Source organism: Variovorax cryoconiti (assembly GCF_051216395.1).
In the GTDB taxonomy this organism is placed as follows: Bacteria; Pseudomonadota; Gammaproteobacteria; order Burkholderiales; family Burkholderiaceae_C; genus Variovorax.
In genome coordinates, this window is record NZ_JBPJZI010000002.1 from 391,365 (window position 1) to 838,548 (window position 447,184).

418 protein-coding genes, 3 tRNA genes, 1 other RNA gene and 2 pseudogenes (2 of these 424 only partly in view) are annotated in these 447,184 nt (G+C 68.2%); 205 read left to right on the forward strand and 219 right to left on the reverse strand.

The genetic code is table 11. From position 1 onward, the window contains the following. From ACSFA2_RS06590 to bcsD, 6 genes are all read right to left on the reverse strand, one after another. Nucleotides 1–2,764, reverse strand: partial view of a cellulose biosynthesis protein BcsC gene (locus tag ACSFA2_RS06590; protein ID WP_435454517.1) — the 5' portion only. 1,517 nt of this gene lie to the left of the window's left edge; only the first 2,764 of its 4,281 coding nucleotides appear in the window; it begins with the start codon at nucleotides 2,762–2,764; its stop codon lies off the left edge, out of view. Beyond that, complete coding sequence (bcsZ, locus tag ACSFA2_RS06595) at nucleotides 2,740–3,921, reverse strand: cellulose synthase complex periplasmic endoglucanase BcsZ (protein ID WP_435454518.1); 1,182 nt, start codon at nucleotides 3,919–3,921, stop codon at nucleotides 2,740–2,742. Before bcsZ ends, ACSFA2_RS06590 begins: the two co-directional genes overlap by 25 nt. Further along, nucleotides 3,918–6,200: a cellulose biosynthesis cyclic di-GMP-binding regulatory protein BcsB gene (gene bcsB / locus ACSFA2_RS06600; protein WP_435454519.1), complete on the reverse strand. Its 2,283-nt coding sequence runs from the start codon at nucleotides 6,198–6,200 to the stop codon at nucleotides 3,918–3,920. Before bcsB ends, bcsZ begins: the two co-directional genes overlap by 4 nt. A gap of 32 nt (nucleotides 6,201–6,232) precedes the next feature. Further along, nucleotides 6,233–8,410: a UDP-forming cellulose synthase catalytic subunit gene (gene bcsA / locus ACSFA2_RS06605; protein WP_435454520.1), complete on the reverse strand. Its 2,178-nt coding sequence runs from the start codon at nucleotides 8,408–8,410 to the stop codon at nucleotides 6,233–6,235. 67 nt (nucleotides 8,411–8,477) lie between these two features. Next, nucleotides 8,478–8,831: a hypothetical protein gene (locus ACSFA2_RS06610; RefSeq protein ID WP_435454521.1), complete on the reverse strand. Its 354-nt coding sequence runs from the start codon at nucleotides 8,829–8,831 to the stop codon at nucleotides 8,478–8,480. After that, a complete protein-coding gene (bcsD, locus tag ACSFA2_RS06615; protein ID WP_435454522.1) occupies nucleotides 8,828–9,304 on the reverse strand; it encodes a cellulose biosynthesis protein BcsD in 477 nt (158 codons plus the stop codon). Before bcsD ends, ACSFA2_RS06610 begins: the two co-directional genes overlap by 4 nt. A gap of 199 nt (nucleotides 9,305–9,503) precedes the next feature. On the opposite strand from bcsD, the gene ACSFA2_RS06620 reads away from it, so the two are divergent. Further along, nucleotides 9,504–9,683, forward strand: a complete 180-nt coding sequence (locus ACSFA2_RS06620) for a DUF3606 domain-containing protein (protein ID WP_435454523.1) — start codon at nucleotides 9,504–9,506, stop codon at nucleotides 9,681–9,683. A gap of 152 nt (nucleotides 9,684–9,835) precedes the next feature. Next, nucleotides 9,836–10,051, forward strand: coding sequence for a hypothetical protein (locus ACSFA2_RS06625; RefSeq protein WP_435454524.1), 216 nt, complete (start codon nucleotides 9,836–9,838; stop codon nucleotides 10,049–10,051). Nucleotides 10,052–10,145: 94 nt separating this feature from the next. Here the strand turns inward: ACSFA2_RS06625 and ACSFA2_RS06630 are convergent. Then, nucleotides 10,146–10,230 (reverse strand) — tRNA-Leu (locus tag ACSFA2_RS06630). A 41-nt stretch (nucleotides 10,231–10,271) separates the two neighbouring features. Here ACSFA2_RS06630 and cysM point away from each other — a divergent pair. From cysM to ACSFA2_RS06650, 4 genes are all read left to right on the forward strand, one after another. Then, nucleotides 10,272–11,174, forward strand: a complete 903-nt coding sequence (gene cysM / locus ACSFA2_RS06635; protein WP_435454525.1) for a cysteine synthase CysM — start codon at nucleotides 10,272–10,274, stop codon at nucleotides 11,172–11,174. A gap of 16 nt (nucleotides 11,175–11,190) precedes the next feature. Beyond that, the gene (locus tag ACSFA2_RS06640; protein ID WP_435454526.1) at nucleotides 11,191–11,730 is read left to right on the forward strand and encodes an NUDIX domain-containing protein; all 540 of its coding nucleotides are present in this window, start codon (nucleotides 11,191–11,193) and stop codon (nucleotides 11,728–11,730) included. Between the two features lie 29 nt (nucleotides 11,731–11,759). Continuing rightward, nucleotides 11,760–11,987, forward strand: coding sequence for a sulfurtransferase TusA family protein (locus ACSFA2_RS06645; RefSeq protein WP_435454527.1), 228 nt, complete (start codon nucleotides 11,760–11,762; stop codon nucleotides 11,985–11,987). Nucleotides 11,988–12,053: 66 nt separating this feature from the next. Further along, nucleotides 12,054–13,169: an SGNH/GDSL hydrolase family protein gene (locus ACSFA2_RS06650; RefSeq protein WP_435454528.1), complete on the forward strand. Its 1,116-nt coding sequence runs from the start codon at nucleotides 12,054–12,056 to the stop codon at nucleotides 13,167–13,169. Here ACSFA2_RS06650 and galU read toward each other — a convergent pair. Both galU and ACSFA2_RS06660 read right to left on the reverse strand, forming a co-directional pair. Then, nucleotides 13,150–14,037, reverse strand: coding sequence for a UTP--glucose-1-phosphate uridylyltransferase GalU (galU, locus tag ACSFA2_RS06655; RefSeq protein ID WP_435454529.1), 888 nt, complete (start codon nucleotides 14,035–14,037; stop codon nucleotides 13,150–13,152). The two genes, ACSFA2_RS06650 and galU, sit on opposite strands and share 20 nt — an antisense overlap. A 55-nt stretch (nucleotides 14,038–14,092) precedes the next feature. Next, nucleotides 14,093–16,981, reverse strand: coding sequence for a valine--tRNA ligase (locus ACSFA2_RS06660; RefSeq protein WP_435454530.1), 2,889 nt, complete (start codon nucleotides 16,979–16,981; stop codon nucleotides 14,093–14,095). Between the two features lie 129 nt (nucleotides 16,982–17,110). Here ACSFA2_RS06660 and yaaA point away from each other — a divergent pair, with 129 nt between their 5' ends. The 6 genes from yaaA (at nucleotide 17,111) to ACSFA2_RS06690 (ending at nucleotide 21,638) form a co-directional block, all read left to right on the forward strand. Next, nucleotides 17,111–17,896: a peroxide stress protein YaaA gene (yaaA, locus tag ACSFA2_RS06665; RefSeq protein ID WP_435454531.1), complete on the forward strand. Its 786-nt coding sequence runs from the start codon at nucleotides 17,111–17,113 to the stop codon at nucleotides 17,894–17,896. Next, the gene (locus ACSFA2_RS06670; RefSeq protein WP_435454532.1) at nucleotides 17,893–18,738 is read left to right on the forward strand and encodes a 2OG-Fe(II) oxygenase; all 846 of its coding nucleotides are present in this window, start codon (nucleotides 17,893–17,895) and stop codon (nucleotides 18,736–18,738) included. Before yaaA ends, ACSFA2_RS06670 begins: the two co-directional genes overlap by 4 nt. Before the next feature lie 10 nt (nucleotides 18,739–18,748). Further along, complete coding sequence (locus ACSFA2_RS06675; RefSeq protein ID WP_435454533.1) at nucleotides 18,749–19,648, forward strand: alpha/beta fold hydrolase; 900 nt, start codon at nucleotides 18,749–18,751, stop codon at nucleotides 19,646–19,648. Between the two features lie 10 nt (nucleotides 19,649–19,658). Then, nucleotides 19,659–20,516: an NADPH-dependent 7-cyano-7-deazaguanine reductase QueF gene (queF, locus tag ACSFA2_RS06680; protein ID WP_435454534.1), complete on the forward strand. Its 858-nt coding sequence runs from the start codon at nucleotides 19,659–19,661 to the stop codon at nucleotides 20,514–20,516. Between the two features lie 70 nt (nucleotides 20,517–20,586). Further along, a complete protein-coding gene (locus ACSFA2_RS06685) occupies nucleotides 20,587–20,958 on the forward strand; it encodes a response regulator (RefSeq protein ID WP_435454535.1) in 372 nt (123 codons plus the stop codon). Next, the gene (locus ACSFA2_RS06690) at nucleotides 20,955–21,638 is read left to right on the forward strand and encodes a hypothetical protein (protein ID WP_435454536.1); all 684 of its coding nucleotides are present in this window, start codon (nucleotides 20,955–20,957) and stop codon (nucleotides 21,636–21,638) included. Before ACSFA2_RS06685 ends, ACSFA2_RS06690 begins: the two co-directional genes overlap by 4 nt. On the opposite strand, the gene ACSFA2_RS06695 is transcribed toward ACSFA2_RS06690, so the two are convergent. Beyond that, on the reverse strand, nucleotides 21,584–22,798 hold the full coding sequence (locus ACSFA2_RS06695; protein ID WP_435454537.1) for a DNA topoisomerase IB: 1,215 nt from the start codon (nucleotides 22,796–22,798) through the stop codon (nucleotides 21,584–21,586). The genes ACSFA2_RS06690 and ACSFA2_RS06695 overlap by 55 nt on opposite strands. Before the next feature lie 132 nt (nucleotides 22,799–22,930). Here ACSFA2_RS06695 and ACSFA2_RS06700 point away from each other — a divergent pair, with 132 nt between their 5' ends. Then, on the forward strand, nucleotides 22,931–23,986 hold the full coding sequence (locus ACSFA2_RS06700; protein WP_435454538.1) for a purine-nucleoside phosphorylase: 1,056 nt from the start codon (nucleotides 22,931–22,933) through the stop codon (nucleotides 23,984–23,986). Nucleotides 23,987–23,992: 6 nt separating this feature from the next. On the opposite strand, the gene ACSFA2_RS06705 is transcribed toward ACSFA2_RS06700, so the two are convergent. Both ACSFA2_RS06705 and dinB read right to left on the reverse strand, forming a co-directional pair. After that, nucleotides 23,993–24,637 (reverse strand): TIGR02117 family protein, encoded by a 645-nt coding sequence (locus ACSFA2_RS06705; protein ID WP_435454539.1) that lies wholly within the window; start codon nucleotides 24,635–24,637, stop codon nucleotides 23,993–23,995. Between the two features lie 41 nt (nucleotides 24,638–24,678). Beyond that, a complete protein-coding gene (gene dinB / locus ACSFA2_RS06710) occupies nucleotides 24,679–25,875 on the reverse strand; it encodes a DNA polymerase IV (protein ID WP_435454995.1) in 1,197 nt (398 codons plus the stop codon). A gap of 226 nt (nucleotides 25,876–26,101) precedes the next feature. Between dinB and ACSFA2_RS06715 the strand changes: the two genes are divergently transcribed. Continuing rightward, the gene (locus tag ACSFA2_RS06715; RefSeq protein WP_435454540.1) at nucleotides 26,102–27,457 is read left to right on the forward strand and encodes a dicarboxylate/amino acid:cation symporter; all 1,356 of its coding nucleotides are present in this window, start codon (nucleotides 26,102–26,104) and stop codon (nucleotides 27,455–27,457) included. A gap of 23 nt (nucleotides 27,458–27,480) precedes the next feature. Further along, entirely contained in the window at nucleotides 27,481–28,818 is a 1,338-nt protein-coding gene (locus tag ACSFA2_RS06720; RefSeq protein WP_435454541.1) for an alpha/beta hydrolase family protein, read from the forward strand. Nucleotides 28,819–28,947: 129 nt separating this feature from the next. Here the strand turns inward: ACSFA2_RS06720 and ACSFA2_RS06725 are convergent, their stop codons facing one another. Together ACSFA2_RS06725 and pbpC are read right to left on the reverse strand one after the other, a co-directional pair. After that, nucleotides 28,948–30,273: an MFS family transporter gene (locus ACSFA2_RS06725; protein ID WP_435454542.1), complete on the reverse strand. Its 1,326-nt coding sequence runs from the start codon at nucleotides 30,271–30,273 to the stop codon at nucleotides 28,948–28,950. A gap of 117 nt (nucleotides 30,274–30,390) precedes the next feature. Next, nucleotides 30,391–32,613 carry a penicillin-binding protein 1C gene (gene pbpC / locus ACSFA2_RS06730; RefSeq protein ID WP_435454543.1) on the reverse strand — a complete coding sequence of 741 codons (2,223 nt, stop codon included), beginning with the start codon at nucleotides 32,611–32,613 and terminating at the stop codon, nucleotides 30,391–30,393. Between the two features lie 134 nt (nucleotides 32,614–32,747). Between pbpC and ACSFA2_RS06735 the strand changes: the two genes are divergently transcribed. After that, a complete protein-coding gene (locus ACSFA2_RS06735; protein ID WP_435454544.1) occupies nucleotides 32,748–32,960 on the forward strand; it encodes a hypothetical protein in 213 nt (70 codons plus the stop codon). Nucleotides 32,961–32,969: 9 nt separating this feature from the next. On the opposite strand, the gene ACSFA2_RS06740 is transcribed toward ACSFA2_RS06735, so the two are convergent. Further along, a complete protein-coding gene (locus ACSFA2_RS06740) occupies nucleotides 32,970–33,248 on the reverse strand; it encodes a DUF2164 domain-containing protein (RefSeq protein ID WP_262072681.1) in 279 nt (92 codons plus the stop codon). Nucleotides 33,249–33,273: 25 nt separating this feature from the next. Continuing rightward, a complete protein-coding gene (locus ACSFA2_RS06745) occupies nucleotides 33,274–39,288 on the reverse strand; it encodes an alpha-2-macroglobulin family protein (RefSeq protein WP_435454545.1) in 6,015 nt (2,004 codons plus the stop codon). A gap of 180 nt (nucleotides 39,289–39,468) precedes the next feature. Between ACSFA2_RS06745 and ACSFA2_RS06750 the strand changes: the two genes are divergently transcribed. Both ACSFA2_RS06750 and opgC read left to right on the forward strand, forming a co-directional pair. After that, nucleotides 39,469–40,665: a glycosyltransferase family 4 protein gene (locus tag ACSFA2_RS06750; RefSeq protein ID WP_435454546.1), complete on the forward strand. Its 1,197-nt coding sequence runs from the start codon at nucleotides 39,469–39,471 to the stop codon at nucleotides 40,663–40,665. A gap of 19 nt (nucleotides 40,666–40,684) precedes the next feature. Next, nucleotides 40,685–41,866, forward strand: coding sequence for an OpgC domain-containing protein (gene opgC / locus ACSFA2_RS06755; protein ID WP_435454547.1), 1,182 nt, complete (start codon nucleotides 40,685–40,687; stop codon nucleotides 41,864–41,866). A gap of 7 nt (nucleotides 41,867–41,873) precedes the next feature. On the opposite strand, the gene ACSFA2_RS06760 is transcribed toward opgC, so the two are convergent. Beyond that, a complete protein-coding gene (locus ACSFA2_RS06760) occupies nucleotides 41,874–42,683 on the reverse strand; it encodes an SGNH/GDSL hydrolase family protein (protein WP_435454548.1) in 810 nt (269 codons plus the stop codon). 185 nt (nucleotides 42,684–42,868) lie between these two features. Between ACSFA2_RS06760 and ACSFA2_RS06765 the strand changes: the two genes are divergently transcribed. Then, on the forward strand, nucleotides 42,869–44,194 hold the full coding sequence (locus ACSFA2_RS06765) for a hypothetical protein (RefSeq protein ID WP_435454549.1): 1,326 nt from the start codon (nucleotides 42,869–42,871) through the stop codon (nucleotides 44,192–44,194). 21 nt (nucleotides 44,195–44,215) lie between these two features. On the opposite strand, the gene ACSFA2_RS06770 is transcribed toward ACSFA2_RS06765, so the two are convergent. From ACSFA2_RS06770 to argH, 5 genes are all read right to left on the reverse strand, one after another. After that, nucleotides 44,216–45,703 carry a rhomboid family intramembrane serine protease gene (locus tag ACSFA2_RS06770; protein WP_435454550.1) on the reverse strand — a complete coding sequence of 496 codons (1,488 nt, stop codon included), beginning with the start codon at nucleotides 45,701–45,703 and terminating at the stop codon, nucleotides 44,216–44,218. Nucleotides 45,704–45,721: 18 nt separating this feature from the next. Then, on the reverse strand, nucleotides 45,722–47,101 hold the full coding sequence (locus ACSFA2_RS06775) for a UDP-glucose dehydrogenase family protein (RefSeq protein WP_435454551.1): 1,380 nt from the start codon (nucleotides 47,099–47,101) through the stop codon (nucleotides 45,722–45,724). A gap of 7 nt (nucleotides 47,102–47,108) precedes the next feature. Then, on the reverse strand, nucleotides 47,109–48,080 hold the full coding sequence (locus ACSFA2_RS06780; protein WP_435454552.1) for a UDP-glucuronic acid decarboxylase family protein: 972 nt from the start codon (nucleotides 48,078–48,080) through the stop codon (nucleotides 47,109–47,111). A gap of 36 nt (nucleotides 48,081–48,116) precedes the next feature. Continuing rightward, entirely contained in the window at nucleotides 48,117–48,959 is an 843-nt protein-coding gene (locus tag ACSFA2_RS06785; protein ID WP_435454553.1) for a glycosyltransferase family 2 protein, read from the reverse strand. Between the two features lie 208 nt (nucleotides 48,960–49,167). After that, nucleotides 49,168–50,565 carry an argininosuccinate lyase gene (gene argH, locus ACSFA2_RS06790; RefSeq protein WP_435454554.1) on the reverse strand — a complete coding sequence of 466 codons (1,398 nt, stop codon included), beginning with the start codon at nucleotides 50,563–50,565 and terminating at the stop codon, nucleotides 49,168–49,170. Between the two features lie 49 nt (nucleotides 50,566–50,614). Here argH and ACSFA2_RS06795 point away from each other — a divergent pair, with 49 nt between their 5' ends. Genes ACSFA2_RS06795 through ACSFA2_RS06805 form a run of 3 tightly spaced genes read left to right on the forward strand, consistent with a single transcriptional unit; the run spans nucleotide 50,615 to nucleotide 53,723 of the window. Then, nucleotides 50,615–51,682, forward strand: a complete 1,068-nt coding sequence (locus ACSFA2_RS06795; RefSeq protein ID WP_435454555.1) for a sensor histidine kinase — start codon at nucleotides 50,615–50,617, stop codon at nucleotides 51,680–51,682. 29 nt (nucleotides 51,683–51,711) lie between these two features. Continuing rightward, nucleotides 51,712–52,464 carry a LytR/AlgR family response regulator transcription factor gene (locus ACSFA2_RS06800; protein ID WP_435454556.1) on the forward strand — a complete coding sequence of 251 codons (753 nt, stop codon included), beginning with the start codon at nucleotides 51,712–51,714 and terminating at the stop codon, nucleotides 52,462–52,464. Then, on the forward strand, nucleotides 52,461–53,723 hold the full coding sequence (locus ACSFA2_RS06805) for an AI-2E family transporter (RefSeq protein ID WP_435454557.1): 1,263 nt from the start codon (nucleotides 52,461–52,463) through the stop codon (nucleotides 53,721–53,723). Before ACSFA2_RS06800 ends, ACSFA2_RS06805 begins: the two co-directional genes overlap by 4 nt. Before the next feature lie 12 nt (nucleotides 53,724–53,735). Here the strand turns inward: ACSFA2_RS06805 and ACSFA2_RS06810 are convergent, their stop codons facing one another. The 3 genes from ACSFA2_RS06810 to ppc form a co-directional block, all read right to left on the reverse strand. Then, nucleotides 53,736–61,922: a glycoside hydrolase family 94 protein gene (locus tag ACSFA2_RS06810; RefSeq protein WP_435454558.1), complete on the reverse strand. Its 8,187-nt coding sequence runs from the start codon at nucleotides 61,920–61,922 to the stop codon at nucleotides 53,736–53,738. 3 nt (nucleotides 61,923–61,925) lie between these two features. Further along, complete coding sequence (locus ACSFA2_RS06815; protein WP_286648920.1) at nucleotides 61,926–62,144, reverse strand: hypothetical protein; 219 nt, start codon at nucleotides 62,142–62,144, stop codon at nucleotides 61,926–61,928. A gap of 172 nt (nucleotides 62,145–62,316) precedes the next feature. Beyond that, the gene (gene ppc, locus ACSFA2_RS06820) at nucleotides 62,317–65,193 is read right to left on the reverse strand and encodes a phosphoenolpyruvate carboxylase (RefSeq protein ID WP_435454559.1); all 2,877 of its coding nucleotides are present in this window, start codon (nucleotides 65,191–65,193) and stop codon (nucleotides 62,317–62,319) included. A 68-nt stretch (nucleotides 65,194–65,261) separates the two neighbouring features. Here ppc and hemC point away from each other — a divergent pair, with 68 nt between their 5' ends. The 7 genes from hemC to ACSFA2_RS06855 all read left to right on the forward strand — a co-directional run bounded on the left by hemC (nucleotide 65,262) and on the right by ACSFA2_RS06855 (nucleotide 73,440). Then, on the forward strand, nucleotides 65,262–66,197 hold the full coding sequence (gene hemC, locus ACSFA2_RS06825) for a hydroxymethylbilane synthase (protein WP_435454560.1): 936 nt from the start codon (nucleotides 65,262–65,264) through the stop codon (nucleotides 66,195–66,197). A gap of 16 nt (nucleotides 66,198–66,213) precedes the next feature. Beyond that, complete coding sequence (locus tag ACSFA2_RS06830; RefSeq protein ID WP_435454561.1) at nucleotides 66,214–66,990, forward strand: uroporphyrinogen-III synthase; 777 nt, start codon at nucleotides 66,214–66,216, stop codon at nucleotides 66,988–66,990. Next, nucleotides 66,987–68,075 (forward strand): uroporphyrinogen-III C-methyltransferase, encoded by a 1,089-nt coding sequence (locus ACSFA2_RS06835; RefSeq protein WP_435454562.1) that lies wholly within the window; start codon nucleotides 66,987–66,989, stop codon nucleotides 68,073–68,075. Before ACSFA2_RS06830 ends, ACSFA2_RS06835 begins: the two co-directional genes overlap by 4 nt. A 13-nt stretch (nucleotides 68,076–68,088) precedes the next feature. Then, nucleotides 68,089–69,369 (forward strand): heme biosynthesis protein HemY, encoded by a 1,281-nt coding sequence (locus ACSFA2_RS06840; RefSeq protein ID WP_435454563.1) that lies wholly within the window; start codon nucleotides 68,089–68,091, stop codon nucleotides 69,367–69,369. Nucleotides 69,370–69,436: 67 nt separating this feature from the next. After that, the gene (locus tag ACSFA2_RS06845; protein ID WP_435454564.1) at nucleotides 69,437–70,732 is read left to right on the forward strand and encodes a polysaccharide biosynthesis/export family protein; all 1,296 of its coding nucleotides are present in this window, start codon (nucleotides 69,437–69,439) and stop codon (nucleotides 70,730–70,732) included. A gap of 12 nt (nucleotides 70,733–70,744) precedes the next feature. Continuing rightward, a complete protein-coding gene (locus ACSFA2_RS06850; protein WP_435454996.1) occupies nucleotides 70,745–71,182 on the forward strand; it encodes a low molecular weight protein-tyrosine-phosphatase in 438 nt (145 codons plus the stop codon). Then, entirely contained in the window at nucleotides 71,182–73,440 is a 2,259-nt protein-coding gene (locus ACSFA2_RS06855) for a polysaccharide biosynthesis tyrosine autokinase (RefSeq protein WP_435454565.1), read from the forward strand. The genes ACSFA2_RS06850 and ACSFA2_RS06855 overlap by 1 nt, the downstream gene beginning before the upstream one ends. 104 nt (nucleotides 73,441–73,544) lie before the next feature. Here the strand turns inward: ACSFA2_RS06855 and ACSFA2_RS06860 are convergent, their stop codons facing one another. The 6 genes from ACSFA2_RS06860 to ACSFA2_RS06885 all read right to left on the reverse strand — a co-directional run bounded on the left by ACSFA2_RS06860 (nucleotide 73,545) and on the right by ACSFA2_RS06885 (nucleotide 82,588). Continuing rightward, nucleotides 73,545–74,777, reverse strand: coding sequence for a glycosyltransferase WbuB (locus ACSFA2_RS06860; protein ID WP_435454566.1), 1,233 nt, complete (start codon nucleotides 74,775–74,777; stop codon nucleotides 73,545–73,547). A 42-nt stretch (nucleotides 74,778–74,819) separates the two neighbouring features. Continuing rightward, the gene (locus ACSFA2_RS06865; RefSeq protein ID WP_435454567.1) at nucleotides 74,820–76,181 is read right to left on the reverse strand and encodes a hypothetical protein; all 1,362 of its coding nucleotides are present in this window, start codon (nucleotides 76,179–76,181) and stop codon (nucleotides 74,820–74,822) included. Next, entirely contained in the window at nucleotides 76,178–77,224 is a 1,047-nt protein-coding gene (locus ACSFA2_RS06870; protein WP_435454568.1) for a hypothetical protein, read from the reverse strand. Before ACSFA2_RS06870 ends, ACSFA2_RS06865 begins: the two co-directional genes overlap by 4 nt. Nucleotides 77,225–77,245: 21 nt before the next feature. After that, nucleotides 77,246–78,214 (reverse strand): GDP-L-fucose synthase, encoded by a 969-nt coding sequence (fcl, locus tag ACSFA2_RS06875; protein WP_435454997.1) that lies wholly within the window; start codon nucleotides 78,212–78,214, stop codon nucleotides 77,246–77,248. Nucleotides 78,215–78,392: 178 nt separating this feature from the next. Next, nucleotides 78,393–79,079: a sugar transferase gene (locus ACSFA2_RS06880; RefSeq protein ID WP_435454569.1), complete on the reverse strand. Its 687-nt coding sequence runs from the start codon at nucleotides 79,077–79,079 to the stop codon at nucleotides 78,393–78,395. A 449-nt stretch (nucleotides 79,080–79,528) separates the two neighbouring features. Continuing rightward, entirely contained in the window at nucleotides 79,529–82,588 is a 3,060-nt protein-coding gene (locus ACSFA2_RS06885; RefSeq protein ID WP_435454570.1) for an Rne/Rng family ribonuclease, read from the reverse strand. Between the two features lie 551 nt (nucleotides 82,589–83,139). On the opposite strand from ACSFA2_RS06885, the gene ACSFA2_RS06890 reads away from it, so the two are divergent. Genes ACSFA2_RS06890 through ACSFA2_RS06905 form a run of 4 tightly spaced genes read left to right on the forward strand, consistent with a single transcriptional unit; the run spans nucleotide 83,140 to nucleotide 86,329 of the window. Next, complete coding sequence (locus ACSFA2_RS06890; protein WP_435454571.1) at nucleotides 83,140–84,168, forward strand: RluA family pseudouridine synthase; 1,029 nt, start codon at nucleotides 83,140–83,142, stop codon at nucleotides 84,166–84,168. After that, nucleotides 84,165–84,833, forward strand: a complete 669-nt coding sequence (locus tag ACSFA2_RS06895) for an HAD family hydrolase (RefSeq protein WP_435454572.1) — start codon at nucleotides 84,165–84,167, stop codon at nucleotides 84,831–84,833. The genes ACSFA2_RS06890 and ACSFA2_RS06895 overlap by 4 nt, the downstream gene beginning before the upstream one ends. A 33-nt stretch (nucleotides 84,834–84,866) precedes the next feature. Next, entirely contained in the window at nucleotides 84,867–85,232 is a 366-nt protein-coding gene (locus ACSFA2_RS06900; RefSeq protein WP_435454573.1) for a Rieske (2Fe-2S) protein, read from the forward strand. Nucleotides 85,233–85,288: 56 nt separating this feature from the next. After that, the gene (locus tag ACSFA2_RS06905) at nucleotides 85,289–86,329 is read left to right on the forward strand and encodes a S49 family peptidase (RefSeq protein ID WP_435454574.1); all 1,041 of its coding nucleotides are present in this window, start codon (nucleotides 85,289–85,291) and stop codon (nucleotides 86,327–86,329) included. Between the two features lie 6 nt (nucleotides 86,330–86,335). On the opposite strand, the gene ACSFA2_RS06910 is transcribed toward ACSFA2_RS06905, so the two are convergent. Then, complete coding sequence (locus tag ACSFA2_RS06910) at nucleotides 86,336–87,130, reverse strand: SAM-dependent methyltransferase (protein WP_435454575.1); 795 nt, start codon at nucleotides 87,128–87,130, stop codon at nucleotides 86,336–86,338. Next, nucleotides 87,127–87,708 (reverse strand): Maf family nucleotide pyrophosphatase, encoded by a 582-nt coding sequence (locus ACSFA2_RS06915; RefSeq protein WP_435454576.1) that lies wholly within the window; start codon nucleotides 87,706–87,708, stop codon nucleotides 87,127–87,129. Before ACSFA2_RS06915 ends, ACSFA2_RS06910 begins: the two co-directional genes overlap by 4 nt. Nucleotides 87,709–87,745: 37 nt before the next feature. Here ACSFA2_RS06915 and ACSFA2_RS06920 point away from each other — a divergent pair, with 37 nt between their 5' ends. From ACSFA2_RS06920 to nagZ, 22 genes are all read left to right on the forward strand, one after another. Beyond that, complete coding sequence (locus tag ACSFA2_RS06920; protein ID WP_435454998.1) at nucleotides 87,746–88,294, forward strand: YceD family protein; 549 nt, start codon at nucleotides 87,746–87,748, stop codon at nucleotides 88,292–88,294. A gap of 143 nt (nucleotides 88,295–88,437) precedes the next feature. After that, nucleotides 88,438–88,620: a 50S ribosomal protein L32 gene (rpmF, locus tag ACSFA2_RS06925; RefSeq protein WP_435449371.1), complete on the forward strand. Its 183-nt coding sequence runs from the start codon at nucleotides 88,438–88,440 to the stop codon at nucleotides 88,618–88,620. Nucleotides 88,621–88,682: 62 nt separating this feature from the next. Continuing rightward, complete coding sequence (gene plsX / locus ACSFA2_RS06930) at nucleotides 88,683–89,771, forward strand: phosphate acyltransferase PlsX (protein ID WP_435454577.1); 1,089 nt, start codon at nucleotides 88,683–88,685, stop codon at nucleotides 89,769–89,771. Further along, entirely contained in the window at nucleotides 89,771–90,748 is a 978-nt protein-coding gene (locus tag ACSFA2_RS06935) for a beta-ketoacyl-ACP synthase III (RefSeq protein ID WP_435454578.1), read from the forward strand. The genes plsX and ACSFA2_RS06935 overlap by 1 nt, the downstream gene beginning before the upstream one ends. A 58-nt stretch (nucleotides 90,749–90,806) precedes the next feature. Next, nucleotides 90,807–91,763, forward strand: coding sequence for an ACP S-malonyltransferase (gene fabD, locus ACSFA2_RS06940; RefSeq protein WP_435454579.1), 957 nt, complete (start codon nucleotides 90,807–90,809; stop codon nucleotides 91,761–91,763). Beyond that, nucleotides 91,760–92,503 carry a 3-oxoacyl-ACP reductase FabG gene (gene fabG / locus ACSFA2_RS06945; protein ID WP_435454580.1) on the forward strand — a complete coding sequence of 248 codons (744 nt, stop codon included), beginning with the start codon at nucleotides 91,760–91,762 and terminating at the stop codon, nucleotides 92,501–92,503. The genes fabD and fabG overlap by 4 nt, the downstream gene beginning before the upstream one ends. Nucleotides 92,504–92,604: 101 nt before the next feature. Continuing rightward, a complete protein-coding gene (acpP, locus tag ACSFA2_RS06950) occupies nucleotides 92,605–92,844 on the forward strand; it encodes an acyl carrier protein (protein ID WP_140843300.1) in 240 nt (79 codons plus the stop codon). 95 nt (nucleotides 92,845–92,939) lie between these two features. Continuing rightward, entirely contained in the window at nucleotides 92,940–94,184 is a 1,245-nt protein-coding gene (fabF, locus tag ACSFA2_RS06955) for a beta-ketoacyl-ACP synthase II (RefSeq protein WP_435454581.1), read from the forward strand. Nucleotides 94,185–94,197: 13 nt separating this feature from the next. After that, on the forward strand, nucleotides 94,198–94,674 hold the full coding sequence (locus ACSFA2_RS06960) for a hypothetical protein (protein WP_435454582.1): 477 nt from the start codon (nucleotides 94,198–94,200) through the stop codon (nucleotides 94,672–94,674). Next, nucleotides 94,671–95,339, forward strand: a complete 669-nt coding sequence (rpoE, locus tag ACSFA2_RS06965; protein ID WP_435454583.1) for an RNA polymerase sigma factor RpoE — start codon at nucleotides 94,671–94,673, stop codon at nucleotides 95,337–95,339. Before ACSFA2_RS06960 ends, rpoE begins: the two co-directional genes overlap by 4 nt. 13 nt (nucleotides 95,340–95,352) lie before the next feature. Next, on the forward strand, nucleotides 95,353–96,027 hold the full coding sequence (locus ACSFA2_RS06970) for a sigma-E factor negative regulatory protein (protein WP_435454999.1): 675 nt from the start codon (nucleotides 95,353–95,355) through the stop codon (nucleotides 96,025–96,027). Between the two features lie 41 nt (nucleotides 96,028–96,068). Next, entirely contained in the window at nucleotides 96,069–97,109 is a 1,041-nt protein-coding gene (locus ACSFA2_RS06975) for a MucB/RseB C-terminal domain-containing protein (protein WP_435454584.1), read from the forward strand. 112 nt (nucleotides 97,110–97,221) lie between these two features. Then, nucleotides 97,222–98,709, forward strand: coding sequence for a DegQ family serine endoprotease (locus ACSFA2_RS06980; RefSeq protein WP_435454585.1), 1,488 nt, complete (start codon nucleotides 97,222–97,224; stop codon nucleotides 98,707–98,709). Between the two features lie 522 nt (nucleotides 98,710–99,231). Continuing rightward, nucleotides 99,232–101,043 carry a translation elongation factor 4 gene (gene lepA, locus ACSFA2_RS06985; protein ID WP_435454586.1) on the forward strand — a complete coding sequence of 604 codons (1,812 nt, stop codon included), beginning with the start codon at nucleotides 99,232–99,234 and terminating at the stop codon, nucleotides 101,041–101,043. A gap of 5 nt (nucleotides 101,044–101,048) precedes the next feature. Then, on the forward strand, nucleotides 101,049–102,068 hold the full coding sequence (lepB, locus tag ACSFA2_RS06990; protein WP_435454587.1) for a signal peptidase I: 1,020 nt from the start codon (nucleotides 101,049–101,051) through the stop codon (nucleotides 102,066–102,068). A 25-nt stretch (nucleotides 102,069–102,093) separates the two neighbouring features. Then, a complete protein-coding gene (locus ACSFA2_RS06995) occupies nucleotides 102,094–102,468 on the forward strand; it encodes a DUF4845 domain-containing protein (protein WP_435454588.1) in 375 nt (124 codons plus the stop codon). Between the two features lie 2 nt (nucleotides 102,469–102,470). Next, nucleotides 102,471–103,166, forward strand: coding sequence for a ribonuclease III (rnc, locus tag ACSFA2_RS07000; RefSeq protein WP_435454589.1), 696 nt, complete (start codon nucleotides 102,471–102,473; stop codon nucleotides 103,164–103,166). Further along, nucleotides 103,163–104,137: a GTPase Era gene (gene era, locus ACSFA2_RS07005; RefSeq protein ID WP_435454590.1), complete on the forward strand. Its 975-nt coding sequence runs from the start codon at nucleotides 103,163–103,165 to the stop codon at nucleotides 104,135–104,137. The genes rnc and era overlap by 4 nt, the downstream gene beginning before the upstream one ends. Nucleotides 104,138–104,144: 7 nt before the next feature. Beyond that, on the forward strand, nucleotides 104,145–104,915 hold the full coding sequence (gene recO / locus ACSFA2_RS07010) for a DNA repair protein RecO (protein WP_435454591.1): 771 nt from the start codon (nucleotides 104,145–104,147) through the stop codon (nucleotides 104,913–104,915). 5 nt (nucleotides 104,916–104,920) lie between these two features. Beyond that, nucleotides 104,921–105,688, forward strand: a complete 768-nt coding sequence (locus ACSFA2_RS07015) for a pyridoxine 5'-phosphate synthase (protein ID WP_435454592.1) — start codon at nucleotides 104,921–104,923, stop codon at nucleotides 105,686–105,688. A gap of 4 nt (nucleotides 105,689–105,692) precedes the next feature. Further along, nucleotides 105,693–106,100 (forward strand): holo-ACP synthase, encoded by a 408-nt coding sequence (gene acpS / locus ACSFA2_RS07020; protein ID WP_435454593.1) that lies wholly within the window; start codon nucleotides 105,693–105,695, stop codon nucleotides 106,098–106,100. Then, the gene (gene nagZ, locus ACSFA2_RS07025) at nucleotides 106,097–107,167 is read left to right on the forward strand and encodes a beta-N-acetylhexosaminidase (RefSeq protein ID WP_435454594.1); all 1,071 of its coding nucleotides are present in this window, start codon (nucleotides 106,097–106,099) and stop codon (nucleotides 107,165–107,167) included. Before acpS ends, nagZ begins: the two co-directional genes overlap by 4 nt. Here nagZ and ACSFA2_RS07030 read toward each other — a convergent pair. From ACSFA2_RS07030 to ACSFA2_RS07045, 4 genes are all read right to left on the reverse strand, one after another. Then, a complete protein-coding gene (locus tag ACSFA2_RS07030) occupies nucleotides 107,134–107,688 on the reverse strand; it encodes a YgjP-like metallopeptidase domain-containing protein (RefSeq protein ID WP_435454595.1) in 555 nt (184 codons plus the stop codon). The two genes, nagZ and ACSFA2_RS07030, sit on opposite strands and share 34 nt — an antisense overlap. After that, complete coding sequence (locus ACSFA2_RS07035) at nucleotides 107,685–108,956, reverse strand: Hsp70 family protein (RefSeq protein ID WP_435455000.1); 1,272 nt, start codon at nucleotides 108,954–108,956, stop codon at nucleotides 107,685–107,687. The genes ACSFA2_RS07030 and ACSFA2_RS07035 overlap by 4 nt, the downstream gene beginning before the upstream one ends. Further along, the gene (gene lysS / locus ACSFA2_RS07040; RefSeq protein WP_435454596.1) at nucleotides 108,950–110,482 is read right to left on the reverse strand and encodes a lysine--tRNA ligase; all 1,533 of its coding nucleotides are present in this window, start codon (nucleotides 110,480–110,482) and stop codon (nucleotides 108,950–108,952) included. The genes ACSFA2_RS07035 and lysS overlap by 7 nt, the downstream gene beginning before the upstream one ends. A gap of 94 nt (nucleotides 110,483–110,576) precedes the next feature. Further along, nucleotides 110,577–111,221, reverse strand: a complete 645-nt coding sequence (locus tag ACSFA2_RS07045; protein WP_435454597.1) for an LON peptidase substrate-binding domain-containing protein — start codon at nucleotides 111,219–111,221, stop codon at nucleotides 110,577–110,579. A 141-nt stretch (nucleotides 111,222–111,362) separates the two neighbouring features. Between ACSFA2_RS07045 and ACSFA2_RS07050 the strand changes: the two genes are divergently transcribed. Beyond that, nucleotides 111,363–111,923, forward strand: a complete 561-nt coding sequence (locus ACSFA2_RS07050) for a YggT family protein (protein ID WP_435454598.1) — start codon at nucleotides 111,363–111,365, stop codon at nucleotides 111,921–111,923. 3 nt (nucleotides 111,924–111,926) lie between these two features. Here ACSFA2_RS07050 and accD read toward each other — a convergent pair whose 3' ends face one another. The 19 genes from accD to ACSFA2_RS07145 form a co-directional block, all read right to left on the reverse strand. After that, nucleotides 111,927–112,799: an acetyl-CoA carboxylase, carboxyltransferase subunit beta gene (gene accD / locus ACSFA2_RS07055; protein ID WP_435454599.1), complete on the reverse strand. Its 873-nt coding sequence runs from the start codon at nucleotides 112,797–112,799 to the stop codon at nucleotides 111,927–111,929. A 22-nt stretch (nucleotides 112,800–112,821) separates the two neighbouring features. After that, nucleotides 112,822–113,667 carry a tryptophan synthase subunit alpha gene (gene trpA / locus ACSFA2_RS07060; protein WP_435454600.1) on the reverse strand — a complete coding sequence of 282 codons (846 nt, stop codon included), beginning with the start codon at nucleotides 113,665–113,667 and terminating at the stop codon, nucleotides 112,822–112,824. Beyond that, on the reverse strand, nucleotides 113,664–114,932 hold the full coding sequence (gene trpB / locus ACSFA2_RS07065) for a tryptophan synthase subunit beta (protein WP_435454601.1): 1,269 nt from the start codon (nucleotides 114,930–114,932) through the stop codon (nucleotides 113,664–113,666). Before trpB ends, trpA begins: the two co-directional genes overlap by 4 nt. 53 nt (nucleotides 114,933–114,985) lie before the next feature. After that, complete coding sequence (locus tag ACSFA2_RS07070) at nucleotides 114,986–115,672, reverse strand: phosphoribosylanthranilate isomerase (RefSeq protein WP_435454602.1); 687 nt, start codon at nucleotides 115,670–115,672, stop codon at nucleotides 114,986–114,988. Then, nucleotides 115,669–116,490: a tRNA pseudouridine(38-40) synthase TruA gene (gene truA / locus ACSFA2_RS07075; protein WP_435454603.1), complete on the reverse strand. Its 822-nt coding sequence runs from the start codon at nucleotides 116,488–116,490 to the stop codon at nucleotides 115,669–115,671. Before truA ends, ACSFA2_RS07070 begins: the two co-directional genes overlap by 4 nt. 42 nt (nucleotides 116,491–116,532) lie before the next feature. Next, nucleotides 116,533–119,154, reverse strand: coding sequence for a FimV/HubP family polar landmark protein (locus ACSFA2_RS07080; RefSeq protein ID WP_435454604.1), 2,622 nt, complete (start codon nucleotides 119,152–119,154; stop codon nucleotides 116,533–116,535). Between the two features lie 180 nt (nucleotides 119,155–119,334). Next, nucleotides 119,335–120,504, reverse strand: a complete 1,170-nt coding sequence (gene asd, locus ACSFA2_RS07085) for an aspartate-semialdehyde dehydrogenase (protein WP_435454605.1) — start codon at nucleotides 120,502–120,504, stop codon at nucleotides 119,335–119,337. 90 nt (nucleotides 120,505–120,594) lie between these two features. Continuing rightward, nucleotides 120,595–121,683, reverse strand: a complete 1,089-nt coding sequence (leuB, locus tag ACSFA2_RS07090; protein ID WP_435454606.1) for a 3-isopropylmalate dehydrogenase — start codon at nucleotides 121,681–121,683, stop codon at nucleotides 120,595–120,597. Nucleotides 121,684–121,720: 37 nt separating this feature from the next. Further along, nucleotides 121,721–122,371 (reverse strand): 3-isopropylmalate dehydratase small subunit, encoded by a 651-nt coding sequence (leuD, locus tag ACSFA2_RS07095; RefSeq protein WP_435454607.1) that lies wholly within the window; start codon nucleotides 122,369–122,371, stop codon nucleotides 121,721–121,723. Between the two features lie 14 nt (nucleotides 122,372–122,385). Further along, nucleotides 122,386–123,807: a 3-isopropylmalate dehydratase large subunit gene (leuC, locus tag ACSFA2_RS07100; RefSeq protein ID WP_435454608.1), complete on the reverse strand. Its 1,422-nt coding sequence runs from the start codon at nucleotides 123,805–123,807 to the stop codon at nucleotides 122,386–122,388. A gap of 37 nt (nucleotides 123,808–123,844) precedes the next feature. Further along, nucleotides 123,845–124,801, reverse strand: a complete 957-nt coding sequence (locus tag ACSFA2_RS07105) for a LysR substrate-binding domain-containing protein (RefSeq protein ID WP_435454609.1) — start codon at nucleotides 124,799–124,801, stop codon at nucleotides 123,845–123,847. Nucleotides 124,802–124,975: 174 nt separating this feature from the next. Next, the gene (locus ACSFA2_RS07110) at nucleotides 124,976–125,116 is read right to left on the reverse strand and encodes an entericidin A/B family lipoprotein (RefSeq protein WP_286648867.1); all 141 of its coding nucleotides are present in this window, start codon (nucleotides 125,114–125,116) and stop codon (nucleotides 124,976–124,978) included. A gap of 163 nt (nucleotides 125,117–125,279) precedes the next feature. Next, nucleotides 125,280–126,590 (reverse strand): citrate synthase, encoded by a 1,311-nt coding sequence (gene gltA, locus ACSFA2_RS07115; RefSeq protein ID WP_435454610.1) that lies wholly within the window; start codon nucleotides 126,588–126,590, stop codon nucleotides 125,280–125,282. Nucleotides 126,591–126,645: 55 nt separating this feature from the next. Then, the gene (locus ACSFA2_RS07120) at nucleotides 126,646–126,924 is read right to left on the reverse strand and encodes an FAD assembly factor SdhE (RefSeq protein WP_435454611.1); all 279 of its coding nucleotides are present in this window, start codon (nucleotides 126,922–126,924) and stop codon (nucleotides 126,646–126,648) included. A gap of 19 nt (nucleotides 126,925–126,943) precedes the next feature. Next, nucleotides 126,944–127,645 carry a succinate dehydrogenase iron-sulfur subunit gene (locus ACSFA2_RS07125; RefSeq protein WP_435454612.1) on the reverse strand — a complete coding sequence of 234 codons (702 nt, stop codon included), beginning with the start codon at nucleotides 127,643–127,645 and terminating at the stop codon, nucleotides 126,944–126,946. 39 nt (nucleotides 127,646–127,684) lie between these two features. Beyond that, nucleotides 127,685–129,496 carry a succinate dehydrogenase flavoprotein subunit gene (gene sdhA / locus ACSFA2_RS07130; RefSeq protein ID WP_435454613.1) on the reverse strand — a complete coding sequence of 604 codons (1,812 nt, stop codon included), beginning with the start codon at nucleotides 129,494–129,496 and terminating at the stop codon, nucleotides 127,685–127,687. Nucleotides 129,497–129,501: 5 nt separating this feature from the next. Beyond that, nucleotides 129,502–129,867, reverse strand: coding sequence for a succinate dehydrogenase, hydrophobic membrane anchor protein (sdhD, locus tag ACSFA2_RS07135; protein ID WP_435454614.1), 366 nt, complete (start codon nucleotides 129,865–129,867; stop codon nucleotides 129,502–129,504). 12 nt (nucleotides 129,868–129,879) lie between these two features. Then, nucleotides 129,880–130,326, reverse strand: a complete 447-nt coding sequence (sdhC, locus tag ACSFA2_RS07140) for a succinate dehydrogenase, cytochrome b556 subunit (protein ID WP_435454615.1) — start codon at nucleotides 130,324–130,326, stop codon at nucleotides 129,880–129,882. A gap of 194 nt (nucleotides 130,327–130,520) precedes the next feature. After that, nucleotides 130,521–131,276, reverse strand: coding sequence for a GntR family transcriptional regulator (locus ACSFA2_RS07145; RefSeq protein WP_435454616.1), 756 nt, complete (start codon nucleotides 131,274–131,276; stop codon nucleotides 130,521–130,523). Nucleotides 131,277–131,464: 188 nt separating this feature from the next. Between ACSFA2_RS07145 and ACSFA2_RS07150 the strand changes: the two genes are divergently transcribed. The 5 genes from ACSFA2_RS07150 to ACSFA2_RS07170 all read left to right on the forward strand — a co-directional run bounded on the left by ACSFA2_RS07150 (nucleotide 131,465) and on the right by ACSFA2_RS07170 (nucleotide 137,535). Further along, complete coding sequence (locus ACSFA2_RS07150) at nucleotides 131,465–132,454, forward strand: malate dehydrogenase (protein WP_435454617.1); 990 nt, start codon at nucleotides 131,465–131,467, stop codon at nucleotides 132,452–132,454. Nucleotides 132,455–132,469: 15 nt separating this feature from the next. After that, nucleotides 132,470–133,243: a trans-aconitate 2-methyltransferase gene (gene tam / locus ACSFA2_RS07155; RefSeq protein ID WP_435454618.1), complete on the forward strand. Its 774-nt coding sequence runs from the start codon at nucleotides 132,470–132,472 to the stop codon at nucleotides 133,241–133,243. A gap of 17 nt (nucleotides 133,244–133,260) precedes the next feature. After that, nucleotides 133,261–134,250, forward strand: coding sequence for an HpcH/HpaI aldolase/citrate lyase family protein (locus tag ACSFA2_RS07160; protein ID WP_435454619.1), 990 nt, complete (start codon nucleotides 133,261–133,263; stop codon nucleotides 134,248–134,250). A gap of 26 nt (nucleotides 134,251–134,276) precedes the next feature. Next, nucleotides 134,277–134,855 carry a hypothetical protein gene (locus ACSFA2_RS07165; protein WP_435454620.1) on the forward strand — a complete coding sequence of 193 codons (579 nt, stop codon included), beginning with the start codon at nucleotides 134,277–134,279 and terminating at the stop codon, nucleotides 134,853–134,855. Nucleotides 134,856–134,949: 94 nt separating this feature from the next. Next, nucleotides 134,950–137,535, forward strand: coding sequence for a bifunctional aconitate hydratase 2/2-methylisocitrate dehydratase (locus tag ACSFA2_RS07170; RefSeq protein WP_435454621.1), 2,586 nt, complete (start codon nucleotides 134,950–134,952; stop codon nucleotides 137,533–137,535). Between the two features lie 66 nt (nucleotides 137,536–137,601). On the opposite strand, the gene ACSFA2_RS07175 is transcribed toward ACSFA2_RS07170, so the two are convergent. The 5 genes from ACSFA2_RS07175 to ACSFA2_RS07195 are packed head-to-tail and all read right to left on the reverse strand — an operon-like array spanning nucleotide 137,602 to nucleotide 141,191. After that, nucleotides 137,602–138,300 carry a glycosyltransferase family 2 protein gene (locus tag ACSFA2_RS07175; protein ID WP_435454622.1) on the reverse strand — a complete coding sequence of 233 codons (699 nt, stop codon included), beginning with the start codon at nucleotides 138,298–138,300 and terminating at the stop codon, nucleotides 137,602–137,604. Further along, nucleotides 138,297–138,923 (reverse strand): class I SAM-dependent methyltransferase, encoded by a 627-nt coding sequence (locus tag ACSFA2_RS07180; RefSeq protein WP_435454623.1) that lies wholly within the window; start codon nucleotides 138,921–138,923, stop codon nucleotides 138,297–138,299. Before ACSFA2_RS07180 ends, ACSFA2_RS07175 begins: the two co-directional genes overlap by 4 nt. Further along, nucleotides 138,907–139,689 carry a PIG-L deacetylase family protein gene (locus tag ACSFA2_RS07185; protein WP_435454624.1) on the reverse strand — a complete coding sequence of 261 codons (783 nt, stop codon included), beginning with the start codon at nucleotides 139,687–139,689 and terminating at the stop codon, nucleotides 138,907–138,909. The genes ACSFA2_RS07180 and ACSFA2_RS07185 overlap by 17 nt, the downstream gene beginning before the upstream one ends. Beyond that, nucleotides 139,677–140,678, reverse strand: coding sequence for an acyl-CoA dehydrogenase family protein (locus ACSFA2_RS07190; protein ID WP_435454625.1), 1,002 nt, complete (start codon nucleotides 140,676–140,678; stop codon nucleotides 139,677–139,679). The genes ACSFA2_RS07185 and ACSFA2_RS07190 overlap by 13 nt, the downstream gene beginning before the upstream one ends. A 12-nt stretch (nucleotides 140,679–140,690) precedes the next feature. After that, a complete protein-coding gene (locus tag ACSFA2_RS07195; protein WP_435454626.1) occupies nucleotides 140,691–141,191 on the reverse strand; it encodes a pyridoxamine 5'-phosphate oxidase family protein in 501 nt (166 codons plus the stop codon). Between the two features lie 206 nt (nucleotides 141,192–141,397). Between ACSFA2_RS07195 and ACSFA2_RS07200 the strand changes: the two genes are divergently transcribed. The 5 genes from ACSFA2_RS07200 to ACSFA2_RS07220 all read left to right on the forward strand — a co-directional run bounded on the left by ACSFA2_RS07200 (nucleotide 141,398) and on the right by ACSFA2_RS07220 (nucleotide 148,114). After that, nucleotides 141,398–144,265 (forward strand): aconitate hydratase, encoded by a 2,868-nt coding sequence (locus tag ACSFA2_RS07200; protein WP_435454627.1) that lies wholly within the window; start codon nucleotides 141,398–141,400, stop codon nucleotides 144,263–144,265. Nucleotides 144,266–144,448: 183 nt separating this feature from the next. Beyond that, nucleotides 144,449–144,760, forward strand: coding sequence for a FeoA family protein (locus ACSFA2_RS07205; RefSeq protein WP_435454628.1), 312 nt, complete (start codon nucleotides 144,449–144,451; stop codon nucleotides 144,758–144,760). Beyond that, nucleotides 144,753–146,654: a ferrous iron transporter B gene (gene feoB, locus ACSFA2_RS07210; RefSeq protein WP_435454629.1), complete on the forward strand. Its 1,902-nt coding sequence runs from the start codon at nucleotides 144,753–144,755 to the stop codon at nucleotides 146,652–146,654. Before ACSFA2_RS07205 ends, feoB begins: the two co-directional genes overlap by 8 nt. Nucleotides 146,655–146,659: 5 nt before the next feature. Continuing rightward, nucleotides 146,660–146,932 (forward strand): DUF6587 family protein, encoded by a 273-nt coding sequence (locus ACSFA2_RS07215; protein ID WP_435454630.1) that lies wholly within the window; start codon nucleotides 146,660–146,662, stop codon nucleotides 146,930–146,932. Nucleotides 146,933–146,935: 3 nt separating this feature from the next. After that, complete coding sequence (locus ACSFA2_RS07220; RefSeq protein WP_435454631.1) at nucleotides 146,936–148,114, forward strand: FAD-dependent monooxygenase; 1,179 nt, start codon at nucleotides 146,936–146,938, stop codon at nucleotides 148,112–148,114. A gap of 38 nt (nucleotides 148,115–148,152) precedes the next feature. Here the strand turns inward: ACSFA2_RS07220 and ACSFA2_RS07225 are convergent, their stop codons facing one another. From ACSFA2_RS07225 to ACSFA2_RS07245, 5 genes are all read right to left on the reverse strand, one after another. After that, nucleotides 148,153–149,409, reverse strand: a complete 1,257-nt coding sequence (locus ACSFA2_RS07225; protein ID WP_435454632.1) for an SMI1/KNR4 family protein — start codon at nucleotides 149,407–149,409, stop codon at nucleotides 148,153–148,155. A 117-nt stretch (nucleotides 149,410–149,526) separates the two neighbouring features. Beyond that, a complete protein-coding gene (gene kynA / locus ACSFA2_RS07230; RefSeq protein ID WP_435454633.1) occupies nucleotides 149,527–150,366 on the reverse strand; it encodes a tryptophan 2,3-dioxygenase in 840 nt (279 codons plus the stop codon). A gap of 1 nt (nucleotide 150,367) precedes the next feature. Next, nucleotides 150,368–151,687, reverse strand: coding sequence for a kynureninase (kynU, locus tag ACSFA2_RS07235; protein WP_435454634.1), 1,320 nt, complete (start codon nucleotides 151,685–151,687; stop codon nucleotides 150,368–150,370). Further along, nucleotides 151,684–152,328 carry an arylformamidase gene (gene kynB / locus ACSFA2_RS07240; protein WP_435454635.1) on the reverse strand — a complete coding sequence of 215 codons (645 nt, stop codon included), beginning with the start codon at nucleotides 152,326–152,328 and terminating at the stop codon, nucleotides 151,684–151,686. The genes kynU and kynB overlap by 4 nt, the downstream gene beginning before the upstream one ends. A 123-nt stretch (nucleotides 152,329–152,451) precedes the next feature. Beyond that, the gene (locus ACSFA2_RS07245) at nucleotides 152,452–153,123 is read right to left on the reverse strand and encodes a DUF899 domain-containing protein (RefSeq protein ID WP_435454636.1); all 672 of its coding nucleotides are present in this window, start codon (nucleotides 153,121–153,123) and stop codon (nucleotides 152,452–152,454) included. Nucleotides 153,124–153,234: 111 nt separating this feature from the next. On the opposite strand from ACSFA2_RS07245, the gene ACSFA2_RS07250 reads away from it, so the two are divergent. Next, nucleotides 153,235–153,798 (forward strand): TetR/AcrR family transcriptional regulator, encoded by a 564-nt coding sequence (locus ACSFA2_RS07250; protein ID WP_435454637.1) that lies wholly within the window; start codon nucleotides 153,235–153,237, stop codon nucleotides 153,796–153,798. After that, nucleotides 153,795–154,127 carry an SMR family transporter gene (locus ACSFA2_RS07255; protein WP_435454638.1) on the forward strand — a complete coding sequence of 111 codons (333 nt, stop codon included), beginning with the start codon at nucleotides 153,795–153,797 and terminating at the stop codon, nucleotides 154,125–154,127. The genes ACSFA2_RS07250 and ACSFA2_RS07255 overlap by 4 nt, the downstream gene beginning before the upstream one ends. A 13-nt stretch (nucleotides 154,128–154,140) precedes the next feature. Here the strand turns inward: ACSFA2_RS07255 and ACSFA2_RS07260 are convergent, their stop codons facing one another. Next, complete coding sequence (locus ACSFA2_RS07260; protein WP_435454639.1) at nucleotides 154,141–155,556, reverse strand: amidase; 1,416 nt, start codon at nucleotides 155,554–155,556, stop codon at nucleotides 154,141–154,143. 261 nt (nucleotides 155,557–155,817) lie between these two features. Between ACSFA2_RS07260 and ACSFA2_RS07265 the strand changes: the two genes are divergently transcribed. The 15 genes from ACSFA2_RS07265 (at nucleotide 155,818) to ACSFA2_RS07335 (ending at nucleotide 170,915) form a co-directional block, all read left to right on the forward strand. Next, nucleotides 155,818–156,552 (forward strand): maleate cis-trans isomerase family protein, encoded by a 735-nt coding sequence (locus ACSFA2_RS07265; protein ID WP_435454640.1) that lies wholly within the window; start codon nucleotides 155,818–155,820, stop codon nucleotides 156,550–156,552. A 71-nt stretch (nucleotides 156,553–156,623) separates the two neighbouring features. Next, entirely contained in the window at nucleotides 156,624–157,346 is a 723-nt protein-coding gene (locus ACSFA2_RS07270) for a GntR family transcriptional regulator (protein ID WP_435454641.1), read from the forward strand. A 66-nt stretch (nucleotides 157,347–157,412) separates the two neighbouring features. Continuing rightward, on the forward strand, nucleotides 157,413–158,774 hold the full coding sequence (locus ACSFA2_RS07275; RefSeq protein ID WP_435454642.1) for an amidohydrolase family protein: 1,362 nt from the start codon (nucleotides 157,413–157,415) through the stop codon (nucleotides 158,772–158,774). Nucleotides 158,775–158,917: 143 nt separating this feature from the next. After that, nucleotides 158,918–159,913: an ABC transporter substrate-binding protein gene (locus ACSFA2_RS07280; RefSeq protein ID WP_435454643.1), complete on the forward strand. Its 996-nt coding sequence runs from the start codon at nucleotides 158,918–158,920 to the stop codon at nucleotides 159,911–159,913. 16 nt (nucleotides 159,914–159,929) lie between these two features. Further along, complete coding sequence (locus ACSFA2_RS07285; protein WP_435454644.1) at nucleotides 159,930–160,805, forward strand: ABC transporter permease; 876 nt, start codon at nucleotides 159,930–159,932, stop codon at nucleotides 160,803–160,805. Nucleotide 160,806: 1 nt separating this feature from the next. Further along, complete coding sequence (locus ACSFA2_RS07290) at nucleotides 160,807–161,577, forward strand: ABC transporter ATP-binding protein (RefSeq protein WP_435454645.1); 771 nt, start codon at nucleotides 160,807–160,809, stop codon at nucleotides 161,575–161,577. A gap of 1 nt (nucleotide 161,578) precedes the next feature. After that, the gene (locus ACSFA2_RS07295; RefSeq protein ID WP_435454646.1) at nucleotides 161,579–162,595 is read left to right on the forward strand and encodes an NAD-dependent epimerase/dehydratase family protein; all 1,017 of its coding nucleotides are present in this window, start codon (nucleotides 161,579–161,581) and stop codon (nucleotides 162,593–162,595) included. After that, on the forward strand, nucleotides 162,588–163,391 hold the full coding sequence (locus ACSFA2_RS07300) for an SDR family NAD(P)-dependent oxidoreductase (protein ID WP_435454647.1): 804 nt from the start codon (nucleotides 162,588–162,590) through the stop codon (nucleotides 163,389–163,391). The genes ACSFA2_RS07295 and ACSFA2_RS07300 overlap by 8 nt, the downstream gene beginning before the upstream one ends. 39 nt (nucleotides 163,392–163,430) lie before the next feature. Beyond that, nucleotides 163,431–164,852 carry a dihydropyrimidinase gene (gene hydA / locus ACSFA2_RS07305; RefSeq protein WP_435454648.1) on the forward strand — a complete coding sequence of 474 codons (1,422 nt, stop codon included), beginning with the start codon at nucleotides 163,431–163,433 and terminating at the stop codon, nucleotides 164,850–164,852. Between the two features lie 12 nt (nucleotides 164,853–164,864). Next, nucleotides 164,865–165,617, forward strand: a complete 753-nt coding sequence (locus tag ACSFA2_RS07310; RefSeq protein ID WP_435454649.1) for an aspartate/glutamate racemase family protein — start codon at nucleotides 164,865–164,867, stop codon at nucleotides 165,615–165,617. Further along, nucleotides 165,614–166,810 carry an MFS transporter gene (locus ACSFA2_RS07315; RefSeq protein WP_435454650.1) on the forward strand — a complete coding sequence of 399 codons (1,197 nt, stop codon included), beginning with the start codon at nucleotides 165,614–165,616 and terminating at the stop codon, nucleotides 166,808–166,810. The genes ACSFA2_RS07310 and ACSFA2_RS07315 overlap by 4 nt, the downstream gene beginning before the upstream one ends. A gap of 190 nt (nucleotides 166,811–167,000) precedes the next feature. Continuing rightward, the gene (locus tag ACSFA2_RS07320) at nucleotides 167,001–168,113 is read left to right on the forward strand and encodes an ABC transporter ATP-binding protein (RefSeq protein WP_435454651.1); all 1,113 of its coding nucleotides are present in this window, start codon (nucleotides 167,001–167,003) and stop codon (nucleotides 168,111–168,113) included. A gap of 59 nt (nucleotides 168,114–168,172) precedes the next feature. Then, nucleotides 168,173–169,216 carry an ABC transporter substrate-binding protein gene (locus ACSFA2_RS07325; RefSeq protein ID WP_435454652.1) on the forward strand — a complete coding sequence of 348 codons (1,044 nt, stop codon included), beginning with the start codon at nucleotides 168,173–168,175 and terminating at the stop codon, nucleotides 169,214–169,216. Between the two features lie 26 nt (nucleotides 169,217–169,242). After that, entirely contained in the window at nucleotides 169,243–170,103 is an 861-nt protein-coding gene (locus ACSFA2_RS07330) for an ABC transporter permease (protein ID WP_435454653.1), read from the forward strand. Beyond that, nucleotides 170,100–170,915: an ABC transporter permease gene (locus ACSFA2_RS07335; protein ID WP_435454654.1), complete on the forward strand. Its 816-nt coding sequence runs from the start codon at nucleotides 170,100–170,102 to the stop codon at nucleotides 170,913–170,915. Before ACSFA2_RS07330 ends, ACSFA2_RS07335 begins: the two co-directional genes overlap by 4 nt. A 34-nt stretch (nucleotides 170,916–170,949) precedes the next feature. Here the strand turns inward: ACSFA2_RS07335 and argF are convergent, their stop codons facing one another. Further along, complete coding sequence (argF, locus tag ACSFA2_RS07340) at nucleotides 170,950–171,882, reverse strand: ornithine carbamoyltransferase (protein WP_435454655.1); 933 nt, start codon at nucleotides 171,880–171,882, stop codon at nucleotides 170,950–170,952. Further along, nucleotides 171,879–173,087, reverse strand: coding sequence for an aspartate aminotransferase family protein (locus ACSFA2_RS07345; protein WP_435454656.1), 1,209 nt, complete (start codon nucleotides 173,085–173,087; stop codon nucleotides 171,879–171,881). The genes argF and ACSFA2_RS07345 overlap by 4 nt, the downstream gene beginning before the upstream one ends. Nucleotides 173,088–173,248: 161 nt before the next feature. Between ACSFA2_RS07345 and ACSFA2_RS07350 the strand changes: the two genes are divergently transcribed. Next, a complete protein-coding gene (locus tag ACSFA2_RS07350) occupies nucleotides 173,249–173,575 on the forward strand; it encodes a DUF3579 domain-containing protein (RefSeq protein WP_286648811.1) in 327 nt (108 codons plus the stop codon). 34 nt (nucleotides 173,576–173,609) lie between these two features. Here the strand turns inward: ACSFA2_RS07350 and ACSFA2_RS07355 are convergent, their stop codons facing one another. Further along, nucleotides 173,610–174,575: a chemotaxis protein gene (locus ACSFA2_RS07355; RefSeq protein WP_286648810.1), complete on the reverse strand. Its 966-nt coding sequence runs from the start codon at nucleotides 174,573–174,575 to the stop codon at nucleotides 173,610–173,612. A gap of 271 nt (nucleotides 174,576–174,846) precedes the next feature. After that, a complete protein-coding gene (gene rpsT, locus ACSFA2_RS07360; protein ID WP_435449452.1) occupies nucleotides 174,847–175,164 on the reverse strand; it encodes a 30S ribosomal protein S20 in 318 nt (105 codons plus the stop codon). 206 nt (nucleotides 175,165–175,370) lie between these two features. Here rpsT and murJ point away from each other — a divergent pair, with 206 nt between their 5' ends. Genes murJ through yccS form a run of 4 tightly spaced genes read left to right on the forward strand, consistent with a single transcriptional unit; the run spans nucleotide 175,371 to nucleotide 180,534 of the window. Beyond that, nucleotides 175,371–176,936, forward strand: a complete 1,566-nt coding sequence (gene murJ, locus ACSFA2_RS07365) for a murein biosynthesis integral membrane protein MurJ (protein ID WP_435454657.1) — start codon at nucleotides 175,371–175,373, stop codon at nucleotides 176,934–176,936. A 56-nt stretch (nucleotides 176,937–176,992) separates the two neighbouring features. Then, nucleotides 176,993–177,844: a SirB1 family protein gene (locus ACSFA2_RS07370; RefSeq protein ID WP_435454658.1), complete on the forward strand. Its 852-nt coding sequence runs from the start codon at nucleotides 176,993–176,995 to the stop codon at nucleotides 177,842–177,844. Beyond that, a complete protein-coding gene (locus ACSFA2_RS07375; RefSeq protein WP_435454659.1) occupies nucleotides 177,844–178,254 on the forward strand; it encodes a VOC family protein in 411 nt (136 codons plus the stop codon). Before ACSFA2_RS07370 ends, ACSFA2_RS07375 begins: the two co-directional genes overlap by 1 nt. 51 nt (nucleotides 178,255–178,305) lie before the next feature. Next, complete coding sequence (gene yccS, locus ACSFA2_RS07380; RefSeq protein WP_435454660.1) at nucleotides 178,306–180,534, forward strand: YccS family putative transporter; 2,229 nt, start codon at nucleotides 178,306–178,308, stop codon at nucleotides 180,532–180,534. An 8-nt stretch (nucleotides 180,535–180,542) separates the two neighbouring features. Here yccS and ACSFA2_RS07385 read toward each other — a convergent pair whose 3' ends face one another. The 8 genes from ACSFA2_RS07385 to purM all read right to left on the reverse strand — a co-directional run bounded on the left by ACSFA2_RS07385 (nucleotide 180,543) and on the right by purM (nucleotide 187,125). Then, nucleotides 180,543–181,529: a GlxA family transcriptional regulator gene (locus tag ACSFA2_RS07385; protein WP_435454661.1), complete on the reverse strand. Its 987-nt coding sequence runs from the start codon at nucleotides 181,527–181,529 to the stop codon at nucleotides 180,543–180,545. Between the two features lie 16 nt (nucleotides 181,530–181,545). Next, nucleotides 181,546–181,857, reverse strand: coding sequence for a DUF1272 domain-containing protein (locus ACSFA2_RS07390; protein WP_435454662.1), 312 nt, complete (start codon nucleotides 181,855–181,857; stop codon nucleotides 181,546–181,548). A gap of 12 nt (nucleotides 181,858–181,869) precedes the next feature. Further along, entirely contained in the window at nucleotides 181,870–182,442 is a 573-nt protein-coding gene (locus ACSFA2_RS07395) for an isochorismatase family protein (protein WP_435454663.1), read from the reverse strand. Between the two features lie 121 nt (nucleotides 182,443–182,563). Then, nucleotides 182,564–182,926: a DUF1428 domain-containing protein gene (locus tag ACSFA2_RS07400; RefSeq protein ID WP_435454664.1), complete on the reverse strand. Its 363-nt coding sequence runs from the start codon at nucleotides 182,924–182,926 to the stop codon at nucleotides 182,564–182,566. Between the two features lie 68 nt (nucleotides 182,927–182,994). Continuing rightward, nucleotides 182,995–184,464: a DHA2 family efflux MFS transporter permease subunit gene (locus ACSFA2_RS07405; protein ID WP_435454665.1), complete on the reverse strand. Its 1,470-nt coding sequence runs from the start codon at nucleotides 184,462–184,464 to the stop codon at nucleotides 182,995–182,997. After that, nucleotides 184,457–184,882, reverse strand: a complete 426-nt coding sequence (locus ACSFA2_RS07410) for a VOC family protein (protein WP_435454666.1) — start codon at nucleotides 184,880–184,882, stop codon at nucleotides 184,457–184,459. The genes ACSFA2_RS07405 and ACSFA2_RS07410 overlap by 8 nt, the downstream gene beginning before the upstream one ends. A gap of 141 nt (nucleotides 184,883–185,023) precedes the next feature. After that, complete coding sequence (locus ACSFA2_RS07415; RefSeq protein WP_435454667.1) at nucleotides 185,024–186,070, reverse strand: AI-2E family transporter; 1,047 nt, start codon at nucleotides 186,068–186,070, stop codon at nucleotides 185,024–185,026. A 14-nt stretch (nucleotides 186,071–186,084) separates the two neighbouring features. Next, nucleotides 186,085–187,125: a phosphoribosylformylglycinamidine cyclo-ligase gene (gene purM, locus ACSFA2_RS07420; protein WP_435454668.1), complete on the reverse strand. Its 1,041-nt coding sequence runs from the start codon at nucleotides 187,123–187,125 to the stop codon at nucleotides 186,085–186,087. Between the two features lie 172 nt (nucleotides 187,126–187,297). Between purM and hda the strand changes: the two genes are divergently transcribed. From hda to ACSFA2_RS07450, 6 genes are all read left to right on the forward strand, one after another. Further along, the gene (gene hda / locus ACSFA2_RS07425; RefSeq protein ID WP_435454669.1) at nucleotides 187,298–187,984 is read left to right on the forward strand and encodes a DnaA regulatory inactivator Hda; all 687 of its coding nucleotides are present in this window, start codon (nucleotides 187,298–187,300) and stop codon (nucleotides 187,982–187,984) included. A 37-nt stretch (nucleotides 187,985–188,021) separates the two neighbouring features. Next, entirely contained in the window at nucleotides 188,022–189,644 is a 1,623-nt protein-coding gene (gene pcnB / locus ACSFA2_RS07430; protein ID WP_435454670.1) for a polynucleotide adenylyltransferase PcnB, read from the forward strand. A 10-nt stretch (nucleotides 189,645–189,654) separates the two neighbouring features. After that, nucleotides 189,655–190,110, forward strand: coding sequence for a 2-amino-4-hydroxy-6-hydroxymethyldihydropteridine diphosphokinase (folK, locus tag ACSFA2_RS07435; protein WP_435454671.1), 456 nt, complete (start codon nucleotides 189,655–189,657; stop codon nucleotides 190,108–190,110). 10 nt (nucleotides 190,111–190,120) lie between these two features. Then, the gene (locus ACSFA2_RS07440; protein WP_435454672.1) at nucleotides 190,121–190,735 is read left to right on the forward strand and encodes a trimeric intracellular cation channel family protein; all 615 of its coding nucleotides are present in this window, start codon (nucleotides 190,121–190,123) and stop codon (nucleotides 190,733–190,735) included. A gap of 88 nt (nucleotides 190,736–190,823) precedes the next feature. Continuing rightward, complete coding sequence (locus ACSFA2_RS07445) at nucleotides 190,824–191,468, forward strand: DUF47 domain-containing protein (RefSeq protein ID WP_435449468.1); 645 nt, start codon at nucleotides 190,824–190,826, stop codon at nucleotides 191,466–191,468. A gap of 13 nt (nucleotides 191,469–191,481) precedes the next feature. After that, nucleotides 191,482–192,486: an inorganic phosphate transporter gene (locus tag ACSFA2_RS07450; RefSeq protein ID WP_435454673.1), complete on the forward strand. Its 1,005-nt coding sequence runs from the start codon at nucleotides 191,482–191,484 to the stop codon at nucleotides 192,484–192,486. Here the strand turns inward: ACSFA2_RS07450 and ACSFA2_RS07455 are convergent. The 3 genes from ACSFA2_RS07455 to ACSFA2_RS07465 all read right to left on the reverse strand — a co-directional run bounded on the left by ACSFA2_RS07455 (nucleotide 192,467) and on the right by ACSFA2_RS07465 (nucleotide 194,016). After that, complete coding sequence (locus ACSFA2_RS07455; RefSeq protein WP_435454674.1) at nucleotides 192,467–192,958, reverse strand: DoxX family protein; 492 nt, start codon at nucleotides 192,956–192,958, stop codon at nucleotides 192,467–192,469. The two genes, ACSFA2_RS07450 and ACSFA2_RS07455, sit on opposite strands and share 20 nt — an antisense overlap. Nucleotides 192,959–193,033: 75 nt before the next feature. Next, on the reverse strand, nucleotides 193,034–193,480 hold the full coding sequence (locus tag ACSFA2_RS07460) for a TM2 domain-containing protein (RefSeq protein WP_435454675.1): 447 nt from the start codon (nucleotides 193,478–193,480) through the stop codon (nucleotides 193,034–193,036). Between the two features lie 8 nt (nucleotides 193,481–193,488). Then, complete coding sequence (locus ACSFA2_RS07465) at nucleotides 193,489–194,016, reverse strand: GNAT family N-acetyltransferase (RefSeq protein ID WP_435454676.1); 528 nt, start codon at nucleotides 194,014–194,016, stop codon at nucleotides 193,489–193,491. 215 nt (nucleotides 194,017–194,231) lie between these two features. On the opposite strand from ACSFA2_RS07465, the gene rpsP reads away from it, so the two are divergent. From rpsP to hisC, 7 genes are all read left to right on the forward strand, one after another. Further along, nucleotides 194,232–194,495 (forward strand): 30S ribosomal protein S16, encoded by a 264-nt coding sequence (gene rpsP / locus ACSFA2_RS07470; RefSeq protein WP_262072830.1) that lies wholly within the window; start codon nucleotides 194,232–194,234, stop codon nucleotides 194,493–194,495. 12 nt (nucleotides 194,496–194,507) lie between these two features. Further along, nucleotides 194,508–195,074, forward strand: a complete 567-nt coding sequence (gene rimM / locus ACSFA2_RS07475) for a ribosome maturation factor RimM (protein ID WP_435454677.1) — start codon at nucleotides 194,508–194,510, stop codon at nucleotides 195,072–195,074. 14 nt (nucleotides 195,075–195,088) lie between these two features. Beyond that, nucleotides 195,089–195,835, forward strand: a complete 747-nt coding sequence (trmD, locus tag ACSFA2_RS07480) for a tRNA (guanosine(37)-N1)-methyltransferase TrmD (RefSeq protein ID WP_435454678.1) — start codon at nucleotides 195,089–195,091, stop codon at nucleotides 195,833–195,835. A gap of 88 nt (nucleotides 195,836–195,923) precedes the next feature. Beyond that, a complete protein-coding gene (rplS, locus tag ACSFA2_RS07485; RefSeq protein ID WP_262072833.1) occupies nucleotides 195,924–196,307 on the forward strand; it encodes a 50S ribosomal protein L19 in 384 nt (127 codons plus the stop codon). A 175-nt stretch (nucleotides 196,308–196,482) separates the two neighbouring features. Further along, nucleotides 196,483–197,193, forward strand: a complete 711-nt coding sequence (locus ACSFA2_RS07490; RefSeq protein WP_435454679.1) for a CoA pyrophosphatase — start codon at nucleotides 196,483–196,485, stop codon at nucleotides 197,191–197,193. Nucleotides 197,194–197,324: 131 nt separating this feature from the next. After that, nucleotides 197,325–198,326 (forward strand): CobD/CbiB family protein, encoded by a 1,002-nt coding sequence (locus ACSFA2_RS07495; protein ID WP_435454680.1) that lies wholly within the window; start codon nucleotides 197,325–197,327, stop codon nucleotides 198,324–198,326. A 19-nt stretch (nucleotides 198,327–198,345) separates the two neighbouring features. Next, nucleotides 198,346–199,425, forward strand: coding sequence for a histidinol-phosphate transaminase (hisC, locus tag ACSFA2_RS07500; RefSeq protein WP_435454681.1), 1,080 nt, complete (start codon nucleotides 198,346–198,348; stop codon nucleotides 199,423–199,425). A gap of 9 nt (nucleotides 199,426–199,434) precedes the next feature. Here hisC and ACSFA2_RS07505 read toward each other — a convergent pair whose 3' ends face one another. The 4 genes from ACSFA2_RS07505 to ACSFA2_RS07520 all read right to left on the reverse strand — a co-directional run bounded on the left by ACSFA2_RS07505 (nucleotide 199,435) and on the right by ACSFA2_RS07520 (nucleotide 203,206). Further along, a complete protein-coding gene (locus ACSFA2_RS07505) occupies nucleotides 199,435–200,562 on the reverse strand; it encodes a glycosyltransferase family 4 protein (RefSeq protein WP_435454682.1) in 1,128 nt (375 codons plus the stop codon). Then, nucleotides 200,559–201,500, reverse strand: a complete 942-nt coding sequence (rsgA, locus tag ACSFA2_RS07510) for a ribosome small subunit-dependent GTPase A (protein ID WP_435454683.1) — start codon at nucleotides 201,498–201,500, stop codon at nucleotides 200,559–200,561. Before rsgA ends, ACSFA2_RS07505 begins: the two co-directional genes overlap by 4 nt. Nucleotides 201,501–201,580: 80 nt before the next feature. After that, entirely contained in the window at nucleotides 201,581–201,928 is a 348-nt protein-coding gene (locus ACSFA2_RS07515; protein ID WP_435454684.1) for a 4a-hydroxytetrahydrobiopterin dehydratase, read from the reverse strand. Between the two features lie 18 nt (nucleotides 201,929–201,946). Then, nucleotides 201,947–203,206, reverse strand: coding sequence for a M48 family metallopeptidase (locus ACSFA2_RS07520; RefSeq protein WP_435454685.1), 1,260 nt, complete (start codon nucleotides 203,204–203,206; stop codon nucleotides 201,947–201,949). Between the two features lie 71 nt (nucleotides 203,207–203,277). Here ACSFA2_RS07520 and orn point away from each other — a divergent pair, with 71 nt between their 5' ends. Both orn and ACSFA2_RS07530 read left to right on the forward strand, forming a co-directional pair. Further along, nucleotides 203,278–203,874, forward strand: a complete 597-nt coding sequence (orn, locus tag ACSFA2_RS07525) for an oligoribonuclease (RefSeq protein ID WP_435454686.1) — start codon at nucleotides 203,278–203,280, stop codon at nucleotides 203,872–203,874. 232 nt (nucleotides 203,875–204,106) lie between these two features. Next, nucleotides 204,107–206,002 (forward strand): DEAD/DEAH box helicase, encoded by a 1,896-nt coding sequence (locus ACSFA2_RS07530; protein WP_435454687.1) that lies wholly within the window; start codon nucleotides 204,107–204,109, stop codon nucleotides 206,000–206,002. A 186-nt stretch (nucleotides 206,003–206,188) separates the two neighbouring features. Here the strand turns inward: ACSFA2_RS07530 and ACSFA2_RS07535 are convergent. Further along, nucleotides 206,189–206,264 (reverse strand) — tRNA-Lys (locus ACSFA2_RS07535). A gap of 103 nt (nucleotides 206,265–206,367) precedes the next feature. On the opposite strand from ACSFA2_RS07535, the gene ACSFA2_RS07540 reads away from it, so the two are divergent. Then, nucleotides 206,368–207,087 carry an SDR family NAD(P)-dependent oxidoreductase gene (locus ACSFA2_RS07540; protein WP_435454688.1) on the forward strand — a complete coding sequence of 240 codons (720 nt, stop codon included), beginning with the start codon at nucleotides 206,368–206,370 and terminating at the stop codon, nucleotides 207,085–207,087. Between the two features lie 57 nt (nucleotides 207,088–207,144). Here ACSFA2_RS07540 and ACSFA2_RS07545 read toward each other — a convergent pair. Further along, nucleotides 207,145–207,220 (reverse strand) — tRNA-Ala (locus tag ACSFA2_RS07545). Nucleotides 207,221–207,317: 97 nt separating this feature from the next. Here ACSFA2_RS07545 and ACSFA2_RS07550 point away from each other — a divergent pair. Next, a pseudogene (locus tag ACSFA2_RS07550) lies at nucleotides 207,318–208,184 on the forward strand (alpha/beta hydrolase). 18 nt (nucleotides 208,185–208,202) lie between these two features. On the opposite strand, the gene ACSFA2_RS07555 reads toward ACSFA2_RS07550, so the two are convergent. Together ACSFA2_RS07555 and ACSFA2_RS07560 are read right to left on the reverse strand one after the other, a co-directional pair. After that, nucleotides 208,203–209,180, reverse strand: a complete 978-nt coding sequence (locus tag ACSFA2_RS07555) for a GMP reductase (RefSeq protein WP_435454689.1) — start codon at nucleotides 209,178–209,180, stop codon at nucleotides 208,203–208,205. 205 nt (nucleotides 209,181–209,385) lie between these two features. Beyond that, nucleotides 209,386–210,042 (reverse strand): OmpW/AlkL family protein, encoded by a 657-nt coding sequence (locus ACSFA2_RS07560; protein ID WP_435454690.1) that lies wholly within the window; start codon nucleotides 210,040–210,042, stop codon nucleotides 209,386–209,388. A 231-nt stretch (nucleotides 210,043–210,273) separates the two neighbouring features. Between ACSFA2_RS07560 and azu the strand changes: the two genes are divergently transcribed. Both azu and ACSFA2_RS07570 read left to right on the forward strand, forming a co-directional pair. Further along, on the forward strand, nucleotides 210,274–210,726 hold the full coding sequence (azu, locus tag ACSFA2_RS07565; RefSeq protein WP_435454691.1) for an azurin: 453 nt from the start codon (nucleotides 210,274–210,276) through the stop codon (nucleotides 210,724–210,726). Between the two features lie 44 nt (nucleotides 210,727–210,770). Further along, on the forward strand, nucleotides 210,771–213,200 hold the full coding sequence (locus tag ACSFA2_RS07570; protein ID WP_435454692.1) for a UvrD-helicase domain-containing protein: 2,430 nt from the start codon (nucleotides 210,771–210,773) through the stop codon (nucleotides 213,198–213,200). 30 nt (nucleotides 213,201–213,230) lie between these two features. Here ACSFA2_RS07570 and ACSFA2_RS07575 read toward each other — a convergent pair whose 3' ends face one another. The 3 genes from ACSFA2_RS07575 to ACSFA2_RS07585 are packed head-to-tail and all read right to left on the reverse strand — an operon-like array spanning nucleotide 213,231 to nucleotide 215,458. Next, complete coding sequence (locus tag ACSFA2_RS07575) at nucleotides 213,231–214,022, reverse strand: BPSS1780 family membrane protein (protein WP_435454693.1); 792 nt, start codon at nucleotides 214,020–214,022, stop codon at nucleotides 213,231–213,233. Nucleotides 214,023–214,032: 10 nt separating this feature from the next. Next, nucleotides 214,033–215,082, reverse strand: a complete 1,050-nt coding sequence (locus ACSFA2_RS07580; protein WP_435454694.1) for a homoserine kinase — start codon at nucleotides 215,080–215,082, stop codon at nucleotides 214,033–214,035. Between the two features lie 7 nt (nucleotides 215,083–215,089). Next, nucleotides 215,090–215,458 (reverse strand): hypothetical protein, encoded by a 369-nt coding sequence (locus tag ACSFA2_RS07585; protein WP_435454695.1) that lies wholly within the window; start codon nucleotides 215,456–215,458, stop codon nucleotides 215,090–215,092. Between the two features lie 119 nt (nucleotides 215,459–215,577). On the opposite strand from ACSFA2_RS07585, the gene polA reads away from it, so the two are divergent. The 5 genes from polA to ACSFA2_RS07610 all read left to right on the forward strand — a co-directional run bounded on the left by polA (nucleotide 215,578) and on the right by ACSFA2_RS07610 (nucleotide 223,031). Then, nucleotides 215,578–218,394, forward strand: a complete 2,817-nt coding sequence (gene polA, locus ACSFA2_RS07590; RefSeq protein WP_435454696.1) for a DNA polymerase I — start codon at nucleotides 215,578–215,580, stop codon at nucleotides 218,392–218,394. A gap of 9 nt (nucleotides 218,395–218,403) precedes the next feature. After that, entirely contained in the window at nucleotides 218,404–219,306 is a 903-nt protein-coding gene (locus tag ACSFA2_RS07595; RefSeq protein ID WP_435454697.1) for a LysR family transcriptional regulator, read from the forward strand. Nucleotides 219,307–219,340: 34 nt separating this feature from the next. Next, on the forward strand, nucleotides 219,341–219,697 hold the full coding sequence (locus tag ACSFA2_RS07600) for a DUF2946 family protein (protein ID WP_435454698.1): 357 nt from the start codon (nucleotides 219,341–219,343) through the stop codon (nucleotides 219,695–219,697). Nucleotides 219,698–219,793: 96 nt separating this feature from the next. Further along, entirely contained in the window at nucleotides 219,794–222,127 is a 2,334-nt protein-coding gene (locus ACSFA2_RS07605) for a TonB-dependent receptor (RefSeq protein ID WP_435454699.1), read from the forward strand. A gap of 25 nt (nucleotides 222,128–222,152) precedes the next feature. After that, nucleotides 222,153–223,031: a copper chaperone PCu(A)C domain-containing protein gene (locus ACSFA2_RS07610; RefSeq protein WP_435454700.1), complete on the forward strand. Its 879-nt coding sequence runs from the start codon at nucleotides 222,153–222,155 to the stop codon at nucleotides 223,029–223,031. Between the two features lie 18 nt (nucleotides 223,032–223,049). Here the strand turns inward: ACSFA2_RS07610 and ACSFA2_RS07615 are convergent, their stop codons facing one another. From ACSFA2_RS07615 to ACSFA2_RS07630, 4 genes are all read right to left on the reverse strand, one after another. Further along, on the reverse strand, nucleotides 223,050–223,769 hold the full coding sequence (locus tag ACSFA2_RS07615; RefSeq protein ID WP_435454701.1) for a substrate-binding domain-containing protein: 720 nt from the start codon (nucleotides 223,767–223,769) through the stop codon (nucleotides 223,050–223,052). A 64-nt stretch (nucleotides 223,770–223,833) separates the two neighbouring features. Next, nucleotides 223,834–224,814 carry a Bug family tripartite tricarboxylate transporter substrate binding protein gene (locus ACSFA2_RS07620; protein ID WP_435454702.1) on the reverse strand — a complete coding sequence of 327 codons (981 nt, stop codon included), beginning with the start codon at nucleotides 224,812–224,814 and terminating at the stop codon, nucleotides 223,834–223,836. 52 nt (nucleotides 224,815–224,866) lie between these two features. Continuing rightward, the gene (ligK, locus tag ACSFA2_RS07625) at nucleotides 224,867–225,565 is read right to left on the reverse strand and encodes a 4-carboxy-4-hydroxy-2-oxoadipate aldolase/oxaloacetate decarboxylase (RefSeq protein WP_435454703.1); all 699 of its coding nucleotides are present in this window, start codon (nucleotides 225,563–225,565) and stop codon (nucleotides 224,867–224,869) included. Nucleotides 225,566–225,567: 2 nt separating this feature from the next. Continuing rightward, on the reverse strand, nucleotides 225,568–226,596 hold the full coding sequence (locus tag ACSFA2_RS07630) for an amidohydrolase family protein (RefSeq protein WP_435454704.1): 1,029 nt from the start codon (nucleotides 226,594–226,596) through the stop codon (nucleotides 225,568–225,570). 160 nt (nucleotides 226,597–226,756) lie between these two features. On the opposite strand from ACSFA2_RS07630, the gene ACSFA2_RS07635 reads away from it, so the two are divergent. After that, nucleotides 226,757–228,037 carry a LysR family transcriptional regulator gene (locus ACSFA2_RS07635; RefSeq protein WP_435454705.1) on the forward strand — a complete coding sequence of 427 codons (1,281 nt, stop codon included), beginning with the start codon at nucleotides 226,757–226,759 and terminating at the stop codon, nucleotides 228,035–228,037. A 4-nt stretch (nucleotides 228,038–228,041) separates the two neighbouring features. Here the strand turns inward: ACSFA2_RS07635 and ACSFA2_RS07640 are convergent, their stop codons facing one another. Then, nucleotides 228,042–229,262: a D-amino acid dehydrogenase gene (locus ACSFA2_RS07640; RefSeq protein WP_435454706.1), complete on the reverse strand. Its 1,221-nt coding sequence runs from the start codon at nucleotides 229,260–229,262 to the stop codon at nucleotides 228,042–228,044. A gap of 224 nt (nucleotides 229,263–229,486) precedes the next feature. Between ACSFA2_RS07640 and ACSFA2_RS07645 the strand changes: the two genes are divergently transcribed. The 6 genes from ACSFA2_RS07645 (at nucleotide 229,487) to ACSFA2_RS07670 (ending at nucleotide 234,759) form a co-directional block, all read left to right on the forward strand. Next, the gene (locus ACSFA2_RS07645; RefSeq protein ID WP_435454707.1) at nucleotides 229,487–230,365 is read left to right on the forward strand and encodes a transporter substrate-binding domain-containing protein; all 879 of its coding nucleotides are present in this window, start codon (nucleotides 229,487–229,489) and stop codon (nucleotides 230,363–230,365) included. An 8-nt stretch (nucleotides 230,366–230,373) separates the two neighbouring features. After that, nucleotides 230,374–231,144, forward strand: coding sequence for an aspartate/glutamate racemase family protein (locus tag ACSFA2_RS07650; RefSeq protein WP_435454708.1), 771 nt, complete (start codon nucleotides 230,374–230,376; stop codon nucleotides 231,142–231,144). A 70-nt stretch (nucleotides 231,145–231,214) separates the two neighbouring features. Continuing rightward, on the forward strand, nucleotides 231,215–232,126 hold the full coding sequence (locus tag ACSFA2_RS07655; RefSeq protein ID WP_435454709.1) for a dienelactone hydrolase family protein: 912 nt from the start codon (nucleotides 231,215–231,217) through the stop codon (nucleotides 232,124–232,126). A 108-nt stretch (nucleotides 232,127–232,234) separates the two neighbouring features. Then, nucleotides 232,235–233,098 carry a ZIP family metal transporter gene (locus ACSFA2_RS07660; protein ID WP_435454710.1) on the forward strand — a complete coding sequence of 288 codons (864 nt, stop codon included), beginning with the start codon at nucleotides 232,235–232,237 and terminating at the stop codon, nucleotides 233,096–233,098. A gap of 125 nt (nucleotides 233,099–233,223) precedes the next feature. Then, on the forward strand, nucleotides 233,224–233,463 hold the full coding sequence (locus ACSFA2_RS07665; protein WP_435454711.1) for a hypothetical protein: 240 nt from the start codon (nucleotides 233,224–233,226) through the stop codon (nucleotides 233,461–233,463). A 57-nt stretch (nucleotides 233,464–233,520) separates the two neighbouring features. Beyond that, nucleotides 233,521–234,759 carry an FAD-dependent oxidoreductase gene (locus ACSFA2_RS07670; RefSeq protein ID WP_435454712.1) on the forward strand — a complete coding sequence of 413 codons (1,239 nt, stop codon included), beginning with the start codon at nucleotides 233,521–233,523 and terminating at the stop codon, nucleotides 234,757–234,759. A 13-nt stretch (nucleotides 234,760–234,772) separates the two neighbouring features. On the opposite strand, the gene ACSFA2_RS07675 is transcribed toward ACSFA2_RS07670, so the two are convergent. The 7 genes from ACSFA2_RS07675 to ACSFA2_RS07705 all read right to left on the reverse strand — a co-directional run bounded on the left by ACSFA2_RS07675 (nucleotide 234,773) and on the right by ACSFA2_RS07705 (nucleotide 241,044). Continuing rightward, nucleotides 234,773–235,336 carry a DUF3299 domain-containing protein gene (locus ACSFA2_RS07675; RefSeq protein ID WP_435454713.1) on the reverse strand — a complete coding sequence of 188 codons (564 nt, stop codon included), beginning with the start codon at nucleotides 235,334–235,336 and terminating at the stop codon, nucleotides 234,773–234,775. 29 nt (nucleotides 235,337–235,365) lie between these two features. After that, nucleotides 235,366–236,628, reverse strand: coding sequence for an ABC transporter permease (locus ACSFA2_RS07680; RefSeq protein ID WP_435454714.1), 1,263 nt, complete (start codon nucleotides 236,626–236,628; stop codon nucleotides 235,366–235,368). Further along, entirely contained in the window at nucleotides 236,625–237,326 is a 702-nt protein-coding gene (locus tag ACSFA2_RS07685; protein ID WP_435454715.1) for an ABC transporter ATP-binding protein, read from the reverse strand. The genes ACSFA2_RS07680 and ACSFA2_RS07685 overlap by 4 nt, the downstream gene beginning before the upstream one ends. A gap of 7 nt (nucleotides 237,327–237,333) precedes the next feature. Continuing rightward, nucleotides 237,334–237,882, reverse strand: a complete 549-nt coding sequence (locus ACSFA2_RS07690) for a ZrgA family zinc uptake protein (protein WP_435454716.1) — start codon at nucleotides 237,880–237,882, stop codon at nucleotides 237,334–237,336. After that, nucleotides 237,879–238,799 (reverse strand): sulfurtransferase, encoded by a 921-nt coding sequence (locus ACSFA2_RS07695; RefSeq protein ID WP_435454717.1) that lies wholly within the window; start codon nucleotides 238,797–238,799, stop codon nucleotides 237,879–237,881. Before ACSFA2_RS07695 ends, ACSFA2_RS07690 begins: the two co-directional genes overlap by 4 nt. A gap of 153 nt (nucleotides 238,800–238,952) precedes the next feature. Beyond that, nucleotides 238,953–239,885, reverse strand: coding sequence for a DMT family transporter (locus tag ACSFA2_RS07700; protein WP_435454718.1), 933 nt, complete (start codon nucleotides 239,883–239,885; stop codon nucleotides 238,953–238,955). 22 nt (nucleotides 239,886–239,907) lie between these two features. After that, on the reverse strand, nucleotides 239,908–241,044 hold the full coding sequence (locus ACSFA2_RS07705) for an aromatic ring-hydroxylating oxygenase subunit alpha (RefSeq protein ID WP_435454719.1): 1,137 nt from the start codon (nucleotides 241,042–241,044) through the stop codon (nucleotides 239,908–239,910). 235 nt (nucleotides 241,045–241,279) lie between these two features. On the opposite strand from ACSFA2_RS07705, the gene xseB reads away from it, so the two are divergent. From xseB to ACSFA2_RS07725, 4 genes are all read left to right on the forward strand, one after another. Beyond that, nucleotides 241,280–241,549, forward strand: coding sequence for an exodeoxyribonuclease VII small subunit (gene xseB / locus ACSFA2_RS07710; protein ID WP_435454720.1), 270 nt, complete (start codon nucleotides 241,280–241,282; stop codon nucleotides 241,547–241,549). Further along, nucleotides 241,546–242,478, forward strand: coding sequence for a polyprenyl synthetase family protein (locus tag ACSFA2_RS07715; RefSeq protein ID WP_435454721.1), 933 nt, complete (start codon nucleotides 241,546–241,548; stop codon nucleotides 242,476–242,478). Before xseB ends, ACSFA2_RS07715 begins: the two co-directional genes overlap by 4 nt. 10 nt (nucleotides 242,479–242,488) lie before the next feature. Then, nucleotides 242,489–244,351, forward strand: a complete 1,863-nt coding sequence (gene dxs, locus ACSFA2_RS07720; RefSeq protein ID WP_435454722.1) for a 1-deoxy-D-xylulose-5-phosphate synthase — start codon at nucleotides 242,489–242,491, stop codon at nucleotides 244,349–244,351. 117 nt (nucleotides 244,352–244,468) lie between these two features. Further along, on the forward strand, nucleotides 244,469–245,551 hold the full coding sequence (locus ACSFA2_RS07725) for a TRAP transporter substrate-binding protein (RefSeq protein WP_435454723.1): 1,083 nt from the start codon (nucleotides 244,469–244,471) through the stop codon (nucleotides 245,549–245,551). Between the two features lie 110 nt (nucleotides 245,552–245,661). Here the strand turns inward: ACSFA2_RS07725 and ACSFA2_RS07730 are convergent, their stop codons facing one another. After that, nucleotides 245,662–247,494: a TRAP transporter large permease gene (locus ACSFA2_RS07730; RefSeq protein WP_435454724.1), complete on the reverse strand. Its 1,833-nt coding sequence runs from the start codon at nucleotides 247,492–247,494 to the stop codon at nucleotides 245,662–245,664. 23 nt (nucleotides 247,495–247,517) lie between these two features. Beyond that, nucleotides 247,518–248,132 (reverse strand): TRAP transporter small permease subunit, encoded by a 615-nt coding sequence (locus ACSFA2_RS07735; RefSeq protein ID WP_435454725.1) that lies wholly within the window; start codon nucleotides 248,130–248,132, stop codon nucleotides 247,518–247,520. A gap of 128 nt (nucleotides 248,133–248,260) precedes the next feature. On the opposite strand from ACSFA2_RS07735, the gene ACSFA2_RS07740 reads away from it, so the two are divergent. Continuing rightward, nucleotides 248,261–249,541: an SUMF1/EgtB/PvdO family nonheme iron enzyme gene (locus ACSFA2_RS07740; protein WP_435454726.1), complete on the forward strand. Its 1,281-nt coding sequence runs from the start codon at nucleotides 248,261–248,263 to the stop codon at nucleotides 249,539–249,541. A gap of 36 nt (nucleotides 249,542–249,577) precedes the next feature. Here the strand turns inward: ACSFA2_RS07740 and ACSFA2_RS07745 are convergent, their stop codons facing one another. The 3 genes from ACSFA2_RS07745 to modA form a co-directional block, all read right to left on the reverse strand. Further along, nucleotides 249,578–250,258 (reverse strand): ABC transporter ATP-binding protein, encoded by a 681-nt coding sequence (locus ACSFA2_RS07745; protein ID WP_435454727.1) that lies wholly within the window; start codon nucleotides 250,256–250,258, stop codon nucleotides 249,578–249,580. 148 nt (nucleotides 250,259–250,406) lie between these two features. After that, entirely contained in the window at nucleotides 250,407–251,060 is a 654-nt protein-coding gene (modB, locus tag ACSFA2_RS07750) for a molybdate ABC transporter permease subunit (protein ID WP_435454728.1), read from the reverse strand. 16 nt (nucleotides 251,061–251,076) lie between these two features. Then, the gene (modA, locus tag ACSFA2_RS07755) at nucleotides 251,077–251,847 is read right to left on the reverse strand and encodes a molybdate ABC transporter substrate-binding protein (RefSeq protein WP_435454729.1); all 771 of its coding nucleotides are present in this window, start codon (nucleotides 251,845–251,847) and stop codon (nucleotides 251,077–251,079) included. Between the two features lie 88 nt (nucleotides 251,848–251,935). Here modA and ACSFA2_RS07760 point away from each other — a divergent pair, with 88 nt between their 5' ends. After that, nucleotides 251,936–252,727 carry a TOBE domain-containing protein gene (locus ACSFA2_RS07760; RefSeq protein WP_435454730.1) on the forward strand — a complete coding sequence of 264 codons (792 nt, stop codon included), beginning with the start codon at nucleotides 251,936–251,938 and terminating at the stop codon, nucleotides 252,725–252,727. Here the strand turns inward: ACSFA2_RS07760 and ACSFA2_RS07765 are convergent. Further along, complete coding sequence (locus ACSFA2_RS07765; RefSeq protein WP_435454731.1) at nucleotides 252,724–254,304, reverse strand: sensor histidine kinase; 1,581 nt, start codon at nucleotides 254,302–254,304, stop codon at nucleotides 252,724–252,726. The two genes, ACSFA2_RS07760 and ACSFA2_RS07765, sit on opposite strands and share 4 nt — an antisense overlap. A gap of 34 nt (nucleotides 254,305–254,338) precedes the next feature. Beyond that, complete coding sequence (locus ACSFA2_RS07770; protein ID WP_435454732.1) at nucleotides 254,339–255,412, reverse strand: formylglycine-generating enzyme family protein; 1,074 nt, start codon at nucleotides 255,410–255,412, stop codon at nucleotides 254,339–254,341. A gap of 151 nt (nucleotides 255,413–255,563) precedes the next feature. Between ACSFA2_RS07770 and ACSFA2_RS07775 the strand changes: the two genes are divergently transcribed. From ACSFA2_RS07775 to ACSFA2_RS07820, 10 genes are all read left to right on the forward strand, one after another. Next, nucleotides 255,564–256,865 (forward strand): UDP-N-acetylglucosamine 1-carboxyvinyltransferase, encoded by a 1,302-nt coding sequence (locus ACSFA2_RS07775; protein WP_435454733.1) that lies wholly within the window; start codon nucleotides 255,564–255,566, stop codon nucleotides 256,863–256,865. Between the two features lie 148 nt (nucleotides 256,866–257,013). Then, nucleotides 257,014–257,502, forward strand: coding sequence for a (2Fe-2S)-binding protein (locus ACSFA2_RS07780; protein WP_435454734.1), 489 nt, complete (start codon nucleotides 257,014–257,016; stop codon nucleotides 257,500–257,502). 14 nt (nucleotides 257,503–257,516) lie between these two features. Further along, nucleotides 257,517–259,961 carry a xanthine dehydrogenase family protein molybdopterin-binding subunit gene (locus ACSFA2_RS07785; RefSeq protein WP_435454735.1) on the forward strand — a complete coding sequence of 815 codons (2,445 nt, stop codon included), beginning with the start codon at nucleotides 257,517–257,519 and terminating at the stop codon, nucleotides 259,959–259,961. Nucleotides 259,962–259,983: 22 nt separating this feature from the next. Further along, nucleotides 259,984–260,775: an FAD binding domain-containing protein gene (locus tag ACSFA2_RS07790; RefSeq protein ID WP_435454736.1), complete on the forward strand. Its 792-nt coding sequence runs from the start codon at nucleotides 259,984–259,986 to the stop codon at nucleotides 260,773–260,775. Nucleotides 260,776–260,782: 7 nt separating this feature from the next. Continuing rightward, on the forward strand, nucleotides 260,783–261,682 hold the full coding sequence (locus ACSFA2_RS07795; RefSeq protein WP_435454737.1) for an AAA family ATPase: 900 nt from the start codon (nucleotides 260,783–260,785) through the stop codon (nucleotides 261,680–261,682). Between the two features lie 19 nt (nucleotides 261,683–261,701). Next, on the forward strand, nucleotides 261,702–262,895 hold the full coding sequence (locus tag ACSFA2_RS07800; protein WP_435454738.1) for a vWA domain-containing protein: 1,194 nt from the start codon (nucleotides 261,702–261,704) through the stop codon (nucleotides 262,893–262,895). A gap of 38 nt (nucleotides 262,896–262,933) precedes the next feature. Continuing rightward, on the forward strand, nucleotides 262,934–263,497 hold the full coding sequence (locus tag ACSFA2_RS07805) for an SRPBCC family protein (RefSeq protein ID WP_435454739.1): 564 nt from the start codon (nucleotides 262,934–262,936) through the stop codon (nucleotides 263,495–263,497). Nucleotides 263,498–263,507: 10 nt separating this feature from the next. Next, a complete protein-coding gene (locus ACSFA2_RS07810; protein WP_435454740.1) occupies nucleotides 263,508–264,527 on the forward strand; it encodes an XdhC family protein in 1,020 nt (339 codons plus the stop codon). Between the two features lie 6 nt (nucleotides 264,528–264,533). Beyond that, the gene (locus ACSFA2_RS07815; RefSeq protein ID WP_435454741.1) at nucleotides 264,534–264,788 is read left to right on the forward strand and encodes a YkgJ family cysteine cluster protein; all 255 of its coding nucleotides are present in this window, start codon (nucleotides 264,534–264,536) and stop codon (nucleotides 264,786–264,788) included. 223 nt (nucleotides 264,789–265,011) lie between these two features. Continuing rightward, a complete protein-coding gene (locus ACSFA2_RS07820) occupies nucleotides 265,012–265,215 on the forward strand; it encodes a hypothetical protein (RefSeq protein ID WP_435454742.1) in 204 nt (67 codons plus the stop codon). 18 nt (nucleotides 265,216–265,233) lie between these two features. Here ACSFA2_RS07820 and mnhG read toward each other — a convergent pair whose 3' ends face one another. The 21 genes from mnhG to gyrA form a co-directional block, all read right to left on the reverse strand. Continuing rightward, nucleotides 265,234–265,593, reverse strand: a complete 360-nt coding sequence (gene mnhG, locus ACSFA2_RS07825) for a monovalent cation/H(+) antiporter subunit G (RefSeq protein ID WP_435455001.1) — start codon at nucleotides 265,591–265,593, stop codon at nucleotides 265,234–265,236. Nucleotides 265,594–265,615: 22 nt separating this feature from the next. Continuing rightward, entirely contained in the window at nucleotides 265,616–265,894 is a 279-nt protein-coding gene (locus ACSFA2_RS07830; RefSeq protein ID WP_435454743.1) for a K+/H+ antiporter subunit F, read from the reverse strand. Continuing rightward, entirely contained in the window at nucleotides 265,891–266,382 is a 492-nt protein-coding gene (locus ACSFA2_RS07835) for a Na+/H+ antiporter subunit E (protein ID WP_435454744.1), read from the reverse strand. The genes ACSFA2_RS07830 and ACSFA2_RS07835 overlap by 4 nt, the downstream gene beginning before the upstream one ends. Beyond that, a complete protein-coding gene (locus ACSFA2_RS07840) occupies nucleotides 266,382–268,088 on the reverse strand; it encodes a monovalent cation/H+ antiporter subunit D (protein ID WP_435454745.1) in 1,707 nt (568 codons plus the stop codon). The genes ACSFA2_RS07835 and ACSFA2_RS07840 overlap by 1 nt, the downstream gene beginning before the upstream one ends. Continuing rightward, the gene (locus ACSFA2_RS07845; RefSeq protein ID WP_286648693.1) at nucleotides 268,085–268,441 is read right to left on the reverse strand and encodes a Na+/H+ antiporter subunit C; all 357 of its coding nucleotides are present in this window, start codon (nucleotides 268,439–268,441) and stop codon (nucleotides 268,085–268,087) included. The genes ACSFA2_RS07840 and ACSFA2_RS07845 overlap by 4 nt, the downstream gene beginning before the upstream one ends. Next, on the reverse strand, nucleotides 268,441–271,389 hold the full coding sequence (locus ACSFA2_RS07850; RefSeq protein WP_435454746.1) for a monovalent cation/H+ antiporter subunit A: 2,949 nt from the start codon (nucleotides 271,387–271,389) through the stop codon (nucleotides 268,441–268,443). Before ACSFA2_RS07850 ends, ACSFA2_RS07845 begins: the two co-directional genes overlap by 1 nt. Before the next feature lie 93 nt (nucleotides 271,390–271,482). Continuing rightward, nucleotides 271,483–271,857 carry a fluoride efflux transporter CrcB gene (crcB, locus tag ACSFA2_RS07855; protein WP_435454747.1) on the reverse strand — a complete coding sequence of 125 codons (375 nt, stop codon included), beginning with the start codon at nucleotides 271,855–271,857 and terminating at the stop codon, nucleotides 271,483–271,485. Nucleotides 271,858–271,875: 18 nt separating this feature from the next. Then, nucleotides 271,876–273,189 carry a TRAP transporter large permease gene (locus ACSFA2_RS07860; RefSeq protein ID WP_435454748.1) on the reverse strand — a complete coding sequence of 438 codons (1,314 nt, stop codon included), beginning with the start codon at nucleotides 273,187–273,189 and terminating at the stop codon, nucleotides 271,876–271,878. A 9-nt stretch (nucleotides 273,190–273,198) separates the two neighbouring features. After that, on the reverse strand, nucleotides 273,199–273,732 hold the full coding sequence (locus ACSFA2_RS07865; protein ID WP_435454749.1) for a TRAP transporter small permease: 534 nt from the start codon (nucleotides 273,730–273,732) through the stop codon (nucleotides 273,199–273,201). 3 nt (nucleotides 273,733–273,735) lie between these two features. Further along, the gene (locus tag ACSFA2_RS07870) at nucleotides 273,736–274,716 is read right to left on the reverse strand and encodes a TRAP transporter substrate-binding protein (protein WP_435454750.1); all 981 of its coding nucleotides are present in this window, start codon (nucleotides 274,714–274,716) and stop codon (nucleotides 273,736–273,738) included. A gap of 139 nt (nucleotides 274,717–274,855) precedes the next feature. Further along, nucleotides 274,856–275,179, reverse strand: coding sequence for a ComEA family DNA-binding protein (locus ACSFA2_RS07875; protein WP_435454751.1), 324 nt, complete (start codon nucleotides 275,177–275,179; stop codon nucleotides 274,856–274,858). Between the two features lie 149 nt (nucleotides 275,180–275,328). Next, nucleotides 275,329–276,510, reverse strand: coding sequence for a lipopolysaccharide assembly protein LapB (lapB, locus tag ACSFA2_RS07880; protein ID WP_435454752.1), 1,182 nt, complete (start codon nucleotides 276,508–276,510; stop codon nucleotides 275,329–275,331). Continuing rightward, nucleotides 276,500–276,817, reverse strand: a complete 318-nt coding sequence (locus ACSFA2_RS07885) for a LapA family protein (protein WP_435454753.1) — start codon at nucleotides 276,815–276,817, stop codon at nucleotides 276,500–276,502. Before ACSFA2_RS07885 ends, lapB begins: the two co-directional genes overlap by 11 nt. A 25-nt stretch (nucleotides 276,818–276,842) precedes the next feature. Continuing rightward, entirely contained in the window at nucleotides 276,843–277,178 is a 336-nt protein-coding gene (locus tag ACSFA2_RS07890) for an integration host factor subunit beta (protein ID WP_435454754.1), read from the reverse strand. A 71-nt stretch (nucleotides 277,179–277,249) separates the two neighbouring features. Then, a complete protein-coding gene (gene rpsA, locus ACSFA2_RS07895; RefSeq protein ID WP_435454755.1) occupies nucleotides 277,250–278,938 on the reverse strand; it encodes a 30S ribosomal protein S1 in 1,689 nt (562 codons plus the stop codon). Between the two features lie 158 nt (nucleotides 278,939–279,096). Continuing rightward, nucleotides 279,097–281,094, reverse strand: coding sequence for a bifunctional 3-phosphoshikimate 1-carboxyvinyltransferase/cytidylate kinase (locus ACSFA2_RS07900; protein WP_435454756.1), 1,998 nt, complete (start codon nucleotides 281,092–281,094; stop codon nucleotides 279,097–279,099). 3 nt (nucleotides 281,095–281,097) lie between these two features. Then, nucleotides 281,098–281,964 (reverse strand): prephenate dehydrogenase, encoded by an 867-nt coding sequence (locus tag ACSFA2_RS07905; protein WP_435454757.1) that lies wholly within the window; start codon nucleotides 281,962–281,964, stop codon nucleotides 281,098–281,100. An 11-nt stretch (nucleotides 281,965–281,975) separates the two neighbouring features. Then, nucleotides 281,976–283,094 carry a prephenate dehydratase gene (gene pheA, locus ACSFA2_RS07910; RefSeq protein WP_435454758.1) on the reverse strand — a complete coding sequence of 373 codons (1,119 nt, stop codon included), beginning with the start codon at nucleotides 283,092–283,094 and terminating at the stop codon, nucleotides 281,976–281,978. A 25-nt stretch (nucleotides 283,095–283,119) separates the two neighbouring features. After that, the gene (gene serC, locus ACSFA2_RS07915; RefSeq protein WP_435455002.1) at nucleotides 283,120–284,187 is read right to left on the reverse strand and encodes a 3-phosphoserine/phosphohydroxythreonine transaminase; all 1,068 of its coding nucleotides are present in this window, start codon (nucleotides 284,185–284,187) and stop codon (nucleotides 283,120–283,122) included. 53 nt (nucleotides 284,188–284,240) lie between these two features. Beyond that, nucleotides 284,241–284,831, reverse strand: a complete 591-nt coding sequence (locus tag ACSFA2_RS07920) for a DUF2059 domain-containing protein (protein WP_435454759.1) — start codon at nucleotides 284,829–284,831, stop codon at nucleotides 284,241–284,243. Beyond that, entirely contained in the window at nucleotides 284,828–287,473 is a 2,646-nt protein-coding gene (gene gyrA / locus ACSFA2_RS07925; protein WP_435454760.1) for a DNA gyrase subunit A, read from the reverse strand. The genes ACSFA2_RS07920 and gyrA overlap by 4 nt, the downstream gene beginning before the upstream one ends. Nucleotides 287,474–287,696: 223 nt before the next feature. On the opposite strand from gyrA, the gene ompA reads away from it, so the two are divergent. From ompA to ssrA, 4 genes are all read left to right on the forward strand, one after another. Continuing rightward, nucleotides 287,697–288,353, forward strand: coding sequence for an outer membrane protein OmpA (ompA, locus tag ACSFA2_RS07930; protein ID WP_286648677.1), 657 nt, complete (start codon nucleotides 287,697–287,699; stop codon nucleotides 288,351–288,353). Between the two features lie 70 nt (nucleotides 288,354–288,423). Further along, on the forward strand, nucleotides 288,424–289,134 hold the full coding sequence (ubiG, locus tag ACSFA2_RS07935) for a bifunctional 2-polyprenyl-6-hydroxyphenol methylase/3-demethylubiquinol 3-O-methyltransferase UbiG (protein WP_435454761.1): 711 nt from the start codon (nucleotides 288,424–288,426) through the stop codon (nucleotides 289,132–289,134). Beyond that, nucleotides 289,134–289,802, forward strand: a complete 669-nt coding sequence (gene gph, locus ACSFA2_RS07940) for a phosphoglycolate phosphatase (protein ID WP_435454762.1) — start codon at nucleotides 289,134–289,136, stop codon at nucleotides 289,800–289,802. Before ubiG ends, gph begins: the two co-directional genes overlap by 1 nt. Nucleotides 289,803–289,814: 12 nt before the next feature. Beyond that, nucleotides 289,815–290,201: a transfer-messenger RNA gene (gene ssrA / locus ACSFA2_RS07945) on the forward strand. A 43-nt stretch (nucleotides 290,202–290,244) separates the two neighbouring features. Here the strand turns inward: ssrA and ACSFA2_RS07950 are convergent. The 3 genes from ACSFA2_RS07950 to ACSFA2_RS07960 all read right to left on the reverse strand — a co-directional run bounded on the left by ACSFA2_RS07950 (nucleotide 290,245) and on the right by ACSFA2_RS07960 (nucleotide 292,881). After that, nucleotides 290,245–290,748, reverse strand: a complete 504-nt coding sequence (locus ACSFA2_RS07950) for a MarR family winged helix-turn-helix transcriptional regulator (protein WP_435455003.1) — start codon at nucleotides 290,746–290,748, stop codon at nucleotides 290,245–290,247. A gap of 89 nt (nucleotides 290,749–290,837) precedes the next feature. After that, the gene (locus ACSFA2_RS07955) at nucleotides 290,838–291,806 is read right to left on the reverse strand and encodes a PDR/VanB family oxidoreductase (protein ID WP_435454763.1); all 969 of its coding nucleotides are present in this window, start codon (nucleotides 291,804–291,806) and stop codon (nucleotides 290,838–290,840) included. 19 nt (nucleotides 291,807–291,825) lie between these two features. Next, nucleotides 291,826–292,881 carry an aromatic ring-hydroxylating dioxygenase subunit alpha gene (locus ACSFA2_RS07960; protein ID WP_435454764.1) on the reverse strand — a complete coding sequence of 352 codons (1,056 nt, stop codon included), beginning with the start codon at nucleotides 292,879–292,881 and terminating at the stop codon, nucleotides 291,826–291,828. 245 nt (nucleotides 292,882–293,126) lie between these two features. Here ACSFA2_RS07960 and ggt point away from each other — a divergent pair, with 245 nt between their 5' ends. From ggt to ntrC, 11 genes are all read left to right on the forward strand, one after another. Beyond that, the gene (ggt, locus tag ACSFA2_RS07965; protein ID WP_435455004.1) at nucleotides 293,127–294,854 is read left to right on the forward strand and encodes a gamma-glutamyltransferase; all 1,728 of its coding nucleotides are present in this window, start codon (nucleotides 293,127–293,129) and stop codon (nucleotides 294,852–294,854) included. Between the two features lie 46 nt (nucleotides 294,855–294,900). Beyond that, entirely contained in the window at nucleotides 294,901–295,632 is a 732-nt protein-coding gene (locus tag ACSFA2_RS07970; protein ID WP_435454765.1) for a pseudouridine synthase, read from the forward strand. A gap of 102 nt (nucleotides 295,633–295,734) precedes the next feature. After that, nucleotides 295,735–296,727 (forward strand): YncE family protein, encoded by a 993-nt coding sequence (locus tag ACSFA2_RS07975; protein ID WP_435454766.1) that lies wholly within the window; start codon nucleotides 295,735–295,737, stop codon nucleotides 296,725–296,727. Then, on the forward strand, nucleotides 296,714–297,520 hold the full coding sequence (locus ACSFA2_RS07980) for a polysaccharide deacetylase family protein (protein ID WP_435454767.1): 807 nt from the start codon (nucleotides 296,714–296,716) through the stop codon (nucleotides 297,518–297,520). Before ACSFA2_RS07975 ends, ACSFA2_RS07980 begins: the two co-directional genes overlap by 14 nt. A 19-nt stretch (nucleotides 297,521–297,539) precedes the next feature. Next, complete coding sequence (locus ACSFA2_RS07985) at nucleotides 297,540–298,511, forward strand: sterol desaturase family protein (protein WP_435454768.1); 972 nt, start codon at nucleotides 297,540–297,542, stop codon at nucleotides 298,509–298,511. A gap of 58 nt (nucleotides 298,512–298,569) precedes the next feature. Continuing rightward, a complete protein-coding gene (locus ACSFA2_RS07990) occupies nucleotides 298,570–299,412 on the forward strand; it encodes an EI24 domain-containing protein (protein ID WP_435454769.1) in 843 nt (280 codons plus the stop codon). Continuing rightward, the gene (locus ACSFA2_RS07995) at nucleotides 299,409–300,209 is read left to right on the forward strand and encodes a competence/damage-inducible protein A (protein WP_435454770.1); all 801 of its coding nucleotides are present in this window, start codon (nucleotides 299,409–299,411) and stop codon (nucleotides 300,207–300,209) included. The genes ACSFA2_RS07990 and ACSFA2_RS07995 overlap by 4 nt, the downstream gene beginning before the upstream one ends. Nucleotides 300,210–300,357: 148 nt before the next feature. Continuing rightward, nucleotides 300,358–301,773, forward strand: coding sequence for a type I glutamate--ammonia ligase (gene glnA, locus ACSFA2_RS08000; RefSeq protein ID WP_435454771.1), 1,416 nt, complete (start codon nucleotides 300,358–300,360; stop codon nucleotides 301,771–301,773). 140 nt (nucleotides 301,774–301,913) lie between these two features. Next, a complete protein-coding gene (locus ACSFA2_RS08005) occupies nucleotides 301,914–302,426 on the forward strand; it encodes a hypothetical protein (RefSeq protein ID WP_435454772.1) in 513 nt (170 codons plus the stop codon). 1 nt (nucleotide 302,427) lies between these two features. After that, nucleotides 302,428–303,504, forward strand: coding sequence for a nitrogen regulation protein NR(II) (gene glnL, locus ACSFA2_RS08010; protein WP_435454773.1), 1,077 nt, complete (start codon nucleotides 302,428–302,430; stop codon nucleotides 303,502–303,504). 22 nt (nucleotides 303,505–303,526) lie between these two features. Continuing rightward, a complete protein-coding gene (ntrC, locus tag ACSFA2_RS08015; protein WP_435454774.1) occupies nucleotides 303,527–305,059 on the forward strand; it encodes a nitrogen regulation protein NR(I) in 1,533 nt (510 codons plus the stop codon). A 25-nt stretch (nucleotides 305,060–305,084) separates the two neighbouring features. On the opposite strand, the gene ACSFA2_RS08020 is transcribed toward ntrC, so the two are convergent. Next, entirely contained in the window at nucleotides 305,085–305,606 is a 522-nt protein-coding gene (locus ACSFA2_RS08020; protein WP_435454775.1) for a hypothetical protein, read from the reverse strand. Between the two features lie 16 nt (nucleotides 305,607–305,622). Next, a complete protein-coding gene (gene xth, locus ACSFA2_RS08025; RefSeq protein WP_435454776.1) occupies nucleotides 305,623–306,408 on the reverse strand; it encodes an exodeoxyribonuclease III in 786 nt (261 codons plus the stop codon). Between the two features lie 72 nt (nucleotides 306,409–306,480). Between xth and ACSFA2_RS08030 the strand changes: the two are divergent. After that, a pseudogene (locus tag ACSFA2_RS08030) lies at nucleotides 306,481–306,639 on the forward strand (zinc-dependent alcohol dehydrogenase); the annotation flags it as partial. An 86-nt stretch (nucleotides 306,640–306,725) separates the two neighbouring features. Here the strand turns inward: ACSFA2_RS08030 and ACSFA2_RS08035 are convergent. Beyond that, a complete protein-coding gene (locus ACSFA2_RS08035; protein ID WP_435454777.1) occupies nucleotides 306,726–306,956 on the reverse strand; it encodes a hypothetical protein in 231 nt (76 codons plus the stop codon). Between the two features lie 62 nt (nucleotides 306,957–307,018). Here ACSFA2_RS08035 and ACSFA2_RS08040 point away from each other — a divergent pair, with 62 nt between their 5' ends. After that, nucleotides 307,019–307,501, forward strand: a complete 483-nt coding sequence (locus ACSFA2_RS08040) for a response regulator (protein ID WP_435454778.1) — start codon at nucleotides 307,019–307,021, stop codon at nucleotides 307,499–307,501. 27 nt (nucleotides 307,502–307,528) lie between these two features. On the opposite strand, the gene ACSFA2_RS08045 is transcribed toward ACSFA2_RS08040, so the two are convergent. The 11 genes from ACSFA2_RS08045 to ACSFA2_RS08095 form a co-directional block, all read right to left on the reverse strand. Continuing rightward, nucleotides 307,529–308,008: a hypothetical protein gene (locus ACSFA2_RS08045; RefSeq protein WP_435454779.1), complete on the reverse strand. Its 480-nt coding sequence runs from the start codon at nucleotides 308,006–308,008 to the stop codon at nucleotides 307,529–307,531. After that, nucleotides 307,998–308,381: a phage holin family protein gene (locus ACSFA2_RS08050; protein WP_435454780.1), complete on the reverse strand. Its 384-nt coding sequence runs from the start codon at nucleotides 308,379–308,381 to the stop codon at nucleotides 307,998–308,000. Before ACSFA2_RS08050 ends, ACSFA2_RS08045 begins: the two co-directional genes overlap by 11 nt. Nucleotides 308,382–308,385: 4 nt before the next feature. Then, nucleotides 308,386–308,748 (reverse strand): hypothetical protein, encoded by a 363-nt coding sequence (locus ACSFA2_RS08055; protein WP_435454781.1) that lies wholly within the window; start codon nucleotides 308,746–308,748, stop codon nucleotides 308,386–308,388. 140 nt (nucleotides 308,749–308,888) lie between these two features. After that, nucleotides 308,889–309,920: an NAD(P)H-dependent flavin oxidoreductase gene (locus ACSFA2_RS08060; RefSeq protein ID WP_435454782.1), complete on the reverse strand. Its 1,032-nt coding sequence runs from the start codon at nucleotides 309,918–309,920 to the stop codon at nucleotides 308,889–308,891. A gap of 21 nt (nucleotides 309,921–309,941) precedes the next feature. Then, on the reverse strand, nucleotides 309,942–310,547 hold the full coding sequence (locus ACSFA2_RS08065) for a DUF4337 domain-containing protein (RefSeq protein ID WP_435454783.1): 606 nt from the start codon (nucleotides 310,545–310,547) through the stop codon (nucleotides 309,942–309,944). Nucleotides 310,548–310,593: 46 nt separating this feature from the next. After that, a complete protein-coding gene (locus ACSFA2_RS08070; RefSeq protein WP_435454784.1) occupies nucleotides 310,594–311,079 on the reverse strand; it encodes a dihydrofolate reductase in 486 nt (161 codons plus the stop codon). Nucleotides 311,080–311,095: 16 nt separating this feature from the next. Beyond that, nucleotides 311,096–311,929 carry a thymidylate synthase gene (locus ACSFA2_RS08075; RefSeq protein WP_435454785.1) on the reverse strand — a complete coding sequence of 278 codons (834 nt, stop codon included), beginning with the start codon at nucleotides 311,927–311,929 and terminating at the stop codon, nucleotides 311,096–311,098. A gap of 10 nt (nucleotides 311,930–311,939) precedes the next feature. After that, a complete protein-coding gene (locus ACSFA2_RS08080) occupies nucleotides 311,940–312,254 on the reverse strand; it encodes a CcdB family protein (RefSeq protein ID WP_435454786.1) in 315 nt (104 codons plus the stop codon). Between the two features lie 4 nt (nucleotides 312,255–312,258). Beyond that, nucleotides 312,259–312,579, reverse strand: a complete 321-nt coding sequence (locus tag ACSFA2_RS08085; RefSeq protein WP_435454787.1) for a type II toxin-antitoxin system CcdA family antitoxin — start codon at nucleotides 312,577–312,579, stop codon at nucleotides 312,259–312,261. 55 nt (nucleotides 312,580–312,634) lie between these two features. Then, a complete protein-coding gene (locus tag ACSFA2_RS08090) occupies nucleotides 312,635–314,053 on the reverse strand; it encodes an FAD-binding oxidoreductase (protein ID WP_435454788.1) in 1,419 nt (472 codons plus the stop codon). Further along, the gene (locus ACSFA2_RS08095; protein ID WP_435454789.1) at nucleotides 314,050–314,520 is read right to left on the reverse strand and encodes a DUF2069 domain-containing protein; all 471 of its coding nucleotides are present in this window, start codon (nucleotides 314,518–314,520) and stop codon (nucleotides 314,050–314,052) included. Before ACSFA2_RS08095 ends, ACSFA2_RS08090 begins: the two co-directional genes overlap by 4 nt. Nucleotides 314,521–314,537: 17 nt before the next feature. Between ACSFA2_RS08095 and ACSFA2_RS08100 the strand changes: the two genes are divergently transcribed. Next, nucleotides 314,538–315,821, forward strand: a complete 1,284-nt coding sequence (locus ACSFA2_RS08100; RefSeq protein WP_435454790.1) for a YihY family inner membrane protein — start codon at nucleotides 314,538–314,540, stop codon at nucleotides 315,819–315,821. A gap of 64 nt (nucleotides 315,822–315,885) precedes the next feature. Continuing rightward, nucleotides 315,886–316,263: a thioredoxin family protein gene (locus ACSFA2_RS08105; RefSeq protein WP_435454791.1), complete on the forward strand. Its 378-nt coding sequence runs from the start codon at nucleotides 315,886–315,888 to the stop codon at nucleotides 316,261–316,263. An 8-nt stretch (nucleotides 316,264–316,271) separates the two neighbouring features. Here ACSFA2_RS08105 and ACSFA2_RS08110 read toward each other — a convergent pair whose 3' ends face one another. Together ACSFA2_RS08110 and ACSFA2_RS08115 are read right to left on the reverse strand one after the other, a co-directional pair. Continuing rightward, nucleotides 316,272–317,078: an alpha/beta fold hydrolase gene (locus tag ACSFA2_RS08110; RefSeq protein WP_435454792.1), complete on the reverse strand. Its 807-nt coding sequence runs from the start codon at nucleotides 317,076–317,078 to the stop codon at nucleotides 316,272–316,274. Between the two features lie 147 nt (nucleotides 317,079–317,225). Continuing rightward, entirely contained in the window at nucleotides 317,226–318,536 is a 1,311-nt protein-coding gene (locus tag ACSFA2_RS08115) for an O-acetylhomoserine aminocarboxypropyltransferase (RefSeq protein ID WP_435454793.1), read from the reverse strand. A 128-nt stretch (nucleotides 318,537–318,664) separates the two neighbouring features. Here ACSFA2_RS08115 and ACSFA2_RS08120 point away from each other — a divergent pair, with 128 nt between their 5' ends. Together ACSFA2_RS08120 and ACSFA2_RS08125 are read left to right on the forward strand one after the other, a co-directional pair. After that, complete coding sequence (locus ACSFA2_RS08120; RefSeq protein ID WP_435454794.1) at nucleotides 318,665–319,120, forward strand: CBS domain-containing protein; 456 nt, start codon at nucleotides 318,665–318,667, stop codon at nucleotides 319,118–319,120. A gap of 8 nt (nucleotides 319,121–319,128) precedes the next feature. Next, nucleotides 319,129–320,316 (forward strand): GAF domain-containing sensor histidine kinase, encoded by a 1,188-nt coding sequence (locus ACSFA2_RS08125; RefSeq protein ID WP_435454795.1) that lies wholly within the window; start codon nucleotides 319,129–319,131, stop codon nucleotides 320,314–320,316. Nucleotides 320,317–320,334: 18 nt separating this feature from the next. On the opposite strand, the gene ACSFA2_RS08130 is transcribed toward ACSFA2_RS08125, so the two are convergent. The 4 genes from ACSFA2_RS08130 to ACSFA2_RS08145 are packed head-to-tail and all read right to left on the reverse strand — an operon-like array spanning nucleotide 320,335 to nucleotide 323,845. Then, nucleotides 320,335–321,411 (reverse strand): threonine aldolase family protein, encoded by a 1,077-nt coding sequence (locus ACSFA2_RS08130; RefSeq protein WP_435454796.1) that lies wholly within the window; start codon nucleotides 321,409–321,411, stop codon nucleotides 320,335–320,337. A 19-nt stretch (nucleotides 321,412–321,430) separates the two neighbouring features. Then, nucleotides 321,431–322,126 carry an amino acid ABC transporter permease gene (locus ACSFA2_RS08135; RefSeq protein ID WP_435454797.1) on the reverse strand — a complete coding sequence of 232 codons (696 nt, stop codon included), beginning with the start codon at nucleotides 322,124–322,126 and terminating at the stop codon, nucleotides 321,431–321,433. Further along, nucleotides 322,126–322,878: an amino acid ABC transporter permease gene (locus ACSFA2_RS08140; protein ID WP_435454798.1), complete on the reverse strand. Its 753-nt coding sequence runs from the start codon at nucleotides 322,876–322,878 to the stop codon at nucleotides 322,126–322,128. Before ACSFA2_RS08140 ends, ACSFA2_RS08135 begins: the two co-directional genes overlap by 1 nt. Before the next feature lie 52 nt (nucleotides 322,879–322,930). Continuing rightward, on the reverse strand, nucleotides 322,931–323,845 hold the full coding sequence (locus ACSFA2_RS08145; protein WP_435454799.1) for an amino acid ABC transporter substrate-binding protein: 915 nt from the start codon (nucleotides 323,843–323,845) through the stop codon (nucleotides 322,931–322,933). A 109-nt stretch (nucleotides 323,846–323,954) separates the two neighbouring features. Between ACSFA2_RS08145 and ACSFA2_RS08150 the strand changes: the two genes are divergently transcribed. The 5 genes from ACSFA2_RS08150 (at nucleotide 323,955) to ACSFA2_RS08170 (ending at nucleotide 328,187) form a co-directional block, all read left to right on the forward strand. Next, nucleotides 323,955–324,920, forward strand: a complete 966-nt coding sequence (locus tag ACSFA2_RS08150) for a LysR substrate-binding domain-containing protein (RefSeq protein WP_435454800.1) — start codon at nucleotides 323,955–323,957, stop codon at nucleotides 324,918–324,920. A gap of 97 nt (nucleotides 324,921–325,017) precedes the next feature. Then, nucleotides 325,018–325,422 carry a VOC family protein gene (locus ACSFA2_RS08155; protein ID WP_435454801.1) on the forward strand — a complete coding sequence of 135 codons (405 nt, stop codon included), beginning with the start codon at nucleotides 325,018–325,020 and terminating at the stop codon, nucleotides 325,420–325,422. Nucleotides 325,423–325,676: 254 nt separating this feature from the next. Continuing rightward, a complete protein-coding gene (locus ACSFA2_RS08160; RefSeq protein WP_435454802.1) occupies nucleotides 325,677–326,600 on the forward strand; it encodes a serine hydrolase domain-containing protein in 924 nt (307 codons plus the stop codon). Between the two features lie 240 nt (nucleotides 326,601–326,840). Next, nucleotides 326,841–327,674: a CPBP family intramembrane glutamic endopeptidase gene (locus ACSFA2_RS08165; protein WP_435454803.1), complete on the forward strand. Its 834-nt coding sequence runs from the start codon at nucleotides 326,841–326,843 to the stop codon at nucleotides 327,672–327,674. A 282-nt stretch (nucleotides 327,675–327,956) separates the two neighbouring features. Continuing rightward, entirely contained in the window at nucleotides 327,957–328,187 is a 231-nt protein-coding gene (locus ACSFA2_RS08170) for a hypothetical protein (protein ID WP_435454804.1), read from the forward strand. Between the two features lie 726 nt (nucleotides 328,188–328,913). Here the strand turns inward: ACSFA2_RS08170 and ACSFA2_RS08175 are convergent. The 9 genes from ACSFA2_RS08175 to ACSFA2_RS08215 form a co-directional block, all read right to left on the reverse strand. After that, a complete protein-coding gene (locus ACSFA2_RS08175) occupies nucleotides 328,914–329,555 on the reverse strand; it encodes a glutathione S-transferase family protein (protein WP_435454805.1) in 642 nt (213 codons plus the stop codon). Nucleotides 329,556–329,569: 14 nt separating this feature from the next. Continuing rightward, a complete protein-coding gene (locus ACSFA2_RS08180) occupies nucleotides 329,570–334,714 on the reverse strand; it encodes a malto-oligosyltrehalose synthase (RefSeq protein WP_435454806.1) in 5,145 nt (1,714 codons plus the stop codon). Next, nucleotides 334,707–336,551, reverse strand: coding sequence for a malto-oligosyltrehalose trehalohydrolase (gene treZ, locus ACSFA2_RS08185; protein ID WP_435454807.1), 1,845 nt, complete (start codon nucleotides 336,549–336,551; stop codon nucleotides 334,707–334,709). Before treZ ends, ACSFA2_RS08180 begins: the two co-directional genes overlap by 8 nt. Continuing rightward, nucleotides 336,548–338,686, reverse strand: coding sequence for a glycogen debranching protein GlgX (gene glgX / locus ACSFA2_RS08190; RefSeq protein ID WP_435454808.1), 2,139 nt, complete (start codon nucleotides 338,684–338,686; stop codon nucleotides 336,548–336,550). The genes treZ and glgX overlap by 4 nt, the downstream gene beginning before the upstream one ends. A 95-nt stretch (nucleotides 338,687–338,781) precedes the next feature. Continuing rightward, the gene (locus ACSFA2_RS08195) at nucleotides 338,782–339,489 is read right to left on the reverse strand and encodes a mechanosensitive ion channel family protein (RefSeq protein ID WP_435454809.1); all 708 of its coding nucleotides are present in this window, start codon (nucleotides 339,487–339,489) and stop codon (nucleotides 338,782–338,784) included. Between the two features lie 41 nt (nucleotides 339,490–339,530). Then, complete coding sequence (gene treS / locus ACSFA2_RS08200) at nucleotides 339,531–342,902, reverse strand: maltose alpha-D-glucosyltransferase (protein ID WP_435454810.1); 3,372 nt, start codon at nucleotides 342,900–342,902, stop codon at nucleotides 339,531–339,533. A gap of 22 nt (nucleotides 342,903–342,924) precedes the next feature. After that, on the reverse strand, nucleotides 342,925–345,042 hold the full coding sequence (locus tag ACSFA2_RS08205; protein WP_435454811.1) for an alpha-1,4-glucan--maltose-1-phosphate maltosyltransferase: 2,118 nt from the start codon (nucleotides 345,040–345,042) through the stop codon (nucleotides 342,925–342,927). After that, the gene (gene glgB, locus ACSFA2_RS08210) at nucleotides 345,035–346,927 is read right to left on the reverse strand and encodes a 1,4-alpha-glucan branching protein GlgB (RefSeq protein ID WP_435454812.1); all 1,893 of its coding nucleotides are present in this window, start codon (nucleotides 346,925–346,927) and stop codon (nucleotides 345,035–345,037) included. The genes ACSFA2_RS08205 and glgB overlap by 8 nt, the downstream gene beginning before the upstream one ends. Nucleotides 346,928–347,084: 157 nt before the next feature. Then, the gene (locus ACSFA2_RS08215) at nucleotides 347,085–348,302 is read right to left on the reverse strand and encodes a polyhydroxyalkanoate depolymerase (protein ID WP_435455005.1); all 1,218 of its coding nucleotides are present in this window, start codon (nucleotides 348,300–348,302) and stop codon (nucleotides 347,085–347,087) included. 118 nt (nucleotides 348,303–348,420) lie between these two features. On the opposite strand from ACSFA2_RS08215, the gene ACSFA2_RS08220 reads away from it, so the two are divergent. The 4 genes from ACSFA2_RS08220 (at nucleotide 348,421) to ACSFA2_RS08235 (ending at nucleotide 351,155) form a co-directional block, all read left to right on the forward strand. After that, nucleotides 348,421–349,077 (forward strand): glutathione S-transferase, encoded by a 657-nt coding sequence (locus tag ACSFA2_RS08220; RefSeq protein WP_435454813.1) that lies wholly within the window; start codon nucleotides 348,421–348,423, stop codon nucleotides 349,075–349,077. A gap of 179 nt (nucleotides 349,078–349,256) precedes the next feature. Then, the gene (locus tag ACSFA2_RS08225; protein ID WP_435454814.1) at nucleotides 349,257–349,460 is read left to right on the forward strand and encodes a hypothetical protein; all 204 of its coding nucleotides are present in this window, start codon (nucleotides 349,257–349,259) and stop codon (nucleotides 349,458–349,460) included. A 195-nt stretch (nucleotides 349,461–349,655) separates the two neighbouring features. Then, a complete protein-coding gene (locus ACSFA2_RS08230) occupies nucleotides 349,656–350,000 on the forward strand; it encodes a hypothetical protein (protein ID WP_435454815.1) in 345 nt (114 codons plus the stop codon). A gap of 66 nt (nucleotides 350,001–350,066) precedes the next feature. Next, nucleotides 350,067–351,155 (forward strand): PA0069 family radical SAM protein, encoded by a 1,089-nt coding sequence (locus ACSFA2_RS08235; protein WP_435454816.1) that lies wholly within the window; start codon nucleotides 350,067–350,069, stop codon nucleotides 351,153–351,155. 16 nt (nucleotides 351,156–351,171) lie between these two features. Here ACSFA2_RS08235 and ACSFA2_RS08240 read toward each other — a convergent pair whose 3' ends face one another. From ACSFA2_RS08240 to ACSFA2_RS08285, 10 genes are all read right to left on the reverse strand, one after another. Beyond that, a complete protein-coding gene (locus ACSFA2_RS08240; protein WP_435454817.1) occupies nucleotides 351,172–351,972 on the reverse strand; it encodes a plasmid replication/partition related protein in 801 nt (266 codons plus the stop codon). Between the two features lie 66 nt (nucleotides 351,973–352,038). Next, nucleotides 352,039–352,671, reverse strand: coding sequence for a 3'-5' exonuclease (locus ACSFA2_RS08245; protein WP_435454818.1), 633 nt, complete (start codon nucleotides 352,669–352,671; stop codon nucleotides 352,039–352,041). Beyond that, the gene (locus ACSFA2_RS08250; RefSeq protein WP_435454819.1) at nucleotides 352,668–353,051 is read right to left on the reverse strand and encodes a TfoX/Sxy family protein; all 384 of its coding nucleotides are present in this window, start codon (nucleotides 353,049–353,051) and stop codon (nucleotides 352,668–352,670) included. Before ACSFA2_RS08250 ends, ACSFA2_RS08245 begins: the two co-directional genes overlap by 4 nt. Before the next feature lie 2 nt (nucleotides 353,052–353,053). Further along, the gene (fghA, locus tag ACSFA2_RS08255; protein ID WP_435454820.1) at nucleotides 353,054–353,911 is read right to left on the reverse strand and encodes an S-formylglutathione hydrolase; all 858 of its coding nucleotides are present in this window, start codon (nucleotides 353,909–353,911) and stop codon (nucleotides 353,054–353,056) included. Further along, complete coding sequence (locus tag ACSFA2_RS08260) at nucleotides 353,908–354,813, reverse strand: alpha/beta fold hydrolase (RefSeq protein ID WP_435454821.1); 906 nt, start codon at nucleotides 354,811–354,813, stop codon at nucleotides 353,908–353,910. The genes fghA and ACSFA2_RS08260 overlap by 4 nt, the downstream gene beginning before the upstream one ends. Nucleotides 354,814–354,817: 4 nt before the next feature. After that, nucleotides 354,818–355,939, reverse strand: coding sequence for an S-(hydroxymethyl)glutathione dehydrogenase/class III alcohol dehydrogenase (locus ACSFA2_RS08265; protein WP_435454822.1), 1,122 nt, complete (start codon nucleotides 355,937–355,939; stop codon nucleotides 354,818–354,820). A gap of 125 nt (nucleotides 355,940–356,064) precedes the next feature. Continuing rightward, nucleotides 356,065–356,439, reverse strand: a complete 375-nt coding sequence (locus ACSFA2_RS08270) for an acyl-CoA thioesterase (protein WP_435454823.1) — start codon at nucleotides 356,437–356,439, stop codon at nucleotides 356,065–356,067. Beyond that, entirely contained in the window at nucleotides 356,436–357,257 is an 822-nt protein-coding gene (locus ACSFA2_RS08275; protein WP_435454824.1) for an IclR family transcriptional regulator, read from the reverse strand. Before ACSFA2_RS08275 ends, ACSFA2_RS08270 begins: the two co-directional genes overlap by 4 nt. A gap of 109 nt (nucleotides 357,258–357,366) precedes the next feature. Continuing rightward, nucleotides 357,367–358,329 carry a Bug family tripartite tricarboxylate transporter substrate binding protein gene (locus tag ACSFA2_RS08280; RefSeq protein WP_435454825.1) on the reverse strand — a complete coding sequence of 321 codons (963 nt, stop codon included), beginning with the start codon at nucleotides 358,327–358,329 and terminating at the stop codon, nucleotides 357,367–357,369. A gap of 219 nt (nucleotides 358,330–358,548) precedes the next feature. Next, on the reverse strand, nucleotides 358,549–359,007 hold the full coding sequence (locus ACSFA2_RS08285; protein WP_435454826.1) for a PaaI family thioesterase: 459 nt from the start codon (nucleotides 359,005–359,007) through the stop codon (nucleotides 358,549–358,551). Between the two features lie 154 nt (nucleotides 359,008–359,161). Between ACSFA2_RS08285 and ACSFA2_RS08290 the strand changes: the two genes are divergently transcribed. From ACSFA2_RS08290 to ACSFA2_RS08300, 3 genes are read left to right on the forward strand one after another with little or no spacing between them, the layout of a single operon-like run. Continuing rightward, nucleotides 359,162–360,715, forward strand: coding sequence for an acetate--CoA ligase (locus tag ACSFA2_RS08290; RefSeq protein WP_435454827.1), 1,554 nt, complete (start codon nucleotides 359,162–359,164; stop codon nucleotides 360,713–360,715). Between the two features lie 48 nt (nucleotides 360,716–360,763). Next, entirely contained in the window at nucleotides 360,764–361,903 is a 1,140-nt protein-coding gene (locus tag ACSFA2_RS08295; RefSeq protein ID WP_435454828.1) for an FAS1-like dehydratase domain-containing protein, read from the forward strand. 34 nt (nucleotides 361,904–361,937) lie between these two features. After that, the gene (locus ACSFA2_RS08300; RefSeq protein ID WP_435454829.1) at nucleotides 361,938–363,149 is read left to right on the forward strand and encodes a CaiB/BaiF CoA transferase family protein; all 1,212 of its coding nucleotides are present in this window, start codon (nucleotides 361,938–361,940) and stop codon (nucleotides 363,147–363,149) included. On the opposite strand, the gene ACSFA2_RS08305 is transcribed toward ACSFA2_RS08300, so the two are convergent. Both ACSFA2_RS08305 and ACSFA2_RS08310 read right to left on the reverse strand, forming a co-directional pair. Continuing rightward, entirely contained in the window at nucleotides 363,146–364,963 is a 1,818-nt protein-coding gene (locus ACSFA2_RS08305) for an ATP-binding response regulator (RefSeq protein WP_435454830.1), read from the reverse strand. The two genes, ACSFA2_RS08300 and ACSFA2_RS08305, sit on opposite strands and share 4 nt — an antisense overlap. Beyond that, complete coding sequence (locus ACSFA2_RS08310) at nucleotides 364,963–365,565, reverse strand: response regulator (protein WP_435454831.1); 603 nt, start codon at nucleotides 365,563–365,565, stop codon at nucleotides 364,963–364,965. Before ACSFA2_RS08310 ends, ACSFA2_RS08305 begins: the two co-directional genes overlap by 1 nt. A gap of 233 nt (nucleotides 365,566–365,798) precedes the next feature. Here ACSFA2_RS08310 and ACSFA2_RS08315 point away from each other — a divergent pair, with 233 nt between their 5' ends. From ACSFA2_RS08315 to ACSFA2_RS08325, 3 genes are all read left to right on the forward strand, one after another. Beyond that, nucleotides 365,799–366,068, forward strand: a complete 270-nt coding sequence (locus ACSFA2_RS08315) for a hypothetical protein (RefSeq protein WP_435454832.1) — start codon at nucleotides 365,799–365,801, stop codon at nucleotides 366,066–366,068. Between the two features lie 66 nt (nucleotides 366,069–366,134). Continuing rightward, entirely contained in the window at nucleotides 366,135–366,590 is a 456-nt protein-coding gene (gene aroQ, locus ACSFA2_RS08320) for a type II 3-dehydroquinate dehydratase (RefSeq protein WP_435454833.1), read from the forward strand. Between the two features lie 9 nt (nucleotides 366,591–366,599). Continuing rightward, the gene (locus tag ACSFA2_RS08325) at nucleotides 366,600–367,244 is read left to right on the forward strand and encodes a DNA-3-methyladenine glycosylase I (RefSeq protein ID WP_435454834.1); all 645 of its coding nucleotides are present in this window, start codon (nucleotides 366,600–366,602) and stop codon (nucleotides 367,242–367,244) included. Between the two features lie 9 nt (nucleotides 367,245–367,253). Here ACSFA2_RS08325 and ACSFA2_RS08330 read toward each other — a convergent pair whose 3' ends face one another. From ACSFA2_RS08330 to pdxH, 10 genes are all read right to left on the reverse strand, one after another. Then, a complete protein-coding gene (locus tag ACSFA2_RS08330; RefSeq protein ID WP_435454835.1) occupies nucleotides 367,254–368,831 on the reverse strand; it encodes a SpoVR family protein in 1,578 nt (525 codons plus the stop codon). Next, the gene (locus tag ACSFA2_RS08335) at nucleotides 368,828–370,114 is read right to left on the reverse strand and encodes a YeaH/YhbH family protein (protein WP_435455006.1); all 1,287 of its coding nucleotides are present in this window, start codon (nucleotides 370,112–370,114) and stop codon (nucleotides 368,828–368,830) included. Before ACSFA2_RS08335 ends, ACSFA2_RS08330 begins: the two co-directional genes overlap by 4 nt. A gap of 42 nt (nucleotides 370,115–370,156) precedes the next feature. Continuing rightward, on the reverse strand, nucleotides 370,157–372,079 hold the full coding sequence (locus ACSFA2_RS08340) for a PrkA family serine protein kinase (protein WP_435454836.1): 1,923 nt from the start codon (nucleotides 372,077–372,079) through the stop codon (nucleotides 370,157–370,159). 326 nt (nucleotides 372,080–372,405) lie between these two features. Next, nucleotides 372,406–373,545 (reverse strand): molecular chaperone DnaJ, encoded by a 1,140-nt coding sequence (gene dnaJ / locus ACSFA2_RS08345; protein ID WP_435454837.1) that lies wholly within the window; start codon nucleotides 373,543–373,545, stop codon nucleotides 372,406–372,408. A gap of 87 nt (nucleotides 373,546–373,632) precedes the next feature. After that, on the reverse strand, nucleotides 373,633–375,570 hold the full coding sequence (gene dnaK, locus ACSFA2_RS08350) for a molecular chaperone DnaK (protein WP_435454838.1): 1,938 nt from the start codon (nucleotides 375,568–375,570) through the stop codon (nucleotides 373,633–373,635). 107 nt (nucleotides 375,571–375,677) lie between these two features. Beyond that, nucleotides 375,678–376,253: a nucleotide exchange factor GrpE gene (gene grpE / locus ACSFA2_RS08355; RefSeq protein ID WP_435454839.1), complete on the reverse strand. Its 576-nt coding sequence runs from the start codon at nucleotides 376,251–376,253 to the stop codon at nucleotides 375,678–375,680. Between the two features lie 248 nt (nucleotides 376,254–376,501). Continuing rightward, nucleotides 376,502–376,852 (reverse strand): FKBP-type peptidyl-prolyl cis-trans isomerase, encoded by a 351-nt coding sequence (locus tag ACSFA2_RS08360; protein WP_286648589.1) that lies wholly within the window; start codon nucleotides 376,850–376,852, stop codon nucleotides 376,502–376,504. Between the two features lie 108 nt (nucleotides 376,853–376,960). Continuing rightward, a complete protein-coding gene (locus ACSFA2_RS08365; RefSeq protein WP_435454840.1) occupies nucleotides 376,961–377,341 on the reverse strand; it encodes a winged helix-turn-helix transcriptional regulator in 381 nt (126 codons plus the stop codon). A 125-nt stretch (nucleotides 377,342–377,466) separates the two neighbouring features. Beyond that, nucleotides 377,467–378,318, reverse strand: coding sequence for an archaetidylserine decarboxylase (gene asd, locus ACSFA2_RS08370; protein ID WP_435454841.1), 852 nt, complete (start codon nucleotides 378,316–378,318; stop codon nucleotides 377,467–377,469). 115 nt (nucleotides 378,319–378,433) lie between these two features. Beyond that, nucleotides 378,434–379,078, reverse strand: a complete 645-nt coding sequence (pdxH, locus tag ACSFA2_RS08375) for a pyridoxamine 5'-phosphate oxidase (RefSeq protein WP_435454842.1) — start codon at nucleotides 379,076–379,078, stop codon at nucleotides 378,434–378,436. A 54-nt stretch (nucleotides 379,079–379,132) separates the two neighbouring features. On the opposite strand from pdxH, the gene ACSFA2_RS08380 reads away from it, so the two are divergent. After that, nucleotides 379,133–379,714, forward strand: coding sequence for an NTP transferase domain-containing protein (locus ACSFA2_RS08380; RefSeq protein WP_435454843.1), 582 nt, complete (start codon nucleotides 379,133–379,135; stop codon nucleotides 379,712–379,714). On the opposite strand, the gene ACSFA2_RS08385 is transcribed toward ACSFA2_RS08380, so the two are convergent. After that, nucleotides 379,698–380,234 (reverse strand): superoxide dismutase family protein, encoded by a 537-nt coding sequence (locus ACSFA2_RS08385; RefSeq protein ID WP_435454844.1) that lies wholly within the window; start codon nucleotides 380,232–380,234, stop codon nucleotides 379,698–379,700. The two genes, ACSFA2_RS08380 and ACSFA2_RS08385, sit on opposite strands and share 17 nt — an antisense overlap. Next, nucleotides 380,231–380,905: a gamma-glutamylcyclotransferase gene (locus ACSFA2_RS08390; protein ID WP_435455007.1), complete on the reverse strand. Its 675-nt coding sequence runs from the start codon at nucleotides 380,903–380,905 to the stop codon at nucleotides 380,231–380,233. Before ACSFA2_RS08390 ends, ACSFA2_RS08385 begins: the two co-directional genes overlap by 4 nt. 120 nt (nucleotides 380,906–381,025) lie before the next feature. On the opposite strand from ACSFA2_RS08390, the gene ACSFA2_RS08395 reads away from it, so the two are divergent. Beyond that, nucleotides 381,026–381,607 (forward strand): OmpA family protein, encoded by a 582-nt coding sequence (locus tag ACSFA2_RS08395; RefSeq protein WP_435454845.1) that lies wholly within the window; start codon nucleotides 381,026–381,028, stop codon nucleotides 381,605–381,607. A gap of 65 nt (nucleotides 381,608–381,672) precedes the next feature. On the opposite strand, the gene gntR is transcribed toward ACSFA2_RS08395, so the two are convergent. Continuing rightward, nucleotides 381,673–382,701, reverse strand: coding sequence for an HTH-type transcriptional regulator GntR (gene gntR, locus ACSFA2_RS08400; protein WP_435454846.1), 1,029 nt, complete (start codon nucleotides 382,699–382,701; stop codon nucleotides 381,673–381,675). A gap of 184 nt (nucleotides 382,702–382,885) precedes the next feature. Between gntR and ACSFA2_RS08405 the strand changes: the two genes are divergently transcribed. The 7 genes from ACSFA2_RS08405 (at nucleotide 382,886) to ACSFA2_RS08435 (ending at nucleotide 389,816) form a co-directional block, all read left to right on the forward strand. Next, nucleotides 382,886–383,476: a gluconokinase gene (locus tag ACSFA2_RS08405; RefSeq protein ID WP_435454847.1), complete on the forward strand. Its 591-nt coding sequence runs from the start codon at nucleotides 382,886–382,888 to the stop codon at nucleotides 383,474–383,476. Next, nucleotides 383,473–383,988 (forward strand): TRAP transporter small permease, encoded by a 516-nt coding sequence (locus tag ACSFA2_RS08410; protein WP_435454848.1) that lies wholly within the window; start codon nucleotides 383,473–383,475, stop codon nucleotides 383,986–383,988. Before ACSFA2_RS08405 ends, ACSFA2_RS08410 begins: the two co-directional genes overlap by 4 nt. 10 nt (nucleotides 383,989–383,998) lie before the next feature. Continuing rightward, on the forward strand, nucleotides 383,999–385,279 hold the full coding sequence (locus tag ACSFA2_RS08415) for a TRAP transporter large permease (RefSeq protein WP_435454849.1): 1,281 nt from the start codon (nucleotides 383,999–384,001) through the stop codon (nucleotides 385,277–385,279). A gap of 62 nt (nucleotides 385,280–385,341) precedes the next feature. Then, complete coding sequence (locus ACSFA2_RS08420; protein ID WP_435454850.1) at nucleotides 385,342–386,349, forward strand: TRAP transporter substrate-binding protein; 1,008 nt, start codon at nucleotides 385,342–385,344, stop codon at nucleotides 386,347–386,349. 107 nt (nucleotides 386,350–386,456) lie between these two features. Beyond that, nucleotides 386,457–388,295 (forward strand): phosphogluconate dehydratase, encoded by a 1,839-nt coding sequence (gene edd / locus ACSFA2_RS08425; RefSeq protein ID WP_435454851.1) that lies wholly within the window; start codon nucleotides 386,457–386,459, stop codon nucleotides 388,293–388,295. Nucleotides 388,296–388,449: 154 nt separating this feature from the next. Beyond that, a complete protein-coding gene (locus tag ACSFA2_RS08430) occupies nucleotides 388,450–389,085 on the forward strand; it encodes a bifunctional 4-hydroxy-2-oxoglutarate aldolase/2-dehydro-3-deoxy-phosphogluconate aldolase (protein WP_435454852.1) in 636 nt (211 codons plus the stop codon). Between the two features lie 5 nt (nucleotides 389,086–389,090). Beyond that, complete coding sequence (locus tag ACSFA2_RS08435; RefSeq protein WP_435454853.1) at nucleotides 389,091–389,816, forward strand: haloacid dehalogenase type II; 726 nt, start codon at nucleotides 389,091–389,093, stop codon at nucleotides 389,814–389,816. Between the two features lie 20 nt (nucleotides 389,817–389,836). On the opposite strand, the gene gloA is transcribed toward ACSFA2_RS08435, so the two are convergent. Continuing rightward, nucleotides 389,837–390,247, reverse strand: coding sequence for a lactoylglutathione lyase (gloA, locus tag ACSFA2_RS08440; protein ID WP_435454854.1), 411 nt, complete (start codon nucleotides 390,245–390,247; stop codon nucleotides 389,837–389,839). A gap of 132 nt (nucleotides 390,248–390,379) precedes the next feature. Here gloA and trxC point away from each other — a divergent pair, with 132 nt between their 5' ends. Then, on the forward strand, nucleotides 390,380–390,817 hold the full coding sequence (trxC, locus tag ACSFA2_RS08445) for a thioredoxin TrxC (protein WP_435454855.1): 438 nt from the start codon (nucleotides 390,380–390,382) through the stop codon (nucleotides 390,815–390,817). Here the strand turns inward: trxC and ACSFA2_RS08450 are convergent, their stop codons facing one another. The 4 genes from ACSFA2_RS08450 to ACSFA2_RS08465 form a co-directional block, all read right to left on the reverse strand. Then, the gene (locus tag ACSFA2_RS08450; protein WP_435454856.1) at nucleotides 390,818–391,516 is read right to left on the reverse strand and encodes an ABC transporter ATP-binding protein; all 699 of its coding nucleotides are present in this window, start codon (nucleotides 391,514–391,516) and stop codon (nucleotides 390,818–390,820) included. It abuts the gene before it with no gap. Further along, a complete protein-coding gene (locus tag ACSFA2_RS08455; protein ID WP_435454857.1) occupies nucleotides 391,513–393,186 on the reverse strand; it encodes an ABC transporter permease in 1,674 nt (557 codons plus the stop codon). Before ACSFA2_RS08455 ends, ACSFA2_RS08450 begins: the two co-directional genes overlap by 4 nt. Further along, nucleotides 393,183–394,247, reverse strand: coding sequence for a Fe(3+) ABC transporter substrate-binding protein (locus tag ACSFA2_RS08460; RefSeq protein ID WP_435454858.1), 1,065 nt, complete (start codon nucleotides 394,245–394,247; stop codon nucleotides 393,183–393,185). Before ACSFA2_RS08460 ends, ACSFA2_RS08455 begins: the two co-directional genes overlap by 4 nt. A 124-nt stretch (nucleotides 394,248–394,371) precedes the next feature. Next, complete coding sequence (locus tag ACSFA2_RS08465) at nucleotides 394,372–394,986, reverse strand: flavin reductase family protein (RefSeq protein ID WP_435454859.1); 615 nt, start codon at nucleotides 394,984–394,986, stop codon at nucleotides 394,372–394,374. Between the two features lie 23 nt (nucleotides 394,987–395,009). Here ACSFA2_RS08465 and ACSFA2_RS08470 point away from each other — a divergent pair, with 23 nt between their 5' ends. Next, nucleotides 395,010–395,168: a hypothetical protein gene (locus tag ACSFA2_RS08470; RefSeq protein WP_435454860.1), complete on the forward strand. Its 159-nt coding sequence runs from the start codon at nucleotides 395,010–395,012 to the stop codon at nucleotides 395,166–395,168. Here ACSFA2_RS08470 and ACSFA2_RS08475 read toward each other — a convergent pair. Further along, nucleotides 395,140–395,820, reverse strand: a complete 681-nt coding sequence (locus tag ACSFA2_RS08475) for a type 1 glutamine amidotransferase domain-containing protein (RefSeq protein ID WP_435454861.1) — start codon at nucleotides 395,818–395,820, stop codon at nucleotides 395,140–395,142. The genes ACSFA2_RS08470 and ACSFA2_RS08475 overlap by 29 nt on opposite strands. Nucleotides 395,821–395,947: 127 nt before the next feature. Between ACSFA2_RS08475 and ACSFA2_RS08480 the strand changes: the two genes are divergently transcribed. Further along, on the forward strand, nucleotides 395,948–396,838 hold the full coding sequence (locus ACSFA2_RS08480) for a LysR family transcriptional regulator (RefSeq protein ID WP_435454862.1): 891 nt from the start codon (nucleotides 395,948–395,950) through the stop codon (nucleotides 396,836–396,838). A 36-nt stretch (nucleotides 396,839–396,874) separates the two neighbouring features. Here the strand turns inward: ACSFA2_RS08480 and ACSFA2_RS08485 are convergent, their stop codons facing one another. Beyond that, a complete protein-coding gene (locus ACSFA2_RS08485) occupies nucleotides 396,875–397,417 on the reverse strand; it encodes a PaaI family thioesterase (protein ID WP_435454863.1) in 543 nt (180 codons plus the stop codon). A 51-nt stretch (nucleotides 397,418–397,468) separates the two neighbouring features. On the opposite strand from ACSFA2_RS08485, the gene ACSFA2_RS08490 reads away from it, so the two are divergent. The 5 genes from ACSFA2_RS08490 (at nucleotide 397,469) to ACSFA2_RS08510 (ending at nucleotide 403,386) form a co-directional block, all read left to right on the forward strand. After that, nucleotides 397,469–397,918, forward strand: a complete 450-nt coding sequence (locus ACSFA2_RS08490; protein ID WP_435454864.1) for a MarR family winged helix-turn-helix transcriptional regulator — start codon at nucleotides 397,469–397,471, stop codon at nucleotides 397,916–397,918. A 70-nt stretch (nucleotides 397,919–397,988) separates the two neighbouring features. Continuing rightward, complete coding sequence (locus ACSFA2_RS08495) at nucleotides 397,989–399,305, forward strand: MFS transporter (RefSeq protein WP_435454865.1); 1,317 nt, start codon at nucleotides 397,989–397,991, stop codon at nucleotides 399,303–399,305. Between the two features lie 7 nt (nucleotides 399,306–399,312). Continuing rightward, nucleotides 399,313–400,758, forward strand: coding sequence for an MATE family efflux transporter (locus tag ACSFA2_RS08500; RefSeq protein ID WP_435454866.1), 1,446 nt, complete (start codon nucleotides 399,313–399,315; stop codon nucleotides 400,756–400,758). A gap of 47 nt (nucleotides 400,759–400,805) precedes the next feature. Further along, nucleotides 400,806–401,504, forward strand: a complete 699-nt coding sequence (locus ACSFA2_RS08505) for an SDR family oxidoreductase (protein ID WP_435454867.1) — start codon at nucleotides 400,806–400,808, stop codon at nucleotides 401,502–401,504. A 247-nt stretch (nucleotides 401,505–401,751) separates the two neighbouring features. Then, a complete protein-coding gene (locus ACSFA2_RS08510) occupies nucleotides 401,752–403,386 on the forward strand; it encodes a CehA/McbA family metallohydrolase domain-containing protein (protein WP_435454868.1) in 1,635 nt (544 codons plus the stop codon). Nucleotides 403,387–403,402: 16 nt separating this feature from the next. Here the strand turns inward: ACSFA2_RS08510 and ACSFA2_RS08515 are convergent, their stop codons facing one another. From ACSFA2_RS08515 to ACSFA2_RS08525, 3 genes are read right to left on the reverse strand one after another with little or no spacing between them, the layout of a single operon-like run. Then, a complete protein-coding gene (locus tag ACSFA2_RS08515; protein ID WP_435454869.1) occupies nucleotides 403,403–404,176 on the reverse strand; it encodes an aldolase in 774 nt (257 codons plus the stop codon). An 11-nt stretch (nucleotides 404,177–404,187) separates the two neighbouring features. Continuing rightward, complete coding sequence (locus ACSFA2_RS08520; RefSeq protein ID WP_435454870.1) at nucleotides 404,188–404,826, reverse strand: 2-dehydro-3-deoxy-6-phosphogalactonate aldolase; 639 nt, start codon at nucleotides 404,824–404,826, stop codon at nucleotides 404,188–404,190. A gap of 14 nt (nucleotides 404,827–404,840) precedes the next feature. After that, entirely contained in the window at nucleotides 404,841–405,740 is a 900-nt protein-coding gene (locus ACSFA2_RS08525) for a 2-dehydro-3-deoxygalactonokinase (protein WP_435454871.1), read from the reverse strand. 199 nt (nucleotides 405,741–405,939) lie between these two features. Between ACSFA2_RS08525 and ACSFA2_RS08530 the strand changes: the two genes are divergently transcribed. Further along, a complete protein-coding gene (locus ACSFA2_RS08530; RefSeq protein WP_435454872.1) occupies nucleotides 405,940–406,338 on the forward strand; it encodes a hypothetical protein in 399 nt (132 codons plus the stop codon). Between the two features lie 90 nt (nucleotides 406,339–406,428). Here ACSFA2_RS08530 and ACSFA2_RS08535 read toward each other — a convergent pair whose 3' ends face one another. Then, nucleotides 406,429–408,222: a DEAD/DEAH box helicase gene (locus ACSFA2_RS08535; RefSeq protein WP_435454873.1), complete on the reverse strand. Its 1,794-nt coding sequence runs from the start codon at nucleotides 408,220–408,222 to the stop codon at nucleotides 406,429–406,431. A 281-nt stretch (nucleotides 408,223–408,503) separates the two neighbouring features. On the opposite strand from ACSFA2_RS08535, the gene ettA reads away from it, so the two are divergent. Together ettA and ACSFA2_RS08545 are read left to right on the forward strand one after the other, a co-directional pair. Beyond that, nucleotides 408,504–410,165, forward strand: a complete 1,662-nt coding sequence (gene ettA / locus ACSFA2_RS08540) for an energy-dependent translational throttle protein EttA (protein ID WP_435454874.1) — start codon at nucleotides 408,504–408,506, stop codon at nucleotides 410,163–410,165. A gap of 46 nt (nucleotides 410,166–410,211) precedes the next feature. Next, nucleotides 410,212–410,553 (forward strand): hypothetical protein, encoded by a 342-nt coding sequence (locus ACSFA2_RS08545; RefSeq protein ID WP_435454875.1) that lies wholly within the window; start codon nucleotides 410,212–410,214, stop codon nucleotides 410,551–410,553. Nucleotides 410,554–410,571: 18 nt separating this feature from the next. On the opposite strand, the gene ACSFA2_RS08550 is transcribed toward ACSFA2_RS08545, so the two are convergent. Both ACSFA2_RS08550 and ACSFA2_RS08555 read right to left on the reverse strand, forming a co-directional pair. Next, nucleotides 410,572–411,930, reverse strand: coding sequence for a TAXI family TRAP transporter solute-binding subunit (locus ACSFA2_RS08550; protein ID WP_435455008.1), 1,359 nt, complete (start codon nucleotides 411,928–411,930; stop codon nucleotides 410,572–410,574). A gap of 16 nt (nucleotides 411,931–411,946) precedes the next feature. Then, the gene (locus tag ACSFA2_RS08555) at nucleotides 411,947–412,987 is read right to left on the reverse strand and encodes a P1 family peptidase (RefSeq protein ID WP_435454876.1); all 1,041 of its coding nucleotides are present in this window, start codon (nucleotides 412,985–412,987) and stop codon (nucleotides 411,947–411,949) included. Between the two features lie 143 nt (nucleotides 412,988–413,130). Between ACSFA2_RS08555 and ACSFA2_RS08560 the strand changes: the two genes are divergently transcribed. The 12 genes from ACSFA2_RS08560 (at nucleotide 413,131) to ACSFA2_RS08615 (ending at nucleotide 430,299) form a co-directional block, all read left to right on the forward strand. After that, nucleotides 413,131–414,243: an ion channel gene (locus ACSFA2_RS08560; RefSeq protein ID WP_435454877.1), complete on the forward strand. Its 1,113-nt coding sequence runs from the start codon at nucleotides 413,131–413,133 to the stop codon at nucleotides 414,241–414,243. Nucleotides 414,244–414,398: 155 nt separating this feature from the next. Then, complete coding sequence (locus tag ACSFA2_RS08565; protein ID WP_435454878.1) at nucleotides 414,399–416,135, forward strand: PHA/PHB synthase family protein; 1,737 nt, start codon at nucleotides 414,399–414,401, stop codon at nucleotides 416,133–416,135. Between the two features lies 1 nt (nucleotide 416,136). Then, nucleotides 416,137–416,901 (forward strand): enoyl-ACP reductase FabI, encoded by a 765-nt coding sequence (gene fabI / locus ACSFA2_RS08570; protein WP_435454879.1) that lies wholly within the window; start codon nucleotides 416,137–416,139, stop codon nucleotides 416,899–416,901. Between the two features lie 10 nt (nucleotides 416,902–416,911). Then, nucleotides 416,912–418,336 (forward strand): efflux transporter outer membrane subunit, encoded by a 1,425-nt coding sequence (locus ACSFA2_RS08575; protein ID WP_435454880.1) that lies wholly within the window; start codon nucleotides 416,912–416,914, stop codon nucleotides 418,334–418,336. A gap of 18 nt (nucleotides 418,337–418,354) precedes the next feature. Further along, the gene (locus ACSFA2_RS08580; RefSeq protein WP_435454881.1) at nucleotides 418,355–419,434 is read left to right on the forward strand and encodes an HlyD family secretion protein; all 1,080 of its coding nucleotides are present in this window, start codon (nucleotides 418,355–418,357) and stop codon (nucleotides 419,432–419,434) included. Further along, complete coding sequence (gene rbbA, locus ACSFA2_RS08585) at nucleotides 419,431–422,202, forward strand: ribosome-associated ATPase/putative transporter RbbA (RefSeq protein ID WP_435454882.1); 2,772 nt, start codon at nucleotides 419,431–419,433, stop codon at nucleotides 422,200–422,202. Before ACSFA2_RS08580 ends, rbbA begins: the two co-directional genes overlap by 4 nt. Next, entirely contained in the window at nucleotides 422,199–423,326 is a 1,128-nt protein-coding gene (locus ACSFA2_RS08590; RefSeq protein ID WP_435454883.1) for an ABC transporter permease, read from the forward strand. Before rbbA ends, ACSFA2_RS08590 begins: the two co-directional genes overlap by 4 nt. A gap of 40 nt (nucleotides 423,327–423,366) precedes the next feature. Next, the gene (locus tag ACSFA2_RS08595) at nucleotides 423,367–424,776 is read left to right on the forward strand and encodes a bifunctional enoyl-CoA hydratase/phosphate acetyltransferase (RefSeq protein ID WP_435454884.1); all 1,410 of its coding nucleotides are present in this window, start codon (nucleotides 423,367–423,369) and stop codon (nucleotides 424,774–424,776) included. 26 nt (nucleotides 424,777–424,802) lie between these two features. After that, nucleotides 424,803–427,016, forward strand: coding sequence for a copper-transporting P-type ATPase (locus tag ACSFA2_RS08600; RefSeq protein ID WP_435454885.1), 2,214 nt, complete (start codon nucleotides 424,803–424,805; stop codon nucleotides 427,014–427,016). Then, a complete protein-coding gene (locus tag ACSFA2_RS08605) occupies nucleotides 427,003–428,265 on the forward strand; it encodes an acetate/propionate family kinase (protein ID WP_435454886.1) in 1,263 nt (420 codons plus the stop codon). Before ACSFA2_RS08600 ends, ACSFA2_RS08605 begins: the two co-directional genes overlap by 14 nt. A gap of 210 nt (nucleotides 428,266–428,475) precedes the next feature. After that, on the forward strand, nucleotides 428,476–428,928 hold the full coding sequence (locus ACSFA2_RS08610; protein ID WP_435454887.1) for a universal stress protein: 453 nt from the start codon (nucleotides 428,476–428,478) through the stop codon (nucleotides 428,926–428,928). Between the two features lie 48 nt (nucleotides 428,929–428,976). Beyond that, a complete protein-coding gene (locus ACSFA2_RS08615; protein WP_435454888.1) occupies nucleotides 428,977–430,299 on the forward strand; it encodes an NAD(P)/FAD-dependent oxidoreductase in 1,323 nt (440 codons plus the stop codon). A 3-nt stretch (nucleotides 430,300–430,302) separates the two neighbouring features. Here ACSFA2_RS08615 and ACSFA2_RS08620 read toward each other — a convergent pair whose 3' ends face one another. From ACSFA2_RS08620 to ACSFA2_RS08645, 6 genes are all read right to left on the reverse strand, one after another. After that, nucleotides 430,303–430,620 (reverse strand): copper-binding protein, encoded by a 318-nt coding sequence (locus ACSFA2_RS08620; protein WP_435454889.1) that lies wholly within the window; start codon nucleotides 430,618–430,620, stop codon nucleotides 430,303–430,305. A gap of 26 nt (nucleotides 430,621–430,646) precedes the next feature. Then, nucleotides 430,647–431,141 carry a cupredoxin domain-containing protein gene (locus ACSFA2_RS08625; protein ID WP_435454890.1) on the reverse strand — a complete coding sequence of 165 codons (495 nt, stop codon included), beginning with the start codon at nucleotides 431,139–431,141 and terminating at the stop codon, nucleotides 430,647–430,649. Nucleotides 431,142–431,172: 31 nt separating this feature from the next. Next, nucleotides 431,173–432,555, reverse strand: a complete 1,383-nt coding sequence (locus ACSFA2_RS08630; RefSeq protein WP_435454891.1) for a multicopper oxidase family protein — start codon at nucleotides 432,553–432,555, stop codon at nucleotides 431,173–431,175. Beyond that, complete coding sequence (locus ACSFA2_RS08635; protein WP_435454892.1) at nucleotides 432,555–434,039, reverse strand: TolC family protein; 1,485 nt, start codon at nucleotides 434,037–434,039, stop codon at nucleotides 432,555–432,557. Before ACSFA2_RS08635 ends, ACSFA2_RS08630 begins: the two co-directional genes overlap by 1 nt. Nucleotides 434,040–434,117: 78 nt before the next feature. Then, complete coding sequence (locus ACSFA2_RS08640; protein WP_435454893.1) at nucleotides 434,118–434,537, reverse strand: hypothetical protein; 420 nt, start codon at nucleotides 434,535–434,537, stop codon at nucleotides 434,118–434,120. 9 nt (nucleotides 434,538–434,546) lie between these two features. Next, entirely contained in the window at nucleotides 434,547–436,607 is a 2,061-nt protein-coding gene (locus ACSFA2_RS08645) for a heavy metal translocating P-type ATPase (RefSeq protein ID WP_435454894.1), read from the reverse strand. A gap of 73 nt (nucleotides 436,608–436,680) precedes the next feature. Between ACSFA2_RS08645 and ACSFA2_RS08650 the strand changes: the two genes are divergently transcribed. Further along, nucleotides 436,681–437,154, forward strand: coding sequence for a Cd(II)/Pb(II)-responsive transcriptional regulator (locus ACSFA2_RS08650; protein WP_435454895.1), 474 nt, complete (start codon nucleotides 436,681–436,683; stop codon nucleotides 437,152–437,154). A gap of 6 nt (nucleotides 437,155–437,160) precedes the next feature. On the opposite strand, the gene ACSFA2_RS08655 is transcribed toward ACSFA2_RS08650, so the two are convergent. The 10 genes from ACSFA2_RS08655 to ACSFA2_RS08700 all read right to left on the reverse strand — a co-directional run bounded on the left by ACSFA2_RS08655 (nucleotide 437,161) and on the right by ACSFA2_RS08700 (nucleotide 445,636). Beyond that, nucleotides 437,161–438,135 (reverse strand): glycerophosphodiester phosphodiesterase, encoded by a 975-nt coding sequence (locus ACSFA2_RS08655; protein ID WP_435454896.1) that lies wholly within the window; start codon nucleotides 438,133–438,135, stop codon nucleotides 437,161–437,163. Continuing rightward, the gene (locus tag ACSFA2_RS08660; RefSeq protein ID WP_435454897.1) at nucleotides 438,132–438,713 is read right to left on the reverse strand and encodes a DUF1439 domain-containing protein; all 582 of its coding nucleotides are present in this window, start codon (nucleotides 438,711–438,713) and stop codon (nucleotides 438,132–438,134) included. Before ACSFA2_RS08660 ends, ACSFA2_RS08655 begins: the two co-directional genes overlap by 4 nt. A gap of 65 nt (nucleotides 438,714–438,778) precedes the next feature. Continuing rightward, a complete protein-coding gene (locus ACSFA2_RS08665) occupies nucleotides 438,779–439,756 on the reverse strand; it encodes a M14 family metallopeptidase (protein ID WP_435454898.1) in 978 nt (325 codons plus the stop codon). Then, nucleotides 439,753–440,733 carry a Bug family tripartite tricarboxylate transporter substrate binding protein gene (locus ACSFA2_RS08670; RefSeq protein ID WP_435454899.1) on the reverse strand — a complete coding sequence of 327 codons (981 nt, stop codon included), beginning with the start codon at nucleotides 440,731–440,733 and terminating at the stop codon, nucleotides 439,753–439,755. Before ACSFA2_RS08670 ends, ACSFA2_RS08665 begins: the two co-directional genes overlap by 4 nt. Nucleotides 440,734–440,831: 98 nt before the next feature. Continuing rightward, entirely contained in the window at nucleotides 440,832–441,725 is an 894-nt protein-coding gene (locus ACSFA2_RS08675) for a LysR family transcriptional regulator (protein WP_435454900.1), read from the reverse strand. A gap of 43 nt (nucleotides 441,726–441,768) precedes the next feature. Beyond that, nucleotides 441,769–442,569, reverse strand: coding sequence for an amino acid ABC transporter ATP-binding protein (locus tag ACSFA2_RS08680; RefSeq protein ID WP_435454901.1), 801 nt, complete (start codon nucleotides 442,567–442,569; stop codon nucleotides 441,769–441,771). Then, a complete protein-coding gene (locus ACSFA2_RS08685) occupies nucleotides 442,553–443,206 on the reverse strand; it encodes an amino acid ABC transporter permease (protein WP_435454902.1) in 654 nt (217 codons plus the stop codon). The genes ACSFA2_RS08680 and ACSFA2_RS08685 overlap by 17 nt, the downstream gene beginning before the upstream one ends. A gap of 18 nt (nucleotides 443,207–443,224) precedes the next feature. Further along, entirely contained in the window at nucleotides 443,225–443,881 is a 657-nt protein-coding gene (locus ACSFA2_RS08690; RefSeq protein WP_435454903.1) for an amino acid ABC transporter permease, read from the reverse strand. A gap of 142 nt (nucleotides 443,882–444,023) precedes the next feature. Continuing rightward, nucleotides 444,024–444,830 (reverse strand): transporter substrate-binding domain-containing protein, encoded by an 807-nt coding sequence (locus tag ACSFA2_RS08695; RefSeq protein ID WP_435454904.1) that lies wholly within the window; start codon nucleotides 444,828–444,830, stop codon nucleotides 444,024–444,026. Further along, a complete protein-coding gene (locus tag ACSFA2_RS08700; protein ID WP_435454905.1) occupies nucleotides 444,827–445,636 on the reverse strand; it encodes a GntR family transcriptional regulator in 810 nt (269 codons plus the stop codon). Before ACSFA2_RS08700 ends, ACSFA2_RS08695 begins: the two co-directional genes overlap by 4 nt. Before the next feature lie 208 nt (nucleotides 445,637–445,844). Between ACSFA2_RS08700 and ACSFA2_RS08705 the strand changes: the two genes are divergently transcribed. Further along, nucleotides 445,845–447,184, forward strand: partial view of a PAS-domain containing protein gene (locus ACSFA2_RS08705; protein WP_435454906.1) — the 5' portion only. Its footprint extends 448 nt past the window's final position; the window shows 1,340 of its 1,788 coding nt (coding positions 1–1,340); the start codon lies at nucleotides 445,845–445,847; its stop codon lies beyond the right edge, outside the window.

Sequence of the window (447,184 nt, forward strand, 5' to 3'; positions counted from 1 at the left end):
GCAGGCCGGCGGTGCTGGTGGGCGCGTTGACGTTGCCGTAGGTGGCAGGCGCCGGCTGCGTCGCGACCGGGTACGCCGCCTGCGCGGGCAGGGATACCGGCATCGACACCGGCTGCATCGCAGCGCCGCCCAGCACCATCGCCGCCGAGGGCGCGCCGCCGGTCATGCCGGCGAAGGGGTTGGCCGCCGGTGCCGGCGCAGCGCCGGGCACCGGCGTGCGGGCCTGTCCGCTGGCGAGCCGGTTCTCGGCCGCGACGGCGGCGCGCAGGTACTGCTCGGCGCGGCCGTTGTCGCCCGCATTGCGGTACACGCGGCCGGCCGCGGCCAGCGTGCGCGACTGGTCGGGCGCCTGTTTGAGCGCGGCGAGCACGTAGGCCTCGGCGTCGCCGTGCTCCTTCAGCGCGCTGGCGCTGGCGGAAGCGGCCAGCAGCGTGTCGAGGTCCGTCGGACTGCGCTGCAGGATGCGCTGGTACAGCGCCAGCGCCTGGCGCTCGTCGCGCGCCGCGGAATAAAGCCGCGCCAGCGCGGCCATCACGCCGGGGTCGTTGGCCCGCTCGGCCAGCACCGGCGCCAGCGCGTTGTAGGCGGCTTCGAGGTTGCCCATCTCGCGCAGCGCATCGGCCTGGCGCAGGCTCCAGGCGGTGCGCAGGTTGTCGAAGTCGCTGCGCTGCGCGGCGGTCATCTGCGTGGCCTGCAACTGGCGCAGCACGGCCGTGAGTTCCACGTCCTGCTTGGTCTTCATCAGGATCGACGCGTACAGCAGCCGGTCGCCGATGCTCGGGTTGGGGCCGCGTGAGAGCAGTTGCCGGCTCATGGCCAGCGCGCGCGGCGCGTCGCCGATCTCGGCATAGGCGGTGGCGAGGTCGCCCCACATCTCGGCCGGCATGTCGCGGCCCAGCGTCGCCTCGGTCTGCTGCAGCACGTTGCGCGCGACCGCCGGCTGGCCCTGCTTGGCGAGCGCGATCGCCTGCTGCGTCTGGCCCTGCGCCCACAGCTTGCGCTGCAGCTGCGTCATGTCGCGGGTGCGGGCTGCGGCGGGCACCTTTTCGAGGTACTGCAGGCCGGCCACCGGGTCGCCAGCATCGGAGGCCAGCAGCGCGCTCGCGTAGAGCGCGTCGGGCATGTCGGGTTGCGACATCAACAGGCCGTCCATCACGCCGCGCGCCTGCGGCATCAGGCCCTGGCGGCGGTAGATGTTGGCCAGGTCGAGCCGCAGCCACGGGCTGTCGGGGTTGGCGAGCATCGCGTCTTCCAGCGTGCGCTGGGCGCCGGCGGCGTCGCCGCGCTCGTTCTGCTGGCGCGCCACGGCGCGCACCTGCTCGACGCGCACGTTCTGCAGCCCGCCGATCTGCGCCGCCTGCTCGGGCGTGAGCTTCTGCGACAGCGCCAGCGCTTCCTCGGCACGGCCCTGTCGCGTGTAAACGTTGATGAGCCCGCGCAGCGCCTGCGCGTCGTTCGGCTTGGCTTCCAGCACGCGCTTGTAGCCCTGCTCGGCGGCCGGCAGTTCGCCCTGGGCTGCACGCAGGTCGGCCAGCGCGATCTGGCCGACCGGCTCGCGGGCGTCGAGCCGCACCGCGCGCTCCAGCAGCGCCTGCGCTGCGGCCAAGTCGTTGCGGTCGCGTGCCGTGTTGGCCTGGCCGACCAGGTTCCAGTAGGTCGCACTCTGCAGGGCCGAAGCCCACTTGCGCGCACCCGTGCGGCTGGCCTGTTCGAGGTAGTCCTGCGCCTGGGCGAAGCGCTCCTGGCGCAGCCGGATCAGGCCCATGCCGCCGAGCGCTTCCGAGTCGCCGGGCTGCACCCGCAGCGCCTGCTGGAAGCGTGCTTCGGCGGTGGTCGTGTCGCCGCGGTCGAGCGCGCGGTAGCCTTCGCCGAGCGGCTGGGCCGCGGGCGACACGGGCGTCGCGGCGGTGTCGGGCTTGGTCAGGCTCTCGAGCCGGGCGGTGACGGCCGGGTCGCTCTGGCCGTCCAGGTAGGCCTCGTACAGCGGCGCGTCGGGCGCCCGCGCGTCGAGCCAGATCAGCGCCTGCCGCCAGCTCGCACGGGCGGCGGTGCCCACGCCGGGCCGCTTGGCCAGGTCGGCCAGCGTGCGGATGCCGTCGCGCCGCGAGGGCTCGCGGTAGGTCTGCAGCTGCGCCAGCGCCAGCTTGTAGTTCAGGTTGTCGGGCTTGTCCTTGACGAGCTGTTCGAGCCCGCGCCGGCCGTCGTCCCAGCCCTGCGGCGTGCCGCCGAGCAGCTGGTAGAACTCGACCGCCAGCGGTTCGGGCGGCGGCCGGTTGTCGAAGATCGCGCGGTAGAGCTGGATGGCTTCGGCGCTGCGCCCGGCCTGGGCCGCGGCGCGGGCGCGCTGCAGGTCGGTCTGCGGGCCGCCGGCCTGCTGGGCGCCTTGCTGGAAGCGCGCCAGGCGGGCGTCGGTCGGGTGCGCGGTGCGCAGGCGGCCGATCCATTCGCGGGCCGCGTCGGGCTTGCTGCGCGCCAGCTCGACCTGCGACATGCCATAGAGCGCATCGGCCGAGTTCGGGTCGACGCGCAGCAGCTTGCGCCAGCTTTCCTCGGCAAGGTCGGCACGGCCCATGCCTTGCCAGTAGTTGCCTTGCTCGATGAGTGCGGCGCTGGCGTCGTTCTGCGCCCACAGCGGGCCGCTGGCGCACAGCGCGCCGACGACGCCCAGGCGGGCGATCCACTGGCCGGCCGTGGGTCGCCGCGCGCCGGGCGGGCGCGGCGAAGGCGTTGCACCGCGCATCAGGCGGTCCGGGTGGATGGGCATGCGGGTCTCCATTGGGGTTGCAGCGCGCCGGTCTTCGTGAAGGCGTAGCGGCCATCGAGCCAGCCTTGGGCGAAGAGCAGCAGCATGCGCTCGTAATAGGGCAGCGGCCTCGGGCCGGCCGGGGCGGTGCCGCCGAGGTCGACCGGAATGCGCGCGAGTTGGGCGGTAAGGACCGACGTGGCGTCCTGCGCCTTCAGGTAGGGCAGCAGCGCGCCGCTGAAGCCCGCGGGGCCGGTGCCGCGCGTGATGCCGGTGCCGGTGTCGACGTACTCGGGCGGCGCCGGGGATTTCTCCAGCGCGCGGCGCGGGCCGTACAGCGACTTCAGCAGTGGCGCGCGTGCCGGCTCCTGCGGGCTGAGCATGCCGGCCCAGAGGTAGACGCGAATCGCGTCGTAGCCGCCGGTCGCGCCCTTGTCGGGGTCGACGACGAAGGCCTTCTGCTCGGTCGACCAGCCGCACCAGTCGGGCACGAAGCCCTGCGGCGCAGTCGCGCCGATCATGCGCACGGTGTTGGCCGCGATCTCGTTCCACGGGCCCGTGGGCTCTTCCTGATGGAAGCGGCGCAGCAGCTGCAGCGGCAGGTAGCTCGCGTTGAGCCGCCAGACCGGCCCCTTGGCAACCGACTTCGGCCAGGGCAGCAGCATGCGGCCGAGGCCGGGCAACACGACGACTTCTTCGCGCACCACCAGCGCGAGCAGCGCGCGACCCAGCGTGCGGTAGCGCGGCTCGTCCCACAGGCGGGCGGCCTCGAGCAGCGCATAGGCGATCCACAGGTCGGCGTCGGACGCCGGGTTGGGGTCGAGCACGCCCCAGCCGCCGTCGGTCTTGCGGCCCCATTGCCAGGCCGGCAGGCGCTGCGCCAGGCTGCCGCCGCCGAGGTTGAATTCGGTCCAGGCCAGCACGCGCTCGAAGTTGCGGCGGTCGTCGTGCACCAGCGCGAAGAACATCGCGTACGACTGTCCTTCGGAGGTCGAATGCTGCTGCGGCGTGTCGAAGTCGATCACGCGGCCGTCGGGCTGGATGTGGCGTGCCGCGAAGCTGGTCCAGTCGCCCATCGGCATGCAGCCGCCCAGCGAGGTCTGCGCCTGCGCGGGCAGGCCCGAGAGCATGGGCCCGAGCAAGGCCGTAGCGAGCGCGTCGCGTCGTCGGATCGTCATGGCCGCAGTCGCTTGCGGGCGCGCGCCTGCAGGCTGGCGTAGGCCGCGGCTGCGCCGAGCAGCGCCACCAGCAGCGCACCGCCGGCCAGCAGCAGCGGGCTGCGCGAGAGGTTCCATTGCAGCCAGGCCCAGGGCGGCAGGCGGCCGACGTAGTAGCTGTCGCCGGCCAGCAGGCTGTTGACCTGCGCGCCGCGCACGATCGCGGTGCTGCCCTGGATGCGCTGCAGCAGCTCGGGGGTCATCAGCGCATTGAGCAGCGAGGGCTGCGACGCCGCGTTGGTGACCACGGCGACCACGCTGCGCCCGGCGCGCAGCGGCGACTCGAAGCCCGCCAGCACCGCGTCGCTGCCGTCTTCGGCCACGGTCATCTGCACCGTGCTGGGCAGGTCCTCGCGCTGGCGCGTGCCGGTGATGAGGTGCAGGTTGTCGTCGATCCACTCGCCCAGGCTGAAGGTCTGCGCGGGCGACGCCCCCTTGCGCTGCAGCGGCATGCGCGCGGCCCACTCGATGAAGAGCGGCTGGTTCTGCAGGCTGCCGATGACGAGCAGGTCGCGGTCGGCGTGCTGCGCCACGTTGGCCGCGCGGGTCACCGCCACGCGCAGGGCCGGGTAGCCGGTTGCGTTGCCGAACTGGCCCAGCAGCGCCAGGTAGGTTTCGGCATCGGCCGCGCCGGGCTGGTCGGGCAGCACCACCGCCGTCTCGGCCAGGTCGGCCAGGCGCGAGAAGGGGAAGCCGCTGTTGGCGTAGGCGGCCAGCTCGGGCATGGCGATGTAGTGCGGGAACTTCGAGATGTCGATCGTCGACGTCGGGTCGATCGCGCCGCGCACGTTGTCCAGCAGCGTCTGGCAGTTGCCGGCCGCGGGCTGGAAGTAGTAGTGCATGCGCAGCTGGCTGCGTGAGCCCAGCGCCAGCGGCGGCAGCAGCACCTCGCGCCGCTGGGCGATCACGCCGTCGGGCAGCAGCTTGGTCGCGAGCGGGTTCCACCAGCGGTCGCCGCCCGGGTTCGCGGTGCGCAGGGGCAGCGAGCCGATGAAGCTGTCGTCGACGCTCACGTTGAGCGTCGACTGGTCGTTGCGCACCCGTGGCGTGTAGCGGTAGTGCAGGTCGAGCGGGATGCCGCGCGAACGCCAGGTGAACAGGTCCGGCGGCATCTGCAGGTTGACCTTGACCACGTCCGGCGAATAGCCGCTCACGTTGAGGTCGGCCGCCTGCGTCAGCTCGCCGAGCTGCACCGGGCGGTCGCTCGCGATCCAGCGCGGCGCGTCGTAGGGCTTGCGCGCCGGGATCTCCTGCAGGCTCGGGATGGTGACGCTGGCGCCGGTGAAGGTGCGCGCGTTCAGCGTGAGCGCGGTGGCCGCGCTGCGCAGTTCGCCGGGGTTGCGGCCCATCACCAGCAGCAGCTTGCGCGTGGCGTCCTGCGGGTGGTCGATGACCGTCACCGTCGGGCCGGCGATGGCCGGCAACGTGAGGCCGGGGATGGCGGTCTCGGGCGTGGCGAACACCACGGCGTTGGCCGCGGGCAGGGCATCGCTCGACACCGGGAAGGTCGCGCCGCGGTAGCCCGCGAGCGCGCCGAACCACGACGACACGATGCCGGCCACTTCGAGCGTGGTCGACGACGGCGTGCCGCCGAAGACGAAGGGGATGCTCGCGCGGCGCACGTCGCGCCGGTCGAAGAAGGGCTGCGGCAGCACCGCGAGATCGCTCGCGGTCTTCAGCGGCACGACGTTCAGCCGCAGCGTGCTCGACGCGTCGACCTTGGCCCAGAGGCTGCTGTGCTGCGGGTCTTCGCACTCGCGCGTGTAGTGGCCGACCAGCTCGACGTTGATGCGGTTGAAATCGGTGACCAGGCGGCGGTCAATCGGGATGTCGGCGGTCTGCGGCTTGCCGGCGCCGTCGCGCGGCAGCGCGATCGTCGACACCAGCACGTCGTTGACGCTCACCTTGAGGTGCGACAGCTCGGGAATCAGCGACGGCGAGTAGGCGTAGTTCAGCCGCAGGCCGGCGCTGGTGACCAGTTCGTCCGCGCGCACGCTGAACGGGATGCCGACGGTGCCGTTCACGCCGCGCAGCTGGATGGCGTAGTTGAGCCCGAGCTGGGTCAGCGTGGATTCGCGGGCGGTGCCGGCAGGCGCCGTGGCCACTGCAGGTGCGGTTGCAGGCGCGGCAGTGGGCGCCATGGCAGCCGGTGCCTGCGCCGCGGCCGGGTCGGCGGCACCGCCGGCCCACGCCAGCAAGGCCACCAGCACCGCGGCAGCGCGCACCGCGTGAGGCGGCATCGAAGAAGAACGAGCGAAAGCGGCCGGCATCATCAGGTGGGTTCCTTGGCGCCGACGGCGGCCTGCGTCGAGCGGGAAGCGGCCGGGCGCAGCTTGCGCAGGCCGGCACGGTAGTAGTGGGTGAACATGTCCTTGAAGCCGATCGCGCTGATGCGCGCGATGTGGCCGATCACGCGGTGCACCGCGGCGCGCGGGTGGTTGCCCCAGCGCGCGGCCCAGATGTCGGCACGGGCGGTCGTGCATTGCACCAGCGCGCGTTCCTGCTCGAAGCTCAGCGGCGCGAAGGCCAGGCCCAGCCGCTTGCCGCGGCTGAAGCGTACGGTCGCGGGAAAGCGGAACTCGGTCTCGCCGCGGTAGAGCGCCACCTCGAGCGGCGCGTCCTGCGCCAGCGACAGGTCGGCCGGCAGGTCGAGCCCGAGGCCGCCGGTCGAGAAGTCGGAGGTCTGGCCCTGCAGCGCCTGGCCGTCGGGCAGGACCAGCGTGGCTGGGATCTGCAGCGTGATGCGGTGCGCGTTGCGCAGCTGCCGCGTCTCGTTGGCGGCCGCCACGCAGGCGCCCAGGATCACCAGGTTGTAGAAGGTCCAGGCCAGGTTCAGCCAGACCGTGGCGATGTTGTCGTCGTCGACCCAGGTCAGGCGCCACAGGCCGGCCGCCACGCCCAGGAAGTTGAGCGCCAGCAGGAACAGGCTGGCCTTGGCGATGCTGGTGTCGAAATACTCTTCCTGGATCAGCCCGCCCTTGGCCGTCACGTTGAAGCTGCCCAGCTTGGGGTTGATCAGCGCCACCAGCGTGGGCCGGAAGATGTACCAGGCCAGCACCGCCTCGTACACCTCGTTCCAGAACAGGTAGCGAAAGCGCCCCTGGATGCGGCTGTTGGTGAGGTTGGCGTGGAAGATGTGCGGGAGCGCGTAGGCGAAGATCATCGAGGCCGACGCGTGGATCACGCTGGCGCCGAAGAACAGGTAGGCCAGCGGGGCGGTCAGGTAGATCAGGCGCGGCAGGCCGTACAGAAAGTGCAGCATCGCGTTGACGTAGCACAGGCGCTGCGCCCACTGCAGCCCGCGGCCGAACAGCGGGTTGTCGATACGGAAGATCTGCGCCATGCCGCGCGCCCAGCGGATGCGCTGGCCAACGTGGCCCGAGAGGCTCTCGGTCGCCAGGCCCGCGGCCTGCGGGAGCGCCAGGTAGGCGGTGTTGTAGCCCAGGCGGTGCATCTTGAGCGCGGTGTGCGCGTCTTCGGTCACCGTCTCGACCGCGATGCCGCCGACCTCTTCGCAGATCGTGCGGCGCAGCACCGCGCAGGAGCCGCAGAAGAAGGTCGCGTTCCAGAGGTCGTTGCCGTCCTGGATCAGGCCGTAGAACAGCTCGCCCTCGTTGGGCACCGTGCCGAAGGTGCCGAGGTTCTTCTCGAAGGGGTCGGCCGAGAAGAAGTAGTGCGGCGTCTGCACCATGCCCAGCTTCGGGTCCTTGCCGAACCAGCCCATCGCGATCTGCAGGAAGGAGCGCGTGGGGATGTGGTCGCAGTCGAAGATCGCGATGAACTCGCCGGTGGTGTGCTTGAGCGCCGCGTTGATGTTGCCGGCCTTGGCATGGCGGTTGTTGTCGCGGGTGACGTGGCTCACGCCGACCGCCTCGCAGAACACGCGGAATTCCTCGCGCCGGCCATCGTCGAGCACGAAGATCTTGAGCTTGTCACGCGGCCAGTCGATCGACTGCGCGGCCAGCACCGTGGCGCGCACCACCGACAGCGGTTCGTTGTAGGTCGGGATGAACAGGTCGACCGTGGGCCACTGCGTGACGTCGTCGGGCATCGCGACCGGCTTGCGCTCCAGTGGCCAGGCGGTCTGCACGTAGCCCAACAGCAGCACCACGAAGGCGTAGACCTCGGCGACCAGCAGGCCGGCGCCCAGAATCAGGTCCAGCGGGTTGTCCATGACCATCGTCTCGGTCACGCGCCAGTACATGTAGCGCGACGACGCGATCACCGACAGGAAGATCATGGCCAGCGTCGCGAAGCGTCCGCCGAAACGGTTGATCACGAGCGCGGCGATGAAGATCGCCACCGCCAGCGCGAGCTGCTGGTTCATCGTGAGCGGCGCGATGATCACCGCGACCAGCAAGACCGCCGTCACGACCCAGGCGACGGCGCGCAGCCAGGGAAGCCGGCCGAGCAGCGGCGTGTCGGTCGAGGCCGGGGCGTTGGATGTCATGGGTGCACCTGCGCAGAGAGAAAAGCGGGCGCCATGGGGCGCCGCACGAGCACCGGGATCACCGGCATCAGCCTGGCTTGCGCCAGTGAGCCATCAGGCCAGGGGCCACGGGTGCCGGGACCGGCGTGCAGGCATCCAGACGCGCGAACAGCCGATCGAGTTCGCGCAGGGCCGAAGGCACCACAGGCGCCTCGTTGGCCGCGACCGGCAACGGCTCGGCGGCGGGCTGGACGACCGGGGGCGTCACGGGCGCTGCCGGGGGCGGTGCCAGAGCATGCAGCGATGGGGCCGGGGCCGGCGCGGCAGGGTGCGTGGCGCCGGGAATGTCGGTCGGCGCAAATTCCTTGTACGCCGCCGCGTCGCCGCCGAATTTGCGGAACAGCCCGGTGACATCTTCCTGCTGCGCGTTGGCGTCTTTCATGCGGCGAACTTTCCAAGCGCCAGCCGCACCTGGGTGGCGGCGGCTTCCTCATGGCGGGCCATCGCCTGCACGCGCAGGCCGGCCGGGCTGCCCTGCGCCTGGAACCATGCCTGGTAGGCACCTTCGAGAAAGCCGCTGGTCCAGCCAGCCGCCTCGGCGCCGAAGGCCACGGCCAGCGGGCTGCAGTCGTGAGTGATCGACAGCGTCTCGGCGCCTTCCTCCAGGCGACCGAAACCCCAGCCGATGGACTCCCAGCGCGTGTTGAAGGCCTCTTCGAGCTCGCCCAGCGTGTTGCAGCGCGCCACCGGCAACTCCCGTGCGACGCGTTCGCCGATCCGGGCGAACAGCCGGCGGTTCTCTTCCGGCGGCAGACCGGCACTCAGCTCGATCGCCAGAGCACGGTTGAACGCGAGCCATTGCGCCGAGCAGGCCGTGCGTTCGTAGTAAGCGAGGGCGGGGGATGGAAGCGTCATGAAGCTAAATGCATTGTCACGGCGACAGTGGGCGCTGACAACAAAAGCGATTGGTGACATTGCGGATACGTTTGTTTCAGACAACGCCCGTGTCCGGATCGCTGTCAGCCGGTCGATGGCGTGCCCATGCGTTCTTGTCCGGCAGCGCCGCCGATCACTTCGGGGAATTCTTCTGCGCTCATTCCAGGAGAACCGAGTCATGCACGAACCCACCCCGACCGTCGGCGCCTTCGAGACCCGTTCGGTCGACGTCACGCAGCATCAAGCGCTTGAATACTGGCTCGACACCCTCGGTGTGGATGAACACCAACTCCGGGCGGCTGTCGCCGAAGTGGGTACTTCCGCTCAGGATGTGCGTTGCCATCTCGGCATGCCATGAAGACGCGCCAAAAGTGTTAACCCATTGGTTCTCATATGTGAACTAAAGCGTGACGTTTTACCTTGCAGTGTCGGCCACAATTAAACACAATTGATTACATGGCACACGGCAAAACCTTCCCTCGCAGAGCGCAGACCACCGCTGATCTGCGCATGACGCGTCTGAGCGTCGATGACCTCGACCACATCGCACTGGGCCTGCGTCTGCAGTGCGTGCGCGGTGACCTCAATGCCGGGCTGGTGGCCGACGCCTTGGACTCGGTGGTCCGACGACGCCACGCCGCGCAGATGGCGCGGCCACGTCTGCATGCGAACACCTTCATGTCCTCCGCCTGGCAGCGCGTCACGGCCTGGGCCAGCCTGCGCTGAGCGGAACGAAGTCATCTCGATCAATGGAGCAGCCTTGACGCAGGTTGCTCAGCCATCGGCAGCAACCGATGTGCCCGCCATCGACAGGAGCCGATGGTGCCCGGGGCCGGAATCGAACCGGCACGCCTTGCGGCGGGGGATTTTGAGTCCCCTGCGTCTACCAATTTCACCACCCGGGCACGGGAAGAGTGCAGCCGAAAATTATGGCACAGTGCTCGGCATGAAGTACCCGACCATCGAAGACGCGATCGGCAAGACCCCGCTCGTCGCCCTGCAGCGCATCGACGCGACCGAGAATGCACAGCGCGGCAACGTGATCCTCGGCAAGCTCGAGGGCAACAATCCGGCGGGTTCGGTGAAGGACCGCCCGGCGCTGTCGATGATCCGGCGCGCCGAGGAGCGCGGCGAGATCAAGGCCGGCGACACGCTGATCGAGGCGACCTCCGGCAACACCGGGATCGCGCTGGCGATGGCCGCGGCCATCAAGGGCTACCGCATGGTGCTGATCATGCCGGAGGACCTGTCCGTCGAGCGCGCCCAGACCATGAAGGCCTTCGGCGCCGAACTCGTGCTCACGCCCAAGAGCGGCGGCATGGAATACGCCCGCGACCTGGCCGACCAGATGGTCGTGCAGGGCAAGGGGCGGGTGCTCGACCAGTTCGCCAATCCCGACAACCCACGCATCCACTACGAGACGACCGGGCCCGAGATCTGGGACGACACGCAGGGCAAGGTCACGCACTTCGTGAGCGCCATGGGCACCACGGGCACCATCACCGGCGTCTCGCGCTTCCTGAAGGAAAAGAACCCGGCGATCCGGATCGTCGGCGCGCAGCCCGAAGAGGGCTCGCGCATTCCGGGCATCCGCAAGTGGCCGCAGGAATACCTGCCCAAGATCTACGACCCGAGCCGTGTCGACCAGGTGGTGAACGTCAGCCAGGACGACGCCGAGGAGATGGCGCGGCGTCTCGCGCGCGAGGAAGGCATCTTCGGCGGCATCTCGGCGGCCGGCGCACTGTGGGCGGCCCTGCAGATCGCCAAGACGGTCGAGAACGCGACCATCGTCTTCGTGGTGTGCGACCGCGGCGACCGCTACCTCTCGACCGGCGTGTTCCCCGCCTGATCGCCCGAGTTCGACCGTGTTCCAGCCCACCTACTGCCCGGCCTGCGCAACGCCGCTCGCGCACATCGAACTCGTCGAAGACAGCGGCCCGACAACGCGACTGCGATGCCCCGCCTGCGACTGGACGCACTGGAACAACCCGACCCCCGTGCTCGCCGCCATCGTCGAATACCGCGGGCAGGTTCTGCTGGCGCGCAATGCGGCCTGGCAACACCAGATGTACGCGCTCATCACCGGCTTCATGGAAGCGGGTGAGACGCCGCAAGGTGGCATCGCACGCGAGGTGAAGGAAGAGACGAACCTCGACGTGAGCGAGGTGAACCTCGTGGGCGTCTACGATTTCCAGCGCATGAACCAGGTGATCATCGCGTACCACGTGGTGGCCGATGGCGAGGTGGCCCTGTCGCCCGAACTGGTCGACTACCGGCTGTACGACCTGTCCGCGCTCAAGTGCTGGCCCGCGGGCACGGGGTATGCATTGGCGGACTGGCTGCGCGCCCGCGGGTACGAGCCCGAATTCGTCGAGTGGCCGCGCCCGGCGCCGTCGACCTCTTGAACATTCTTTCCGCTGATTCCAGGAACGCCATGCACATCCACCGAGAACTCGACACGCGCGGCCTCAATTGCCCGTTGCCGATCCTGAAGGCCAAGCGCTCGCTCAACGACATGCAGAGCGGCGAACTGCTGCGGGTGGTGTCGACCGACGCCGGATCGCTGCGCGACTTCCAGGCTTTCGCCCGCCAGACCGGCAATGACCTGGTCGAGCAGCAGACCGTCGGCACGGAGTACATCCACGTTCTGCGGCGCCGGTGACACCTCCATGAGCCGGCCCCTCTTTCCATCGCTGCCGGCCCGGTGGTCCGTGGCCGAGGCCCGCCCATGAGAATGGTCGTGCAGATCGCCTTCATCGTTCTCGGCCTCGCCGCCGCTGCGGCCCTGATGCTGTGGGACAACGGCGTGCCCGACGCGGTGGCCGACCGCGTGGTTCCACCCAAGGCCATCCCGCTGGCGATCATGGGCGATTCGAACAGCCATGCCTACCAGGACCGACTGAACTTCTCGGTCGAGTCGGGGCAGCGCGGTGGCGTCAACCAGGAACGCACGTTCAACTGGGTCGAGGTGCTGGCGCGGCTGCGTGGCGATGAGATCGACGTCGGCCCGTGGGTGACCTGGGGCCGCTCGGGTGTGATGGTCCGGCTGCTCGACCTGCTCCACCTCCCGGTCGGCCGCGCGCCGCGCAAGGAAGACTACCTCTACAACTTCGCCTTCTCGGCGATGGGCTGCAAGGAGCTGATGGAAGGCAAGTTCCGGCAGGCGCCGCGCCTGGTCGCGCTGATGGACCGTGAGCCCGAGCGCTGGCGCCGGGGCGTGGTGCTGATCCGCACCGGATTGGGCGAGTGGTCGCAGTTCATGGACCTGCAGGCCAAGGATCCGAACGCGCCGGAACTGCAGCCGGTGATCGATGGCTGCGTGAAGTACGTCGGTGACGCCATCGGGCTCATCCACGCCACGCACCCGGCCACGCGCATCGTCGTGGTGGGTGTGGTGAACGAGGCGTCCGACCCGCTGTACTTCGATCGCTGGCAGAACGCGCTCGAGTTCGGGAACATCGAGAAGGCCCTCGGCCGCCTCAATGGGGCCCTTCGGCAGATGGCCGAGGCGCAGCCGAACACCCTGTTTTTCGACGACCAGGCCTGGGTCCTGGCGCGCTGGGGGTCGCGCCCGTCCAACGGCATGCCGGTCTACAAGACCGTCACCATCGGCGGCACGTTGCACGTGACGAACACGGCCGGAGACGGCCCGAACCACGCGATCATGGAGGACCACCATTCGGGCCTGGCCTACAACGCGTTGTGGGCCCAATCGCTGGTGTCGAGTCTGAATGCCGGTTTCGGCCTGTCCCTCACCCCCATCACCGACCAGGAGGTGGCCCGGTTCGTGTTGCCGCTGGCCGACGCCTCGCTCGGCGCCGCGCTCAGAGCGCCAGGGTCTTGAGGTACTCGCGGAACTGTCCGCCCACTTCGGGGTGGGCCAGGGCCAGTTCGACCGTCGCCTGCAGGAAGCCTTCCTTGCTGCCGCAGTCGTAGCGCGTGCCCTTGTAGGCATAGGCGTAGACGGCTTCCTTCTTCATCAGCGCGGCGATGCCGTCGGTCAGCTGGATTTCGCCACCGGCCCCCTTGGGCTGGTTGCGGATCTCGGCGAACACGCCCGGCGTGAGCACATAGCGGCCGGCCACGCCCAGGCGCGAAGGGGCCTGTTCGGGCGACGGCTTCTCGACCATCTTGTTGACCTTGACCAGGCCTTCGTCGATGGTGTCGCCGGCCACGATGCCGTAGCGCTTGACCTGGTCGAGCGGGACTTCCTGCACGGCCAGCAGCGAGCGGCCCAGCTGGGCGAAGGCGGCGGTCATCTGGGCCATCACCGGCTGGCCGTCGACCGGGCCGACCATCAGGTCGTCGGCCAGCAGCACGGCGAAGGGCTCGTTGCCCACCAGGTGCTCGGCGCACAGCACCGCGTGGCCCAGGCCCAGCATGCGTGGCTGGCGCACATAGGAAACGGTCATGTCGTCCGGCATCACCGAGCGGGCGATGTTCAGCAGCGCGGTCTTGCCGCTGGCTTCGAGCTGGCTTTCCAGTTCGTAGGCGGTGTCGTAGTGGTCTTCGATGGCGCGCTTGTTGCGGCCGGTGACGAAGATCATGTCGCGGATGCCGGCGGCATAGGCTTCCTCGACGGCGTACTGGATCAACGGCTTGTCCACCACCGGCAACATTTCCTTGGGCTGGGCCTTGGTGGCCGGCAGGAAGCGGGTGCCGAAACCGGCCACGGGGAAGACGGCTTTGCGGATGCGCGTGGTATTGGACATGGATGAAGGAAAAAGTGAATACGGAATGGTACGTGGATCCCGGGGCCGCGGTGTGTCAGCCGAGGCGCATAAGCTGATCGGCCAGGCGCGCGGCCAGCGCGGTGAAATCCGCCAGCCGCTGACGCTCCTGGGCGATCACGGCAGGCGGCGCCTTGGCCACGAAAGCCTCGTTGCCGAGCTTGCCGTTAACCTTTGTTATCTCACCTTCGATTCGGGCAATCTCCTTGCCGATTCGGACTTTTTCCGCGGCCTTGTCGATTTCCATGTGCAGGCACAGGCGTGCGCCGCCGACCACGGCCACCGGGGCTGCTTCGGCCGCAGCCGCCCAGGCCGCCTCGTCGTCGAACACGCGTACTTCCTTGAGTTTGGCCAGCGCCTGCAACACCGGTGCCGCTTCGCGCAGGAAGGCGCTGTCGGCGGCATCGTCCGCCACCGCATACAGCGGCAGGCGCGTCGCCGGCGACACGTTCATTTCGCCGCGCAGCGTGCGGCAGGCGTCGACCAGCGCCTTCAGGCGGGCCACGTGGGCTTCGGCAGCCTCGTCGATCTTCTCCGGCTGGCTCTTCGGATAGGCCGCGACCATGACCGATGCGCCGTCGCGCCCCGCCACCGGGGCGACCTTCTGCCAGAGTTCTTCCGTGATGAACGGGATCACCGGGTGCGCCAGGCGCAGCAGCGTCTCCAGCGTGCGGATCAGCGTGCGGCGGGTGGCGCGCTGCTGCGCGTCGGTGCCGGTCTGGATCTGCACCTTGGCGATCTCCAGGTACCAGTCGCAGAACTCGTCCCAGGCGAACTGGTAGATCGTGGTGGCGACGTTGTCGAGCCGATAGTCCTCGAAACCCTTGGCGACCTCGGCCTCGACGCGCTGCAGGCGTGAAACGATCCAGCGGTCGGCCTGGCTGAACTGCAGGTAGCCGTGCGCCGGACCACCCGGCGCGCAGTCGGCCTTGGTGTGTTCGCGCAGGCCGCAGTCCTGCCCTTCGCAGTTCATCAGCACGAAGCGCGTGGCGTTCCAGAGCTTGTTGCAGAAGTTGCGGTAGCCCTCGCAGCGCTTGCTGTCGAAATTGATGCTGCGCCCCAGCGAGGCGAGCGAGGCGAAGGTGAAGCGCAGCGCATCGGCGCCGAAGGCCGGGATGCCCTCGGGGAATTCCTTCTGCGTGTTCTTGCGCACCGCTGGCGCGGTCTCGGGTTTGCGCAGGCCCTGGCTGCGCTTGTCGAGCAGTTCGGGCAGCGCGATGCCGTCGATCAGGTCGACCGGGTCGAGCACGTTGCCTTCGGACTTGCTCATCTTCTTGCCCTGCGCGTCGCGCACCAGGCCATGGATGTAGACGTCCTTGAACGGCACCTGGCCGGTGAAGTGCTTGGTCATCATGATCATCCGGGCCACCCAGAAGAAGATGATGTCGTAGCCGGTGACCAGCACGTTCGACGGCAGGTAGCGCGCCAGGTCGTCGGTCTTCTCGGGCCAGCCGAGGGACGAGAAGGGCACCAGCGCTGCGGAATACCAGGTGTCGAGCACGTCCTCGTCGCGTTTGAGCTTTTTGCCGGGCGCCTTGGCTTGGGCCTCGGCCTCGTCGTGCGCGACGTACACCTTGCCGTCCTCGTCGTACCAGGCCGGGATCTGGTGGCCCCACCACAACTGCCGCGAGATGGTCCAGTCCTGAATGTTCTCCATCCAGTGGTTGTAGGTGTTGACCCAGTTCTCGGGCACGAAGCGCACCTCGCCCGACTTCACCACGTCGATGGCCTTCTGCGCGATCGAGCTGCCGTCGGCGCCGGGCTTGGTCATGGCCACATACCACTGGTCGGTCAGCATCGGCTCGACCACCGCGCCGCTGCGGGCGCAGCGCGGCACCATCAGCTTGTGCTTCTTGACTTCGACCAAGAGGCCGAGCGCGTCGAGGTCGGCGACGATCGCCTTGCGTGCCACGAAGCGGTCCATGCCGCGGTACTTCTCGGGCGCGTTGTCGTTGATGGTCGCGTCGAGCGTGAGCACGCCGATCATCTCGAGTTGGTGGCGCTGGCCGACGGCATAGTCGTTGTAGTCGTGGGCGGGCGTGACCTTGACCACGCCGGTGCCGAAAGCCTTGTCGACGTAGTCGTCCGCGATGATCGGGATCAGGCGATCCACCAGGGGCAGCTTCACGTGCTGGCCGACCAGGTGCTGGTAGCGCTCGTCTTCCGGATGGACCATCACGGCCGTGTCGCCCAGCATGGTCTCGGGCCGCGTGGTGGCCACCACCAGCGTGCCGCTGCCATCCTCCAGCGGGTAGGCGATGTGCCAGAGCGAGCCGTCTTCTTCCTCGCTCTCGACTTCCAGGTCGCTCACCGAGGTCTTCAACACCGGGTCCCAGTTGCCCAGGCGCTTGCCGCGGTAGATGAGTCCTTCGTCGTAGAGCTTGACGAAGGTGTCGGTGACGACGGCCGAGAGGTCCTCGTCCATCGTGAAGTACTCGCGGCTCCAGTCGACGGTATCGCCCATGCGGCGCATCTGGCCGGTGATGGTGTTGCCGGACTTCTCCTTCCACTCCCACACCTTGGCGACGAAGTTCTTGCGCGCCTCGGCGGGTGTCGGGCCCATGTCGTGGCGGCTGATCTTCTGTTCCTGCAGCTGGCGCTCCACCACGATCTGCGTGGCGATGCCGGCGTGGTCGGTGCCCGGCACCCACAGCGTGTTGTCGCCCTTCATGCGGTGGTAGCGCGTGAGGCTGTCCATGATCGTCTGGTTGAACGCATGGCCCATGTGCAGCGTGCCGGTCACGTTCGGCGGCGGCAGCTGAATGGCGAACGAATCGGCATCGTCCTTGGGCTGCTGGGTGCCGCGGAAGCCCGCCTTGGCGTAGCCGCGCTGCTCCCACTCCGGCCCCCAGTGCGCCTCGATGGCAGCGGGTTCGAAGGATTTGGACAGGCTGTCGAGGCCGGGCTGGGAGATGGGTTCGCTCATGGCGTGCTTCGGAAGGGCGAACGGCACCTCGCGGGTGTCGCTGCGGACAGGATGGGAAGCCTTCAATTTTACCCGGCCCACCCACGGGGCCCGCGGGCCGGTCATGGGGCGCACCCATAATTGCGGCCCATGCTCTTCCTGCTCTCGCCCGCCAAGTCGCTCGACTACGACAGCCCTCTCCCCGACGACCTGCCCGCCACCCAGCCCGTGTTCGAAGGCGCCAAGGGCCCGGCCGCCGAACTGATCGCGCTGATGCGCCAGAAGTCGCCGCAGCAGATCGCCGAGCTGATGCACCTCTCGGACAAGCTGTCGACCCTCAATTTCACCCGCTATGCGGCCTGGTCGCCCAGGGGCACCGCGAAGAACGCACGCCAGGCCGCGCTGGCCTTCGACGGCGACGTGTACGGCGGGCTCGACGCCAGGTCCATGACCGCCGCGCAGCTCGAATGGGCGCAGGACCACGTCTGCATCCTCAGCGGCCTGTACGGCGTGCTGCGTCCGCTCGACCGCCTCCAGCCCTACCGCCTGGAGATGGGCACGCCACTGGCCAACCCGCACGGCAAGGACCTCTATGCCTTCTGGGGCACGCGCATTGCCGACCATCTCAACCAGCGCCTGGTGGCCGACCGCACGCCGGTGGTGATCAACCTCGCCTCGCAGGAATATTTCAAGGCGGTCAACCCGCGCGTGCTCAAGGCGCGCGTGGTCGAATGCGTCTTCCAGGAATGGAAGGCCGGCCAGTACAAGATCGTCAGCTTCTTCGCCAAGCGGGCCCGCGGCCTGATGGCCCGCTGGGCCGTGCTGCACAAGGCGGCCACCCCCAAGGCGCTGGAGAAGTTCAACCTGGAAGGGTATGCCTTCGATGCAGCGGCTTCGCTGCCGGAAAGGCTGGTGTTTCGAAGGAGAACGCAATGACGCAACCGGTGACCCCCGAACTGCGCAGCTGGCTTGTGTCCCAACTCGCCGCGGGGCATTCCGTGGCGGCGCTGCGCCAGTCGATGCGCGCCGCCGGCTGGCAGGACGCCGCGAGCGACGCCGCCCTGGCCGACATCGAACGGGGCATGGCGTCGCCCACGCTGCCGGCCGCGCCGAAGCAGGCCCGCCCGATGCCCGGCCCCGACCTCGACGGCTCGCCGCTCTACCTGGATGCGGGCGACCGCCGGGTGCACGTGCTGCACACCGTCGCGCATCCCCGCGTCGTGGTCTTCGGCGACCTGCTGGCCGACGACGAATGCGAGGCGCTGGTCGCCGCCGCGGCGCAGCGGCTGGCCCGATCGCTCACCGTCGAGACGCAGACTGGCGGCGAGACCCTGAACGTCGACCGCACCAGCGACGGCATGTTCTTCGAACGCGGCGAGAACGAGATCGTCGCCCGCATCGAGCAGCGCATCGCGCACCTGTTGCGCTGGCCGCTGGCCTTCGGCGAAGGCCTGCAGGTGTTGCGCTACGCGCCGGGTGCGGAGTACCGCCCGCACTACGACTACTTCGACCCCGCCGAGCCCGGCACGCCGACCATCCTGCGGCGCGGCGGCCAGCGCGTGGGCACGCTGGTGATGTACCTGCAGGAGCCCGAGCGCGGCGGCGCGACGGTCTTCCCCGACATCGGCCTGGAGGTCGCGCCCAAGCGCGGCACCGCGGTCTTCTTCAGCTACGAGCGGCCCGACCCGGGCACGCGCACGCTGCATGGCGGCACGCCGGTGCTGGCCGGCGAGAAATGGGTGGCAACCAAATGGCTGCGCGAGCGCGAGTTCACATGACGCCGCGCCGATGAAGGTCAAAGCCAACGGCATCGAGATCGAGGTCGAGGACACAGGTGGCGCAGGCCGGCCGGTGGTGCTGCTCATCATGGGCCTCAACATGCAGCTCATCGCCTGGCCGGACAACTTCGTGAAGGGGCTGGTCCGCGCCGGCTTCCGCGTGGTGCGCTTCGACAACCGCGACGCCGGCCTGAGCACGCAGCTCGACGAGGCCGGCACCCGCAACCTGCTCTGGCAGGGGCTGCGTTACCGCTTCGGGCTGCCGGTGCAGTCGGCCTACGGGCTGCAGGACATGGCGAACGACGCGATCGGCGTGCTCGACGCCCTGGGCATCCGCCGTGCGCACGTCCTGGGCGCCTCGATGGGCGGCATGATCGCCCAGCGCGTCGCCGCCGCCGTGCCGGAACGCGTCACCAGCCTGGTGAGCCTGATGAGCTCCAGCGGCGCGCGCGGCCTGCCCGGGCCGCGCGGCGACGTGGTCGCGCTGATGATGCGGCGCCCCGCGAAGCGCGACGAGGCGTCGCTGGTGGCGCACAGCATGCGTCTGGTGCGGCTCATCGCCGGCCCGTTCTATCCGCCGGACGAAGCCGTGCTGCGCGAGCGACTTACCTTTGCCATGCGCCGCGCCTACCGGCCCCAGGGCCTGATGCGCCAGATCGCCGCCGTGGCGGCCGACACCGATCGCGCGAAGCTGCTGGCGCGCATCACCAGCCCCACGCTGGTGATGCACGGCGACGTCGATCCGCTGGTGCCCATTGCCTGCGGGCAGGACACGGTGCGCCGCATCGCCGGTGCGCAGTTCGTCGCCATTCCCGGCATGGGCCACGACCTGACGCCGCAGCTCACCGAAATCCTGCTGCCGCAGATGGTTCCTTTCCTGAAGGCGGCGGAAAAGTCCCGTACCGCGTAGAACCACCCCGATGAGCCTCGACAACACCCCCGAACAGTCGCAACTGGGCCGCGCCTCGGCCTACGCCGACCAGTACGACCCGACCCTGCTGTTTCCCATCGCCCGTGCCACCCAGCGCACCGCCATGGGCATCGCCGACGGCGCCTTGCCTTTCTTCGGCGCCGACCTCTGGACGGCGTTCGAGCTGAGCTGGCTCAACCCGCGCGGCAAGCCGCAGGTCGCGGTGGCGCACTTCACCGTGCCCTGCGAAACGCCCAACATCATCGAGAGCAAGTCCTTCAAGCTCTACCTCAACAGCTTCAACAGCAGCGTCTTCGCCGATGCCGACGCCGTGCGTGAACGCCTGAAGGCCGACCTGGCCGAAGCCGCCTGGCGCGGCAGCGAGCGCAGCGGCGGCATCGGCGTGAAGCTGCTGACGCCGCAGGCCTTCGAACGCGAGGCGGTGCAGGAACTGGAAGGGCTGGACCTCGACCGTCTCGACATCGAATGCACGCACTACCAGCCGGCCCCCGAGCTGCTGCGCAGCGACGCGACGCTGCCGGCGGTGGAGGAAACGCTGACCAGCCGGCTGCTCAAGAGCAACTGCCTGGTCACCGGCCAGCCCGACTGGGGCAGCGTGCAGGTGCGCTACAGCGGCCCGCCCATCGACCAGGCCGGTCTGCTGGCCTACATCGTGAGCTTCCGCAACCACAACGAATTCCACGAGCCCTGCGCCGAGCGCATGTTCTGGGACATCTGGCGGCAGTGCCGGCCCACCCAGCTGAGCGTGTACGCACGCTACACGCGCCGCGGCGGTCTGGACATCAACCCCTTCCGCGCCAGCTGGCCGCAGGCCCTGCCATCGAACACGCGAACCGCGCGACAGTAGGCTTGCGCCTACATCGCTCGGCGCCCGGCCCCTCGATACTCGTCACCTTTGTGTTCAGGGACCTCCGAACGTGAACGTGTTGATCGTCGACGACAACGAAGCCGCCGCTGACCTGCTGCAGGAACTGCTCTCGCTGCAGGACCACACGGCCCGGTGCACTTACTCCGGCACGCAGGCGCTCGAAGCGTGCGCCGGAGAGATTTTCGATGTCGCGCTGGTCGACATCACGCTGCCGGACCTGCCCGGCACCGAGGTCGCGCGCCGCCTGCGCGCGAGCGCCCGTCCGCCGCTGCTGGTGGCCGTGACCGGGCTCTCGTCGCAGGATGCAGGCGCCTCCGAGGCGGGTCTGTTCGACCACCACCTTCAGAAGCCGATCGACTTCGACGCCCTGGACCGAATCCTCGAGCGCGCTGCCGGCTCCCGATCCTCCGCGGCCTCATGAAGGCGTCGCCCGGCGCGCGCAGCTGGATCGCCGCTGGCGTGCGCCACGAGTTGCTCACGCGCGCCTTGCCTGCGCTGCGCCACGACATGGCCGCGCCGGTCTCGGTGATGCGCATGGGCCTCTTGATGCTCAGGCGCCAGGTCGCTGCGCCCACCATCGACATGGCGGCGTGCGAGGAGCGCGTCGCGCTGATCGACCACCAGATCGCCGAACTGGTGAGCGCGGTGCGCTCGCTGCGCGACTGGGAGCTCGCCACCGACGACGAGGGCATCACACGGCGCGGCCTGGTGGTGCAATGCGTCGGCCTCATGCGTGCCGCGTTCGACCTGCATGGTGTCCGCCTGCAGGTGGACGAAGCCCTCACCGCCGACCCTGACCCGAGCGCGCCCAAGTGGCCGTCCGGGGCGTCGCTGCGCTACCTGATGCTTGGCGCGCTGGGCTATCTTCACGACACGCCGCCCGATGTCGGTGCCATCAGCGTGGTCGCGGAGGGTGACGCGGCCCTGGTGCTGCGCGTGGTCGCCGGCGCGCCCGACGCCACCGACCCGCTGGCCGGCGCCCATCGCGCGCCGCGCAAGCTGGCCATCGATGCCATCGCGCTGCAGTCGCTGGCCGAAGACCTCGGCTATGTGCTGACCATCGAGCACGACCGGGTGCGCTTGCCGCTGGCACCGGGCTGAGTGCGCCGTGGCTGCCGGGCCGCGGTCGCCCCGGCCGCTGTCGATTCGCGCACCAGCTCCCGGCGGTGTGTTTTCAAGAAGGCCAGCAGCCGTGCTTCGGCCGCGTACAGCCGGCGCGCGCTCCTGGCCTGGCCGGCGATCTTCTGCCACACATCGGTCATCGTGCCCGCGTCCTGGGCCAGCGTGGTTCCCAGGGCGAGCACGGCCGGATGCACGTAGGCTTTCTTGCAGACCGCCGGCGTGTTGCCGAGCTGCTTCGCCACCGCGGCAATGATCTCCTTGGCGCTGAAGCGCATCGACGGCGTGGCGTCGCCCCTGTCCCCGCTGTCCCCGGTATCGCGGCTGTCACAGGCCAGGCGCGTCAGCTCGAGCGCCTGCACCGTGCCGTGCCAGGTGCGAAAGTCCTTCGCCGTGAAATTTTCGCCGGCCGCCTCGCGCAGGTAGTCGTTCACGTCGGTCGACGACAGCCGGCGCGGCGTGCCGTCCGCGTCTTCGTACTGGAAGAGGTCCTGGCCGGGCAGCTGCTGGCAGGCGCGCACCACCTTCGCAACGCGCGGGTCGTCCACCGCGGTCTCGTGCATCACGCCGCTCTTGCCGCGAAAGCGCAGCTTGAGCGACGCGCCACGCACCGCCACATGCTTGTTGCGCAGGGTGGTGAGCCCGTAGGAGCCGTTGGTGCTGGCGTATGCCTCGTTGCCCACGCGCAGGAAGGTCGTGTCGAGCAGGCGCACCAACGTCGCCAGTACGCGCTCGCGGCCGAGCGCCTCGCGTGCCCCACCGTCGCCGAGATCACGGACCACGCGCGCGCGGATGCGCGGCAACGCGCTGCCGAAGGCCTCGAGCCGCTCGAACTTGCTTTCGTCCTTGAGCACTCGCCAGTCGGGGTGGTAGCGGTACTGCTTGCGGCCGCGCGCGTCGAGGCCCGTCGCCTGCAGGTGGCCGTTGGGCAGCGGGCAGATCCACACGTCGGTGTAGGCCGGCGGAATGGCCAGGCTGCGGATGCGCGCGATCTCGTCGGGGTCGCGCACCCAGGCGCCGGTCGCGTCCTTGTAGCGGAAGTGCTCGCCTTGCCGAAAGCGTCGCAGGCCCGGCATGTCGGGGTTGACGTAGACCAGGCCGTTGGCGAGCCGGGCGGGATGCGGTGTTTTCGTTCGGGGCATGACGTGCGGTGTGAAGCTCCCGCCGACAATGCAGGGGCGGCCGACGGCTGGCTGTAGGACGCCGCAAGTTCCACGAGTGCGTGACGTCCTCATGGCCACCGCCGCACCATCCCTTCTCTTGAAAGCGTCTTCATGTCCATTGCTTCCCGCTTCCGCGCCCGCTGGTTCGCGCTCGGCCTCACGGCCGTGCTGGCCACCGGCTGCGCCACCTCGACGGCGCCGGTCGCCCCCGCGGCCCCGGTCGCCGCCACCGCACCCATCCGCGTCAAGGTCTTCGTCGCCGCGATGTTCGAGATTGGCCAGAACACCGGCGACCGCGCCGGCGAGTTCCAGCACTGGTACGAGCGCTACTGGAAGGGCGCCACGCCCATCGCCGTGCCCGGCGCGCTGCAGCCGGTGTACTGCAACACCGACGGCGTGTGCGGCGCGGTGCTCGGCATGGGCAAGGTGAACTCGTCGTCGTCGATGCAGGCGATCCTGCTGAACCCGAAGTTCGATTTCTCGCAGGCCTACTACGTCGTCTCCGGCGTGGCCGGCACGCCACCGCAGCGCGGCACCATCGGCGAGGTGAGCTGGGCGACCTGGCTGGTCGACTACGACCTCGGCCACCGCTGGGCACCGGAGGAGAACAAGGCCGGCGAGCCGACCTTCATGCCGCGCAAGGGCTACGAGGATTACCGCCGCTTCCAGCTCAACCCGGCGCTGGTCGGCTGGGCCATGAAGCTGTCGGGCGACACGCCGCTGAAGGACTCCGACAGCGCCCGCACCTACCGCCTGCGCTACCCCGACGCCGCGGCGCGCCGCGCGCCCTTCGTCGGCACCGGCACGCACATGACCGGCGACACCTTCTTCCACGGCCCCGGCATGTCGAAGCAGGCGCAGTACATCGCCAAGCTCTATGGCGCCGACGACTACGTCATCACCGAGATGGAAGCCGCGGCGATCACGCTGGTCATCAAGCGCACCCACGGTACCGACCGGGTGATGAGCCTGCGCGGCGCGGTCAACTTCGACCAGGGCAACCCGAAGGAAAGCACGCTGGCGCACCTCGACCCCGCACCGGGCGAAACGGCCGGCGGCTTCGCCGAGACGGTGGAGAACATCGCGCGGGTCGGCACCCGCGTGGTCGACCACATCGTCGTCAACTGGCCGCAGTGGCAGGGCGGTGTGCCCGCGCTGACACGCTGAGGCGCTTCAGGGCTCTGCAGGCCGCAGCTGGCCGACCACGTTGAAGTCGAAGGGCGTCCAGCGGCTCACCGGGACGCCCGCGCGGCGCAGGCCGCGGCCGGTCCAGGTGTTGCAGGTTTCGAAGAGGTGGTAGCTGCCCTCGGCCTCGTAGAAGGCATCGTCCGGCCCGTAGCCCGCACCGGGCAGGGCGAGCGCACGACCGGCCGGCAGGCTGCCGCGCACATGCGCCACCAACGCCAGGTACTGCCGCTGCGACAGCGGCATCGCGTAAGCGCCCTGGCGCATTTGCGCGCGGGTGAGCCAGGTCACGTGCAGCAGCGACGTGTTGGCGCCGAGCAGGGCGCCGACGGCGCGGCGCAGCGTGAGGTCGGCCCAGGTCGGCGTGTGCAGATAGAAGTCGCGGTCGCCCCAGCCGATGGCGACGAATTCGGCGTCGGGCGGTGGCGCCTTCGCGTCGTGCGGGTCGAACAGCGCGCGCCAGTCGATGGCTGCGCTGCGCACGGGCAGGACCAGGTCGGTGTGCACGCCGTTGCTCAGGACGTAGGCCTCGATGGCAGCCGGCTCGGCCGGTGCCCGGGCATTCGCAGGCCATAGCATCAACGCGGCGGCGACGCCTACGTAGAGGCCAATCAACGCCACCAGCGCGAGCATGGCGCCTCTGATCCAGCAAAGGGCTCGACGCACCTGGCGCCTCAAAACAGCGAGGCCGTCTGCGCCGCCGCGTCGGGCAGCGTGCGGGTGCGCGACGCGCCCGTCGCCGGCGCCGTGGCCTCCGCGCTGTCGGCCCGCACCAGCGCGCCGACGCGCACGCCGATCAGCCGCAGCGGGCGCTCCAGCGGCACGCGCTTCAAGCACTGGCCGGCCGTCTGGCGGATGGCCTTGCCGTCGGCGGTGAAGCGGTCGATGGTCTGGTCGCGCGTGGCGATCTTGAAGTCGTCGTAGCGTAGCTTGATGCCGATGGTCTTGCCGACGTAGCCCTTGCGCTGCAGGTCTTCGGCCACCTTCTCGCACAGGTGTGTGAAGATGGCCCCCAGTTCGGCGCGGTCGCGCACCGCGTGCAGGTCGCGGTCGAAGGTGGTCTCGCGGCTCATCGACACCGGCTCGCTCTCGGTCACCACCGGCCGGTCGTCGCGGCCCCAGGACACCTCGTGCATCCAGGCGCCCGTCGCCTTGCCGAAGTTCGCGATCAGCCAATCGCGGTCTTTCGCGGCGATGTCGCCCACGGTGCGCAGTCCGAAGCGTTGGAGCTTCTCGTCGGCCTTGGGGCCGATGCCGTTGACCTTGCGCACCGGCAGCGGCCAGATGCGCGTCTGCAGGTCGCCCTCGTGCACGATCGAAATGCCGTTGGGCTTGTCGAATTCGCTCGCCATCTTGGCGATCAGCTTGTTGGGCGCCACGCCGATGGAGCAGGTCAGCCCGGTGGCGTCGAAGATCGATTTCTGGATCAGCCGCGCCAGCACGCGTCCGCCTTCGCGCTGGCCGCCGGGCACCTCGGTGAAGTCGATGTAGACCTCGTCCACGCCACGGTCCTGCATGACCGGCGCGATGTCCAGGATGATCTGCTTGAACTGCCGCGAATAGCTGCGGTACTGGTCGAAGTCCACCGGCAGGATGATGGCCTGCGGGCACAGCTTGGCGGCCTTCATCAGCCCCATGGCTGAGCCGACGCCGAACTGCCGCGCCGGATAGGTGGCGGTGGTGATCACGCCGCGACCGGTGTAGTCCTTCAGCAGCGGAAAGGCCTCGACCGGGATGTCGGCCAGCGTGCGGCCTTCGGGCAGGCCGCGGATGGCCTCGTCGACCTTGCGCCGGCCGCCGCCGATCACCACCGGCAGGCCCTTGAGCTGCGGGTAGCGCAGCAGCTCGACGGAGGCATAGAAGGCATCCATGTCGAGGTGGGCGATGCGGCGCACGGGGGGGGTGGATACGGTCACGCCGTGGATTTTCGCCCGGCGCTGGCTTGGCGGCGCGTCGTCCCGGTCCGGGGTCGCTGACTGGAGGGTGACTACGTACGTACTCCCACTTACACCGACGCTGCCCCATCGCAGCGAGACGGCGTTAGCATGCGCCCCGCGCCTTCGCCGTCAACCCTAAAACAACTCGCTGGCAGAGACCATGACCACCACATTGCCTCCCCCTTCCAAGCGCCCGATCTACCGATCGCTCTACGTCCAGGTCGTGGTCGCCGTGATCATCGGCGTCACCCTCGGTCACTTCTATCCGCAGGTCGGCGAGTCGATGAAGCCGCTGGGCGACGGCTTCATCAAGCTGATCAAGATGCTGATCGCGCCGATCATCTTCTGCACCGTGGTGGTCGGCATCGCCGGCATGGAAGACATGAAGAAGGTCGGCAAGACCGGCGGCCTGGCGCTCCTGTACTTCGAGGTGGTGAGCAGCATCGCGCTGGTGGTCGGCCTGGTGCTGGTCAACCTGCTCAAGCCGGGCGCCGGCATGAACATCGACCCGAGCACGCTCGACACCAAGGCGCTCGCGGCCTACACCGGCCCCGGCAAGATGCAGGGCACGGTCGACTTCCTGCTGAACGTCATTCCCAACACGATCGTCGACGCCTTCGCCAAGGGCGAGATCCTGCAGGTGCTGCTGATCGCGGTGCTCTTCGGCTTCGCGCTGCACAAGTTCGGCGGGCGCGGCACCCTGGTGTTCGACGTGATCGAGAAGAGCTCGCACGTGCTCTTCACCATCGTCGGCTATGTCATGAAGCTGGCACCCGTCGGCGCCTTCGGCGCGATGGCCTTCACCATCGGCAAGTACGGCGTGGGCTCGCTGTTCTCGCTGGGCAAGCTGATGGCCGTGTTCTACATGACCTGCCTGCTCTTCATCTTCGTGGTGCTGGGGCTCATCGCGCGCTTCCACGGGTTCAGCATCTGGAAGTTCATCAAGTACATCAAGGAAGAACTGCTGATCGTGCTGGGCACCTCGTCGTCGGAATCGGTGCTGCCGCGCATGATGGAGAAGATGGAGAACCTCGGCGCCAAGAAGACCGTGGTCGGCCTGGTGATCCCCACCGGCTACTCCTTCAACCTCGACGGCACCTCGATCTACCTCACCATGGCGGCGGTGTTCATCGCGCAGGCCACCAACACCGACATGACGCTCACGCAGGAGCTCACGCTGCTGGGCGTGCTGCTGCTCACGTCCAAGGGCGCCGCCGGCGTGACCGGCAGCGGCTTCATCGTGCTGGCGGCCACGCTGTCGGCCGTTGGTCACGTGCCGGTCGCGGGCCTGGCGCTGATCCTGGGCATCGACCGCTTCATGTCGGAGGCGCGCGCGCTGACCAACCTGATCGGCAACGGCGTCGCCACGCTGGTGGTCGCCAAGTGGACCGGCGAACTCGACGAGACACGCCTGCACGCGGGCCTGAACAACGAGACCTGGGTCGAGGCCGACGAGCCCGAACAGCTCGTGAATGCGAAGACCGAGCACATGGTCGGGGGCGCACCGCGCGCCTGAGTTCGCTGCCCCTGTCGCTTTCCATGTCGTTCCTTCGACATCTGGCTCTTTGGGCCACGATCACGCTCGGTGCTGCACGCGCCCTCGCGGCGCCAGCGGACACCACACCGCGCCCGGCCGAGTGCCCGCCCACCGTCCCGGCCGACGCCCGCTGCTACAACGGCCGCGACGGCGAAGGCGCGCTCTACTGGATCGCCATCCCCGCGCAATGGCAGCGCGACGTGCTGGTGATGCACGCGCACGGTGGCCCCACGCTGGGCGCGCCGACGCTTCAGCGCGGTGCCGAGGACCTGACGCGCTGGTCGGTCATGGTGAAGGCCGGCTACGCCTGGGCCGGCTCCACCTACCGCCGCGGCGGCTATGGCGTGACCATGGCGGCCGAGGACACCGAACGGCTGCGAAAGATCTTCATCGCGCACTTCGGCCCGCCGCGGCGCACCGTGCTGCATGGCCAGAGCTATGGCGGCGGCGTGGCGTCCAAGGCGGCCGAGCTGTATGGGCCGGTGCCCGGCGAACGGCCCGCCTACGACGGCGTGCTGCTCACCAGCGGCGTGCTCGGCGGCGGCGTCGACGCCTACGCGTTCCGGCTCGACCTGCGCGTCGTCTACCAGTACGTCTGCCGCAACCATCCGAAGCCCGAGGAGCCGCAATACCCGCTGTGGATGGGCCTGCCCGCAGGCGCGACGCTCACGCGCCACCAGCTCGCCGAACGCGTCAAGGGATGCACCGGCGTCGGCCTGCCCGCGGCGCAGCGCAGCCCGGAGCAGGCGGCCCGGCTGAAGACGATCCTGTCGGTGGCGAAGATCAACGAACGCACCCTGGTGGCCCACCTCGACTGGGCGACCTGGCTGTTCGAAGACCTGACGCAGAAGCGCCTCGAAGGCCGCAACCCCTTTGGCAATGCGCGTGTCGTGTACAGCGGCACCGCGGACGATGCGGCGCTCAACGCGGGCGTGCTGCGCTACGAGGCTGACCCGCAGGCGGTCGGCATGCTGAGCAACGACAGCCGTCCGACCGGCCGGCTGCGCCTGCCGGTGCTCACACTGCACGCCATCCACGACCCGACGGCCTTCGTCGAACTGGAAAGTGCTTACCGCGGGATCGTGGATGCGGCTGGCGCCTCGGACCGGCTGGTGCAAACCTTCAGCGACGAATCGCAGCACAGCTACCTGAGCGATGCGGAGTACCCGGCGCTGATGACCTCACTGCTCGACTGGATCGACCGCGGCGACAAACCGACGTCGCAGAAGGTCGCCGACCTGTGCACCCGCTACGAGGCCGGCTTCGGCAAGGGCTGCCACCTGCGCCCCGACTACACCCCGCCACCGCTGGCGACCCGTACCCCTGCCCTGGGACGTTAAACGGGTAAGAACGTGTGAATGAGCCGTCGCGAGCGCACCGAGCTTGCGTCGAGGACCGGAGCCGCACTCGCGTGCGGTGAGGACCGCAGATGCGAGATCGGTGTGCGCAGCAGGCTCATTCGCACGTTCTCAGTGGTCGTGGTGCAGATAGCTGGCCTGCCGCGGCAGCCGCCAGCTCACCGCGAAGGCGATGACCATCATCGCCGTCACGTACCAGTAGAAGGCCGACTCGTGGCCCAGCGACTTGAGGCCCAGCGCCACGTACTCGGCCGAGCCGCCGAAGATCGCATTGGCGACCGCGTAGGCCAGGCCCACGCCGAGCGCGCGCACCTCGGGCGGAAACATCTCGGCCTTCACGATGCCGCTGATCGAGGTGTAGAAGCTCACGATGGCCAGCGCCAGGATGATCAGCAGGAAGGCGACCACCGGGTTCGTCACGTGCTGCAGGCCGGTGAGGATCGGCACCGTCGCCAGCGCCCCCAGCGCGCCGAACAGCAGCATGTTGTTGCGGCGGCCGATGCGGTCCGACAGCGCGCCGAACACCGGCTGCATGCACATGTAGACGAACAGCGCGGCCGTCATCACGTAGCTGGTCGTCTTGATCGGCAGGTGCACCGTGTTCACCAGGTACTTCTGCATGTAGGTCGTGAAGGTGTAGAAGATCAGCGAGCCGCCGGCGGTGTAGCCGAGCACGGTGAAGAAGGCGGCCTTGTGGTGCTTGAACAGCCCGGCCATGCTGCCGGCTTCCTTGTTGGCCTTGGCTTCGGCTGTCTGCGTCTCATGCAACGTGCGGCGCAGCAGCAGCGCGACGACGGCGGCGACCGCGCCGATCGCGAAGGGAATGCGCCAGCCCCAGGCCTTCAACTCGGCCTCGGACAGGAACTGCTCCATCACCACGATCACCAGCACCGCGAGCAGCTGGCCACCGATCAGCGTGACGTACTGGAAGGACGAGAAGAAACCGCGCTGGCCGCGCAGCGCCACCTCGCTCATGTAGGTGGCCGTGGTGCCGTACTCGCCGCCGACCGACAGGCCCTGGAACAGGCGGCACACCAGCAGCAGGAAGGGCGCCCAGGCGCCGATCTGCGCGTAGGTCGGCAGGCAGGCGATGACCAGCGAGCCGCCGCACATCATGGCGACCGAGATCAGCAGCGAGGTCTTGCGGCCCATCCGGTCGGCGATGCGGCCGAACAGCCAGCCGCCGATGGGGCGCATCAGGAAGCCCGCCGCGAACACGCCGGCGGTGTTCAGCAACTGCGCGGTCGGGTCGGACTTGGGGAAGAAGGAGGGTGCGAAGTAGAGCGCCGAGAAGGCATAGACATAGAAGTCGAACCACTCGACCAGGTTGCCGGACGAGGCCGCCATGATGGCGAAGATGCGGTGGCGCTTTTCTTCGGCGGTGTAGGCGCGCGGCGCGGCCGTTTCGCCCGAGACGGGAGGTGCAGTGACTGACATGAATCGCCTTGTTATGTGGATCTGGGCGTTCACCATTCTGCTGCGTTGCAGCAGCCCTTGCTGTCGGTCGACAACGCATCCGACCCGATGGAGGGGATATCGCTACCGCGCGGTAGTTCAGGGGCGGCGTGCCACCGGTGCCAGCACACCGGCACCGCGCACTTCCACGCGCACCCGGTCGACCACCTCGCCGCGCGCGTCGGCCAGCTCCACCACATGGCGTCCGGGCCAGGGCATCCATTGGGCCTGGTTGCCGCGCGCGAAGGGCTTGCCGTCGATGCGCCACTGCAGGCCCTGGCCCTGCGCCTCGAAGCGCACGCGCTGGCGGTTGGGCGGGATGTCGGGATCGATCGCGATGATCGATCCGTCGGCCGGTGCGGTGATGCGGTGGCTCGTGTCGGCTGCCGTCGCGTCGGGTGCGAACAGGCGCTGCTCGGTGCCGGCAAGGAACCATTCGCTGCGCGGCGCTTCCAGGTCGTTGCCGAAGCGCACCAGCATCTGCACCACGCCGGGCGGCGGCGCGGGTGCACGGCTCGGCTCGCGCGCATGCAGGAAACCCATCACCTCGGCCCACACCGGCGCGGCGCCGCTGGTGCCGCTCACGTCCCACATCGGCGCGCCACCCGCGTTGCCGACCCACACGCCCACCGTGTAGCGCTGCGACCAGCCCACGGCCCAGTTGTCGCGCATGTCCTTGCTGGTGCCGGTCTTCACGGCCGTCCAGAAGCGGGTGCCCAGCACGCTGTCGACGCCGAAGGTGCGGGTGCGCGCGTTGGCATCCGACAGGATGTCGCCGACGATGAACGCGGCGCGCGGGTCGATGGCAGGCGGCGCGGGCGGTGTGCGTTGCGCGGTTGCAGACGCCGCCGCCGGGAGCATGCGCGTCTCGCCGAAACGTCCGCCGTTGGCCAGCGTGCGGTAGGCATTGGTCAGCGCCAGCAGGGACACCTCGGCGCTGCCCAGCGCCAGGCTGTAGCCGTAGTAGCCGCCGCTCTCGCGCAGCGGCAGCCCGGCGGCCTGCAGCCGGCGCGCGAAGGATTCGGGCGAGACCATCACCAGCGTGCGCACCGCCGGCACGTTGAGCGATGCGGCCAGTGCGGTGCGCACCGACACCGGCCCCTTGAACTGGCGGTCGTAGTTTTGCGGGATGTAGAGACCGCCGGCGGTGTTGATCTGCGCCGACGAATCGTCGAGCAGCGACGCGGCCGTCAGGCGCCGCTCGGCGATGGCCTGCGCGTACAGCAGTGGCTTGAGCGTGGAGCCGGGCTGGCGCTGCGCGAGCACCGCATCGACCTCGCCGGCGCGGCTGAGCGCACCCGACGATCCGACCCAGGCGAGCACCTCGCCACTGGCGTTGTCGAGCACCACCAGCGCAGCGTCTTCGACATTGCGCCCGCGCAGTTCGCGCAGATGGCGCTGCAGGGTGTTCACGGCGAAGCGCTGCAGCGGCGCACGCAGGGTGGTGCGCAGCGTGGCGTCGGCGGTGTTCGTGCCGGTCGGTGCAGCGTCGCGGCGCAGTTGCAGCGCGCGGCGCGCAGCATGCGGCGCGATGCCTTCGCTCGGGTCGAAGGCGCGCCGCTGCAGGGCGGCACTCGTGAACATGTCGACGGCATCGCAGTCGATGCGGCGGCGCTCGGCCTCGGTCGCTTCCATCGCCTTCATCACCTCGCACGCGCGTTGCGCGACCAGGGCGGGCTTGGCGTTCGGCGCGCGCACCAACGCCGCAGCCACCGCCGCCTCGCGCGCATCGAGCCCGTGCGGCGCCTTGCCGAAGAGCGTGCGCGACAGCGCGTCGATGCCGACGATCTCGCCGCGGAACGGGACGGTGTTGAGGTACGCCTCGAGGATCTGATCCTTTCGCCATTGGCCTTCGAGTTGCGCCGCGGCCACCGTCTGGCCGAGCTTCTGCGTCAGGCTGCGGCCGCCGCCGCCGCGCCGCAGCTCGTCGTCGAGCAGGCCGGCGAGTTGCATGGTGATGGTCGATGCGCCGCGGGTGCGCGTGTTCCACAGGTTGCCCCAGGCCGCGGCCGAGACGGCGCGCCAGTCGACGCCGCTGTGTTCGTAGAAGCGCCGGTCCTCGCTGAGCACCATGGCGGTCCGCAGCGCGGGCGACACATCGGCCAGCGCGATCCATCGACCACGACGCACGGTGGCGTCGGTGCGCACGCGTTGCAGCAGGGCGCCGTCGCGGTCGAGCACCTCGGTGTCCGAAGGCCGGAACTCGCGCCGTACCGCGTCGAAGGCGGGCAGCGCACGGGCCGGCCCCGCACAGGCGGCCGCGATGGCCAGCACGAGCAGGGGCTGGCGGAAGGTGCGATGGCGCAGGAGCGAAAGGTCCATGGGGTGCAAGACGGGCAACGGGCCTACTTTAAGTCGCGCGGACGGGCCCACGCATGGCATCCATCAGCGCCCCAACGATGCGGTTCGGAAACAGGCGCGGACTGTCGTGCCTGCCGAAATTGGAGGAAATCACCATGAAGTCGCTTCTCGTTTTGCTCGCCACCTCTGCCACGCTGGCGGGCTGCGTGGTCCCACCACCCTACGACAACCGGCCGCCGCCCCCGGGTCCTGGTCAGCGCGCCGATCGCGACCGCGATGGCGTGCCCAACCGCTACGACCGTGACCGCGATGGCGACGGTGTGCCGAACCGCTACGACAGCCGCCCGGGCGACCCGCGCCGCAACTGATCGGACGCGTCAGCGTCGCGGCTTCGGCTGCTTGTCGTACTTGCGCCAGTAGTCGAACTCTTCCTCGTGCACCTCGATGTCGAGTTCCGCGACGCGCCCCTGCATGCGCTCCTGCGCATCGGCCACGCCGCGGTTGTAGAGCGTCGGGCCGATCTCCTCGAGGAAGAAACCCAGCAGCGCACCGGCCGCGATGTTGCCGATTTTCTGGTCGTCCATGTGCTCGCGGAAATAGCGTTCGATGGACGCGATGGCCTGCTGACGGACTTCGCGGGGCAATTCGATCGTCATCGGATTCCTTTCCAGAAGAAGGGGCTCAGCGCCCCGCCTCGACCTTCACCCGCGCATTCGGTGTCTCGCCGAACATCTCGGGCGCGTACATCGCCTCGACACGGCTCGGCGGCAGCGCGAAGTCGCCGACGTTGTTGAGGCGCACCGTGTACTCCATCTTCACCACGCCCTTCGGCAGGTACTCGTAGTAGCTGCGGAAGGATTCGAAGCTGCGCTCCTCGAAGGCCGGCCAGCCGGCACCGCTCTTCTTCTCGCCCTGCGTGGCGATCTGCGAATCGCGGCCCAGGCCACTGCCGAGGATGGTCGCGCCGCCCGGGATCGGGTCGGTGATCGCCACCCAGGTCATGTCGGCGCTGGCGTTGACTTCGAGCGTGACGCGCAGCACGTCGCCGCGGGTGTACTTGCCGGCGGTGGCCTGTTCGACCGGCGTGATCGTCTTCTTGATCGCATAGCCCGCCGCGAACGGCGCCTTCAGCTGGATCGCCGCGACCGACTGCAGCGTGAGCCAGGGCTTGCCGACGCCGTCGTGCGTGACGGTGAGCGTTTCCTTCTGCGGCTGGCCCCAGGGCAGGAACATCGTGTTGTTGCGCAGGTTGCCCGGCGAGGCCGGTGCGCCGAACCAGGTCGTCTGGTTAGGGGCGCCCGCGGCGTCGCTGGTCTTCACGCGCTCGACGCGGCGCCAGTCGATGCTGTCGGTGCGCGCCGCCGAATCGGCGTTGCCGACCGGTGGCGCACGCAGCACCGACGTCGTGGTGCCGGCCACCGGAACGCTCTCGAACACCTTCGAGAAGCGATCGAGCGCGAGCCCGCCCCACAGGTTGGCGGTGGTCGTGTGCCAGGCACCGTTCTGCTGCCGGCCGATGAAGCCGTTGGCGAGTTTGCCGATGTCGTCCTTCCAGGCCGGGTCGTCCATCACGGCCAGCAGCAGGCGCGCGGTGTTGACGTCGCCGTTGGTCATCAGCCACCACCAGTAGTCGTCCTGTTCGGTGCTGAACATCACCTTGGTGCCCTGGTAGCTCAGCCGCGCCTTCAGCACGTTGCTGGCTTCGTCCAGGCGTTGCTGGCGCTGCGGCACGTCGTTCACGCGCTTGAGGATCTGCAGCCAGTCGATCACCGCGCTGGTGGGCCACTGGTTTGGTGCGATGGTGATGCTCGCCACCATGCTGCCGCGTGCCTTGCCGTAGCGCGACAGCGCCTCGAGCGCGGCCAGCTTGCGAACGTCCAGGTCCTTGCGCGGGCTCCAGAACTCGCGCTGGATGCGGCCTTCGACGAAAGCGATCAGGCCCTGTTCCATTGGCGCGCGCGCCTCGTCGGGCAGTGCGAAGGCCGGGTCGATGGCGGCTGCCTCGTTCGTCGCTGCGAGCAGGTACGACGTGAGGATGTCGCTGCCGCGGTTCGACTCGCCGTCGCGCGGCGGGAAGTAGCTCGCCAGCCCGTCGCTGTCGAGGTAGCTCGGCAGCTGCGCGACGACGCCTTGCCACAGCTTGCCGTCGCGCAGGCCGATCGACTTGCTGGTCTTCTGCTCCAGGCAGGCGAAGGGGTAGTTGGCGAACCAGTCGCGCACGCCCGGCATGCCTTCGGCCAGCTTGGGCTGCAGCGACATCTTCAGGCCGCCACGGCTTGGCAATGCGTCGGCTGGCGGTGCGACGTCGAGCGTGAAGCTGCCGTCGACCTGCACCAGCGTGGCCTGCTGCACCGTGAGCGGCACGGCCGGCACGATGCGCTGGCGCACCTTGAGCGCATCGCGTGCGCCGCTGACCGTGTCCTTCGCCTCGATCTCCCACAGGATGGCTTCGGCACGCGTCTGCGCGAGCTGCGCCGGCGCTGTCACGTTCCACGCCACCTCGCGCGCTTCGCCGGCCGGGATGTCGATGGTCTGCGTCTCCAGCGTGAGCAGCGTGGCGCGCGGCGACGCTTCCACCTTCATCGCCTTCTGCGTCGTGTTGCGCAGCGTGATCTGCGCGCGGAACTGGTCGTCCTCGCGCACCAGCGGCGGCAGGCCGCTGATGATCTGCAGGTCCTGCGTGGCCTGGATGCTGGCCTGGCCCGTACCGAAGAGGCCGGTGCCCATGTCGGCCACCGCCACGATCTTGAAGGTGGTCAGCGCGTCGTTGAGCGGCACCGTCACCACGGCCTGGCCGTTGGCATCGAGCACGATCGACGGGTTCCACAGCAGCAGCGTTTCGAGCAGTTCGCGGGTCTGGCCCTTGCCACCGCCGCCGCCCGCGGGCACCGCCTTCTTGCCGTAGTGCCGGCGCCCGACGATTTCCATTTGCGCCGTCGAGGTGCTCACGCCCCAGCTGCGTCGCTGCAGCATGGCTTCGAGCAGGTTCCAGCTGTCGTTGGGCATGAGCTCCAGCAAGGCCTGGTCGACCGCCGCCAGCGCCACTTCGGCGCCGGCGGCCGGCTTGCCGTCGGGCAGCTTGCCCGTGATGGTGATCTGCGCCTTGCCGCGCACCGGGTAGCTCGGCTTGTCGCTCGCGACCTTCACGTCGATGCGGTGCGCCGCCGTGCCCACGCGGATCTCGGCCAGGCCGAAGCGGTAGGCCGGCTTGCTCAGGTCGACCAGCGCGGTCGGCGCGACGTATTCCTTGCCCTCGACCCAGAAGGCTGTCCACCATTCGCGCGGCGCCTTGAAGCCCCAGGTGAAGAAGCTGTACCAGGGCACATCGCGCAGCCGGCCGCGCAGCGCCAGCACGCTCACGTAGGCGTTCGGCCCCCACTCGGGCTTGACCTGCAGGCTCACGGTCGGGTCCTGGCCGTTGAGCTGCACCACGTGCGTCTCGATCACGCCCTCGCGCTCGACCGACACCAGCGCGGTCGAGAAGCGGAAAGGGCTGCGCACCTGGAACTTGGCGACCTCGCCCGGCTGGTAGTTCTTCTTTTCCGGCAGCACGTCGATGCGGTCGTGGTCTTCGCCGCCGAACCACAGCTCGCCCTGCTTGGTCACGTAGACCGAGCTGGCGGCCTGGCTTTCGCGGCCTTCCTTGTCGGTGGCGATGGCGATGAGCTCGACCTGGCCGGCCTCCTTCAGCGCCGCTTCGCACAGCACCAGGCCGCGCGCGTCGCTGTTGCCGCTGCACACGGTGCCCAGTTCCTTCACCTCGGTCTTGTTGTCGTAGGTGTAGAAGCCGCCGACCATGCGCTTGCGGCTGGTGGTGGTGATGCGCGCCACGGCGTTGACTTTCACCTTGGCATCGGCCACCGGCTTGCCGGTGAGGTCGAGCGCCAGCGCCTGGAACTTGAGCTTCTTGTCGGTCGAGATCCAGCCTTCGGTCTTGAGGCCGGCGATGACCGAGGCGGGCCACAGCGTCTGCGTGCTGCGGATCGTCTGCACCTCGCCATTCGGGTCGGAATACGTGGCTTCGATCAGCAGCTCGCGCGGCGTCGCCTTGGCCAGCGGCACCTTGTCGATGGTGAGCTTGCCGGTGCCGTTGCGGTCGAGCGTGAGCGGCAGCTTGTCGGCGATCACGCGGGTGTCTGCCGACGACGATGCTTCTTCATCGGCGTCGGACGCGGCCTGGTCGTCGCGCTTGCGCGGCGGCGAGAAGGTGAAGCTGTCGTAGTCCGCGAAGTCCAGGCTCTTGCCCCGCACCATGGCCGACACGCGCACCGGCAGGTTGGCGGCGCCGCCGCCGGCCACGTAGTTGATCTGCACGTCGGTCGGCAGCGCGGTGATGGCGACCAGCGGCTTCTTGTCGCTCGGCGTCACGCGGCCTTCGAGCACCGGCAGGCGGAATTCCTCGACACGGAATAGGCCGGTGCCGTAGCTGCGGCGGCCGTCCTCGTCTTCCGCCTTGTCCTTGCCGCTGCGCAGTTCGACCTGGTAGACGCCCAGCTTGGCGGCCGGTGGAATCGCGAAGGTGTTGGCCGCGCTCTGGCCGCCGCTGCCGGTCTTGCGCCAGTCGATCGCCTGCGTGAACTGCTGGCCGCTGCCGGTGTGCGTGATCACCAGCGTGTCGGGCAGCGTGTCGGGCAGGCCGAAGCCCTTGCTGGTCTGCGTGCGGATCAGGTGCTTCATCGACACGGTCTCGCCGACGCGGAACAGCGTGCGGTCGAACACGGTGTGGGCCACGCGGTCGGGCTCGGGCTCCTGGCTGGTCGGCACGTTGAAGCGCCAGGGCTCGATGCCGCGCTGCCAGTCGCTCCAGGTGAAGGCCAGGTCTTGCACAGGCTTGGCGTTCTTGTCGCCGGCGTCGGTGAGCGTCGCGCGGGCGCTGACGAAGTAGGCGTCGCCGCTGTACTCGTTCTCCGAGTTGCAGCTCGGCGGCGTGGCGGAGATGCCCTCCAGCGTCGCCACGCCGTTCGGGCCGGTCGTTCCGCGCGCGACCTCCTGGCCCCGGCAGTCGGACACGCGCACCGCGGCGTTCGGCACCACCTGGCCCTTGTCGAGCGTGGTGACCCAGGCCACGGCGTTCTCGCGGCCCAGCTTGAAGTGCACCGCGAGGTTGGTCGCCAGCGCCGTGGTGCGCACGTACATCGTGCGGCTGCTGCCGTAGCGTTCGTCGAGCAACGACTCCCCCAGCTTCTGCGAGGCGATCTCCAGCACGTGGAAGCCCGGCGTGAGCGGGATGCCGATCACCTCGAAGGGGCGCTCGTTCACGTTGGAGCCGCTTTCGGTCTTCGGCATGTCGAGCGTCTTCACGCCGGCCTGGCCGCCGAGCAGTGACACCATGCGCGTCTGCACGCTGTCCCGGTTGTCCTTGTCGATCACCTTCGGCAGCGGCGCCTTCACGTCCCGCGCGGCGATCGAGCGGTTCACCGTGTAACCGTCGTAGCGGCGCACCTTGCGGAACCACGCGATGATTTCCGCGTCGGTCGTCGGGTTGAGGTCGCTCACCTTGCCGGGCGTGAGCGCCTGCACCTGCAGGGCCGGCTCTACGCGCCGCACCGTCACCGGCATCATCGCGACGCCTCCGGGCTCGGCCAGGCGCTCGATCACGCCGAAGGGCGAGGCCGCGAACTTGGCCAGCGGTGGCATGGCGCCCGTGGCCGTGTCCAGCGGAAAACTGAAGGGCACGCCGAGCGGGCGGCCGGAGGCGTCCTCGAAGGAAGACGGCACGGTCACGCTGAATTTGGTGTTCTCGGGAAAGGGCGGCTGGAAGCTCAGGCCGTTCACGACGGCATCGTCGTTGCCGCTGTCCTCGTCGACCTTCGGCTCGATCGTCTTGCCGCCGCCGGCCAGGCGGATCTGCGCGGCCATCTTGCGGGTGACAGGTGCGTTGAAGCGCAGCTCCATCGGCCGCAGCGGCAGGCAGGCGGCCTGCGCGTTCTCGCGTTCGCAAGTGAAGGTCGCGGCGAAGGGCTCGCGCACCTCGTAGCTGAAGCGCCGCTCGATCGTGTTGGCCACGCCCGACGGCGTGGCAACGCCCTTGCCGTACACCAGCTGCATGCGGCTGCCGGCGGTCAGCGTGCGGTTGCATTGCAACGTGGCGAAGCGCAGCGGCTCCTTCTGGGCCTGGCGCTCGCGGCCGAAGGCCTTGAGCAGGGCGGTGCGGTCGTCGCCGTCGAGCTGCTTCACCGGGATGCGCTCGCCCACGCCGTCGGCCACGCACCAGACGTTGTCGCGCACGCTCGCGAGCGTGGCCGGGCCGTTGAGTTCGAGCACGAAGGACTGCTGCTCGTCGATCTTTCCGTAGCTCGGCTGGATGCTGCGCACGAAGGGACCGCCGGTGCTGAACTCCTGCCGCTGCGGGCCGGTGAGCTCGGCACCGGCCGGCGACTTGAAGCCGGCCACGCGCGTCACGGTGCAGCGCACACCGGGCGGCAGGTCGTTTTCGAAGTCGTAGACCCACTGCTTCTCGCCGGTCCAGCGGGGCGTGCCCTTGCCGGCCTGCGCGTCGTTGCAGCTGACCGTGTAGGGCGCCGGCGCCTTCGGGTCTCCGAAATTGACGGCCGCCTGGTCGAACTTGGCGACCACCTGCCGTACCCGCGACACCTCGCCCTGCGGGCTGACGCTGATCGCCTGAAGGGCCATCGCCGGGAACGTCGCCAGGGCCAGCATCGCGGCCAGCGCGAATCTGCTTGTTGTTCTCTTCATGCCTGCTCCTCTGAGAAGCCGGGAGGGTAGCGCAAGTCCTTGACGGTGCCGCCCGGCCTCGAGCGCGAGAGGGCGTCGGCGGCGTGAGCCCATGCGTCTTGGCAGCCGAGGGCTCCACTATGATCGGCCGCCATGACCTTGCTGTTGAGCCACCCCGCAGGAAACCAGAATGTGCGGGCCATGCTCGACGCCCTCCAGACAGCGGGAATGCTGGGCCGTTTCGCCACCACGGTGGCGGCCGACGAGCACAGCCCGCTGCTCCGGCTGATGCCCGAGAAGATGCGGCGCGAGTGGCTGCGCCGCCGCTTCGACGTGTCGCGCGACAAGGTGCTGCAGCATCCATGGCGCGAACTGGCGCGGGTGGCGTGCGGCGCGGTCGGCTGGCGTTCGGCGCTGCGGCACGAGCAGGGCTTCGCGTCGACCGACGCCATCATCCAGGACTTCGATCGCTTCGTGGCGCACGCGCTGCCGCGCCGCGTCTCGCGCGACAGCCTGAGCGCCGTGTACGCCTACGAGGATGGCGCGCTCGACACCTTCCGCGCCGCCCGCACGCTGGGCCTCCAGCGCGTGTACGACCTGCCCATCGCCTACTGGGAACTGGGCCGCCGGCTGCAGCAGGAAGAGGCCGAGCGCCTGCCCGCCTGGGCGCCCACGCTGGGCGGCGGCCTGCTCGATTCGCCGGCCAAGCTCGAGCGCAAGACGCAGGAGCTCGAGCTGGCCGACCTGGTGGTCGTGGCCAGCCACTTCGTGCGCGATTCGCTGCCGGCGTCGGCGGCGCAGAAGGCCGTCGTCATGTCGCCTTTCGGTTCGCCACCGGTCTGGACCGGCGGCTGGTCCGACGCGGCGCTCGACCCGGGCCGCCCGATGCGCGTGCTGTTCGCCGGCTCCATGGGCCAGCGCAAGGGCCTGGGCGACCTGCTGCAGGCCATGACGCTGCTGCGCGGCGAGAACATCGAGCTGGTGGTGATGGGCGCGCCCATGGCCGGCCTCGACTTCTACCGCAGCCAGTACGCCGGCTTCACCCACGAGAAGGGCCGGCCCCACGCCGAGGTGCTGGCGCTGATGCGCAGCTGCGACGTGTTCTGCCTGCCGTCGATCGTCGAGGGGCGCGCGCTGGTCATGCAGGAGGCCATGAGCCAGGGCCTGCCGGTCGTCATCACGCCCAACACCGGCGGCGCCGACCTGGTGGTCGAGGGCGAGACCGGCTTTCTGGTGCCGATCCGCTCGCCCGAGCAGATCGCCGCCAAGCTCGCCTGGCTCAGCCAGCACCGGCCGGCGCTGGTCGCGATGAAGGACAAGGCGGCGCAGCACGCGGCCGGTTATTCGTGGAAGCGCTACGGCGAGGTCGTGGTCGACGCGATCCGCGCGCTCGACTGAACCGCCCGTTCGCCTGCCGATGACGGCCGCACCGCCTTCCGCTGCCGCCGAACGGCCTGCGTCGACTGCCTCGACGCGCTACTGGGAGGTCGACGCCCTGCGCGGCCTGATGCTGGTGCTGATGACCCTGACGCACCTGCCGTCGCGGCTGACCGACCCGCTGGGCCAGCCCCTGGGTTTCGTGTCGGCGGCGGAGGGCTTCGTGCTGCTGTCGGCCTTCATGGCCGGGCTGGTCTACACCCGCACCGCCTACCGCGACGGCGTCGACGCGATGCGCCGCGCGTTCTGGCAGCGCGCGCTCAAGATCTACATGGCGCAGGCGGCCACGCTGCTGTTCCTGTTCACCATCATCGCGGCCGTGGGCCTGCGCATCGACCAGCCCGCGGTGAAGGACCTGATGTCCTACTACCTGACGCAGCCGCGCCATGCCTTCCTCTACGGCCTGGCGCTGGTCTACGAGCCGCCGCTGCTCGACATCCTGCCGATGTACATCTTCTTCATGCTGCTGAGCCCGTGGGTGCTGGCCTTCTCGCTGCGGCACGGCTGGGCCGCAGTGGCGCTGGCCAGCACGGCCGTCTGGGCGGCGGCGCAGTTCGGCTTCAGCGAATGGATCTACGGGTGGGTCGTGCGTTGGACCGGGCTGCCGGTGCCTTTCCAGGAGATGGGCGCCTTCAATGCCTATGCCTGGCAGTTCCTCTGGTTCATGGGGCTCTGGCTGGGCGCGAGTCGCAGCACGCCCGGCGCGCAGCCGTTGCGCCTGCCGCGCTGGTTGCTGTGGGCGGGCGTGGCCATCGCGCTCTATGGCCTCTACTGGCGCCACCACGGGCCCGACGGGCAGGCGCCGTTCGGCGGCGACGTGCAGCTCAACCTGCTGTTCGACAAGTGGCTGCTCGGACCGCTGCGGCTGGTCAACCTGGTCGCGCTCGGCGTGCTGGCGATCGCCTTCGGCCCGGCGTTGATGCGCCGTCTGCCGCGTCTGCACTGGCTGGAGGCGATGGGATCGGCCTCGTTGCCGGTGTTCTGCGCGCACCTGGTCGCCGTGCTGCTGGTGCTTGCCTTCTACGGCAGCAGCCAGACCGCGCGGCCGGCGTGGGGCGACGCATTGCTGCTGGCCGTGGTGTTCGCCGCGTTCTACGCGGTGGCGCGGGCCACGCTGTGGGTCGATGCGCGCAAGGCGGCGCGGGCCCGGGCCGGGGATTGAGAGCGCTTCAGTGCTTCGGCCGGAGGGCCGCCGTCGGCACCGCCAGGGCGCCCGGCGTGGGTGTGACGGCCAGCACCGCCGGTGCCGCGACATGCGCGCTGATGACCGACTGCCACAGCCGATAGCCGGCGTCGTTCATGTGCAGGCGGTCGCCCAGGAAGAGCTCGGCGCGCGGACGGCCGTCCTCGCCCATCATCGGCGTGAAGGTGTCGATGTAGTCGGCGTTGGCCATCGTGTGCACATACGCCGCGATCATCGCGTTGGTGCTGCGGATCTGGGGCAGCAACGCCTCGCGCGAGGGGCTGGGCTTGATCGAGATGTAGCTGATGCGCGTGCCCGGCAGCTCGTCGCGCACCGTGTTGGCGAAGCGCGCGAAGCTCTCCATCACCTGCATCGGCGTGCGGCCTTCGGCCAGGTCGTTGTCGCCAGCGTAGACCAGCACGTGGCGCGGCTTGTAGCGCACCACCAGGTCGCGTGCGAACAGGCTGCAGTCGGCCATGGTCGAGCCGCCGAAGCCGCGGTTGATGACCACCGGCGACTGGCGGAAATCCTGCGCGAGGTGCGTCCAGAAGCGGATGGTGGAACTGCCCACGAACAACACGCCGTCGGTGCCCGGCAGCTTTTCCTTGTCGGCATGCGCGAAGGCGGTGAGCGAGCTCTGCCAGCGGGTCATCGCGGCCTGGTACTCGGGCGAGGGGGGCGAGGGTGCGACCGTGAGCGCCGCCGGGGAGACCATGCGGGGCTCGGCCTGCGCGACAGCGCCCGTGGCAACGGCGCAGGCGAGGCAGAGGGCGGAGAGTGAGAAGGCGGCTTTCATCGGGCGCATGGCAGTCGAACAACGCGTGGGAGTGGCGCGAGGTTGGCAAGTTTCGCGCCCCACGGCCAGAAATGGCAATCAGGCGTGCAGGAGCGCGGCGCACACGCAACAGCAGGAGGCATTCGGCACCACTGAAACATATTGAAACTTATACTGCGCAGCAGCTTTCGGAGGGACCGTCCGCCATGTCTTCACCCGCACCCGCGACGCCGCGTCCTTTCTGGCACCGGCTCAACACTTTTTTTGCGTTCCCGTTCCAGCTGCGGCCGCTGGCCTACGCGCTCGTGCTGTCCCTGTGCAGCCTGCTGGCGCAGGTGCTGTTCTTCCTGCCGCAGGTGCTGGCGATCGTCCTGGTCGAACTCGGCATCCTGCTGGCGGCCAGCCGCTACGGCTTCCGCGTCATCGCGCTGGGCTCGCGCGGCATCGTGCGTGCCAGCGACTTCCCGCGCGAACTCGACGAGGACTGGACGAACCTGCCCTGGAAGCTGTTCGCCGTGTCGCTGGTGCAGGGCTTCGTCGTCGGCGGTCTGGGACTGCTGAGCCCGGTGCTCGCCACGCTGGGGCTGTTCGCGCTGTCCTTCCTGTTCCCGGCGACGGTCATCGTGCTGGTGCAGTCGTGCAGTTTCTGGCAGTCGCTCAACCCCACCTTTCTCTGGATGACGGTGCGCGCCATCGGCTGGCCCTATGCGCTGCTGTGCCTGTTCCTCTTTTTGCTCAGCACCGGCGCGCAGCTGGCGCTCGCGATGGTGCTGCCGGCCATCAGCCCGTGGCTGGCGCTGCCGATCTTCAACTTCCTGCTCATCTACTTCAGCTGGGTCATGGCGAGCCTGCTGGGCTACGTGATGTACCAGAACCATGTCGACCTCGGCATCGACCTGCTGCCCGGCGCCGGTGCCGACGAGGACGAAGCCGACCGCCGCACGCCAGCGCAGATTGCGCGCGACGAGGCCGATGCCGAGGTTGCGCAGCTGGTGACCGACGGCGACGTGATCGGCGCCCTCGCGCTGGCCTACGAGGCGCAGCGCACCGCACCCGACGACCTGGCCGCGCAGCGCCGCTACCACCGGGTGCTGCTGCTGGCGCCCGAGAAGCTGGCGACGCTGCTGGACCATGCGCGCCGCTTCGTCCCGTTGCTGATGCGGCGCGACCTGACGTCCGAAGCGCTCAAGGTGGTGCGGGCCTGCGCGGAACGCGACCCGGCCTTCCAGATCGACGACGGCGACACGGTGCTGGCCTTCGCGCGGCTCGAATGGCGCAGCGGCAATGCGCGCGCGGCGCTGGCCTGGGTGAAGGGTTTCGACAAACGCTTCCGTGGCCACGCCGCCATTCCGCAGGTCTACGAACTGGCCGCGCGCGTGCTGGTCGAGGGCCTGGCCCGGGTCGACCTGGCGAAGCCGATCCTGGCCGTGCTGGAGTCGCGTTATCCCGAGGCGCCGCAGACGCAGGAAGTGCGCTGGCTGCTGCGCGACCGCAGCGCACCCGCTGCACCGCTGGCGCCTGCGGCCTCCTGAGACCTCCGGAACCTTCGAGGGTCAGCCCGGTGCCGCTGGCGGCGCCTGCTGCAGCAGCGTGCGCGTGACCATGTCGTTCGGTGCCACGCGCAGCAATTGCGGCAGCCACTGCTGCGCCTGTGCGTGGCGGCCGGCCTGCAGCAGGCCGCTGGCGCAGACGGTGAGCGTGTCGGCCAGCTCCGCGTGGTCGGGCGCCGTCTTGGCCAGTGCCTGACAGAGCCGCTGCGCATCCTCGAACTGCTGCGCGCGCGTGAAGCGCCGCGCGAGCCGCGCCATGTCGCCCGGCGACAGCCGCGCGCCCGGCCTGGCCTGGTTCAGGTACGTCAGGTAGCTGGCGTGCTGCAGTTCCAGCGTGGACGGGTCTTGGCGCTGCAGCCGGAAGATGCGCTGCGCCGCGCGGTGGAAATCGTCACCGGCCGGTTGCAGGCGCGCCAGGTTGAACCAGGCCCGCAACGCGTCGGCATCGTCCGGCCGGTGCTGCGCCGCGGCGCGCCATTCCGCGCAGGCCGCGTCGAACTTCATCTCCGCGGCCAGCTTGCGCGCCGCCGCACTGTGCCGCTCGAAGGGGTCGGGCGCAGGGGGCGCCGGCAGCTCGACCGGACGCGTCTTGCGCAGATGCATCGCGGCGGCCATCAGCGTTGCGCCGGTCAGCAGGCCGCCCAGGTGCGCCATGTACGCGATGCCCTGGCCGCCGAGCAGGTGCTGCAGCAGTTCGTTCGCGATCCAGGCCGGCAGCAGGATCAGCGCCGGCGCCGTGACATAGTTGAAATAGAAGAATAGCTGGTAGAAAAAACGGATGCGCCGCAGCCGGTAGAGCACCGCGTACATGCCCATCAGCGCCGACACGGCGCCCGATGCGCCGAGCCCGATGCTGCCCTTGCCCGCATAGGCCCAGCCGGCGAGCATCGCGGCACCCACGGCGCCGAGCAGGTAGAAGGCCAGGTAGGTGCCGCGGCCCAGGGCCAGTTCGACCGAGAAGCCGAACAGGAAGAGGAACAGCATGTTGCCCAGCAGGTGGCCGGTGCTGCCGTGCAGGAAGGCGGCGGTGATCCAGGTCCAGGGCTTGGACTCGGCGTCGGCGCTGTAGTCCTGCGCCCAGCGGCGCGTGAAGGGTGGCGGCAGCCTCTGCTCGTACTGCGCACGGTCCTGCTGCCATTGCGCATGCTGCGGATGGGCGGGCGTGACGACCACGCCGTCGTGCAGCAGCTTCAGGAAGCGCGGCTCGTTCTGCAGGCCGTCCAGCAGCGGCTCGACCGCATGAAGGGTGAGCAACCGCCGTGCGCGCTCCGCGTGCGGCGAACCGGTCTTCGCGAGCCAGTCGACGAAGGCCGGCAGTTCGAGTGCCGGAAGCGAGCTGGTCGCATAGAACTGCGCGGCGCGTTCTTCCGCACGTTCCTCGGCCCGTTGCGGGCCCCAGAACACCACCATGTTCAGCACGATCAGCAGGATCGTGGCCCATGGCGGGTTGCGCCAGCTCGGCCGGCTTTCCAGCGGGATCGCGTAGAACACGGCGCGACCGCGGCCCGGTCAGCCGGCGGCGTGCAGGCTGTTGCGGCCGATGCCGTGGTAGATCACGCCGGCCGACGTCATGATGGCCGGCTCGTAGAGGTTGCGGCCGTCGAACACCACCGGCGACTTCATCGTCGTCTTCAGCCGCTCGAGGTTGGGGCTGCGGTAGGCCTTCCACTCGGTCACGATGATGAGCGCGTCCGCGCCCTCCACGGCGGCCATCGGCGACTTGGCGTAGCTGATCTTGTCGAGCAACTGCGGCGCATCGGCGAAGTCGAGTGCGAGCACGCGCTGGGTTTCCTCGACCGCGATCGGGTCGTGCGCCACGATGCGCGCGCCGGCGCGCAGCAGCGCGCTGATGACCACGCGGCTGGGCGCCTCGCGCATGTCGTCGGTGTTGGGCTTGAAGGCCAGACCCCACAGCGCGAAGCAGTGCTGGCTCAGGTCTTTTCCGAAGCGCGCGAAGACCTTGTCGGTCAGCACGGTCTTCTGTTCGTCGTTGACCGCCTCGACCGATTCCAGCACGCGCAGCGTCTGGCCGTTCTCGCGTGCGATGCGGGTCAGCGCCTGGATGTCCTTCGGGAAGCAGCTGCCGCCGTAGCCGGTGCCGGCGTACAGGAAGCTGTAGCCGATGCGCGGGTCGGAGCCGATGCCCTGGCGCACCGCCTCGATGTCGGCGCCCACGCGGTCGGCCAGGTTGGCCAGCTCGTTCATGAAGCTGATGCGGGTCGCCAGCATCGCGTTGGCCGCGTACTTGGTGAACTCGGCCGAGCGCACGTCCATCACGCGGGTGCGTTCGTGGTTGCGGTTGAAGGGCGCATAGAGCTCGCGCATGGACGCCAGCGCACGGCGGCCGTTGTCGCCGCCGGACACGCCGATCACGATGCGGTCGGGGCGCATGAAGTCGTCGACGGCTGCGCCTTCCTTCAGGAATTCGGGGTTGCTCACCACCGAGAACCCGAGGTCGCTGCGGCCGCGCTTGTCGAGCTCTTCCTGGATGGCAGCGCTCACCTTGTCGGCGGTGCCCACCGGCACGGTCGACTTGTCGACCACCACCTTGAAGCTCTCCATGTAGCGGCCGATGTTGCGCGCGGCCGCCAGCACGTACTGCAGGTCGGCGCTGCCGTCCTCGTCGGGCGGCGTGCCCACGGCAATGAACTGGATGTCGCCGTGCGCCACCGAGGCTTCGATATCGGTCGAGAAGTCGAGCCGGCCGGCTTCGACGTTCGAGTGCACCACGCCCTCAAGGCCCGGTTCGTAGATGGGGATGCCGCCGTCCTTGAGGATGGCGATCTTGCGCGGGTCGACGTCCAGGCAGAAGACGTGGTTGCCGATGTCTGCCAGGCAGGCGCCGGTGACGAGGCCGACGTAGCCGGTGCCGATGATCGAGACGTTCATGGGAGTATCAGACGGTTGCGGGTTCGGTGAGGATCTTGTCGAAGTAGGCGATGGTCTTCTTCAGACCCTCGTCGAGCTGCGTCTGGGGCGTCCAGCCGCCGAGCTCCTTCTGCGCGATCGTGATGTCGGGGCGGCGCTGCTTCGGGTCGTCCGACGGCAGCGGCAGGCGCACCAGCTTGCTCTTGGAGCCCGTCAGCGCGATCACCTTGTTGGCCAGCTCGAGCATCGAGAACTCGCCGGGGTTGCCGATGTTGACCGGGCCGGGGAACTCGTCGCCGGTGGCCATCATGCGCAGCATGGCTTCGATCAGGTCGTCGGCGTAGCAGAAGCTGCGCGTCTGGTGGCCGTCGCCGTAGATCGTGATGTCCTCGCCCTTGAGCGCCTGCACGATGAAGTTCGACACCACCCGGCCGTCGTTCGCATGCATGCGCGGGCCGTAGGTGTTGAAGATGCGCACGACCTTGATGCGCAGCTGGTGCTGGCGGTGGTAGTCGAAGAACAGGGTTTCAGCGCAGCGCTTGCCTTCGTCGTAGCAGCTGCGGATGCCGATCGGGTTGACGCGGCCCCAGTAGGCTTCGTACTGCGGATGCACCTCGGGGTCGCCATAGACCTCGCTGGTCGACGCCTGCAGGATCTTCGCGCGCACCCGCTTGGCCAGGCCCAGCATGTTGATCGCGCCGTGCACGCTGGTCTTCGTGGTCTGGACCGGGTCGTGCTGGTAGTGCACCGGTGATGCCGGGCAGGCCAGGTTGAAGATCTCGTCGACCTCGACGTACAGCGGGAAGGTCACGTCATGGCGCATCAGCTCGAAGCGCGGGTGGTCGAGCAGGTGCTCCACGTTGCGCTTGGTGCCGGTGAAGAAGTTGTCGACGCAGAGCACGTCGTGGCCCTGTTCGATCAGGCGGTCGCAGAGGTGGCTACCGAGAAAACCGGCACCGCCGGTGACCAGGATTCGCTTCGAAGCGTTGTATTGGCGCATGGGCGAAGTCACTCCATAAAGGGGAAAAAAAGAGAATCAGGGGGCGCGCTGCATGCGCTGCTCGTACATCTTCGCGTCGACCAGCATGCGGAACCACAGGGCCTGGAAGAACGCGAAGTAGAAGCCGATCGTGCCATCGAGGAAGCCGAGCCGGAACACGTAGCGGTAGATGAAATAGCTCAGCGCACGCGTGCCGATGGGCAACTTGTAATAGAGCTCCTTGATGAAGCGGGTGCGCTCGCGGCTGCCACCGAACAGGCGCGGCTGCAGGACGCCCTCGCCGGCGTTGTCGCGCGGACCGAGTTTTTCCTTGGCCTCGGCGTCGCTCCAGCGGTTGTGGCTCGCGATCCAGTCGGCCAGCTTGGCGGAGTTCTTGTCGTGCATGAAGCCCGTGAGGCGCGCCGATTTGCCGGGGCTGATGAAGTGCTGGTCGTACAGGCGGGATTCGCAGCGCCCCTTGCCGGAGCGGAACAGGCGCAGGTGCCACGGGTTGACGCCGCTGAAGCGCAGCATCTTGCCCATGAAATAGTCGCGTCGCCGCAGCATGTAGGCGTCATGGTCCGGCGTGCCGGCCATCAGGGCGCGGATTTCCTCCACGGCGCGGTCGTCGAGCACCTCGTCGGCGTCCAGGTGCAATTGCCACTCGAAGTCCTTCTCGACCTGCGAGATGGCCCAGTTGCGCTGGTCGCTGTAGTTGCTGAAGGCACGCTGCACCACGGTGCAGCCCAGCGCCTTGAGCAAGTCAGGGCTGCCGTCCTTTGAAAAGGAGTCGACCGCGAAGACCCGCGGGCTCACCTTCAGCGCCTGCGCCACGGTCTCCGGGATGATCTCGGCGGAGTTGAAGGTCAGGATGACGACGACGCAACGGGAAGGTTCCATGGGTTCGGGGCATCGCGCGGCTCAAGGAAAACGACCCTGCGCGAGGAGTGGGGGAGCGCCAAACTTTAGCACCAACTTCTTACATTTCGGCCCGCATAGTCCGATTGGACAGGGATGGATATGCGCGTAAACACCAAAAAAAGTCACAAATGTGAACTGGCGCGGACGAAAGGGCAGGGGGCGGGTGTCTCGCCGTTGCCCCCGTTGCTCAGGCCAGGCGAGCGCGGTGCCGTTCGATCTGGATGCGAACCTGCGCCGGTGCCGTGCCGCCCAGCACATTGCGCGCGTTCAGCGAGCCCCGCAGGCTCAGCACGTCGTACACGTCCTTCTCGATCGACGGATTGAACTGCTGCAGCACGGTCAGGGGCAGTTCGGACAGGTCGACCTGGTGCGAAATGGCCGCCTTCACCGCGTGCGCCACCGTTTCGTGCGCGTCGCGGAAGGGCAAGCCCTTCTTGACCAGGTAGTCGGCCAGGTCGGTCGCCGTGGCATAGCCCTTGAGCGCGGCGCGTTCCATCGCGTCGGGCTTGACCGTGATGCCGCCGACCATCTCCGCGAAGATGCGCAGCGTGTCCTTGAGCGTGTCGACGGTGTCGAACAACGGCTCCTTGTCCTCCTGGTTGTCCTTGTTGTAGGCCAGCGGTTGGCCCTTCATCAAGGTGATCAGGCCCATCAGGTGGCCGACCACGCGGCCCGTCTTGCCGCGGGCGAGTTCCGGCACGTCCGGATTCTTCTTCTGCGGCATGATCGACGAGCCGGTACAGAAGCGATCGGCGATGTCGATGAAGCCGAAGCTCTGGCTCATCCACAGCACCAGTTCTTCGCTCAGGCGGCTGATGTGGATCATCGCCAGCGACGCCGTGGCGGTGAACTCGATGGCGAAGTCGCGGTCGCTCACGGCATCCAGGCTGTTCTGGCACACGCCGTCCATGCCCAGCGTCCTGGCGACCAGCTCGCGGTCGAGCGGGTAGCTGGTGCCGGCCAGCGCGGCGGCGCCCAGCGGCAGGCGGTTCAGGCGCTTGCGCACGTCGAGCAGGCGCTCGGCGTCGCGGCTGAACATTTCCACGTAGGCCAGCATGTGGTGGCCGAAGCTCACCGGCTGCGCCACCTGCAGGTGGGTGAAGCCCGGCAGGATCACCTCGACGTTCTTGTCGGCGATGTCGACCAGCGCCTTCTGCAGGTCGACGAGCAGAGCGCCGATCAGGTCGATCTCGCCGCGCAGCCACAGGCGCACGTCGGTCGCGACCTGGTCATTGCGGCTGCGGCCGGTGTGCAGGCGCTTGCCGGCGTCGCCGACCAGCTGGGTCAGGCGGGCCTCGATGTTGAGGTGGACGTCCTCCAGGTCGAGTTTCCAGTCGAAGGTGCCCGACTCGATTTCGTTGCGGATTTGCGTCAGACCGCGGTCGATCGCGGCCAAGTCCTGCGCGCCGATGATCTTCTGTGCGGCGAGCATGCCGGCATGCGCCAAGGAACCCTCGATGTCCGCCTGCCACAACCGCTTGTCGAAGAAGACGCTGGCGGTGTAGCGCTTGACGAGGTCGCTCATGGGTTCGGAGAACAGGGCCGACCAGGCTTCGGATTTCTTGTCGAGTTGGTTTTGGGTCATGGGAGGCCTTGGCAAGGCAATAATGGTTCGGTTACCCGATGTGTCTGTGATGCGCAACCCGTCGATTTTATCGGCCACCTCTTCGACGCCTGCGCGGTCTGCGGCCCGCGGGCCTTCGCGCGCCGGAACGGGGGGGCTGTTCGACGCCTGCCAGATCGGGGTGGTGCTGCGCGCCGTGCTGCTGGTGGAGGCCGTGGTGGCGGTGACGACGCTCTTCGTCGGCACCACCCCCGGCGAGTGGCTGGTGCTGGCCGCGACGGTCACCGGCGGTGCCTTGCCCGCCACGCTGCTCTGGCTGGTGGCGGCCTGCGCCCTCAAGAAGATCCTGGCCCGCCTGTCGCGCCCCGCGCAGTACGCGGCAGGTGCCACGTTGGGCGCGCTGTCGGCGCTCTATGGCTGCGCCTTGCTCTGGCTCACCGGCGTGGTGGCGACGGCGCCCTGGGTCGCCAGTGCGGCGGCCGGCGCGATGTTCGCGGCCGTGATCATGGCGGCCCTGGTGCTGCGCGCCCGCGGCCAGACGCCGGCCGCCATGACGGCGCGGCTGGAAGAGCTGCAGGCCCGCATCCGGCCGCACTTCCTCTTCAACACCCTCAACAGCGCGATCGCCCTGGTGCGCGAGGAACCGGCCAAGGCCGAGGCCATGCTGGAGGACCTGAGCGAGCTGTTCCGCCGCGCGCTGGCCGACCCGGACGAATCGGTCACGCTGGCCGACGAGATCGCGCTGGCCGAGCGCTACCTGGCGATCGAGCAGGTGCGCTTCGGCGATCGGCTGCGCATCCGCTGGGACATCGACCCGAGCGCCAATACGGCGCGCCTGCCGCCGCTCTTGCTGCAGCCGCTGGTGGAGAACGCGGTGAAGCACGGCGTGGAACCCAGCCCCGAAGGCGCCAAGCTGCGCATCCGCACCGAGCGGCGCGGCGGCATGGTGGTGATCGAAGTGGTCAACAGCCTGCCGCCGCTGCGCTGGGCCGACGAGCCGCTGCCGCGCGGCCACGGCATCGCGCTGGCGAACGTGCGCGACCGGCTGCGCCTGCTGCACGACATGCAGGCCCAGTTCAGCGCCGGGCTCGAACAGAAGAATTACCGCGTACGAATCGTGATCCCCGTCGGCTCGTAAGAGCCATCCCGACAGCGAGGAGGAGGCCGATGAACCTGAAGACCCTGATCGTCGACGACGAGGCGCTGGCGCGATCCCGCCTGCGGACGCTGTTGGGCGACTGCACGTCGCCTGCGGCCGAGGTGATCGCCGAGGCGTCGCATGCCGAACAGGCGCTGCAGCACCTCGACCGCCTGGCGCTCGACCTGGTGCTGCTCGACATCCACATGCCCGGCATGGACGGCGTCGACCTTGCGCGCCTGCTGCACGGCCGGCCGGATGCGCCGGCCATCGTGTTCGTCACTGCGCACGCGGCACACGCCGTGACGGCCTTCGAGCTGGACGCTGTCGACTACCTCACCAAGCCCGTGCGCGTCGAGCGGCTGCAGCAGGCGCTGCAGAAGGCCGAGCGCCATCTGAAAGACCGGCGCGGTGCGGCGGCCGATGCGCCGCCGGTGGAGCACCTGCTGATCCAGGACCGCGGCCGCACCGAGCGCGTGCCGCTGACCGAGGTGCTCTACCTCAAGTCGGAGTTCAAGTACCTCACGGTGCGTACCGCGACGCGCAGCCACATCCTGGACGGGTCGCTGGCCGAGTTCGAGGAGCGCTACCCGAAGCGCTTCGTGCGGGTGCACCGCAACGCGCTGGTGGCGCGGGCCGCGATCCGCGCGCTGGAGAAGTACGACGACGGCGAAGAGGCCGAGGGTTGGGCGCTGCGGCTGGAAGGCGTGCCGGAGCCGGTGGTCGTGTCGCGGCGCCAGCTGGCCGCGGTTCGGGAAGCGTTGAAGGAATCTGCATCATGAACACGATCGTCAGTCCGTTGCCGGGCACTGAACCGCCCGAGGTCCCCGTCGTGCCCGACGTGCCCACGCCTGTCCCCGTGCGGGCGCCGGACGGTGCCACCGACGAGGAGCGTCGCGAACTCAAGGTGCTGGCCATGGCCGAGGCCGTGAAGGAAGAGCGCGAGCGCGTGCTGCTCCACATGCCGGTGGACGTGCGCAGCGCGTCGCTGGTGGTGGTGGCCGTGCTGGGCGCCATCTTCGCGCTGCACTGGGCGCAGGCCGTGTTCATCCCGCTGATGCTGAGCCTGATCAGCACCTATGCGCTGTCGCCGCTGGTCGACCGCCTGGAGCGCTGGCACCTGCCACGCGCGCTGGGGGCGGCGCTCATCCTGCTGGGCATCGGCGGCGCCTTCGGCTGGACCGGCTACTCGCTCTCGGGCAGTGCGGCACAACTGGTCGACTCGCTGCCGGTGGCCGCGCAGAAGCTGCGTCTGGCCGTCACCCGCGGGCCGCGCGACAACGCCAGCGCGCTCGACACCGTGCAGTTGGCGGCCGCGCAACTCGAGCAGGCCGCCGCTGCCGCGCCCGCCGCGCGCCGCGGCGTGCAGCGCGTGATCGTCGAGCGCCCACCCTTCAACGTGCGCGATTACCTCTGGAGCGGCACGGTCGGGCTGGTCACCGCCGCGGGGCAACTCACGCTGGTGGCCTTCCTCACCTTCTTCGCGCTGTGTTCGGGCACCACCTTCCGCCGCAAGCTGGTCAAGATCACCGGCCACAGCCTCGAGAAGAAGAAGATCACGGTGCATGTGCTCGACGACGTCACCAGCCACATCGAGCGCTACCTGCTGGTGCAGATCGGCAGCAGCGTGTTGGTCGGCGTGGCCACTGGCCTGGCGTTCTGGGCGCTGGGCCTGGAGAACGCGGCCGTGTGGGGCATCCTGGCGGCGGTCACCAACCTGATCCCCTACGTCGGCTCGATCATCGTCATGGGCGCCTCGGCGCTGGTGGCCTTCCTGCAGTTCAACGGCGTCGAGATGGCGCTGATCATCGGCGGCACCTCACTGCTCATCCACACGCTGGTGGGCAACCTGCTGGTGCCCTGGCTCACCAGCCGCACCAGCCGCATGAACCCCGTGGCCGTCTTCATCGGCGTGATCTTCTGGGGCTGGATCTGGGGCATCTGGGGCCTGCTGCTGGGCATCCCGATCATGATGATCGTGAAGTCGATCTGCGACCGCGTGGATGACCTGCAGCCGATCGGGGAGCTGCTGGGGGACTGATCGCACGCGGCGTCAGTCGCCGTCGCTCACCGACAGCCAGACGGCATCGGGCCGGTCTGCCGATGGTGTTCCAGCCGTGTCCTCGCGGCGCAAGGTGCGCCAATCGATCCAGTCGCCTGGCGACAGCGCCATGCCCTGCGTGCGGCTGTCGCCGTGCTGCAGCCGAAGCACGCGCCCGCCGAGCCGCAGCACCATCTCGAACCCCGGCCAGTGCGCCGGGACGCGCGGCGTGATCGACAGCCGGTCGCCGCGCACCACCAGCCCCAGCAGGGTCTCGACCGCGGCGCGGTGCAGCCACGCCGCCGAGCCGGTGTACCAGCTCCATCCGCCGCGGCCGACGTACGGCGCGGCACTGTAGATGTCGCCGGCCATCACGTAGGGCTCCAGCTCGTAGGCCGGGCCGCGTTCCGGGTGCCGCGCACGGTGCGCCGGGCTCAGGCCCTCGAAGCTTTCCCACGCGGCTTCGGTGTCGCCCGACAGCGCCTGCGCCATCAGCGCCCACACCGCGGCGTGCGAGTACTGGCCGCCGTTCTCGCGCACACCCGGCGGGTAGGCCTGGATGTAGCCCGGGTTGTTGGGCGAGTGCGCCAGCGGCGGATGCAGCAGGCGCAGCAGACCGGCCCGCTCGTCGTGCAGCTGCGCCTTCATCGCTGCCATCGCCGGCTGCGTGTGCGCCGCGTCGGAGGCACCCGAGAGGACCGACCAAGCCTGCGCGATGAGGTCGATGCGGCATTCGTCGTTGGTCGCCGAGCCGAGCGGCGCGCCGTTGTCGAAGAAGGCACGGCGGAACCAGGCGCCGTCCCAGCCGGCCTCGTGCAGGGCCCGGATCCAGCCCTGCCGCGCGATGCGCCAGCGCTCCGCGCGCTCGGCGTCGCCGCGCGCTTCGGCGATCGGCGCATAACGCTCGACCACGCTGCAGAGGAACCACGCGAGCCACACCGATTCGCCGCGGCCTTCGTGGCCGACGCGGTTCATGCCGTCGTTCCAGTCACCGGTGCCCATCAGCGGCAGGCCGTGGATGCCGACTGCCAGGCTGTGGTCGATGGTGCGCGCGCCGTGCTCGTAGACGCTGGCGGTCTGCGCGCTGGTGCGCGGTGCGTAGTAGGCGTCCTCGGCACCGTCGGGGATGCCCGGACCGTCGATGAAGGGGACGTCGTCGTCGAGCAGACTCGCATCGCCCGACACCTCGACGTAGTGCGCCACCGCATAGGGCAGCCACAGCAGGTCGTCGGAGAAATGGGTGCGCACGCCGGCGCCGCCGGGCATGTGCCACCAGTGCTGCACGTCGCCCTCGGGAAACTGGCGCGCCGCGTTGACGACGATCTGGTCGCGCAGCCGCGTCGGGTCGGTCAGCGCGAAGGCCATCGCGTCCTGCAACTGGTCGCGGAAGCCGAAGGCACCACCCGCCTGGTAGAAGCCGGCCTTCGACCAGAGTCGGCAGACCAGCGTCTGGTAGACCAGCCAGCGGTTGACCAGCGCATCGAACAGCGGGTCGGGCGTGCGCACCTGCAGTCGCCCGAGCAGGTCGTCCCAGAAGCCACGGGCCTGGGCCAGCGCCTCGGCCACGTCGCGGGTCTGCCAGCGGCGTGCCAGCGCCACCGCGGCGTCGGCATCGTCGGCCTGGCCGAGCATGAAGCTGAAGGTCGCGCTTTCGCCAACCGCCAGCGTGAAGTCGCCGGCGATCGCCGCGCAGGCGTCGAGCCCGCTGCCGGCGCGCTGGCCCAGCGCGTCGGGCACCTCGATGCCGCCATGGCCGGCGAAGAATTCGCTGCGCTCGCAGGTCCACTGCGACGGCGCGGCGATGCCCGCGAGCGCGACGAAGGCCGTGCTGCCGCCGAAGCCCGCGCTCGATTCGCGCTGCTGGCCGAAGACGGCCGGCAGGTCGTCGGCCTTCCAGCTGTGCACCGTGCGGCGCTCGCCCCGCGCGGCGCCCATCTGCCACTCGACCATGGCCAGGGCGCGCAGGCGGCGCCGGCCGCTGCCTTCGTTGCGCACGGTCACCTGGACGAGCTTCATGCGCTCATCGCGGTCGGCGAAGAAGGTGGTCTCCAGCACCATGTTGCGGTGCAGGCATTCGAAGACGCTGTAGCCCTGGCCGTGGCGCACGCGGTGCCGTGCCGCACTTGCGCCGCGGCTGGCGGGGGTCAGCGGCAGCAGCTCGCGGGTGTCCAGGTCCTGCAGCAGATAGTGCTCGAAGGCCGGGTCCTGCACCGGGTCGTTCGACCACGGCGTGAGCTGGTGCATGCGGCTGTTGACGGCCCAGGTGTAGCCGGTGCCCGCCTCCGACACCTGGAAGCCGAAGCCGGCGTTGGCGATCACGTTGACCCACGGTTTGGGCGTGCGCCGGTTCAGGTCGACCTCGAAGCGGAACTCGCCGCTCGCCGCGTCGAAGCCGCCCTGCGGTGCGTGGGCGCTGTCGTCAACCTGGGCGGGCGGCGCCGGCAGTGCGAGCGGCGTGTGGGGAACGGCCGCGGTCGATGCGGTCGGCACGGCGGCCTCGCGCAGGGCGGCCACCTGCGCATCGAGCGTGCGGCCATCGGCATTGAAGACGGCGCGTGCGAGCGTCGCCAGCGCGGCCTTCTCCGACGGCGCCACCTCGGCGTCGCGCAGCAGGAAGAAACCGGCGGCGTCGTTGCGCGGAAAGCTGTTCTGCGTCTCCTGGCCCACGCGGCTGCGCACGCCCTCGATCTCGCGCTGCAGCGGCATCAGGTACGAGCCCGGTTCGCCGTTGAGCACCACCAGGTCGCAGGCCACGCCGCCGAAGCCCCACCAGGGCTGCGCTCGCAACAGCGTGTTGACCAGGCCGATGCCGATCATCGAATGGATGCGCACCAGCACGATGGGCTTGTCGCCCGAGATGCCGAAGCGCCAGATCTGCCGCAGGTCGACCGGGCCGCGGTCGCTCATCACGCGTGGCGTGGTGTAGGTGAGGATGGTCGTCAGGTCCTGCAGCGCGCGCGTCTTCACGGGGTCGATCGCCAAGTCGCGCAGCCGCACCTGTGCCAGCGTGGCGGCCATGCGCATCGCCCGGTCGACGTGCATCGGTTGCATGTAGCGGTCGATGCGGGGCAGCAGCGTGTCGACGTCCTCGTCCGCCGTGGTGGCGAAGGTGAAGCGCGCCGTCGCGCCCGGCGCGATCTGCAGGCGCACCCGCAGGCAGGCGATCGGGTCGAGCCCGTTGACCGGCGCGCCGTCGGCATCGACCGGTTGCGCATCGAGCAGCGGCGTCGCCAGCGTGTGGTTGCGGCCGACGAACGCACGTCGGTCGGCCAGGCAGTCGACCGACAGCACCTGCGCATCGGTCGAGGCCAGGAAATGCGCCACGACCACCACCGCGTCGCCATGCAGGCGTGGCTTGCGCGACAGGATCAGGGCGCGCAGCGACGGCTCCCAGCGTGTTTCGACGAACAGGTTGGCGAAGGCCGGATGCGCCTCGTCGGCCTTGGGGTTGGACAGCACCGGCTCGAAGTAGGAGACGAGTTCCAGCGTGCGCGCCGTGTCGCCGCTGTTGTGCAGGGTGACGGTGCGAAGCTCGGTGTCGTCTTCCGGGCTGATGAGCACGGTGATGCGGCTCTGCAGGCCGCCGCCGCTCGCCTCGAACTGGGCCTGGTCGGCCAGGAAGCGGGTGCGGTAGGTCCAGCCCGGGCCCGGCGCGGGCAGGGCCGTGAGCGAGCTGAGCGCCCGGTGCCCGACGTCGCGCACGAAGAAGAAGGTGCCGTGGCCGTCGCGCAGCGGATCGTCGCGCCAGCGCGTGACGTTGAAGGAATGCCAGCGGCTCACGCCCGCGCCGTTGGCGCGCAGCGCCACGGTGTAGCGGCCGTTCGACAGCAGGTGCGTCGGTTGGAAGGCCGGCGCCATCGGGTCGACCAGGCGCGGCTGGTGCGACGGCGCCGCGTCGGCCGTGCTGGGCTCCGGTGGCGGCCGCGGGTCGGCGCTGCGGATGATCTGACGGGGCGTGCGCTCGTGCAGCATCGCCGCGTGCGCCTGCACCAGCGGCGCGCTGCCGAACCAGCGTTGCGGCGCGCCGTCGCGCAGCACGTTGCACAGGGCCACCAGCGACATGCCCTGGTGGTGCGCCATGAAGTTGCGCACCACGGTCAGCGGCTCGCCCTCGGGCTGGCGCGACACGGTGAAGTCGACCGCATCGAAGAAGCCGAAGTCGCCCCGGGCGCCGAGCGCCTCGAGCCGGCGCAGGTTGGCCACCGCATCGCCCGGCGCGAACAGCGACGCCATGGCGCTGGCATAGGGCGCGACCACGCGGTCGGCCGGCGGCGTGCGGCGCAGCGCGAGTCGCGGCACGCCGAAGGGCGAATACTGGTAGGCCAGCGAATGGTCGCGGGCGAAGTACGCGGATTCGGACACGCCCCAGGGCAGCCCCTGCGCATGGCCGAAGGCCTGCTGCTCGCGCACGGCCGCGAGGTTGGCGACCTGCAGCAGGCCGTCGTCGGGCTCGGCCATCACCAGCGCGGGCATCAGGTACTCGAACATCGAGCCCGACCACGACTTCAGCCCTGGCTGCGCCCCCACGGACAGGAAGGGCCGGCCGAGCGCCATCCAGTGGCGGCGCGGCACGTCGCCCTTGGCGATGGCGAGGAAGCTCAGCAGGCGTGATTCGGAGGCCAGCAGGTCGTAGTAGCTCGCGTCGAGCACGTCGTCGTCGACGCGCAGGCCGATGTGGAAGAGATGGCGCTTCGGGTCGTAGAGGCCGCGAAAGTCCATGCCGTGGCACAGCGTCTCGCAGCGCGCGGCGATCGAGCGGAGCGCGTCGCCGGTCGCCGTGTCGGCGGTGGCCGCGAAGCCGCGGCAGGCCTGTGCCACCGCCAGCAGGTGGCCGGCGAGGTTGCCGCTGTCCACGCTTGACACATAGGCCGGTTGCAGCATCGCGAGCGTCTGCGTGTCGTACCAGTTGTAGAGGTGGCCCCGGTGCTTGGCGAGGCGGTCGACGCTGTCGAGCGTGGCGGCCAGGCGCGCGGCGAGCGCCGCGTCGTCGAGCCAGCCGAAGTCGCGGGCGCAGCAGCTCGCCAGCAGGTACATGCCGATGTTGGTGGGCGAGGTGCGGTGCGCGATGCTGGCTTCGGGTTCGAGCTGGAGGTTGTCCGGCGGCAGGTGGTGGTCGGCCTCGCTCACCGCGTGCTCGAAGAAGCGCCAGGTGTCGCGCGCCAGGGTCTCCAGGTACGCGCGCTGGTCGTCGGGCAATGCGTCGTGGTCGACCACCGGCACGCGGCTGGCCCCCCAGGCCGCCACGGGCGCGAGCGCCCACAGGCCGAAGAGCAGCACGCCCGCCAGCGGATGCGGGCTCCACAGCGCGGCGATGGCGAGCGCGATGCACAGCCCGCTGACCGGCACGCCGCCGCGCACGAAGGCGGCCAGCCCGTAACGCGCCTGCGATTGCGCCTCAGCGGCGGTGGTCCATTCGAGCAGATGGCGTCGGCTGGCGACGAGGCGCCAGAGGGCGCGCAGCGTGGCGTCGACCAGCAGCCGGGTCTGGGCCGCGAGCTGCGTGAACTGCCAGGCCGCGCCGGCCAGTGCGCGTGCGAGCTCGGTGAACCCGACCACGAAGAAATGGCGCAGCGCGATCGAGCGGCGCGTCGGCACCAGCCCCGCGAGCGCACCGAGCAGCGGCCCGAGGGCAAGTGCTGCGGCCACGGCGCCGAAAGCCCAGGCGAGCGGCAGCGCATCGGTGAAGACAGTGACGGCGAGCAGTGCGAAGGCGGCCGGGACCACCAGCGCACGGCGCAGGTTGTCGCTCATCTTCCAGAGCCCGAGCGCATCGATGCCGAAGTGGCCTGCACGCCCCATCAGCGGCAGCAGTTGCCAGTCGCCGCGGGTCCAGCGATGGATGCGCGAGGCCGCAACGCCGGCGTGGTGCGGGTGGTCCTCGATCAGCACCAGGTCGCTCACCACCGCGCAGCGCGCGACGCTGCCTTCGATCAGGTCGTGGCTGAGCACCGCGCCGTCGGGCAGGCGGCGGTCGAGCGTGGCGTGCACCGCGCGCACGTTCAGAAGGCCCTTGCCGGTGAAGGAGCCGGTGCCGAACAGGTCCTGGTAGATGTCCGATGCGCCGCTGCTGTACGGGTCGAGCCCGCATTGGCCGGCGAACATCCAGTGGAAGGCGGAGCGCTCCTCGCGCGTGGGGAAGGGCGTGACGACGCGCGGCTGCAGGATGCCGAAGCCGGCGACGACGCGGCGCCCCTCGCTGTCGACCTGCGGTGCGTTCAGCGGATGCGCGGCGATCGCGACCAGTTCGCGCAGCGTGCCGGGTGGCAGGCCGGTGTCGCTGTCGAGCGTGAGCACGTAGGCGATGCCGTCGGCCAGCCGCAGCCCGGGCGCCATCGGCACGAAGCCGTCGGCGTCGCCGGCCGCGATCAGGCGCAGCAGCATCTCGAGCTTGCCGCGTTTGCGCTCCCAGCCGATCCAGCATTGCTCGGTGTCGCTCCAGCTGCGCGGGCGGTGCAGCAGCAGGAAGCGGGACGGCGCGCCGGCATCGACCGGGTAGGTCGCGTTCAGTTGCGCGATGCGTGCGAGCGCGTCGTCGAGCAGTGCGTTGTCGGCAGGCTGCTCGGGCTGCGGCGCGTCGGCCCAATCGGTCAGCAGCGCGAACTGCGCATGCGCCTCGCGGTTCGCGAGCCAATGCAGTTCGAGCCGCTGCGCCAGCTGTTCGTTGGCGTCGACCGAGCCGAGCATGGTGGGGATGACGACCAGCACGCGGTGCACCGCCGGAATGCCCGCGGCAAAGTCCAGCCGCGGCAGCGGCTGCACCCGCGTCGATTCCGCGACGATGCGGTGCACCAGCGCAATCACCGCTTCCGACAGCGGCCAGGCCATCAGCAGCAGGGCGATGACCGTGGCGAGGCCCAGTTCGTCGCGCCCCGAACGGTGCAGCCCGTAGACCACGAGCGCGAGCAGCAGCGCTGTACCGAGCGCGATGCAGCCCAGGTAGGTCGGCAGCCGCCAGGCCCGCGACGGTGCGGCGGCGGCGCGCCGTGCGGCCGTCCCCGTGCGTGCCAGCGCGAGCGCGGCGAGCAGTGCGGCCCGGCCGGGGCCGAACAGGTGGTAGCCGGCCGTGAGGTCGGCACCGGTGCCCGGACCGCGGGGTGCGGCGCCGGCCCGGGCCAGACGCAGCACCGCTTCGGCCACGCTGCGTTCGGTGCGTTCGCTGATGCGGGCCACCTGCTCCATGGCATGCGTGATCTGCTGGCGCGTGAGTTCGCTCTCCTGCGCGAAGCTCGGCAGTTCGCGCAGCACGCGCAGCGATCGGCTCACCGGTTCGATCAGGTCGGCCCATTCGACCTGGCCGATCATGCGCAGCGTCGTGATGATGTTGCCGACCGTCAGGTTGGTGGCGGCCTGGTCGGTCTGGGCGCGGTCGATCAGCGCCGGTCCGTGCGGGCAGTGCTGTTCGGTCCAGGCGACGAGCGCCGGCGGTCGCGCGGTGCGTTCGCCGGGCAGGCGTTGCCACAGCTGCGTGCAGTAGCTGTGTTCCAGCCCGCGCTCGCGGATGGTTGCGAACAGCGCGTCGAGGTCGGCGACCGACAGCGTCTCGGCGCTGTCCCAGACGGCGTGCGCCAGTTCGCGCGCCACCTTGTTCTGCGCGATGCTCTCCGCGACGCGGCGCAGGTTCTCCAGCAGCACCACGCGCAGCGTGGTGGGCAGCGCCCACAGCTCGCCCAGCGTGAGTTCGTCCACGTCCTGGTAGGCATCGAGAAAGGCAGTGAAGAGTTCGCTGTTGAGCACGCTGTCGGTGTGCGCGACGTACGCCCACGCGATGCCGTAGACGCGCGGGAGCCCCACCAGCGGTGCCTCGGCCAGCTTCGGCAGGCGCGCGTAATAGCTGCGCGGTACGCCTTCGCGGATCTGCTGCAGCTGCGCTTCGACCAGATGGAAGTTGTCGAGCAGCCATTCGGCCGCGGGCGAGACGTAGCGCCCGCTCTGCGAAATCAGCGCGATGTAGTCGAAGGCGCCGCGCAGCGACGCCAGGTTCTCGTCGACGCGAGGGAAGAAGGGCGCATTGCGGCGCGCATGATCCGAGGCCTGGACCGGCTGCGCGCGGGCGAGGCTGCGCCCATGCTGGCTGAAGCGCTGCAGGCCGAAGAGCTCGGCGCGGATGGGGGGCTGGACCGGCGCGTGCGGTCGTTCGAGAAGCTGGCGGGCGTAGTCGCTGAGCGAAGCGAGGCGGTCGATCACCGCGGTGTCGCTCACCGGTCAGGCAGCGATGGCGAATCCGATGCCGACGAAGACCGCCACGCAGGCGAGGGTGACGATGTGCCCTGCGGCGATCGCACGAACGTGCTGAAGGTGGCTGCGCGCCATCGACCAACGCCCATGCGCCGTCGCGCATTGCTGCATGTGGGACGCCAGCGCGTCGAAATCGCTTCGTATGAAGTCGATGTTCGAGGGGGCGAGCGAGTGCGGGTAAGACATGACACGGTTCCTGTGAAGACGTTGTTTCAACCACCGCGCGAGAAAGAGCGAAAGCCACTGACGTAGGCGACAGGGTACTCCCCGTGTCAAGCCGCCCAGGCACGTCGAGGCACAGGTCCGGGTGTAGGAGGCGGCGCACACCGCATGAACGCGCGCCGCCCGAGTGTCGGCTTCAGCCCGTGTTGCGCAGGCCCGCCGCCACCCCGTTGATCGAGATGTGGATGCCGCGCTGCAGCCGCTCGCCACCTTCGCCGGCACGGTAGCGCCGCATCAGTTCGACCTGCAGGTGATGCAGCGGGTCGATGTAGGGGAAGCGGTGGCGCACCGAGCGCTGCATGTCGGCGTTGCCTTCGAGCCGCTGCTTGGCGCCGGTGATGAGCGTGAGCGCGTCCGACGTGCGGTGCCACTCGGCCTCGATCAGGCCGAAGACCTTCTGGCGCAGCTTGCGGTCGGCCACCAGTTCCGAGTAGCGCGAAGCGAGCGCCAGATCGCTCTTGGCCAGCACCATGTCCATGTTCGACAGCAGCGTGCGGAAGAAGGGCCATTGCACGTACATGCGCTGTAGCAGCGCCTGGCGTTCCTTCTTCTCCGCCGCAGTGGCGCCCCCCGCGACGAACTGCGCGATGGCCGAGCCGAAGCCGTACCAGCCCGGCAACGTGAGCCGGCACTGGCCCCAGCTGAAGCTCCAGGGCACGGCCCGCAGATCCTCGATGCTGCGGCTGGGGTTGCGCGACGCGGGGCGCGAGCCGATGTTCAGTTCGGCGATCTCGCGGATCGGCGTGGCGCTGAAGAAGTAATCGCCGAAGCCGGGCGTCTCGTAGACCAGGTGGCGGTAGGCCGCCATGCTGGCCGACGAGAGTTCTGCCGCGGCCGACAGGAAGGCGGCCGGTGGCGCCTTGGCCATGGGCAACAGTGTCGCCTCGAGCGTGGCGGCGACCAGCGTTTCGAGGTTGCGCCGGCCGATCTCGCGGTTGGCGTACTTCGAGCCGATGACTTCGCCTTGCTCCGTCAACCGGATCTGGCCGCGCACCGTGCCGGGCGGCTGCGCGAGGATGGCCTGGTAGCTCGGGCCGCCGCCGCGGCCCACGGTGCCGCCGCGGCCATGGAACATGCGCAGCCGGATCGGCGGCTCCTGCGCCTTGTCCTTTTTCTTGGCGCCGGTCGCACCGTTCAGCTCGTCGAACAGCGCCACCAGGGCGAGCCCGGTGCGGTAGAGCTCCCAGTTGCTGGTGAAGATGCCGCCGTCCTTGTTGCTGTCGCTGTAGCCGAGCATCACGTCCTGCAGCGCACCCGAGCGCTGGATCAGCGCCTTGATGCCGGGCAAAGCGTAGAACGCCCGCATGATCGGCGCGGCGTTGCGCAGGTCTTCGATGGTCTCGAACAGCGGCACCACGATGAGGTCGTTGGTGGCGTTGTCGTCCAGCGTGCCGCGCAGCAGGCCGACTTCCTTCTGCAGCAGCAGGGCTTCGAGCAGGTCGCTCACCGTCTCGGTGTGGCTGATGATGTAGTGGCGGATGGCGGCGGCACCGTAGCGCGCACGCGCGGTGCGGGCGGCGGCGAAGATGGCGAGCTCGCTCTGTGTGAGCGGGGCGTAGGCCACATCCGGCACGCGCAGCGGGCGCGCTTCGTCGAGCAGGCGCAGCAGCAGCGTCTGCTTGGCGTCTTCCGCCAGCGCGGCGTAGTCCGGCTCGATGCGCGCCTTGGCCAGCAGCTCGGCCACCACCGCCTCGTGCTTGTCCGAGCTCTGGCGCAGGTCGACGGTGGCCAGGTGAAAGCCGAACACCTCGACCGCGCGGACCAGCGGGCCCAGGCGCTGTGCGATCAACGCGGCGCCGTGCTTGTCGGTCAACGATTCGGCGATGGTGCGCAGGTCGGCCAGGAACTCTTCGGCGTTGGGGTACGGGTTCTGCGGCGCCACCGCATGGCGCGCCGCCTCGCCGCCGGTCAGCTCGCGCAGCGTGGCGGCCAGGCGCGAATACACGCCGGTCAGCGCACGGCGGTAGGGCTCGTCGATGCGGTGCGCGCTCTGGTCGGGCGAGCGCTCGGCCAGCGCCTGCATCTCGACCGATACGTCGACCAGCGTGGCCGACAGCGACAGCTCGCCGCCGAGGTAGTGCACCTCGGTGAGGTAGTGGCGCAGCACCAGCTCGGCCTGGCGGCGCAGCGCGTATTCGAGCGTCTCGGCCGTCACGTTCGGGTTGCCGTCGCGGTCGCCGCCGATCCACTGGCCCATGCGCAGGAAGGACGCGATGCCGTCGTGGCCGAGCGCGCGTTCGAGCTCGGCGTAGACGCGCGGGATCTCGCGCAGGAACGTCGCTTCGTAGTAGCTCAGCGCGTTTTCGATCTCGTCGGCCACGGTGAGCTTGGAGAAGCGCAGCAGGCGGGTCTGCCAGAGCTGCGTGACGCGGATGCGGATCTGGCTTTCGTTCTCGGCGTACTCCAGCGGCGTGAGCGCGTCCTTCTTGCCGGCGAAGGCCTGGCGGCGCCAGCCGATCTCGTCGCGCGCGGTGAGCAGCTGCGCGATGGCGCGCTCGGCATCGAGGATGCTCTTGCGCTGCACCTCGGTCGGGTGCGCGGTGAGCACCGGCGACACGTAGCTGTGGGCCAGCGACTCGACCACCGCGGCGCTCGACACGCCGGCCTTGCGGATGCGCGCGAGCGCGGTCTCGAGGCTGCCGTCGGCGCTTTCGCCGGCGCGTTCGTCCTCGGTGCGGCGGCGGATCTGGTGGCGGTCTTCCGCCAGATTGGCGAGGTGGCTGAAATAGGTGAAGGCGCGGATCACGCGGACCGTCTCGGCCGCGCTCAAACCTTTGAGCAGGTGCTTGAGCGCGCGGTCGGCGGCGTGGTCGGCGTCGCGCCGGAAGGCGACCGACAGCGTGCGGACCTTCTCGACCAGTTCGTAGGTGTCCTTGCCCTCCTGCTCCCGAATCACGTCGCCCAGGATCCGGCCCAGCAGCCGGATGTCGTCGATGAGCGGTTGGTCTTCGCTGCGGGCACGCTTGGGTGCCTGCTTGGTTGCGTTGGCGGGCGCCTTCTTGCCTGTCGTCATTCGCGTCATCTCCTCGTTTTGGAAGGGTGCGCCGCCTGCGTTGTTGCGGCGCAACATGCTAGCATCCCATGGGTCTTCTTCACCACTGGAATCCGGCCTTGAGCAACATCGTGATCGCGACGCGCGAAAGCCGTCTGGCCCTGTGGCAAGCCGAGCATGTGCAACGGCTGCTGCAAGAACGAGGCCATTCGGTCAGCCTGCTCGGCATGACCACCCGGGGCGACCAGATTCTGGACCGCTCGCTCAGCAAGGTCGGCGGCAAGGGCCTGTTCGTCAAGGAACTCGAACTGGCGCTCGAAGAAGGGCGCGCCGACATCGCGGTGCATTCGCTCAAGGACGTGCCGATGGACCTGCCCGAGGGCTTCGTGCTGGCCTGCGTGCTCGCGCGCGAAGACCCGCGCGATGCCTTCGTCTCGCCCCATTACGCCACCCTCGACGCGCTGCCGCAGGGTGCCGTCGTCGGCACCTCCAGCCTGCGCCGCGTGGTGCTGCTGCGCGCCTTGCGGCCCGACCTGCGCATCGAACCGCTGCGCGGCAACCTCGACACGCGACTGCGCAAGCTCGACGAGGGGCAGTACGACGGCATCATCCTGGCGGCTGCCGGCCTGAAGCGGCTCGGCCTCGACAGCCGCATCCGCACCGCCTTCGAACCCGAGACGATGCTGCCGGCCGCCGGGCAGGGCGCGCTGGGCATCGAGGTGCGTGCCGATCGCGCCGACCTGATCGCGCTGCTCGCACCGCTGATGCACCGGCCCGACGCGCTGGCCACCGCCGCCGAACGCGCCGTGAGCCGCGCGATGGGGGGCAGTTGCTCGATGCCGCTGGCGGCGCATGCCCGCTGGCAGGCCGACGGCAGCCTGCGCATCGAGGCCGCCTGGGGCGACCCGGAAGGTTCGGGTGCGCTGGTGCGCGTCGAGGCGCGAAGCGCCGTCGCAGACGCCGCGCAGGCGGAGGCGCTCGGCGACGAGGCCGTCACCCGGCTGCGTGCGGCCGGCGCGCATTGACCGCTGCGCCGCGCGGATGAACCGCCGTGTGATCGTCACCCGACCGGCGCACGAGGCGTCGCGTTGGGTCGATGCCTTGAACGGCGCGGGACTGCGCGCCGTGGCCTTGCCGCTGATCGCGATCGAGCCGCTGGAAGATGCTGGCGCCTTGGAGGCCGCGCGCCGGACCGTGGTCCATCAGGACGCGCTGATGTTCGTGAGCGCAGCCGCTGCGTCGCACTTCGTCGATGGGCCCGTGGCGGCCGCCTTCAGCGCCGATCGCGGGCCGCGCTGCTGGGCCACCGGCCCTGGCACCGTGCGGGCGCTGCTGGAGGCGGGCGTGCCGGCATCGTGCATCGATGCGCCGGGTGACGACGCCACGCAGTTCGATTCCGAAGCGCTGTGGGCCGTGGTTCGCCCTCAGGTCGTTGCCGGCACGCGGGTGTTGATCGTGCGCGGCGGCGACGCCATCGGGCAGCCGGGCGGGCGCGACTGGCTGGCGCGCGAGGTTCAGTCGGCCGGCGGTGAGGTCGAGGTCGTCGCGTCGTACCGACGGCTCGCGCCGGTCTTTGGCGATGCCGAGCGCCGGTTGGCGACCGAGGCTGCCTCCGACGGCAGCGTGTGGCTCTTCAGCAGCTCGGAAGGCATCACGAACCTGCGCCAGGCCCTGCCCGAGGTGGCGTGGCGCGCGGCCCTCGCCGTGGCCACCCATCCCCGCATCGGCGAGGCTGCGCGCGCCACCGGTTTCGGCACGGTCGTGCTGTCGCAGCCGGGGCTGGCCGCCCTGGCCGCGTCGATAGAATCGTTCCAATGAGTTCCGTGTCCGCGACCCCCGATGAAACCGTGCCGGAGCCTGTGGTGCGGACCCCGGTGCCGGTGGCCATGCATCCGGCTCCCTCGCTTGGCGCCGTGATGCTGTCGCGCATCGTCCTCGGCCTGCTGGCGGTGATGGCCCTGGTGGCGCTGGTGCTGGTGATCGTGCTGTGGCAGAAGGTCGGCGGCATGCAGGAGCAGCTCGCCCGCCAGAGCGCGGACGCAACGGCGCAGTCGCTCGAGGCGCGCACGCTGGCGCGGCAGGCCCACGAGACCGTGCGCGACACCGCCGCCCGGCTGGCACTCACCGAAACCCGCGTGGCCGAGGTGGCATTGCAGCGTGCCCAGCTCGAGGAGCTGATGCAGAGCCTGTCGCGCTCGCGCGACGAGAACCTGGTGGTGGACATCGAATCGGCCGTGCGTCTGGCGTTGCAGCAGGCACAGGTCACTGGCAACGTCGAGCCGCTGCTGGCGGCACTCAAGGCGGCCGACGTGCGCATCGCGCGCGCTGCCCAGCCGCGGCTGGCCCCGCTGCAGCGGGCCGTCCAGCGCGACGCCGATCGCCTGCGGACCGCCGCCAGCGGTGACGGCGGCGAGGCGCTGCAGAAACTCGACGAGCTGATGCGCGGCGTGGACGATCTGCCCACGCTCAATGCCGTCGGCGTGCGCAGCGGTGGCACCGGCGCTACCGCCTTGCAGAACGAGCCGATCCCCGCCGATACCCCCTGGTGGAAGCGCATCCTGATGGCGGCCCAGGCGGAGGCGCGCTCCCTGGTGCGCGTGGGCCGCATCGAACGGCCCGAGGCCGTGCTGCTGTCGCCCGACCAGACCTTTTTCCTGCGCGAGAACCTCAAGCTGAAGTTGCTCAACGCACGCCTGGCCTTGCTGTCGCGCCAGGTCGACACGGCGCGCAGCGAGCTGGCGCTGGTGGCGGCGTCGCTCAACCGCTATTTCGACCCGGCCTCGCGTCGGGTGCAGACCGCGGCCACGCTGCTGCAGCAAGTGCAACTGCAGGTCCGCACGGCCGAGACGCCGCGCGTCGACGACACGCTCGCCGCGCTGGCCACCGCCGCGGCCGGCCGCTGAGCGTCGACGACCCATGCGCGCCGCTCTCTGGCTCCTTGCGCTCTTCGGCATCGCCGCCGCGGTGGCGCTCTTCGCGGGCAACAACCAGGGCACGATTACCGTGTTCTGGCCGCCGTGGCGCGTCGACCTCTCGCTCAACCTGGTGCTGCTGCTGCTGGCCGGCACCTTCGTGCTGTTGTACGCGGCGCTGCGGGCGTTGGCGGCGCTGTTCTCGCTACCCCAGCAGGCGCGCCAGTGGCGGGTGCAGCAGAAGGAACGTGCCCTGCACACGGCACTGCTCGACGCCATGGTGCAGCTGATGGCCGGGCGCTTCTCGCGCGCACGCCGCGCGGCCATGGCCGCATTGGCACAGGAGCGCGCGCTGGAGGCGCTCGACGTCGAATTGCCGCAGGCGCGCCAGCTGCGCGTGCTGTCGCACCTGCTGGCGGCCGAGAGCGCCCAGTCGCTGCAGGACCGGGCCGCGCGCGACGCGCACCTGCAGCAGGCCCTCAACGAAAGTGCCGAGCGCGGGGTGCTGAGCCCCGAGACGCGCGAAGGCGTGCAGCTGCGTTCGGCGCGCTGGGCGCTGGAAGACCACGACCCGTCAGGCGCGTTGGCGCGCCTGAAGGAATTGCCGCAAGGCGTGCAGCGCCGCACGCTGGCGCTGCGCCTGCACCTGAAGGCGGCACGGCAGGAGCGCCGCACGCTCGAGGCGCTTCAGACCGCCCGTTTGCTGGCCAAGCACCGCGCCTTTTCCGAATCGGCGGCGCAGAGCATCGTGCGCGGCCTGGCCATGGAACTGCTCTCCGGCGCCCACGATGCGGCGCAGTTGATCCGCGCCTGGGCCGACCTCGAGGCCGGCGAACGCGAGATGCCCGAGGTCGCCATTCATGCGGCGCAGCGGATGGTGGCCCTCTACGGCGATCTGGCCGTGGCGCGTGGCTGGCTGCTGCCCGTGTGGGCGTTCATGGTGAGCCATCCCGACGGTCTGGGGAGTAGCTTGCGGGTGAAGCTGGTCCGGGCTCTGGAGGCCGGTCTTGCATCGGTCGACGCCGACTGGCTTGCGCGCATCGAGTCGGCGCAGCGCAGCAATCCGCGTAACGCCAATCTGCAGTATCTGGCGGGCATGGTGTGCATGAAACGCCAGCTCTGGGGCAAGGCGCAACAACTGCTCATGCAGGCCGGCATGGGTTTGCAGGATGTCTCCTTGTACCGGAGCGCCTGGCGTGCCCTGGCGGAACTCGCCGAAGCGCGCGACGATGCATCTGAGGCATTGGCCGCCTGGAAGCGCGCGGCGCAGACCGAAGACCTCTGAATTCCGTTCGGGGTCTGGACCACGACCCTGGGTCTGCGGCCTGGCAATGCTCAGAAACCGGGGCGCCGTGCAATTTTTCACGGGTTTAGTCGCATGTCAGAAGAGGTACGGCCAGAAACAATTCAAGCGCGGGTCTGGAGCTGAGGTACAGTACGAACTGTTTCCAAAAGTATTCATTTTGGTCAACGCGGAGCCAGGTTTGAAAAGTTTTTTAGTACATGCCGCCTTGTTCACTTCTGCAGCGTTGTTGCTGCAGGGCTGTGCCCCGTTGGGGCCGGGCTTCAGTTCGGCCAGCGGCGATGCCGATCAAGCCGTGTCGCCGTCAGGATTTTCGGGACCCAATGAGGATCCGCCCCCGGCTGGCGCCCTGACGGCGATCACCCCTGCACTGATCCAGGCGCAGCGTGACAACGCGGTCAGGCCCGTCCCACCAGAGGTCCAGGCCCTGATCGGCGTGGCCGAGCAATACCGCATCGGCGCGGGCGATGTGGTGGGGATCGTAGTCTACGACCACCCCGAGATCGCGTTCAGCGCCACGCCAGCCACGACCGTCGCCGACTCGGCCAGCATTTCGCCGGCACCGGGCTTCATCGTGTCCAACACCGGGCAGCTGACCTTCCCGTATGCCGGGGCTGTCACCGCTGCAGGCATGACCATCCAGGAACTCGAGGACATGCTGGTGCGCCGCCTGTCCCGCGTTTTCAAGAACCCGCAACTCAGCGTGCGCGTGACCGCGTTCCGCAGCAAGCGCGCCTACATCGAAGGTGAAGTGCGCGCGCCGGGCCTGATGGTGTTCACCGACATCCCGATGACCCTGGCCGAAGCGCTCAACCGCGCCGGCGGACTCTCGGCCAACGGGGATCGTTCCCTGGTCACGCTCACGCGCAACGGCAACACGATTCCGCTCGATCTGGTGGCCCTGACCGAAGCGGGTGTCGACCCGACCCGTATTCCGCTCAAGAACGGCGATCTGGTGATGGTGCGCGGCCGTGACGAACGCAAGGTGACGGTGATGGGCGAGGTGAGCCAGCAAGCCGCGATCCCGATGCGCAACGGCCGTTTGAGCCTCAACGATGCGCTGAGCGAAGCCGGTGGGGTGAACCTGAGCCAGGCGAACCCGCGTCAGATCTACGTGGTGCGCAACGAACCGAAGGGCGGCCGGTCGCTGTTCCATCTGGACGCGCGCACGCCAATGGCGCTGGCGCTGGCCGACCAGTTCGCGCTGCGTCCCAAGGACGTGGTCTTCGTCGATCCGGTGCCGCTGGTGCGCTGGAACCGCGTGATCAGTCTCATCCTCCCGTCCACGACCACCGCCACGTCCGTGCGTGAACTGAGCCGGCCGGTCGGCGGCGCGACGAACTGAGCGATCGTGTCCATCCGGAACATCCTGATCGTGTGCATCGGAAACATCTGCCGCAGTCCCATGGCCGAAGGCCTGGTGAGGGCCGCCTTGCCCGATCGCCAGGTCACCTCGGCGGGCCTGGGTGCGCTGGTCGGGCAGGGCGCCGATCCGATCGCCTGCGCGCTCATGAAAGAGCGCGGGCTCAGCATCGATGCGCATCGCGCCCAGCAGATCCAGAGCGACATGTGCCGGCGTGCCGATCTCATTCTCGTGATGGACGGCGGGCAGCGCCGCGAGATCGAGCAGCGCTATCCCTTTGCCCTCGGCCGCGTGTTTCGCCTGTGCGAACGCTCCGGCCAAGACGTGCCCGATCCGTACCGCGCCGGTGACAGCGCCTTTCGCACGTCCTTCGCGCTCATCGAGAACGGCGCGCAGCAGTGGGTCCAACGCATTTCAAGAGTGTCCAGCTGATGAATTCCACCTTTCCCCATTCCACCAGCGCTGTCCCGTCCAACGCCGTCGATGACGACGGCGATCTCGACGTCGGCCGCTATGTCGACGTGCTGCTGGCGCACAAGTGGCTGATTCTCGCCATCACCCTGGTGGTGCTCGCGATCGGCACGGCCTATGCGCTCATGGAGCGTCCGGTCTATCAGACCGAAGTGCTGATCCAGGTCGAGGACACCGAAGGCGGCGCCAGCAAGGGCGTGCTGGGCGAGGCGGCAGGATTGTTCGACGTGCGCACGCCGACCAGCGCCGAGATGGAAATCATCCGTTCGCGGATGGTGGTGGCGCCGGCGGTGGAGGCGACCAAGCTCTACATCTCGGGGAGCCCGCGCTACATCCCCTACATCGGTGGCTGGCTGGCCCGTCGTTCCAACGCGCTGTCCGACCCCGGCTTCCTGGGCTTCCAGGGTTACGTGTCGGGCATGGAGCGCATCGTCGTGTCGCAGTTCGACGTGCCCGCCCCGCTCGAAGGCGCGCTGTTCCGGGTGACGGCCAAGGGTGGCGGGCAGTACACGCTGGAGCATCCGCGTCTGGCGACGCCGTTGACCGGTACGGTGGGCTCGGTGCTCAATGCGCAGACCGAAGAGGGCCCGATCACCTTGCAAGTCGACCAGCTCGCTGGGAAACCGGGTGCCGAGTTCGACCTGGTGCGATCGGGCAAATTGCCGACCGTCTCCGGCGTGCAGTCCGAGCTGGCGCTGAGTGAGCGAGGCAAGACCTCCGGCATCATCGCCGTGTCGATGATGGGCAGCGACCCCTACAAGATCACGCGGGTGCTGAATGCCGTCGGCGCGCAGTACGTTCGCCAGAACATCGAGCGCAAGGCAGCCGAGGCCCAGAAGACCCTGGCGTTCCTGGATGTGCAACTGCCGCTGTTCAAGAAGCAGCTGGAGGCATCGGAAGAGGTCTACAACCGCTTTCGCAACCAGAAGGCCACCGTGGCGTTCAACGAGGAAGCCACTGCGGTCCTGACTGAATCCGTCGATCGGCAAACCCGTCTGCTGGATGCCCAGCAGCGTCGCCGGGAACTCGAGAGCCGCTTCACGGCCGCGCATCCGTCGGTGCAGACCCTCGACACGCAGATCGCCGCGCTGCAGCGCGAAATCGCGAACATCCAGACGCGCATCAAGGGGCTGCCGGCCATCCAGCAGGAAGCCGTGCGCATGGAGCGTGACGTGAAGGTCAACACCGAGCTGTACCAGTCGCTGTTGAACAACGCGCTGCAACTGCGCCTGGTCAAGGAAGGCAAGGTCGGCAACGTGCGCGTGCTGGACGAGGCCGTGGTGCCGGAGGTGCCGGTCAAGCCCAACCGCAAGGTCATCGTCGGCGCTGCGCTGGCACTGGGGCTGTTCCTCGGTATCGTCGTTGCCTTCCTGCGCAACGCCTTCATCGAGCAGCGCATTCGCGATCCGCACGAGGTCGAAACGCACACGGGCCTGCCGGTGTTCTCCACGATCCCGATGAGCAATGCCCAGGATGCGATCGCCAAGCGTCGCCTCACCGGCGCCACCGGCGTGCGGCTGCTCGCGATCGAGCATCCGGACGACCCGGCCGTCGAAAGCCTGCGCAGCCTGCGCACGGCCATGCAGTTCGCGATGCTCGAATCGCCCAACAACCGTGTGCTGATCACCGGCGCGACGCCGGGCCTGGGCAAGAGCTTCGTCTCGGCGAACTTCGCGGCGCTCATGGCTGCGGCGGGCAAGCGCACGCTGCTGATCGATGCCGACCTGCGTCGCGGTCACGCCCATCAGTACTTCGGGCTTCAGCGTCATGGCGGCCTGTCGGAACTCATCGCGGGCAGCCTGACGGTGCAGCAGACGGTGCATCGCCAGGTCGTTCCCGACCTCGACTTCCTGGCCACCGGCCAGTTGCCGCCGAACCCGTCGGAACTGCTGGTGTCGGAATCGTTCAAGGCGACGCTGGAGCGTCTGTCCGAGCTCTATGACCTGGTGGTCATCGATACACCGCCGGTGCTGGTGGCGGCCGACACGATGACGGTGGCGATGCATGCCGGCACGGTTCTGCTGGTGGCGCGAGCGGACCAGTCGACGATGGGCGAACTCAAAGAGAGCGTGCGCCGTCTGTCGCTGGGCGGACGGGCCGCCACAGGCGTGTTGCTGAATGCCATGAATGTGGACAAGCGGGCCTACAGTGCCTACAAGTACGGGCGCTATCGCTACACGAACTACAACTACGAGAGCATCCTGCCGGACGAGCAGTAACGAGGCGCCGTGGCCGCGATGCCATGGCATGCCACAAGGCGCGCAGGTGCCAGACAAAAGGACCGCCGAGGCGGTCCTTTTTCATGGAGCTGCGCGGCGACGCCTCATCGAGATCGTGGCGCGATGCAGTCCATCAGGTCGCGTTCGAAGCGCGCCAGCACGGCGTCGCGGGCCACATGTTCTTCAGCAAAGCGACGGGCGCGCTCGCCGAGGGTGCGGCGCAGCGGCGCATCGGCGGCCAGCGCCTGCAAAGCGGCGGCGAAGGCGGTGGCGTCTTCCGGTGGCACGATGCGGCCGCATTGCGCGACCACTTGCCCCAGCTCGGTCTCGGGTCGGGCGCCGGCCAGCACCGGGCGGCCGCTGCTGAGCATGCCGGTGAGTTTCGAGGGCATGACCAGGTCGGCTGCGTCGGCACGTTGGGGCAGCAGGTGCACGTCGGCCAGCCCGAGCAGTTCGCCCAGTCGGTCGACCGGCTGGAGGTCCAGGAAATGCACGTTGCGCAGGCCGGCGCACCGTGCCATCAGCCCCTCGCGCCCAGCACCATTGCCACAGAAGACGAAAACGATGTTCGGATCACTGCGCGTCTGCAGGGCCAGGTCGGCGAGCAATTCCAGGCCTTGCTTGGCACCCATGTTGCCCGAGTACAGCGCGACGACCGCATCGTCGGGGATGCCGAGTTCGCGCCGGTAGGGGCTGGGACTGGACAGCGGCCGGATGGCCGAGACATCGGCCCAGTTGGGAAAGGACAGCAGCCGTTCGGAGGTGACCCCTTTGCTGCGCGCACGTTCCAGCATGCGCTGCGAGATCGTCGAGACACGGTCGAAGCGCTGCATCAGGTAGCGTTCGCCGCTGCTCACGATCGAACGCAGGCGCTCGCCCTTGAGCAGACCCAATTCGAAAGCGGCATCGACCTCGTAGTCCTGGATGTGCAGCCAACTGCGGGCCGACCGCATGCGGGCGAACAGCAGGCCCGCCGGCGAGCAGAAGAGCGGTGGCTCGGTCATCCAGACCACGTCGGGTTTCCAGCGCCATTGCGCCAGGAGTGCCGGGATGCTGGCGATCGCGAAGCTCGCCAGATGCAGCAGGCGGCGAGTGCCGTTGACCTTGCGGGGCACCCACAGCGGCGTGCGGAAGACCTGGGCGCCCTGCCATTCCTCACGCGTGTAGCGGGTGCCGCTGTAGCCGGTGCGGACTTGCCAGTCGGGGTAGTACGGCGGTGCGGTGACGACCCGCACGTCATGGCCACGCTCGACCAGCCAGGCGACCATGTCGCCGGTGTACTTGCCGATGCCTGTGAGTTCGGGTGCGAAGTTGATGCCGTAGACGAGGAGTTTCATCGATGTGAGGGAGCGTGAGACCCGGCGTCCGGCCCGCCTGTCTCACGGGGACGAAGAACGCGTCGAGAAGAAGTCGCCCGACGGATATCGGAAGAGGAGGAGGAAGTATCCCAGCAGCACGCCGAGCAGTGCGTTGGCCGTCAGCTGACCAATGGCCGGCCAGGTCATCAGGCCCACCACCACGGCGATCCACAGCACCATGGGAAAGGCAGTGTGCCGAAGGATCGACAAGCGCAGCGCGTAGGCCAGGCCACCGACCAGCACGGCGAGTTTGAGTGCCACGAAGGCAAAGCCGAGCAGGCCCCCTTCCAGGACGATCCGGCCCGTTTCGGATTCGGCCAGCGCGAAGTTCGCGCCGCCGCGGTACAGGGAGGCGGCCAGATTCGAGCCGGCTCCCAAGCCCTTGCCGAGCCAGGTCGTTTGGGCGAGCACCCGCGGTTCGCCGATGAAGGTCGCCAGCAGACGTTCCCAGAAGTCCTCGTCCGAGGCGGCCTGCTCGAAGCGCTGCTGCGTGACCAGGATCGCGTCGGAGAAGAAGAAGAGGAATCCGGCGGCGAGCACCGCTGCCACCAGCGCAGCGCCGAGGGCGGCCGGCTTGTCGCGCGTTCTGGCGAAGACGAGCCGTGCGATCAGGTAGGCGCCGAGCATCACGCCGGCCGAAATCACGCCTGCGCGCGAACCGCTGACCACGCTGCCGACAATGAAGGCCCCGAAGCCGGTCAGTGCGAACAATCGTTGGAGGTTCGTGCGCTTGCGTGCGCCCAGGAGCGCGAACACGGCCGGCGCGACCATGAGGAGGTAGGCCGAGTAGCCGGAGGTGAAGCTGAAGGTGCCCGTGGTCCGTACCACGCCGGCGATCGCGACGAAGACCGTATCCTCGTCGCCGTCCAGCTGGCGGTTGATGGCGGCGCCTGGCGGCGAATAGTGCTGCAGCACCGCCAGGGGCGCCAGGACGATCATGACCAGAACGGCCATGCGGACGGCCGCGTTGAAGTCGGCCTCGGTCATCGACGCGGCAGCGGCCACGGCAAACCAGATGTACAGCAACCAGAAGCGCAGGCCGATGACGAAGACGGTCGGTGAGCTCTCGCCGCCGACCAGTTGCATCAGGCCCCACCCGATCACCAGCAAGGTCCAGGCGAGCATGGCCGTCACCACCTTGGGATAGCGGCGAAGGTGGCCGCCCCGCCAGGCGTGCAGCACCAGGTAGACCGCCAGCAGGTCACGCAGCAGGATGAGTGGCAGGGTGGACGAGGAGGCCACCCACTTGCGGATGGCGCCTTCGAAGGCCACGATCAGGAAGACCGCCAGGAAGACGCGGCCTGCGCGGCTGAGCGTCGTCGTGGGGCGGCGCGCGGCGCGCGTGGCGACGTGATGGCGATGGCTGGGGGCGTGGCTGCTCATTGCAGAACCTTCGTGCTGCGCACGGCAGTGTCGGACGCGGTCGTCGGATGCTGCCCGACCAGCGTACCGGCTCGTGCCTCGTTGCACAGCGCCTGAAGGGCGGCGGTGTGGGCAGCGGCGCAGTGCGGTTCATACCACCGCCGTGCGGCACGCCCGATGAGCCAGGGATCCAGATTCTTCGTGCCGTCGAGCGCGCCGAAGCCCGCGGCGTAGTGCACATTGGGCTGCATGCCGTCGTGTGCCGCCAGCTCGGGCCAGAGCATGATGGGACAGGTGCCGTGTGCGGCGTAGGCCGCGAAGATGCCGCTCTTGCCCGCATAGTCGGCCGGATAGGACAGAACGCCGAAGCGCGCCGTGGCCAGGGCCTGGCTCACCTGCTCGGAGGGCAGCATGCCGTGTCGGACCACATCGGCGTCGGCGAGTGAATTCGCCAGCGTCGCATCCTGCATCGGTTTGCCGATGTCGTGAATCCGCAGGTTGTGGCGTTTGGCAAAGCGGAAGATCTCGCCGTCGCCAAAAACGTAGGACTGCGAGCGGATCGCTTCGCTGCCGAACACGACGATCGAGGCCTCCCGTTCGTTGTCCAGCACCTCGGGTTCGCCCACGTTGGAGAACACCGGCAGCACGCGGTGCGGCGCGCTCGCGTTGTGCGAGCGCAGCCACTGCGCTGCAAGCTCTCGGTTGGTGAGCCAGAAGTCGGCTTGATCGAGCAGGTCACGTGCGATGCGCTTCTGGATACCGCTCAGCCAGAAGGCCGAACCCCAGGGCGGGCCGGAGGCGTACAGCTCGTGGAAGACCACACCGAAGACCTTGAAGCGCGTGCGAAGACGCTTCGTCTCGCTCAACAACCAGGTCGGCACGCCGCGCTTCTGAAAGCCGTAGCCGCTGAAGTGGAGCAGCAGCATGTCGCCCGACCATCCGCGCGTGTCGGTCTGTGCCGTCAGTTCCTGGATCGGGGCGTCGAGCGACCCGCCGAGCACGGACGCGTAGTCGCGCACACCGCCGCCGCCGGGCGGAATCACCGAGAGTGAAGTGGCTTGCATGAGCAGTGTGAGCGATTCCGGTCACGCGGCCACGGGCACGCGCGAAAGAAAGTCCTGGTAGGCGCGTTCGATCCCCTCGCGCAGTCCGACCTGCGGCGCCCAGCCCAGTGCCCGCATCCGCGTGATGTCGAGCAGCTTGCGCGGCGCGCCGTCGGGCTTGCTGGTGTCCATGCGGATCTCGCCCTGGTAGCCGATGACGTCGCCGACCAGGCGCGCGAGATCGGCGATGGACTGGTCCTCGCCGCTGCCGACATTGATGTGGCTGTTCATCGGCTCGGTGCAACCGGCATAGCGCTGCGGCTCGAGGTTCATGACGTGCACGCAGGCTGCCGCCATGTCGTCGACGTAGAGGAATTCGCGCTTGGCCTGACCGGTGCCCCAGATGACGACATCGGCTGCGTTGGTTTCGCGGGCCTCGTGAAAGCGACGGATGAGCGCCGGCAGCACGTGGCTGTTGTCCGGGTGGTAGTTGTCGCCGGGCCCGTACAGGTTGGTCGGCATCACGCTGCGGTAGTCGGTGCCGTACTGGCGGTTGTAGCTTTCGCAGAGCTTGATCCCGGCGATCTTGGAGATGGCGTAGGGCTCGTTGGTCGGCTCCAGCTTGCCGGTGAGCAGCGCGTCTTCGGCCATCGGCTGCGGGGCGAGCCGGGGGTAGATACAGCTTGAACCGAGGAACAGCAGCCCCTTTACGCCGTTGCGCCAAGATTCGTGAATCACGTTGGCTTCCAGCATCAGATTCGCGTATAGAAACTCTGCGGGATACGTGTTGTTGGCGTGGATGCCGCCGACCTTGGCGGCGGCTAGATACACCTGTTCTGGCTTCTCCTGAACCATGAATGCCCGCACGGCGGCTTGGTCCGTCAGGTCCAGTTCGGCACGCGTGCGGGTGATGATTCGGGTGTGACCCTGAGTTTCGAGGAGGCGGACGATGGCACTTCCCACCATGCCGCGATGGCCGGCCACATAGATGGGCGTATCAAGTTGGTTCATGAGAGTGAGGTCGCGGCGTACGAGGAAAACTTGGAGTGTCCGCCGCTCATTGGCGGACAAGATTCACCGCGCAAGTCGCAAGGAAAAATGACTGAGGATGGTGCACGGCGTAGTGCACGACGCACAGAGTGCATCATCCCATTTTTGTCAACCAGCGGCCAGAAGACCGACTGAACGCTCAGCGCGAACCCTCGCCCGAGATCACCGCCTTGGCAGTCTTCGCGAGGATCTTGAGGTCCAGCCAGAGCGACCAGTTGTTGACGTAGTGCGCGTCCAGTTCCACGCGCTGGGCGTAGGACAGCCGGTTGCGGCCGCTGACCTGCCAGAGCCCGGTGATCCCCGGTCGCATGGCGCAGTAGTGTTCCCAGTGGCGGCCGTAGAGGCTTCGCTGGCGCTCCATGCAGGGCCGGGGCCCGATCAGGCTCATGTCGCCCTTGAGCACGTTCCAGAACTGGGGCAGTTCGTCCAGGCTGATCTTCCGGATGATCCGGCCCAGCGGCGTGATGCGCGGGTCTTTTTCAAGCTTCTGAAAGGTGTCCCACTGGGTGCGGGCTGCATCGTTCTTGCTGAGGTAGTCGTCCAGGATGGTCTCGGAGTCGCGCACCATCGAACGGAACTTGTAGAAGCGAAAGCGCTGGCCGCCTTCGCCGATCCGGACCTGCCAGAAATGCACCGGGCGCCCCATGCTGATGGCGACGCCGAGGGCCACGGCGAGGTACAGCGGGCCGAACAGGGCGAAAAACACCAGCGCGGCGAGGATGTCGACGCTCCGCTTGATGCCCCGCTGGACACGGGTCAGCTGACGTGGCGAAGCCGTGATGGGGATCGGGGACGAGGGCTCGCCGCCGCCTGGATGACGCCGCATCAGATTTCCTTGCGCAGTCGAATCGGTACGAAACATGGATTTCCCCTTGGGGGCTACTTCACGGCGGAAGCAGCGTAACGCTTTAATACTATTGGCAAGAATTTGAACACATTGGTTCTAGTTTGTCGTGTCGGCAAAAGCCGTACGCCTTTCTGCTGAATGCAAAACCGTGCACTACTTCACGTCACCTGTGTTTGTGCGGTGCAGCATTCTAGGCATGAAAGTAATTCTTTCGGCTGACGGATACATGAAGACACGCAAACAACGATGCACGAACGAATGGCGCCCTGGTTGTGACGGTGTGATGGACAGGAATTGAATGTGTCGCAGCGCTGGATCGGCTGACGGACAGGGCGAAAGAGTCGCAACCGCGCATCCGGACGGAAGCGGTCGGACCCTCTGCAAGAAGAAAGAAAGGAGGCCGCCATTGCAGCGGCCTCCAGCGGGACTCAGCGGTTGTCGCCGGCCTCGCGTTCGAACGGCAACGTGGTCGCCGCCAGATTGCGGCGGGTCTCGACCAGGACCAGTGGGCCGTCATCGATGACGGTCGCCGGCGGGCGCTCGCGCGACACATGGATCGGCTTGGGCTCGTCGGCGATCGCCGCACGCACCTGCGCGACGCGCTCGGCGTCGGAATTCACCCAATGCAGGCCCGAGCCCTCGGCGACCTGGGCGAGGTCGGCCAGCGGCAGTTCGAAAGGCTGCACCTTGGGCAGCGGACGCCGGCCATCGCTGGACGGCGCTGCTTCGACGGCGACGGGTGGAGCGACCGGGCGAGATGCGGGTTCGGCACGACGCGCTGGCGGAGTCACTTCGGCGCGAGCCTCGACGGGGGCCGCCACCGCGGGCGCCTCGGCTTCCACGCCGTCTGCCTCGGGGGGCGGCGTCACGCCGGCGTCGTCACCTTCGCGCGGTGCGCGTTCGCGACGGTCGCGGCCGTAGCGGTCGCGCGTTCGGCCACGCCGCTCGTCGCCATCGCGGCGCGCCGACGGGTCGACCGAGGGCATGGCGGCGTCCTGGCTCGTCTCGAGCCCGTCCGATGGCAGATCGGCCGTTTGGCCGGCCTGGCTGTCCGAACGGACGGTGCCTTCGCCGCCACGGCGCTCGCGGCGGCCTTCGCCGCGCGGTGCGCGCTCTTCGCGGGGGCCACGCTCCGACGCTGCAGCGTCGGCAGACGGGGTTTCGCCGTCGAGCGCGCGCGCTGGCATGTCGCCGTTGCCGCGTTCCCGTGCTTCGCCGTTGCGTTCACCACGCTCGCGCCGTTCGCCTCGGCCGCGCGGTGCGCGCTCGACCGGGGCAGGGACGTTGTCGCCTTCGGCAACCAGTGTCGGCAACTGATCCTGCAAGCCCTCGGTGCCTTCCAGCGACACTGGACGATCGGTGTCACGACGCTCGCCGCGTCCGTTGCGGCGTTGCTCGCCGTCGCGCGGGCCGCGGCCTTCGCGCGGTTCACGAGGCTCACGCGGTTCACGGGCTTCGCGTACCGGCGCGTCGCTGCGTGCTTCGGTGCTGCGCTCGCCGTTGCGGCGTTCACCACCGCGCCCACCGCGGCGCTGCTCGCCATCACGGCCGCCGCGGCCTTCACCACGGTCTCCGCGGCCCTCTCCACGTCCACCGCGGCGTTGTTCGCCGTCGCGTGCGGCGCGGGATTCACCGTCGCGGCCGCCGCGACCCTCGCGGCGCACGGGCTTGGGGGCTTCCACGGGAATGGCGCTGGCGGGCGTCTTCGCCGGTGCCTGTGCAGGTGACGTAGCACCGCCGCCGAACAGGCTCTTGATGAAGCCGAAGAAGCCGCGCTCGGCCGGTGCTGGCGCCGGCGCAGCCACGGGGGCGGGCGGCGTCACAGCGGCGGCGACGGGGGTCGGCGCCTGAGCGGCTTCGGGCTTTGCGGGCACCACGGGCGCCGGGGCGTCCGGCAGCACGCCCTTGATCACCGGCGTCTGCCGGTTGGTCGGTTCCTGCGAGCGGCGGGTGACCGACGTCGGGTCTTCCACCTCGTCAGCCATCTTGTAGCTGGCTTCGATGTGGTCGAGGCGCGGGTCGTCGTGCTTCAGGCGTTCGAGCTTGTAGTGGGGCGTCTCGAAGGTCTTGTTCGGCACCATCAGCACGGTGACGCGCTGCTTGAGCTCGATCTTGGCGATCTCGGGTCGCTTTTCGTTCAGCAGGAACGAGGCGACCTCGACCGGCACCTGCACGTGCACGGCGGCCGTGTTGTCCTTCAGGCATTCCTCTTGAATGATCCGCAGGATCTGGAGGGCGCTGGATTCGGTGTCGCGAATGTGGCCCGAGCCGCCGCAACGGGGGCAGGGGATCGACGAACCTTCCGACAGGGCCGGCTTCAGGCGCTGGCGGCTCATCTCCATCAGGCCGAACTTGCTGATCGAGCCGAACTGCACCCGGGCGCGGTCTTGCCGCAGCGCGTCGCGCAGGCGGCTTTCGACTTCGCGGCGGTTCTTCGACTCGTCCATGTCGATGAAGTCGATGACGATCAGGCCGCCCAGGTCGCGCAGGCGCATCTGGCGCGCCACTTCGTCGGCGGCTTCGAGGTTGGTGCGGGTGGCGGTTTCTTCGATGTCGCCGCCCTTGATGGCGCGCGCCGAGTTGACGTCGATCGACACCAGCGCTTCGGTGTGGTCGATCACGATGGCGCCGCCGGAGGGCAGTTGCACCGTGCGGGCGTAGGCCGATTCGATCTGGTGCTCGATCTGGAAGCGGCTGAACAGCGCCGCGTCGTCGCGGTAGCGCTTCACGCGGGCGGCATGCTCGGGCATGACGTGCGCCATGAACTGCTGCGCCTGCTCGTAGATGTCGTCGGTGTCGATCAGGATGTCGCCGATGTCGTGATTGAAGTAATCACGGATGGCGCGGATGACCAGCGACGATTCCTGGTAGATCAGGAAGGCGCCCTTGCCGCCCTTGGCGGCGCCGTCGATGGCGGTCCAGAGCTTGAGCAGGTAGTTCAGGTCCCACTGGAGTTCGGGCGCCGCGCGGCCGATGCCGGCGGTGCGCGCGATGATGCTCATGCCCTTCGGGTACTCGAGCTGGTCCATCGCTTCCTTGAGCTCGGCCCGGTCGTCGCCCTCGATGCGACGCGAGACGCCGCCGCCGCGCGGGTTGTTCGGCATCAGAACGACGTAGCGGCCGGCCAGCGACACGAAGGTGGTCAGCGCCGCCCCCTTGTTGCCGCGCTCTTCTTTCTCGACCTGGACGGTCAATTCCTGGCCTTCGCGGATCGCATCCTGGATGCGGGCCTGGCTGGCCGACACGCCCTCGGCGAAGTACTGCTTGGAGATTTCCTTGAACGGCAGGAAGCCGTGGCGGTCTTCGCCGTAGTCGACGAAACAGGCTTCGAGCGAGGGCTCGACGCGCGTGACGACCGCTTTGTAAATGTTGCCCTTGCGCTGTTCGCGCCCTTCGATCTCGATCTCGTAGTCGAGGAGCTTCTGCCCGTCGACGATGGCCAGGCGGCGTTCTTCGGCCTGCGTGGCATTGATCAGCATCCGCTTCATGATGCGTTGTCCTTGTATGTATCGTTCTACCGGCCCATGACGGGCCAACGATGCACGGACGACGCCTGCGAAACCAGGGGAATTGCCGCTATTCCTTCACCATCCTGCCGGACGCCGCGCAAACGCAGTCGGCCGACCAGAGCGTCAGCTCAATGACAGTGGGGGAGGGGGCGCATGGATGGGCGCGAGCCCGATGTGGTGTTGACGCGCCACGTTGTGGGTGGCGGGCTGCGCAACAGGGGCTGCACGGGCCGCTGCCGATCCGATGCCGCGGGCCGCTGGCAACAGCCAGGTGGGCCAGCGCAGGCACAGTTGAATCAACAGCATCAACACAAGAGAACTCGCTTCGATCCGCCGGCCGCTTGGAGCCTGCCGGCTGGGTATTCCGTATCGGTGTTTCGTGGGCGTCGGCTTGACTTGTGCGCCTGGCCTGCCACTTTGCGCTCTAGCGCGGGGTTTGCAGGCTCGAGCACCCAAGTGGCATCGACCTTCCAGCGGCTCCGGCGGTGCTCTAAACTTCTGTTTAATCAAGCACTTACAAGACCGCGCTGGTGAAAAACATTATAGGTGCGAAGCCGGAGCCCGGCGCGTCCGAAGTACGTTTTATGACAGTCGATGAAGAATCGGCGGGTCAGAGGCTGGACAACTTCCTGTTCCGTCAACTCAAGGGTGTGCCGAAGACGCACGTCTACCGGATCATCCGGTCGGGCGAGGTCCGCATCAACAAGGGCCGCGCCCAGGCCGACACTCGCGTCGCGGCCGGCGACGTGCTGCGGCTGCCGCCGGTGCGTGTGGCGGCGCGGTCGGAGGAGGGTGCCACGCCGCCGGCGCCGGCCCGCGAGTTCCCGCTTCTCCATGAAGACGACGCGTTGATCGCCATCGACAAGCCCGCCGGCGTGGCGGTCCATGGCGGCAGCGGCGTGAGCTTCGGTGTCATCGAGCAATTGCGCACCGCCCGTCCCCAGGCGAAGTTCCTCGAGCTGGTGCATCGCCTGGACCGGGAGACCTCGGGCATCCTGCTGGTGGCCAAGAAGCGCAGCGCGCTCACGGCGCTGCAGGACCAGTTCCGCGAGCGCGAGACCGGCAAGACCTACCTGGCCCTGGTCGAGGGCGTCTGGCCCGCCAACAAGAAGGTGCTGGATGCGCCCTTGGCCAAGTACCTGTTGCCCGACGGCGAGCGCCGCGTGCGCGTCGTCGCCAAGGACCATCCGGACGCAATGCATGCCATCACACTGGTACGCATACTGGCGGCGGTGACCCTGCCCGGCGACGCGACGCCGATGTCGCTGTTGGCCGTCACCATCAAGACCGGGCGGACGCACCAGATCCGCGTGCATCTGGCCTCGGCCGGGCACCCGATTGCGGGCGACGACAAGTACGGCCAGTTCGAACGCAACCGGACCTTGCAAAAACGGGGCCTCAAGCGCATGTTTCTGCATGCGTGGCGGCTCCAGTTCAACCACCCTGCGACCGGCGAGCGAACCGCGCTCCAGGCCGACCTGCCGCCGGAACTCGCCACCCTGATGCCGCCGTTCGCCACGGCCGCCCTGGCCATCCCGTTTTCGATTTCCTCTCCATGATCGCATCCTCCCCGCGCCGTTTCGACCTGATCGTCTTCGACTGGGACGGCACGCTCTACGACTCCACGCAGCTCATCGCGCGCTGCATCCAGTCCGCCGTGGTCGATGTCGGCGGCGCCATGCCGAGCGAACGCGACGCCGCCTGGGTGATCGGCCTGGGTCTGGCCGAGGCGCTGGCGCGTGCCGCACCCGACGTGCCGCGCGAAAAATACCCCGAGCTGGGCGCGCGCTACCGCTATCACTACCTGCAGCATCAGGACGACGTGATGCTCTTCGACGGCGTGTTGCCGATGCTCGATGCGCTCAAGGCGCGCGGCCATCTGCTGGCCGTCGCGACGGGCAAGTCCCGGCGCGGCCTGAACGAGGCGCTGGCCGGCGCGCCGATGCGCCATCGCTTCGACAGCTCCCGCACGGCCGACGAAACCCACGGCAAGCCGCATCCGCGCATGCTGCTTGAACTGATGGAGGAGCTGGTCGTGCCGCCCGAACGCACGCTGATGATCGGCGACACCACGCACGACCTCCAGTTGGCGATCAATGCCGGTTGCGCCAGTGTGGCCGTGAGCTACGGGGCGCACGAGCCGGACAGCTTCGAGCCTCTGAACCCGCTGCACATCGCCCATTCGGTCGACGATTTGTCCGGCTGGCTGCTCGGCAATGCCTGAGCCGGGCCGAACCCGCGTCTTCAGGATCTGTCCATGACCGACATCATTGCGCTGTGCAACTCGTCCGATCTGGTCGAAGGCGGCCTGGCCGTCCCCTTCGACGTGGTTCACGGCGGAGAAACCTGTCGAGCCTTCGCGGTGCGTTTCGAAGGCTTGCCCCATGCCTATCTCAACCGCTGCAGCCACATCGCGATGGAGATGGACTACCAGGCCGACCGATTCTTCGATGACACCGGCCAGTGGCTGTTGTGCGCCACCCACGGTGCTGCCTACCGCCCGGACACCGGCGCCTGCGAGGGTGGGCCGTGCCGCGGCGGGCTCGTGAAGATCGAATTGAGCGAGAAAGATGGCGTGGTGCACTGGCATACTGACTGGAACCTCCAGCCGATCGCCTTCTAGGAATTCGCCCCTCCGACCCATCCCGGCCCTCTCGCGAGGTGGCCTGCTCTACCGCCATGACCGATCCCACCCGCACGGAACCCCAGGGTTTCGAGCCTTTCGAACGTCCCGCGCCGATCTCGGGCGCGCCATCCCCGACCTCCATGTCCAAGAACGATCCGACCTCACAGCCCGGCTGGGAGCGTGCCACCCTCGAGAAACTCGCCTTTTCCTCGCTGCGCGAGCAGCGCGCCACACGGCGCTGGAAGACCTTCGTGCGACTGTCCTGGCTCGCCTTTTTCATCTTCCTGGTGTGGCTGGCCATGTCGCGCGCGGCGCCCAGCACGGCCACCGCGACCGCACACACGGCCGTGGTCGAGATCAAGGGCGAGATTGCCAATGGCGCCGATGCAAGCGCCGAGTTCGTCGTGGCGGCCATGAAGACCGCCTTCGAGGACGCCGGCGCCAAGGGCGTGGTTCTGCTGATCAACTCGCCAGGCGGCAGCCCGGTGCAGGCCGGCATCATCAACGACGAGATCCGCCGCCTGAAGGCCAAGTACAACAAGCCGGTGTATGCGGTCGTCGAGGAAAGCTGCGCCTCTGCCGCGTACTACATCGCCGCGGCCACGGACAAGATCTACGTCGACAAGGCCAGCATCGTCGGCAGCATCGGCGTGCTGATGGACGGCTTCGGCTTCACCGGCACGATGGAAAAGCTGGGCGTCGAGCGCCGTCTGCTCACGGCCGGCGAGAACAAGGGATTCCTGGATCCGTTCAGCCCGATGAGCGATGCGCAGCGCGCCCATGCGCAGCAGATGCTCAACCAGATCCACGCCCAGTTCATCGACGTGGTCAAGAAGGGGCGAGGCGACCGCTTGAAGACGGACACGCCGGGCCTGTTCAGCGGTCTGTTCTGGAGCGGTCAGCAGGCGGTCGACCTGGGCTTGGCCGACCAGTTGGGCAATGTCGATTTCGTCGCCCGCGAAGTGATCAAGGCGGAAGAAGTCATCGACTACACCCGTCGCGACAACGTCGCCGAAAAGCTGGCCAAGAAGTTCGGCGCCGCCATGGGCGACGCCTCGGTGCGCGCACTGCACAGCGTGCCGGCGCTGCGCTGAGGCGGCTCAGCGCCCGATCGCGAAGACGGCCGGCAGGCGATCGTCCAGCGCAGGCGGCCGGGCGCGCCACGCCTTGACCGTCTCGCTGCGCACCTCCGCCGTGGCCAGCGTCAGGCCGCGCGCCACGGCCAGCCGGGTATGGTGCTGCAGGGTCTGCGTCAGGGCCTGCAGCAGGGCCGCATTGCGATAGGGCGTTTCGATGAAGAGCTGCGTCTGGCCGCTGCGCAAGGCCAGCGCTTCGAGCTCGCGGATGCGCTGCACGCGCGCGGCAGCATCCTGCGGCAGATAGCCCACGAAGGCGAAGTTCTGACCGTTCAAGCCGCTGGCTGCCAGCGCGAGCAGCAGTGACACCGGCCCCGTCAGCGGCACGACCGTGATGCCCAGCTCGTGCGCCGCGCGCGCGACCGACGAGCCCGGGTCGGCCACGGCCGGCATGCCAGCCTCGCTGAGCAGTCCGACATCGTGGCCTTCGAGGGCCGCGGCCAGCAACGGGCGAGCGTCGAACTGCCCGGTGTGGTCGCCCTTCTTGTGCACCTCCCGCGGCAGTTCCTGGATGTGCTGCGCCTGCACCGGCGCTGCCAACGGGGCAACCGCATCGATCCGCTTGAGGTAGGCGCGTGCCGATTTGGCGTTCTCGCAGATCCAGTGCGTGATCTGCGCTGCGGTCTGGAGCGTGCCGAGGGGCAGCACGTCCTGCAGCGGTGCCTGGACATCGCACCCGAAGTCGAGCGGCGCAGGAACCAGGTACAGCTTGCCGAGGATTTTTTCAGCCGGCATTTCCGCCACCGGAGGGGTGCTCATAGCAAGTCGACGCCTGCCGCGCGCAGCATTCGGCAGGTCCGGATCAAAGGCAGGCCGACGAGGGCGGTCGGGTCGTCGCTGTCGATGGCCTCCAGCAGGGCGATGCCGAGGCCTTCGCTCTTGGCGCTGCCGGCGCAGTCATAAGGCTCTTCGGCGCGCAGGTAGCGCTCGATGGCATCGTCGCTGAGTGCGCGGAAGATCACGCGCACCGGGGCGACGTCATGGGCGCTGAAGCCGGTGGCCGCACAGACGACGGCTACCGCGGTCTGGAACACCAGCGTCTGTCCCTGCATGCGTCGCAGTTGCAACGTGGCCCGTGCGTGATCGCCGGGCTTGCCGAGCGGCTCGCCGTTCAGGTCGGCCACTTGATCCGAGCCGATCACGACCGCCTCGGGGAACCGGGCCGCGACGGCGTGGGCCTTGGCCAGGGCCAGCCGCTGCGACAGCGCCAGCGGGGTTTCGCCGGCCAGCGGGGTTTCGTCCACGCCTGGCGCATGCACCTCGTAGGGCAGGCGGAGGCGGTCCAGCAGTTCGCGGCGGTAGCGGGAAGTCGAGGCGAGGATCAGCGTGCGTGGCATGGCGCCGATTGTGCGCGAGCGGTTTAGACTGAACGGGATGAACAGAGAATTTGCAGCATCACGGATCGACGTGAACGCCTTTGCGACCGCCGCGGACACCCTGACCGGAGAGGCGCCAGCGTCGGACTTCGAGCGGCTCGGCTCCGAGCTGGCCGAACCTGCCGCCGACGCCCTTGTCACCTGGGAGGCGACCGGCGAACGCCGCGCCGGCGGCGACGGTGCCCTCGCGCCCTGGCTTCACCTGCGCGTCGAGGCAACCCTGCCCTTCGTCTGCCAGCGTTGCTTGACACCGGTCCAGTTGCCGTTGACGGTCGATCGCGCGTTCCGCTTCGCGGCCGACGAGGAGACGGCGGCTCTCGAGGACGAGGCGTCCGACGAGGATGTGCTGGTGGCGGCACGCGACTTCGACTTGCTGACGCTGATCGAAGACGAGTTGCTCATGGAAGTACCCGTCACGCCGCGGCATGAGGTGTGCCCGGTGCCTGTGCGGCTGTCGGTGGCCGACCCCGGCTTCGAGGAAGCGGAGGAAGCCGCCGCGAACCCCTTTGCCGCGCTCGACGCCCTGCGCGGCCGCAAGCCGGATTGAGGTTTTACGGGGGTGTAGCGCATCGGTCGCGTCCGCGCTATAATCGTGGGCTTCGCGCGCGCCGCCGTTGGCCAGGTCTTGAGGGATTCTGTGTCAATGCCGCCCCGCATTGCCCACCACCCAACCGAATTCCAGGAGCCATCATGGCCGTCCAGCAAAACAAGAAGTCGCCTTCCAAGCGCGGCATGCACCGTTCCCACAATGCGCTCGACGTGCCCGGCATCGCCGTCGAACCCACCACGGGCGAAATCCACCTGCGTCACCACATCAGCCCGAACGGCTTCTATCGTGGCCGCAAGGTTCTGAAGACCAAGTCCGAGTCCTGACTCTCGAGATTCAAGGCCAAGGCCCGAAGCTACTTCTTGCGTAGCGTCGGGCCTTTGTTTTGATGGCTATTTCTCCCTCTTTCGCCCCCGCTCCCCCTGCAATCACGCTCGCCGTGGATTGCATGGGCGGCGACCATGGTCCGCGCATCACGCTGCCGGCCTGCCGGGCATTCCTGGAGCGCCATCCCGAGGCCTCACTGCGCCTGGTCGGGCTACCCGACGCGCTCAAGGATTTCTCGCATCCCCGTGCCGTCCTGATCCCAGCGACCGAGGTGGTCGCCATGGACGATCCGATCGAGATCGCGCTGCGCAAGAAGAAGGATTCTTCCATGCGCGTGGCGATCCAGCAGGTTAAAGACGGCAGCGCGCAGGCGGCCATATCTGCGGGCAATACGGGGGCTTTGATGGCCATCGCACGCTATCTCCTCAAGACGCTTGAAGGCATTGACCGCCCGGCCATCGCGCCGCAGCTTCCCAATAGCAAGGGCGGTGCCACCACGGTACTGGACCTGGGTGCGAACGTGGACTGTGATGCCGAAGACCTCTTGCAGTTTGCCGTGCTGGGCTCGGCGCTGGTTTCAGCGCTGACGGGCAACGAGTCGCCGACCGTGGGCTTGCTGAATGTCGGCGAGGAGGCCATCAAGGGCAGCGAAACGATCAAGAAAGCCAGTCAACTGCTTCGAGCGGCTGCCAAATCGAAAGATTTGAACTTCTACGGCAACGTCGAGGGCAACGACATCTTCAAAGGCACGACGGACATCGTGGTCTGTGACGGTTTCGTCGGCAATGTGACGCTGAAGGCGACCGAGGGCGTGGCCGCGATGATCGTCGACTTCCTGCGGTTCGAGTATTCGAATGGCCTCTTCAGTAAATTTGCGGCGATCGTTTCCTATCCGGTTCTAAAAGCGCTTAAAAAACGGTTAGATCACCGGCGTTACAACGGTGCAGCATTGCTAGGGTTGCGCGGCCTGGTCTTCAAGAGCCATGGTTCGGCCGACGATGTGGCGTTCGGCTATGCGCTGGATCGCGCTTATGATGCCGCTCGCAACAACCTGCTCGATCGCGTGCGGGCCCGCATTGCCCACGCCGCGCCACTGCTGGCGCGGGCGGAGTCGGCGGCGCCAGTTGACGCGACCTCGCTCCCCGTCTGATGACCCCTTTCTCTCGCATTTCCGGCACTGGCGGCTATCTGCCGCCCCGCCGCGTGACCAACGACGAACTTGCTCGCGAACTCGCTGAGCGCGGCATCGAGACGTCCGACCAATGGATCGTCGAGCGCACGGGCATCCATGCGCGCCACTTCGCCGAACCCGATGTGACCAGCAGCGACCTGGGCCTCGAGGCCTCGAAGCGCGCCCTTGAAGCCGCGGGACGCAAGGCCGACGACATCGACCTGATCATCGTCGCCACCTCGACGCCGGACATGGTGTTTCCCTCGTCGGCAGCGATCCTGCAGCACAAGCTCGGCATCTCCGGCTGCCCGGCCTTCGACGTCCAGGCGGTGTGCAGCGGTTTCGTCTACGCGCTCACGGTGGCCGACGCCATGATCAAGACCGGCAGTGCGCGCTGTGCGTTGGTGGTCGGCGCGGAAGTGTTCTCGCGCATTCTCGATTTCAACGACCGAACGACCTGTGTGCTGTTCGGCGACGGTGCCGGTGCCGTGGTGCTGGAGGCCAGCGAGACGCCGGGCATCCTGGCGAGCGACCTGCACGCCGATGGCAAGCATGTCGGCATCCTCTGCGTACCCGGTCACGTGTCCGGCGGCAAGGTGCTGGGCACGCCGTTGCTGCACATGGACGGGCAGGCCGTCTTCAAGCTCGCTGTCCGCGTGCTGGAAGATGCGGCGCGCGCGACGCTGGCGAAGGCTGGCAAGACCGAGGCCGACATCGACTGGCTCATTCCGCACCAGGCCAACATCCGCATCATGGAAGGCACGGCGAAGAAGTTGAAGCTGCCTCGTGAAAAGCTGGTGGTGACGGTGCACGACCACGGCAACACCTCGGCCGCCTCGATTCCGCTGGCGCTGGATGATGCGGTGCGCAGCGGCAAGGTCAAAAAAGGGGAGACCGTCATGCTCGAAGGCGTCGGCGGCGGGTTCACCTGGGGCGCCGTGCTCCTGACTTTGTGAACGCCGAGGGCGCGCCGCAGTTCGCCCGGACGTTTGCATCAGACAAAGACAAGACACCATGACTTCCTTCGCATTCGTATTTCCAGGCCAGGGCTCCCAGGCGGTCGGCATGCTCGACGCGTGGGCGGGCCACCCTGCCGTGGCAGAGACGCTGCGGGAGGCGTCCGCAGCGCTCGACGAAGACCTGGGCGAACTCATCCGTACCGGCCCGAAAGAGGCGTTGGCCCTGACGACCAACACGCAGCCGGTGATGCTGGTGGCCGGCGTCGCCGCCTGGCGCGCCTGGTTGGCCGAGGGCGGCGCAACGCCGGACGTCGTCGCGGGCCATTCGCTGGGCGAATACTCCGCGCTGGTCGCGGCGGGCGTGCTGACGCTGGCACAGGCCGCACCGCTGGTGCGCTTCCGGGCGCAGGCGATGCAGCAGGCCGTGCCGGTTGGTACCGGCGCCATGGCCGCGGTGCTGGGCATGGAATCGGGCAAGGTGATCGCTGGCTGTGCCGAGGTCAGCGCCAGTTTCGGTGCCGGCAGCGCCGAGTGCGTCGAAGCCGTCAACTTCAACGATCCGATGCAGACGGTGATCGCGGGCAGCAAGGCTGCCGTCGACAAGGCCTGCGAAGTGCTGAAGGCGAGCGGTGCCAAGCGTGCGCTGCTGTTGCCTGTCTCGGCACCCTTCCATTCCAGCCTGATGCGGCCTGCGGCCGAGGCGCTGCGCCAGAAGCTGGCGTCGGTCCAATTCGCGGCACCGCAGATCCCCGTGCTCAACAACATCGACGTCGCGGTCGAAACCAAGCCGGAGCACATCCGCGACGCGCTCGTGCGCCAGGCCGCGGGCCCGGTGCGCTGGGTCGAGAGCGTGCAGGCCTTGAAAGCGCGAGGCGCTGCCACCATTGTCGAGTGCGGGCCGGGTCGCGTGCTGTCCGGCATGGTCAAGCGCATCGCGCCCGAACTTGTCACGGCGACGGTCTACGATCCGGCGACGCTCGCCGAGACCCGTCAACTGCTGAACACCCCATGAGCACCATCAAATTCGAAGGGCAGATCGCCCTGGTGACCGGCGCATCGCGCGGCATCGGCGCCGCCATCGCCCTGGAACTGGCCCATCACGGCCTGAAGGTCATCGGCACCGGTACGACCGATGACAGCGCACAGAAGATCACGACCGCGCTCGGCGCGTTCGGCGGTCAGGGCCGCGCGCTCGACGTCAACGACGGCGCTGCGCTCGACGCGCTGGTCGAAGACATCGTCAAGACGCACGGCGGGCTGCATGTCGTGGTCAACAACGCCGGCATCACGCGCGACATGCTGGCCATGCGCCTGAAGGACGACGACTGGGACGCGGTGCTCGACACCAACCTGAAGGCCGTCTTCCGCCTGTCGCGCGCGGCCATCCGTCCGATGATGAAGCAGCGCTACGGTCGCATCATCAACATCACGAGCGTCGTGGGCGCTGCCGGCAACGCCGGCCAGGCCAACTACGCGGCCGCCAAGGCCGGCGTGGCCGGCATGACCCGCGCGCTCGCACGCGAGCTGGGCAGCCGCAACATCACCGTGAACTGCGTCGCCCCCGGCTTCATCGAAACCGACATGACGGCCAGCCTCCCGGAGGCGCAACAGCAGGCGCTGCTCTCGCAGATTCCGCTGGGGCATCTGGGCAAGCCGTCCGACATCGCGCATGCGGTGGCGTACCTGGCTTCACCGCAAGCGGCCTATGTGACGGGGCAGGAACTGCACGTCAACGGCGGCATGCACATGTAAGCGCCCGGCGCAATTCGTTTTCCGTACGGCCCGTGAGGCAACTGGCCCAGGCCGGCCGGCTAAAATCCACCGATTCTTTACAAACCCTCAGAGGGAACCAAATGAGCGATATCGAAGCACGTGTCAAGAAAATCATCGCCGAGCAGCTCGGCGTGGAAGAGTCTCAAGTCACCAACGAAAAGGCCTTCGTTGCCGATCTGGGTGCCGACTCGCTCGACACGGTCGAACTGGTGATGGCGCTCGAAGACGAGTTCGGCATCGAGATCCCCGATGAAGATGCCGAGAAGATCACGACGGTGCAGAACGCTGTCGACTACGCCTCCAAGAATCAAAAGGCCTGATCGGCCGCGCATCGAACGCCGGCCCGGTCCGCAGCGCTTCGGCACTGCGCGCACCGCGAGACGGCCTCGGTGCTTCCCCAGAAAGGTTTGCCGGCATGACCAAACGCCGCGTCGTCGTGACCGGACTCGGTTGCATCGCTCCTGTCGGAAACACGGTGTCCGAATCCTGGGCCAATCTATTGGCCGGGAAGTCGGGTATCGCGAACATCACCGCCTTCGATGCGAGTGCCTTCGCCTGCAAGTTCGCCGGTGAAGTCAAGGGGTTCGACATCACCCAGTACATCACGGAGAAGGAAGCGCGTCATATGGACCGCTTCATTCATCTGGGGTTTGCTGCCGCCATTCAGGCCGTGCAGGACAGCGGATTGCCGACGGGCGATGCCCTGGCGTATGAAGACGCCGTCCGCATCGGTTGCAACATCGGCTCGGGCATCGGCGGTCTGCCGATGATCGAAGAGACGCATGGTGAATACACGAACCGCGGCCCCCGCCGCATTTCGCCGTTCTTCGTGCCGGCCTCGATCATCAACATGATCTCGGGCCACGTGTCGATCAAGTTCGGGTTCAAAGGTCCGAACATCGCCGTCGTGACCGCCTGCACAACGGGCCTGCATGCCATCGGCACGTCGGCACGCATGATCGAATACGGCGACGCCGACGTGATGATTGCCGGCGGCGCTGAGTCCACGATCTCTCCGCTCGGCATTGGTGGCTTCACGGCCCCGCGTGCATTGAGCACCCGCAACGACGATCCGGCCACGGCGTCGCGTCCGTGGGACAAGGACCGCGACGGCTTCGTGCTGGGTGAAGGCTCCGGCGTGATGGTGCTCGAGGAGTACGAACGCGCCAAGGCCCGCGGCGCCAAGATCTATGCGGAAGTCTCGGGCTTTGGCCTCACGGGCGACGCGTACCACATGACCGCGCCCGATGTCGACGGCCCGCGTCGCTCGATGGTGATGGCACTGGCCAACGCCGGTGTCAACGCCGACGAGGTGCAGTACCTGAATGCGCACGGCACCTCGACGCAGATCGGCGACCTCAACGAGACCAACGCGGTCAAGCTGGCCTTCGGTGACCACGCGAAGAAGCTGGTCGTCAACTCGACCAAGTCGATGACTGGCCACCTGCTGGGCGGCGCCGGCGGCATCGAGTCGGTGTTCACGGTGCTGGCGTTGCACCATCAGAAGAGCCCGCCGACCATCAACATCTTCAACCAGGATCCGGAGTGCGATCTTGATTACTGCGCCAACGAAGCGCGGGACCTCCAGATCGACGTGGCCGTCAAGAACAACTTCGGCTTCGGCGGCACCAACGGCACGCTGGTGTTCAAGCGCGCTTGACGAACACCGCGCCATGCACAGCGCCCCGGCGGTGAGTTTTCCCGTGGGGCCTTCGCGTGCGGCGCGGCTTCTCCTGTTCACACTCTGGCTCGCCGGTGCCCTGGGCGCCAGCTTGTCTGTGGGCGGCGATGTCGATGGCCGCGCGTTCCTTTTGCTGGGAAGCGTGCTGCTGGCCGGCGGCGTCGCGTGGCGCTTTGGCGGACATCGCCAGGTCGGCCTGCTGCGCTTTGATGGGCAGTACTGGTCGTGGTCGGGGCGAGCGCCGCCAGCGGCAACGCGCGTACGGGTGGGCCTTGATCTGCAGGTGTTGATGCTGCTTCGGCTGGTCGAACCCGGCCGGCCCCATCACTGGCTGTGGCTGGAACGGCGCGCCGACCCTTTGCGTTGGACGGCGCTGCGGCGTGCGGTATATTCGCGCGCCCCGACGACGGCACCGGACGGAATGTCGCCGGCCGCATCGGCGCCCGGGGCACCTCCTTCGTTTCGATGACAGCCTCCCCACCGCCCGCTCCTCCCGACGCTGCTTCGACCGGCGGCGCGGAGCCGCGGCCCGGCGAGGTCGACTTCCAGCTTGTCCAGCGCACGGTTGCGGGCGACCAGAAGGCCTTCGAACTGCTCGTGATCAAGTACCAGCGGCGCATCGAGCGCCTCATCGGTCGGATGGTCCGTGACGTCGATCTGGTCGAGGACATCGCGCAGGAGACCTTCATCCGGGCCTATCGGGCCCTGCACCAGTTCCGGGGCGAGGCCCAGTTCTACACCTGGCTCTACCGGATCGCGGTAAACACCGCCAAGAAGGCGCTGGTTGACATGAAGCGCGACCCAACCATCTCGGAGGCGGCGTTGCGGCCATCTTCTGCGGAAGACGATGAAACTTACCGGCCGGGAAACGAACCAATCAGCGACGAAACCCCCGAAACAGTGATGGCTGCGAAAGAGATCGCGGCTGCGGTCGAAGCCGCGATGGAGGCCTTGCCGGCCGAATTGCGGCAGGCGGTCACGCTGCGCGAGATCGAGGGCATGAGTTACGAAGAAATTGCCGAGGTCATGCGTTGTCCCATCGGCACAGTGCGCTCTCGCATATTCAGGGCACGCGAAGCGATTTCGGCACGGGTCAAACCCATGCTCGACAACCAGTCCGGCAAGCGTTGGTAAGCAGGTGAACGAGATGAAAAATACCCCAGATTCAGTGCACGAAGAGGTGTCCGCCTTGGCGGACGGCCAGCTTCAGGGCGAGGCTTTTGCCCGTGTCGTCGATGGCGTCTGCGCCGACGGCGAACTCCAGGCCGCGTGGCGCACCTACCACGTCGTGGGCGACGTGTTGCGCGCGGGCCGCCATTCGGCGTGTACCGACAGTGGCCAGTTCCTGGCGCGCTTCCAGGCGCGGCTGGCGGCCGAGCCGGTGAAGCCGATGCAGGCGGTGCCGGCGGCGCTGTCCGAATCTGTGCCCATCGCCCTGCACGTCGACGCCGCGAACGAACCCGTGTTCCGCTGGAAGTTGGTGGCTGGTGTGGCGTCGTTGGCCGCTGCGGCGGCGATCGGATGGAACTGGGTCGGCAATGGTGCTGCCGTCCCGGCATCGGGTCCGCAACTGGCTTCGCAGCAAGTGCCGCCGTTGCCGTCTTCCTCCGAGGGGTCCGTGCTCGCGGCCATGCAACAGAACGCCTCCGCTGCAAGCGCCGGCGCCACGGCGCGTGTGCTCGTTGGCAGCGGTGCGCCGCAGGTGATGTTGCGTGATCCACGACTGGACCAGCTGCTCGAGGCGCATCGGCAGGCCGCCGGCGGTGCCCAGATGCCTTCCGGTTTCCTTCGAAATGCCACCTTCGAGGGCGCTTCGCGCTGAGCCACCCCGATGATGCCTACCGTCGGACAAACGCCCAACCGATGAACCTACGCCGCACCTTGCTGGTGCTTTCGACCTTCTGTTTTGCGCAATGGGCCGTGGCGCAGGCCCGCGCGCCCTCGGCACCGTCGAAGATGCCGGGCGCTGCGTTGGCCGAGCCGCCGACGTTGAGCACTGTCGATTGGTTGCGCCGCATGCACGCGGCCTCGCGCCAGCGCACCTATGTTGGCACCTTCGTGGTCTCCGCGGCCACCGGCAATCTGTCGAGTTCGCGCATCTGGCACGTCGCCGATGGCGACGTCCTGATGGAGCGCATCGAGGCGCTGTCGGGCGCCCCGCGTTCCACGTTCCGTCGCAACGACCACGTGATGACCTTCTTCCCCGAGGACAAGGTCGTCAAGAGCGAGAAGCGTGAGAACCTCGATTTCTTTCCCAATCTGCCAGGCGCACCTGATTCGGCGATCGGCGACTTCTACGACGCGCGAGCGCTCGGCAAGGGCCGCGTGGCGGGCTTCGATGCCGACGTTCTTCAGCTCGCCCCGCGCGATGGGTTGCGCTTCGGCTATCGGGTGTGGAGCGAGCGCCGCTCGGGCCTCGTGGTCGCACTGCAGACCGTCGACGGCGACGGTCGGGTGGTGGAGCAGTCGGCCTTCTCCGAATTGCAGTTCGAGGCACCGGTGAAGACGCGGGCGCTGACCCAGATGATGGGCAACACCGCCGGTTATCGGGTGGAGGAGTCGTCCCTCGAGCGCACGACGGCTGCCGCCGAGGGCTGGTCGCTGCGCGAGCCGGTGGCGGGTTTCAAGCCGGTCAATTGCTACCGGCGCGCACTCGACGGCGAGGCCAAGCCCGAGCGCACGATGCAGTGGACCTTCACGGACGGGCTGGCCTCGGTGTCGCTCTTCGTGGAGCCCTACGATGCACAGCGCCAGCCACGGGAGGCCCTGATGGCATTGGGTGCGACCTATACGCTCACGCGCCGATTGAGCGACAAAGGTGGAGACTGGTGGCTGACGATCGTCGGCGAGGTGCCGCCGCAAACGCTGCAGGCTTTTGCTCAGGGGCTGGTCCGCACGCGTTGACGAACGTGGTGGACCGGCAGGGCGTGCGTGCGGGCCGACCGCGCTGAACCAATCGGCTGACCTGATTCATAGCTCGGTGTAATTCGCAGTTTTGCTTGAAAGAGATTCGAAGATGACGTTCCAAGTCGAGGGAAAGAGACTCCCGTCCTATGTGTTCGCCTGCGCCCTGGCCTTGTCGGCCGTGGGCGCCGCGCTGCCGAGCACGACAGCGCAGGCGCAGACCCGGACGTTGCCGGACTTCACCGACCTGGTCGACCAGGTCGGCCCGGCGGTCGTCAACATCCGGACGGTGGAGAAGGTCGCCCAACGTGGCGCAGGCAACGGCGAGATGGACGAGGAGATGCAGGAGTTTTTCCGCCGCTTCTTCGGTCAACCGCTGCCGGGCCAACCACGCCAGACGCCGCCACGGCCTAACCGCCCGCAGGAACCGCAGGAAGAATCGCGGCCGCGCGGCGTCGGGTCAGGTTTCATCCTGAGTCCGGATGGCTTCGTCATGACCAATGCACACGTGGTCGAGGATGCGTCCGAGGTACTGGTCACCCTGCCCGACAAGCGCGAATTCAAGGCCAAGATCATCGGCGCCGACAAGCGCACCGACGTCGCCGTCGTGAAGATCGATGCCACGGGCCTGCCTTCGCTGAAGATGGGGGACGTGTCGAAGCTGCGCGTGGGTGAATGGGTGATGGCCATCGGCTCGCCCTTCGGCCTCGAGAACACCGTGACCGCCGGCATCGTGAGCGCCAAGCAGCGCGACACCGGCGACTACCTGCCTTTCATCCAGACCGACGTGGCGATCAACCCGGGCAATTCCGGCGGACCGCTGATCAACATGCGCGGCGAGGTGGTTGGCATCAACAGCCAGATCTATTCGCGCTCGGGGGGCTTCATGGGTATCTCCTTCTCGATCCCCATCGACGAGGCCATCCGTGTAAGCGAGCAATTGCGCACCTCGGGACGTGTCTCGCGCGGCCGCATTGGCGTCAGCATCGACCAAGTGACAAAAGACGTCGCCGAGTCGATCGGTCTGGGCAAGGCGCAGGGCGCGCTGGTGCGCAGCGTCGAGGCTGGCTCGCCGGGCGAGAAGGCTGGCGTCGAAGCGGGCGACATCATCACCAAGTTCGACGGCAAGGCGATCGAGAAGCCGAGCGATCTGCCGCGGCTGGTCGGCAACACGAAGCCGGGCACCAAGAGCACGCTCACGGTGTTCCGCCGAGGCAACTCGCGCGACCTGTCCGTCACCATCGCCGAGATCGAGCCGGACAAGCCGGCGCGCACGGCGGTCGAGCGCGAAGAGCCCACGCCCAAGCCGGCCGCTTCGGCCGCAGCGAAGTCGCTTGGCCTGGCCGTGAGCGACCTGACCGAAGCGCAGAAGAAGGAAATCAAGCTGCGCGGCGGCGTGAAGATCGAAGCCGCCACCGAGAACGCAGCGCGTGCCGGACTGAAGGAAGGCGATGTGATCCTTGCGGTGGGCAATATCGAGGTGGCCAACGTCAAGGAATTCGAAGCCGCCGCGGGCAAGGCCGACAAGTCCAAGCCGGTCAGCGTGCTCTTCCGACGCGGCGAATGGGCGCAGTACACCTTGATCCGACCTGCGCGCTGAACCCCGGCGATGCGTCAAGTGGCCCCACCCGGCAGTCGGGTTTGGGGCCTTTTTTTGGGGAGGAGCCAACGCTTTTGGGCGGCTTCTGGTTTTTTTTTGGATGCGCCAGATGGTACTTGAAGTTAGCATTCACAAACTTACTGCATTGACTAACGACGCATTTCAGTAGAATAGGGACCCGACGCAGCGCTGGGTATGCATAAGAGCGGGTGAGCGCTCCACCATGCGGTAAGCCCATGGACAGTCCACCGTCGCTCCACAGATCACCCACAAGTTGTCCCATAAGCTACCCACCGTTTTTGTTGATAAGCTGTTCATAACTTTCCTGTTGCTGACCTGCAACGAGCCTTCCCGACCCGGTTCCGACATGTACGCGTTCCCCTTTTTGCCTACAATGAAGCTCCAACTACTGCAGTTGCCATTGCTTGTTGGTTCAGGGCGCGTCTCTTTCGGACGCGCCCTTTTTTCTTGCCTGACGCGTTCTGCGTACGTGGCAATTCAAGTACTTAAGCGTTCCCGTTGATGAATCACATCAGAAATTTTTCGATCATTGCGCACATCGACCATGGCAAGTCGACGCTTGCGGACCGATTGATCCAGCGTTGCGGCGGCCTCGAAGAACGCCAGATGGAAGCGCAGGTGCTCGACTCGATGGACATCGAAAAAGAGCGTGGGATAACCATCAAGGCGCAGACCGCTGCGCTGCACTACAAGGCGCGCGATGGACAGGTCTACAACCTCAATCTGATCGACACGCCGGGCCATGTCGACTTCTCGTATGAAGTGAGTCGTTCGCTGTCGGCTTGCGAAGGCGCATTGCTCGTCGTCGATGCATCGCAAGGCGTCGAAGCGCAGACGGTGGCCAATTGCTACACCGCGCTCGACCTCGGCGTCGAAGTGCTGCCGGTGCTGAACAAGATCGACTTGCCGAACGCGGATCCCGACAACGCGCGATCTGAAATTGAAGACGTGATCGGCATCGACGCCACCGAGGCGATTCTGTGTTCTGCCAAGACCGGTATCGGCATCGACGACATCCTCGAAGCCGTGGTCGCCAAGGTACCGCCACCGCGTGGCAACCCCGATGCAGCGCTGCGCGCCATGATCATCGACAGCTGGTTCGATGCCTACGTCGGCGTCGTGATGCTGGTGCGGGTCGTGGATGGCCGACTGGTGAAGGGCGAGCGCATCAAGATGATGGCGTCTGGCGCGATGTACAACGCCGACAACCTGGGCGTGTTCACGCCGGCCACCGAAAAGCGCGAGTCGCTGGAAGCGGGCGAGGTGGGCTTCATCATCGCCGGCATCAAGGAACTGCAGGCGGCGAAGGTCGGCGACACGGTGACCCTGATCAAGCCCGGCACCGGCGGCGCAGCAGCCACTGCGACCGAAGCGCTTCCAGGCTTCAAGGAAATCCAGCCGCAGGTGTTTGCCGGGCTGTACCCGACCGAAGCGAGCGAATACGACTCGCTGCGCGATGCGCTTGAAAAGCTCAAGCTGAACGACGCTTCGCTGCACTATGAACCCGAGGTCAGCCAGGCGCTGGGCTTCGGCTTCCGCTGCGGTTTTCTTGGACTGCTGCACATGGAGATCGTGCAGGAGCGGCTGGAGCGCGAGTTCGACCAGGACCTCATCACCACCGCGCCGAGCGTGGTCTACGAAGTGGTCAAGAACGATGGCACCGTCCTCATGGTCGAGAACCCGTCCAAGATGCCTGAAATCGGCAAGACCGCCGAGATCCGCGAACCCATCGTCACGATGCACCTTTACATGCCGCAAGAATACGTGGGCGTGGTGATGACGCTCGCCAATCAGAAGCGCGGCGTGCAGATGAACATGGCCTACAAAGGCCGCCAGGTGGTGTTGACCTACGAAATGCCGCTCGCTGAAATCGTGCTCGATTTCTTCGACAAGCTCAAGAGCGTGAGCCGCGGTTACGCCTCGATGGATTACGAGTTCAAGGAGTACCGCTCGGCCGAGGTGGTGAAGGTCGACATTCTGCTCAACGGCGAGAAGGTCGATGCGCTGTCGATCATGTTGCACCGCAGCCAGAGCGTGTACCGCGGCCGCGCCGTGGTCTCGAAGATGCGCGAGATCATTTCGCGCCAGATGTTCGACGTCGCGATCCAGGCCGCCATCGGGGTCAACATCATTGCGCGTGAGACAATCAAAGCGCTGCGCAAGAACGTGCTCGCCAAGTGCTATGGCGGCGACATCTCCCGCAAAAAGAAGCTGCTCGAGAAGCAGAAGGCGGGCAAGAAACGCATGAAGCAGATCGGCTCGGTCGAAGTGCCGCAAGAGGCCTTCCTGGCGATCCTTCAGGTCGAAGACTAATAAAGATGGCATTCCTCACTTCCCTCATCCTTGCCGTGTTCGCCGGCTACGTCGGCGCCTGGTATTTCGGCGTGGTCGAAGGCAACTTCGCGCTGCTGCTGTTCCTGGCGACCGTCGTCACCGGCCTCTACTGGGTGGCCGAGCGCTTCTACTTTTTGCCAAAGCGCCGACAGCGAACCGTTGTGTTTGAAGCCGCAGCTCGGGGATGGACCTCCACCTCGGGCCGGACGGTTGGCGAAATCAACGCTGAAATGGCGCAGTACGGCTTGAGCGCTGATCTTGTCGCGCAACGCGAAGAGGCTATTTCCGAAGGGCGCGCCAAGGTCTTGGCGCAGCCTTGGTGGCTCGACTGGACCGCCGGCCTGTTCCCCGTGATCCTGGTCGTGTTCCTGCTGCGCTCCTTCCTGTTCGAGCCCTTCAAGATCCCGTCCGGCTCGATGATGCCGACGTTGCTCACCGGCGACCTGATCCTGGTGAACAAGTTCACCTACGGCCTGCGTCTGCCGGTGCTCAACACCAAGATCACCGAAGGCACTGCGCCTGCGCGGGGAGACGTGATGGTCTTCCGTTACCCGCCCAAGCCGAGCCTGGACTACATCAAGCGCGTGGTCGGCCTGCCGGGTGACGAGGTGGCTTACCTGAACAAGCGCCTCACCATCAACGGCCAGCCCGTCAACAAGGACGCCATTCCGGAGTACTTCGACGAAGAGACCATGCGCTACCTGAAGCAGTACACCGAGAGCCTGGGCAGCAAGACCCACAAGCTGCTCAACGACGACAGCCGCCGTGCCGGCATCTCGGAAGTGGAAGTCATCGCCTTCCCGAACCAGGAAAATTGTCGTTACAGTGTCGAGGGCGTGGTCTGCAAGGTGCCCGCGGGTCACTATTTCATGATGGGCGACAACCGCGACAACTCGCTCGATTCGCGCTACTGGGGCTTCGTGCCGGACAAGAACATCGTCGGTCGCGCCTTCTTCGTCTGGATGAATTTCGGCAATCTCGGGCGCATCGGCGCATTCCAATAAAAGCAATCCTTCGAGGGGTAGAGCAATGGCAGTGAGGGCACATCGGTCGGTCTCGGCATCGAGGCAGCGGGGCATTTCGTTCATCGGGCTGCTGTTCGTCGCCATCGTGCTGGCGTGCGTCGGCGTGGTGGTGGCGCAGGTGATTCCCACGCTGATCGAGTACCAGGCCATCCAGAAGGCAGCGGCCAAGGCGGCCGAGGGCTCGACCGTGCCCGAGGTGCGGTCGATCTTCGACCGGGCCCAGGCCATCGACGACTTCAAGTCGGTGAGCGGCAAGGACCTCGATGTGCAGAAGGTCGGCGACAAGGTGGTCGTGTCCTTCGCGTACGACCGCGAGATCCACCTCTTCGGCCCGGCCTACCTGTTGCTCAAGTACAGCGGCCAGGGCCAGTCCCGCTGACCGTGGCAGAAGGCGCTCTTGCTGCGCTGCAGGCGCGCCTCCGGCACACGTTCGCCGACGCGCGGCTGCTGCAGCTCGCGCTCACGCACCGCAGTTTTTCTTCCGACCACAACGAGCGGCTCGAATTCCTCGGCGACTCCGTCCTGAACCTGGCGGTGTCGCACCTGCTGTACGTGCGACTGTCCGAGTTGCCCGAGGGCGACCTGTCGCGGGTGCGAGCCAACCTGGTCAAGCAGGACACGCTGCATCAGCTGGCGGTCAAGCTCGCCCTGTCGCCGCTGCTGCGGCTGGGCGAGGGCGAGGCCCGCTCCGGCGGGCCGAATCGTCCGTCGATCCTGGCCGACGCGCTGGAAGCGCTGATCGGCGCCGTCTACCTCGATGCGGGCTACCCCGCGGCGCAGGCGCTGGTCCACCGGCTCTACGAGTCCGTCGAGATCACACCGCGCATGGACGCGGCCGCCAAGGACCCCAAGACCGAATTGCAGGAATGGCTGCAGGGGCACAAAATGAAGCTGCCCCTCTACCGCGTGGTCGGCACGCTCGGGGCAGCCCACAAACAGACCTTCGATGTCGCGTGCGAGGTGGTCGAAATGGGCCTGACCGAGCGCGGCATCGGCGGCTCACGCCGCGCTGGCGAACAAGCTGCCGCCGCGGCGATGCTGATTCAGCTCAGGGCGCGCGGCACGAAAGCAAAATGAACATCACCCACGACGCCCCCGGCGACCCTGAAGAAGCCACTCCCCCGACGCCCGAGGCGGCGGCGCAAGGCCCGCAGCACTGCGGCCTGATCGCCATCGTCGGCAAGCCCAACGTCGGCAAGTCGACGCTGCTCAATGCGCTGGTCGGCCAGAAGATCAGCATCACCTCGCGCAAGGCGCAGACCACGCGCCATCGCATCACCGGCATGCGCACCATCGACGCGACGCAGTTCGTCTTCGTCGACACGCCCGGCTTCCAGACGCTGCATGCCAACGCACTCAACAAGTCGCTCAACAAGACGGTGCAGGGGGCGGTCGGCGACGTGGACCTGATCCTGTTCGTGGTCGAGGCCGGCAGCTTCACGCCCGCCGACGAGCGCGTGCTCAAGCTGCTCGGCAAGGGCATCCCAACCGTGCTGCTGGCCAACAAGCTCGACAACGTGCACCGTCGCGGCGACATCGCACCCTGGCTGCAGACCATGCAGGGCAAGCACGCCTTCGCCGAGTTCGTGCCGATGTCGGCCAAGAACGCGAAGGACGTCGAACGCCTGTTCGGCATCTGCGCCAAGTACCTGCCCGAGCAGCCGTGGTTCTATGCCGAGGACGAACTCACCGACCGCAGCGAGAAATTCCTCGCCGGTGAACTGGTCCGCGAGAAGCTGTTCCGCCTGACCGGCGACGAGTTGCCCTACACCTCGACCGTGATCATCGACAAGTTCGAGGAAGAGCCGCCGCAGAAGAAGGGCCAGAAGCGCCTGCTGCGCATCGCCGCGACCATCGTGGTCGAGCGCGACACGCACAAGGCGATGGTGATCGGCGACAAGGGTGACCGCATCAAGCGCATCGGCATGGAAACCCGCGTCGAGCTCGAGAAGCTGGCCGACGCCAAGGTGTTCCTCGAGCTGTGGGTCAAGGTGCGTTCCGGCTGGGCCGACGACGAGGCGCGCGTGCGCAGCTTCGGCTACGAATAGCCCGCCGGTGGCCACCCACCGCGTTTCCCACGAGCCGGCCTATGTGCTGCACCGCTACGACTGGAGCGAGTCGAGCGTCATCCTGGAAGCCTTCACCCGTCACTACGGGCGCATCGCCGTGGTGGCCAAGGGCGCCAAGCGGCCCAGTTCCAACTTCCGTCCGGTGCTGCTGCCCCTGCAGCCGCTGCAGCTGAACTACGGCGGCGACGCCGAGATCCGCACGCTGAAGGGCGCCGAGTGGATGGGCGGCCACGTCATGCCGACCGGCGAGTCGCTGATGTCCGGCTACTACATCAACGAACTGCTGCTGCGCCTGCTGGCGCGCGACGACGCGCACGAGGCGCTGTTCGACGCCTATGCCGGCGTGGTCGAGGTATTGGCCGGCGACCACGTCGGGGCCGAGGCCGCCACACAGGCAGCCGCGCTGCGGGCCTTCGAGCTGCTGCTGCTGCGCGAGGTCGGCCTGCTGCCCGCGCTCGATGCCGAGACGTCGACACTCGCGCCGCTGTCGCACGACGTTCGTTATGCCTTGCTGCCCGAGGCGGGGTTGCGCGAAGCGTCGGACGACGAAACGGCGCTGGCCGGCGCCGACTGGCAAGCGCTCCAGGGAGCGCTGGACGACCGCGCCCCTTTCACCGCCACGCTGCGCTGCGTCGCCCAGCTCACTACCGGCAGCAACGGCGCCTTGCGAACCCAGCTGCGTGTGCTGCTGAACTACCATTGCGGCGTGTCCACCCTGCGCACCCGGCAGATGATGCGGGACCTGCAAGCCCTTTGAACGCCATGACCACGCCTTCCACCCTCACGGCCCTTTCGGTCAACCTGAACAAGGTCGCCCTGGTACGCAACACCCGCCACCTCGGCATCCCGAGCGTGCTCTTCGCGGCCGCGGTCTGCCTCGACGCGGGCGCCAAAGGCATCACCGTGCACCCCCGGCCTGACGCGCGCCACATCCGCGCGCAGGATGTGCACGAACTCTCCGACCTGCTGGCCCGCGACTGGCCCGACGCCGAGTTCAACATCGAAGGCAACCCCTTCCACAACCTGATGGACTTCGTGCGCGACTGCCGCCCGCACCAGGCGACCTTCGTGCCCGACAGTGAAACCCAATCCACCAGCGACCACGGCTGGACCTTTCCAGACGACGCCGAGCGCCTGCGCCCGCTGATCGCCGAGGCGAAGAAGCTCGGCGTGCGCGTCAGCCTCTTCATGGACCCGGCGCCCGAGATGATGGCCGCGGCCAAGGCGGTCGGCGCCGACCGCGTCGAGCTCTACACCGAGGGCTACGCGGCTTCGCGCGGCACCTCGCGGGCCGCATCGGTGCTGGCGCTGTACACCGAAGCCGCACGCGCCGCTCAGGCAGTCGGCCTAGAGGTCAATGCCGGCCACGACCTGAGCCGCGACAACCTCGCCGACTTCCTGCGCGCCGTGCCGGGCGTGAAGGAGGTGTCGATCGGCCATGCCTTCGTGTCGGACGCCCTCGAGCTCGGCTACACCGCGACGACGCGCGACTACCTGCGTTGCATCGACGAGGCGCAGCGCGCCGGCTGACCGCGTGATCTACGGCATCGGCACCGACATCTGCGACGTCCGCCGCGTCGCCGCCACCTTCGAGCGCCAGGGCGAACGCTTCGCGCGCAAGGTCCTGAGCGACGCCGAGTTCGCCGTGTGGCAGGCACGCAGCGCGCGTTGGCCAAAGCGCGGCCTGAGCTACCTCGCCACCCGTTTCTCCGCCAAGGAAGCCTTCAGCAAGGCGGTCGGCATGGGCATGCGCATGCCGATGAGCTGGCGCCTGTGCGAGATCACCAACGAGCGCAGCGGCAAGCCGGTGATCGTGCTGCACGGCGTGCTCAAGGAGTGGTTCGAGGCCCGCGGCCTCACGGCCCACGTCACCGTCACTGACGAAACCGACTACGCGGCCAGCTTCGTGGTCGTCGAACAGAACACGCCTCCCACCGCATGAGTGCTCCCGTCACGCAACGCCCGCTCGTCATCGACGTCGCCGGCATCGAACTCACGACCGACGACCGCCGCCGCCTCGTCCATCCGCAGGTCGGCGGCGTCATCCATTTCGCCCGCAACTGGCAGAGCCGCGCGCAGATGCAGGCACTCAATGCCGAGATCAAGGCGATCCGGCCCGACCTGTTGATCTGCGTCGACCACGAGGGTGGCCGGGTGCAGCGCTTTCGCACCGATGGCTTCACCCGGCTGCCGTCGATGCGTGCGTTGGGCGTGCTGTGGATGGACGATGCGATGCGCGCCGTGCAGGCCGCCACGGCGGCCGGTTTCGTGCTGGCGAGCGAACTGCGCGCCGTGGGTGTCGACTTCAGCTTCGCGCCGGTGCTCGACCTGGACCATGGCGAGAGCTCGGTGATCGGCGACCGCAGCTTCCACCGCGAACCGCGTGTCGCCGCGTTGCTCGCGAAGGGCGTGATGCACGGCCTGTTGCAGGCCGGCATGGCCAACTGTGGCAAGCACTTCCCGGGGCACGGCTTCGTGAAGGCCGATTCGCATGTCGCGATCCCGGTCGACCGGCGCAGCCTGAAGGCGATCCTGGCCGACGACGCGCGGCCCTTCGAATGGCTCACCGGCACGCTGGCGGCCGTGATGCCGGCACACGTGATCTACCCGAAGGTGGATGCGCGGCCGGCGGGGTTCTCGTCGAAGTGGCTGCAGGACATTCTGCGGGGCCGGCTCGGCTTCGACGGCGCGATCTTCAGCGACGACCTCAGCATGGAGGCCGGCCGCTACATCGACGGCCGCCTGCTCAGCTACACCGACGCGGCGCTGGCTGCGCTCGATGCCGGCTGCGACCTGGCGATGCTGTGCAACCAGAGCGTCGGTGATGGTGCGCTGCTCGACGAATTGCTTGACGGCTTCGGTGCTGCGGCGGAAGCCGGGCGCTGGCAGCCGGACGCCGCGGGCGAGGCTCGGCGACTGGCGCTGCTGCCGCAGTCACCGGCACTGGCATGGGACGCGCTGGTCGCGTCGCCGGCCTACGGCAGGGCGCTGTCGCAGTTGCCGGGCTGACGCGTCGCGTCTTCTGCTTCGGTATTCCACAGCCGCGGCCCGCCGGCATCGAGGTGCGTCAGGTACAGCCGCAGGTCGAACTCGCGCTGGTGGTAGTCCGCATCCATGTGCGTGCACAGTGCATAGAAGGCCTTGTCGTGCTCGCGCTCCTTCATGTGGGCGAGCTCATGCACGACGATCATCCGCAGCCACTCGAGCGGCACCGCCTTGAACAGGCTCGCGACGCGGATCTCGCGCTTGGCCTTCAGCTTGCTGCCCTGCACGCGGGAGATGGTGGTGTGCGTGCCCAATGCGTGGCGGATGACGTGCAGCTTGCTGTCGAACATCACTTTCGACAGCGGGTCGGCGTTGCGCAGGAACTCGGACTTGAGCGCCATCACGTAGTCGTAGAGCGCGCGGTCGGTGCGCACCGCGTGCGCGGCAGGGTAGCGCTTCAGCAGCATCGGCCCGAGGCCCTGCTCGGCCATCAGCGTGCGCACCTGCGCCTGCAGGGCAGGCGGGTAGTGCGCGATGTACTTCACACCGTGCGCGCGTCGCGGGCCGCGTAGGCAAGGCCGGCCGCGACGCCGCCGAACAGATCGCCCTCGACCAGCTTCACCCCGGCAAAGCCGCGCCGCAGCGCCTGCTGGAACGGGCGCAGCGCGGACGAGCCGCCCGTCAGGTAGATCGCATCGAGGTCATGGCTGCGCAGGCCGGCGCGCCGCACGCACTCGTGCGCGCTGGCGACCACCTTGCCCAGCGATTCGGCGAGTTGCTGCGCCATGTCGTCCGGCGTCAGCGCGGCACCGAGGCCGGGCTCGACGAAGGAGAGGTCGATGGTCACGGCCGCATCGCTGACCGAGCCGTCGATCTTGGCCTGTTCGACCTCGCTCGCGATGCGGTGGCCGTAGCGTTCTTCCAGCACCGTCATCAGCCGGTCGTGCAGCCGCGTGTCGGCATAGCTGGTGCGCAGCTCCTGCGCCTGGCGCACGGCTTTGGGCGCGTAGAGCCAGTTGATCAGGTGCCAGGACGAGAGTTCGAAGAACACCTTGCTCGGCACCTCGCGGCCGCGCGCGTCGTGGTGGCGAAAGCCCAACTGCGGCATCACGCGCTCGAGGTTCAGGCGCTGGTCGAAGTCGGTGCCGCCGATGTGCACGCCGCTGGTGGCCAGCACGTCGCCGCTGCGGTCGGCTTGCGTCGCGCGCTCCGGCCCGAGGCGCACCACGGTGAAGTCGGAGGTGCCGCCGCCGATGTCGACGATGAGGATCAGCGATTCCTTCGTGACACGCTGCTCGTAGTCGAAGGCCGCGGCGATCGGCTCGAACTGGAAGCCGATGTCGCGAAAGCCCGCCGCGCGTGCGGCGTCGCGCAGGCTGTCTTCGGCTTGCCGATCGCGCTTGGCGTCGTCGTCGACGAAGTGCACCGGGCGGCCGATGACCACGCGCTGTGGGCGATGGCCCAGCGTCTGTTCGGCGCGCGTGCCCAGTTCGTGCAGGAAGCGCGCGACGATGTCCTGGAAGCTCACCAGGCCGTCGTACACCGCCGTGGTCTCCTGCATCAGCGAGCTGCCGAGCAGGCTCTTGAGCGAGCGCATCAGCCGGCCTTCGACGCCCGCGAGGTACATGGCGACGGCGTCGCGGCCGAAGTGCGTGCGGCGGTCTTCGGCGTTGTAGAAGAGCGCGGTGGGCATCGTCGTGGCCGCGCCTTCGAGCGGCAGCGCCTGGGCGACGCCGCCATCGATCGCCCAGGCGATCGCCGAATTGGAGGTGCCGAAATCGATCCCGATGCCGGCGTTCGACGTGCTCAAGATTCGCGACGCAGTGCGGGGAACAGGATCACGTCACGGATGCTCGGCGAATCCGTCAGCAGCATCATGAAGCGGTCGATGCCGATGCCGCAGCCGCCGGTGGGTGGCATGCCGTACTCCAGCGCGCGCACGAAGTCGTGGTCGTAGAACATTGCTTCGTCGTCGCCCGAGTCCTTGGCCGCGACCTGCGCGTTGAAGCGCGCGGCCTGGTCCTCGGCGTCGTTCAGTTCGCTGAAGCCGTTGCCGAACTCGCGGCCGGTGATGTAGAGCTCGAAGCGCTCGGTCACCTCCGGCCGGTCGTCGTTGGCGCGTGCCAGCGGTGAGATCTCGGTCGGGTGCTCCATGATGAAGGTCGGCTGCCAGAGCTTCTCTTCGACCGTCTCCTCAAAGTACATCACCTGCAGGCTGGCCAGGCTGCGCTGCGAGAGCTTGTTCTTCTCTTCGTTCAGGCCGACCTTGCGCAGGGCGTTGATGAGCCAGGTGGTGTCGTCCACATTCACGCCGGCCTCGGTGTGCTTGAGGATCGCCTCGCGGATCGTCAGCCGCTCGAAGGGCTGGCCCAGGTCGACGGGCTTGCCGCCGTACGTGAGCTGCTCGCTGCCGACCGTCTTCTTCGCGATGGTGCGAATGATCATTTCGGTGAAGTCCATCAGGTCCTGGTAGTTCCAGTAGGCCGCGTAGAACTCCATCATCGTGAACTCGGGGTTGTGCCGCACCGAGATGCCCTCGTTGCGGTAGCTCCGGTTGATCTCGAACACGCGCTCGAAGCCGCCGACGATCAGCCGCTTCAAGTACAGCTCGGGCGCAATGCGCAGGAACATCTCCTGGTCGAGCGCGTTGTGGTGCGTCTTGAAGGGTTTGGCGTTGGCCCCGCCCGGGATCGGGTGCAGCATCGGCGTCTCGACCTCGATGAAGTCGTTGGCCACCATGAATTCACGCAGCGCGCTCACGGCCTTGCTGCGTGCCTTGAAGCGGTCGCGCGCCGTTTCGTCGGTGATCAGGTCGACGTAGCGCTGGCGGTACTTCTGCTCCTGGTCGGCCATGCCGTGGAACTTGTCGGGCAGCGGTCGCAGGCTCTTGGTGAGGAGGCGCAGCCGGCTCACCTTGACCGACAGCTCGCCGGTCTTGGTCTTCATCAGCGTGCCTTCGGCACCCAGGATGTCGCCCAGGTCGTAGTGCTTGAAGGCGGCGTAGAGCTCTTCGCCCAGCGCGTCGCGCGTGACGTAGAGCTGGATGCGGCCGGTGCTGTCCTGCAGCGTCGCGAAGCTGGCCTTGCCCATCACGCGCTTGAGCATCATGCGGCCGGCCACACTGACCACGACAGCCTGCGCCTCGAGCGGCTCGGCCTCGGTGCCGCCATGGGTTGCGACCAACGTCGCGGCACGGTGCGCGGGCTTGAAGTCGTTCGGGAAGGCGACCTCCTTGCCGTCGGCCTGCGCCGCTCGCAGCGCCTTGAGTTTCTCGCGACGCTCCGCCATCAGCTGGTTGTCGTCGATCGCGGGCGCGGGGGAGGTCGTGGGTTCGGTCATGGGAAGCAGGCTGGATGGCACGGGCGGTGCCGCGCAAAACCTGCCATTTTAACCGGCCCCTCCTCCAAAGCGGGCAGGATGCGATGTGCCCCGCTCAGCGCGCGATGCCGTTGCGCGCGAGCAGGTCGCTCACCAGTTCGAGCCGCATGAGCGGGCTGTCGAGTTCCATCAGCCGCTGCTTGAGTTCGGACTGCATCGGCAACAGTTCGCACCAGCGGTTCGCGACCCAGCCGCAGTCGGCGAAACGGTAGGGCTCGGCCATGGGCAGGTGCAGGTCTTCCTGCCGCTCCATCCGGCGGCGCTCCTCGAGGGTCTCGACCAGCCGGCGCAGCGCGTCGGCGGCGGGCTGCAGGTCGGCGGGGACCTCGACGGCCACGTCGTCCGCGATCGCCTCGACCTCGGCCGTCCACAGCCCGTGCTTCTGCAGTTCGCTGCTGCGCACCCGGAAGCGCTGGGTGCCGATGCATTCGATCTGCATCAGGCCGGACTGCGGCGCCTCGAAGCTGCGGATGGTCGCGACGGTGCCGACCGCAGCGAAGCGTTCCGCGCCCGCACCGGCCACGCGCACCTCGGCGCCCTGGGTCAGGCTGACCACGCCGAAGGGCAGGCCGAGCTTGTGGCAGCGCCCGATGAGGTCGAGGTAGCGCACCTCGAAGATGCGCAGCGGCAGGTAGCCGTCGGGGAAAAGCACCGAACCCAGCGGGAACAGCGGCAGTGGCGAGGGGAGGGGCGTCGGCATGGTGGCGGAGGGCAGGTGTCTCTCAGCCATCCACCGTAGCAGATCATCGCGGGCGCAGAAACCCTTGGCGTCTTGCGCCAGACACGGTCGCGCCGCCGGCGCCTGACTATCATCGCCTTCCTTTCACGCCGTCTGCGCGCCATGCTTTATCAGATCCCTTCCTTCCTGCTCGACGTCATCGTCGGCCTCCTGGGCGGCGCCTGCCTGCTGCGGCTGTACATGCAGTACCACCGCGTGCCCTTCGGCAACCCGCTGGGCCGCTTCGTCTTCGCCGTGAGCGACTGGATCGTGATGCCGCTGCGACGCATCGTGCCCTCGGTCAAGCGCTGGGATCTGGCCAGCCTGATCGCCGCCTGGCTGCTGGTGCTCGCGAAGTTCGTGCTGCTGGCGCTGTTGATCGGCAGTCTGGGCCGCATGGCGATCCTGCCGCTGGTGTCGCTGGTCGGGCTGGTGCAGCTGGCCGTCTCGGGCCTGACGGCCTTGCTGGTGGTCTATGCGGTGTTGTCGTGGGTGCCGGGCGCGTCGTCGATGCTGCTCGACCTGGTGTCGCGCCTGGCCGAACCCATCGTGCGGCCGCTGCGCCGCATCATTCCGCTGGTCGGCGGCGTCGACCTGTCGCCGCTCGCCGCCATCGTGCTGCTGCAGGTCGTCGCGATCGCACTCGGCAGCCTGATGGGCGCCGTCTGGTCGCTGCGCGCCTGAGCCTCAGCTTACTGCGTCGGCGGGCTGACGAAGGAGCATCGCCAAGGTACTGGCGATGGTCTTGCGCAGTGCACGTCGGTCGCTGATGAAGTCGATCGCGCCCTTGGTCTGCAGGAACTCCGAGCGCTGGAAGCCCTCGGGCAGCGTCACGCGCACCGTTGACTCGATCACGCGCGGGCCGGCGAAGCCGATCAGCGCCTTGGGTTCGGCGATCACCACGTCGCCCAGGAAGGCGAAGCCGGCGCTCACGCCGCCCATGGTCGGGTCGGTCAGCACGCTGATGTAGGGCAGGCCCTTCTTCGCGAGCCGGGTGAGTGCGGCGTTGGTCTTGGCCATCTGCATCAGCGACAGCAGGCCTTCCTGCATGCGCGCACCGCCGGTGGCGGTGAAGCAGATGAAGGGCACCTTCTGCTCGATGGCGGTTTCGACGCCGCGCACGAAGCGCTCGCCGACCACGCTGCCCATGCTGCCGCCCATGAACTCGAACTCGAAGCAGGCGACCACCACGCTGATGCTGTGCACCGAGCCGCCCATGACGATGAGGGCATCGGTCTCGCCGGTGTTCTCCAGCGCTTCCTTGAGCCGTTCGGGGTACTTGCGGCTGTCCTTGAACTTCAGGGCGTCGACCGGCAGCACTTCCTGGCCGAGTTCGTAGCGGCCTTCGGCGTCGAGGAAGGCGTCGAGACGCGCACGCGCACCGATGCGGTGGTGGTGGGCGCAGCTCGGGCAGACGTTCTGGTTGTGCTCGAGATCGGTCTTGTAGAGCACCGTCTCGCAGCTCGGGCATTTGATCCAGAGACCTTCGGGCACCTGACGGCGCTCGCTCGGGTCGGTCTGCTCGATTTTCGGGGGAAGCAGTTTTTCTAGCCAGCTCATGGAATCTCCTGGAGAGCGCGGATTATCGACCAGACGCGTTCTTGGCGGTGGCGGCCGGCAGCGCGTCGAGCGCCTGGCGGATCTCGGCCAGGAATTCGGCGACCAGCGGCACCACCTTGTCGCGCGGCTGGCCGTCGATCAGCTGAATGATCTTGGTGCCGATGACGACCGCATCGGCCGCCGAGCCGACCGCCTGCGCCGTGCGCGCGTCGCGGATGCCGAAGCCCACGCCCACCGGCACGCTCACGTGCTCGCGGATGCGCGGGATCATGCGGCCGACCGCTTCGGTGTCCAGGTGGCCGGCGCCCGTCACGCCCTTGAGCGACACGTAGTACACATAGCCCGTCGCGATGCGGCCGACCTGCGCCATGCGCTCGTCCGTGCTGGTCGGGGCCAGCAGGAAGATCAGGTCGATGCCGGCGGCGCGCAGGTCGGTGGCGAAGTCCTCGCATTCCTCGGGCGGGTAGTCGACGACGAGCAGGCCGTCCACGCCGGCAGTTGCCGCGTCGCGGATGAAACTGCCCTTGCCGTGCACGCCGTCGTAGCGCTCGACCGGGTTGGCGTAGCCCATCAGCACGACCGGCGTGCGCTCGTCCTTCTCACGGAAGGCGGCCACCATCGCCAACACCTGCTTCGTGCCGATGCCCAGCGCCAGCGCGGCTTCGCCGGCCTTCTGGATCACCGGGCCGTCGGCCATCGGGTCGGAGAAAGGCACGCCGAGCTCGATGACATCGGCGCCGGCGGTGACCATGCCGTGCATCAGGTCGGGCGTGATGTCGGCGTAGGGGAAGCCGGCCGTGACGTAGGGAATGAGCGCCTTGCGCCCGTCTTTCTGAAGCGCCTCGAAGGCGGCGGCGATGCGGCTCATGCCTTGCCTCCCTTCACGCTCAGGCCGCGCATCGACGGCCGGTCGTAGAAGTCGACCCCTGAAAGGTCGGCAACGGTGCCGATGTCCTTGTCGCCACGCCCGGAGAGGTTCACCAGGATCGACTGGTCCGGCCGCATCGTCTTCGCCAGCTTCATCGCATAAGCGACTGCATGGCTCGACTCGAGCGCCGGGATGATGCCTTCGGTGCGGCACAGGTAGTGGAAGGCCTCCAACGCTTCGGTATCGGTGATGCCGACGTACTCGGCGCGGCCGATGTCCGCCAGGTGGGCGTGCTCCGGGCCGACGCCGGGGTAGTCCAGCCCGGCGCTGATGCTGTGCGTCTCGGTCACCTGGCCGTCTTCGTTCTGCAGCAGGTAGGTGCGGTTGCCGTGCAGCACGCCCGCGCTGCCGCGCAGGATCGAGGCCGAGTGCTTGCCGCTGTCCAGGCCTTCGCCGGCTGCCTCGACGCCGATCAGGCGGGTGCCCTCGAAGGGGATGTACGGGTGGAAGATGCCCATCGCGTTGCTGCCGCCGCCGACGCAGGCGACGACCACGTCGGGCTGCCGGTTCGCGATGCCGTCGTCGGCCAGCATGGCCGGCATTTGTTCGATGCATTCCGTGCCGATCACGCTCTGGAAGTCGCGCACCATCATCGGGTAGGGGTGCGGGCCGGCCACGGTGCCGATGATGTAGAACGTGTTCTCGACGTTGGTGACCCAGTCGCGCATCGCCTCGTTGAGCGCGTCCTTCAGCGTCTTGCTGCCCGACTCGACCGGCACCACGGTGGCGCCCAGCAGGTTCATGCGATAGACGTTGGGGCTCTGGCGCTTGACGTCCATGCTGCCCATGTAGACCACACATTCGAGGCCGTAGCGGGCGCAGATGGTGGCGGTCGCCACGCCGTGCTGGCCCGCGCCGGTCTCGGCGATCACGCGCGGCTTGCCCATGCGCTTGGCGAGCATGGCCTGGCCGATCACGTTGTTGATCTTGTGGGCACCGGTGTGGTTCAGGTCCTCGCGCTTCAGGTAGATCTGCGCACCGCCCATCTCGCGGCTGGTGCGCGCCGCGTGGTAGACCGGCGAGGGCCGGCCGACGAAGTGCTTGAGCTCGTAATGGAATTCCGCGAGGAAGGCCGGGTCATCCTTGAACTTCGCATACGCCTCGCGCAGTTCGGCGATGGCGTGGGTGAGCGTTTCGCTCGCGAACGTGCCGCCGTAGGGGCCGAAATGGCCGGCGGCGTCGGGTTGTTGATAGCTGCTTTGCATGGTTCTCTCGATCGATGGGGCCGCGCCCGTCGACAAAGAGACGGTGCGGCCGGTCAAAGGGGTGCGAGGTCGGCTGCGCGCACGGCAGCGATGAAATCGCGGATCTTTCCGGCGTCTTTGATGCCTTTGGAGGCCTCGACGCCGGAACTCACATCAACGGCCAGCGATGGGCATCGCGGCCGGAGCTGGCGAATGCCATCGGCCACGTTTGCAGGTGTGAGTCCACCACTCAAGACGAGGTGAGCGTCGACGGCGGTTGGAAGAAGTGACCAATCGAATGCCTTGCCGCCACCGCCGAACCCGTCGACATGGGCGTCGAGCAGGATGGCCTGGGCGTGGGAGAAATCGGAAGCGTATTTTACGAGGTCGAAGTCCGCCCCCGCCGCGCCCAGCGGAATCCGGGCCGCGCGCATGTAACGGTACGTTCCGTGGCCACTGGCTTCACGGCACTGCGCAGGGGTCTCGTCACCGTGGAACTGGGCCATCGCGCCGGGCACGGCGGCCAGCGCCCCCATCACCTGCTCCGGCGCTTCGTTCACGAAAAGCAGCACCGGCGTGACGAAGGGCGGCAGGCGCGCGGCGAGCGTCGCCGCGCGCTGCGCGGTCACGGCCCGCGGGCTGGCCGGATAGAGCACGAAGCCCACGGCGTCGGCGCCCGCGTCGACCGCCGCATCCACGTCGGCCTCACGCGTGAGGCCGCAGATCTTGATGCGGGTTCGGGCAGCTGTCGGCGCGGTCATGGCGGGCCATCATACGCAGCGCCGCTGGCGCCCAGGGTCGCCTCGGCGGGGAGCCCCCAGGCCGCGTCGTACAGGGGGCCGACGAAGTAGAGCCCGGCCGGCGAGAAGGTCGGCGCCGCCACCTTGCGGCTGCGCGCCGCGAGCACTTCGGCGATCCATTCGGGCCGCTCGTCGCCGTGCCCGATGCGCACCAGGCAGCCCATGAGGTTGCGGATCATGTGGTGCAGGAAGGCGTCGGCCTCGAACTCGAAGTGCCACTGGCAGCGCTCGCCGTCGGGGGCGACGTCCTTTTGCGTGACCGTGATGCGGCGCATCGTCTTGACCGGCGACCTCGCCTGGCAGGCCGACGCGCGGAACGATGTGAAGTCGTGCTCGCCGATCAATTGGGCGGCGGCGTTGCGCATGGCCGCACCGTCCAGCGATCGCATCGACCACCCGACACGACCCGCATCGAGGCTGGGTCGCACCGGCGACTGCGACAGCACGTAGAGATAGCGGCGCGCCACCGCGCTGGCCCGGCAGTGGAAGGCGTCGGGCACCGGGTGGGCCCACTGGATCGCGATGTCGTCCGGCAGGTAGCGGTTGGTGCCGCGCACCCAGGAAAAGGGCGTGCGTTCGATGTCGGTGTCGAAGTGCACCACCTGCATCAGGCCGTGCACGCCGGCGTCGGTACGGCCGGCGCACAGCGTGGAAATGGGGCGATCGGCAAAGCGGCCCAGGGCCGCTTCCAGCTTGTCCTGCACGGTCTGACCGGACAGCTGGCTCTGCCAGCCCTGGTAGGCCTGGCCGTTGTAGCGAACGCCGAGGGCCAGCCTCACGTGGGTCGAACAGGCCGCCGGCGCATGCGTCGTGTCAGCCTCTCAGGCCAGTTGCGCCAGCAGTTGCTTGGCCTGAACCTTCAGGTCGCCGGAGCTTTCGGCTTCGACTTCCTCGACCAGCGAGCGCGCGCCTTCGGTGTCGCCCAGGGCCTGCAGTTCGCGCGCCAGCGACAGCTTGATCGCGTGCGGGTTGTCATTGGCTTCGTCCAGCGGCTCGAGCTGTCCCGGCTCGGTGTCGTTGGACTCGCGCTGGTTCAGGCCCGCGAGCGCGCTCATGTCGAACTCGATGAAGCCGGAATCGCTGGGCAGGCCCGCACGCAGCGTCGCTGGCTGCGTGTGTTCCTCGGTGCCCATCGAACGCGACATGCCGGGCATCTCCAGCGCGGCGGGGGCGGTGTTGAAATCGGTGTCGAAGTCCGCCTGCGGGCTCATCGGCGACATGTCGCGCAGCGTGTCGCGGGAGGTTGCCGCGAAGCGTTCCGGCGCAGGCGCCTGGATCGGAGGCAGGCTGGCGCTCACGGGGGCCGGTTCGGTGATCGGCGCCGGCATGGTCGTCGTCGTGTCCAGGGGCGATGGTCGGCTCAGGTCGAGGTCGAAGTCGAGCGGGGCCACCGACGGGACGAAGGCGGGCGGCGGCGCGGCGACCGGGGCGGCCGGCGGTGGCGCCGCGACCACAGCGGCAGCCGCTGCCACGGCAACGGCAGCCGCTGCCGGCGGAACGCTGTCGCCACCGACCGGGCGCACACCCGCTTCGTACAGCGGGTTGCCCGGGTCGAGCTCCTTGCCCATCTCCACCACGCGGTTCCAGTCGTTGCCCTGGCCGCCGGTCAGCTTGTGCACGTCGGACGCGAGTGCCTCGTAGGCACGGAGGTCGCGCCGCTTGGCGTGGATTTCGAGCAGCTTGAGGTGGATGGCGATGCGCTCGGGGTTGATACGCAGCGCTTCCCGCAGGATCTCTTCGGCCTGGAGGTCGCGCCCGTAGGCCAGGTACACGTCGGCCTCGGCCACCGGATCGACATCGCCGGCATCCAGCTGGCTGGGCGAGTACGACAGCGACGAGACGACCGAGCGGTTCTTGGTGTCGACCGATTCCCCGCCGCTGGCAGCGAAGAACGAGTCCTTGGGCAGGCGGCTTTCCAGGAAGACGCTGTCGCCGGCGTCCTGGCGGCGGCGCTTGACCGCCTTGTAGCCGAGGAAGCCGAGGAGCAGCAGGATGAGCGCGCCGCCGCCGAGCATCAGCGGGTTGTCGAGCAGGTCGTCCAGGAAGCTGGATTCCGGGGGCGGCGGTGGCGCAGCCGGCTTGGTGGGGGGCTTCGGTGCTGCGTCGGGAGCAGGTGCCGGCGCTGGCGGCGGTGTCAGCGCAGCCGTGGCGGCGGCCGGTGCGACCACCGTCGGTGCTGCACTGGACGCGGCAGGTGCCGCCGGCGCTGCGGCTGTCGGCGTGGTGGTGGACGGCACGGCAGCCGGTGCGACCGGCGCACTGGCCGACGCAGGCGCGGCCGGGGCGGCGCCTGCCGGAGCCGACGCGGTGGCGCCAGCCGACTGCAGCTTGTTCAGGTCGCTGATGTTCTTGGACAGCTCGGCCACGCGGGCGCTGCTTTCCTGCGCCTGGCGCGCCTGGGCCAGCTTGTCGTCGGCGGCGCGGGCCTGCGCGATGGTGAGCTTGTCCGGTGCCGCGGCCGCCTTGCTGCGGTCCTCGACATTGGCCTCCAGTCGGCCCGAACTCTGGCGGTCGGCGGGGACCACGGCCGAGGTCGGTGCGTTGTCGGCCAGCCGGCGGCGGTAGTCGCCGAAGTCCCGGCTCTGGGCGACCACCGTGCGGCGGGCCTCGGGCGCTGGCGTGGCGGCGGCTTGCGACGCGTCGGGCAGGTCGAGCACCGCGCCGGCCTTCATGCGGTTCATGTTGCCGCCGATGAAGGCATTGGGATTGGCGCGCAGCATCGCGACCAGCATCTGATCGAGCGAGACATCGGCGGGCTTGTAGGCGCCCGCAATCTTGCTGGCGGTGTCGCCGGGCTGCACGGTGACCTGCTGGCCCGCACCGCTGCCCTCCGCGGTCCGCACCGCGGGTGCTTCGGCGGGGGGAGGCACGGCGGCGATCGCCGGACGCGTGGGGCGGCGAGCCGACGGTGGCGGAATCGAGGCGGAACCGGTGCCGATGCTGATCTGCGGCGACACGGGAGCCGGCGCGGCGGCGGTGGCGGTCGAACGGCTGGCCGGCGGGTCGAGCAGCACCGTGTAGTCGCGAACGATGCGGCCCGTGTTCCAGGTGGCTTCGAGCAGCAGATCGATGAACGGGTCGGACACCGAGCGATTGCTCGTCAGCCGGACGACGTAGCGGCCGTCGGCGCGGCGCTGCAGCGCGCTGCGCACGTCGGACAGGGCCGCGTTGTAGGGCACGCCGGCCGCGCGGAAGGCGTCCTGCGAGGCGATGTTGACGCGCAGGCCATCGGCCTCGGCGGCGCTCATTTCAGCGATTTCAATCTCGGCGCGCAGGGGTTCGCCGATGGCGGACTGCACATTCATGCGGCCCAGCGACAGCGCGTGGGCATCGATGAGGGCCGACCCCAGTCCCAGGACGATCGCCGCGCTGAGCAATGAGAGCCGGGCACGACCACGTGACGTCGGGTTCAGGCGGGTGGCCGAATCGCGGACCGCAGGCAACGGATGTCTTGTCATGCTGGAAGAGGGGCACCGCGGCCCAAAGTGTAAGAGGACGTTAACACCATCGTTCTGCACTGACAAGGCGACAGGCCCGTTCACCCCAGTGCGCGCCAACTTCGGCATGGTCTACGCGTTGCAACAGAGCAACGAGCGCCCATTTCTGGGCGTTCGTGTGACGTTTTACGCGTCCAGCAGGATGCGCAACATGCGACGCAGCGGCTCCGCAGCGCCCCACAGCAGCTGGTCGCCGATGGTGAAGGCGCCCAGGTACTCCGGGCCCATCGCCAGCTTGCGCAACCGGCCGACCGGGATGCTCATGGTGCCGGTCACGGCGACGGGCGTCAGGTCCTTGACGGTGGCCTCTCGCGTATTGGGAACGACCTTGACCCAGGCGTTGTCGGCCGCGATCAAGGCCTCGATGTCCGCCATTGGCACGTTCTTCTTGAGCTTGAAGGTCAGCGCCTGGCTGTGGCAGCGCATCGCGCCGATGCGCACGCAGAAACCGTCCACCGGCACCGGGGCAACATCGAAGCCCGGCCCCTGGCCGAGGATCTTGTTGGTTTCGGCGCCGCCCTTCCACTCTTCCTTGGACATGCCCCACTCGGCATCATCCGAGTTCTTGCCGATCCCGAGGTCCTTGTCGATCCAGGGGATCAGCGAACCGCCGAGCGGCGCGCCGAAGTTCGCCGTTTCGCTGGCCGACAGGTTTTGCTGCTTGTGCAGCACCTTGCGGTCGATTTCGAGGATGGCCGACTTCGGGTCGTCCAGCAGCGCGCGCACTTCGGCGTTGAGCGTGCCGAACTGCGTCAGCAACTCGCGCATGTGCTGCGCGCCGCCGCCGGACGCGGCCTGGTAGGTCATGCTGGTCATCCACTCGACCAGGCCGGCCTTGTAGAGTGCGCCGACGCCCATCAGCATGCAGCTCACGGTGCAGTTGCCGCCGATCCAGTTCTTGCCGCCCTTGGTCAGGGCGTTCTGGATGACGGGCAGGTTGACCGGGTCGAGCACGATGATCGCGTCGTCCTTCATGCGCAGCGTGGAGGCGGCGTCGATCCAGTGCCCGTTCCAGCCGGCGGCCCGCAGCTTGGGAAACACCGCGCTCGTGTAGTCGCCGCCCTGGCAGGTGATGACGATGTCGCACTTCTTGAGCGCGTCGATGTCGTGCGCGTCCTTCAGGGCCGTCTCGTTCTTGGCCATCGCCGGGGCCTTGCCGCCGGCGTTGGAGGTCGAGAAGAACATCGGCTCGATGAGCCCGAAGTCGCCTTCGGCCTGCATGCGGTCCATCAGGACCGAGCCGACCATGCCGCGCCAGCCTACGAGGCCGACCAGAGGTTGAGATGCGTTCGCCATTTCCATGTGCCCTATCAAGAAAGAAAAAAGTGGTTTCTCTTTGCGCCCGGCTCGTCGAGCCGGGGAGGGGCGTGACGAAGCGGGCTGCGGTTAGCCGGTAATCGTCTTTTTGGTGATTGCTGCAACGACCGCGTCGCCCATCTCGCGGGTGCCGACCCGCTTCGTGCCTTCCGACCAGATGTCGCCGGTGCGCAGCCCGGCGGCGAGCACCGACTTGACCGCCGACTCGATTCGGTCGGCAGCTTCGGGTTGTTGGAGGGAGAAGCGGAGCATCATGGCAGCAGACAGGATTGTAGCCAATGGGTTGGCAACCCCCTTGCCAGCAATGTCGGGCGCGCTGCCATGGCTCGGTTCGTACAGGCCCTGGCTGCTGGAATTGAGCGACGCCGACGGGAGCATGCCGATCGAACCGGTCAGCATGGCCGCCTCGTCCGACAGGATGTCGCCGAACATGTTGCCGGTGACCACCACGTCGAACTTCTTCGGTTCCTTGACCAGTTGCATGGCGGCGTTGTCGACGTACATGTGGTCGAGCGCGACGTCCGGGTACTCCTTGCCGACCTCGGTCACGATGTCCTTCCAGAACTGGAAGGTCTCCAGCACGTTGGCCTTGTCGACGCTGGTCACGCGCTTGCTGCGCTTGCGGGCGGCCTCGAAGGCCACACGGGCGATGCGTTCGACCTCGGGGCGCGAATAGCGCATCGTGTCGAAGGCTTCCTCGGCCCCGGGGAAGTGCCCGTCGACGGCGGTGCGCCGGCCGCGCGGCTGGCCGAAGTAGATGTCGCCGGTCAGTTCGCGAATGATCAGGATGTCCAGGCCGGCGATCAGTTCGGGCTTGAGGCTCGATGCGTCCACCAGTTCTTCGTAGCAGATGGCCGGGCGGAAGTTGGCGAACAGGCCCAGGTTCTTGCGCAGGCCGAGGATGGCCTGCTCGGGGCGGAACTGGCGCTCGAGCTTGTCGTACTTCCAGTCGCCGACGGCGCCGAACAGCACCGCATCGGCTTCCTTGGCGAGCTTCAACGTGGCGTCGGGCAGCGGATGGCCGTGCGCGTCGTAGGCGGCGCCGCCGACCAGGGCGGTTTCCATTTCGAAGTCGAGCTCGAGCGCGTCGAGCACGCGGATGGCTTCCGCGACGATTTCGGTGCCGATGCCATCGCCGGGGAGGACTGCGATTTTCATGAACTGATTTTTCTGGTTGAGTTGAAACGTTAGCCGCTCAAACGAGCGAAGCCTTGGCCAGCCACGGCTTGGTGGCCAGGCGCTCGGCCTCGAAGGCCTTGATCTTGTCCTTCTTCTGCAGCGTCAGGCCGATGTCGTCGAGCCCGTTGATCAGGCAGTACTTGCGGAAGGCCTGCACGTCGAACGCGAGTTCGGCGCCGTCCGGCTTGACGACCACCTGGCGTTCCAGGTCGACCGTGAGCGTGTAGCCCGGGAAGGCGAATGTCTCGTCGAACAACTGCGCCACCTGTGCCTCGGGCAGCACGATTGGCAGCAGGCCGTTCTTGAAGCTGTTGTTGAAGAAGATGTCGGCGTAGCTCGGCGCGATGATGGCGCGAAAGCCGAACTGGTCGAGTGCCCACGGTGCGTGCTCGCGCGACGAACCGCAGCCGAAATTCTTGCGCGCCAGCAGCACCGAGGCGCCCGCGTAACGCGGCTGGTTCAGCACGAAGTCCGGGTTCGGCTTGCGGCTGGCCGGGTCCTGCCCCGGTTCGCCGTGGTCGAGGTAGCGCCATTCGTCGAAGAGGTTGGGGCCGAAGCCGGTCTTCTTGATCGACTTCAGGAACTGCTTGGGGATGATCGCGTCAGTGTCGACGTTCTCGCGGTCCATCGGCGCCACGAGGCCCTTGTGTACGGTGAATTTCTGCATGGTGTGTCTCCTGCTCAGGCGAATTGGCGGACGTCGACGAAATGGCCGTGCACCGCGGCCGCGGCGGCCATGGCCGGGCTGACGAGGTGCGTGCGGCCGCCGGCGCCTTGCCGGCCTTCGAAGTTGCGGTTGCTGGTGCTGGCGCAGCGCTCGCCCGGCTCCAGCCGGTCGGCGTTCATCGCGAGGCACATCGAGCAGCCCGGTTCGCGCCACTCGAAGCCCGCCGCCTTGAAGATCACGTCGAGGCCTTCGCGCTCGGCCTGTTCCTTCACCAGGCCCGAGCCCGGCACGACCATCGCGAGCTTGACGTTCTTCGCGACCTTCTGGCCGAGCTTCTTCACGATCGCGGCGGCTTCACGCATGTCTTCAATGCGGCTGTTGGTGCAGGAGCCGATGAACACCTTGTCGATGAAGATGTCGTTCATCGGTTTGTTCGGCTCAAGACCCATGTAGACCAGCGCGCGCTCGATGGCGCCGCGCTTGTTGGCGTCTTTTTCCTTGTCCGGATCGGGCACGCGGCCGTCGATCGGCATCACCATTTCGGGTGAGGTGCCCCAGGTGACCTGCGGCAGGATCTGCGTCGCATCGAGTTCGACCACCTGGTCGAAGTGCGCGCCCGGGTCGGACTGCAGCGTCTTCCAGTAGCTCACGGCATGGTCCCACTCGACGCCGGTCGGCGCGAAGGGGCGGCCCTTGACGTAGGCGATGGTCTTGTCGTCCACCGCGACGAGGCCCGCGCGCGCGCCGGCTTCGATCGCCATGTTGCAGACCGTCATGCGACCTTCCATGCTCAGGTCGCGGATGGCCGAGCCGGCGAACTCGATCGTGTAGCCGGTGCCGCCTGCCGTGCCGATGCGGCCGATGATGGCCAGCACGATGTCCTTGGCGGTGCAGCCCAGCGGCAGCTTGCCCTCGACCTTCACCAGCAGGTTCTTGGCCTTCTTGGCCAGCAGCGTCTGCGTGGCCATCACGTGCTCGACCTCGCTGGTGCCGATGCCGTGCGCCAGCGCGCCGAAGGCGCCATGGGTGGAGGTGTGCGAGTCGCCGCAGACCACCGTCATGCCCGGCAGCGTCGCGCCCGATTCGGGGCCGATCACGTGCACGATGCCCTGGCGCTTGCTGAGGAACGGATAGAAGGCGGCGGCACCGAACTCGGCGATGTTGCTGTCGAGCGTGGTGATCTGTTCCTTGCTGATCGGGTCGGTGATGCCGTCGTAGCCCAGCTCCCAGTGGGTGGTCGGCGTGTTGTGGTCGGCGGTGGCCACCACCGAGCTGATGCGCCAGAGCTTCCGGCCGGCCACGCGCAGGCCTTCGAAGGCCTGCGGGCTGGTCACTTCGTGCACCAGGTGCCGGTCGATGTAGAGGATCGACGTGCCGTCTTCCTCGGTGTGGACGACGTGTTCGTCCCAGAGCTTGTCGTAGAGCGTGCGTGCCATGACTGTCTTCTTTCGTGGGGAGGGTGAGGGTTCGTGCTCAGGCAGCGAGCCCGAGCGTTTCTTGTTCGGAGGCGGCGCCGGACGCCTGCAGGTGTGCCACCAGCGCACGCGCGGCCACCGGCAGCGTCGAGAAATCGCGCGCGACGAGTCGGATCTCGCGGCGCGCCCAGGCGTCGGTCAGTTCGACACGGACCAGCCGCTGGCCGATGCCGCCGTGCATCAGCGCGAAGGCGTGGCCGGGCATCACGCCGATGCCCAGGCCGTTCTCGATCATCCGGCACATCGCGTCGAGGCCTGTCACGTGGATGCGCAGCTTGATGCTGCGGCCCGCGTCCAGCGCGGCCTGCCGCGTGGCCACGTAGATCGAGCTGTTCGTGTGCAGGCCGACGTGGTCGTAGTCCAGTGAATCCGCGAAGGCGAGGGCGTTGCGGCTTGCCAATGCATGGTCGGCCGGCACGATGAGCACCAGCCGGTCGTGCCGGTAGGGCAGGCTCTGCAGGTCGCTGCCACCGTCGCCGGCGTGGCAGATGCCGAGGTCGGCCGCGCCTTCGTGCACCGCGCGGAGCACCTCGGTGCTCAGGTGCTCCTCGAGGTCGATCTTGATGGCTTCATGGTCGCGGCGGAAGGCGCCCAAATCTTCCGGCAGGAACTGCACAATGGCCGAGATGTTGGCGTGCACCCGCACGTGGCCGCGCACACCGTCGGCGTACTCGCTCAATTCGCCCTGCATCTTCTCGAGGCTGTAGAGCACCGAACGGGCGTGGTGCAGCAGGCTCTCGCCGGCGGGCGTGAGGTCGACACCGCGCGCATGGCGGTACAAGAGCGGCGTGCCCAACGTGGCCTCGAGGTCGGACAGCCGCTTGCTGATGGCCGATGCCGCGATGAATTCCCGCTCCGCCGCGCGCCCGATGCTGCCCAGCTCGCACACCGCCACGTAGAGCTGGAGCGAGGTCAGGTCGATTCGGCGGGCGAAGGTCCGTTCGGACGCGGTCACGGCATCGTGTGAGAAGAGGTGGGGTGCGTATTCTCCCTGAGAGTGCCTGCTCGTGCCATCGTGATCCGAGATGACTTGGCTGCCGGGTCGCGATGAGGCGCGTCGCGACGGGCGCTGCCATGAAAAAAGCGGGCGCAAGGCCCGCTTTGTGCTGCGATCGGAACGATCGACCGATTACTGGCGCTTCTTGGCCGCGTCTTCCATCTTTTCGCCACCCTTCTGGATGTCCTGACCTGCGCCCTTGACGGTGTTGCAGCCGGCCAGCGGCACGCCGAATGCGAAGACGACGGCGATCATTGCGGTAAGTTTTTTCATGACAGAACTCCTTCAAGCGGTTTGTTGACGGTATTGAGCGTGGAATCACCCTCTGGCAATGAAGTTATCGAAGCCGCCCATCCGCTTCTGTCAGCCAAGACGCAAAAAAGCTGCCCGCAGGCAGCTTTCGAGCGCGAAGGCCGGCGTGGCCTTCGACAGCGCATCAACGCTGGGCGATGGGCTTCACGTCGCGCGGGGTGAAACCTTCGAACAACTGGCGCGGGCGGCCGATCTTGTATTCCGGGTCGCCGATCATCTCGTTCAATTGGGCGATCCAGCCCACCGTGCGGGCCAGTGCGAACACAGCCGTGAACAGCGGCACCGGGATGCCGATGGCGCGCTGCACGATGCCCGAGTAGAAGTCGACGTTCGGGTAAAGCTTGCGCGACACGAAATACTCGTCCTCCAGGGCGATCTTCTCGAGGGCCATGGCCAGCTTGAAAAGCGGGTCGTTTTCCAGGCCCAGTTCGCTCAGCACTTCCTTGCAGGTTTCCTGCATCAGCTTGGCGCGCGGGTCGTAGTTCTTGTACACGCGGTGACCGAAGCCCATCAGCTTGACGTTGGAGTTCTTGTCCTTCACCTGCTTGATGAACTCGCCGATCTTCTCGACGCCGCCCGCCTTCTGGATGTCGTAGAGCATGTTGAGCGCCGCTTCGTTGGCGCCGCCGTGGGCCGGGCCCCAGAGGCAGGCCACGCCGGCGGCGATCGCTGCGAAGGGGTTGGTGCCCGATGAACCGCACAGGCGCACGGTCGAGGTCGATGCGTTCTGTTCGTGGTCGGCGTGCAGGGTGAAGATGCGGTCGAGCGCGCGCTCGAGCACCGGGCTCACCTTGTACTCTTCGCACGGCGTGGCGAACATCATGTGCAGGAAGTTGCCCGCGTAGCTCAGGTCGTTGCGCGGGTACATGTACGGCTGACCGATCGTGTACTTGTACGCCATGGCCACCAGCGTCGGCATCTTCGCGATCAGGCGGATCGCGGCGATCTCGCGGTGTTTCGGGTTGTTGATGTCCGTGCTGTCGTGATAGAAGGCCGACAGGGCGCCGACCAGGCCGGTCATGATGGCCATCGGGTGCGCGTCGCGGCGGAAGCCGCGCAGGAAGAACTGCATCTGCTCGTTGACCATCGTGTGGTTGCTCACGAGCTTGGTGAAGTCCTGCTTCTTGCCGGCGTCCGGCAGTTCTCCGTACAGCAGCAAGTGGCAGGTCTCGAGAAAGTCGCAGTTGGTGGCGAGTTGCTCGATCGGGTAGCCGCGGTAGAGCAATTCGCCCTTGTCGCCGTCGATGTACGTGATGGCCGACTGGCACGACGCCGTCGACATGAAGCCCGGGTCGTACGTGAACATGCCGGTCTGTGCGTACAGCTTGCGGATGTCGATCACGTCGGGGCCCATCGTGCCCTTGTAGACCGGCAGATCGACGTTGTCCCCGCCGTTGCTGAAGGACAGGGTGGCTTTGGTGTCGGAGGCTTTCATTTCGACTTTCTTTCTCTTGAGATTGATGTTCGGGAAGACTTGAACAGGCGCGCCGTCAGACGCGCATCAGCCGCAGCAGATCGACCACGTCCGCCCCGGCCCATGCGGGCTCAGGCTCCTTTCGCTGCAAAAGGAGGTCGAGCAGATCGTGATCCGACAGATCCATCAATGTCTCCATCGCCTTGGCCTGGCGCACGGTCAAGCGGCTTTCGTGCTGCTCGAAGAAGCGTGCGATGAAAAGGTCGTTTTCCAGCAGGCCGCGACGCGTGCGCCATTTCAGCTTGCTGAGCGCGCGAACGTCCAGCGGCTGGTCGAGGTCGGCGGCGGCGTGCATGAGGCTGATTCTTCCCGGTTCAGATGGCGCGACGCACCATCAGTTCCTTGATCTTGCCGATGGCCTTCGTCGGATTCAGGTTCTTCGGGCACACGTCCACGCAGTTCATGATCGTGTGGCAGCGGAACAGGCGGTACGGGTCTTCAAGGTTGTCCAGGCGCTCGGCGGTGGCTTCGTCGCGGCTGTCGGCGATGAAGCGGTAGGCCTGCAGCAAGCCGGCCGGGCCGACGAACTTGTCGGGGTTCCACCAGAAGCTCGGGCAGCTCGTCGAGCAACTCGCGCACAGGATGCACTCGTAGAGGCCGTCGAGCTCTTCGCGCTCTTCGGGGCTCTGCAGGCGTTCTTTCTCGGGCGGGATGTTGTCGTTCTGCAGGTACGGCTTGATCGAGTTGTACTGCTTGAAGAACTGCGTCATGTCGACGATCAGGTCGCGGATCACCGGCAGGCCGGGCAGCGGCTTGAGCACGACGGTGCCCTTGAGCGTGTTCATGTTGGTCAGGCAGGCCAGACCGTTCTTGCCGTTGATGTTCATCGCGTCGGAACCGCAGACGCCTTCGCGGCAGGAGCGGCGGAACGACAGCGTCGGGTCTTGTGCCTTGAGCTTCATGAGGGCGTCGAGCAGCATGCGTTCGTGGCCGTCGAGTTCGATCTCGATGGTCTGCATGTACGGCTTCGCGTCCTTGTCCGGGTCGTAGCGATAGATCTGGAATGTGCGCTTCATCGTGGTGACCTTGTGAGTGCTTTTTATGAGCTGGGAGCGTTAGAACGTGCGGACCTTGGGCGGCACGCTGTCGACGGTCAGGGGCTTCAGACGCACAGGCTTGTAGGCCAGGCGGTTGTCTTCGCTGTACCAGAGCGTGTGCTTCATCCAGTTCTTGTCGTCGCGGCCCAGCGGTGCGACCGGGTCGTCGGCGGGGCGCTCGTAGTCTTCCACCGTGTGGGCGCCGCGGCATTCGGTGCGGGCGGCCGCGGAGATCATCGTGGCCTGGGCCACTTCGATCAGGTTGTCGACTTCCAGCGCCTCGATGCGCGCGGTGTTGAACACCCGCGACTTGTCCTTGAGCGTGATCGCCTTGACGCGTTCACGCACCTGGGCGATCTTGCCCACGCCTTCGTTCATGGACGCCTGCTTGCGGAACACCGCCGCGTGCTGCTGCATGACGGTGCGGATCTCGTTGGCCACGTCCTGCGCGTATTCGCCGCTGGTCGAGGCCTCGAGCTGGTTCAGGCGCTCCAGCGTGCGGTCGGCCGCATCGGCCGGCAGCGGCTTGTGCTCTTTCAGCTTGTCGTTGAACTGGACGATGTGGTTGCCCGCGGCGCGGCCGAAGACCAGCAGGTCGAGCAGCGAGTTGGTGCCCAGGCGGTTGGCGCCGTGCACGCTCACGCAGGAGCATTCGCCCACGGCGTAGAGACCGTTGACCGCCACGCTCTGGTTGTCCGCGTCCTGCAGCACGACCTGGCCGTTGATGTTGGTCGGGATGCCGCCCATCTGGTAGTGGATGGTCGGCACGACCGGGATCGGTTCCTTCGTGACGTCGACGTTCGCGAAGTTGATGCCGATCTCGTAGACCGACGGCAGGCGCTTGTGGATCGTCTCGGCGCCCAGGTGGTCGAGCTTCATGTGGATGTAGTCCTTGTTGGGACCACAGCCGCGACCTTCCTTGATTTCCTGGTCCATCGAGCGCGACACGAAGTCGCGCGGTGCCAGGTCCTTCATGGTGGGCGCATAGCGTTCCATGAAGCGTTCGCCGTTGCTGTTGAGCAGGATGGCGCCTTCGCCGCGGCAGCCTTCGGTCAGCAGCACGCCGGCCCCGGCCACGCCGGTCGGGTGGAACTGCCAGAACTCCATGTCCTGCAACGGGATGCCCGAACGCGCGGCCATGCCCAGGCCGTCGCCGGTGTTGATGAAGGCGTTGGTCGAGGCCTGGAAGATCCGGCCGGCACCGCCGGTGGCCAGCAGCACGGTCTTGGCCTGCAGGATGTGCAGGTCGCCGGTTTCCATCTCCAGTGCGGTCACGCCGACCACGTCGCCTTCGGCGTCACGGATCAGGTCCAGCGCCATCCATTCGACGAAGAACTGAGTGCGGGCTTCGACGTTCTTCTGGTAGAGCGTGTGCAGCATCGCGTGGCCGGTGCGGTCGGCGGCGGCGCAGGCGCGCTGCACCGGCTTTTCGCCGTAGTTGGCCGTGTGGCCGCCGAACGGGCGCTGGTAGATCGTGCCGTCCGGGTTGCGGTCGAAGGGCATGCCGAAGTGTTCGAGCTCGTACACCACCTTCGGGGCTTCACGGCACATGAACTCGATGGCGTCCTGGTCGCCGAGCCAGTCGGAGCCCTTGATCGTGTCGTAGAAGTGGTAGTGCCAGTTGTCCTCGCTCATGTTGCCGAGCGACGCGCCCACGCCGCCTTGCGCGGCGACGGTGTGCGAGCGGGTCGGGAACACCTTGGAGAGCACGGCCACGTTGAGGCCGGCGCGCGCCAGTTGCAGCGAGGCACGCATGCCCGAGCCGCCAGCGCCGACGATGACGACATCGAACTTGCGCTTGGTGATTTGGTCTTTGGTATAGGCAGTCATCTTGTTCAGAGTCTCCAGAGCACTTGAATGGCCCAACCCGCGCAACCCACAAGCCAGACGATCGTGAAAATTTGGCAAGCGAGGCGGATGCCGACCGGCTGGACGTAGTCCATCCAGACATCGCGCATGCCCACCCATACGTGGTAGAGGATCGAAGCGATCACCACGAAGGTGAGAACCTTCATCCATTGGGCTGAAAAGATGCCGGACCAGGTGTCGTAGCCGATCGGGCCGCGCGCGAAGAGCAACTGCGCCAGCACCAGGATGGTGAAGAGGGCCATCAGGCCGCCGGTGATGCGCTGGCTGAGCCAGTCGCGCAGACCGTAATGTGCGCCGACGACGATGCGCTTGGCGCCGTAATTCACAGACATGTCGGCTCCTTCTCAGTACAGGCCGAAAAGCTTCGCGCCGAGGACGACGGTCAGCAGGATGCTCAGGGCGAGCGTGGCGATGGCGGAGCTCTTGCCGAACTCCTTGTTCACGGCGGCATGGCTCACGTCCATCCACAGGTGGCGCAGGCCGGCGATGAAGTGGTGCAGGTAGGCCCAGATCAAGGCCAGTGCGACCAGTTTCAGGAACCAGCCCGGCACGAAGCCCAGGCCACTGTTGAAGGCGGCTTTGAAGCGCGCGAAGGAGATCTCGGAGGAGACGGAGGTGTCGAACATCCAGATGATGAACGGCAGCAACAGGAACATCACGACGCCGCTGACGCGGTGCAGGATCGAGACGATGCCGGCGGGCGGAAGGCGGTAGGTGGTGAGATCTGTGAAGGCATTGATGTTGCGGAACTCGCGTCTCGGCGGACGGGGTGTTTTGGCAAGCTCGGTCATGGGGGCTTTCGTTGCTTTTCGGGGGTGGCTGCTTGTCTTCGTCGGAAATGCAAACAACGCAAAATTCTATTGCAATGCACCATCGGGCAGCGGACGCCACCGCGTCACCGCACTGGAATGGTCGGACGCTGCCGCGTCCGATGCGTTGTTGGCGGGCAGGGTGCTCCCTGCCGGTGCGTGGTGTCGGCGGTGCATCAGCCCAGATCGTTGCGGTAGTGGTGGGTGTCGGTGCGGTAGAGGCCGCGCCGAAGCTCCATCGGGGTGTTGTTGTAGGTGTGCGCGACGCGCTCGACGCTCAGCAGCGGCGTGCCGGTGGCGACATCGAGCAGCAGGGCCTGTTCGGCATCGGGCAGCACGGCACGGATCTTTTCCTCGGCGCGCACCAGGCGCACGCCGAATTCGGCTTCGAACATCGCGTACATCGGGCCGCGCGACGCGCGCAGGCGTTCGGCGGTGAGGCCCTTGAACGGCGTGCCGGGCAGCCAGAGATCTTCGAGGATGGTCGGGACGCCGGCGTACGCCAGCACGCGGCGCACCTGCAGCACCGCGTCGCCGGTGCGAAGCGCCAGTGCGCGCGCCACGTCGGCGGAGGCGCGCAGCCGCTTGCAGTCGACGATGGTCCGCTCGGCCGGGCCTTCGGTGGCGGTGTCGCCGCTGTCGGGCACCAGTTTCAGGAAGCGGTACTGCACCTGCTGCTCGGCATGGGTCGCGACGAAGGTGCCCTTGCCCTGGCGCCGCAGCACAAGGTTTTCTGCAGCGAGTTCGTCGATGGCCTTTCGCACCGTGCCCTGGCTCACGCGAAAGCGCGCAGCCAGCTCCATTTCGCTCGGGATCGGCTCGCCGGGCTTCCATTCGCCCGCCTGCAGGCTCTGCAGGATCAGCGCCTTGATCTGCTGGTACAGCGGACTGAAGGACGGCGTGGCGGGGTCGGGGAAGGTGGGCGTGTTCATGGCGGTTCGCTCACCTCGCGGCGCGCAGACGGGCTGTATCTTATATAAGACATAAGACATGTGCGCCGAAAACCGCGAATCGGCATAAAATGCGAGGCTGTTCCGCCACACGGGTCCGCCCGCCGCGGACACCTGGGCAGCCGCTGTGCTGGCCGACACCGTTTTCACCACCTTCTGGAGTCTTTCCCATGAGCAAAAAGCCTGTTCGCGTTGCCGTCACCGGCGCCGCCGGCCAAATCGGTTACGCCCTGTTGTTCCGCATCGCTTCCGGCGAAATGCTCGGCAAGGACCAGCCGGTCATCCTGCAACTGCTCGAAGTGCCTGTCGAAGGCCCGCAAAAGGCGCTCAAGGGCGTGATGATGGAACTCGACGACTGCGCCTTCCCGCTGCTGGTCGGCATGGAAGCCCATGGCGACCCGATGACCGCCTTCAAGGATGCTGACTACGCGCTGCTGGTCGGCTCGCGTCCGCGCGGCCCGGGCATGGAACGCGCCGAACTGCTGGCCGTCAACGGTGCCATCTTCACGGCGCAGGGCGCTGCGCTCAACGCCGTGGCCAGCCGCAACGTCAAGGTGCTGGTGGTCGGCAACCCCGCCAACACCAACGCCTACATCGCCATGAAGAGCGCGCCCGACCTGCCGCGCAAGAACTTCACCGCCATGCTGCGCCTGGACCACAACCGCGCTGCCAGCCAGATCGCTGCCAAGACCGGCAAGGCCGTGGCCGACATCGAGAAGCTCACCGTCTGGGGCAACCACTCGCCCACGATGTACGCCGACTACCGCTTCGCGACCATCGGTGGCGAAAGCGTCGCCAAGATGATCAACGACCAGGAATGGAATGCCAACACCTTCCTGCCGACCGTCGGCAAGCGCGGTGCGGCCATCATCGAAGCACGCGGTTCGTCGTCGGCTGCATCCGCTGCCAACGCCGCCATCGACCACATGCGCGACTGGGCCCTGGGCACCAACGGCAAGTGGGTCACGATGGGCATTCCGTCGGACGGCCAGTACGGCATTCCGAAGGACGTCATGTTCGGCTTCCCGGTCACCTGTGAGAACGGCGAGTACAAGGTCGTCGACGGCCTCGAAATCGACGCCTTCAGCCAGGAACGCATCGACAAGACGCTCAAGGAACTGACCGACGAGCAGGCCGGCGTCGCCCACCTGGTCAAGTAAGCACAGCCCACGTCGATGCTCGATTGGAACCCCGCGCTCTACACCCGCTACGAGGATGAGCGCACGCGTCCGGCCGCCGAGCTGCTGGCGCGCGTTCCGCTGGCGGAGGCAGCCCGGGTGGTCGACCTCGGCTGCGGGCCGGGCAATTCCACCGAGCTGCTGGCACGCCGCTTCCCGCAAGCGGACGTGCTGGGCATCGACAACTCCGAGGCCATGCTGGTCAGCGCGCGCAAGCGGCTGCCGCAGGCCCGGTTCGAATTCGGCGACATCGGCCGCTGGACGCCCGATGTCGCTCCCGATCTCATCTATGCCAATGCCGCGTTGCAATGGGTGCCCGACCACGACACGCTGGTCCCGCGCCTGTTCGCCGCCCTGGCCCCCGGTGGCGTGCTCGCCATCCAGATGCCCGACAACCGGGCCGAACCCACGCACCGTCTGATGCGCGAAGTCGCGTCCGAGGCGCCGTGGAAGGCACCGATCGGCGACGCCGACAAGCTGCGCACCGAACTGCTTGGCATCGGCGGCTACTACGATCTGCTGGCGCGCGACGCCGCCCACGTCGACGTCTGGCACACCATCTACCAGCACCCGATGGCGTCGGCGGGGGGCATCGTCGAATGGGTGAGCAGCACCGGGCTCAAGCCCTTCGTCGACCCGCTCGACGCCGCGCTGAAGGCGAGCTATCTCGCGACCTACGAACGTCGGATCGCACAGGCCTATCCGCCGCGCGCGGACGGGAAGCTGCTGCTGGCCTTCCCGCGCATGTTCATCGTGGCTTGCAAGGCATGAGCGCGTCGCCAACCCCCATGACCCACCCGCGCGACGTGCTGCTCGGCGCGCAGGCCGGCGCCATCGTGCTGCCGGTGTGCGACCACTACAGCGGCGTCGAGGCGCGCATGAAGAAGAGCCTCGTGCTCCAGGCCGAGATGGCCGAGGAGTTCGGCGCCTGCGTGTTCGACGTGACCCTGGATTGCGAAGACGGCGCTCCTGTGGGCGGCGAAGCCGAGCATGCGCAGCTGGTGACCGAGCTGGCGCTCGGCGCGGCCACCGGCCTGCGCGTCGGCGTGCGCGTGCACCCGGTCGACCACGCGGCCTTCGAGGCCGACATGGCCACCATCGCCGGCCGCGCCGGCCAGCGACTGAGCCACCTGATGGTGCCCAAGGTCGAATCCGTCGCCGACGTCGCCAAGGCCGCAGCCGCGCTCGACGCCGCCGGCGCGGGCGATCTGCCGCTGCACGTGCTCATCGAGTCGCCGCTGGCCGTGCACCGGGCCTTCGACATCGCCGCCCATCCGCGCGTGCAGTCGCTCAGCTTCGGGCTGATGGACTTCGTGTCGGCCCATGCCGGCGCCATTCCAGCCGACGGCATGGGCGCGCTCGGCCAGTTCACCCACCCCCTCGTGGTGCGCGCCAAGCTCGCCATCGCCTCGGCCGCCCACGCCCACGGCAAGGTGCCTTCGCACTGCGTCGTGACCGAGTTCAGCAACGTCCTGGCCCTGCGGGCCGCGGCGAAGCGGGCGGCCGACGCGTTCGGCTACACCCGCATGTGGAGCATCCACCCGAGCCAGATCCGTCCGATCCTCGAGGCCTTCGCGCCCGACGAAGGCCAGATCGACCTGGCCACCCGCATCGTCGATGCCGCCGTACGCCAGAATTGGGCCCCTGTCAGCATCGACGGGACGCTCCACGACCGCGCGAGCTACCGTCATTTCTGGCAGGTGCTCGAGCGCGCCCATGCCACAGGCCGTCCGCTGCCCGCCGAGGCGCAGGCCTGGTTCAACGCTCCGAAACACTGACCTTCATCCCCCAAGGAAATCACCCCATGAACAAGACCCTCGCACTGATCGCCGCCGCAGCGCTGGCGCTGCCCCTGGCTGTCAACGCACAGACCGCTTCACAGACCAACACGCCGGCGAAGCCGGCTGCCAAGGCCGCCGCCAAGCCCACCACGACCGCCGCCAAGAAGCGCCAGGTGACGCCCCGCGCCGCCAAGGCCGTCGAAGAAGTCACGCCCATCGACACCAGCACCGACATCACGCTGAACGAGGCCGACCTGGCTGTCGCCCAGCGCGTGTACACCGGCAAGATCCAGTGCGAACTGGGCGCCGACGTGACCATCACCGCCGACGACAAGAAAGCCGGCTTCTTCACCGTATCGACCAAGGGCGCCAAGTACCGCATGCACCCGGTCGAAAGTCGCACCGGCGCCATCCGCCTCGAGGACCCGCGGGCCGGCGCGATGTGGCTGCAGATCGCCAACAAGTCGATGCTGATGAACCAGAAGCAGGGCCTGCGCCTGGCCGACGAGTGCATGGCGCCGGCCCAAGTGGCTTTTGCCGAAGAAATGAAGAAGAACCCACCCAAGAGCCTGTTCGAGGGCGCCGACGTCCCGAAGAAGTAAGCAGGCACGGCGTCCCCAAGAGCCGCTTGCGCGGCGCGGCTCTTGCTTGGGCGTGAGCGCGAGCCGCAGTTGTCCCAGTTTCCGGAGAAAAAAGATGTTGCAAGCCTACGTTGACCATGTCGCTGAGCGCGCCGCGCTCGGCATTCCACCGTTGCCCCTCACCGCCAAGCAAACCGGCGAAGTGATCGAGCTGCTGAAGAACGCCACGTTGAAAGACGGGGAGTTCCTTCTGAACCTGCTCACGTACCGTGTGCCCGCTGGCGTCGACGACGCGGCCAAGGTCAAGGCCAGCTATCTGGCGGCGGTGGCGCATGGCACCGAAAAGAACTTGCTGCTGTCGCGCGCCCGCGCCACGGAGCTGCTCGGCACCATGCTCGGCGGCTACAACATCAGCCCGATGATCGACCTGCTCGACGACGCCGAGGTCGGCGCCGTCGCGGCCGAAGGCTTGAAGAAGACGCTCCTGATGTTCGACCAGTTCCACGACGTCAAGGAAAAGGCCGACGCGGGCAACGCCAACGCCCGCGCCGTGCTGCAAAGCTGGGCCGATGCAGAGTGGTTCACCAGCCGGCCCGAAGTGCCGCAAAGCATCACCGTCAGCATCTTCAAGGTGGCTGGCGAAATCAACACCGACGACCTGTCGCCCGCGCCCGACGCCACCACGCGTCCCGACATCCCGATGCACGCCCTGGCGATGCACAAGAACGCGCGTCCCGGCATCGTGCCGGAAGAAGATGGCAAGCGCGGCCCGGTGAAGTTCATCGAAGACCTGCGTGCCCGCGGCCACCTGGTGGCCTATGCCGGCGACGTGGTCGGCACCGGCTCGTCGCGCAAGAGCGCGACCAACTCCGTGCTGTGGTTCACCGGCGAAGACATCCCGTTCGTGCCGAACAAGCGCTTCGGCGGCGTCTGCCTGGGCGGCAAGATCGCGCCGATCTTCTACAACACGATGGAAGACTCGGGCGCGCTGCCGATCGAGCTGGACGTGAGCCAGATGGACATGGGCGACGTGGTCGAACTGCGCCCCTATGACGGCAAGGCGCTCAAGGACGGCAAGGTCATTGCCGAGTTCACCGTGAAGAGCGACGTGCTGTTCGACGAAGTGCGCGCCGGTGGCCGCATCCCGCTGATCATCGGCCGCGGCCTCACCACCAAGGCGCGCGAGGCGCTGGGCCTGCCGGTGTCGACGCTGTTCCGCCTGCCGACCAGCCCGGTCGACACCAAGAAGGGCTTCTCGCTCGCCCAGAAGATGGTCGGCCGCGCCTGCGGTCTGCCGGAAGGCACCGGCGTGCGCCCGGGCACCTACTGCGAACCGAAGATGACCTCGGTCGGCTCGCAAGACACCACCGGCCCGATGACGCGCGACGAACTGAAAGACCTGGCCTGCCTGGGCTTCTCGGCCGACCTCGTCATGCAGTCGTTCTGCCACACGGCGGCGTACCCGAAGAAGGTCGACGTCAAGATGCACCACGAGCTGCCGGACTTCATGGCCACCCGTGGCGGCGTCTCGCTGCGTCCGGGCGACGGCGTGATCCACAGCTGGCTCAATCGCCTGCTGACACCCGACACCGTCGGCACCGGCGGCGACAGCCACACGCGCTTCCCGATCGGCATCAGCTTCCCGGCCGGTTCCGGCCTGGTGGCCTTCGCGGCGGCCACCGGCGTGATGCCGCTGGACATGCCCGAATCGGTGCTGGTGCGCTTCAAGGGCAAGATGCAGCCCGGCGTCACGCTGCGCGACCTGGTCAACGCGATCCCGCTGTACGCGATCAAGTCGGGCCTGCTGACGGTCGCCAAGCAGGGCAAGGTCAACGTCTTCTCCGGCCGCATCCTGGAAATCGAAGGCCTGCCCGACCTCAAGGTGGAACAAGCCTTCGAACTGAGCGACGCTTCGGCCGAACGCTCGGCTGCCGGCTGCACGGTGCACCTGAACAAGGAGCCGATCATCGAGTACATCAACAGCAACATCACGCTGATGCGCTGGATGATCGCCGAGGGCTATGCCGACGGTCGCACGCTGGCTCGCCGCATTGCCGCGCAGGAAGCCTGGCTCAAGGACCCGCAACTGCTCAAGGGCGACGACGACGCCGACTACGCGGCCGTCATCGAGATCGACCTGGCCGACATCCACGAACCGATCGTGGCCTGCCCGAACGACCCGGACGACGTGAAGACGCTCTCCGACGTGGCCGGCGCCAAGATCGACGAGGTGTTCATTGGCTCGTGCATGACCAACATCGGCCACTTCCGCGCGGCGTCGAAGCTGCTCGAAGGCAAGCGCGACATCCCGGTCAAGCTGTGGATTGCGCCGCCGACCAAGATGGACGCGCACCAGCTCACCGAAGAAGGCCACTATGGCGTGTTCGGCAATGCCGGTGCGCGCACCGAAATGCCGGGCTGCTCGCTGTGCATGGGCAACCAGGCGCAGGTGCGCGAAGGCGCGACGGTGATGTCGACCTCGACCCGCAACTTCCCCAACCGCCTGGGCAAGAACACCTTCGTGTACCTCGGCAGCGCCGAGCTGGCTGCGATCTGCTCGCGCCTGGGCCGCATCCCGACCAAGGAAGAGTACATGGCGAGCGTCGGCGTGCTGGATGCGTCCAGCGCGCAGATCTACCAGTACCTCAACTTCGACAAGCTCGACGAGTACCGGGACGTGGCGGCTGGCGTCGCTGCCTGATCACGCCCTGTGCGGATGAACGAAAGGCCCACCTCGGTGGGCCTTTTGCATGGGCCCCTCGCGCCCTTACTCGGCCAGCTGCGGCGCGCTGGTGATGGCCAAGCCGGCCGCGATCACCGCCAGCAGCGTGTCGCCGAAGCCGCCGCGCGCTCGGGCATCGTGGCGTGCACTGGTCGACACGCGCGGCGCAGCGCTCCAGGCGATGCGGGCGCCCGTTTCTTTCAGCGCCTCGACCAGGGCCACGTCTTCGCTGCAGGCCAGCGCAGGAAAGCCGCCAGCGCGCACATAGGCCTCGGCAGCAACGCCGAGGTTCGCACCGTGCACGTGCCGATGTCCATCGGCGTCGGTGTAGGTGCGTGCGAAGTGGGCGCGCAGCGAGTCGGCGTAGTGGCCATGCACGCTCCAGTCGTCCACGCCAATCGAGCCACACACGACGTCGGCATCGATCTCGAGCTGGCGCATCAGCCACTCCGGCGAGACGCGGGTGTCGGCGTCGGTGAAAGCGAGCCAGCGCGCCCCTTCACCCAGCAGTCGGTCGGCACCCGCCGCCCGCGCCCGGCCCACATTGCGGGCGTCGACGGCCAAGGTGCGTGCGCCAGCGAAGCGGGCGATGGGGCCGGTCGCATCGCTGCAGCTGTCGAGCACTACGAGCACTTCGACCGCCTCACCCTGCAGCGCGGGGTGGGCCGCCGCGACGAGAAGGGCGGCGACGGTGTCGCCGATCACGGCTTCCTCGTCATGCGCGGGCACGACGACGCCGATCACCGGATGCCCTCCCGCTGTGCCACCGAACGCGCGTCACGGCACCACAGCTCCAGCAGGAAATCGTCCTCGGCATGACGCACGGTGCGCGCCAGCCCGGTGTTGGCGAAGGCGCCGTGCACCGCATCGGTCGCGAGGGCGCGTTCGTCGAAGTCGGGCCGCCAGTCGCAGGCGACCAGGACGCCGTCGGGTGTCAACGATGCGGCGCAGTGCTCGGCCAGCGTGCACATGGCCGGCGCATCGAGAAAATAACCGAGTTCGCACACCACGATCAGGTCGAACGGCGCTTCGTCGTGGGGCCAGTCGTCCGGCAGGTTGTGCGAGGCGACGCGGACGTTCGCGAGGCCGGCCGTGCGCCGCCGGGCCGATTCGACGGCGCCCGCGGTGAAGTCGCTGGCCAGCACCGCGTCGCAGCGCGCGGCGAGTGCCACCGTCAGCTCACCCGCGCCGCAGCCCGGCTCGTAGGCCGTGGCGTAGCGCCGGTGTGGCAAGGCTGCAAGCAGCACGTTGCGCTTGCGTTGCTCGTACCAGCGGGTGCGCAGGCCGTAGGGGTCGTCGTCGCTGCCGTAGAGCGATTCGAAGTAGGGCCGCCGGTCCGCCGGCTTCGGGTCATCGTGGGACATCATGGGGCTCGGCGAAGAAGATCTCGAAGGGTCGGTGCGCCCGCTGCACGGTGGTGCTGCGCAGGATGGGGCCGGCACCGGTGGACGGGTCCGACCGCAGCTGGCTGGTGAAGGCGCCCACCGCATGGCGCTTGCGCGCGGCGCTGGACGCATCGAGCGGGAGCTGGACGGCACGGTGCCAGGGCAGGCGCGCGTCGCCGGGTTCGGCCCAGTGCCACGCCCACACGGGCACTTCGACGAGCGTGCTGCCGACCTGCGCACAGGCCACGGCGCAGGCCCGTCCCGTGGCCTCGTGATCGGGATGGCCGTCGTGGCGCCAGGTCGTGAACACGACGTCGGTCGGCCGCAGCAGGGCAGCCATGCGGTCGACCAGCACATGACGCTGTGCCTCCACGCCACCGTCCGGCAGGCCGAGCCGTTCGCACGTCGCCTGGCCAAAGCCCAGCCGGCGCCAGGCTTCGGCGCTCTCCAGCGGGCGTTCGGCGGTCAGCCGCAGGGGCGGCCATTGCGCCGAACCGGCATGGCTGCCTTCGCCGTCGGTCACCGCCACGATCAGCACGTCGCCCCGCAGGTCAGACCACTGCGCGAGCAGGCCGCCGATGGCGAGCACTTCGTCGTCGGGATGGGGGGCGACCATGACCAGCCGACGGTCCGCGGCCAGCAGGTCGGCGGCAGACGCCGACCGCAGCCGCTGTGCCGCCAGCCAGGGCAGCCAGGCATCTTCCGCCGTGCCGAGTCCGGCGATCGCCTTGTCGTCTACAGCGCCCACGGAGCCTCCTGAGGCGGCAGCAGCGCTTCACCCAGCGCTGCCAGATCGCGCTCGGCATGGCTCTGGCGCAGGAACACGGGGAGGTCGGCCATGGCGCGGGCGAAGCGCGGGTCGCGGCACAGCGGGCCGGCGCCCAGTGCGCGGCCGGCGTGTTCGAGCACCGCCGATGCCGCCGCTTCCGTCACCAGCCGGGCGCGCAAGGCACACGGGTGGGCGAGCGAGGAGGGCTGCTCGTCGATCCACGCGGCGGTCTCGCGCAGTACGGCGGCAGCGCCGGCCAGTGCGACATCGATCGCGCCGAGATGCGCCAGCCGATGCGCATCGGGCCGGGGACCGCACTGGGCTCTCGTCATCTCGGCGATGCCCCATGCACCGCCGTACCAGCACGCCGCGATGCCCGCCCCGCCTTGCCAGAAGCCGGGCCGCGCAACGTAGTCGCCCGGCTCGCCGACCGGCAGCGCCTCGGCGCCGTCGAACTGCACGTCGACGCTGCCGGTCGCCGACATGCCGACGGCATGCCAACCCTGGTCCGTGACCCGGACGCCCGGTTGCGCCATCGCCACGGCCGCCAGCCGCGGCGCGCCGTCCTCGTCCCAGCAACTGACGAGCGCGTGGGTCGCGTCAGCCGCGCCCGAGCACCAGGCCTTGGTGCCTTCGAGCACCCATCGCTCACCGCGCCGTCGCAAAGCCAATCGTGCGCTCGGCGGCTCGGCGCACCAGGTGCCCCATCGGCTGCCCTCGGGGGCTTCTGCCCCGCCGAGTTCGGCCAGGATGGCGAGCGCGTCGGTATGACCCTCGAAACGCTTGACCAAGGACAGATCGCAGGCGGCGACCGCCGCGAGCGCCTGCCAGCGCTCGAGCGTGCGCCCGGTGCCGGGCAGTGGAAGCCGATCGAGCCCTGCCGCCACCAGGTCGGCCAGGCCGGGCGGCTCGGGACGTGTGCGGTCCAGCAGGACGTCGAGACGCCTGTCGAGACGAGGGGCGAGCATCGGGTCCGCCGCTCAGCCCACGTTGAGCGTCTTGTGGTCGCCCATGTTCTTGGGCGGCTCGCCGGTGACAGCCGCCTTCATCATCTTGAAGATCTGCACCATCTTGCTGTCGTCGACATCCCAGAATTCGGCGTTGTCGATGTGCACCGTGAGCAGGCCGAGGTTGGGGTCGGTCACGCCCTTGGGGAACCAGGCCTTGGCCATGGCGGTGAACAGTTCTTCCTTCTTGGCCTGGTCCTCCAGCAGGGCCGCACGACCGGACACCGACACATAGCTGTCCTTGTCGGTGTTGGCGTAGGCCACGTTCACAGCGTTGTCGGTCGCGACGCTGCGGGCGATCTCGCCATCCTTGGGCACGAAGAAGTAGAGCGTGGCGCCTTCGTCGATCGCCTTGTTCTGCGTGGTCAGCGGGTGGCTGTGCAGCAAGCCGTCGTGGTGACGGTGCACGAACATGCCGAAGCGGGTGTCCTTGATCAGGTCCCAGAGTTTTTGATGATCGTTCGAGGTGGTCATGGCGCTTGTCTTCCTTGATGCTTGAGGGTTCTGAGGTATTGCATCAAGCTAAGGAGTGCGATGCGGCCCGAGGGCGCATCAATGCCGCGCCTTCGTGTGGGCCGTCGCCGACGGCTGCTGTGGTCGTTTCACGGCCATCCCTCCGACAGCAAATGACTTCGAAGCCTGCTATCTTTCAGGTGCCCCCACGATTCACAGGAGTTCCCATGGCCAAAGCACCGGCACACCCTTTCGCATCCGCCCTCAAGACATTCAAGACGGCATCGGGAGGGTCCGGCAAATACTGGTCGCTGAAGGAACTCGCCAAGCAATACCCGAACATCGCCAAGCTGCCGGTCTCGCTGCGCATCGTGCTCGAGTCGGTGATGCGCAATTGCGATGGCCAGAAGGTCGGCGTCGAAAATGTCGAGCAGCTGGCCAACTGGCAACCCAACGCCGAGCGCACCGAGGAAATCCCCTTCGTCGTCACCCGCGTGGTGCTGCAGGACTTCACCGGCGTGCCACTGCTGGCCGACCTGGCCGCCATGCGCAGCGTGGCGCAGAAACTCAGCAAGAGCCCCAAGACCATCGAACCGCTGGTGCCGGTCGACCTGGTCGTCGACCACTCGGTGATGGTCGACCACTACGGCACGCCCAAGGCGCTCGACCTCAACATGAAGCTGGAGTTCCAGCGCAACAACGAGCGCTACCAGTTCATGAAATGGGGCATGCAGGCCTTCGACACCTTCGGCGTCACGCCGCCGGGCTTCGGCATCGTGCACCAGGTGAACCTCGAATACCTCGCGCGTGGCGTCTACAAGGCCGCCGACGACAAGGCCGAGGTGCCGACGTACTACCCCGACTCGCTGGTCGGCACCGACAGCCACACGACCATGATCAACGGCATCGGCGTGGTTGGCTGGGGCGTGGGCGGCATCGAGGCCGAGGCCGCGATGCTGGGCCAGCCGGTCTACATGCTGACGCCCGACGTGGTCGGCTTTGAACTGACCGGCAAGCTGCGTGAAGGCGTGACGGCCACCGACCTGGTGCTCTTCGTCACCGCCATCCTGCGCAGCGAGAAGGTGGTGGGCAAGTTCGTCGAATTCTTCGGCCCTGGCGCCGCGTCGATCGCCGTGCCCGACCGCGCGACCATCGGCAACATGGCGCCCGAGTACGGCGCCACCATGGGCTTCTTCCCGGTCGACGAGATGACCCTGGCCTACTTCAAGGGCACCGGCCGCACCCAGAAGGAAATCGAGCGCTTCGAGGCCTACTACAAGGCCCAGGGCCTGTTCGGCATGCCGGCACCCGGCGAACTCAGCTACACGAAGATCGTGCGCCTTGACCTGGGCACCGTCTCGCCCAGCCTGGCCGGGCCGAAGCGCCCGCAGGACCGCATCGACCTCGGCCACCTGGCCACCAAGTTCTCCGAGCTCTACAGCAAGCCGAACGACGCCAACGGCTTCAACCAGCCGGCCGACAAGCTGAAGATCCGCTACCCGCTCACCAGGAACGGCCAGGCCAACGACGTCGAGGCGCCCGCGCCCGCGCCCGGCGCGCCGCGCCAGGTGGTCGAGATGGTCGCCAACCGTTCGACCAAGGCCGCGGCCCATGTGAGCGCGACCGCCCCCGCGGCGCCCAAGGGCCAGGTCACCATCGGCAACGGCGACGTGCTGATCGCCGCCATCACCTCCTGCACCAACACCTCGAACCCGAGCGTGCTGCTGGCCGCGGGCCTGCTGGCGAAGAAGGCGGTCGAGGCCGGACTCACCGTCAAGCCGCACGTCAAGACATCCCTGGCGCCCGGCTCGCGCATCGTCACCGAGTACCTCGAGAAGGCCGGCCTCATGCCGTACCTGGAGAAGCTGGGCTTCTACCTCGCGGGCTACGGCTGCACCACCTGCATCGGCAACGCCGGCGACCTCACGCCGGAGATCAACGAAGTCATCACCGACAACAACCTGGTCGCCGCCGCAGTGCTCTCGGGCAACCGCAACTTCGAGGCGCGCATCCACCCGAACCTGAAGGCGAACTTCCTGGCCTCGCCGCCGCTGGTGGTGGCCTATGCCATCGCCGGCAACGTGATGGTCGACCTGATGACCCAGCCGGTGGGCAAGGGCAAGCACGGCAAGGACGTGTACCTGGGCGACATCTGGCCGACCGCCAAGGAGATCGACGAGAACCTGCACTTCGCGATGAACGCCAAGGCCTTCCGCAAGAACTACGAGCAGATCGCCGAGAACCCCGGCAAGCTGTGGAGCAGCATCAAGGGCGTGAGCGGCGACGTCTACAACTGGCCCACCTCGACCTACATCGCCGAGCCGCCCTTCTTCGAGGGCTTCAAGATGAAGCCGGCCGCCACCAACCCGGGCTTCTCGGGCGCGCGGATCATGGCGCTCTTCGGCGACTCGATCACCACCGACCACATCTCGCCGGCCGGCGCCATCAAGGAGAGCTCGCCCGCGGGCATCTGGCTGAAGGCGCACGGCGTGCAAAAGGCCGACTTCAACAGCTACGGCTCGCGCCGCGGCAACCACGAGATCATGATGCGCGGCACCTTCGCCAACGTGCGCATCAAGAACCTCATGCTGCCGCCGGACGAGAAGGGCACGCAGGAAGAGGGCGGCCTCACGCTGTTCCAGCCGGGCAACGAGAAGATGTTCATCTACGACGCCGCGATGAAGTACATCGAGCAGGGCGTGCCCACCGTGGTCTTCGGCGGCGAGGAATACGGCACCGGTTCGTCGCGTGACTGGGCGGCCAAGGGCACGCAGCTGCTGGGCATCAAGGCCGTGGTGGCGCGCAGCTTCGAGCGCATCCACCGTGCCAACCTGGTCGGCATGGGCGTGCTGCCGCTGCAGTTCCGCGGCGCCGATTCGTGGCAAAGCCTGGGCCTGACCGGCCACGAGAAGATCGACGTGGTGATCGAGGGCGACCTCAAGCCCATGATGGACGTGAAACTGGTGGTGCACCGGCCCGATGGCACGCACCAGGAAGCCACGGTGCGCCTGCGCATCGACACGCCGATCGAGGTCGACTACTACAAGCACGGCGGCATCCTGCCCTTCGTGTTGCGGCAGCTGCTGGCGGCCTGATTCGACCCGCGAAGCCGCTGACCAGCGACTGACGAAACGCCGATGTCCCTCGGGGGGCATCGGCGTTCTTTCGTTCCAGCGTCGTCTTGTCGCACTAGGACCAAGGGGCTTCGTCGTGCCTTCTTTGGCCCTGTCGATCGTTTTCGAGAATAATTCTCATCTTTATCTCGATGGAATGTTCGGGTGACAACAACGACTTTGGCGGCCCCCGTGGCCGCGGGCGCGTCGGCCGGGGCGCTGAGCCTCGACCAGCTACCGATCAACGAATGGGCCACGGTGCTCGACGTGCTGCGGCCCGAAGCCGCCCAGGACCGTGAGCTGGTGCTGCGTCTGACCGAGATCGGTTTTGTGCCCGGCGAGGCGGTGCGCATCGTGGCCACCGGCATGCCGGGCGCCGACCCGCTGGCGGTGCGCCTGGGCCACACCACCTTCGCCTTGCGTCGCCACGAGGCCGCTTTCATCCACGTCACCCGCGGAGCGAGCCACCATGGTTGAAGCCACGCTCGACTTCCGTCCCAACGCCACCCGCGCCGCGGCCGCCCCGCCCGAGCGCGTCGCCCTGCTCGGCAACCCCAACTGCGGCAAGACCGCGCTCTTCAACCTGCTGACCGGCAGCCGCCAGAAGGTGGCCAACTACGCCGGCGTGACTGTCGAGCGCAAGGAAGGCACGCTGCTCACTGCCGGCGGGCGCCGCGTCTTCGTGCTCGACCTGCCCGGTGCCTACAGCCTCAACGCGCTGTCGGCCGACGAAGCCGTCACGCGCGATGTCGTCACCGGCCAGAGCAAGGAACCGCCCCCCGACCTGCTGGTGTGCGTGACCGACGCGACCAACCTGCGCCTCAACCTGCGGCTGGTGCTCGAAGCCAGGAAACTCGGCCTGCCGATGGTGGTGGCCCTCAACATGACCGACATGGCCAAGCGCCAGGGCATCGTGGTCGATGCCGCCGTGCTCTCGCGCGAGCTCGGCGTGCCGGTGATCGAAACGGTGGGCGTGCACGCCGGGGGGGCGCGCGACCTGCTTGCCGCGCTCGACACGCCGGTGGTGGCCACCGCGCCGGTGCCCTGGGTGGCCCCGGAACTCGATGACGTGCTCGCCACCCAGCGCGAGGTGCGGCGCATCCTCGGCCTGGCGGTGACCGAGCCGGTCGGCAGTCTGGCCACCAGCGACCGCATCGACCGCGTGGTGCTGCACCCGCTGTGGGGCATGCTGGTGCTGGCGGTCACGCTGTTCCTGATGTTCCAGGCGGTGTTCAGCTGGGCCAACGTGCCGATGGACGCCATCAAGGCCGGCACCGAATGGCTGGGCGAGGCCGTGAAGGCGGTGGTGCCCGAGGGCATGCTGCAGAGCCTGCTGGTCGACGGTGTGGTGGCCGGCGTCGGCGGCGTGATCGTCTTCCTGCCGCAGATCCTGATCCTGTTCCTCTTCATCCTCGCGCTGGAAGATTCCGGCTACCTGCCGCGCGCAGCCTTCCTGCTCGATCGCGTGATGGGCACCGTCGGCCTGTCGGGCCGCTCGTTCATCCCGCTGCTGTCGAGCTTTGCCTGCGCCATTCCGGGCGTGATGGCGACGCGCACCATCAGCAACTGGCGCGACCGGCTGACCACGATCATGATCGCGCCGCTCATGACCTGCTCGGCGCGGCTGCCGGTGTATGCGCTGCTGATCGCGGCCTTCATCCCGGCGCGCACCGTGGGCGGGATCTTCAACCTGCAGGGCGTCGTGCTCTTCGCGCTCTACGTCTTCGGCATCGTCTCGGCCATGGCGGTGGCCTGGGTGATGAAGCGCTTCCGCGACAACCAGCAGCATTCGCCGCTGATGATGGAACTGCCCGCGTACCGCTGGCCCAATGCCCGCAACCTGCTGCTCGGCCTGTACGAGCGCGCCTGGATCTTCCTGCAGCGCGTGGGCACCATCATCCTCACGCTGACCATCCTGCTGTGGTTCCTGTCGACCTTCCCGTCGCCGCCCGAGGGCGCGACCGGGCCGGCCATCCAGTACAGCCTGGCCGGCAGGATCGGTGGCGCGTTGCAGCACATCTTCGCGCCCATCGGCTTCAACTGGCAGATCTCGATCGCGCTGGTGCCCGGCATGGCGGCGCGCGAGGTGGCGGTGGGCGCGCTCGGTACGGTGTACGCGCTGTCGGCCACCGGCGACGACGTGGCCACCGCGCTGGAGCCGCTGCTCGCGGGCAGCTGGTCGCTCGCCACCGCGCTGTCGCTGCTGGTCTGGTTCGTGTTCGCGCCGCAGTGCATCTCGACGCTCGCCGCGGTCAAGCGCGAGACCAATTCGTGGAAGTACGTGTGGATCATGGCGGGCTACCTGTTCGGGCTGGCCTACCTGGCCTGCTTCATCACCTATCGAATCGCGCTCGCACTGGGCTGGGGTTGAAACGAATGGCACAGAACCTGATCGTCGGAATCATCGTGACGCTTGCCGCCGTTTATGCGGTGTGGCGCTGGATGCCTGCGGGCTGGCGGCGCTCGGCCGCGACCAAGCTTGCCGCCGGCTCGCACCGCGCCGGCCTGGTCGATGCGCAGCGCGCCGACGCGTTGGCCGCGTCGCTTGCCAAGACCTCGGGTTGCGGTTCATGCGACAGCTGCGGTAGCTGCGGCTCGGCCAAGACCGGCCAGGCCGCCACCGACGCGCCGCCCAGCGCCGCCCGCTGAGGGATGGCACTGCAGCTTCTGGTCGCCGGCGGCGGCATCGGCGGCCTGACGAGCGCGCTCGCGCTGGCACGTGGCGGCCACCGGGTCGAGCTGTTCGAGCAGTCCGGCGTCTTCGCCGAAGTCGGTGCCGGCATCCAGCTCGGGCCGAACGCGGTGCGCCGCCTGCATGCCCTGGGCTTGGCGAATGCGCTCGACACCATCGCCGCGCGGCCCGACACGCTGGTGGTGCGTGCGGCCCATGACGACCATGAACTGGCCCGCCTGCCACTGGGCGGCACGGCCTTGCAGCGCTACGGCGCGCCGTACTGCTGCGTGCACCGCGCCGACCTGCATGGCGTGCTGCTGACCGCCGTGCGCGAACACACCGATGTCGCGCTGAACCACCCGGCGCGCCTGACGCAGATCGAGCGCTCCGACGATGCGGTGACGGTCGCCGCCGACGGCGCACGGGCCTGGGAGGGCGATGCGCTGATCGGGGCCGACGGCCTGTGGAGCGTCGTGCGTGCGGAACTCGGCGAGCCCGGCCCCGCGCCGCGGCCCACCGGCCACACCGCCTGGCGTGGCCTGCTGTCGCAAGCCGCCCTGCCGCTGGCGCAGCGCAGCACGCAGGTGCGCGTGTGGCTGGGCGATCGGCTGCACGCGCTGGTCTATCCGGTGCGCGGGGGCGAACTGCTCAACGTGGTGGTGCTGGCCGAAGCCGCGCCGGCCGGCGATGCGCGCGACTGGGACCAGACGACCAGCCTCGAGGCGCTGCAGCGGGCCACCGGACGCTGCAGCACGACGTTGCAGGGCTACCTGAGCGCCGTACCGACCTGGCGTGCCTGGACACTGCACGACCGCGCGCCACTCACCGGCCCGACCCAGATGGCGCACGAGCGCATCGCGCTGGTCGGCGACGCGGCGCACCCGATGCTGCCGTACCTGGCGCAGGGCGCCGGCATGGCGATCGAGGACGCGGTGGCGCTGGCCGAGGCCTTGCGTTCAGTCGACAGCGATGTCGTACCCGATGCCTTGCGTCGCTACGCCAACGCACGTTGGCAGCGCAACGCGCGGGTGCAGGCACGGGCACGCCGCAATGCACAGATCTTTCATGCCGCCGGCCCGCTGCGCATGGCGCGGGATCTGGCCATGCGCACGCTGGGCGCGCGCCTCCTCGATCAGCCCTGGCTGTACGCGCACTGATCGAACCGTGCGCCGAACGTCCGCAGACGCTCGGCGTGTCACAGTGCGAAGCTCTCCAGGTGCTCGATGCGCGTGGCGAGACCTTCGGCCCCGAGGTAGTGCGAGAACGCCTGGCTCGGATCGCGCACCTTCGCCAGCGAGGAGCGCAGTTCGTCCAGCATCGCGTCCCGATGCGTCTCGTAGGCCGCGGGTACGTCGATGTCCACGCGTGCGCACGCGTCAGCGATGAGTCGCGCGCTGGCCGGCGCGCCGCACGCAACGCACTTCACCATCGCCGCCATGTCGGGTTCGGCGCCGTTCGCCAGCAAGGCGGCCGTGAGCTCCGGCGCGATGGCGCTGTCGATGTTGCTCAGCGCCTCCGGCGCAACCGGCGCACCGGCCCGCACCAACGCCGCGGCCGCGGCGAAGGCGCGTGCGCCCACCGCGACGTCGGTGGCCATGGCGCTGCCCGACAGCGGACCGTCGAAGGGCACGCCGGCTGCTGCCAGTGCGGCCACGAGTTCGGCGTCGTCCGTGGCAATCGCATGGCGCAGTGCCACATGCGCCAGTGCGCCGTGGTGGCGCAGCGTGCCGTCGGCCAGCGGCGTGCGCCAGTCGACCATGGCACGGCGGTAGAAGGCGACCAGCTTGTCCATCAGCGCGATCTCCAGCCCGTGCGACTGGTGCCGCTCATCGAGGTACTCAATCAGCGTCTGCCCCGAGAAATAGTCGCCCGACGGCGCCAGCGGGTCTTCGTTGAGATGCAGCGCGGCAAACGCGGCCCGCAGGTCGGGCGCGATCGGGCTGATGCTGTCTTCGTGCAGGCGATGCGTCCAGGCCGGGGGCAGACCCTGCTTCCACGCGATGATCTGGCCATGCGCGTCGCCGGGTTCGACCACGGCGTAGATGCGGTCCAGGTACTCGAAGCCGCCGAAGGGCAGGTGCGTGAGCCGGCCGCTCCAGGGCTTGCCGCTTTCCTCCGCGGCTTCTTCCGCGCACGCCTGCTCGTGTGCGATCCAGCCCTGCAGGTCGCGGTAGCCCGGGCTGCCGTGGAAGAAGAGCTCGTTCCAGCTGATCGCTTCCTCGTTGCCTTTCATCGAGAGCGTGAGGTCGTAGTCGAGGCTGCCGCCGGCCGTCTGCTGCCACAGCGCGACGAGCTCCGCCGGGATCGGCCCGGCGCACGCCGCCTGCACCTCGGCGATCTGTCCGGTCGTCATCGGCGGCTCTGCCTCGAAGATCACGCGATCGGCGAACAGCACGATGCCGTGCGCGCGCAAGACGTCGAGTTCGGTGGTGGAAAAACTGTCTTCGGTCATCGCTGTCTCCCGTTGCGTTGCACAGAATAGCCCTGCGCGGGGGAGATGGGTACCGGGGATCGACCCGGCCGAACTAGGGCCTGTTAACGCAATCTCCGGAAATAGCGTTAACAGGCCCTAAAGGCTGGTGCGCAGCGTCCAGATCTCGGGGAACAGCACCACGTCGAGCATCTTGCGCAGGTAGCTCACACCGCCGGTGCCGCCGGTGCCGCGCTTGAAGCCGATGACGCGCTCCACCGTCGTCACGTGGCGGAAGCGCCAGAGCCGGAAGGCGTCCTCGATGTCGGTGAGCTTCTCGCCCAGCTGGTACAGGTCCCAGTGCTGGCGTGGGTCGCGGTAGACCGCAAGCCAGGCTGCCTCGACCTCGTCGCTCGCTTCGTAGGGCTGCGTCCAGTCGCGTTCCACGTGGCCCGACGGAACGGCCAGCCCGCGCCGCGCCAGCAGGCGCAGCGCTTCGTCGTAGAGCGAGGGCGCGCGGTAGGCTGCGTCCACCTGCGCCAGCAGATCGGCCCGGTGTGCGTGCGGCTTGAGCATCGCGGCGTTCTTGTTGCCCAGCGCGAATTCGATGCAGCGGTACTGCGCGCTCTGGAAGCCGCTGGAGCTCGCGAGGTACGGCCGCATCGCGCTGTACTCGGGCGGCGTCATGGTCGAGAGCACGGTCCATGCGCCGACCAGCTGTTCCATGATCCGCGTCACGCGCGCCAGCATCTTGAAGGCGTCGGGCAACTGCTCGGTCGCGATGCAGCGCGTGGCGGCCGTCAGCTCGTGCAGCATGAGCTTCATCCACAGCTCGCTGGTCTGGTGCTGCACGATGAAGAGCATCTCGTCGTGCGCCGGCGAGAGCGGGTGCTGCGCATTCAGGATCTCGTCGAGATGCAGGTAGTCGCCGTAGCTCATCGACTGGCTGAAGTCGAGCTGCGCCTTCTCGTCGTGGACGATCTTTTCGGGTTCGCTCATGTCAGGTCACCGCGTTCTTTTCGTTGAACTCGGGGCGCTTCCACTCTTCCTTGTCGAGCACCTGAACGAGATGCTCGACCGAATCCCACACGTCCTCGAAGCTCAGGTAGAGCGGCGTGAAGCCGAAGCGCAGGATGTGCGGCGTCTGTGCGTCGCCGGCGCGGAAGTCGCCGATCACGCCGCGGGCGATCAGCGCCTGTACGATGGCGTAGGCGGCGTTGCCCTGGGCTTCGGTCGCTTCGGCCATTGCCAGGCACACCTGCGAGCCGCGCTGGGCGTGGTCGCGCGGCGTGACCAGCGTGAAGCGGTCGGGGCAGCGCGCCTCGACCAGCGCGATGAAGGCATCGGTCAGCGCCAGCGACTTGGCGCGCAAGGCCGCCATCGGACCGAAATCCGCGTTGAAGGGCTCGGCGGCGAGCAGCGTGTCGAGCCCGCATTCGAGCGCCGACAGGCTGATGATCGGCTGTGTGCCGCACAGGTAACGCGCCACACCCGGGGCCGGGCGGTAGTGCGGCGTGAACTCGAAGGGCGCGGCATGGCCGAACCAGCCCGACAGCGGCTGCTCGAAGCGGCTCGCATGGCGCGTGTTCACCCACACGAAGGCCGGCGCACCGGGACCACCGTTCAAGTACTTGTAGCCGCAGCCGATCGCAAAGTCGGCGTTGCTCTCGTTGAGCGTCACCGGCACCGCGCCGGCGCTGTGCGCCAGGTCCCACACGGTGAGCGCGCCCACCGCATGCGCGGCGGCCGTGACGGCCGTCATGTCATGCATGGCACCGGTGCGGTAGTTCACGTGCGTGAGCATCAGTACCGCGACCTCGGGCGTGAGCGCCGCGGGCAGCGCGTCGACGCTGTCGATCAGCGTCAGCGTGAAGCCGCGTTCGCGGCAGAGCGACTCGGCGATGTACAGGTCGGTCGGGAAGTTGCTTCGCTCGCTCACCACGGTGCGGCGCTTGCTGTCCCCACTGTCGATCGCCTGGCTCATCGCGGCGAACAGCACCTTGTAGAGATTGATCGAGGTGCTGTCGGTGCACATCACCTCGTCGGGCGCGGCACCGATCAGGCGCGCGAGCTTGTTGCCCAGGCGCTGCGGCAGGTCGATCCAGCGGGCGGTGTTCCACGAGCGGATCAGCCCGGTGCCCCATTCCTGCGCCACCACCTCGGCGATGCGTGCGGGTGCGGCGGCCGGCATCACGCCGAGCGAGTTGCCGTCGAGGTAGATCACGCCCTCGGGCAGCGTGAACAGGGGGCGCAGGTCGCGCAGCGGGTCGGCGCGGTCGAGGGCGCGGCAGTCGTCGAGGGTCATGGTCGTGGAGGTCATGGAAGAAGTTCGCGCAGCACGGCACGCACGGGGGACGCGTCGGCGCTCACCAGCTTGAGCGGCAGCGCGATGAGTTCGTAGTCGCCTTCGGGCACCTCGTCGAGCACCAGGTTCTCGAGCACGCGCAGGTTCAGGCGGCGGATCACCTGGTGGCTGTCGAGGGTCTTGCTGTCGGCCGGGTCGATGCTGGCGGTGTCGATGCCGACCAGCGTCACGCCGAGTGCGGCGAGGCGTTCGATGGTGGCGGGTGCGTAGGCGGCGAGGGCGTCGTCCCAGCGCTCGACCGGCGCGCGCTGGTAGGTGCGCACCAGCACGCGCGGCGGCAGGTCGGCCACGGCGTGTTCGATGTGCGCCCACTCGATCAGCGGGCCGCACGCGATGGCGTGGATCACGCGGCAGCGGCCGAGAAAGGGCGCGAGGTCGACGTCGCCGATGGTGGCGCCGTCGGGCGCGTAGTGCAGCGGCGCGTCGGCATGCGCGCCGACGTGCGGCGACAGCGTGATCTCGCTGACGTTCACCGGGCAACCCGGGCCGATGCGCGCGGCCCAGCGCTGCCGGTAGGGCGTGTCGCCGGGGAAGACCGGCGCACCCTCATACACGGGGGGGGAAATGTCCCAGAGCCGAGGAAGATGGACTGACATGGCGCGAAGTTAGCGCCGCTCCGCGGGTCGTGGTGTCGGTTATTTCCAACGGCCATGCGAAAAGCGGGGAACCGAGGCGCCCGTGCTGGCACAGGGCTCAGTCAGCCGCCGCCTGGGCAGCGTTCAGGGGTGGGCGGTGTATTCGTCGTGCAGCCGCGTCCAGCTGAAGGTCGGCTCCTGCGGCCAGCCGGGCGGCGAGCGCTCCCAGCTTTCCTGCCGGCCCCAGGGCGTGAGGTCGAGCAGCTTGAAGGTGTTGCTGGCCTCCTCGACGCCGCGGCCGGAGGTGAACCAGGTCTGGAACACGCGCCCGTCCTTCTGAATGAAGACCGACAGGCCGAAGTACGCGTTGTTCTGCGCCGTCACCAGGTCTTCGTGAAAGTCGGTGCCTTCGCAGGACACCCACGGAAAGGTCCACCCCATGCGCCGCTTGACCGCCTCGATACGCGGCACGCTGGCGCGCGCCACCATCACGAAGGTGGTGCGCCGTGCATGCAGGTGCGAGAAGTCGTTCATCAGGTTGTCGCTGAAGAGCGAGCAGCCAGGGCAGATGTGGTCCGCCGTGAGCATGTTGTGATAGACGACGAGTTGGTCGCGCCCTTCGAACAGATCGATCAGCCGCAGGTCGTGACGGGCCGTCGAACGGAAGAGGTAGTCGCGCGTGATCTGCGTCATCGGCAGCTGGCGCCGGCGCGCGTTCAGCGCGTCGCGGGCACGGGTGAGTTCCTTCTCTTCCTTCAGCAACGCGTCGCGGGCGGTTTGCCAGTGCTGGCGCGCAACGATGTCCGGGTAGTTCATGGCCTGCTCCTTCGATTTGTGGACAGAGTACACATATCAAGTCGACAGGTAAACAGCAAGCCGCAAAATGACTCGCTTAAAACATTCTTTTCGTAATGTTAGACTGCCGCGATGTCTGAAGCCCACCGCCGACGCAAGGACCCCGATGCGGTCCGCGCCAACCTCATCGCCGCCGCTGCCGAGCTGCTCGCGCACGGCGAGCCGCTTTCCATGGGCTCCGTGGCCGAACTCGCCGGCGTGACCAAGGGGGCGGTGCAGCACCACTTCGGCACCCGCGAGCAGTTGCTGTCGGACATGTGCGACAGCTACATGCAGCAGTTCCAGGCGGAGCTGGCGGTCGCGCGCGACGTAGACACCGGCCCGGGCAGCGCGGCGCGGGCCTATGTGCGCACCACCTTGCACGGCGTCGACGAGGCGAGTGAACAGGCGCATTGGCGCGCGATCCTCGTCGCCGCCGTGATCGACCGGGCCGTTGCCGAACGCTGGAGCAGCTGGGTGGCCGACAACCGGGCCGGCGATGCGGCCACGGACAACGCCGAACTCATCATGCGTCTGGCGGCGGACGGGCTCTGGCTGTCTGATCTGCTGGGCGTCTACAAGCTCACCGCGTCGCAGCGCGCATCGCTCGGCGAATCCCTGCTGGCCCTGTCATCCACCGAGGCACCCACCGCTTGAACACCTATCTCATCCTTGGCGCCGCGATCGTGCTCGAGATCATCGCCACGTCCTTCCTCAAGGCCTCTGAAGGCTTCACGCGCCTGTGGCCGAGCCTCGTCACGGCGGCGGGCTATGCCGGCTCTTTCTATTGCCTCTCGCTGACGCTGAAGGTGCTGCCCATCGGGGTCGTCTACGCCATCTGGTCCGGCGTGGGCATCGTGCTCACCGCGGTCGTCGGCTGGTTCATCTTCAAGCAGCGCCTCGATGCGGCGGCGATCGGCGGCATGGCGCTGATCGTCGCGGGCGTGCTGGTGATCAACCTGTTCTCGAAGAGCGCGACGCACTGACGCGCCGGGCCGTTCACGCGCCGTCGAGTGCCTCGATGCCGCGCGCGCATTGCAGCACCCGGGCGTCCTCGTAGCGCGGTGCCACCACCTGCAGCCCGACCGGCAACCCGCGCACCGTGCCCGCGGGCACCGAACACGCCGGCACGCCGCAGTAGTTGAAGAGCGGCGTGAAGGCCGCGTGGCCGCGCGGCCCGGCGGGGCGGCCGCCGATCACCGCTGGGCCGAGCTGATCGAGCGGCCAGGCCGTCACCGGCGTGGTGGGGCACAGCAATACGTCGAAGGATTCGAAGAAGCGCGACAGGCTGCCCGCGATGCGTTCCTTCAGCCGCAGCGCGCGTGCCACATCGGCCGGCGTCACCGCGGCGCCGGCCTCGATCTGGCCGACCAGCACCGGGTCGATGCGCGCGCGGTCGCTCGCCAGGCGGCCGCCGTACAGCGCATGCAGGCCGGCCACCTGCAGGGCCATCAGCGGGTACTCGCGGGCTTCCGCGGGCCAGGGCGGGTCGGCATCGACGATCTGCCAGCCGGTGGCGCGCAGGGCATCGACGCGCTGCTGCAGCACGGCGAGCACATCGGCATCGACCGCGAAGTCGCAGCCCAGGTGCGGGCTCCAGGCGACGCGCAGCGCCTGCGGCGGCGCGTCGAGCGTCGGCAGCGCGTCGAGCCCGCTGGCGATCGGCACGCCGGCCGGGTCGCCCGCGTCATAGGCCAGCAGGTGATCGTAGAGCCAGGCGCAGTCGGCCACGTTGCGCGCCATCGGCCCGATGACCGACAGGCCGTAGTTGGGCTCCGCGAAACCCCACGGGTGGGGGATCAGCCCGGGGCTGGACTTGAAGCCGACCAGCCCGCAATGCGCGGCCGGCCGACGGATCGAGCCGCCCGCGTCGGTGCCCAGCGCCAGCAGGCCGAGGCCCGACGCGAGGGCCGCGACCGCGCCGCCCGACGAGCCGCCGGGCGTGAGCGACGGGTCGATCGGATGCCGCGTGGCGCCGTACAGCAGGTTGGTCGTCACGCCCTTGCAGGCGAACTCCGAGCAGTTCGTGATGCCCAGCACCACGCCGCCGAGCGTTCGCAGCCGGGCCACGGCCCAGGCATCGCGCGGCGCGATGAAGTCCTCGAAGAGCTTCGAGCCCTGCGCGATGCGGCGGCCTTCGACCCAGAGGTTGTCCTTGACGGTGAAGGGCACGCCGGCCATTGGCAGCGATTCGCCGGCGGCCAACCGCCGGTCGACCGATACGGCCTCGTCCAGCACCTGCTGCGGATCGAACTGCACGATGGCATTCAGGCCCGGGTTAAGCGCCTCGACCCGGGCGATGAAGTGCCGCGCGACGTCGACGGCGCGCAGCGCGCCGGCCGCCACCTGTGTCGCCAGGGCCCGCGCCGTCCACGTGTGCAATGGGCTGTCGTGCGTGGCGGTGTCGGTGTGCATGGGCTGGTCTTCACAAGAAGCATGCCAATGGAGGGCGGATGTCCCTGCATTCATTGGCTCCAATGCGCTAATGGATTGGACACAATATGGATTTGAGTTGTGCACATATGGTGCGCACCACGCCATCTTGGCGCGCCGACCGCACCGGCCTGGGGTGGCGCCGTCTCTCTGGCGGCGCGGGGCGATACATCGCCCGATGGCATGAAGATTGCGCACAACCCCACTGTCCGGGATCGCTCGATCCCGCCGAGTTTTCAAGAGATGGGTCCGATGAAACGTGTTCTGCTGGGGATGCTGACCCCCTCGTCCAATACCGCGCTGGAGCCGATCACGTCGGCGATGGTGGCGGACCTGCCCGAGGTGTCGGCGCATTTCGCGCGCTTTCGCGTGACCGAGATCTCGCTGCGCTCGCAGGCGCTCGGGCAGTTCGACATCGCGCCCATCCTCGAAGCGGCGCGGCTGCTGGCCGACGCGCGGGTCGACGTGATCGCCTGGAACGGCACGTCGTCGGGCTGGCTCGGCTTCGAGGCCGACGAGGCGCTGTGCGCCCGCATCACCGAAGAGACGGGCATCCCGGCCTGCACCTCTGTGCTGGCCTTCAACGAGGCGATGCAGCTGTCGGGCCGCAAGCGCTTCGGGCTGGCCACGCCTTACCTCGCCGATGTCCAGGAGCGCATCGTCGCCAACTACCGTGCGAACGGCTATGAGTGCCTGGCGGAGCAGCACCTGGGCCACCATGTGAACTTCGAGTTCGCCGAGGTCACACCGGAAGAGATCATGCGCATGGTGCGCGAGGTCGCGAAGGCGTCGCCGCAATGCATCAGCACCTTCTGCACCAACCTGCGCGCGGCGCACCTGGTGCCGGCGCTGGAAGCCGAGCTCGGCATTCCCATCTACGACACGGTGAGCACGGCGGTCTGGAAGGCGCTGCGCCTGTGCGGCGTCGACACGCGCCGGGTCGTCGGCTGGGGCAGCCTGTTCGGCGAATGGCACTGACGCCGGCGCTGCCGCGGTCTTCTGGGTACCATCCGGCCTCTGTCGCACCTCTTCCCGAACACAGCCGCACCATGGCCATCTCCACGTCCCGCCGCGCCCTGAAGCCGTCGTCCAAGACGGCCTCCAAGGCCGATATCTACGAACGCATCTACGAAGCCGTGGTCGAGCACCGCCTGCTGCCCGGGACCAAGCTGTCGGAGGAGCGCGTGGCCGAGCTGTTTGCGGTGAGCCGCACGCAGGTGCGCGGCGTGCTGCAGCGCCTGGCGGTGGAGCAACTGGTCACGCTCATTCCCAACCGCGGCGCCTTCGTCACGACGCCCAGCGTGGACGAGGCGCACGACGTGCTCGAGGTGCGCCGCACGCTCGAGCCGGCGGTGGTGCTGCGGCTCATCGACCGCATCGCCGAGGGCAAGGCGCCCACCGCGATCAAGCAGTTGCGTGCGCTGGTCAAGCGCGAGCAGCAGGCCCACGACGTGGGTGACCGCCGTGCGGCGGTGCGGCTGTCGGGCGAGTTCCACGTGCAGCTCGCACAGTTGTCGGGCAGCAGCATCATGGCGCGCATGATGCGCGAGCTGACGCCTTTGACCTGCCTGGCCATCCTGACCTTCGAGGCGCCCACCGTGGCGGCCTGCCCGAACGACGAGCACACGCTGCTCATCGATGCCATCGAGGGCGGGCAGAAGAAGGCGGCGGTCGCCCTCATGACCGACCACCTGCATCACATCGAGAAGTCGCTCAACCTGCACGTCGAGGACGAGCCCGAGATCGACCTGGCCGAAGTGCTGCTCGGCTGAGGACTGCCGGCCGACCGCCGGGCGATTGGATACAAAACGCGGCACGGCCATTGCTTCGGCGTGGGCATGGACAACGCCGCATCCCCCGTTCCCTTTTTCGATCTGTTGCTGCTCGGCGCCATCGCGCTGACGGCCGACCCGGCGCGCCCCGAGATCCGCGACGGCGCCATCGGCATCCGCGACGGCCGCATCACCTGGCTCGACGCGCAGCCGCCGGCCCGGTACACGGCCACGCGCACCTTGCGCCTGCCCGGCCACTTCGTCACGCCGGGTTTCGTCAACGTCCACACGCACAGCATCCTGACGATGGTGCGCGGCGTGGCGGCCGACCTCGGCTTCGCGCCGTCGTACATGCCCGGCATTCCCAAGGGCACACGCGTGAACCCGTCGCAGGCGCGCGCGCTGGCGCGGCTGGGCGCGCTGGAGGCGCTGCTGGCCGGCTCGACGGTGATCGGCGACAACTTCGTGCACGCCGATGTCGGCACCGAGGCGATGGTCGAGCTCGGCATGCGCCTGTGCCCGAGCTGGCGCATCCACGACGTCGACTTCGCGCGCGTGGCGCACGGCGACTGGCGCCACGAGGCGGCCATCGGCCGCAAGACACTCGACGCGGGCCTGGCACTGCATGCGCGCTGGCAAGGCCACCCGCGGGTGCGCGTCAACCTGGCGGCGCATGCCGTCGACACCTGCTCCGACGGCTTCCTGAAGGAGGTCGCGGCGGCCTCTTCGGCGCACGGCCTGACGGTGAGCACGCACCTGGGCCAGAGCCAGGTCGAGGTCGACCGCGTGCGCGAGCGCAGCGGCCGCACGTCGACGGAGGTGCTGGCCGACGTCGGCCTGCTCAACGAACAGCTGATGGGCGGCCACTGCATCTACGTCACCGAATCGGACGCGCAGAAGATGGCCGCGGCCGGCGCGCACGCGGTGCACATCCCGAAGTGCAACGCCACCTCTGGCCGGCTCGCACCCACGCCGATGCTCCAGCGTGCCGGCGTCAACATGGCGCTGGCCACCGACACGCAGCACGGCGACATGGTCGAGCTGATGCGCTGGGCGCTGGTCACGGCGCGCGTGCAGGAAGGGCGCGTCGACGACAGCTGGCAGCCGCACCATGTCTTCCACATGGCAACGATGGGCGGCGCGAAGGCGCTGGGCATGGCGGGCGAGATCGGCAGCCTGGAGGTGGGCAAGGCGGCCGACCTGGTGGTCTTCGACGCCAACCGGCCGCACCTGCGCCCGCACGTGAACCCGTTGGGCAACCTCGTGCATACGGGGCAGGGCCGCGACGTGCGGATGGTGGTGGTGGCGGGCGACATCCTGGTGGAGGACGGCCTGCCGACGCGCGTCGACATGGAGGCCGTGTGCGCCGAAGCGGAGGCGGCCACGCGTGAGCTGTGGGGCGACGAGGGCAAGCGCTACTGGGAATAACCGCTGCATCAAGGTGCACCTTGCACCATCGACGGACACTTTGTATCCAATTTGACGTTTGAATTGGATTCAAAGCTGGCACGGTGTTTGCACGACAAGAGGCAGGTCCCTGTGCGGACTCCCTCCAACCTTCGAGGAACACCATGTTCAAGTTCATCGCGAAACTCATCGTCGTGGCCGCCGCCGTCGTGCCGCTGGCCAGCCAGGCGCAGGACGCCATCAAGCTCGGCTACGCCAAGTGCGCCCATTGCACGCCGCTGGCGCTCACGCCCGAAAAGGCGACCGACGTGAAGCTGGAAGCCATCGCCTTCAACACCGGCAACGACGTCCTGACCGCGCTGCTCTCCAAGAGCATCGACGTGGCGCAGGTGACCTACCTGCACTACGCCACGGCGCTGGACAAGGGCTTCGACGTGGTGGCCATCTCGGGCCAGATCAACGGCGGCTCGCAGATCCTGGTGGGCAACGATGTGCCGCTGGCCGAGAACGACTGGGCCGGCCTGAAGAAGCTGATCGCCGACTACAAGGCGCAGGGCAAGCCCTTCCGCGTGGCGGCCTCGCGCGGCAACGCGCAGGACATCCACATGCGCGGCGCCTTCGCCAAGCAGGGCATCGACATCAACAAGGACGTGCAGTTCATCAACATCCCGAACCCGTCGGACCACGTGCAGGCGCTGCGCCGCGGCGAGGTGGAACTGATCTGTTCGGTCGACCCCTTCGCCACGCAGATCCGCGAAGTGAAGGCCGCCAAGTTCTTCGCCTTCCCGTATGACCAGGCCGCCGGCAAGCTGACCAACCTGATCGTCACGCGCTCCGACGTGATCGCCTCGCGTCCGAAGGGCGTCGAGCAGACCGTGCGTTCGATCATCAAGGTGAACGAACTGATGGCCAGCGACAAGGCGCTGTTCATCGACACGATCCAGAAGGTGACGGGCCTCGACAAGGCCGTTGCCACGGGCGCCGTCGCCAACCTGTACCCCGACTACCAGATGCACCGTGCCTCGGCCGTGGCCATCGCCCAGATGATGCGCGACCTGAAGTACATCAACACCGACGTGAGCGCCGCGGTCGAGAAGAACATGGACTACCGCTTCCTCGAAGCGGCCACCGGCAAGCCGAAGTCGGCGCTGGGCTACTGATCGATCGGCACACGCAATGGCGCTCTCGTCTTCCGCCCCGACCTTGCCGGTGCTGCAGCCAACCGCTGCCGCGCGGCCGGCGCTGATCAAGCGGCTCTACCGCCGCATCGAACGCGCCATCGTCCCGTTCCTGCTGCTCGTCGGCTGGGAGATCTTCTCGCGCTCCGGCGTGCTGCCGCCCGCATTGCTGCCGGCGCCGTCGCAGGTGATGGTGGCCTGGGCCGACTGGGTGATCGGCACCGACGGCAACACGCAGACCTACAGCGGTCACTGGATCTTCGACGTGGCGGCGAGCGCGACGCGCGTGTTCGCAGGCTTCGCGATCTCGACGCTGCTGGGCGTCTCCATCGGCATGGCGATCGGCTGGTCGCGCACCGTCGAACGCCTCATCGAGCCGGTGCTGCAGATCCTGCGGCCGGTGCCGCCGGTGTCGTGGATCCCGCTGGCCATCATCTGGTTCGGCATCGCCAACAAGCCGGCCATCTTCCTGGTGTTCCTCGGCTCCTTCTTCCCGATCCTGCTGAGCACCATCCACGGCGTGAAGACCTGCGACCGCAACCTGCTGCGCGCCGGCGCGATGACCGGTGGCACGCCGGGCAAGCTGCTGCGCTACATCGTCTTTCCCGCGGCGCTGCCGAGCATCTTCTCGGGCCTGCGCATCGCCGTCGGCTCGGCCTGGATGCTGACCGTGACCGCCGAGATGGTGGCGGTCAAGAGCGGCGTCGGCTACGTGCTGTGGGATTCGTATTACTTCCTGCGCTACGACATCGTGATCGCCGCGATGGTGAGCATCGGCCTGCTCGGCTACCTGAGCGACCTCGCCATCAAGCTGATCGCCGGGCGCGTGCTGCGCTGGCAGCGCGGCTCGACCCTTCAAGCGAAAGAGGGATGACATGAGCCTCATCACCATCCAGAACGTCACGCGCCTGTTCGACGACCCCAAGCGCAAGAGCGCGGTGAAGGCGCTCGACAACGTGAGCGTCGAGGTCGGCCGTAACGAATTCCTCTGCCTGCTCGGCCCCAGCGGCTGCGGCAAGTCGACGCTGCTCAACCTCATCGCCGGCTTCGACCATCCGACCGAAGGCACGGTGAAGGTGGGTGGCCAGGTGGTCACCGCGCCGGGCGCGGACCGCGGCGTGGTGTTCCAGCAGCCGACGCTGATGCCGTGGCTTACCGTGTGGGAGAACGTGGCCTTCCATCTCACGATGCAGGGCGTTGGCAAGGACATCCGTCGAAAGAAGGCGCAGCACTTCATCGAGATGGTCAACCTCAAGGGCTTCGAGAACCACTTCCCGAGCGAGCTGTCGGGCGGCATGAACCAGCGCGTGGGCATTGCGCGCGCGCTGCTCATGAACCCGGAGGTGATCCTGATGGACGAGCCCTTCGGCGCGCTCGATGAGCAGACCAAGATGGAGATGCACGGCGAGCTGGTGCGCATCTGGCGCGAGAGCCAGAGCACCATCGTCTTCGTGACGCACGGCATCGACGAGTCGCTCGCGCTCGGCACGCACGTGGCCGTGATGTCGGCAAGGCCGGGGCGCATCCGCGAGATGATCAAGATCGATCTGGCGCGCCCGCGCGACCCCACCAGCCCGCAGTTCAACGACTACAAGCGCCACATCCTGTCGCTGCTGCGCCCCGAACCCGCCACCGTGGAAGCCTGAGGTGTCGACCTTCATCACCGGTGCCTGCGGTTTCGTCGGCCTGGCGCTGGCCGAGCACCTGATGTGGCGCGGCGAGGACGTGATCGGTTTCGACCGCGCGCCGCTGCCGCCGGCGGCAGCGAAGGCCTTCGACGGCCTGTCGGGCCGCTTCAGCATGGTGGTGGGCGACGTGCGTGACGCCGACGCGCTGCGGCAGGCCATGGCGCTGCACCGGCCGCAGCGGCTGGTCACGCTGGCCGCGATCACGGCCGATGCCAGGCGCGAGCGCGCCACGCCCGGCGCGATCTTTGAGGTCAATGTCGGTGGCGTGATCGCAGCGCTCACCGCCGCGGCCGACTGCGGCGTGACGCGCGTGCTGCATGCGAGCTCCGGCTCGGTCTACGGCGCGAGCGGCAACGGTGTCGCTGCGCTGCAAGAAGACGGCACACCGCTGCGCCCGGAAGGGCTGTACGGCATTTCCAAGCAGGCGGCCGAAGGCGCCGCCTTGCGCCTGGCCGCGCTGCATGGGCTCGACCTGGTGGTCGGCCGGCTCGGCACCTGTTTCGGCCCGTGGGAGGCCGACACCGGCGTGCGCGACACGCTCAGCGCGCCGCTGCAGGTGCTGCGCCTGGCCGAACGTGGCGAGCCGGCCGCGCTGCCGCGCGACAGCCGGCGCGACTGGCTCTACGTGCGCGACGTGGCCGCGGCCATCAGTGCGCTGCTCGACCGTCCGCGGTTGCCGCACGCCGTCTACAACGTGGCGGCGGGCTTCATGGGGTCGATGAGCGACTGGTGCGACGCGCTCGTCGCGCAGCATCCGGACTTCGCCTGGCGCTTGGCGCGCGCGGGCGAGCCGACCAACGTCGACTACTACGCCCCCTACGACCGCGCGCCGATGGACATTGCGCGCCTGCGTGCCGACACCGGCTTCGCGCCGCGCTTCGATCTCGCGGCCGCGGCGAAGGACTTCCTGGCCTGGCGCGAGCGCCATGGCGCCGCCCCACGCACCGCGCATGCCGCTTCGCCCGCCCATGTCTGAATCCACTTCTTCGTCGATCGCGTCTGCTCGCATGGCCGGCCACGTGTGCATCGTCACCGGCGCCGCGTCGGGCATCGGCCGTGCCATCGCACGCACGCTGGCCGCGCACGGCGCGATCGTCGTCGTGGCCGATGTGACCACCGAGGTCATCGAGGGCGGCGCGCCGACGGTCGATGTGATCGCCGCCGAGGGCGGGCACGCGGTCTTCGTCTCGACCGACGTCGCACGCACCGAGCAGGTCGACGCGCTGGTGGCGCAGACCGTCGCGCGCTTCGGGCGGCTCGACGTGCTGGTCAACAACGCCTGCATTCGCCATGCCCGGCCGCTGCTCGAGCTCGAAGAAGCCGACTGGCAGCGCGTGCTCGACGTGAACCTGTCGGGCGTGTACCGATGCTGCCGCGCCGCGGTCCGGCAGATGGTGACGCAGCCGCTGGTCGACGAGGTGCGCGGGCGCATCGTCAACCTGTCGTCGCAGCACGGCATCATCGCGGCGCCGGGCGACCTGGCCTACGGCACCAGCAAGGCCGCCATCGCCTACCTCACGCGGCAGGTGGCGGCCGACTATGCGGCGCAACAGATCGTCTGCAACGCGGTGGCACCGGGCAAGATCCAGACCGGTGCCGGCGGTCGGGCCGTCGACCCCGTGGTGATGGAACGCGCGGAGCGCCGCACGCCCTGGCCGCGCCTCGGGCGGCCTGACGACGTGGCACGCGCTGTGCTCTTTCTGGCCAGCAGCGACGCCCGTTTCGTGACCGGCGCCGAACTCATGGTCGATGGCGGCTGGATGGCCGCCTGAACCGCCGATCGCTTCACAGATTCTCAAGAGACGTACCCCATGCCTGACTTCGACCTCGTCATCCGCAACGCGAAGGCCATCACGGCCAGCGACACCTTCACCAGCGACATCGGCATCCGCGACGGCCGCATCGTGCAGCTCGGGCTCGGCATCGGGCCGGGTGCGCGCGAGATCGACGCGGCCGGCCGCGCCGTGACGCCGGGTGGCGTCGACGCGCACTGCCACCTCGACCAGCCGATGCCGCCGCCCACGCGCAACGCCGACGACTTCAACACCGGCACGCGCTCGGCGGCCTGCGGCGGCACCACGACCGTGATCCCGTTCGCGGCGCAGCAGAAGGGCCAATCGCTGCGCGCCGCGGTGGAGGACTACCGCGCGAGTGCCGAGGGCAAGGCGCACGTCGACTACGCCTTCCACCTGATCGTGAGCGACCCGACACCCGAGGTGCTGAAGGTCGAGCTGCCCGAACTCATCCGCGAAGGCTTCACCTCGTTCAAGATCTACATGACCTACGACGACATGAAGCTCGACGACGGCCAGATCCTGGACGTGCTCGACGTCGCGCGCCAGCAGGGCGCGATGGCGATGATCCACGCCGAGAACGCCGACTGCATCGAATGGCTGACCAAGCGGCTCGAGGCCGCCGGCCGCACCGCGCCGCGCTACCACGCGCACTCGCGGCCGATGCTGGTCGAGCGCGAGGCGACGCACCGCGCCATCGCGCTGGCCGAGCTGGTAGACGTGCCGATCCTGATCGTGCATGTGTCGGGCCGCGAGGCGGTCGAGCAGATCCGCTGGGCGCGCGCGCACGGCCTGAGCGTGTTCGCCGAGACCTGCCCGCAGTACCTCTTCTTGACGGCCGAAGACCTGGGCATCGACGACAGCTACAAGGGCGCCAAGTGCGTGTGCAGCCCGCCGCCGCGCGACAAGGCGAACCAGCAGGTGATCTGGGACGGGCTCAACGACGGGCTCTTCACCGTGTTCTCGTCCGACCACGCGCCCTTCAAGTTCGATGCGCCCGAAGGCAAGAAGCCCAATGGCGAAGAGGTCGGCTTTCGCCACATTCCCAATGGCATCCCCGGCATCGAGACGCGCATGGCGCTGCTCTGGTCCGAAGGCGTGCTGGCCGGCCGCATGACGCCGCACCGCTTCGTCGAGCTGACCGCGACCGGCCCAGCCAAGGCGTACGGCCTGCACCCGCGCAAGGGCAGCATCTCGATCGGCGCGGACGCCGACCTGGTGATCTGGGACGAGCGCGACTTCATCCTGAAGAACGAGCAACTGCACCACGAGGTCGACTACACACCCTACGAAGGCATGCGCCTGAAGGCCTGGCCGGGCCTGACGCTCAGCCGCGGCGAGGTGGTGTGGGACGGCCGCGACTTCCATCCGCAGCCGGGCCGCGGCCAGCTGCTGGCCTGCGGCGCACCGTCGCTGATGCCGGCCCGCCGCGCCGCCTGAGCGATTGACGCCATGCGCCTGCTGATCATCAACCCCAACATCTCTGAGAGCGTCACGGCGCTGATCGAGGTCGAAGCGCGACGCACGGCGGCGCCCGGCACCGAGATCACGATGAAGACCGCGCCTTTCGGCGTGGCCTACATCGAGACGCGCTTCGAGGCGCTGATCGGCGCCTACGCCACCGCGCAGGTGGCGGCCGAGCATGTCGAGGGGCACGACGCGGTGATCATCGCGGCCTTCGGCGACCCGGGCCTGGGCGGGCTGCGCGAGGCGCTGCCGGTGCCGGTGCTGGGCCTCAGCGAATCGGCGCTGGCCAGCGCCTGCCTGCTGGGCCACCGCTTCTCGATCGTCGCGATCTCGCAGCGCATCAGCGCCTGGTACCGCGAGGTGGTGGAGGCGAACGGGCTGATCGGCAGGCTCGCCAGCATCCGTGCGCTCGACCAGCCGCTGGCCGGCATCGGCAGCGTGCAGACCGACCATGCAGAGGCGCTGCGCGCGCTGTGCGAGCGCGCCGTGGCCGAGGACGGCGCCGAGGTGATCATCCTCGCCGGCGCACCGCTGGCGGGCCTGGCGCGCGCGGTGCGTGGCGAGCTGCCGGTGCCGGTGGTCGATGGCGTGTCGAGCGCCGTGCGGCATGCGGAGACGATGGTGGCGCTGTCGCCGGGCAAGGCGCGCAGCGGCAGCTTCGCGCCGCCGCCGGTCAAGCCCAACGCCGGCCTGCCGGATGCCATCGCGCGCTTGCTTGGTCCGCGGGCGACCCCTTGATCACGGCGCTCGGCCGCACGCTGCCCGCCATGACGGCGGTGCAGGCGGTCGTGGCCATGGGCGCGTTCTCGCTCTCGGTGCTGGCGCCGCAACTGGGCGTCGACCTCGCCACGCTGGGGTGGCTGGGCACCGCGCTGTTCGGTGTCGGCGCCCTGTCGTCGCTCGCGACCGGCTGGCTGATCGGCCGCGTCGGTGACCTGCCGCTGGCGGGGCTCTGCATGGTGTGCGTGCTGCTCGCGATGCTGTGCGTCGTGGCCGATGCGCTCGGTCTGGGGCCCGCGCGCTGGTCGCTGTGGCCGGCCGCGGTGCTGCTGGGCCTGGCCTTCGGACCGGAGACGCCCGCCAGTGCCGCCGTGCTGTCGCGGGTGACGCCGCCCGCGCGGCGGCCGTGGGTCTTTTCGGTTCGCCAGACCGGCAACCAGATCGGTGCCGTGGCCGGTTCGCTGCTGCTGCCTTCGTTGATGCTGGTGCACGCGGCCGTGGCCTTCGGGGCGGTCGCGGCCTTCGCATTCGCCGTGGCGCTGTGCTGCTTCGCGCTGCAGCGGGTGGACGGCGCGCCGCCTGCCGTCCGCCGCGTGCCATCGCCCGGCGCGGCCCTCGATGCGAGCGGGCTGCGCGCACTCGCCGCATCGCCGGCGCTGCGGGTGCTGACGGCCACGACGGTCGTGTTCATGGCCACGCAGGTGTGCCTCAACTTCTTCACCATGAGCCATGCGGTGCGCCATTGGTCGCTGCCGGTGCCTGTGGCGGCCGGCTGGGTCGCGCTGATGCAGGCCGCGGGGCTGGTCGGCCGCCTGCTCTGGGGCCGCGTGGCGCAGCGGCCGGGCGTCTCGACGGTGCGCCTCGTCGGCGTGCTCGGGCTGATGATGGGTACCGCCGGCCTGGCGCTCTTCCTCTGGCCGGGGGTGCCGCCGCCCGCCGCGCTGGCCCTGCTGTTGGGGGTGCTGGGGCTCAGCGCCAGCGGCTGGAACGGCGTGATGGTCGCCGAGATCGCCCGGCTGGCCGGCCCTGAACGCGCCGGCGCGGTGAGCGGTGCGGTGCTGCTCTTCGGCTACGCCGGCCTGGCGCTGGCGCCGATCGGCTTCGCCGCGCTCGGTGCTGCGGCGGGGACCACGACGGCCTTCGCCGTTCTGCTCACGGCCGCGGGCGCGATGGGCGTGCGCTTGCTGATGGCGCGGACGACGCCCGGGTAGCGCGCCTGGCCGCCTTTTCGGTGCATCTGATCGACAAGTTGTATCCAATTCAGTGCTGGATTGCACCAAATGACGACGACGGGTATCTGCGGACGATCGCGTCCGTTTTCAGTGGCGGTAGAGCAGGCTGTCTCGGCGCAACGCTGACGCTGCAAAAGATCAGTCTGCGCACATTGGATACAAACATGGCATGCCGATTGCATGTGTGAAGACCATGGAATCGACCACCGGACAAAGCCTGACGCTCGACGACATCGTGCATCGCTATGCGGGCTCGCTGGCCGTCGACCATGTGACCCTGGAAGTGCAGGCCGGCGAACTCGTCGCGCTGCTGGGCCCGAGCGGCTGCGGCAAGACGACGCTGCTGCGGATCATCGCGGGCTTCATTCAACAGACCTCGGGCAAGGTGGTGGTCGGCGGGCGCCGCATCGACGACCTGCCGCCGGCGCGGCGCCAGGTCGGCATCGTGTTCCAGAACTACGCGCTCTTCCCGCACATGACGGTGGCGGACAACGTCGGCTACGGCCTGGCGGCACGCGGCACCGACCGCCAGGCCGCCCGCAAGCGGACCGCCGAGATGCTCGAGATGGTGCAGCTCGGGCACTTGGCCGACCGCCTCACCAAGCAGCTGTCGGGCGGGCAACAGCAGCGTGTGGCGCTGGCCCGCGCATTGGCGATCGAGCCGCGCGTGCTGTTGCTCGACGAGCCCTTCTCGGCGCTCGACAAGAGCCTGCGGCTGGACATGCAGATCGAGATCAAGCGCATCCAGCGCGCGGCCGGCACCACCGCCATCATCGTCACGCACGACCAGGAAGAGGCGCTTGGCATGGCCGACCGCGTGGCTGTGCTGAGCCAGGGCCGGCTCGAACAGTTCGCCGCGCCTTCGGCGGTGTACGACACGCCGGCCACCTACTTCGTGAACCAGTTCGTCGGCACCGCGAATGTGTTGCCGGGCGTGCTGGGCGACGTGTCCGGTGCGCACGCCGGCGTTCTGCTGGACGACGGCACCTGGCTCGCCGCGCGGGCGCCGGTAGGCGTCGCGCCGGGCGCGCGGGTGGTCGCCTGCATCCGGCCCGAGAACATGCGGCTGGACGCGGACACCGCGTCGGACGGCCTCGAAGGCACGGTCGAACTGGGCATGCCGCTGGGCGCCACCATCGTCCACGAGATCCGCACCGCCTCGGGCCTGCGGCTCAAGTTGTCCGAGCCCCGCACACCGGGCATGGGGCCGCGCGCCGCCGGTACCCGCGTCCGGCTGCGGCCCGCGTCGCCCGAGGGCGTCACGGTGTTCGCCGCCCCCTGAGATTTCGCTCCATCCCGACGCATCCCGTCTCACTTCCACTCACTTTCACGAGGTCTTCCATGGAACTGTCCCGTCGTCATCTACTCGGCAGTGCGCTCACGCTGAGTGCGATGCAGCTCTTCCCCGGCATCAGCCAGGCGCAGGCGCGCAAGCTGGTGTTCGCCACCTTCACCGGCAGCTGGGAAGAGGCGCACCGCGACGTGCTGGTGCCCGCTTTCAAGAAGGCGACCGGCCAGGACGTGCTGCTCGACGCGATGCTCTCGGTCGACCAGATCGCCAAGGTCGCGGCGGCGCGCAACAACCCGCCCATCGACGTGATGCTGCACGACCCGGGTCCGGCGCTGACCGCCATCGGGCAGGACCTGGTGGAGCCCTTCCCCGTTGCCGGCAGCAAGAACTACAAGGACCTGATCCCCGAGGCGCAGGACCCGATGGGGCCGTCGATGTTCTTCCAGGTGGTGGGCCTGACCTACAACCCCGAGAAGATCAAGACGCCGCCGACTTCCTGGGCCGACCTGTGGAAGCCCGAATACAAGGGCCGCGTCGGCATCACCAACCTGAATTCGACGCTGGGCACCGGCTTCCTGGTCGAGATCGCGCGCATGCACGGCGGCGGCGAAGGCAATGTCGAGGAAGGCTTCAAGGCCATCGACAAGCTCAAGCCGAACCTGGCCGCCGTGGCCGCCAACCCGGGCGCGCTGGCCGCGCTCTACCAGCAGGGCCAGATCGACATCAGCCCCGGCAACTTCAACGCCATCCAGATCCTGAAGGCACGCGGCGTGCCGGTCGAGTTCGTGGCGCCCAAGGAAGGCGCCATCGCTTTCAAGACCAGCATCCACATCGTCAAGAACTCGCCCAACAAGGCGCTGGCCGCGCAGCTCATCGACGTGGCGCTGTCGCCCGAGGTGCAGGGCAAGCTGATGCAGGCACCCTACCTGGTGGTACCGACCAACGGCAAGGTCAAGATGGAAGGCGAGATCGCCAAGGTGCTGGTCAAGGACACGGCCGAGATGAAGAAAAAGTTCGTCTTCCAGGACTGGAAGAAGATCAACGAGAACCGCGCCGCCTGGATCGATCGCTTCAACCGCGAAATCAAGCTTTGATGGCGCGCTGAGCGCGAGCACGCACGATGACCGCCGCCGTCCTCAAGGGTCCGCCCGTCACCGGCTACAGCCTGGCGTTCGCCACGCCGCTGGGGGCGTTCTTCGTGCTGTTCTTCCTGGCGCCCCTGCTGCTGCTGGTCGTCATCAGCTTCTACGCCACGCCGGAGCTCAAGTCCTTCGGCTTCGACCAGTACGTGAAGATCGCGACCGACGGCTTCACGCTGCCGGTGCTGTTCGACACGCTGTGGCTCGGCCTGCAGACCACGCTGCTGTGCCTCGTGCTCGGCTACGCGCTGGCCTGGTGCTATGTGCGCAGCCCCGGCAGTCTGCAGAAGCTGCTGATGCTGGCCATCCTGATGCCGCTGCTGACCAGCGTGGTGGTGCGCACCTTCGCGTGGGTCGTGATCCTCGGGCGCCAGGGCATCGTGAATTCGGTGCTGGCGGATTTCGGCTGGATTGATGCGCCGTTGAAACTGCTCTACACCCGCGGCGGGTTGATCGTCACGCTGGCCAACGTGCAACTGCCGCTGATGGTGCTGCCGCTCATCACGGCGTTGCAGAAGCTCGACCCGAACCTGCAAGATGCGTCGTCGGCGCTCGGCGCGAGCGCGCTGCGGACCTTCGTCAAGATCACCTTGCCACTCACGCTGCCCGGGGTCCTGGCCGGCTGCCTGCTGACCTTCGCGGCCAGCATCACCGCCTTCATCTCGCAGTCGCTCATCGGTGGCGGCCAGATGCTCTTCATGCCGATGTACATCTACCAGCAGGCCTCGTCGCTGCAGAACTGGCCCTTCGCCGCGGCGATTTCGCTGGTCTTTCTCATCGCAGTGATGGCCTGCGTCAGCGTCTTCAACCTCCTCGGGCGGCTCAGCCGCGCAGGCGCATGAGCGCCGGCCGCAAGTACGAAGGCTCGGCCATCGCCTTGACGGGGGTCCTCGGCGCGATCGCGGTCATCGCCACGGTGCTGTTGCTGGCGCCGACCGTCATCGTGATCGTGCTGTCGTTCACCAACGGTTTTTCGCTCAAGTTTCCGCCGCCGGGCTATTCCTTCCGGTGGTACGCCTCGCTGCCCGATGCTTTCCAGTTGCAGTACGCGGCACTCAACAGCCTGAAAGTGGCCTGCGCATCCACGATGCTCGCGGTGGTGCTGGGGGTCGGCGCGGCCATGGCCATCGCGCGCTCGGAGAAGGCGATGGCGCGGGTGCTCGATTCCTTCTTCATGTCGCCGCTGATCCTGCCGGCGCTGGCCTTCGGGCTGGCGTCGCTGATCTACTTCTCGCGCATCGGCATTCAGCTGTCGCTCTGGACGCTGGTGATCGGCCACACGGTGGTGGGCGTGCCTTACGTCATCCGCACCACGGTCGCGGCGCTCTCGCAGTTGCCACCGGCCTTGCTCGAGAGTTCGGCCAGCCTGGGCGCGAGCCGCGCGTACACCTTCCGCCGCGTGACGCTTCCGCTGATCGCGCCGGGCGTGGCCGCGGGCGCGTTCATCAGCTTCATGTCCTCGTTCGACAACGTGCCGGTGTCGCTGTTCCTGCGCGATGCCTCCACCGACATGCTGCCGATCCGCATGTGGCAGGACCTGGAAGGGCGCCTGGACGTGAGCATCGCCGCCGTCTCGACCCTGATGGTGCTGGTGACGCTGGTGCTGATGGTCGTCATGGAACGAGTCGCCGGCATCAGCAAGCGCATCCGCTGAGCCCGGCCGGCAGCGCCGACGGGGCAAGGCGCTCTCAGGCCGTCAGGCGCCCCAGCAGCAGGAACTCCATCAGCGCCTTCTGCACGTGCATGCGGTTCTCGGCTTCGTCCCAGACGACCGACTGCGGGCCGTCGATCACGTCGGCCTCGACCTCTTCGCCGCGGTGCGCCGGCAGGCAGTGCATGAAGAGCGCGTCGGGCTGCGCGATGCGCATCATGTCGGTGTCGACGCACCAGTCGGCGAAGGCGGCCATGCGCGCCTCGTTCTCGGCCTCGTAGCCCATGCTGGTCCAGACGTCAGTGGTCACCAGGTCGGCGCCGCGGCAGGCTGCCATCGGGTCCTTGAAGACCTGGTAGCTCTCGGCCGAGCGGATGCCCGCGATCGACTGGTCGACCTCGTAGCCGCTGGGCGTGCTCACGTGCACCGTGAAGCCCAGGATGTCGGCCGCCTGCAGCCAGGTGTTGGCCATGTTGTTGCCGTCGCCGACCCACGCCACCGTCTTGCCCTGGATCGAGCCGCGGTGCTCGATGTAGGTGAAGATGTCCGCCAGGATCTGGCAGGGGTGAAACTCGTTGGTCAGGCCGTTGATGACGGGCACCCGCGAGTTGGCGGCGAAGGCGTCGATCTTGTCCTGGCCGAAAGTGCGGATCATCACGATGTCGACCATCCGGCTGATGACCTTGGCGCTGTCCTCGATCGGCTCGGCGCGGCCCAGCTGGCTGTCGCCGGTCGTGAGGTTCACGACCGAGCCGCCCAGCTGGTACATGCCGGCCTCGAAGCTCACGCGCGTGCGGGTGCTGGCCTTCTCGAAGATCATCGCCAGCGTGCGGTCGACCAGCGGCTGGTGGCGCTCGTAGGCCTTGAACTTCTTCTTGATGATCGCGGCGCGCTCGAACAGGTAGGCGTAGTCGTCCGCACTGAAATCGGAGAACTGCAGGTAGTGCCGGAGGGTCGTGCCGGTCGTCATGGGGTCGGCTCCGCCAGGAAGGCTTTGACCAGCGGCGCGAGGATGGCGACGATCTCGTCGGCTTCGGCCACGCTGAGGATCAGCGGCGGCACCAGGCGAATCACGCTGTCCGCCGTGACCGACAGCAGCAGGCCGGCGTCGCAGGCACGATTCAGGATGATGCCGCAGGGCCGGTCGAGCTCGATGCCCAGCATCAGGCCCTGTCCGCGCACTTCCTTGACGCCGGCCAGGCCTTCGAACTCGCGTTCCAGCGCGCTCTTGAGGTGGGCGCCGACCGTGGCCGCGTTGTCGAGCAGCTTCTGCTCTTCCATGATGCGGATGGTCTCGATGCCGGCGCGCATGGCCAGCGGGTTGCCGCCGAAGGTCGTGCCGTGGTTGCCCGGGCCGAAGATGTTCGCGGCCTTGGGGCCGGCCACGACCGCCCCGATCGGCACGCCCGAGCCCAGGCCCTTGGCCAGCGGCATCACGTCGGGGACGATGCCGGCCCACTGGTGCGCAAACCACTTGCCGGTGCGACCCATGCCGCATTGCACTTCGTCGATCATCATGAGCCAGTCGCGCTCGTCGCACAGGGCGCGCACCTGCCGCATGTAGTCCAGCGCCATCGGGTGGATGCCGCCTTCGCCCTGAATGGCCTCGAAGAACACCGCGACCACGTTCGGGTTGTCCACGGTCGCCTTCTTCAGGGCGTCGATGTCGTTGAGCGGCACGCGGATAAAACCCTCGACCAGCGGGCCAAAGCCCTTCTGGATCTTCGGGTTGCCGGTGGCCGACAGCGTGGCGATCGAGCGGCCGTGGAAGGCCGCTTCGTAGACGACGATCTCCGGGCGCTCGATGCCCTTGTCGTGGCCGAACTTGCGCGCCAGCTTCAGCGCGGCCTCGTTGGCCTCGAGGCCCGTGCAGCAGAAGAAGACATTGGTCATGCCGGCCAGTTCGGTCAGCTTGGTGGCCAGCTTTTCCTGGCCCGGCACGTGGTAGTAGTTGCAGCTGTGGATGATCTTCGCGAGCTGGTCCTGCAGCGCGGGCACCAGCTCGGGGTGGTTATGGCCCAGCGTGTTGACCGCAATGCCGCCCAGCCCGTCGAGGTAGGCGCGGCCGTTCGTGTCCCAGACTCGGCAGCCCTGGCCGTGCGACAGCGCGATCGGCAGGCGACCGTAGGTGTTCATGACGTGGGGCGAGGTGGGTTCGACAGCAAGGGCGCTCATGCGGTTCTCCGGGGAAGGGAAGGCGATTCTAGGCGGCGGGCTTTGCGGCTTTGTTGCCGATTCCGCATCGCAGCAATGTCGGCCGACATGCCGTGGGACGAGCCCGCGGATAGAATCTTGTGCGTCGCAGCACAACGCCTTGTGACGCCTTCTTCCCACCGATGATTTCTCCCCGCGCCAAAGAAGTTTTCATCCAGGGCATCACGTCCGACGGGCGCACCTTTCGCCCGAGCGACTGGGCCGAACGGCTCGCTGGCGTGATGAGTTCCTTCCGCCCGGGCGGCGCGACGCCGGGCAGCCACCTGAGCTATTCGCCCTGGTGCGTGCCGACCAGCGTCGGCGGCGTGAAGTGCGTGATCGTCCACACCGACCTGCGCGACCACGATGTCATGGCCTGGGATTTCGTCATGAACTTCGCGCGCGACAACGGCCTGCAGATCGCCGAAGCCTGCGTCGTCCCCGACACGCCACCGCCGGCCAAGCCCTGAGGCGCGGCCGGGCGACTGGCGGGGCGAGTCGTTTCTAGCGTCGCGCCAGCAGCATCCGCTCGATGGTCTCGGCCAGTTCCTGCGCGACGAACTTGCCGACGAAGGCATCCGCGCCGACGCCCTTGGCATGGACCTCGTTGGTGGTCCCCGTGAGCGACGAATGGATCACCACGGGAATCGAGCTGAAGCGCGGGTCGGCCTTGATCTTCCGCGTCAGGGTGAAGCCGTCCATCTCGGGCATCTCGAGGTCGGTCAGGACCAGGGCCACCTTGTCGGCGGCGGTCTTGCCCTCGGCTTCCGCGGCCTTGGCGATCGCCTCCAGCCGATCCCAGGCTTCCTTCCCGGACTTGGTCATCTCGTGTTCCGCGCCCATCGCCGTCAGCCCATGCTGGATCAGGGAGCGCGCGAGCATCGAATCGTCCGCCGCCAGAATGATCGAGCCGGGGCGCAGCTTGACCCTCACGTCGACCGCCTCGGCCGTCGTGTCTTCGGGGGGCGGCGGCAGCACGGTGCGCAGGATCTGCTCGACGTCCAGAACCTGCGCCAGCCGCGTGCCGTGGACGTCGCCGTCCAGCCGGGCGATGCTGGTGATCAGGCCGCTGGCCGAGGTACTGCCTTCCGCAGACAGCACCTGGCTCCATTCGAGTCGCACGATCTCGTCCACTTCTTCGACGGCGAAGGCCTGGGTCGTTCGTGCATATTCCGTCACGAGCAGGATGTTGCGACCGTTTTTCGGCACGCATCCCACCGCGCTCGCCAGGTCGATCACCGGCATCAGCTGACCGCGGATATTGGTCACGCCCATCACGTGGGGCGACGAGCCCGCGATCGCCGTGATGGAGGGCGTCACGATGATCTCGCGCACCTTGAAGACGTTGATGCCGAACAGTTCCCGCCGGTCCGAGTTCGGCGCTTCACCGAGGCGAAACAACAGCAGTTCGAACCGATTGCTGCTGGTGAGATTGGTGCGCTCGTCGACTTCGTTCAGAACTGTGCTCATGGTGTCTCCGGGTGGTGTTGGCCTGATCGATGGCGTCTCTTGAGCACCCCCGATGTTGTTGCTATCGGCAATCCACAGCGTTCCTGCAGGCGGGTTCACCCGAAAACTGCGCATATCTGCACGATGCGCCGCGCAATACGGCTGCGCCGGGCCGGATGGAAAACGAGCGCCCATGAAAAAACCGCCCGAAGGCGGTTTCTCACTTTTGCTGCAGCGCACCCCTGTCAAACGGCGGACCGGCGAACCGGTCCGGGCTTGGCCTGACGGAAGGTCAGGCGGCGGCTGGCGCCGGTGCGGCCAGGGCGAGTGCCTTGACCTTGGCCGACAGGCGACTCTTGTCGCGCGCAGCCTTGTTCTTGTGGAAGATGCCCTTGTCGGCGACGGTGTCGACGATGCTCTGGGCCTTCGCGAAGAGTTCGGTGGCCTTGGTCTTGTCGCCGGCCAACACGGCCTTCTCGACGTTCTTGACCGCGGTCCGGTACTTGGAACGCAGCGAGGTGTTCGCGGCGTTGATCTTGACGTCCTGGCGGACGCGCTTGCGGCCCGACGCGAGGCGCGGGTTCTTTTTCTTGGGTTTTGCGGATGCCATGTTTTAGGTTCCTGGTGTCTGGGGATGATGCAGCAAAGCCGAACATTATAGCCCGAGTCATGGCTCGCCCCCAGGCTTGCCCACTTCGTGTGGCCTCCCTCCCCCTACCGGGGGCGATGCCAGCGGCCCGGCGGAGCCGGTTCCGCGGCATCCCTGGCGAAGAGGGCCGGGGGGCGCTACGGGCGCGGGGCCTACACTTCGCCGCCGTGTCCCTGCTCAAATCCGCCTCCACCGTTTCGCTCCTGACGCTCGCGTCCCGGGTCACCGGGCTCATCCGCGACCTGCTGATGGCGTCGGTGTTTGGGGTCAGCGCGCTGACCGATGCCTTCAATGTGGCCTTTCGCATTCCCAACCTCTTCCGGCGGGTGTTGGGGGAGGGCGCCTTCACCCAGGCGTTCGTGCCGGTGCTGTCGGCCACGCGCACCGAGCAGGGCGACGCCGGCGCGCGGGCGCTGGTCGACCATGTCGCCACGCTGCTGACCTGGGCGCTGGTGCTGCTGTGCATCGCCGGTGTGGCGGGGGCGCCGCTGATGCTGTGGGCCATGGCCAGCGGCCTGCAACAGACGCCGCACGGCTACGACGCCGCCGTGCTGATGACGCGCTGGATGTTTCCGTACATCTTCTTCATGTCGCTGGTGGCGCTGGCCGGCGGGGTGCTCAACACCTGGCGCCAATTCGCGGTGCCGGCCGCCTCGCCGGTGCTGCTCAACCTGGCGCTGATTTCCTCGATCGTGCTCGGCGCGCCGCTGTTCCGGCGCTGGGGCATCGAGCCGATCTACGCCCAGTGCGTCGGTGTGATGGTGGGCGGCGCGCTGCAACTGGGCATCCAGTTGCCGGCGCTGCGCCGCATCGGCATGCTGCCGCGCATCGGCGTGCGCTGGCGCGCCCTGTGCACGTCGTGGAACGACCCGACGACGCGCAAGATCCTCAAGCTGATGCTGCCGGCGCTGATCGGCGTCAGCGTCGCGCAGATCTCGCTGCTCATCAACACGCAGATCGCCTCGCACCTGGCGCCCGGCAGCGTGACCTGGGTCAGCTATGCCGACCGCCTGATGGAATTCCCCACCGCGATGCTCGGCGTGGCGCTCGGCGTGGTGCTGATGCCGCAGCTGGCCAGCGCCCGCGCGGCCAAGGACGACGCGCGCTATTCCTCGCTGCTCGACTGGGGCCTGCGCCTCGTCGTGCTGCTGTCGGTGCCCTGCGCGGTGGCCTTGCTGGTGTTCTCGAAACCGCTGGTCGCGGTGCTGTTCCACAACGGCGCCTTCAGCGAGGTCGACGTACAGCGCACCACTGTCGCGCTGATGGGCTATGGCGCCGGCCTGGTCGGCATCGTCGCCATCAAGGTGCTGGCGCCCGGCTACTACGCGCGCCACGACATGCGCTCGCCGATGCGCATCGCGGTCGGCGTGCTGGTCTTCACGCAGCTGCTCAACCTCGTGCTGGTGCCGCTGCTGCAGCACGCCGCCCTGACGCTGACCATCGCGATCGGCGCGGTCGTCAACGCGCTGTGGCTGCTGGCCGGCCTGGTGCGGCGCGGCAGCTACCAGCCCGAACCCGGCTGGGGCAAGTTCGTCCTGCAGGTGCTCGTGTCGGCGGCGCTGCTGGGCCTTCTGTTGTACTGGGGCGCCCGGCATTTCGACTGGGTGGCGCTGCGAGCCGCCCGGCTGCAGCGCATCGGCCTGCTGGCGCTGCTCATCGCCGGTGCCGGCATGCTCTATTTCGCCGCATTGACCCTCCTGGGTGTGCGGCTGCGCAGTTTCATCAAGCGATAAGGCGCGGCCGCATCGTCGTCTTGACGCTCCCGGCGCGGTCCTCTACAAAGAGCCACATGACGTTCAGCTTCTCGGCACCGACCGCCCTCGAATACTTCGACTCGCTCGTCAAGAGCGACGATCAGTTTCCGCTGCTCGAGGCGGCCGCGTCGCTGGCGCAGGACGAATACCCCGACCTCGACGTGCAGCAGGTGCTGGGCGACGTCGACCAGTTGCTGGCCCGCCTGAAGCGTCGCCTGCCGTCGGACGCGGCGCCGCTGGCGCGCCTGCGCGCGCTCAACCAGTTCTTTTTCCACGACCTGAGCTTCGGCGGCAACGTCAACGATTACTACGACCCCGACAACAGCTACCTGAACGCGGTCTTGCGCACGCGCCGGGGCATCCCGATCTCGCTGGCGGTGCTGTGGATGGAGCTGGCCCAGGGGCTGGGCCTGCAGGCGCGGGGCGTCGCGTTCCCGGGCCACTTCATGATGAAGGTCACGCTGCCCAAGGGCCAGGTGGTGATCGACCCCTTCACTGGCAAGTCGCTCTCGCGCGAAGACCTGAGCGAGCGGCTCGAGCCCTACAAGCAGAGCAACGGCCTGGTCGGCGATTTCGACGTGCCGCTGGGCCTCTACCTGCAGCCGGCCCCGCCGCGCGAGATCATCGGCCGCATGCTGCGCAACCTGAAGGAAGTGCACCGCGCGCAGGAAGACTGGCAGCGCGCCATCGCCGTGCAGGACCGTCTGGTGGCGCTGCTGCCAGAGGCCTGGGGCGAGCACCGTGACCGCGGCCTGGCGCACGCCGCGCAAGGCAACACCGCCTCGGCGGTGCGCGACCTGGAGACCTACCTGCGCCACGCCGAAGAGGCGCTCGACCTCGACGCCATCGCCGAGCGCGTGGCGGCCCTGCGCCGGGCGCTGAACTGATGGCCGACGACCTCGGCCCGCGGCACCAGTTCCACGGCGTGCAGCCGGTGCTGCCGGTGGCGGACGCGACCCGCGCCGCCCGCTACTTCTGCGACGTGCTGGGCTTCACGCTGGACTTCATCGCCGGCGAGCCGCCCAGCTATGCGCGGGTCAAGCACGTGCCGGCGGCCGGGCAGGGCGAGGCGGTCTACCTGCGGCTCTGGCAGGTCAATGTGCGCGAAACACGGCCCTGGCGCGGCGAGATCGTGATCCATGTCGGCCACGACATCGATGGCCTTTACGCCGCCTATCTGAAGCGCGGCGTCGACATCCTCGAGGCGCCGACCTCCCAACCCTGGGGCCTGCGCGAGTTCGCGCTGCGCGAGCCCGACGGCCACGTGCTGCGTTTCTGCGGCTATCTCCCGACGTGAACCCCGCGTGATGCGCCGCATGCGGTGGCACGCATCCTGCAGCATCCGGCCATGACCGATTCCGCGCTCGCCCTGTCGCCACGCCGCTGGCTGTTCGCCGCCGGCGGCCAGCCGCTGCGCGTGCTGCTGGCGCTGGGCAGTGCCATGGCGCTGTGCGTCGGTACGGGCCACCTGCATGCGCTGATCCCCGCGGCGCTCGGCATCATCGCCAGCGCGCTGGCCGAAACCGACGACAGCTGGCAGGGCCGCTGGCGCGCGCAGGCCGTCACGCTGGGGTGCTTCGCGCTGATGGCCTTCGCGGTCGAGGCGCTGTTCGGCCGGCCGGTGCTCTTCATCGCCGGCCTGGCGATCGCGGCCTTCGCGCTGACCATGCTCGGCGCCATCGAGGCGCGCTTCAAGGCCATCGGCCATGCCACGCTGATCCTGGCGATGTACGCCACGCTCAGCCTCGACCACGCGGCCGGCGGCCAGCCGCGCTGGCACGAGGTGGCGCTGCTGCTGTCGGGCGCCGCCTGGTACGGCGCGTGGTCGGTGGGCTGGGCCGCGCTGTTCCCGGCCGAGCCGGTGCAGGCACTGCTGGTCAAGCTCTTCCATGCGCTGGCCGACTACGTCGGCTTCAAGGCCTCGCTGTTCGAGCCGGTGCGCGGCGTCGACATCGAGCGCAAGCGGCTGTCGCTGGCGCAGCTCAACACCGGCGTGGTCGGCGCGCTCAACGCCGCGAAGGAAAGCATCTTCCGCCGCGTCGGGCCGCGCACACCGACCGGCCGCATCACGCGCTACCGCGGCCTCTACCTGATCGCCCAGGACGTGCACGAGCGCGCCAGCTCGTCGCACGACGACTACAACGCGCTGGCCGACGCCTTCTTCCACAGCGACGTGCTCTACCGCTGCCAGCGCGTGCTGGCGCTGCAGGCCGACGCCTGCCGCCGCCTGGCACTGTCGATCGCGCGGCGCGAGCCCTTCGTCGCCGGCGGCGCGCCGGTGCAGGCGCTGTCCGACCTGCGCAGCGCCATCGCGCACGAGCGCACGCGCGCCGACACGCCGCAGCGCCTGGCGCTGCTGGCCTCGGTCGAGGCGCTGGCCCGCAACCTCGCGCAGCTCGACGGCCAGCTCGCAGGTGCCAGCCAGCCCGCGGCCCAGGCCGGCCGGACCGACATGGACCTGTACGACCGTTCGCCGCGCAGCGGGCGCGACGCGTTCGAGCGGGTGCGGCGCCAGTTCACGCCGCGCTCGCCGTTGTTCCGCCATGCGGTGCGGCTGGCCGTGGCGCTCGTCGCCGGCTACGGCGTGATGCTGCTGATCCACCCGGCGCAGGGCTACTGGATCCTGCTGACGACGCTCTTCGTCATCCAGCCGACCTACGGCGACACGATGGCGCGCATGGCCGAGCGTGTCGCCGGCACCGCGCTGGGCGTGGTGCTCGGCTGGGCGGTGCTCACGCTCTTTCCGCAGCCCTGGCTGCAGTCGCTGGTGGCGGTGGCGGCGGGCGTGTTCTTTTTCGGCGCGCGGGCGCGTCGCTACCTGCTGGCGACTGCGGCGGTCACGCTGCTGGTGCTGATGTTCTTCAACCAGGTCGGTGACGGCGGGCTGCTGCTGTGGCCGCGGCTGATCGACACCGCCATCGGCAGCGCGCTCGCGGGCCTGGCGATGGTGCTGGTGCTGCCGCACTGGGCGGCGCGCCGCATCAACGAGCTCGCCGCCGCGGCCCTGCAGACGCACGCGGCCTACCTGCGGCAGATTGCGGCCCAGTACCGCTCGGGCGCGCGCGACGACCTGGCCTACCGCCTGGCGCGGCGCAACGCCCACAACGCCGATGCGGCGCTGTCGACCGCGGTCAGCGACATGTTCCGCGAGCCGGGCCTGGTGCGGCCGAATGCCGGCGTGGCGCTGCGCTTTCTCATCCGCTCGCACACGCTGCTGAGCTATGTCTCGGCGCTCGGCGCGCACCGCACGGCGCTCGCGGAGGCGCGGTCGGCCGCCCTGTTCGACAGCATCGAGGGCGCGGCAGCGGCACTCGATGCGCTGGCGCAGGCCTTCGTGCGCGGAACGCCCGGCGTCCCGGACCTGGCCGTCGGCAGCCCTGTGCGCGAGGCGCTGGCGCGCGTGGGCCAGGCCGATGCCGACACGCAGGAAGCCGTGGGCCTGGTGCGCACGCAGCTCGGCCTGATCGCGTTGCAACTCGACGCGCTGGGCACCCACACCGCCGAATGGCTGCGGGCCGGCACGCCGGACGCGGTCGCTGCGCCGCTGGCCGCGCAGGGCGGCAGCGGCGCGCGCTGATCGCCGTGTCAGGGGTTCTGGGTGGCTGACGACGGCGACCCGGGCAGGCCGAACTGCCGCCACGCCCGGCGCAACTGCGTGTCCGAGCCGAAGCCGGATTGTTCCGCGGCCCGTGTCACGTTCGCGCCGGCCTGCAGCGCCAGTTGCGCCGACGCCAGACGCAGCCGGCGCAGGTAGGCCAGCGGCGCCACGCCCGCGTGTTCCATGAACAGCCGCGTGAGATGCCGCGGCGAGGTGTGGGCCACCTCGGCCATGCGAGGTACGGTCCAGTCGGCCTGCGGCTGGGCACTCACAGCGTCCTGCACGCGGTGCAGCGCGGCGTGCAGGTGATGCCGATTCGCGAGAAAAGGCGACAGCTCCGGGTCGTGCGGGCCGCGCCGCAGCGCCACCACCATGGTCTGCGCCACCTGCGCGGCCAGGGCCTCGCCACAGACCTCGCCGATGCGGTGCAGCATCAGGTCGATGCCGGTCGTCACGCCGGCGCTGCTGCTGACCGGCGGGTCCAGCACGAAGACGCGGTTGGCGACCACCTCGCAATCGGGCGCCACCGCGCGCAGTTCGGCGAGGTGGTGGTGGTGCGTGGTCACGCGGTGCCCGGTCAGCAGGCCTGCATGCGCCGCGAGCAGCGTGCCGGCGCAGATGGTGACCAGTTCCAGCTGCCCGAGTGCAAGGCGCTGTCCGCCGAGCCAGTGCAGCAGCGCACGCGCTTCGTCGTTGTCGATCGCGATGGTGCGGCCGGGCAACCCGACCAGCACGATCCACGCCGGTCCGTCCCATGCCGTGGGCAAGGGCGCCAGCCCGCTCAGCGTCACGCCGACCGAGCCGACGCTGCTCGGCGTTGGCGACACGAAGTCGATGACGAAGCGCTCGGGGTGCCCGCTGGCGAGCAGCAGCTGGTTGGCGATGCGCAGCGCCTCGGCCGGACCGGCCCAGTCGAGCACCAGGCTGTTCGGCAGCAGCGCGATGGCGACGCGGATCGGTGGCTTGGCGTTCAACGGAGGTCTCTGGCTTTCAACGCGCCTCGGGCGGCCGGCCGGCCAAGCGCTGCAGCAACTCGGCATGCGCGACGGGATCGGCGTGGCGGTGCTTGGCCTGGGTCGCGGCCGGGTGTTGCTGCAAGGAGTTGCCGCGACCGTTCCAGTCCTGCGCCGGCCGGATCGGCCGCGGCACCAGGTTGCCGCCGCAATTGGGGCAGACCTGCTGCAGCAGGGTGTCGGCGCAGTGCGCGCAGAAGGTGCATTCGAAGCTGCAGACGCGCGCGTCGGCCGACGCGGGTGGCAGCGAAGCGGCGCAGTGTTCGCAGGCGGGGCGGAGTTCGAGCATGCCGATGCGCCCTCACGCGGCCTGCAACGCGCCGGCGCGTTGCAGGGCCTGCGGCACGCTGCACAGCGTCGCAAAGCGGTCCTGCAGCACGGTGGCGGTGCGGTCCTTGATCTCGGCGGCCGAGAGCGGCCGGCCGTCGGGTTGCACCATGTCGAAGGTGAGCGTCGCATCGGTCACGTAGTCGACCTGCCAGCCGAGGTCGGACGCATGGCGCGTCGTCGTCTCGCAGCATTGCTCGGTGCGGATGCCGCTCACGATGAGCCGGCCGATGCCGTTCCGTGTCAGCCACACATCGAGCCCGGTGTTGACCAGGGCGCTGTGGCGGTGCTTGGTGAAGGTCTCCGCCGCGTCGAATGGGGCCAGGCCTTCGAGGGGGCGAACGTGGCCCGATTCGACGGCGAAGGGGTTGTCGGCCGTCTTTGGTCCGTCGACATGGAACACCCGCACGATCGGCACGTCGGCCTCGCGGCAGCCGTCGATCAACGCGTTCTGGGCCGCCAGGTAGGCGCCGATGTCGCGTTCGGTGGAATAGGGGCGATGGCGGAACGATTCCTGGACATCGATCACTATGAGACAGGTCTTCATGGCGGGGAGGCACGGTGGCAAATGGGGATGGTGCGCCTGATTCTGAGGCGCAGCAAGCCGGCCGTCCGTCCCGTGCCGGACCTGAATCGATCAATTCAGGACATCGCTTTGCGACGCTGCGTCAGAGCTCGACCAGCGTCTTGAAGCCGCCGAAGAACATGCGCTGCATGTCGAAGGGCATCGACTTCGGGTCCATCATCGACTTCAGCCGCGGGTCGGCCATGACCTTGGCGTTGATCGCGTCGCGCTGTTTGCGCGAGGGGTAGACGATCCACGAGAACACCACCACCTCGTCGGCCTTGAGCTTCACGCTCTGCGGGAAGGACGTGCGCTTGCCCGGCTTCACGTCGTCGGCGACGCACTCGATGTATTCCAGCGCGCCGTGTTCGCGCCAGATCTTGCCGGCCTTGCGCGCGATCTTGCGGTAGGCAGCGATGTTGTCCTTGGGCACGGGCAGGACGAATCCGTCGACGTAGCGGGGCATGGGCGATCTCCGGTGGGTGTGGAACAGCAGGGACGAACGAAGCCTCAGCAACAGATGGATGGGCGGACTCATGGGTGCGCGCTGCCGGCATCGCGGGTCGGCGCCACGGCACCGGGCCGCAGGAACACGGCACCCAGCAGGGCCGCGGCGCCGGCGAACACCGCACCGACGACGAAGGCCACCTGGTAACCCGCGTTGAGCGCGGCGGCCTGGGGCGCACCGGCCGCCAGCTGCGTGCCGGTGCGCGCGGCGGCCAGACTGGCCAGCACCGCCAGACCGAGCGAGCCGCCCATCATGAAGGCGGTGTTGACCACCCCGGACGCCAGGCCGGCGTCTTCCGGGCGCACGTCGCTCATGGCCGCGAGCAGCATCGGGTTGAAGGCGATGCCCGCGCCCAGTCCGAGCAGCAGCATGCCGGGCAGCACGTGCACGACGAAGTCGCCGCCGACCGGCGCGCGGGCGAAGCACGCCAGGCCCACCGCCGCGATCAGCAACCCGGCGGCCAGCGGCCAGCGGATGCCGAAGCGCATCACCAACTTGGCCGACAGGCCCACCGAGAAGGCGGCCATGATCAGGTTCGCCGGCAGGAAGGCGAGGCCGACCTGCATCGGGCTGTAGCCCAGCACCAGTTGCAGGTAGAGCGCCGAGATGAAGAACCAGGCGAACATCGCGGCGGCCCAGAACACGCCGGCGACGTTGGCGGTGGCCACATTGCGCAGGCGGAACAGCGCCAGCGGCACCAGCGGATCGCGCACGCGTGATTCGACCATCAGGAAGGCCACGAAGAGCAGCACCGCCGCGCCCAGCAGCACGAGCGTCTGCGTCGATCCCCAGCCGGCCTCGTTGCCGTTGACCACGCCGTACACCGCGAGCATGAGCGCAGCGGTCACGCTCACGGCGCCGGCCACGTCGAGCCGCATGGCGCTGCGGTTGCCACGGTGCGCGGGCAGCAGCGCCACGCACAGCGCGTAGACGGCCACGCCGATCGGCAGGTTGACCAGGAAGATCCAGTGCCAGCTGAGCGCGCCGGTCAGCAGGCCGCCCAGCAGCACGCCGATGCTGCCGCCGCCCGCGCAGACGAAACCGTAGACGCCCATCGCCTTGGCGCGGTCGGCCGGCTCGGTGAAGAGATTCATGATCAGCGAAAGCGACACGGCCGACACCACCGCACCGCCCAGGCCCTGCACCGCGCGCGCCGTGATCAGCAGCGCCTGCGAGTTCGCGAGCCCGCAGGCCAGCGATGCGATGGTGAAGGCCACGATGCCGGCGAGGAACACGCGCCGGTGGCCGAACAGGTCGCCGAGCCGCCCGCCCAGCAGCAGGAAGCCGCCGAAGGTCAGCATGTAGGCGTTGACCACCCAGACCAGCGCGGTTTCGCTGAAGGCCAGATCCTGGCGGATGGAGGGCAGGGCGACGTTCACGATGGTCGTGTCGAGCACGATCATCAGCACGCCCAGGCACAGCACCATCAGCGCGAGCCAGCGACGGCGCTCGTCGGCCGGCGCCTGCACCGTCAGCGGTGCCGTCGCGTCAGCCATGCGGCTGCATGCCGCCGTTGACCATCCAGGGCGTGCCGAAGCGGTCGGTGCACATGCCGAAGCGCTCGGCCCAGAAGGTGGGGCCGATCGGCATCGTCACCTGGCCGCCGTCGGCCAGCGCGGCGAACACCTGCTCGGCTTCGGCCGCCGTGTCTTTGTTGAGCGTGAGCGCGAAACCCTTCATGCCCTCGTAGGGCTGGCCTTCCATCGTGTCGGACGCCATCAGCTGGCCGCCGTCGAAGCTCAGCATCGCATGCATCACGCGGTCGGCGGTGGCGGCGGACATGGTCTGCTGCTCGGCGCCCGGCATCTGCGCGAAGGTCATGACATCGAGCTTGCCGCCGAGCACGCTCTTGTAGAAGGGCATGGCTTGCGCCGCCGTGCCGTCGAAGAAAAGGTACGCGTTGAAAGAGGACATGGGGTCTCCTTGGGACGGGGTCGGACAGAGGGGGCGGCGTGGCGGTGGATTTGTGTACGCCGTCCACAATACGATAGCAAAGTGACCGTACCGTGTCCACATGGAAACCCAGGGGGTGCGCGTAGCGCTGTGTCCTAGGCGTCAGACCAGTTGCGCGGCCTGCAGCTCTTTCTTGAGGTAGGCGTAGAACAGCGGCGCAGCCACCAGGCCGGCCGGCCCGAACACCGCCTCGGCCATGAACATCACGGCCAGCAGCTCCCACACGGCCATGTGCGTCCGGCTGCCCACCACCTTGGCGTTGATCACGTATTCCGCCTTGTGGATCAGGATCAGGAACAGCAGGCAGGCGATGGCGGCGATGGGCGACACCGACAGCCCGACCATCGTGATGACCGCATTGCACAGCAGGTTGCCGACGATGGGCACCAGGCCGGCCACGAAGGTCAGCGTGATCAGCGCCGGCGTGTAGGGCAGGCGCAGGTCCCACAGCGGCAGGAGGAACAGCAGGAAGACGGCGGTCAGCAGCGCGTTGAACGCGGCGATCCAGAACTGGGCCGCCACGATCTGCCCGAACGCCTCGCCGAACAACGTGACGCGCCGCCGCAGCTGCACGGTCAGCGGCCCGCCACCGAGCGACGTCACGCCGGCACCGGCCAGGGCGCCGACGAGCAGGCCGACGTAGGCGAACAGCAGGCCGCCCAGCCAGGCCCGGCCCGTGAGCGCCAGCATGCCGGCCTGCGCACGCAGGTAGCCGGCCACCAGGCGCTGCACATCGGCCGCGCCTTCGGGCAGGTAGACGGCGATGTCGGGTGGCAGCTTCAGGCGCAGCTCGAGCACGGTGCGGGCGATGTAGTCGAGCAGCTCCTTGTACTGGTCGGGGGCATTGAGCACGAACTCGCGCGCCTGGGAGAAGGCCAGCGCCATCACCACCAGCGGCGCCAGCATCACGAGCGTGGCTGCGATGGCCCGCGCCCACGGCGAGGTGAAGGGCGCCTGCAGTGCAGCGCGGCGGCGCCGGATCACGGCGTCGAGCCCGCGTGCGAGCCGACGCGTGGCCAGGAAGCCGATGCACACGCACAGCAGGCCCGGCAGCAGGCCTTGCCACATCACCAGCAGCAACGCGCCCGCGATCAGCAGATAGCTGGCGATCAGCACGGCGCGCGAGGGGGCGGCGACGGGCGCGCTCACGCTGGCAGGCGTGCTCAGGAAACGACCACGGCAGCACCGGCCGCGCGCTCGGCGATGACGCCGATCTCGTGCACGGTCTCGCCGGCGGCACGCAGCGTGGCGGCGCAGGCGGCGGCCTCGGCGGCGTCGATAACCACCACCATGCCGATGCCGTTGTTGAAGGTGCGGTTCATCTCGATGTCGTCGATGCCGGCCACCTTCTGCAGCCAGGCGAACAGTTCGGTCTGTGGCCAGCTGCCCTTCTTCAGGTGGGCAGCGGTGCCTTCGGGCAGCACGCGCGGGATGTTTTCCAGCAGGCCGCCGCCGGTGATGTGGGCCAGCGCCTTGATCGGGTGCTTGGCCAGCGCTTCGAGCACCGGCTTCACGTACAGGCGGGTGGGCGCCATCACCGCGTCGCGAAAGGGCTTGCCGTCGAGCGTGGCGGGCAGGTCGCTGTCGGCGCGCTCGATCACCTTGCGCACCAGGCTGAAACCGTTCGAGTGCACGCCGGCCGAGGCCAGGCCCAGCACCACGTCGCCCGGCTTCACGCCCTGGCCGGTGAGGATCTTCGACTTTTCGACCGCGCCGACCGCGAAGCCCGCCAGGTCGTATTCGCCGGCCGGATACATGCCGGGCATTTCAGCGGTCTCGCCGCCGATCAGGGCGCAGCCCGACAGCTCGCAGCCGCGGGCGATGCCGCCGATCACCGCCGCGGCGGTGTCGATGTCGAGCTTGCCGCAGGCGAAGTAGTCGAGGAAAAAGAGTGGTTCGGCCCCTTGCACCAGCACGTCGTTCACGCTCATGGCGACCAGGTCGATGCCGACCGTGTCGTGCATGTTCCATTCGAAGGCCAGCTTGAGCTTGGTGCCCACGCCGTCGGTGCCGCTCACCAGCACCGGCTCCTTGTAGCGCTTGGGCACTTCGAACAGCGCGCCGAAGCCGCCGATGCCGGCCAGCACGCCTTCGCGCATGGTCTTCTTGGCCAGGGGCTTGATGCGGTCGATCAGCGCGTCACCCGCGTCGATGTCGACGCCGGCATCCTTGTAGCTGAGCGGGGTGGGCGTGTTGGAGTTCATGGGCAGAGAAGGCTTGGCGGGCAGGACGACGAAGAGGGTGGGCGGGGCGCCGGCAACCGAAACGGCCGGGCCGATAGAATTCGAGACGATTTTAAGGGCCCCTCGCGCCCGGTCCCATGAACCCCTTGTTTGCGTCCTCCGTGCCACGCCAGCCGCCCGCTTCGCTCCCGGCATGAAGCAGCTTGCGCTCGACATCGGCCTTTCGACCGGCCCCACGCTGGCCGGTTTCTTCGCCGGTCCGAACGAGGCGGCCCTGCGCCACCTGCGCGTGTGGGTGGGCGATGCACACGCGCCGACGCTGCATTCGCCGGTGCCCACCTACCTGTGGGGCGAGAGCGGCAGCGGCAAGACGCACCTGCTCGAAGGCGTGCGCAGCGCCTTGCGCGAGCAGGGCGCCCTGGTCGGCTGGCTGCACGCCGGCCTGCTGGAGCCGCCCGAATTCGACGAGCGCTGGGGCGCCGTGGTGCTCGACGACGTGCATCTCTACACCGCTGTGCAGCAGCACACCGCCTTCAACTGGTTCGTCAATGCGCAGACCCTGCAGCGCGGCGTGGTGGCCGCCGGTGCCCTGCCGCCGGCCGACCTGGCGCTACGGGAAGATCTGCGCACCCGCCTGGGCTGGGGCCATGTGTTCCACTTGCAGCTGCTGAGCGAGGCCGAGCGCCGCGCGGTGCTGCGCAAGGCCGCCGACGCGCGCGGCGTGTTGTTGGGCGACGATGTGCTCGACTACATGCTGCACCGCTTCAGCCGCGACCTCGGCAGCCTGATGGAGCTGCTCGACCAGCTCGACGGCTATGCGCTGCAGACCCAGCGCGCGGTGACGATCCCGCTGATCCGATCGATGCTCGAAAATCAATAACGCCAACCGGGGCGCACCGCGTCCGACCTTTTCTCCAATGATCAAGACATTCATCGACAAACTGCTCGGCAAATCGGGTGGAGCCAGTGCCAGCGCCAAGACGCGCTTCGGCAAGCGCCAGGAAGTCCCGGCCAGCGTGCACGGCATCGACGCCAATCTGGTCGACGAACGCGCCAAGAACGTGGTGACGACCCTGCAGGACGCCGGCTACGAGGCCTACGTCGTGGGCGGCGCGGTGCGCGACCTGCTGCTGGGCCTGCGGCCGAAGGACTTCGACGTGGCGACCAACGCCACGCCGGAGCAGGTGAAAAGCCTGTTCCGCCGTGCCTTCATCATCGGCCGGCGCTTTCGCATCGTGCACGTGGTGTACGGCCGCGGCCGCGAGCACGAAGTCATCGAGGTCTCGACCTTCCGCGCCTACATGGACAACGCGGCGGCCGAGCAGGTCAAGGGCAATGAGCGCACCAGCAAGGGCGAGCTCGCGGGCATGACCCACGCCGTCGATTCGAGCGGCCGCGTGCTGCGCGACAACGTCTGGGGCCCGCAGGAAGAAGACGCGGCGCGCCGCGACTTCACCGTGAACGCCATGTACTACGACCCGGCCAGCGGCATCGTGGTGGACTATCACAACGGCATCAAGGACGCCAAGAAGCTGGTGCTGCGCATGATCGGCGACCCGATCACCCGCTACCGCGAAGACCCGGTGCGCATCATCCGCGCGATCCGCTTCTCGGCCAAGCTGGCCGCCCTGGGCTTCGAGATCGAGCCCAAGACCGCCGCGCCGCTCATCGCATCGAGCAAGCTGCTGGCCGACGTGCCGCAGAGCCGCCTGTTCGACGAAATGCTCAAGCTGCTGCAGACCGGCCACGCCGTGGCCACCATCGCCCAGCTGCGCAAGCTGGGCCTGGCGACCGGCATCTACCCGCTGCTCGACGTGGTGGTGGAGCGCGCGGAGCAGCCCTTCGTGAAGGCCGCCCTGATGGACACCGACCGCCGCGTCGGCGAAGGCAAGCCGGTGGCGCCGAGCTTCCTGCTGGCCTGCGTGCTGTGGGCCGACGTGCGCGACGGCTGGGCGCAGCGCCTCGAAGGGCGCCACGGCCAGCGCGGCCAGCCGGCCTTCCCGGCGCTGCAGGATGCGATCGACGACGTCTTCAACACCCGCATCGGCGACGTGTCGGGCCGCGGCAAGCTCGGCGGCGACATGCGCGAGATCTGGATGATGCAGCCGCGCTTCGACAAGCGCGTCGGTGCCACGCCCTACAGCCTGGTCGAGCAGGCGCGCTTCCGTGCGGCCTTCGACTTCATGCGGCTGCGCGCCGACGTGGGCGAGGTGAGCGAGGCCATCGCCGAGTGGTGGCAGGAATTCAGCACCGCCGACGACCTGCGCCGGCAGGACCTGCTCGACCAGGTCCGCGAAGAACAGAAGGCGCCGACCCGCACCCGCGTGCGCGCCAAGCCGGCCCCACGCACGGATCGCACGGAGGCGCCCGCTGCCGTCGGGTCGGACCGCGATGAGCCCGAGCGTGACGAGACAGATGACGCCGGCGAGACCGCCGGTGCGGTGCCGCCCGACGGCGAGGCACCGCGCAAGCGCCGGCGGCGCCGCAAGCCGCGTACCGGCGGCGGCGCGGGTGGCGCGGGTGAAGGCGGGGCCGCCTGACGTTGCGGCCATGACCGTGGCGTTCGTGGCGCTCGGCGCCAACCTGGGTGATGCGCCGGCGACCGTGCGCATCGCGATGAAGCAGATCGACATGATTCCGCGCACGCGGGTCACGGCGCGTTCTTCGCTCTACCGCACGGCGCCTTTCGAGGCGAGCGGGCCCGACTTCATCAACGCGGTGGTGGCCATCGACACGGGCCTGGCGCCCGAGGCTCTGCTCGACGCGCTGCAGCGCCTGGAGCAGCACGCCGGGCGCGAGCGCCCGTACCACCATGCGCCCCGCACCCTCGACCTGGACCTGCTGCGCCACGGCGACACGGTGCTGGCAACGCCCCGGCTCACCCTGCCGCATCCGCGCATGAACCAGCGCGCCTTCGTGCTGGTGCCACTGTCGGAAATTGCGCCCGAATTGGTGTCGGCGCAGCAACTCGCGGCCGTGGCCCACCAGGCCATCGAGCGGCTGTGAGGCGCCACCGGTGCCGCCGCTGCTCTACGTCCTCGACCTGATCGGCGTGGCCGTGTTCGCGGTCAGCGGCGTGCTCGCCGCCGGCCGCGCGGGCCTCGATCTGCTGGGCGTGGTCGTGATCGCGGCCGTCACCGCCATCGGCGGCGGCACGCTGCGCGACCTGCTGCTGGGGCGGCATCCGATCTTCTGGATCCGCGATACGCGTTACCTGCAGGTCATCCTCTCGAGCGCGGTGGCCACGGTGATTTACGTCCACTACTTTCCCCCGCCCGGCATCGCGCTGTTGCTGGCCGACGCGCTCGGGCTCGCGCTCTTCGCCATCACCGGCGCGCAGATCGCCGAAGCGGCCCGCCTGTCGCCGCTCATCGTGGTGTTGACCGGCACCATGACCGGCGCGGCCGGGGGCGTGCTGCGCGATGTGCTGACCAACCGCGTGCCGCTGCTGCTGTCGGGCGACATCTACGGCTCGGCCGCCATCGGCGGCATTGCGCTCTACCTGCTGCTGCAGCGCTGCGGCATGGCGCGCCGACCCGCTTTCTACATCGGCTTCGCGGTCATCGCCGGCCTGCGCCTGGGCGGTATCTACGCCCGCTGGAACCTGCCGACCCTGCAGCTCCCCGGCTGAGCGGGTGGCGCGGCTCGCGCCCTTACACTCCCGGCTGTCACGAAATCGTCATCACGACGACACACGCATCGAATAAGGAGCCAACGTCATGTTCGGCAAGCTGCTGCCCCGAGAGGGCAATTTTTTTGAGATGTTCAACCAGCACGCCGAACGCATCGTCGAAGCGGCGCGTGCTTTCGAGAACCTGGTCGCCAACTACAACGACCTGCACCTGCGCGAACAGTACAACCGCGACGTCGACAACGCCGAGCGCGCGGCCGACCGCGTGACGCACGACGTCAACCGGCTGATCCACAAGACCTTCATCACGCCGATCGACCGCGAGCAGATCCACAAGCTCATCAATACGATGGACGACGTGGCCGACCTGATCCAGGACTCGGCGGAGACGATGGCGCTGTACGACGTGCGCCACATGACCGAAGAGATCGTCCGCCTCACCGCGCTGAGCGTGAAGTGCTGCGACCGCCTGAAGGACGCCGTCAAGTACCTCGGCAAGATCGCGGACCCGGCCGTGGCCGAGGCGACGCTCAAGACCTGCGAGGAGATCGACCGGCTCGAATCCGACGCCGACCGCGTGATGCGCAGCGCCATGAGCAAGCTGTTCCGCGAGGAGCCCGACGTGCGCGAGGTCATCAAGCTCAAGGCCATCTACGAGCTGCTCGAGACCATCACCGACAAGTGCGAGGACGTCGCCAACGTGATCGAGGGCATCGTCCTCGAGAACTCCTGAGTCGCGGGGCTGCATGGCAACGGTTCAGGTAGGCCTGTGGGTCGTCGTGCTGCTGGTGCTGCTGGCGATCGCGTTCGACTTCATGAACGGCTTCCACGATGCGGCGAACTCGATCGCCACCGTGGTGTCGACCGGCGTGCTCAAGCCGGCCCAGGCGGTGGCCTTCGCGGCCTTCTTCAACCTCATCGCGATCTTCGTCTTCCACCTCAGCGTGGCGGCGACCGTGGGCAAGGGCATCGTGCATCCGGGCATCGTCGACGTGCACGTGGTCTTCGGTGCGCTGATCGGTGCGATCACCTGGAACCTGGTCACCTGGTACTACGGCATCCCCAGCAGTTCGTCGCATGCGCTCATCGGCGGCATCGTCGGTGCGGTGATTGCCAAGGCCGGCGCGAGCGCGCTGGTGGCGGCCGGCATCTGGAAGACGATCGCCTTCATCTTCGTGTCGCCGCTGCTGGGCTTCGCGCTCGGCTCGGCCATGATGGTGCTGGTGGCCTGGGTGTTCCGGCGCGCCACGCCCTCGCGGGTGGACCGCTGGTTCCGGCGGCTGCAGCTGGTGTCGGCCGGTGCGTACAGCCTGGGCCACGGCGGCAACGATGCGCAGAAGACCATCGGCATCATCTGGATGCTGCTGATCGCCACCGGCCATTCGGGCGCCGACGCACCGCCGACCTGGACCATCGTCAGCTGCTACACCGCGATCGCCCTGGGCACCATGTTCGGCGGCTGGCGCATCGTGAAGACGATGGGTCAGAAGATCACCAAATTGAAGCCCGTGGGCGGCTTCTGTGCCGAGACCGGCGGGGCGCTGACGCTGTTCCTGGCGACGGCGCTGGGCATCCCGGTGTCGACCACGCACACCATCACCGGCGCCATCGTCGGCGTCGGCTCGGTGCAGCGCGCGAGCGCAGTGCGCTGGGGCGTGGCAGGGAACATCGTGTGGGCGTGGATCTTCACGATCCCTGCGTCGGCCTTCGTCGCGGCTTTTGCGTACTGGGTCAGCCTGCAGGTGTTCTGACGGGCTGGTCGCCGATCGAGGCGCGCGCCTTGAAGGTGCTGTCGCCGTAGACACGTCGGAATTCCCAGATCGCGACGGCCAGGCAGGTGATGCCCCAGAACACCGGGTATTCGTAGCCGCCGGTGTTCCAGGTCCAGCCGAAGCCCTTGACCATCTGCAGCGCATAGACCGCCACGGCCAGGGCGCCGGCGGCACCGAGGGCGGCATAGCGGGTGCAGATGCCCAACACCAGCCCGACGCCGGTGGCCACTTCCATGAACGCCGCCAGCCAGACCCAGAACTCGGGCGGCTGGAACCCGGCCTTGGCGAAGAAGCCCACGGTGCCGGCAGACAAGGTGCCGAGCGCGGCGAACTTGCCGAGGGCATGCGGGAACATGAAGGCGCCGCAGATGATGCGCAGGATGTTCTCGCTGCGGGTGAGGTCGAAGTTTTCCAGCTTGATCTTGAAGTCGCTGGCGTACAGAAGTTTCATGCGCTTTCCTTGAGGGTTTGCCCGATGCTAGGTGTGGGTAGAGCGCGCTGCCTTGATAGCCGTCAAGGGCGTTCGTTACTGCGAGATCTTCCGACCCTCTTCCACCTGATGCTCGAAATAGCGCTGGAAGCTGAAGGCGATGCTGGCCATCAGCACCGTGCTGCCGATGAGCAGCGAGACGACCACCGCGCCGATGGTGATCCACCCGGTCTGGCCGGAAGGCGCATCGGCCGGCGCGGCCGCATTGAATCGCGCGTTCCATTTTTCTGCCGTCGTCAGGCCGTAGACGATGGCCGTCAGCGCGCAGCCGGCGATGGTGAAACCCAGCAAGGGGATGAGCGCCCAGCTCAGGCCGTCGTCCAGCCCGTACAGGCGCGCGCGTTCGACGCCGTAGAGGCCCAGGGCGGTCGGAATGGGCAGCAGCCAGCCGAGCATGTCGCCCAGGCCGTGCAGGTAGAAGCGGTGCAGGCCGAGCGGTCCGCCGACGAAGGCGAGCCAGGCGGCCAGGGTCTTGTTCTTCACGCGGTGCTTCATTCAGGCGCCGTGGTGCTGCCGGCGCCCAGCGACTTTTCCATCAGCACCACGTCGCGCCATTGGCCGAACTTCCAGCCGCAGTCCTTGAGCACGCCGACATGCGCGAAGCCCTGGGCCCGGTGCACGCCGACCGACCCGGCGTTGGCCGAGTCGCCGATCACCGCGATGAGCTTGCGCACCCCCGCTGCTTCGGCGGCTTGCGACAGGGCGGCCAGCAGCTGGCTGCCCACGCCCTGGCCGCGCGCGGCGTCGGCCAGGTAGATCGAATCCTCGGCGGAGAAGCGGTACGCCGGCCGTGGCTTGAACCAGTTGCAGTAGGCGAAGCCGAGGACCTGGCCATCGCGCTCAGCCACCAGGTAAGGGAGCTGTTTGGCCAGCACGTCGGCACGGCGCGTGGCCATGTCGTCCGCGCTCGGCGGCTCGGTCTCGAAGGTGCCGGTGCCGTTGCGCACATGGTGCGCATAGATGGCGGCGATGGCGGCGACGTCGTCGTCGCGGCTGGGGCGGATGGTGAGGGGATGCATGGCGGCGGATGCTCGTGGCGGGTGCGGGGAAAAGACAGTGAAAGCGTGCGTGGATGCACGCTCGACACGATTCTGGAGCCAAAAACCGGGCGCGGGCTATAATCGCAGGCTTTTCAGCGTGTCGCTGGCCGGGTGGCCATGTCGCGTGTCTCGACGCTGGAAGAACTCTTGTGGGCGAACCTTGCGGGTTTGCTGCACCACCCGAAGGATAAATCATGGTCGTCATTCGACTCTCCCGCGGCGGCTCCAAAGGTCGTCCGTTCTTCAACATCGTCGTGTCGGACAAGCGCGTTCGTCGCGATGGCCGCTTCATCGAGCGTCTGGGTTTCTACAACCCGACCGCCAAGGAAAACGAAGAAAGCATCCGCATCGCGCAGGATCGCCTGACCTATTGGAAGAGCGTCGGTGCGCAAGCCTCGCCGACGGTCATCCGCCTGATCAAGCAAGCCGCTGCTGCTGCCCCCAAGGCGGCGGCCTAAGCTCGGCCCGGGATGCTGCCCACGCTCGAAGCCGCCGAATTGCCGGCGGATGCGATCGAGGTGGGGCGCATCGCCGACGCCTGGGGCATCAAGGGCTGGTTCAAGGTCCTGCCCCACAGCGCCCAACCCGAGGCGCTCTTCTCTTCGAAGCGCTGGTTCATCCAGCCTTCCGGCCCCGTGGCAGCAGCTCGAGCGCCCGGCGCCTTCCGGCTCGCGATCCGCGAGGCCAAGGAACATTCCAACTGCGTCGTCGCGACATCGGACGACGTGCCTGACCGCACGGCCGCCGAGGCCCTGCGCGGCGCGCGCGTCTTCGTGCCGCGTTCGAGCTTTCCCACGGCGGGCGACGACGAGTACTACTGGGTCGACCTGATCGGCCTGTCGGTGGTCAATCGCGAAGGCATCGTTCTGGGCACCGTGCGCGAACTGCTGGCCACCGGCCCGCAGACCACGCTGGTGCTGAGCGCAGAAGAAGACGGCAAGCCGATCGAGCGCATGCTGCCCTTCGTCTCGGCCTTCGTCGACCAGGTCGACCTGGCGGGCCGTCTCATCACGGTCGACTGGCAGCCCGACTACTGAGCGCCGGCGTCGCCATGCGCTTCGACGTTCTCACGCTGTTCCCCGAATTGTTTGCGCCGCTGCTCACCAGCGGCGTGACGCGTCGCGCCTACGAGTCCAGGCAGGTCGAGCTCGTGTTCTGGAATCCGCGCGACTTTGCGGAAGGCAACTACAAACGTGTCGACGACCGCCCGTTCGGCGGTGGGCCGGGCATGGTGATGCTGGCCGAGCCGCTGTCGGCCTGCCTCGACGCCGCCCTCGCTGCGCGCGGTGCGCCAGCCCCGGTGGTGCTGTTCTCGCCGATCGGCGACACGCTGCGCCACGCAGCGGTCGAAACCTGGGCGGCTGGGGAGGGCGCCGTGCTGGTCTGCGGTCGCTACGAGGGCGTCGACCAGCGCTTCATCGATGCGCGCGTGACGCACCAGATCAGCCTTGGCGACTTCGTGCTGTCGGGCGGCGAGATTGCGGCCATGGCGCTGCTCGACGCGGTCGCGCGACTGCAACCCGGCGTGCTGGGCGACGAGGCCAGCCATGTGCAGGACAGCTTCAATCCCGCGCTCGACGGGCTGCTGGATTGCCCGCACTACACCCGTCCTGAAGTCTGGAACGGCTTGGCCGTGCCGGCTCCGCTGATGTCCGGCCACCATGCGCAGATCGAACGCTGGCGGCGCGACCAGCGCCTGGCGATCTCCGCGGCACGACGGCCGGAGTTGGTGGAAGCGGCGCGTGCAGCGGGCCAGCTCACCAAGGCCGATGAGCTGGCGTTGAAAAAAAAGCTATAATCTTTGGCTCCCCGATCCTCTGGCCGGCCGCGTCATCCAAGAGACGACGCCTTTAGTGCAGCGCGGTCACGATCGAATCCAGGAAATCATGAACCTCATCCAGACCCTCGAGCAGGAAGAAATCGCCCGGCTCGGCAAGACCATCCCTGATTTCATGCCCGGTGACACGGTCATCGTCAGCGTGAACGTCGTCGAAGGCAGCCGCAAGCGCGTGCAGGCCTACGAAGGCGTCGTGATCGCCAAGCGCAATCGCGGCCTCAACAGCGGCTTCACGGTGCGCAAGATCTCCAGCGGCGAAGGCGTGGAACGCACGTTCCAGACCTACAGCCCGCTGATCGCCGCCATCGAAGTCAAGCGCCGTGGCGACGTCCGCCGCGCCAAGCTGTACTACCTGCGTGAGCGCAGCGGCCGTTCGGCACGCATCAAGGAAAAGCTGCCGGGCAAGCGCATGAAGGCTGCCGCCGCTCAGTAAGCTGCGTCTTCCATGCTTCGCAAAAAGCCGCCGATCCGGGCGGCTTTTTGCATTTTGGCGCGGTGCTTGCATGCCTCGGTGATGCGCATGCGGGCGTGTCGTGTACCTTTGAGCCACCTCTCGCGTTGTACCTGTCGAAACTCCGTTCGTTCCTTTGAATCCCATTCCCGCCACCATGGAAGCCGTCGCCCCGATCGAACCCATCAACGCCGTCTCTCTGGCGGCCTTCGATCCGCGCGAAGTGCCGGTGGTGCGTGTCGACAGCGACCTTCCCGCGGTGCCGGCCTCGCAGTTGACGGCGCGTGCCCTGCGTGCCCGTTTCGCGACGCCGCCCGCCTGGACGCCGGAGCTGCGCCGTGAGCCGCGCATCGGTGACCGCGCACCGGCCCAGGCCGCCGTGCTGGTGCCCATCGTGCAGCGCGACGTGCCCACGGTGCTGCTGACCGAGCGTGCAACGCAGATGTCGACGCACTCGGGCCAGGTCGCTTTCCCGGGCGGGCGCGTCGACCCCGAGGACGCCAACATCACCGCCGCTGCGCTGCGTGAAGCGTGGGAAGAGGTGGGCCTGTCGGCCGACTACATCGAGGTGCTGGGCAGCCTGCCGACCTACACCACGGTCACTTCCTTCATCGTCACGCCTGTTATCGCGCTGGTGCGGCCGGGCTTCCACCTGAGCCTCAGCCCGTCGGAGGTGGCCGATGCCTTCGAGGTGCCGCTGGCGCACCTCATGGACCCGGCGAACCATCGGCGCCATGCCATGGTGGGCGAAGGCCTGAATGCGCGGCAGTGGTTCTCCATGCCCTACCAGGACGGGCCTCAGGAGCGTTTCGTCTGGGGTGCGACGGCCGGCATGCTGCGCAACCTCTACCGCTTCCTGTCCGCCTGAAGTAAAGCCCCTCCCCCGAAGCGGCGCACTGCGTGTCGCCGCCGCCCCCTCGAGGGGGCGCACCCAGCGGCCTGGCAAAGCCAGTTCCGCGGGTGCCCCGGTCTCGGCCGACCACTCGCTATCATCGACCGATGAGCTTCTTTGCCATCCTGTGCGCGTTGCTGATCGAGCAGGTGCGCCCGCTCGCAACCCACAACCCGGTCTATGGGGGCGTGCTGGCCTGGACGCGCTGGACCAGCCGCAACTTCGACGCCGGCCAATCGCACCATGGCTGGGTGGCCTGGGCGCTCGCCGTGTTCGTGCCGACCCTGCTGTCGCTGGGCGTGCACTGGCTGCTGGTGCTCACGCTCGGGCTGCCCTTCGCCGTGCTGTGGAGCGTTGCGATGCTCTATGTCACGCTGGGCTTCCGACAATTCAGTCACCACTTCACCGGCATCCGCGATGCGCTGGAAGAGGGCGACGAGCCGCTGGCGCGCTCGCTGCTCGCACACTGGCAGCATGTGGACGCGGCGAACCTGCCGCGCAGCGAGATCGTTCGCCACGTGATCGAGCATTCCGTCATCGCGGCACACCGGCATGTGTTCGGCGTGCTGGCCTGGTTCTCCGTGCTGGCCGCCTTCGGGCTGGGCCCGGCCGGCGCGGTGTTCTACCGCATGAGCGAATTCGTCGCACGCTACTGGGCGCACAAGGATGGCGCCATCGTGCAGCCCTCCAGCGTGTGGGTGCAGCAGGCGGCACGACGCGCCTGGTTGGCCGCAGACTGGCTGCCGGCGCGCATCACGGCACTGGGCTTCGCGGTGGTCGGCAGCTTCGAGGACGCCATCGACAGCTGGCGCAACGATGCCCGCCGCTTCCCCGAGCCGAACGACGGCGTGATCCTCGCAGCCACCTCCGGCGCCGTGAACGTGCGGCTCGGCGGCGGTGGCCTGCGGCCCATGGCGCCGACCGACCCGCTGGCGAGCGCGCAAGTGGTCGATACCGGCTGGACCGACCCGGTCATCGACACCGGCAGCACCGGAGGCCGGGAGCCCGACCTGGGCCATCTGCGCAGCGTGGTCGGCCTGGTGTGGCGATCGGTCGTGATGTGGATGGTGCTGCTGGCCCTGCTGACGCTCGCGCGCCTGCTGGGCTGACCGACGTCGCGCCCTGCCGATGGCCCCCATCCCGACGTTCTGGAGCCCGCGCATCGGCGCGCTCGAGCCCTACGTGCCCGGCGAGCAGCCGCGCATCGAGGGGCTGATCAAGCTCAACACCAACGAGAACCCGTATTCACCGTCGCCGCGCGTGCTCGACGCGGTGCAGGCCGCGGCGGCGAACGGCCTGGAGCGCTACCCCGACCCCGAGTCGGTGGCGCTGCGCGAGGCGGTGGCGGCGTACCACGGCCTGACCCTTGACCAGGTCTTTGCCGGCAATGGTTCCGACGAAGTGCTGGCACACGCCTTCTTCGCCTTCTTCCAGCAGGCCGAGCCGCTGCTGTTTGCCGACGTGACGTACAGCTTCTACCGCGTCTATGCGCAGCTCTACGGCATCGACTGCGCGCTGCAGCCGGTCGACGACGCCTTGAGCATCGATGTCGATGCGATGGCGGCACGGGCCGCGCAGGGTTGCGGCGGCCTCGTGATCGCCAACCCCAACGCCCCGACCGGACGGTCGCTGCCGCTGGCCGACATCGAACGCCTGCTGGCTGCCTGTCCGGCGCGCGTGGTGCTGGTGGACGAGGCCTATGTCGACTTCGGGGCGCAGAGCGCGGTGTCGCTGATCGATCGCTATCCGAACCTGCTGGTGGTGCAGACGCTGTCGAAGTCGCGCTCGCTCGCCGGCCTGCGCGTGGGCTTTGCCTGCGGCCAGGCGCCGCTGATCGACGCGCTGACGCGGGTCAAGAACAGCTTCAACTCTTATCCGATCGATCGCCTGGCGAGTGCCGGTGCCGTGGCGGCGCTGGAGGACGAGGCCTGGTTCCAGCAGACGCGCGACGCGATCGTCGACACGCGAGAAGGCCTGGTGCTGCAACTGGAGGACCTCGGCTTCGAGGTGCAGCCGTCGCATGCCAACTTCGTGTTCGTGCGGCACCCTGCGCACGACGCGGCCGCGCTGGCGGCGGCATTGCGCGAACGAGCCGTGCTGGTGCGGCACTTTCGCCAGCCGCGCATCGATCAGTACCTGCGCATCAGCATCGGCACGCGGGCCCAGTGCAGTGCGTTGGTCGATGCATTGGCTGCCGTGGTCGGCTGAGCCCGACTCTCAGCGGCGGGCGATCACGTCCTGCAGCAGCGCGATGTATTGCGCCACGAAGCGTTCCGGCAGGAACTGAGGCGCACGTTCGCGCGCCAACGCGGCCAGCGCGTGGCGGCGGGCCGGGTTGTTCAGCAGTTCCAGCATGCGGTCGGCCAGCGCCATCGCGTCACCGTTCGGGAAGACCAGGCCGGCCTCGCCGACGCATTCGGCCAGACCGCCCTGCGCGGACACGATCAGGCATTTGCCCGCGGCCATGAGCTCGATCGCCACGCCACCCATGGGTTCGTACCAGACCGAGGGCAGCACGCCGATGCCACCACGGCCGACCCAGTCGACCAGCGCCGGGCCGGACTGCTTGCCGGCGAAGACCACCGCGTCGCCGATCCCGTGTTCCGCGATGATCCGCTCGACGTCGGGGCGCGCACCGCCATCGCCGATCAGCAGCAGGCGCGGGCCGGGGCCGTGCCGCCGCAGCACCTCGGCAAAGGCACGGACCAGCACGTCCACGCCCTTCTCCTGGACCATGCGGCCCATGTAGAAGAACTCGAAGGCGGGGTCCGGCCGGTCGGCGCCGGAGAACTGCGCGATGGGGAAGGGGTTGTAGATCTGGACCTGACGCGGCAGCGGCAGCGCCGTGTCCATCCAGCGTGTGATCGCGACGTTCCGATGCACGGCCAGTTCCGCGACGGCGCGCCGCAGGGCCAGCTTGAGGCCTTCGCGCAGCGCGAAGCCCCAGCCGCTGCGGCGTGCATGGAAGCGCACCGATGCCAGCGGCGTCATCGGTGCCGGTGCGTTGTCGACCCAGCCCAGCCCGTCGATGCAGGCCGCCTGGTAGCCCACGTGCACCCAGACGAAGGGCTTGCGCTGCAGCAGCACCCAGGGCTGCAGCGCGAGGCTGGCGCCGTTGAACAGCACCACGTCGGCCCATCGCACCAGCGCGCGGGCTTCGGCCCGGCCCGGACGGCGAATCACCTCGAACCCGACGTCCGGTGCAACGCCGCCGCCCGCCTCGGACTGCGTCACCACCCGGCACGCGACACCGTTGGCGACGAAGCCTTGCGCCAGCGCCATCGACACCGTCTCCACGCCGCCGAGCGAGGGATGGAAGGCGTGCGAATAGAGCAGGACCTTCATGGGAAGCGTCGCTGGCTCAGTTCGGCGAAGAGCTCGCCGTAGATGCGGTAGCGCGTGGCGTTGATGGCGCCGGCGTGGGTGGCGGAATCGACCTGCGCGATCACGCCGCAGCCCGGCTCGTGCAGGTGCGTGCAGTTGTAGAACTTGCAGTCGTTCGCATGCTCGGCGATGTCGGGCATCAGCCGTGCGAGCTGCATCGGCTCGATGTGGTTGAGACCAAATTCCTGGAAACCGGGCGAATCGATGAGTGCCGTTCGGCGTTCGGCGTCGACCCAGTACAGCGTGGTGCTGGTGGTCGTGTGCTTGCCGGAATTGAGCGCGTAGGAAATCTCGTTGGTCAGGGCCGACGCGCCCGGCACCAGCAGGTTGGTGAGCGTGCTCTTGCCCGCGCCCGAGGGGCCGAGGACGAGCGTCGTCTTGCCGTCGAGCAGCTTCAGGAGCGTCGCACGGTCGACCTCGGCGGAGGCGTTGAGCGACAGCGGCAGCACGCCCTGGTGCATGCGGCGGTACGGTGCCAGCCGGGCCCAGGCGCGCTCGAAGGGCACGACCAGGTCGCTCTTGTTCAGCGCGATGATGGGCGTGATGCGCTCGGCCTCGGCCGCGATCAGTGCGCGCGCCAGCTGGTGTTCCGAGAACTCGGGCTCGGCCGCGATGAGGATCAGCACCTGGTCGAGGTTGGCTGCGAAGGACTTGGTGCGGATCTCGTCCTGCCGGTAGAACAGGTTCTTGCGTTCGACCACCTGCTCGATCGTGCCTTCGTCCTCACTGGCCTGCCAGCGCACGTGGTCGCCGACGACGGCCTGGCTCTTCTTGCCGCGCGGGTGGCAGATCAGGCGCTCGCCCTCGGGCGTCTCGACCAGGCAATGGCGGCCATGGCTCGCGACGACCAGGCCATCGCGCAGTGCCGCTTCGGCTGCGGCGCCGCGTTGCTTAGCCAAGCGCGCGGTCTCCGGTCATTGGAAAACCTTCGTGCTTCGCACTGCGGTGCGCGCTTGCTTGGGGCGGCCCGGCGCTGCGCTCATGCCGCCGCCAGCAACGCGTCGGCCTGCGCCGCGCAGTCGAGGTCGGTCTGCGAGATGCCGGACACGTCGTGCGTGTTGAAGCGCACCACGCAGCGGTTGTAGTGCACCGACAGGTCGGGGTGGTGGTCGAAGCGGTGCGCCACCATCGCCAGCGCGTTCACGAAGGCGATGGTCTCGAAATAGTTCGCGAAGGCGTAGGTCTTCTCGATGGCGACATCGGCATCGTTGCCGGTGAGCTTCCATCCGTCGAGGCGGGCGAGGGCGCTCACGATCTCGGTCGCGCTCAGGGCGCGCCGCGGTGTGGACTTCCAATCCTTGAAGCTGAGCATGCTGGTGCTGGGCATGAATACGATCTCCGGAGGTCAGGCCGCGGCCATGCGCGCAAGGCGCTCGGAGGCAGGCGGGTGCGAGTAATAGAACTGGACAAACAGCGGGTCGGGCGTGAGCGTCGACGCGTTGTCCTGGTAGAGCTTGAGCAGCGCGGCGGCCAGGTCGGTGCCGCTGGTCTGCGCCACGGCATAGGCGTCGGCCTCGAACTCGTGCTTGCGAGAGAGCCAGGCCGGCAGCGGGGCCACGAAGAAAGTGAAGACCGGCACGGCGAGCATGAAGAGCAGCAGTGCCAGCGCGTCGTTGGGCGCGCCCATGTTGGGCTGCACGCCCAGGCCGGCATAGAACCACGACTGGCCCGACACCCAGCCGAGCAGCGCGAAGCCGGCCAGGCTCAGGGCGAACATCGCCGCCATGCGCTTGACGATGTGGCGGCGCTTGAAATGCCCCAGCTCGTGGGCCAGCACCGCCTCGACTTCGCCGGCGTTGAGTTGGCGCAGCAAGGTGTCGTAGAACACCACGCGCTTGCTGGCGCCGAAGCCGGTGAAGTAGGCGTTGGCATGCGCGCTGCGGCGGCTGCCATCCATCACGAACAGGCCCTTGGCCGCGAAGCCGCAGCGCTGCATCAGCGCCGTCACGCGGGCCTGCAGACTGGCATCGTCGAGCGGCCTGAACTTGTTGAAGAGCGGGGCGATGAACGTGGGGTAGACCAGCATCAGCAGCAGGTTGAAGCCCATCCACACGGCCCACGCCCACAGCCACCACAGGTTGCCTGCGGCGCCCATCAGCCAGAGGATGAGTGCCGCGATCGGCAGGCCGATGAGCGCGCCAAGCAGCGTGCCCTTCACGGCGTCGGCCAGCCACAGCCGAAGGGTCATCTTGTTGAAGCCGAAGCGCTCTTCCAGGCGAAAGGTCTGCCACAGCGTGAAGGGCAGGTCGAGCAGGCCGCCGACCAGCGCGAAGGCCGCCAGCAGCGCCAGTTGCTGCAGCATGCCGCCGCCCAGCCAGGCAAGCAGCACCTTGTTGAGGATGTCGAGGCCGCCGAGCAGCGTCCACGCCAGCAGGACGGCCGCACTCCAGGCCATCTCCACCAGGCCGAAGCGGCTCTTGGCGATCGTGTAATCGGCCGCCTTCTGGTGCGCGTCCAGCGTCATGGTCTGGGCGAAGGCGGCGGGCACCGTGTCGCGGTGGCGCGCCACGTGGCGGATCTGGCGCGAGGCCAGCCAGAACCTCACCGCCAGGCCGGCGAGCAGGGCGGCGGCGAACGCATAGGTGAAGGTGAGTGCATCGGACATGGCGGGCCGAGTTTAGCCCCCGCGTCGGCGGGCCCGCTCGGTGCAGGGGCACCTTCGACGACAATCGCCCGATGCCTGAAATCGCCGAATCGACCCCCGCCGCCCCCACCCCCGTGCTGAAGAAAAGCGACCAGAACCTGGTCTGGCTCGACTGCGAGATGAGTGGCCTGGACCCGGAAAAAGAACACCTGCTGGAGATCGCCGTCGTGGTGACCAGCTCCGACCTGTCGGTGCGCATCGAAGGCCCGGTCTTCGTGATTCACCAGAGCGACGCCGTGCTCGACGTTATGGACAGCTGGAACAAGGGCACGCACGGCCGCAGCGGCCTGATCGACAAGGTGAAGGCGTCGACCGTGGACGAGGCCGAGGCCGAGAAGCAGCTGATCGAGTTCATCGGGCGCTACATCCCCAAACAGGGCTCGCCGATGTGCGGCAACACCATCGGCCAGGACCGCCGCTTCCTGGTCAAGTACATGCCCAAGCTCGAGGCCTACTTCCACTATCGCAACCTCGACGTGAGCACGCTGAAGGAGCTGGCCAAGCGCTGGAAGCCGGCCGCCTACAACGCGTTCAAGAAGCAGCAGGCCCACACGGCGCTGGCCGATGTACACGAATCCATCGACGAGCTGGCGCACTACCGCCAAACCTTCCTTCGCCTTGAGGATTAGGTAAAAACCCGAGCCCGTGTCATAATCTCGGGCTTCGCTGCACAGTGCAGCGTTTCTCGCATCTCCCTATCTTGCACACCGCGCCCGATGAACGGGCCGCAGCCAAGGCAGACCTCCGGTACACCGTGGTGCATCGGGGTCAAGGCTCTTGCTGAATGTCGTTGGATGGTTGATGTTTTTAACCACCCGACGGGGCGCCGCTTACGGCAGCGCTCGCGTATGAGCTATCTCTATGACCGACGCTTACCTCCAAGCGCAGGGCGATTTCGCGCCTGTGCAATCCGACGAATTCGCCGTGGCCGGTGAATCCGCTGCTGTTTCGCTTTCCGATTCCGAATCCTCCGGCGCCGACGACATCGTCGTGCTCGACCTGGCCGACGACGTCGCGCCTGAAGTCGAAGCCCCGAAGAAGCCCAACGGCTTCGTCCTGCTGGGCCTGGCGCCCGAGCTGGTCGCCGCCGTGTCCGACCTCGGCTTCGAGCAACCGACCTCCGTCCAGGAAAAAGTCATCCCCCTGGCGATGACCAGCTCCGACGAAGGCAACGCCCGCTTCATCGACCTGCTGGTGTCCAGCCAGACCGGCAGCGGCAAGACCGCCGCCTTCCTGCTGCCCGTGCTGCACACGCTGCTCGCGCAAGAAGCTGAAGCCGCTGCGGCGCTCAAGGCCGAGGCCGACCGCCTGGCTGCCGAAGCCATCGCCCGCGGCGAAGCACCGCCCAAGAAGGCCAAGCGCAAGGACCCGACCAGCAACCGCAACTTCAAGGCCGCCACGCCCGGCGCCCTGATCCTGTGCCCGACGCGCGAACTCGCCCAGCAGGTCGCGCACGACGCCATCGACCTGGTCAAGCATTGCCGCGGCCTGCGCGTGGCCAGCGTGGTGGGCGGCATGCCTTACCAGCTGCAGATTGCCAAGCTGCAGAACGCCAACCTCGTGGTCGCCACGCCGGGCCGCCTGCTCGACCTGCAACGCTCGATGCAGATCAAGCTCGACCAGGTGCGCTTCCTCGTGGTCGACGAAGCCGACCGCATGCTGGACCTCGGCTTTGCCGACGACCTGGCCGAAGTCAACCAGCTCACCATCGAGCGCAAGCAGACGATGATGTTCAGCGCGACCTTCGCGCCGCGCATCCAGCAGCTCGCGACGCGCGTGATGCGCCAGCCGCAAAAGATCCAGATCGACTCGCCGCAAGAAAAGCACGCGAACATCAAGCAAGTGCTGTTCTGGGCCGACAACACCCAGCACAAGCGCAAGATGCTCGACCACTGGTTGCGCGACACCACGATCAACCAGGCCATCGTGTTCGCCAGCACGCAAGTCGAATGCGACGGCCTCGCGAACGACCTGCAGCAGGACGGCTTCAGCGCCGTCGCGCTGCACGGTGCCCTGAGCCAGGGCCTGCGCAACCGCCGCCTGATGGCACTGCGCCAGGGCCAGGTGCAGATCCTGGTGGCCACCGACGTCGCCGCCCGCGGCATCGACGTGCCGACCATCACCCACGTCTTCAACTACGGCCTGCCGATGAAGGCCGAGGACTACACGCACCGCATCGGTCGCACCGGCCGTGCCGGCCGCGACGGCATCGCCGTGACCTTTGCCGAGTTCCGCGATCGCCGCAAGATCATGGACATCGAGCATTACAGCCATCAGCAGTTCAAGGCCGAGACCATTCCTGGCCTGGAACCCCAGCAACGCATGCCGCAATCGCGTCCGCAAGGCAACTTCGGCGGCGCTGGCCGCGACACCCATTCGCGTGGTGGCGAGCGCAAGTTCGGCGGCGGCGGTGCCGGTCCGCGCGGTGGCAACGGCGGCGGCTATGCCGGTGCCAGCAACTTCAACGACCGCGGTCCGCGCGGTGCGGCACCCGGTGCCCGCCCGCACCAAGGCCACAACGCCGGTTTCGGCGGCGGCCGTGACGAAGGCGGCGGCGGTTTCGGCCGCAAGCCGGGCTGGGGCGACAGCGCACCGCGTGGTGCCGGTGGCCCGGGTCGTAGCGAAGGCTTCGCGCCGCGTGGCGAGAGCTTCTCCCCGCGCAACGAAGGCTTCGGCGGTCCGCGTGGCGCAGCCGGCGGCGGCAAGGTGTTCGTGCCGCGCGATGCAGCGAAGCGCGCGTTCAAGCCCAGCCGCTGAGTGATCACCGGCCTTGCGCCGGTTTGATGGCCGGCTTGAGTGATCGGTAAAAACAAAAGGCCCGCCTTCGTCACGAAGGCGGGCCTTTTGTCTTTCCGGGGGAGGGCGTGCGAGGCGCGAGCCTTGCCATGAAAAAAGCCTGCTACCGTGAGGTAGCAGGCTTTTCAACGCTTGCGCGGGTGTTGGTGGTGGGCCCTGAGTGACTCGAACACTCGACCTACGGATTAAGAGTCCGCTGCTCTACCAACTGAGCTAAGAGCCCCTGACTGACATCGACATCGCTGTCATCAGGCAAGACTGCGATTATAGCCATAGAAATCGGGCTGTCGTAGGATGCGCGGCTCCCCCCCGTCAAAAATCCAACAATGGCCACCTCTCTTCCTTCTGCCTCCGAACCGTCGCACGTTGTGATCACCGGCGCTGCCGGCGCGCTCGGGCGTGCCGTGGTTCAGCGTTTCATGAGCGACGGCGTCCGGTTGGCGCTCATCGGTCACAGCGAGCGCCAACTGGTCGATGCCTTTCCGGGACTCGACAACTCGCGCCATCTGCTGATCGCGGCGGACGTGACATCCGACACCGGCATGCAGGCCGCCGCCGGCCAGATCCTTCAAGCCTTCCAGCACGTCGACACCGTCGTGCACGTGGCCGGTGGTTTCGAGATGGGCGCATCCGTGCACACGCTCGATCGCGCCGGTTGGGACCGCATGATGAACCTCAATGCCTGGTCGTTCGTCGCGGTGGCGCAGGCTTTCGTGCCGTCGATGATCGAGCGCCAGGGTGGCAGCGTGATCGCTGTCACGGCCAAGATCGCGGGGCATGGGTTGGCCTCGATGTCCGCGTACATTGCGTCCAAGAGTGCGCTGCAGCGCTTGGTCGAGGCGATGGCGGCCGAGCTGTCGCCGCATGGCATCCGGGTCAACAGCATCGCGCCCAGCGTGCTCGACACGCCTGCCAACCGGCAGGCCATGCCGGATGCGAATCCGGCGGACTGGGTGTCGACCGATGTCGCGGCGCAGACGGTGGCCTTCCTGGCATCTCCCGCCGCCCAGGCGTTGCACGGCCAGCATCTCGCCCTCGACGCCTGAGGGCGGCGCACCACGAAAAAAGCCTCGGCGCGGACGCCGAGGCTTTTGGGATCGAGTTGGTGGAGAGGATGAGGATCGAACTCACGACCTCCGCATTGCGAACGCGGCGCTCTCCCAGCTGAGCTACCCCCCCAACGCAGGGCGAATTCTACCCAGATCCCACCGGGGGCCGGGGCCGCTGAACGTTGAAGGGCGCGGCGCTATCCTCGACCGTGAAGGAGTTCGAATTCATGACGACCTATGACCCCGCTTGGCTCGAGCGCATGTACAACAATCGCGCCCGCGTGCCTGAAAGCGGCGAGCACCTCGCGCGCTGGACGCGCGACTCGGCGTAGGCGCGCGCCGCCACGCCCGGCGTGCTCGATGTCCGCTATGGCGATGCAACCGGTGAGACTCTCGACATCTTCCCCGGCGCTTCGTCGGATGCGCCGGTGCTCTTCTTCATCCACGGCGGCTGGTGGCGCTCGCTCGACAAGAGCGATCATTCCTTCGTGGCACCGCCCTTCGTTGCGCGCGGCGCCTGCGTCGTGCTGCCCAACTATGCGCTGTGCCCCGGCACCGAGACCGCCCCGGTGACCATCCCCGCGATCGCGCTACAGATGGTGCGGGCCCTGGCGTGGACCTGGCGCCATGTCGCCGCGCACGGCGGCGACCCCTCACGCATCACCGTGGCGGGCCATTCGGCGGGTGGGCACCTGGCGGCGATGCTGCTGGCCTGCGACTGGCAGGCGGTGGCGCCGGACTTGCCCGCCGGGCTGGTACGCAGCGCGTTGTCGATCTCGGGCCTGCACGACCTGCGGGAGATCCGGCATGTGCCTTTCCTGGCCGACTCGCTGCGACTGACCGAGCATGACGCGCGGCGCGCCAGCCCGGCACTGTGGTCGGCACCGAAGCGCGGCACGCTCTACAGCGTGGCCGGCGCCGACGAGAGCGAGGCCTTCCATGCCCAGAATGCCGGGATCCGCAAGGCATGGGGGCGCAAGGTGGTGCCGGTGTGCGAGCTGCTGCCGGGCCTCAACCACTTCAGCATCGTCGAGGCGCTGGCCGACCCGGCCCGTGCGCTGCACCGCCACGCCTTGGCCCTGCTGGAGGCCTGACGCGGCAGTGCACAGGCGCTACATCAGCAGGTGTTCACCCTCGTTGGCGCCACCGAGCGTCACGTAGTTGACCTTGCGAATGTCCATCAGCGCCTTGCCGCCGGCGTAGCTGATGGAGCTCTGCACGTCCTGCTCCATCTCGATCAGCGTGTCGGCCAGCTTGCCCTTGATCGGCTCGAGGATGCGCTTGCCTTCGACGTGCTTGTACTCGCCCTTGTTGAAGTCGCTGGCCGAGCCGTAGTACTCCTTGAAGAGCACGCCGTCGACCTCGACCGTCTTGCCGGGCGACTCTTCATGGCCCGCGAACAGCGAACCGATCATCACCATCGACGCGCCGAATCGGATGCTCTTGGCGATGTCGCCATGGTCGCGGATGCCGCCGTCGGCAATGATCGGCTTGGTCGCCACCCGTGCACACCACTTGAGCGCGCTCAGCTGCCAGCCACCCGTGCCGAAGCCGGTCTTGAGCTTGGTGATGCACACCTTGCCCGGGCCGATGCCGACCTTGGTCGCGTCGGCGCCCCAGTTCTCCAGGTCGATGATGGCCTCGGGCGTGCCCACGTTGCCCGCGATCACGAAGCTTTTGGGCAGCTTGTCCTTGAGGTAGGCGATCATGTTCTTCACCGTGTCGGCATGGCCGTGCGCGATGTCGATGGTGATGTATTCCGGCGCCAGGCCGGCCGCGGCCAACTGGTCGACCGTGTCGTAGTCCGCCTGCTTCACGCCCAGCGAGATCGAGGCGAACGTGCCCTTGGCGTGCATGTGCCTCACGAACTTGACGTTGTCGAGATCGAAGCGGTGCATCACATAGAAATAGCCGTTCTGCGCCAGCCAGAGGCTGATGGTCTCGTCGACCACCGTCTTCATGTTGGCCGGCACGACCGGGAGGCGGAAGCTGCGGCCGCCGAGCGTGACGCTCGCGTCGCATTCCGAACGGCTTTCCACGCGGCATTTGCGCGGCAGCAGCAGGATGTTGTCGTAATCGAAGATCTGCATGAGAAACCAAGCTCCTGTGAAGGTGCACCGCGGACCGATTTCCGGCGGCGTGGGCGCTTGGTCTCGGCCCGGTCGATTCGCATCCTGCAGACGCAAAAAAACCGGGCGACAAGAAACTTGGGCCCGGTGATTGATTCTAGGGGGGTGCCGGCTCGCGTACGTGATGACTTTCGTATAGACCTTATTCGCGAACCGGTCCGCCCGTTCAGAAACGGTAGCCGATGCCGACGCCGATCAGCAGCGGGTCGACCTTGACCGTCGACAGCTTGTTGCCATTCAGGCGCACGTCGGTGCGGATCTGCACCTTCTTCACGTCGAAGTTCAGGAACACGTTCTTGGCGACCTTGATGTCGAAACCCGCGCCCACGGCCAGGCCGAAGCTGTTGTGGTCGAGGTCCAGACGGCCGACGGTCGGCACGTTCAGGTTGGTCGAGCTGATGCGCGTGTAGTTGAAGCCGGCACCGACGTACGGGCGGAACGTGCCCTCGGGCAGAAAGTGGTACTGCAGCGTCAGCGTCGGCGGCAGGTGCTTGAAGGTGCCGATGTCCACCGGGCCGCCGAGGGCGCTCTGCTCGACCGTCACGCGCTGCTTCTGCGGCACGGTCAGCACCAGCTCGGCCGCGATGTTCGGCGTGAAGAAGTAAGTGATGTCGACTTCGGGGATCGTCTTGCTGTTGATCGTGATCGCATCCTCCGGCACGGCCAGTGCGCCGATGGCGTCCGACTTGTTGGCGGGGTCGAGGCGCACGGCGCGCGCGCGCACCAGCCAGTTGCCCTGGGCTTCCTGCGCCAGCGCAGGAACGGCGTACAGCGTGCCGAGCAGGGTGGTGGCAACGAGGGCGCGGGCAAGGTTCGTCTTCATGTCTAGGAACTCCAGTTGTGACCGACACGTGGGGTCGGAAGCCGGGAGCCAGTGTCTGCACGTCCGGGAAATGCGTCCTTGATCCACGGCAACGTTTCCTGACGCGGTGTTTCAAAGCTGCAACGTGTCGCGCGCGCCTTGATGCAGGTCAGTGCCGGTGCCGCACCGGCCTTCCACACTGCAGGCACCGCAGCGCTTCCGCGCGGCTTCACTGTTCTGGAGATATTCCCCATGCTTCGCCATCGTCTCGCTGCCATCGCCGTTCTGGCACTTGCCTCGTCTTCCGTCTTCGCCGCCGACTGCACTGTCGAGATCGAAGGCAACGACGCCATGCAGTTCAACAAGGCCACCATCGAGGTGAGCAAGACGTGCAAGGACTTCACCGTCAAGCTCAAGCACGCCGGCAAGCTACCGAAGCAGGCCATGGGCCACAACTGGGTGCTGGCCAAGACGGCCGACGTGCAGGCCGTGGCGACCGACGGCATCGCCGCCGGCCTGCCGCAGAACTACGTGAAGGCCGGCGATGCGCGCGTTGTGGCGCACACAAAGATCGTCGGCGGTGGCGAAAGCGACAGCGTGACCTTCGCGGTGGCCAAGCTCGGCGCGGCCGAGAGCTACACCTACTTCTGTTCCTTCCCCGGTCACTCGGCGATCATGAAGGGCACCTTGAAGCTGGTGAAATAAGCACCATCGGCGCCGCGCGGACCCCGGCTTCCTACAATGCCGGGATGTCCCTTTTCGGCTCGCACGACGCCTCCGCCGGCGTTCCCTCCTTTCCAGCGGCCGCCTCGCCCCTGCTCACCAACCTCAACCCCGAGCAGCTCGCGGCGGTCACGCTGCCCGCGGGCAACGCGCTGATCCTCGCCGGGGCCGGTTCCGGCAAGACGCGGGTGCTCACCACCCGCATCGCCTGGCTGATGCAGACCGGGCAGGTGTCGCCCGGCGGCATCCTCGCCGTGACCTTCACCAACAAGGCGGCGAAGGAGATGATGACGCGGCTGACCTCGATGCTGCCGGTCAATGTGCGCGGCATGTGGATCGGCACCTTCCACGGGCTGTGCAACCGCCTGCTGCGTGCGCACTGGAAGCTGGCCAACCTGCCGTCGACCTTCCAGATCCTCGACACGCAGGACCAACTCTCGGCCATCAAGCGGCTGATGAAGCAGTTCAACGTCGACGACGAACGCTTTCCTGCCAAGCAGACACAGTGGTTCATCGCCGGGGCCAAGGAAGACGGTCGGCGCCCGCGCGACGTCGAGGTGCACAGCGAGGACGACCGCAAGAAGGTCGAGCTCTACCAGCTCTACGAAGAACAGTGCCAACGCGAAGGCGTGGTCGACTTCGGTGAGCTGATGTTGCGCAGCTACGAACTGCTGCGCGACAACGACCCGGTGCGCGAGCACTACCAGCGGCGCTTTCGCCACATCTTGATCGACGAATTCCAGGACACCAACCGCCTGCAGTACGCATGGATCAAGATGCTGTCGGGCCAGACGGTCGACGGCCGCTTCCTGCCGGGCGACAGCAGCGTGATCGCGGTGGGCGATGACGACCAGAGCATCTACGCCTTCCGTGGTGCGCGCGTGGGCAACATGGCCGACTTCGTGCGCGAGTTCGATGTGCGCCAGCAGATCAAGCTCGAGCAGAACTACCGCAGCTTCAGCAACATCCTCGACTCGGCCAACGCGCTGATCGGCCACAACACCAAGCGCCTGGGCAAGAACCTTCGCACCGAACAGGGCCCCGGCGAGCCGGTGCGCGTGTACGAGGCCACCAGCGACTTCGCCGAGGCGCAATGGATGGTCGAGGAGATGCGCCAGCTCGCGCGCGACGGCATCGACCGCAAGGAAATGGCCGTGCTCTACCGCAGCAATGCGCAGAGCCGGGTGATCGAAACCGCGCTGTTCAATGCCGCCGTGCCGTACCGCGTGTACGGCGGCCTGCGCTTCTTCGAGCGCGCCGAAATCAAGCATGCGCTGGCCTACCTGCGCCTCCTGGAGAACAAGGACGACGACACCAGCTTCCTGCGCATCGTCAACTTCCCGCCGCGCGGCATCGGTGCGCGCAGCATCGAACTGCTGCAAGACGCGGCGCGTGCGGCCGGGCATTCGCTGCACGACGCGGTGAGCGCCGTGGGCGGCAAGGCGGGGGCCAACCTGTCGGCCTTCGTCGCCAAGATCGACGTGCTGCGCGAGCAGACGGTCGGCATCTCGCTGCGCGAGATCATCGAGCTGGTGCTCGACCACAGCGGCCTCATCGAGCACTACAAGGCCGACCGCGAAGGCGCCGACCGCATCGAGAACCTGGAAGAACTGGTGAATGCGGCCGAGAGCTTCGTCACGCAGGAAGGTTTCGGCCGCGATGCCGTCGCGCTCCCGGTGGACGAGCTGCGGCAATCGCCGGCGAGCCAGGGGCTGGACCCGAACCGGCCGGTGCTGGACGAGGTCATCGAGCCGCTGGCCCCCGACGCCGAGACCGGCGAGACGCTGAGCCCGCTCGCCGCCTTCCTCACGCACGCCGCGCTCGAATCCGGCGACAACCAGGCGCAGGCGGGGCAGGACGCCGTGCAACTGATGACGGTGCACGCGGCCAAGGGCCTGGAGTTCGACTGTGTGTTCATCACCGGCATGGAAGAGGGCCTGTTCCCGCACGAGAACTCGATGAGCGACTTCGACGGGCTGGAGGAAGAACGCCGTTTGATGTACGTCGCCATCACCCGTGCCCGCCAGCGCCTGTACATGAGCCATTCGCAGACGCGCATGCTGCACGGCCAGACCCGCTACAACCTCAAGAGCCGTTTCTACGACGAGCTGCCCGAAGGCGCGCTCAAGTGGCTCACGCCGAAGAACCAGGGCTTCGCGCCCTCGGCCTTCGGCTATGGCGGCGGCTATGCGACCTCGCGCGGTGCCGGTGGTGGCAGCAGCTACGGCGGTGGTGGCTTCGGCAAGGAGTCGTTCGCGAGCCCCCCGGTGCCGCCCCAGAAGGCCGCGCCCTCGCACGGCCTGCGCTCGGGCATGCAGGTGTTCCATAACAAGTTCGGCGAAGGCACCGTGGTGGCGCTGGAAGGCACCGGCGACGATGCGCGCGCGCAGATCAACTTCCCGCGCCACGGGGTGAAGTGGCTGGCGCTGTCGGTGGCGAAACTCACGCCCGTCTGACGGGCACGCGATGCGCAAGATGCGCGATCGTCAGTCGATGAACGAATCGCGGAAGGTGAACCAGGTGCTGGTGAAGAACATCGCGGCCATCACCATCGCGCCACCGAGCATCAACGCCCCGGCCGCGGCGCCTGCACCTTCACCGGCGACCGCGGCGAACAGCGTGGCGATCAGGCTCAGCACGATGCCCGAGCCGATGAACACGCCGACCCAGGTCAGCCCGAAGACGAAGAGGGCGCCGAAGTTCTTGAAGCAGGCGACGAAGCTGAAGAACAGGCTCTTGGCCGGCGGCACGCCGTGCCAGTGCACCAGTGCCGGGGCATGCCAGAAGGCGAGCGACAGCGGCAGGTACAGCAGCATCGCGATCCAGAGGGCCGCTTGGAAGTCGGCGGCCTCGGCCATCTCGCGGCTCACCGTGCCGCCCATCAGGTACACCTTGGCGAACTGCCCGCCGTCGGCCAGCGCCGAGATGCCCATCACGAGCATGAAGAGCACGGCGTAGAGCACGCCGAGCACCAGCATCGGACGGAAGCCGGTGCGCGCGGCCTGCAGCGCCGCCAAAAACACCGCGGCGGCGGGCGGCTTCGCGCCGGCGCCGGCCCGCGCGGCCTCGGCACTGGCGGCCATCAGCCCGAGCGTCATGGTCGGCAGCAGCATCAGCGCAATCGCGGTGCCGACCAGCGGCACCTGCGATGCGATCGACACCAGCGCCATGAAAAAGAAGAAGAGCGAGACGAAGGCGAGCGGCCGCTTGGCGAAGGTCTGCAGGCCGGTGCGAACCCACAGCACACCGGTGCGTGCCGGGACGATATTCAGTTTCATCGGGATCCGTTCAGGCCGCCAGTGGGGCGGTGGCGCTCGGTGAGGGCGCCGCGAGCGGCTGGCGCGCGCGTTCGCGCAGCACCCGCTCGAAATGGGTGGGGTCGTGCGCCTGCAGCATGCTCGCCTCGCGCGGCAGGTGGAAGTCCCACAGGCGCGAGATCCAGAAGCGGAGGGCGGCAGCGCGCAGCATGGCGGGCAGCAGCGTGCGCTCGGCGCCGGTCAGCGGGCGCACCGCCATGTAGGCCGCGAGCAGGGCGTCGGCGCGCAGCGGGTCGTGCGTGCCGGTGGGCAGCTCGACCGCCCAGTCGTTCAGGCAGACCGCTAGGTCGAACAGCCAGGTGTCGGTGCCGGCGAAGTAGAAGTCGAAGACGCCGCTCAGCCGGGGCTGTTCGCCATCGGCGGTGCTGTCGAACATTGCGTTGTCGCGGAACAGGTCGGCATGCACCGGGCCGCACGGCAGCGCTGCATAGGCGGAAGACTGGGCGACGTGGTTCTGGTAGGCCAGCTCGCCGCGCAGCAGGGCCGCCTGCGATTCGTCCAGGTGCGGCAGCACCACCGGCGCGGTGTCGTTCCACCACGCCAAACCGCGCAGGTTGGGCTGCACGCGATCGAAGTCGCGACCCGCCAGGTGCATGCGCGCCAGCCACCGGCCGAGTTCGGCGCAGTGCGCGGCGCTGGGCGCCAATTCGCTCCGGCCCGACAGGCGCTGCACCACGGCGGCCGGCTTGCCGGCCACGAGGTGCACCAGTTCGCAGGGTACGTCGGCGGGCCGTTCCAGACCCGAAGCCTTGGGCGGCGTCACGGTGGGGTCGGCGACCGGCGCGGGCACCGGAATGCCGCGTGCCGCCAGGTGTTCCATGAGGCACAGGTAGTAGGGCAGCTGCTCGCGGCCCAGGCGCTCGAACAGCGTCAGGACGTAGGCGCCCTGGTCCGTCGTCGCGAAGTAGTTGGTGTTCTCGATGCCGCCCTGGATGCCGTCCAGCTGGCGCAGGGCCCCCAGGCCCAGGCGCTGCACGAGCGCGTCCGCTTCGTCGAACCCGACGTCGGTGTAGACCGCCACGCCCGGCTCAGAACTTCATCACGTTCCAGACGCGGGGGCCGTTGCCGCCCGAGCCTGTCTCGCCCTGGCCTTGCCGCTCGCGGCCGCCGTCGTTGGGCAGCACCTGGTAGGACGGCACGTTGGCCTTCGGCTGCACCGTGATGCTCTGGGTCTGGCCACCGTAGCGCACCTCGTCGACCGCGGCACCGCCGTCCTCGACGTGGATGTTCTCGATCTTCTGGTTGCGTCGGCCCTCGGCCCGCGCTTCGGCTTTGGCCTCGGCAGGCGGCACCGGCGTGGGCTGCGCGGCGGTCTGTGCCTGGACGGCGACGACGGGCACGGCGCAGACGAGAGCCAGCAGCGCGTGGCGGAAGAAGGAGGGGGGGGTGGAGGGCATGGCGAGATTGTAGGTGCCGGCCTGCATGCCCGCTGTCGGCGCGGGGCGTGACAGGGCGTACTGCGGGCACGTACGCCGCGGTGTCCAGGGCGCCGCGCCCGGGCGGGCAAAATGGTCCAATGACCGACAAGAAAACGCTGTTGCTCGTGGATGGTTCGAGCTACCTCTACCGCGCCTTCCATGCCATGCCCGACCTGCGGGCCGAGCCCGGCAACCCAAGCAGCCCCGCCACCGGCGCCATCCGCGGGATGATCAACATGATGCAGTCGCTGCGCCGCGAGGTGCGCGCCGACTATGCCGCCTGCGTGTTCGACGCACCCGGCAAGACCTTCCGCGACGACTGGTACCCCGAGTACAAGGCCAACCGCTCGCCGATGCCCGACGACCTGCGCAGCCAGATCCCGCCGATCCACGAGGTGGTGCGGCTGCTCGGCTGGCCGGTGCTGCACGTGCCGCTGGTGGAGGCCGACGACGTGATCGGCACGCTGGCCAAGACCGCCGCGCAGCAGGGCATCGAGGTCATCGTGTCCAGCGGCGACAAGGACATGAGCCAGCTGGTCGACGAGCACATCACCATCATCGACACGATGAACGGCAAGAAGCGCGACGTGGCCGGCGTCACCGCCGAGTTCGGCGTGCCGCCGTCGCTGATGGTCGACTACCAGACGCTGGTCGGCGACACCGTCGACAACGTCCCCGGCGTCGACAAGGTGGGCCCGAAGACGGCCGCCAAGTGGTTGCTGCAGTACGGTTCGCTCGACGCGCTGGTCGCGAACGCGCACGAGATCAAGGGCCAGGCCGGCGAGAACCTGCGCAAGGCGCTCGACTGGCTGCCGCAGGGGCGCCGCCTGGTGACCATCCGCACCGACTGCGATCTGGCCGAGCACATCACCGGCCTGCCCGCGCTCGACGGCATCGCCATCGGCCCGCAGCAGGTCGACGCGCTCAAGACCTTCTACGAAACCTACGGCTTCAAGAGCCTGGTCAAGACGCTCGAGTCCCACGCGGTGCCGCCCGAGCTGATCGAAGAGAACAACCGGAAGAAGAAGAGCAAGGCCAGCGACGCCGGCCCCGGCCTGTTCGACGAACCCGCGATCGACAACCTGGGCGACGAGGCGGCCGAGAAGGCCAGCAACCTGGCCTACGACACGGTCATGACCTGGGCGCAGTTCGACGCCTGGCTCGCCAAGATCGAGGCCGCCGACCTGGTGGCGATCGACACCGAGACCACCTCGCTCGACGAGATGCGCGCCGAGATCGTCGGCCTGAGCTTCAGCGTGACGCCGGGCGAGGCGGCCTACATCCCGGTCGCGCACAACTACCCCGATGCGCCCGAGCAGCTGCCGCGCGACGAGGTGCTCGCACGCCTCAAGCCCTGGCTGGAGAACGGTGACAAGAAGAAGCTCGGCCAGCACGTCAAGTACGACCGCCACGTGCTCGCCAACCACGGCATCGAGGTGCAGGGCTATGCGCACGACACCATGCTGCAGAGCTACGTGCTCGAAGTGCACCGGCCGCACGGCCTGGCCAGTCTGGCCGAGCGCCACCTGGGCCGCAGCGGCATCGATTACGAAGACCTGTGCGGCAAGGGCGCCAAGCAGATCTCCTTCAGCCAGGTCGCGATCGACAAGGCGGCGGAATATTCCTGCGAGGACAGCGACCAGACGCTCGACGTGCACCGCGTGCTCTGGCCCCAGCTGGAAGCCGACGAGAAGCTGCGCTTCGTCTACGAACTGGAGATGGCGAGCAGCGAGGCGCTCTACCGCATCGAGCGCAACGGCGTGCTGATCGATGCGCCCACGCTCGCTGCGCAGAGCCATGCGCTCGGTACCCGCATCATGCAGCTGGAGCAGGAAGCGTACGAACTCGCGGGCCAGCCCTTCAACCTGGGCAGCCCCAAGCAGATCGGCGAGATCTTCTTCACCAAGCTGGGCCTGCCCGTCGTCAAGAAGACGCCGAGCGGCGCGCCCAGTACCGACGAAGAGGTGCTGGAGAAGCTGGCCGACGATTTTCCTTTGCCGGCCAAGCTGCTGGAACACCGCAGCCTGTCCAAGCTCAAGGGCACCTACACCGACAAGCTGGGCCAGCTGGCCAACCCACGGACCGGGCGCGTGCACACGCACTACGCGCAGGCGGTGGCGGTCACCGGCCGGCTCAGCAGCAACGACCCGAACCTGCAGAACATCCCGATCCGCACCGCCGAAGGCCGACGCGTGCGCGAGGCCTTCGTGGCGCCGGCGGGCAGCGTGATCGCCAGTGCCGACTACTCGCAGATCGAACTGCGCATCATGGCGCACATCAGCGGCGATGAATCGCTGCTGCGGGCCTTCACCGAAGGCATCGATGTGCACCGCGCGACGGCGGCCGAGGTGTTCAGTGTCGCCGTCGACCAGGTGTCGAGCGAGCAGCGTCGCTACGCCAAGGTCATCAACTTCGGCCTGATCTACGGCATGAGCAGCTTCGGCCTGGCGAAGAACCTGGGCATCGAGACCAAGGCCGCTGCGTCGTACATCGACCGCTACTTCGCGCGCTACCCGGGCGTGAAGGCGTACATGGACGAGACGCGCATGAGCGCCAAGGAAAAGGGCTACGTCGAGACCGTGTTCGGCCGGCGCCTGTACCTGCCCGAGATCAATTCGCCCAACGGCCCGCGCCGCGGCGGCGCCGAGCGCGCGGCCATCAACGCGCCGATGCAGGGCACGGCGGCCGACCTGATCAAGCTCAGCATGGTCAAGGTGCAGAACGTGCTCGACGAAGAGAAACGGACCACCAAGATGATCATGCAGGTGCACGACGAACTGGTGTTCGAGGTGCCCGAGGCCGAGGTCGACTGGGTGCGCAGCGAGATCCCGAAGCTGATGGCCGGCGTGGCCGACCTCAAGGTGCCGCTGCTGGCCGAACTCGGTGTCGGGCCGAACTGGGACAAGGCGCACTGACCCGACGCCATGCGCCTGCGCCACATCGAAGTCTTCAACGCCATCATGCTCACCGGCAGCGTGAGCGCGGCGGCGCGGCTCATCAACATCACGCAGCCGGCCGTGAGCCGCACGCTGCAGCATGCGGAGTTGCAGCTGGGCTTCTCGCTCTTCGCGCGCGCCAAGGGCCGGCTCACGCCGACCACCGAGGCGCTGACGCTGTACCCGCACATCGAGCGGCTGTTCGCGCAGCTCGACGAGGTGCAGCGGCTCGCGACCAACCTGCGCTCGTCCGGTGCGGCCGGCGAGTTGCGCATCCTCACCGTGCTGGCGTTGAGCTACGAGGTGCTGCCGCGCGCGCTCCAAGCCTTTCGTGAGAAGCACCCCGGCGTGGCCGTCATCGTCGAATCGCTGCACTCGCCGCAGATCATGTCGGCGCTGCTGTCGCAACAGGCTGACGTCGGCTTCGCCTTCAGCCCGGCCGTGCACCCGTCGCTGCTGCAGGAATCGCTGGCCGACAGCCGCATGGTGTGCATCGCGCCGAAGGGCCTGCTGCCGCGCGCGCTGGTGCGCAACGGCTCGGTGGCGCTGCATGACCTGGTCGACCTGCCGGTGGTCGGGCTCGACAGCCGCGACCCGGTGGGCACCAGTCTGAGCCAGGCGTGTCGCCAGGCGGGCATCGGCTTCCATCAAGCCGTGGTCACCGTGCAGACCTACCACGCGGCGCTCGCGATGGCGCACCACGGGCTCGGCGTGGCGCTGGTCGACGGCTGCACCGCGGGCTCGGCCGACCGCGCCAAGGTCGACGTGCTGGCGCTCGAGCCACACATCCCGGTGCCGGTGCGCGCGCTGCGGGTGGCGGGGCGGCCCGATTCGGTGGCGGTGCGTGCGATCACGCAGGCGATGCGCGAGGCCATCGAGCAGATGGCCTGAAGGTCGCTCGAGCCAGCCCGCATAATCCGCTCCCATGTCCACCCTGCGCCACCTCGCCATCCTGCACCGCTGCGTGCTGGCGTGGTTTCTGTTGTCGCTGGGCGTGGCGGTGGCCGCGCCGGTGGTGCATCCGCAGGCGATGGAACTCGTGTGCTCCGCGGCCGGCGCGATCAAGGTGATCGTGCAGACCGACGACGGCGCGCAGGAGCTGGCCCCCAGCCACATGGACTGCCCGCTGTGCGTGCTGACCGGCGCACCGCCGTCCACCGTCGGCTTCACGCTGCCGACCCCGTTGCCGCTGGCACGGGCGGTGCAGTCGATTCCCGCGGCGCGCATCGCCGCCGCCACGGCCGCGCCCTTGCCGGCGCGCGGGCCGCCTTCTCTCCTCTGACCCTGCTTTCGACGGTGTAGCGCGACCCCCGCACGGCGGGCGTTGCCGCGCACCTTTCGCATCGAGGCGGCACCGCGCGTGCCGAGGAGAGTCTTCTTGAAGAAACGCGTTCTTTCGCTGGCGCTCGGCGCCGCATTTCCCTGGCTGGCCCTGGCGCAGCCGTCCCCATCCACCGAACCGGCGCCCGATGCCGACGGGGCGCCCGCGCGCAGCCGCTCGCTCGGCGTGGTCACCGTCACCGGCGGTCAGCCGACCTCGCTGCCGACCCAGATTCCCACCACCATCGAAGGCGTGACGCGCGAGGAGATCGAGACGCGCATCAACGCCACCGACAGCGAGGACGCGCTGAAGTACCTGCCGAGCCTGCTGGTGCGCAAGCGCTACATCGGCGACTACAACCACGCCATCCTGTCGACGCGCGCCTCGGGCACCGGCAACAGCGCGCGCTCCGCGGTCTATGCCGACGGCATCCTGCTGTCGAACTACCTGGGCAACGGCATCGCCAACGGCAGCAACTTCGCGCCGCGCTGGGGCCTGGTGACGCCCGAAGAGATCGAGCGGGTCGACGTGATGTACGGGCCGTTCTCCGCGGCCTACCCGGGCAACTCGGCGGGCGCCGTGGTCGACTTCGTCACGCGCATGCCGACGCAGCTGGAAGCCCATGTGAAGGCCGGCTATTCGTCGCAGCCCAACGACCTGTACAGCACCAACCGCACGTTCAACAGCTGGCAGACCAGCGCGTCGCTCGGCAGCAGGAGCGGCGACTGGTCGTGGTGGATCGACCTGAACCGCACCGACAGCCGCGGCCAGCCGCTGAGCTTCGCGACGGCCACCGTGGCGTCGGGCACGCCCGGCTCGGCCGGCGGGCCGGTGACGGGCGCGGTGCGCGGGCTCAACACGACCAACACGCCCTGGACCATCCTCGGCACCGGCACGCAGTACCACACGGTGCAGGACCACGCGAAGCTCAAGCTGGCCTACGACCTCACGCCGACCGTGCGTGCGACCTACACGCTCGGCGTGTGGCAGAACACCTCGGAAGGGCGCTCGGAGAGCTACCTGAAGAACGCGGCCGGCGCGCCGGTCTACAGCGGTCCGGTCAACATCGACGGCCGCAGCTACACACTCGGCGCCACCGCCTTTCCGCTGACCAACGACGCGCAGACGCACGTCATGCACGGCCTGTCGGTGAAGAGTCACACCCAGGGCGAGTGGGACTGGGAAGTGGCCGCGAGCCTCTACGACTACGCCAAGGACCAGCAGCGCGCCGCCACGGTTGCGCTGCCGCTGGCCGCCGTCGGCGGCGCCGGCACGCTGCAGGACCAGGACGGCACCGGCTGGAACACGCTCGCCGCCAAGGGCACCTGGCGCCCGCAGGGCGTGGGCGGCGCGCACATCGTCGACTTCGGCATCGGCCGCGACGCCTACAAGCTGGCCATCCGCAAGACCAACGTCGCCGGCACCTGGCTCGACGGCACGCCCTCGACGCTGGTGAGCGACGTCGGCGGCCGCAGCGAGACCGCCAACCTGTGGCTGCAGGACGCCTGGTCCTTCGCGCCGAAGTGGAAGGCGGTGCTCGGCCTGCGCTACGAAGACTGGCGCGCCAGCGACGGTTCCACGTCGACGGCGACCAGCACGCTGCGCTACGCCGACCGCAGCGAAGCCGACGTGTCGCCGAAGGCCGCGCTGGCGTATCAGCTCGCCAGCGCCACGGTGCTCAAGGGCGCGGTCGGCCGATCGGTGCGCTACCCGACCGTCGGCGAGCTGTACGGCGCGACCTCGGGTGGTGCGCTGTCCTTCATCAACGACCCGACGCTGAAGCCCGAGAAGTCGTGGACCGGCGAGCTCTCGCTGGAGCAGGACCTGGGCAACGGCCTGGCCCGCGCCACGCTGTTCCACGAGACGACGAAGGACGCGCTGTTCAGCCAGCTCATCCCGAACTCCACCGTGTCGCGCGTGCAGAACGTCGACAAGGTGCGCACCAACGGCATCGAACTCGCCTACACCGGCCAGAACGTCGCTCAGCACTTGGGGCTGGGCGGCATCGACCTGGGTGGCAGCCTGACCTACGCCGACTCGAAGACCGTGGCGAACGCGGTCTTCCCGGCCAGCGTCGGCAAGTGGCAGCCGCGCGTGCCGCGCTGGCGCTCCACCGTCTACGCCACTTACAAGCCCGATGCGCAATGGGCCTTCACCGTGGCGGCGCGCTACAGCGGCCGGCAGTACGCCAACCTCGACAACAGCGACGTGAATGGCGATGCCTACTTCGGCGCCAGCAAGTACTTCACGGTCGACCTGCGCGTGCGCTACCAGATCGACAAGCAGTGGTCTGCCGCCTTCGGCATCGACAACGCCAACAACGCGCAGTACTGGAACTTCCACCCCTACCCGCAGCGCACCTACACGGCCGAGCTGCGCTTCGACCTCTGACCCGATCACCTCCAAAGGAACCCAGATGACGCACCGTACGCACCACCTCTCGCGCCTCGCGCTCGTCGCACTGTTCGCCAGCACCGCCGCCAGCGCTCACGTCACCCTGCCGCCCGGCGGCGCCGCGGCCGGCAGCGACTACGAGGCGGCCTTCCGCGTCGGCCATGCCTGCAAGGACGCCCAGGCCACCACCGGCATCACGGTGCAACTGCCTGAAGGATTTCGCCTGATCGAAGCGCAGGCACGCAAAGGCTGGACGCTCGCCAGCAACCCGCGCGAAGTGGCGTGGAAGGCCGAGTCGCCCGCGACCGCGCTGCCGGGCAGCGAGCGCGCCGAGTTCATCGTGCGCGGCAAGCTCACTGCCACGCCCGGCCCGCTGTACTTCAAGGTGCTGCAGACCTGCGACAAGGGCAGCGCCGACTGGGCACAGCTGCCCGGCACCGGTGTCGACAAGCCGGCCTTCCCCGCGGCGCGCCTCGACGTGCTCGCGCCCGGCGTCGCCGCGGTCGACGTGCGCGATGCCTGGGTGCGCCCCACGGTGCCGGGGCAAAGCGGCACCGGGGCCTTCATGAAGCTCAACGCGCCCGCGGGCGCGCGGCTGGTCGGCGTGTCGACGCCGGCCTCGGGCGTCGCCGAGGTGCACGAGATGAAGATGGACGGCGACACCATGCGCATGCGCGAAGTGAAGGGTGGCTTGGCGCTGCCGGCGCGCCAGACCGTCGAGCTCAAGCCCAGCGGTTACCACGTCATGCTGATGGACCTGAAGCAGCCCCTGGCCAAGGGCGCGACCGTGCCGATGACGCTGCGCTTCGAAGACGCGAAGGGCGTGTCGAGCACGCTCGACGTGCAGGTGCCCGTCGGTGCGCCGGAGGGCACGGCCGCGCCGGCCGGCCACGTGCACTGAGCCGTCCGCTTCGCGCCGTCAGCGGGCCGGTGAAGCGGGGGGTGGCAGCAGGCCGTGTCGCTGCCGCGCAGCGTCGCCCGCTGCCGACGCCATGAAGCGGAGCAGGTCGTTCACCGCGACCTGGCAGGCCGAGCCGCGCACGGGCGCGGCGGAGAACACGGTCGTGATCTGCACCGCCGTCGGCAGCGGCCCGAGCAGGGCGACGCCTTCGAGACCGAGCAGCTCGCTCATCTGCTGAAAGCCCAGCTCGGCGTCGCCGCGCGCCAGCAGCACGCCGACGGGCGTGCCGGGCGGCGCCTGCACCAGCCGGGTTGCGATCTCGTCGGCGATGCCCCATCGCACGAACAGCGCATTCAGCGCCACGCCGCTGGGGCCGGTCGAGAAGGCGATGCGGCCGGCCCGGCAGACCGCCCGGCGCAGCGCGTCTTCGCTGGCGATGTCCGGCCGCGGCGCACCCGCGCGCACGGCCACGCCGACACAGGAACTGGCGATGTCGACCGTGTGCGCAGCGTCGACGCGGCCGGCGGTCGCGAGCCGGTCGATGGCCTCCGACGCGAGCACCACCAGGTCGAAGGCTTCACCGTCGTTCACGCGCTGCGCCGCATCGACACCGCCGACCGATTCGAAGGACACCCGAACGGTCCCACACACGGCATCACGCGCCGCGTACAGCGACGCCAGCTCGGCCAGCAGCCCACGCGTCGCCATCGACGAGATGCCGCGAATCACGGTGCACATGGTTGGCGTCTTAGACGGAAACGATGTCGCCCGGCGTCATCGGCAGTACGCAGCCGTGGTGCGTTCAGTCGGGCTTGATGTTGGCTTCGCGGATCAGCTTGCCGTAGCGCGCCACGTCGGTCTTGATCAGCTTCTCGAACTGCGCGGTCGGGCCGGGCAGCGGCACGCCGCCGGCCGCTGCCAATTGGTCGCGCACCTCGGGCGATTCGATGGCCTTCTGCACAGCATCGTGCAGTTGCGCGATCACCGGCTTGGGCAGGCCGGCCGGGCCGACGATGCCGTACCAGACGCTGGCCTCGAAACCCGGGTAGCCCGACTCCGCAACGGTCGGCACGCCCGGCAGCACGGCGGCGCGGTCCGCGCTCATCACCGCCAGCACGCGCAGCTTGCCCGACTTGGCGAGCGGCAGCACCTCCAGCGCATTGACCGCGACCACGTCGACATGGCCGCCGAGCACGTCGGTGATGGCCTGGGCGCCGCCCTTGTACGGCACGTGCTTGAGCGACAGGCCGGCCGTGTGCTGGAACAGCTCCATCGCCAGGTGCGGCGTTGCGCCGTTGCCGGGCGTGGCGACCGTCACCCCGCTCGGCTTGGCCTTGGCGGCCGCCACCAGGTCGGGCAGGGTCTTGAGGGCCGACTCGGCGCGCACCGCGAAGACCACCGGCACCCGGCCGACCGAGGCGATCGGCGTGAGCTCGCGGTCGATGTCGTAGGGCGCAGGCTGGAACAGCGACGGGTTCACGGCCAGCGCGTTCGCCGCCATCAGCAGCGTGTAGCCGTCGGCCGGGCTGGCGATCACCGATTTGACCGCAATGTTGGTGCCGGCGCCCGGCTTGTTCTCGATGACGACCGGCTGGCCAAGCAGCGTTGATAGCCGCTGCCCCACCGAACGGGCGATGGCATCGACCGCACCGCCGGCGCTGTAGCCCACGACGATCTTCAGCGGCTTGGAGGGGTAGGCGTCGGCGGCGCGTACTGAGGCGAAGGGGCCCAGGGCCATCGCGCTGGCGACGGAGAGGAGAAGTCGGCGGGAGACGGTGTTCATGCGGTCGGTGTCCAGGGAGGTGAAAACGAAAGGAGGCGGTGACGGTGCGTTGTCAGTCGACGTAGCGCAGGCCGGCCTTGGCCAGCCCTTCGCGCATCGCATACATGTCCAGGCCCAGCTCGCCGGCGGCGAAGCGCGCACGCTTGCCGGTCTCGTTGGCCTCGCGCGCTTCGGCGGCGTCCGCCACGCGCGCGGCGAGCGCCGCCGGCACGACAACCACGCCGTCGATGTCGGCCACCACCACGTCGCCCGGCTGTACCAGCGCGCCGGCACACACCACCGGCACGTTCACCGAGCCGAGCGTCGACTTGATGCAGCCCTTCGAATGGATGGCGCGGCTGAAGACGGGGAAGCCCATTTGCGTGAGGTCGCGCACGTCGCGCACGCCGCCGTCGATGACCAGGCCCTTGCAGCCGCGCGCCTGGAACGAGGTCGCCAGCAGGTCGCCGAAGAAGCCGTCGGTGCTGTCGGTGGTGCAGGCCGCGACCACCACGTCACCCGGCTGGATCTGCTCGGCCGCCACGTGCAGCATCCAGTTGTCGCCCGGCTGCAGCAGCACGGTGATGGCGGTGCCGCAGAAACGCGCGTCGGGGTAGATGGGACGGATGCGCGGAGCCATCAGCCCGAGACGGCCGAGCGCCTCGTGCACGGTGGACACGCCGAAGCGCGACAGCTTTTCGACAGCGGCCGCATCGGCACGCGCCACGTGCCGGTGGACGACGCCGAGTTCCGGGTGGATGGGGGTGGCCATGGTCAAAGTCCTCGCTGGATGAGTGCGCGGTCCAGGCGCGGGTACACGCGGCGCGCGTTGCCTTCGTAGATCTGTCGGCGCGCCGCGTCGTCGAGCATCGGCGTGGCGTCGATGTAGCGGCGCGTGTCGTCGTAGGGGAAGCCGGTCTCCGGGTCGATGCCGCGCACGGCGCCGATCATCTCGCTGGCGAACAGCACGTTGTCGACCGGGATCACGCGCGTCAGCAGGTCGATGCCGGGCTGGTGGTACACGCAGGTGTCGAAGAAGATGTTGTTCAGCAGGTGATCCTTGAGCAGCGGCTTCTTCATTTCCTGCGCCAGCCCGCGGAAGCGCCCCCAGTGGTAGGGCACCGCGCCGCCGCCGTGCGGAATGACGAAGCGCAGCGTGGGGAAGTCGGTGAACAGGTCCGACGCGAGGCACTGCATGAAGGCGGTGGTGTCCGCGTTCAGGTAGTGCGCGCCGGTGGTGTGGAAGCAGGCGTTGCAGCTGGTGCTGACATGCACCATGGCCGGAATGTCGTGCTCCACCATCTTCTCGTAGAGCGGGTACCAGTGGCGGTCCGACAGGGGCGGCGAGGTCCAGTGGCCGCCCGACGGGTCGGGGTTGAGGTTGATGCCGACGAACCCGTAGTCCTTGACGCAGCGCTCCAGTTCCGGAATGCAGGTGCGCGGGTCGACACCTGGCGACTGCGGCAGCATCGCCGCGCCGATGAAGTGGTCGGGGAACAGCGCGCTCACGCGAAAGCAGAGCTCGTTGCAGAGGGCGGCCCAGGTCGACGAGACCTCGAAGTCGCCGATGTGGTGGGCCATGAAGCTGGCGCGCGGGCTGAAGATGGTCAGGTCGCTGCCGCGCTCCTTCATGAGGCGCAACTGGTTGTTCTCGATGGCCTCGCGCAATTCGTCGTCGCCGATCTTCAGCGACGACGCGCGCGGCATCGACGAGGGGTCACCGAGGGCGGCGATCTGCTGCTGGCGCCAGGCTTCGAGGGCCTTGGGTGCGGTGGTGAAATGACCGTGGCAGTCGATGATCATGGGCAATCCGTTGAATGACCGTCCCAGTGTGTGCGCCGAGCCGTCGGCTCGGCGTGACTTCACTTGGCCATGACATCAGTTCTGTTTATTGACTAGGGTTTACCCGAGAGCCGGTAGAGGTTCAATCGGGAGGAGAGTGTGCTTTGTGAAAGAACCCGTTGTGCGACACAAAGTTATCGACCGCTGGGACGGCGCGGCGCTGGGCATCAACCTGCGTCACCTGCATGCCTTCTCGGCCGTCGCGGCCGCCGGCAGCATCGCACGGGCCGCCGACGGCCTGTTCCGCGTGCCCTCCGCAGTCACCCGTTCGGTGCTGCAGCTGGAAGCGGTTCTCGGCCGGCCTTTGTTCGACCGCGGCTCACGCGGCGTCTCGCTCAACGCCTACGGCGAACTGGTGCTGGTGCGGGCCCGGCGCATCGAGCGCGAGTTCGAAGAAGCGCGCACGCACCTCGTGGCGCGCGGCGGCGTCGACAGCACGGTGGATCCGCAGTCGCTGTTCACCGCCATCCTGAACGGCCGTCGCCTGGCCGTCATCGCGAGCCTGTCGGAAAAGCGGAACATGCCGTCGGTAGCACGCGACTTCGGCATCACGCAACCGGCCATCAGCGTGGCATTGAAGGATCTGGAGCATGGCCTGGGTGTGCCGCTCTTCGAACGCAAGTCGAGCGGGCTGGTCCCCACGGTGGCGGGTGGCATCGTGGCCTTCTACTTCAAGCGCGTGCTGTCCGAGCTGCGGCACATCGTGCCGGACATCGCGGCCAGCGAAGGCACCCTGCAGGGCAGCGTGCATGTCGGTGCGCTGCCGCTGGGCCGCACGCAGATCCTGCCGATGGCCATTGCGTCGCTGCTCGCGCGGCACCCCCAGCTGCACGTCGGCACGGTCGAGAGCCCGTACGACGCGCTGGCCGCCTCGCTGCGCAGCGGCGACATCGATTTCATCCTGGGCGCACTGCGCAGCGAGGACGAAGCCGTCAATCTGGAGCAGCAGGCGCTCTTCGAAGACTGCATCTCCGTCATCGCCCGCGCCGGGCATCCGCTGGTGCGCGCGCAGGCCATCGACTTCGACCGGCTGCGCGAGGCGACCTGGGCGTTGTCGCGCCACGGCTCGCCTTCGCGCGAGATGCTCGAGCGCTTCTTCTCCGAAGCGAACGAAGCGCCACCGATCCCTGCGGTGGAAACCGGCGACCTCGCGGTGCTGCGCGGGTTGCTGCTCGAAAGCGACATGCTCACCGCCATCTCGGCCCATCAGCTGCGCTACGAAATCCGTGACGGCAGCCTGGTGGTGCTGGACTTCCCGCTCGACCGCACGCACCGTCGCATCGGGCTGACGCAACGGCTGGGTGCATTTGCGTCGCCCGGCGCGCGGGCGCTCATGCAGGAGATCAAGGACGTGGTCGCGCGTTCCGCCGACTTCACGCCGGCGTCGAAGGCGCGGCGCTGAGGGCTCAGGCCGCGAGTGCGTTCACTGCGTCGCCGACCCGTGCGGCCGACCCGAAGGCCAGTGTGAAGCCGAGGGCACCGTGGCCGGTGTTGAAGATCACGTTGCGCGCAGTGCCGGGCCGGTGGCCGATGATCGGCAGCCCGGTGGGCGTGGCCGGGCGCATGCCGGTCCAGGGGTGCAGTTCGTCGTAGCGGTCGAGCTGCGGGAAGACCGCGCGCGTGGCGTCGACCAGCGTCTCGATGCGGCCCGGCGGAATGCCCGCGTCATGGCCGACCAGCTCGGCCATGCCGGCGACGCGCAGGCGCCGGCCGATGCGCGCGAACACCACCTTGCGCGCGCTGTCGGTCACGCTCACGCGCGGTGCGGCGCCCGGTGCCTCGTCGACGTCGAGCGTGATGCTGTAGCCCTTGAGCGGGTACACCGGCACCGAGGTCCCCAGCTTGCGTCCGATGGCGTGCGACGCGGTGCCCAGCGCGACGACGAAGGCATCGGCTTCCACCGGCTCGCCGTCGGTGTGCAGTGCCGCCACGCGGCCCTGGCGTTCGTCGAAGCCGCGCACCTCGGTGCCGAGCACGAAGCGCACGCCGCGCGCGCGCAGCGCCCGCTCCAGCTCGCGGCAGACCTTGAGGCAGTCCGCCGCACATTCGCTGGGCGTGTGCACCGCGCCGGCGATGTGTTCGCGGTAGCCGGCCAGGGCCGGTTCGAGGGCGATGCACTCGTCGGCGCTCACCACCTGCTGCATGCTGCCCATCGCGCGCTGCAGCTCGACCTGCCGGCGCGCGGCCTCGACGCCCTCGGCGTTCTGGTAGAGCACCAGCTTGCCGGTGGCCGAGAAGTCGCAATCGGGCGCGATGTCGGCGCGCATCGCCTCGAAGGCGACGCGGCTTGACGCCGCGAGCGCCAGCAGCGCGGCCGTGCTCTCGCGTGAGGTGTGCGGATTGCAGGCCGCGAGAAATTCGAGGCCCCAGCGCCACTGCAGCGGGTCGAGCTGCGGCCTCAGCTTGAGCGGCGAGTCGGCGGCCAGCAGCAGCTTGGGCAGTTGCGACCAGATCGACGGGTCGGCCAGCGGCTGGACGTACGAGTAGCTCAGCTGCGCGCCGTTGCCGCCGCTCGCGCCGGCGCCGGGCGTGGCCTTGTCGACCACCGTCACCTGGTGGCCTTCCCGTTGAAGGTGCCAGGCTGTCGCCAGGCCCACGATGCCCGCCCCGAGCACACACACGTGCATGAAACGCTTTCTGTCGATGCTGCGATGCAACGACTTTAGATCGCCCGCCATCCACCGGGAAATGCCGAAACCGCGGTGGCCCATAGCCGCAGGGCATGGGTCGGGCCACGCATAACTTTTGAACATGACCCTCGGCACAAAAGGAATGGTGGCGTTTGGCGAACAAGTTTTTACACTGCTCGTTCCGTCATTCCCCTGTCACTTCTCTCGCCGAAAGGGCTCGCATGAAACTCTCCGTACTGATGGCCGCCGTGCTGCTGACCGCCACCGGCGCCCAGGCCGCCGATACGCTGGCCAAGGTCGCCGCGTCGAACAAGATCACGATGGCGTACCGCGAATCGTCCGTGCCCTTCAGCTACCTCGAGGGCCCCGGCAAGCCGATCGGCTTCTCGGTCGAGCTGTCGAACGCCATCGTGGCGGAAGTGAAGAAGAAGCTGAACAAGCCGAACCTGGAAGTGGCCTGGATGTCGGTGACCTCGCAGAACCGCATCCCGCTGCTGTCGAACGGCACCATCGACGTGGAATGCGGCTCGACCACCAACAACACCGCGCGCGCCAAGGACGTGGCCTTTGCCATCAACCACTTCTACACCGGCACGCGCCTCTTGGTGAAGAAGGCCTCGGGCATCAAGAACTACGCCGACCTCAAGGGCAAGCAGGTGGCCATCACCACCGGCACGACCAACATGCTGGTCGTGCGCAAGTACAACGAGGAGAAGAAGCTCGACATCGACATCCTCTCGGCCAAGGACCATGCCGATGCGCTGCTGCTGGTCGAGAGCGACCGCGCCGCGGCCTTCGCGATGGACGACATCCTGCTGTACGGCCTGCGTTCCAATTCGAAGGCCCCGGCCGACCTCGAAGTGGTGGGCGACGCGCTGCAGGTCGAGCCCTATGCCTGCATGCTGCCCAAGGACGACCCGCAGTTCAAGACGCTGGTCGACGGCGTGATCACCGGCATGATGAAGTCGGGCGAGTTCGAGAAGCTCTACAACAAGTGGTTCCTCGGCCCGATCCCCCCGAAGGGCCTGCCGATCGGCCTGCCGATGAGCCAGGAGCTCAAGGACAACATCAAGACCCCGTCGGACAAGCCGGCGACCTGAGAGCACACATGACGCAGGTGGTGGGCATTCTGGGTGGCATGGGCCCGGCGGCGGGCGCCGACTTCGTGCGGCTCTTCGTCGACGCGTGCGCGCAGCACATGCGCGCCGCCGGCGAGCCGGTGCGCGACCAGGCCTTTCCCGAGCATTGGCTCGCGCAGGTGCCGGTGCCCGACCGCACCGGCGCGCTCGAGCGTTCGGGCGAGGGCGCGCACCAGCCGCTCGAGCCGATGCTGCAGGCGCTGGGCCGGTTGGCCGCGCTGGGCAGCCGCGCCGTCGCCATCGCCTGCAACACGGCGCATGCGTGGCACGCCACGCTGCAGCAGCGCTTTCCGCAGATCGAGGTGCTGCACGTGGCGCGCGAGGTCGCGGCGCACCTGGCGGCGCAAGGCGAGACGCGGGTGGCGCTGATGGCCACCGAAGGCACCTACCGCGTGCGCCTCTACGAACAGGCGCTGGCCGATGCCGGACTCGAATGCCACCTGCCGCTGCCTGCCGAACGTGCGCTGGTGATGCGCGGCATCTACGACGGCGTGAAGGCCGGCGACCTGGGCCTGGCCGAGGCCTGTTTTGCCGAGGTCGCGCTGGCGCTGTCGCGGCGCCATGGCGATGTCGCCATCGTCATGGGCTGCACCGAAGTGCCGCTGGGCCTGCAGGGCAGCGCCGCGGCGAAAGGCCTGAAGCTGGTCGACCCGGCGCAGGTGCTGGCCCGCGCACTGGCGAACCGCGCCTACGCGGGGTCATCTCCTCACGGCGCATCGGGTTTCACCGCCATCGCCTAGATTGCGGCGTGCGCCCGTTCGGGCGCGCATCTTTTTTCGCAACCCCCTGGCCGATTTCACAGGAGTGTCCATGCCTTCTTTCGACGATTCCCGCCCCGACCTGCACGCCGACTTCGATTCGCTGCGCCCCGGCGAGAGCACCTCGCAGGGTGCCACGCGCCGCACCGCGCTGAAGGCGGCCCTGGGCGCCGGCTATGCCGCGGCCGCCCTGCCGATCGCCGCGCAGACCGCGATCTCGACGTCCACCGACGGCCTGCAGGCCGGTCCGATCAAGTACACCGTCAACGGCTTCCAGGTGCCGGCCTATGCGGCGGCACCCTCGGGCAAGACCGGCCTGCCGGTGGTGCTGGTCGTCCAGGAAATCTTCGGGGTGCACGAATACATCGCCGACGTCTGCCGCCGCTTCGCCAAGCTGGGCTACCTGGCCATCGCGCCCGATCTGTATGCCCGCCAGGGCGATGCCAGCAAGTACACCGAGATCCCGAAGCTGATGAGCGAGGTGGTGTCGAAGGTGCCCGACGCGCAGGTCATGGCCGACCTCGACGGCGCGCTGCAGTACGCGGCGGCCCACGGCGGCGACGTCTCCAAGGCCGGCATCACCGGCTTCTGCTGGGGCGGCCGCGTTGTCTGGCTCTATGCCGCCACCGGCAAGGTCAAGGCCGGCGTGGCCTGGTACGGCCGGCTGGTCGGCCAGCCCGGCGAACTGACGCCGAAGCACCCGGTCGACGTCGCCACGCAGCTCAAGGCGCCGGTGCTCGGCCTGTACGGCGGCAAGGACCAGGGCATCCCTCTTGACACGGTTGATAAGATGAAATCAGCCCTGGCCAGCGGATCCGACGCGGCCAAGGCATCGCAATTCGTCGTGTACCCCGACGCGGGTCATGCGTTCCATGCCGACTACCGGCCGAGCTACCTCAAGGAGGCGGCCGACGATGGTTGGCGCCGGGCCCAGGCCTGGTTCAAGACGCATGGCGTCGCTTAACCCTCGGCACGGCGTCGCCTAGCCTTCGGGCAGGGCGGCACCCGCCTCGTGCACGACGAACAGCCGCCCTTCGGGGCGGTTGTCGTTTGGGCATTCGAAGAAGCATCTATGAACCTGTTGATCATCCTTGCGGCCACGCTGGTCGCCGGCATCGGAAGCGTGTGGGTCGCGGCCCTCTTGATGCGCGTGGGCGTGCGCAGCACCGGTGGCGTCAATGCCCAGCACCTCTTGAGCCTGGCGGCCGGCGCGCTGCTCGCGACCGCTTTCATGCACCTGCTGCCCGAGGCCTTCGAAAGCGGCATCGAGCCGGCCTGGCTGTTCGGCACGCTGCTGTTCGGCGTGGTCTTCTTCTTCCTGCTCGACAAGGCCGAGCTGTGGCACCACGGGCACGAGCATGGCGATGCGCACAGCCATGGTCACGCGCACGACCATGCCCACGCGCACGGCCATGCCCACGCCCCGCGCACCGGCGGCTGGGCGGTGCTCACCGGCGACAGCGTGCACTGCTTCGGGGACGGCATCCTGATCGCCTCGGCCTTCATCGCCGACCTCCGCCTCGGGCTGGTGGCCGCCCTGGCGGTGCTGGCGCACGAGGTGCCGCACCACATCGGCGACCTGGTGGTGCTGCGCCAGACCTCGTCGACCTCGAAGGTCGCGCTGGTCAAGGTGTCGCTGGCCGGCACCATGACCGCGCTGGGCGGGCTGGTGGGCTGGTGGCTGGTCGACCAGCTGCACGGCTGGCTGCCGTACTTCCTGGTGCTGGCGAGCAGCAGCTTCGTCTACGTGGCGCTGGCCGACCTGATTCCGCAGCTGCAGAAGCAACTGCCGGCGCGGCAGACCTTCGCGCAGATCGCCTGGCTGGTCGCCGGCATCGTGCTGGTGACGGGGGTGAGCCGGCTCGCGCATGGCGAGCACGACCACGGCGCGCATGACGCGGTGCACAACCAGGAAGCGCACGACCACAAGCACTGATCGGGGCGCCGGCGCAAGTCCGCGGCGAAGGCCCCTTCCGACATCGTGGCGGCCTCTTGGCTGTTGCGTCGTCGGCCATTGAGGCGCAGCATCGTGATCACCGACTTCTTGCACGGGATCCGACCATGAATGCAGCCCACCCTCCGCACCTCCATGCCCAACCGCCGATCGCCGACGCGGAAGACGTCGACGACGAGGAGAGCGCCGATGGCTTCGATTCGGCCGAGTCCGATGACGCCGGCAGTGAAGGCCCGGACGTGCTGGCCGAAGAGACCGGCATCGACCTCACCGACGCGAGCGAACTCGACGCCGACAACGTGCCCGCTGACGAAGAGCACGACCGCGTGTTCCAGGCGCCAGATTGAGTTTGCCGCTGCCGTGACGAGGAGCCGGCGCAGGCCGGATGTCGAGCACGCCGCGCCATGACCGTGCCTGATCGCTGCCGTTGCTGCATCGCCGGGGGCGGTCCTGCCGGCATGATGCTGGGCCTGCTGCTGGCGCGCGCTGGCGTCGACGTGGTGGTGCTGGAGAAACACGGCGACTTCCTGCGCGATTTCCGCGGCGACACGGTGCATCCGTCGACGCTCGACGTGATGGCCGACCTCGGCCTGCGGGCGTCCTTTCTGGCCCGGCCGCATGACGAAGTCCGCACCTTGCGGGCCACCATCTCGGGCCAACCCGTGACCGTGGCCGACTTCTCGCGGCTCTCGGCGGCGCATGGCTTCATCGCGCTGATGCCGCAATGGGAGTTCCTGGATTTCCTGCGCGACGAGGCCGAACGCCACGCCAACTTTCGGCTGTTGCTCGATGCCGAAGCCGTGGGCTTGGCCGAAAACGGGCGGGCCCGCGTCGACGGCGTGCGCTTTCGCGATGCGCAGGGCGCTGAACACGTGCTGGCCGCCGACCTGGTGGTCGCCGCCGATGGCCGACGCTCTACCTTGCGCGCGGCGGCCGGGCTGTTGGTCCGCGAGATCGGTGCGCCGATCGACGTGCTGTGGATGCGCCTGCCCAAATCGCCCGGTGACGACAACCAGACCGGTGGCTATGTCGGCGCCGGCTACTTCATGGCGACCATCGACCGCGGCAGTTACTGGCAGTGCGCCTACGTGATCCCCAAGGGCGAGATCACGGCCATCCAGTCGCGCGGCATCGAGGCCTTCCGCGCCTTGGTGGCACGCGCGGCGCCTTCGCTGGCCGGGCGCGTGAACCACATCGCCGGCTGGGACGACGTGAAGCTGCTGAGCGTGGCAGTCGACCGGCTCGACCGGTGGTGGAAGCCGGGCTTGCTGTGCATCGGCGACGCGGCGCATGCGATGTCGCCGATCGGCGGCGTGGGCATCAACCTGGCCGTGCAGGATGCTGTGGCGGCAGCCAACCTGCTGCGCGATGCGTTGGCGGACCGTTCGGTCGATGCCGACGCGCTCACGCCGCTGCTCGCCCGTGTGCAGCAGCGCCGGCTGTTTCCGGCGCGGGTCACGCAGGCGGTGCAGGTGGCGATCCAGAACCGCTTGCTGGCGCCGGTGCTGCAGCGCGATGGCGCCGATGCGGCACCGTTCGACGTGCCGTGGCCGCTGCGGTGGATGCAGCGTCTGCCCTGGCTGCAGGCTCTGCCTGCGTATGCGGTGGGCATCGGCGTGCGGCCGGAGCGCGTGCGGTCGTGAGCGCTGCGCCGCGCTACTTCGCCGACGCCGGCGCCGGCGCCGGCGCCGTGTACGCCGTCACGCTCTGCGCCTCCATGCGGTAGCCGGCCACGCCCATGCCCGAGGTGCTGCGCGCCGCCTTGAGCGTGCCGACCACCCACACCGCATCCATCGAACGGAACTTCGCGGCCTTCGCCGGGTGCACGTGCAGGATCTGGTTGGCCGGCGGTGGCGGCGTGTGGATGCAGGCGCCGAAGTAGGGCACCAGCAGGAACTCGGTGATCTCGCCGGCCTTCTTCTGCTCCAGCGGCACGATGTAGCCGGGGATCTTCACCTGCGCGCCGTCCATGGCGGGGTTGGCGGGCGCGTTGTCGAAGGCGGCCTGCATCTTCTTCATCAGCGCGGCGGCGCGCGGGTCGCCGTCCTTCAGCTGGCCGGGGTCGGTGGCGCCGATCTCCTTCATCGGGTCCCAGTCCTTGGGCACGAGTTCGTCCCAGGCGATCTCGCGCACGGCACCGGGTTCGACGGCGATGGCGTTTCCGAGCATGGCGCTGCCGATGGCGGCGAGCACGAGGTGGCGACGGCGAAGGGGGTTCATGGTCGTTCCTTGCAGGGTGGTGCAGCGCGTCACAGACGCGGCGAGAGCCCATCGGCCAGTGAGAGCCGGTAGGCGCGCAGAGCGGGCAGCAGGCTGGCGGCCCAGCCCGCCAGCAGCAGGGCACCGATCAGCAGGCCTTCGTTCGCGGTGGGGGCCGAGAGCGCCAGCGTCAGCCCGAAGTGTGCCTGCAGCCACGGCGACAGCAGCGCGATGCCCACGGCCGTGGCGGCGGCGCCGAGCAGCACGCCGACCAGCGTGACGAGCGCACCCTCGAGGGCCAGCAGCGCCAGCACATGGCGCAGCATGGCGCCGGCCGCGCGCAGCACGGCGAGCTCGCGGCGCCGCTGGTCGAGGCCGGCGAGCACCACCGCCACCAGGCCTGCGAGGCTCACCAGCGCGACCAGGGCCGACATCAGCAGCAGCGCGTTCTCGCCGACGCCGATCACGTCCCACAGCTCGTCGAGCGCAACGCCGGGCAGCACCGCCATCAGCGGCTCGCCGCTGTAGGTCGACACCCAGCGCTGCACGCCGAACACGGCCGCGCGGTTCTTCAGGCCCACCAGCGCGGCCGTCACGTTCTTCGGCGTGAGGTCGATATCGCCCAGCTTGGCCACCGGCACGCGCAGGCCCGGCATCGGCGCACCGCCGCGCCAGTCCAGGTGGATCGCCTCCATCGCCTGCAGGCCGATGTGCACCGTGCGGTCGACCGGCGTGCCGGTGCGCGCGAGGATGCCGACCACCGTGAAAGGCTTGTCGGCATGCTCGGCCACCGTCAGTTCGCCGGTGCCGTGGGCCAGCGTGATGCGCTGGCCCACGCGGTAGCCCAGGCGCTCGGCCACGTCGGCACCGATGACGGCGTCGAACAGCGCCTCGAAGGGCTGGCCTTCGCGCAGCACCAGCGCCTGATGGTCGCCGTAGTGGAAGTGCTCGAAGTAGGCCGGTGTGGTCGCGAGCACCGCGAAGCCGCGGTGTGAATCGCCCAGCGACAGCGGCACCACCCAGTCGACGCCGTCGTGCGCCGACAGCGCCTGCACGCTCTGCCACGCGATGTTGTTGGTCGCCGAGCCGATGCGGAACACCGAATACAGCAGCAGCTGCGTCGAGCCGGTGCGTGCCCCGACGATCAGGTCGGTGCCCGAGACGGCTGACGAGAAGCTCTCGCGCAACTGCGTGCGGATGCGCTCGACGCCCAGCAGCAATAGCGTCGACAGCGCGATCGACAGCACTGTCAGCACCAGCGTGAAACGGCGGTTCCAGGCACTGCGCCAGGCGATGGCGAAGAGGGCGGTCACGGCGACGCTCCGTCTTGCGCGCGGTTGATGTCCGGCAGGCGCAGCTCGCGCCCGAAGCGAGCGGCCAGGCGGCGGTCGTGGCTCACGAAGACCAGCGCGCTGTGGTGTGCGGCGCAGGCGGCCAGCAGCACGTCGAGGAAGGCGTCGCGGTGCGCCTCGTCGAGCGCCGAGGTCGGCTCGTCGGCGATCACCAGCTCGGGCCGGCCGATGAGCGCGCGCGCCGCGGCCACGCGCTGCTGCTGGCCGACCGACAGCTTCATCGCCGGACGGCGCCAGAGCGCTGCATCGAGCCCCATGCCGTCGAGCAGTGCCTCGGCCTGCACGCGCGCCGAGCCTTCCTGCGCCGCCTGTGCGCGGCGGCGCGGCGAGAAGCGGCAGGGCAGCAGCACGTTATCGAGCACGCTGAGGTAGGGCAGCAGGTTGAACTGCTGGAAGATGTAGCCGACATGCGCCACACGGCAGCGGTCGCGTGCGGCGCCCGAGAGCGCGGCCCAGTCGTGCCCCAGCAGCGTCACGCGGCCGGCATCGGCCACCAGCACGCCTGCCATGAGCGACAGCAGCGTGCTCTTGCCGCAGCCGCTCGGGCCGTGCAGGAAGAGCGTCTCGCCGGAGGCCACGTGCAGCCGGTCGATGTCGATGCAGGGCGCGGTGCCCGGCCAGCCGAAGCGCAGGGCCTCGATCGCGAGAACCGTGTTCACCGCCGCGTCACTTGCTCCACGCGAGGCGCGCGTTGGGCCGCTTGAGCGTGCGCTTGAACTGGCCTTGCGGCGCGACGATCTGCACCTCGATCTGGCGCGGGCCCTTGAAGGCGGAGAACAGGCCCACGTCGATGAACTTCGTTGCAGCGGCGCTGGCGCAGTTGAAGGCGAAGGTCGCGTCCAGGTCGGCATGGCCGGCCGCCGGTGCGCCCGCGGGCGTCGCGCCCAGGCCCAGCACCGGCGCGCGCAGTTCGACCGGCCCCAGCTTGCAGTTGCCGGCCGGGTCGATGGTGAAGAGCGTGTCGGCCGCGCGCAGCTTGGCCACGGCGTCGTCGACCGCCTTCTTCTCGTCGTCGTTGCGCGGCGCGCGCTCGAAGCCGACGAAGTTGTCCAGTGGCGACGCCATCGTGACGACGACCGTCGGGCCGTCGACCACGACGTCGAGCTTGATCTGGCCGTGCACATGGGCCGGCTGCGATTGCGCCTGCAGCGCGAAGGAGGCCGCGACGAGCGCGGCGGCAGCGAGAAGACGAAAGAAGAAGCATCCGCGGATCATGGTTCTGCGCCTTGCCGGGTCGGCAGCCCCGGCGTGTTGCTCCATTCGCTCCAGCTGCCGGCATAGAGCGCGGTCGGCCCGAGGCCCGCGATCTCCATGGCGAGCAGGTTCGGCACGGCGCTCACGCCGCTGCCGCACTGGTGGACGACCGTCGAGGGATCGCGCCCGGCCAGCAAGGTTTCGAATTCGGCGCGCAGCTGCGCGGCGGGCTTGAACTTGCCGTCCGGACCGATGTTCTCGGCGAAGGGGCGGTTCAGCGCCCCGGGGATGTGACCGGCGATCGGGTCCAGAGGTTCCACCTCGCCGCGATAACGTGCAGCGGCGCGCGCGTCGATCAGCGTCTGGTCAGGCTGGCCCAGATGCGCGACGACGTCGCCCGTCACGCGCAGCATGGCCCGCGGTTCCGAGGGCACGAAGTTCGACTGGAAATGCGCAGGCTCTTCGCCGTGGGCCACCGCGCCGCCACCGGCCTGCCAGGCCTGCAGGCCGCCGTCGAGGACGGCCACGGCCTCGTGGCCCATCCACTTGAGCATCCACCAGAGGCGACCGCAGTAGTTGGCGCCGTTGCGGTCGTACACCACCGCCTGCATGTCGTTGCGAAAGCCGATGCTCGAGAGCCATGTGGCGAACTTCTCGCGGCTGGGCAGCGGATGGCGGCCGCCCGAGGCGGGCTCGCCGTCTTCGTGCGCCACGACCACGGCGCCGTCCTTGCCGGGACGGCCGTGCGCGGCGCTCAAGTCGGTGTCGAGGTTGGCGTACACCGCGCCGGCGATGTGCAGGTCGCGGTACTGCGCCGCGCCGGCCTCGGGCTTCATCAGGTCGAAGCTGCAGTCGAACACCATCAGCGGGGCGGCGGCCGCGCGCAGGGCGACCAGTTGTTCGAAGGAAATCAGAGTGGTGAAGGACGGACGGTGCATCTCTTGGCCTCGACGAAAGTCAGATTCCCCAACGATAACCGCGCTCCCTGACTCTTTCGCGGAACACCGCGGAACCGGCTTTGCCGGGCCGCTGGTGTTGCCCCCGGTAGGGGGTGGGCGCCCGACACGGAGTGCGGGCAACCTGGGGGCGAGCTAATGTTCTTCGGCCGGCGCCTTGGGCAGCGACCGTTGCCGCAGGAAGGTGGCGGCGATGCCGCTCGCGATGATGAGCGCCATGCCGCCCCAGCCCATCGCGTCGATGCGGTCGTCGAACAGCACCACGCCGTAGAACGCGGCGAAGATGATGCCCGAGTACTGCAGGTTGGCCACCAGCAGCGTGCCGCTTTCCGACTTGGCCGTGGCGTAGGCGCGCGTCATGCACAGCTGGCCGCCAGCGGCCAGCACGCCCACCGGCAGCAGCCAGGCGGCGTGGCCCCAGGTCCATTGCGCCCAGGGCGTGAAGCCGGTGATCGCGGTCGCCACGGCACCGGCCACGGCCGAGCCCACGGCGAAGTAGAAGACGGTGCGGGCTTCGGGCTCGCCGGCGCGCGACAGCGCCACCACCTGCATGTAGGCAAAGGCGGCGGTCAGCCCCGACAACATGCCCATCAGCCCGGCGAAGCCCTGGTTGCCGGCGACACTCGGCTTCAGCATCAGGACCACCCCTGCGAAGCCGGCGAGCACCGTGAGGATCAAGGGCCCCTGCAGCGGCGGCCGCGGCACCTTGCCGTCGCGCCCCGGCACGGGCACCCAGGCGAGCAGCGCGCCGCCGATGAGGAAGGCTGCGATCCACACGCTGCTCATGTAGTTGAGCGTGACGGCGGTGGCCAGCGGCAGGTTCGCGATCGCGTAGAACCAGGCACCGAGCGACACCACGCCGATGAGGCTGCGCCAGGCGTGCATGGCGGGGTAGCGCGTGCCGAGCGACACGCCCCGGCTGCGCGCGAACATCCAGAGAAAGACGATGCCGATCAGACCGCGGTAGAGCACCAGCTCGGCGCTGGTGAACCAGGCCGAGGCGTACTTCACACACAGGCCCATGGTCGCGAACAGCAGCGCGCCCAGCACCATCCAGAGCGATTGCATCAGCGGCCCACCCTCGGTGCGGTCAAGCCCGCATGGCGGCGCGGTACCACTCGTGGAACTGCTGCATGCCGTCTTCCATGGGGCTCTGGTAGGGCCCCGTCTCGTTCTCGCCGCGCAGCATCAGCGCGCGGCGGCCGGCGTCCATGCGCTCGGCGATCTCGTCGTCTTCGACGCAGGTTTCCATGTAGGCCGCCTGCTGCGCCTCGACGAATTCGCGCTCGAAGGCAACGATCTCCTCGGGGTAGAAGAACTCGACCATGTTGAGCGTCTTGGTCGGGCTGATGGGGTGGAGCGTCGACACCGTGAGCACGTGCGGGTACCACTCGACCATCACGTGCGGGTAGTAGGTCAACCAGATCGCGCCGTACTTCGGCGGCTTGCCGTCGCGGTACTTCAGCAGCTGCTCCTGCCACTTCTGGTAGACCGGGCTGCCGGCGCGCCCCAGGCGGTTGGCCACGCCCACTGTCTGCACCGAGAAGTTGTCCTTGAATTCCCAACGCAGGTCGTCGCAGGTCACGAAGCTGCCGAGGCCGGGGTGGAAGGGGCCGACGTGGTAGTCCTCGAGGTAGACCTCGATGAAGGTCTTCCAGTTGTAGTTGCACTCGTGCAGTTCGACGCGGTCGAGCGCGTAGCCGCTGAAGTCGAGGTCGGCCCGCGGCCCCAGTCCGGCCAGGTCGGCCGCCACGTTGCGGCCGCTGCCGTCGCGGTTCTTCTCGAACAGCAGGCCGTTCCACTCTTCCAGTGGGTAGTTGTGCAGGTTGAGGCAGGGGTCCTGCGCGAAATGGGGCGCGCCGATCAGCGTGCCGGTGGTGCGCGCGTCGGCGGCCGCGTAGGTCCAGCGGTGCAGCGGGCAGACGATGTTGCCCCCGGTGCGGGTGTCGAGTTCGCCCCGACCCCGCAGGATCAGCGCCTGGCGGTGCCGGCAGACGTTGGAGATCAGCTCGACGCCCTTGGGCGTGTGCACCAGCGCGCGGCCGTCATGTTCCTGCGGCAGCGTGTGGAAATTGCCGGGTTCGGGCACGGCGAGGCGGTGGCCCACATAGCGCGGCCCGTTGGCGAAAAGCGTCTGCAGCTCGCGGGCATAGAGCGCCTCGTCGAAGTACGCGGAAACCGGGAGTTGGCTCTGGGCCTGCTGCAGCTGAAGACTTAAATCAGACATGGGTGACCTGACCAAGCTCCCCACAGGGAGAAAAGGAAAAAGAGGCGCTGCTGGAGGTGCGACCGCCCGAGAGGACAACGCCGGCGGGCGCCGGCGTGGAGGAGGGAAGGATTGTACCCGGGGGCCTTTTCCATGCGCCTTGACATGGAACAGGTCGGTGCCGATCCGGGCGGCGGACGGGCGGGGGCCGCCATGGAAACTAAAATGCACGGTTTCACCCACGATTTGCCCCTGCATGCCCAAGGCGCCTTCCACTCTCCCGCCGCCCTTGCCGGCGGACGCCCCCGACACCGGTGCGCTGCCCGCGAGCTACGAAGCCGGGCTCCAGGAGCTCGAACGGCTGGTGAACGAACTCGAGTCCGGCCAGATGCCACTCGACCAGCTGCTCGTGAGCTACCAGCGCGGTGCGGCCCTGCTGAACTTCTGCCGCGACAAGCTGCAGGCGGTCGAAGATCAGATCAAGGTGCTCGACGCGGGAAGCCTCAAGGCGTGGTCGGCCGAATGACGGCCGCACGCACGGGTGTACGCACGGACACCGGCTGGGACGCGCAGCGCCTGGCGACCTGGAGCGGCCCGCACCTGGCGAACGTGGAAGCGGCCCTGTCGCGCTGGGTCGGCATCGACGCCCCGGTGCAACTGGGCGACGCGATGCGCTATGCGGTGCTCGACGGCGGCAAGCGCCTGCGGCCGCTGCTCGTGATGGCGGCCAGCGAGGCGGTGCACGGCGACGCGGCCGCGGCCCTGCGCGCAGCCTGCGCCACCGAACTCATCCATGCCTACTCGCTGGTGCACGACGACCTGCCCTGCATGGACAACGACATCCTGCGCCGCGGCAAGCCGACGGTGCATGTGCAGTTCGGCGAAGCCGACGCGCTGCTGGCGGGCGACGCGCTGCAGGCGCTGGCCTTCGAGCTGCTCACGCCCGACGACACGGGCATCGCCCCCGAGGTGCAGGCCAAGCTGTGCCGCCTGCTGGCCCGCGCGGCCGGCAGCCAGGGCATGGCCGGCGGTCAGGCGATCGACCTGGCCAGCGTCGGCCTGGCGCTCGACGAGGCGCAGCTGCGCGAAATGCATCGCCTGAAGACCGGCGCGCTGCTGCAAGGCAGTGTCGAGATGGGCGCGGCCTGCGCGCAAGGCGTGGCGCCTGCTGCGCTCGACGCGCTGCGCGCCTACGGCGCCGCGCTGGGCCTGGCCTTTCAGGTCGTCGACGACATCCTCGACGTGACCGCCGATTCCGCGACGCTCGGCAAGACCGCCGGCAAGGACGCCGCAGCCGACAAGCCCACCTACGTGTCGCTGCTGGGCCTCGACGGCGCCCGCGCGCAGGCGTCGCAGTTGCTCGACGAGTCGCTCGCCGCACTCGATCGCAGCGGTCTGGACGACACCGAAGCGCTGCGCGCGCTGGCAACCATGGTCGTGGACCGCGACCGATAACAAGAAATCCATGGCCGAGCTGCTCCCCACCATCCACGATCCTTCGGTCCTGCGTCAGTACGACCGCGCCCAGCTCAAGCAATTGGCCGACGAAGTGCGCGCCTGCGTGCTGCACAACGTCTCGCGCACCGGCGGCCATCTGAGCTCCAACCTCGGCACGGTCGAACTCACGGTGGCACTGCACCACGTGTTCCACACGCCGCACGACCGCCTGGTGTGGGACGTGGGCCATCAGACCTACCCGCACAAGATCCTCACCGGCCGGCGCGAGCGCATGCCCACGCTGCGCCAGCAGGGCGGCATCTCGGGCTTCCCGCAGCGCGCCGAGAGCGAATACGACACCTTCGGCACGGCGCATTCGTCGACCAGCATCTCGGCCGCGCTCGGCATGGCCATGGCGGCCAAGCAGAAGGGCGAAGACCGGCATGCCGTGGCCATCATCGGCGACGGCGCCATGACGGCCGGCATGGCCTTCGAGGCACTCAACAACGCGGGCGTGTCGGACTGCAAGCTGCTGGTCATCCTGAACGACAACGACATGTCGATCAGCCCGCCGGTCGGTGCGCTCAACCGCTACCTGGCGCAGCTGATGAGCGGCAACTTCTACGCCGCGGCCAAGAACGTCGGCAAGAGCGTGCTGCGCGCCGCGCCGCCGCTGTTCGAGCTGGCCAAGCGCTTCGAGCAGCATGCCAAGGGCATGGTGGTTCCGGCCACGCTGTTCGAGCAGTTCGGCTTCAATTACGTCGGCCCGATCGACGGCCACGACATCGATTCGCTGGTGCCGACACTCGAGAACCTCAAGCAGCTCGACGGCCCGCAGTTCCTGCACGTGGTCACCAAGAAGGGCCAGGGCTACAAGCTCGCAGAGGCCGACCCGGTGGCCTACCACGGCCCCGGCAAGTTCGACCCCGCGGTGGGTCTGGTCAAGTCGACGACCGTGGCCAAGCAGACCTTCACGCAGGTCTTCGGCCAGTGGCTGTGCGACATGGCCGCGCAGGACGGCCGCCTGGTCGGCATCACGCCGGCGATGCGCGAAGGCTCGGGCCTGGTGGAGTTCCAGCAGAAGTTCCCCACGCGCTACCACGACGTCGGGATCGCCGAGCAGCATGCCGTGACCTTTGCGGCCGGCCTGGCCTGTGAGGGCCTCAAGCCGGTGGTCGCGATCTACTCGACCTTTCTGCAGCGGGCCTACGACCAGCTGATCCACGACGTCGCGATCCAGAACCTGCCGGTGGTCTTCGCGCTCGACCGTGCGGGCCTGGTGGGTGCCGACGGCGCGACGCATGCGGGCGCCTATGACATCCCCTTCGTGCGCTGCATTCCGAACATGAGCATCGCCTGCCCGGCCGACGAGGCCGAGTGCCGTGCATTGCTCACCACGGCCTACGAGCAGGACCACCCGGTGACGGTGCGCTACCCGCGCGGTGCCGGGGCCGGCATCACGCCGCACCTCACGCTCGATGGCCTGCCCTTCGGCAAGGGGGAGCTGCGCCGGCAGGGCGCGCGCATCGCGATCCTGGCCTTCGGCACGCTGCTGTACCCCGCGCTGAAAGCCGCGGAATCGTTGAACGCCACGGTGGTCAACATGCGCTGGGTCAAGCCGCTCGACGTCGATCTGCTGCTGCAGGTGGCGGCCACGCACGAGGCGATCGTCACACTCGAGGAAGGCGCCATCATGGGCGGTGCCGGCAGTGCGGTGCTCGAAGCGCTGCAGGCCGCTGGCGTGACGAGGCCGGTGCTGCAACTGGGCCTGCCCGACCAGTTCGTCGAGCATGGCGATCCGGCCAAGCTGCTCGCGGGTGTCGGTCTCGATGCCGAGGGCATTGCGAAGTCCATCACGGCGCGCTTCGGTGCGACAGATTCCGCAGGGTAAACCCCCAACGGCCGCCCTGTAAGCACTTCTTACAATCGCGGGCGACCCACAAGGTCTTCAACTCAACGCGGCGAGGCCGCGTTTTGTTTTTTCCCCTTTGCAATCGGAGTGAAATCAATGGATCGTCGTTCCCTTATCAAGAATGCCGGCATCGCTGGCGTGCTGGCTGCCGGCATCGCGCCTGCAGTGCATGCGCAAGCTGCTGTCCGCTGGCGCCTGGCGTCGAGTTTTCCCCGTTCGCTGGACACGATCTTCGGCAGCGCCGAAATGCTCTCCAAGACTGTCAAGGCCCTGTCGGGCGGCAAGTTCGAGATCACCGTTCACCCCGCCGGCGAACTGATGCCGGCCTTCGGCGTCGTCGACGCCCTGCAGGGCGACAACATCGAGATGGCCCAGTCCGCGGCCTACTACTTCACGGGCAAGGACCCGATCTTCGCCTTCAGCTGCGCCGTGCCCTTCGGCCTGACCGCACGCCAGAACACGTCGTGGAAGGACTACGGCGGTGGTCGCAAACTGCTCGACGACTTCTTCGCCAAGTACAACTTCAAGACCGCCAGCGCCGGCAACACCGGTACGCAGATGGGCGGCTGGTACCGCAAGGAAATCAAGAGTGTCGAAGACTTGAAGGGCCTGAAGATGCGCATGGGCGGCGGCGTGTTCGGCGAAGCGATGCAGAAGCTGGGCGTGGTGCCGCAGAACATGCCGGCCGGCGACGTCTACCAGGCGCTGGAAAAGGGCACGCTCGATGCGTCCGAATTCGTCGGCCCGTACGACGATGCCAAGCTGGGCTTCAACAAGGTCGCACCGTTCTACTACTACCCCGGCTGGTGGGAAGGCGGCGCCGACCTCGAGTTCTTCATCAACGTGAAGAAGTACGCCGCGCTGTCGGACGAGAACAAGGCCATCCTGGATGCCGCCTGCAAGGTCGCGGCCACCGACATGACGGCCAAGTACGACGCCTGGAACCCGATTGCGCTGAAGAAGCTGGTGGCCGAGAAGACGCAGCTCAAGCCCTTCCCCAAGGCCGTGATGGACGCGGGTTTCAAGGCCTCCATGGAAGTGTTCGCCGAACACGAAGCCAAGTCGGCCGACTTCAAGACGATCCACCAGAGCATGCGCGCCTTCCAGCGCGATCAGATCCTGTGGAACCGTTTCTCGGAGTACCCGTTCAACCAGTACATGAACGGCGTGAAGATCTGAGTCCGCTCCGATCGCAGGTCGACCGACCTGCATCATGAAAAAGCCGCGCACTGCGCGGCTTTTTTTCGTCCCGGGGCACCGCAGGCACCGCAGTGCCCGGTGTCATGCCCTCACTGGGCGGGCTTGGGCTTGACGGCGTCCTGCATCGCCTTCATCGGGTCGTCCTCGGCAGCTGGTTCGGGTGCGGGCGCGGGGGCCGACGGCGTGGCGTTGCTGCCCGTCGGTGCCGGGGCGCCGAGCGACGGTGCCGGTTCGGCGCCCTGGTCGGAGCCGTAGCCGCCTTCTTCCGAGGAGGGCTGCAGCGATTCCCGCATCTGGTCGCCGACCTGCCGGAGGTCGACGTTCTCCACCTTGTCCAGGCTGCCGGTGACCAGACCCGGGAAGGCGATCAGCACGCCCACCATGAACAGCTGGATCAGCACGAAGGGGACGGCGCCCTTGTAGATCTGCATGGTCGTGACGGGCTGCATGATCTTCTTCGTCACGCGGTCCATGTACGGCTTTTCCGGAGCGACTGAGCGCAGGAAGAACAGTGCGAAGCCGAAGGGCGGGTGCATGAACGAGGTCTGCATGTTCACGGCCAGCAGCACGCCGAACCAGATCAGGTCGATGCCCAGCTTCTGCGCCACCGGCGCCAGCAGCGGCACGACGATGAAGGACAGCTCGAAGTAGTCGAGGAAGAACGCGAGGAAGAAGATCAGCACGTTCACCAGGATCAGGAAGCCGACCTGGCCGCCGGGCAGGCCGGTCAGCAGGTGCTCGACCCAGATCGGGCCGTCGGCGGCCTGGAACACCAGGCCGAACACGGTGGCGCCGATCAGGATGAACATCACGAAGCTGCCGAGCTTGGTGGTCGTCGCCAGCGCCTGCTTGAGCAGGCTGAGGTTCAGCCGCCGGCGCAGCGCCCCCAGCACCAGCGCGCCGATCGCGCCCATGGCACCGCCTTCGGTGGGCGTCGCGACGCCCAGGAAGATGGTGCCCAGCACCAGGAAGATCAGCAGCAGCGGCGGGATCAGCACGAAGGTCACGCGCTCGGCGAGGCGCGACAGCAGGCCCAGCCGCGTGACCTTGTTGAAGAGCGCGATCAGGAAGGCCACGAAGGTGCCGCCGCACATCGCGACGACCACCTTCTCGTCGGTGGCCACCGAGGTGATGAGGGTGCCTTCCCACCACGTGTGGATCTCGGCCATGTGGCGCGCCATCATGACGGCGACGAAGGCCGAGAAACCCATCAGCACGACCAGCGAGGTGTAGCCGCCACCGCCGTTCGGCTCGCGGTAGATACGCGCTTCCGGCGGCAGGGCCGGCACCTGCGACGGCTTGAAGATCGCCAGGAAGACCACGTACAGCACGTACAGGCCCACGAGGATGAATGCGGGCAGGAAAGCGCCCTTGTACATGTCGCCGACGCTCTTGCCGAGCTGGTCGGCCATGATGATCAGCACCAGCGAGGGCGGAATGATCTGCGCCAGCGTGCCCGACGCGGCGATCACGCCAGAGGCCATCCGGCGGTCGTAGCCGTAGCGCAGCATGATGGGCAGCGAGATCAGGCCCATCGAGATGACCGACGCGGCCACCACGCCGGTCGTCGCGGCCAGCAGCGCGCCCACGAAGATCACGGCCAGTGCCAGACCGCCGCGCATCGGCCCGAAGACCTGGCCGACGGTGTCGAGCAGGTCCTCGGCCATGCCGCTTCTCTCGAGGATCAACCCCATCAAGGTGAAGAAGGGTACCGCCAGCAACGTGTCGTTGGCCATGATCCCGATGAGCCGCTGCGGCAGCCAGGCCATGACGGACGACTGGAACACGCCGAGTTCGACGCCGATGAAGGCGAAGAAGAGGCCGCAGGCCCCCAGGCTGAAGGCGACGGGGAAGCCCAGCAGCAGAAAGATGATCAGCCCCGCGAACATGATCGGGGCGAAGTTGGCAGTGATGAATTCCATGGTTCTTTGTCTCTGCGCTTGGCTCAGCGAGGCTGCGGGAGGGCGGCAGGGTCCACCACGTCGGAGCGCTCGCGCAACACCTCGGCCAGTTCTTCCTCGGCGGTCTTCTCACCCTGCTTGATCGTCGGGTCGGGGCCGGCACCGCGCAGGAAGGCCACCCGCTTGATCAGTTCCGACCAGCCCTGCAGCAAGAGCAGCGTGAAGCCCACCGGCAGCGCCAGCCACACGGGCCAGCGGATCAGGCCGCCCGGATTGCCCGACATCTCGCCGGTCTGGTACATCTGGATCGTCATCGGCACGGTGTAGTACAGCACCACGAGGCACAGCGGCGTGAGGAAGGCGGCGAAGCCCAGGATGTCGATCCACATCTGGGTGCGCTTGGGCAGGCGGCTGTTGAGCACGTCGATGCGCACATGTTCGCGGTTGAGCAGCGTGAAGCCGGCCGCGATCAGGAAGGACCAGGCGAAGAGGTACCACTGGACCTCGAGGTACGCGTTGGAGCTGGTGTTGAACACCTTGCGGACCACGGCGTTGATGGTGCTGATGGCGGTCGACGCCAGAATGATCCAGATCGCGTACTTGCCCACGAGGGCGTTGAGCCAGTCGATCGCTTTCGACAGCTTCATCAAGCCTTGCATAGTTGCTCCATCATTTTTTAGGGATTGCCCTCATACGAGAGCACCCGACGCGCCGGCGTTGTGCGCTGGCGGATCGGGTGCAGGGCGAGCGGATTTTATCGGTGTACGGCGGCGCTGATAATTAGGCCATGCCCGCACCCTCCGGCCCCGCACCGCGCCGCGCGCCGGCCGGCGTGCAAGCCATCGACTTGCTCGAGATGGCCCGCGCCGGTCGCGACCTGCTGTCGCTGGCGCTCATCGACGCACGCAACCACACGCTGCACCTGCTGGCCTTGTGCGAAGAGGCCCTCATGGCCGATGCAGCGCCACGCGAGCCGCAGCCCGACGCGCTGTCCCCGCTCTGGCTGGCCGGGCACATCGGATGGTTCTCGGAATGGTGGATCGCGCGCAACACGCAGCGCGCTTTCGGCATCGATTGCCCAGCTCGCCCGACGCGGCTGGCGTCCATCGAGCCGCGAGCCGACGACTGGTGGCCGACGCCACCCAGGCGCGGTGCGCCGCTGCCCGATGCCGAAGCGACGCGTGCCTACCTGCTCGAGACGCTCGAATGCACGCTGGAGTTGCTTGATCGCGCGGCCGAGACCGACGCCGGGCTCTACTTCTATCGCCTCGCGCTGTTCCATGAAGACCTGCGTGGCGAGGAACTGGTCGTGACCGCGCAGACGCTCGGCTTGCCGATCGGTGTGGAGCCGCCGCCCGCGGTCGCTTCGCGCGAGCCGCTGCTGATGCCGGCCACGCGCTGGACGCTCGGCCGCGCCGAAGGCAGCACGGGCTTTGGCTTCGCCCAGGACAGCGGCACGCTGGCGGTGGATGTGCCCGCCTTCGAGATCGACGCGCAGCCGGTGAGCTGGCAGCAGTTCGCCGAGTTCGTGGACGACGGCGGCTACGACCGCCGCGAACTCTGGCTGCCCGGCGGCCAGGCCTGGCTCGCGCGGCAGCACGGCGAGCGCCGCGCGCCGCGGCATGTCGAGCAGATCGGTGCCGGGCGGCGCGGGCAGGGCGGCGCCATCCTGCAGCGTCGCTTCGGCCGCGTGGTGCAGGCCGCCGGCCACCAGCCGGCCGTGCACCTGAGCTGGTGGGAGGCCGACGCCTGGGCGCGCTGGGCCGGGCGGCGCGTCGCCACCGAGGTCGAGTGGGAGGTCGCCGCCCATGCCGGCGCGCACCGCGGCTTCCAGTGGGGCGGCGTGCACGAGTGGACAGCCGGCACGCTGCGGCCCTGGCCGGGCTACCGCGCCGACCCGTGGAGTGGCGGCAGCGTGTTCGACCCGGCACCGGCCTTCGGCGAAGCGCGGGTGCTGCGCGGCGCGTCCTTCGCCACGCGTGCGCGGCTGCGCTCGCCGCGCGCCCGCCACTTCGCGCTGCCGGCGCGCGACGACGGCTTCTTCGGCTTTCGCACCTGCGCGCTCTGAGGCGACGCACGGCCTCAGCCGTTGGCTCGACGCCCTCTACGAGACCGGTGCGGCCGTGACGCGGCCCCCGTCAAGATGGACCGCCGACTGCGCCAGCGCCTCCACGTCGCTCGGGTCGTGCGTGACCAGCAGGGTCGGCACTTGCACGCGTTCCAGCATCTCTGCGAGCTCGGTGCGCAGGCGGATGCGCAGCGGCGTGTCGAGCGCCGACAACGGCTCGTCCAGCAGCAGCAGGTGCGGTTGCGGCGCCAGCGCGCGTGCCAGTGCGACGCGCTGGCGCTGTCCGCCGGAGAGATGCCGCGGCAACGCACCGCGCAGCGTGTCGAGATCGAACTGCCGGAGCAGCGCGTCGATGCGTGCGCGCTCGGCCTCGCTCGGGCGCTGGCCGAGCCGGCACAGGCCGAAGGCCAGGTTCTGCGCGACGGTCAGGTGAGGGAACAGCGCGTAGTCCTGGAACACCATGCCGATGCGACGCGCGCGCGCCGGCAGGTCGACGGCAGTCGCCGTGTCGAGCAGCACGTGATCCGCCACGCGCACATGGCCCTGCACCCGCGGCAGCAGCCCGGCGATGGCCATCAGCACCGTCGACTTGCCCGACCCCGAAACCCCGATCAGCGCCGTGCGAGAGGTCGTCGAGACGAAGCGCGCGTCGAGCACGAAGCGGCGGCCCGGCGATTCGAGCGTGGTCTGCACGTGGATGTCGAGCACCGATTGCATGTCCGTTCCATAGCTCTGCTCGTCACCCGCAGTCGATGAAGCCGGCGCGGCCGGATGCCAGGGCACCCGCGGAACTGGCTTTGCCAGGCCGCTAGGTGCGCCCCCTTGAGGGGGAGGCGCCGCAGGCGCGTCGGGGGTGGGCTTCATGTCAATGCTTCGCCTGCAGCATGCGACTGGAGGCAACCAGCACCACCACGCATACCACCGAGATCACCAGCGTGAGCCACAGCGCCTGCGCGTCGTTGCCGGACTGCACCGCGTCGTAGATGGCGATGGAGAGCGTCTGCGTCTTGCCGGGCAGGTTGCCGGCGATCATCAGCGTCGCGCCGAACTCGCCCATGGCCCGTGCAAAGGCGAGCATCAGGCCGGCGGCGATGCCGCGCACCGCCAGCGGCAACGCGATGCGCACGAAGATCTCGAACTCGCCGGCGCCGAGCGTGCGCGCGGCATGCAGCAAGCGCCCGTCCACGTCTTCGAAGGCCGCGCGCGCCGCCTTGTAGATGAGCGGCAGCGACACCAGCGACGCGGCGATCACCGCGCCCTGCCAGGTGAAGATCAGGTTGATGCCGAACCAGCGGTCGAGGTACTGGCCGAACACGCCGTTGCGGCCGATCAGCACGATGAGGTAGTAGCCCAGCACCGTCGGCGGCAGCACCATGGGCAGCATCAGCAGCGCGTCGACGATGTTCTTGCCGGCGAAGCGCCGCTGCGACATCCACCAGCCCAGCGCGATGCCGACCGCGCCGGCCACCAGCGTGGCGAGCAGCGCGACCTTGAGCGTGAGCCAGAGCGGTGTGAGCAAGCGCGGCGCGTCCGAATCAGGGCTTCGAGAAGCCGAAGCCGTCGAGGATGCGCTGGCCCGCGTCGCTGCGCACGAAGGCGACGAAGTCCCGGCCCAGCGCCGCGTTCTTGCTGGCGGCGACCTGCGCGATCGGGTAGCTGACCGGCGTGCTGGTCGGCACGGTCAGCGCGATGCGGGTCTTGTCCTTCTCGATCAGCGCGTCGGTGCGGTAGACGAAGCCGGCGTCGACCTCGCCGCGGGCCACGTAGTTCAGCACCTGGCGCACGCTCTCGCCGTAGATCCACTTGGGCTCCAGGGCCGCGGCCAGGCCGGCGTCCTGCACCGTGGCCATGGTGTAGCGGCCGACCGGCACCGAACTGGGCGTGCCGGTGGCGATGCGCCGGTAGGCGGCGCTGCCCAGGTCAGCCAGTAGCGTCGGCAAGGGGCCGCTGGCGGGAACGATCAGCACCAGCGTGTTGCGGGCGAAGTCGGCGCGGGTGCCGTCGGCCAGCAGGCCGGCCTTGGCGGCACGGTCCATCGTTTCCTGGTCGGCCGAGGCGAACACGTCGACCGGTGCGCCCTGCTGGATCTGCGCGAGCAGCGGGCCGGACGCCGCGAAGTTGAAGGTGACCTTGAGGCCAGGGCGCGTCTTCTCGAAAGCCTGGCCCATGGCCTGGAACGCGTTGGTCAGGCTCGCGGCGGCGGAGACGACCATCTCCTGCGCGTGCAGGGCCACGCTGCCCAGCGAGAAGGCGGCCAGCAGGGCCGCTTTTCCGAGCCAGCGGGAAGATCGGCAGGGGGTGTTCATCTCGCGTCCTCTCGATGCGCTATTCAAATTTGGAATAGCGAAATCATAGCAAGACGCTTCGGTGCGACGCCCAACGCACAATCTGCGCATGCCCAGCCCCCGATTCATCGACGCCCTCGGCCACGGACCCAGTGACAAGCGCATCGACCTCCTGCGCGGCATCGCGTCCACCGGCAGCATCTCGCAGGCCGCGCGCGAAGCCGGCGTCAGCTACAAGGCGGCCTGGCAGGCCATCGACACGCTGACCAACCTGGCGGGCGTGCCGCTGGTCGAGCGCGCCGTCGGCGGTGCGGGCGGCGGTGGCGCCTTGCTGACGGCGCACGGAGGACATCTGCTGGAACTGGCCGATGCGCTCGACGCCGCGCGGCGCGAGGTGCATGCGCGCTGGGCCACCGGTGGCGGCGATGCGGGCGCCCGCGTCGATGCGACCGTCGCACGCCTGGCCGTGCGCACCAGCATGCGCAACCAGTTGCCGGCGACCATCGATGCGCTGGTGGCCACCGGGCGCACGGTGCGCGTGCAGATGCAGGTGGGGGCGGGCGGTGCCGGTGGCGCCATTGCCGCGCGCATCACGCGGGAAAGTGCCGAGCTGCTGGGTCTTGCCGAGGGCATGACGGTGATCGCGCTGTGCAAGGCGACCGCGGTGCGGGTGGCGCGATTCGCCAGCACTGCATCGACCGGCGGCCGTGCCACCGGCAACCGCCTGGTCGGGAGCGTCGCGAGCGCGTTGCGCGGGGAAGGCGGCGACGAGATCGCGGTCGCCCTCGAGGGCGGGCTGCAACTAGTCGGCTTCGCACCCGCCGGCAGCGGCCTGCGGGTGCGGCAGCGGGCCACGGCCACCGTCGACGAATCGGCCGTGGTGGTGGCGCTGCCCGGTTAGGCGGTCCGTTCCTGGCGGCTGCGGAGGGGCGCGAGCGATTTCGAGGCGCCGATGCTCATCCGAAACACCGTGCCCTTGCCGGGCCGCGAGCGCACGCTCAGCCGCGTGTCGAGCACATGGGCGAGGCGCGCGACGATCGACAGCCCGAGTCCGAAGCCTTCAGCGTTCTCGCCCGCGCCAGCCACTTTGTAGAACTCCAGGAAGACCTTGCGCAGTTCCGCCGGGGCGATGCCCACACCCTGGTCCCACACTTCGACCAGCACCGTGGGCCCTCGTGTGCGCGCGGAGATGAGCACCTTCTTTCCCGGCGGCGTGAACTTGATGGCATTGGAGACGACGTTGCCGATCATGCGGCGGACCAGCACGGGGTCGGTCGTGAGTTCGCCTCGCACGGTGCGCATCCGGAGTTCGACGTCCTTGGCGCGGGCCACCGGCTCGTACTGGTCGCGCAAGTCCTCCATCACCTCCGCGATGTTCAGCGGCTCGTTGCGAACCTTCAGTTGCTGGTGGTCCATGCGCGACAGGTCGAACAGGGTGTCGAACAGCCGGCTCACGGCCGCTGTGGCCTTGGCGATCTTCGGCATCACGACCGCCTGGTCGGCCGGCACTTCCATCAGGTGGTCCACATAGATCGACAGCGCCACCACCGGCTGCCGCACATCGTGTGCGGCGGTGGCGATGAAACGGTTGCGGGTCAGCACCGCCTCCTCGGCCTTGCGTCGCTGCTCGGCCAAGGTCTGGATCAGTTCGCCTTTGTAGAACGCCAGCTCGAAGCCCTTTCTCGCGTTCGCCAGCACCTGGTCGGCGATGCGCGTGATCAGAACCCATTGCACCAGTGGGATGACGAGGAACCAGGCTTCGTAGTGCCGATGCGCATCGAAGATGTCGGCCGTGATGCGTGCGTCGGCGGTGAGCACGCGGTAGAAGAGGCAGACGAAGATCGCCACGAAGAACGCGTGAACATAGGTGCGCATCAGGGCTGCGTTCAGCGCCATGCTGTGAACGGGCAGCGTGACGGACGCGGCAAGCACCATCCAGCACACGAACTGCAGGCCGATGGGAATCCGCCCGAAGAACAGCAGGACGGAGGCGCCCAGGACCGACCCGCTGAGGAAAGCCAGGATGACCTGACGTCGACGCTTGGCCCTGGCGGCCGACGCCTGGCTGTCCCAGTCTCGCGCGCCGTGGTTCTTGCGCCAGGCCAACGCCAGGATCAGCCGGATGCCCACCCAGGCCGCCAGGTACAGGGCGGGCACCTGGCCGCGCCAGCAGATCGCGCCGATCACCAGCGTCGTGAGGATGGCCAGCAAGCGCCGCTGCCATCGCTCGATCACGAAGGCTTCCTCGAGTTGGCGATGGATGAAGGCCTCTCGTTTGTCTTCGAGCACGCCAGGCCCGGTCGGCGGGTCGTCCAGCAGCTCGGTCCAGCCGCCGTCCCGCTGGCTGGTGGTGGCGTCATCCGGCTGCGAGGGGACCGCGCCGCTGTCATCGAGGCGAGGATGGCCGCTGTTGGCGTCCTTGCGGAGCTGTCCGTAGAAAGATGGGCGTGGGCCATCGGCCCAATCGTCTGAACTCATTCCTGGCTCCAGGGGGCGGTGCAGTGCGCCAGTGTCACCGAAAGGCTTCCTCGTCGTTCGTTTCGATCCCCGATCCACCCGAGGATTTCCCTGATCTCGGCATGCTCTCGCGCAGCAGGCGGAAGCCCACCAGCGTGTAGCGCGTCTCCGGCGAATTCCAGTTGCGGAAGGACGAGCGCGCATAGAAGGCCCAGGTGTGCCACGAGCCGCCGCGCCGCACGCGCACGCTGCCGTCGGCCGGCCCGGTCGGGTCGTCGACCGGCGAGTGGGCGTAGTAGTCGTCGGCATGCCAGTCGGCGCACCATTCCCACACGTTGCCGTGCATGTCGTAGAGCCCGAAGGCGTTCGGCGCGAAACGGCCGACCGGGGCGGTGAAGGGGTAGCCGTCACCGCCTGCCAGCGCGTAGGCCTGCCAGCGTGACCAGTTCGGCGCGGCGGTCTGGTCGAAGACGTTGGCGCCCTGCAGCAGCGTGCGCGGGTCGTCGCCCGTGTGGAAGCGGGTGCGTGTGCCGGCGCGCGCGGCGTACTCCCATTCGGCTTCGGTCGGCAGGCGGTAGGTGACGCCTTCCCGGGCGCTCAGCCAGCGGGCCATCGCCACGGCGTCGTTCCAGGTCACGTTGACCACCGGGTGGTCGTCGCCCTGGGCGAAGCCGGGGTTGCGCCACGAATACTGTGGGCTGCGGCCCTCGAAGGCATCGCCCCGGGCCGAGGTCGCGGGGTCGTAGGCCGGGTTGAAGCCGTAGCCGCCAGTGCCGTCGGCGATGGACTCCGGGACATGGCCCGAGGCCTCGACGAAGCGGCGGAACTGCGCGACCGTGACCTCATGGCGCCCCAGCCAGAAGGTGCGGGTGATGCGCACCCGGTGCATCGGCCCCTCGTCGCCCAGTTGTGCGAAGCGGGCAGGATCGTAGGCCGGAAAGGCCTGCGCCAGGGCGCGCGGATCCTCGGCGCTGCCCATCAGGAATTCGCCCGCCGGGATGCGCACGAATTCGATGCCCAGCGAATCGATCCGGCGCTCAGCCACCGGGGCGACGGTGCAGGCGCTCAGCCACAGGCAGGCGACCGCGAGGAAGCGGGCGAACAGGGGGACGAAGCGGCGGGTGCGCATGGGGTTTCGGTGTGGGACGGTGCGCAGTCTAGCGAGCGGCGTGCATTGGGCGCAGGGCCTGAACGCCTGACCGTCCGAAGCGATTCGCGGCGCGGGCGGCGTAAAGTCGCAGGCCTCGTTCAGCACTTGCGCCCGGCGCGCTCCGTCTTCCATGTCCAATCTCATCGTGCACGGCGGCCTGCCGCTGCGTGGCCGCATCGATCCTTCCGCCAACAAGAACGCGGTGCTGCCCGTTCTGTGCGCCACCCTGCTGACCGGCGAGCCCCTGCGGTTGCTGGGCGTGCCCGACATCACCGATGTGCGCAAGATCCTCGAGATCTTCCGCACCCTCGGCAGCGACGTGCGGATGGACCACGCCAGCGGCACGCTCGACCTGCACCACCACGCCACCCGCTTCGATGCCGAGCGCCACCGCCTGCCGGAAGAGATGCGCTCGTCGATCATGCTGGTGCCGCCGCTGCTCGCGCGCTTCGGCGTCGCCCGGCTGGAGGACAACGTCAAGGGCTGCACGCTGGGCGTGCGCGAGATCGATCCGCACGTCGAGGTGTTCCGCCACTTCGGCGGCCAGGTCGAACGCGCCGAGGGCTCGCTGATGGTGCGCTGCACCGGCCGCCTGCGCGCGACCGACCACTGGCTCGACTACGCGTCGGTCACCACCACCGAGAACTTCGTGCTGTGCGCTGCCACCGCCGAGGGCACGTCGACGCTGACCAATGCGGCCTGCGAGCCGCACGTGCAGGAGTTCTGCCGCTTCATGACGCTGATCGGCGTGCGCATCGACGGCATCGGCACCTCGCGCCTCACCGTGCACGGCGGCAGCGCGCTGTGCGGCGGTGAATTCCGCTTCGACGAGGACTTCCACGAGATCACCACCTTCCTCGCGCTGGGTGCCATCACCGGCGGCGACGTGGTGGTGCGCAACACCGCGCCGCAGAACTTCCCGCTGATCGACCGCACCTTCGCCAAGTTCGGCGTCCAGATCACGCACGCGGACGGCTGGTCGAACGCGCGCCGTACGGGCCCACTGAAGGTGCAGACGCCCTTCACCCCCAACGTGCTGACCAAGGTCGAGGCAGCGCCGTGGCCGTATTTCCCGGTCGACCTGCTGCCGATCTTCATTGCGCTCGGCGTGCGGGCCGAAGGCAATGCGATGTTCTGGAACAAGGTCTACGACGGTGCGCTGGGCTGGACCGGCGAGCTGTCGAAGTTCGGCGCTCATGTCTTCTCGGCCGACCCGCATCGGCTGGTCACCTTCGGCGGCATGCCGCTGTCGCCGGCAGTGGTCGAGAGCCCGTACATCATCCGCGTGGCCATCGCGCTCTTCATGGTCGCGGCCAGCATCGAGGGGCGTTCCGAGATCCGCAATGCGACGCCCATCCGCCGGGCGCACCCCGGCTTCGTGGAGAACCTGCGCAGTCTGGGCGCCGAGGTGGAGTGGACCAGCGAGGAATAACGGCGGGCGCTGCCGCGGGGCAGACCGCACCGCGCCGAAAATTTCGGGGCGCGCTGCAAGCGTCGAGGGTTTTGCCTAGGATGTCGGTCCGGGCCGGCGTCCAAGATGCCATGCGCTTTCCAGCCATCACCTTCACGGAGACAGCCACATGCAGGTTTCTTTCACCGTCAACGGCCGCGCGGCCACGGTCGACGCTCCCCCCAACACCTTCCTCGTGCACGCGATCCGCGAGCATCTGCACCTGACCGGCACCCACGTGGGCTGCGACACCGCGCAGTGCGGCGCCTGCACCGTCCACGTCAACGGCCGCGCCGTCAAGTCGTGCAATGTGCTGGTCGGCCAGGTGGCCGGTGCCGAGATCACGACCATCGAGGGCGTCGCCCAGCCCGACGGCACCATGCACCCGATGCAGGCGGCCTTCAAGGAATGCCACGGCCTGCAATGCGGCTTCTGCACCCCGGGCATGGTGATGAGCGCCATCGACCTGTGCACCTACCACCCGAATTCGAGCGAGACCGAGATCCGCGCGCTGCTCGACGGCAACCTGTGCCGATGCACCGGCTACCAGAACATCGTGAAAGCGGTGCAGTTGGGTGGCAAGGACATGGCCGCTTCTTCCAAGCCGGTCGCGGCCTGAAACGGGAGCACACCATGGGTGCATCCGATTTCGCCAATCTCCCCCACATCGGCCAGGCGGTCCGCCGCAAGGAGGACTACCGCTTCCTGACCGGCGCCGGCAACTACACCGACGACGTGACCATGGCCGCGCAGAGCCATGCCATCTTCGTGCGCTCGCCGCACGCCCACGCGACCATCCGGTCGTTCGATGCCAGTGAAGCGCTCAAAATGCCGGGCGTGCTCGGCGTCTTCAGCGGCAAGGACATCGAAGGGAAGATGGGCGGGCTGCCGTGCGGCTGGCTCATCAACAACCCCGACGGCACGCCGATGAAGGAGCCGCTGCACCCGATCCTCGCGATCAAGAAGGTGCGCTACGTCGGCGACCACGTCGCCATGGTCGTGGCCGAGACGGTCGAGCAGGCCAAGAACGCCGCCGAGGCGGTGGTGGTCGACTACGACGTGCACACGCCGGTCGTGAGCGTGGCCGACGCAGCGAAGAAGCAGAGCGGCGTGGTGATCCACGACGAAGCGCCCGACAACCAGTGCTACAAGTGGACGCTGGGCGACAAGGCCGGTGTCGACGCGGCCTTCGCGAATGCGGCACATGTGACGAAGCTCGACCTGGTCAACAACCGGCTGATCCCGAACCCGATCGAACCGCGTGTGGCCATCGGCAACTACAGCCGCGCGACCGAGGAGTACGTGCTCTACGTATCGAACCAGAACCCGCACGTCGAACGCCTGCTGATGACGGCCTTCGTGCTGGGCCTGCCCGAGCACAAGGTGCGCGTCATCGCGCCCGACGTGGGCGGTGGCTTCGGCTCCAAGATCTATCTTTACGCCGAAGACGTGTGCCTGACCTGGGCCGCCAAGCAGCTCAACCGCAGCATCAAGTGGACCGGCGAGCGCTCGGAGTGCTTCCTGTCGGACGCGCACGGCCGCGACCATGTGAGCCACGCCGAGATGGCGATGGACGCGCAAGGCAAGTTTCTCGCCCTGCGCGTGCACACCGACGCCAACCTCGGCGCCTACCTGTCGACCTTCTCGACGGCCATCCCGACCATTCTCTACGCGACCTTGCTGGCCGGGCAGTACGCCACGCCGCAGATCTACGTCGAGGTCGACGCCTGGTTCACCAACACCGCACCGGTCGATGCCTACCGCGGTGCCGGGCGGCCGGAAGCGACCTACCTGCTGGAGCGACTGGTGTCGCGCTGCGCGTGGGAACTGAACCTGGGGCAGGACGAGATCCGTCGCCGCAACATGATCACCAGCTTCCCGTACCAGACGCCGGTGGCGCTGCAGTACGACACGGGCAACTTCCCGGCCTTGCTGGACCGTGCCAACGAACTTGGCGAGGTCGCGGGTTTCGCCGCACGCAAGGCCGAGAGCGAGAAGAACGGCAAGCTGCGTGGTATCGGTTACTCCAGCTACATCGAGGCCTGCGGACTCGCACCGTCGAACGTGGCGGGGGCGCTCGGTGCCCGCGCCGGCCTGTTCGAGGCGGGCGAGGTGCGGGTGCACCCGACCGGCAGCGTGACGGTATTCACCGGCTCGCACAGCCACGGCCAGGGGCACGAGACGACCTTCGCGCAGCTGGTGGCGGCGCGCCTGGGCATCCCGGTCGAGAACGTCGACATCGTGCACGGCGACACCGGCCGCGTGCCCTTCGGCATGGGCACATACGGATCGCGCTCGCTGTCGGTCGGCGGCACCGCGATCATGAAGGCGCTCGACAAGATCGAGACCAAGGCCAAGAAGATCGCGGCGCACCTGATGGAGGCGAGCGACGCCGACATCGAGTTCGCCAACGGCGAGTTCACCGTCAAGGGCACCGACAAGAAGATCCCCTTCGGCCAGGTGGCGCTGACGGCCTACGTGCCGCACAACTACCCGCTGGACAAGCTGGAGCCGGGCCTCAATGAGACGGCCTTCTACGACCCGACCAACTTCACCTACCCGGCCGGCACCTACATCTGCGAGGTCGAGATCGACAAGCAGACCGGTGAAGTCACCATCGATCGCTTCACGGCGGTGGACGACTTCGGCACCATCATCAATCCGATGATCGTCGAGGGTCAGGTGCACGGCGGCATCGTGCAGGGCATCGGCCAGGCACTGATGGAGAACTGCGTGTACGACAACGAGACCGGGCAGCTGCTCACCGGCAGCTTCATGGACTACGCCATGCCGCGCGCCGAAGACTTCCCGATGTTCAAGCTCGACACGCTGAGCACACCCTGCACGCACAACCCGATCGGCTCCAAGGGCTGCGGCGAGGCGGGGGCCATCGGCTCGCCGCCGGCCGTCATCAACGCCGTGCTCGATGCGCTGGCGCCGCTGGGCGTGAAAGACTTCGACATGCCCGCGTCGCCGCACCGTGTGTGGGAGGCGATGCAGAAGGGCGCCACCACGCCGACGCAGCAACCGCAGACGCCATCGCTCGCCGCGAGCACCCAGGGCCGTCCGGCCGTCTGACTCCCTGATCCAGGAACACACCATGTATCCCTTCACCCTCGAACGTCCGGCCAGCGTGGCCGATGCCGCAAAGCTCGCCGCCGCCGGCGGCAAGCCGCTGGCTGGCGGGCAAACGTTGCTCGCCTCGATGAAGCTGCGGCTGTCGGCGCCGGAACAGCTGGTCGACCTCGGCGGCATCGCCGAGCTGGCCGGCATCACGCAGGACGGCGACACGCTCGTCATCGGCGCGATGGCGCGCCACCTCGCCGTGGCGAACGATGCCGCGGTCAAGTCTGCGTACCCCGCGTTGGCCGACCTCGCCTCGCGCATCGGCGACCGGCAGGTGCGCGCCATGGGCACGCTTGGTGGCTCAGTTGCGAACAACGACCCGGCCGCCTGCTACCCGGCCGCCGTGCTGGCTTCGGGTGCGACCGTCGTCACCGACAAGCGCGAGATCGCGGCCGACGATTTCTTTCTCGGCCTGTTCACCACCGCGCTGGAAGAGGGCGAGCTGATCACCGCGATCCGCTTTCCCGTGCCGAAGCGCGCGCACTACGAGAAGCTTCGCCAGAAGGCGTCGCACTTCCCGTTGGTGGGCGTGTTCGTCGCGCAGTACGACGCGGGCGTGCGCGTGGCCATCACCGGCGCCGGCAACGGCGTGTTCCGCCACACCGGGCTGGAAGACGCGCTCAACCAGAGCTTCACGCCCGAGGCCGCCGCCGCGGTGCCGATCGATGCGAGCGATCTCAACAGCGACCTGCACGCGTCGGCGCCGTACCGCGCCAACCTGATCAGCGTGCTCACGCAACGTGCCGTCCGCGCCGCGCTGGGTTGATGCACGGGTGATCTTCTCCAGCATCGACGCGGTCGCCGCCGGCCTGCAGCAGGCCGGGTACTTCGCCGACCGGCGCCTCGCCACCGCGGTCTTCCTGGCGCTCAAGCTGCAGCGCCCGCTGCTGCTCGAAGGTGAGCCCGGCGTGGGCAAGACCGAGCTGGCCAAGGCGCTATCGACAGCGCTGCAACGTGAGCTGCTGCGCCTGCAGTGCTACGACGGCCTGGAGCAGCGCGAGGCGCTCTACGAATGGAACTACGCGGCGCAGCTGCTGCACATGCGTGCCGCGGAAGCGCACGGTGCGTCGAGCGACATCGAGTCCGAGGTCTACCAACCCCGCTACCTGATCCGCCGACCCCTGCTCCAAGCACTGCAGACGCCCGCGCCGGGCGCTGTGCTGCTGATCGACGAGGTCGACCGCGCCGACGAGCCCTTCGAGGCCTTCCTGCTCGAGTACCTGGGCGAGTACCAGGTGAGCATCCCCGAACTCGGCACCATCACGGCGGCGGTGCCGCCGGTGACCATCCTCACCAGCAATCGCACGCGCGAACTCAACGATGCGGTCAAGCGCCGCTGCCTCTACCACTGGCTCGACTACCCCGAGCGGGAGCGCGAGCTCGCCATCGTGCGCGCGCAGGTGCCCGAGGCCGGCGACGCGTTGTCCAAGCAGGTGGCCGATTTCGTCGGCCGGCTGCGCAGCGCGCCGTTCGCCAGTGCCTTCCAGCGCGCGCCCGGCATCGCGGAGAGCGTGGAGTGGGCGCGGGCGCTGGTCGCGCTCGATGCGCTGGTGCTCGACCCCGAAGTGGTGGTCGACACCGCCGGCATCCTGTTCAAGCAGCGCGACGACGTGGCCGCGGTCACGCAGACGCTCGCTGCCGAGTTGCTGCAACCGGAAGACGCGGGCGCCTGAGCGCCTGCGCCGCGACGCCATGGAACAGCTGGGCGACGCGCGTCGCGGCAAGATGGCCGGCAACATCGCCGGCTTCGGTCGCGCGCTGCGCCGCGCCGGCGTGGCCACCGATGCAGCGCGCATCGCGCTCGCGACAGAGGCGGCCGTGCTGGTCGGCGTCGATGCGCGCGACGACCTCTGCGCGGCGATGGAAGCCGTGATGGTCAGCCGCGAGCAGGACCGGTTGGTCTTCCGCGAACTCTTCGACGCCTGGTTCCGCGACCCGGAACTCGCCAACAAGATGCTTGCGCAGATGCTGCCGAGCGCCGAAGGAAAGATGGAGCCCTCGAAGCGCCGCCCGCGGGTGCGCGAGGCGCTGGCCGCACCGCGCGAGGCCGAGCAGCCCGCTCAGGGCGATCGCGAGGTCGAGTTCGACGCGGCCATGACCGCCAGCGACCTGCAGCGCCTGCACCACGCCGACTTCAACGCGCTCGGCGCTGCGGAGTACCGACTGGTCGAACGCCTGGCGCGCGACATCGCGCTGCCGGTGCCGACCGTGGCGTCGCGGCGCCTGCGCGTGGCGGCCGGCGCCGGCACGCACGCGCGCATGCACTGGCCGGGCGTGCTGCACGAGGCGGCGCGCACCGGCGGCGAGATGCTGCGCCTGCCCCGGCTGGCACGTCGCGCGCAGCCCTTGCCGCTGCTGGTGCTGATCGACGTGTCGGGTTCGATGGAACGCTACGCGCGCCTGCTGCTCGCCTTCCTGCACGCGGCCACGCGACGGGCCGGCCGGCGCGACGTGTTCGCTTTCGGCACGCGCCTGACCGACCTGACGCCGGCCTTTCGCCTGGCCGACACCGACGAGATGCTGGCGAGCGCCAGCGCGGCCATCGACGACTTCGCCGGCGGCACGCGCCTGGGCGATTCGCTGGCGCAACTGCGGCGCGCGCATGCACGGCGCCTGACCGGCCGCCGCACGCTGGTGCTGGTCATCAGCGACGGGCTCGACACCGGCGAGCCGGCCGTGCTCGACCAGGAACTGCAGTGGCTCAAGCGCCATGCGCGCCGCGTGCTGTGGCTCAACCCGCTGCTGCGCTTCGACGGCTACGCTCCCCTTGCACGCGGTGCGGCCATGCTGCACCGCCATGCAGATGCGATGCTGGCGGTCCACAATCTCAGCGCGCTCGGCCAGTTGGCCACGAGCCTGGCGGCGCTGATGCGTGCCGGCCGTTGAGCCGCTGCCCCCCGATCACGACAAGAAGGAAGAACACCATGGAAATGCTCGGCAACCGCCGTCTCGGCGTCACGCAGCAACAGGCGTGGGACGCGCTCAACGACCCCGAGACGCTCAAGAAGTGCATCCCCGGCTGCGACAAGTTCGAGCTGACCGGCGACAACCAGTACACGGTCGCGGCGGCCGTCAAGGTCGGTCCCGTATCGGCCAAGTTCACCGGCAAGGTCACGCTGACGGACATCACGCCGCCGGACGGCTACAAGCTGAGCTTCGAAGGGCAGGGCGGGGTGGCGGGTTTCGCCAAGGGCGCGTCGAGCGTGACGCTCAAGCCCGCGGCCGACGGCGCCGAGGGCTGCGAGCTCGACTACACGGTGCAGGCGCAGGTCGGCGGCAAGATCGCGCAACTGGGCCAGCGGCTGATCGACGGCGCGGCCAAGTCCACGGCCGACGACTTCTTCAAGCGCTTCGACGCCGAGATGCAGCGCCGCTACGGCCCCGCGCCGGCCGAAGGCGAGGCGGTGGCCGAAGAGAAGAAAGGCGCGGTCGCCGGCTTCATGCAGAAGATGGGACTGGGCGGCAAGAAGGAATCGGACGCGGGCTGAGGAAGAGACCATGGAAAACCTCGACGTCATGGTGCTGCGCACCCTGCGCGACTGGCGGCTCGCCGGCCGCCGCGCGCTGCTCACGACCGTGGTGCGCACCTGGGGCTCGTCACCGCGGCCGGTCGGCTCGATCATGGCGCTGGCCGAAGACGGCGCGGTCGTCGGGTCGGTGTCCGGCGGCTGCATCGAGGACGACCTGATCGCGCGCTACAGCCGGCTGCACGGCGCCACCGAGCCGATGCCCGCGGGTGGCGCGCCGGCGCTGGTCAAGTACGGCATCACGGCCGACGAGGCGCATCGCTTCGGGCTGCCGTGCGGCGGCACGCTCGAGCTGCTGCTGGAATACGACCCCGAGCCGTCGTCGCTCGAAGCACTGGTCGCGTCGCTGGAGCAAGGCCGCCTGATGCAACGCACCGTGTCGCTCGCCGACGGCCGCGTGATGCTGGCCGAGGCCTCGTCGCCCGCAGCGCTCAGCGTCGACGAGCGCCAGCTGGTCAACACCTTCGGCCCCGAGTACCGCATGCTGCTGATCGGTGCTGGCCAACTGGCCGAGTACCTCGCGACCATGGCCAAGTTCAGCGGCTTCGCCGTCACGCTGTGCGACCCGCGGGTCGAGTACCGCAGCGCCTGGGCCGTGCCCGGCGTGACCGTGACCACCAAGATGCCCGACGACGCGGTGACCGCCTTCCGGCCCGACCGCCGCAGCTGCGTGGTCGCGCTCACGCACGACCCGAAGCTCGACGACCTCGCGCTGCTCGAAGCACTGGCGACCGACGCCTTCTATGTCGGCGCGATCGGTTCGCGCCGCAACGCCGAGGCCCGGCGCGCGCGCATGGTCGAGCACTTCGACCAGACGGCCGAATCGCTGGCGCGCCTGCGCGGGCCGATCGGCATCTACATCGGCAGCAAGACGCCGCCCGAGATCGCGGTGAGCGTCATGGCGGAGATCCTGGCGGTGAAGAACGCGGTGGCGCTGCCGCGGGAGACCGCCGTGGCGAACGCCAAGACGCTGCACGAAGCGCTGGGCTGAGCACGCATGGACTGCCGCCCCGGCTGCGGCGCCTGCTGCACCGCACCCTCCATCAGCAGCGCCATTCCGGGCATGCCGCAGGGCAAGCCGGCCGGCGTGCCCTGCGTCCAGCTGATGGCCGACCAGCGCTGCGCCATCTTCGGGCGCCCGGAGCGCCCGGCCTGCTGCGGCGGGCTGCAGCCTTCGGCGGAGATGTGCGGCAACTCGCGGGGCGCGGCGATGCTGTGGCTCGACCGGCTGGAGGCCGCGACGGTACCTTGAAGTCCTCACGCAGGCCGAAGTCGCCCTTTGTGCGCAAAAGTACGCGAATCTTCCATGGGCGGCCGCTGTAATTCCTTTGACTTCAAAGGGTGGCGATTAACAATCGTCTGACACTCTCAGCCGCGCATGACCTATGGACGCTCTCTTCATTCTCCGCTCGATCCGTCAATTGTTCAGCCGGCCTGCCCGCGACGCCGCGCCAGCGCGTTCGAGCGTGAGGCCGGTGGCACCTCAGCCCGTCGTCGCGATGCAGGTATCGCCGGCTGAACCGGCGCAGGCGCCGATCCGCAAGATGCGCACGCTGGAAGAGGTGCGCGCCGACCTGGCCCGCCTGCGCCTGAGCGCCAGCGAGCGCCATGCGCGCAGCCATGCCTGGCGCGACACCAACTTCGCGCCGACCGACTTCATGGAGCTGGCCAACAACTGACGCTCCGGCGGGGCGAACTCAGTCCCCGCGGTCGGTGGTCGGCGGCACGTCGCCACCCTTCTGGCGTTCGCGGAACAGCGCGGCCCGCATCAGGAAGATGGTGGTGACCGGCGCGGTCAGCGCGACGAACAGCGCGATCAGCACGGCGTGCAGGAACAGGTTGTAGCCCTGCACCGAGAAGTAGACGATGGTCGCGATGGTCAGGCACCACACGCCGGCCGTGGCGCCCAGCGTGGGCGCGTGGATGCGGTGGAAGAAGGTCGGCAGGCGCACCAGCCCGAAGGAGCCGACGGCGGCGAAGGCCGCGCCGAGCACCGCGAACAGGCCCGTGAGGATCTCGGCCCACAGCGGCAACGGTCCGATGATGAAGTCGGGCACGATGTTCATTCGCCATCTCCCGTCATTCGATCACCTCGCCGCGCAGCAGGAACTTCGCCAGCGCGGTCGACCCCACGAAGCCGAACAGCGCGATCAGCATCGCCGCCTCGAAGTACACGTTGCTCGCGTAGTTGATGCCCAGCACCAGCATCATCAGCATGCCGTTGATGTAGAGGCAGTCCAGCGCCATCACGCGGTCCTGCGCGGTCGGGCCGATCAGCAGCCGCCAGACGGCGCACAGCATCGCCACGGCCAGCAGGAAGAGGGCGCCTTTGAGGGCCCAGAAGAGGACGGGCGTCATGATTCGAAGATCTCCATCAGCGGGCGCTCGTAGCGCGTGCGGACCATCTCGATGAAGGCGGCCTCGTCTTCCAGGTCGAACACATGGAGCAGCAGCGTGCTGCGGTCGAGCGACACCTCGCCCCAGGCGGTGCCGGGCGCCAGGCAGAAGATCATGGCGAGCACGGCCAGCGCGTTCGGGTCACGCAGGGTCAGCGGCATCTCGACGAAGGCGCTGCGAATCTGCGGCGTGCGACGGGTGAGCAGCGCGCGACCGACGGTCAGCGCGGAATGCAGCAGGTCGCGCAGTACCGTGCCGGTCAGGCGCAGCGCCACGCCGGGCCGGCGCATCCGCACCGCCGCGGGCCGCAGGCCCTGGGTGATGAGCGGGACGACGACCGCGAGGATGGCGGCGAACACCATCGTTGCGACATGCAGCGACTGGTTCAGCAACAGCCAGACGACGAACAGCGCCAGCGACAGCGGCGGCGACGGAAGGATTCGGCGCATCAGGGCGTGACTCCCTTGGGTTGGTTCGGCGAGGGGTTGGGCACCTGCCGTGCGCCGGCCACGGCGTCGCGGTAGGCCTGGGGCGCGAACAGGCCGTCGGCCGTGGCGCTCGCATGCTGCATCACGGGGCCGGCCTCGATGGTGAGCGCGACCGACGCCGCCAGCAGCGCCGCCACCGGCAGCACTTCCATCGCGCGCAGGCTCGGCATCGCGCTCAGCGGCTGGGTCCAGAAGTGGCGGATGCCGGTGCGGCTCAGCGCCACCAAGGTCATGAAGCCCGAAGCCAGCAGCAGGCCGAGGAAGAGCCAGCTCGAGCGGCTCACGACCGGGGCGTCGAGCAGGCCCGACAGCATCGCGAACTTGCCGACGAAGCCCGACAGCGGCGGCAAGCCGGCCAGCAGCAGCGTGCAGCCGATGAAGCCCAGCCCGAGAAAGGCCACACCGGCCGGAATGGCGCGGCCGTAAAGCGCCTGCTGTTCGTCGTCGAGGTTCACGTCGTTGTGCGCCGTCAGGTCTTCCGACAGGAAGGGCGCGTTGTCGGCGGCCTCGTGCGGCGCGATGCTCGCGCCCGCGTTGCGCCAGCGCTCGATCATGTCGATCAGCAGGAAGAAGGCGCTGATCGCGAGCGTGGAGCTCAGCAGGTAGTACAGCGCGCCGGCCCAGATGGCAGGCTGCCCCAGCCCCACCGCCGCCAGCAGCGTGCCGGCCGACACCAGCACGCTGAAGCCGGCGAGGTTGGACAGCCGCTGGGTGCCGACGATGCCGAGCGCGCCGACGCAGAGCGTGGCCAGCCCGATGCCGACCAGCACGTCGTGGCCGAACTGCGCGGAGTCGCCGGTGTCGGGTGCGAACAGCACCGTCCAGAGCCGCAGCACGGTGTAGAGGCCCAGCTTGGTGAGCAGCGCGAACACCGCGCTCACCGGCGACACCGCGGCGCTGTAGGCCGGCACCAGCCAGAAGTTGAGCGGCCAGGCGCCGGCCTTGGCGAAGAAGGCGGTCGCGAGGATGGCGGCGGCCGCGTGCACCAGGCCGCGGTCGCCCGCGTCGAGCTGGGCGATGCGCACGCCCAGGTCGGCCATGTTGAGCGTGCCGGTCACGCCGTAGAGCAGCGCCGCGCCGATCAGGAACAGCGACGAGGCCGCCAGGTTGATCGCGATGTAGTGCAGGCCGGCCGACACGCGCAGCCGCCCCGAGCCGTGCAGCAGCAGCCCGTACGACGCGGCGAGCATGACCTCGAAGAAGACGAAGAGGTTGAACAGGTCGCCGGTGAGGAAGGCACCGTTGAGCCCCATCAGCTGCAACTGCAGCATCGGGTGGAAGTGCACGCCGGCGCGGTCCCAGCGTGAGGTGGAGTAGATCGACGCGGCGAAGGCGACCACGCCGGTGAGCGCGACCATCATGGTCGAGAGCCGGTCGGCCACCAGCACGATGCCGAAGGGCGCGCGCCAGTTGCCCGCAAGGTACACGCCGATGGAGCCGGGGCCGCTGCCGGTGTCGGCGGCATTGACCCAGCGCAGCAGCGCCAGCGCGACCAGCAGGCCGATCAGGCCGGAGACCACGCTCAACGCCGACTTGATGCGGCGGCGCTTCTCGTCGAGCAGCAGCATCAGCGCGGCCGTCAGCATCGGCACCAGGATCGGCACCGCCACCAGGTGCGGCATGCTGAACTCGAGGAAGCGGTCGAGCAGGCGGAGGAACTCGGTCATTCGCCGGCCTCCCGGGCGCGCTCTTCGCCGTCGACGTGGTCGGTGCCGCTCAGGCCGCGCGAGGCCAGCATCACGACCAGGAACAGCGCGGTCATCGCGAAGCCGATGACGATGGCGGTGAGCACCAGCGCCTGCGGCATCGGGTCGGCCGTGTTCGCCAGCGTGGAGGCCACGCCGGCGATCAGCACCGGCTCGCTGTCGACCTTCAGCCGGCCCATGCTGAAGATGAACAGGTTGACGGCGTAGGAGATCAGCGTCAGGCCCATGATGACCTGGAAGGTGCGTGGACGCAGCAGCAGGTACACGCCCGAGCCGGTGAGCACGCCGATGGCGATGGCGAGCACGGCTTCCATCAGGCAGCGCCCTTCGCGGTCGGCGTGGCATCGGCCTCGGCGGCTTCGCGTTCGGCCTGTTCGTCGGCCCAGCGGTGGCTGCGCACCGACTGATGGGCCAGCGCCGTGAGGATGAGCATCGTTGCGCCGAGCACCAGCGAGAACACGCCCATGTCGAAGAAGAGCGCGCTCGGCACATGGAGCTCGCCGAGCAGCGGCAGGTGCAGGTGGGCGGTGTGGGTCGTCATGAAGGGATAGCCCAGCGCCACCGAGCCGCCACCGGTGGCCAGCGCGAGCAGCAGGCCGATGGCGATCCAGCGGCGCGGGTAGATGCGCAGGTGCTCCTCGACCCATTCGGTGCCCGACACGATGAACTGCAGCACCAGCGCGACCGACATCACCAGCCCGGCGACGAAGCCGCCGCCCGGCGCGTTGTGGCCGCGCATGAAGAAGTAGACCGCGACCAGCACCGACAGCGGCAGCAGCAGGCGCACCAGCACGGCGGGCACCATCAGGTAACCGATGGCGCTGTCCTTGGCGCGGCGCGGGTTGATCAGGTCGCTGCTGCCGTCGTCGGTCTGCAGACGCTGCTGCGTCGGCAGTGCCATCGATTCGATGGCCGGGCGGAAGCGGCGCAGCAGCGCGTACACGGTGAGCGCGACCACGCCGAGCACGGTGATCTCGCCGAAGGTGTCGAAGCCGCGGAAGTCGACCAGCATGACGTTGACCACGTTGGTGCCGCCGCCCAGGCTCAGCGCGTTGTCGAGGAAGAAGGGCGAGATGCTCTGAGGAAACTCGCGCGTCATCATCGTCCAGGCCAGCGCCGCCATGCCGGTGCCGGCGGTGGCGGCCACCAGCAGGTCACGTCCGCGGCGGCCCCACGGGCGCAGCCGCGCCGAGGCGGGCTGCACCGCGGCCTTGCTGCGCATCGGCAGCCAGCGCAGGCCGAGCAGCATGAGCACGGTGGTCACCGCCTCGACCACGAGCTGCGTGAGCGCCAGGTCGGGGGCCGAGAACCAGATGTAGGTGATGCAGCAGACCAGGCCGGCCGCAGCGGCGAGCATCAGCGATGCGAGCCGGTGGAACTTGGCTTGCCAGGCGGCCGCCAGCGCGCAGCCCATGCCGATGATCCAGGTCATCGCGAACATCGGCGAGAAGGGCAGCAGCTCGCGCGTGCCGCGACCGCCGGGCGTGAGCCACAGGGAGGCTGTGGCCCCGGCCACCGCCACGAGCACCAGCAGCAGCAGTTGCGTCTGCAGGCGGCGCGTGCCGAAAAGGCGGCGGCTGCGCCGGCCCGCTTCGCTCAGGCGCGCGAGCAGGTTCTCGAAGATGCGCTGGCCGTCGAAGCGGTGCAGCACGGGCGTGTAGTCGAGGCGACCTCGCGCGCGGCCGCGACGCTGCGCCAGGTACAGCACGGCGCCACCCGCCAGCGCCACGAAGCTCATCACCAGCGGCAGGTTGAAGCCGTGCCACACCGCCAGGCTGTAGTCGGGCAGTACGCCACCGACCACCGGCAGCGCGGCAGCCGCCAGCAGCGGGCCGACCGACCAGGCCGGCGCCACGCCCACCACCAGGCAGATCAGCACCAGCAGCTCGACCGGCACGCGCATCCAGTGCGGCGGCTCGTGGGGCTGCTTGGGCACCGCGTCGCCGCAGGGCGGGCCGAAGAAGACGTCGAACACGAAGCGCGCCGAATAGGCCACGCTGAAGACGCCGGCGAGGGTGGCGATGACGGGCAGGCTGAAGTCGACCCACGGCGTCGACTGGATGAAGACCGTTTCGGCGAAGAACATCTCCTTCGACAGGAAGCCGTTGAGCAGCGGTACGCCGGCCATCGACGCGCTGGCGATGATGGCCAGCGTGCCGGTGATCGGCATCAGCTTCATCAGGCCGCTGAGCTTGCGGATGTCGCGCGTGCCGGTCTCGTGGTCGATGATGCCGGCCGCCATGAAGAGCGAGGCCTTGAAGGTCGCGTGGTTCATGACGTGGAACACCGCGGCCACGGCCGCCAGCGGGCTGTTGAGCCCCAGCAGCAGCGTGATGAGCCCCAAGTGCGAGATGGTCGAGTAGGCCAGCAGCGCCTTCAGGTCGCGCTGGAACATCGCCGCGAAACCGCCCAGCAGCAGGGTGATGGCGCCGGCACCGCCGACCAGCCAGAACCATTGCTCGGTGCCCGACAGCACCGGCCACAGCCGGGCCATGAGGAAGACGCCGAGCTTCACCATGGTGGCCGAGTGCAGGTAGGCCGACACGGGGGTCGGCGCGGCCATGGCGCGCGGCAGCCAGAAGTGGAAGGGGAACTGCGCGCTCTTGGTGAAAGCACCGAGCAGCACCAGCACCAGCACGGTGGTGTAGAGCGGGTGGTTGCGGATCAGTTCGCCGGAGGCGAGCACCACGTCGAGCTCATAGCTGCCGACGATGCGGCCCAGCACCAGCACGCCGGCCAGCAGGCACAGGCCGCCCATGCCGGTCACCGTGAGCGCCATGCGCGCACCGCGCCGCGCGTCGCGCCGGTGGTGCCAGTAGCCGATCAGCAGGAAGGAGAACAGGCTGGTGAGCTCCCAGAACAGCACCATCTGGACGATGTTGCCCGAGAGCACCACGCCCATCATCGAGCCCATGAAGGCGAGGAAGAACGAGAAGAAGCGCGGTACCGGGTCGGACGCCGACATGTAGTAGCGCGCGTACAGCACCACCAGCGCGCCGATGCCCAGCACCAGCATGCAGAACAGCCAGGCGAAGCCGTCCAGGCGGAAGACCAGGTCGAGGCCGAGGGCGGGCAGCCATTCGACCTGCTGGCGGATCACGTTGCCGTTCGCAAGATCGGGGAAGTGCAGCGCCGCGCCGATCGCGCAGCCCAGCGCGACCAGCCCCGCCAGCGTCGACTCCCGGTTGCGGGCGTTCGAAGGCAGCAGGGCTGCCAGCACGCTGGCGATGAAGGGGAGTGCAACGAGAAGGACCAGGGGCATTGCGATCGATTCTATCGACCGCCCCTGCCCGGTAGCCTCCTAAAACTGCAGCGTGGCCGACGGCTTTTCAGGCCATCGGGCGCGTGTCCGCCCTCAGGCCGAGAGCCACTGGATACTGCGAAAGCCGAGCCAGGTCAGCATGAAGGAACCCGCCAGGTGGGTGAGGGCGGTCAGGGCGGCCACGCCGGCGCGGCCTTCCATCATCATCGTGACCACCTCGAGGGAGAAGCTCGAGAAGGTGGTGAGCCCGCCCAGGAAGCCGGTGATGATGGCCAGGCGCCAGACCGGGTCGAGCCCCGGCATCGCCTGGAAGAGCGCAACCGAGACGCCGATCAGGTAGCCGCCGACGAGATTCGCTGCGAGGGTGCCCCAGGCCATCAGCCCGGCGCCCAGCCACAGGCCGAGGCCCCAGCGACCGAGGGCGCCCAGCGATGCGCCGATACAGATGGAAATGACGTTCAAAAGCATGCCGCGATTATCGCGACGCTACTTTTCACTGCCCATCATCAGGTCGGGCAGGCTCGTGACGATGCTCGGGAAGATGGTGATGAGCGCGATGCACACCACCAGGCAGAAGAAGAACGGGATCGCCGCCTTGGCGATCACGTTGCTGTCCTTGCCTGTCATGTTCTGCAGAACGAACAGGTTGAAGCCCACCGGCGGGGTGACCTCGGCGATCTCGACCAGCAGCACGATGAAGATGCCGAACCAGACCAGGTCGAAGCCGGCCTTCTGGATCATCGGCAGCACCACGGCACTGGTCAGCACGATCATCGAGATGCCGTCGAGCGCGGTGCCGAGCACCAGGTACACCACCACCAGCGCGCCGATCAGCGCATAGGGCGACAGGTGCATGCTGTCGACCCATTCGGCCAGTTCACGCGGGATGCCGGTGAAGGCCATGGTCTTGGTGAGGAAGGCCGCGCCCGCCAGGATGAACATGATCATGCAGCTGGTGCGCGTGGCGCCCATCAGCGCGTCCTTGAAGTTCTTCCAGGTCAGGCTCTTGCCGTAGGCGGCGATGGCCAGCGAACCCAGCACGCCGAAGGCCGCGCACTCGGTGGCCGTGGCCCAGCCCGCGACCAGCACCCAGACGATGAAGACGATCAGCAGCGCGCACGGGATCAGGTTGCCCGACAGGCGGATCTTCTCCCTGAAGCTGGTCGGCGGATCGGCCGGCGGCACTTTGTCAGGATTGCGCAGGCTCCACCAGGCGATGTAGCCCGAGAACAGCAGCATCAGCAGAAAGCCCGGCAGGAAGCCGGCCAGGAAGATGCGGATGATCGACGCGTCGGCCGCCACCGCGTAGACCACCATCGTGATCGACGGCGGGATCAGGATGCCCAGCGTGCCGGCCGTGGCGAGCGAGCCGATCGCCAGCTTCTCGTCGTAGCCGCGGCGCTTGAGTTCGGGCAGTGCGACCTTGGCGATGGTCGCGCAGGTCGCGGCCGAGGAGCCCGAGACCGAACCGAACACGCCGCAGCCGATGATCGTGGTGTGCATCAGCCGGCCCGGCACGCGGTTGAGCCAGGGGCGCAGGCCTTCAAACATCTCTTCGCTGAGCTTGGTGCGGAACAGGATCTCGCCCATCCAGATGAAGAGTGGCAGCGCCGCCAGTTCCCAGCTCGCATTGCTTTCCCAGAAGGAAGAGAACAGGTTCTTGGCGGGCAGCGTGCTGGTGAAGAAGGCCTGGCCGACCCAGCCCACGATGGCCAGCGTCATCGCGATCCAGACGCCGCCTGCCAGCAGCACCAGCATGATGACGAGCAGCAGCGCGCCCATCAGGAGAGTTTCGATCATGGTGCTGTGTCAGACGTCGGAGGAAAAGTCGCCGGCGGCATGCCGTTCTTCGATGGCGCGCTGGTAGCTGGGCTTCTCGCCGCGCACCACGCCCACCAGTTCGTCGACCATCGCGATCAGCAGCAGCCAGCAGCCGACCACGAAGGTCGCCTGCGGGATCCAGATCGGGATGACCACCAGGCCAGTCGCCATCTCGGCGAACTCGTAGCTCTCCCAGGTGAAGCTGGTGGCCGCATAGGTGAGGTAGGCCACCGACACGGAGGCGATCAGCAGGCAGATGACGTCGAGCACGCGACGCACCTTGAGCGGCACGGCGTCGAGCAGCAACGTGACCCGCACGAAGTCGCCGTGGCGGAAGGCATGCGCCATCGCCAGGAAGGCCGCGGCGGCGCAGAGCCAGGCCACCACGTCATTGAGCCCGCTCACATGCCAGTTCATCTGGCGGCCGACGCCGGCCAGGATCATCAGCACGAAGATCAGGAACACGCAGAACGCACCGAGCGCGCCTGCACCGTCGTACAGACGATCGAGGAATCGGCGCATCGTTTACTTTTTCTTGTAAGCGTCGACGATCGCTGCGCCATCCGCACCGGCGGCCTTGAGCCAGTCGGCCTGCATGATGCCGCCCACCTGGCGCATGTCGGCGTCGAGCTTGGCCGACGGCTTGTGGATCTTCATGCCGCGTTCGGTCAACAGCTTTTTGTACTCGGCGTTCTTTTCTTCGGCAACCTTCCAGCCGCGGGCTTCCGCATCGGCCGCGGCCTTGAGCACGGCGGCCTTGGTCGGCGCGTCGAGTGCGTCGAAGGACTTGGCGTTGACCAGGATCGCGTTCTTCGGGATCCACGCCTGCGTGTCGTAGAAGTTCTTGAGGCTTTCGTAGGTCTTGGTGTCGTAGCCGGTCGAACCCGAGCTCATGTAGCTCTCGATCACGCCGGTCGCCATGGCGGCGCTCAGCTCGGCCTGCTGGATCTGCACGGGCTGCGCGCCGATCAGTTCGGCGATCTTGGCCGTGGCCGGGCTGTAGGCGCGCCACTTGATGCCGCGCAGATCGGCCACCGAGCCGATTTCCTTCTTCGAATAGATGCCCTGCGGCGCCCACGGCACCATGAACAGCACCTTGATGCCTTGCGCGGCCAGCAGCTTTTCCAGGGCCGGCTTGGAGGCCGTGTACAGCTTCATGGCTTCGGGGTAGGTCGTGGCCAGGAAGGGCACGCCGTCGAGCGCATAGATCGGGTTCTCGTTGGCGAAGTTGGCCAGGAGGATTTCGCCGGCCTGGGCCTGGCCGCTCTGCACGGCGCGCTTGATTTCCGGTGCCTTGAAGAGCGATGCGTTCGCGTGCACGGTGATCTTCACCTTGCCACCCGTGGCGGCGTCCACGTCCTTGGCGAACTGGGCAATGTTCTCGGTGTGGTAGTTGGTCGCCGGGTAGGCCGTCGGCAGGTCCCACTTGGTTTGCGCAAAGGCGATGCTGCCGAAGGTGAGGGCGGCGACCGCTGCGATGGCGGCACGGGCGAACTTGTGATTCATGAGCTCTCCAGGATGAGGAAGAAAATGCGAAGCGAGCATACGTGCAAATATCGGGCCACCTGGAGGGGCCTTTCCCCAGGCGTGCCTCACAACGAAAAGGCCGCCCGTGGGCGGCCTGGATCGAGAGGCGCGTCTGCGCTTACTTGGCAGGGGCTGCAGCCGTCTTGGCCGCCGGTCCCTTGGGCACTGCCGCCGGTGCCGTGAAAGTCTTGCCGTTGACCGTCAGGCCTTCAGCAGAAAGCTTGGCAGCCGTCTTTGCCTTCACGCCCTTGACGCGTTCCATGAGGTCGCCCCAGTCCTTGAACTCGCCTTTCTGGCGCGCATCGAGGATGCGCTTGGACATGGCCGGGCCGACGCCCTTGAGACCGTCGAGGTCGGCCGCGCTGCCCTTGTTGACGTCGACCGCCGCGAAAGCGGCGACGGCGAACAGCATGGCCGAGACGGCCAGAATCTTCTTGAACATGACACTCTCCCTGAGTTTGTGGATGGATAACACACGGCGCGTGGTGCGTTCTTACCGCGCGCGGCAGGGAGCTTAGAGGGCCGTCTCCGCGAAGATCAAGGCAGGAATTCGCGTTGTCCCGCGCAAATCCTGGCCTCACGTTCGCCGACTCAGAGTTCTTCGACGCGCCGCGGCGGGTAGCTGTCCCAGGCCTGGCAGCCCGGGCAGTGCCAGAAGTGCTGGTGCGCCTCGAAGCCGCAGGCGGCGCAGCGGTAGCGCATCAGCGGACGTGCGGCCTGGTCGAGGGCGCGCTGCACCTGGGGGTGGTACTGCTCGTCCGCGAAGGTTTCGCCGGCCAGCCAGCGCGAGGCGGCGATCAGCGAGGGCTGGTGCGCCAGATGCGCGATGTAGCCGTCACGCGGCGTCGGTGGTGCGTCGTCGTCGGCCAGCCCGTCGGGCAGCGGCACGTTGCCGCCCAGCGCGATGATGGCCTCGAGCACGTCGACCGAAGGCAACGCCGCATAGCGGCGCTGCAGCAGCGACAGTGCCTCGCCACTGCGCTGGGCGGCGACAGCGGCCTGCTGCAGGGTCGCCGCATAGAGCGGCAGCGCCAGCGGTGCCCGCTCGCTCAGTGCCAGCAATGTTTCGAATGCGGCCCGCGCGTCGCCCTGGCGCAGTTGCAGGTTGGCCATGTCGATGGCCGGGCGCGGTGCGTCGGGGGCGGTCGCGCTCGCCTGGTGCAGCAACGCCTCGGCCGCGGCGGCGTCGCCCTTGCCGAACTGTTCGGCGGCCTGTTCGCACAGGTGGTGCGCGCGGCGGGTGGCGTAGCTCGCCTGCTCCGCATCGTCGAGCTTCGCGGCCACGTCGGCGGCTTGTGCCCATTCGCGCGAGCGCTCGTAGATGGCGAGCAGGGCCAGGCGCGCCTCGTTCTGGTAGCGCGTTCCCTCCAACTTCTGCAAGGCGGCCTCGGCGCGGTCGAGCAGGCCGGCGCGAAGGAAATCCTGCGCGAGCGCATGCTGTGCCCGCTCGCGGTCGACGCGGGACAGGTCACCCCGTCCCAGCAGGTGCTCGTGCACCCGCACGGCCCGCTGGTACTCGCCGCGGCGGCGGAACAGGTTGCCGAGCGCGAAGTGCAGCTCCTGCGTGTCGGGGTCGTTCTGCACCGCCTCGATGAACGCATCGATGGCCTGGTCCTGCTGCTCGTTGAGCAGGAAGTTGAGTCCGCGGAAGTAGGCTTTCGGCGCCTGCCGGTTCTCGAGCTTCAGTTGGCGCAGGTCGAAGCGCGAGGCGAGCCAGCCCAGCACGAAGGCCAGGGGCAAGCTGAAAAGCAGCCAGCTGAAATCAAAGTCCATGTTGACGCACGGCGGGAAGGTCGGTCGGCAGGGTGTTCGGTACCGCCGGCGCGGTCACGGCGGGCGTGGCGGGCGGCGGCTCGGCCGGACGCTGTGCCGCGGCCCGGTGCTTCCACCAGCCCGGCAGCATGCCGAGCGCGCCTACAACCAGTCCGCCCGCGAAGGCGGCCAGCACCACCAGCACCAGGGGCGCGCGCCACGAGGTGCCGAAGAAGAAGTAGACGGTGGCGTCGTGCTGGTTGTTCAGCGCGAAGGCAAAGAGGGTAAAAAAAATGGCTGCCTTGAGCAGCCACAGGAGGTATTTCATCAGCGTCCCCTTGGGCTCGCCGATTCTACGGTTGAGCTGACGGCGCGGACGGCTTGCGTTCAGCGGCGTCCATTTCCGCGGTGCGTGCATCCACCGCTTCGCGCAGCGCCTTGCCCGGCTTGAAGTGCGGCACGCGCTTCTCCGGAATCTGCACGCTTTCGCCCGAACGCGGGTTGCGTCCGATGCGCGGCGGCCGGCGGTTGACCGAGAAGCTGCCGAAACCGCGGATCTCGATGCGATGGCCGCGCACCAGCGCGTCGCTCATCGCGTCGAGGATCGTCTTGACGGCGTACTCGGCGTCGCGGTGCGTCAGCTGCGAAAAGCGGGCCGCGAGTTCTTCAACGAGGTCTGAGCGTGTCATGTGCCGAACAAAACGGAGGCGAAAAAAAAGACAGAGCGACCTTGCGGTCGGCTCTGTCTTGCGGACGCAGCTTACTTGCTGTCGTTGTTGTCGAGCTTGGCGCGCAGCAGGGCGCCCAGGCTCGTCGTGCCCGCGTTCTCGCGTGCCGACTGCTGGCTCAGGTTGGCCATGGCGCCTTGTTCGTCGACCATGTCCTTCTGCTTGATCGACAGCTGGATGTTGCGGGTCTTGCGATCCACATTCACCACCACGGCCGTGACTTCGTCGCCTTCCTTGAGCACGTTGCGGGCATCTTCGACGCGGTCGCGCGAGATTTCCGAAGCACGCAGGTAGCCGATGATGTCTTCGCCGAGGTCGATCTCAGCGCCCTTGGCGTCCACCGTCTTGACCTTGCCGGTGACGATCTGGCCCTTGTCGTTCACGGTCGTGAACGTCGTGAACGGATCGCTGTCGAGTTGCTTGATGCCCAGGCTGATGCGTTCGCGGTCGACGTCGACTGCCAGCACCAGCGCCTCGACTTCCTGGCCCTTCTTGAAGTTGCGCACGGCGGCTTCGCCGGTTTCGTTCCACGACAGGTCCGACAGGTGAACCAGGCCGTCGATGCCGGCAGCCAGACCCACGAACACGCCGAAGTCGGTGATCGACTTGATCGGGCCCTTGACGCGGTCGCCGCGCTTGGTGTTCTGCGCGAACTCCTGCCACGGGTTGGCCTTGCACTGCTTCATGCCCAGGCTGATGCGGCGCTTGTCTTCGTCGATTTCCAGAACCATGACTTCGACTTCGTCGCCGAGCGAGACGATCTTGTTCGGCGCGATGTTCTTGTTGGTCCAGTCCATTTCGGAGACGTGCACCAGGCCTTCGATGCCCGGTTCGAGTTCGACGAACGCGCCGTAGTCGGCGATGTTCGTGACCTTGCCGAACAGGCGGGTCGATTGCGGGTAGCGGCGCGAAACGCCCATCCATGGGTCGTCACCCATTTGCTTCAGACCCAGCGAGACACGGTTCTTTTCGGTGTCGAACTTGAGGATCTTGGCGGTGATTTCCTGGCCGGCCTGAACGACTTCGCTCGGGTGGCGAACACGGCGCCAGGCCATGTCGGTGATGTGCAGCAGACCGTCGATGCCGCCGAGGTCCACGAACGCACCGTATTCGGTGATGTTCTTGACCACGCCACGGACAACAGCGCCTTCCTTCAGGGTTTCCATCAGCTTGGCGCGTTCTTCGCCCATGCTGGCTTCGACCACGGCACGGCGCGACAGCACGACGTTGTTGCGCTTGCGGTCGAGCTTGATGACCTTGAATTCCAGGGTCTTGTTCTCGTACGGGGTCAGGTCCTTGATCGGACGCGTGTCAATCAGCGAACCCGGCAGGAACGCACGGATGCCGTTGACCAGGACCGTGAGGCCGCCCTTGACCTTGCCGCTGGTGGTGCCGGTGACGAACTCGCCGGATTCCAGCGCCTTCTCGAGCGCAAGCCACGAGGCCAGACGCTTGGCGGTGTCGCGCGAGAGGATGGTGTCACCGTAGCCGTTCTCGACGGAACCGATGGCCACGGAAACGAAATCGCCGGCCTGGACTTCGAGTTCGCCCTTGTCGTTCTTGAACTCCTCGATCGGCACGTACGCTTCGGACTTGAGGCCGGCGTTCACGACGACGTGGTTGTGCTCGACGCGCACGACTTCAGCGGTGATGACTTCACCGGTGCGCATTTCAGAACGCTTCAGGGACTCTTCGAACAGGTCGGCAAAAGATTCGGACATTGATTTTTCCTTCCGTCACGCAGGGTTCGCAGCTGCACCATTGCAACTGGCTTGGGTCTGGAGACGGCGGTTGTGGGCTTGGGGCCCGGTTGGGTTGCGAAAACCGGCAAGCCGATGCGCTGTCGCGCGGCGGGGACTTGGCCGGACTGAAACACCGATCAAGAGGACTTGAAAGGCTGTGTTTCCTGCCACCAGTTCAACACCTGCTCGACCGATTGCGCGATCGAGAGTTGGGAGTTGTCCAGGCGGCGGGCGTCTTGCGCTGGTTTCAGAGGGGCGACGCTGCGGGAAGAGTCCCGGGCATCGCGAGCTTCCAGGTCGGCGCGAAGACTGTCGAGTGTAGTTGAAATCCCCTTTGAAATCAACTGCTTATGCCGCCGTTCGGCGCGCTGGGCGGCGCTGGCCGTCAGGAAGACCTTGAGGGGGGCCTGCGGGAAGATCACGGTGCCCATGTCGCGACCGTCGGCCACCAGGCCGGGCAGGCGGCGGAAGCGCTTCTGCAGCGACAGCAGGGCCGCGCGGACGGCGGGCAGGGCCGAGACGCGCGAGGCATCCATGCCGGCGGCTTCGGTGCGGATGGCGTCGCTCACGTCCTCGCCGTCCAGCAGCACCTTGCCCTTGACGAACTGCAGGGGCAGCGCTTCCGCCAGCGCGGCGATCTCGGCCTCGTGGGCTGGCTCGGGTTCGAGCCCCTTGCGGCGGGTGGCCAGGCCGGTCACGCGGTAGAGCGAGCCGGAATCGAGGTAGTGGTAGCCCAACTCGTGGGCCACCTCGACGGCGAGCGTGCCCTTTCCGGACGCGGTCGGCCCGTCGATGCAGATGACCGGGACCTCGGGCACGTCGATGACGGTGAACAGCGTCTCGAAGTAGTCCGGAAAGGTCTTGGCGACACAGTGCGGATCGAGGATGCGCACCGGCAGGCCGGCCGGGTTGAAGGCGGCGAGCGAAAAGCACATCGCCACGCGATGGTCGTCGTAGGTCTTGATGCGGGCGGCACGCCAGTCGGCGGCAGCGAGCGGATGCACCCGGATGAAATCCGGCCCGTCCTCGACGGTGGCGCCGAGCTTGCGCAGCTCGGCGGCCATCGCATCGATACGGTCGGTTTCCTTCACGCGCCAGCTGGCGATGTTGCGCAGCGTGCTGGGGCCGTCGGCATGGAGCGCCATCACGGCCAGCGTCATGGCGGCATCGGGGATGTGGTTGGCGTCCAGGTCGATGGCCTTCAGCGGCCAGGCGCCGCGCGCGACCTGCAGCCAGTTCGGGCCGCTCTCGACCATTGCGCCCATCTGGCGCGCGGCCTCGATGAAACGGATGTCGCCCTGGATCGAGTCGGCCCCGACGCCCTCGATGCGCAGCGCGCCGCCGGTGGCCGCCAGGGCGCCGAGCGCGATGAAATAGCTGGCCGACGAGGCATCGGCCTCGACATGGATCTCGCCCGGCGAGCGGTAGCGGCTGCCTGCTGCAATCGTGAAGCGCTGCCAGCCATCGCGCTGCACGACGATGCCGAAGCGCGCCAGCAGGTTCAGCGTGATCTCGATGTAGGGCTTGGAGATCAACTCGCCGATGACGTCGATGGTGATGTTGCGCGCGGCCACCAGCGGCAGGGCCAGCAGCAATGCCGTCAGGAACTGGCTCGAGACATCGCCGCGCACGCGGATCGGCGCATCGAGCGTCAGGTTCGCGGGCGCGACCGGGTGGATGCGCAGCGGCGGGTAGCCTGGGTTGCCGAGGTAGTCGATCTGGCAGCCGAGCTGCGTGAGCGCATCGACCAGGTCGCCGATGGGGCGCTCGTGCATGCGGGGCACGCCGCTGAGTTCGAAATCACCGCCCAGCAGCGACAGCGCCGCGGTCAGGGGCCGCATCGCGGTGCCGGCATTGCCGAGGAACAGCGTGGCCTGCGGCGTCTGCAGCTTGCCGTTCAGCCCGTGGATGCGCACGGTGCTGCCCGACAACTCGACGCCGCAGCCCAGCGCGCGCAAGGCGTCGAGCATCACGCGGGTGTCGTCGGAGTCGAGCAGGTCGTGAACCGTGGTCGTGCCCTCGGCCAGCGCGGCCAGCAGCAGCACGCGGTTGGAAATGCTCTTGGAGCCCGGCAGGCGCACGGTGCCCGCAGCTGCGACAAAAGGGGGAAGGTCGAGAAAAGCGGTCGAGAACATGGATCAGTTGCCAGGCGAACGCCACTGCGAACGGGTGCGGCGCGCCGCCTCGATCGCTTCCTCGAGGGCCTGCGCATCGCCGGCAGCGAGCAGCGCCTCGAACTGCATCAGCGTCTTGCGAAAGGCTTGCGATTGCAGCAGCACCTGTTCGCGGTTGGCCAGCAGGATGTCGCGCCACACGGCGGGGTCGCTGGCGGCGATGCGGCTGAAGTCGCGAAAGCCGGTGCCACCGCGCTCGAGCAGGCGTGCGCCGTCGGGCTGTTCGGCGATGCCGTTGATGAAGGCGAAGGCCAGCAGATGCGGCAGGTGGCTCACGGCCGCGAAAGCGCTGTCGTGCTCCTGCGGCGTCATGGTGAGCACCTGGGCACCGATGGCGGTCCAGAGCTGCGTGGCGCGCTGCACGTTGGAACGCAGCGTGGTCTTGGTCGGGGTCAGGATCACCTGACGGCCGTCGAACAGCGAGGCTTCGGCGTGCTCGACGCCGGCGACTTCCTTGCCGGCGATCGGATGGGCCGGCACGAAGCTGGCGAACTGCGTCTGCAGGCCACGGCGTGCCGCTTCGATCACGTCGCCCTTGGTGGAGCCGACGTCCATCACCAGTGTGTCGGACGACACACCGTGGCGGATCGCCTTGAAGGTCGCTTCGGAGGCGGCGACCGGCACGGCGACCAGCACCAGGTCGGCACCGGACACCGCCAGCAGCGCCGAGGGGGCAGCCACGTCGATCACACCCAGCTGGCGCGCACGGTCCGTGGTGGAAGGCGACTTGCTGTAGCCGACGACGCGCTTGACCAGCTTGGCGCGCTTGAGCGCCAGCGCAAACGAACCGCCCATGAGGCCGCAGCCGATCAGACCGAGTTGCTCGAACATCCGCGAGCCTCTCAGGACGTGACCGGGTAGGCGCCCAGCACCTTGTAGAAGGCGCACAGGCCGCGCAGTTCCTCCAGCGCCGCCGCCACGTTGGGCTGCGATGGGTGGCCGTCGAGGTCGATGTAGAAGTAGTATTCCCACTGGCCGGTGCGGGCCGGGCGCGATTCGAAGCGCGTCATCGACACCTTGTTGGCCTTCAGCGGCATCAGCAGGTCGTGCACGGCGCCGGGTCGGTTCGGGACCGACACGACCAGGCTGGTGCAGTCACGGCCCGAGGCCGGCGGCATCGCCAGCGTCTGCGGCAGGCAGATGATGGCGAAGCGGGTGCGGTTGTACGAATCGTCCTGGACGGCGTGCGCCACGATGTGCAGCCCGAAACGGGTGGCGGCGCGCTCGCCCGCCAGCGCGGCCCAGGCCGGGTTCTCGGCAGCGAGGCGGGCGCCTTCGGCATTGCTCGAGACGGCGCGGCGTTCGGCGTGGGGCAGGTGTTTGGACAGCCAGGTCTGGCACTGGGCCAGCGCCTGCGGATGCGCGAGCACGGCCTCGATGCCGCCCAGCGCATTTTCCTTGCGCAGCAGGTGGTGGCGAACCAACAGGCTCACCTCGCCCACCACGTGGGTCGGGGAATGCAGGAAGAGGTCGAGCGACCGGGTGACGACGCCTTCGGTCGAGTTCTCGACCCCCACCACGCCGTACTGGGCGCTGCCGGCCGCCGTCGCATGGAAGACTTCGTCGAAGCTCGCGCAATAGATCAGGTCGGCCGCGCCGCCGAAATATTCGACGGCTGCGGCTTCGCAGAAGGTGCCTTCGGGGCCGAGCACCGCGACCCGCTGGGGTGATTCGAGCGCCAGGCAGGCCGACATGATCTCGCGCCAGATGGCCGCGACGTGCAGGCTCTTGAGCGGGCCCGGGTTGCTGCCCTGCATCTTCTCGATCACCTGCGCCACGCGGTCCGGGCGGAAGAAGGGCGTGCCTTCGCGTTTCTTGACTTCGCCGACCTGTTCGGCGACGTGCGCGCGCTGGTTCAGGAGGTCGAGCAGGCGCTGGTCGAGTGCGTCGATCTGCACACGCAGATCGGCGAGGCTGGCGGAGTTTTCGGGCGCCGCGGGCGAGGAAGGGGTCTGGGACATCGTGCGAGAAGAAAACGGGCAGGCCTCAGGCCTGCGACCGCTCGAATTCTCGCATGTAGGCCACCAACGCCTGAACCCCCTCGAGCGGCATGGCGTTGTAGATGCTGGCGCGCATGCCGCCCACGGACTTGTGGCCCTTGAGCTGCAGCAGACCGGCATCGCGTGCGCCGGTCAGGAAGGCCTCGTTGCGGCGCTCGTCGCGCAGGAAGAACGGCACGTTCATTCGCGAACGGCAGGCCGGGTCGATGCGGTTCTCGTAGAAGGACGAGCCGTCGATGAAGCCGTAGAGCAGTGCCGCCTTGGCGATGTTGCGCTGCTCCATCGCGGCCACGCCGGTCAGCTCGCCCTCGCGCTGCTGCAGCAGCCAGTCGAAGGTCAGACCGGCCACGTAGATGCCCCAGGTCGGCGGCGTGTTGTACATCGACTGGTTGTCGGCGACCGTCTTGTAGTTGAAGGCGCTCGGGCAGATCTCGAGGGCGCGGCCCAGGAGGTCGTCGCGCACCACGACGATGGTCAGGCCGGCGGGGCCGAGGTTCTTCTGCGCGCCGCCGAAGGCCAGGCCGACACGGCGCCAGTCCACGGAACGCGACGCCACGTGGGAGGAGAAGTCGATCACCAGCGGGGCGTCGCTGCCGAGGGCCGCCAGATCGGGAAGCTCCTGGAATTCGATGCCGTTGATCGTCTCGTTGGTGCACAGGTGCACGTACGAGGCGCCGGGCGTCAGCTGCCAAGTCGACGGCTCCGGCAATCGCGTGTGTTGGCCGTCGGCATTGCTCGCGACGATGCGCGCGTCGCAGTAGCGCTGCGCTTCCTTTTGCGACTTGACGCTCCAGCTGCCGGTGATGACGAAGTCGGCGACCGTGCCGCGCGACAGGTTCATCGGCACGATGGCGTTCTCGCCCAGGCCGCCACCCTGCATGAACAGGATGTGGAAATTGGCGGGAATGGCGAGCAGCGTGCGCAGGTCGGCTTCGGCCTTGGTGGCGATGGCGCCGAATTCCTTGCCGCGGTGGCTCATTTCCATCACGCCCATGCCGCTGCCATGCCAGTCGAGCATTTCGGCGGCCGCGCGCTGGAGCACGGCTTCGGGCATGGCCGCGGGGCCGGCGGAAAAGTTGTACGGGCGGGCGCCCACCGGCGCGTGCGTCACTTCTTGGCGGGCGCTTTGGCCGCTGGCTTGGCCGGTTGCTGTGCCGCAGGCGGCTGGCCGTTGGTCGGAGCGCCCAGGGCCTTGGCCACGCTCACGTTGAGGGCCTGAAGCTTGGGGTCGATCGTGGGACGCACATCGGCCACCAGCTTCTGGGTCAGCGCATTGCCCAGCTGCGGGTTCAGGTCCGAGAACTTCTTGTTCAGCGGCGAGCTGAGCCAGGCGACGAGCTGCTTGAGTTCGTCTTCGTTGAAGTTCTGCTCCAGCAGCGGGCCGACGGTGGTCGGTGCCAGCTGGATCGCCTTGTCGCGCACGATCGGGAAGGCTTCCTGGACGTACTTCTGCACTTCGGCTTCGGCGGCCTTGCCGAGCGCTTCGCGCTTCTCGGCCGGCACCTGGGTCTGCAGGTATTCGCTGCCGGCCTGCAGGATGGGGGCCACCGAGTCGTTGACCAGCAGGCGCGCCATGCCTTCGACGGCCGGACGCTGGACGTCGAGCAACTGCTTGACGAGCGCGGCCTTGTCTTGGGCCATGGCGATCGAACTGGTTGCCAGTGCGACCGTCAGGACCGCAAGCTTGAAATTTTTCACTGAGGATTCTCCGTTGAAGATGTGGAAGTGTCGTCGCTGCCGGCGTCGTTCTCGACGTTGGCATCGTTTTCGACGATGCGCTGCAGTCCGCTGAGTTTGGCGCCTTCGTCCAGGCCGATGAGCGTGACGCCCTGGGTGGCTCGACCGAGTTCACGAATTTCGGCGACCCGGGTGCGCACCAGCACACCCTTGTCGGTGATCAGCATGATCTCGTCGTCGGCATGCACCAGCGTCGCCGCGACGACCTTGCCGTTGCGCTCACTCTGTTGAATGGCAATCATGCCTTTGGTTCCCCGGCCGTGACGGGTGTACTCGGTAATGCTTGTGCGCTTTCCGTAACCGTTCTCGGTGGCGGTCAGGACGCTTTGCTGTTCGTCTTCGGCCACCAGCATCGCAATGACGCCCTGGCCCGCCTCGAGCGACATGCCGCGCACGCCGCGGGCATTGCGGCCCAGCGGCCGCACGTCTTCCTCGTCGAAACGCACCGCCTTGCCGCCGTCGCTGAACAGCATCACGTCGTGCTTCCCGTCGGTCAGTGCCGCGCCGATGAGGTAGTCGCCGTCGTCGAGGTTGACCGCGATGATGCCGCCCTTGCGCGGGTTGTTGAACTCGTCGAGCGCGGTCTTCTTGACCGTGCCCATGGAGGTCGCCATGAAGATGTACTGGTCGGACGGGAAGGTGCGCTTGTCGCCGGTCAACGCCAGCACGACGTTGATCTTTTCGCCTTCCTGCAGGGGGAACATGTTGACGATCGGTCGGCCTCGCGAACCCCGCGAGCCGGCGGGTACTTCCCACACCTTCAGCCAGTAGAGCCGGCCGCGGTTGGAGAAGCACAGGATGTAGTCGTGCGTGTTGGCGATGAAGAGCTGGTCGATCCAGTCGTCTTCCTTGGTCGCCGTCGCCTGCTTGCCGCGCCCGCCGCGCTTCTGCGCACGGTATTCGCCCAGCGGCTGGCTCTTGATATAGCCGCTGTGCGAGAGTGTCACGACCATGTCGGTCGGCGTGATCAGGTCTTCGGTCGACAGGTCGAAGGCACTGTGCTCGACCTGGCTGCGGCGCGCGCCCAGCTTGGTCTGACCGAATTCCTGCTTGATGACGGCAAGTTCGTCGCCGATGATGGTCGACACGCGCTCCGGTCGGGCCAGGATGTCGAGCAGGTCGTCGATCTCGGCCATCACCTCTTTGTACTCGGCGACGATCTTGTCCTGTTCCAGGCCGGTCAGGCGCTGCAGGCGCATCTGCAGGATTTCCTGGGCCTGTGTCTCCGACAGGCGATACAGCCCGTCGCCGCCCATGCCGAATTCGCGCTCCAGGCCATCGGGGCGGTAGTCGTCGGCATTGATCACGCCGCCATCGGCGCGGGTGCGGGTGAGCATTTCTCGCACCAGCTTGCTGTCCCACGGCTTGCTCATCAGCTCGGCCTTGGCGACCGGCGGCGTCGGCGCATTGCGGATGATCGCGATGAAGTCGTCGATGTTGGCCAGCGCCACGGCCAGGCCTTCGAGCACGTGGCCGCGTTCGCGCGCCTTGCGCAGCGTGAACACGGTGCGGCGGGTGACGACTTCGCGCCGGTGCTGCAGGAAGACCTGGATCAGGTCCTTCAGGTTGCACAGCTTGGGTTGGCCGTCGATCAGCGCCACCATGTTGATGCCGAAGGTGTCCTGCAGCTGGGTCTGCTTGTACAGGTTGTTGAGCACCACCTCGGGCACTTCGCCGCGCTTGAGTTCGATCACCAGGCGCATGCCCGACTTGTCGGACTCGTCCTGGATGTGGCTGATGCCCTCGATCTTCTTCTCGTGCACCAGTTCGGCCATGCGCTCCTGCAGCGTCTTCTTGTTGACCTGGTAGGGCAACTCGTCGACGATGATCGCCTGGCGCTGGCCGCGGTCGATGTCCTCGAAGTGGCACTTGGCGCGCATCACCACCTTGCCACGGCCGGTGCGGTAGCCATCCTTGATGCCGTTGATGCCGTAGATGATGCCGGCGGTGGGGAAGTCGGGCGCCGGGATGATCTCCATCAACTCGTCGATGCTGGCGTCCGGGGCCCGCAGCAAATGCAGACAGGCGTCGACCACCTCGTTCAGGTTGTGCGGCGGGATATTGGTGGCCATGCCGACGGCGATGCCGCCGGAGCCATTGACCAGCAAATTCGGCAATTTGCTGGGCAGCACGGCCGGTTCTTTTTCCGAGCCGTCGTAATTGTCCTGAAAGTCGACGGTTTCCTTGTCGATATCGCCCAGCATTTCGTGCGCGATTTTCGACAGCCGAATTTCGGTATAGCGCATCGCCGCCGCCATATCGCCGTCGACCGAGCCGAAATTGCCCTGGCCATCGACCAGCATGTGGCGCATCGAGAAGTTCTGTGCCAGCCGCACGATCGTGTCGTACACCGACTGGTCGCCGTGCGGGTGGTACTTGCCGATGACGTCGCCGACGATACGCGCCGACTTCTTGTATGGCCGGTTCCAGTCGTTGTTGAGTTCGTGCATCGCGAAGAGCACGCGGCGATGCACCGGCTTCAGGCCGTCTCGGGCGTCGGGGAGTGCGCGACCTACGATCACGCTCATGGCGTAGTCGAGATAGCTGCGACGCATTTCCTCTTCGAGGCTGATGGGAAGTGTTTCTTTGGCGAACGAGGTCATGGGCAGCAGGCGGACAGCAAGGACCGAAATTTTACGCCCCTGGCGGTGTCGTACCGCAGCAACACAAGGCGGCTATTCCGCCGCCGTCCTACGCTTCGTACGCCGGTGCGGGGCTGTTTGTCAAAGACCCTATGGCACAATCGCCTCAACGTTTTGGGTGGTGGTCACTTAAAGCGTCCTTGATTCGCAGCGCGGCTGCGGCTTTTTCCCCAAGAGGAGAACCATGAAGAAACTGAATAAAGTGGCGATGATGTTTGCAGTCGCTGCGCTCGCCACTGCCGCCGGCGCGCAGACCCGTGTCACCGCAGCAAATGGCGGTCCCGTCATTGACAACTGGCAAAACGGCACCGGCGAACTCGTCTGGAAGAACGGCACGAACGAACTGTGCTGGCGCGATGCCAACTGGACGCCTGCAACGGCTGCCAAGGGTTGCGATGGCGCCCTGGTTCCCGCCGCACCCGCGACGGTCGCAACGCCGAGCACCCCGGTTGCTCCGGTCGCCCCGCCGGCACCGCCCGCTGCTTCGAAGGTCACCTTTGCCGCTGACGCTTTCTTCGACTTCGACAAGTCGGTTCTGAAGCCTGAAGGCCGCGCCAAGCTCGACGACCTCGTGTCGAAGATCCGTGACGTGAACCTCGAAGTCATCATCGCCGTCGGTCACACCGACTCGGTCGGTTCGGACGCCTACAACCAGCGCCTGTCGGTTCGCCGTGCAGAAGCAGTCAAGGCCTACCTGGTGACCAAGGGTATCGAACGCAATCGCGTCTACACCGAAGGCAAGGGCGAGAAGCAACCTGTGGCGGACAACAAGACCGCCGAAGGCCGCGCCAAGAACCGCCGCGTGGAAATCGAAGTTGTTGGTACCCGCGCCAACCGTTGATTCGTAAGAATCTTCGACAAGAACCCCGCTTCGGCGGGGTTTTTTTATGGGCTCTTCGATAATGACTTCCATGACAGAACACGTGAACGCCGATCCGGCGGAACTCGCCAAGTTTTCCGAGCTGGCCCACCGCTGGTGGGACCTCGACAGCGAATTCAGGCCCCTGCATGAGATCAATCCGCTTCGCCTGGAGTGGATCGACGGCCTGGTGCCGCTGGCGGGGCTGCGCGCCCTCGACGTCGGATGCGGCGGCGGCATCCTGGCGGATTCCATGGCGCGCAAGGGGGCCGACGTCCTGGGCATCGATCTGGCGGACAAGGCGTTGAAGGTGGCGCAACTGCATGCGCTCGAGGCGTCGACGCCGAACGTGAAGTACCGCAAGGTCAGCGTCGAGGCGCTGGCGGCAGAACAGCCAGCCAGCTTCGACGTGGTCACCTGCATGGAAATGCTCGAACACGTCCCCGAGCCTGCGTCGGTCGTCAAGGCTTGCGCCGACCTGGTCAAACCGGGCGGCTGGGTGTTCTTCTCGACCATCAACCGGAATGCCAAGGCCTTCATGCTGGCCATCGTCGGGGCGGAGTACGTGCTCGGCATGCTTCCCCGCGGGACGCATGAGTACCAGAAGCTGATCCGTCCCAGCGAACTCGCCGCCTACTGCCGCGCCGCCGATCTGGATCTGCGCCACACGCGCGGTCTCGAACACAACCCGCTGACCCGCCGCTACTGGCTCAGCGCGGACACCAGCGTCAACTACATGTTCGCCACCAGGAAGCCCGGCTGATGGCTGCCGTTTCCATCGAGGCGGTGCTGTTCGATCTCGACGGCACTTTGGTCGACAGCGCGCCCGAACTGGGTGCGGCGGCCGACAAGATGCGTGTCGATCGGGGCTTGCCCTGCTTGCCGTTGGCGCAGTATCGGCCCATGGCCGGTGCCGGTGCCCGCGGCATGCTCGGCATCGCTTTCGGCATCACGCCCGACATGCCGGACTTCGCCGCGCTGCGCGAAGAGTTCTTCCAGAACTATGAAGCGCGCATGTTGCTGAACACGCATGTTTTCGAGGGTGTGGCCGAGTTGATCGGCTCTTTGCAGACCCAGCGGCTCGCATGGGGCATTGTGACCAACAAGTCAAAACGCTTCACCGAGCCGCTGGTGCGATCGATCGAGGCGTTCTCGAGCGCCGGTGCCGTGGTCAGCGGCGACACCACACCGTTTTCCAAGCCGCACCCCGAGCCTCTGTTCGAAGCGGCCCGCCGCCTCGACCTCGACCCGGCGCGCTGTGTCTACGTCGGCGACGACGAGCGTGACATCATCGCGGGCCGCGCCGCGGGCATGCGCACCGTCGCCGCCACCTACGGCTACATGGGCGCGCAGGCAGACGCGACGCGCTGGCAGGCCGATGGTGCGATTGATTCTCCGGTAGCGCTCTTGCAATGGCTGAATACGGCCTAAAATGATGAGCTTGGGGCTGCACTGGTTTCGACGTGGGTTCGGAATCGCAGCGGTGCATGTCGAGCTGAATGCGCTCGTAAAACAGATTCAAACAAACTAACTGCAAACGACGAACGTTTCGCACTCGCTGCTTAATTGCCAGTGAGCCTTGCAACAGTTGGCCGATGGGCTGGGCAAGGGGGTGAAGGAGCAATCTGACACCTCCCGGCTGCAAGGATAATTACATGGGCTGGTTTCGATCCGGGTGCCTTGGGTCGGGACGAGAAAATAGGGCACTGGCGTCCGGTTTAGCGTGCGACTGCGCGACTCCGGAAGCGAGATCCAAATCAGACCGCTAAACATGTAGATCTGTGCGAAGAAGGCTTGCGGACGGGGGTTCAAATCCCCCCAGCTCCACCATTTTCGAAAGGCCAGGTTGTTCGATGAGCGACTTGGCCTTTTTTCATTTCGGCGCCGTGCCGACGATCGCCTTCGATGCGCCACGGCGCAGCGGCGCCCGGCTTCGCTCGTTGTTGTGCCCGACGAATTTGCGCAACAAGTTCAGCAGTTCCGCGCTCTCTTGGGGACTGAGGCCATGGAGCAGCGTGGTCTGCAAAGTCTGGATGGGCGACTTCAGGCTGTCGAGCAGCGCCTCGCCTGCCGTCGTCAACTCGAGACGCCGCCGTCCCCGCACGCCGACGCTGCGCGAAATCCATCCCTTGGCTTCCAGCCGCGCCGCAATGTCGGCGCACGACGAAGTGTCGATGGCCACTTCCTGGGCGAGGGTGAGCTGATCAATGCCCGGCTTCTCGCCGAGCACCTTCAGCACGGCGTACTGGATCGGCGTGACCTCGCGGCCCACGACGTCCAGGAACACCGAGACCGAGATCTGGTGCGCACGCCGTATCAGATGGCCCGGCTGGTCGTGGAGGTCGATGAGGGAGGGATCGTGCGGCGGGTGTGGCATGCGCATTGGACCGGCGATGGCGAAGAAGAAGCCGAGCGATTCTCTCCCACTGCCACGTCGGCACGGCGGTCCCGCTCCGGGCCTGTGCGCTACAGGTCCAGCACCAGCAGCTTCGAGCGCGCGCGCGAGCAGCACGGGGTGAACTGGTCGTTGGCCGCCTGCTCTTCGGGCGTGAGATACAGGTCCTTGTGATCGGGCTCGCCCTGGAGCACGCGCGTGAGGCAGGTCCCGCACACGCCCTGTTCGCACGACACCTGGACCTCCACGCCCGCATCGCCGAGGGCCTGCACGACGGTGCGATCGGCAGGGATGCGGATCACACGGCCCGAGCTGGCGATCTGGACATCGAAAGCGCCGTCCGTGGCCGAGGGTGCAACGTTCCCGCCAAAGAACTCGAAGTGCAGTCGCGTTTCGGGCCAGCCCGCGGCGCGGGCGCTGGCCAGGACCCAGTCCATGAACCCCTTGGGGCCGCACACATACAGGTGCGTCCGGTCGGGCCTGGCGCGCAGGACCTGCTCGATGGCCAGCTTCTGTTCGACCGCGCCGTCGTCGAAATGCAGGGTGACCTGCGGGGCGAAGGCTGCATCGGCGATGCGCTGGCGAAAGGCGGTGCGCTCGGGCGATCGGGTGCAGTAGTGCATCTCGAAGGGATGACCGATGGGGGCCATGCGTTCGGCCATGCAGAGGAGGGGTGTCACGCCGATCCCGCCCGCGAGAAGGAGGCTGTGCGACGCATCGCTCGCGATCGGGAAGTGGTTCTTCGGCGCACTGATGCGCAACGTCATGCCTTCCTCGATCTCGTCGTGCATGGCGCGCGAGCCCCCGCGCGAGGCCGGGTCGCGCAGCACACCGATCAGGTAGCGGTGGCTTTCGGTGGCGTCGTTGCACAGCGAGTACTGCCGCGTCAGGCCCGAGGGCAGGTGCACGTCGATGTGCGATCCGGCCGAGAACGCCGGCAAGCTCTGGCCATCGGTGCGAACGAGCTCGAAGGTACAGATGTCGATCGCCTCCGGCGTCTTGCGCGCGACGCGCACGGTGAATTCCGAGGTCTCGGTCATGGATGTCGTCGCGTCGGGTTCATGCGGCCGCCGAAGCGGTGGGCGTCGTCGCCTGCTCCTGCGCGATGAGTCGCTCGATCACGCGGCGCGATTGCACGCCACCTGCATCGATGTTGAGCTTGAGCAGCGCCCGCGCGGGATGCGCCAGAAGGTTGCGCTGCTGCTGCTCCAGCATCTGCAGGTCTTCGCTGAAGATCTGGCCCTGGCCTTCGCGAATGCTCTCGGTCAGCGCCTTGTCTTCGGGCCGGAAGTTGCGCGCCATGCCCCAGAAGTACCAGATCGAGGTGTCGGTCTCCGGCGTGATGAAGTCGACGACGATGCTCGATGCCTTGTGGGCCGCGTCGGCCGAATAGCCGCCCTTGCCGGCATGCGCCACGCCGACCTCGATCAGCACATGGCTCGGCGGCGTGAAGCGGCAGATCTGCCAGCGGTCCACCGGCACGTCGTCGGCCAGGCCGTTGCCGCGCAGGGCCATGCGCCAGAACGGCGGGGCGGAAATGTTCTCCATCATGCGGCTGGTGATGACCTCGTCGCCTTCGACGCGTGTCGCGACCGGGGTCTCGTCGATCTCCTTCTGGCCGATGCTGCTCGCATGCACGTAGGTCTCGTGCGTGAGGTCCATCAGGTTGTCGACCATCAGGCGGTAGTCGCACTGGATGTGATACAGGCCGCCGCCATAGGCCCACTCGCTGCTCTCGGCCCAGGCGAGGTGAGGCAGCTTCGCGGCGTCGGCCTGCTCGGCGTCGCCGGGCCAGATCCAGACGAAGCCATAGCGCTCGATCAGCGGGAAGCTGCGGATCGGCGGGAAGCCGCGCACGCGCTGGCCGGGCATTGCCACCGTCTTGCCGTCGCAGCCCATCTCGAGCCCGTGGTAGCCGCACACCAGCTTGCCGTCGACCACGCGCCCGAGCGACAGCGGGGCGCCGCGGTGGGGGCAGAAGTCCTCCAGCGCGGCGACGCGGCCGTCCGCATCGCGGTAGAAGACGATCGATTCGTTGCAGACCTTGCGGCCCAGCGGCTTGTCGCTGACCTCTTCGCTCGTGCAGGCGACGTACCAGGCGTTCTTGGGGAACATCGTGAGGCTCCTTGTCCGGATGAAATGGATCTGACCCCAGTCGATCAGTACACTGATTGTCGAGCTTGTCGGAGTTGCCGAAATTCGGGTTTACCCGTTCTTCAGGCGCGGAGCACGTGTTCGCGTCGATGCCGACGGTAGCTGTGGCTGTACCCGGGCGTTGCATGATCGGCCGCGCAAAGGCTTGCGGGGCGGCTGAAAGCCAGTGCAGCATCGGCGTTTCACCAGGAGACAACACCATGAAGATGATTCACCGGGCCACGCGTTGGTCGGTGGCTGCCGCCGTGTTGGCGACAGCCGTATGGCCCACCGTGCACGCCGCGTCGCAGGCGCCGGTGGCGGCGCAGAACGGCATGGTTGTGAGCGCACAGCATCTCGCGACCCGGGTCGGCGTCGACGTGCTCCAGCGCGGTGGCAATGCGATCGATGCTGCCGTCGCAGTGGGCTATGCGCTGGCCGTGGTCTACCCGGCCGCGGGCAACCTTGGCGGCGGTGGCTTCATGACGGTCCAGCTGGCCGATGGCCGCAAGACCTTTCTCGACTTCCGCGAGAAGGCCCCGCTCGGCGCCACGGCGAACATGTACCTCGACAAGGACGGCAACGTCGTCAAGGGGCTGAGCACCAACGGCCATCTCGCCGTCGGCGTGCCGGGCACCGTGTCGGGCATGGAGTACGCGCGCACGAAGTACGGCACGATGCAGCGCGCGGCTCTGATCGCTCCGTCCATCGCGCTGGCCGAGAAAGGCTTCGCGCTGGAGCAGGGCGATATCGACATGTTGCTGACAGCGACCAGCGACTTCAAGAAGGACGGCGTGTCGGGCGCCATCTTCCTGAACAAGGGTGAGCCCTTCGCAGTCGGCCAGAAGCTGGTGCAGAAGGACCTGGGCAAGACGCTGCGCGCCATCAGCCAGAAAGGCACCGACGGCTTCTACAAGGGCTGGGTGGGCCAGGCGATCGTAGCGTCGAGCCAGGCGGGCAAAGGCCTCATCACCCAGGCCGACCTCGACCAGTACAACACGCGCGAGCTGGCGCCGATCGAGTGCAACTACCGGGGCTATCGGGTCGTGTCCGCACCGCCGCCGAGCTCGGGCGGCGTGATCATCTGCGAGATGCTCAACATCCTGGAGGGCTACCCGCTGAAGGACCTGGGTTTCCGCTCCGCGCAGGCGGTGCACTACCAGATTGAGGCCATGCGCCACGCCTACGTCGACCGCAACAGCTACCTGGGCGATCCGGACTTCGTGAAGAACCCGCTCGACCGCCTGCTGGACAAGGGGTATGCCGAGAAGATCCGCGGCGTGATCGACCCGGCCAGGGCCGGCGTCTCGAAGGACATCAAGCCCGGCGTCGCGCCGCACGAAGGCAGCAACACCACGCACTACTCGATCACCGACCGGTGGGGCAACGCGGTGTCCGTCACCTACACCCTGAACGACTGGTTCGGCGCCAAGGTCACGGCCGCCAAGACCGGCGTGCTGCTCAACAACGAGATGGACGATTTCACCGCGAAAATCGGCGTGCCCAATCTCTACGGCCTGGTGCAGGGCGAGGCCAACGCCATCGCTCCCGGTAAGCGGCCGCTGAGCTCGATGAGCCCGACCATCGTGAGCAAGGACGGCAAGCCGGTTTTCGTGGTCGGCACGCCCGGCGGCAGCCGGATCATCACGGCGGTGCTGCACACGATCCTGAACGTGGTCGACTACGGCATGAACGTGCAGGAAGCCGTCGATGCGCCACGCTTCCACCAGCAGTGGCTGCCCGACGTCACCAATGTCGAGACTTTCGCGATCAGCCCCGACACCCGCAAGCTGCTGACCGACATGGGCCACAACCTGGGCGTGCCCCAGCCGGCGAACCACATGGCGGCGATCATCGTCGGTGCGCCGTCGCTGGGCGGCAAGCCGGTCGGCAACAATCGCTTCTACGGCGCGAACGATCCGCGGCGCAACACCGGGCTCGCGCTCGGCTACTGAACCTACGCTTTACCGGCGGCTGCCGAGCCGGCCGCCGGACCCATCGATGCAACTCCAGGACATTCTCTACACCCAGGGCTTCGGCACGCGCCGCGTCTGCGCCGGGCTCTTGCAGCAAGGTTTCGTGACGATCGACGGGGTGGCCGTCACCGACCCCGCCGCCGACGTGGCGGTCGCCGACGGCCTGCGCTTCACCGTGCAGGGCACCGCCTGGGAATACCACGACAAGGCCTATGTGCTGCTGCACAAACCGGCCGGCACCGAGTGCTCCCAGAAGCCGTCGACCTGGCCCAGCATCTACACGCTGCTGCCGTCGCCGCTGCGCCTGCGGCCCAACAAGGGCGCGGTGCAGGGCGTGCAGGCCATCGGCCGGCTCGACCAGGACACCACCGGCCTGCTGCTGCTGACCGACGACGGCCAGTTCATCCACCGCATGGGCTCGCCCAAGCACCATGTGCCCAAGGTCTACGAGGTGACGGTCAAGCATCCGCTGGACGATGCCCAGGTGCAGAAGCTGCTGGCCGGCGTGGTGCTGGACGACGACCCGAAGCCGGTGCGCGCGGCTGCCTGCGAAGCGGTCGCGCCGCTGCACCTGCGCCTCACCCTGACCGAGGGCAAGTACCACCAGGTCAAGCGCATGGTGGCGGCGGTCGGCAACCGGGTCGAGGCGCTGCATCGGTCGCAGATCGGCTCGCTGGTGCTGCCGGCGACCATGGCGCCTGGCCAGTGGCGCTGGCTCCGTGCCGCCGAGGTCGAGGCGCTGCGCAGCGCGCGCTGACCTGTGGTTTTGCTGGCAAATTCGCCTGCCTCGCGTGCGGGCGGTCAGCCGCCGCTAAGGCTTGCACGTTATGGTTCGACCTGCTGTCCCCGGAAGCTTCCCTTGCGATTTCTTGCCACCGCCCCCGGCCGCCTCGCGGCCTTTTTCTTCGCCTGCGCCCTGCACGCGTTGCCCGCCCTGGCTGCTGAACCGCCGCCGCTCTTCGTCCTCAATTCGCTCGACGCCACCGTCAGCGTGGTCGACCCGGCCACCTGGACGGAAAAGAGCCGCATCGCGACAGGCAAGGAGCCGCACCACATCTACATGACGCCGGACGAGCGCTCGGTGATCGTGGCCAATTCCGCCGGCGATTCGCTCACCTTCCTGAACCCCCGCACGGGCGACGTGCAGCGCGTGGTCTACGGCATCATCGACCCGTACCAGCTGCAGTTCTCGCGCGACATGAAGTGGTTCGTGACCGCGGCCAACCGCCTGAACCACGTCGACATCTACCGCTGGGACGGCAAGGACCTGACGCTGGCCAAGCGCATCGCCACCGGCAAGACGCCCAGCCATCTCTGGATCGATGCGACCAGCACCGTGGCCTACGTGACCATGCAGGACAGCGACGAGCTCATTGCCATCGACCTGGCCACCCAGACCATCCGCTGGCGCACCGCCACCGGCCCCATGCCGGCCGACATCTTCGGCATCCATGGCGACCGCACCCTGCTGGTCGGGCTGACCGGCAGCGATGGCGTGCAGGTGTTCGATGTGGCGGGCCCGCAGCCCAAGGCGGTCGGCAAGATTCTCACGGGCAAGGGCGCGCATGCGTTCCGTTCCGCAGGGGATGGCCAGAGCGTGTTCGTCAGCAACCGCGTGGCCAACACGATCAGCCGCATCGACCTCAAGACGCTGCAGGTGATCGAGAGCTACCCGGTGCCGGGCGGTCCGGACTGCATGGACCTGTCGGCCGACGGCAAGACGCTCTACGTCACCTCGCGTTGGGCCAAGAAGCTCAGCGTGGTCGATCTGGCCAGCCGCAAGGTGGTGCGCCAGGTGAACGTCGGGCGCTCGCCGCATGGCGTGTGGACCCTGGACCATGCCAAGCGCTGACCGGCCGGTGCGCCGCCGCCTCGTCGCCGGGCTGCTCGCCTTCTGCGTCGCGGGCAGCGCGGTGGCGCAGGCGAGGTGCGACAAGCCCCTGTACCTGACCTTCGACACCGGCCACATGGGCGTCGCGCCGCTGATCGCCGAGGTGCTCAAGCGCCAGGACGTGCGCGTGACCTTCTTCGGCGCGGCCGAACGCACGCTGACCGACGGCGACAGCCTGGACAACCACTGGGCTTTGTGGTGGAAGGCGAGGGCGGCCGAGGGCCATGAATTCGCCTCGCACACCTACGACCATGTCTACTGGCGCGGTGACGTGAAGGGCATCGAACCCCGATTCCGTGTTCGTCCGTCGGCCGGCGGCCTGGCGGGCCGCGAGTTCACCTGGAGCGCGGCCAAGTACTGCGAGAACATCCAGCAGGCCAGCGACCGCATCGGCCACGTCACCGGCAAGAAACCGTTGCCGCTGTTTCGCGCGCCGGGTGGCAAGACCTCGCCCAAGCTGCTGGCCGCCGCCAAGGCCTGCGGCTTCGAGCACGTCGGCTGGGCGCCGGCCGGTTTCCTCGGCGACGAACTGCCCAGCGAGACCTTTCCCAACGACAAGCTGCTGCAGCAGGCCCTCGACCGGATCCAGCCGGGCGACATCCTGCTCGCGCACCTGGGCATCTGGTCGCGCAAGGACCCGTGGGCGCCCGCCGTGCTCGAGCCGCTGATCGTCGGCCTGAAGGCCAGGGGCTTCTGCTTCGAGACGCTGCGGGCGCATCCCGCCTATCGCGCCTGGATCGCGGCGCACCCCTGAGCACCGAGGCGGCGCGGCGATGGAATGGTTCACCGATCTTTTTTCGAACTGCCAGCAGTGGCTGTTCGAGGCGGCCGTGCAGCCGCTGGTCTATGGCATCGGTCTGGGCGGTTACGTCGAAGACGCCTTCGACGCCACCGGCTGGCTGCTGGTCGGGCTGATCCAGATCGCGGTGCTGCTGGCGGTGATCGGCCCGCTGCAGCGTTGGCGGCCAGCCGAACCGGTGGTCGACCGGCGCGCGATCCGCACCGACGTGCTCTACACGCTGATCCATCGGCTCGGGCTGTTCCGCCTGGGCATGTTCTTCCTGCTGCAGCCGCTGTTCGACGACGGGCTGGGCCTGTTGCGGGGCGCCGGCTGGGGCACGCTGCACCTTGACGAGCTCTGGCCGGGCGTGACCGACGTGCCCTGGGTCGCGTTCGCCATCTACCTGGTCGTGCTCGATTTCGTCGAGTACCTGATCCATCGCGGCCAGCACCGCTTCAACTGGTGGTGGGGCCTGCATTCGCTGCACCATTCGCAGCGCCAGATGACGATGTGGAGCGACAACCGCAATCACCTGCTCGACGACATCCTCCACGACACGATCATCGTCGTCGTTGCGCAGCTCATCGGCGTCGCGCCGGGGCAGTTCATCGCCATCGTAGCGTTCACGCAGCTCAGCGAAAGCCTGCAGCATGCGAACCTGCGCGCCGGCTTCGGCGCCCTCGGCGAGCGGCTGTGGGTCAGCCCGCGGTTTCATCGGGTCCACCACGCGATCGGCATCGGGCATGAGTCCGCCGGCCCGTCGACCCTGGGGGGGCACAACTTCGGCGTGCTGCTGCCGTGGTGGGACATGCTCTTTCGCACCGTGAACTTCGAGCCGCGCTACGACCCGACCGGCATCCGCGACCAGGTCGAGCCCGACGCGCAGGGCCGCGTGCGCGACTACGGGCGCGGCTTCTGGTCGCAGCAATGGCGCGGGCTGCGCCGGATGGTCGGGCGCGGCTGAGGCCTTCGGTCGTCCGCATCGCGGCGTCTTCACGGCGCGGCGTTATCCTCGGCACCCCATGCGCCTTCTTCTCGATTCCTTCTGGCGAGCCGCCGCCTACTGCATGCGCCCTCGGGTGATCGTGCTGTCGCTGGCGCCGCTGCTCGTGATCGTCGTGCTGGCGGCGGGCTTCGGCTATTTCTACTGGGCGTCGAGCGTGGCCTGGATGCGCCAGACGCTCGATGCCTGGCCGCTGCTGGCAAGCTTCTGGCGCTGGATCGGCGGCCTGTTCTCCAGCGATGTGCCGGCGCTGCTGGCGCCCCTGGTCGTGGTCTTCGCCGCGACGCCGGTGATCGTGCTGGTGTCCCTGGTCGTCGTCGCCGGGCTGATGGCGCCGGCGCTCACGCAACTCGTCGCGGAGCGGCGCTTTCCCGCGCTCGCGCAGAAGAAGGGCGCCTCGTTCGTCGGCAGTGTGCTGCGCTCGCTCGGGCTCATGCTGCTGGCGCTGGTCGCGCTCGTGGTGTCGATGCCGCTCTGGCTCATTCCTCCGCTGGTGTTGGTGCTGCCGCCGCTGATCTGGGGCTGGCTCACCTACCGGGTGATGAGCTTCGACGCACTGGCCGAACATGCCGATGCCGAGGAGCGCGCCGCCGTGCTGCGCCAGCATCGTCTGCCGCTGCTGGCCATCGGCGTGATGTGCGGTTATCTGGGTGCGGCACCGAGCATCGTCTGGGCCTCGGGCCTGCTGTTCGCGGCCGCCTTCTTCGTGCTGGTACCGCTGGCCATCTGGATCTACACGCTGGTCTTCGCCTTCTCGGCGCTCTGGTTCGCGCACTACTGCCTCGATGCGCTGGCGCAACTGCGCCTGCAGCGCGCGGAGGCGACAGCGCCCCTCGTCATTTCCCCCCCGGAGTCCCCATGACCCGTGCATTCGGCCTGATCGTCGTCGGCGACGAAATCCTGTCCGGCAAGCGCCTCGACAAGCACATGCCCAAGGTCATCGAACTGCTCGCCGCGCGCGGCCTGCAACTGGGCTGGGCCGAGTACGTCGGCGACGTCCCGACGCGCATCACGGCGGCATTGACGCGCGCCTTCGCCTCGGGCGACATCGTGTTCTCGACCGGCGGCATCGGCGCCACACCCGACGACCACACGCGGCAGTGCGCGGCGAAGGCGCTGCGGCGCGCACTGGTGCTGCATCCGGAGGCCGAAGTGCTCATCCGCGAGCGCATGCAGGACACCGCGCGCGAGCAGGGCGTGCCCTACGAGCCCGACCGCGCCGACAACGTGCACCGGTTGAACATGGGCGTGTTTCCCGAGGGCGCCGAGATCATCCGCAACCCCTACAACAAGATCCCCGGCTTCAGCGTCGACCATGTGCACTTCGTGCCGGGCTTCCCGGTGATGGCCTGGCCGATGATCGAATCGGTGCTCGACAGCCGCTATGCCGAGCTGTTCACCCAAGGGCAGTCGAGCGAGAAATCGGTGATCGTTTTCGGTGCCATGGAAGCGACCCTTACCCCGCTGATGGAGGCCATCGAGGCGACGCACGCCGGCGTCAAGGTGTTCAGCCTGCCCAGCGTGGACCACCCCGAGTACGGGCGCCATATCGAACTCGGCGTCAAGGGTGCGCCGGCCCTGCTGGACGCTGCCTATGCGCAGTTGATGGCCGGGTTGCACACCTTCAATGCGCGCCTTGGACCTGAATTGGTGCGTTAATCAGGCGTGCACCAAAATAGATTGTCCCTGCCTTTTTTTGGGGATTTGGCAGCAGGATGGGGCCCTCGGCCCCGTGCCCGCCAATGGCACAGAAACTGCATTCCCTCACCGTTGTATTTCCAACCACTCATCCAACCAGGAGAAACTGATGGCAAAGACCGTCGCCGATGTACTGAAGCTCGTCAAGGAAAACGAGGTCAAGTTCGTCGACTTTCGCTTCACCGACACCCGCGGTAAAGAACAGCACGTGACCGTGCCGGTGTCTGCTTTCGACGAAGGCAAGTTCACCGACGGTCACGCCTTCGACGGTTCTTCCATCGCCGGCTGGAAGGGCATCGAAGCCTCGGACATGCAACTCATGCCCGATCCGAACACCGCCAACATCGACCCCTTCTTCGAAGAGACGACGCTGATCCTGACCTGCGACGTGATCGACCCGGCCGACGGCAAGGCCTACGAGCGCGATCCGCGTTCGCTGGCCAAGCGCGCCGAGGCGTACATGAAGGCGTCCGGCCTGGGCGACACCGCCTACTTCGGACCGGAACCCGAATTCTTCGTGTTCGACAGCGTGCGCTGGAAGAACGACATGTCGGGCTGCTTCGTGAAGATCGATTCCGAAGAAGCCTCGTGGAACACCGACAAGGAATACGAACACGGCAACACGGGCCACCGCCCGGCCGTCAAGGGCGGCTATTTCCCGGTGCCCCCGGTCGACAGCTTCCAGGACATGCGCTCGGAAATGTGCCTGGTGCTCGAAGCCCTGGGCATTCCGGTCGAAGTGCATCACCACGAAGTGGCCAACGCCGGCCAGATGGAACTGGGCACCAAGTTCAGCACGCTGATCCAGCGCGCCGACTGGGTCCAGCTGCAGAAGTACGTGATCCACAACGTGGCCCACGCCTACGGCAAGACCGCCACCTTCATGCCCAAGCCCATCGTCGGCGACAACGGCTCCGGCATGCACGTGCACCAGTCGGTCTGGAAGGACGGCAAGAACCTGTTCGCCGGTGACGGCTACGCCGGCCTGTCGGAATTCGCGCTGCACTACATCGGCGGCATCATCAAGCACGCCCGTGCCCTGAACGCCATCACGAACCCCGGCACCAACAGCTACAAGCGCCTGGTGCCCGGCTTCGAAGCCCCGGTGAAGCTGGCCTATTCGGCCAAGAACCGCTCGGCCTCGATCCGCATCCCGTTCGTGGCGAACCCCAAGGGCCGTCGCGTCGAAGCGCGCTTCCCCGATCCGCTGATGAACCCGTACCTCGGTTTCGCCGCGCTGCTGATGGCCGGCCTCGACGGCGTCGAGAACAAGATCGATCCGGGCGAAGCCGCCACGAAGGACCTGTACCACCTCCCGCCGGAAGAAGACGCGCTGATCCCGACCGTGTGCCACAGCCTCGACCAGGCGCTGGAGCATCTGGACAAGGACCGTGCCTTCCTGACCAAGGGCGGCGTGTTCACCGATTCGTACATCGACGCGTACATCGAGCTGAAGATGCAGGAAGTCACGCGCATGCGCATGGCTGCGCACCCGGTCGAATTCGACATGTACTACTCGCTGTGATCGCAGGCCCTCGGGCCTTCGACGCATTGCTCGAAAAGGACGGCTTTGGCCGTCCTTTTTCTTTGGCCGGGAACGGCTCGCCGGAGCGTCACTCGAATTGCATGAGAATCCGCTGTCTGCGTACATCTCCTCCCAGGACCATGAAGCCTTCATCACTTGTCTTGTCGCTCATCGCCTCGTTGGCCGCGCTGCCGGCCCTTCATGCGCAGGAGCGCGTCTGGCGCTGCGGCAACGAATACACCAACAACGCGGCCGACGCGCAGAAGCGCGGCTGCAAGGTGATGGAGGGTGGCAACGTCACGGTCGTCCAGACGCCCCGCCCCGGTGGCGGGGCCGTGGGCAGCGGCACGGGCGGCAGCGCGGCGCGCGCGCCGGCGGGGAGTCCGCGGGTCGAGGGCGCCGACCAGCGCGCACGCGACGGCGAAGCCCGCTCGGTGCTTCAGTCCGAGCTTCGGAAGGCCGAAGCCCGCCAGGCCGAACTGCAGAAGGAGTACAACAACGGCGAACCGGAAAAGCAGGGCGGCGAGTCGCGCAATTACCAGAAGTACCTCGACCGCGTGAGCGAGATGAAGGCGGAAATCGCCCGCAACGAAAGCGACATCGCCGGCATCCGCCGCGAGATTGGTCGCCTGCCACCGTCAAGCACCCCCTGACATGGCCTTCGGCAAAAACACGTCTTCCCCCAAGCGCTTCCAGCCCTTCGACCTGCTTGCCACGCTCATCGCGGTGGTCAAGTCCGACGGGGCGGTGCTGTTCGCCAATGCCGCGCTCGAAGACGTGCTTGGCACCTCGCGTCGCACGCTCGAGGGCTCGCAGTTCGGCGCCTGCTTCCACGAGCCGCACGTGTTGCGCACGGCCATCGACGGCGCCCGCAGCAACGACTTCGCCACGCTGCGCTACGAGGCAATGCTCCGGCGCGTCAACCACGACCTGATGCCGGTGCAGGTGACGCTCGCGCAGAGCGACAAGGTGGGCGAACTGATCGTCGAGCTGTCACCGCTGGAGCAACAAGTGCGGCAGGACCGCGAAGAGCGCCTGCTCGACCAGGCGCAGGCCAACAAGGAACTCATCCGCAACCTGGCGCACGAGATCAAGAACCCGCTGGGCGGCATCCGCGGCGCGGCGCAACTGCTGCAGATGGAAGTCGAGTCGCGCGATCTCATCGAATACACCCAGGTCATCATCCACGAGGCCGATCGGTTGCAGACGCTGGTCGATCGCCTGCTGGCGCCGCACCGTCGCCCGCACGTGGTGGGCGACGTGAACATCCACGAGGTCTGCGAGCGGGTGCGCTCGGTCATCCTCGCGGAGTTCCCGCGCGACCTGCACATCGACCGCGACTTCGACCCGTCGATTCCGGAATTTCGGGGCGACCGCGAGCAGCTGATCCAGGCCACGCTCAACATCGCGCACAACGCCGCGCAGGCGCTGGCCGAGCGCCGCGCTGCGGGCGATGCGCGCATCACCTTCAAGACGCGCATCGCGCGTCAGGTGATCTTCAACAAGCAGTGGTATCGACTGGCACTGGAATTGCATGTCATCGACAACGGACCGGGCGTGCCCGACACCATCAAGGACCGCATCTTCTACCCGCTCGTGTCGGGCCGAGATGGCGGAACCGGCCTGGGGTTGACGCTGGCGCAAACCTTCGTACAGCAGCACCACGGCGTGATCGAGTGCGACAGCGTGCCCGGCCGGACCGATTTCAAGTTACTGATACCGCTGCCTTAGCAGCAAGGCGACAAGGAGCTGCATGAAGCCGATCTGGATAGTAGACGACGACCAATCCATCCGCTTCGTGCTGGAAAAGGCGCTGCTGCGTGAAGACCTGCCGACGCGCAGCTTCACCAACACGCGCGAAGTCCTGGCGGCGCTGGAAGTCGCTGCCGACGACGACCAGCAAGGCCCGCAGGTGCTGGTCAGCGACATCCGCATGCCCGGCGGCTCCGGCCTCGACCTGCTCGACAAGATCAAGGCCAAGCACCCCGGCCTGCCGGTCATCATCATGACCGCCTTCTCCGACCTGGACAGCGCCGTGTCGGCCTTCCAGGGCGGCGCCTTCGAATACCTGCCCAAGCCTTTCGACCTGCCACGTGCCGTTGAGCTCATCCGCCGTGCCGTCGATGAAAGCCAGCGCGAGGAAGTGGCCGAAGAACGCATGCAGGCCGCGCCCGAAATGCTCGGCCAGGCGCCGGCAATGCAGGACGTGTTCCGCGCCATCGGCCGGCTCTCGCAAAGCAATGTCACGGTGCTGATCACCGGCGAATCCGGGTCCGGCAAAGAGCTGGTCGCGCGCGCGCTGCACAAGCATTCGCCCCGCGCCAACGGCCCCTTCGTGGCGATCAACACCGCGGCGATCCCCAAGGACCTGCTGGAGAGCGAACTCTTCGGCCACGAGCGCGGCGCCTTCACCGGCGCGCAGACCATGCGTCGCGGCCGCTTCGAGCAGGCGGAAGCCGGCACGCTCTTCCTCGATGAAATCGGCGACATGCCCTTCGATCTGCAAACGCGTTTGTTGCGCGTGCTGAGCGACGGCCATTTCTACCGCGTGGGCGGCCACAACTCGGTCAAGTCGAACGTGCGCGTCATCGCCGCCACCCACCAGGACCTGGAGCAGCGCGTCAAGGTCGGCGGTTTCCGCGAGGACTTGTTCCACCGCCTCAACGTGATCCGGCTGCGCCTGCCCGCGTTGCGTGAGCGCGGCGAAGACGTGCCCGCACTCACGCGCCACTTCCTGCAGCAAAGCGCCAAGCAACTGGGCGTCGAGCCCAAGCGGATTTCCGACGCTGCGCTCACGCAGCTCGCCACCTTTTCCTTCCCGGGCAACGTCCGTCAGCTCGAGAACATCTGCCACTGGCTCACCGTGATGGCGCCGGCGCAGCTGATCGAGGCCAAGGACCTGCCGCCCGAGGTGATGGCCGTTCCGCCGCCGGGCGACGTGCCATTGGCGGTGGCGCATGCCCCGGCGGCGCTGCCGGTTGTCTCCACCGTTTCCGACATCGAATCGCCCGCCATGCCTGCGTCGGCACCCGTGGCCGCCGCGCCCGCGGCGATCGCCGAAGGCGGTGCCTCATCGGCTTGGGAAAGCGGGCTCGAGCTGGAGGCGCAGAGCCTCCTTGCGGCCGGTCGCACCGACGTGTGGGATGCGCTGTCGCGCCGCTTCGAGTCGCGCCTCATCCTCACGGCGCTGGCCAACACGCGAGGCCGTCGCATCGAGGCCGCGCAGAAGCTCGGGATCGGGCGCAACACCATCACGCGCAAGATCCAGGAACTCGGCCTGGAGTGACGGGCTCGCCGGCCCGGTCGGTCAACTACCGGCTGCGCTGGCCGAGCGTGCGCGAATCCAGCTGGAAGGTGCCGCTCTTGTCCCACAGCCAGGTGTCGACATAGGTGTGTGCACCGAGCCGTCCCGGGCTGGGCAAGGGCGATGCCTTTCGGATCAGCTCGGCGATCATTGGTGGCACCTCGGGGGCATGGCTCGGCGTGCGGCTGAAGGCCACGTTCACCACCTTGCCCGTCGCGTCGATGTCGGTTTCGACCACCACCACCGCATACACGAGCGGCGGGATCTTGCCTTTGTGGATGCGGGTCGGGTAAGCCTTGTAGATCGCGCCCGAGCCGGTCTTTCGGTAGGCCCGGACAGCTGGCGTCTGCGCGGTGATCAGCCGCACCTCGGCCACGTCGCTGCGGCCCGGCGCCTCGTCGGCCACGGTCTTCTCTTCGGATGACGAGGCCGATGCCTCGGCCGGTGCGCCGGACTTCGTCGATGTGCAGCCCGCCAGCACAGCGACCAGCGCCGAGAGCACCAGGGCGTACGTTCTTGTCGATGCCATCATGCGCGGCCTGCCGTCAGGCCGCGGTGGCCAGCTCGAGCGTGACGGGGGCGTGGTCGCTGGGCTTTTCCCATTTGCGCGGCACGCGGTCGATCGTGCACGCCACCGCGCGCGGCACCAGCGGCTCGCTCACGAGGATGTGGTCGATGCGCAGGCCGCGGTTCTTCTGGTAACCCAGCATGCGGTAGTCCCACCACGAGAAGCTCTTCTCGGGCTGGTCGAACAGGCGGAAGGCATCGGTCAGGCCCAGGCCCAGCAGCGCCTTGAAGTGCTCTCGCTCTTCGGTCGTGTGGTGGATGGTTTCGCGCAGGCCGTCGGGGTCGAAGCTGTCACGGTCTTCAGGGGCGACGTTGAAGTCGCCGAGCAGCACCAGGTTCGGGTGTGCCGCCTTCTCGGCGCGCAGCCAGTCGCGCAGGGCGTCGAGCCAGCGCATCTTATAGGCGAACTTGTCGCTGCCGGGTGCCTGCCCATTGACGAAGTAGCCGTTGACGATGCGCAGCGGGCCATTCGCAGTGTCGACGGTGGCGCTGATGACGCGCGAATGCTCGTCGCTGAAGCCGCCGATGTTCTTCGCCACGTCGCGCATCGGCGCGAGGCTCAGGATCGCCACGCCGTTGTAGGTCTTCTGGCCGAACACCGCGGCTTCATAGCCGGCCGACTTCAGCACGTCGAGCGGAAACTTGTCGTCGCTCATCTTCAGTTCCTGAAGACACAGGATGTCGACCGGGTTGGCGATCAGCCAGTCGAGCACATGCTGCAGACGGGCAGTGAGCGAGTTGACGTTCCAGGTGGTGATTTTCATGAGCAATGTGACTTGTTGTTTCAAGGAGCCCGGCCCCTCCCAGTGGCTGACGAGGCCTCCACGTCGACATCGACGATGCGAAGCGACGGCCTGCAGCCGGGCGATTTTCCATTGTCGAGCTTCGACACCGTGCTGAACGGCATTGCCGTGCGCTGCTCGATCGTCGGGACGCGGCTCGACCTGCAGAAATCGCTGGATTTCCCAGCCAGCGGCAAGATGTGTGCGCCCGTGATGTCTTGACACGCATGCATTGAAGCGAGATTGCAGGGCGCATCGTGCTCGACTTCGAGTCTCCCCCGATGCAGGCCGCCCGCTGATCAGTCGCCCCAGAACTTCCACCAGGGCCGTGGGTGACGCAGCGTCACCGGGCGGGTGTCCAGGTCGGCCGGCGTGGTCTGCGCGCCGACGCCGACGCCGCGGCGCCGAAGTTCGGTTTCCAGGGCGTGCGCCACGCCGCGCGCCGACTTGTCGCCGCGCAGGGCGCGTTGGCGCCACTCCTGCGCATGGAGCGTCAAGTCCTCGTCGCTCAAATCACGTATCGCTGTCATGTGACGATTGTGCCGTCCTCGGGAACTTCTCCTGCAGGGATCGCCCTGATGGAGCGCGGATAATGCGTTCGCACACCGTCCACCAGCCGCACCTTGAAGTGCTGCCCTCGTGGGATCCGGCGGGCTGCTGCCCCGCTCCGTTCTTGCTTCCAGCTGTCATGACGCTTCGTGTCTTTCTGATCGAAGACAACCCCACCATCCGCGACCTGCTCGTGGGCCTGCTCGAAGATTCCACCCCTTGCGAAGTGATCGCCATGGCGGAGTCGGAGGACCAGGCCCTGCGCTGGCTCGCGCGCAACGGCGAGGGCTGGGATCTTCTGGTCGCAGACCTGTTCCTGACCGAAGGGTCGGGCATGGAAGTGGTCAAGGCCTGCGCCGACCGGCTGCCGCATCAGCGCGTGGTGGTACTGACCAACTACGCCGAAGCGGCCAACGACCGTGCGTTGTCCCAGGGGGCGGACGCGGTCTTCGACAAGACTGGCCAGTTCGAGGATTTCCTGGCCTACGCCTGCGAGCGTGCCGAGGCCGGTACGCAACGTCGGTGAAGTTTGTCCATTGAACACGGACGCAGCTCAGGACACCTGCTGATTGAGCGGCACGCGATCGTCGAACGGTGGCTCGTCGTCGTCATCGCGGCCACCGAAGGCGCCAGCGATCAGCCCGGTGAGGTCCGACGTGCGAAACGCCAGCGACAACACGGTGGCGAGCGACAGGAGCTTCCAGGGCTTGATGACCATCAGCAGTGCACCGGTGCCGGCACCGTAGGCCATCAACCGGCCTGGCTGCCTTTGCGCCATGTCTTCCAGGAACGGACGCCCGAGGTCGACCGCACTGTTGAGGGGATGACGCGACCACCAACGCGCCAGCACGCCCCGGCGCGTCGTCGGACGTGGGACCGGCGTGCCGCCACGGGGTTCGCGTGTCGAGACGAGTTGAGGGGCCGCGGCGTCGCTGGGTGCCATGTCGTGGTAACCCATGGCTTCGAGCAGTTCGGCGCGCGAGAGCGCAAGCTTCTGCTTGGGCGTCAGTGGGAGCGAATTCTTAGTGTCCACGGCGTGCCTCCTTGACGGTCCGCAGGACGGCGAAGTCCGCTTCGAGTTCGTCCTTCACGTCCTGCACGTCGTCGCGCACCGATGATTTCATCGCGACCATCGCACCCACCGCGGTGAGCAGCCAGGCCACGCCTGGCACCGCCACCAGCGCCCAGTGGAAGCTGCCATGCAGGGCGCCCATCATCAACGCGATACCTGTCAGGCCGAGCGCGAGCATCAGTGCAACGAGGGCGACGACGGCACCGGCGGCCTTGTAAGCGACAGAGCGGCCCGCATCGCCCAGTTCCTTCTTCACCAGCTCGACATGGTTGCGCAGATGCGCCGCGACCAGGTCGGGGCGGCGCAGCGCCGTCATGTAGATGGGATGGATCATCCGATCAGCTCCGGCGCCCACGCACGGCGGCCATCAGCAACCCGGTGAGCAGGGCGCCGCCTGCCACCGCCATCATCGTGGCCTTGACCGGTTCCTGGGCGATGTAGCGCGTGCAGGATTCCTGGGCGGCGGCCACCTTGTCTTGCAACATGCCGAGCTTTTCGCCCGCAGCCTCCACCGCGCTGCGCGCGTAGGCCTTGCCCGTGGCAGTCGCGTCCCGGGCGACGTCCTCGGCATCGGCCGCCACGCCCTTCGCGGTGTCGAGCGCCTCGGCGGCATGGCCCTGCACGGCGCTCATCGCATCACGTCCGGCTTGCCGCGCCTCGTCGGCGACTTCGGAAGGGGTCTTTACGTATTCGTTCACCATGGCAGCACCTTTGTCGTTTCCGGGCGGCCCTGCGCCGTCCGACATTCAGTGTGCGCACCCTGGGCCCGTGTCCGTGTCGGCGATGGATCGCCTTGTGCGTAGGCGAATTGCCGTGGCGACCCCTCTCGGTACCGTGCGCCTCAGGCGGCCAGCTCGCGCGTGAGCTGGGCCGCCGGGATCGCGCGGCAGCCCGTGGCGTTCTGGCCCGACCACAGCGTGGAGAAGTCATCGCGGCCCAGCTTCTCCGCGGCGGCCTTCAGCGGCGCCAGGGCGGCGGTCGCCAGCGGGAAGGCGGGTGCCACGTCGCTCAATGGGCCGAGTTCGTCGAGCAGGCGGTTGCGCAGGCCGCGCGCGGGGCGGCCGGTGATGAGGTTGGTGAGCACGGTGTGCTCGGCACGCCGGCTGGCCAGTGCGGCGCGGTGCAGGGGCGTGGTGGTGGCCTCCGGGCACAGCAGGTAGCTGGTGCCGACCTGCACGCCGGCCGCGCCGAGCGCCATCGCGGCGGCCACGCCCGGCGCGTCCGCGATGCCACCTGCGGCGATCACCGGGATGCGGACCGCCCGGACGATCTGCGGCAACAAAGCCATCGTGCCAACCTGCGTCGTGAGGTCGTTGCTCAGGAAGATGCCGCGGTGACCACCGGCCTCCAGGCCCTGGGCGATGACGGCATCGACGCCGTGCGCCTCGAGCCAGCGCGCCTCTTCGACCGTGGTGGCCGACGCCAGCACCTTGGCACCCCAGCCCTTGACCCGTGCCAGCAGGTCGGGCGAGGGCAGGCCGAAATGGAAGCTCACGACGGGCGGCGTGAACCCTTCCAGCAGGTCGGCCGCCTCCGCGGTGAAAGGCGCCCGGCCGCCGCCGGTCGGCACGCTGCCGGGGTCGATGCCGAACTCGGCGTAGTAGGGCGCCAGGGCGGCGCGCCACGTCGCCTCGCGCGCCGCATCGGGCACCGGCGGCGTATGGCAGAAGAAGTTGAGGTTGTACGGCCGCGTGGTCTGCGCGGTGATCGCCTGCAATTCGCTGCGCAGCGTATCGGGCGTGAGCATCGCGCAGGGCAGGGAGCCCAGGCCGCCCGCGTTCGACACCGCGACGGCCATGGCGCTGCCTTGCACGCCAGCCATCGGCGCCTGGATGATCGGCAGGTCGATGCCGAGGAGTTCCTGGATGTTCATTGCGTCTCCTTCGTCTAGAGCTCAGAGGTGCAGCGCCGCCGCCGCGCCGACGAGCAGGCCTGCGCCTGCGACCGCCAGCATGCCGTACTCCAGCCACTTCTTGCGCGTCAGCAGCGCGATGGCGGCCAGTGCGATCGACACCTGCAGCACCGTGGTGGCCTGTGCCCAGCGATGGTGCTGGTGCATCTGCGCTTCCGACTCATGGTCCCACGCCGTGGCCTCGTCTTCAAGCTTCTGCGCGGCGGCCTGGATGTCGGTCTTCTCTTTCTCGTAGCGGTCGATCTTGGCCTGCAGCGCAGCCTTCCGGTCGTCGGGCGCCATGTCGCGTGCGAATTCCGTCAGCGCCTGCTTGGTGCTCTTGGCCTGGAAGTAATTCCACTGGTTCGAGGCCTCGGTCTTCTTGATGGCCGCGTTGTTCTTGTCCAGGCCCGCCGTGGCCTGTGTCGCACCACCCATGTACGAGAACAGGGCGCCGACCGTGGCGATGACCGCTGTGCAGACCGCGATCTGGTTGGTCATGCGCTTGCCGCCGATGCCGTGGTGGGTGGTCCCGCCATGTTCGCCCTGCGCGGCATGTTCGAGTTCGTGGTCGTGCGGGCCGTGGACGTGAAAACCGTGGTCTGACATGGGCGTCTTTGTTGTTGTGAATGGGTGGCGCATTCGCGCCGTGCGCTCAGGCGCGTTCGAGCGTGACGAAGCTGAAGGGCAGGCCATTGCGCGACACGCCTGGTTCGCGTGCGGTCTCCCGCCAACCGCTGTCGAGCACAGGCGCGTGCGCGTCGCCGTCGAAATCCTGCGCGATCTCGGTGACAACGGCGCGTCGGGCGAGCGGTGCCGCCTCGGCGTAGATCTGCGCGCCACCGATGACCCAGACCTCCGCTTCGCTGGCACACGATGCGATCGCTTCGGGCAGGCTGGCCGCGCGCTCGGCGCCGTCGGCCTGCCAGTCGGCCTGGCGCGTGACCACGATGTTGCGGCGCCCCGGCAGCGGCCGGAACTTCGGCGGGAGCGAGTCCCAGGTCTTGCGGCCCATGACGACCGGGCAACCGGTGGTCATGCGCTTGAAGTGCGCCATGTCCTCCGGCAGGTGCCAGGGCAGGGCGTTGTCCTTGCCGATCACGCCGTTGGCGGCGCGGGCGTAGATCAGGTTGAGGCGCATCGCGAGGGTTCTTCGCTCACACCGCCACAGGCGCCTTGATGGCGGGATGCGGGTCGTAGCCGTCGAAGGCGAAGTCCTCGTACTGGTAGTCGAAGATCGAGTCGGGCTTGCGCAGGATGCGCAGCGTCGGGTAGGGACGTGGCTCGCGGCTGAGCTGCAGGGCAACTTGCTCAGCGTGGTTGCTGTAGATGTGGCAGTCGCCGCCGGTCCAGATGAAGTCGCCGACATCCAGGTCGCACTGCTGCGCCACCATGTGCGTGAGCAGCGCATAGCTCGCGATGTTGAACGGCACGCCCAGGAAGATGTCGGCGCTGCGCTGGTAGAGCTGGCAGCTCAGCCTGCCGCGTTCGCCGTCGGCCTGCGGCGGCGCCACATAGAACTGGAAGAAGGCGTGGCAGGGCATCAATGCCATCTTCGACAGCTCGGCCACGTTCCATGCGCTCACGATGATGCGGCGCGAATCGGGGTTCGTTTTGAGTGTCTTGATGACCTCGGCGATCTGGTCGATGTGACCGCCGTCGGGCGTCGGCCAGCTGCGCCACTGCACGCCGTAGACCGGGCCGAGATCGCCGTCTTCGCGCGCCCATTCGTCCCAGATGGTCACGCCGCGTTCGCGCAGCCAGTTGTTGTCGCTGGAGCCGGTGAGGAACCACAGCAGCTCCTGGATGATGGAGCGCACGTGCACCTTCTTCGTGGTGACCAGCGGGAAGCCCTCGGTCAGGTCGAAGCGCATCTGGTGGCCGAAGACGCTCTGGGTGCCGGTGCCGGTGCGGTCGGCCTTGAACACGCCGTGCGTGTCGACGTGGCGCATGAAGTCTTCGTATTGGGAGCGGATGGGACGATCGGTCATCGGTTGAAACTCAGTAGGCGCCGAACACGGCATCGAGCGCATCTTGCACGGCCTGTTGCTGCGCTTTCAGGCTGCTCACCGGCGAGCGCAGCCAGTCTCGCGGAAAGGTGGCCATGGTCGGCGTGTCGAGCACCACGTCACGCTCGTTGATGCGGAAAGCAGGATGCACGCGCTCAAGGCATTTGCCATGCACCCTTGCGTCGCGCAAAGGAATGACGATGCGCGTCTCCACGCCGTCGATATGGTCGTTCTGCACGTCCAGCACAAAGGGCGTGTGGCGGTGTTCGGACTTGTCCGGATTGGCGTAGACGTCGAAGCGCGCCATCCGCTCAGGTCGCCTTGCGGTTGGCGGGTTCGGGCTTGGGGTCGGACGTGAGATCAGGCGACTGGCGCCCGTCACCCAGACTGCCCGCGAAGGTGCGGTACTTGGCGCCCCAGACGCCGTCGCGACGAATGCGCGTGTTGTAGGCCTCGATGGCCTCCTTGTTGCGCTCGTTCCATCCTTCCCAATAGCGTCGCTCGACTTCCTTGGCCAGCAAGGCATCGACCGTCTGCGACACATTCATGCCCAGCTCGCGCGCGACTTCCAGCACCTTGCTGTTGAGCGAAAGGTTGGTTGCCTTCTTGGGTGCGTTGTCGAAACGAAGCATCGCAAATTCCTCGTACAGAATGGATGCGCATATCTTACGCGCATGAAAACCTGCGCTAAACCCGCAGCACCCGCCCCGGATTCATGATGTTCTGCGGGTCCAGCCCGCGCTTGATGGCGCGCATCATGCCCAGCGCCACGGGCGACTTGTGCTTCTCGAGCTTGTGCACCTTGAGTTCGCCGACACCGTGTTCGGCGGAGAACGAGCCGCCGAACTTCTCGACCGCGTCGTACACCAGCGTGTTGACGCGCTCTTCCTCGTCGCGCAGGAAGGCCTTGGCATCGCCTTCGACCGGGGCCTGCACGTTGTAGTGCAGGTTGCCGTCGCCCAGGTGGCCGAAGTTGACCAGCCGCACGCCGGGGATCTCGCGCTGCAGCAGGGCGTCGGTCTCGGCCACGAAGGCGGGAATGCGCGACACCGCGATCGAGATGTCGTGCTTGATGTTCAGGCCTTCCTCGGCCTGGGCCAGCGGAATGCTCTCGCGGATGTGCCAGAGCTGGTGGGCCTGTGTGAGGTTCTCGGCCACCACCGCGTCGGTCACGCAGCCGTCCTCGAAGGCGGTTTCGAGCAGCGACTCGAAGCGCGCCCGTGCATGGTCTTCGGATTCGTTGTCGGAATTCTCGAGCAGCACGCAATAGGGCGCCGAGGCATCGCCCAAGAAGGGCACGCGCAGCTGCGGCATGTGCTTGCCAACCAGGCTCAGGGCGAACTGACCCATCACCTCGAAGCCGGTGAGGCCGGCGCCCAGGTGCTTGTGCGCCAGGCCGAGCAGCGTGACCGCGTGGTCGAGCGACGGCACGGCGGCCCAGGCGGTGAGTTGCGCCGCGGGCATCGGGTACAGCTTCATCGTCGCGGCGGTGATGATGCCCAGCGTGCCTTCGCTGCCGATCAGCAGGTCGCGCAGGTCGTAGCCGGTGTTGTCCTTGCGCAGGCCGCTGGTGCCTTCCCAGATCTCGCCCTGCGGCGTGACCACCTCGAGGCCCAGGCACAGGTCGCGCGTGTTGCCGTAGCGCACGACCTGCGTGCCGCCCGCGTTGGTTGCCAGGTTGCCGCCGATGGTGCAGCTGCCTTCAGCGGCCAGGCTCAGCGGGAACAGGAAGCCGGCCTTCTCGGCGGTTTCCTGCAGCGTCTGCAGGATGCAGCCGGCCTCGACCGTCATCGTGAGGTTGGCCGCGTCGATGTCGCGCACCGCGTTCATGCGCTGCAGGCTCAGCAGCACCTGCGTGCCGCTGGCGTCGGGAATGCCGCCCACCGCCAGGCCGGTGTTGCCGCCCTGCGGCACCAGCGAACTGCCGGCGGCGGCGCACGCCTTGACGACGTCGGCCACCTGCTGCGCGCTGGCGGGGCGCACCACGGCCAGCGCCTTGCCGCGCTCGCGCTTGCGCCAGTCCTGCTCGTAGGCCGTGAGGTCGCCCTCGGTCAGTACGTGGGTCGCGCCCACGATGGCGCGCAACTGGTCGATCAGATCGGTCATGGGGTGGAAGTCTCCAGCGAAACGGCGGCCCGTGCAGCGCGGGCATCGCGCAGGCGCAGCCGCACGTGCATCGCGCAGGCCACGAAAAGCATGAGGCACAGCACGATTTCGATGCCTGCCAGTGCACGCCCGAGCGGCAAGGCGTCGCTCCAGGCGCGCACCACGCCTTCGGTGAAATAAAGCCAGATCATCAGGCTGACCCAGCGGTAGGTGTACATGCGGTTCTTGTAGAGCCCGGCCAGCGGCACCACCAGCGGCAGCACCTTGAGCGCCAGCCAGGAGCCGCCCGGGCGCAGCGGCGCCAGCCACATCTCCCACGCCAGGCCCAGCACGATCAGGCCGACGAGGCTGCCCACGGCCAGCCAGCGGGTGGCGGCGACGGCGGACGAAGGGCTTTGGGGCTGGATCACGGCATGGGCACGGAGGGGTCGCGCGCGGCGGGCGCGCAGGGCGGTCTGCGGCGGCATGCCGCAGGGCCGATGGCATGATACCGGCCATGAAACACCGGCCATGGTGGAGGGACCTTTCACACTTTCCTTGGGGCAACACGGCGGCCGTGCTGCGCGAGCGCTTTCGTGAGGACCGCCTGGGCCTGACGGCGGGCAGCCTGACCTTCACCACCACCATCGCGATGGTGCCGTTCTTCACCACGGCCCTGGCGCTCTTCACGGTGTTTCCGATGTTCGCCAAGATGCAGGGCCGCCTGCAGCGCTGGCTGATCGAGAGCCTGATCCCCGACAACATCGCGCGGCAGGTGCTGGGCTACCTGAACCAGTTCGCGAGCAAGGCCAGCGGGCTCGGCATCGCAGGCCTGATCGTGCTGCTGGTCACGGCGGTCGCGCTGATCCTGACCATCGACAAGACGCTCAACAGCATCTGGCGGGTGCGCAACCCGCGACCGCTGGCGCAACGTGTGCTCATTTACTGGGCGGCCATCACGCTCGGGCCGCTGATCCTGGCGGTGAGCCTGAGCACCACGTCGTATGTCTTCTCGGCCTCGCGCGGCGTGGTCGGCAGCGGGGGCATGCTCAAGCTGCTGTTCGATACCTTCGAATTCGTGCTGCTCGCCGGCGGCATGGCCTCGCTCTACCACTACGTGCCCAACACCTCGGTGCGCTGGGCCCATGCGTGGGCGGGCGGCCTGTTCGTCGCGGCCGCCATCGAGATCGCCAAGCGGGTGCTGGGCTACTACCTGAGCCTGGTGCCGACGTACTCGGTGCTCTACGGTGCCTTCGCCACGGCGCCCATCCTGCTGATCTGGATCTACGTCGCCTGGGTGATCGCGCTGTTTGGCGCGGTGATCGCGGCCTACCTGCCCAGCCTGCTGGCGGGCGTGGCGCGCCGTGGCGACACGCCGGGCTGGCCGTTCCAGCTGGCGGTCGAGGCGCTGCAGCTGCTCGACGCCGCCCACGCGACGCCGGCCAAGGGGCTGGGCGCGAGCGAACTGGTGGCGCGGATGCGGGTCGATGCGCTGCAGCTGGCGCCGGTGCTGGAGACGCTGGTCGCCATCGACTGGATCGCGCCGCTCGCGGAAGAACCGGCCAACGAAGACCCGCGCTACGTGCTGCTGGCCGACCCCGACGTCACGCCCCTGGCGCCCTTGCTGACCGAACTGCTGCTGCCGCGCGCCGACGCGCTCGCGCACCTGTGGCACAAGGCCGCGCTCGAGAGCCTGTGCCTGCGCGATGCGCTGGTGGTGCGCGACGATCTCCAAGACCTGACGCGGCCGAGCCAGATGGGGCGGTACGTCGATCTCGCGAGGCTTTGACCCGGCGCTGCAGCCGTCGGCGGCGACCTCGATAATCTCCACTCCACATGTCCAGGTCTTCCCCGTGAGCGCACTGCCCACACTGCCCGTTGCCGATCCTGCCGCTGCCACCTGGGTGGTCTGCCTGTGCGCAGACTGGTGCGGCACCTGCCGCGACTACCGGCCGGGCTTCGAGCGGATCGCCGCGGCGCACCCCGGGCTGCGTTTCGCCTGGGTCGACATCGAGGACCATTCGGACATCGCCGACGACTTCGACGTCGAGACCTTTCCCACGCTGCTGATCGCGGGTGCGCAGGGCACGCATTTCCTCGGGCCCCTGCTGCCGCATCCCGAGACGCTGAGCCGCATGCTCGGCGCCCTGCCGGCCGCGCAGCCGTCGAGCGCCCTGGTCGGCGTGCTGATGGCGGCCGTGGCCGCGACGCCGGCGCAGTTCGAACTCTGAGCGGCGTCTCAGCCGGTCAGGAAATCGCGCAGGGCGAAGAGCACCGCGTCCGGCGCCTCGGTCATGAGCTGATGCCCGGCCTGCACCACGACCGTTTTGGACGACGACGCCTTGGCGCTGAGCGTCTTGGCGGCCTTCTGCGGTGTCATCTGGTCGGCCGCGCCGAGCAGGAACAGCACCGGACATTGCACCGCCGCGATGGCCGCTTCGCCGTTCGCGTAGTCGTTGCAGGCGTTGAAGCCGACGTGGAACACGTTGACCTCGCGGTTGCTCGCCAGCACGCGTCGCATGAGCGCGCGCGAGCCGCCGTAGAGCCAGGTGCCGGGGCCGAGCGACGAGGGCGGCGGCGCCATCATCGAGTGCGAGAAGGTGTTGACCATGTCGATGGCCTTCATCGGCGCATTCAGCGCGTTGTCGAGCAGCGCCGGCGATACCGCCATCGGGTAGGCGGTGCCGACCATGGCCAGGTGCGACACGCGTTCCGGCGCGCGGGCAGCCGTCTCCAGCGCGATCAGCGAGCCGAAGCTGTGACCGACCAGCGCCGCCTTCTGCACGCCGGCCGCGTCGAGCAGTGCGACGATGAACTGCGCGGCCTCTTCGACGGTCGCCGGCGCCTTTCCGGCGCTTTTGCAGTGGCCGGGCAGGTCGATCGCCAGGACGTTCCAGCCGTGGTTGGCGAACCAGCGGCTCTGCAGGATCCACACGCTGTGGTCGTTGAGCACGCCGTGGATGAAGACGACGGTCGGCTTGGCCGGGTCGAGCGTTTTGCCGCCGGTGTAGGCGTAGGCGGCGTGGCCGTTGATGGTGTAGTTCATTTCAGTGCTCCACCCGGTTGGCTTTGGTGTTCGGGGTGCGTGTGCAGGCCACCGGGTACTCCCCTCCGCGAATGTCCCCCGTCGGCGTGATCCCGCCCCGAACCGGGCACCCCAGCAACGCCACGAACGGAAAAACAAGCGCCCATCTCAAGCACCCGCCTTCTCTGCCGCCTTCAACGCCCGCTTCAAGTCGTCGATCAGATCCGCCGGGTCTTCCAGCCCGATCGACAGCCGAATCGTCCCCTGCGAGATGCCCGCACCCGCCAGCGCCTCGTCCGTCATGCGGAAGTGCGTGGTGCTGGCCGGGTGGATCACCAGGCTGCGGCAGTCGCCCACGTTGGCCAGGTGGCTGAAGAGCTTGAGCGCTTCGATGAAGGCCTTGCCTTGCGCGCGGCTGCCCTTGATGTCGAAGCTGAAGACCGCGCCGGCGCCGCGTGCGCCATGCTTGAGCAGCTTCTGCGCCAGCGCATGGCTCGGGTGCGATTCGATCAGCGGATGGCCCACGCGCGACACGAAGGGATGCGCCGCCAGAAACTCGACCACCTTCTGCGTGTTGTCGATGTGCCGCTCCATGCGCAGCGGCAGCGTCTCGATGCCCTGCAGGATCAGCCATGCCGTGTGCGGGCTCATCGATGCGCCGAAGTCGCGCAGGCCTTCGCGGCGCGCGCGCAGCAGGAAGGCGCCGACCGTGCTTTCCTCGCTGAACACCATGTTGTGGAAGCCGTCGTAGGCTTGGCTCAGCTCGGCGAACTTGCCCGACTTCTCCCAGTCGAAGCTGCCGCCGTCGACCACCACGCCGCCGATCACCGTGCCGTGGCCCGAGAGGAACTTGGTCGCCGAGTGGTAGACCAGATCGGCGCCGTGGTCAAAGGGCTTGATGAGGTAGGGCGAGGTCAGCGTGGAATCGACCAAGAGCGGCACGCCGGCCGCGTGGGCGATGTCGCTCACCGACGGGATGTCGAGCACGTCCAGCCCCGGGTTGCCCACGGTCTCGCCGAACAGCAGCTTGGTGTTCGGCCGGATCGCGGCTTTCCAGCCGTCCAGGTCGCCCGGCTTGACGAAGGTGGTGTCGATGCCGAAGCGGCGCATCGTGTAGTGCAGCAGGTTCTGCGAGCCGCCGTAGAGGGCCGTGCTGGCCACGATGTGCGAGCCGGCGCCCATCAGCGTCGCCACGCTCAGGTGCAGCGCGGCCTGGCCGCTCGCGGTGGCGATGGCGCCGATGCCGCCTTCCAGCGCCGCCACGCGCTGCTCCAGCACCGCGTTGGTCGGGTTGCTGATGCGGCTGTACACGTGGCCGGCGCGCTCCAGGTTGAACAGCGCGGCCGCGTGGTCGCTCGACTCGAAGACGAAGGAGGTGGTGAGGTGGATCGGCACGGCGCGCGCGCCGGTCGTCGGGTCGGGGGCGGCACCGGCGTGCAGCGCAAGGGTGTCGAACCCGGGGTCGGAATAGCCTGGCATGTGTCTCCTCTGAGGACTTGTAACGGCCGCTCACGTCTGCGCGGCGCAGGGGCGGGCAGCGGCCGGCTATTGTGAGCGAGTTGGGCTATATTCAATCGGATCAGCCGAGTCAGAAGAGGAGCACCACGATGAAGGTCAGCGACATCCTGCGCGTCAAGGGCAACACCCTCTACACCATCACCCCCGACGAACCCCTGGCCGACGCCGTGACGACCATGGCCGAGAAGGACATCGGTTCGCTGGTGGTCATGGAACACGGCGATCTGGTCGGCATGCTCACCTTCCGCGAGGTGATCGTCGCCATCGTCAAGAACGGCGGCCAGGTCGGTGGTTCGCTGGTGCGCAAGGCCATGGACGACGCGCCCGTGACCTGCACCGCCGAGACCGACCTCGACGAGATCCGCCGCATCATGCTCGAGCGCCACGCCCGCTACATGCCGGTCATGGACAAGCGCATGCTGATGGGCGTGATCAGCTTCTACGACGTCGCCAAGGCGGTCGTCGACAGCCAGAATTTCGAGAACAAGATGCTCAAGGCCTACATCCGCGACTGGCCGGCCGAGGACGAGGGCAGCAGCACCTGAACCACGCCATGGACGACAGCGCCGAGGCCATCGCACGGGATATTGCCGCGGTGGGGCGCATCAGCGCCGTGCCGTCGTTGCTGCGCCTGATCTGCCAGAACACCGGCATGGGCTTCGCCGCCGTGGCGCGCGTCACCGACGGCACCTGGACGGCCTGCGCGGTGCAGGACGACATCGACTTCGGTCTGAAGACCGGTGGGCAGCTCGACGTCGCAACGACCCTGTGCAGCGAGTCGCGTGCCGCCCGCGAGCCGGTGGTCATCGACCACGCCAGCCTCGACCCGACGTACCGCGACCACCACACACCGCGCATCTACAACATCGAGAGCTACATCTCGGTGCCGATTATCCGCCCGGGCGGCACGTATTTCGGCAACCTCTGCGCGATCGACCCAAGGCCGGCCGTGGTGTCCGATCCGCGCATCGTCGCGATGTTCACCGCCTTCGCCGACCTCATCGCGATGCAGCTCGAGAGCGAAGACCGCCAGAACGCGGCCGAGACGGAACTGGTCAACGCGCGCGCCACCGCCGAGTTGCGCGAACAGTTCATCGCGGTGCTGGGGCATGACCTGCGCAACCCGCTCGCGGCGGTCGGTGCCACCGCCCAGTTGCTGTCGCGCCGAACCGAGCCCGAGCTCGTTCGCCTGGGCACGCGCCTGGACGCCACCACGCGACGCATGTCGCAGCTCATCAACGACGTGCTCGACCTGGCGCGCAGCCGGCTGGGCGCCGGCATGGGCGTCGTGCTCGAAGAGACCACCGATCTCGCGGCGGCGCTGAACGACGTCGTCTTCGAGCTGCGCGAAGCCCATCCGCAGCGCCGTATCGATGTCGACATCGCCATTGCGTGCGCCGTGCGTTGCGACCGGGGCCGGCTGCAGCAGTTGCTGTCGAACCTGCTGGGCAACGCGCTGACCTACGGCGCCGTCGATCGACCGGTGCGCGTCAGCGCCTCGGTCGAGGGCGACGTGCTGGTGCTGGTGGTGGCGAACGAGGGCGCGCCGATTGCGCCCGGCGACCTGGCACGTGTCTTCGAGCCCTACTGGCGCCCGCTCACCAGCAAGCCGGGCGGAGGGCTGGGCCTGGGGCTGTACATCTGCGCGCAGATCGCCATGGCGCATGGCGGTGCGATGCGGGTGGAGTCGTCGGCCGAATCGGGCACGGCGTTCTCTGCGCGGTTGCCGGTCGTCGCCTGACGACGGTCGAACCGCGAATCAGACCAGTGCCAGTGCCGCCTGGCGAAAGGCCGTGACGGCGCGGTCGACCTCCGCCTCCTCGATGTGGCGATGCGTCACGCAGCGCAGCAAGGTGGGGCCCCAGGGACGCACGCGCAGGCCCGCAGCCTCCAATGCAGTCACCCACGCATGGCTGCCGAGCCCGCTGGCCGACACATCGACCTGCACGATGTTGGTCTGGGGCGGGGCGGCGCGCACCGGCAGCCCGGTGGCATTGAGCGCGTCGCTGAAGCGGCGCGCCCGCGCGTGATCGTCCACCAGCCGTTCGCGCATGTGGAGCACCGCGTCGAGCCCGGCCGCGGCCATGATGCCGGACTGGCGCTGCGTGCCGCCGAGCAGGCGGCGCAGCGTGCGGGCGCGGGTGAGCGTCGCCTGCGAGCCGGCCAGCACGGCACCCACCGGTGCGCTCAGGCCCTTCGACAGGCAGACCGACACCGTGTCGGCGAAGCGCGCGATGGCGTGCGGCTCGACCTGCAGCGCCGCGCTGGCATTGAACAGCCGCGCCCCGTCGAGGTGGACCGGGATGCCGCGCCGCTGTGCGATGTCCTGCACGGCCTGCAGGTGCTCGAGCGGCAGCACCGCACCGCCGGCGTTGTTGTGCGAGGTCTCGACCGCGATCAGCGCCGTCGCGAGCCGGTGGCTGGCGGGCTTGAGCACCGCTTCGAGCATCGCCAGGTCCATCGCGCCGGACCGTCCCTCGACCGGTTGGTAGAACATGCCCGTGAAGGTGCTCGCGCCGCGCTCGGTCATGTACATGTGGGCCGACGCCTCCAGCACCACCTGCTCGCTGCGCCCGCCCGCGGCCAGCACGGCCAGCAGGTTGGCCATGGTGCAGCTGGGCACGAACAGGCCGGCCTCCTTGCCGAGCAGCGTCGCCACGGTCCCTTCCAGCTCGACGGTGCTCGGGTCGCCGTCCAGCCCGTCGTCGCCGATCGGGGCGTGCCGCATGCGCTCGTACATGCGGTCCGTCGGGTGGGTGACGGTGTCGCTGCGCATGTCGACGTTGGGCGTTTCATCGATGACGGCGAACAGGTGGGAGGGGCGTGCAGCAGGCATGGCGGATTCGGGTTCGGGTTCAGTGCGAGTGGCGGTGGCGCCGGGCCAGGTAGGCGGTGCCGCGGGAGGCCGCGAAACAGATCGCGAGATAGACCAGCGCGACGAAGATGTACATCTCCGGCAACCGACCGTCGCGTTGGCCGATCTTGGACGCGGCCCCCAGGAAGTCGGTGAGCGACAGCACGTAGACCAGCGACGTGTCCTGGAACAACATGATGATTCGCGTCAGCAGCGCCGGCGTCATGTTGCGGAAGGCCTGGGGCAGCACCACGCTGCGCATCAGGGGGCCGTGTTCCATGCCCAGCGCCATGCCTGCGGCCACCTGGCCCTTGGGCACCGACTGGATGCCGGCGCGCACGATCTCGCAGAAGTAGGCCGCCTCGAACAGCGTGAAGGTGATCACCGCGGACTTGAAGGCGCCCACCTGCACCGGGCTCGATGCGCCCAGCACCCAGGCGCCCATGTACGGCATCAGGAAGTAGAACCAGAAGATGACCAGCAGCAGCGGCACCGAGCGCATGACGTTCACGTACACGGCGGCCGGCCAGGCGATCAGCCTGATGGGCGAGAGCCGCGCCATCGCCAGCAGCGTGCCGAGGGCCAGGCCCATGACCGCGGCCAGCGCGGTCATCGTCAACGTGAAGGCGAGCCCGGTCTTCAGCAGGTAGGGCAGCGACGGGAGGATCGCGCTGAGCTCGAAATGTGGCGCGGCCATCAGACGGCGTCCTTCGGCGCGGCGCCAATCAGGCCGGGCACGGCGACGTGGCGTTCCAGCATCCGCATGCCCTGGCTCACCGCGCCGTTGATGAGCAGGTAGCCGATCGTGGCGGCGCAGAAGGCTTCGAAGATGTGGAAGCTGAAGTCCGCCATCGAGCGCGCCTGGCCGGTGAGTTCGAGCAGGCCGATGGTGAGCGCCACCGACGAGTACTTGATGGTGCCCATCAGCTCCGAGGTCATCGGCGGCAGGATGATGCGGAAGGCCTCGGGCAGGATGATGTGGCGGTAGGCCTGGTACTCGGTCAGGCCCATGGCGCGCGCTGCGAGCATCTGCCCGCGCGGCAGCGACTCGATGCCGGCGCGCAGCGTCTCGGCCAGGCGGGCGGCGCCGTAGCAGCCCATCGCCAGCACCGCGAGGCAGAAGGCGCCCCACGGGTGGGGCAACTGCTTGAGGGCAGTGCTCATGGCACTCGGCAGGAAATCCGGCAGCACGAAGTACCAGAGGAAGAGTTGCACCAGCAGCGGGATGTTGCGGAACACCTCGACGTAGACGGTGGCGACGACCTTCAGCGGCTTGTGGCTCACGCAGCGCAGCGTGCCGACGAGGCTGCCCATCAGCAGCGCGATGGTCCACGCGCAGGCCGCGAGCGTGAGCGTCCAGCCCACGCCGACGAACAGCATCTGCAGGTAGGAGCGCGTGCCGTCGAGCGAAGGGTCGAGGAAGACGCTCCAGCTCCAGTCGTAGTTCATCGAATCTTTTTCAATGCAACCGGGTGGCCACCGCGCAGCGAAATGGACCGTCCTATTGGTAGACCGCCGGGTCGCCCGAATCCGTCGGGTTGGCAAGCACCCGCTTGAGGATGTCGCTCATCGGGTAGTTGAGGTTGATCTGCTTGGGCGGGATCGGCGACAGGAAATACTTCTGGTAGAGCGCCGCGACCTTGCCGCTTTGGATCATGCCGACGACCGCTTCGTCGACCACCTTCTTGAAGGCCGGGTCGTCCTTCGGCTGCACGATGCCGTAGGGCGCGGGCTCCAGGCCCTTCTTGCTGATGACGTAGTCGCCGCTGGTGCGCGCCGAGGCAACCGAGGCGTAGGCCAGGCCGCTGTCTTGTGCAGACCCGGCAGCACGGCCGCTCTCGACCATGAGGAAGGTCTCGGCCGTGTCCTTGGTCGGGATCACGGTGATGTTGTAGCCGTTCTTCGCGCTCAGCTGCGACACCAGGCGAAAGGTCTGGCCGCCGGCCTGCGCCGCGATCGCCTTGCCGCGGAACGAGGCCAGGTCGTCGACGTTGACGCCGCCGTCCTTGCGCGCCGTCAGCACCACCTCGGCCACGAAGGTGGTCGGCGCGAAGGCCACGAGCTTGTGGCGCTCGAGGTTGTTGGTGGTGTTGCCGCACTCGAGGTCGATGGTGCCGTTGGCCAGCAGCGGAATGCGCGTGGCCGAACTCGTCGGGTTGTAGCGCACATCCAGCTTGGCCAGGCCGAGCGACTTCTGCACGTGGGCGGCGATGCCCTGGCAGATCTCGACGCTGTAGCCGATGGGCGCCTGCTTGTCGTCGAGGTAGGCGAAGGGCACCGACGATTCCGGGTGGCCCAGCACGATCGCGCCGGCCTGCTTGATCTTGTCGAGCCGGCCATCGGCGGCAGCGACGTGGGGCAGGAGGGCGCTGAAGACCAGCGTGGTGGAGGCAAGAAAAACGGCAGTCGCTTTCATCGAATCGATCCTCATAGAGCAGGGCACCCGGGCCCCGGCGAAAGGCAGTATCCCGGCGCGCTATCCTTTTGCCCAATTCCACTTGGATATTCATCCATTCATATCTGATATGGCCACAGAACGCATGTCGCTGCGGCACATCGAGGCCTTCCGGGCGGTGATGGTGTCGGGCTCGATGACCGAGGCCGCGCGGCGCATGCACACCTCACAGCCACAGGTGAGCCGGTTGATCGGCCAGCTCGAGAAGATCGCGCAGTTCGCGCTCTTCAGCCGCAAGGGCAGCCGCCTCACCGCGACGCTCGACGGCACGCGCTTCTACAAGGAGGTGGAGAAGACCTTCGTCGGCCTGGCCGGGCTCGAGTCCGCAGCGGCGGGCATCCGTGCCTTCAGTGCCGGGCGGCTCACGGTGGCGGCCATGCCGCGCCTGGCTGGCGGTCTGCTGGCGCGGGTCGTGGCGCAGTTCAAGACGCGGCACCCCGACGTCATGGTGTCCATCCAGTCGGGCAACGCCGGCGCCATCCACGACTGGGTCAGTTCGGGGCTGTGCGACCTCGGCCTGGCGCTGCTGTCCGAAGACAGCGCGGGCGTGCAGGTGGAGCCGGTGCTCGCGATGAACTGCGTCGCCGTGCTGCCGCGCGGCCACCGGCTGGCGCGGCTCAAGGCACTGGGCGCGGAGCATTTCGGCGGCGAGCCCTTCATCTCTTTCTCGGGCGGCACTGCGCTGCGCAACCGCATCGATCTGCTGTTCGCCGATGCCGAGGTGCAGCGCGCACTGGTCGCCGAAGCCAGCCTGGGCGCGTCGATCTGCGCGATGGTCGGTGCGGGGCTGGGCATCAGCATCGTCAACCCGCTGGCGGCGAGCGAAGAGACCGGCCTCGGTGGCATCGAGGTGCGGCCCTTCCTGCACCCGTTGCCGGTCACGGCCGCGCTGCTCTATCCGCAGTACCACAGCCGCACGCGGCTGGTGGAGCTGTTCGCGCGCTATGCGCGGCAGCTCATCCTGAAGGAGATGGGGCACCTGGGCACACCGGTGTCGGTGATGCCGGGGGCGGTGGGTGCGGGGCGGTCGGTATAGGCGTTGAGGTCGGCGGGCAGGGCTTCTACGATCAGGGCATGTGACAACGTCGACCGCAAGGATCCGGCGCCGTCGATCCCACCAGCCAGGAGTTCGCGTGTTCTCTCATGTCTTTGTCAGCGTCGGCGATTTCGAGCGTGCCTTGCGCTTCTACAGCCCTGTCATGCACAGCCTGGGCCTCGAGCTGCGCTTCTGCGAACGAGAGAGGCCATGGGCAGGTTGGCACAGCGCAGGCGGGACGCGTCCCTTCTTCGTCATCTGCCAGCCCCATGACGGACGACCGCATCACCCCGGCAACGGGCAGATGGTTGCTTTTGCGGCGGCTTCCAGGGAGACCGTGCGCGCGGCACATCGCACCGCACTGGAGAACGGCGGCACCTGCGAGGGGCCGCCCGGCCTGCGCCCGCAGTACCACGAGCACTACTACGGCGCCTACTTTCGCGATACGGAGGGGAACAAGCTGTGCGTCGCCTGCCATGCGCCGATGGTGGAGGGCCAATGAGGCCGGTGATGTTCGCTGGGATGGGAGAACGTGTTCAACAGCGGACCTTCGCCCGGCGTTGCTCGTTGCGTTCAGCACGCTCCAGATGGGGATGGCTGCTGTGCGCATGTGCCTTCGCACTGCTGCTCCCCGCCGGCGGCGCCACTGCAACGCCTGCTGCGCCAGCAGTCTTCCCCGGCGCATCCTGGGCCTCGGCGTCTGAGGCTGAACCGGGCAGCGCCTGCCGCCGTGAGCTGGACGCAACCCGCAACTACGTGCGCACGCTGGACACGACCGCGCTCATGGCGGTGCAGGACGGCCGCGTGCTGTTCAGCGAGGGCCCGGTCCAGACCGCCAGCATCGTGTTCTCGGTGCGCAAGAGCGTGCTCTCGATGATGTACGGCAAGTACGTGGCCAATGGCACCATCGACCTTGACCGCACGCTGGCCGACCTGGGCATCGACGACGTGGGCGGCTTGCTACCCATCGAGCGGCAGGCGAGACTGCGCGACCTGCTGGCTGCGCGTTCCGGGGTCTACCACGCGGCGGCCAATGGCGGTGACGACGCGGCGGCAGCACCCCCACGTGGATCGCATAGGCCCGGCAGCTACTTTCTGTACAACAACTGGGACTTCAACGCTGCGGGTACTGCCTTCGAACGCCTGACCGGGCGAGACATCTACCAGGCTTTCGCGGACGATCTGGCAGCACCTCTGCAGCTCGAGGATTTCGACCTGGCCCGCCATGCACACAGTGGCGATGCGCGGCGGTCGCAGCATTTGGCCTACCCCTTCTACCTGTCCACGCGCGACATGGCACGTCTGGGCTACTTGGTGCTGCGCCAGGGCAATTGGCGCGGCCAGCAGCTCGTGCCGTCCGACTGGGTCCAACAAATGACGAGCCAGACCACGCCCGCTGCACAGATGCATCCGCCGCACACGGCACGGCGCGGCTTCGGGTACGGCTACCTGTGGTGGCTGCTCGAAGAGCCGGAAGACTCGCCGCTGAGCGGTGCGTCCATGGCGTGGGGCGTGCATGGCCAGTACATCTTGGTCGTGCCGAAACGCGACATGGTGATCGCGCACAAGCGTGAGGTGCCAGTCGCGGGTAACTGGGATGTCAGCTGGGTCGGGCCGGTGGCGTTCCTCCGCGCAGCGCGAATGTTGGCTGCAGCACCCTGCCGTGCGGGGGAGCAATGAGGTTTGCTGCGCGTATGACGACCGGCGTATCCGACGCGGCGAATGAAAGGGGCACTGCCGGACTCTGTTGGGAATGGATTGCTGCGGACATCTGAAACAATTTGTATGATCTCGTGCAATGGGAGCGGCTGACGAAGCGTTCCCTGACGCTGGAAGTTGCTTGTGCGAGCGGCGCGCGAGCAAGCAGAAGTACAACCCGTCGCGCTGAGCACTTGTTCAGGGGCGAGCCTGAACAAACGCATGAGCAAACCTCGCGAGCCCTTTCCAACCGCATTCCAGGCCGTCCTCCTTTACGTGGCGCTGATACTCAGCGAGGTGCTGGCAGGCTCGGTCCTGCGTGATGCCAGAGGCGCGCTCGGCCTGACAAGAGGCCAAAGCGATGCACTGACCTTGCTACTCGGCAATGGCTTGGTCTTCGCCGTTGTCATGCACTTCAGGAAGCTCACCTACCGTGAGCTGTTCCACGATTCGTTGTCGTCCGTTCGAGCAACCCTGGCGCTTATAGTGCCGCCGGTCTTGTTTCTGGTGCCTGCGCTGCTCCTTCTAATTGGGGCATTGGACGACTTCCTGGTACGCCTGATGCCGCTCTCAGCATGGGAAGAGCAGTTCTTCGCGCGAGTGACGAGTCAGGACTTTGCATCGGTCGTCGTCGCCTGCCTCTTGGGCCCAGTGTTTGAGGAGATGCTCTTTCGAGGAATCGTCTTGAGAGGTTTCCTGGAGCAGTTCTCGCAACGGCAGGCAATCTTCGGTTCGGCCGTTCTGTTCGGGGCCGTGCACATGAACATCTACCAGTTCATGGGGGGAGTGGCGATTGGTGTCTTGCTAGGTTGGCTGTATGAACGGACTCGGTCTCTGGTCCCCTGCATCGTCCTGCATATTGCATTTAACTCCGGCACTGTCCTTTTGGCGGCTGCCGCGCAGGACACCAATGCTGGCCAACGAGGTGATTCGGAGGTCTTGATTTGGGCGATTGCAGTTACTGCAGCCTTGCTTGGCGCCTTCGCGCTGCGGCGCATGCTTTCTGCTCGAGTTGTCCCGCACTTGACCAAAGCTCGTGGCACTTCGAATGAGTAGCAGCCGGCCGGCGTCGACCAAGACCGGACTTTCCCGCTTCCGCCCAGTCCATTCAGAACATGCAACCTGGAGAGCCCAATGGGCGTTCCCAACATGAGCAAGGAGCGGTATGACTCACTGTCGAAGGGGCACCGCTTGGCCTGCTGGGCAGTCGTCGCTCTTGCTTTCGCCGTCATCGGCTACTTTCCTTTTCGTGTACTAGCCATCAGGCAACAATCGGCCAGGACCAGACATCCGGCGCCTTGAACCATAGCGCCAAGAAATAGCTTAGAAATACGAGAAATGATGGATTGGGTCCCTATAGCCTTCGTTACGTTCAAAGTTATCGTGTTCGGCGCAGGCATGTTCTTCGCCATCAAGTGGCACTATGTGCGAGGGAAGAAGGAGAAGCAGAGCGCGGTGGCACGCGCGGGTGGCAAGGTGGCCGCAGTCTTCGTGCTATCGCTGCTGGGCCTCTCGCTCCTCACCTTCGGCCTTAGCACGATGCTCGGTTTGGACTTGACCTTCCCATGATGGCAAAGAATAGTCGGCCGATGACCGAATGTGGCCAGGAGCGGACATTGGAGAGCGAGCGATGAGATTCTGGGCGCCTCGAATCGTGGAGGTAATTGGGTGGACGCTGGCCCTCACAGGTGTGTGCCTAGTACTCTCCGACTTTTTGCCCGTGGAGGTTGGCTGTTGGTGGTCGGGCCTGCCCGAGGGACGTTGCTTCTACAGGGTCGTGGGCCGCCCGTTCGAACTCATTGGAGTCATCGCCATGCCGCTTGGATATCTGCTCGTGCTCGCAGGCCGGTTTTGGAGAACTAGGCTGAGATGTCTCTAGTCGGCCAGAAGCGGTCATGCGCCGTTTCAACTGGGACGCCGGCTGACAGCGCAACTGCACCCGGCCTTCTGGAACCTTCCTAGGGGATGGCGGCTGTTGGCCACAGAAATTGGTTGGCCATTCGATACGCATTGGTCAGGAGCGCCTCTGCACCTGGCGGGATAGTTGCGCGCGTCTCAACTGCCGATGGTCCCAGTGCGCAACCGGTACAACAGGTGGCAACAAGAAGAAGTAGGAAAGGTTTCATGCCTTGAGGTACTGAAGGTTAGTGCCGGCTCGTTGAGAGGAATCAACCGACCGCTATGGAATATCCAGATTCCGCTTTGGGGCCCGAAGCCGAAGTTCGCAACGCCCTCAAGCAGACCGTCACCGGCCCAAGCTCAAACTAGGCGCAGCCCCGCCGAAAGCGCACGTCCTCAACCCAACATCGGCGTCAGATCCGGATCGCCCTTCGCCATCGCGCGTCGATATGACGGCCGCTCCCCAATGCGTTGCAGGTATGCGCGCACATTGGGATAGGGCGCGAGGTCCATCGGCTGGAAGAGGCGCATCGTGGTGAGCGAGAACACGCTCATGATGTCGGCCGCGGTGAACTCGTCACCCGCCAAGTAGGTGGCCTCACCGAGCCGTGCCTCAACGAGCGCCATCACCCGGTCGAGCCGGCCCTGCACCGACACGAGCACCGGGTGGTCCGCGGGCAGCTTGGCCCGGCTGACCATCATGAGTCGGCCCATGGCCGGCATCAGGTTGCCGTTGGAGAAGTGGAACCAGTAGAGGAAGGCCGCGTAGTCCGGATGCTCGGGGCCGAGCTTGAGACGGCCGCCGCCGTGCTTCACGATGATGTAGTCGACGATGGCGGCGGACTCGGCCAGCAGCAGGTCACCGTCTTCGATCAGAGGCGCTGCACCCAGCGGATGCAGCGCCTTCAGCGCGGGCGGCGAGAGCATGGTGACGGGGTCCCGCGTGTGGTGCTGAAGGTCGTAGGCAAGCCCCAGCTCCTCGCAGAGCCAGACGATGCGCTCGGATTGGGAATGGCCGAGGTGGTGGATCTTGAGCATGGGGGTCCCAGTGGTCATTCGCGCGCGTCGAGCGCGACCAGGGCTGCGCCCGGGAAGTGCGAGAACACCTCGCGCATCGGCAGTGCGCCATCGCGCACGGTCAGCACCTCGCCGGTGAACAGATTGCGGAAGCGCATGCCGTCGGGCCAGCCGGGCAGCGCCAAGACAGTGTCCTTCCACACCTCGGCACCGACCGGCAGCCAGCAATCCGATGCAGCGATCGAGGCCTGCGATTCGGCCTCGGTCGCCAAGCCGACGAAGAGGCGGCCCGCCACGATCAACAACGTGTTGCCTTCGTGCGTGCGCTGGAAGGCCAGCACGTGCGATGCGCCGCCGCCCGTCGCTTCGAGCGGAGCATAGGCGCCATCGCGGAACAGCGCGGGCTTGTCGCGGCGCAGCTCGAGCAGGCGCGAGAGGATCCACAGCTTCGCGCCGCCGTCATGTGGCGCCGCCGCCAGTGCACGCACGGCCGCCGGTTCACCGGGGCCATGGGCGATCTGCGACAGGCGCTCCAGCCACTGCGCCCGTGCGCCGTAGTCGACCGGCCGGCGGTTGTCGGGATCGACCAGGCTCAGGTCGGTGAGCTCGTTGCCCTGGTACAGGTCGGGCACGCCGGGCGAGCCGTACTTGATCAGCGTCATCGACAGGCTGTTGAGCGCGCCGAACCAGGCCAGCGTGTCGCCCAGCGCCTGCACGTCGTCGAGGAAGGGGTTGCCCGCGACGCGGCCGAGGATGCGCTGCACGAAGCCCGCGAGCGCCTTCTCGTAGTCCTCGTCGGGGAAGGTCCAGCTGGTGTGTTCCTTCGACTCGCGCGCGGCCTTGAGCATGTAGCGCTCGATGCGCTCCACGTACGCGGCGCGCGATTCATCGGTCAGCCCGCCGGCCGGCAGCGTGCCCAGCAGCGTCTGGTAGAGCAGGTACTCGTCGGCGGCCGAGGGCATGGCGCCGCGCTCGTCCGTGGTCACGGCGGCGTCCGCCTCGGTGCGGTTCATCGCGCGCCAGCGGCGCAGCGCCAGGCGCCAGGCGGCCGGCATCTCCGACAGCACGTCGATGCGGGTGCGCACGTCTTCCGAGCGCTTGTTGTCGTGGGTCGAGGTGGCCAGCATCGTGTGCGGCCAGCGCGCTGCGCGGTCGGCGCTGGCGGTGTGGAAGTCGGCCACGGTCATGCCGAAGTGCGCCGGCTCGCCGCCTACCTCGTTGAGCGAACTCAGCGGGAAGTAGCGGTAGAAGGCGGTGTCTTCGACGCCCTTGGCCGTCACCGGTGCGCTGAACTGCTGGAAGCGGATCGCCAGTCGCAGCGCCCGTGCGCACAGCGATTTGTCGGCGCCCCGCACCGTGTCGGCCAGCAGCGTGAGCCGCACGAAGTCGAACACCGAGCCGTCGGCGTCGCGGCTGCGGTGGCGCGCCTCGGCCACCGCCTGGTCGATGTACTTGCGGTCCTGTTCCGACGGCGCATCGAGGATGTAGCTGCGGTACACCGGCAGGCAGGCAGCGACTTCCGACAGCGCGCGGCGCAGGGTGTTGAGCGTGTAGTCGCGCGTGCGCCGGTCGCCGCGCGCGATGCGCAGCAGCTCGCTCGACAGCACATTGAGTTCCGACGACAGCGCGTTGCGCATGATGGCGCGCTTGCCTTCGTAGGCCAGCTCGCCGAAGGGCTGCAGCACACCGGTGAAGCTGCGCCAGATGCGCAGGAAGCGCTCTTCGGCATTCGTATCGACCAACACGCCGTTGACCACCGTCGCGAAGCGGTAGCCCGTGGTGCCGTGGATGGCCCATTGCACCGGCACCTCTTCCTGCGACGCGGCGATCTTCTCGGCCACGACGTAGAGCGGCCGGGGCGGTCGGCCCTCGGCATCGGGCTCGGGCAGCACCAGGCCGGCGCGTTTCGCATAGCCCTGTTGCAGTCGATCGAAGTATTGCGCCGGGTCGTACAGGCCGTCGGGGTGGTCGATGCGCAGGCCGTCGACCACGCCCGCTGCCGCCAGGTCGAGCGCCATGCCCTGCGTGGCTTCGAACACCGCTTCGCGTTCGATGCGCAGCGCCGCCAGTTCGTTGATGTCGAAGAAGCGCCGGTAGTTGATCTCGTCGGCGGCCACGCGCCAGAAGGCAAGCCGGTAGGCCTGTCCCTCGAGCAGCGCATGCAGCGCGTCGCGCTCGCCTTGCGCGTTGATGTCGGCCAGCGCCGCCGCGATGGCCTGCGCCACGTCGAGCTGACGCGACACCAGCCGGGCCAGCCGGCTCTTGAGCAGCTCCTTGTCGCGCGCCCGCTCGGCGACCGGTTCCGCATCGGTCGCTTCGCGCGCCGGCAGATGGCCGAAGGACGTGGCGATGCTCGCGAGACTGGCCGACAGGTCGGGGTCGGCCAGCCGCGATTCCGCGCGTTGCAGCACGCTGGCGTAGGTCTCCGGTGCGAGCGGAAAGCGATGCTCGTGGTAGTGCACTGCAAGGCTGCCGTTCTCGGCGTCGAAACCGAGCACCAGCTCGCCGCGATCAAGCACGTCGCCGTAGTGGTCACCCAGCACCGGCAGCAGCACCTTGCCGTGCAGTTCGACGTTGAGCGGCTGCCAGTCGATGTCGAAGTGCTGCGCGTAGAGCGACGCGGGGCCGTTCTCGAGCACGTCGGTCCACCATGCGTTGTCGGCGCCCAGCACGCCCATGTGGTTGGGCACCAGGTCGAGCAACTGACCCATGCCGTGCGCGCGCAGCGCGGCGCTGAAGCGCTCGAAGCCGGCCTGGCCGCCGAGCTCGGGGTTGATCTCGTCGTGCGCCACCACGTCGTAGCCGTGCATGCTGTTCGGCTTTGCGCGCTGGATCGGCGAGCAGTACACGTGGCTCACGCCCAACTGCTCCAGGTACGGCAGCACGGCGATGGCGTCGTCGAAGGTGAAGTCCTTGTGGAACTGCAGCCGGTAGGTGGCGCGCGGGACCACGGTCTCGATGCCGCGATGCGCCACCGGCGCGCGCGCCGGATGGGGGCGCACCGCTTCGAGCGTCTGGAACAGGGCCAGCGTGCTCTCGTCGGTGGCGAGCTGCTGCAGGTCGAGCGTGAGTTTGCGCTGCCAGTTGGGATGCGCGTCGGTCGTGCCCGGCATGTTGGCCTGCTCGACCTGGCCGATGGTGTCTTCCAACTGCACCATCATCACTTGCGACGCCGTGCTCGCGAGGAAGGCGTGGAAGGCGGCGACGGTTTCGGGCGCGAGCGTCTGCGCGCCGGTCGCCTGCGCCACCGCGTCGGCCGACAGCAGGCCGGCGCGCTGCACGGCCAGCAGCAGGCGCACGCGCTCCTGCGCGCGGTCGAACAGCTGCTTTTCGAACAGCGCCTGGTTCGGGAACAGGCCGAGCGACAGGCGCAGGCGCAGGTCATGGCCGGTCCACCAGCCGGTGAGGGTGGCGAGGTCGTGCGTGCTGATGGCCACCAGGGCATGGCGCGGGTACTCGGCGGGCGCCTTGAATTCGCCGTCGTGGCCGCGCTCGAAGTACATCAGGCGGTACGACAGGATCTGGTAGCGCGCCAGCGCGCCGCGCATCTCGTCGGCGACCGTGCCGAGGTCTTCGCCGATCACCATGCAGCGTTCGCGTTCGCTCTCGATGGCGACCACGGCCAGCATCTCGTGTAGCTGGTAATGCACATAGGCGCCGTCGTGCGGCGTCTTGCCGGGCGGGATCCAGAACAGGCGCATCAGGCCCATCACGTGGTCGATGCGCAGCGCGCCGGCGCCGCGCATGTTGGCGCGCAGCGTCTCGATGAAGAAGCGGTAGCCGTCGGCACGCAGCCTGTCGGGCCGCAGCGGCGGCAGGCCCCAGCCCTGCCCGTTGGGGTTGAACTCGTCGGGCGGTGCGCCCACGCTCGCGCCGTGCGCGAACTGCTCGCCCTGGCACCAGGTGTCGGAGCCGGCGCGGTCGACCGACACCGCCAGGTCCAGGTAGAGGCCCACGGCCATACCGAGCGCGGCGCACTGGTCGCTGGCGCGCTGCAGCTGCCGGGCCGCCTGCCATTGCAGGTACTCGTAATAGCCGACGCGTTCGGCCTGCGTCTGGACGAAGCGCGTGACTTCGGGCGAGGCCGGGTCGCGGTAGGCCTCGGGCCACATCGGCCAGCCCCACACCGCGGCATCGGCGGCAAAGAAATGCGCCTGCAGCGCCTCGAAGGTGGCATGGCGGCGCAGCGCGTCGCCGCGTGCCGCGCGGAAGTCGTCGAACGCAGCGGCGCTGGCGCTCTGGCTGGTGTCTTGCTGCGCGCGGAAGTGGACGTAGAGCAGTTCGAGCACCTCGAACTTCGCAGCGGCCACGCCGGGGTAGTCGACCAACGGGGCTTCGCGCAGTGTGGCCAGCCGCGTCTGGAAGTCGGGCGACTGCACCAGGCGCTGGGCCGGTTCGCAATCGCGAAATTCGTCGACGGCTTCGACGTCGATGTAGAGCACGTCGAGCATCAACCGCGACGAGGGGCTGTAGGGGCTGGCATGCGCCGGGTTGTGCGGGAACAGCGCATGCAGCGGGTTCAGCCCGATGATGCCGGCGCCACGCGGCGCCACCTGCTGCGCGAGTTGCGTCAGGTCGCTGAAGTCGCCGATGCCCCAGTTGCGCGCGGAGCGCAGCGCATACAGCTGCACCGCCGGCCCCCACACGCGGCCGTCGCCCTGCAGCGCGGGCGGCTGGTAGCAATGCGGCGGCGCGGCGAGCACCAGCGTTTCGCCGAGCAGCCCCTCGAGGCTCAGGCGGTGGTAGCCGACCGGCAGCGGCAAGTCCCATGTCACCCGTCGTTCGCACAGGGTGACGCCGTCGCGTTCTCCGCGCGCGCCTTCGGGCAGCGCGTGCAGGTCGATGCGCCCGTGGTGCAGCGTGCCGTCTTCGGCGTGCAGCGTCCATTCGATGTCCGGCTGCGCCGCGGGAAGACGCAGCGTGAGCTGCCACTGCGCGCGACCGGCATCCACCGCGACCGCAGGCGGCAACGCTTCGTGCCAGCGCATCGCGTCGACCTGCGCCAGGCTCTCGTGCGGCAGTGCCTGCGGGTCGACGTCGAAGCTCTCGAGCAGCGTGACCAGGTTGGCCGGTGTGATCACATGGCGGTTGCCGAAGATGTCGTGGTAGTCGGTCGCGATGCCGAAGTGGGCGCACAGGCGCTGCAGCGCCTCGTGTTCGCCGTGGGGTGCGTCAAGCAAGCGGGTTCTCCTCGAGGGTCAGGCACACGGCGCCGGGCGCGAGGCGCCAGGCCGGGCCGGTGTCGTGGTCGGTGTGGGATGTGTAGAGCAGGTCGCCCGCCAGCGGCGGCACGTCGATGGAAGCGGTGCTGAAGTTCGCCACCAGGTTCAGTTGCGCGAAGCGGCCGGGCGCGGCGCCGCCGACTTCCCAGCGCACGCGCAGCGCTTCGCCTTCGCGCCAGCGTTGGCCGCCGGTGCGGTGCGCAGCCAGGCGCGGCATCAGCCGTTCGCGGCGCAGCGTGAGCAGGTCGCGCACATGCGCCAGCAGTTCGGCATGGGCGCCGCTGGTGCGCTCGTCCCAGCGCAGCTTCGACGCGACGAAGGTCGACTCGGCATTCGGGTCGGGGATGCTGGCGCGCGCAGCCTCGTCCTTGAAGGCCGCGAAGCCGCCGAACTCGGCGCGCCGGCCTTCGGACACGGCGGCGGCCAGTTCGGGGCCGAAGTCGCAGAAGTAGAGGAAGGGCGTCGACGCCCCGTATTCCTCGCCCATGAACAGCATCGGCGCATGCGGCGACAGCAGCAGGCAGGCGTAGGTCGCGCGCAGCAGCACCGGGTCGGCCAGCGACGAGATGCGGTCGCCGAAGGCGCGGTTGCCGACCTGGTCGTGCGTCTGCAGGAAAGACACGAAGGCTGCCAGCGGCAGGTGCGCACTCGGCTCGCCGCGGTGCTCGCCGTTGCGAAAGGGCGAGGGCTGGCCCTGGTAGACGAAGCCCTGTGCCAGCGCCACGCCGAAGCTGTCGACAGCATCGTCCGCATAGTCGGCGTAGTAGCCATCGCGCTCGCCGGTCACGAGCACGTGTGCCGCATGGTGCAGGTCGTCGTTCCACTGCGCCGTGGCGCAGAGGGGTTTGTTCGCTGCATCGCGTTCGAGGTAGTGCGAGCCGTTGGCGTCGTTCTCCAGCACGACATGGATCTGGCGCTCGCGGCCCGGGCCGTCGCGCAGCGCGGCGCAGATCTCCTGCACGATGTCGGTGTCGGAGTCGTCGCGGATCGCGTGCACCGCGTCCATGCGCAGGCCGTCGAAGCGGAACTCCTCCACCCAGTACAGCGCGTTGTGCACGAAGAAGTCGCGCACCGTGCGCGCGAGTTCGCCGTCGTAGTTGATGGCCGCGCCCCACGGCGTCTGGTGCGCCGGGTTGAAGAAGGCCGGGCTGCCGGCGTGCAGGTAGTTGCCTTCCGGGCCGAAGTGGTTGTAGACCACATCGAGCAGCACCATCAGGCCGAGCGCATGCGCCGCGTCGACGAAAGCCTTGAGCTCGTCGGGCGTGCCGTAGACCGCGTCGGGCGCGAACAGCAGCACGCCGTCGTAGCCCCAGCCACGCCGGCCCGGAAAGTCGGCCACCGGCATCACCTCGATCACGGTGAAACCGAGTTCGGCAAGCTCGACCAACCGGGCCCTCGCCGCGGCGAAGGTGCCTTCGGGTGTGAAGGTGCCGATGTGCAGCTCGTAGATCACGGCCTCGTGCCAGGGCCGGCCGCGCCATTCCACGTCGTTCCAGTGGTAGCTGCGCGGGTCGACCACCTCGCTGGCGCCGTGCACATCGTCCGGGTTGCGGCGCGACGCCGGGTCGGGCACGCACAGGCCGTCGGGCAGCTTGAAGCGGTAGCGGTCGCCGGCCGCGGCTTCGGGCACCTCGAGGTGGTGCCAGCCGTCGGCGTAGGGCAGCATCGGCAGGGCGCCCCCGGCGCCTTCGCGCTCGAGTTCGATGCGCGCCAGGCCGGGCGCCCAGTAGCGGAAGAGCACGCCGCCGCCGTCGAGCAGGCCGGCGCCGAAAGGCATGGTGTGGGCACGTTTCATGGTTGTGTTCTCGTGGGTCGGGCGAGCAGCACCAGCGAGCGGCAATGCACGCGCAGGGTGGCTTGCGCCAGGGGGGGCGCCTCGTCGTCGGGCAGTGTGTCGCTGGCCGTGTCGACGCGCAGGCACCACGGGGCGCCGTCGGCGGGCAGGGTGAAATCCATGTCCTCGTGGTGGGCGTTGAAAAGCAGCAGGAAGTCGTCGTCGACCAGCGGCTCGCCGCGCCGGCCCATGTCGGCGATGCCGCAGCCGGACATGAACATCGCAATGCAGCGGGCGTTGCCGTCAGACCAGTCGCCGGGGCTCATCTCCTGGCCGTCGGGGCGGTACCAGGCCAGGTCCTTGGCGGCGCCGGCTTCGAGCGGCGCGCCGCGGAAGAAGCTGCGCCGCCCGAAGGACGGGTGGCGTCGGCGCAGGTGCACCAGGTGGCGCGTGAAATCGCGCAGGGCGATGCGCTCGTCGTCGAGCGCCCAGTCGAGCCAGCCGAGCGCGTTGTCCTGGCAGTAGACGTTGTTGTTGCCCTTTTGCGTGTGGCCGGATTCGTCGCCGGCCAGGAGCATCGGCACGCCCTGCGACAGCAGCAGCGTCGCAAGCAGGTTGCGCTTCTGCCGCGCGCGCAGCGACAGCACGTCGGGGTCGTCGGTCGGCCCCTCGACGCCGCAGTTCCACGCGTGGTTGTTGCTGCTGCCGTCGCGGTTGTCCTCGCCGTTGGCTTCGTTGTGCTTCTCGTTGTACGAGACCAGGTCATGCAGCGTGAAGCCGTCGTGCGCGGTCACGAAGTTGATGCTGGCCGGCGGCTGCTTGCCCGACCAGCCGTACAGGTCCTGCGAGCCGGTGAGCCGGCTGGCCACTTCGCCCAGCAGGCCGCCGTCGCCCTTCCAGTAGCTGCGCATGCCGTCGCGGTAGCGGTCGTTCCATTCGGCCCAGCCGAGCGGAAAGTTGCCGACCTGGTAGCCGCCGTGGCCGAGGTCCCACGGTTCGGCAATGAGCTTGACGCGGTTGAGCACCGGGTCCTGCCGGATGGCGTCGAAGAAGCCGCCGAGGTTCTCGACCTTGCCGCTCTCGCGCGCCAGCGCCGAGGCGAGGTCGAAGCGGAAGCCGTCGACATGCATCTCCTCGACCCAATAGCGCAGCGAGTCCATCACCAGTTGCAGCGCACGCGGGTGCTCGAGGTTGACCGTGTTGCCGCAGCCGGTGAAGTCGTCGTAGTAGCGCCGGTTGTCGGCGTTGACGATGTAGTACGACGCGTTGTCGACACCGCGCAGCGACAGCGTCGGCCCGAGCTGGTTGCCTTCGCAGGTGTGGTTGTAGACCACGTCGAGGATCACCTCGATGCCTGCGGAGTGCAGTGTCTTCACCATCGTCTTGAACTCCTTCACCTTGCGCGCTGCGCTGTAGCGCATCTCGGGAGCGAAGAAGCCGAGGGTGTTGTAGCCCCAATAGTTCTGCAGGCCCTTCTCGGCGAGGTGGCGGTCGTTCAGGTAGCTGTGCACCGGCAGCAGCTCGACCGTGGTGACGCCCAGGCGCTGCAGGTAGTCGATGACCGGCGCGGTCGCCAGACCCGCATAGGTGCCGCGCAGCTCGGGCGGCACCTCGGGGTGCTGCATGGTGAAGCCGCGCACATGCATCTCGTAGATGACCATGTCCTGCCGTGCGATCTGCGGTCGGCGGTCGTCGCCCCAGGTGAAGGCAGTCTCGAGCACGCGCCCCTTGGGCATGAAGGATGCGCTGTCGCGCCGGTCAAAGGACAGGTCTTCGCGCTTGCTGCCGATGGTGTAGCCGTACAGCGCATCGCTCCAGCGCAGCTTGCCGACCAGGTCTTTCGCATACGGGTCGATCAGCAGCTTGTGCGGGTTGAAGCGATGGCCGTCTTCCGGCTTGTAGGGGCCGTGCACGCGGTAGCCGTAGGCCATGCCGGGGCGGGCCTCGGGCAGGTAGCAGTGCCACACGTCGTCGGTGCGCTCGCGCAGCACGATGCGCTGCAGTTCATGCCGGCCGCTGTCGTCGAAGATGCACAGCTCCACCTTCTCCGCATGCTGCGAGAAGAGGGCGAAGTTGACGCCTTCGCCGTCCCAGGTGGCGCCGCGCGGGTAGGCGGCACCGGGCCAGACGACGTGGATCGGATTGGGTGATTTCATGGCAGCAGTGCGCGGTCAGCGAAAGTAAGGGACGTGTGGGAGAACGTGCCCGCAGGCGAGGCAAGCCGCGTGCCATGGAGCCGGCTGGCGGCCGGTCAGGGCAACCGGTCGCTGTCCTCGCGTTCCTTCAACGAACGGCCGCGGCGTGGCCACCATTCCTCGATGCGTTCGGCCGCCCAGTCCTTGCCCCCCAGGCCGAAGGCCAGCGCGATGGCGAAGACCACGCCGCCCAGCAGGATCAGGAAGCTCTCGCGGATGATGTCGCCGCCGACCTTGATCTGGTCGAGCGCGATCAGGATGACGAAGGCCATCACCGCGTACTGCGCCAGCTTGCCCAGCAGCAGCGCGTCCTGCATCTTCACGTTGCGGCAGTAGGTGGTGACCGTGTCGCCGATGAAGCGCGCGAAGTAGGCGCCGAAGGCCAGCACCAAGAGCGCCACGAACACATTGGGCACGAACCACACCACGCGGCCGAGCAGGTCGGTGATGTAGGTCAGGCCCAGGCCGTTGAAGGCGATGAGCAGCGCCGCCAGGATGACCAGCCAGTACACCAGCACGCCGAAGATGGTGGTGGTGTCGCCGGTCATTCCGCCCTGGCGCAGAAAGCCGTCCAGGCCCGAGCGCTCGGTGAGCACAGGGAAGTTGATGGCACGCATCGCCTTCACGACGGCGAAGCGCGCCACCTTGGCGAGCAGCCAGCCTGCGATGACCACCACGACCGCGATCAGCAGCCGCGGCAGAAAGGCGCCGATCTGGAACAGGATGGCCCGTGCGGGCTCGAGATGAATGCCGAAATTGTCCATGGTGTCTCTCCGGGTGCCGGGTGTCGCGGTGATTCAGTCGTTCAGTGGCCGTGGCGGTCGATCAGTGCCAGGATGCCTTGGAGCGGCACCTGCACCCAGTCGAGCCGGTTGTCGAGCTCGTAGCGCAGCTCGTACATCGCCTTCTCGAACTCGAAGAGGGCGAGCAGGCGCGTGGCCGATTCGGCGCTCTGCGCCGCGCCGCCATGGCTCATGCGCGCCAGGTAGGCACCGAGGAAGGCGTCGCGCGTCTCGGCTTCCCATTCGCGTGCGGCGGGCTCCAGCTTGACGAGTTCGTCGGCGCTCTGGGCCACGCGGCGCAGGGCAGACCAGCGTGCGTAGTTGAAGGAACGAACCATGCCGGCCACGTCGCGCAGTGCGGAACTGCGCTGGCGTCGTTCCTCGAAGCTGCGCGCGGGCTCGCCTTCGAAGTCGATGATCAGGAAGTCGTTGCGCGACACCAGCACCTGGCCCAGGTGGTAGTCGCCGTGGAAGCGCGTCTTCACGCCGGACTGGCCGTCGAGCGGGAAGTCGGCGACGCGGGCGCGCACCTCCGCCGCGCGCACCAGCAGTCGTTTGGCTTCGTCCTGCAGCTCATGCGGCAGGTCGGCCAGGCGCTCGTCCAGCCGGTCGAGCGTGCGACCGGCCTCGTTGGCGGCGCGCTCGCGCCAGGCGATCACATCCTGCGTCGTCAGCGGCTCCGGATCGAAGGCCGCGTTGCCGGTGCGCTGCGACAGCGCCAGGTGCAGCTCGGCGGTGCGTTCGCCCAGGGTGTGCATCAGCGACAGGAAGCCGCCATGCACGTCGGCGGGTTGCGGCGCATCGACGGTGCGCATGGCTTCCAGGTGGCGCTCCAGGTAGCCGAGCGTGTAGGCCCAGCCGTCGCCCTGGTTGGGCACATAGGCCTGCACCATCGCGAGCGTCATGGTGCTGCCGTCATTGGCCACGTACTCCAGTGCGCCGGCCACCGGCACGCAGTTCGGGTACTTCGCCACCTCGGTGAGGAAGCGGCCCATCTCCAGCTCGGGGTTGATACCCGGGCGCAGCCGACGGTAGCCCTTGAGGAACAGGCGCTCACCCAGCGTCACCACGGTGTTGCTGCTCTGCGCGGTCGGTGCGGTCACGGGCAGGCTCGCCACGTCCTTGCCTGCCAGTTTGGCGAATGCCTTGGTGTGCGTGAAGAGCAGCTTGCCCCCGGCGGTCGGCAGTGTGAGGCTGCTGCCCATCGCCTCGATCAACGCGCGGCAGAAGCCTTCGTCGAAGAAGGCGTCGGCCATCACGCCGACGTTGGCCTGCTGGCGCACCTTGGCGACGGGGCAGGCCATCAGCGCTTTCAGACGATCTTCGTCGTGGTCTTCCCAGGCGATGGCCAGGGGCATGAAGTAGGTGGAGGCTTCGGCCGGCCCGTCGAGGTCGAGCAGGGGCAGCATCCAGCTGCGCTGGCCGGCGTCCCACACCGCATGGTCGCGCAGACGGGCACGCGCGATCGGCGTGCCCTTGGATGCGTACCAGCGCTGCGTCTCGACATGGTGCGGCAGGGTCTCGGTCTCGAGCTGCAGACGCATGCGCTCAGCCATACCGATGCGCCAGGGCATCACGCGTTCGCGGAAGAAGCTGGTCCAGCCGTCGAACAGCACGAGCACCGCGCGGTCCTGCAGCGGCGTGCCTTCCTGGTGCCACGCGGGCATCGGGACTTCGGCCGACAGGCGGAACCAGTAGAAGCCGTGCGAGGGCAGCGTGAGCAGGTAGGGCAGGTCGCCCACCGGTGGAAACGCGGTCTTGCCGAGCATCTCGACGGGAACGCGTCCCTTGAAGGCGGACAGGTCGAGCTCGACGGGCTGCGCCGTGCGCGACAAGTTGAAGACGGTAAGGATCGCGTCGTCGTTGTGCTCGCTCAGGTAGGCGAGGATCTTGCGATTGCCCGGCTTCAGGAAGCGGCGCTTGCCACGCCCGAACGCGCGACTCGTCTTGCGCACGGCCAGCATGCGCTTGGTCCAGTTCAACAGCGAACTGGCTTCGCGCGACTGCGTCTCGACATTGAGCGCCTCGTAGCCGTACATCGGGTCCATGATCGGCTGCAGGTACAGGCTCTGCGGGTCGGCGCGCGAGAAGCCGGCGTTGCGATCGGGGCTCCATTGCATCGGCGTGCGCACGCCGTTGCGGTCGCCCACGAAGACGTTGTCGCCCATGCCGATCTCGTCGCCGTAGTAGATGATGGGCGAGCCCGGCATCGACAGCAGCATGCTGTTCATCAGCTTGATGCGGTCGGTGTCGTTCTCCATCAGCGGTGCCAGCCGGCGGCGAATGCCCAGGTTGATGCGCGCGCGCGGGTCGGCCGCGTACATGCGGTACATGTAGTCGCGCTCCCGGCTGGTCACCATCTCGAGCGTGAGCTCGTCGTGGTTGCGCAGGAAGATGGCCCACTGGCAGCCATCCGGGATGTCGGGCGTCTGCTGCATGATCTCGATGATCGGGTCGCGGTCTTCCTGCGCGATGGCCATGTACATGCGCGGCATCAGCGGGAAGTGGTACGCCATGTGGCATTCGTCGCCATTGCCGAAGTACTCGCGCACGTCTTCGGGCCACATGTTGGCCTCGGCCAGCAGGAAACGGTTCTTGTATTCGGCGTCGATGGTGGCGCGCAGCTTCTTGATGACGTCGTGCGTCTCGGGCAGGTTCTCGTTGCTGGTGCCGTCGCGCTCGACCAGGTAGGGAATCGCGTCCAGCCGGAAGCCGTCAACGCCCATGTCCAGCCAGAAGCGCATGGTCTTCATGATGGCTTCGAGCACCGCCGGATTGTCGAAGTTGAGGTCGGGCTGGTGGCTGAAGAAGCGGTGCCAGAAGTACTGCTTGGCGACCGGGTCCCAGGTCCAGTTCGAGGTCTCGGTATCCGTAAAGATGATCCGCGTGCCCTGGTAGATCTGGTCGGTGTCGCTCCACACGTAGAAGTTGCGCTCGGGCGAGCCGGGCGGCGCCGCACGCGCGGCCTTGAACCACGGGTGTTCGCTCGACGTGTGGTTGATGACCAGCTCGGTGATCACGCGCAGGCCGCGCGCATGGGCAGCCTCGAGCATCTCGCGGAAGTCCTCGATCGTGCCGTACTGCGGGTGCACGCTCTCGTACTCCGAGATGTCGTAGCCGTCGTCGCGCAGCGGGGACGGGTAGAAGGGCATCAGCCAGATCGTGTTGACGCCCAGTTCCTTCACGTAGTCGAGCTTCGCGGTCACGCCCTTGAAGTCGCCCATGCCGTCGTTGTTCGAATCGAAGAAGGCCTTGACGTTGAGCTGGTAGATCACCGCGTCGCGGTACCACTGCGGATCGTCGCTGGTGTCGATCTCCGGCGTTTCGAGGGTGAGGGCGGGCACGTTGCCGGCCGTGGCCGGGTGCACGTGCTGGGCTTGAAGGGGTGCGTTCATGACCACGGGGCCTCTCTTCTTTTCACAGGAAGTACTCAAAGTCGTTTTCGTCGCGGGTGCGTCGGCGCACCCGCAACACATGCGCAGGCGTGCTTTGCGGCTCGAGCATCACGTAATGCCATTCGCCCTGCCACAGGAAGCGCTGATCGCTCAGCAGATCGTGCACCTGGAAAGACTGGCCGGCCGGCACGCCGATCGATTCGGGCGTGAGGCCGATCCAGCCGGACTGTGCGTTGTGCGGGTCGAGGTTGACGACCGTGACCACCACGTTGCTGCCATCTTCCGAGGACTTCACGTAGGCCAGCAGCTGGTCGTTCTCGACCGGCAGGAAGCGCAGCGTCGCGTTGCTCTGCAGGGCGGGGTTGTCGTGGCGGATGCGGTTGATGCGCGCGATGAAGGGCGCCAAGCTGTGCGGCATCTCGTTCGGCCAGGTGCGCAGCTGGTACTTCTCGGAATCGAGGTATTCCTCGCTGCCCGCATGCCGCGGCTTGTGTTCGAGCAGTTCGTAGGCCGGGCCGTAGATGCCGTAGCTGGCGGCCAGCGTCGCGGCCAGCGTCAGCCGCAGGCGAAACATCGGCGCTTCGCCACTCTGCAGCTGCTCGTGGAGGATGTCCGGCGTGTTGGGCCAAACGTTGGGCCGGAAGTAGTCGTGGCCGGGGCCCTGCGACAGCTCGGTGAAGTACGCCGTCAGCTCTTCCTTGGTATTGCGCCAGGTGAAGTAGGTGTACGACTGCGAGAAGCCGAGCTTCGCCAGCCGATGCATCACCTTCGGCCGGGTGAAGGCCTCGGCGAGGAACAGCACCTCAGGGTGCTCGCGCTTGATCTCGGTGATCGCCCATTCCCAGAACGGGAAGGCCTTGGTGTGCGGGTTGTCGACGCGGAAGATCGTCACGCCCTCGGCGATCCAGTGGTCGAACACGCTCTTCAATTCGGTCCACAGCCCCTGCCAGTCGTCGCACTCGAAGTTGAACGGGTAGATGTCCTGGTACTTCTTGGGCGGATTCTCGGCGTACTGCACCGTGCCGTCCGGCCGCCAGCGGAACCAGCCCGGGTGGGCCTTGACGTAGGGGTGGTCGGGCGCGCACTGGAAAGCGATGTCCAGCGCGATTTCCAGGCCGTGCTTGCCGGCCTCGGCGACCAGGTGGCGGAAGTCGTCGGGCGTGCCCAGCGCGGGCAGGATCGACTTGTGGCCGCCTTCCTCGGCGCCGATCGCCCACGGGCTGCCGACGTCGTCGGGCTCGGTGACGAGCACGTTGTTCTTGCCCTTGCGGTCGATGCGGCCGATCGGATGGATCGGTGGGAAGTACAGCACGTCGAAGCCCATCTTCTGGATCGCGGGCAGGCGTGCTTCCACGTCCTTGAACGTGCCGTGTTCGCCCGGCACCATACCGGCCGAGCGCGGAAACAGTTCGTACCAGCTGCTGAAGCGTGCGCGTTCGCGGTCGACCACCAGCGACAGCTCGGCGCCGTAGCGGGCCTCGAAGCGGCGGTCGGGGTAGAGCGAAGCAAGCGCCTCCAGCTTCTCGTCGAGCGCCAGCGCCTTGACGGTCGCGCCGCTGATCGTTTCATCGGCAGCGGCGCGGTCGAGTTCGGCCGCCAGGCGCTCGAGCAGCGCCGCATCGTCGCCCGTGGCGCGTTGGGCCGCCGCGGCGACCTCGATGGCGCCCACCTTCGCGGCGATGCGGATGTCGGCATCGTCCACGCGGCGCGTCAGCTCGTGGCGCCACGACGCGAAGCCGTCGACCCAGGCGAGCACCGAATAGATGTAGCGACCCGGCACCGGCGGGGTGAAGCTGCCGGTCCACACGTCGTTGTTGACGAGCGCGAGCGGCGTCTCGTGCACGGTGGTGTCACCCTCGCGCCACCACTGGATCACCGCACGCAGCACGTCATGGCCGTCGGTGATGCAGTGCGCCGTGACCTCGAAAGGCTCGCCCGCGATGCGCTTGACCGCGAAGCGGCCACCGTCGACCTTGGGCAGCACGGCATCGATCACCGCGCGGATCCGGCCTTCCTTGGGCAGGCTGTGTGGACGCGCGATCAGCGCGGCGGTCTGGGTTTCGGGGATGGCGGCCTTGGGCGTCTTCGCGGCCGGCGTCGGGGTGCTGGTCGATGGGCTCTTCGGTGGGCTCTTAGGCATGGGGCTCAAGCTTCAGGATCAGGGTGGAAAGAGGGGGCAGCGTCAGCGTCAGCGAGTGCGGCCGACCGTGCGCTGGCAGCGGCGAGGATTCGACCGTGCCCATGTTGCCCCAGCCGGCGCCGCCGTAGTCGCGCGCGTCGCTGTTGAGCAGTTCGCGCCACAGGCCAGGCAGCGGCACGCCGAGGCGGTAGTTGGTGCGGGGCAGCGGTGTCAGGTTGCACACCACCAGCACCGGGTCGCCGTTGCGCGCCTTGCGCAGGAAGGCGAAGACGCTGTTCTGCGCGTCATCGGTTTCCACCCATTCGAAGCCGTCTGGGGAAAAGTCGACCTCGTACAGCGCGGGCTCGGCTTTGTAGACGCGGTTGAGTTCGCGCACGAAGTGCTGCAGCCCGCCGTGGCCTTCCTGGCCGGTGACCCACCACTCGAGTTCGCCGTCGTGCGTCCATTCGCGACGCTGCCCGAACTCGCCGCCCATGAAGAGCAGCTTCTTGCCGGGATGCGCCCACATCAGGCCGAACAGCGCGCGCAGATTCGCGAACTGCTGCCAGACGTCGCCAGGCATCTTGTTGATGAGTGAGCCCTTGCCGTGCACCACCTCGTCGTGCGACAGCGGCAGCACGAAGTTTTCGTTGAAGGCATACACCAGCGAGAAGGTGAGCTGGTGGTGGTGGTGTCGCCGGTGCACCGGGTCCTTCGCGAAGTACGACAGCGTGTCGTGCATCCACCCCATGTTCCACTTCATGCCGAAGCCCAGGCCGCCCATGTCGGTGGGGCGCGAAACCATCGGCCAGGCGGTCGATTCCTCGGCCACCGACACGGTGTCGGGGTGCTCGCGGTAGACCGCGCGGTTCAGGTCGCGCAGGAAGCCGATGGCCTCGAGGTTCTCGCGGCCACCGTGCACGTTGGGGATCCACTCCCCCGCCTTGCGCGCGTAGTCGAGGTAGAGCATCGAGGCTACGGCGTCCACGCGCAGCCCGTCGAGGTGGTAGTGCTCCAGCCAGAACAGCGCCGAAGAAATGAGGAAGCTGCGGACCTCGTTGCGGCCGTAGTTGAAGATGCTCGAGTTCCACTCCGGATGGAAGCCCTGGCGCGGGTCCGCATGCTCGAAGAGATGCGTGCCGTCGAAGAAGGCCAGGCCATGCGCGTCGGTCGGGAAGTGCGAGGGCACCCAGTCCAGAAGCACGCCGATGCCGCGCTGGTGCATGTGGTCGACGAAGGCCATGAAGTCCTGCGGCGTGCCGTAGCGCGAGGTCGGCGCGAAGTAGCCGGTGGTCTGGTAGCCCCAGGAGCCATAGAAGGGATGCTCGGTCACCGGCATCAGTTCGACGTGGGTGAAGCCCATGTCGACCATGTAGTCGGCCAGCCGTTCGCCGAGCTCGCGCCAGCCCAGCATCTCGCCATCCTGCCGCTGCCAGGAGCCGGCGTGCAGTTCGTAGGTCGACATCGGCGCGTCGAGCGCGTTCTTCGGGCCGCGCGCAGCCATCCAGGCGTCGTCGTTCCAGGTGTGCTCGAGCGACCAGACGCGCGAGCCGGTGGCTGGCGGCGGCTCGGCGTAGAAGGCGAAGGGGTCGGCCTTCTCCAGCACGTTGCCGTTCGCGGCGGAGAAGATGCGGTACTTGTAGACGGCGCCACGCACGGCTTGCGGGTCGAAGCCTTCCCACACGCCGCTGCCGTCCGGGCGCGGCTCGAGACGCATCGCACTGTCGTCCCAGCCGTTCCAGTCGGCGATCACCGAGACCGCCTCTGCATTGGGTGCCCACACCGCGAAGCTGGCACCGCCGCCGGGCTGGAGGTGGCAGCCCATCGTGTCGTGCAGTTTCGCGTGCGTGCCTTCACGGAAAAGCCAGACGTCATGCTCGCTGAGGCGAGGGTGTTCGATGTGCACGGGTGCGTTCCTTTTTGCGCCGGACGGTCCGGCGCTTCGACTTCGGGCTTGAAGCCTTTAGCCTACGCCACGCCTCTGACATCGCGGGCCGCCGAGCGCCCTTCGTGCTGTCGGACAGGAGCTATGTCGGGCTCAAGTCCGCCTGTAGGCGCGCGATTCAGGCCAGCTCGGCCGCGGCGTGAATCGCCTCGCGCACCCGCGGGTAGATCTGCGTGTTCCACTTGCTGCCGCTGAACACGCCGTAGTGGCCCACGCCGGCCTGCAGGTGGTGCGTCTTGAGGTAGGGGCGGATGTTGGGGCAGAGGTCTTGCGCCGCGACCGTCTGGCCGACGGAGCAGATGTCGTCACGCTCGCCCTCGACCGTGATCAGCGCGGTCTTGCGGATGGCAGCCGGGTTCACCTTGCGGCCGTGCACCGTGAGCTCGCCCCGCGGCAGGTCGTAGGTCTGGAAGACCCGCTCGACGGTCTCGAGGTAGAACTCGGCCGGCAGGTCGTTCACGGCCAGGTACTCGTCGTAGAAATTGCGGATCGTGTCGGCCTTGTCGGTCTCGCCGTCGACGATGTGCTGGTACAGCTTCTTGAACTGCTCCTTGTGCCGCTCCGGGTTCATGCTCAGGAAGGCGGTGAGCTGCAGGAAGCCGGGGTACACGCGCCGCATCATGCCGGCGTGCGGGAAGGGCACGTGGCTGATGAGGTTCTTGCGGAACCATTCGATGGGCTTGCTGGTGGCGAGCGTGTTCACGCCGCTGGGGTTCACCCGGCAGTCGACCGGCCCGGCCATCAGCGTCAGGCTCTTCGGGGCGGCGGGGTTGTCGTCCTCGGCCATGAGCGCGGTCGCGGCCAGGGCGGCCACGCAGGGTTGGCACACCGCGACCATGTGCGCGCCGGGACCGATGGCTTCGAGGAAGGCGATCAACTGGGCCGTGTAGTCGTCCAGGCTGAAGCCGCCGTGCCGCAGCGGCACGTCCCGGGCGTTGTGCCAGTCGGTCAGGTAGACGTCGTGGTCGCGCAGCAGGGTGCGCACCGTTTCGCGCAGCAGCGTGGCGAAATGGCCCGACAACGGTGCCGCCAGCAGCACGGGCGGATGCACCGCCTTGGTGTCCTTGCGGAAATGCAGCAGGGTGCCGAAAGGCGCGACCAGCGTCACTTCCTCGTGCACCGCGATCGGTTCGCCGTCGACCAGCACCTCGTCGATGCCGTAGGGCGGGCGGCTGTGGGTGAGCCGCAGGCGGGAGAAGACCTCGAAGGCCGCGGCCATCTTGCGGCTGGCGCTGTCGGGGCTGGCGCCCGTCCACATGGCCTGGCCCATGAACTGTGCCGCGAGCCGCATGGGAGACATCAGATCGCTCTGGTTTTGGTAGGCCCGGTACAGCATGAGGCTGCGTGAAGGCAATTTGCGGGCCAGCACGTCGAGGCCGGAGGGGCTGTGGCACAGGCCTTGCACCTGTCAACCCATGATCGTCAGCCCACGATTGGGCAATCAGGAGCACGCCATGGCCAAACCCGTTCTCACCATCAGCAGCAAGAACTACGGCGCCTGGGCGCTGCGCGGCTGGCTCATGTGCAAGCTGGCCGGGCTTGACTTCAGCGAGAAGGTGATCTCGCCGGACGATCCGGCCATGAAGGCCGAGATGCTGCTGCTGTCGTCGTCGATGCTGGTGCCGTCGCTGCAGCACGGCACGGTCAAGGTTTGGGACACGCTGGCCATCGGCGAATACCTCAACGAGATCAAGCCCAAGGCCGGCCTGCTGCCGGCCGACGTCAAGGCGCGTGCCCACTGCCGGGCCATCAGCGGCGAGATGCATTCGGGCTTCAGCGCCATGCGCGGCTCGCTGCCGATGAACATCAAGGGCCACTTCCCGGGCTTCAAGATCTGGTCGCGTGCGCAGACCGACATCGACCGCGTGACCGCGATCTGGCGGGAGTGCCTCAAGAGCTACGGCGGACCCTTCCTGTTCGGCAAGCTGCCCTGCATCGCCGACGCCATGTACGCACCGGTCGTGACCCGTTTCCTGAGCTACGACGTGTCGCTGGACCGCGATTGCGCCGCTTACTGCAAGCGCGTCATGGAGTTGCCGGCCATGCAGGAATGGGTGGCTGCGGCGAAGCAGGAACCCGAAGAAATCGACGAACTCGATGCCGAGTTCTAGTCGGCAGGCGCGCCTGGCAGCGCGCTCGGCTGCAGGCCTGCAGCCGGTGCATCACTGAAAAATGAATACTTGCGTGTAACATTTTTTACACAAAAGAGTACTAAAGGTTAACATTTTAACCTATCATCGCCGGCAATGTCGGCAGCCTGGGTGGCTGCCCGCTGAACCGGAGATGTGTTGTGAAGAACTCCTGGACTGTGGCCGCCGGCCTGACGGTACTGGTGCTGTGTTTGGCGGCGTGCGACGACGGCGCGCGCGCCGGGCTCGAAACGGGCAAGAGCGCGTCGGCCTCCAAGAGCACCAACATCGAAACCGTCGTCGTGACCTGGCAGCCGCGGGACAAGACCGCCGAATTCCTCAGCGCCTGGCGCCCGAAGAACTGATCGAATCCGACGGTCCGCGAGCGTTGTAAACGTTCCGTGCGGGATGCCGCTTGAGTCGCGCAGCCCGACGACACCTGATCCTTTCTCAAATTTTCTCGAAGAGCCTCAAGACTCGGCGCGTCTTGCCGATAAGTCTTTTGTAGGCATCGAGCACGGTGCCCCACCGATGGACACGACTCTGGACGAGAGGATCACATGCAACACGACACCATCCCCATGGGGTCGGCCTTTTCCCAGTGGGAAAGCCTGACGAAGGACTACCTGGAAGGCCTGGTGGCGCTGCGCCGCCGGGAGCCGGGCGCGTCCGCCAAGATGATGCGTCTGGCGCGAGAGATGCAGGAATGCGAAGCGCGCTGCGGGGGGCCGGTGTACGCGCCGCCGCCCCGTGTCGAAGCGCAGCCGGTCGCCCCGGCCGAGCCGATCCAGCGCCGGCGGGCCGACAAGGACCCGGCACCGGGCTTCTGGACCAGCGCCTTCGGGGCCTTCCTGGGCGCCAACCGCCCGTCCGCCCACGGCGGGCAAGACGCCGCGGCGCGCTGATCGGTCGCCGAACCCTCTTCTCATGAAGGAGGCGATGCGAGATACTGTATTTAAATACAGCATCCCATGGCCGATCACCTCATCCCCCTCCAGGCCCTCAAGGGCCGCGGTGCCGCCAGTCGCCTGCCGCACCGGTTCGAGCGCGACGTGCGAGACGACTTCGACGACGGGTGGAACACGCTGCAAGACGAGGCAGCCGAGGGCTTGCCCCCGCTGCAGACGGAAGTCCGTTTCGAAGACGTCAAGTCGGTCCTGAGCGAGAACGACTCGCCCGACATCCCCTTCGACCGGTCCCTCAATCCGTACCGCGGTTGCGAACACGGCTGCATCTACTGCTTCGCCCGGCCGACGCACAGTTACCTCAACCTCTCGCCCGGCCTCGACTTCGAAACCAAGCTGATCGCCAAGCGAAACATCGCCGAGGTGCTGCGCGCCGAACTGGCCCGCAAGAGCTATCGGCCCAGCCACCTCGCCATCGGCACGGCCACCGACTGTTACCAGCCGATCGAGCGCGAACTGCGGCTGACCCGTTCGGTGCTCGAGGTGCTGCGCGAGGCGCGCCACCCTTTCGGCATCGTGACCAAGTCGAGTGCGGTTGAGCTGGACCTCGATCTGATCGCCCCGATGGCTGCCGACCGATTGGCGGCCGTGTACGTCAGCGTCACCACGCTCGACGGCGACCTGGCCCGCAAGCTTGAGCCGCGAGCCGCCGCGCCGCATCGCCGGCTGCGCACCATCCGCACGTTGGCCGAGGCAGGCGTGCCGGTGGGTGTGAGCGTGGCGCCGCAGATTCCCTTCGTCACCGAAGACATGGAACAGGTCCTCGAAGCCGCCTGGGACGCCGGCGCACGCTGCGCCTTCTACACCGTGGTGCGGCTGCCCTGGGAGGTGGCGCCGCTCTTCAAGGAATGGCTGGAGCTGCACTACCCGCAGCGGGCCGGCCGCATCATGGCGCGCATCCGCGAGATGCGCGGCGGCAAGGACTACGACGCCGACTTCGCCACCCGCATGAAGGGCAGCGGCCTGTGGGCCGACCTGATCCGCCAGCGCTTCGAGAAGGCGACCAACCGCATCGGCTTCAACCGGCAGCGCATCGCGCTGGACCTCGGGGCGTTTCGGCCACCGGGTGTGGGCGGGCAGGGCAGCCTGTTCTGACGGCTGAGCGGCTGGCTCAGCCGGCCATCAGGTCCGCCACCTGACGACGCAGCGATGCGTTCTCGGCCTCGAGTTCCGCGACGCGGCGGCGCAGCGTCTGCACTTCGTCGGCATCCTCCTCGGCATCGGATGGCGCCGCGTCATCGGCCGACGGTTCCCGCGGCTTGCGCTTGGCGTCGCGCACGCGTTTCGCTGCCTGCTTGAGCTCGTTCCTGCCGGCGATGACCGCGGCCTTCTGCTCCTCGGCGGGCAGGCTGGCGACGGCGGCGGCCGCGTTGATCGAGATGGTGCCGGCCTTCACGGCCTCGACCAGTTCGGGCGCGGCCTGCTTCTGGATCTTCTCGATCATCACGACCTGGCTGCTGCTCAGGCGCGCGGCCTTGGCGATCGCCTCGCGGCTGTTCATCGGTGCCGGCGGCGCCTCGTCGACGTCGAAGGGCGGGCCTTCGTCGGCGGTGGCGTTCGACGCAGAGGGCACGGCGCCGCGGGCGCGCCGCTCGGCCACGATCTCGCGCTTGCGCAGCGCCAGCACGCCGCGCTGGAAGTCGGACACGCTGCGCCGGCCCAGGTGCTGGTCGATCATCCACAGGTGCACATCGTCGATGCTGCGAAAGCGCGGGTTCTGCACGGTCTGGAACGGCAGGCCGTGCTTCTGGCAGATGCCGTAGCGGTTGTGGCCGTCGACCAGCACGTCGCCCCACAGCACGAGCGCATCGCGGCAGCCCTCGGCCAGCAGGCTGCGTTCCAGCGATTCGTATTCGTCCGGCGTCAGCGGGTCGATGTAGGCCTTGAGTTCTTCGTTGACGACGATGTCCATGGGTGCGCGATTTCGGGAAGCGGGAAGCGGGGAGAGGGGGCGCGATTGTAGTGAGCGCCCCGTACGTCAGCTCGACAGCGGCATCGGCACGAGCCTGGCCGCATCGAGGCCCAGCTTGTCCATCACGCACATCGCCGCGTAGGCGTCGTTCGCGGCGTAGCGCACCTGGCCTTCGGAGAGCCGATGGGTGGCCCAGTTCGAGGTCGACTGTTTGCGCGACTTGACGAACTGCTGCCCGAACAGCAGCGCGATGGCCGACTTCACGCCCACCGCGTCGCGGTAGCCGCGGCGCTTGAAGACGGTGTCCAGGTCGACCACGGCCTGCGGCTCGACGCCCAGCGTGCGGCGGATCTGCGTGCGGTCGCCGGCCAGGCCGAAGCCGACCTTGACGAGCGCGCTCGAGGCGATCAGGTGCGCGGCGGCGCTGCGACAGACCGGGTCGTGCACCTGGAACACCCAGGCCCGATCGAGCGAGGCGAACTGCACCGTGTGCGGCCCGGTCGAGATTTCGTTCTTGAGGAAGGTGGGTTTCGATTCGGTGTCGAAACCGACCACGTTCAACGCGCCCAGTTCGGCCAGCGCCTTCTCGGCCTGGGTCGCTGTCGATACCACGTCGATGTCCTGCAGCGTGAGGCCGGGGAACACGTCGAAGGCGGCGATCTCCTCGCGGGTCGGCAGGGGCGGCGGGGCGGTGTTCATGGTGCTTTCTTTGTCTTCGGTGCCGACGTCGACGCTTTGGCGCGTCGGGGTCGGGGCGCCTGTCCGGAGCGCATCGCCGCTTCCCAGGCACGGCGGCCCCACAGGGCCGCGAGCTCGCGGTCGTCGAAGATGTCGGCGGGCGCCTCGCGGTAGGACATCTGCATCGTCTTGCCCTGGCGCTCGTAGCAGAAGGCCGGCGCGTTCAGCGCGTCGAAATGGGGGGCGCTCTCGGCGTCGACCTTGAGGTAGAGCGTTTCGCGCACGACCAGCCCGATCATGCGGCCGTCGTGGAACAGGCCGTGGCCACCGAACATGCGGCGTGGCTGAACACGGCCGAGCCGCTCGAACACCTCCGGCAGGCTGTCGGCGAGCCCGGCCACGTTCAGGCCTTCAGCAGTTGGGCGTGATGGACGAGGTGGTCGGCCATGAAGCTCTGGATGAAGTAGTAGCCATGGTCGTAGCCCTCGTGGCGGCGCAGCGTCAGCGGCTGGCCGATGGCGTGGCAGGCGGCTTCGAAGAGGTGCGGGTGCAACTGCTCGGCGAGGAATTTGTCGCCCAGGCCCTGGTCGATCAGGATGCCGGCGGGGTAGGGCGCGACCGGCTGGTTTTCCATCAGCACCGTGGCGTCGTGCTCGATCCAGCGGGTGCGGTCGGCACCCAGGTAACCGGTGAAGGCCTTCTCGCCCCAGGGGCAGCGCGTGGGCGCGCAGATCGGCGCGAAAGCCGACAGCGATTGGAAGAGGCCGGGGTGCCGCAGCGCCAGCGTGAGCGCGCCGTGGCCGCCCATCGAATGGCCGGTGAGGCCGATGCGTTGCGGATCGATCGGGAAGGCGGTGCCGAGCAGCGGCAGCAGTTCGCCGACGAGGTAGCTTTCCATGCGCCAGTGCGTGGCCCATGGCGCTTCGGTCGCGTCGAGGTAGAAGCTGGCGCCGACGCCGAAGTCCCAACTCTCCGATTCGCCGGGCACGTTGGCGCCGCGTGGGCTGGTGTCGGGCGCGACCAGCGCGAGGCCGAGTTCGGCCGCCAGGCGCTGCGCGCCGGCCTTGACCATGAACGTGTCTTCGTTGCACGTCAGTCCGGCGAGGAAGATCAGCGCCGGCACCGGGCCGTCCGCGGCCTGCGGCGGCAGAAAGACCGAAAAGCGCATCGGCAGGCCGATCTCGCCCGAGGCGTGTTCGTGGAAGGTCTGCGTGCCGCCGAAGCAGCGGTGTTCGGACAAGGTCTTGAGAGAAGCGGTCATGGGCGATGGGGGGACGTGAGTTCGAGCACCGCGTCGGCGAACACACGGGGTGCTTCCTGCGGCATGTTGTGGCCCACGCCGGGCAAGGTGTGGTGCGTGCGCGGACCGGTGAAGTGGTGGCCCTGGTCGGCCGTACCGGCCGGCGACATCACGCCGTCGTCGTCGCCATCAAAAGTGATCGACGGCACGCGGATCTCGGGCATCTGGGCCAGTGCCGCCTGGAGGTCTGCATAGGCCGGGTCGCCCGCCGCCTTGCCGTAGCGGTGCCGGTACGAATGGATCACGATGTCGACGAAATCCGGGTTGTCGAAGGCGGGCGCCGTGCGTTCCCAGGTGGCGTCGTCGAAGGCCCAGGTGGGCGACCAGAGCCGCCACAGCAGGCGGCACAGGTCACGCCGGTTCTGCGCGAGGCCCGCGCGGCCGCGCTCGGTGTGGAAGTACCACTGGTACCAGTAGCGGAACTCGTTTTCGGGCGGTGCCGGTTCGTCGGCGTGCGCGATGGGCTGCACCTTGTAGCTGTTGAAGGACACGAGGCCGGTGCAGCGCTCCGGCCACAGCGCCGCGGCCACGCAGGCGGCCGTGCCGCCCCAGTCGTAGCCGGCCAGCACGGCCTTCGGGATGGCCAGCGCATCGAGCAAGGCGCGCAGGTCGCTGGCCAGTGCGGCCTGCTCGCCCGAGCGCGGCGTGGCCGCGTCGACGAACTGCGTGGGGCCGAAGCCGCGCAGGTAGGGCACGACCACGCGGCAGCCTGCGTCGGCCAGGATCGGCACCACCTCGGCGTAGGCGTGCACGTCGTACGGGAAGCCGTGCAGCAGCACGGCGGGCGGCCCGCCCTCGGGGCCGCTCTCGTGGAAGGCGATGTCCAGCACGCCGGCACGCACGCGGCGCAGCGGGCCGATCATCGCTTCAGTCATACAGGACCACGCCGCGGATCGACTCGCCGCTTTTCATCAGGTCGAAGCCCTTGTTGATGTCTTCCAGCGGCATGGTGTGCGTGATCAGGTCGTCGATGTTGATCTTGTTCTCCATGTACCAGTCGACGATCTTCGGTACGTCGGTGCGGCCGCGCGCGCCGCCGAAGGCCGAGCCTTCCCAGTGGCGGCCGGTGACCAGCTGGAACGGGCGGGTGCTGATCTCGGCCCCCGCTTCGGCCACGCCGATGATGATGCTGCGGCCCCAGCCCTTGTGCGTGCATTCGAGCGCCTGGCGCATCACCTTGGTGTTGCCGATGCACTCGAAGCTGTAGTCGGCGCCGCCGTCGGTCAGCTGCACGATCGCGTCGACGATGTTGCCGCCCGCCGCCTCGATGTCCTTCGGGTTCAGGAAGTGCGTCATGCCGAACTTGCGGGCCATCGCCTCGCGCGCCGGGTTCAGGTCGACACCGATGATCTTGTCGGCACCCACCATCTTCGCGCCCTGGATCACGTTCAGGCCGATGCCGCCGAGGCCGAACACCACCACGTTCGCGCCGGCTTCCACCTTGGCCGTGAAGATCACGGCGCCGATGCCGGTGGTCACGCCGCAGCCGATGTAGCAGACCTTGTCGAAGGGCGCGTCCTCGCGGATCTTGGCCAGCGAGATCTCCGGTGCGACCGTGTAGTTGCTGAAGGTCGAGGTGCCCATGTAGTGGAAGATGGGCTTGCCGTCCATGCTGAAACGGCTGGTGGCGTCGGGCATCAGGCCCTTGCCCTGGGTGCCGCGGATCAGCTGGCACAGGTTGGTCTTGCGCGACAGGCAGAACTTGCACTGGCGGCATTCGGGCGTGTAGAGCGGGATGACGTGGTCGCCCTTCTTGAGCGTGGTCACGCCGGGGCCGACGTCGACCACGATGCCCGCGCCTTCGTGGCCGAGGATCGCCGGGAAGATGCCCTCCGGGTCGGCGCCCGAGAGCGTGTAGTAGTCGGTGTGGCAGATGCCGGTGGCCTTGATCTCGACCAGCACTTCGCCGAACTTCGGCCCTTCGAGGTCGACGGTTTCGATGGTCAGGGGCTGGCCCGATTGCCAGGCGACGGCGGCTTTGGTTTTCATGCGAAGGTCCTTGAGGAAGGGGGTGGCGGTTCGACCGCAGACCCCCAAGCTTAAAACGGTTCGCATCGCGCGGCTGCGGCGTCGCCGCCTGGCCCTTGCCGCACCCGACGGAAGCTGGGCCGTGGCTAGGCCGGGATGGGGCGCGGCGCGCCCTGGTCGTCGATGGCGACGTAGACCAGCGTGGCCTCGGTCACCGGCGTGGTCACGCCTTCGCTGCCGCGGCGCTCGGTCAGTGCCCGCACATGGACGCTGATGGATGTCCGGCCGACGTGCACCACCTGCGCGAAGAAGGACACCAGGTCGCCGGCCTTGACCGGGTGGCTGAAGGCCAGCTTCTCGATGGCGACCAGCACCACGCGCCCGCGCGCGGCGCGCATGGGAAGCACGCTCCCGGCGGAATCCATCTTCGCCAGCATCCATCCGCCGGCGATCTGGTCGCCCAGGTAGGTGTCCGACGGCATCGGGATGAGGCGCAGCACGAGCTCGGGTTCGGTCGTCATCGGCGCGAGGGCAGCAGGGCCGAAAGGCCGTCGGCCTCTTTCTTCATGGCCTTGGCCAGGTCCATGGTGGCGCTGCCGACCAGGTTGTCGGAGAGCCCGGTGGCGACCAGTGTGTGGCTCACCCGGTGCGCCGCGTCGAGCAGCGGCACCGCGATCACCGTCACGCCGTTCATGTAGTTGCCGCGGTCGATGCTGAAGCCGCGCTTGCGGACCAGCTCGACCTCGCGCTTCCAGGTGGCGAGGTCGATCGGCTTGTCCCAGCGCAGCGACTTGAAGCGTTTCTCGATCTGTGGCCACGGCTCGTCGCTGAAGGCCGCGACCAGGCGCCCGGTGGCGCTGACCAGCGCCGGGAAGCGGCTGCCGACATCCACATGCAGGCGGAAGGGCGCGCGCGATCGGGACAGGGCCAGCACCACCATGTGGTCGATGTCGGGTGTCTCGACGCCGATCATCGTCACGTTCCAGTCGTTCGCCAGCACGTCGAGCACCGGCTGCGCAAGGCTGGCGAAGCCGCTGCTCTCGATGGCGCTGCGCGCCAGGCTGAGCATGCCGGTGCCCAGCGAGTAGCGCTTGGTGTCGCTGTCGATCTTCACCAGCTCTTCGGCGACCAGCGCGCGCAGGATGTGCAGGCAGGTGCTGGGGACCAGCGCGAGTTCGTCGGCAATGGCCTTCACGCCCATCGCCTGCGACGATCGCCCGAGCAGACGGAGGATGGCGACCGCGCGCGTCACGCCGGGCACGGGCCGGACCCGCACCGGCTTCTTTGTCGAGGGCTGTGCCTTGGCGGGCTTCGCGGTGGGGGAGGGGCTGGACTTCATGGAGCGTGCGGTCGGCGGCCGCAAGCTTATCCCAGATGGTGGGCGGTGAACGAGGCTCGCCCAGGTGCTCCCGATGCCCGCGAAAGGGTCTGCGTGCGTGGGCATCGGCCTAGTCCGCCTTCAGTCCCGATGCCTTGATGAGCGGTTCCCATTTCCTGCGCTCGGCCTGCGTGAAATCGGTGAGTTGCTGTCGCGTGCCGCCGCCCGGGTCGAAGCCGTAGTCGAGCAACTGCTGCTTCGTCTCGGGCCGGCTGAGGATCCTGTTCATCGCGGCGTTGAGCGTGTCGAGGATGGCCGCCGGCGTTCCGCGCGGTGCGAAGAGCGCGTTCCAGGCGATGACCTCGAAGCCCGGATAGCCTTGCTCCGCCACCGGCTTGACGCCCGGCACGAGCGCGCTGGGTGCGGCCGACGTCACCGCGATGGCGCGAACGTGCCCCGCGGCCAGTTGCGAGCGCAAGGCGGTGGGCGTGTCGATCAGCAGTGGCAGCTGGCCGCCGAGCACGTCCGTCATGGCGACGCCCGAGCCCTTGTAGGGCACGTGGAAGAGCTTCAGGTTCGAGCGCTCCTTGAGCAGCTCGACCACCAGGCGCGCCGACGTGCTGGGTGTGGCGATGTCGCCGGAGCGCGGGTCGGTCTTCACGGCCCCGGCCAAGTCTTCGACCGAACGCAGCGGTGACTTGGCGTTGACCGCCAGCACCATCGGAAAGCTGCCGACCAGCACGATGGATTCGAAGTCCTTCTCGGGCTTCAGGCGAAGACCCGCATAGAGGTACTGGTTCACCACATGGGTGGCGTTGGTGCCCATGGTGAGCGTGTAGCCGTCGGCCTGTGCTTCCGCCGCGAGTTCGGTGCCGAGGTTGCCGCCGGCACCGGGACGGTTGTCGATGACGATGGGTTGGCCCAGGTCCTTCGCCAGCTGGTTGCCGAGGTACCGCGCGGCGATGTCGGTGCCCTGGCCGGCCGGGTAGGCCACGATGATGCGTATCGGCTTGGTGGGATAGGCCTGTGCCAGTGCACCGTGCGATGCACACGCCATGGCGCAGCCCGTGAAGAGCAGTTTCCAGAGTCTCATTTTGTCTCCTGTTGAAGGCATCGATGGCCAAGCCCGGGCCCTGGCAATGGGTCCCCGCGTTCATCGGCTTCGCCGCCGTCCGTGGCGCCCTGCATCCACGAGGGTGGAACTTCAAGTCATCCCGAACGGCTTCGTTTCGAGTATGGAAGTCGCGATTTGCATTGTCAAATGCATCGGCAAGTTGTATTAGGACAAAGTACGACTATGCCGCTTGTCGCGCTAGGCCGTGACTTTCTGCGGCGCGGCAGGTCTCGCCGCCTGCAGCTTCATGACGGCCTGGGCTGCCAGGACGTCGCTGCCGGCCACGCTCAGCGTGCCGTGCATGAAGAGGAGGCTGGACGTGCGGCGCACCACCCGTCCACGCGCCTCGATCAGGACGCCCGGCGGCACGGACGCGAGAAAGTGCGTGTCGAGCTGCACCGTCACGCAGGGTGCGCGGCCGGCGGCTTCCCAGGCGAGCGTGCTCAGCGCGTGATCGATCAGCGTGGTGAGCAGTCCACCGTGAACCACCCCTGACGGGTTCAGGTGCTCGTCGGTCGATACCACGCCGTAGGCCCATCCATCCCCCTCTCGCGCGGCCCAGAGCGGGCCGGCGAGTGTCATGAACCGGCCCGCCCCCTTGAGCGGCTTCCATCCGCCTTCGCGCAGGCGGGTGGAGATGTCGATCGCGTTGTTCATGGCCAGGATCCGGCAAGGGAGGAGGCTCGGATTCTAGGAACGATCCCAGGCCGCCATCAATTTCATAATTGTCTATGTACAAATCAAAGATGCATTTGACAAAAACAGAACCCAAGTCGCATAGTTCGTTCATCGCCAAGACGCCATGGACCCGATGAAAAAACTCACCGACTACACCTCGTTCGCGGATGCGCAGAACCACTGCTTGCCGGAGAAGCTCTGGGAACTTTTCGATGGCGACCGCCGGGCCTTCAACATTGCGCACGAATGCGTCGACCGGCATGCGCACGGCGACAAGGTCGCGATCGTGGTGGCCTACGCGAGCGGCAGCGAAGAGGTGATCACCTTCAAGACCCTGTCGCGCCTGTCGAGCCGCTTCGCCCACCTCCTGGTGGCGCGCGGCATCCGGCCCGGTGACCGTGTCGCGGTCATGCTCGAGCCCTCGCTGGCCTTCTACGTGGCCATCTTCGGCGCGATCAAGACCGGCGCGATCGCGGTGCCGCTCTTCACGCTCTTCGGGCCGGACGGCATCCGGCTGCGTGTCGAGGACTGCAAGCCGAAGATCCTGGTGACCAATGCCGAGAAGGCTTCGGTCTCGGCAGGCATCGACGGCGTCGAGGTGCTGGTGGCCGACGAAGGCTTCGTGCAGACGCTGAGCCCCTTTGCCGACACCTTCGAGGTCAAGACCAGCGCGGAAGACGATGCGATCTTCCAGTACACCTCCGGCACCACCCGCGAGCTGCCGGCCGCCGTCAAGCACAAGCAGCGCGCGCTGGTGACGCTGATGCTCGCGGCGCTCTACGGCACCGGCATCCGGCCGGGCGACCGCTTCTTCTGCCCGTCGTCGCCAGCCTGGGGGCACGGGCTCTGGCACGGCACGCTGGCACCGCTGGCGCTGGGCGTGACCATCGGCGCCTATTCGGGGAAGTTCGATGCGCCGCGTTTGCTCAAGGCCCTGCAGCATGGCCGCTTCAACACCATCTCGGCGGCGGCGACGCACTTCCGGATGATGCGCAACTCGGGGGCGTCGTCGAAGTACAAGTACTACCTCGACAAGGTGTCCTTCACCGGCGAGCCGATGGACAGCGAGACGGAGGACTTCGTCAAGGCCACCTTCGGGCGCCCCGTCTGCAGCATGTACGGCACGACCGAGATCGGCGTGATCCTGGTGAACTATCCCGGTGCCGAGGACTTCCAGGTGAAGCACGGTTCCCTCGGAAAGCCGATCCCGGGGGGGCGCGTGGACGTCCAGGATGCCGACGGCAAGACCTGCCCGCCGGGCGTGGTCGGCGAACTGAAGGTCTGGCGCGGCGGCGTCTGGGTGCCCACCAAGGACCTCGGCAAGGTCGATGCCGACGGCTACTTCTATCACGCAGGGCGCGCCGACGACGTGATCATCTCAGCCGGCTGGACCATGAGTGCGGTGGAGATCGAAGATGCCGTGCTCAAGCACCCCGACGTGCAGGAGGCGGCCGCCATCGGCGTGGCCGACGAGCTCCGCGGTCAGGTGGTGAAGGCCTTCGTCGTCACGGCGCGCGAAGGCAGCGACGCCTTCACCAAGGAAATCCAGGACCTCGTGCGCAGCCGATTGAGCCAGCACGAGTACCCGCGGCACGTCGTCTTCGTGACCGACCTGCCCAAGACGCCCGCGGGCAAGGTCCATCGCAAGGTGCTGCGCGACCGGGAACCCAAGACCGCGAGCGTCTGACCCCTGCACCCTTTCACCCCCCCCCATCACCACCACCAGGAGACATCGATGTCCGAACAAAACGAAAGAACATTTCCCAAAATCACCGAGCGGGGCCTGGACGAACTGCGCGAGCGCATCGGCCAGAAGATCGAGAACACGCTGGAGCCGTGGTGCCACGAGGCCACGCGCGACAACATCCGCCACTACGCGCACGGCATCGGCGACGACAACCCGCTGTGGTGCGATCCGGCCTACGCGGCCAAGACCCGGTACGGCGGCATCGTCGCGCTGCCGAGCTTCCTGTTCTCGACCAGCCGCATCGTGTCCGGCTACGTCGGTGGCCTGCCCGGCGTGCACGCGATGTGGTCGGGTGCCGACTGGACCTGGCACCAACCCATTCTTCGCAACGACGAGATCCGCACCGAGGCCTACCTGAAGGAACTGGTCGAGCACCAGACGCGCTTCGCCGGGCGTGCCGTCCAGCAGATCTACCACGTCGACTTCTACAACCAGAAGGGCGACAAGGTGTCGGAGGCCGACAGCTGGTGCTTCCGCACCGAGCGCGACCATGCCCGCGAGCAGGGCACCAAGTACAAGGAAGCGCGAGCGCGCGCGCCGCGGCGCTATTCGCCCGAAGAGATCGGCGAGGCCTACAAGCTCTACCGCGAAGAGGAAGTGCGCGGCGCGACGCCCCGCTACTGGGAAGACGTGGAGGAGGGCCAGGCCCTGCCCGTGATGTTCAAGGGCCCGATGACGGTCACCGGCTTCATCGCCTATGCGCAGGGCTGGGGTGGCCTGTACATCCGCGCGAACAAGCTGGCGTGGAAGCTGATCGACGCGCACCCCGGCGTCGGCATCACCAACCGCTTCGGCATTCCGGACGTGCCCGAGCGCGTGCATTGGGAAGAAGACTTCGCGCTGGAAGTCGGTGCCCCTGGCGCCTACGACTACGGTCCGGAACGCACCTCATGGCTGACGCACCACCTGACCAACTGGATGGGCGACGACGGCTTCCTGCGCAAGGCCAGCTGCAAGATCCGGCGCCACAACCCCGAAGGCGACATGCTCTTCATCAAGGGCCATGTGAAGCGCAGGTACATCGAGGACGGCAAGCACCTGGTCGAGATCGAGCAGGAGGCCCGCAACCAGGACGACGAGCTCTCCGTGCTCGGTTCCGGCGTGGTCGAACTGCCGAGCCGCGGCTAGCATGCCGGTCGGCGGAGCCGCAGGAACACAAGCCATGAGTGGTGCCCTCGCCGGCGTTCGGGTGGTGGATCTGTCGCGCGTCCTGGCCGGGCCGCTGTGCGCGCAGATGCTGGCGGACCATGGTGCGACGGTGGTCAAGGTCGAGCCGCCCGCCGGCGACGACACCCGCACCCTGGGGCCGCCTTTCGACCGCGAGGGCGACGCGGCCTACTTCGGTGCGGTCAACCGCGGCAAGCAGTGCATCAGCATCGACCTGTCGAAGCCCGAAGGGCGCGATGTGCTCGAGCGGCTGCTCGCCGATGCCGACGTGCTGATCGAGAACTTCCTGCCTGGCACCCTCGAGAAATGGGGTGTGTCGTACGAGGGGTGGCTGCGCCACCGCTTTCCCCGGCTGATCCATTGCAGCATCAGCGGCTTCGGTGCCGACGGCCCGCTGGGCGGCCTGCCGGGCTACGACGCGGTGCTCCAGGCGATGTGCGGCCTCATGAGCATCAATGGCGATCCGTCGAGCGGACCGACGCGGATCGGCGTGCCGATCGTGGACCACCTGACCGCCTACACCGCGCTGTCCGCGATCCTGATGGCGCTGCACAGCCGGCACGCCTCAGGCCAGGGACAGTACGTCGAGGCGACGCTGTTCGATGCGGCCCTGAGCCTGCTCGTGCCGCATGCGGCCAACTACTTTCAATCGAAGCAGGAGCCGGGACTGCTCGGCAGCGCGCACCCCAACATCGCGCCGTACGACCGCTTTCGCTGCGGCGATGGCGACATCTTCCTGGGCATCATGAACCGGGGGCAGTTCGAGCGCTTCTGTGCCGTGGTCGACCGGCCCGGCCTCGCGGCGGACGCGCGCTTTGGCGACAACGCGCTGCGCATCGCCCACCGGCAGGTGCTGCGCGAGGAGATCGAGCGCGCCATCGGCCGTTGGCAGCGCCGGGCGCTGTGCGACGCGCTGATGCGCGCCGGCGTTCCCGCAGCGCCAGTGCATTCGGTGTCGGAAGCCTTCGCGCAGCCGCATGTGGCGCACCGCCGGATGCAGGTCGAACGTGAAGGCTACGGTGGCATCGGGCTGCCGGTGCGTCTGCACGCTACCCCGGGTGCGCCCGCCTCCGACCCGCGGCCGTTCAACGCGGACGCGGTCCGCGTGCTGCAGGACATCGGCTACAGCCCGCGGGACATCGATCGGCTGGTGGCCGGCGGGATCGTTCCCGCGCCGGGCCCGCGGGCCGGTTCAGGCCAGCATTAGATCGACAGGCTGGTCGAACGGGGCAGGTTTTCCAGCAGGGCGAAGTTCGAGTCGAGCTCGACGCGATTGAGCACGCACTGCAGGCCGTGGTGGAGCTGGGCCGGCAGCACCGGCTTGTGCAGCAGCGGCACGCCCGTCGCGCGTGCTTCGCGCAGGCGTTGCGGGGCGGTGTCGCCGGTGATCAGCAAGGCCGGCAAGGCCGCGCCGCACTCGGCGCGCAGCGCCGCGATGGCCTCGGCCCCGGTGCGCTGGTCACGCAGGCGGTAGTCGCTGATGACGGCGCCCGGCGCATGGAGGCGTGCCAGGGTCAGTGCTTCCTCGATCGAGTCCGCCACGTCGCATTGGCAACCCCAGGCCGTCAACAGTTGCTGCATGCCGGTACGAACCGATTCGTCGTCGTCGATCACCAGCACACGCACGTCGAAGACCTGGGCCTCGACCGGCGTCGGGGCCGGGCGGCGCGCCAGCGTGCCCAGAGGCGCGACCGGCAGGCTCAGGCGGAACACGCTGCCGCGACCGGGTCGGGACGACAGTGTCAATTCCTGCTGGAGCGTGCGCGCCAGCCCCTGTGCGATGGCGAGCCCCAGGCCCAGCCCCTTGCGCCGGTCGCGCTCGGCATTGCCCAACTGATGGAACTCGCGGAACACGGCCTGCTGCTGCGAGGGGTCGATGCCGATGCCGGTGTCCCAGACCTCCAGCACCGCCTGCCCGTCGCGTCGTCGGCAGGCCACCAGCACGCCGCCGCGCTGCGTGTAGCGGATGGCGTTGGAGACGAGGTTGCGCAGCACCAGGGCGACCAGTGCCGGGTCGGACTGGACGACGACCTCGGTGTCGATCGAGCGGTAGACGATGCCCTTGGCATCGGCCTGGGGTGCCAGTTCGTTCTCGATCTTGTTGAGCAGCGGCTGCAGGTGGAACGGTTCGATCTGCGGCTCGACCACCCCCGCCTCGATGCGCGAGAAGTCGAGCAGGGTGTCCAGCATTTCGGCCGAGGCCTGCCAGGTGGCGCGCGCATTGGCGAGCGCGTCGTACTGGGTGGTCGTGAGCCGCGTGCGCGCCAGCACTTCGAGGAACAGTCCCTGGGCGTGGATCGGTTGGCGCAGGTCATGGCTCGCGGCGGCCAGGAACCGCGACTTGGCGAGGCTGGCCTGCTCGGCCTCGCGCCGGGCGGCCTGCGCTTGCGCCGTGCTGGTGTGCAACTGCTCGATGAGCGCGAGATTCTCGAAGCGCAGATTGATGGCCGACCGTGCGGCCCGTGCGCTGCTGCGCGCCTGGCCCATCAGCGTCGCGATGTAGAGCACGCCCGCGATGCCCAGCGCGTGGTACGCCGGGTTGCCCAGCAGCCACAGCTTGGTGCCCACCATTGCGAATTCGAACAGCGCGAACGCGATGAACACCGGCAGCACCGGCGCCAGCGATGCCATCGAGCTGCCGGCCACGCCGGCGAGCACGGCCACGACCAGGATGCTGCCAGCGACGCTGCTGTCGTCGAGCGTGACCCAGGCGAGCGCGCCCCAGGCCACCGCGTCGATGGCGTTCAGCACCATTTGCCGCACCACCACGCGATGCGGGTGCGTGGTGGCGAGGTCGATGCGCAGCGTGCGCTCTGCGTCCCACGCGTAGAACAGCTTGATGAGCACGATCGCAGCGCACCAGGCGGTGAGCCATGTGGCATTGCGCGCATTGACCAGCGTCCAGACCAGCAGTGGCGCGAGCAGCAACGTCGGCACCACCGAACTGCCCACGTGGCCCAGCTGGAGCCGCAGCTGTTCGGTCAGCGTGCGGTCGTCGGCCAGCCAGCGCTGCCAGTTCATCAGGCGACCAGGCCGCGCTGGCGGGCGGCGAAGCCGGCCTCCGACCGGCTCGACACCTGCAGGGCCGCGAGCACGGCCTGCACATGCCCGCGCACCGTGTTCTCCGACAGGTTGAGTCGCCGCCCGATGACCTTGTTCGACAGGCCCTGGCACATCAGGTCGAGCACCTCGCACTGGCGTGGCGTGAGGCGTTGGGGGTCCGGGTCGCCGGTGCCGGGCGCGCGCAGGGTCGGGCTGGCCGTCGAAGGCATCGGCAACCCGCGGCGAACCTGGTCGATGGCGGCGAGGATGGTGTCGGCGGTCGCGGCCTTCGAGACGAAAGCGGCAGCGCCGCGTTCGAGGGCCAGCGCGACCGTCTGCGATTCGGCCTGCGACGACAGCATGATCACCGCCGCGCCGGGCCATTTCCGCTTGACCAGGGCGATGCCTTCGATGCCGTTCAGGCCCTGCAGATGAACGTCGAGCAGCACCAGCGCCGGTGACGCCATCGTGCAGTGCATGGCTTCTTCCAGCGATGCCGCCTCTGCCACTTCGAGTCCGGGAATGCCTGCGGCCAGCACCATGTGCAGTCCACAGCGGAACAGCGCGTGGTCATCGATCAACAGAATTCTGGCGGGCAGCATGGCGCTGGCGACGGTCCCATGGAGAACTAAAGAATCAGCGGGTGCGGTGATCGGGCTGCGGTGCTGCCAGAGCGCCCGCGTCGGAGGCCGTGCCGGGGATTTTGCGCGAACTCGGGCGGTCCAAAAGGACTATTTACGCCGGAGTCCTTCCTTGCGACCATCGGGCTCGCGGATGCCGCGGCTTTGTACCCCCTGTACCTATTCCCTCCCGCATGAAACCCTTGATCGACATCCGACGCCAAGCGCCGAACGGCTTCACCTACCGCATCAGCGCCCGGGGTGCCGACGGCGTGGATGGCGGCGCGGCATTCGACACCATCGAGCGCTGCCTGTTCGACGCGGCGGCATCGCTGGGGCATTATTTCCCGCGGGTGGACATCCGCTTCGAAGGCGGCCTGCTGGGCTCCTGCGCCACCGACACGCTGCGCCGTGCGCCGCAGACCATCGTCGCCCTGATCCCGACGCAGACCGCGGCGGTCTGAGGTTCCCTGGCGCCAGCGGGCGCACATAATGGCCGCCGAATTCCTTGCAGCCATCGGTGTCCGCCCATGAAAAAGATCCTCGTCCTCAACGGCCCCAATCTCAATCTTCTCGGCACGCGCGAGCCCGCGCAGTACGGCAGCGATACGCTGGCCGATGTCGAACGCATGTGCGCCGACGCCGGCACGCGTCTGGGGGTGGCGGTGGAATGCCGCCAGACCAACCACGAAGGCGCCCTGGTCGACTGGCTGCACGAAGCCGGCCGCGAGGTGGCGGCCGGCCGCATGCTCGGCGTGGTGCTCAACGCGGGCGCCTACACGCACACCTCCGTCGCGCTGCACGATGCCATCAAGGGCGCCAGCGTGCCGGTCATCGAACTGCATATCTCGAACGTCCATGCGCGCGAGAGCTTTCGCCACCACTCCTTCATTTCGCCGGCGGCGCGCGGCATCATCGTCGGGCTCGGGGTGAAGGGCTACCCGCTGGCCATGGATGCCCTGGTGCAGCTGAGCGCGGCGGGCTGAAGGCGCCGCATGCCCGAAAAAGCGTTGGCCGATGGCCTGTTCAGCGGTGTCGATGGCGCGCCGCGCTGCCGCTGGTGCGAGGCCACGCCGGCCTACCAGCATTACCACGACCATGAATGGGGCTTCCCGGTGATCGACGAGCGCCGGCTGTTCGAGAAGCTGTGCCTCGAAGGCTTCCAGGCCGGGTTGAGCTGGCTCACCATCCTGAACAAGCGCGAGAACTTCCGGCGCGGCTTTGCCAACTTCGAAGCGGAAGCCGTCGTGCGTTTCGGGGACGCCGACATCGCACGTCTGCTGGCCGACACCGGCATCGTGCGCCATCGCGGCAAGATCGAGTCGACCATCAACAACGCCAAGCGCGTGCTCGAACTGCGCGAGGAATTCGGGTCTCTGGCGGCCTACGCCTGGCGCTTCGAACCCGCGCCGGCCTCGCGTCCGAAGCGCGTGACGCTCGCCGAACTGCGCACCTTCACCACCTCGACGGAATCGATTGCGATGTCGAAGGACCTGAAGAAGCGCGGCTGGAGCTTCGTCGGGCCGACCACCGTCTACGCCTTCATGCAGGCGATGGGCCTGGTCAACGACCACATCGAAGGCTGCGGCGTGCGCGAGGCTGCACTGGCCGCACGCAGGGCGCTCGTGCCGCCGCGCTGAAGCGCGGCCTCAATGGTTGCGCGGGGCCGAGGCCGTCTCGCGCAAGGTCACGCGGCCCTGCGGGTCGACGCTCTCGAGCCGTACGTCGAATCCCCACAGACGGGTCACGTGCTTGAGTACCTCGTGCGTGTCGTCACGCAGCGGCTGCCCGTTGCGCTGCACATGGCGCAGCGTGAGAGAGCGGTCGCCGCGCATGTCGACGTTCCAGACCTGGATGTCCGGCTCGCGGCTGCCGATGTCGTACTGGCGCGAGAGCGATTCGCGCAGCGCCTGGTAGCCGTTGTCGTCGTGGATCGCCGCGATCTCGAGTTCCGGGTCCTCCGCGTGGTCACGCACCGCAAAGAGGCGGAAGTCGCGCATCGTCTTGGGACTCAGGAACTGGCCGACGAAGCTCTCGTCCTTGTAGTTGCGCATCGCATGGTCGAGCGTCGTGAGCCAATCGGTGCCGGCGTAATCGGGGAACCAGCGCCGGTCTTCCTCGGTCGGCTTCTCGCAGATGCGGCGCAGCTCGGTGAACATCGCGAAGCCCAGCGCATAGGGGTTGATGCCACTGTAGGCGCGGTGGCCCACCGGCGGCTGGTAGACCACGCTGGTGTGCGAGCGCAGCCACTCGATCATGAAGCCGTCGGCCAGCTGGCCCTTGTCGTACATGGTGTTGAGCAGGGTGTAGTGCCAGAAGGTGGCCCAGCCCTCGTTCATCACCTGCGTCTGGCGCTGCGGGTAGAAGTACTGCGCCACCTTGCGCACGATGCGCACAACCTCGCGCTGCCAGGGCTCGAGCAGGGCCGCGTTCTTCTCGATGAAGTACAGCAGGTTCTCCTGCGGCTCGGCAGGAAATCGGCGTGCGGCATCGGCACCGGCCGCCGCCTCGATGCGCCGGGGCAGGGTGCGCCACAGGTCGTTCACCTGTTGCTGCAGGTGGTGCTCGCGTTCGGCACGCTGGCTGATCTCCTGCGCGAGAGAGCGCTTTTGCGGGCGGCGGTAGCGGTCGACGCCGTAGTTCATCAGCGCGTGGCAGGAATCGAGCAGTTCCTCGACGGCATCGACACCGTGGCGTTCCTCGCACTCGGTGATGTAGTTCCGGGCGTAGACCAGGTAGTCGATGATCGACGACGCGTCGGTCCACATGCGGAACAGGTAGTTGCCCTTGAAGAAGCTGTTGTGCCCGTAGGCCGCATGGGCGATCACCAGCGCCTGCATCGCCATGGTGTTCTCTTCCATGAGGTAGGCGATGCAGGGGTCGGAGTTGATGACGATCTCGTAGGCCAGGCCCATGTGGCCGCGCCGGTAGTTCTTCTCGGTGGAGATGAACTGCTTGCCGTACGACCAATGGCGGTAGATGACGGGCATGCCGACGCTGGCGTAGGCGTCCATCATCTGCTCGGCCGTGATGATCTCGAGCTGGATGGGATAGGTGTCGAGCTTGAAGGACTCCGCCGTCTTGCGGATTTCCTGGTGGTAGGTCTCGATCAGGTCGAAGGTCCAGTCCGACGGGCTGGGGAGCGGCGTGGCCGCGCGCCCCTCGGCCAACGATGCCGGCACCGCGCCGATCTCGGTCGTGTCGGTGGTTTCGATGGTTTTGCTCATGCGGGCGCTCCTTCCTTCTTGAACAGTTCACGAAACACCGGATAGATGTCCTGCGCGCTCGCGACCTTGCGCATGGCGAAGTTGGGGCGCACGCCTGCAAGCTGCGCGTATTCCTGCCAGAGGTTCTGCTCGGCGTCGGCCACCTGCACGTAGGCGTAGTAGCGCACCATCGGCAGGATCGACTCTTCCAGCATCTGCCTGCATCGGCCGCTGTCCTGGTGCCAGTTGTCGCCGTCGCTGGCCTGCGCGCCGTAGATGTTCCATTCGCCGCTGGGGTAGCGCGCGCGGATGATCTCGTCCATGAGCACGAGCGCGCTCGACACCACCGTGCCGCCAGTTTCCGTGGCGTGGAAGAACTCTTCCTCACTCACTTCCTGGGCCTGCGTGTGATGCCGCAGGAAGACCAGGTCGATCTTCTCGTAGTGCCGCGTGAGAAACAGGTACAGCAGCATGAAGAAGCGCTTGGACATGTCCTTGCGTGCCTCGTCCATCGAGCCCGACACGTCCATCAGGCAGAACATCACCGCCTTGGCGCTGGGCACCGGCACCCGGACCCGGTTACGGTAGCGCAGGTCGATCGGGTCGATGTAGGGAATGTGCTTGGCGGTGCGGCGCAGCTCGATGATCTGCGCTTCCAGCTCGGCGATGCGGTCGGCCAGCGGCGGCTCGTGCGCACCGGGCTCGGCGCGCAAGTGCAGCAGTTCGGTCTGCATTCGCAGCAGCGCGACACGGTCTTCGCCGCCCAGCGCGATGCGCCGCGCCAGTGCACCGCGCATCGAACGCACCACATGGAGGCTGCTCGGGTTGCCGTCGCTCTTGAAGCCGGCGCGATGGCTCTTCCACTCGGGCACCTCGGCCAGCTGTGTGCGGATGAGATGGGGCAGGGCGAGGTCGTCGAAGAAGACCTGCATGAACTCCTCGCGGGTGAGCTTGAAGACGAAGTCATCTTCGCCTTCGCCGCTGTCGCCGGCTTCCCCGCTGCCCTGGCCACCGCCCCCGCCGCCGGGCGGACGCTTGATGCGGTCGCCCTTGAGATATTCCTGGTTGCCCGGGTGCACGTACTCGCGGTTGCCGCCGGGTCCGTGGCCGAACACCGGTTCGGACACATCGCGCTTGGGCAGCGTGATGTCTTCGCCGCGTTCGAGGTCGCGGATGGTGCGCCCGCTGATGGCACGCCGCACCGCGTCGCGGATCTGGCCCCGGTAGCGCCGCAGGAAGCGCTCGCGATTGCCGATCGACTTGTTCTTGCCCGATAACCGTCGATCGATGATCTGTTGCAGCATGGCCAAGGTGTCACACCTCCGCGCCGGAGCGCGACATCAAACTCAAGAACTCTTGCGAACGCGCAGGTACCACTCGCACAGCAGCCGCACCTGCTTGGCGGTGTAGCCCTTCTCGACCATGCGCGCGACGAAGTCCTGGTGCTTCTTCTGTTCGTCGGCACTGCTCTTGGTGTTGAAGCTGATGACGGGCAGCAGCTCCTCGGTGTTCGAAAACATCTTCTTCTCGATCACCGTGCGCAGCTTCTCGTAGCTGGTCCACGCGGGGTTGCGCCCGGCATTTCCGGCCCGTGCGCGCAGCACGAAGTTGACGATCTCGTTGCGGAAATCCTTCGGGTTCGAGATGCCGGCGGGCTTCTCGATCTTCTCGAGCTCGCCGTTGAGCGCCACGCGGTCGAACACCTCGCCGGTGTCGACGTCGCGGTACTCCTGGTCCTGGATCCAGTAGTCGGCGTAGGTCACGTAGCGATCGAAGATGTTCTGGCCGTACTCGCTGTAGCTCTCGAGGTAGGCGGTCTGGATTTCCTTGCCGATGAACTCGGCATAGCGCACCGCCAGGTGCTCCTTGATGTACGCCAGGTACTTCTGTTCGGTCTCGGCCGGGAACTGCTCGCGCTCGATCTGCTGTTCGAGCACGTACATCAGGTGCACCGGGTTGGCAGCGACCTCGCTGCTGTCGAAGTTGAAGACCTTCGAGATGATCTTGAAGGCGAAGCGCGTCGACACGCCGCTCATGCCCTCGTCGACGCCGGCGTAGTCGCGGTACTCCTGCAGCGACTTGGCCTTGGGGTCGGTGTCCTTCAGGCTGTCGCCGTCGTAGACCTGCATCTTGCTGAAGATGCTCGAGTTCTCCGACTCCTTCAGGCGCGTGAGCACCGAGAACTGCGCCATCATGCGCAGCGTGCCAGGGGCGCACGGTGCTTCCCACAGCGACGAGGTGCGCACCAGCTTCTCGTAGATCTTGATTTCTTCCGAGACGCGCAGGCAGTACGGCACCTTGACGATGTAGATCCGGTCGAGGAAGGCCTCGTTGTTCTTGTTGTTGCGAAAGGCCTTCCATTCGCTTTCGTTGCTGTGGGCCAGCACGACGCCGTCGAAGGGAATGGCGCCGAAGCCTTCGGTGCCCTTGAAATTGCCTTCCTGCGTGGCCGTCAGCAAGGGATGCAGCACCTTGATCGGCGCCTTGAACATCTCGACGAACTCGAGCAGCCCCTGGTTCGCAAGGCACAGGCCTCCGGAATACGAGTAAGCGTCGGGGTCGTCCTGCGCGTAGGTCTCGAGCTTGCGGATGTCGATCTTGCCGACCAGCGAAGAGATGTCCTGGTTGTTCTCGTCGCCGGGTTCGGTCTTGGCCACGCCGATCTGCCGCAGCACAGACGGGTAGCGCTTGACCACCTGGAACTTGCGGATGTCGCCGCCGTATTCCTCGAGCCGCTTCACGGCCCACGGCGACAGGATGCGCTGCAGGTACCGGCGCGGAATGCCGTATTCCTTCTCGAGGATTTCGCCGTCTTCCGTCGGGTCGAACAGCCCGAGCGGCGATTCGTTTACCGGCGAACCCTTGATCGAATAGAAGGGCACTTGCTCCATCAACTGCTTGAGCCGTTCGGCGATGGAACTCTTGCCACCGCCCACCGGGCCCAGCAGGTAAAGGATCTGTTTCTTTTCCTCCAGGCCCTGGGCGGCATGGCGGAAGTAAGACACCACCTGTTCGATGGCGTCTTCCATGCCATAGAACTCCTTGAACGCCGGATAGAGCTTGATGACCTTGTTCGCAAAGATGCGCGAGAGGCGCGGGTCGTTGCGGGTGTCGACGAGTTCGGGTTCGCCGATGGCCTTGAGCATGCGTTCGGCGGCGCTGGCGTAGGCCACCGGTTCACGCTTGCAGATGTCGAGGTACTCCTGCAGCGAGATGACCTCTTCTCGCGTGCGGTCGTAGCGGGCGGCAAAGTTGCTGATCACATCCATGGACAAAACCTCCATCGAGTCAATGAGGCCGTAGCCCCGGATCTGCCGCAGAACACGCGCTGACCGCAACCGCTGTGTAGGCGCTTGCGCACGGCGTGGTGCCTGCAAAAACTCCCTAACCAAACTGCTGATTCAGCATAAAGCAAAGATCGCACCTGCGTGTGGTGTGTTCTCTCTGAACAACAGCGCTGGATCAAGTTCCACCCTGAACCATGAACGATTCGGCAACAGTGATCGCCGACCGTGTTTTCCCCGTATATCGATAGCACCAAACAAAAGGGCGGCCCGCAGGCCGCCCTTGTCGGAGCGATGTCAGCCAAAGGCGTTCAGCTGAAGAATTCCTTGGCCTTGTCGAACCAGCCCTTGTCGGTCGGGCTGTGCTTGTGGCCGCCCTTCTTGAAGGAGTCGTCGAGCTCCTTGAGCAGCTTGCGCTGGTGCTCGGTGAGCTTCACGGGCGTCTCGACGCGGACGTGGCAGTACAGGTCGCCCGGGTAGCTGCCGCGCACGCCCTTGATGCCCTTGCCGCGCAGGCGGAACTGCTTGCCGCTTTGCGTGCCATCGGGAATGTCGATGGCGGCCGCGCCGCTGAGGGTCGGCACGTTGATCTCGCCGCCCAGCGCGGCCGTGGTCATGCTGACGGGCACCACGCAGTGCAGGTCGTCGCCGTCGCGCTCGAAGATCTCGTGCTTCTTCAGGCGGATCTCGATGTAAAGATCGCCCGGTGGCCCGCCGTTGGTGCCGGGCTCGCCGTTGCCGGTGCTGCGGATGCGCATGCCGTCGTCGATGCCCGCGGGGATCTTCACCTCCAGCGTCTTGTTGTTCTTGATCTTGCCCTGGCCGTGGCAGGTGGCGCACGGCTCGGGGATGATCTTGCCGCTGCCGTGGCATTGCGGGCAGGTCTGCTGCACGCTGAAGAAGCCCTGGCGCATCTGCACCGAGCCCTGGCCGTGGCAGGTGGTGCAGGTGATAGGCTTGGTGCCGGGCTTGGCGCCGCTGCCGTGACATGTCTCGCAGTCGTCCCAGCTCGGGATGCGGATCTGCGCGTCCTTGCCTTCGGCCGCTTCCTCCAGCGTGATCTCCATCGCGTAGCTCAGGTCGCTGCCGCGAAACACCTGGCGACCGCTGCCCTGGCGGCCGCCGCGGGCGCCGCCGAAGACGTCGCCGAAGATGTCGCCGAAAGCTTCCGCAAAGCCGCCGAAGCCCTCCGCGCCCGGGCCGCCGCGCATGTTCGGGTCGACGCCGGCGTGGCCGTACTGGTCGTAGGCGGCGCGCTTCTGCGCATCGGACAGCATCTCGTACGCTTCCTTGGCGTCCTTGAACTTTGCCTCGGCGTCCTTCGAGGCGTCACCCTGGTTGCGGTCGGGGTGGTGCTTCATCGCGAGCTTGCGATAAGCCTTCTTGATTTCTTCCTCGCTCGCGTTCTTGGGAACGCCGAGGGTTTCGTAGTAGTCGCGTTTGGTGGCCATGGTGCGTGGTCGTCGGGAGCGGGGTCAGGAAACGGAAAAGGCTGGAGCACCCGACAGGGTGATCCAGCCTTGGAGAGCGGCTGCCGATCAGCCCTTCTTCACTTCCTTCACCTCGGCGTCGACGACGTTGTCGTCGGCCGGGGCGCTTGCAGCTTCCGCGCCAGCGGCGGCACCGGGGCCACCTGCGGCGCCGGCCGCGGCCTGCGCATCGGCGTACATCTTCTCGCCCAGCTTCTGGCTCGCGCTCATCAGCGTGTTGGTCTTTTCCTCGATCGCGGCCTTGTCCTCGGTCTTGAGCGCCTCTTCGACGTCCTTGATCGCGGCTTCGATCTTTTCCTTCTCGCCGGCTTCCAGGCTCGCACCGTGTTCGCCCAGCGACTTTTTCACGCTGTGGACCATGGCTTCGCCCTGGTTGCGGGCCTGCGCCAGTTCGACCTTCTTCTTGTCGTCGGCGGCGTTCAGCTCGGCGTCCTTCACCATCTTCTGGATCTCGTCTTCCGACAGGCCCGAGTTCGCCTTGATGGTGATCTTGTTTTCCTTGCCGGTGCCCTTGTCCTTGGCGCCCACGTGCAGGATGCCGTTGGCGTCGATGTCGAAGCTCACCTCGATCTGCGGCGTGCCGCGCGCGGCCGGCGGGATGCCTTCCAGGTTGAACTCGCCCAGCGCCTTGTTGCCCGAGGCGATCTCGCGTTCGCCCTGGAACACCTTGATCGTCACGGCCGGCTGGTTGTCTTCGGCGGTCGAGAAGGTCTGCGCGAACTTGGTCGGGATGGTCGTGTTCTTCACGATCATCTTGGTCATCACGCCGCCCATCGTCTCGATGCCCAGCGACAGCGGGGTCACGTCCAGCAGCAGGACGTCCTTGCGGTCGCCCGAGAGCACCTGGCCCTGGATGGCGGCGCCGACGGCCACGGCTTCGTCCGGGTTCACGTCCTTGCGCGGTTCCTTGCCGAAGAACTCCTTGACCTTCTCCTGCACCTTGGGCATGCGGGTCATGCCGCCGACCAGGATCACGTCGTTGATGTCGTTGACCGACACGCCGGCATCCTTGATGGCGGTGCGGCAGGGCGCGATGGTGCGTTCGATCAGCTCGTCGACCAGGCTTTCCAGCTTGGCGCGGCTGAGCTTGATGTTCAGGTGCTTCGGGCCCGAGGCATCGGCCGTGACGTAGGGCAGGTTGATGTCGGTCGCGGCGCCGTTCGACAGTTCGATCTTGGCCTTTTCCGCGGCTTCCTTCAGGCGTTGCAGCGCGAGCACGTCCTTGCCGAGGTCGACGCCTTGCTCTTTCTTGAACTCGGAAATGATGTAGTCGATGATGCGCTGGTCGAAGTCTTCGCCGCCCAGGAAGGTGTCGCCGTTGGTCGACAGCACTTCGAACTGCTTCTCGCCGTCGACGTCGGCGATCTCGATGATCGACACGTCGAAGGTGCCGCCGCCCAGGTCGTACACGGCGATCTTGCGGTCGGCCTTGTCGTGCTTGTCCAGGCCGAAGGCCAGGGCCGCGGCGGTGGGCTCGTTGATGATGCGCTTGACGTCCAGGCCCGCGATGCGGCCGGCGTCCTTCGTGGCCTGGCGCTGGCTGTCGTTGAAGTAGGCCGGCACGGTGATGACCGCTTCAGTCACCGGCTCGCCGAGGTAGTCTTCGGCGGTCTTCTTCATCTTGCGCAGGATCTCGGCGCTGACCTGTTGCGGTGCCAGCTTCTTGCCGCGCACTTCGACCCACGCGTCGCCGTTGTCGGCCTTGGAGATGGTGTAGGGCATCAGGTCGATGTCCTTCTGCACTTCCTTCTCTTCGAACTTGCGGCCGATCAGGCGCTTGACGGCGTAGATCGTGTTCTTCGGGTTCGTCACGGCCTGGCGCTTGGCCGAGGCGCCGACCAGCACTTCACCGTCTTCCTGATACGCCACGATGGACGGCGTGGTGCGCGCGCCTTCGGAGTTCTCGATCACGCGGGTCGTGTTGCCCTCCATGATCGAGACGCACGAGTTGGTGGTGCCAAGGTCGATGCCGATGATTCTGCCCATGATGAAGGTTCTCCTGAATGCTGAAATGAAGTTGTTGTGAACGTGTGGATAACCCGCTGTGATTCAAGGGATGGCGCGGGGATTTCCTGTGGGTTTCTTGTGCGCGATCAGCTCGCCGAGCTGACCGTGACCAGCGCCGGGCGCAGCACGCGTTCGGCGATGGTGTAGCCCTTTTGCAGCACGCCCACGATGGTGTTGGGCTCCTGGCCCGGCGTCGGCACGACCGAGATCGCCTGGTGCTGGTGCGGGTCGAACTTGGTGCCGGCAGCCGGGGCGATCTCGATCACCTTGTGGCGTTCGAGCGCACTCTTGAGCTGGCGCAGCGTGGCTTCGGCGCCTTCGCGGATCTGTTCGGGTGTGACGTCCTGGATCGCGAGACCGGCTTCCAGGCTGTCCGTCACCGGCAACAGGCTTTCGGCAAAGGACTCGACCGCGAACTTGCGGGCCTTGCTGATGTCGTCGTCGGCGCGGCGGCGGGCGTTCTGCACGTCGGCCTGAGCGCGGAGGTACTGGTCGGCCAATTCGGCGTTCTTGGCCTGGAGCGCGGCCAGTTCGGCCTGGACGGTGGCCAGTTCGTTCTGGGCATCGGCCTCGTTGGCGAACTGCGCGGCTTCCAGCTCTTCGGGGCTCGGGTCGCCTTGCAGGGTCTGCGGGTTCAGTTCTGGATTTTTTGGGTCGGACATGCTCAAAAACCGTTGGATCGGCCGTGAAAGAAACGATTGCAGGCCATCTGGGGCCGGCGGCAGGGCTTTTCAAGGCAAAAAAATGCGGCTGATCAAGCCGCTGGCGGGAAACACTGAATTCGCCCCGTCCCCCCGCCTGCCTGTTCCAGGAACACCGCGGAACTGGCTTTGCCAGGCCGCTGGTGTTGCCCCCGGTAGGGGGTTGGCGGCTACGCGAAGCGAGCAAGCCTGGGGGCGAGCCAAATCTCTCAGTGTGCGTCGAGCAGTTCGACGTCGAACTTCAGCGTGGCGTTCGGCGGAATCACGCCGCCGGCGCCGCGGGCACCGTAGCCCAGCGCGGCCGGGATGACCAGCGTGCGCTGGCCGCCGATCTTCATGCCGGCGACGCCTTCGTCCCAGCCCTTGATGACCTGGCCGGCGCCCAGCGAGAACGCGAAGGGGTCGTTGCGGTCGCGGCTGGAGTCGAACTTGGCGCCTTGCACGCCGTCGTTGTACAGCCAGCCGGTGTAGTGCACGTGCACGTGCTGGCCGGGCTTGGCTTCGGCGCCGTCACCGACGACGGTGTCTTCGTACTGCAGGCCGGAAGGGGTGGTGGGCATGGGCGCTCCTTGTGGGGTGTGAAGAGAAAGAAAGCGGGGGAGTTTAACGAGCAGCCACGGCCGCTCTGCAGGACGCCACGCCGTCGCAGCGCGGCGGCGGCCGGCTGGTCAGTGCGAGGAGGGGGGCGACGCGGGTGGGAGGGGCGTCGATACCGTCGCGGTTGGCGTTGCCGCCGCGGCCGCTGCTTTCCTGACCTGCCCCGCCTGCCATTTGGCGGCGAAGGCCTGCAGGTCGGACAGGCGCTTGAGCAGGTCCTGCCCGCTGAGTGTCAGGCAGTAGCCTTCGCCGCTGTGGCTGACGACCCCGGCTTCGCGCAGTTCCTTGATGCGGGTGTTCAGCGTGTTGGGCGTGATGCCGCCCACGCTGTCCTGCAGCAGCCGGAACGTCTGTGCATGGCCATCCCGCAGCGCCCAGAGCACCCGCAAGGCGTAGCGTGCTTCGAGCAACGCCAGCAGCTGGTTCACGGCTGCGTTTTCCTTGGAACTCATCGGGGTCGTCTCCTCGGCATGGATGGCGGCGCAAAGCGGGGCTGGCGACTATAGCGCAGGCGTCCGTTTGCTACGAATGTTGTAGCTGTCGCGTCGCGCCAGCCGTGGGCTGCGGCGGACAACGCTCAACCGGTGGCGTGGTTGGCCATCACTTCGCCCAGACGCACCGGCCGGCCTGGCGCCCAGGCCGGGTTGAAGGCCAGCGCGGGTCGCGGGAACAGCATCACGACCGTCGAGCCGAGCAGGAAGCGCCCCATCTCGTCGCCCTGCTTGAGCGCGATGTCCTGGTCGTCGTAGCGCCACTCGCGCACCTCGCCGCCGCGCGGCGGGTTGATCACGCCGTGCCAGACCGTGGCCATGCTGCCCACGATGGTGGCGCCGACCAGCACCAGCACGAAGGGGCCGCGCGGCCCGTCGAACAGGCACACGGTGCGCTCGTTGCGCGCGAACAGGCCCGGCACGCCGCGGGCGGTGGTCGGGTTCACCGAGAACAGCTCGCCCGGCACGTAGATCATGCGGCGCAGCCGCCCGTCGCAGGGCATGTGGATGCGGTGGTAGTCGCGCGGGCTCAGGTAGAGCGTGGCGAAGCTGCCGTGCGCGAACTGCGCCGCCAGTGCCGCATCGCCGCCGACCAGCGCGGTGGCCGTGCAGTGGTGGCCCTTGGCCTGGAAGATCTGGTCGTCGTCGATCGTGCCGAACTGGCTGATGGCGCCGTCGACTGGCGACACCAGGTCGGCGGCGGCGATCGGCCGGGCGCCGGGCTTGAGCGCCCGGGTGAAGAAGTCGTTGAAGCTGGCGTAGCTGGCGATGTCGCTGTTGAGCGCCTCCGCCATGTTCACGCCGTACTTGGCGACGAAGCGCCGCACGATCCAGGTCGTGACCGCGCCGCGTTCCTTGCCGGCGACCCAACCGGCGAAGGAGGTCAGGGCCTGCTTGGGCAGGAGGTACTGGGGGAGAACGGGGAGGCGATCGGACACGTGGGGGAGGCAAAAGCGGCAGGACCGCGCATTCTAGGAACTTGCAGCACCCACACCCGCTGCCCCAGGCGGCGCGATTCGGTGTAGGCGTGCGCCGCGCAGGTCGCTGTCGGGCTCAGGGTGCCAGCCGTTCGCGCACCCAGTCGCCGTCGTGCCGGTAGCGCAGCCGGTCGTGCAGGCGGCTCTTGCGGCCCTGCCAGAACTCCCAGCGGTCTGGCACCAGCCGGTAGCCGCCCCAGTGCGGTGGCCGCGGTGGTGCCAGCAGGTGCCGGGCGGCGGCGACGGCGGCGTTCTTCACCAGCACGTCGCGCCCCGAGATCACCTCGCTCTGCGGGCTGGCCCAGGCACCGATGCGGGAGTCGAGCGGACGGCTCGCGAAATAGGCGTCGCTTTCTGCGGCATCGACTTTCTCGACACGGCCCTCGATGCGCACCACACGCTCGAGCTCGACCCAGTGGAACTGCAGCGCCGCATACGGGTTGCCGGCCAGCTCCTGGCCCTTGCGGCTCTGGTAGTTGGTGTACCAGACGACGCCGCGCGCGTCGTAGCCCTTGATGAGCACGATGCGGGTCGACGGCCGCAGGTCGCTGCCGACCGTGGCCAGCGTCATGGCGTTGGGCTCGGGGACTTGCGCCTCGATGGCTTCGCCGAGCCAGCGTTCGAACTGCTGCAGCGGCTCGTGCGCACTGTGGGTTTCGTCCAGCTCGGCGCGTTCGTAGCTCTTGCGCAGCGCGGCGAGGGTGTCGTTGGGGGAGGTCATCGGGTGATTGTCGGCGCAGCACGCCATCTGCGGCGTGCGCGTGATACTTCGGGCATGACCGTGCCCCTGCCTTCCGACCTGCCCACCGTGCTCGTGCTGGCCTCCGGCCGCGGCGAACGCTTTCGCGCCTCGGGCGGCGCGCAGCATAAGCTGACGGCGCCTCTTGGCGGCAAGCCAGTTCTGGAGCGGACGCTCGATGCGGTGCGCGCCAGCGGACTGCCGTGGCACCTCGAAGATGCCGGCCATCCAGGCATGGGCGACTCGATCGCGGCGGCCGTGCGCGCGACGGTTGGTGCGTCCGGCTGGCTGGTGCTGCCGGCCGACCTGCCGTTGGTGTTGCCCGAAACGCTGCGCCGCGTGGCCGAGGCGCTGGCCGCGGGCGCCGAGGCGGTGCAACCGCAGCGCGAAGGACAGCGGGGTCACCCGGTGGCGTTCGCCGCGGGCGCGCGCGACGCGCTCCTGGCCCTTTCCGGCGAGCGCGGTGCCGCGCCCGTGCTGCAGGCGTTGCGCGCGCGGGGCGTGGTGGTCGACCTCGTGGTGGACGACGTCGGCACCGTGACCGACATCGACACCCTGGCCGACCTCGCTGCCGCCGAAGCGCTGTTGACCGCGCGGGGACTCAGCCCTTCGCGATGACCGCGCAGGCGATGCGCGGGCCGGAATTGCCGGCCGGCTGCGTCGTGAAGTCGTCGCGGTCGCGGTGCACCACCAGCGCCCGGCCGATCACGTTGTTGGCGGCGCCGTCGGTCAACGAGATGGAATGGACGTCGACGCGGAAGCGCGCCACACCGCTCGCGTCGGCCATCAGGCTGGGCAGCTCGCCGGCGTGGCTGCCGGGGGCCGCGAACTTGCCGTGCACGCCGCCAGCCGGGTTGAAGTGGCCGCCGGACGCATTGCCGTTGTCGCCGCAGTCGCCCTTCTCGTGGATGTGAAAGCCGTGCTCGGTGTTCGGCGGCAGGCCGCGCACTTCGCCGGCCACGCGCAGGCCGTGCTCGAGCGGTGTGAAGGTCACCTTGCCGATGGTCGGGTTGGGCGTGATCGCCGCGGTCGGCACGAGGTCGGCGATGGCGCCGGACCCGCCGGACATCGAGGCGCAGCCTGCGAGCAGGCCCGCGGCCGCGGTGGCCAGGGCGATCGAACGGAAACGAGAGGTCATGGTTTCTCCTGGAAGTTTTGGGGCGCTGCGGATGCGGCGGTGTCCGGGTATAGCGGTGCCGTCGGTGCGCTGCAATCGGCCGATGCCGACTGTTCGCATTCTGCGAGTTGCACAAGGCGGGCCAGCGCACGGTCGTGGATGGCGTGGCGCTGCAGTTCGAGCCATGTCTGGCGGGCGTAGTCGAGCGAGGTGCCGTAGCGGCCGGTGGCGCTCTGGAAGATCTGGCGGTAGCGTGCGTCGCTCAACTCGCCGGTGAAGTTCGGGCTGCGCCGCGACAGCGTGAAGGCCAGGGCCCGCACCCGGCCGCCGGGCGTGACGCAGTCGAGCCAGCGCGGGTCGTAGACGCCGGTGGGCATCTCGCGCAGCCACAGCCGGCCCAGGGTCTCGAGGCCGTCGGCCGCCGGGATGCGGAACACCATGCCCTGGCAACTGCCGCCCGAGAGCAGCCCGAAGACCAGCCCCGGGTTCTGCACCGTGCCGCGGTTCACGCGGCTCCACATCTTGAGCGCCCGATGCCAGCCGTGCACCTTGGCCGCGCGGCGTTCGGCGAAGTCGAAGTCGGGCCGCCAGATGAGCGAGCCATAGCCGAAGAGCCAGAGGTCGTCGTGGCCGCCCCAGTCGGCGATGGTGCGTTCGAGCATCGGCTGCGGGTCGCGCAGCGCGCGCGGCAGCGGGTCGAGGCCGGGTGGGCCGGGGTTGCCGCAGGCCGCATCGGCCGGGGCACCTACAATTTCGCGGTCATGGATCACCCGCCCATTATTTACCGCCCCCTTTCCTACGGAGAACATCGGATGTCATCCAGCAACGACGAAGACAGTCAGCAGCGCTTTGCCCTCGGGTTTCTTTTTGCGCTGATCGCGCTGGTGGTCTTTACCGTGGTGGGGGTGGCGGTCTTCAATTACGGCATGGGCGGTGCGACGCCCCTGAGCGCGCAGGACAGCGGCTTGCCCGTCACACAGGTGGAATCGGCTGAAGCGCCGGCGCCCGTGCCTGCGCCGGGCAGCACCCTGACCACCGAAACCGTGACCGCCGTCGTGCCCGAAGGCGCGAGCATCCGGGTCGTGGGCGGCGTCGTGAACTTCTATTTCGCCACCGGCAGCGCCGACCTGGCGCCGGGGGCCGCCGAGGCGCTGGCCTTGGTCATCCAGGGCGTCGAAGGCGGTCGCAAGGCGGTGATCTCGGGATTCCACGACACCACGGGTGACGCGAAGATCAACGAAGAGCTGGCCAAGCTGCGGGCGCAGACGGTGCGAGACGTGCTCGTGGGCCTGGGCGTCTCCGCCGACAAGGTCAACCTGCAGAAGCCAGCCGTCAGCGCCGGTTCGGGCAACGACGCCGAGGCACGGCGCGTCGAGGTGAAGTTGCTCGACTGAGCGGCGCCAGACGCTTTGCAGGCAGGCCCGGTGTCGACCGGGCTTTTTTCTGGGCGGCGCGCGCCTCAGCTGCTGCCGCGCACGACCAGCTCGTAGTCCAGCTCGACGCAGCCGGGCAACGGCAGTGTGCCGCGCATCATGCCCAGCAGCATCTCTGCGCCGGCCCGGCCCACTTCGCTGCGCGGTGTGCGCACGGTGGTGAGCGGCGGCACCATCTGGTCGCTGCCCGCCAGGTCGTTGAAGCCGGCGATGGCGATGCGGCCCGGCACCAGCACCTGCAGGCGGTTGGCGGCCAGCAGCCCGCCCTGGGCGATGTCGTCGTTGCAGAAGAAGATGGCGTCGATGTCCGGCATGCGCTGCAGCATCTCCTCGAACAGGCGCGCCCCCAGGGCGATCGACGAGCGCTCCGGGCTGAGCATTTCCAGCCGCGGGTCGTAGAGGCCGGCCTCGCGCAGGCCGCGGCGGTAGCCTTCGGCGCGTTGCATCACGCGTGGGTCGAGCTGGGCGCCGCAGAAGGCGATGCGACGGCGCCCGCGCGCCAGCAGGTGGCGCGTGATGGTGGCACCGGCATCCACCTGTGAAAACCCCACGCACGCGACGCCGGGCGCGGTGCTGGTTTCCATCAGATGCACGCAGGGCACGCCGCTGCGCACGATGAGCTGACGCGCCGCTTCACTGCGGTCGAAGCCGGTCACCAGCAGGCCGGCGGGACGGTGGGGCAGGTAGGTGTGCAGCAGCAGTTCTTCTTCGGCGCTGTCGTAGTGCGTCACGCCGATGAAGGGCTGGTAGCCCTCGGGGAACAGGGTGCGGTGCACCGCTTCCAGCAGGTCCACGAACAGGGTGTTGGACAGCATCGGCACCAGCACCAGGACCTGGCTGCTGCGCTGCGACGCCAGGGCGCGGGCGGCGGGGTCGGGCACGTAGCCCAGGCGCCCGGCCGCCTCGCGGACCCGCGAGGCCAGCGCCGGGTCGACGCTGCGTTCGCCGCGCAGCGCCCGGGACACGGTGATCGGGCTGACCGACGCTGCCCGCGCCACGTCGTCGAGCGTGATGCGGCCACTGGAGCGGCGAGGGCGGCGGGTCGCGTCGGTCAAGGGTAAATCCGGATGAAAGAAGCGCCCATTGTTCTCTAGGATAGCGCTATCCAGCACAGGGTTAACAAGTAGAACGCACCGGGTGCGCTGGGAGTTCAGCAGGTGCTTCCCTGTTCGCCCCCAATTTTTGAAGACAATAGCGGCCACGGCCCGGCCCTTCGACCGGGCCTTTTTTTGACTCTCAATGGACAGCGCTATCTCATCCTTCGAACCGCAGGCCATCGTGGTCATGGGCGTCTCCGGCTGCGGCAAGTCGAGCGTCGGCGCGGCCTGTGCCGCTGCCCTGGGCTGGACGCTGCACGAGGGCGACGCGTACCACGCACCCGAGAGCGTTGCCAAGATGCGCGCGGGCACACCGCTGACCGACGCCGACCGCGCCGGCTGGCTGGACCGCCTGGCCGATCTGCTGGCGTCTCCGTCCGAGGGCGTCGGCCGGGTGCTGACCTGTTCCGCGCTGCGCCGCCGGTACCGCGACCGGCTGCGTGAGGCCACGCCGCACCTGGGCTTCGTCTTTCTCGCTCTCGACTACGACGCGGCGCTGGCCCGGGTGCAGTCGCGGGCCGGTCATTTCTTTTCGCCGGCGCTGGTGTCGAACCAGTTCGCCACGCTCGAATCGCCCGTGGGCGAGCCGGGCGTGCTGGTGCTGGACGCCACGCAGCCCATGGCGGACCTGGTCACCGCGGTGGTTGCCTGGGCCGCACCGACGCAGGCTGCCGCTGCTGCATCTCCCCATCCCACCACAGGGCGCGCCACGTCGCCCGGAGACATCGCATGAGTCATCCCTCTTCCACAACGCCAACGCCCCGGAAGCCGGCGCTGCAACGCCTGGCCGAACTCTTCATGGTCGTGGCGCTGGCCGGCATGGTCATCGCCGTGTTCGTCAACGTCGTGCTGCGCTACGTGTTCGCCACCAGCATCGTCTCGTACGAGGAAATCTCGCGCCTGCTGTTCGTCTGGCTGGTGGCCGTCGGCACCATCGTTGCGGCCTTCGAGGGCAAGCACCTGGGCTTCGACATGCTGACCTCGCGCCTGAAGGGCGGGGCGCGCAAGGGCCTGTTCTGGGTGAGCCAGGCGCTGGTCGCGCTGTGCATGGTGCTGCTGCTCAAGGGCGCCTGGGGCCAGGTGATCGCCGGCATGGAGAGCTTCAGCACCGTGCTGGGCTATCCGCTGGCGATCGGCGCTGCCGCCACGCTGGTGCTGGCGGTCGGCCTCTTGGTCGCGCTGGTGGTCGACCTGGTGCGCGGCGAGCCGCCGGCGACGTCCGGCGACGCCGGCGAGATCGAGTGAGGGCGGCGCCATGATCGTCACCGCCATCTTCCTGATCGTGCTCATCGGCGGCATGGTGATCGGCATGCCGATCGCCCATGCGCTGGTGCTGACCGGTGTCGCGCTCATGTGGCACCTGGACTTCTTCGACGCGCAACTGCTCGCGCAGAACCTGCAGGCCGGCTTCGACAACTTCCCGCTGCTGGCCGTGCCCTTCTTCATCCTGGCCGGCGAGCTGATGAACGCGGGCGGCCTGTCGCGCCGCATCATCGACCTGGCCCGTGCGTTCGTGGGGCACATCCCCGGCGGCCTGGGCTTCGTGGCCATCGGCGCCGCGGTGCTGCTGGCGTCGATGAGCGGCTCGGCCATTGCCGACACCGCCGCGCTCGCCACCATCCTGCTGCCCATGATGCGCGAGCAGAAGTACCCGCCCGGCTACAGCGCGGGCCTGCTCGCGTCGGGCGGCATCATCGCGCCGATCATCCCGCCGTCGATGCCCTTCGTGATCTACGGCGTGACGACTAACACGTCGATCAGCAAGCTGTTCCTGGCCGGCGTGTTCCCCGGCCTGATGATGGGTGCGTTCCTGATCGCCGCCTGGTGGTGGATCGCCCGCAAGCACCAACTGCCCGCCATGCCGCGCGTGGCGTGGGGCGCGCGCATGAAGGCGCTGGTGCACAGCTTCTGGGCCATGATGATGCCGGTCATCATCCTGGGTGGCCTCAAGGGCGGCATCTTCACGCCGACCGAAGCGGCGGTGGTGGCCGCGGTCTACGCGCTCATCGTCTCGATGTTCGTCTACCGCGAGATGACCTGGGCCCGGCTGTACGAGGTGTTCCTGGCCGCGGGCAAGACCACGGCGGTGGTGATGTTCCTGTGCGGTGCCGCCACCGTCACGGCCTACATGATCACGCTGGCCGACCTGCCCAACATGCTGGCCGACAGCTTCTCGGGCGTGATGGGCAACCCCATCGTGTTCATGGCGCTGATGATGCTGTTCCTGCTGGTGGTCGGCACCGCCATGGACCTGACGCCCACCATCCTGATCTTCGGCCCGGTGTGTGCGCCGCTGGCCGTCAAGGCCGGCATCGACCCGGTGTACTTCGGCTTCATGTTCATCTACGTGGGCTGCATCGGCCTGATCACGCCGCCGGTCGGCACCGTGCAGAACGTGGTGGCCGGCGTCGGCCACCTGCGCATGGAAACCGTGATCAAGGGCACCACGCCCTTCCTGCTCATGTACGTGCTGCTGGCCGTGATGTTCGTGCTGTTCCCGTCGCTCATCACCGCGCCGCTGGCCTGGATGCATTGAGCGTCGGCGTCAACCCTCTTTCTTTTCTTTCTGCCATCCCTTTCGACAACAGGAGACTTCCCATGCGCATTCGTTTCGCTCTCGCCGGCCTGGTGGCCGCACTCGCCACCGCAGGTGCCGTCCAGGCCCAGGACTTCAAGCCGCGCATCGTGCGCTTTGGCTATGGCCTGGTGGACAACTCCAACCAGGGCCGTGCCGTGCGGGTCTTCGCCGAGGCGGTCGAGAAGGCCACCGGCGGCAAGATGAAGATCCGCGGCATCGGCAATGCATCGCTGGGTTCCGACACCCAGATGCAGCAGGCGCTCATCGGCGGCGCGCAGGAAATGATGGTCGGCTCGACCGCCACGCTGGTGGGCATCGTGCCCGAGATGGCCGTGTGGGACACGCCCTTCCTCTTTGCCAACGTGAAGGAAGCCGACGTCGTGCTCGACGGCCCGGTGGGTGAGAAGGTCAAGGCCAAGCTCGAACCCAAGGGCATGGTCGGCCTGGTGTACTGGGAGAACGGCTTTCGCAACCTCACCAACAGCAAGCGCCCGGTCAACAAGCTGGAGGACATGAACGACATCAAGCTGCGCGTGATGCAGAACAACGTGTTCCTCGACAGCTTCAAGGCGCTCGGTGCCAACGCGGTGCCGCTGCCTTTCTCCGAACTGTTCACCGCGCTGGAAACGCGCGCTGTCGATGGCCAGGAGAACCCTTTCAACACCGTGGTGTCGAGCAAGTTCTACGAAGTGCAGAAGTACCTGACGGTCACCAACCACGTCTACAGCCCCTGGATCGTCACGGTCAGCAAGAAGTGGTGGGACACGCTGAGCCCGGCCGAGAAGAAGGTGCTGCAGGACGCCGCGGTGAAGAGCCGCGACTTCGAACGCAAGGACACGCGCGAAGAAGCCACCAAGGCCCTGGCCGAGCTCAAGACCAAGGGCATGCAGATCAACGAACTGCCGGCCAGCGAAGCCAACCGCATGCGCGAGAAGCTTGCCACGGTGAACGTCGGCATCGCCAAGTCGGTGGGGCAGGAGACCTGGGATTCGGTCAACGCGGCCGTTGCGCAAGTGCGCGGCAAGTAAATCCCACCACGCGGTGCGAAGGGCTGCGCGCCCTTCGCCCGCACCGCGCCGCAGGTCCAGGGTTTACCATGAAGCCTCCAGCCAGCCGGCGCATCCACAGCCCCCGCATGCCACTCCACGACACCGTCCAAGCCGTCACCCGACGCATCCGCGAACGCAGCGCGTCGACCCGCGCCGCCTACCTGGAACAGATCGATGCCTACGGGCACCGAGACCGCGGTTCCGACCGCATGGGCTGCGCCAACGTGGCCCATGCCGTGGCCGGCGTGCCGGTCAACGACAAGCTCAAGATCGTCGCCGAGCGCGCGCCGAACATCGGCATCGTCACCGCCTACAACGACATGCTCTCGGCCCATGCGCCGTACCAGGGCTACCCCGACATCATCAAGCACGAGGCGCGCCGCCTGGGTGCCACCGCGCAGGTCGCGGGTGGGGTGCCAGCCATGTGCGACGGCGTGACGCAGGGCACGCCCGGCATGGAACTCAGCCTGTTCAGCCGCGACGTGATCGCGATGGGCACGGCCATCGCCCTCACGCACGACATGTTCGATGCCGCGCTGATGCTTGGCGTGTGCGACAAGATCGTGCCGGGCCTGCTGATCGGCGCGCTGCACTTCGGCCACTTGCCCACCGTCTTCGTGCCGGCCGGGCCGATGCCTTCGGGCCTGTCGAACAGCGACAAGGCCAAGGTGCGCGAACAGGCGGCGCAGGGCCTGGTCGGCCGTGCGGGCCTGATGGAGGCCGAAATGGCCGCCTACCACGCGCCCGGCACCTGCACCTTCTACGGCACGGCCAACAGCAACCAGATGCTGCTGGAGGCGATGGGCCTGCACGTGCCCGGCACCGCCTTCATCCAGCCCGGCAATGCGATGCGCGAGGCGCTCACGCGCGAGGCCGTGCGCACGGTGCTGGGCAAGGCGTCGTCGACGGCCTTCCAGTGCCCGCCGATCGGCCGGCTGGTCGACGAGCGCGCCATCGTCAACGCGATGGCGGCACTGCTGGCCACCGGCGGGTCGACCAATCACCTGATCCACTGGGTCGCGGTGGCGCGTGCCGCCGGCATCGTGATCGACTGGAACGATTTCTCCGAACTGTCCGACGTGGTGCCGCTGCTCACGCGGGTCTATCCCAACGGCAGCGCCGACGTGAACGCCTTCCAGGACGCCGGCGGCCCCGGCTACGTGATCGGCGAACTGGTCGGCGCCGGCCTCATGCACGCCGACGTGCTGACCGTGCGGGCCGGCGGCATCGCCGAGTTCGCCAGCATTCCGACGATGCAGGGCGAGCCCTCGGCCGAAGGCGTGCTGCACTGGCACTCGGCGGCGCCGTCGAAGAACGACGCGGTGGCGCGCCCGGTGTCGGCACCGTTCAGCGCTACCGGCGGCCTCAAGCTGCTCAAGGGCAACCTGGGTCGCAGCGTAATCAAGGTGTCGTCGGTGCCCGACGATCGCCACGTGATCGAGGCGTCGGCGCGCGTGTTCGATTCGCAGGCCGCATTGCAGAAGGCTTTCACCGCCGGTGAGCTCGACCGCGACGTGGTGTGCGTGGTGCGCTGGCAAGGTCCGCAGGCCAACGGCATGCCCGAACTGCACAAGCTCACGCCGCCGCTGTCGGTGCTGCAGGGCAAGGGCTTCCGCGTGGCGCTGGTCACCGACGGGCGCATGAGCGGCGCGTCGGGCAAGGTGCCCGCCGCCATCCACGTCTCGCCCGAAGCGGCGGCCGGCGGTCCGCTCGCCAAGGTGCGCGACGGCGATGTCATCCGGCTCGACGGCGTGGCCGGCACGCTGACGGTGCTGCTACCCGACGACGAATGGGCGCAACGCGAGACGGCTACCATGCCCGACGAACAACGCCAGGCCGACGGCCGCGGCCTCGGCCGTGAACTGTTCGCCGGCATGCGCCGCAATGCGCTCACCGCAGAAGAAGGAGCCTGCTCATGGCTGTAGTCAAGGCTCTCCCCCGGGGCTTCGCGCACTTCGTGCCGCTTCTCCCTCCCCCTCACCGGGGGCAGCACCAGCGGCCGGGCAAAGCCCGTTCCGCGGTGCTCCTGGCGCTGATGGCGCCGGCAGCACGACCAACAGCAACGTTTGGAGCAATGAGATGAGTGAAAAATTGACCGCGCTGGACGTGATGCGCGATGCGCCGGTGATCCCGGTGATCGTGCTGCACGACGTGGCGCATGCCGTGCCGCTGGCGCGCGCACTGGTGGCCGGCGGCATCCGCATGCTCGAAGTCACCCTGCGCACGCCGCAGGCGCTGCAGTGCATCGAAGCCATCGCCCGCGACGTGCCCGAGGCCGTGGCCGGCGCCGGCACCATCCGCAGCGCGTCCGACGCGCAGGCCTCGGTGCTGGCCGGTGCGAAGTTCGGGGTGAGCCCCGGTTACACGTCCGCGGTCGGCAAGGCCTGCCGCGACCTCGGCCTGCCCCTGCTGCCCGGCGTGGCGACTGGCAGCGAAATCATGATGGCGCAGGAAGACGGCTACCAGCAGCTCAAGTTCTTCCCCGCGATGCAGGCCGGCGGCCTGCCGATGCTCAAGGCCTGGCAGGGGCCGTTCGGCGACGTGACCTTCTGCCCGACGGGCGGCATCCACGTGGGCAACGCGGCGGAGTTCCTCGCGCTGTCGAACGTGGCCTGCGTGGGCGGTTCGTGGATCGTGCCGACCGACGCCATCCAAAAGGGCGATTGGGCGCGCATCGAACAATTGGCGCGCGAGGCGACGCAGCTGGCGCGCTGAACGCGATGCAGGACACCTTGGCCGACACCGACCTCAAGGTCATCGCTTTCGATGTCTTCGGCACGGTGGTCGACTGGCACGGCGGCATCGCGGCCGAAGTCGAGCGCTTGTTGCCTGGTGTGGACGGCAGCGCCTTTGCGCTGGCCTGGCGTGCCGGCTACCAGCCCGCCATGCGCGCCGTGATGGACCGCATTGCCGCAGGCGAGGGCGGCTTCACGCTGATCGACGAGTTGCACCTGAACATCCTCGAGGGCGTGCTGCGCGATGTCGGCGTGACACGGCTCGATGCGGCGCACAAGCGCGAACTCAACCGCGCCTGGCACCGCCTCCCGGCCTGGCCCGACGCGGTGGCCGGCCTCGCGCGGCTGAAGTCGAAATACATCGTGTGCACGCTGTCCAACGGCAACATCGGTCTGCTGACCGAGATGGCGAAGAACGCCGGCCTGCCGTGGGATTGCGTGCTGTCCGCCGAAGTCTTCAAGGCCTACAAGCCCGACCCGCGCACCTACCTGGGCGTGGCCGGGGTGTTCGACATCGCGCCGCGCCAGGTCATGCTGGCGGCCGCGCACCACGACGACCTGGCAGCGGCGCGTGCCTGCGGCCTGCGCACGGCGTACATCGAACGTTCGAACGAGTTCGGCCTGGGCCAGCCGAAGGACGTGTCGCCGCAACCTGGCAACGACCTGCACGCATGCGACATCGGCGCGCTGGCCGATCTGCTGGGATGCTGACCCAGCGACGCTGACGCCGCTCAGCGCAGCCCGCCGCCCTCGGCGCCTTCCTGGCGCTGGATCAGTTCGATCTTGTACCCGTCGGGGTCCGTCACGAAGGCGATCACGGTGCTGCCACCCTTCACGGGGCCGGCTTCGCGCGTCACGTTGCCGCCGGCGGCCTTGATCTTCTCGCAGGCCGCGTAGGCGTCGGGCACGCCCAGCGCGATGTGGCCGTAGGCGGTGCCCATCTCGTAGCTCTCGGTGCCCCAGTTGTAGGTCAGCTCGATCTCGGCCTGGGCCGGGTTGCCTTCGTAGCCGACGAAGGCCAGGCTGTACTTGTAGTCCGGGTTTTCCGAAGTGCGCAGCAGCTGCATGCCCAGCACCTGGGTGTAGAAATCGATGGCGCGCTGCAGGTTGCCGACGCGCAGCATGGTGTGGAGGAGTCGCATCTCGTGGGTCCGCTGGTGTTCGAACCGCCGATTGTGCGACGCCGGCTGCGGTCGCGCCGTGCCGGGGGCTTGCAAAGCCCACGGGCGGGCCTCAGCTGCACGACTGAACATCGTCATTCCGGAGTCGCCTTCATGACCGACATGCTGCACATCGTCTGCCCGCACTGCCACACCACCAACCGCGTGCGCGCGGACCAGACGGGCAGCGCCCCGGACTGCGGCAGCTGCCATCAGGCGCTCTTCACCGGCCATTCCACGGCGCTGAACGAATCGAGCTTCGAGCGCCATGTGGCGCGCAACGACATTCCCGTGCTGGTCGATTTCTGGGCGCCCTGGTGCGGGCCCTGCCGCCAGATGGCGCCGGGCTTCGAGGCTGCGGCCGCCCGACTGGAGCCGCGCGTGCGCCTCGCCAAGGTCGACACCGAGGCCGTGCCCGCGCTGGGTGCGCGCTTCAGCATCCGCAGCATCCCGACGCTGGCCCTCTTCAAGGGCGGCCGCGAGATCGCGCGGCAGGCCGGCGCCATGGGTCCGGCCGACATCGTGCGCTGGGTGGACGCGCAGCTGCGCTGATCAGCCCTGCCCCGGGGGCCGGTGGTCGGCCAGCCAGCGCGTCAGCCGGCCGTTGTGCATGGTGCCGATGCGGTCGGCCATGACCTGTGCTTCGTGCTCGTTGTGCGTCACCAGCATGGCGGTCTGGCCGGCCTGCTTCAGGATGTCCCGCACCTCGACCGTCAGTCGCTCGCGCGTGGCGCCGTCCAGGTTGGAGAAGGGCTCGTCGAGCAGCAGCAGGGCGGGCGCCGGCGCCAGCGCGCGCGCCAGCGCGATGCGTTGCTGCTGCCCGCCCGACAGTTCATGCGGGAAGCGCGCGCCGGCCTCGGCCAGGCCCACCAGCGTCAGCATCGCATCCACCCGCGCATGTCGCTCCGCAGCCGTCGCACGGCGCAGCCCGAAGCCCACGTTCTGCGCCGCCGTGAGATGCGGGAACAACGCGTACTCCTGGAACATCATGCCCACGCGGCGCTGCTCGGGTGGCCGATGCGTGCCGGGCGTGGAGAGCAGTACGCCGCCCAGCTCGATGCGCCCGGCGCGCACCGGCTCGAAGCCGGCGATGGCGCGCAGCACCGTCGTCTTGCCGCAACCCGAGGGGCCGAGCAGGCAGCCGATGCGGCCGGCGTCTAGATCCAGCGAGAAGCCGTCGACCACGGTGTGCAGGCCGCGCGCGCCGTCGTAGCCCAGCTGAAGGTCTTGGATGTGCAGGGCGGCGGTCATGGGTGTGGATTCTGGTGGCCGGTGGCCGGCGCCTGGCGGAACTGCGTGCGCGCCAGCAGCACCACCGGCAGCAGGCCGGCCCCCACGATGGCCAGCGCCGCGAGCGCGCCTTCCTCGTAGGTGCCGCGCGCCGCCTCGGCGTAGAGCCAGGTGGCGAGGGTGTCGAAATTGGCGGGCCGCAGCAGCAGCGTGGCGGGCAGCTCCTTCATCGCATCGACGAAGACCAGCAGCGCGCTCGCGCCGATGGCTGGCTGCAACAGCGGCAGGTGCACCCGACGCAGCGTGCCGGTCGCGTTCTCGCCGAGCAGGCGCGCTGCCTGTTCGAGCGCCGGCGGAATGCGCGCCAGGCCCGATTCGATGCCGCCCACCGGCATCGCGAGGAAACGGATCACGCAGGCCACGACCAGCACCATGCCCAGACCCATCAGCGGCAGGCCCGGCAGGCCGAGCCAGCCGGCCACGCGCGCATCGACAGCCAGCGCAGGGGTGAGCAGACCGATGGCGAGCACCGTGCCGGGCAGGGCGTAGCCGAGTGTCGCGGCGCGCGCCTGCCAGCGAGCGGGGTTGGGTGCCGACGCGTGGCTGCGCGCGGTCCACGCGACCACCAGCCCCACCGTCACCGCCAGCACGGTGACGCCCAGCGCCAGCGCGATCGTGTTGCCGAGGCTGGTGACCAGCCCCCGCGAAATGCCGTGGCCGAACTGCAGGCGCTTGATGCTTTCCCACACCAGGTAGACGGCCGGCGCAACGAAGCCGACCAGCACCGGCAACGACGCCGCGACGGTCGCCATCCAGGCGGCCATGCCGTGCAGCGGCCGCGGTTGCATGGCGTGCATGCGTTGCGCCGAGCCGAAGCGCCGGTGCCGCCGCCCATGCCGTTCGAGCAGCACCAGCGCGATCACGACCAGCAGCATGGCGCAGGCGATCTGCGCCGCACCGGCCAGGTCGGAGCGCGTGATCCACGTCGTGTAGACCGCCACCGTGAGCGTCTGGATGCCGAGGAATTCGGACGCGCCGATGTCGTTGAGCGTCTCGAGCAAGGCCAGGCTCAGGCCCACCGCGATGGCCGGGCGCGCGAGCGGCAGCGCCACCCGCCGGAAGGCGCCGAAGCGGCCCTCACCCAGCGTGCGCGCGGCTTCCATCAGGTGCGCCGGCTGCGTCATGAACATGGCGCGCGCCGTCATGTAGACGTAGGGGTAGAGCACGACGCCGAGCACGAAGATCGCACCGCCCATCGAACGCAGGTCGGGCAGGCGGAACTGCCGCGGATTGTCGTAGCCGAGCATCCAGCGGATCGCGCCCTGGATCGGGCCGATCGGGTGCAGCAGGTCGAGGTACGCGAAGGCGACGATGTAGGTCGGCATCGCCAGCGGCAGCAGCAGCGCCCAGTGCAGCACGCGCCGGCCGGGGAAGTCGCAACTGCTGACCAGCCAGGCGCAGCCGGTGCCGATGACGAGCACCACCGCACCGACGCCGGCCAGCAGCAGCGCGGTGTTGAGCGCCGCCTGCGGCAGCACGAACTGCAGCAGATGCGCCCAGTGCGAGAAGTCCGCGCCCAGCGCCAGCCAGGCAAGCGACCCCACCGGCGCGAGCACGCCGAGGGCCACGAGCAGCGTGGCGATGCGCCAGAGCGGTCCGGCCGCGCGCAGGCCGCGCGGCGTGGCGGTCACTGGTCGAAGCCGACCTTGTCGACCAGCGCGCTGGCCTGCTTGCGGTACTTGGCCATCTCGGTCAGCGGCAGTGGGTCGACCTTCAGTTCACCGATGGTCTGACCGATGATCGGGTCGAGCGCCACGCCCTTGCGTACCGGGTATTCGTAGTTGGCCTGGGCATAGAGCGACTGGGCCGATTCCGACACCAGGAACTCCAGCAGCTTGACCGCGTTGGCGCGCTGCGGCGCGTTCTTCGCCACCGCCGCGCCGCTGATGTTCACGTGCGTGCCGCCGCTCTTGCCATTCGCGAAGGTCGGGCGCACCACCTGGATGGCATCGCCCCACCTGCGTGCGTCGCTGCCTTCCTTGGACGACTTCATCTGGCCCACGTAGTACGAGTTGGCCAGGCCGATGTCGCAGATGCCGCCGAGGATGTCGCGCGCCACGTCGCGGTCGCCGCCGGTCGCCTTGCGGGCCAGGTTGGCCTTCACGCCGCGCAGCCATTGTTCGGTCTTGGCTTCGCCGTCGTGCGCGATCAGCGAGGCGACCAGCGCCGTGTTGTACGGGTGCTGGCCGGCGCGGATGCAGACCTTGCCCTTCCACTTCGGGTCGGCCAGGTCTTCGTAGCGAAAGGTGCCGAGCTTCAGGGCCTTGTCGGCGTACAGCACGCGCGCGCGCATCGACAGCGCGAACCACTGGCCGTCGGCGCCCCGCAGGTTGGCCGGGATGGCCGATTCGAGCGCGGCCGACTTCACCGGCTGCGTCACGCCGCCGTCGACCAGGTCGAGCAGGTTGCCGACGTCGACCGTCATCAGCACGTCGGCCGGCGAACGGACGCCTTCGGCCTTCACGCGTTCGAGCAGGCCGTCCTTCACAAACACGGTGTTCACCTGGATCTTCGTGGTCGCGGTGAAGGCCGTGAGCAGCGGCTGGATCAGGCCCGGCTCGCGCGTGGTGTAGAGCGTCAGCTCATCCGCGGCGTGCGCGGGCAGCGCTGCGGTGGCCAGGCAGGCGGTGGTGGCGAAGAGGCTGATGGCGCGCAGGGCGCTGCGGCCCGTCGATTGGCGGCGGTCGGTCATGGAGGTCTCCTGATAACGAGGGTCGGCGCTGGCCGGCCCTGACGGGCGGCTGCGTATTGCCGATACGAATCATTATCAAATAACCCACCGGCTCCGCGGGCCATTGGGCCTACGGGGCCACCGTCTATTCGGCCGCTGATGGGTCCGGCGGCGCGGCCTTGAAGCGATCACGCGTGCGCACGTACAGCTCACCCCCGAAGCGACCCACCGGGAAATAGCTGTCGAGGTCGACCCGCCAGGTGCCGGCGTCGACCAGCCCCTCGCGCACATGCAGCCAGCGCACCTGGCCGATGAAGACCTTGCGGCTCTCGGTTTCCATCTTCTCGAACAGCGTGCATTCGAAGGCCACCGGCGTCTCGGCAATGCGCGGCGGCGCCACCGACGTGCTCGGCAGCGTGGTGAAGCCGACCACCTCCGTCTCGCTCACATGCGGCGGATGCTCGACGCTGCACTGGTGCATCTGCCAGGCCGTCGCTTCGTCGGCCAGGTGCACCACGAATTCGCCGGTGCGCTCGATGTTGCGCGCGGTGTCCTTGAGCGATTGGTCGCTGCGGCGGTTCATGCTGATCATCACGATCGGCGGCTCCTCGCCGACCATGTTGAACATGCTGATCGGTGCCGCGTTGACGGTGCCGTCGGGGCCGAGCGTGGTCACCAGCGCGATCGGGCGCGGCACGATCAGGCTGGCCATCAGCTTGTAGCGCTGGTATTCGGTGAGTTGGGCGAAGTCGATGTGCATGTGAGGCGTGGATTCGTCGCGGCATGGACGAGAGCAAGTTCGGTGCCGCGCAGGCGGGGCCTGCGCTGCCGCACCTGCCGACGCACGAGGCCGGGTCGCGCTTGCGAACCAGCTCGACGCGCCGGGCCGCCGGCATCGGGCCGGCCACGGCGTTCAACGTGCCTGCGCCTGCAACGCGCTGACCATTGCCTGCGCCAGTGCGCTGCTCGAGGCCGGGTTCTGGCCAGTCATGAGGCGCCCGTCGACGACGACCTTCGACTGCCAGGGCGCCGTCGCGTCGTAGTCGGCACCTTCCGCGCGGAGCGCGTCTTCGAGCAGGAAGGGCACGTCGGTCTTCGCGTAGCCGTCTTCCTCCGCGTTGGAGAAGCCGGTGAGTCGCCGGCCCCGAACCAGTGGGCTGCCGTCGTCGAGCGTGACCCCGAGGAGCGCGGCCGGGCCGTGGCAGACCGCCGCCACGATCTTGCCGGCGTTCCAGGCGCGCAGCACGGCTTGCTTCACGTCCGGGTCCTTCGCGATGTCCACCATCGGGCCGAGCCCGCCGGGGAAGAAGATCGCGTCGTAGTCGCGCACGTCGACCTCGGAGAGCTTGCGGCTGCGGCTCATGCGGCGGATCGACGGACTCTCGCGGAAGGCGCGCTGCGCGGCATCGTTTTCGTCGTAGCCGTCTTCCGGCGGCGTGCCACCCAGGGGCGAGGCGTATTCGACCGCGATGCCTGCGGCGTCGAACACCTCGAAGGGGTGCGCGACCTCGGGAAAGAAGAACCCGGTGGCGCGCTTCTGCGGCCCGATCTCGGCTGCATTTGTCAAAACGAACAGAACATGTTGAACAGTCATGGCTTACTCCTGGTGGATTGAAGATCGCCCGAATTGTTCGGGCTGCTGTCACTTTACGCAGAGGCGGCGGTGCGGAGTAGGCCTGCAACGATTGACGCATTGACTCATCGAATAAGACAATCAAGACATGAAAGACAAGGCGTCGATCCTCGATGAACTCCGTGCCATGGCGATCTTCGCGACCGTCGTTCGCGGCGGAAGCTTTTCCGCCGCGGCGCGCGCGCTGGGCCTGACGCGTGCCGTCGTGAGCCACCATGTGCGGGCGCTCGAGACGAGGCTCGGCGTGCCGCTCGCGCAACGCAGCACGCGCAGCTTCAGCCTCACGCCTGCCGGGGAAGCGTTCCGTGTGCACTGCGAGCGCCTGCTCGACGAGGCGGTCGACGGGGTGCGTGGCATGGAGCTGCTGCGCACCGAACCCCGCGGCGAGGTGCGGCTGACCTGCTCGCATCACTTCGGCAGCAAGCGCATCCTGCCGGCGCTGGTCGCATTCCGGCGGCGCTATCCGGCGGTCCGCCTGCAGGTCGCGATGACCGACGCCAACATGGACCTCGTGCAGCAGGGCGTCGAAGTGGCGGTGCGCGCAGGCCCGCTCGCCGATTCGTCGCTGGTCGCGCGCCCGCTGGTGCACGAGCCCACGATGCTGTGCGCCTCGCCGGCCTACCTGCGCCGCTACCGGGCGCCCAGCGCGGTGGCGGAGCTCGAACAGCACCGCTGGGTGGTCTATCCGTTGAGCCAGAAATCGGTGACGGTGCGGGTCGAGGGCCAGCGCGTCGAGATCCCCGTTCAGGGCGACATCGCGACCGACAGTGCCGCCTCGCGGCTCGCCTTCGTGCTGGCCGGCGAGGGCATCGCGCGCCTTCCCGCCTACGACGCTGCCACCCTGATCGCGTCGGGTGAGCTGGTCCGTGTGTTGCCGGAGATCGAGACGGCGCCGCTCGACATCTTCCTGGTCCACGCCAAGCGCATCGGGCCGAGCGCACGGCTGCTGCGGGATTTTCTGCTCGAGACGGCACGCTAGCACGCGTGCCGCACAGGCCCCGGGTTCGAAGGCACGTCAGCGCCGGGCCAGCTCGAACACCAGACAGGTGGTGGTCGCATGCGCGTACAGCGTGCCGTCGGGCCCGACCACGCGCGCCTCGGCGGTGGCGAGCTGGCGGCCGCAGTGGATCACCTTGCCTTCAGCCCGCACCCGCTGCACCTTGGGCGTGACGGCACGCACATAGTTCACGCCGAGTTCGGCCGTGGTGTAGCTGCGGCCCACCGGCATCATCGTGTGGATGGCGCAGCCGAGCGCCGAGTCGAGCAGGGTGGCGATCCAGCCGCCGTGGATGGTGCCCAGCGGGTTCAGGTGCTGCGCCAGCGGCGTGCCCTGGAACACCGCGCGGCCGGGGGCCGCTTCGATGATCGTGAAGTCCAGCGTCTTGGCGATCGCGGCATAGGGGATCTCGCCATGGAGCATCGCCTGCATCACCTCGAGGCCCGTCTTGTCGGCGATCTCGTCGAAGCGCGCGAGGCCTGGGCCGGGGCCGGCTTCGAGCTTCTGAAGGACCGCGCGCTCCTCGGCGATCCAGGTGTCGAGGGTGGGGACGTCTGCCATCGAATCTCCTTACTGATGTATATGCATTAGTTGCAGGTACAATGATATGCCATGAACACCGACATCAAGCCGCAGGGCTGTACCAGTTCCAAAGTTCGCCAGCTCGCCCGGCGCCTCGCGCAGCACTACGACGCCGAGGTGATGCAGTGCGGGCTGAAGACGACCCAGTATTCGTTGCTGAGCCACGTCGTGGGCCTCGGGCCGATCCGGCCCGTCGACCTGGCTGACCGGATGAAGATGACGCCCTCGACGCTGAGCCGCAACCTGCAGCCGCTGGTGGCGGCCGGCTGGCTGGTGCTGGCACCCGGTGCCGATGCGCGCAGCCGCCTGGTGCGGGCCACCGAGGCCGGCATCGCGAAGCGCCAGGAAGCGCAGCGCCACTGGAAGACGGCCCAGCAGAAGCTCAACGCCCAACTGGGCATCGAGCGCGTGGCCGCGCTGCATGCGCTCATCGACGATTCGCTGGCCCTGCTGGCGCCCGACGCCGACGTGCCGGACTGACGCGTTCGCACGACCTCTTCCGCTTCCTTCCCCTTCGTCCCCTCGCACCTCTCACGACCTTCCCACGACCATGTTCGCCCAACCCCTCTCCGCCTGGCTGCAACGCCGCGGCATCCACTACGGCTGGATCGTCGCTGCCGTCACCTTCCTCACCATGCTGATGATGTCGGCTGCGCTTGGCCTGCCCGGCGCGATGATGCAGCCGCTCGGCAAGGAGTTCGGCTGGAGCACCGAACAGGTGTCGTCCGCGCTGGCCTTGCGCTTCGCGCTGTTCGGCCTGATGGGGCCGTTCGCGGCGGTGCTGATGGAACGCTACGGCCTGCGCGCCGTGATGTGCGTCGGCCTCGCGCTGGTCGGCTCCGGCATGGCGCTGGTCACGATGGCGTCGCAGCTCTGGCAGCTCTTCATCGTCTGGAGTCTGATGCTGGGCATCGGCACCGGCATGACCGCGCTGGTGCTCGGCGCGGTGGTGGCCAACCGCTGGTTCGTCGCGCGACGTGGGCTCGTGGTCGGCGCGCTGGCGGCCAGCGCGGCCACCGGGCAGCTGGCCTTCCTGCCGGTTGCGGCGTGGATGATCGAGCACTGGGGCTGGCGCTCGGCCGTGGTCCCGGTGTTCGTGGGCGCGATCGTGATCGGGCTGCTGGCGCTGGCCTTCGTGCGCAACCGGCCGTCGGACCTCGGACTGCTGCCTTTCGGCCAGACCGCGAAGGAAGCCGCCGCGCTGCCGACTGCACCGGCCACGGCCATGAACTGGCGCACACCTTTCGTGGTGCTGCGCGAGGCCGCGTCGAACCGCACCTTCTGGATCCTGGCCGGCACCTTCTTCATCTGCGGGCTCAGCACCAATGGGCTGGTGCAGACGCACTTCATCTCGCTGTGCGGCGACTACGGCATGAGCGCGGTGCCGGCCGCATCGGTGCTGGCGATGATGGGCGCGTTCGACTTCGTCGGCACCATCCTGTCGGGCTGGCTGTCCGACCGCTACGACAACCGCAAGCTGCTCTTCTGGTATTACGGCCTGCGCGGGCTGTCGCTGTTCTGGCTTCCGCATTCGGACTTCACGATCTACGGCCTCAGCCTGTTCGCCATGTTCTACGGGCTCGACTGGATCGCCACCGTACCGCCGACCGTCAAGCTCGCCGGTGCCGCTTTCGGCCCGCAGAAGGCCGGCCTCGTCTTCGGCTGGGTCTTTGCGGCGCACCAGCTCGGCGCGGCCACCGCGGCCTATGGCGCCGGCTTCGCGCGCACGCTGCTGTTGACGTACACGCCGGCGTTGTACGTGGCGGGTGCGGCCTGCCTGCTGGCGGCGGTGCTGGTGCTCATCATTCGCCGGCCGGCGGGGTCCGGTGGCGTGCGCTCGTCGTCGCCGATCGCTTCGCGGGCCTGAGGTCGTCATGAACACCACCACCGCACCCACCTCCACCGCCGCGCAGCCGGCCGCGCAGATCGCGCCGCGCACCCGCATGCTGCTCGAAGGGCCGATCGTCCCCACGCTGCTTCGCTTGGCCGCACCCAACGTGCTGGTGATGGTGGCGCAGGCGGCGGTCGGCCTGATCGAAACCTACTTCGTCGGCAAGCTGGGTACCGATGCGCTCGCCGGCATGGCGCTGGTGTTCCCGATCGTCATGCTGATGCAGATGACCTCGGCCGGCGCGATGGGCGGCGGCATCGCCTCTGCCGTCGCGCGCGCGCTGGGTGCGCAGCGGCGCGACGAGGCCGATGCCGTGGCCGTGCACGCGATGGTGATCGCGGCAGGCTTCGGCATCGTCTTCATGCTGGCGCTGCTCTTCGGCGGGCGTTGGTTGTATGCGCTGATGGGCGGCACCGGCGCCTCGCTCGAAGCGGCCTTGACGTACTCCCACGTCGTGTTCGCCGGCGCGGTGCTGGTGTGGGTCTTCAACTCGCTCGCGGCCGTGATCCGCGGCACCGGCAACATGTCGGTGCCGGCCAACGTCACGGTGGCCGGCGTGGTGGTGCTGATCCCGCTGTCGCCGCTGCTGATCTTCGGCTGGGGCCCGATCCCCGGCCTGGGCATCGCGGGCGGCGCAATCGCGCTGCTGCTGTACTACCTGCTGGGCATCGTGGCGCTGCTGGTCTACATGGCATCCAGCCGCAGCCTGCTCAAGCTGTCTTTCTCCAGCGTGCGGCTGCGCTGGCCGATCTTCCGCGGCATCCTGCGTGTGGGCCTGATCTCGTCGATCGCCACGGTGTCGACCAACCTGTCGATCGGTATCACAACCGCACTGGCCGGCCACTTCGGCCCTGGCGCCATCGCCGGTTATGGCACGGCCTCGCGGCTCGAGTACCTGCTGGTGCCGCTGATCTTCGGCCTCGGTGCGCCGTTGCTCGCCATGGTGGGCACCTGCATCGGCGCCGGCCAGCGCGAGCGGGCCTTGCGCGCGACCTGGGCCGGCGTGGGCATCGCCTTCCTGCTGGCCGAGACGATCGGCCTCGCCGCGGCGCTGTTCCCGCGGCCCTGGCTGCTGCTCTTCGGCAACGACCCCGCGATGCTCGAGGCCGGCACGCAGTACCTGCGCGCGGTCGGGCCGCTCTACGGCTTCTTCGGCGTCGGGCTGGTGCTGTACTTCGCCTCGCAGGGCGCGGGGCGCCTGTTGTGGCCCGTGGTCGGCAACCTGCTGCGGCTCGCGGTCGCCGGGGCCGGCGGCTGGCTGGCGCTGCGGCTGAGCGGCGAGCTCGGCCATGTCTTCGTCGCGCAGAGCGTGGCGCTCGTCGTGTACGGCGTGGTCATCGCATCGGCCATTGCGGGCGGTGGCTGGTTCGGCCGCGTCGGCTGGCCGCGCACGCCGTCTCGGCTGATGCACCGCCTGGCGCAGCCGTGACGCGCCGACCTTCTTCCTCGTTCTTTTCCTCACACTGAAAGCACACCATGCAACTCCAGGACTCCGTCGTCTTCGTCACCGGCGCCAACCGCGGCCTCGGACTCGCCTTCGCCCAAGCTGCCCTCGCGGCCGGTGCGCGCAAGGTCTATGCAGCCGCACGCGATCCGGCCAGCGTCACGCTGCCGGGCGTGGTGCCGATCCAGCTCGACGTCGGCCATGCAGCGCAGGTCGCGGCCGCGGTGCGCGCCTGCGGCGACGTCACGCTGCTGGTCAACAACGCCGGCATCTCGATGGGGTCGAGCTTCCTCGCATCGCCCGATGCGATCGCCGCGGCGCGCGCCGAGTTCGAGGTCAACTTCTTCGGCCCGTGGGCGCTGGCCAGTGCCTTCGCACCGGTGCTCAAGGCCAACGGCGGTGGCGCGATCGTGAACGTGCTGTCGGCGCTGAGCTGGGTGTCGTTCCCGAGCGTGGCTACGTACAGCGCGTCGAAGTCGGCCGCCTGGTCGCTCACCAACGGCCTGCGCAACGAACTGCGCGCGCAAGGCACGCAGGTGGTCGCGCTGCACGTCGGCTACATGGACACCGACATGACGCGCGGGCTCGATGCGCCCAAGTCGTCGCCGGCCGATGTCGCGCGCGTCACGCTCGAAGGTGTGGAGGCCGGTGCCTTCGAGGTGCTGGCCGACGACATCAGCAAGCAGATCAAGCAGAGCCTGTCGTCGGCGACGCCCGCCTACGCGAGCTGATCGAAGGCCCGGAAGGCCACGGAGGAGGGCGCCGACGGGGCGGCCGATCGCCCGGTTTTCATCGGCGTGTCACGTGAGGTGCGGAGACTGTGTGGCGGCGAGATGGGCGCGAAGACGCGCTGCTCGCCGCCCCTCCCTCCACTACTCTGCGTGCCCCGGACCCTGGTCTGCGGGTGGCGCATTCGATCGCATGACCCCCCGCACTGCTCCCTCCGTTTTTCGCCCTTCCCTTTTCTCGACCGTGATGATGAGCGCTGTCCTGCTGACGGCATGCGGTGGCGGCTCCGACGCTGCCGCCCCCGTTGCCGTGGCGCCTGTCACGCCACCGGTCGATGCTGCACCGCCCGCACCTGCCGAGCCCACCACGCCCGCCGTCCTCGGCAAGTGGACCATCGGCGACCTGCACGTTCACACCTCCCAGTCGAACGACACGCAAGCCAACCCCACTCTCGACAGTGTGCTGTCGAAGGCCCTCAAGACTTTCGGCCTCGACTGGGTGGCAATTTCCGACCATCTGCGCCCGTCGGGCTTCGACAACGATGGCAACGCGATCGCATCGATCCCGTTTTCGGAAGGCATGGCGAAGTACCAGGTGCCGCGCATCAAGGCGCTGCAGGCCGCGGGCACCTATGCCGACAAGACGATCTTCACGTCCTTCGAGTGGGACATGCCCACGCACGACCACGGCAACATCGGCATCCTGACCGACGACCCCATGTCGGCCAAGGCACTGAAGGCCGCGAGCCAGTTCGAGTACCTCTTCACCGATCGCGCCGCCTCGCTGTTCCCCGCGGCCGACGTGGCCGCCTGGAGCGCGGTCGACACCAAGGCGTATTCGACGCATGCCGACGCCATGGCTGCGATCGCCTGGCTCAAGAAGAACTACCCCGATTCCAGCTACCTGCAGATCAACCACCCGTCGCGCAATACCGGCAAGTACACCGCCGCACAGTTGCGTGAGATGAATGACCTAGCACCGAACATCGTGTTCTCGCTCGAGGGCATGGTCGGCAACCAGATGGAGCCTGACCGTGGCGGTTATACGCAAGCGGCCAACCCCACGCCGGCCAACCTGGTGAATCGCACCTATGGCGGTGTCGACTATCTGGTCGCCAAGCTCGGCGGAACCTGGGACTCGCTGCTGTCCGAAGGCCGCCATGTCTGGAACGTCGCCGATTCCGACTATCACTTCAAGACCAGCGGCGCCAACAGCAGCGGCTATGCACCTGGCGAGTACGCGAAAAACCACCTGTTCGGCGATATCAAGGATCCGAAGTCGCTGCTCGCAGCCATGCGCAAGGGCAAGCTCTTCGCAACCTACGGCGATCTTATCGATGCACTCGACTTCCGCGTGGAGAACGCCACGGCGAGCGCCGAGATGGGCGAGGACCTGACGGCCAAGGCAGGTGACCAGCTCAAGATCACGATCCGATTCAAGAGCCCCGAGCGCAACAACTACGAGTTCGTGGTGGGCAGCGGCATTCCTGCCAACCTGAAGCCCGTGGTCGACCACATCGACCTGATCGCCGGTGACGTGACCGGCCGCGAAGTGTCGGGCACCCCCGGCTATTCGCGCGACACCAACCCGTCGACGCGCGTGATGAAGCGCTTCACGGCCAACGACTGGAAGCTCGATGCCGAGGGCCACTACGCCGTGACGTACACGGTGACGGCCGGCAGCAACCAGTATTTCCGCCTGCGCGGCACCAACCTCGGCGTGGATGTGGCCGGTGAAATGGTGGCGGGCGAGCCGCAGCCCGATGTGTCGATCACGCCGACCGCCGTGCCGACGGCCGACGTTCGCTTCAACGCGATCAATGCACGCAACTACAGCGACCTGTGGTTCTATTCGAACCCGGTGTTCGTGAAGGTCGCGCTCTGAGCGAGCTGACCGGCGCTCAGCGGATGGCCGCGGGCGCCGGCAGCATGCGCCGCAGCGATTCGAAGAACAGATCCGACTGCTCGCGCTCGCTCTGCACCTGCGCGGCGACGCGGGCGGCCAGCGCAGCGTTCACCGGCGCGAGCGGCCGGCCGGTCGATTGCGCGATGACCTGGTGCAGGCAGGCGCGCTCCAGATAGTAGAGGTCGTCGTAGGCATGCGCGATGGTGGCGCCTGCCACCACGACGCCGTGGTTGGCGAGAAAGGCCACGTCCTTGCCGGCCATCGCGCGGGCGATGCGCTCGCCTTCGGCATGGTCGAGGGCCAGGCCGTTGTACTCGGCGTCGATCGCCAAGCGGTCCATGAAGCGCATGGCGTTCTGGCTCAGCGTCGGGTCGAGCGCACGGTCGGCCGTGAGCGTGAGCGCGGTCGCATACGGCGAGTGCACGTGCAGCACCACCGCGTGGCCGGTGATGCGGTGGATCGCGCCGTGGATGAAAAGGGCGGTGGGCTCCACGCGGTGCCGGCCGGCCAGCACCTCGCCGCGCACGTCGATCAGCACGATGTCGTCGGCACCGACCTCGCTCCAGTGCAGGCCGCGGGGGTTGATGAGGTAGCGGTCCTGTGCGCCCGGCAGCATCACGCTGAAGTGGTTGCAGACGCCTTCCGACAGGCCGTGGTGCGCGGCGGCGCGCAGCGCGAGCGCGAGGTCTTCGCGCAGCTGGCGCACGCGCGGGGCGGCGTACTGCGCGTCGGCGCTTTCGGGGAGGGCGATGCGAACGGTGTCTTGCATGGCGTGAGCTTTCAGGTGCGAACCGCGCCTTGCCATGCGGCGACGAATTGCAGCGCGGCGTCGCGCACCTCGGCGGCGGCCTTGCCGGGCTTGTAGAGGGCCGAGCCGATGCCGAAGCCGGTGGCGCCGGCGGCGCGCCAGGCGTCCATGTTGGTCGGCGAGATGCCGCCGACCGGCATCAGCGGCGTGCCCTGGGGCAGCACGGCCAGCCAGGCCTTGAGCACGGCGGGCGAGGCCGCTTCGGCCGGGAACAGCTTGAGCCCGGTGGCGCCCGCGGCCAGCGCACCGAAGGCCTCGGTCGGTGTCGCCACGCCCGGCAGGCTGACCATGCCCAGGCGGCCGGCCTCGGCCACCACCTCGGCGTTGAAGTTGGGCGAGACGATGAGCGCGCCGCCCGCGGCATGCACGTCGCGCACCTGCTGCGCCGTGAGCACGGTGCCGGCACCGATCAGCGCCTCGGGGAAGCGCTGGCGCAGCAGTGCGATGCTCTCCAGCGGCTGCGGCGAATTCAGCGGCACCTCGAGCAGGCGGAAGCCGGCGTCGACCAGCGCGTCGCCGACGGCCGGCGCTTCGGCGGGCGTCAGGCCGCGCAGGATCGCGACCAACGGGAGTTGCCGCACGGCGGCGTGGAAGGTGTCGAGCGGCGTCATGGTCGTCTGGATGTTCAGGGGTACAGGGTACGGGACAGGGCATGCAGGCCGGCCCAGGTGGCCTCGGCGCCCAGCGCCCGGCTGGCCACGCCGCTGGCGTGCAGGGCGAGCTCGTAGCGCCGCGTGAGCGCCGGTGCGCCGATCAGCACCACCTCGCCCTTGGCATGCAGCGACTGCGTGCGCAGTTCCTCGCCGATCAGCAAGCCCGACAGATAGCTCGCGAGGTCGGCCGCACCCATGCGGCCGAACAACGACAGCGTGCGCGCCCCGAAGGCGTTGTGCAGCAGGCCTTCGTTGTTGCCGGCTTGCGTCACGCCGAGCAGGAAGGCAGCCTCGTCCAGCGGCGCCTGGGTGTCGATGGTGCGCGACAGGATCGAGTGCGTGCCGAGCAGCGCATAGAACTCGCCTGTCATGAAGGTGCGGAAGCCGGTCACGCGGCCATCGACCACGCGGGCCCACTTGTTGTGGGTGCCGGGCAGCACGAAAAGGCCGTCGCGTTGGCCCGTGAGGGCGATGGCGCCGAAGATCTGGACCTCTTCGCCGCGCATCACGTCGGGCACGCCGTCGTGCTCGACGCTCAGGCCGGGGATCAGCGCGATGCGGTCGGTGTCGACCCGGATGACTTTCGCCGCGATGTCGGCCAGGCCCGCCGGACAGGCGCAGTAGGGCGCCTCGACCCAGCCCTGCTTGCTGCCGGCCATGCCCGAGATCAGGCAGCGTGGGTGGCCGGGCCCGCGCATCCAGTCGCCCACGAGCGATTCGAACACCGTGCCGAATTCACCGGCCGGCACGCTCAGGATGCCGCGCGGGGCGCTGCGCTCGTCGAGCACGCGGCCGCTGGCGTCGAGCAGCGCGCCGCGCAAGGAACTGGTGCCCCAGTCGATCGCCACCAGGTTCATGCCATGTCTCTTCATCGAGTGGTCGGGAGGGACGGATGATAAGTGGGGCGACCTGGCGCCGTCGGCCGTGCGGGGATCGATGGTGCGCGCGTGCCCCCCCTTGGAAGGAGCCCGGACCCGGCCGAGCGGGGCTGGCGCCGGCGCACGGGAGCTGTCATGCTGAGCTGGCCCCTGCCGTCTACGCGCGGCCCGATCCACCTGCGAAGGAGTTCCCATGAAGATCGTCGTTGTTGCCCTGGGCGTCGTCTGCGCCCAGGTGCTGGCCCTCAGTGCCGCGGCCCAGACCCCGCCCACCGACCCGGTGCGCGTCGAGCGCAAGCAGGAAGCGCAGAAGGCCGCGCGCACGCCCCTGCTGGGCGAAGGCTACCCGCAGCCCGCGCCGCTCGCCAAGGTGAGCCCGCAGGCCAAGGCACAGGCGCGGGCCGAACGCCGCAAGAACGCGGCAGTCGCCGCCAAGGATGCCAATCCGGGCGAGCTCTACAGTGGGGTGCCCGAGGCGCGCCCCAAGGTGCCCAGGAGCGAGCGCACTGCCGCCCGCGTGGCGCGCAACGCGGAGGTCTCGCGCGCCGTCAAGGCGGGCGAGATCAAGCCGACCGGCGAAGGCAGCAAGTGACACGGGCGCGCACGGTGCGCGCATGAAGCAAAGGAAAAAATAAAAAGGGCGCCGAGGCGCCCTTTCTGTTGGTCGATCGATGGAGATCGATCAGCGGCCGTAGGAACGGCCACCGCCGCCGCCACCACCGCCGTAGCCGCCGCCCGAACGGCCGCCGCCACCGCCGCCGCCGGAGCGGTTGCCGCCGTAGCCGCCACCACCACCACCACCGCCGGTACGGCGACCACGGCCTGCGCCGAAGGTCGCGTCGACGCTGGTGCGCAACGGATCGGGCTGGCCGGCAACGCCGCCGGTCACGGCTTCGGCGCGCAGGTGCGCGACCTGGTTGGCCTGCGTCGGGCTGTGGCTGTTGCCGTGATGGCGCGGCTGGCGCTCGTCGCGCGGCTGGCGCTCGTCATGCGGCAGGCCTTGCGGTGCGCGTGCCGGGCCTTGCGGGCCACGGCCCGGACCTTGCGGACGCGGGCCCTGGCCACGGGCACCTTGGCCCTGGCCGCCACCACCGCCGTTGCGGGCGCCTTGCGGGGCACCGCCACCGCCACGGCGCTGACCGCCGCCGCCGCCATTGCCACCACCACCGCCCGAGCGTTCGCCCTGGCCGGCCTTGTTGTCGCGCACGCGCTGCAGCATCTCGGTGCGGGCGGCCTTGGCGGCTGCCTGCATCACGTCACGGCTCGGCGGACGGCCGGCACCGCCCCAGATCGTCTGGCGACCCATGGCGATCGGCTCGGCGCGTTCGCCTTCGTCGGGACCGAAGCCTTCGACGGTCACGACCGGGATCTGCTGCTTGGTGAAGCGCTCGATCTCCTGCATGAAGCCTTCTTCGTCCAGGCAGACCAGGCTCACGGCTTCGCCGCTGTTGCCCGCGCGGCCGGTGCGGCCGATGCGGTGCACGTAGTCTTCGCTGACGTTCGGGATCTCGTAGTTCACGACGTGCGGCAGCTCGTCGATGTCGATGCCGCGGGCCGCGATGTCGGTGGCCACCAGCGCGCGGATGTCGCCACTCTTGAAGCCGGCCAGCGCCTGCGTGCGGGCACTCTGGCTCTTGTTGCCGTGCAGCGCCATCGCTTCGATGCCGTTCTTGGTCAGGAATTCGGCGACGTTGTTGGCGCCGAACTTGGTGCGCGTGAACACCAGCACCTGGCTCCAGTTGTGCTCGTTGATGATGTGCGCGAGCAGCGCCTTCTTCTTGCCGCGGCCCACGGGGTGGACCACCTGCGTGATGCGCTGCACCGTGGTGTTGCGGGGCGTGACCTGGATGCTCTGCGGGTTCTTGAGCAGGTTGGCGGCCAGGTCGCGGATCTCGTCGCTGAAGGTGGCCGAGAACAGCAGGCTCTGCTTTTCCTTGGGCACCAGGGCAAGGATCTTCTTCACGTCGTGGATGAAGCCCATGTCCAGCATGCGGTCGGCTTCGTCGAGGATCAGGATCTGCACCTGCGACAGGTCGAGCATGCCTTGCTGCTGCAGGTCGAGCAGACGGCCGGGCGTCGCCACCAGGATGTCGACGCCCTTCTTGAGCTTGCTGATCTGCGGGTTCATGCCGACACCGCCGAAGATCACGGTGGATTCGAGCTGCAGGTACTTGCCGTAGGTGCGGACCGATTCCTCGACCTGGGCGGCGAGTTCGCGGGTGGGGGTGAGCACCAGGGCGCGGATGCCGGTGCCACCGAACTTGTTGGTGGCGCTGCGGCTCATCGTGAGCTTGTGCAGCATGGGCAGCGTGAAGGCGGCCGTCTTGCCGGTGCCGGTCTGGGCGCCGCCGAGCAGGTCGTGGCCATCGAGCACCACGGGGATCGCCTGGGCCTGGATGGGGGTGGGGGTGTCGTAGCCGTGCTCGAGCACAGCCTTCAGGATGGCCGGGGCCAACTTCAGATCGTCAAAGGTCATTTGGAAGCAATAGCGCCTTGCACGGCGCAGTGGCATCGGCCTTCCACGCACCCTTTGCTGGGGTGGCATGGTCAGTTCAGGCAGATGAATCAAGGGTGGGAGCCGAGGGCTGTCGCATCGCGATGCTGAAGCCTTCTTGTCCCCGGCAGAAAAGCCGTTGTTGCGGGCAACTGGACCCGGCAACAGGCGTGATTGTCGCATGAGTCGATAATCGACGGTTTGCCGCGCCCGGATTTTCTCGGCCGCCTGCGCAACCACCCTGACCCAACGCAAGTACACAGATGGCCCAATACGTCTATTCGATGAACCGCGTCAGCAAGACTGTTCCGCCCAAGCGGCAGCTCTTGAAGGACATTTCGCTCTCGTTTTTCCCCGGCGCCAAGATCGGCGTGCTCGGCTTGAACGGTTCGGGCAAGTCGACCCTGCTCAAGATCATGGCCGGCGTCGACAAGGAATACGAGGGCGAGGCGCTGCCGATGCCCGGAATGACCATCGGCTACCTCGAGCAGGAGCCCAAGCTCAACCCCGAGCACACGGTGCGCGAATCGGTCGAAGAGGCCATGGGTGCCGTGTTCGCGGCCAAGGCGCGCCTCGAGGAGGTCTACATCGCCTACGGCGCCGAAGACGCCGACTTCGATGCGCTGGCCGCCGAGCAGGCCGAGCTCGAAGCCGTCATCGCCACGGCCGGCACCGATTCCGAACACCAGTTGGAGATTGCCGCCGACGCGCTGCGCCTGCCGCCGTGGGACGCGACGATCGGGTTGCTGTCGGGTGGCGAGAAGCGCCGCGTGGCGCTGTGCCGCCTGCTGCTGTCCAAGCCCGACATGCTGCTGCTCGACGAGCCGACCAACCACCTGGACGCCGAATCGGTGGAGTGGCTCGAAGTGTTCCTGCAGCGCTTCACCGGCACCGTGGTGGCCATCACCCACGATCGCTACTTCCTGGACAACGCGGCCGAATGGATCCTGGAAATGGACCGCGGTCGCGGCATTCCGTGGAAGGGCAACTACAGCACCTGGCTGGAGCAGAAGGGCGAGCGCCTGGCGCAGGAGCAGAAGGGCGAAGAGGCCCATGCCAAGGCGCTGAAGAAGGAACTGGAATGGTCGCGCCAGAACCCGAAGGCGCGCCAGGCCAAGAGCAAGTCGCGTCTCGCGCGCTTCGAAGAGCTGAGCGACATGGAATACCAGAAGCGCAACGAGACGCAGGAAATCTTCATTCCTGTGGCGGAGCGGCTGGGCCAGCAGGTGTTCGAATTCCACAACGTCAGCAAGTCCTTCGGCGACCGCATGCTGATCGACAACCTGAGCTTCACGATTCCGCCGGGCGCGATCGTCGGCATCATCGGCCCGAACGGCGCCGGCAAGTCGACGCTCTTCAAGCTGATCGCCGGCAAGGAGCAGCCCGACACCGGCGAAGTCGTCATCGGCTCCACCGTGCGTGCGGCCTTCGTCGACCAGCACCGCGACGAGTTGGCGAACCAGAAGACCGTGTGGGAAGACATCTCCAACGGCCTGGACATCATCAACGTCGGCAAGTTCCAGATGGCCAGCCGGGCGTATGCCGGTCGCTTCAACTTCAACGGCGCCGACCAGCAGAAGAAGGTCGGCACGCTGTCGGGCGGCGAACGCGGTCGCCTGCACCTGGCCAAGACCCTGATCGCCGGCGGCAACGTGCTGATGCTCGATGAACCGTCGAACGACCTGGACGTGGAAACCCTGCGTGCGCTCGAAGACGCGTTGCTCGAATTCGCCGGCACCGTGATGGTCATCAGCCACGATCGCTGGTTCCTCGACCGCATCGCCACGCACATCCTGGCAGCCGAAGGCGACAGCCAGTGGACCTTCTTCAATGGCAACTACCAGGAGTACGAAGCCGACAAGAAGAAGCGCCTGGGCGAAGAAGGTGCCAAGCCGAAGCGGATGCGCTACAAGGCGCTGAAGTAAGCGTTCTCCCGCCGTGCCCGGCGACATCCATGAGAAACTGCCGGTCATGAAAACCGCACGCGTTCTCCTGTTGGGCCTCCTGGCCGGCGTCTCCCTGGCGCAGGCCGAAGAGGTCAAGGTGCCCATCGACAGCGACGACAAGCGCATCATCTACGTCGCCCCCGATGTCGCGCCGACCGGCAGCACGGTCGTCACCAACGGTGCCACCGTGGGCGTTCAGCGCCCCGACGGCAGCACGACCTACGGCGGCATGAACACGGCCGGCGACCGGCCGTCGTACTCCGTCGGTGCCAGCACCGGCGGTGACACCTCTTTCTCGGCCGGCGTGTCGTCGGATGGCCGCAAGGAAAGCGCCGGCGTGAAGGCCGGCGTCAAGATCAAGTTCTGAGGCAGGGTCGCAGCGGGTTCAGGCTGTGGCCTGGGTGCGCATGCCGACGGTCCCCTGCACGCGTTGGCGCACCGAAGCGATGTTGTTGCGCAGCGCGTAAAGCTCGTCGGCATAGGACAGCGGCACGGCCACCTTGTTGACGCGGCGGTCGAGGTCGTCGAGCTTCGTCAGCAGCGCCTCGCGATTGCCTTCGTCCGACTCCAGTTGCGTTTCGATGTCGCGCAACTGCCCGTACCAGCGGAACACGCGCGAGCGCACCCGGAACTGGTAGAGCGGCGGCACCACGCGGCTGAGCGGCAGCATCAGCACGACCAGGCCGCCCAGCACCAGCCACATGCGCTCGATCAGGTTGCTGGCCCAGAAGGGCAGGTAGCGCTGCCAGAAGGGTGGCGTGCCGTTGATCGCGCGGTCGCCTTCGGGGCTCACGGGCAGTTCGCTGGTGCGGGTGTTGGGAAAATCGCGCGCGCGGTTGAACCAGCCGGCATCGCCGTGCAGGGTCTGCGCGCTCTGTGCGAAGAGCTGGCGCAGGGCCGGGTGCGTCTGTTCGCGTGCCAGCAACGAGGTGGTGGCCGCCAGCATCGACACGTCGTGCGTCGGCACATCGCGCGCCAGGTCGACCACGCCGCGCGGCAGCGACACGGCCGACAGGAAGGCGAAGCGGCGCGAATAGGCATCGCTCTGCGCCAGGTCCATCAGCGCGATGCCCGGTGCGCGCAGCAGCTGCTGCACCAGCGGCGACTGCGGTGCCGATGCCAGCACGATCACGTCGAGCAGCCCGGCCTGCAGGGCCTCGGTCGCCGGCGTCTGCTCCAGGTTCGACAGCTGCAGCGCGCTCGCGTCGAGGTGGTTGGCGCGCAGCATGCGCTCCATGATCTCCGGCACGCCGCTGCCCGGCTTGTCGACGTTCACGCGCAGGCCCTTGAGCTGCGCGATCGATTCGAGCGTGCCCGTCTTGCGGTTCACCGTGCGCGCCGCGTCGCTGCGGTAGAAGATCCACAGCGGCTCGTAGAACAGGCTGCCCAGCGAGCTGAGGCCGGCCTCTTCGTCGGCCACCACGTCGGCGCTGCCGCCCCGCACGAAAGCCACGTCGGCCGTGCCGATGCGCAGCATCTGCAGGTTGTCCGACGAGCCTTCGCTGGGCTTGAGCACGACCTCGATGCCGTAGGTGGCCAGTGCGCGCGCATAGCGCTGGCCGAACTCGGCATACGCGCTGCCGGCCGGGCCGGTGGCGAGCGTCACGCGCTTGGGTGGCTGCGGCTGCAGCCACCAGTAGGCGGCGATCAACAGGCCGATCACAAGGAAGACGATCGGTCCGGCTGAGGCGATCAGGTCGCGGATCGACAGCAGGATCAGCTTGAGGGTCTTGGGCATGGACATGGACATGGCGCGATGCTCACGGTTGTGATGACTGCCCGTGCGCAGCGAGTGCCGCGGCGGACGGAATGTGCAGGCCGCCGACGCTCACCGACTGCGCCGCCAGCACCGCGCGCAGCGTGGCGCGTGCCACCACCTCGGCGGCCATCGCGCCGAGCACGGTCATGCCCGGCGCGGCGCCTTCGAGCGGCACGCGGCCGGTGGCCAGCGCGAACAGCGTGTCGCCATCGCTCATGGTGTGGACCGGGTTGATGCTGCGCGCCAGGCCGTCATGCGCCACCATCGCGAGCCGGTTGGCCTGCACCTTGGTCAGCACCGCGTCGGTGGCGACCACGCCGACGGTGGTGTTGGTGCCGGCGAGCAGCGGCTTGGGCAGCTCGCCGCGCATCAGTGCGCGGCGTGTGTTGAGCAGCGATCGGCCATCGGCGGTGCGCGCGCCGGCCACCACCTGCGCCGTGTCGGGGTCGATCACGTCGCCCAGCGCGTTGCAGGCGATGAGGGCCGCCACCGTGACACCGCCGACCGTGATTGACGCGTTGCCGATGCCGCCCTTCATCGCGCGGTCGACGCCGAAGAGCTTGCCCACCAGCGCGCCGCTGCCGGCGCCCACGTTGCCTTCGGCCGGCGTCTGCGTCGATGCGGCTTCGCAGGCCGCGTAGCCCGCCGCCGCGTCGGGGCGGATGCGCGCGTCGCCCATCGGCAGGTCGAACAGCACCGCGGCGGGCACGATCGGCAGCGTGCCGAAGCGCACGTCCAGGCCGACGCCGCGCTCTTCCAGCCAGCGCATCGCGCCTTCGGCCGCTGCCAGACCCCAGGCGCTGCCGCCGGCCAGCATGATCCCGTGCACCTGCTGCACCAGGTTGCCGGGGGACAGGAGGTCGGTCTCGCGTGTGCCAGGCGCGGCGCCCCGCACGTCGACGCCGCCGACGGCGCCTTCGCGCGTGAGGATCACGGTGCAGCCGGTGGGCCGGCGGCTGTCGCTGAAATGGCCGACCTCGATGCCGGCGACATCGGTGAGGCTGCCCGCGGAGGGCAGGGGGTTGAAAGCGGCAGAAGACATCCGGCGGGATGATACGGGGCGGAGCACGACGCCCGGCGCGGGCGGGGCGCGCTGTTTCGACTTCGGCGAGACGGGCCTGCGGCTGACCTCGCACCACGGTTCGCGCGAGGCATGATGGGTTTTCCTCTTTCATCTTGTGTCAGATGCATCTGACCGCCCTGCTGCTCGGCGCCTTGATGGTGCTCGCGACACTGATCGACGCGTTCGAGGTGGTCCTGCTGCCGCGCCCGGTGCGCCGCCGCATTCGGTTGAACCGCTATTTCTTCAAGTGCACGTGGGCGGTCTGGGCCCGGTGCGCCCGGCTTTGGCCCGACGGGCGCCGGCGCGAGGATTTCATCGGGGTGTACGGACCGCTGTCGATGGTGATGCTCTTCGCTGTCTGGGGTGCGAGCCTGATCTTCGGCTTCGGTCTGGTGCAGTGGGCACTCCAGGCTTTCTTGCCCGGCGGGGGCGCGGCGTCGCTGACCACCCAGATCATCGTCAGCGGCGACGCCTTCTTCACACTCGGCTATGGCGACAGCGTGCCGCGTCATGGGGTGGCACGCCTGTTGGTGATCGTCGAGGCGGGCACCGGCTTCGGGTTCATCGCGCTCACCATCGGCTACCTTCCGGTGCTCTATCAGCACTTCACCCGCCGCGATCTCCAGCTCATCGAATTTGCGGCCCGCGCCGGCTCGCCGCCGACGGCCGCTGCGTTGCTGGGCTGGCATGCACACGGCAGTCCCGAAGCGCTGGAGCGCTGGTTGAGAGACTGGGAGGTCTGGGCCAGTGACCTGATCGAGAGCCAGGCTGTGTACCCGATGCTTGCCTTCTACCGATCGCAGCACGAGGGTCAATCGTGGCTGGGCTCGCTGGCCGTGGTGTTGGACGTGTGCACCCTGCTCATCGCCGGGAGCGACGACCAGCGGCGCAACCAGGCCACCGCAACGTTCTCCGCGTTGCGGCGCATCCTCGACGAAGCCATCGACGCGCTGCGCGTGCAGCCGGCCGGCGAGGTCGGCAATCGGGGGATGGACGCCGACGCACTGAGAGCGCTCGCACCCGACATTCGCCGCCTGCTGCCCGCCTGGCGCAACGATGAGATGGCCGTGCAGGCGATGGGCCAGCTTCGCAAAAGCTACGAGCCCCAGCTCGAAGGGTTGGCGGCCTACCTGCTGCTGCGCCTGCCGGACTGGAGCGGGCCCACGGCCAGTGCAGCTCAACGCTTCGGTCGTGAAGCCGTCGTGCGTCAACTCACCGAAGGACGCGGCGACTGATCGCCATCGGCCCGCGCTTGACGGGGATCAAGTGGGTACGGGGCGTTCCCACTATTCTGTGGACGGTTGTTGTGCTTGGCTTTCGAGGCCGACGGCGCGACCGAGCTTCCGATCAACCCCGTTTCGCGTCGACCGCGGAATCCAGAGGACCGCGCATGTCTGAGCCATCTCCTCTTTCGCCTGTCACGCATCTCGACACGGTGGCGCACGGCACCCTGGCACGCCTCACCGGTGCGCTGTCCCCGGCGTCGGCCCTGCTGGCCGGGCTGGACTGGGGCGCGCACCTGGCGGTGTCGCCCGGGCGGCAACTGGCGTTGGCGCAACTGGCTGGCGAACAGGCGCAGCAGCTCGCCCGCTATCTGCATGAATGCCTGCTGGCCGGCCCGGGCGAGGCGCGCGCGCTGGTCGAACCTCCGGCCCGCGACCGCCGATTCGCTGCGCCCGAATGGCGCCAGTGGCCCTTCAATCTCTGGCATCAGTCTTTTCTGCTGACGCAGCAATGGTGGGACGCCGCCACGCACGGCATCGCCGGCGTCGAGAAGCATCACGAGAACGTCGTGGCCTTCTGTGCCCGCCAGTGGCTCGACATGCTCTCGCCAGGCAACCGCTTCATGACCAACCCGACGGTGCTGCGTCGCACGGTGGCGCAGAGCGGAACGAACCTGGTGCGCGGCATGCAGAACCTGGCCGAGGATCTGCAGCGGCTCGCCGCCGGCACCGCGCCGGCCGGCACCGAGGCCTTCGTGGTGGGGCGCGACGTGGCGGCTACGCCGGGCCGGGTCGTGCTGAAGAACCAGTTGATGGAGCTGATCCAGTACGCGCCGACGACGGCGACCGTGCATGCCGAGCCGGTGCTCATCGTGCCGGCGTGGATCATGAAGTACTACGTGCTCGACCTCTCGCCGTCGAATTCACTGATGCGCTACCTGGTGGCGCAGGGGCACACGGTCTTCTGCATCTCCTGGAAGAACCCGGGCGTGGAGGAACGCGACCTGGGCATGAACGACTACCTGCAGTTCGGCTTCCAGGCTGCGCTCGATGCGGTCCATGCCATCGTGCCGCGGCAGCGCGTGCACGCCGTCGGCTATTGCCTGGGCGGCACGCTGCTCGCGATCGCGGCCGCCGCGATGGCGCGCGACGGCGATGAGCGCCTGGCGTCGGCCACGCTGCTGGCGGCGCAGACCGACTTCAGCGAACCCGGCGAGCTGGGGCTCTTCATCGACGAGAGCCAGGTCAGCCTGCTCGAGGCGCAGATGGCCGAGACCGGCTATCTCACGGCGGGCCAGATGGCCGGCGCCTTCCAGATGCTGCGCTCCTACGACCTGCTGTGGTCGCGCCTGGTCAACGAGTACATGCTCGGCGACCGCGCCCCCATGAACGACCTGATGGCCTGGAACGCCGACGCGACGCGCATGCCCGCGAAGATGCATTCGCAGTACCTGCGTCGCCTGTTCCTGAACGACGACCTGAGCGAAGGGCGCTACCCGGTCGGCGGCCGACCGGTGGCGCTCGGCGACATCGCGCTGCCACTCTTCATGGTCGGCACCGAGACGGACCATGTGGCCCCCTGGCGATCGGTGCACAAGCTGCACTACCTCACGGCGACGGACATCACCTTCGTGCTGACCAGCGGCGGGCACAACGCCGGCATCGTCAGTCCGCCGGGCCATCCGCACCGCCACTACCGGATGCTTCGGCGCGAGGCCGGCGGCAGCTACGTCGCACCGGACGCGTGGCTCGCCGCCGCGCCGGACGTCGAAGGCTCCTGGTGGCCGGCGTGGCAGCAATGGCTCGCAGGTCGATCGGGCCGGCGGGTGAAGCCGCCGCGCATGGGCGCCACCGGCTACCCGCCCATCGCCGATGCGCCGGGCAGTTACGTCCTGGAGAAATGACATGAACACCACCTTGCAGGGCAAGAAGGGGCTGGTCGTCGGCATCGCCAACGCGCAGAGCATTGCCTGGGGTTGTGCTCGCGCGTTCCGCGATGCCGGCGCCGAGCTGGCCGTGACCTGGTTCAATGACAAGGCGCGCCCGCACGTGGAGCCGCTGGCGCAGCAGCTGCAGGCGCCCATCGCGCTGCCGCTCGACGTCGAGCAGCCCGGCCAGATGGAAGCCGTGTTCGCCGCCATCGAACAGCAGTGGGGGCGGCTCGACTTCCTGCTGCACTCCATCGCCTTCGCCCCCAAGAGCGACCTGCACGGCCGCATGACCGACAGTTCGCGCGAAGGCTTCGGCCGGGCCATGGACATCTCCTGCCATTCCTTCGCACGCATGGCCCGGCTGGCCGAGCCGCTGATGAAGGACGGCGGCAGCCTGATGACCATGAGCTACGTCGGCGCCGAAGAGGTGATCCCCGACTACGGCCTGATGGGCCCGGTGAAGGCGGCACTGGAGGCCAGCACACGCTACATGGCGGCCGAGCTGGGCCCCAGCGGCATCCGCGTCAACGCCGTTTCCCCCGGCCCGCTGGCCACGCGCGCGGCGTCGGGCATCCCGAATTTCGACGCGCTGCTCGACGAAGCGGTTCGGCGTGCACCGCTGCGCCGGCGGGTCAACATCGCCGAGGTCGGCGCGCTGTGCGTCTTCCTGGCGAGCGACGCGGGCAAAGCCATGACCGGTGGCACGCTGTATGTGGATGCCGGCTTCCACATCCTGTGAGTCCGACCGCATGCTGAAGCCTTCCGTTCTCGCCACTGTCCTGCTGCTCGTCGGCTGCGCGTCCATGGCGCCCGATTTCCAGGCACCGGCGCCGCCCGTGCCCGCCGCGTATCCCGCCGACGCCCCGACCGGCCCCGCGGCCGCACCAGGTCAGCGCGCTGCCGCGCTGGACTGGCGCGCGCACTTCGCCGACCCGCGGCTGCAGCAGCTGATCGCAGAGGCGCTGCAGAACAACCGCGACCTGCGCCTGGCCGCGTTGCGCGTGCAGGAGGCGCGCGCAACCTACGGCATCCAGCGCGCCGAGCGCTTTCCCCTCGTCGGTGTCAGTGGTGACGCCAGCCGCGCCCGCGTGCCCGCGTCGCTCAGTACCACCGGCCGCGCCGTGGCCGGCAGCCAGTACCAGGTGGCGCTGGGCGTCAATGCCTGGGAGATCGACTTCTGGGGCCGCGTGCAGAGCCTGCAGGATGCCGCCCTGCAAAGCTACCTGGCCAGCGACGCGGCGCGGCGTGCGCTCACGCTGTCGCTGGTGGCGCAGGTGGCCGACGGCTACCTCCTGCTGCGCGAACTGGACGAGCGCCTGGTGCTGGCTCGCCGCAGCATCGCCTCGCGCGCGGAATCGCTGCGCATCTTCACGCGCCGCGTCGAGGTCGGTTCCACCTCGCGGCTCGACCTGGCCCAGGTGCAGACCCTGTCGACCCAGGCCCGCGCGCTGGGTGCCCAGCTGGAACAGCAGCGCGCCGTGCAGGCCCATGCGCTGGCGCAGCTGGTCGGTGGCCCGGTGGACCTCGCACCGGCGACCACGCCGCTGGACGACGGCGCCGTGCTCCAGCCGCTGGACGCCGGCCTGCCGTCCGCGCTGCTGGCCGATCGGCCCGACATCCTGGCGGCCGAACACCGGCTGCGCGCCGCCAACGCCAACATCGGTGCCGCGCGTGCCGCCTTCTTCCCGCGCGTCTCGCTGACGGCCAACGCCGGCGTGGCCAGTGCCCAGCTCGACGGTCTGTTCGAGGGCGCCAGCCGGGCCTGGACCTTCGCGCCCAGCGTCTCGCTGCCGATCTTCGACGGCGGCGCCCGCAGGAACTCGCTGGAGCTGACCGAAGTGCGGCGCGACCTGGCCGTGGCCGACTACGAGAAGACCGTGCAGCTCGCGTTCCGCGACGTGGCCGATGCCCTGTCGGCACGCCAGTGGCTGGCCGAGCAGGTGCGCATCGGCTCGGAAGGCCTGGCGGCCGAGGCCGAGCGCGCGCGACTGGCCACGCTGCGCTACGACCATGGCGCGGCCGCGTTTCTCGAAGTGCTGGATGCGCAGCGCGACCTGCTCGCGGCCGAGCAGTCGCTGGTGACGACGCGCCGCGCGCTGCTCTCGGCCCGCATCGCCCTGTATGCCGCGCTGGGCGGCGGTGCCCAGCATGTCGACGCCGCCACTGTCCCCTGAATCCCACCGAACACGTCCATGAATCCGAATCCCGCCCTCAAGAAGAAACTGATCACTGCGGCCGTCGTGCTGGTCCTGGCCGCAGCGGGCTGGTCTGTCTGGCAGAAGACGAAGCACAGCGGCCCCGGCGAGGGCTTCGTCAGTGGCAACGGCCGCATCGAGGCCACCGAGATCGACGTCGCGGCCAAGCTCGGTGGCCGGCTGCAGGCGCTGCTGGTGGAGGAAGGCGCCTTCGTCAAGGCCGGCCAGAAGCTGGCCGAGATGCAGGTCGACGTGCTGAACGCGCAGCGCGACGAAGCACGCGCCCAGCACGCGCAGACATTGACCGCCGTGGCCAGCGCCCGCGCCCAGGTCAGCGCGCGCGAGAGTGATCGCGCCGCCGCGCTGGCCGTGGTGGCACAGCGCGAGAGCGAGCTCGACGCCGCCCGGCGCCGGCTGGTGCGCTCACAGACGCTGTCGGCCGAAGGCGCGTCGTCCATGCAGGAGCTCGACGACGACCGTGCCCGCGTGCGCAGCGCCGAGTCCGCGGTCACGGCCGCACGGGCCCAGGCCGCCGCCGGCCAGGCGGCCATCGACGCGGCGCGCGCCCAGGTCGCCGGGGCGCAGTCGACTGTCGGCGCGGCTGAGGCCACCGTCGCCCGCGTCCAGGCCGACATCACCGACAGCGCGTTGACGGCGCCGCGCGACGGCCGGGTGCAATACCGCGTGGTCCAACCCGGCGAGGTGTTGGCGGCCGGTGGCAAGGTGCTGAACCTGGTCGACCTGTCGGACGTCTACATGACCTTCTTCCTGCCCGAGACCGTGGCCGGCCGCGTGGCGCTGGGCAGCGACGTGCGCATCGTGCTCGACGCCGCGCCCGGCTTCGTGATACCGGCCAAGGTGAGCTTCGTCGCCAGCACCGCGCAGTTCACGCCCAAGACGGTGGAAACCGCGAGCGAGCGGCAGAAGCTGATGTTCCGTGTGAAGGCGCGGATCGACCCCCAACTGCTCAAGAGCAACCTGGCGCAGGTCAAGACCGGCCTGCCCGGTGTGGCCTGGATCAAGCTCGACGACAAGACCCAGTGGCCGGCCGAGCTGGTGGTGAAAGTGACGCGGTGAACGATGCGCCGGGCAAGGCGCTGGTCGCCCGCGTCGAGGAGCTGAGCCAGCACTACGGAAAGACCTGCGCGCTTGATGCCGTCACGCTGGACATCCCCGCCGGCTGCATGGTCGGGCTGATCGGACCCGACGGCGTGGGCAAATCCAGCCTGCTGGCGCTGCTGTCCGGCGCACGCGCCGTGCAGCAGGGCCGGGTGGAGGTGCTGGGCGGCGACATGGCACGCAAGGCGCACCGCGACCGCGTGTGCCCGCGCATTGCCTACATGCCACAGGGCCTGGGCAAGAACCTCTACCCCACGCTGTCGGTGGAAGAGAACCTGCAGTTCTTCGCACGCCTGTTCGGCCATGCCGCGGGCGAGCGCCGCCGCCGCATCGATGACCTCACGCGCAGCACCGGCCTGCAGCCCTTCCTGGCGCGGCCGGCCGGCAAGCTCTCGGGCGGCATGAAGCAGAAGCTCGGCCTGTGCTGCGCGCTGATCCACGACCCCGACCTGCTGATCCTCGACGAGCCCACCACCGGTGTCGACCCGCTGGCGCGCGCGCAGTTCTGGGCGTTGATCGCGCGCATCCGCGCGGAGCGGCCGCAGATGAGCGTCGTCGTCGCCACGGCGTACATGGACGAGGCGCAGGGTTTCGACTGGCTGATCGTGATGGACGAAGGCCGGGTGCTCGCCACCGGCACGCCGGCCGCACTGCTCGAACGCACCGGCAGCGGGTCGCTCGAAAGCGCGTTCATCCAGTTGTTGCCCGAGGACAAGAAGCGGGGCTACGCGCCGGTCGACATCCCGCCGCTGCCGCAGGACGGGCAGGACGACATCGCGATCGAGGCCAAGGACCTCACCATGCGCTTTGGCGACTTCACCGCCGTGGACCATGTGAACTTCCGCATCCGGCGGGGCGAGATCTTCGGCTTCCTCGGCTCCAACGGCTGCGGCAAGTCGACCACCATGAAGATGCTGACCGGCCTGCTGCCCGCCACCGAGGGCCGGGCCTGGCTGTTCGGCCAGGAGGTCGACCCGAAGGACATCGACACGCGCCGCCGCGTCGGCTACATGTCGCAGGCCTTCTCGCTGTACGGCGAACTCACGGTGCGGCAGAACCTGGTGCTGCATGCACGCCTCTTCCATGTGCCGGAGGCCGAACTGTCCGAGCGCGTGGACGACATGGTCCAGCGCTTTGACCTGGCCGAGGTGCTGGACAACCTGCCCGACAGCCTGCCGCTGGGCATGCGCCAGCGGCTGTCCCTGGCGGTGGCCATGGTGCACCGGCCCGAACTGCTGATCCTCGACGAGCCGACATCGGGTGTCGACCCGGTGGCACGCGACAACTTCTGGCGGCTGCTGATCACGCTGTCGCGGCGCGACCAGGTCACGATCTTCATCTCCACGCACTTCATGAACGAAGCCGCGCGCTGCGACCGCATGTCGATGATGCATGCGGGCCGGGTGCTCGACAGCGACACGCCCGCCAGGCTCGTGGCCAAGCGCGGCGCTCGGAACCTGGAAGAGGCGTTCATCGGCTACCTGGTCGAGGCCGATGGCGGCACCGACACGGCCGCAACGGACGAAACGGCGGGCGCCGGGCAAGTCGAAGCCATGCGCACCGACGCATCGCCAGCCGCGGCGACGACCCGCGCGCGGCCATCGGCGTTTTCGCTGCAGCGCCTGCTGAGCTACATGTGGCGCGAAGCCCTGGAGTTGCAGCGCGACCCGGTGCGCGCCACGCTCGCGCTGGGCGGCTCGCTCATCCTGTTGTTCGTGATCGGCTTCGGCATCAGCATGGACGTGGAGAACCTGCGCTACGCGGTGCTCGATCGCGACCAGAGCACCCTCAGCCAGAACTACACGCTGAACCTGTCGGGATCGCGCTATTTCATCGAACAGCCACCGATCGTCGACGACGCCGACATGGACCGCCGCATGCGAAGCGGCGAACTTTCGCTGGCCATCGAGATCCCGCCGGGCTTCGGGCGCGATGCGCTGCGCGGGCGCAACGTCGAGGTCGGCGCGTGGATCGACGGCGCCATGCCGACGCGCGCGGAAACGGTGCTCGGCTACGTGCAGGGCCTGCACCAGCACTGGCTCGCGGAGCAGGCACGCGCGCGCGGCATGGCGACCACGGCCTCGGTGGGTGTGCAGACGCGCTTTCGCTACAACCCCGACGTGAAGAGCCTGCCGGCCATCGTGCCGGCGGTGATCCCGCTGCTGCTGATGATGCTGCCGGCCATGCTCACCGCGCTGGCGGTGGTGCGCGAAAAGGAGATGGGCTCCATCATCAATCTGTATGTCACGCCGGTCACGCGCACCGAGTTCCTGCTCGGCAAGCAACTGCCATACGTGGCACTGGCCATGCTGAACTTCCTGTTGATGACCCTGCTGGCCGTCACCGTCTTCGACGTGCCGATGCGCGGAAGTTTCCCCACGCTGGCCCTGGCGGCGCTCATCTTCAGCGTGGTTGCGACCGGCATGGGCCTGCTGGCTTCGGCCGTCACGCGCAGCCAGATCGCGGCGATGTTCTTCGCGATGATCGGCACGCTGATTCCGGCGACGCAGTTTGCCGGGCTGATCCATCCGGTGTCGTCGCTCGAAGGCGCCGGCCGCCTCATCGGCGAGCTCTATCCGGCCAGCTACATGTTCACGATCAGCCGCGGCGTGTTCAGCAAGGCGCTCGGCCTGTCGGATCTGCAGGCGAGCTTCTGGCCGCTGCTGGCCTCGGTGCCGGTGATCCTCGGCGTCGCCATCCTCCTCCTGAAAAAGCAGGAATCATGAAGCGGCACCTCGCCAACATCTACCGCCTGGGCGTCAAGGAGCTGTGGAGCCTGCTGCGCGATCCGGTCATGCTGATCCTGATCGCCTACACCTTCACGATCGCGGTCTACACCTCGGCCGCGGCGATGCCGGAGACGCTGAACAATGCAGCGATCGCCGTGGTCGACGAGGACGCCTCGCCGCTGTCGGCGCGCATCGTGTCGGCCTTCTATCCGCCGCTGTTCATGACGCCGCAGCTGATCACGCAGAAGGAGATGGACGCCGGCATGGACGCCGGCCGCTACACCTTCGTGCTGGTCATCCCGGCCGGGCTGCAGCGCGACGTGCTGGGCGGGCGCACGGCCGAACTGCAGCTCAACGTCGACGCGACGCGCATGAGCCAGGCCTTCACCGGCAGCGGCTACGTGCAGCAGGTCGTGCAGGGCGAGCTGGGGGAATTCGTGCAGCGCTACCGCGGCAGCACCCTGCTGCCGGTGGACCTGGCGCTGCGGGCACGCTTCAATCCGGGGCTGGAACAGGCCTGGTTCGGCGCGCTGATGGAGATCATCAACAACGTGACCATGGTGTCGATCATCCTGGCCGGCGCCGCGATCATCCGCGAACGCGAGCACGGCACCATCGAGCACCTGCTGGTCATGCCGGTGACGCCGGCCGAGATCATGCTGGCGAAGATCTGGTCGATGGGTGCGGTGGTGCTGGTCGCTGTCGCGCTGTCGCTGCAGTTCGTCGTGCGTGGGCTGCTGCACGTGCCGGTCGACGGCTCGGTACCGCTCTTCCTGGCTGGCGCCGCACTGTGCCTGTTCGCCACGACCTCGATGGGCATCTACCTTGCGACGCTGGCACGCAGCATGCCGCAGTTCGGCCTGCTGATGGTCCTCACGATGATGCCGCTGCAGATGCTCTCGGGGGGCATGACGCCGCGCGAGAGCATGCCGGAGGTCGTGCAGACGGTGATGCTGCTGGCGCCGACCACCCACTTCGTCGAACTGGGCCAGGCCATCCTGTACCGCGGCGCCGGGATCGATGTCGTCTGGAAACCCTTCGTCTGGCTGCTGTTCATCGGCGGTGCGCTGTTCGCACTGTCGTTGCAGCGCTTCCGCAAGACCATCGCGCTGATGGCATGAATGAAACCCACCGTCGGCGCCTTGGCGCCCAGGAGTCCGCATGAGCCCCTTGCAAGACCTCGCCATCGTCCGCAATCGAACCTTCGACGAGATCGCCGTCGGTGACAGCGCCAGCATCGAGCGCACGCTGACGGCCGAGGACATCCAGCTGTTCGCGGTGATGTCCGGCGACGTCAATCCCGCGCACCTCGATGCCGAGTACGCGGCGTCCACCCGATTCCACGGCGTGATCGCGCATGGCATGTGGGGCGGGGCGCTGATCTCGGCCGTCCTCGGCACGCGCCTGCCGGGGCCCGGCACGGTCTACCTCGCCCAGACGCTGAAATTCCTGCGTCCGGTGCGGGTCGGCGACACGTTGACCGTCCGTGTGTGCGTGAGCACGCGCGACGAGGCGAGGAAGCGGCTCACGCTGGCCTGCGGCTGCACCAACCAGCAGGGGGAGGCCGTGATCGAAGGGGAAGCCACGGTGCTCGCGCCGACCGAGCGCATCGAACGCGCTGCCACCACCCTGCCCGAGGTGCGTTTGCGCACGGCCGACGGATTGCCGCGGCTGCTGGCGCACGTGCGGCCACTGGCGGCGATTCGTGTCGCCGTGGTCCACCCCTGCGATGCGCTGAGCCTGGGCGGCGCGCTCGACGCCCGGGCCGCCGGCCTGATCGTGCCGGTGCTGGTGGGGCCGCGCGCCCGGCTGCTGGCCGTGGCGGACGAGGCCGGCCTGGACCTCGCGGGCATCGACATCGACGACGTGCCGCACAGCCATGCGGCCGCGGCGCGTGCCGTCGAGATGGCCGGCAAGGGCGAGGTCGAGGCGCTGATGAAAGGCAGCCTGCACACCGACGAATTGATGGGCGCCGTGCTGGCCGCCGGCGCGGGGCTGCGCACCGCGCGGCGGCTGTCGCACTGCTACCTGATGCAGACGCCGGCGTACCCGCGGCCCTTCATCCTCACCGACGCGGCGATCAACATCGCGCCAACGCTTTCGGAGAAGGCCGACATCGTGCGCAACGCCATCGACCTGGCGCATGCCATCGGCGTGGCCGTGCCGCGCGTGGCCATCCTGGCGGCGGTAGAAACGGTCAACCCGGCCATGCCCGCCACGCTCGATGCCGCCGCGCTGTGCAAGATGGCCGACCGAGGTCAGATCGTCGGCGGCGTGCTCGACGGGCCGCTGGCGTTCGACAACGCGGTCTCGATCGCCGCCGCGCGCGTCAAGGGCATCCGCTCCGAGGTGGCCGGCCAGGCCGACGTGCTGGTGGTGCCCGACCTGGAAAGCGGCAACATGCTGGCCAAGCAGCTCGAGTACATGGGCGATGCGGCAACGGCCGGCATCGTGATGGGAGCGAAGGTGCCCATCGTGCTGACCAGCCGCGCCGATTCGCGCGAGACGCGCATCGCCTCGTGCGCCATCGCGCTGATGCTGGCGCATCGCTACCGCAGCGCGCGCCCCTGAATGCGCACCGCCAACCGAGGAGCATCGTGAACCACCCACCCCCCCGCCCGTCGCACCCGGCCGCTGCGCCCACGCCGGGCACGGTCTACGTCTGCCCGATGCACCCGGAGATCCGCCGCGACCGTCCGGGCCACTGCCCCAAGTGCGGCATGGCGCTGGAACCCGAGTTGCCCCGCCTGGAGGACGACAACCCCGAATTGCGCGACTTCTCCCGGCGCTTCTGGTGGACCCTGCCGCTGACGCTCGTCGTCTTCGTGCTCGCGATGGCCGGGCACCGGCTTCGTCTCATGGACATGGTGACGCAGAGCTGGGTCGAACTGGTCCTGTCGCTGCCGGTGGTGCTGTGGGCCGGTGGGCCCTTCTTCGTGCGCGGGTGGCAATCGGTGGTCCACCGCAGTCTGAACATGTGGACGCTGATCAGCCTCGGCACGGGCGCGGCCTTCGTCTACAGCGTGGTGGCCACGGTGGCGCCCGGCTGGTTCCCCGAATCCTTCGTCGCCATGGGCCGCGTGGCCGTCTACTTCGAGGCCGCGGCGGTCATCATCTCGCTGACCCTGCTCGGCCAGCTGCTCGAACTCCAGGCGCGCTCGCAGACCTCGGCGGCCATCAAGTCGCTGCTTGGCCTGGCTCCCAAGACCGCACGCCGCCTGCGCGACGACGGTACCGAGGAAGACGTGCCGCTGGCCCAGGTGCATGTCGGCGACCGGCTGCGCGTGCGCCCGGGCGAGAAGGTGCCGGTGGACGGCGTCGTGGCGCAGGGCACCAGCGCCGTCGACGAATCGATGCTCACCGGCGAACCCCTGCCCGTGAGCAAACGCCCCGGCGACCGGCTCATCGGCGCCACGCTGAATACCGGCGGCGCGTTGGTGATGCGCGCGGAGAAGGTGGGCAGCGCCACCGTGCTGTCACAGATCGTGCAGATGGTGGCGCAGGCCCAGCGCTCGCGTGCGCCGATGCAGCGCATGGCCGACGAGGTCGCCGGCTGGTTCGTGATGGCAGTGGTGACCATCGCCGCGCTGAGCTTCTTCGCGTGGGGCCTGTTCGGGCCGGAGCCGCGCTGGGTGTTCGGGCTGATCAACGCCGTTTCGGTGCTGATCATCGCCTGCCCCTGCGCGCTGGGGCTGGCCACGCCGATGTCCATCATGGTGGCCACCGGGCGCGGCGCCACGCAGGGCATCCTGTTCCGCGACGCGGCGGCCATCGAGAACCTGCGCAAGGTGGACACGCTGATCGTCGACAAGACCGGCACGTTGACCGAGGGCCGCCCGGCCTTCCACCGCGCGGTGCCGGCCGAAGGCTTCGAGGCCGACGAGGTGCTGCGCCTGGCGGCCAGCCTCGACCAGGGCAGCGAACATCCGCTGGCGGCGGCCATCGTGCAGGCCGCCCGCGAGCGCGGCCTGGCGCTGGACACGCCCGAAGGCTTCGACTCCGGCTCCGGCATCGGCGTGCAGGGCAGCGTCGGGGGGCGCCGGCTGGTGTTGGGCAACACGGTGCTCATGGCCCAGGGCCAGGTGGTGGTCGATGCGCTGCTGCCGCAGGCGGAGGCGCTGCGCGCCGAGGGCGCGAGCGTGATGTTCCTTGCCGTCGATGGACGGCTGGCCGGGCTGCTGGCGGTGTCCGACCCGGTCAAGGCCAGTACGCCCGAGGCCCTGGCCACGCTGCGTGCGGCGGGCCTGCGCATCGTGATGGCCACCGGCGACGGCCTCACCACCGCGCGCTCGGTCGCCGCGCGCCTGGGCATCGACGAGGTCCACGGCGAAGTGCAGCCGGCCGACAAGCTCGCGCTGGTCGAGCGCCTGCAGCGCGAAGGCCGTGTCGTCGCGATGGCCGGCGACGGCATCAACGATGCGCCGGCCCTGGCCCGTGCCGACGTCGGCATCGCGATGGGCACCGGCACCGACGTGGCGATGAACAGCGCGCAGCTCACGCTGGTCAAGGGCGACCTGCGCGGCATTGCAGCCGCCCGCGCGCTGTCGCAGGCCACCGTCGCCAACATGCGCCAGAACCTGGCGTTCGCGCTGGTCTACAACGGCCTGGGCGTGCCGCTGGCCGCCGGGCTGCTGTATCCGTGGACCGGCTGGCTGCTCTCGCCGATGGTGGCGGCGCTGGCCATGAGCCTCAGTTCGACGTCGGTGGTCGGCAATGCGTTGCGCCTGCGCGGCCGGCACGGCGCCGCCAGTCATGCGGCGCCGCCAGCCGGCGCACCGGCTTCTTCCGAGCATGGCCATGGCAGTCACTGACACACGGCACCCCGCCGATGCCCCGACGCCGACGGGCCGCCTGGTCCTGGTGCTCAACTGCGGCTCGTCGAGCATCAAGTTCGCGCTGTTCGATGCCGGCCTGTCGCCGCTGCCGCGCGTGCCGGCCTGGAACGGCAAGGTGCAGGACGTTGGTGGTCCGGCACCGACCTATGGTGAGACCGGCATCGCACCGGTGCCGGTCGCCCTCGACGCACAGCAGCCCTATCACGCGGCACTGGCGCACATCCGCGAGCGCGTGACCGCTCGGCTGGCCGGCCGCCCGCTGGCGGCGGTGGCGCACCGCGTGGTGCATGGCGGCAGCCAATACGCGGCGCCGGTGCGCATCGATGCCGCGGTGCTGGCCGACCTGCGGGCCTTCGTTCCCCTGGCGCCCCTGCACCAGCCGTTTGCGCTGGAGGCGATGGCCGCGCTGCTGGGGTCGGAGCCGGCACTGCCGCAGGTCGCCTGCTTCGACACGGCGTTCCACCACACCTTGCCCGCCGTCGAGCAGATGCTGCCGCTGCCGTACGCCGCGTGGGAACGGGGGCTGCGCCGCTACGGCTTCCATGGCCTGTCGTACGAATACCTGTCGGTGGCCTTGCCCGAGCGGCATGGCGAGCGCGCGCGTGGCCGAACGATCGTCGCGCATCTGGGCAGCGGCGCGAGCCTGTGCGCCATGCAGGGCCTGCGCAGCGTTGCCACGACGATGGGCTTCTCCGCCCTCGACGGGGTGATGATGGGCACGCGCACCGGGGCGCTGGACCCGGGCGTCGTGCTCTACCTGATGGAGGTCGAGCAACGCACCGTGGCGCAGGTCGGGCATCTGCTGTACCACGAGTCGGGCCTGCTGGGCGTGTCGGGCGTCTCGTCGGAGCCGCGTGTGCTGCTGGCCGCCGAAGGCCGCGACGACGAGGTCGGCGAGCGCGTGCGTGCCGCGCTGGCGCTGTACGTCCGCCGCATCGTGCGCGAGATCGGCGCGCTGGTGGCGGTGCTCGGCGGGCTGGACCTGCTGGTCTTCACGGCGGGTGTGGGCGAGCACAGCGTGGCGATCCGCGAGCGCATCTGCGCGGCCCTCGGCTACCTCGGTCTGGTGCTGGACGATGCGGCCAACGCGCGCCACGCGCCCTGGATCTCTGCCGCCGACAGCCGCGTGGGCGTGGCGGTGGAGCCGACCAACGAGGAGTGGATCGCCGCGCGCGATGCCGCGGCGCTGCTGTTCTGCGCCCGCGCCAACGGATCGTTCGACTGACGCCGTCGACACACCGTGCGGCCCTGGCGCCGCCGAGGTGGAAGTAGAACTGGTCGGCCAGGACGCAAGCCTCGTTGCCGTCTCCCAGGTTCGGGAGGCCGAGCGGGTGGACTTGATCGCCATCAAGGGCGCGTCGAGGCGCGGCACCTAGAGTGGTGGCGAACCCCCCCTTCATCCATCGCCGCATCCCGGCCTATCGAGTTCTCCGCCATGTACCGAAAGATCCTGGTCCCCATCGATGGCAGCACGACCTCGCAGCGCGCGCTGACCGAGGCCGCGCAGCTGGCGCAGCTCTGCGGCGCGTCGCTCGTGGTGCTCCACATCGTCGACGACGCTGCACATGTCAATGGCTTCGAGCGCCCGGCGGTCTACCTCCAGGAGATCCGCCCGCACTTCCTCGCGGCCGGCCAGGCGCTGCTCGACGCCGCGAAGGCCGGGTTGATCGCGACGTCAGTCGCGGTCGAGACCGTGCTGGTCGAGTGCTGCGGCGACCGGGTCTCCGAGCGCATCGTGGCGCATGCCGTGAAGTCCGGCGCTGACCTGATCGTGCTCGGCACGCACGGCCGGCGCGGGGTCGACCGCCTGCTCATCGGCAGCGACGCCGAACAGGTCGTGCGTCTGGCACCGGTGCCCGTGCTGCTGGTGCGTGCCCTGCGCGACTGAGGTTCAGCGCACCGGTTCGATCGTCGATCGCCACGTACGATCGGCGTGATGCAGGTACGTGAACATTCAGAGCGCCATCGATCCCCGGAAGCCGGGCGCCATGTCGCCGTCATCGGCGCCGGTGCGGTCGGCAGTGCAACCGCCATCGAAGCCCTGCGCGCGGGACTGCGCGTCACCGTGATCGAGCCCGGCGAGCCCGGCGCCGAGCACGCCACCAGCTACGGCAATGCCGGCTGGCTGTCCTCCCATTCGGTCGTGCCGCCGGCCTTGCCGGGCGCCTGGCGCAAGGTGCCGGGCTGGCTGGCCGACCCGCTCGGTCCGCTGGCGGTGCGCTGGCGCCACCTGCCGCGTGCTGCGCCCTGGCTGCTGCGCTATCTGCTGTCGGGGGGGACCGAGGCACGGGTGCAGCGCACCGCCGATGCCTTGCGCACCTTGCTCGTCGATGCGCCGCAGCTGCACCAGCACCTCGCGCGCGAAGCCGGCGTGCCGCAGCTGATCGAACACCGCGGGCTGCTGCACGTCTATCGCTCGCAGGCCGAGTTCATGGGCGATGCGCTGGGGTGGCGCGTGCGCGAGCGCACGGGGGTGCGCTGGGTGCAGTGGGATGCGGCGCAACTGCGCGCGCACGAGCCCGACCTCGACGAGCGCTACACGCTGGGCATCTTCGTGGCGGAGGCCGGGCACTGCCGGGATCCGGGCGCCTACGTGGCGGCACTCGCGCGCCATACCGGGCGGCTGGGCGCACAGCACGTGGTGGCGCGCGCCACGGGCTTCCGCATCGAGGGCGGCCGGCTGCGGGGCGTGCGGACCGACCAGGGCGAGATCGCCTGCGACGCGGCGGCCATCTGCGCCGGCGCGCACTCGGCCGGGCTCGCGCGTGCGGCGGGCTCGCCGGTGCCGCTGGAGTCGGAGCGCGGCTACCACGTGATGGTCGGCGCGCCCGGGGTCGGTCCGCGCACGCCGATGATGGCGGCCGATGGCAAGTTGATCGCGCACTGGATGGACGGCGGCCTGCGCGCCGCGGGCCAGGTGGAGATCGGCGGGCTCGATGCGGCGCCCGACTGGCGCCGTGCCGACATCCTGTATCGCCACCTGCGCTCGATGTTCCCTGCCTTGCCGCGCGACGTACAGGTCGCCGGCGTGCGCCACTGGTTGGGCCATCGGCCGAGCATGCCCGACGGCCTGCCCTGCATCGGGCCGGCGGCTGCGACGCCCGACGTGGTGCTGGCCTTCGGCCACGGCCATGTCGGGCTGGGCGGTTCGGCCCGCACCGGCCGGCTGGCGGCGCAGCTGCTCGCCGGCCAGACGCCGGAGACGCCGCTGGCGCCCTTCGACCCGCAGCGCTTCGGCCGCAGGGGCGCCGCGGCTTGAGGCTCAGTTCGCCGGCTCGATCGTCATCACCGTGAGCGCGCCGTCGACCTTGTCGGCGGTGAACCGCACCTTGTCGCCCGCCTGAACCTGCGTGAGCAGGGCGGGCTCCTTCACGCGGAACACCATCGTCATCGGGCTCATGTCGATGTTGGGAATCTCGCCATGGCGCAGCGTGATCTTCTGCTGCTCGGTGTCGACCTTGCGCACCTCGCCGTCGACCAGGGGCAACGGCGCCTGGGCGAAGGCGGCGAGGGGCAGGGTGGCCAGGCCGAAGGCGAGCGGGGCGAAGGGCGTATGGCGCAGAAGTGTGCGTCTTTTCATGAGGGACTCCCTATCGATCGGCGGGTTCATCGGGCGGGCAGCACACGCACGCGCCCGGCCATGCCGAGTTCGTAGTGGTCGCCGACCAGGCAGGCGAAGTCGAAGTCGCCGGGACGGTTGAAGCGCCACACCAGCTCGCCCGTGCGGCCGGCTTTCACATGCGCCATCCACGGGTCGTCGTGCTCCATGGTCGGGTGCTTCTTCATTTGCTCGGCGTGCGCGTCGATGGTCGCGCGGGTGCCGAGCACCAGTTCGTGCAGTTCCTTGCCGCGGTTGCGCAGGCGCAGGCGAACGGTGTCGCCTTCGCGCAGTTCGATCACCGATGGGGTAAAGCGCATGTCGTCGGTCATGGCGATGTCGATGGTGCGGCGCACGGCCCGGGCTTCGCCGGCGATGCCCCAGGCCTGCTGTTCGGGCGGCAGCGCGGCCTGCGCGGCACGGGGCGTGTGCGCTTCATGCGCCAGGACAAAGGCCGGCGCTGCGAGCAGGGCACTGGCGACGAGGGTTCGGAAGAGCTTCATGTGGAATCTTTCGAGAAGAAGTGAGGAGGGTTCAATGCGCGTGGCCGCCATGGCCGGAGGGCTTGCGCACGCTGGCGTCAGGAGCTCCCACGGAGGGCGGCACAGCCGGCGACGTTGCGGGCGGCGCGCTGTCCCCGGGCACCGCGCGCGCCACCGTGCCGGCCGGGTGCCTGAACCAGCCGGGGTCGCGGTAGTCGCCGGGCCGCTGGTCGCGTCGCACCTTCAGCAGCGTGAACATGCCGCCCATCTCGGCGGGGCCGAAGGGGCCCTGGCCGGCCATCATCGGCAAGGTGTTGTCGGGCAGCGGCATCTCCATCGCGCCCATGTCGGCCATGCCCTTGTCGCCCATCACCATGTAGTCGGGCACCAGCTTCTGGATCTTCTCGGCGATGCCGCGGTGGTCGACGCCGATCATGGTCGGCACGTCGTGGCCCATCGGCCCCATCGTGTGATGGCTCTTGTGGCAGTGCAGCGCCCAGTCGCCTTCCTCGTCGGCGATGAACTCGACCTGGCGCATCTGGCCGACCGCCACGTCGGTCGTCACCTCGGGCCAGCGTGCCGTCTTCGGCACCGGGCCGCCGTCGGTGCCGGTCACCTCGAACTCGTGGCCGTGCAGGTGGATCGGGTGGTTCGTCATCGTGAGGTTGCCCACGCGGATGCGCACCCGGTCGCCGCGGCGCACGTTGAGCGAGTCGATGCCGGGGAACACGCGGCTGTTGAAGGCCCAGGTGTTGAAGTCGGTCATGGTGTTGACCTTGGGCGTCGCACTGCCGGGTTCGACGTCGAAGCTGCCAAGCAGGAAGCAGAAGTCGCGCTGCACCTCGGCGATCAGCGGATGCCGCGCCTTCGGGTGCGTCACCCAGAAGCCCATCATGCCCATCGCCATCTGCGTCATCTCGTCCGCATGCGGGTGGTACATGAAGGTGCCGGGCCGGCGCGCGACGAACTCGTAGACGAAGGTCTTGCCCGGCGGGATCTGCGGCTGCGTGATGCCGCCGACGCCGTCCATGCCGTTGGGCAGGCGCTGGCCGTGCCAGTGCACGGTCGTGTGCTCGGGCAGCTTGTTGGTCACGAAGATGCGCACGCGGTCGCCCTCGACCACCTCGATGGTCGGGCCGGGCGACTGGCCGTTGTAGCCCCACATGTTGACCTTGAAGCCCGGCGCCATCTCACGCACGACCGGTTCGGCGACCAGGTGGAATTCCTTGACGTTGCCGTTCATGCGCCAGGGCAGCGTCCAGCCGTTGAGCGTGACGACCGGGTTGTAGGGGCGGCCATCAGGCGGCAGCAGCGGCGCGGCGGTGGCGGTCGACGACTGCGTGTGCGCGTCGGGCAGCGCGGCGAGCGCGACGCGGCTGACGCTGGCGGCAGCGACCGCCGTGGCCGCGCCGGTGAAGAAGTGGCGGCGGTCCATCAGTGGGCTCCTGCAGAGGTGGCGGCGGCGCTGTCGCCGGCGCTTTGCAAGGCGCTCAGGCCTGCGGGCGAACTGCCGGTGAGCGCGAGTTGCAGGTCGGTGTCGGCCAGCCAGAAGTCGCGCTGCGCGTCCATGGCCGCGTTCACCGCAAGCATGCTGGCGCGCGTCTCGGCGAGCAGTTCCCACACGCTCGCGAGCATGCCGTTGTAGCGCAGCAGCATCTCGTCGTTGACCGTCCGGCGAAGCGGCAGCACCTCGGTCTGGTAACGGTGCGCCACGGCCCACGCGCTGCGCCAGCCGCCGTAGGCTTCGCGCGCCTCGCTCGCGGCCTGCAGGCCGGTGGCGCGCACGCGGGCGGCCGACTGGCCGTAGAGCGCCTCGGCGCGGGCGTTGCGCGCCAGTCCCCAGTCGAAGAGCGGGATCGGCAGCGCCAGCTCGACACCGCGCTGCGTGCTTCGACCGCCGTCGGCGTCGTTCTCGAAGGTGGTGTTGCGCACCGCCCCGATCTCCAGCGCATCGACGAAGCGCGTGGCCTTCGTGAGGCCGAGCGAATCGGCGGTGGCCGAGGCCTGCGCCTGCACGGCACGCACGTCAAGCCGGTCGCGCAGCGCGCTCGCCTGCACGTCCGTCAGCGTGGGCATCGACGCCGGTAGCGGCGGCAGACGGTCGGGCAGGCGGTACGTCGATTGCGCGTCGGTCAGGCCCATCAGGCGGGTGAGCTGTTCGCGGCTGGCGAGCGCGGCTTGTTCGGCGCGTGCCAGTTGCGCGGACGCGTCGGCCAGCAACAGCTGTTCGCGCGTGCGCTGCAGCGCGCTCCAGTTGCCGACCTGCGCCATGCGCTGCGCCAGGTCGGCACCGGCTTCGGCCGCGGCCTTGGCGTCGCGCAGGTAGATCACCGCCTGCTGCGTCGCCACCGCGCGCACCCAGGCGCGGCGGGTGTCGGCGGCCAGTTGCAGCACGCTCTGCGCTGCCTGCAGCTTGGCGACCTCGTGGCGCTGGCCGGCCCAGCGGGCCTGCCAGGGCAGGGTGAGCAGGCCCAGCACGTTGAAGCTCAGCGCGCGGTCCAGCTCCAGTTCGCGCCCTTCTCGCAGACGGCCGAAGGCGAACACCGGGTTGGGCAGCGACGCGGCCAGCGCGCGGTCGGCGTCGCTCAGCTGCAGCGTCGCGAAGGCCTCCTGCATGCGCGGGCCGTTGGCCAGTGCGATGCGCACGGCGGCCTGCGCGTCGATCGGCTGCAGCAGCAGCGCGTCGACGGTCTGCCGGCTGGCGTCGTCGGGTGCGCGGCGTGGCGTGGCGTCGCCGACGATGGGGTTGCGCGCGACGAGCGCCTGCACGTCGCGCTCGCCACCGTCGGGCGAGACGCTCGCGCAAGCGGCCAGAACGAGCGCAAGCGCGGCGGCCGCCGCACGATGCGTGAAAGGAAGACGAAGGCCGCCGTCAGAACGGCGCGGCCGGCCCCGGAAGGGGCGATGAACAAGGGTCACGGTGGATCTCCACGAGCGAGGAAACGGCCGCATGCCACCTCCAACGGGCGAACTGCGGACGGACTACTGGCAGGGAGATCAGGAAATGGGCGGCTTGAAGCCTGGGACCGCTTCGGCGCTGGCGAAGCGCATGACGCCGGCGACCGGCGCATGGGCCGGCGCTGCGGCCGGCATGGGCACCTCGGGCCAGGCCGTCACCGCGACGGAATGGCAGAACTGGCAGGTGTCGCAGGTGGTGTGCGCGCCATGGCCGCTGTCGGGTGCGTCGTGCGTGGCATCGAGGTCCATTGCGGCATGGGCTGCATGCATGTCGTGAGCGTCGGCCGAGGGCGTGGTGTGCAGTGTGTGCGCTGTGAGTGTCGTCACGGCGCCGTCCGCCATGGCATGCATCGCGTGGCCGACCGTGGCCTGCTGCACCGGCGCGAGCATCATGGCGTCACCCAGCCAGCCGCGCAGGGGCAGCAGGACGATGGCAAGAACGAGCACCAGCAGACGCATGGGGCGATTCTAGAGCCGGGCGCGCAGCAGCCTCAAGCCGTTCGCCACCACCAGCAGGCTGGCCCCCATGTCCGCGAACACCGCCATCCACATGGTCGCGCTGCCGGCCACGGCGAGTGCGAAGAACACCACCTTGATGCCCAGCGCGAGCGAGATGTTCTGCCACAGCACCGTGTGCGTGCGGCGCGACAGGCGGATGGTCTCGGCGATGCGGCCGAGGTCGTCGTTCATGATCACCACGTCAGCCGCTTCCATCGCGATGTCGGTGCCGGCGGCGCCCATCGCGAAGCCGATGTCGGCCTGCGCCAGCGCGGGTGCATCGTTGATGCCGTCGCCGGTCATGCCGGTCATGCCGTAGCGCTGGCGCATGGCCTGCACGGCCTGGAGCTTGTCCTCGGGCAGCAGGTCGCCACGCGCGTCGTCGATGCCGGCGGCATCGGCCACCGCGCGGGCGGTGAGGGCGTTGTCGCCGGTCAGCATCACGGGTGTCACGCCCAGCGCCTTCAAGTCTGCCACGGCCTGGCGCGAACCGGGTTTGACGGTGTCGGCCACCGCGAAGAGGCCGAGCACGGCGTGTTCGTCGGCCAGCAGCGTCACCGTGCGGCCTTGCCGTTCGTGTTCCGCCAAGGCCTGCACCAGCGCATCGCTGCGCAGGCCGCGCTCGTCGATCAGCCGCAGGTTGCCGAGCACCAGCGTGCGTCCGCCGATGCGGCCTTCGGTGCCGCGCCCGGCCAGGGCACGCACGTCCGCCACGTCCTCGCGTGGCAGATCGATGCCCGCCGCGATTGCCTTCGAGACGGGGTGGTCGGAGCGCGCAGCGAGGCTGCCCGCGGCGCTGCGTGCCTGCGCCTCGTCCGCATCGCCCCAGGCCTGAAAGGCGACCAGCGCGGGCTTGCCTTCGGTCAGCGTGCCGGTCTTGTCGAGCGCCACCGCGCGCAGCTTGCGCGCGCCCTCGAGGTGCGTGCCGCCCTTGATCAGGATGCCGCGCCGCGCCGCGGCGGTGAGGCCGCTCACCACCGTCACCGGCGTCGAGATCACCAGCGCGCAGGGGCAGGCGATGACCAGCAGCACCAGCGCCTTGTAGATCGCGTCCAACCAGGCCCAGTCGAGCAGCAGCGGCGGCAGCACGGCCACTGCGAGGGCCAGGGCGAACACGGTCGGCGTGTAGACCGCGGCGAAGCGCTCGACGAAGCGCTGGGTGGGCGCGCGCGAGGCCTGGGCTTGCTCGACCGATTCGATGATGCGATCGAGCGTGGTGTGCCCGGCCGCCGCGGTCACGCGCATCTCGAGCTCGCCGGTCTGGTTGACCGTGGCGGCAAAGATCGCATCGCCGACGGCCTTGTCCACCGGGATGCTTTCGCCGGTGACGCTCGCCTGGTCGACCGCGCTGCTGCCGGCGGTCACCACGCCGTCGAGCGGCACGCGCTCGCCGGGGCGGATGCGCACCACCGCATCGACCGCGACGCTGCGTGCCGCCACGCGCTGCCAGGCACCGTCGGCGCCACGCACCTCGGCTTCGTCCGGCGCCAGCGCCATCAGGCCGCCGATGGCGTTGCGCGCGCGGTCGGCCGCCTTGTGTTCGATGAATTCGGCCACGGCGTAGAGTGCCATGACCATCGCCGCCTCCGGCCACTGGCCGATGAGGAAGGCGCCGGTGACCGCTACCGCCATCAGCGCGTCGATGCCCAGCTTGCCGCGCAGCAGCGACTTGAGGCCGCTGCGGTAGATGCCGGTGCCGGCCAGCGCGATGGCCAGCGCCGCGAGCACCATGCCGCCGATGCGGCCCACGGTGGTCTCGGGCAGCAGCAGGTGGCCCAGCTCGGCCAGCACCGCGACGACCAGCGCAGCGATGATGCGTGGCAACGCGGGCAGCGGGCCATGGTCGTGCCCGTCGCCGCCGGCCTCGTCATGTGCGTGGTCGTGGTCGTGTCCCGCCTCGCCATGCGCGGGTGCGGCCGGCGCGCTGGCGGGGCGCAAGCGCACCGGGGCGCCGCAGCAGCTTTCGCAGTCGGCCGCGTCTCTGACCGGTCGCTGTGGCGGGGTCGTGGCGGCGGTGTGTTCCTGGGACATTCGGGGCGTGCGCTTTCTCATTTCTGAAGATGTGCCACGATTGGAAACGTTGAAGTCACTTGAAGGTCAAGCCATGTCTGTTGCAATGCCGCGCGCCGCGGAGGGTTTCCGCATCGGCGAGGCTGCGCACGCCAGCGGCGTGAGCGCTGCCAATATCCGCTACTACGAGAAGCAGGGCCTGATGGCGCCGCAGGGCCGCGGCGACAACAGCTACCGGCTCTACAGCGACGCCGACGTGCACACGCTGCGCTTCATCCGCCTGTGCCGGGCGATGGACATGTCGCTCGACGAGGTGCGCACCCTGCTCGGGCTCGACCTGCGCAGCAAGACCGATTGCGACGCCGCCTGCGTCGCGCTCGACGCGCACCTGGGCCATGTGCGCGAGCGGCTGCGCGAACTGCGGGCCCTGGAGAAAGACCTGCTTGCGCTGCGCAACAGCTGCGATGGCAGCGATGCGCAATGCCACATCATCGAGTCGCTGCACGCACGGGCCGATGCGCAGCCGCTGCGCGGCGAGCGCGGCACGTCGGCCACGCGGCACGTCTGATCGCCGCTAGTTGACCGGGCTGGCCGGCAGCGGCAGCGGCAGGCCGCGTTCGCGCACTTCCGTGCGCAGCAGGTCGGGGAAGTCGCTGATCAGTCCGTCGACGCCCAGGCCCATCAGATTCGCCATGTCGGTGCGCGTGTTGATGGTCCAGGGAATCACCTGAAAGCTCAGGGCCTGCGCTTCCTTCACCGCCATGGCGGTGACCGTGTTGCCGGCGGGCGACCACACGACGGGGCCCGGCGTGGCGCCGGCCGCGGCCTTCACCAATTGCGGTGTGGAGCCGAAGTCCGCGGCATTCAGCCCCGCCGTCCACCGGCTGTCCTTGAGCGTGCGCGCGGTCGTGAGGTAGGCCCGCGGCATCTGCGGCGCCAGCTGGCCGACGAGTGCGAGTGAACGCCAGTCGAAGCTCTGAATCGTTACGCGCTGCGCCATGCCGGCCTTGTCGATCTCGGCCAGCAGCGCGCGCACCATCGCTTCGGGCGACGCGCTGTCGTCGGGGCGGGTCGGGTCCAGCTTGGTCTCGATGTTGAAGCGCACCGCGTGGGCGCGGCGCTCCTTGACCAGCGCGAACACCGCAGCGAGGGTCGGGATGCGTTCGCCGTCCTTCGGCGCCTGCGCCGCGAACTGCTGCGCGTACTGGCGGCCTGGTTGCAGTCGGCCCACGTCGTAGGTCTGCAGCTGGGCCAGCGTGAGAGATCGGACCAGCGGGCCGGTGGCGGGCAGCCAGGCGCCGGTGGCGTCGCGCGTGTGGTCCGGGTTGAGCGCCATGTCGTGCGACACCACGACCATGTCGTCGGCCGTCAGCGCGATGTCCAGTTCGAGCGTCGTCACGCCGAGCGTGATGGCCTGGTCGAAGGCCTGCAGCGTGTTCTCGGGCCAGAGGCCCCGGCCGCCACGGTGCGCCTGGAGGTCGAAGGCGTGTGCAGCCGTGAGCGCGAGCGCCATCAGCGCCGCGCCGAAGACGGCCCGTGTGCGCTTCATTTGAGCGCCACTTTGATGTCGTCCTGTTGCACGGTGATGTCACCGATCTCGTAGGTCTTCCGGCCGACGGTCAGCTCCTCAGGCTTGAAGGTGCGCAGCGGGTAGTCGCGCAGCAGCTCCTGCGCCACCAGGCCGCCGATCTGCTGCAGCCGTTCGGCATCGCGGCCGTTCAGGCCCTGCAGTTCGATGCGCTCGGCGCGCGGGTCGTGCAGCCGCAGCGTCAGCGTCGGCACGTCGTACTTCAACGCACTGCTCACCGACACGATGCCTTCGACGCTCGACGGCTGGATCAGCGGGCTGCCGATGGTCATCAATGCCGTGATGGCCGCGCGGTTGCCGGCCGCATCGAGCACCAGCCTTGGGTCGCGCAGGGCCACCGAGAACAGCTCGGCATAGCGCTGACGCACCGGGAAGCGCTTGGCGATCTGCGCCTGTAGCTCGTCGCGGCCGATGGTGTATTCGCTGGTGAAGAAGTTGAAGCCGGCCAGGGCGGCAAAGGGGGCGTGCAAAGCGGCAACGCCCAGCAAAGCGCGCAGCGCCTGGCGGCGAGAGGCAAGGGGCTTGGCGTGGAGGTGCATAGCCTTCAGAGCTTGCCACAGTCCAAAGATTCCCCGGCCGTCCGAAGTCGCTGCAGGCGCTGTCGTCAGAGGGCCCGTCGGCGGGCGTAGCGCACGACCGTCACGCCCGCGCGTGCCTGGCGGGTGGAGGGCATCACCAACACGCAGTCGTCGTAAGGCGTGGTGACCGGCTCGCCGTCGTTCCAGCCGATCACGGTGCCCGCCTGTGGGATGACTTCCAGGCCGGTGAAGGGCTGGGCAAAGCGGAACTCCGCGCTGCGCGCGACCACCGGGCCGGTCACGTCCAACGCCCACTGGCGCGGGGCGTCCGGTTGCAGCCAACCGTCCAGCTGCTGCGTGATGGCTGCGTCGTCAAGCGTGCCGGCGGCGCGCAGGAACCGTGCGCACTGGTCCTGCGCCACGGTACGGCTGGCCAGGGCGCCGTGGAAGCCGCATTCGACCAGCAGGGCCAGCGCATCGTTCGTCGGGTCGGCATCGGGCGCACCGAAGCGGCCGAAGTCGCGCATGCGGACGCCGTCCTGGTGGCCGGCGTCGATGACGACGTGTTCCGGACTGCGCAACTGCCGCGCCAGCGCGAGATTGCGCGGCAGCGGGCCGGTGAGCGTCAGCGGCGGGGAAGGCTCGTGCATCGAATGCAGATCGAGCAGCCAGTCGGCCTGTGCGAGATGCAGCTGCAGCGCAGCGGCGCGGCGGCGTTCGCGCGTGCCGCCTTCGACGATCCGATCGGCCGACCACTGGCGGTTGAGGTCTTCGTCGACGAAGCGCGAGGCGTCATGGTCGGCGGGGTCGAAGCGATCGAAGGCCTCGAGGTTGCAGAAGGCCAGCGTCAGGCTGCCGCGTTCCGGCCGCACGCCGGCTTCCAGCAGGCCCTTCAAGGCCCAGGCGCCGCAGACCTCGTTGCCGTGGACCAGCGCAGAGATCATCACGTGGCGGCCGCCCGCGTCCGCGTCGAAGCGCCAGACGCCTTCGGTGCCGGTGTTGCCGGCCCGCCAGGCCGACAGGTCGGGGGCGGGGAGGTCGAATGTCGATAGGGGCACGCTCATTCCTTGATGTTCGCGAACTGGACGATCTTCTGGTACTTGACGGTCTCCGAGACCAGGAAGCGGTCGAGGTCCACCGGCACCGCCGGGACGACCGAACTGCTGGCCTCCATCTTCTTGCGGAAGTCGGGGGATTGCAGGATCTCGGCCAGCGCCTTCTTGAGGCGGGCCTGCACCGGCTCGGGCAACTTGGCCGGCCCCAGCAGGGCGAACCAGACGCCGATGTCCAAGCCCTTCAGGGCAGGGCTCTCGCCGAGCGCGGGCAGGTCCGGCGTGATGGCCGAGCGCTTCGCCTCGGTGGTGCCCAGCGCCACCATCTTGCCGTTGCGGATGTAGGGCAGGGCGCTGGAGAGCACGAACATGCCGAACTCGATGTTGCCGCCCAGCAGGTCGTTGGTGAGCGGGGCCACACCGCGGTACGGCACATGCGTCATGAACACGCCGCCTTGCTGCTTGACCATTTCGCCTGCCAGGTGCAGCGAGGTGCCCACGCCGGAACTGCCATAGCTGAACTTGCCGGGGTTCTTCTTCAGCAGCGCCAGCAGCTCGTTGGCATTCTTCACGCCGGCCGCTGGCGAGGCGACCAGGACCAGCGGTTGCGACGCGACCAGGCCGATGGGCGTGAAGTCCTTCAGCTCATAGCGCACGCTGGGGTTGACCAGCCGGCTGATCGCCACCTCGTTGTTGGCGCCGACCAGCAGCGTGTAGCCGTCGGGCGCGGCATTGGCCACCTTCTGGGCGCCGATGGCGCCGCCGGCACCGCCCACGTTCTCGATGACCACCGGCACACCCAGGCGCTGCGACAGCTCCAGGCCCAGCGCGCGCCCGGTCAGGTCGGTGGAGCCGCCTGGCGGGTAGCCGATCACCAGGGTGATGGGCTTGCTCGGATACACGTCGGCCAGGGCAGCGCCGGTGGTCGACCAGGCCAGGCCACACAGGGCCAGGGTGAGGCAGGAAGAGAGGGTACGGGAAAGACGCATCAGGGTGACCTCGTTGGGTGGGACTGCGCGAATTCTGCGAATCCCGGCCGCCCGTCGTGGTGCCGTCCCAGCACGATCCAGTGCCGATTGGGGCCTGGTCAACGCGGTGTCATGGCCTGCCAGACGGCCTCGGCCAGTTCGCCCAGCCGGCGCTTGGGCCGGTACAGCCGCACCTCGAAGCGGATCTCCAGGCGCCGCCCGCCCACGGCGATCAGCCGGCCGGCCTTGCAATCGGCCTGCACCATCGACCAGGGCAGCCAGGCGACCCCCAGGCCGCGGAGCACGTATTCATAGAGCGCGTCGGCCGAATCGCATTCGATATGGCGCTTCAGGCGCGGCGCCTGTGCGTTGTTCACGAGCAGGTCTTCCACCATGCGGCCCATGGCCAGCGTGCGCGCATACGACAGGAAGGGCACGTCGCCGGGCAGGTCGAAGCCATGGAGCGCAACGCCGCGTGCATCGGTGCGGGACACCGGCACCAGCTTGTCGGAAGCGACCGTCGCATGCGCGAACTGCCGCCCGTCGAGCCGGAAGGTGAGCGCGGCGTGATGAAAGATCAACGAGAAGTCCACCTCGTTGTGTTCGAGCATGCGAACGATCTCGGCCAGCGCGCCGGTCAGCACCCGCACCTCGCCCTGCCGCAGCACGGGTTGCAGCCGCACCAGCGCGTCGGCCAGCACCGTGCGCGCCAGGGTGCGGCCGGTGGCCACCGTCACCGTGCGCGCCTGGCGGCCGGCAACGCTGCGCATTTCCTCGCGCGAGCCTTCGACACCCCGCACCACCTGCGTGGCGTTTTCCAGGAAGCTCTCGCCGGCGGGCGTCAGCGCCACCGGCGAACTGCCGCGCTCGACCAGTGCCGTTCCGGCCCACGACTCCAGCGCGCGGATGCGGCGGCCGAAGGCCGGGTGCGTGACATGGCGAAGTTCGGCCGCGCGCGTGAAGCTGCGGGTCTGCGCCAGCACGATGAAGTCTTCCATCCACTTGAGTTGCATGGCGTGGATTCTCCGGCCGGCAGCCGGAGGGCCGGAGCGGCGGTCAGTCGTGCAGCGACGACAGGAACTGCTTGAGCTCCGGCGTCTGGGGATTGCTGAACAACTCGGCCGGCGGCCCCATCTCGTGGACGCGGCCCTGGTGCATGAAGATCACGCGGTCGCCGACCTTGCGGGCGAAGCTCATCTCGTGGGTGACCATCAGGAGCGTCATGCCTTCGTCGGCCAGCGACTCGACCACGCGCAGCACCTCGCCCACCAGTTCGGGGTCGAGGGCGGAGGTGATCTCGTCGCACAGCAGCACGGCCGGTTCCATCGCCAGCGCGCGCGCAATGGCCACGCGCTGTTGCTGGCCGCCCGAGAGCTGGTCGGGCATGGCGTCGAATTTCTCGGCCAGACCGACGCGCGCGAGCAGCTTGCGCGCCTGTGCCGCGGCCTCGACCTGGCCGCGCTTCTTCACCAGCGTGGGCGCGAGCATCACGTTCTTGCCCACCGTGAGGTGCGGGAAGAGGTTGAAGCCCTGGAAGATCATGCCCACGCGCTGGCGCAGCTCGCGCATGGCCATCGCGCTCTCGTGCAGCAGCGGCTTGTTGTCCACCGAGAGCGAGCCCTCCTGGAACACCTCCAGCCCGTTGATGCAGCGCAAGAGCGTGCTTTTGCCCGAACCGCTCTTGCCGATGATGGCGATCACCTCGCCACGCTTGACGGTCAGGTCGATGCCCTTGAGCACCTCGTTGGTCCCGTAGGACTTGCGCAGCGCCGTGATCTGCACGATGGGTGCACCGGCGACGACATGGGCACCGCCGATGGCGGGTGTGGAAGTTGACGGATCAAGCACGGCGGACATGGGTCTTCCTCTCGAGATGTTTGGCGAAGAGACTGATGGGGAAACACAGTGCGAAGTACATCAGCGCGACGCAACTGAAGACCACGAAGGGCTGGAAGGTGGCGTTGGAGATCATGCTGCCGGCCTTGGTGAGCTCCACGAAGCCGATCACCGACGCCAGCGCCGTGCCCTTGACCACCTGCACCAGGAAGCCGACGGTGGGCGCGGTCGCGATCTTCACCGCCTGCGGCAGGATCACGTGGCGCATCTGCTCGCCGAAGGTCATGGCCAGGCTGCCCGACGCTTCCCACTGGCCCTTGGGGATCGAGGCGACGCAGCCGCGCCAGATCTCGGTGAGAAAGGCGCTGGTGTAGAGCGTGAGCGCCACAGTCGCAGCGGTCCAGGCCGACACTTCGATGCCCATCAGCGCGATGCCGAAGTAGGCAAGGAAGAGCTGCATCAGCAGCGGCGTGCCTTGGAACAGCTGGACGTAGGTGCCGATCGCACGGTCGAGCCACTTGCCCGCGCGCAGCCGCAGGAAGAGCAGCAGCCCGCCGACCAGCCCGCCGCCGACGAAGGCGATCAGCGAGAGCACCACGGTCCAGCGCAGGGCCATCAGCAGGTTGCGCAGGATGTCCCAGAGAGAGAAGTCGTTCATGGCGTGGGTCCCTGGGGCTTAGCGCCCGAAGAAGAGCCGGGGGCCGGCCCAGTTGAGCAGGCGGCGCAGGCCGACCGACAGCGCCAGGTAGATCAGCGTGGCGATGATGAAGGCCTCGAACGCGCGGAAGTTGCGGCTCTGGATCAGGTTGGCCGCGTAGCTCAGGTCTTCCACCGAGATCTGGCTGCACACCGCCGAGCCGAGCATCACGATGATGATCTGGCTCACCATGGCGGGCCAGACCTTCTTGAGCGCGGGCGGCAGCACCACGCGCAGGAACACCTGCATGCGGTTGAGCGCCAGGCTCACCGCGGCCTCGATCTGCCCCTTGGGCGTGGCCTCGATGCCGGCGCGGATGATCTCGGTGGCGTAGGCGCCGAGGTTGGCCACCATCGCGATGATCGAGGCCGTCTCGGGTGTGAGCTTGACGCCCGCGGCCGGCAGCCCGAAGAAGATGAAGAAGAGCTGGACGATGAAGGGCGTGTTGCGGATCAGCTCCACGTAGGTGCCCACCACCCAGCGCAGCCAGGCCGGCCCGCTGGAGCGGGCCCAGGCGCAGGCCACGCCCAGCACCATGCCGATGAGCGTGGCGATGGCCGTCAGGCCCACGGTCCATGCGATGCCCTTGGCGAGCAGCCGCCAGTCGACCAGAACGGCGCCGAAGTCGAATTCCATGTGAGTTCTCCGATCACGAAGTGCGGTCCAGCCACGCTGGCATTCATTCCAGGAACACCGTGGAACCGGCTTCGCCGGGCCACTGGTGTTGCCCCCTCGAGGGGGAGGCGGCTACACGAAGTGAGCCGCTTCGGGGGGAGCCTCAGACCGGAAGGTCGCCGGCTGCTTTACCCAGCCACTTCATCGACATCTTGTCGAGCGTGCCGTCCTTCTTGGCGGCGGCGATGATCTCGTTGACCTTGGCCTTCAGCGCCGTCTCGTTCTTGGAGATGCCCACGAAGCACGGGCTGTCCTTGAGCAGCAGCTTGTACTCGGCGCTGACCTTCGGGTTCTTGGCGAGCATGTCGGCCGCCACCGCGGCGCTGGTCGCGACGGTCTGCGTCTGGCCGGCCACGAAGGCGGCGATGGTCGCGTTGTTGTCCTCGAAGCGGCGGTAGTCGACGTTCGGCGGCGCCACCTTGTTCAGTTCCTGGTCTTCCATCGCGCCGCGCGTCACGGCCACGGTCTTGCCGGCCATGTCGGCGAAGCTGGTGAGCTTCAGGCTCTTGGCGGCGTACACGGCCTGGAAGAAGGGGGCGTAGGCGGACGAGAAATCGATGACCTTCTCGCGCTCGGCGTTCTTGCCCAGCGTGGAGATCACGAGATCGGCCTTCCTGGTCTGCAGGTAGGGAATGCGGTTGGCGCTGGTGACCGGCACCAGTTCGACCTTCACGCCGAGCTTGGCGGCGATGAGCTGTGCCATCTCGATGTCGAGGCCGACCGGCGTCATCGTCTTGTCGACCGAGCCGTAGGGCGGGTAGTCGGTGGGCACGGCGACCTTGAGGGTCTTGGACTTCAGGATGTTGTCCAGCGCCGCCTGGGCGTGCGCGCCGCTGGCGGCGAACAGGGCAGAAGAGGCCAGCGCCAGCAGGGCGAACTGGCGCTTGGAGAGGGTGAGAACGCACTTCATAACAAGGCTCCTAGGTAAGTCGATGAATCGTCGGAAGGGGTGGCGGGCTTGGCGGGCGTCTTGCGGGCCGCCTTGGCTTTCGCAGCCTTGCTTGTATGCAAGACCTGTGCCTTAGGCTTGTCGCCCGAGGGCGCGCCCTGAAGCGGGGCCAGTGCATCGCGCAGGTGCGCGAGCGGGTCGTTCTGGGTCTGCTGGCGCAGGGCGGAATGCACCGTTCCGATGTGTTCGGCCATCAGTGCTTCGGCCGTCGCGGCGTCGCCGCGGGCCAGTGCTTCGACGATGCGCACATGGTCGTCGCACGATTGCGCGGCGTCGTGCGTCGACTGGTAGAGCATGGCGATCAACGTGGTGCGCGCGGTGAAGTCGCGCAGCGTGTCGGCCAGCAGGTTGTTGCCCAGGCACTCGGCCAGGCAGACGTGGAAGTCGCCCAGCAGAAAGCTCCGCGCGCCCACGTCGCTGTCCTTGATGGCGGCCTTCTCGCGCTGCAGATGCAGCTTCAGGCGGCGCAGTGCCACCTTGTCGACGCTGCCGGCGCTGCGGATCAGGCCGACCTCGATCACGCGGCGGGCCTCGAAAGCCTCACGCGCTTCGTCTTCCGACGGCTCGATGACGAACCAGCCGCGGCGGGCCGAGACGGTGACGATGCCGCGCGCGGCCAGGCGGGTCAGGGCCTCGCGCACGATGGTGCGGCTGCAGTCGAACAGCATGGCGAGCTGCTGTTCGCCCAGGCGCGAGCCGGGCGCCAGTTTGCGCGCCATCACCGCTTCGACGATGCGTGCACTGATTTCGGATGCGGAGATGGACATGCCTGAAGCAGGAGCAGTTTCCGTGCCTGCTGGTATGCAAGATGTGCGCACCAAGCCGGTGAGCAACTTCACGGTGCGCCGGCCTCGTTTGTGTGCGCTTGTCGCACCGCACCAGGGAGGCGTAGCGAACGGGCGTGTGGGGCGTGCCGCTGTGGCGGGGCCGTTCGCAGGCAGAATCCACGCACTACAACAGAGCCCCCGACTCCGCATGCAGCAGCGCGATGGCCTCCCGACGAGCGTCGATCTCCAGCCGGCCCCCTTCCAGGCGGCCGCCGCCGCGTTGGATCTGTTGCGGCCTCTGGCCGAGGCGCTCGACGGCCTGGGCATCGCTTGCTGCCTGTTCGACACGGCCGATGCCACGCTGCTGTGGAACCGCAGCTTCCTCCAGTTCTTTCCCGAGCACGCGGGGGCGATTCGCGTCGGTGAGCATTACTCCGAGAACCTGCGCCGCTTCTATGGCAAGCGGCTCGACGACCGCGAGAGGCCGGCCATCGAGCGCTACGTCGCGGAGGGCGTCGCGCGTCATCAGGCCCAGCAGCAGCCCTTTGTCTTCAACCACGACGGGCGCCAGTTGCGGGTGGCTTCCCTGCCGCTGCCAGGCATCGGGCGCATCCGCCTGTGGCGTGACGAGTCCAACGGCGGCCACCTTGTGGCGGCGAGCGCTTTCTCGGAACTGGCCGACCTCGACAGTGCCGCACTGTTCGACCATGTGGCCGACGGTTTCATGGTCACGGAGCCCGACCAGAGCATCGCCTGGGTCAACGAGCCCTTCGTTCGTCTCTATGGCCTGTCGGACAGGCAGGCCGCGCGGGGCTTGAGTTTCGAGGTGGTCTATCGCCTGGCCTGGTCGGATGCCTCGCCGGAGGAGCACCCCCAGTTCGAGCAAGGCCTGCTCGTGCTCGAGGAGAACATGCGCTTTGCCGGCGCACCCTTCGAGGTGCCGCTGCCGCAGGCACGTTGGTGCCGCGTCGTGATCCAGCGCGGCCCCAACGGACGCAGCGTCGTCGCGCACGTGGACATCACCGTGCTCAAGCGCCAGCAGCAGCAACTGCTGGCCGCCGAGCGCCGCGCGCGCGAAAGCGAAGGGCTGCTGCGCCAGAAGTCGGCGCTGCTCGAGGCGACGCTGGAGCGGATGGAGCAGGGCATCATGATGGTCAACGCGGAGCGCGTGGTCGAGGTGTGCAACCGCCGCGCGATGCAGTTGCTCGACCTGCCGGAAGACCTGATGGCGTCGCGGCCGTCCTTCCAGGCGGTGCTCGACTTCCAGATCGCCCGGGGCGAGTTCTCCCACACGCCCTCGGACGTGCTGGATTTCATCCGGGCCGGCGGCATCCTCGAGACGTCGCAGCGCTACGAGCGGCCACGGCCCGATGGGCGCGTGATCGAGATCTTCAGCGTGCCGATCGAAGGCGGCGGCGTGGTCCGCACCTACACCGACATCAGCGACCGTCGCCGCAGCGAGGCCCGCATCCGGCACCTGGCGCGCCACGACAGCCTCACCTCGCTGGTGAACCGCGAGGTGTTTCTGGAGAGCCTGACGGAGGCCGT

Bases quoted from the DNA above. Each gene is read 5' to 3' on its own strand.
- ACSFA2_RS07725 (WP_435454723.1), top strand. From the start codon at position 244,469: ATGGATCGTCGTTCCCTTATCAAGAATGCCGGCATCGCTGGCGTGCTG.
- fabD (WP_435454579.1), top strand. From the start codon at position 90,807: ATGACTTCCTTCGCATTCGTATTTCCAGGCCAGGGCTCCCAGGCGGTC.
- ACSFA2_RS07325 (WP_435454652.1), top strand. From the start codon at position 168,173: ATGGAACTGTCCCGTCGTCATCTACTCGGCAGTGCGCTCACGCTGAGT.
- ACSFA2_RS07610 (WP_435454700.1), top strand. From the start codon at position 222,153: ATGACGCACCGTACGCACCACCTCTCGCGCCTCGCGCTCGTCGCACTG.
- ACSFA2_RS06775 (WP_435454551.1), bottom strand. From the start codon at position 47,101: ATGAACGTCTCGATCATCGGCACCGGCTACGTCGGCCTCGTCACCGGC.
- ACSFA2_RS07660 (WP_435454710.1), top strand. From the start codon at position 232,235: ATGAACCTGTTGATCATCCTTGCGGCCACGCTGGTCGCCGGCATCGGA.
- ACSFA2_RS08115 (WP_435454793.1), bottom strand. From the start codon at position 318,536: ATGCCAGGCTATTCCGACCCCGGGTTCGACACCCTTGCGCTGCACGCC.
- orn (WP_435454686.1), top strand. From the start codon at position 203,278: ATGCCTGAAATCGCCGAATCGACCCCCGCCGCCCCCACCCCCGTGCTG.
- ACSFA2_RS08490 (WP_435454864.1), top strand. From the start codon at position 397,469: ATGAACACCGACATCAAGCCGCAGGGCTGTACCAGTTCCAAAGTTCGC.
- ACSFA2_RS08615 (WP_435454888.1), top strand. From the start codon at position 428,977: ATGCAGGTACGTGAACATTCAGAGCGCCATCGATCCCCGGAAGCCGGG.
- fabF (WP_435454581.1), top strand. From the start codon at position 92,940: ATGACCAAACGCCGCGTCGTCGTGACCGGACTCGGTTGCATCGCTCCT.
- ACSFA2_RS08610 (WP_435454887.1), top strand. From the start codon at position 428,476: ATGTACCGAAAGATCCTGGTCCCCATCGATGGCAGCACGACCTCGCAG.
- lepA (WP_435454586.1), top strand. From the start codon at position 99,232: ATGAATCACATCAGAAATTTTTCGATCATTGCGCACATCGACCATGGC.
- ACSFA2_RS08385 (WP_435454844.1), bottom strand. From the start codon at position 380,234: ATGACCTCTCGTTTCCGTTCGATCGCCCTGGCCACCGCGGCCGCGGGC.
- ACSFA2_RS07370 (WP_435454658.1), top strand. From the start codon at position 176,993: ATGACGTTCAGCTTCTCGGCACCGACCGCCCTCGAATACTTCGACTCG.
- ACSFA2_RS06915 (WP_435454576.1), bottom strand. From the start codon at position 87,708: ATGCCACGCACGCTGATCCTCGCCTCGACTTCCCGCTACCGCCGCGAA.
- gph (WP_435454762.1), top strand. From the start codon at position 289,134: ATGGCTGCCGTTTCCATCGAGGCGGTGCTGTTCGATCTCGACGGCACT.
- pdxH (WP_435454842.1), bottom strand. From the start codon at position 379,078: ATGACCTCCCCCAACGACACCCTCGCCGCGCTGCGCAAGAGCTACGAA.
- ACSFA2_RS07620 (WP_435454702.1), bottom strand. From the start codon at position 224,814: ATGAACACCGTCTCCCGCCGACTTCTCCTCTCCGTCGCCAGCGCGATG.
- ACSFA2_RS07455 (WP_435454674.1), bottom strand. From the start codon at position 192,958: ATGAAACTTCTGTACGCCAGCGACTTCAAGATCAAGCTGGAAAACTTC.
- dnaK (WP_435454838.1), bottom strand. From the start codon at position 375,570: ATGGGCAGAATCATCGGCATCGACCTTGGCACCACCAACTCGTGCGTC.
- ACSFA2_RS07390 (WP_435454662.1), bottom strand. From the start codon at position 181,857: ATGCTCGAACTCCGCCCCGCCTGCGAACACTGCGCCGCTTCGCTGCCA.
- ACSFA2_RS07145 (WP_435454616.1), bottom strand. From the start codon at position 131,276: ATGAACACGCCCACCTTCCCCGACCCCGCCACGCCGTCCTTCAGTCCG.
- ACSFA2_RS08640 (WP_435454893.1), bottom strand. From the start codon at position 434,537: ATGCGTCTGCTGGTGCTCGTTCTTGCCATCGTCCTGCTGCCCCTGCGC.
- ACSFA2_RS06880 (WP_435454569.1), bottom strand. From the start codon at position 79,079: ATGCGGCGTCATCCAGGCGGCGGCGAGCCCTCGTCCCCGATCCCCATC.
- ACSFA2_RS07715 (WP_435454721.1), top strand. From the start codon at position 241,546: ATGACGGCCGCACGCACGGGTGTACGCACGGACACCGGCTGGGACGCG.
- ACSFA2_RS08560 (WP_435454877.1), top strand. From the start codon at position 413,131: ATGCATCTGACCGCCCTGCTGCTCGGCGCCTTGATGGTGCTCGCGACA.
- ACSFA2_RS07900 (WP_435454756.1), bottom strand. From the start codon at position 281,094: ATGTTCTCGACCGCTTTTCTCGACCTTCCCCCTTTTGTCGCAGCTGCG.
- gltA (WP_435454610.1), bottom strand. From the start codon at position 126,590: ATGAAAGCCTCCGACACCAAAGCCACCCTGTCCTTCAGCAACGGCGGG.
- ubiG (WP_435454761.1), top strand. From the start codon at position 288,424: ATGACAGAACACGTGAACGCCGATCCGGCGGAACTCGCCAAGTTTTCC.
- ACSFA2_RS06910 (WP_435454575.1), bottom strand. From the start codon at position 87,130: ATGAGCACCCCTCCGGTGGCGGAAATGCCGGCTGAAAAAATCCTCGGC.
- aroQ (WP_435454833.1), top strand. From the start codon at position 366,135: ATGAAAAAGATCCTCGTCCTCAACGGCCCCAATCTCAATCTTCTCGGC.
- ACSFA2_RS07740 (WP_435454726.1), top strand. From the start codon at position 248,261: ATGCCCGCACCCTCCGGCCCCGCACCGCGCCGCGCGCCGGCCGGCGTG.
- trmD (WP_435454678.1), top strand. From the start codon at position 195,089: ATGCGCTTCGACGTTCTCACGCTGTTCCCCGAATTGTTTGCGCCGCTG.
- ACSFA2_RS08270 (WP_435454823.1), bottom strand. From the start codon at position 356,439: ATGACGACCGAACCCGAGCTCGTGCTGCGCCTCATCCCGATGCCGTCG.
- ACSFA2_RS07180 (WP_435454623.1), bottom strand. From the start codon at position 138,923: ATGATGTCCCACGATGACCCGAAGCCGGCGGACCGGCGGCCCTACTTC.
- ACSFA2_RS07250 (WP_435454637.1), top strand. From the start codon at position 153,235: ATGTCTGAAGCCCACCGCCGACGCAAGGACCCCGATGCGGTCCGCGCC.
- ACSFA2_RS07875 (WP_435454751.1), bottom strand. From the start codon at position 275,179: ATGTTCAAGAAGATTCTGGCCGTCTCGGCCATGCTGTTCGCCGTCGCC.
- ACSFA2_RS07785 (WP_435454735.1), top strand. From the start codon at position 257,517: ATGGGTGCATCCGATTTCGCCAATCTCCCCCACATCGGCCAGGCGGTC.
- ACSFA2_RS08410 (WP_435454848.1), top strand. From the start codon at position 383,473: ATGAGTCATCCCTCTTCCACAACGCCAACGCCCCGGAAGCCGGCGCTG.
- ACSFA2_RS08545 (WP_435454875.1), top strand. From the start codon at position 410,212: ATGAAAACCGCACGCGTTCTCCTGTTGGGCCTCCTGGCCGGCGTCTCC.
- dinB (WP_435454995.1), bottom strand. From the start codon at position 25,875: ATGGATGCCTTCTATGCCTCCGTCGAGCTGCTGCGCTACCCGCAGCTC.
- ACSFA2_RS07300 (WP_435454647.1), top strand. From the start codon at position 162,588: ATGTCTGAATCCACTTCTTCGTCGATCGCGTCTGCTCGCATGGCCGGC.
- ACSFA2_RS07655 (WP_435454709.1), top strand. From the start codon at position 231,215: ATGCCTTCTTTCGACGATTCCCGCCCCGACCTGCACGCCGACTTCGAT.
- ACSFA2_RS07125 (WP_435454612.1), bottom strand. From the start codon at position 127,645: ATGAAGCGCACATTCCAGATCTATCGCTACGACCCGGACAAGGACGCG.
- fcl (WP_435454997.1), bottom strand. From the start codon at position 78,214: ATGAACCAACTTGATACGCCCATCTATGTGGCCGGCCATCGCGGCATG.
- ACSFA2_RS07410 (WP_435454666.1), bottom strand. From the start codon at position 184,882: ATGTCCTCTTTCAACGCGTACCTTTTCTTCGACGGCACGGCGGCGCAA.
- ACSFA2_RS08485 (WP_435454863.1), bottom strand. From the start codon at position 397,417: ATGGCAGACGTCCCCACCCTCGACACCTGGATCGCCGAGGAGCGCGCG.
- ACSFA2_RS08065 (WP_435454783.1), bottom strand. From the start codon at position 310,547: ATGTCAGACCACGGTTTTCACGTCCACGGCCCGCACGACCACGAACTC.
- ACSFA2_RS07780 (WP_435454734.1), top strand. From the start codon at position 257,014: ATGCAGGTTTCTTTCACCGTCAACGGCCGCGCGGCCACGGTCGACGCT.
- edd (WP_435454851.1), top strand. From the start codon at position 386,457: ATGCCACTCCACGACACCGTCCAAGCCGTCACCCGACGCATCCGCGAA.
- hemC (WP_435454560.1), top strand. From the start codon at position 65,262: ATGGGTCTTCTTCACCACTGGAATCCGGCCTTGAGCAACATCGTGATC.
- ACSFA2_RS08555 (WP_435454876.1), bottom strand. From the start codon at position 412,987: ATGTCTTCTGCCGCTTTCAACCCCCTGCCCTCCGCGGGCAGCCTCACC.
- ACSFA2_RS07700 (WP_435454718.1), bottom strand. From the start codon at position 239,885: ATGCAATCGCTCTGGATGGTGCTGGGCGCGCTGCTGTTCGCGACCATG.
- ACSFA2_RS06865 (WP_435454567.1), bottom strand. From the start codon at position 76,181: ATGAGCAGCCACGCCCCCAGCCATCGCCATCACGTCGCCACGCGCGCC.
- ACSFA2_RS07195 (WP_435454626.1), bottom strand. From the start codon at position 141,191: ATGACCACCTCGAACGATCATCAAAAACTCTGGGACCTGATCAAGGAC.
- ACSFA2_RS06960 (WP_435454582.1), top strand. From the start codon at position 94,198: ATGCACAGCGCCCCGGCGGTGAGTTTTCCCGTGGGGCCTTCGCGTGCG.
- polA (WP_435454696.1), top strand. From the start codon at position 215,578: ATGACCGACAAGAAAACGCTGTTGCTCGTGGATGGTTCGAGCTACCTC.
- ACSFA2_RS07970 (WP_435454765.1), top strand. From the start codon at position 294,901: ATGCAACTCCAGGACATTCTCTACACCCAGGGCTTCGGCACGCGCCGC.
- ACSFA2_RS07520 (WP_435454685.1), bottom strand. From the start codon at position 203,206: ATGTCCGATGCACTCACCTTCACCTATGCGTTCGCCGCCGCCCTGCTC.
- ACSFA2_RS08505 (WP_435454867.1), top strand. From the start codon at position 400,806: ATGCAACTCCAGGACTCCGTCGTCTTCGTCACCGGCGCCAACCGCGGC.
- ACSFA2_RS08170 (WP_435454804.1), top strand. From the start codon at position 327,957: ATGATGGATTGGGTCCCTATAGCCTTCGTTACGTTCAAAGTTATCGTG.
- leuD (WP_435454607.1), bottom strand. From the start codon at position 122,371: ATGCAGAAATTCACCGTACACAAGGGCCTCGTGGCGCCGATGGACCGC.
- yccS (WP_435454660.1), top strand. From the start codon at position 178,306: ATGACCGATTCCGCGCTCGCCCTGTCGCCACGCCGCTGGCTGTTCGCC.
- ACSFA2_RS07070 (WP_435454602.1), bottom strand. From the start codon at position 115,672: ATGACCGCGCCGACAGCTGCCCGAACCCGCATCAAGATCTGCGGCCTC.
- ACSFA2_RS08260 (WP_435454821.1), bottom strand. From the start codon at position 354,813: ATGATCGGCCCGCTGCGCCGCGTGCGTGCCGGCGTGCTGGACATCGCC.
- ACSFA2_RS07705 (WP_435454719.1), bottom strand. From the start codon at position 241,044: ATGTCTGATTTAAGTCTTCAGCTGCAGCAGGCCCAGAGCCAACTCCCG.
- nagZ (WP_435454594.1), top strand. From the start codon at position 106,097: ATGAGTGCTCCCGTCACGCAACGCCCGCTCGTCATCGACGTCGCCGGC.
- ACSFA2_RS06830 (WP_435454561.1), top strand. From the start codon at position 66,214: ATGAACCGCCGTGTGATCGTCACCCGACCGGCGCACGAGGCGTCGCGT.
- ACSFA2_RS08595 (WP_435454884.1), top strand. From the start codon at position 423,367: ATGAGCCCCTTGCAAGACCTCGCCATCGTCCGCAATCGAACCTTCGAC.
- ACSFA2_RS07560 (WP_435454690.1), bottom strand. From the start codon at position 210,042: ATGAAGACGAACCTTGCCCGCGCCCTCGTTGCCACCACCCTGCTCGGC.
- ACSFA2_RS07515 (WP_435454684.1), bottom strand. From the start codon at position 201,928: ATGCCCAGCACCAGCATGCTCAGCTTCAAGGATTGGAAGTCCACACCG.
- ACSFA2_RS08135 (WP_435454797.1), bottom strand. From the start codon at position 322,126: ATGGCCGCGCCACATTTCGAGCTCAGCGCGATCCTCCCGTCGCTGCCC.
- ACSFA2_RS07265 (WP_435454640.1), top strand. From the start codon at position 155,818: ATGGGTCCGATGAAACGTGTTCTGCTGGGGATGCTGACCCCCTCGTCC.
- ACSFA2_RS07835 (WP_435454744.1), bottom strand. From the start codon at position 266,382: ATGCGCCGAATCCTTCCGTCGCCGCCGCTGTCGCTGGCGCTGTTCGTC.
- ACSFA2_RS08465 (WP_435454859.1), bottom strand. From the start codon at position 394,986: ATGCACATCGACTTCGCCCAACTCACCGAATACCAGCGCTACAAGCTG.
- ACSFA2_RS07805 (WP_435454739.1), top strand. From the start codon at position 262,934: ATGGAAATGCTCGGCAACCGCCGTCTCGGCGTCACGCAGCAACAGGCG.
- dxs (WP_435454722.1), top strand. From the start codon at position 242,489: ATGGCCGAGCTGCTCCCCACCATCCACGATCCTTCGGTCCTGCGTCAG.
- ACSFA2_RS08675 (WP_435454900.1), bottom strand. From the start codon at position 441,725: ATGCAACTCAAGTGGATGGAAGACTTCATCGTGCTGGCGCAGACCCGC.
- ACSFA2_RS06700 (WP_435454538.1), top strand. From the start codon at position 22,931: ATGTCCATTGCTTCCCGCTTCCGCGCCCGCTGGTTCGCGCTCGGCCTC.
- rimM (WP_435454677.1), top strand. From the start codon at position 194,508: ATGCTGCCCACGCTCGAAGCCGCCGAATTGCCGGCGGATGCGATCGAG.
- ACSFA2_RS07450 (WP_435454673.1), top strand. From the start codon at position 191,482: ATGGCAACGGTTCAGGTAGGCCTGTGGGTCGTCGTGCTGCTGGTGCTG.
- ACSFA2_RS08690 (WP_435454903.1), bottom strand. From the start codon at position 443,881: ATGGAATTCGACTTCGGCGCCGTTCTGGTCGACTGGCGGCTGCTCGCC.
- ACSFA2_RS08360 (WP_286648589.1), bottom strand. From the start codon at position 376,852: ATGCCCACCACCCCTTCCGGCCTGCAGTACGAAGACACCGTCGTCGGT.
- ACSFA2_RS08125 (WP_435454795.1), top strand. From the start codon at position 319,129: ATGGACGACAGCGCCGAGGCCATCGCACGGGATATTGCCGCGGTGGGG.
- ACSFA2_RS07985 (WP_435454768.1), top strand. From the start codon at position 297,540: ATGGAATGGTTCACCGATCTTTTTTCGAACTGCCAGCAGTGGCTGTTC.
- ACSFA2_RS07015 (WP_435454592.1), top strand. From the start codon at position 104,921: ATGACCACGCCTTCCACCCTCACGGCCCTTTCGGTCAACCTGAACAAG.
- bcsZ (WP_435454518.1), bottom strand. From the start codon at position 3,921: ATGACGATCCGACGACGCGACGCGCTCGCTACGGCCTTGCTCGGGCCC.
- pheA (WP_435454758.1), bottom strand. From the start codon at position 283,094: ATGTCCCAGACCCCTTCCTCGCCCGCGGCGCCCGAAAACTCCGCCAGC.
- glgX (WP_435454808.1), bottom strand. From the start codon at position 338,686: ATGAAATCACCCAATCCGATCCACGTCGTCTGGCCCGGTGCCGCCTAC.
- lapB (WP_435454752.1), bottom strand. From the start codon at position 276,510: ATGGACTTTGATTTCAGCTGGCTGCTTTTCAGCTTGCCCCTGGCCTTC.
- ACSFA2_RS07465 (WP_435454676.1), bottom strand. From the start codon at position 194,016: ATGCATCCCCTCACCATCCGCCCCAGCCGCGACGACGACGTCGCCGCC.
- ACSFA2_RS07995 (WP_435454770.1), top strand. From the start codon at position 299,409: ATGACCCGTGCATTCGGCCTGATCGTCGTCGGCGACGAAATCCTGTCC.
- ACSFA2_RS07555 (WP_435454689.1), bottom strand. From the start codon at position 209,180: ATGCAGATCTTCGATTACGACAACATCCTGCTGCTGCCGCGCAAATGC.
- opgC (WP_435454547.1), top strand. From the start codon at position 40,685: ATGACGGCCGCACCGCCTTCCGCTGCCGCCGAACGGCCTGCGTCGACT.
- ACSFA2_RS08300 (WP_435454829.1), top strand. From the start codon at position 361,938: ATGAGTGGTGCCCTCGCCGGCGTTCGGGTGGTGGATCTGTCGCGCGTC.
- bcsB (WP_435454519.1), bottom strand. From the start codon at position 6,200: ATGCCGCCTCACGCGGTGCGCGCTGCCGCGGTGCTGGTGGCCTTGCTG.
- fabG (WP_435454580.1), top strand. From the start codon at position 91,760: ATGAGCACCATCAAATTCGAAGGGCAGATCGCCCTGGTGACCGGCGCA.
- ACSFA2_RS07310 (WP_435454649.1), top strand. From the start codon at position 164,865: ATGCGCCTGCTGATCATCAACCCCAACATCTCTGAGAGCGTCACGGCG.
- ACSFA2_RS08040 (WP_435454778.1), top strand. From the start codon at position 307,019: ATGCGTTCGCACACCGTCCACCAGCCGCACCTTGAAGTGCTGCCCTCG.
- ACSFA2_RS07320 (WP_435454651.1), top strand. From the start codon at position 167,001: ATGCCGATTGCATGTGTGAAGACCATGGAATCGACCACCGGACAAAGC.
- ACSFA2_RS06855 (WP_435454565.1), top strand. From the start codon at position 71,182: ATGAATTCCACCTTTCCCCATTCCACCAGCGCTGTCCCGTCCAACGCC.
- ACSFA2_RS08055 (WP_435454781.1), bottom strand. From the start codon at position 308,748: ATGGTGAACGAATACGTAAAGACCCCTTCCGAAGTCGCCGACGAGGCG.
- ACSFA2_RS07280 (WP_435454643.1), top strand. From the start codon at position 158,918: ATGTTCAAGTTCATCGCGAAACTCATCGTCGTGGCCGCCGCCGTCGTG.
- ACSFA2_RS08630 (WP_435454891.1), bottom strand. From the start codon at position 432,555: ATGGACCGCCGCCACTTCTTCACCGGCGCGGCCACGGCGGTCGCTGCC.
- ACSFA2_RS08700 (WP_435454905.1), bottom strand. From the start codon at position 445,636: ATGTCCATCTCCGCATCCGAAATCAGTGCACGCATCGTCGAAGCGGTG.
- ACSFA2_RS07950 (WP_435455003.1), bottom strand. From the start codon at position 290,748: ATGCCACACCCGCCGCACGATCCCTCCCTCATCGACCTCCACGACCAG.
- ACSFA2_RS08500 (WP_435454866.1), top strand. From the start codon at position 399,313: ATGAACACCACCACCGCACCCACCTCCACCGCCGCGCAGCCGGCCGCG.
- ACSFA2_RS07840 (WP_435454745.1), bottom strand. From the start codon at position 268,088: ATGACCGAGTTCCTCCGCCTGCTCGACCGCTTCCTCGAGTTCAGCATG.
- ACSFA2_RS08605 (WP_435454886.1), top strand. From the start codon at position 427,003: ATGGCAGTCACTGACACACGGCACCCCGCCGATGCCCCGACGCCGACG.
- ACSFA2_RS08475 (WP_435454861.1), bottom strand. From the start codon at position 395,820: ATGACTGTTCAACATGTTCTGTTCGTTTTGACAAATGCAGCCGAGATC.
- crcB (WP_435454747.1), bottom strand. From the start codon at position 271,857: ATGCTTTTGAACGTCATTTCCATCTGTATCGGCGCATCGCTGGGCGCC.
- ACSFA2_RS07980 (WP_435454767.1), top strand. From the start codon at position 296,714: ATGCCAAGCGCTGACCGGCCGGTGCGCCGCCGCCTCGTCGCCGGGCTG.
- ACSFA2_RS07330 (WP_435454653.1), top strand. From the start codon at position 169,243: ATGACCGCCGCCGTCCTCAAGGGTCCGCCCGTCACCGGCTACAGCCTG.
- ACSFA2_RS07905 (WP_435454757.1), bottom strand. From the start codon at position 281,964: ATGTTCGAGCAACTCGGTCTGATCGGCTGCGGCCTCATGGGCGGTTCG.
- ACSFA2_RS07675 (WP_435454713.1), bottom strand. From the start codon at position 235,336: ATGAACCCCCTTCGCCGTCGCCACCTCGTGCTCGCCGCCATCGGCAGC.
- ACSFA2_RS07190 (WP_435454625.1), bottom strand. From the start codon at position 140,678: ATGCTCGCCCCTCGTCTCGACAGGCGTCTCGACGTCCTGCTGGACCGC.
- ACSFA2_RS07960 (WP_435454764.1), bottom strand. From the start codon at position 292,881: ATGTTCCCCAAGAACGCCTGGTACGTCGCCTGCACGAGCGAAGAGGTC.
- ompA (WP_286648677.1), top strand. From the start codon at position 287,697: ATGAAGAAACTGAATAAAGTGGCGATGATGTTTGCAGTCGCTGCGCTC.
- ACSFA2_RS06975 (WP_435454584.1), top strand. From the start codon at position 96,069: ATGAACCTACGCCGCACCTTGCTGGTGCTTTCGACCTTCTGTTTTGCG.
- rplS (WP_262072833.1), top strand. From the start codon at position 195,924: ATGAACCTCATCCAGACCCTCGAGCAGGAAGAAATCGCCCGGCTCGGC.
- ACSFA2_RS08295 (WP_435454828.1), top strand. From the start codon at position 360,764: ATGTCCGAACAAAACGAAAGAACATTTCCCAAAATCACCGAGCGGGGC.
- ACSFA2_RS06995 (WP_435454588.1), top strand. From the start codon at position 102,094: ATGGCAGTGAGGGCACATCGGTCGGTCTCGGCATCGAGGCAGCGGGGC.
- ACSFA2_RS06675 (WP_435454533.1), top strand. From the start codon at position 18,749: ATGAAGGTCAAAGCCAACGGCATCGAGATCGAGGTCGAGGACACAGGT.
- ACSFA2_RS07695 (WP_435454717.1), bottom strand. From the start codon at position 238,799: ATGCACCGTCCGTCCTTCACCACTCTGATTTCCTTCGAACAACTGGTC.
- ACSFA2_RS06860 (WP_435454566.1), bottom strand. From the start codon at position 74,777: ATGAAACTCCTCGTCTACGGCATCAACTTCGCACCCGAACTCACAGGC.
- ACSFA2_RS07800 (WP_435454738.1), top strand. From the start codon at position 261,702: ATGGAACAGCTGGGCGACGCGCGTCGCGGCAAGATGGCCGGCAACATC.
- ACSFA2_RS08655 (WP_435454896.1), bottom strand. From the start codon at position 438,135: ATGAAGCGCACACGGGCCGTCTTCGGCGCGGCGCTGATGGCGCTCGCG.
- ACSFA2_RS07745 (WP_435454727.1), bottom strand. From the start codon at position 250,258: ATGCAATCGGTGCTCGACATCCACGTGCAGACCACGCTCGAATCGCCG.
- ACSFA2_RS07335 (WP_435454654.1), top strand. From the start codon at position 170,100: ATGAGCGCCGGCCGCAAGTACGAAGGCTCGGCCATCGCCTTGACGGGG.
- ACSFA2_RS08680 (WP_435454901.1), bottom strand. From the start codon at position 442,569: ATGTCCGCCGTGCTTGATCCGTCAACTTCCACACCCGCCATCGGCGGT.
- ACSFA2_RS08535 (WP_435454873.1), bottom strand. From the start codon at position 408,222: ATGACCTTTGACGATCTGAAGTTGGCCCCGGCCATCCTGAAGGCTGTG.
- ACSFA2_RS08215 (WP_435455005.1), bottom strand. From the start codon at position 348,302: ATGCTGTACCGGGCCTACCAAAACCAGAGCGATCTGATGTCTCCCATG.
- folK (WP_435454671.1), top strand. From the start codon at position 189,655: ATGACCGTGGCGTTCGTGGCGCTCGGCGCCAACCTGGGTGATGCGCCG.
- ACSFA2_RS08525 (WP_435454871.1), bottom strand. From the start codon at position 405,740: ATGAAGAGACATGGCATGAACCTGGTGGCGATCGACTGGGGCACCAGT.
- ACSFA2_RS07600 (WP_435454698.1), top strand. From the start codon at position 219,341: ATGTCCACCCTGCGCCACCTCGCCATCCTGCACCGCTGCGTGCTGGCG.
- ACSFA2_RS06720 (WP_435454541.1), top strand. From the start codon at position 27,481: ATGTCGTTCCTTCGACATCTGGCTCTTTGGGCCACGATCACGCTCGGT.
- ACSFA2_RS07860 (WP_435454748.1), bottom strand. From the start codon at position 273,189: ATGATCGAAACTCTCCTGATGGGCGCGCTGCTGCTCGTCATCATGCTG.
- ACSFA2_RS08085 (WP_435454787.1), bottom strand. From the start codon at position 312,579: ATGCTTCGTTTCGACAACGCACCCAAGAAGGCAACCAACCTTTCGCTC.
- ACSFA2_RS07570 (WP_435454692.1), top strand. From the start codon at position 210,771: ATGTCCCTTTTCGGCTCGCACGACGCCTCCGCCGGCGTTCCCTCCTTT.
- lysS (WP_435454596.1), bottom strand. From the start codon at position 110,482: ATGACCGAACCCACGACCTCCCCCGCGCCCGCGATCGACGACAACCAG.
- ACSFA2_RS08685 (WP_435454902.1), bottom strand. From the start codon at position 443,206: ATGAACGACTTCTCTCTCTGGGACATCCTGCGCAACCTGCTGATGGCC.
- ACSFA2_RS08020 (WP_435454775.1), bottom strand. From the start codon at position 305,606: ATGGCATCGACAAGAACGTACGCCCTGGTGCTCTCGGCGCTGGTCGCT.
- ACSFA2_RS06905 (WP_435454574.1), top strand. From the start codon at position 85,289: ATGACCGATCCCACCCGCACGGAACCCCAGGGTTTCGAGCCTTTCGAA.
- sdhA (WP_435454613.1), bottom strand. From the start codon at position 129,496: ATGACTGCCTATACCAAAGACCAAATCACCAAGCGCAAGTTCGATGTC.
- ACSFA2_RS08060 (WP_435454782.1), bottom strand. From the start codon at position 309,920: ATGAACATCCAGGAACTCCTCGGCATCGACCTGCCGATCATCCAGGCG.
- ACSFA2_RS08565 (WP_435454878.1), top strand. From the start codon at position 414,399: ATGTCTGAGCCATCTCCTCTTTCGCCTGTCACGCATCTCGACACGGTG.
- ACSFA2_RS07640 (WP_435454706.1), bottom strand. From the start codon at position 229,262: ATGCACGTGTGTGTGCTCGGGGCGGGCATCGTGGGCCTGGCGACAGCC.
- grpE (WP_435454839.1), bottom strand. From the start codon at position 376,253: ATGTCCGACCCAAAAAATCCAGAACTGAACCCGCAGACCCTGCAAGGC.
- ACSFA2_RS06625 (WP_435454524.1), top strand. From the start codon at position 9,836: ATGACGCGTCTGAGCGTCGATGACCTCGACCACATCGCACTGGGCCTG.
- ACSFA2_RS08265 (WP_435454822.1), bottom strand. From the start codon at position 355,939: ATGAAAACCAAAGCCGCCGTCGCCTGGCAATCGGGCCAGCCCCTGACC.
- hisC (WP_435454681.1), top strand. From the start codon at position 198,346: ATGGCCCCCATCCCGACGTTCTGGAGCCCGCGCATCGGCGCGCTCGAG.
- sdhC (WP_435454615.1), bottom strand. From the start codon at position 130,326: ATGACCGAGCTTGCCAAAACACCCCGTCCGCCGAGACGCGAGTTCCGC.
- argF (WP_435454655.1), bottom strand. From the start codon at position 171,882: ATGACGACCGGCACGACCCTCCGGCACTACCTGCAGTTCTCCGATTTC.
- ACSFA2_RS08660 (WP_435454897.1), bottom strand. From the start codon at position 438,713: ATGCACCTCCACGCCAAGCCCCTTGCCTCTCGCCGCCAGGCGCTGCGC.
- leuC (WP_435454608.1), bottom strand. From the start codon at position 123,807: ATGGCACGCACGCTCTACGACAAGCTCTGGGACGAACACGTCGTCCAC.
- rpoE (WP_435454583.1), top strand. From the start codon at position 94,671: ATGACAGCCTCCCCACCGCCCGCTCCTCCCGACGCTGCTTCGACCGGC.
- plsX (WP_435454577.1), top strand. From the start codon at position 88,683: ATGGCTATTTCTCCCTCTTTCGCCCCCGCTCCCCCTGCAATCACGCTC.
- ACSFA2_RS06970 (WP_435454999.1), top strand. From the start codon at position 95,353: ATGAAAAATACCCCAGATTCAGTGCACGAAGAGGTGTCCGCCTTGGCG.
- lepB (WP_435454587.1), top strand. From the start codon at position 101,049: ATGGCATTCCTCACTTCCCTCATCCTTGCCGTGTTCGCCGGCTACGTC.
- ACSFA2_RS08175 (WP_435454805.1), bottom strand. From the start codon at position 329,555: ATGCTCAAGATCCACCACCTCGGCCATTCCCAATCCGAGCGCATCGTC.
- ettA (WP_435454874.1), top strand. From the start codon at position 408,504: ATGGCCCAATACGTCTATTCGATGAACCGCGTCAGCAAGACTGTTCCG.
- ACSFA2_RS08625 (WP_435454890.1), bottom strand. From the start codon at position 431,141: ATGAAGCTCTTCCGAACCCTCGTCGCCAGTGCCCTGCTCGCAGCGCCG.
- ACSFA2_RS07885 (WP_435454753.1), bottom strand. From the start codon at position 276,817: ATGAAATACCTCCTGTGGCTGCTCAAGGCAGCCATTTTTTTTACCCTC.
- ACSFA2_RS08450 (WP_435454856.1), bottom strand. From the start codon at position 391,516: ATGACCGCCGCCCTGCACATCCAAGACCTTCAGCTGGGCTACGACGGC.
- gloA (WP_435454854.1), bottom strand. From the start codon at position 390,247: ATGCGACTCCTCCACACCATGCTGCGCGTCGGCAACCTGCAGCGCGCC.
- ACSFA2_RS07630 (WP_435454704.1), bottom strand. From the start codon at position 226,596: ATGATCATCGACTGCCACGGTCATTTCACCACCGCACCCAAGGCCCTC.
- treZ (WP_435454807.1), bottom strand. From the start codon at position 336,551: ATGAAACGTGCCCACACCATGCCTTTCGGCGCCGGCCTGCTCGACGGC.
- dnaJ (WP_435454837.1), bottom strand. From the start codon at position 373,545: ATGGCCACCAAACGCGACTACTACGAAACCCTCGGCGTTCCCAAGAAC.
- ACSFA2_RS07170 (WP_435454621.1), top strand. From the start codon at position 134,950: ATGTTGCAAGCCTACGTTGACCATGTCGCTGAGCGCGCCGCGCTCGGC.
- trxC (WP_435454855.1), top strand. From the start codon at position 390,380: ATGACCGACATGCTGCACATCGTCTGCCCGCACTGCCACACCACCAAC.
- ACSFA2_RS08325 (WP_435454834.1), top strand. From the start codon at position 366,600: ATGCCCGAAAAAGCGTTGGCCGATGGCCTGTTCAGCGGTGTCGATGGC.
- ACSFA2_RS08195 (WP_435454809.1), bottom strand. From the start codon at position 339,489: ATGGACAATTTCGGCATTCATCTCGAGCCCGCACGGGCCATCCTGTTC.
- ACSFA2_RS08035 (WP_435454777.1), bottom strand. From the start codon at position 306,956: ATGACAGCGATACGTGATTTGAGCGACGAGGACTTGACGCTCCATGCG.
- ACSFA2_RS07260 (WP_435454639.1), bottom strand. From the start codon at position 155,556: ATGCACACCGACACCGCCACGCACGACAGCCCATTGCACACGTGGACG.
- ACSFA2_RS07790 (WP_435454736.1), top strand. From the start codon at position 259,984: ATGTATCCCTTCACCCTCGAACGTCCGGCCAGCGTGGCCGATGCCGCA.
- ACSFA2_RS08290 (WP_435454827.1), top strand. From the start codon at position 359,162: ATGAAAAAACTCACCGACTACACCTCGTTCGCGGATGCGCAGAACCAC.
- fghA (WP_435454820.1), bottom strand. From the start codon at position 353,911: ATGACCGCTTCTCTCAAGACCTTGTCCGAACACCGCTGCTTCGGCGGC.
- ACSFA2_RS06620 (WP_435454523.1), top strand. From the start codon at position 9,504: ATGCACGAACCCACCCCGACCGTCGGCGCCTTCGAGACCCGTTCGGTC.
- ACSFA2_RS07850 (WP_435454746.1), bottom strand. From the start codon at position 271,389: ATGCCCCTGGTCCTTCTCGTTGCACTCCCCTTCATCGCCAGCGTGCTG.
- ACSFA2_RS08245 (WP_435454818.1), bottom strand. From the start codon at position 352,671: ATGAACACCGCCCCGCCGCCCCTGCCGACCCGCGAGGAGATCGCCGCC.
- ACSFA2_RS06750 (WP_435454546.1), top strand. From the start codon at position 39,469: ATGCTCGACGCCCTCCAGACAGCGGGAATGCTGGGCCGTTTCGCCACC.
- ACSFA2_RS08670 (WP_435454899.1), bottom strand. From the start codon at position 440,733: ATGCGTCTTTCCCGTACCCTCTCTTCCTGCCTCACCCTGGCCCTGTGT.
- ACSFA2_RS08460 (WP_435454858.1), bottom strand. From the start codon at position 394,247: ATGACCGACCGCCGCCAATCGACGGGCCGCAGCGCCCTGCGCGCCATC.
- ACSFA2_RS06935 (WP_435454578.1), top strand. From the start codon at position 89,771: ATGACCCCTTTCTCTCGCATTTCCGGCACTGGCGGCTATCTGCCGCCC.
- ACSFA2_RS08275 (WP_435454824.1), bottom strand. From the start codon at position 357,257: ATGAAGTCCAGCCCCTCCCCCACCGCGAAGCCCGCCAAGGCACAGCCC.
- kynB (WP_435454635.1), bottom strand. From the start codon at position 152,328: ATGTCAGTCCATCTTCCTCGGCTCTGGGACATTTCCCCCCCCGTGTAT.
- ACSFA2_RS06660 (WP_435454530.1), bottom strand. From the start codon at position 16,981: ATGAGCGAACCCATCTCCCAGCCCGGCCTCGACAGCCTGTCCAAATCC.
- ACSFA2_RS06690 (WP_435454536.1), top strand. From the start codon at position 20,955: ATGAAGGCGTCGCCCGGCGCGCGCAGCTGGATCGCCGCTGGCGTGCGC.
- ACSFA2_RS08205 (WP_435454811.1), bottom strand. From the start codon at position 345,042: ATGCCTAAGAGCCCACCGAAGAGCCCATCGACCAGCACCCCGACGCCG.
- ACSFA2_RS06815 (WP_286648920.1), bottom strand. From the start codon at position 62,144: ATGTCTTACCCGCACTCGCTCGCCCCCTCGAACATCGACTTCATACGA.
- ACSFA2_RS07890 (WP_435454754.1), bottom strand. From the start codon at position 277,178: ATGACACGCTCAGACCTCGTTGAAGAACTCGCGGCCCGCTTTTCGCAG.
- ACSFA2_RS07730 (WP_435454724.1), bottom strand. From the start codon at position 247,494: ATGGAATTCATCACTGCCAACTTCGCCCCGATCATGTTCGCGGGGCTG.
- ACSFA2_RS08235 (WP_435454816.1), top strand. From the start codon at position 350,067: ATGGCCGATCACCTCATCCCCCTCCAGGCCCTCAAGGGCCGCGGTGCC.
- ACSFA2_RS08530 (WP_435454872.1), top strand. From the start codon at position 405,940: ATGAAGATCGTCGTTGTTGCCCTGGGCGTCGTCTGCGCCCAGGTGCTG.
- ACSFA2_RS06650 (WP_435454528.1), top strand. From the start codon at position 12,054: ATGAGAATGGTCGTGCAGATCGCCTTCATCGTTCTCGGCCTCGCCGCC.
- ACSFA2_RS08335 (WP_435455006.1), bottom strand. From the start codon at position 370,114: ATGCTGCAACAGATCATCGATCGACGGTTATCGGGCAAGAACAAGTCG.
- ntrC (WP_435454774.1), top strand. From the start codon at position 303,527: ATGAAGCCGATCTGGATAGTAGACGACGACCAATCCATCCGCTTCGTG.
- ACSFA2_RS06745 (WP_435454545.1), bottom strand. From the start codon at position 39,288: ATGAAGAGAACAACAAGCAGATTCGCGCTGGCCGCGATGCTGGCCCTG.
- ACSFA2_RS07575 (WP_435454693.1), bottom strand. From the start codon at position 214,022: ATGAAACTGAATATCGTCCCGGCACGCACCGGTGTGCTGTGGGTTCGC.
- ACSFA2_RS07815 (WP_435454741.1), top strand. From the start codon at position 264,534: ATGGACTGCCGCCCCGGCTGCGGCGCCTGCTGCACCGCACCCTCCATC.
- hda (WP_435454669.1), top strand. From the start codon at position 187,298: ATGAAGCAGCTTGCGCTCGACATCGGCCTTTCGACCGGCCCCACGCTG.
- ACSFA2_RS07290 (WP_435454645.1), top strand. From the start codon at position 160,807: ATGAGCCTCATCACCATCCAGAACGTCACGCGCCTGTTCGACGACCCC.
- ACSFA2_RS06695 (WP_435454537.1), bottom strand. From the start codon at position 22,798: ATGCCCCGAACGAAAACACCGCATCCCGCCCGGCTCGCCAACGGCCTG.
- ACSFA2_RS06900 (WP_435454573.1), top strand. From the start codon at position 84,867: ATGACCGACATCATTGCGCTGTGCAACTCGTCCGATCTGGTCGAAGGC.
- ACSFA2_RS06800 (WP_435454556.1), top strand. From the start codon at position 51,712: ATGAACCTGAAGACCCTGATCGTCGACGACGAGGCGCTGGCGCGATCC.
- trpB (WP_435454601.1), bottom strand. From the start codon at position 114,932: ATGCAAAGCAGCTATCAACAACCCGACGCCGCCGGCCATTTCGGCCCC.
- queF (WP_435454534.1), top strand. From the start codon at position 19,659: ATGAGCCTCGACAACACCCCCGAACAGTCGCAACTGGGCCGCGCCTCG.
- ACSFA2_RS07120 (WP_435454611.1), bottom strand. From the start codon at position 126,924: ATGCACGCCGCCGCCGACCTCGACCAGCCGCTGGACGTTCGCGCGCTC.
- ACSFA2_RS07540 (WP_435454688.1), top strand. From the start codon at position 206,368: ATGGCCACCTCTCTTCCTTCTGCCTCCGAACCGTCGCACGTTGTGATC.
- tam (WP_435454618.1), top strand. From the start codon at position 132,470: ATGCTCGATTGGAACCCCGCGCTCTACACCCGCTACGAGGATGAGCGC.
- ACSFA2_RS08380 (WP_435454843.1), top strand. From the start codon at position 379,133: ATGACCGTGCCCCTGCCTTCCGACCTGCCCACCGTGCTCGTGCTGGCC.
- ACSFA2_RS06740 (WP_262072681.1), bottom strand. From the start codon at position 33,248: ATGACGATCGAATTGCCCCGCGAAGTCCGTCAGCAGGCCATCGCGTCC.
- ACSFA2_RS07765 (WP_435454731.1), bottom strand. From the start codon at position 254,304: ATGAGTTCAGACGATTGGGCCGATGGCCCACGCCCATCTTTCTACGGA.
- ACSFA2_RS06780 (WP_435454552.1), bottom strand. From the start codon at position 48,080: ATGCGCCAATACAACGCTTCGAAGCGAATCCTGGTCACCGGCGGTGCC.
- ACSFA2_RS07615 (WP_435454701.1), bottom strand. From the start codon at position 223,769: ATGTGCACCGTGATTCGCGGCATCTCGTCGATGGCGACGCGTGGGCTG.
- ACSFA2_RS06785 (WP_435454553.1), bottom strand. From the start codon at position 48,959: ATGGAACCTTCCCGTTGCGTCGTCGTCATCCTGACCTTCAACTCCGCC.
- ACSFA2_RS07735 (WP_435454725.1), bottom strand. From the start codon at position 248,132: ATGCAAGGCTTGATGAAGCTGTCGAAAGCGATCGACTGGCTCAACGCC.
- ACSFA2_RS07865 (WP_435454749.1), bottom strand. From the start codon at position 273,732: ATGCGCCGATTCCTCGATCGTCTGTACGACGGTGCAGGCGCGCTCGGT.
- ACSFA2_RS08240 (WP_435454817.1), bottom strand. From the start codon at position 351,972: ATGGACATCGTCGTCAACGAAGAACTCAAGGCCTACATCGACCCGCTG.
- ACSFA2_RS08520 (WP_435454870.1), bottom strand. From the start codon at position 404,826: ATGACGCCGCTCGACACCTTCCACGCCGCCGTGCGGCAACTCCCGTTG.
- ACSFA2_RS07110 (WP_286648867.1), bottom strand. From the start codon at position 125,116: ATGAAAAAACTTACCGCAATGATCGCCGTCGTCTTCGCATTCGGCGTG.
- trpA (WP_435454600.1), bottom strand. From the start codon at position 113,667: ATGAGCCGCATCGCCGCCGCCTTCGAGGCGCTTCAGAAAGACGGGCGC.
- ACSFA2_RS07245 (WP_435454636.1), bottom strand. From the start codon at position 153,123: ATGAACTACCCGGACATCGTTGCGCGCCAGCACTGGCAAACCGCCCGC.
- modA (WP_435454729.1), bottom strand. From the start codon at position 251,847: ATGAACACCCCCTGCCGATCTTCCCGCTGGCTCGGAAAAGCGGCCCTG.
- ACSFA2_RS08590 (WP_435454883.1), top strand. From the start codon at position 422,199: ATGAAGCGGCACCTCGCCAACATCTACCGCCTGGGCGTCAAGGAGCTG.
- ACSFA2_RS07375 (WP_435454659.1), top strand. From the start codon at position 177,844: ATGGCCGACGACCTCGGCCCGCGGCACCAGTTCCACGGCGTGCAGCCG.
- ppc (WP_435454559.1), bottom strand. From the start codon at position 65,193: ATGACGACAGGCAAGAAGGCGCCCGCCAACGCAACCAAGCAGGCACCC.
- ACSFA2_RS07275 (WP_435454642.1), top strand. From the start codon at position 157,413: ATGGACAACGCCGCATCCCCCGTTCCCTTTTTCGATCTGTTGCTGCTC.
- ACSFA2_RS08575 (WP_435454880.1), top strand. From the start codon at position 416,912: ATGCTGAAGCCTTCCGTTCTCGCCACTGTCCTGCTGCTCGTCGGCTGC.
- ACSFA2_RS08395 (WP_435454845.1), top strand. From the start codon at position 381,026: ATGTCATCCAGCAACGACGAAGACAGTCAGCAGCGCTTTGCCCTCGGG.
- ACSFA2_RS07760 (WP_435454730.1), top strand. From the start codon at position 251,936: ATGCCCAGCCCCCGATTCATCGACGCCCTCGGCCACGGACCCAGTGAC.
- ACSFA2_RS07595 (WP_435454697.1), top strand. From the start codon at position 218,404: ATGCGCCTGCGCCACATCGAAGTCTTCAACGCCATCATGCTCACCGGC.
- ACSFA2_RS06920 (WP_435454998.1), top strand. From the start codon at position 87,746: ATGAACAGAGAATTTGCAGCATCACGGATCGACGTGAACGCCTTTGCG.
- ACSFA2_RS07355 (WP_286648810.1), bottom strand. From the start codon at position 174,575: ATGAGCACAGTTCTGAACGAAGTCGACGAGCGCACCAATCTCACCAGC.
- sdhD (WP_435454614.1), bottom strand. From the start codon at position 129,867: ATGTCTGTGAATTACGGCGCCAAGCGCATCGTCGTCGGCGCACATTAC.
- ACSFA2_RS06715 (WP_435454540.1), top strand. From the start codon at position 26,102: ATGACCACCACATTGCCTCCCCCTTCCAAGCGCCCGATCTACCGATCG.
- fabI (WP_435454879.1), top strand. From the start codon at position 416,137: ATGAACACCACCTTGCAGGGCAAGAAGGGGCTGGTCGTCGGCATCGCC.
- ACSFA2_RS08650 (WP_435454895.1), top strand. From the start codon at position 436,681: ATGTCTGTTGCAATGCCGCGCGCCGCGGAGGGTTTCCGCATCGGCGAG.
- ACSFA2_RS06645 (WP_435454527.1), top strand. From the start codon at position 11,760: ATGCACATCCACCGAGAACTCGACACGCGCGGCCTCAATTGCCCGTTG.
- ACSFA2_RS06765 (WP_435454549.1), top strand. From the start codon at position 42,869: ATGTCTTCACCCGCACCCGCGACGCCGCGTCCTTTCTGGCACCGGCTC.
- serC (WP_435455002.1), bottom strand. From the start codon at position 284,187: ATGCCCGAAGCCGTGCTCCAGCGCGCGGCCGCCGAAATGCTCGACTGG.
- ACSFA2_RS08515 (WP_435454869.1), bottom strand. From the start codon at position 404,176: ATGCAAGACACCGTTCGCATCGCCCTCCCCGAAAGCGCCGACGCGCAG.
- ACSFA2_RS08315 (WP_435454832.1), top strand. From the start codon at position 365,799: ATGAAACCCTTGATCGACATCCGACGCCAAGCGCCGAACGGCTTCACC.
- ACSFA2_RS07670 (WP_435454712.1), top strand. From the start codon at position 233,521: ATGACCGTGCCTGATCGCTGCCGTTGCTGCATCGCCGGGGGCGGTCCT.
- ACSFA2_RS08080 (WP_435454786.1), bottom strand. From the start codon at position 312,254: ATGGCGCGCTTCGACGTCTACGCCAATCCGGACAAGTCCGAACACCGC.
- ACSFA2_RS07215 (WP_435454630.1), top strand. From the start codon at position 146,660: ATGGCACAGAACCTGATCGTCGGAATCATCGTGACGCTTGCCGCCGTT.
- ACSFA2_RS06725 (WP_435454542.1), bottom strand. From the start codon at position 30,273: ATGTCAGTCACTGCACCTCCCGTCTCGGGCGAAACGGCCGCGCCGCGC.
- ACSFA2_RS07775 (WP_435454733.1), top strand. From the start codon at position 255,564: ATGTCCAATCTCATCGTGCACGGCGGCCTGCCGCTGCGTGGCCGCATC.
- ACSFA2_RS07045 (WP_435454597.1), bottom strand. From the start codon at position 111,221: ATGCCGACGCCCCTCCCCTCGCCACTGCCGCTGTTCCCGCTGGGTTCG.
- rpsP (WP_262072830.1), top strand. From the start codon at position 194,232: ATGGTCGTCATTCGACTCTCCCGCGGCGGCTCCAAAGGTCGTCCGTTC.
- purM (WP_435454668.1), bottom strand. From the start codon at position 187,125: ATGAACTCCAACACGCCCACCCCGCTCAGCTACAAGGATGCCGGCGTC.
- ACSFA2_RS07650 (WP_435454708.1), top strand. From the start codon at position 230,374: ATGACGCAGGTGGTGGGCATTCTGGGTGGCATGGGCCCGGCGGCGGGC.
- ACSFA2_RS07845 (WP_286648693.1), bottom strand. From the start codon at position 268,441: ATGGAAGCCGTGCTCGCCATCGCCATCGGCGTGCTCACCGGCTCGGGC.
- ACSFA2_RS08145 (WP_435454799.1), bottom strand. From the start codon at position 323,845: ATGAAAGCGACTGCCGTTTTTCTTGCCTCCACCACGCTGGTCTTCAGC.
- ACSFA2_RS08165 (WP_435454803.1), top strand. From the start codon at position 326,841: ATGAGCAAACCTCGCGAGCCCTTTCCAACCGCATTCCAGGCCGTCCTC.
- ACSFA2_RS08130 (WP_435454796.1), bottom strand. From the start codon at position 321,411: ATGCCTGCTGCACGCCCCTCCCACCTGTTCGCCGTCATCGATGAAACG.
- bcsD (WP_435454522.1), bottom strand. From the start codon at position 9,304: ATGACGCTTCCATCCCCCGCCCTCGCTTACTACGAACGCACGGCCTGC.
- azu (WP_435454691.1), top strand. From the start codon at position 210,274: ATGCTTCGCCATCGTCTCGCTGCCATCGCCGTTCTGGCACTTGCCTCG.
- ACSFA2_RS08285 (WP_435454826.1), bottom strand. From the start codon at position 359,007: ATGAACAACGCGATCGACATCTCCACCCGCCTGCGCGAAGGCGGATGG.
- pcnB (WP_435454670.1), top strand. From the start codon at position 188,022: ATGATCAAGACATTCATCGACAAACTGCTCGGCAAATCGGGTGGAGCC.
- ACSFA2_RS07530 (WP_435454687.1), top strand. From the start codon at position 204,107: ATGACCGACGCTTACCTCCAAGCGCAGGGCGATTTCGCGCCTGTGCAA.
- ACSFA2_RS08405 (WP_435454847.1), top strand. From the start codon at position 382,886: ATGGACAGCGCTATCTCATCCTTCGAACCGCAGGCCATCGTGGTCATG.
- ACSFA2_RS08695 (WP_435454904.1), bottom strand. From the start codon at position 444,830: ATGAAGTGCGTTCTCACCCTCTCCAAGCGCCAGTTCGCCCTGCTGGCG.
- accD (WP_435454599.1), bottom strand. From the start codon at position 112,799: ATGAGCTGGCTAGAAAAACTGCTTCCCCCGAAAATCGAGCAGACCGAC.
- ACSFA2_RS08415 (WP_435454849.1), top strand. From the start codon at position 383,999: ATGATCGTCACCGCCATCTTCCTGATCGTGCTCATCGGCGGCATGGTG.
- ACSFA2_RS08480 (WP_435454862.1), top strand. From the start codon at position 395,948: ATGAAAGACAAGGCGTCGATCCTCGATGAACTCCGTGCCATGGCGATC.
- ACSFA2_RS07690 (WP_435454716.1), bottom strand. From the start codon at position 237,882: ATGATCCGCGGATGCTTCTTCTTTCGTCTTCTCGCTGCCGCCGCGCTC.
- ACSFA2_RS08005 (WP_435454772.1), top strand. From the start codon at position 301,914: ATGAAGCCTTCATCACTTGTCTTGTCGCTCATCGCCTCGTTGGCCGCG.
- ACSFA2_RS06885 (WP_435454570.1), bottom strand. From the start codon at position 82,588: ATGAAGCGGATGCTGATCAATGCCACGCAGGCCGAAGAACGCCGCCTG.
- glnA (WP_435454771.1), top strand. From the start codon at position 300,358: ATGGCAAAGACCGTCGCCGATGTACTGAAGCTCGTCAAGGAAAACGAG.
- ACSFA2_RS06980 (WP_435454585.1), top strand. From the start codon at position 97,222: ATGACGTTCCAAGTCGAGGGAAAGAGACTCCCGTCCTATGTGTTCGCC.
- ACSFA2_RS06760 (WP_435454548.1), bottom strand. From the start codon at position 42,683: ATGAAAGCCGCCTTCTCACTCTCCGCCCTCTGCCTCGCCTGCGCCGTT.
- ACSFA2_RS07050 (WP_435454598.1), top strand. From the start codon at position 111,363: ATGCTTTATCAGATCCCTTCCTTCCTGCTCGACGTCATCGTCGGCCTC.
- ACSFA2_RS08330 (WP_435454835.1), bottom strand. From the start codon at position 368,831: ATGAGCAAAACCATCGAAACCACCGACACGACCGAGATCGGCGCGGTG.
- ACSFA2_RS07350 (WP_286648811.1), top strand. From the start codon at position 173,249: ATGATTTCTCCCCGCGCCAAAGAAGTTTTCATCCAGGGCATCACGTCC.
- ACSFA2_RS07830 (WP_435454743.1), bottom strand. From the start codon at position 265,894: ATGACGCCCGTCCTCTTCTGGGCCCTCAAAGGCGCCCTCTTCCTGCTG.
- ACSFA2_RS08510 (WP_435454868.1), top strand. From the start codon at position 401,752: ATGAGCGCTGTCCTGCTGACGGCATGCGGTGGCGGCTCCGACGCTGCC.
- pbpC (WP_435454543.1), bottom strand. From the start codon at position 32,613: ATGGACCTTTCGCTCCTGCGCCATCGCACCTTCCGCCAGCCCCTGCTC.
- leuB (WP_435454606.1), bottom strand. From the start codon at position 121,683: ATGAAAATCGCAGTCCTCCCCGGCGATGGCATCGGCACCGAAATCGTC.
- ACSFA2_RS08075 (WP_435454785.1), bottom strand. From the start codon at position 311,929: ATGACCGATCGTCCCATCCGCTCCCAATACGAAGACTTCATGCGCCAC.
- glnL (WP_435454773.1), top strand. From the start codon at position 302,428: ATGGCCTTCGGCAAAAACACGTCTTCCCCCAAGCGCTTCCAGCCCTTC.
- ACSFA2_RS06610 (WP_435454521.1), bottom strand. From the start codon at position 8,831: ATGAAAGACGCCAACGCGCAGCAGGAAGATGTCACCGGGCTGTTCCGC.
- ACSFA2_RS08580 (WP_435454881.1), top strand. From the start codon at position 418,355: ATGAATCCGAATCCCGCCCTCAAGAAGAAACTGATCACTGCGGCCGTC.
- ACSFA2_RS07270 (WP_435454641.1), top strand. From the start codon at position 156,624: ATGGCCATCTCCACGTCCCGCCGCGCCCTGAAGCCGTCGTCCAAGACG.
- ACSFA2_RS08435 (WP_435454853.1), top strand. From the start codon at position 389,091: ATGCAGGACACCTTGGCCGACACCGACCTCAAGGTCATCGCTTTCGAT.
- xth (WP_435454776.1), bottom strand. From the start codon at position 306,408: ATGAAAATCACCACCTGGAACGTCAACTCGCTCACTGCCCGTCTGCAG.
- acpP (WP_140843300.1), top strand. From the start codon at position 92,605: ATGAGCGATATCGAAGCACGTGTCAAGAAAATCATCGCCGAGCAGCTC.
- ACSFA2_RS08280 (WP_435454825.1), bottom strand. From the start codon at position 358,329: ATGAGACTCTGGAAACTGCTCTTCACGGGCTGCGCCATGGCGTGTGCA.
- yaaA (WP_435454531.1), top strand. From the start codon at position 17,111: ATGCTCTTCCTGCTCTCGCCCGCCAAGTCGCTCGACTACGACAGCCCT.
- ACSFA2_RS08305 (WP_435454830.1), bottom strand. From the start codon at position 364,963: ATGAACTGGCAGCGCTGGCTGGCCGACGACCGCACGCTGACCGAACAG.
- ACSFA2_RS08100 (WP_435454790.1), top strand. From the start codon at position 314,538: ATGATACCGGCCATGAAACACCGGCCATGGTGGAGGGACCTTTCACAC.
- ACSFA2_RS07165 (WP_435454620.1), top strand. From the start codon at position 134,277: ATGAACAAGACCCTCGCACTGATCGCCGCCGCAGCGCTGGCGCTGCCC.
- ACSFA2_RS07990 (WP_435454769.1), top strand. From the start codon at position 298,570: ATGCGCCTTCTTCTCGATTCCTTCTGGCGAGCCGCCGCCTACTGCATG.
- xseB (WP_435454720.1), top strand. From the start codon at position 241,280: ATGCCCAAGGCGCCTTCCACTCTCCCGCCGCCCTTGCCGGCGGACGCC.
- ACSFA2_RS08620 (WP_435454889.1), bottom strand. From the start codon at position 430,620: ATGAAAAGACGCACACTTCTGCGCCATACGCCCTTCGCCCCGCTCGCC.
- ACSFA2_RS07495 (WP_435454680.1), top strand. From the start codon at position 197,325: ATGAGCTTCTTTGCCATCCTGTGCGCGTTGCTGATCGAGCAGGTGCGC.
- ACSFA2_RS08470 (WP_435454860.1), top strand. From the start codon at position 395,010: ATGGACGAGAGCAAGTTCGGTGCCGCGCAGGCGGGGCCTGCGCTGCCG.
- ACSFA2_RS07285 (WP_435454644.1), top strand. From the start codon at position 159,930: ATGGCGCTCTCGTCTTCCGCCCCGACCTTGCCGGTGCTGCAGCCAACC.
- era (WP_435454590.1), top strand. From the start codon at position 103,163: ATGAACATCACCCACGACGCCCCCGGCGACCCTGAAGAAGCCACTCCC.
- ACSFA2_RS08365 (WP_435454840.1), bottom strand. From the start codon at position 377,341: ATGAGTTCCAAGGAAAACGCAGCCGTGAACCAGCTGCTGGCGTTGCTC.
- rpmF (WP_435449371.1), top strand. From the start codon at position 88,438: ATGGCCGTCCAGCAAAACAAGAAGTCGCCTTCCAAGCGCGGCATGCAC.
- ACSFA2_RS07445 (WP_435449468.1), top strand. From the start codon at position 190,824: ATGTTCGGCAAGCTGCTGCCCCGAGAGGGCAATTTTTTTGAGATGTTC.
- ACSFA2_RS07200 (WP_435454627.1), top strand. From the start codon at position 141,398: ATGGCCAAAGCACCGGCACACCCTTTCGCATCCGCCCTCAAGACATTC.
- ACSFA2_RS08220 (WP_435454813.1), top strand. From the start codon at position 348,421: ATGGCCAAACCCGTTCTCACCATCAGCAGCAAGAACTACGGCGCCTGG.
- ACSFA2_RS07345 (WP_435454656.1), bottom strand. From the start codon at position 173,087: ATGAGCGCCCTTGCTGTCGAACCCACCTCGCCCCACGTCATGAACACC.
- ACSFA2_RS07505 (WP_435454682.1), bottom strand. From the start codon at position 200,562: ATGAAGGTCCTGCTCTATTCGCACGCCTTCCATCCCTCGCTCGGCGGC.
- ACSFA2_RS06795 (WP_435454555.1), top strand. From the start codon at position 50,615: ATGCGCAACCCGTCGATTTTATCGGCCACCTCTTCGACGCCTGCGCGG.
- ACSFA2_RS06705 (WP_435454539.1), bottom strand. From the start codon at position 24,637: ATGCTCGCGCTGGTGGCGTTGATTGGCCTCTACGTAGGCGTCGCCGCC.
- ACSFA2_RS06735 (WP_435454544.1), top strand. From the start codon at position 32,748: ATGAAGTCGCTTCTCGTTTTGCTCGCCACCTCTGCCACGCTGGCGGGC.
- ACSFA2_RS08070 (WP_435454784.1), bottom strand. From the start codon at position 311,079: ATGCGCCTCAACCTGATCTACGCCCGCGCCGCCAACGGCGTGATCGGC.
- ACSFA2_RS07870 (WP_435454750.1), bottom strand. From the start codon at position 274,716: ATGAATCACAAGTTCGCCCGTGCCGCCATCGCAGCGGTCGCCGCCCTC.
- ACSFA2_RS08420 (WP_435454850.1), top strand. From the start codon at position 385,342: ATGCGCATTCGTTTCGCTCTCGCCGGCCTGGTGGCCGCACTCGCCACC.
- ACSFA2_RS06895 (WP_435454572.1), top strand. From the start codon at position 84,165: ATGATCGCATCCTCCCCGCGCCGTTTCGACCTGATCGTCTTCGACTGG.
- ACSFA2_RS08430 (WP_435454852.1), top strand. From the start codon at position 388,450: ATGAGTGAAAAATTGACCGCGCTGGACGTGATGCGCGATGCGCCGGTG.
- ggt (WP_435455004.1), top strand. From the start codon at position 293,127: ATGATTCACCGGGCCACGCGTTGGTCGGTGGCTGCCGCCGTGTTGGCG.
- ACSFA2_RS08120 (WP_435454794.1), top strand. From the start codon at position 318,665: ATGAAGGTCAGCGACATCCTGCGCGTCAAGGGCAACACCCTCTACACC.
- ACSFA2_RS06870 (WP_435454568.1), bottom strand. From the start codon at position 77,224: ATGCAAGCCACTTCACTCTCGGTGATTCCGCCCGGCGGCGGCGGTGTG.
- ACSFA2_RS07665 (WP_435454711.1), top strand. From the start codon at position 233,224: ATGAATGCAGCCCACCCTCCGCACCTCCATGCCCAACCGCCGATCGCC.
- rpsT (WP_435449452.1), bottom strand. From the start codon at position 175,164: ATGGCATCCGCAAAACCCAAGAAAAAGAACCCGCGCCTCGCGTCGGGC.
- ACSFA2_RS08340 (WP_435454836.1), bottom strand. From the start codon at position 372,079: ATGGATGTGATCAGCAACTTTGCCGCCCGCTACGACCGCACGCGAGAA.
- ACSFA2_RS06805 (WP_435454557.1), top strand. From the start codon at position 52,461: ATGAACACGATCGTCAGTCCGTTGCCGGGCACTGAACCGCCCGAGGTC.
- gyrA (WP_435454760.1), bottom strand. From the start codon at position 287,473: ATGACCTCGTTCGCCAAAGAAACACTTCCCATCAGCCTCGAAGAGGAA.
- ACSFA2_RS08150 (WP_435454800.1), top strand. From the start codon at position 323,955: ATGGCCACAGAACGCATGTCGCTGCGGCACATCGAGGCCTTCCGGGCG.
- ACSFA2_RS07400 (WP_435454664.1), bottom strand. From the start codon at position 182,926: ATGCCCCGCTACGTCGACGGATTCGTCCTGCCCGTGCCCAAGGACAAC.
- ACSFA2_RS08095 (WP_435454789.1), bottom strand. From the start codon at position 314,520: ATGCCGCCGCAGACCGCCCTGCGCGCCCGCCGCGCGCGACCCCTCCGT.
- ACSFA2_RS08050 (WP_435454780.1), bottom strand. From the start codon at position 308,381: ATGATCCATCCCATCTACATGACGGCGCTGCGCCGCCCCGACCTGGTC.
- ACSFA2_RS08110 (WP_435454792.1), bottom strand. From the start codon at position 317,078: ATGAACTACACCATCAACGGCCACGCCGCCTACGCCTACACCGGCGGC.
- feoB (WP_435454629.1), top strand. From the start codon at position 144,753: ATGGTTGAAGCCACGCTCGACTTCCGTCCCAACGCCACCCGCGCCGCG.
- ACSFA2_RS07955 (WP_435454763.1), bottom strand. From the start codon at position 291,806: ATGACCGAGACCTCGGAATTCACCGTGCGCGTCGCGCGCAAGACGCCG.
- kynA (WP_435454633.1), bottom strand. From the start codon at position 150,366: ATGAGCGAACCCGAAAAGATCGTCCACGACGAGAAGGCGCAGCTCGAC.
- cysM (WP_435454525.1), top strand. From the start codon at position 10,272: ATGAAGTACCCGACCATCGAAGACGCGATCGGCAAGACCCCGCTCGTC.
- ACSFA2_RS08665 (WP_435454898.1), bottom strand. From the start codon at position 439,756: ATGAGCGTGCCCCTATCGACATTCGACCTCCCCGCCCCCGACCTGTCG.
- ACSFA2_RS08550 (WP_435455008.1), bottom strand. From the start codon at position 411,930: ATGTCCATGCCCAAGACCCTCAAGCTGATCCTGCTGTCGATCCGCGAC.
- ACSFA2_RS07490 (WP_435454679.1), top strand. From the start codon at position 196,483: ATGGAAGCCGTCGCCCCGATCGAACCCATCAACGCCGTCTCTCTGGCG.
- ACSFA2_RS07225 (WP_435454632.1), bottom strand. From the start codon at position 149,409: ATGACCGAAGACAGTTTTTCCACCACCGAACTCGACGTCTTGCGCGCG.
- treS (WP_435454810.1), bottom strand. From the start codon at position 342,902: ATGAACGCACCCCTTCAAGCCCAGCACGTGCACCCGGCCACGGCCGGC.
- kynU (WP_435454634.1), bottom strand. From the start codon at position 151,687: ATGACCTCCACGACCATGACCCTCGACGACTGCCGCGCCCTCGACCGC.
- argH (WP_435454554.1), bottom strand. From the start codon at position 50,565: ATGACCCAAAACCAACTCGACAAGAAATCCGAAGCCTGGTCGGCCCTG.
- ACSFA2_RS07770 (WP_435454732.1), bottom strand. From the start codon at position 255,412: ATGCGCACCCGCCGCTTCGTCCCCCTGTTCGCCCGCTTCCTCGCGGTC.
- ACSFA2_RS08090 (WP_435454788.1), bottom strand. From the start codon at position 314,053: ATGACCGATCTGATCGACCAGTTGCGCGCCATCGTGGGCGCGACCCAC.
- ACSFA2_RS07405 (WP_435454665.1), bottom strand. From the start codon at position 184,464: ATGGCTGACGCGACGGCACCGCTGACGGTGCAGGCGCCGGCCGACGAG.
- ACSFA2_RS08140 (WP_435454798.1), bottom strand. From the start codon at position 322,878: ATGAACTACGACTGGAGCTGGAGCGTCTTCCTCGACCCTTCGCTCGAC.
- ACSFA2_RS07395 (WP_435454663.1), bottom strand. From the start codon at position 182,442: ATGAAGACCTGTCTCATAGTGATCGATGTCCAGGAATCGTTCCGCCAT.
- galU (WP_435454529.1), bottom strand. From the start codon at position 14,037: ATGTCCAATACCACGCGCATCCGCAAAGCCGTCTTCCCCGTGGCCGGT.
- ACSFA2_RS08645 (WP_435454894.1), bottom strand. From the start codon at position 436,607: ATGTCCCAGGAACACACCGCCGCCACGACCCCGCCACAGCGACCGGTC.
- ACSFA2_RS07585 (WP_435454695.1), bottom strand. From the start codon at position 215,458: ATGCCCTCCACCCCCCCCTCCTTCTTCCGCCACGCGCTGCTGGCTCTC.
- hydA (WP_435454648.1), top strand. From the start codon at position 163,431: ATGCCTGACTTCGACCTCGTCATCCGCAACGCGAAGGCCATCACGGCC.
- ACSFA2_RS08230 (WP_435454815.1), top strand. From the start codon at position 349,656: ATGCAACACGACACCATCCCCATGGGGTCGGCCTTTTCCCAGTGGGAA.
- ACSFA2_RS07220 (WP_435454631.1), top strand. From the start codon at position 146,936: ATGGCACTGCAGCTTCTGGTCGCCGGCGGCGGCATCGGCGGCCTGACG.
- ACSFA2_RS07150 (WP_435454617.1), top strand. From the start codon at position 131,465: ATGAGCAAAAAGCCTGTTCGCGTTGCCGTCACCGGCGCCGCCGGCCAA.
- ACSFA2_RS06840 (WP_435454563.1), top strand. From the start codon at position 68,089: ATGCGCGCCGCTCTCTGGCTCCTTGCGCTCTTCGGCATCGCCGCCGCG.
- asd (WP_435454605.1), bottom strand. From the start codon at position 120,504: ATGGCGAACGCATCTCAACCTCTGGTCGGCCTCGTAGGCTGGCGCGGC.
- rpsA (WP_435454755.1), bottom strand. From the start codon at position 278,938: ATGTCCGAATCTTTTGCCGACCTGTTCGAAGAGTCCCTGAAGCGTTCT.
- bcsA (WP_435454520.1), bottom strand. From the start codon at position 8,410: ATGACATCCAACGCCCCGGCCTCGACCGACACGCCGCTGCTCGGCCGG.
- ACSFA2_RS07160 (WP_435454619.1), top strand. From the start codon at position 133,261: ATGACCCACCCGCGCGACGTGCTGCTCGGCGCGCAGGCCGGCGCCATC.
- ACSFA2_RS08495 (WP_435454865.1), top strand. From the start codon at position 397,989: ATGTTCGCCCAACCCCTCTCCGCCTGGCTGCAACGCCGCGGCATCCAC.
- ACSFA2_RS06670 (WP_435454532.1), top strand. From the start codon at position 17,893: ATGACGCAACCGGTGACCCCCGAACTGCGCAGCTGGCTTGTGTCCCAA.
- ACSFA2_RS07810 (WP_435454740.1), top strand. From the start codon at position 263,508: ATGGAAAACCTCGACGTCATGGTGCTGCGCACCCTGCGCGACTGGCGG.
- ACSFA2_RS07645 (WP_435454707.1), top strand. From the start codon at position 229,487: ATGAAACTCTCCGTACTGATGGCCGCCGTGCTGCTGACCGCCACCGGC.
- ligK (WP_435454703.1), bottom strand. From the start codon at position 225,565: ATGGCCACCCCCATCCACCCGGAACTCGGCGTCGTCCACCGGCACGTG.
- ACSFA2_RS06835 (WP_435454562.1), top strand. From the start codon at position 66,987: ATGAGTTCCGTGTCCGCGACCCCCGATGAAACCGTGCCGGAGCCTGTG.